Origin of the sequence: Streptomyces sp. SudanB182_2057 (assembly GCF_964272715.1) — a bacterium.
Classification (GTDB): Bacteria; Actinomycetota; Actinomycetes; order Streptomycetales; family Streptomycetaceae; genus Streptomyces; species Streptomyces rubradiris.
In genome coordinates this window covers 5,360,934-5,819,658 of the sequence record NZ_OZ186798.1, presented here as the reverse complement: position 1 = coordinate 5,819,658, position 458,725 = coordinate 5,360,934, and the positions used below count along the sequence as shown (strand labels likewise).

The window sequence follows — 458,725 nt, the reverse complement described above, 5'->3', positions numbered from 1 at the left end:
TCGGGCTCGCGGCACCTGTTCTCGCTGCTGTACCCGGCCGGGCCCGGCACCGGGGAGCTGCCGCTGGGCGCGGTGGACTGCCCCGAGCCCGGCACCCGGGTGATGCTGCTGCCGCCCGCCCCGGGGGGCGCCCGGGCGTACGCCCTCGCCGCCGGGCCGCGCTCCGGCGCGGTGTGGCTGGTGGCGGGCGGGGCGTTCGGCCCCGAGCGGCTGGCCGAGGTGCCGGGGCGCTGCTCGGGCGGGGTCTGGCTGGACGGCACCGGGCGGCTGCTGGCGCTCGACCGGGAGCTGGGCGGGCGCACCAAGACGGTCGTGGTGGACCTGGAGCGGGGCGTGGTCTCGCCGCTGCTCCAGATCACGGACGACAGCGACGACCGGCTGCTGCTCGCCGACCCCGACAGCGGACTGCTGCTGATCTCCTCCGACGCTCCCTCCCCCGGGCAGGAACGATTGGGCTGGGGCGTGCTGGGCAGCGCCCTGCCGGTGCGGTTCCCGGAGTGCCTGCGGCTGCCGGACCGCGTGGTGACGCCGTTCGCGATCCAGCCCGGGCAGGTGCTGATGCCGGAGAACTGCGCGGTGGCCTTGCGCGTCGACGGCGCGTTGGGCACGTGGGTGGGCACCTGGCGGCCCGCCGAACGCCGGGTCCGCCACCTCCCGGCCCCCGAGGGCTGGCTCGCCGGGGCCGGGGTGTGGACTCCGGAGGGGGTCCTACGACTCCCGTACGCGACCCGGTCCACACCGTGCGGCGTGACCAATCTGCCGGCCGCCCGGGGCAACCCGGGACCGACGGAACCGGGCCGCGACGCAAGAACCACGGAACCGGCCCGGGCCGCGGGCACGACGCAACCGACCCGGACCGCCGGCACGGCGAACCCAGCCCGAGCCACCGCCCCGGCGCCCGGCCTCCCTGCCGCCCCACCCGGAACCAAACCCCCCGCCCCGCCCGCAACCCAACCCCCCGCCCCGCCGGGAACCCGGGCCCCCGTGCCCTCGGTGGCCCGGGTCGCCGAGCCGGTGCCGGCGCGGCCCGTGCCCCTGCAGCAGGCCCCTCTGGGCCGTCTTGTAACGAACTAGTGCCGGTTGGCGTGTGCGCCTGGATTCGGCCCGTGGTGCGCCGGTTACACTCCCCGGCTGTACCGAAGATGATGTTGACGGGGTGAATACGTCCGATGAGCGACACCAGCACGACCGAACAGCTGTCTGCCGGCTCTTCCGAGACCGCGGGCCACGGCCGGCACCGAGGCCCGGTCGCCGCCCAGGAGAGGGAGACCGCTCCGCACGGCCGGCACCGCAAGCCGGTCCAGGAAACGGCCGAGGCGGCAGCCTGACGGCAGCGAAGAGGAGGGGGCGTCCGACACCGGGCGCCCCCTTTTTTCCTTCCCCTCTTCTCTTCTCTCCTCTTCACCCGCGCTTGAGCGACAGCACCTCCGCCGCCGCGAACGTCTCCCCCGCCGGCCGCCCGGCGAAGTACGGGGTGAGCAGCGCGTCGAGTTCGTCGTAGGTGAACGTCTCCCGCTCGCTGTCGTACTTCGCCCGCACCCGGGGCCGGTCCAGCACGGCCACCATGCCGCCGTGGACGACGAACAGCCGGCCGTTGACCCCGGCGGCGGCCGGCGAGGCGAGATAGCCGACGAGCGGGGCGACGTGCTCGGGGGCGAGCGGGTCCAGCCCCTCCTGCGGCGGTCCGAAGCCCGCGAAGACGTCCTCGGTCATCCGGGTCCGGGCGCGCGGACAGATGACGTTGGCCGTGACGCCGTACTTGGCGAGGGCGAGGGCCGTGGAGGTGGTCAGGCCGACGATCCCGCCCTTGGCCGCCGCGTAGTTGGGCTGGCCGGCCGATCCGGCGAGGAACGCCTCCGAGGAGGTGTTCACGATCCGCCCGTACACCGGTTCCCCCGCCGCCTTGGACCGCTGCCGCCAGTGCGCGGAGGCGAACCGGGTGGTGTTGAAGTGCCCCTTCAGATGGACGCGGACCACCGCGTCCCACTCCTCCTCCGACATGGAGAAGACCATGCGGTCGCGCAGGATGCCGGCGTTGTTGACGAGGATGTCCAGCTTCCCGAACGCGCCGACCGCCAGTTCGACCAGCTCCCCGGCCTGCCGGAAGTCGGCGACGTCCCCGGTGTGCGCGACGGCCGTGCCGCCGGCCGCCCGGATCTCCGCCGCGACCTGCTCGGCGGGCCCCGCCGACGCGGCGCCGGAGCCGTCCCGGCCGGGCTGCCCGTAGTCGTTGACGACGACGGCCGCGCCGAGCCGGGCGAGTTCCAGCGCCTCGGCCCGGCCGAGCCCGCGCCCGGCGCCGGTGACGATCGCGGAGCGTCCCTCGAGTGGCAGTGTCATGGGCCGGCTTCCTCAGATCTCGATGCAGGTGCGCAGGGCGGTCCCGGTGCGCATCTGGTCCAGCGCCTCGTTGATCCCGGTGAGCGGCACCCGGTGGGTGATCAGGCCGGCCAGGTCGACGCGGCCGGCCCGCCACAGGGCGATCGCGCGCTCGTAGGAGCGCAGCACGTCCCCGCCGCCGTACAGGGACGGCAGGATGCGTTTCTCGTCGAAGAACAGCTCGAACATGTTCAGCCGGAGGTGGTCGTCCAGGGCGCCGGCGCCGACCACGACGAGGGTGCCGCCGCGCCGGGTGGTCTCGTAGGCGGTGCGGGCGGTGGCGGACTTGCCGACGACCTCGAAGACGTAGTCGAAGCCCTCGCCGCCGGTGATCCGCTGCTTGGCGTCGGCGAGTTCCTCGGGTGCGACGGCCCGGGTGGCGCCGAAGCGGAGGGCGGACTCGCGCCGGGAGGCGACCGGGTCCACGGCGACGATCTCGGCGGCGCCCTTGAGCCGCGCCCCCTGGACGACGGAGATGCCCACGCCCCCGCACCCGATGACGGCGACCGACGAACCGGCCGTCACGTCGGCGGTGTTGAGGGCGGCGCCGAGTCCGGTCGTCACCCCGCAGCCGATCAGCGCGGCGATGTCGAAGGGCACGTCCTCGGGGATGGGCACCGCGCAGCCGGCGTCGACGACGACCTCCTCGGCGAAGGTGCCGGTGCCCGCGAAGCCGAAGACGTCGCCGCCGGAGCGGCGGAAGTTGGGGGTACCCGCGTTCATGAACCCGGCCAGGCACAGCTGGGTCTGCCCGCGTCGGCAGGCCGGGCAGCTCCCGCAGGCCGGCAGCCAGCACAGCAGCACCCGGTCGCCGGGTTTCAGGTGCGTCACCCCGTCGCCCACGTCCACGATCTCCCCGGCGCCCTCGTGGCCGGGCACGAAGGGGGCGGGCTGGGGCAGCACCCCGTTCATCGCGGACAGGTCCGAGTGGCACAGGCCGGTGGCGCGCACCCGGATCCTGACCTTGCCGGGGCCGAAGCCCACCGCCTCGACGTCGTCGAGGACGTCCAGCTTCTCCCGGCCGATCTCGTGCAGTACGGCGGCGCGCATGCTGCGGCTCCCCTCACTGGCTGCTCAAGCGTGCGGAAACGACGGCTACTTACGGCTTTCCGGCAGTGGCACCGCTCAGGAGTGCTCCACGACCGTGTCGGCGAGCACCGGCGCGCCGTCCCGCTCCACGGCACCGGCCTCCGCCCGCACCCGGCCCTCCTCCCGCCACATCCGGATGCGCAGGGTCTCGCCCGGGAACACGACCCCGGCGAACCGGGTGCGGTAACCGCGCACGCGGGTCACGTCCCCGTCGAGCAGCGTGTCCACGACCGCCTTGAGCGTCATGCCGTAGGTGCACAGCCCGTGCAGGATGGGCCGGTCGAATCCGGCGCGCTTGGCGAAGTCGGGGTCGGCGTGCAGCGGGTTCCAGTCGCCGCTGAGGCGGTAGAGCAGGGCCTGGTCCTCGCGAATGGGGCGCTCGACGGTCCGGTCGGGGTCGCCGGCGGGCGGGTCGAGCCGGCCGGAGGGACCGCGGTCGCCGCCCCAGCCGCCCTCGCCGCGGACGAAGATCCGGGCGTCGCTGGTCCACAGCGGGCCGTCGGCGTCGGCGACCTCGGTGCGCATGACCAGGACGGCGGCCGTGCCCTTGTCGTACACGGCGGCGATCCGGCCGGTGGCGGTGGCGGTGCCCCGTACCGGCAGGGGGCGGTGGACCTCGATGCTCTGCCCGCCGTGCAGGACGCGTGCCAGGTCGACGTCGATCCCCGGCATGGACAGCCCGCTGATCACGCCGGGCGAGCCGTTGCCCGCGACGGTGGCGAAGCTCGGCAGGACGTGCAGCCGGGACTCCAGGGTGTAGCGCAGCTCGTCGGGGTCGGTGGCCGGGCGCCCGGCGCCGATGCCGAGGTGGTAGAGCTGTACGTCCTTGTGGTCCCAGCTGATCTCGCCGGTCCGGGGTGCGGCCGCGAGGGCCTGCGCTGCGTCGATGGGCATGGGGCTCCTGAAGCGGTGGCGGGGGTGCGGCGGTGGCGGGATGCCGGGGACGGTGACGGTGGCGCGGGTGGCCCAGGTCGTGGCGGAAGACCCCGGCACGGACGTCCGCACCGTCGGCCGCACCGGGGCCGCCACGAGCCGGTCCGGAACGCGCTCCAGTCCGGCTAGAACGCGTTCCAGTCCGGCGCCCTCTGTATAGCCGAGCGCTCCGCAGTTGTGAAGGCTCCCGCTCCACCCCCAGGCCAGATCTTGACGGAGGGTCAGAAACCCATGGAACGGTCAAGACTTCATTAGGGGCCCGAAGCAACGGAATAGTTGCCTGTGCATACGAGGTTTACCTGGCACTTATGACACGTGGAAGGCCTCACTCCATGACAGACACGACGACCGACCAGCCCACCCGGCAAGCGGGTGGCGCGGTGGTCCCGGTGCTCGCGTTCGCGGGCATCGTCGTCGCGGTGATGCAGACGCTGCTCGTGCCGGTCATCAAGGACCTGCCGCAGCTGCTGGACACCGCTCCCAGCGACGCCACCTGGGTCCTCACCTCCACCCTGCTGTCCGGCGCCGTGGCCACACCGATCATGGGCCGGCTCGGCGACCTGTACGGCAAGCGCCGGATGCTCGTCCTGAGCCTGGCCGTGATGGTGCTCGGCGCCCTGGTCAGCGCGGTCACCAGCGAGCTGATCACAATGATCGTCGGCCGCACCCTCCAGGGCTTCGCCATGGGCGCGATCCCGCTGGGCATCGGCCTGATGCGGGACATGCTGCCGCGCGAGCGGCTCGGCTCGGCGATGGCCCTGATGAGCTCCTCGATCGGCGTCGGCGGCGGCCTCGCGCTGCCCGCCGCGGCCCTGGTCGCCCAGCACACGAACTGGCACGCGCTGTTCTACGGCGCGGCCGGCCTCGGCGTGCTCGCCATCCTGCTCACCCTCCTGGTCGTGCCCGAGTCCCCGATGCGCGCGCGGGGCTCCTTCGACCTGGCCGGCGCGCTGGGTCTGTCCATCGGTCTGGTGCTGCTCCTGCTGCCCATCACCAAGGGCAGCGACTGGGGCTGGTCCTCGGGCACCACGCTCGGCCTGTTCGCCGCGGCCGTCGTCGTGCTGGTCCTGTGGGGCCTGTACGAGCTGCGCGTCCAGGCGCCGCTGGTCGACCTGCGCACCACCGCCCGCCCGGCGGTCCTGTTCACCAACCTCGCGTCGATCATGGTCGGCGTCGCCTTCTACGTCGTCTCGCTCGTCCTGCCCCAGCTGCTCCAGCTGCCCACCGCGACCGGGTACGGCCTCGGCCAGTCGATGGTCGTCGCGGGCCTGTGCGTGGCCCCGCTGGGCCTGACGATGATGTTCACCGCGCCGGTGTACGCGCGGCTGTCCGCCCGCTACGGCCCGAAGGTCACCCTGATCACCGGCCTGCTGATCATCGCGATCGGCTACGGCGGCGGGCTCGGCCTGATGAACGCGGCCTGGCAGACGATCGTCACGTCCGTGGTCCTCGGCGCGGGCATCGGCCTCGCCTACTCCTCGCTGCCCGCGCTGATCGTGGGCGCGGTCCCGGCGTCCGAGACCGGTGCGGCGAACGGGCTGAACACCCTGATGCGGTCCATCGGCACGTCGGTGTCGAGCGCCGTCGTCGGCATGGTGCTGGCCAACACCGCGAACAACGTCGGCGGGGTCGCGATACCGACCATGCACGGGTTCCGGGTGTCCTTCCTGATCGCCACGGCGGCGGTGGCCGTCGGCCTGCTGCTGGCGCTCTTCCTGCCGAAGAGCCCGCGACCGGCGCAGCGGCACACGCAGCTGCGGGCCAGCAGCGAGGAGGACGCCGCGCTGGAGCGGGCCGAGGAGGTGCTGCGCGGTTTCCGGGGCCGGGTGCTCGGCGCCGACGGCGCCCCGGTGGCCCGGGCGAAGGTCACGCTGATCGACCGGCGGGGGCGGCAGGCCGGGGCGACCGTCTCCGACGAGGAGGGCCGGTACGCGCTGGCCGTACCGGCACAGGGCGCGTACGTCCTCGCCGCGAAGGCCTCCGGCCACGGACCGCTCGCCTCTTCCGCGACGCATCCCGGGGAGGCGCGGACCGTCGACCTGGACCTGTCGCTGCCGGGCGAGACGGTGAGCGCGTAGGAGCCCGGAGGGCCGGGCGGTCGGGCGGTCGGGCGGTCGCAGCCGTACGGTCGCGGCGGGGCGATCGCCTGGACCGGCCGGGCGTCCGTCGCCCGGCCGGGCGCGTCAGGGCTCGTCGAACCTGATGCTCAGCTCGGACGAATAGCCGGGGCGCTCGCTGCGGTCGGACGAGCGTCGCGCTCCGGCTCCGGGCCAGACGGACACGGCGCGCCGCCGGTACCCGTCCTGTTCGGCCCGCTCGGCGGAGAAGGTGACAGACTGGCCGGCGGTCAGCTCCCGATAGCCCTCGGCCCGGACGGCCGAGAAATGCGCCCATACCCTGTCCGGGAGTGCGTCGGAAGCGAGAACGCCCCAGCCCTCCTCGCCGTGCCACTCGACCACGCGGCCGGAGAACACGTCCGCGGACGTGGTGTCAGGCATCTTTCGCATCCCCCTCGTCACACCGGCGTTCCGCCGATTCGCACCCCCTGTCCCCCGCCCGGCCGAGCGTGCGGCAGCATAAGCGGGGTTCGGACAATCGTACGGTCGAGAGGAACCCATGGCCCCCGCCACGCCCAAGCCCGAGATCCTGGCCGCGTTCGAGGCGGCCAAGGGGTTCATGCCCGTGGACGAGGGGCTCGCCCTGTACGCGGCGGCGGTGGCGGCGGGGCGGCTCGGACTGCCGTTGCTGGAGGTCGGGACCTACTGCGGGCGCTCCACGATCCTGCTGGCCGACGCGGCCCGGCAGGCCGGGGTCACCGCGCTGACCGTCGACCACCACCGGGGCAGCGAGGAGCAGCAGCCCGGCTGGGACTACCACGACCCGGAGACGGTCGACCCCGAGATCGGGCTGATGGACACGCTGCCGCTGTTCCGCCGCACCCTGCACCGGGCGGGGCTGGAGGAGCACGTCGTCGCCCTGGTCGGCCGCTCCCCGCAGATCGCGGCGCTCTGGAGCTCCCCGCTCGGCCTCGTGTTCATCGACGGCGGCCACACGGACGAACACGCCGGCGCCGACTACGCGGGCTGGGCCCCGCATGTCGCCGAGGGCGGCCTGCTGGTCATCCACGACGTCTTCCCGCACCCCGAGGACGAGTTCACGGGCCAGGCACCCTACCGGGTGTACCTGCGCGCCCTGGATTCCGGGGCGTTCACCGAGGTCGGCGCCACGGGCTCGCTGCGCGTGCTGCGGCGTGCGGGGGCGGGAAGCTGAGGCCCCGGTTAGAGTCGCAGACGTGTCGTACACAGGCCCGGAATTCGAATCCCCGCAGCCCCGCCGGCCCCGGCGCGGCCCGCTGACCGTGGCGCTCGCCGCGCTGGTGCCCGGCGCCCTGCTCGGCTGGGGGGCGTACGAGACGCTGGGCGACGGCGGTTCGGACGGCGCGGCGCGCACGGCCGCCACGTCCGCCTCCCGTCCGGTCTCCTCCGCTCCCGCCCCGGCGGCCTCCCGGGGCGACGACGGCAAGGAGTCCGGCTCGCCCTCCGGCCGCTCCGGTGCGCTCCGGGGGAAGGTCGTCGTCGTCGACCCCGGGCACAACCCGGGCAACTTCCGGCACCCGGCGGAGATCAACCGCCAGGTGGACATCGGCACCAACTCCAAGGAGTGCGACACCACCGGTACGTCCACCAACGACGGTTATACGGAGGCGTCGTTCTCACTCGACCTGGCGCACCGGCTGCGCAACCTGCTGGAGCGGGAGGGCGCCACGGTGAAGCTGACCCACGACGGCGACAGCCCGCCCTGGGGGCCGTGCGTGGACGAGCGGGCCCGGTTCGGCAACGCCGCGCACGCGGACGCGGCGATCTCGCTGCACGCCGACGGCTCCGCCGCCGGTGACCACGGCTTCCACGTCATCCTGCCGGGGTCGGTGCACGCCGGTGCGGCGGACACCCGTCCCATCGTCGGCCCCTCGCGCGAGCTGGGGGTGCGGATCGCGGACACCTACCACCGCGCGACCGGCGAGCCGCCCGCCAACTACGTCGGGGACGGCACCGGCCTGGTCACGCGGACGGACCTGGGTGGTCTCAATCTGTCAACGGTTCCCAAGGTGTTCATCGAATGCGGCAACATGCGCGATGACACGGACGCGGCCATGCTGACCAGCGGAACCTGGCGGCAGCGTGCGGCGCAAGGGATCTCTGAGGGAATCGTGAGTTTCCTGCGCGTTTCGTGACCGGCGGCCATAACCGGCCGGACATCCCGTTCTGGCGGACGGTAGGGTCTACCGACGACGAGACGACCTACGAAGGACCTGAAGTGAATATCCGCTCCCTCACTAGAGGCGACGGCGTGGTGATCGGAGCAGCGGTGGTGCTGTTCATCGCGTCGTTCCTCGACAACTACTCGTACGACGGACTGCCCGACAGCGTCGAGCTGCCGAACCTCTGGGAGAGCGGACCGGTCCTGCTCGGCGTCGTACTGGCGGGCATCATCGGCGCGGCGCTCATCGTCGTGAACCGTGGCCTGCCGCAGCCCCGGAAGATCGCGGGTCTGGAACTCGGCGCGTTCGGCGTGGCGTTCGCGGTCTTCGCCGCGTGGAGCGCGCTGGGCAACATCATCGACCCCATCGGCGGTCTGGACAACATCGGCGAGGGCGGCGACCGTTCCCCCGACGCCGGCACGGGGCTGATCCTCGCCCTGATCGCCACCCTGGTGATGGCCGCCGCCGCCATCGCCACCCCGCTCGTCCCCGCCCTCCAGGCGTCCCTGATCCCGGCCCCGAAGCCGCCGGCCCCGCAGCCCTACGGCGCCCAGCCGCCCGGTGGTTACGGCTACCCGGGCGCCCAGCCGCAGCAGCCGTACGGTGCCCAGCCGCAGCCGGGCCAGCCGTACGGGCAGCAGCCGCAGCCGGCCGCGCAGGGCGCCCCGGCCGCGCAGCCGCCGGCCGCGGACTTCTCGCCGTTCTGGTTCGCCGTGCCGGTGACCCGTCCGCTGTTCGCGGAGGACGGCTCGGGCGGCCAGATCGCCGAACTGGCGCCGGGCACCTGGTACCTGGCCGTCGAGCAGCGCGGTGCCGCGCTGGTCGCGCAGACCCAGGACGGCCGTCGTGGCGTGCTCCAGGACACCTCCGGCATCCAGCGCGGCTGACCCCTGGTCCCGCAGCACACCGGCCCCTCGCCCTTCCGGGTGGGGGGCCGTTGTCGTACAGTCGCCTCCCGGCTGGTAGCTGACGGTTCGTCAGGAGGCAGGCGCATGCGGCTCGGTCTGGCACTCGGCTACTGGGGACGCGGCCCGGACGCCGGCCATGTGCCGCTGGCCCAGGAGGCGGAACGGCTCGGCTACGACTCGGTGTGGACGGCGGAGTCCTGGGGCTCGGACGCGTTCACCCCGCTGGCCTGGATCGCCGCGCACACCTCCCGGATCCGGCTGGGCACGGCGGTGGCCCAGATGGCCGCCCGTTCCCCGGCCGCCACCGCGATGCACGCGCTCACCCTGGACCACCTCTCCGGCGGCCGCCTCCTGCTCGGGCTGGGGCTGTCCGGGCCGCAGGTGGTGGAGGGCTGGTACGGGCGCCCGTTCCCGAAGTCGCCGCTCACCGCGACCCGGGAGTACGTGGACGTCGTACGGCAGGTGCTGCGCCGCGAGGCGCCGGTGGAGCTGGACGGCCGGTTCCACGCCCTGCCCTACCGGGGCCCGGGCGCGACCGGCCTCGGCAGGCCGCTCAAGTCCGTCACCCACCCCCTGCGCCCCCGCCTGCCCGTCCTGCTCGGCGCCGAGGGGCCCCGGAACGTCGCCCAGACCGTCGGCATCGCCGACGGCTGGCTGCCGCTGTACTGGGCGCCGGGCCGGCCGGAGGTCTACGGGGACGTGGTGCGCGAGTTGCCCGAGGGGTTCCTGGTGGCGGCGATGGCCCGGGTGAAGGTGTGCGACGACGTGGCCGAGGGACTGCTCCCGGTCAAGGCCATGCTCGGCTTCTACATCGGCGGGATGGGGCACGCGGCCCGCAACTTCCACGCCGATCTGATGGCCCGCATGGGCTACGAGGCCGAGGCCCGGCGGATTCAGGAGCTGTTCCTCGCCGGGCGCCGCGAGGAGGCCGTGCGGGCCGTGCCGGACGCCTTCGCGGACGAGATCTCCCTCGTCGGCCCGCGCGCCCGCGTCGCCGAGCGGCTCCAGGCGTGGCGCGCGGGCCCGGTGACGGACCTGCTGGCCCTGTCCCCGGACCCGCACACCCTGCGCGTACTGGCCGAGCTGAACTACTGACCCTTCGTCAACTCCGCCGCCGTGGGCACCTGTTCCTTCACCGGTGCGCCCGCGCTGCTGCCCGCGTTCTTGATCTGGCCGATGATGTCGTCGAACGGTCCGGCCGCGCTGTCGTCGCCCTTGCGCAGCTTGCTCGCCAGGCCCTTCAGGGACTCGATGCCGGCGCCCAGCGGGGCGAGTGCCTTGGAGAGCGTCGGGTCGCCCTGGGCGTTGCGCTGGGCGGCCTTGAGCCGGTTGTAGGCGAACAGTCCGGCGGCGCTCGCCTTGATCAGGGCGAGCCTGCGGCCCTTGGTGCCCTTCTTGAACTTGCCGGCCTTCCAGGGCTTGACGATCCACTGGTAGGTCGCGCCGGCGGCGAGGCCCGCGTTCGCCACGAACCGGGTCTTGGCGAACTTCTGGTGTTCGGCGGAGGTGCTGGGGCTGGGGGTGTCGGCGGCGGGCACGGCCTGGGCCGCCGCCGAGGTGTTCTTCGTGCTGCTCTGCCCGCCGCTTCCGCAGGCGGTGGCACCGGCCACCAGGGCACAGCACAGGGTGAGCGCCACGATCAGGCGCCGTATCGGTACGGGCACGGGGTCCTCCCGACGTGTCCTCCCCGAGCGGTCTGGTTCCTCCGGCAGGTTCGCCCGGGGCGGGCGGATGCGCCACTCGGGGGACGCCGTCCGGGGGGACGCGCCCGGGGGATGCCCGTGGGGGCGCGGTCGCCGTCCGGGACGGGTCGGGGGCGTCTCCGGGGCGCGTCGGGGGCGTTTCAGGGGTTACAGGGCCCGCGGTGCGGCAATCCGGAGAGTATGTCCACTCGATATCGCAACGGTGCGAACCAGGCCGGACGGGTCGTGGCGATCGTCGCCGACCTCGCCGCGCTGATCCTCGGCCTGTGGATTCTGATGTACCTGCTGGAGGCGAACCGGGGCAACGACCTGGTCCGCTTCGTGCACGACGCGGCCTCCTGGCTGGCGGGGTGGTCGCACGACCTGTTCACCTTCGACGAGGCATGGGCCCGCGTGGTCGCCGGGTACGGCCTGGCCGCCGTGGTCTATCTGTTCGCCGGCCACGCGATAGCTCGCCGAATACACCGGCACTGAGCGGTGTGCCCGGTGCGGGCGCGGGTGCCGGTTCCGCCGCGCGTGCCGGTACGGGTGCCTGTGCAGGTGCCTGTGCCGGCACCGGCGCGGGTGCCGGCGCCGGCGTCGGTCAGGCGCAGCAGTCCGGGTCCAGGCCGGCCGGCAGGTGCTCGCCGCCGAAGACCGCGCAGGTGGCCTCGTGGCCGCCCAGCGCGGCCACGGCCAGCAGCAGCGAGCCCGCCGTCCAGGTGGTCAGCTCACGGGGCCAGATCGCGTCGTCCTCGAAGACGTAGCCCGTCCAGTACAGGCCGGTCGCGGGGTCGCGCAGGTGCTGGATGGACTGGAGGATCTCCAGGGCCCGGTCGGACTCGCCGACCGCCCACAGGGCCAGCGCGAGTTCGCTGGACTCGCCGCCGGTCACCCAGGGGTTGGGCACCACGCAGCGCACGCCGAGGCCGGGCACGACGAACCGGTCCCAGCCCGCCTCGATCCGGGCCTTGGCCTCCGCTCCGGTCAGGGCACCGCCGAGGACCGGGTAGTACCAGTCCATCGAGTAGCGGTCCTTGTCCAGGAAGCGCTCGGGGTGCCGGCGGATCGCGTGCCGCAGCGCCCCGGCGGCCAGCTCCCAGTCCGGCTGCGGCTCCTCGCGCTGCTCGGCGATGGCGAGCGCGCAGCGCAGCGCGTGGTGGACGGAGGAGCTGCCGGTGAGCAGGGCGTCGGCGGTGGGCGTGCCGTCGTCCTCGCGCCGCCAGCCGATCTGCCCGCCGGGCTGCTGGAGCCGCAGCACCCACTCGACGGCCGCGTAGACGGCCGGCCACATCCGGTCCAGGAAGGTGTCGTCCCCCGTGGAGAGGTAGTGGTGCCAGACGCCGACGGCTATGTAGGCGACGAAGTTGGACTCGCGGGCCCGGTCGGTGATGTCGTCGTGGGCGCCGTCGGCGTAGGCGGCGTACCAGGAGCCGTCCTCGTTCTGGTGCCGGGCCAGCCAGGTGTAGGCGCGCTCGGCGGCCTCGTGCTCGCCGGCCGCGTCCAGGGCCATGGCGGCCTCGGTGTGGTCCCAGGGGTCGAGGTGGTGTCCGCGGAACCACGGGATGGCGCCGTCCTCCCGCTGCCCGGCGAGGATGCCGGCGACGGTCGCGGCGGCCTGCTCGGCGGTGAGGACCCCGGGCAGGACGAGGTGTTCTGTCCGGGGCGTGGTCACCTGGCGTCCGCCTCTGCGCCGAGCGAGGGGAGGTGCGGCTTGGTCGCGTAGACCACGAAGCTCTTGCCGATCAGCGGGTTGAGCGCCTGTTCGGCGAGCCGGGTGGCGAACGGCTTCTTCATGATGTCCCAGACCAGCAGCTTGTGGTACGCGCGCACCGGCAGCGCCTTGTCGTTGTCGACGCCGAAGGCGCACTTCAGCCACCAGTAGGGGGCGTGCAGGGCGTGGGCGTGGTGGCTGCCGTACGGCTTCAGGCCCGCCTCGCGGAGCTTGCCGGTCAGCTCGTCGGCCTTGTAGATGCGGATGTGGCCGCCCTCGACCTCGTGGTAGGCGTCGGACAGGGCCCAGCAGACCTTCTCGGGGCCGTAGCGCGGCACGGTGACGGCGATCCGGCCGCCGGGCTTGAGCACGCGGACCATCTCGGCGAGCACGCCCTTGTCGTCGGGGATGTGCTCCATCACCTCGGAGATGATGACGACGTCGAAGGACTCGTCGGGGAACGGCAGGGCGAGTGCGTCGCCCTCCATGGCGGTGGCGGTGGCGCCCTCGGGGGCCTCACCGGCCTCCTTCATCGCCGCGAACCACTTGGCGACCTCGCGGATCTCCTCGCCGTTGCGGTCCACGGCCACGACCCGGGCGCCGCGCCGGTAGCACTCGAAGGCGTGCCGGCCGGCCCCGCAGCCGAGGTCCAGGACGCGGTCGCCCGGGGCGAGCGGGAACCGGGAGAAGTCGACGGTCAGCACGTGGCCCTGCTTTCGGAGGAGACGCTGGTGTCACTCGTGGGGGTCGCGGACGGGGCGCTCGCCGGGGCGGCGGCGGTGGGGGTGTCCCCGCGCGGGCCGGTCGCGGCCCGGGGGCGGCCCGGGGCCGCGGGTCGGGCGGGGCCGCCCGCGCGGGCGGCGCGGGCGATGGCCTCGCGGTAGTGGGCCACGGTGCCCTCGGCGGCGCGGGCCCAGGTGAAGTTCGCCAGCACCCGGTCGCGGCCCGCCGCGCCGAGCCGCGCCCGCAGCCCGGGGTCGCCGAGCAGCCGGTTCAGCGCGGCGGCCAGCGCGTCCGCGTCGCCGGGCGGTACGGCCAGGCAGGTGTCGCCGTCGCGGCCGGCGACCTCGGGGATCGCGCCGCCGGTGGTGGCGACCAGCGGGGTGCCGGTGGCCATGGCCTCGGCGGCGGGCAGCGAGAAGCCCTCGTAGAGGGAGGGCACGCAGGCCACCTCGGCGGAGCGGATCAGGTCGACCAGCTCGGCGTCGGAGATGCCCTTGACGAAGTCGACGGCGCCCGCGAGGCCGTAGCGCTCGATCGCCTGGGCGACCGGGCCCTCGGCGGGGCGCTTGCCGACGACGACGAGGTGGGCGGCGGGGTGCTCGGCGCGCACCTTGGCGAGCGCCTCCACGAGGAACACCAGCCCCTTGAGCGGCACATCGGCGCTGGAGGTGGTGACGATCCGGCCCGGCACCTCGGCGACGGCGGGATTCGGCGCGAACAGGTCGGTGTCGGCGCCGATGTGGACGACATGGACCCGGTCGCGGCGGACCCCGAGGTGGTCCACGATCTCCTGGCGGGAGCTGCCGGAGACGGTGAGGACGGTGGGCAGCCGGCGGGCGACGCGCTTCTGCATCCGGGTGAAGGCGTACCAGCGGCGCACCGAGTAGCGGCGCTGCCAGGTCTCGGCCGCGTCCAGCTCCAGCCGCCGGTCCACGGTGATGGGGTGGTGGACGGTGGTGACGAGGGGGGCGCCGATGTCGCCGAGCAGGCCGTAGCCGAGGGTCTGGTTGTCGTGGACGACGTCGAACTCGCCGCGCCGGGCGCGCAGGTGGTGGCGGGCGCGCAGCGAGAAGGTCAGCGGCTCGGGGAAGCCGCCGGTCCACATGGTGGCGACTTCGAGGGCGTCGACCCAGTCCCGGTACTCGTCCCGCTTGGGGGTGCGGAAGGGGTCGGGCTGGCGGTAGAGGTCGAGGCTGGGCAGCTCGGTGAGGGTGAGGTTCGGGTAGCCCTCGTCCAGCACGGGGTACGGCTGGGAGCCGATGACCTCCACGCGGTGCCCGAGGCGGGCCAGTTCGCGCGAGAGGTGCCGTACGTAGACGCCCTGTCCCCCGCAGAACGGGTTCCCCTTGTAGGTGAGGAGCGCGATGTCGAGCGGTCGCCCCCCGTCGGCAGCGGGCTCCTGGTCGGCACCCGCTTCCCGGGCCTCAGCGGTCACTCCGTGCCCCCTTCTGCCTGCACTGTCCCGCGAGACTACGACGGGACGCTAATCTAGAACAAGTTTCAGACTTGATCGTTCAAGAGGCTCCGAATCTACCGGCAGGTAGGGGCGCTGTGAGCAGTGGATCGGGTGATTCGCGCCACGGCGCGCGCCCCTGCCATGCTGGCTGATCACGAGCCCTACAGACCCCCTCACCGACTGTCACGGAACGGGACCCATGCCTGCGGAAGCCAGCACCTCGCGCCCGGCCGCGCCACCCCTCACCGAGCGGCAGGAGGCCCGCCGCCGCAGGATCCTGCACGCCAGCGCGCGGCTCGCCGGCCGGGGCGGGTTCGACGCCGTGCAGATGCGCGAGGTGGCCGAGTCCTCGCAGGTGGCGCTGGGCACGCTGTACCGCTACTTCCCGTCGAAGGTGCACCTGCTGGTCGCCACCATGCAGGACCAGTTGGAGCACATGCACGGCACCCTGCGCAAGAAGCCCCCGGCGGGCGCCACGGCCGCCGAGCGGGTCGCGGAGACCCTGATGCGCGCCTTCCGCGCGCTCCAGCGGGAGCCGCACCTGGCCGACGCGATGGTCCGCGCGCTCACCTTCGCCGACCGCAGCGTCTCGCCCGAGGTCGACCAGGTGTCCCGGCAGACGACCGCGATCATCCTGGACGCGATGGGCCTGGCGGACCCCACGCCCGAGCAGCTGTCCGTGGTCCGGGTCATCGAGCACACCTGGCACTCGGCGCTGATCACCTGGCTGTCCGGCCGTGCCTCGATCGCCCAGGTGAAGATCGACATCGAGACGGTGTGCCGGCTGATCGACCTGCCGGATTCGGCCGCCGCGCGCCCCTGACAGCCGCGGTGGCACCGGCGCGATGGCACTGGCGCGATGGCTCCGGAAGAGGGCACAGAGAAGACCTACGAGACGGGTTCCCTTCGCCGGTATGGTCCGGATCAGGTGATGGGGGTCGTCGTCCGGCGTCGCTGCCTTCCGACCTCTCAGCCCTACCGTCGCTGTCGGCCCGGGCGGATGCTCTTCGCGTCTCGCCTGAGTCGGCTACTCCGGTCGGACTCCCTCACTCGCCTCGTAGGCTGATATCAGGATATAGCGGATACCTCTGACGGAACCGCCCAATTCCCACCATTTGCCAACGCATCCCTCCTGTGACATGGCCGCCGCACCACGGGACGAGGGGCGTCTACTCCTCCGGCGGGTACACCGCCTCCCCGCTCTCCGCCAGCGTGATCACGATGGCCTCCACCGGGCATCCCTCGGCCGCCGCCAGGAGCGGTTCGCTCGCGTCGGTGTCCGGGGCGAGGGGCCGGGACTGGCGGGCGGAGTCCAGCCGGAAGCCGCCGGGGGCGTGGTGGAGGCACTGGGCCGAGCCGACGCAGAGGGACCGGTCGACCTCCACGTGCCAGCGGTCGCCCATGGCTCAGGCTCCCGCCGGCAGGTGGATCATCTTGTGCTCCAGGTAGGCGCCGTAGCCCTCGGGGCCGAACTCCCGTCCCAGGCCGGAGTTCTTGTAGCCGCCGAACGGGCCGAGCATGTCCAGGCTGAAGGTGTTGACGCAGTAGGTGCCGGTGCGGACCTGCCGGGCGATGTCGGTGCCGTGTTCGACGTCGGCCGTCCACACGCTGCCGGACAGGCCGTAGTCGGAGTCGTTGGCGATCCGCACGGCCTCCCGCTCGTCGCCGTAGGGCAGCAGGCAGATGACCGGGCCGAAGATCTCCTCGCGGGCGATCCGCATGGTGTTGTCGACGTCGCCGAAGAGGGTCGGCTCCACGTACCAGCCGCGTTCCGGCCCGGCCGGACGGCCGCCGCCGGCGAGGATCTTGGCGCCCTCCTCCTGGCCGGCGCGGATGTAGTCGAGGGTGCGGCGCCGCTGGCGTTCGGCGACGAGCGGGCCGACCTGGGTGGCCGGGTCCAGCGGGTCGCCGACCTTCAGGGCGCCGGCCGCGCGGGCGAAGGCGTCGGCGAACTCGTCGTAGCGGGAGCGCGGCAGCAGGATGCGGGTCTGCGCCACGCACGCCTGGCCGTTGTTCATCCAGGCCGCCGGGACGATCCCGGCCACGGCCGTCTCCAGGTCCGCGTCCGGCAGCACCACGGCCGCCGACTTGCCGCCCAGTTCCAGGGTGACCCGGGTGAGGTTGCGGGCGGCGACCTCCATCACGCGCTTGCCGGCCGCGACCGAGCCGGTGAAGGAGATCTTGTCGATGCCGGGGTGCCCGACCAGGTACTCGCTGACCTCCCGGTCGGCGGGGAGGATGGACAGCACGCCCTCGGGCAGCCCGGCCTCGCGGGCGATCTCGCCGAGGAGGTAGGCGTCCAGCGGGGTCTCCGGGGACGGTTTGAGGATCACCGGGCAGCCGGCCAGCAGCGCGGGGGCGAGCTTGGCGGCGGCCACGAACTGCGGGACGTTCCAGGGCACGACGGCGGCGACCACGCCGACCGGTTCGCGGCGCACCAGGATCGGGCCGAGGATTCCGGCCCGGCGCTCCTCGTAGGTGAAGTCGCGGGCGACCTTGACGGCCGCGTCCCACACCATCATCGCGCCGAGCGCCTGGGCGAGGACGCTCCAGGAGTAAGGGGAGCCGTTCTGGGCGGAGATCACCCGGGCGATCTCCTCGTGCCGGGCGGCGATGCCGTCCTTGATCCGGGTGACGACCTCGATCCGCTCGGCGAGCGTCGTACGCGGCCAGGGGCCCTCGTCGAAGGCGCGGCGGGCGAGGGCCACGGCCCGGTCGACGTCCTCCCGGGAGGCGTGCGGCACGCGGCCGATGACCTGCTCGGTGTGCGGGGAGACCACCTCGATGACGTCCCGGCCGTGCGGGTCGGTCAACTCCCCGCCGATGAACAACTGCCCGTGTTCCACCAGTCCGCTCACACCCGACCGCCTCCCACCGCACGTCATCGCGTCCCCGACATTCCTGACGCCCCGTCAGACTTGATACCAGCTCCCATCCGAGGAAACCACCCGCACGTCGGCTCCCGCGCATCCTCACCACCCGCCGCGTCCGGCCCCCGTGGGTAATCTGACCATCAGTCAATTGAACAAGGGGCGGAGGACCGGATGGTGGAGACGTTTGATCACGGTGGGGGCGTGTGGGCCGTGAAGGTGCCGATTCCGGACAACCCCCTCGGGCACACGCTGGTGTACGTGGTGGACACCGACCGGGGCCCGGTGCTGGTCGACGCCGGCTGGGACGACCCCGGGGCCTGGGAGGCGCTGACGGCGGGCCTTGAGGACTGCGGTACGGCAGTGCGGGAGGTGTACGGCGTCGTCGTCACCCACCATCACCCCGACCACCACGGGCTGTCGGCGCGGGTACGGGAGGCGTCCGGCGCCTGGGTGGCGCTGCACGCGGCGGACGCGGCGATCGTGCGCCGGACCCGGGAGGGCCGGCCGGAGCAGTGGTTCGCATACATGGCCGACAAGCTCGCGGCGGCCGGGGCGCCCGAGGAGCACGTGGCTCCGCTGCGGTCGGCCCGCGGGCGGACGCTGCCCGGCCTGTCCCCCGCCCTGCCGGACCGGGAGATCGTCCCCGGGGAACTCCTGGACCTGCCGGGCCGCCGGCTGCGCGCGGTCTGGACCCCGGGCCACACGCCCGGCCATGTCTGCCTGCACCTGGAGGAGGAGCATCCGGCCCGGCTCCCCGGCCGGGGCCGCCTGTTCGGCGGCGACCACCTGCTGCCCGGGATCACCCCGCACATCGGCCTGTACGAGGATCCGGGCGACGCCACCGTGACCGACCCCCTGGGTGACTACCTGGACTCCCTGGAGCGGGTCGCCCGGCTGGCCCCCGCCGAGGTCCTCCCCGCCCACCAGCACGCCTTCACCGACGCCCCGGGCCGCGTACGGGCGCTGCTCGACCACCACGAGCGCCGCCTGACCGGCCTGCTGGCCCTGCTCGCCGAGCCGCTCACGCCCTGGCGGCTCGCCGAGCGCATGGAGTGGAACCGCCCCTGGGGGGACATCCCCTACGGCTCCCGGAACATCGCGGTCTCCGAGGCCGAGTCCCATCTGCGCCGCCTGGTGAAGCTGGGCCGGGCGGAGCCGGTACCGGGCAGCGAGCCGGTGGCCTACGTGGCGGTGTGAGAACGGCGGGTCCAGCACGACGGGACCCGCACGGCGGTACGAGCACGGCGGTACAAGCAAGCGGCGAAGGCAGGTCAGGCCGACGCGCCCAGGTCCCGTACACCGGAACCCTCCGTGCCGGCGGAACCCCCTACGGCACCGGCACCCTCCCCGGCGCCGGAGCCCTCCCCCGCGAGGGCCTGCCGGTAAAACCGGGTTATCGCCGCCTCGTAGTCGCGCAGCACGTGCGAGACGTTCTGGAGTTCGCTGTCGGGGACACAGGGGAACGCGAGCGAATCGGCCTCGGAGTGCGGGTGTTCCTGGTCGTCGGGCGCGTGCAGCGCCGCCGCGGCGAACCGGAGGTCCACCGCCCCCGCGATGCCCCGCGCGACCGGCTCCGGGTAGCCCGCCTCCAGCGCCGCACGCCGTATCCGCTCCCGCCGGAACGCGCTCAGGTACGGTCCCAGCTTCAGCAGGCCGTCGTTGATGGCGGCCCGGCGCAGCTCCAGGCGCAGCGCGGCGCCGCTGACCCGGCCGGTGGCGGGCGCGGCGGGCGGGGCGATGGTGAGCATGGTCTGCCACAGCGGCTTCAGCCGCCGGTGGTCGCGGACCAGGCGCCGCCGCTCCGCCAGCACCGGACCGGCCTGGCCGACGATGAAGGCGACGGCCACCAGGCCCGCCTCGGCGATGGCGAACGGCGGCGCCGCGTAGGTCGACAGCCAGTCCCAGTCCCGGCCGCTCCACCGGCCGGCGATGGCGGCGAACTTGGCGACGTCGAAGAGGAGCCCGAGGGCGTATGCCTCCTGGAGGAAGATCACCGCGCGGCGCAGCCAGGTGTCGGTGACCTCCCGGTACCAGGCCCGCAGCAGCCCGGCGGCGACCAGCGCGGACGCCGTGTGGGCGATGACGTAGAGCAGGATGAACTCGCGCATCCACGGCGTGCGGGCGTAGTAGGTGTCGAGGTCGCGCAGCCGCTCCACGCCGTGGTCGGCGAGCAGGAACGTCACGCACAGCCCGGCGATGACGGCGGCGTACGCCAGCCCGACCTGGCGGGTGCGCCGGCGGCGGGCGGCGGACGGCGGTTCCCGCCAGGTGATGATGAGCCACAGGCAGGCCCCGCAATAGGCGGTGGCGAGGGAGTACACCCACACGGCGGCGAAGTTGGGGACGCCGGTGAGGACGTTGATGCGGTGCAGGTTGGCCGGCGGCAGCGAGACGAAGACGAGGGTGCCGATGGCGAGCAGCACGGCGGTGGCCCGCAGGATCGGGTCCTGCCAGGCGCGCCGCAGCAGCGGCAGTTTGATCACGAAGGCGACGGCGAACAGGACGGCCGGGACGGCGTAGGAGATCCAGGAGCCGGAGATGTCCCAGCGCATCAGGGGCCGCCTATGTTGCCCAGCGAGGAGGACAGCCGGTCGGTGAGGGTGTCCTGGGTCATCCGGCCGGTCGCGCCCGGCCCGACGACCTTGGAGAACTTCGCCGCGAGGCGCAGCCCCCACTCCTCGGCCTCCCACTCGGCCTCGGCGGCCTCGGCGGCGGGCGACCGGGTGGCCATGGCGACCACCCGGTCCCAGGGGATGTCGTCGTCGGCGCGGGCCAGCAGCCGGCGGGCGGCGGCGGGCAGCCCGGGGGCGTAGTGGACGTCCATGGTGCCGTGGTGGATGTGGCCGATCTCGTGCCCGGCGATGACGAACTTGTGCGGGTCGGGGGCGCGTTGTTCGACCACGACGATGTAGTCCTCCTCGCGGGCCAGGGTGATCCCGGAGATGTCCAGGCCCGGCGGGAAGGCGACGAACCGCAGCTTGACCGGGCGGTCCAGGTGGGGGCTGAGGGTGGCGCACAGCGCGTGCAGGAACGCCTCGGGGGTGGTCGGCGGGGTGAGGGTGCGGACGGTCTCGCGCACGAGCCGGTCCAGGAAGCGCTTCGGGGAGCCGAAGGGCCGCAGGGCCATCGCCGACCGGGAAGTCCGCTTGGGCCTCGGGGTCTTGGCGGACTGTTCAGGCACGCCCGGTGTCCCCCGCCTTCTCCGAGGCGATGATCATCTCTGCCAGGTCGGCCAGGGTGGCGAGCTGCCGGGCGTTCATCTGCGGGGCCCGGGCGGCGAGCCGGATCAGGCCGCTCTCGCGCAGCCTCAGCAGCGGGTCGGCCTCGGCCTCCAGGCTCTGCAGCACCGGTTGCAGCGCCTCGAACAGGGCCTCCGGTTCGTCGGCCGTGAAGAAGCCGGCGGGCAGGCCGAAGAAGCGGCGCAGCCGGTCGGCGTGTTCCAGGCTGGGCATGCCGCTCTTGCGCCATTCGCTCAGCCACTGCCTGCTGGTTCCGGCGATCCGGGCCAGTTCGTCCAGGGAGTACCGCTTGCCGTCCGGGCGGCGCCGGGTCTCCCGGATGAAGTCCAGCCGCTGGCGCACCCGGTGGGCGAGGCAGGTCTCGCCGGCCCGGCCGCCGGAGAGGAGTTCGACGACGACGCCCACGGGGACGCCGGTGCGGTAGGAGAGGCCGGCCACGTCGAGGGCCTCCGGCAGCCGGCCGGGCCTGCCGGTCAGTTCGCCGAGCCGGTCCAGTACGTCGGCCAGCGCGGCGTAGACGTCACTCACCGAGTCCCCCTGCGTGTCTTTCCGTTCGCCGGCTGGGCGCGAGGCTACTAGGTCGCCCCCTCGGCGACCAGATCTGACAAGGCTCCCTGCGTAATTGCGCAGCTATCGTTGACAGTTCGGGGCGTGTGGGTGAGGATCACTGCACGGAGAGCAAGATCCGACCCGCCTCGGGTGCCGCCTATGGGGGAGCGGCACCCGGGGCGCTCCTGATCGCCTTCCCCCCGAGGAAGGTCCAGGCCCATGGCCCAGCCCGTCGTGCTCCTCGGGGCCGGCCGCGGGGAGATCTGCGGCGAGTTCCCGCTGGCCCGTGTCGCCGCGGCCCGCCCGGTCCTCCTGGTCGACCCGTCCCGGCCCGCCCGCTGGGCCCGCCCGTATGTGACCGCGCACGTGGCGGCGGACCCGGCCGCGACGGAACGGACGGCCGGGGCGTTGCGAAGACACTCCGTCGGGGGCGTACTGGCCTGGTCCCCGGAGTACCTGCCCGCGGCAGCGCGGCTGGCCGCCCGGCTCGGACTGCCGGGCCTGCCGTACGAGACGGCCGTGACGTGCGCCGATCCGGTGGCGTTACGGGCGCTGCTGGACCGGCACCGGGTGCCGACGGCGGATCCGGCGGACACCGAGGGGGAACCGGTGTCGGCCGAGGCCGTCGTCCTGGACGACGAGGTGCGCATCGTCGCGCTCACCCGTACGGTCCCGGGCCCGGCGCCCGCCCGCCGTCCGCTGCGGCACGGTGTCCACGCCCACGACGGCCTGCTGCACAACCGCTTCCTGCGCCAGTGCGTGGAGCGGGCCGTGCACGCCCTGCGGCTCACCGACACCGTCGCGCACATCACGCTGCGGCTGACCGCCCGCGGCCCCCGCGTCCTGGGCGTGGCCCCGTACCCGCCCGGCGACCTGATCCCGCTGCTGGTGGAGCGGGCCACCGGCGTCGACCTGGCCGGGGCCGCCGCGACCCTGGCCACCGGCGGGGTCCCGGACGTCACCCCGACCCGTCAGCGGGCCGCCGCCGTCCAGTTCGCCTACCCGGCCGTGACCGGCCGCCTCACCCACCTCCGCCTGGACCCCGCCGCCACGCACGAGCCGTCCGCCGAGCGCATGGTCCTCACCCGCAGCCCCGGCGACCCGGTGACGGCGGCCTCCCACGCCGGGCTCACCGACCGTCTGGCCCACTGGGTGGCCACGGCCGACACCCCGGCCCAGTGCGAGCACGCTCTGCGCCGCATGTCCCGCCACCTCACCGCCACGGTCCACCCGACGACCCACGGACACGCGGCGTAGGGCCCGCCGGCTCAGCGGTGGGCGTCGGGGTGGCCCGATTCCCGCGCGACCGCCACGCCCGCCCCCGGCCCACGCCCACCCCCGGCCACCACCCGCACCCGCCCCCGGCCACCTCCGGCCCCGCTGAAGGCGGCCGGTAAAGTGGCGGGGTCGTCACACCCGTACGGGGGAAAGCCGGTGCAATTCCGGCGGTGTCTTCGCCGCGGCACCGGCCTGGCCGGAGCGGGCGGGAACGTCCCGCCGGGTCGTTGACGGCTCGCGTGCGCCGGTGGTCCGCCGCGCACGGCACCGTCGAGGTTGACGGAGCCGAGCCGCCCGGGGTGTCACCCGCGTGCTGCCCGGCTCCCCGCAGGAGAGGCAGTCGCCGACCATGAACGTCCGCCGCAGTGCCGCGGCTCTCGCCGCCGTAGGCGTGCTGGCCGCCGCCGCGCCCGCCACGGCCGCCGACCCGTCCCCGTCGCCCAAGACGACGGTCCCCTCCGGGCTGTACGGCAAGGGTGACCCGACGTACGACGGCGTGTGGCGGCAGTCGCTGACGCTGGTCGCGCAGCGGACCCTCGGCTACAAGCCCGCCCCCGCCGCCGTGGACTGGCTCACCGGCCAGCAGTGCGCGGACGGCGCCTTCGCCGCCTTCCGGGCCACCCCGGACAAGCCCTGCGACGACAAGCTGAAGACGGACACCAACAGCACGGCTGCCGCCGTCCAGGCCCTCGCCGCGACCGGCGGGCACGGCGGCGCGGTGGAGAAGGCCGTGGGCTGGCTGAAGTCCGTCCAGAACGAGGACGGCGGCTGGAGCTACTACCCGGGCGACCCCAGCGACACCAACTCCACCTCCGTCGTCATCGGCGCCCTCGCCGCCGCCGGCACCGACCCGGCGTCCGTCCGCAAGTCCGGCAAGTCCCCCTACGACGCCCTGCCCGCCTGGTCCGTCCCGTGCGACCGGGACGGCGGCGGCGCCCTCGCCTTCCAGCCGGACAAGAAGGGCGAGCTGCTCCCCAACGCCGACGCCACCGCCGCCGGTCTGCTCGGCGCGCTCGGCAAGGGCTTCGTGGCCCGCGCCGGCCAGGCCCCGGCAAAGGACACCTGCGTCAAGGCCACCTCCCGCACCCAGGTCGCCGACAACGCCGGCGCCTACCTCGCGGCGGCCGTCGGCAAGACCGGGCACCTGGAGTCCACCCTGCCCGGCGCCAAGGCCCAGCCGGACTTCGGCAACACCGCGGACGCCGTCGTCGCGCTCGCCGCGGACGGCCGTACCGAACCGGCCCGCAAGGCGTACGCCTGGCTGGAGAAGAACGCCAGCCCGTGGGCGGAGCAGAGCGGCCCCGCCGCCTACGCCCAGCTGATCCTGGCCGCCCACGCCCTCGGTGAGCAGCCGGGCGACTTCAACGGCACCAGCCTGGTCAGCGCCCTCAACGCGCAGGGCCCGGCCCCGCAGATGGACACCTCCGGCCAGCAGCACGAGGAGGAGAAGAAGGAGTCCCGGAACTGGGGCTGGTGGATCTTCGGCGTCTGCCTCGTCGCGAGCATCGGTGTCGGGTTCCTGCTCAGCGGCCGGAAGAAGCAGCAGCCGTGACCGCCGTCCGCCGTGCCGCGCCGGTGCTCGTCGCCGCGCTGCTCCTCCTCGTCTGCGCCGGGCGGGCCGGTGCGACCGGCTACCGCTACTGGTCCTTCTGGGAGCGCACCGACGGCCACTGGACGTACGCGACGCAGGGCCCGGCCTCCGTCCGGCCCGACGACGGTACGGTGCAGGGCTTCCGGTTCACCGTGGGCGCGGACGCCGCGGACGCCGGCCGGCCGCGCGGTACGGCGGACTTCGACACGATCTGCGCGGACACCCCGGCGAAGTCCGGGGCCAAGCGGGTCGCCATGGTGCTGGACTTCGGCACGTCCGCGGACGCGCCGTCCGGCGAGACCCCGCCGCAGCGCCGGGCCGTGTGCGCGCGGGTGCCGTCCGACGCGTCCAGCGCGGACGCGCTCGCCGCGGTGGCGGGGCCGCTGCGGTACGACACCAACGCCCTGCTGTGCGCCATCGCGGGCTACCCGCACAAGGGCTGCGGCGAGCAGGCCTCCACGGACCGCGAGCCCACCGCCACCGCGCCCGATTCCGGTTCCTCCGAGTCCTCGGCGTCCTCGGAGTCCGACTCCGGCCCGTCCCTGGGTCTGCCGATCGGCGTGGGGGTGGTGGCCCTGCTGGCGGGCGCGGCGATATGGCAGTCCCGACGGCGGCGCGATGCGTCCGGGTGACCCCGGCCCGTCCTGCGACCGCGACGCGATGCGTCCGGGTGATCCCGGCCCGTCCCGCGACCGCGGCAGCGCCGTGGCCGGTCGCGCGGTTCCCCGCGCCCCCAGGGAGTCGCAGTCCCGTCCGCCGGAAACCACCCCCACCCGGTCCCGCCCCACCCTGCACCCCGGTGCCTGGTGGCTCTGGGCGATATCGCTCGGTGTCGCCGCCACCCGTACCACCAACCCCCTCCTCCTGGCCCTGCTCCTCGCGGCCTCCGGGTACGTCGTGGCGACGCACCGCTCCCCCGCCCCCTGGGCCCGCTCGTACGCGGCGTTCGTCCGGCTCGCCCTCGCCGTGCTGGTCATCCGCGTTCTGTTCGCGGTGGCGCTCGGCTCCCCCATCCCCGGCACACACACCCTCCTCACCCTCCCGGAAGTCCCCCTCCCCGACTGGGCGCAGGGCATCCGGCTCGGCGGCCGGGTGACCGCCGAGGCCGTGCTCTTCGCCGCCTACGACGGCCTGAAGCTCGCCACCCTCCTGGTCTGCGTCGGCGCCGCGAACGCCCTCGCCAGCCCCACCCGCCTGCTCAAGTCGCTGCCCGGCGCCCTGTACGAGACGGGCGTGGCCGTGGTCGTCGCGCTCACCTTCGCCCCGCACCTGATCGCCGACGTCCGCCGCCTGCGCGCCGCCCGCCGCCTGCGCGGCCGTCCCGACCGGGGGCTGCGGGGCCTGCTCCAGGTCGGACTGCCGGTCCTGGAGGGCGCGCTGGAACGCTCGGTCGCGCTCGCCGCCGCGATGGAGGCCCGCGGCTACGGCCGTACCGCCGAGGTGCCCGCCCCGGTCCGCCGTACCACCGCCGCCCTCACCCTCGGCGGCCTGCTCGGCGTCTGCGCGGGCACGTACGGACTGCTGACCGCGGAAGGCGGCACCTACGGGCTTCCCGTACTGCTCGCCGGAGTCCTCGCCGCGCTCGCCGGGCTGCGGCTGGGCGGCCGGCGTTCCCCCCGCACCCGGTACCGCCCCGACCCCTGGGGAGCGCACGCCTGGCTGGTCACCGGCTCCGGCGCCGCCGTGGCCGCGCTGCTGACGCTGGCCTCGGTCCGCGACCCGGAGGCCCTGCACCCCGGTGTGGTCCCGCTGGTCGCCCCCACCCTCCCGCTGTGGCCCGCCGTGGCCGTCCTGCTCGCCCTGCTGCCCGCCTTCGTCGTCCCCAGGGAGCCGTCGTGATCCGCTTCGAGGATGTCAGCGTGACGTACGAGGGTGCCGCCGAACCCTCCGTCACCGGCGTCGACTTCGAGGTGCCGGAGGGCGAACTCGTGCTGCTCGCCGGTCCGTCCGGGGTCGGCAAGTCCACCGTGCTGGGCGCGGTCAGCGGACTGGTCCCGCACTTCACCGGCGGCACCCTGCGCGGACGCGTCACGGTGGCCGGCCGGGACACCCGCACCCACCAGCCGCGCGAACTCGCCGACGTGGTGGGCACGGTGGGCCAGGATCCGCTGGCGCACTTCGTGACCGACACCGTGGAGGACGAACTCGCCTACGGCATGGAGTCCCTGGGGCTCGCCCCGGCGGTGATGCGGCGCCGGGTGGAGGAGACCCTGGACCTGCTGGGCCTGGCCGCCCTGCGGGACCGTCCCATCGCCACCCTGTCCGGCGGGCAGCGGCAGCGGGTGGCCATCGGTTCGGTCCTCACCCCGCACCCTCAGGTACTGGTCCTGGACGAGCCGACCTCCGCGCTCGACCCGGCGGCGGCGGAAGAGGTGCTGGCCGTCCTCCAGCGCCTGGTGCACGACCTCGGCACGACGATCCTCATGGCCGAACACCGCCTGGAACGGGTGATCCAGTACGCCGACCGCATGGTGCTCCTCCCGTCCCCCGGCGCCACCCCCCTCACCGGCACCCCGTCCGAGATCATGGCGGTCTCCCCGGTCCACCCCCCGGTGATCGCGCTGGGCCGCCTGGCCGGCTGGTCCCCGCTTCCGTTGACGATCCGGGACGCCCGCCGCCAGGCGGCTCCCCTACGGGCCCGCCTGGCCGACAGTCCTTCGCGCCAGGTCCCGCCCTCGCCGACGAGCGACCCCACCCCCGCCCCGCGGCAGCACCGGTTCCGCTCCCTCTTCGGCCGCACCACCCCCACACCGACCCCCGACCACCCGTACCTCGCCCGGATCCACGCCCTCTCCCTGCGCCGGGACACCACCCAGGCCCTGCGCCACATAGAGCTGACCGTCTCCAAGGGCGAGACCATCGCGCTCATGGGCCGCAACGGCGCCGGCAAGTCCACCCTGCTGAACACCCTCGTCGGCCTGCTCGCCCCGACCACCGGCACGGTCACCGTCGGCGGTCTCACCCCGCACCGCACCCCGCCCCCCACCCTGATCCGCCACGTGGGCCTGGTCCCCCAGGACCCCCGGGACCTGCTGTACGCGGACACGGTCGCGGCGGAGTGCGCCGCCGCCGACAAGGACGCGGGCGCCACCGAAGGCACCTGCCGCGCCCTGGTCTCCGAGCTGCTCCCGGACATCACCGACGACACCCACCCCCGCGACCTCTCCGAGGGCCAGCGGCTGGCGCTCGCGCTGGCCGTGGTGCTCACCGCGCGCCCGCCGCTGCTCCTGCTGGACGAGCCGACCCGAGGTCTGGACTACGCGGCCAAGGCCCGCCTGGTCTCCGTGCTGCGCGGGCTCGCCGCCGAGGGGCACGCGATCGTGCTGGCGACGCACGACGTGGAGCTGGCCGCCGAGCTGGCGCACCGCGTGGTGCTGCTGGCCGAGGGCGAGGTGATCGCCGACGGCCCGATGGCGGAGATCGTCGTCTCCTCCCCCTCCTTCGCCCCGCAGGTGACGAAGATCCTGGCCCCGCAGCGCTGGCTGACCGTCTCCGAGGTCCGCGAGGCCCTGAACGAGGTCCGCGAGGCCCTGAAATGAGCCGTACCCGCCTGCACGCCGTCCGCCTGGGCCCCCGCTCCCTCGCCGCGCTCGCCCTCACCGGCACCGTCGGCCTGGTCGCGTTCTGCTGGCCGTTCCTCGCGCCGCCCCGCTCCCAGCTGAGCGCCCACGCGCAGGACGCGCCGTGGCTCTTCGCGGGCCTGCTCATCCTTCTGGTCGCGGTGGTCGCGGCGACGATCTCGGAGTCCGGTCTCGGCCCGAAGGCGGTGGCGATGCTGGGCGTGCTGGCCGCCACGGGTGCGGCGCTGCGGCCGATCGGCGCCGGTACGGCGGGCCTGGAGCCGATGTTCTTCCTGATGGTGCTGAGCGGCCGGGTGCTGGGCCCGGGGTTCGGCTTCACCCTGGGCTCGGTGACGATGTTCGCGTCCGCCCTGCTGACGGGCGGGGTCGGGCCGTGGCTGCCGTTCCAGATGCTGGCGATGGGCTGGTTCACGATGGGCGCCGGGCTGCTGCCGGGCCCGGTCCGGCTGCGCGGCCGGGCCGAGCTGCTGGTGCTCGCGGTGTACGGCTTCCTGGCCGCGTTCGCCTACGGCACGGTGATGAACCTGGCCGGCTGGCCCTTCATGGGCGGCGGGGCCTCGGGCATCTCCTTCGTGGCCGGGGACGCGGTCGCCGCGAACCTGGCCCGGTTCGTCGCGTACTGCACGGCCACGTCCCTCGGCTGGGACCTGGGCCGGGCCCTGTGCACGGTCGTGCTGACCCTCGCGCTCGGCCCGGCGGTGCTGCGGGCACTGCGCCGGGCCACGAGGCGCGCCGCGTTCGAGACCGCGGTCACATTCGACCGCCCCGGACAGTGACCCGGCGTGCGGACCCGGGCACGGGACGTGAGCGAGCCGGTGAAGGACCCCACATGACGCACGTCACCTACGACCCCGAGCCGTAGCGCCTTTTGCCCGATTCACCCCTTCCCGCACCCCCTCCGACCTGCGGATTGAGACGCACGCCACATACTTCGTGTCCCTCACGAATCCGGCCACCACTAGTAAAGGGGGTCATTGCGGGCCCCCGGCGGGCCTGCTTATCTGGATGACGTCGCCAGGCGCCACGAGCCCACAGCGGGCCGCGGCGCCGACGTATGCGGGCCACTCGACGTGGTCCTCCACATGCGGGCGACCCCCTATCCCCGAACGCAAGAGGTACTTCGTGACCGTCTCCGTCATCCGCCGCATCGCTTCCCCGAAGAAGGTCCTCACCACCGCCGCCGTGGCCGCCGCCACCGCCGGCATGGCGCTCACCGCCGCTCCGGCTCACGCCGCCCCGGCCCAGGCCTCCTCCGCCCAGGCGATCGCGCACAAGATGATCCCGGACGCCGCGCAGTTCAACGCCTTCAGCAAGATCGTCTCCCACGAGAGCGGCTGGAACCCCCACGCCACCAACAGCTCCTCCGGCGCCTACGGCCTCGTCCAGGCCCTCCCGGCCTCCAAGATGGCCTCCGCCGGTTCCGACTGGAAGACCAACCCGGCCACCCAGATCAAGTGGGGCCTGGACTACATGAACTCCCGCTACGGCAGCCCCGTCAAGGCCTGGGACTTCTGGCAGGCCAACGGCTGGTACTGAGCCGACAGCACCCCACAACGCGCCCGCACCCCCGCCCACCCGGCGGGGGTGCGCGCGTATGTCCACGGGCAGCCCGGTCAGGCGCCGGGAGTCACAGGTGCGGCGTGACCAGTTCGACCACGTTGCCCTTCGAGGCGGGTCCGATGCGGGTGGCGACGATCTTGCCGTCCTTGAAGACGTAGAGGGTGGGGATGGCCGTGACGTTGTACTTCGGCGGGGTCTGGGGGCTGCGGTCGATGTCGAGGCGGGTCACGGTCAGACGGCCGGAGTACTCCGCGGCCACGTCCGCGAGGACGGGATCGAGCGCCCGGCACACACCGGACCACTCGGCGCGGAAAACGGCCAGGACCGGCCCGGCGGCCTTGACCACCTTCTCCTCGAAGTCCGCGTCGGTCACGTCGATGACGGTGCCTGCCATGGGTGTTTCCTTTCGGTGGGGCGAGGAGGAGGTGGCCGTCGGGCCGTGGCCCTCCTCCCTTGCGGTACCGGCCGCGGTCACGGACCGCGGTCGACCGGCTACTGCCCAGAGCGGGCGAAGTCGTGCGATACCGCTGCCAACTGGGCCTGATGTTGCTGGCACATGGCCGACAGGCCCCTCTTGCGCTCGCCTCAGCCGGCCATCACCCGCAGCTCCTTCACCCCGTTGATCCAGGCCGAGCGCAGCCGTCGCGGGTCGTCCGCGAGGCGCAGGCCGGGCATCGCGTCGGCCATGGCGCGGAAGATCAGGTCGATCTCCAGCACGGCCAGGGACTTGCCGAGGCAGTAGTGGGGACCGCCTCCGCCGAAGCCCAGGTGGGGGTTGGGATCGCGGGTGATGTCGAAGGTGTCGGGGTCGGTGAAGACCTCCGGGTCGCGGTTGGCGGAGGCGTAGAAGAGCCCGACCCGGTCGCCCTTCCTGATCCGTACGCCACCCAGTTCGGTGTCCTGGGTCGCCGTCCGCTGGAAGGCGTGGACCGGGGTCGCCCAGCGCACGATCTCCTCGGCCGTGGTCGCAGGGCGTTCCCGGCGGAAGAGGTCCCACTGATCGGGGTGGGTGAGGAAGGCGTGCATGCCGTGGGTGATGGCGTTGCGGGTCGTCTCGTTGCCCGCGACCGCCAGCATCAGCACGAAGAAGCCGAACTCGTCGGAGTTCAGGTTGCCCTCGTCCTCCGCCGCCACCAGTGTCGAGACGATGTCCCCGGCCGGGCATTGCTTGCGCTCGGCGGCCATGTTCATGGCGTAGGCGATGATCTCGACGGCGGACTGCGCGCCGATCTCCTCCGTGATGGCGTACTCCGGGTCGTCGTACGCGATCATCTTGTTGGACCAGTCGAAGATCTTCGTACGGTCCTCCTGCGGCACTCCGATCAGTTCCGCGATGGCCTGGAGCGGGAGTTCGCAGGCGACCTCGGTGACGAAGTCGAAGGGCCCGGAGCGGGCGCGGGCGGCGGCGACGATCGCCTCGGCACGGTCACGCAGCCGCTGTTCCAGCGCGCGGATCGAGCGTGGCGTGAAGCCGCGCTGCACTATCTGGCGCACGCGCGTATGTTCCGGTGGATCCATGTTGAGCAGGATCAGCCGTTGGGCGTCGATGGCGTCGCGCTCGATGTGCTCGTTGAAGCGGATGACCGCCGTGTTGAGGGAGGAGGAGAAGAGTTCGGGGTGCGTGGAGACGTACTTGACGTCGGCGTGCCGGGTGACGGCCCAGTAGCCGGTGTCGGCGAAGCCCGCGACGCCGTGCGGCTGCGGGATCCAGCGGACCGGTTCACCGCGGCGCAGCGCGGCGAACTCCGGGAAGGGCACGCGGTGGTGCAGCAGGTCGGGGTCGGTGGGGTCGAACCCGTCGGGCAGCGCTGGACAGGGCATCGGCGGCTCCAGCCATCTGACGGTCCATCAGCGAGTGCGGCGACGGTAATAACGGGTTCTACAAGTCGCAAGGGCCGCGACTGAGCCAATCCGTGCGGAAACCGCGCGGATCACGCCTTCTCCCCCCGCAAGACCCTTGCGGTGACGGTCATCACATCAGCAGACTGCCGAGTGGGAACTAGAACACGTACTAGTTCTGGAGGAGAGCCCTCTCGGAGAGGACCCGCAGCCATGGCCGCCGAACCCGTGATCGTCGAAGCCGTCCGCACCCCCATCGGCAAGCGCGGCGGCGCGCTCGCCCATCTGCACCCGGCCTATCTGCTGGGCGAGACCTACCGTGAACTCCTCGGCCGCACCGGCATCCCGGCCGACGCCGTCGAGCAGATCGTCGGCGGTACGGTGACCCACGCCGGCGAGCAGTCCATGAACCCCGCGCGCACGGCCTGGCTGACCATGGGCCTGCCCTACGAGACGGCCGCGAGCACGGTCGACTGTCAGTGCGGCTCCTCGCAGCAGGCGTCCCACATGGTGGCCAACATGGTCGCGGCGGGCGTCATCGACGTCGGTATCAGTTGCGGTGTCGAGTCCATGTCCCGGGTCCCGCTGGGCTCCGGCTCCAAGCACGGCCCCGGGAAACCCTTCCCGGACGAGTGGAACGTCGACCTCCCCAACCAGTTCGAGGCCGCCGAGCGCATCGCCCGCCACCGGGGACTGACGCGCGAGGACGTCGACGCGCTCGGCCTGCTCTCCCAGCGGCGCGCCGCCCACGCCTGGGCCGAGGAGCGCTTCAAGCGGGAGACCTTCGCCGTCCAGGTGCCCACCACGGAGGAGGAGCAGGACGCCGGTCAGGGCATGTGGCGCCTGGTCGACAAGGACGAGGGACTGCGCGACACCACCCCGGAGGCGCTGGCCGGCCTGAAGCCGGTCATGCCGACGGCCGTCCACACCGCCGGGAACTCCTCCCAGATCTCCGACGGCGCGGCGGCCATCATGTGGGCGTCCAAGCGCATGGCCCGCGCGCTGAAGCTGAAGCCGAGGGCCCGGATCGTCGCCCAGGCCCTCGTCGGCGCGGACCCCCACTTCCACCTGGACGGCCCCATCGACGCCACCCGCGCCGTTCTCGGCAAGGCGGGCATGACCCTCAAGGACATCGACCTCGTGGAGATCAACGAGGCGTTCGCCTCCGTCGTCCTCAGCTGGGCCCAGGTCTTCGACCAGAACCTCGACAAGGTCAACGTCAACGGCGGTGCGATCGCCCTGGGCCACCCGGTCGGCGCGACCGGCGCCCGCCTCATCACCACCGCCCTGCACGAACTGGAGCGCGCGGACAAGGAGTTCGCCCTCGTCACCATGTGCGCGGGCGGCGGACTGGCGGCCGGGACGATCATCCAGCGGCTGTAGCCGACGCCCAGGACACGAAGGAGCCGAAGGCGGCGGGGCCGACGTTCAGCACGGGCCCCGCCGGGTTCTTCGAGTCACGGATGGCGACGGTGGTGGCGCAGGGGGGTTCAGCGACCTCCAGGCACTGGCCGCCCTGGTCACCGCTGTACGAGGACTTTTGCCAGGCCAGGTCGCCGAGGGGGGTGCACTCGACGCACGACCCGCCCTGGTCACCGCTGTACGAGGACTTGCGCCAGGTCAGTTCGCCGAGGGGGGCGCACTCGACGCAGTTGCCGCCTTGGTCGCTGCTGTGCGACGACTTACGCCACTTGCTCTCCATAGCGGTCCTCCATTACTTGTCGGATCACCTCCGCCGACTTCTTGATAGAGAGCGCGGCGGCCTGGAGGTGATCGTAACGGAGCGAGCAGTCCCTGACGGTGTCCGGGTTCGCGGTCGGATGCCCGCTGCTGTAGCCCTCGGTGTACACGATGGGCGGGTCGCTCACGAAGTGGAAGAGGTCGAACGAACCTTGCGAACCCGCATGTGCTCCGGCCGAGTAGGGCAGCACCTGGACGTTGATCAGTGGGTTTCCCTCGAACGACAACAGGTGGGCGAGTTGCTCCCGCATGACCTCAGGACTCCCGACCTCTTGGTGCAGCGCAGCCTCGCTGATGACCGCCCAGAATTGCGGAGGTTCACTCTTCTCGAAGATGCGTTGACGCGCCAGTCGAGCGGCAGTGCGGTCATCGAGCTTGCCCTGGTCGAGTACGCCGAGGACAGCACGCGCGTATGCCGACGTCTGTAGCAGGCCATGGATCAGGTGCGTGTGGAAGGTGTTCATCTGAGTGGCCCGCGCCTCCAGCTCAGCCACCTCCTGGAACCAGGCCGGAAGTTGGCTACGAAGCACCAACTGGACGAGCCGGGTAAGCGCACCCCCCGTCCCCAGCGCCGCGTCCACCCGCTGGCTGAACTCCAGCGTGGGGACTTTCCTCGCTGTCTCGATCTGACCGATGAGCGAGCCGGTGTAGTTGATGATTTCACCGAGCTGACGCTGTGTGAGGCCCGCCGCCTCCCGGTACCGCCGTAGCTCGAAGCCGTAGTAGTGCAGCGGAGACGCGCCCGCGTCGAGGGTGCTGATGTTGGCCACAGTGGGGGACCCCTCTCACGCAACAGAGTCCACGTGGGGACTCGTTGTGTTCTTCCTGTAGCCGAGCGTAGTGAGAACACGCCAGCCTCGTACCGTGAACCTGAATTTTCCCCACATTCCCCAGTACCGCATGGAAATCACGGTCGGCGAGCACTCCGTGCGCCACATCCGCCGGATCGTCCGCTCGCTGCTGCGCGAGTGGGAGCTGGAGCCGCTGACGTTCGCCGTGGAGCTGGGCGTGAGCGAGCTGGTCACCAACGTCGTACGGCATGTGCCCGACCGCCGCTGCCGGGTGGTCGTGGCCCGGCAGGCGGCGGGGGTCCGGGCCGAGGTGAGTGACGGCTTCGCCGCGCTGCCCCGGATGGAGGCCGAGGTGGACGAGGAGTCCGAGGGCGGCCGGGGCCTGGCCCTGCTGGACGCCGTGGTGGACAAGTGGGGGGTGTCACCGGGCGCCGGCGGGAAGACCGTGTGGTTCGAGTGCCACGGCTGCCCCGCCGCGCCCGGCGAGGGACTCAGGCGATGATGCGCACGGACAGGGGGTTCGCGTAGGACACCGCCCGGCCGGGAGCCAGGATGTTGAGGAGGTTGGTGCAGTTCGCGTTGTAGTAGTAACTCAGCGTCCTGTTCGTGTTGTTGGCGAGCAGCTGCGCGCGGACCTGGAGGGTGATGCAGACGCCGTCCGGCGGGTTGTCGATCTGGAACCTCTGACCGGAGCCGCTGAAGTACCGGATGTTCCCGGTGGCGGCCTCCGCGCTGGAGGTCAGGCCGACGGCCAGGACGGCCGCGGTGCCGGCCGCCAGGGCGAGTCTGGCCGTACGTGCGATGCGGAGCATGAGTGGTGTCCCCTTTCCCGTTCCAGCCCTCGAAGGGGGAATCCCACCGGTCGGGGGAACTGAAAGGAGGCAGACATGAACTATCACCTGAACCAGTGATAGTTCATGTCATAAGACGATGGGCTCAGCTGGAACCGACGCTCGACTCGACGGTGTAGCTTCCGGGGGCCGGTGTCGTCACCGTGTAGTCCGACACGTTCGAGCAGGTGTAGATTCCCTTGCCCGGCTCGTCCGTGCCCTTGTGGGTGTACGCCTTGAACGCCAGCGGCTTTCCGTCTGCCTTGACGTCGGTGTACGAGACGGTCACCGCCGGGATGTCGGCACAGGTGCGGACCCCCGCGAACTTCTCGATGAAAGCGTCCGCGTAGTTGTAGAACCCCGTGAAGCCCGGAGGGGTGCGCCAGGCTCCGATCGTCCGTTCCTCACCGGTCGACAAGTCCTTGATCGTGCCCGTGTAGGACAGCCCCGCGTCGTCGCTCGTCTTCTTGGCGGTGATGGTGTACTTCCGGCCGGCCGCGTACTCCAGGTCGTCGATGGCGCACGTGACGCCCCGCCCCGCGTCGGCACCCGGATGGCAGTTGGGGTGGAGGGGCGTCGCGCCGCCGCCGAAGAAGGAGAACCTCACCCCCGCCTTCCCGTTCGGGTGGGGCTGGAGGCCCGAGTAGAAACCGCCCCCGTTCGCGTACACGTAGTGCGCGTAATAGATGGCTTCAGTGGGCAGCGGTGTGCCGACCTGGACCGTGTACGCGTACTCGCTGAACTTCCCCGGGATGTCATAGGTGAAGTTGATGAAATGCTGGGGGTTTCCCGCGGGGATCGATCCCGGGTCCCCGGCGTGCGCGGTGCCCTGGGAGACGAGCAGTACCGCGGCCGCTCCGGCGACTGCGGCGAACCGGGCGTACCGCGGGGAGGAATGTGGCATGTAAATCCCTTCATGTCGATGCCTGCCGGGATAACGCCAGGTCGCCGGGCGTTATCCCGCATGGTGTCGGCGTTTGTCGCCGCGGGGGAGGTCGCGGGCCGCCTTGCCGTCCTCGTTCAGGCGCCCTTGGGCTTGCCGCTGTGCACGGACAGGGCTCGGCCGGTCGGGAACGGGAAGGGGCTGGGCTCCGGTTCCTCGGCGTCGTCGTTGGGTGCGACGACATCGTCAGGGCCGATGACCAGCTTGCGGCCGGTGCAGTCGGCGTTCTCCCAGACGGTGATCCAGAACTTCTTGGAGTCGTTGGCGACACGGGTCAGTTCCCCGCCACCCTCGATCACGTAGACCTTGCCGTCCTCCAGGCCGCGGATGCCGAGTTCGCGCTGGTAGTGGATATGAGGGTCCTCGGCCCGCACGAGCGACCGCGCTCCGTCCACGGTCACGCTCTTCGTGTTCAGGGAGAACGAGTAACCGGCGCTTTTCGCTTTGATGGCGCAGTTGGCGCCGGTTCCGTCGGAGTTGTCCCAGAAGGTGCAGGTGTAGTCGGAGAAGTTGTTGACGAAGGTGACCGTGCCCGGCCCCAGGGCGGAGTAGACGGTTCCCGGCTTCGGCTTGGGGATGCTGTAGCCCCACTCCAGGGTGACCTCCGGGTCCCCCGGGAGGGCCTGCTCGGGGGCCTTGGCGTGCTGCTCGGCGCCCTCGCCTTCCTCGTCCTCGGAAGCCCAGGCCGGCCGTTTCTTGAGGACCGACACCCTCCGGCAGGGTTGCCCGTCGCTGTAGTGGTCGTCCTCCGGCTCGATGAGCGCCTTGTCCCCTGTGCCGTCGGGATTGCCCCAGGCGACGATCCAGCGGTCGTCCGACTCGTTGTCCACGCGCACCAGTTGCCAGTCGCCCTCGATGTCAAGGGCGGCTTCCTTCTTGGACGTGTCCTCCAGGTCGAGGATGCGGAACACGGTGACGGCGGGCTCGTCCTCCGGACCCTTCCCTCGCTTCGAGACGGACCAGCTCTTGACCTGCCATTCCAGGAGTTCGAGCCTCTCCCCCTTCTTGACCGTTTGCTTTTCTCCCGTTCCGTCCGCGTTCTCGAAGAAGGTGACGGAGTGCGCGGTGTAGTTGCAGACTTCGGAGACGATGCCGGGACCGGCACAGCTGTAGATCTTGCCGGGGTCGGGGTCCTTGACGGTGGCAGCCAGTTCGACGGTCGCGATGCGGTTCATGATGTCCTTCCTTCAGCGGCGCTTGTCGCCGTACGGGAAATTCGTCCACTCGTGGCCGGACGGGTCGTTCAGGCGGGCGACGTCGCCCTGGTTGTTCCAGATGGCGCGGTTGCTGCCGTAGGAGAAACCGCCGCTCTCCGGGTGGTTCTCGTTGGTGTGGACCCGGACGGTCTGGCCCGGCTGGAGCATCGTGCCGGGCGGGAAGGTGAAGTCCTGACCCGCGTCGTCGGCACCAAGGGTCCAGCCGGACAGGTCGGCCGCCGCGGTGCCCTGGTTGGTGATCTCGACGTACTCGTCCGCCTGGGCCCTGCCGCTGCCCTGGTAGTTCACGTCCTTGATCACCACGTCCGGGATACGGGTGGTCACCCGGCCGTGCTGCTTGTCGGAGATGTTGGTGTACATGGGGGAGGTGATCTGCGAGGTCGCCGTGATCTGGCCCTGGGCGTGACGGTCGAGCGTGCCGCACACGGTGATGACGGCGCTCGCCCCCACGGGCAGGTCCAACGGCTGCTTCAGCACGCCGTTCGTGACGGATCCCCGCTCGGCGTGCGCCCCGCCGGACGTCTTCACCGACAGGGTCGGGTGGTGCAGTTCCGCCGGGATCTGCCCCTCGACCACGGCGTCGTGGTTGTCGTGGGGGCCCTCGTTGTGGACGGTGATCTTGTAGCAGACCTTGCTGCCGGCCTGCGCCTGCTCGGGCCCGGTCATCTCCAGCGGAACGCTGGTCGGCAGGGCGACCTTCAGCCGGCGGACGCGGTGGGCCTGGGTGGCGTCGCCGGTACTGGCGGCCAGCCCCAGCTTCAGCGTCTCGGGCAGGGGCGCCTGCCCGTCACCCTGGATCGGGAAGCCGTCGACGACCGCGGTGCCGTTGGGGTCGTCCTTCGTGGACAGCCGCACCGTCAGCTTGCCGTCGACGATGAAGATCTGGACGTGGGCCTTGTCGTCCCAGGTGGCGGAGAACCCCCCGGACACCGCGGCGCCGGTGAGCCAGTTGAAGCCGTTCCAGCCGTCGCCGGAACCACGGACGCACAGCATGTTCGCGGTGTTCCCCGGGCCGCCCGGACCGGTGAGCCCGCCGCCGAAGTTGCCGTAGGTGTCGAACCCGACCCCGACGTAGCCCTTGGTGACCCCGGCCCGTGAACCGCGGTCGTGGTTGACGAACGCGTACCCCAGACCCGCGCCGTAGCCGCCGGGCTCGGTGGTGACGGAACCGTCGATGAGGAAGAAGGAGAAACCGTCCCCGGCGCTGTTGCCGCCGCTGTGCTCGACGGAGTAGTCGAAGTCGATGGCGACGCCCTCGGAGGAGGGGAACGCCTGGTCCAGCAGGGCCGCGCCGGCCTGGTTGTAGTCGTCCGAGGTGAGTTGGAGGGAGCCGTTGAGCTGGGCGTTGGGGTGGATCTTCCAGTTGGGGTTGTCGGTCCTGTCGTTCATGAACGTCTCGGTGATCGGGAAGACACCGGACGCGGTGCGCGGCTTCGGCTCTGTCTGCGTCGCCATGGAAACCCTTTCGGCAAGGGACGGGAGGCCGTGCACGCGGGCCTGCTCGTCGCGTGCACGTGTCCTGACCATTCGCTGGTCGGACGAAGGACGCCCGAAGCCTGTCTGCCGCGAAGACGATCTACACCCCCGGGCCGAGTGAGCGAAGTGCACGCCGGACGGCACGCGCCCCCTCCTGCTCCCTACGCGCCGTCCCTCGAACCGGTGGTACGGCCGCCCGCCACGGCCCGGACACATGCGCCCCATGGCAGAAAAGACACGCGCAGAGGTATGACCACGCCCGGCCGGGCCGTTCCGCGCCTCGCCGGACCCTCCGCGCGTCCCAGACGTTCCACTCCAAGGGAGACACTCATGACCGCCACCCCGGGCAGGATCGCCGCCAAGTACCACCAGGACTTCGGTCACGGACTGAAGGTGGAGTCGGTGGAGAAGGGCAGCAACACCGCGAAGTCCGGCCTCCTGGTCGGCGACATCATCATCAAGGTCGACGGCAAGCCCACCGCCCTGAAGAAGGAGGAGACCGCGGCCCTGGTCGGCAAGCTCGCCGGCAACCCCGTGTCCCTGGTCGTCAAGCGCGACGGACACCAGACGGCCTTCAACGTCATCCTCGACCCCGCGTAACGACACCGAGGCGCGGCAGGCACCCCCTCACCTGCCGCGCCTCGCCCTACGCGCCGGGCACGCGGGACGAGCGGCCCGCGACGGAACGGTCCCGTCTCACCCGGCGCGTTTGATCCACTGCTGTTCCTGGTCCCCGAACGCGCACTCGACGAGCTCGACCGGGCCGTTCAGCCGGGTGGCCGCGAGGCATCTGCCCTGAGCGTTGTTCCGGTAGGCCCAGCGGTTGCTCCCCAGCTCGACCTGGGTCCACCAGGTGACCCGCCCGCTGTTGTCGCAGTTCTGCATGGACACTTCGGCGATGCCGTTGAACACGGCGGCGGCACACAGGTCCCTGCCGCCGATCTCCTGCTTGATCTGGACGGTGTTGCCGCCTTCGGGGCTCACTTCCCACACCTGGTTCGGCCCGCCGTTATGGCCGTAGACCAGGACACTGGAGCCCTCTCCCCGGCCGGCGTCGTTGTCGAGGACGTACCTGGGGTTGGCGACGTTCTCCAGCACCAGCCCGGTCTGTGCCGCCGCCTGCCCCGTCAGGGCGGGGGAGGCCAGAAGCCCGGCGCTGATCAGAGCGACGACCGCGCGTGTCCCGGTCCTGTTCACGGATGACTCCTTCACTCCAGTCCGCTGCTGCGGGACGAGCCTTGCCCGTGAGCGGCCCGGACCAGGCACCGCCTCGCCCGCCGTCACCTGGAGTCGGTACGTTCCAGGGCCGGGTGGCGCTTCGGGGCCGGTGCCGGGAGGGCGCCGGGCGTCCGGGCGGCCCGGGGTCCCTGGAAGACGTAGGACAGCCCGAAGCCCGCGCCCACCACCGCCGCGCCGCCCACCGCGTCCAGGACCCAGTGGTTGCCGGTGGCGATGATCGTGGAGACCGTGAGGAAGGGGTGCAGGAGGCCGAGGGCCTTCATCCACCAGCGCGGGGCGACGACGGCGATCACCACGCCGCACCACAGCGACCAGCCGAAGTGCAGCGACGGCATCGCCGCGTACTGGTTGGTCAGCGCGGTCAGGGTGCCGTAGTCCGGCTTGGCGAAGTCCTGGACGCCGTGGACCGTGTCGATGATGCCGAGGGTCGGCATCAGGCGCGGCGGGGCCAGCGGGAAGAGCCAGAAGCCGGCGAGGGCGAGCAGGGTGGCGAAGCCGAGGGAGGCGCGGGCCCAGCGGTAGTCGGCCGGGCGGCGCCAGTACAGGACGCCGAGGATGGTCAGCGGCACGACGAAGTGGAACGACTCGTAGTAGAAGACGAAGAACTCCCGCAGCCAGTCGATCTTCGCGACGGCGTGGTTGACCGCGTGCTCGATGTCGATGTGCAGGAAGCGTTCGAGGCCGAGGACCAGCTCGCCGTGGTGCTCGGCGCGGGCCCGGCCGCCGGAGATGGTGCCGCCGGTCGCCGCCAGGCGTACCTGCTGGTAGGCCGCGTAGGTGACGCGGAGCAGCAGCAGCTCCAGCAGCAGGTTGGGGCGGGACAGGACGCGGCGCAGGAAGGGCAGGAGGGGGACGTTGCGGAAGCGGGCGGGGGCCTGCGGGGCGTACTCGGCGGGTATCGGCTCGCGGTAGTACGGCGAGGTGCGGGGCAGGAAGGGCACCGCCGTGGCGGCGGCCAGCGCCGCGAGCAGCACCAGGTTGTCCCGCAGCGGGTACAGCACGGACATCTCCGGCAGCATCATCGACGCCGGGAGGGTGGTGAGGAGGACGACGGCCACCGGCCAGACGTAGCGGTCCGAGGCCCGCCGCCCGGCCCGGCCGACGACCGCGAGCAGCAGCCACAGCAGCTGGTGCTGCCAGGTGGTGGGCGACACGGCGATGGCGGCGCAGCCGGTGACGGCGACCGCGAGCAGCAGCTGGCCGTCGCGGGCGTAGCGGACCGCGCGGCGCAGCGCGAGGACGGCGACGGCGGCGGCGAGCAGGAGGTAGAGCGCCGTCTCCAGGTGACCGGTGAGGCCGAGGCGGAGCAGGGCGCCGTGCAGCGACTGGTTGGCGAGGGCGTCGGCCCGCCCGCCGAGCCCGGCCCCGGCCAGGTGGTGCACCCAGTAGGCGTACGAGTCGTGAGGCAGCGCGGCCCAGGCGAGCGCGGTGCACGCGGCGAAGGTCCCGGCGGCGGCGCCCGCGGCCCGGCGGCGGTCGGTGAACCACAGCAGGGGCACGAACAGCAGCACGGTGGGCTGGAGCGCGGCGGCGACGCCGATACACAGTCCGCTCGCGCGCTGTCCGCGCACGGTGAAGCAGCCGAGCAGGACGAGCAGGACCGGGGTGATGCTGGTCTGGCCGAGCCACAGGTCGTCGCGGACCGGCAGGGAGACCATCAGCAGGCTGACGGCGACCGGCGCGGCCAGCAGCGAGGTGCGGCGGCCGACCGGTCCGGGCAGCGCGCGGGCGGCGACCACGCCGAGGGCGACGACCAGCAGCAGGGAGCCGAACGTCCAGCTCCAGCCGAGGGCGGCCTCCGCCCAGCGGGTCAGGGGGCGCAGCACCAGGCCGCCGAAGGGGGTGCCGGTGAACTCCGTGGAGTCGTAGATCGAGCCCTTGACGTGCAGGACGCCCTCGGGGCCGATCCAGGTCTCCAGGTCGGTGAGGCGCTCGTTGCCCGGGGTGGTGAGGACGACGGCCAGCTGGCGGGCGGCGAGGATCAGGGCCACGGCCCACAGGGCGAGCCGGGTGGCTCTCAGCCGCGCGCCGGCCTCCGGCGCGTCGAAGCCCCCCGTGGGTCGTCCGCCGTGCCTCACGCTCATCACGACTCGTCGGCCTCCCGCCCCTTCGTCCCGGACGCCCGAATGCGCCGGATTCCTGTCCGCGTGCCCTATGAGGCTCGCAGACACCTTGAGGAGGGACGCAGGCAACCCCCTGTTAACCCGACGTGGCCGCTTATGTCCGGATGCGTTCGGCCCCGGGAGGCTCCGGTGGGCCCCGGTTGCAGCCCGGGGGCGCGATAAGGATCACACTGACCAGCAGGAATGACCTCGGGTGAGGGGGCAGACGTACCTGCGTACCCGCGGTTTCGCTGCAGTATGCACCTAAACGCATACCGTACGTAAGACGCAGAAGCCGCCTATGGTCGATTTTCGGCCCACGCACGTCACCGTTGCCGTCGGCGGGCCCGACCCTGTCCCCGTCGAAAGGTAGGCGAGCCCCGTTTTGGCGACCGCCACTGCCGTCACCCCGCGTCCGACGACCCGCCGGGCCGCCAAGGCCCGCAATGTCACCGTCACCGACCCCGCCCTGGTCCGGCGCGCCGTGAAGGCGGCAGCGCTCGGCAACGCCATGGAGTGGTTCGACTTCGGTGTCTACAGCTACATCGCGGTCACCCTGGGCAAGGTCTTCTTCCCCTCCGGCAACCCCACCGCGCAGCTGCTGTCCACCTTCGGTGCCTTCGCGGCGGCCTTCCTGGTCCGTCCGCTGGGCGGCATGGTCTTCGGACCGCTGGGCGACCGCATCGGCCGCCAGAGAGTCCTCGCCCTGACGATGATCATGATGGCGGCGGGCACGTTCGCCATCGGCCTGATCCCGTCCTACGGGATGATCGGCGTCGGCGCGCCGATCCTGCTGCTGGCCGCCCGGCTGGTGCAGGGCTTCTCCACCGGCGGTGAGTACGCGGGCGCGTCCACCTTCATCGCCGAGTACGCCCCCGACAAGAAGCGCGGCTTCTTCGGCAGCTGGCTGGAGTTCGGCACGCTCGCCGGCTACATCGGCGGCGCGGGCCTGGTCACCCTGATGACCGCCCTGCTGTCCTCCGAGGACCTGCTCTCCTGGGGCTGGCGCATCCCGTTCCTGATCGCGGGCCCGATGGGCATCATCGGCCTGTACCTGCGGATGCGGCTGGAGGAGACCCCCGCCTTCGCCGCGCAGCTGGAGAAGGCCGAGGCCCGGCCGAAGGTGCCGCTGCGGGACATGGTCGCGGGCCAGTGGAAGGCGCTGCTGATCTGCATGGGCCTGGTGCTGGTCTTCAACGTCACCGACTACATGCTGCTGTCGTACATGCCCAGCTACCTCACCAGTGAGCTGAAGTACGACGAGACCCACGGCCTGCTGGTCGTGCTCGGCGTGATGGCCCTGATGATGATCGTCCAGCCGTTCGCCGGCGCGCTCACCGACCGCGTCGGCCGCCGCCCGGTGATCGCGGCGGGCTGCGCGGGCTTCCTGCTGCTGTCCGTCCCGGCGCTGCTGCTGATCCGCCAGGGCAGCCTGCTCGCGGTCGCCCTCGGCATGGCCGCGCTGGGCCTGCTGCTGGTGTGCTTCACCGCCGCCATGCCGGCCGCGCTGCCCGCGCTGTTCCCGACCCGGGTGCGCTACGGCTCCCTGTCCATCGGCTTCAACGTCTCCGTGTCCCTGTTCGGCGGTACGACCCCGCTCGTCGTCACCGCGCTGATCGGGGCCACCGGGAACATGATGATGCCCGCGTACTACATGATGGCCGCCGCCGTCGTGGGCGGCTTCGCCGTCTGGCGCATGTCCGAGTCGGCGGGCCGCCCGCTGCCGGGCTCGGCGCCGTCGATCGAGGGCAGCTGAGCACTCTCGCGTGCGGTTGGGGCCCGCGGCCGGATTCCTTCCGGCCGCGGGCCTTCGCCGTGTCCGGGCGTGGGGTGTGGGGCGTCGGCCTGGGCGCGGGCCGTCCGCTGTCGGCAGTACCGCATCGCGCGAGGATGTCGCCGCGTACCCGTCAGGCGTCGAAACGGCCGCGCGCACCCTCGATGTGACCGAGGTACTGATGGGTCCAGCCGCAGATCGCGTCGACCGCGGTGCGCAGGGCCCGGCCCGGCTCGGTGAGGGTGTACTCGACCCGCGGCGGCACGGTGGGGTGCACCTTCCGGTCGACCAGGCCATTGCGCTCCAGCATGCGCAGGTTCTGGGTGAGCATCTTGTGGCTGATGCCCTCCACCTCCTTCCGCAGCTCGCTGAAGCGCAGGGTGCGCTCGCCGAGCGCCTCGATGATCAGGAGCGCCCACTTGTTGGCGACGTCCGAGAAGATCTCCCGCGCCAGGGAGTCCGCGCGCCGCAGGTCGGCGTCCTCGGGCAGGCCCTTGAGCAGTTGCTTGGTCACCATCAGGTTCCTCAGTCACCGAAAAGTGCGTTCTTCCACGTCAGGCGTCACTCTCCTACGGTTTCCGAGTAACCACAAGAGAGCGACAGGAAGGGCGGACATCGTGGCCACCTCTGATGTCTTCAGCTACAACGTGCCGGCCGAGAGCGACTTCGGCTACGCACAGGCGATCAAGTCCGGCGAGCTGATCCACGTCTCCGGACAGCTCTCGTTCGATGAGGCGGGCGAGCTGATCCACGCGGGCGACTTCGCCGCCCAGCTCAAGCAGACCTACGCCAACATGGACAAGGTCCTGGACCACTACGGCGCCACCCGGAACCAGATCGTCTCGCAGACCCTGTACCTGGTGAACCTGCGGCAGAACGCCGCGGCGGCGTCGGAGGGCAACCTGGGGTACTTCGGCGACCACCGCCCGGCCAGCACGGTCCTGGGCGTCACCGAACTGGCCTTGCCCGGCCAGGTCGTCGAGATCAGCTTCGTCATCGACACGAAACTGCCCGCCTGAGGTCTCCTCGGGGAACTCCCCCGTTCGAGCCCGTCTGCTGGGATCATCGGACGTGCAGGGCGTAAACAGCCTCCGGAAGACACTCGGGAAAGGCAGCAGACGCTATGAGCGGGTCGCAGCTCTGGGTCGACGTCGACGACTACTTCACCAGCCATCTCTCACCGGACGACGAGGCGCTGCGGGCGGCCCTGCGGGACAGCGAGACCGCCGGGCTGCCCCCGATCGCGGTCACGGCCGCGCAAGGCAAACTCCTCCAGCTGCTCGCCCTCGCGCAGGGCGCCCGGCACGTGCTGGAGGTCGGCACGCTCGGCGGGTACAGCACGATCTGGCTGGGCCGCGCCCTGCCGGAGGACGGCAGACTGATCACGCTGGAGTACAACGCCAAGCACGCCGACGTGGCCGTCCGCAACATCTCCCGCGCCGGGCTGGAGCGGATCGTGGAGGTGCGGGTGGGCCCGGCCCTGGAGTCGCTGCCCAAGCTCGCCGACGAGAACCCGGCCCCCTTCGACCTCGTCTTCATCGACGCGGACAAGACGAACAACCGGCACTACGTCGAGTGGGCGCTCAAACTCACCCGGGCGGGCAGCCTGATCGTCCTGGACAACGTGGTGCGCGAGGGCCGGGTGGCCGACGCGCGCAGCACCGACCCGGACGTGGTCGGCACCCGCGCCGCGCTCGAACTGATCGCCTCGCACCCCCGGCTGTCCGGCACGGCCATCCAGACGGTCGGCCTCAAGGGCTACGACGGCTTCGCCCTGGCCCGGGTGCAGGACTGAGCGGTCCCCGGCCCCCTCACACCTCGTGGAAGAACCCCACGTTGATGCTGCGCGGCCCGGACAGCTCCTGGACGACGATCTCGCCCGCCCCGCCGCGCGGCAGCGGCACGGTCGCGCCGTAGCCGACGGCCTGGCCGTGCGGGCCGTAGGCGAGCCGGACCTCGGAGGCCGGGTCGGGCCGGGAGCCGCGCAGCCAGGTCAGCCGCCAGGTGCCGTCCGGGCCGCAGCGGAACTCCAGGTGCACGCGGGACACGAACAGCCAGTCCTCCGGGGTCACCAGCCGGCACACCGCCGCGTCCCGGCCGACCCGCAGCGCGCTGCCGGGCTCGCTGGGCAGCTCGGCCAGCGTCATGCCGGCCGTGGCACCCGCGTCCGCCTCCGCCCCCGGGACGGCGACCATGGTGAGTTCGAGCACGAGCGCTCCCCCTGAACGTCTCAAACGCCGTTGTACGGCGGTGGGTTGCGGCGGGCGGGCCGCCGTACCGTCGCCGCATGATAAAACTCCCGGCGCGGTGGCGTCCGGCACAATGGACCCATGACCGAGCGAAAGCCACCGGGCGTTCCGTTCGACTCCTGGGTGGACAAACAGATCCGTGACGCGCAGGGGCGCGGGGAGTTCGAGGCGCTGCCGGGGGCGGGGGCGCCGCTGCCGACGGAGGTCGACTCCACGTACGACGAACTGTGGTGGGTCAAGCGGAAGATGGCCCGCGAGGGCCTCGCCTACCTGCCGCCCGCGCTGGCACTGCGCAAGGAGGCCGAGGACGCGCTCGCGGCGGCGTACGCGGCGCCCTCCGAGCGGATCGCCCGCAAGATCATCGAGGACGTCAACGTCAAGATCCGCGACATGATGTTCAAGCCGCCGCCCGGCCCGCCGCTGGGAAAGAAGCCGTACGACGTCGAGGAGGTCCTACGGGAACGGCGGCAGCGCGGGGCTGCCGCCGGTGGCACGGACGCGGGCTCAGCTGTGCAGTAGCCGTTCCGCGAGTTCCCGGTAGTCCCGCAGGGCGAGCCGCAGCTGCTCGGTGTCGGTGTCGGCACCGGGTCCGCGTTCCTCGCTGTCCTCCCAGGACATCCGCAGGGTACGGCGGCGCCGCGTCACCGCCTCGCTGAACCGGGCGGCGATCTCCTCCAGCGTCCGGTCGGCCCGCTCCACGGCCCCCTTCGGCTGGTCCACGAACCCCCCGACCACCTCCCGCATCCTCCGCTGCCACTCCTCGACTTCCTCCCGCGCGATCAGGGGGGAGCCCTGGCCGGAGGGGGCGGGCTGTGCGGTGGCGGGAGCGCCGGGGGAGGCGGCCGGTTCGGTGCCCACGGGGCCGGTGGCGGGGGCGGTGTCCGAGCGGGGCGCGTCGCGGGTCGGTGCGCCCGGTGCCGCAGGCCAGGTGTCGCGGCCCGGGGTCTCGGTCGTCATCGCCTCGCGCCGGGATGCCTCACCGGGCGCCGGTGCGCCCAGACCGTTGTCGGGCATCCGGTGCTCCTCCGAGATGGCCTCGCGCTCCGCCCGGTGACTGGCCCCGAACCCGGCGCCCAACTCCTCGGTACCGGGCCGCAGCCCCTCCGTCCCGTGCCGCGACCCGGTCTGTTCGGTACCGCGCCACTGCCCGGTCTCCTCCGCACCGCGCCACTGCCCGGCCCCGGCTCCGGCCGGGCCCGGGGGTGGCGCCGGGGTGTCCTCGGGGGTGCGGTCGTCACCGGTCAAGCCCTCGCGACCGGCGGCCCGGGGACGATCGGCGAACCCCTCCCCGGCCTCCGCGCCCACCGGGGCCTGCGCGTATCCAGCTCCTTCCACCCCCGGCCGCGGCCCCTCCGTACCGGCCGGACCCGGGGGTGGCGCCGGGGTGTCCTCGGGAGTGCGGTCGTCGCCGGTCAGCCCCTCGCGACCGGGCCCGGCAGAGCCGGGAAGCCGCCCGCCTGCCGGACCGATGCCGGAGGGGCCCCCTGCCGGTCCGATGCCGGAGGGGTCCCCTGCCGGGCCCGTACCGCGCGGCTCCGGCGTCAGGCCGCCCGCCGGGCCCGTACCGCCCGCGTCGGGGGTCCGGTCACCTGCCGAGCCCGTACCACTCGCCTCCGGCCACCGGCCGCCGGCCGGGCCGCTGCCGGACGTGCCCGAGGTCCCGCCGCCCACCGGACCGATGCCGGAGGGGCCCCCTGCCGGACCCGAACCGCCCGCCTCCGGCACCAGGCCGCCCGCCGAACCCGTCCTCGTTTCCGCTTCCGTGCCCGCGATCCAGCCGCCCGTGTCCCCTCGCGGGGCCTCCGCCCGGCCCGGTTCACCGGAGAGGCGTTCCCCGGAGTGGGGCCTTCCCGCGGCGCGGTGCGTGGCGCCCGGGGTCCATTCGTCCGTGTCCGGGGAGTCCTGTTCCGGTGTCCATTCCTCGCCCGGGGCCCGGGAGAGGCGTTCGGTGCGGTGGCGGTCCTCGCCGGGGCCGCTCGTCCTGTCCCGCATGGCGCTCAGCTCTCCTTCGGTCGGCTCCGGTGCAGGGCCCACGGCGTGTGCGCGCGGGCATGGGAGCGGCCGCCGTGGGACGCCGTGGCGCGGCCCGTACCCGCCGGTGCCCGGTGCCGGCCCGGCTCGGTGCTGGTCAGGTCGTCGAACAGGGCGCGCCCGCCGAGCAGCGCCGAGCGCAGCTCCTCGGTACCGCCGCCCTCCCGGGCCGCCCGGTGCAGCCGCCGGTAGCCGTCGACGTGGTCGGCGTGGTGCACGGACAGCGCGTCGACCTGCTCCTCGTACCGCCCGCCGTCGGGGTAGCCGCGCGCCCCCGCGAGCCGCGCGAGCAGCCGGTCGGCCTCGGCCACCGCCTCCTTCGGCGAGTCCACGAAGCGTTCCTGCACCGCCGTCCAGAGGTCCGCGTACCGCTGCCGCTCGGCCGAGTCCAGCGGCCGTTCCCGCAGGTCCCCGTGGCGTTCGAGGCGTTCGCCCAGTTCCCGTTCGGCCGCCTTGGTGTCCCCGTCGTGCAAGGTGACGGCCCGCTCGTACTCCGGCCCGAAGCGCCGCTTCAGGCTCGTCCCGCCGCGCCGGCCACGGCCCCGCCGGGCGACGAGCCCGGCCGCGCCGAGGACCACGACCGCGGCGATCACGATCAGCAGAATGATCAGCCAAGTGGACATGGTTGCCTTCCGGCCCCTTCCGATCGGACCGGCTCCGCCGGCCGGTTCACCCCCCGGGTGACCCGGAACCCGGTCCACAAACGACGGCCCGCGCCCCCACAATGACGGCCATGACGTGGACGATCACCGCCGAGCCGTACGACTCCCCGGCCGCCGCCGCACTCTGGCGGGCGTACTACACGGAGGTCAGCGACCGCTGGTACCTGCTGCACGAGGGCCGCCGCACCGACCCCGCCGAGCTGGAGCGGGAGATCGCGGCGGGCAGCGGCGCGGAACTCGCCCCGCCGACCGGGTGCCTGCTGGTCGGGCGGTACGACGGCACCCCCGCGGGTACGGCGGGCGTACGGCTGCTGGACGCGGACACCGCCGAGCTGACCCGGGTGTTCGTGCTGCCCGAGCGGCGCGGCCGGAACGGGGCCGCGCTGCTCGTGGCCGCCGCCGAGGTGCGCGCCCGCCTGCTGGGCGCCCGGCGGATCGTCCTGGACACCCGCGGCGACCTGGTCGAGGCCCGCGCCCTGTACGCCCGCCTCGGCTACACCGAGACCGCCCCGCACAACACCGACCCCTACGCCGAGCACTGGTTCCGCAAGGAGCTGGGGTCGGATGCGGTCCCGGTACCGGAGTCGGCGGACCCGCTCAGCTGACCTTCGCCACCGTGCTCCCGTTGTGCGGGCGTTCGCGTTCGGCTCCGCACAGTTCGCCGGTGAGGTCGTGGACCAGCCGGGTCAGATCCTCGGGGCGGCCGGGCCCCCACCAGTCGCCGAGCAGCTCGGCCAGCGACTGCTCGCGGGCCGCCGCGAGCCGTTCGGCGACCTCCCGGCCGGTGTCGGTCAGCACCAGGTCCAGCCCCCGGCGCTCGGCGAGCCGCCGCTCCTCCACCTGACGGGCGGCGGCCATCACCGCCTGGAGCGGGACCGCGCTGCGCTCGGCCAGCAGCGCCGGTTCCACGGAGCCGTAGCGGCGGACGCGCAGCAGCAGCCAGCCCGCGGCGGGCAGCAGGTCGTACCCGGCCCGGTCGATGACCTTCCGGTAGACCTCACGGCGGCCCTCGCGGGAGCCCAGCACGGACAGGGCCCGGCAGCACTCGTCGTAGGAGGAGCGCTCCACCGGGTTGGGCGGGATCGTCTCGGAGACGTCCGGCGCGGTGACCGAGCCGCGCAGCCGGTCCTCCTTGAGGAACCAGGCCAGCAGGAAGCCGAGGAGGGCGACCGGGGCGGCGTAGAGGAAGACGTCGGTGATGGCGGACGCGTAGGCGTGCAGCGCGGCCTGGCGCGGCACGGGCGGCAGGGCGGCGATGCCCCGCGGATCGGACTTCAGCGCGTCGGCACCGACGCCCGGCGGCAGCCGTACGCCCCGGAAGGCGTCGGCGAGCTTGTCGCCGAGGCGGCTCGCGAAGACCGTGCCGAAGATGGCCACGCCGAAGGAGGCGCCGATGGACCGGAAGAAGGTGGCGCCGGAGGTGGCGACGCCCAGATCCTCGTAGGGGACGGCGTTCTGCACGATCAGGATCAGCACCTGCATGACCAGGCCGAGCCCGAGGCCGAAGACGAAGAAGTAGGTGCTCATCACGGCGGTCCCGCCGTGCTCGTCCAGCCGGGCCAGGAGCAGCAGGCCGAGCGTGGTGACGGCGGTGCCCGCGACCGGGAACACCTTCCATCGGCCGGTGCGGCTGACGATCTGCCCGGAGACGGTGGACGCCAGCAGCAGGCCGAACACCATGGGCAGCATGTGCACGCCGGACAGGGTCGGGGTGACGCCGTGCACGACCTGGAGGAACGTCGGCAGATAGGTCATCGCGCCGAACATGGCGAAGCCGACGACGAAGCTGATGACGGACGCCAGGGTGAAGGTCCGCACCCGGAACAGCTTCAGCGGCAGCACGGGTTCGGCGGCCCGCCGCTCCACGGCCACGAACGCCGCGGCGAGGACGACGCCCAGCACGGCGAGCCCGATGATCCGCGCCGAGCCCCAGGCCCAGGTCGTACCGCCGAGCGAGGCGACCAGCACCAGGCAGGTGGCGACGGCGGCGATCAGGAAGGTGCCGAGGTAGTCGATGACGTGGTGGGCGGCGCGCCCCGGGAGGCGCAGCGCCACGGCGATCACGGCGAGCGCGACGACACCGACGGGCAGGTTGACGTAGAACACCCAGCGCCAGCTGAGGTGCTCGGTGAACAGCCCGCCGAGCAGCGGCCCGAGCACGCTGGTGGCGCCGAACACGGCCCCGAAGAGGCCCTGGTAGCGCCCGCGTTCACGCGGAGGCACCAGATCGCCGACAATCGCCATGGACAGCACCATCAGTCCGCCGCCGCCCAGGCCCTGGAGCGCCCGGAAGGCGATGAGCTGGGGCATGTCCTGGGCCATGCCGCACAGCGCGGAACCGACCAGGAAGATCACGATGGCGATCTGGAACAGCCGCTTGCGGCCGTACTGGTCGCCGAGCTTGCCCCACAGCGGGGTCGCGGCGGTGGACGCCAGCAGATAGGCGGTGACGACCCAGGAGAGGTGTTCCAGGCCGCCCAGGTCGCTCACGATGGTCGGCAGCGCGGTCGAGACGATCGTCTGGTCCAGGGCGGCGAGCAGCAGGCCGAGCAGCAGCGCGCCGATCGGGACGAGCACGCTGCCGGGTACGTGCTCGCCGCCGTGGGTGCGCTCGGCCGTGCCGTGCGTGTCCAGGGCCATGGCAACCTCCCGGGGCTCGGATGCACCTTCCATCGTGATCTGTGTGTCCGGTTATGGCCTGTCGAGACCTGCGGAAACCGCGGTCGTCCGCATAACCTCGGAAGTTCCCGAGGGGAGGGGTGCACAGCGTGACGGGTGAGGGGGGACACGGCGTGACGGGAGAAGGGGGCAGCACCTGCCCGGAGTGCGGGACGCCGAGGGGGCCGGACAACACTCCGGCGTGCGACTGCACCGAGCGCGCGGCCGAGGCGCTGCGCGAGACCCGCACGGCCGAGGCGGCGGCGGCCGAGGACTTCGACCCGCTGCGGATACGCCCGTACGTCACGACGACGACCCCGGCGACGACGGCCGTCCCGCCCCCGCACACCGACTTCCCCGAACCCCCGCCCGCACCGGCCCCCAGGCCGCAGCCGCCCGCCCCCGAGGAATCCACCGATCCCGGCCCCGGCCCCCGCTCCCGCCGCACGCTGCTGCTGGCGGGCGGCGGCCTCGGCGTGGCCCTCCTGGCGGCGACCGCCTTCGCCCTGACCTCCTACCGGACCCCGACCCACGACCGGGCGGCCCAGGAGATCAGGCACAGCATCCCGGCCGACCCGACGCACGCTCCCGCGACGACCCCGGCACCGGCGCCTCCGGCGGCCCCGCCCGCTCCCCCGTCGGCCTCGCCGACCCCGACCACGCCGACGCCGACGCCGACTCCGACCACCACGTCCCCGTCACCCACGCCGACACCGACCCGCTCCCCGTCCCCCACCCCGTCACCGACGGCCTCCTCCGTCCCGCCCACCACACCGGCGACGGTCCCGGTCCTCCGACGCGGCGACACCGGCCCGGAGGTGGCGGAACTCCAGCAGCGCCTACGCCGGCTGAATCTCTACGGCGACCGGATCGACGGCACCTACACCCGCCCCGTCGAGGACGCCGTACGCAACTACCAACTGGCCCGGGGCATCAAGGAAGACCCCTTGGGCGAATACGGCCCGGCGACGAGAAGAAGCCTGGAACTGGAAACGAGGGACGCCTGAAGCGCCCCAAAGGGGCGCGGGGAACGGCGCGACAAGCCACAACGCACCCGCACCCGACAACGAACCAGCAGACCCCTATAGGGGCGCGGGGAACGGCGCGACAAGCCACCACGAACCCGCACCCGACAACGGCCCCGGACGCCGTGCGATCCGCTCAGCCGATCCGCAGGAGAACCGTCCCGTCGGCCCCCGCCTCCACCCGCACACGCGTGAGGTCCGGCACCGCCACATCCGGCTCGTGGACGGCCGCCCGCGGACCGACCCCCACGACCCGCATCCCCGCGGAGCGCCCCGCCGCGATCCCCGCGCCGGAGTCCTCGAACACGACGCAGTCGGCCGGGTCGATGCCCAGCTCGGCCGCGCCCTTCAGGAACCCCTCGGGGTCGGGCTTGCTCGCGCCGACCGACTCCGCGGTGACCCGGACCTCGGGCATCGCCAGCCCCGCCGCGTTCATGCGCGCGGTCGCCAGCCCGAGGTCGGCGGAGGTCACCAGCGCGTGCGGCAGCCCCGCCAGCGACGCGAGGAACGCCCCGGCACCGGGCACCTCGACCACGCCCTCGGTGTCGGCGGTCTCCTCCGCGAGCATCCGCTCGTTCTCCGCGAAGTTCTCCTCCATCGGCCGGTCGGGCAGCAGTAGCGCCATGGAGGCGTGCCCTTGCCGGCCGTGGATGACCTTCATCACCTCGTCGCCGTCCAGCCCGTGCCGACCGGCCCAGCGGCGCCAGACGCGGTCGACCACGGCGTCCGAGTTGACGAGGGTGCCGTCCATGTCGAGCAGGAGGGCACGGCAGGTGACGACGGTGGGCGTGGCGGTGGCCGGCATCGGCAGCTCCAGAAGGGAGGAGGACCCGTGTCGGGAGAGACGGCGGGAGGGACAAGGCGGCCCCGCCCGCCGGTCAGGGAAAACGGGCGGGAGCCACTTTGTTCCTCCACGGTACAAAACGGAAGCGCGTTTCCGCCACCGTCCCCGGGGAGGATTCACCGCCCGTTCGCCCGCCCGACCGCTCAGCCGGCCACCGCCTCCCACAGGCTCCAGGCGCCGAGCGCCAGCATCAGCACGGCCGCGATCTGCGTGATCAGCCGCAGCGGCACCCGCCTCATCAGGGCCTTTCCGCCGACGATGCCGAGCCCGGCGACGGCCCACAGACCGAGCACCGCGCCGAGACCGACGGAGATCGGGTCGTCGTAGCGGGCGGCGAGGTTGGCGGTCATGATCTGGGTGAGATCGCCGAACTCGGCGACCAGGATGAGCATGAAGCCGGTGCCCGCGACCTTCCAGAAGGACTGGTCGGCGGGCTTCTTGACCTCTTCCTCGCCGTCGTCCTTCTTCAGCATGAGCATCGCCGCCCCGCCGAGGAAGAGCACGCCGGTGAGGGCGTGCACGATCTGCTGCGGCAGCAGGGTGAGCACGCTGCCCGCCGCGACGGCGAGCACGACGTGCAGCAGGAAGGCGGCGGCGACGCCCGCGAAGACGTACGAGGCGCGGTAACGGGTGCCGAGGACGAGACCGGCGAGCGCGGTCTTGTCCGGCAGTTCGGCCAGGAAGACGACGCCGAAGACGAGCGCCGTCACGGTGATGCTGATCAATGGTCCTCAATCGGTCGGGCTGCCCCACCGAGAGTGCGGTACGTCACGCGGGACACCTCGGCACGGCAGCGCGCTTCCGCCCGCGCCGGTGGGGCACGGGCGTGCACTGCTTGCCGAAGGTCTCGCTGGCGGCTCCTGCTGGAGGCCGCCCCCGGGCGCCGGCTCAGGCTCGCTGAGCAGTATGTCGACGGTCCGGCGAAGAGCTACTCCCCTTCTGCGCCTCCCATCGTACGGGATGTGAAGGTTTTGCCGTCAACCTTGTCTTGACATGATCACGTCATTACCTTCTTACCAAACGCTCATCCGCCGGCAACCCCCCATCGCGAGCATTCCCTCGCTCGCGCTCCAACACCCCAAACTCCAAAGGGAGTTCACGCATGTCCACGTTCTACGCGCGTCGACGGACGAGCATCCTGGCCGCCCTCACCGGCCTGATCGCCACCGTCGCCCTGTTCAACTCGCCGAGCGCCTCCGCCGCCCTGCCCACGCCGGTCAGCGCCGCCACCGCCCGGGGATACCTCACCCAGCTCACCGTGGCCACGGAGAACCGCACCGGCTACAGCCGCGACCTGTTCCCGCACTGGATCACCGTCAGCGGCACCTGCAACACCCGCGAGACGGTCCTGAAGCGGGACGGCGAGAACGTCGTCACCGACTCCGCCTGCGCCTCGACCAGCGGCAGCTGGTACTCGCCGTACGACGGCGCGACCTGGACCGCCGCCTCCGACCTCGACATCGACCACCTCGTCCCGCTGGCCGAGGCGTGGGACTCCGGCGCGAGCAAGTGGACGACCGCCCAGCGGCAGGCGTTCGCCAACGACCTCACCCGCCCCCAGCTGATCGCCGTGACCGACAACGTCAACCAGGCGAAGGGCGACCAGGACCCGGCCACCTGGATGCCGTCGCGGTCGGCGTACGTGTGCACGTACGTGCGGGCGTGGGTGCAGGTGAAGTACTACTACGGCCTGTCGGTGGACTCGGCCGAGAAGAGCGCGCTGACGAACTACCTGGCGAGCTGCTGAGTTCGTTCGCCTGCTCGCCGTAGGGGTGCGGGCGCACTGCGGCCGCGGGCTCGTCGTGGCCGGCCGCGCAGTTCCCCGCGCCCCTTCGGGCGCCCGTGCGGGGCCGTATCAGGAAGCGGGCTTGCGCCTCATCAGGAACCCCGCCGCCGCGCCCGCGCCGAACAGTGCCGCCACCGACACTCCCGTGGCGAGCCAGGTGGCGCCCAGCCACTGGGCGCCGTAGTAGCCGAGGGCCACGCTGTAGGCGGCCCAGGACAGGCCCGCGAGGGCCGACCAGGGCAGGAAGTCGCGGGCGCGGCGGTGGGCGGCTCCGGCGCAGAAGGAGACGACCGAGCGGCCGGCGGGGGCGAAGCGGGCCAGGACGACCAGCGCGCCGCCGCCGCGGGCCAGGGCGTCACCGAGACGTTCCTGCGCGGAGGTGAGCCTGCGGGAGCGGGCTATCGCCCGGTCCAGCCGCTCGCCGCCGCGCCAGGCGAGGCGGTAGGCCACCAGGTCGCCGAGGACCGAGGCCGTCGCGGCGGACAGGATCAGGGCCAGGATGTCCGGCACCTCGTGCGCGACCTGGCCCGCCGCCGCGCCGGTGCCCGCCGCCGCCGTGCCCGCCGTGATGACCAGCACGCCGCTGGGCAGCACCGGCAGGAACACATCAAGCAGGACCGAGACGGCCACCACGGCATAGATCCATGGCCCGGCCGCTAGCGACCCCACGCTTTCCCACACGACGACACTCCTGACATTCCCCCGTTGACAGCTGTACAGCGTACGCGGGGGGTGTGACAGGAGGTTCGCGGGGGGTTCGTGAACCGATCATGCGACGTTCACGGGCGGCCGGTCACCCGGGGTGCGCCGGCCGCCCGCGCGTTGTCCGGTGTCAGACCGCCACCGGGGCCTGCTCGGCCGCCTTGGACTCGGCGCGCGCCGGGCGCCGGGCGAGGAGGCGGTCCAGGCCGAAGGCGCCGGAGCCGGTGAAGACCAGCAGCAGGAACGACCAGCAGAACAGCGCCGACAGCTCGCCGCCGTTCTGTATCGGCCACAGCGCGAGCCGCTGGTGGACGTCGAAGTAGGCGTAGGCCATGGAGCCGGAGGCGATCAGCGCGGCCCCTCGGGTGCCGAGGCCGAGCAGGACCAGGCCGCCGGCGACGAGCTGGATCACGGCCGCGTACCAGCCGGGCCAGGTGCCGGCCCCGACGGTGCCGCCGGTGCCGGCGGCGCCACCGAGGACGCCGAACAGGGAAGCCGCACCGTGCACGGCGAAGAGCAGGCCGATGACGATGCGGAAGAGCCCCAGAACGTAGGGCTGAGCGGAATCGAGACGAGCGGACATGTGGGGATGACTCCTTCTTCGGTGTCTGTCGGGCCGGCCCGGGGACGAGGCCGGCGGTGGGGAGGGGAACCGAATCAAGCCAAGGTTAGGTGAACCTAATCAGTGCTTGCAAGTTCAACATCTGGCCATAGGTCCACGGTCCCACCGGCCCCTTCCGTCCCGACGTCACCACCGACGATCACTTGGGCCTCGTCCGCCCCCGCACCTCCAACGCACCCAGGAGTTCCGCGGTGGCACGGGCCACGGCGTCCACCGCCGCGTCGAACGCCTCGCGGTTGTGGGCGGCGGGGGCCCGGAAGCCCGAAACCTTTCGGACGTACTGCAACGCGGCCGCGCGGATGTCGTCGTCCGTGGCCTCACCAGGCAGCACGGGCGGGCGCAGCGTCTTGATGCTCCGGCACATGCCCTCAGTCTCGCGCCGCGCGCCGCGCCCTGCGATGATCGCCGGCGAGGCGGCCACCGACTCCGGGGCCGACCGTCGAAGGGAACAACTCCATGACGCATCCGCTCTCCGTGGCCGTCCTCGGCCCCGGCGGCACCGGCGGCCTGCTCGCCGCCCTGCTGTCTCGATCCGGCCATCGCGTGCTCTGCCTCGCCGGGCCGGAAACGGCCGGAAAGCTGCGCCGCGACGGCATCTCCGTCCGCAGCGCGCAGTTCGGCGACTTCACCGCGGCCGTCGACGCGGACACCGAGCTGCGTACACCGGTGGACGTCTGCCTGGTCACCGTCAAGCACACCGCGCTCGACGCCGCCCTCACCCGGGTCCCGCCCGCCGCGCTCGGTGACGCCCTGCTCGTCCCGCTGCTGAACGGGGTCGAACACCCCGGGCTCCTGCGCGAGCGCTACCGCCCCGACCGGGTCGCCCCGGCCGTGATCCGCGTGGAGTCCACCCGCGTCGCGCCCGGCGTGATCGAACACGGCAGCCCGTTCACGGAGCTCGACCTGGCCGGGGACGCCGTGCCCCGCGCCCGCCTGGAGGCGCTGGCCGCGCTGCTCACGGAGTGCGGCACGACGGCCCGGGTGGCCGGGGAGGAGTCGGCGGCGCTGTGGGCCAAGATGGCCTTCCTCGCCCCGTTCGCGCTGCTCACGACCCGGTACGGCGTCCCGCTCGGCACCGCCCGCACCCGGCACCGCGCCGAGTTGGAGGCGCTGGTCGCCGAGACGGCCGCGGTCGGTCGGGCCTGCGGCGCGCCCACCGATCCGGTGCGGGCCCTCGCCCGGTACGACGCCTTCCCGCCCGCCGCCAAGTCGTCCATGCAGCGCGACGCCGAGGCCGGCCGCCCGCTGGAGCTGGACGCCATCGGCGGCGCCCTGCTGAGGGCGGCCGAGCGGCACGGCGTGCCGGTGCCGGTGGCGCGTCGGGTGGTGCGGGAGCTGCGCGCGGCGGGATACTGACCACCGGTCAGTCGAGCTGCCGACCGACGGTCACCCAGGCATACTGACCGTCGGTCACTCGTGCGGCTGAAACCTCACCCGTACCGCACGTACGGTCTCGCTTCACTAATTCGAACAGGCGTAGCATTGCGGCGTGGCTACGACCTATGAATTCCCCAGTGACCTCCTCGCCGGCCAGGAGGAGCTGCATCAGGTCCGGGCCGAGCTGTCGGCCCTGCTCAAGCGGCTGCCCTGGTCGGTCGAGCCGATGGACGGCTTCAGCGACGACAACGGCTGGCGCAAGGTGGAGCGACCCGCGTCCCCCGGCTGGACGGAGGACGAACAGGCCCAGGTGGAGAAGCTGCGGCGACGCGAGCACGAGCTGGCGGTCTTCGTCAGCACCCACCGGTTCTGGTCGGAGGTCCCGGCGGCGGAGCGGATGGACGCGCGGACCTGCCTGAAGCACGCCCACGAGGAGCGGGCGGAAGGATAGGGGAGACGAAGAAGGCCCCCCGGAGATCTCCGAGGGGCCTTGTCCGTGGGCGCGGACGGTTTCGAACCGCCGACATCCTGCTTGTAAGGCAGGCGCTCTACCCCTGAGCTACGCACCCGGACAGGTCGACAGCCTACATGGCCCGCCGGGCCGCACCGCAAACAGACGGGTACGTACGTCACGTGCCCCGGGGCGAACCGACCGGCCCGTGTGTTCGTCCTCACCGGGTGGGACAATGGCACCACCCAGGGCGAATCACCACGCGGGAGAGGCATGTGACGGCGACACGGGGCACGCCAGCGACACCGCCGTACCCGCCGCCGTCCACCGCCCGGACCCGGCGCGACCGCCGTGCCGTCCGGGACACCCTGGCCCTGCTCGGCCTGCCGGTGCTGGCCGCACCGCTGCTGGCCGCCGCGTTCGCCGGCGGAGGCACCCGGCGCTGGTTCGGCGGGCGGGCCGAGAACCAGCGCGCGGAGGCCCAGGCCGCCAAGGACGCCGCCGCCGCGGCCTTCTACGAACTCGACACCGCCCAACGCGACCTCAGGATCTCGGTCGAGACCATCGCGGCGGCGGACGACTCCCCCGCCGCCCGCCGCGCCGTCACGGACTTCGCGGCCCTCGGGCACCGCGTCGACGACGCCAGCCGGCGGTACATCGAGGCCGTCGACGCCCACGACCTCGACCGGGACGCCCTGGAGGCGGGCCCGGCCGCGCGGGCGCGCACCGAGCTGACCTCGGCCCGGGACGAACTGCTGCGGGTGCGCCGGGAGCTGGAGGAGTTCGGCCGCTCGCTCGGGCCGCTGCTGGACAAGGCGGAGACCCGGCTGGCCCGGCTGGTGCCCGCCGTGGAGCATGCCCGGCAGTCGCTGCTGGCCGCGAGCGACGCCCTGGACGCCGTACGCGCGAAGCACCTGCGGGCCGACGACCTCGCCGCGCGGCTCGCCGCCCTGGCCCCGGAGCTGACCCGGCTGAACCAGGGCGCCGGGCAGCACGGGGTGGACGCCACGCTGGAGCGGGCCGAGCGGGTGCAGCGGGAGGCCGGGGCGATCCGGGCCGAGGCCGAGCGGCTGCCCGAGCGGGCGGCCGAGATCGACCACCGGCTGGTGTCCCTGCGCACCCGGGCGCAGGCCCTGACCACCCGGGCCGAGCAGGTGGAACCGGTCCTCAGCGAGCTGCGCCGCCGGTTCACCGCCGCCTGCTGGCAGGACCTCCAGCAGGTGCCCGCGCTGGCGGCCGGCAACGTACGGCAGGCCGAGGAGAGGCTGGCCGAGGCGCGGGCGGCGCGGGACGCCCAGCGGTGGGCGGACGCCACGGCGCTGCTGTCGACCGTCCGGGCGCTGCTGAACGCCACCGACGAGGCGGTGTCGGCCGCCGGTGACCGGCTGGCCCGGCTGAACGCCGTACAGAAGGACCCGCAGGAGGAGATCGAGCGGACCCGGTTCGCGATCCGGGACGCCCAGCGGCTGGCGATGGCGGGCCGCACGACGCCCGACCCCCGGCACGCCCGGCCCCTGGACGAGGCGGTGGCCCGGCTGGAGCGGGCGATCGGCACGCTGGCCGAGCACCACCCGGACTACTGGCACTTCCTCGGCGAGACGGAGGCGGTCCGGCGGAGCGTGGCACGCACGGTGACCCTCATCCGCGAGGACCGCGGCACCGTCCACTGAGCCGCGCGGGCCGCACGGGCCGTCGACGGACGCGTGTTGCCGGGCGGGCGGGGGTGGCGGATATTGGGGGGACGGACGGATGGCCTCCGCTAGTGCCCGAGGAGGCGGACATGGCCACACACGCGGTGCATTCGAGGAAGGGCCGGGAACGCCGGCGGATCCGGCTGGACGACCACCTGCCCGTGGACCACCGGCTCAACCGGGTCTACCGCGCCGGGGCGGGCCTGATCGGCGCGTTCCTGGTCGCCTTCGGCATTCTCGGCCTGCTGGACCAGATCGGTTTCTTCAGCACGGGCGGCAATCAGGTCGCCGGGCTGAACACCAACGGCGCGCTCAGCGTGCTGTCGATCTGCATCGGCCTGCTGTTGCTGGCCGGCGCGGCCGTCGGGGGGAACTTCGCGTCCACCCTGAACATGGTCCTCGGCGTGCTGTTCCTGCTGAACGGCTTCCTGTTCCTCGGCCTGCTGGACACCCCGAGCAACTTCCTGGCGTTCAAGATCCAGAACGTGTACTTCAGCTTCCTCGTGGGCCTGCTGCTGATGACCTTCGGCATGTACGGCCGGGTCGGTCACGCGCTGCCGCACGACAACCCGTACTGGCGGGCCCGCCACCCCGAGCCCTCCCCGCACGAGGAGGGCGGCCGGCGGCCGGGCCCGCCGCAGGGACCCGATCAGGTCCGGTAGGCGTAGAACGCCGCGTTCGGGTACGAGGCGACCAGGCTGGCCACCGACCGGTTGTAGGTGTTGGTCGAGTGGTAGGTCACGTACGGCACGCCCCGGCGGTCCCGGGAGGTGACGATCATCGTGTGGTCCTTCGACCCGTCCCGGTTGAAGTCCATCTGGAGCACGTCACCGAGGTCCATCTGGTAGACGTTGGCCAGGCTGGTGGCCCGCTTGGACGACAGGGCGAACCAGGACCACTCGTTCACGCCGACGAACGAGTCCGACTGGATCTCGGCGTTGCCGAACCACTTGTGGAAGTCGTACGTGTACCCGGGCACGTGCTTCCAGCCGCCCGCCTTCAGGGCCTGGCTGACGAAGTTGGTGCAGTCGCCGCCGGCACCCTGCCCGTTGAAGTTCGGGTAGTCCGGGTTGTACTTGCTCCAGTACTTCTGCGCGTAGGCGACCATGGCCTTGTAGTCGTAGCCGCTCGCGGAGAAGTTCTTCGGGTTGGCCGCGGTCGTCCGGGTGGTGGCGGCGCGGGCCGCGCTCGGCGGACCGTCGTCCTCGGCCGCGGCCTGCGGCTTCGCGGTCTCCGGCTTGGCGACCTGGTTCACGGCGAGGTAGCCGTCGTCGGTGTCGCGGATGCCGGTCAGCCGCCAGTTTCCGTGCCGGTCGGCCGAGAAGGTCAGCTCGTGGTGGGCCTGGAAGCCGGTCGACTGCGGGCTCTTCGTGGCCGTCCTGCCGTAGGTCAGCGTCGTGGTCTCGGTGACCGCGACCTTCGCCTTGCGGCCCTTCACCCGCGTCGCGTCGAGCCGGACCTGGGTGCTGCCCGCGCGGTACGTCTCACCCAGCCGGGCGAGCCGGCCGCGGCGGTCGCGCAGCTCCTTCAGCGCCGACGTCTGCTCCCGCGTCTGTCCGCCGGACAGGCTCACGGAACCGGAGAAACCGGCCGTGTGCCGGGTCTCCTTCGCCCCGGCGCCTTCCACCAGGGCCTGCGTGCGGTCGGTGAAGACCGCGTCGGCCAGCCGCTGGAAGGTCGCCTTGGTGGCCGCGTCCACCGTCGGGTCGTCGGTCACCGCCGCGCCCGCGCTCCAGTTCGGTACCAGGGCCACACCGGCGACCACCGAGGCGGCCGCGGCGCTCACTATGGCCGTACGACGCCCCTTACGGCTCAGTCTTCTGGATTTCAATGATGTTCCCCTCTACGCCGGTACACCTACCGGGCGAGGGGCATCTTCGCATGGCCGGTACACCGGTTGTGAAGAGGGGCGCACAAGCGGAATCGACCGTGCTGCCCGGTCACTTGACGACCGCCGACCAGTCCGGCGACTGGGCCGGGTCCAGGCCGCGCAGGGCGGCCAGGGTCCCCGGCTTCTGCACGTCCAGCCAGTCCGCCAGCTCCTTGAAGGAGACGCACTTGACGCCCTCCTTGGTGCACACGTTCTTGACCACCTGGTCGATGGCCCTCATGTAGATGCCGCCGTTCCAGTCCTCGAAGTGGTTGCCGATGAACAGCGGCGCCCGGCTGCCGTAGTAGACGCGGTCGAAGCCGGCCATGTAGGAGTCGACGGTGCGCTTCTCCCACTCGGGGAACTTGGCCGGGTCGCCCTGGGTCTCGCCGTCGGACTGGTTGTAGAGGAAGTTGAAGTCCATGGACAGGCCCTGGTACTTGCCGTCCTCGTACGGCAGCATCTGGAGCGGGAAGTCCCAGATGCCGTTCTTCTTCGTGGGCCATATCTGGAAGTCGCCCGGGGAGCTGGCGTCGTAGCGCCAGCCGTAGTCCTTGATGGCCTTCAGCAGGTTCGGCTGGCCCTCCAGGCAGGGTGCCCGGCCGCCGGTGACCTCCCGCTTGAAGTCGAAGGGCAGCGGCGGCAGATCGGTGAGGCCGGTGTTGGTCTTCCAGTGCTCGACGAACTCGAAGAACTGGTCGATCTCGCTCTTCCACTGCGCCACGCTCCAGTCGCCGCCGCCCTTGGCGCCGCAGAAGTGGCCGTTGAAGTGGGTGCCGATCTCGTTGCCGTCCTTGTACGCCCTGGACAGCTCCTCCACGGTGGTGCGGATGTGGTCGTCGGTGGCGTAGTCGATCGCGGCGTCACCAGGGGAGTGCATGGGGCCCTGGTACTGCGCCTTCTTGCTCTTGGGCAGCAGGTAGATGCCGGTGAGGAAGAAGGTCATGTGCGCGTTGTACTCCTTCGCCAGCTCCCGGTAGTGCGAGAACAGGTGGTCGCCGCCCTCCAGCGCGCCGTCCCAGGAGAAGACCACGAACTGGGGCGGCTTCTCGCCGGGCTTGAGCGGGACCGGCTTCAACTGGCCCTTCTGCGGGCCGGTGTAGGAGGTCGAGCCGTCCCCCAGCACCTTGACCTTGCCGTCCCACGACGGGCTCGGGCTGGGCTTGGCGGGCCTGACCGGTTCGGGCTTCCTGCTTCCGGTCGCGGCGGCCGGTGTGCTCTCGCTGTCCGTGCCGGACAGCGCCAGGAACCCGGCCACCAGGGAGGCCACCACGAGGAGCGCGGCCAGTGTCAGGACCTGGGGACGGGTGGCACGGGGCGCGCCGCGGCGGCGGGGGGCTCGACGGCGGCCTGACGACGACATCTTGCGGGGCATGCGCGGCTCATTCTGCGGAAGGGGAGGGTGGACGGGCTCTTCCCGGCTCAGCCGAGGCCCGTCGCGGCCGACCAGAGGGCGTACGGGACGCTGTGGGCGGGCCCGGCCAGGCCCTGGAGCGGCAGTGGCTCCAGGGACTTGGCCAGGTCGATCCGGTAGACGACGATCGCGGTGGACACGGAGTCGGCCGTGCCGACGTACCAGGCGGCGGTGTCCTTCTCGGTGCCGCCGGCCTTCCCGGACACCCCGGGCCGGCGGGCCGCCGCGTCGGGGTGGGCGGTGCGGAAGGAGTCGGTGAGCGCCTCGGTGACCTGCTCGGCCACCCGCGCGCCGACCGCCCGCTTCGGGCGCGGGGTGTTCAGCGCGACCGGGGCGCCGTTGCGGGTGATCCGGACCACCGAGTACGGCTCGGTGTGGTCGCCGCCGGCGGCGAAGGTGGCGTAGCCGTTCGCCATCCGGATCGCGCTGGGCGTGGAGGTGCCCAGCGACAGCGCGGGGACCTGGGGGCCCATGCTGGAGCGCAGCAGCCCGGCGGCCACGGCGGTGTCGCGCACCTTGTCCAGTCCGGCGTCCATGCCGAGCTGCATGAACGGGGTGTTCACCGACTTGGCGAGCGCCTCGCGCAGGGTGATCTTCCCGTACGACTTCCCGCCGTCGTTGTGCGCGGCGACCTTCTTGCCGCTGCGGTCCCAGTACGGCCCCTCGGGCGTGGTGACGGGCACGCCGTCGTCGCCGTCGTAGACGCTGTCCGGGCCGATGGGGGTGGCGGAGCCGCTGCGCGTCTTGTGCACACCGTGTTCGAGTCCGGCGGCGTAGACGAACGGCAGGAACGCGGTGCCGGCCGGGACGGTGGTGGCGTTGGACTCGTTGTAGCCCTGCTTGCGGTGGTCCGGGCCGCCGTAGACGGCGAGGATCCTGCCGTCCGCGGCCACCGAGGCGGCGCCGTAATGACCGTCCTCCGCCGCCTCGGGCGTCTCGTCCCGCGCCTCCTGGCGGGCCTTGGCGACGGCGTCGGTGAGGGCCTTCTCCCGCTTGCGGTCGAAGGTGGTGTAGATCTGGTAGCCGCCCAGGTCGAACTGCTTGTCCGTCAGGTGCGCGGCCTTCTTGGCGTAACTCGCCGCCAGCTCCACCAGGTAGTCGCTCTGCTCGCCGGTGTCGTACAGCGGGTTGGTCTTCAGCGGCTCGGGGAACTCGGTGTACGTGGCCCGCTCCCGCTTCGACAGCTTGCCGATCTTCACCATCCGGTCCAGGATCCAGGACCAACGCTCCACCGCCCGCGCGTGGTTGGCCTTGCCGAGCGTCGGATCGTACAGGCCGGCGCCCTTGAGCAGCGAGGCGAGCATCGCCGCCTCGGAGACGTCGAGCTTGTCGACGTCCTTGCCGTAGTAGGCCTGGGCGGCGCGCTGGATGCCGTAGGTGCCGCGGCCGAACCAGCTGGTGTTGAGATAGCCCTCCAGGATGTCGTCCTTGCTCATCTTGTTGTCGAGCTTGAGGGCGATCATCGCCTCGGTGAATTTACGGCTGACCGTCTGGTTCTGCGTCAGGTAAACGTTTTTCACATACTGCTGGGTAATGGTGGAACCGCCCTCGGTGTCCCCCGCGCCCACCGTGCGGAACAGTGCCCGGCTGATGCCTTTGAGGGATATGCCCGGGTCCGAGTAGAAACTCTCGTTCTCCGCGGCGAGCACCGCCCAGCGCACGTCCTGCGGGATGTCCTCCAGCGGCATCGCCTGCCGCTGCACCCAGCCCGTACGGGCCATGGGCGTGCCGTCGGACCAGAAGTAGACGTTGTCCTGCTGGGTGGCGTACGAGTTGATGTCGTCCGGTATGTCCGTCATCGCGTACGCGGTGACCAGGAACGCGCCGAGCAGACCGAACGAGGCCAGCAGACCGCCGGTCCACTGACGCCAGGAGGGCATCCAGCGGCGCCAGCCGGTGCGGCCGGGGCGCGGGTAGACGGGCTTCAGGCGGCGCGCGTAGGGGGCTATTCGGCGCGCGTACGGGGCGAGCGGGCCGAGCAGGCGGCTCCGCGAGCGCTTCCGGCCGGCGGAGCGCGCGCCGCGCCGGCGCTCGGCCCGGCCGCCGGTCGGGGTGAGCTCCTTCGGCGGCGCGGGGGCACGCAGTTGCATCGTCTCGTCCGCCCTGAGGGCGTCGACTCTCAGATGCAGGGTCTCGTCGGCCCCCGGCGGGTTCCCGTCACGGCCACCCCCCATGGGGCCGTCCTCCCCCTGCGACGCATCGGTCACGCCTGCGTCTCCCTCCGCACTCGGTCTCGCTCGCGCGGGTGAGCTGAGCATCCTCGCCACGGCGTTCACAAATTATCAGTAACGTTTTCGAATGCCCTGCACATATGCCGCACGGATGGCAACACTCATGAAACATTGAGCTGCCCCCGCCGCCCCCCTGACGGCTAACCTGGGCCCATGCCTCGCTACGAGTACCGCTGCCGGAGCTGCGGCGACACGTTCGAACTCAACCGTCCGATGGCGGAGTCCGCCGACCCCGCGACGTGCCCTGCCGGGCATGACGACACGGTGAAGCTTCTGTCCACGGTTGCCGTGGGCGGCGTCTCCGGTGCGTCTGCTCCGCGGGGTGGCGGGGGTGGTGGGTGTTGTGGTGGTGGGTGCTGCGGGTAGTCGGCCTCACGCCTACCGGGGTGCCGCGCTTGGCCGTCGGGCGGGTGCGGCACCGTCGTGGTACTTCGCGCCCCGCGGCGGAGCCGCATATCGGACAGAGCCCCGCGCCCCTTAGGTGGGCTGTCGGACCGTTCTCAGGAACTCCCGCAGGATTCGCTCCCCCGCCAATACCCCCCGTTCCGGTAGTGCCGTGATCTGAGGGGCCGTCCAGTCGGTGTCCGCCAGTTCTCCGTGGCCCGGGCGCCAGCCCCGGTCGGCTGCCAGGAGGAGGTCGGCGTCCAGCAGGGAGTCACCGGCGGCCAGGGTCAGTTCCGCGCCGGTGCGGCGGGCGACCTCGCGGACGGCCGCGCTCTTGGTGAGCGGCTTGGGCACGGCGTAGATCTTGCGGCCCTGGAGCGAGACGGTCCAGCCGCGGTTCTCCGCCCACACCGCCAGCTCCTTCACCCAGTCCTCGGGCAGCAGTTCGCGCTCCACCACCAGATAGGCGAACAGGTCCTCGGCGACCCGGTGTTTGCGCACCCACACCGGGTCGGCGGCGCGCAGCAGATGCTCGCGGACCTCCGCCAGCGGCGCGCACTCGTCGGCGAGCCGCGCCAGCACGCGCGCGTGCCAGCCGGCGTCGGTGACCCCGTCGACCAGCAGATGGCCCCCGTTGGCGCAGATCGCGTACCGGGGCGGTGGGCCGGGCAGGTTGACGCGCTGGTACTGCTTGCGGGTCCGGGTCGTCGTCGGCACGAACACGGCGGCGTCGCCGAGGTCCGCCAGCAGTCCGGCCGCCGTCTCCGTCAGGTAGGACAGCGGCCTGGCCTCGTGCACCTCCACGCACAGCAGCCGGGGCGCCCGGGCGTCCGGCATGGTCAGCGCGAGGGCCGCCGAGGAGTAGATCAGCGTGCGGTCGAGGTCGCTCGCCACCAGCACCGGCATCAGACGTGCACCGCCTTTCCGTCGGCGCCCGTGGCACCGCGTGTGTACTTGGGGTGGATCAGCCCGACGCAGCTGTAGGGCAGTTCGCCGACCTCCTCCACCGGTACGCCCCGCTGCTCGGCGAGCAGGCGTACGTGGTCCAGTTCGGGGCCGGCGCCCGCGCGCGCCAGGATCTTCCACGGCACCCGGCGCAGCAGCACCCGGGTGGTCTCGCCGACGCCCGGCTTGACGAGGTTCACGTCGTGGATGCCGTACTCCTCGCAGATCCGCTCGACCGCCCGCCAGCCCGCCCAGGTCGGGGTGCGGTCGGTGGCGAGCAGTTCCTTGACCGCGCCGGTCACGGAGTCGGCGACCTCCTCGAAGCGGGCGGAGACGGCGTCGAGGAAGGCCACGGAGACGTCGGCACCGGCCAGTTCGCGGTAGAACTTCGCCCCGTGGTAGTCGTCCGGTCCGACCAGGTCGGCCCGCAGCACCGTGCGCGAGACCAGCCCGGACACGGTGGAGTTGAGGCAGGCGGAGGGGATGAGGAAGTCGTCCCGGGTGCCGTACGTGCGCACGCAGGAGCCGGGGTCGGCGAGGACGGCGATCTCCGGGTCGAACCCGGTGACGCCCTCCCGCTCCGCGAACTCCTCCAGGGCCTGCGCGAGTTCCCGGGTGATGGCGCCCTTGCCGGTCCAGCCGTCCACGAAGACGACGTCCCGGGGGTCGTGGTGGGCGGCGAGCCAGCGCAGCGCGTTGGCGTCGATGCCCCGGCCGCGCACGATCGACACCGCGTAGTGCGGCAGGTCCAGTCCGTGCCGGAACCGCGCCCAGCGGCGCATCAGGATGCCCACCGGGGTGCCGGCGCGGGCCAGGGAGACCAGCACCGGGCGCGGCGAGCGCTCGGCGATCACCGTGTCGGTGACCACGCCCACCGCCCGCGCCAGCCGGGCCGCCGACGCCTCCAGAGCCGTGTGGAACAGCGCCTGGTAGCGCTCGCTGGGCTGGTACTCCACCGGCAGCGACTCGGCGTAGTGCGCGCCGCCGCTCTGGACGGCCTCCTCCCGCTCCTCGGTCGGCGCCTCCAGGGCCACGTCGGACAGGTCCTGGAGCAGCCAGCCGACCTCCTCCGGCGCGTACGAGGAGAACGCGGGGCCGCGCAGGGGCTCGGGCAGCATGGCCGGCCTTTCGGGGACGTGCGGGACGTACGACGGTACGACCGCGAGCAGGACGTGCGGGATCTGCTCGGCGAGCCGGGCCGGCAGGCCGTCCGGCGCGTGCAGGGCGGGGGTGTCGGCGACGGAGTCGACCACGACCAGGACGGCGTCGAAACCGGCGCCGGCCACGTTGTAGGCGTAGCGCTCGCCGGGCCCGTCCGCCGGGTCGTCGTGGGCGGGGAAGACCAGGCGGGTACGGATCGCGTAGCCCGGGTCGTCCACCGCGAGCACGGGCGAGCGGGTGGTGGTGGAGAACCGCACCTCCGCGTCCGTGGCGCGCTCCAGCTCCCGCGCGAGCCGCAGCGGGGCGTACATCAGCTCCTCGAACCCGAGCACGAGCACCCGGCGCGCGTCGGCCGGCAGGGCGTCGCGCACGCGCTCGGCCATGGCGGGGAGCGCGGCTTCGAGCCGGGCGCGGTGGGCGGGGGTGAATCCGTGCCGGCCGCCGTCGGGGAGGCCGGGAGGCCAGTGCAGGTCGACCCGCTTGAGCCGGTGCGTCCCGGAAGGGACGCGAGCGGCGGCATCGGCACCGCACCCGGCGGCCTCGCGGTCGGCCACCAGCCGCTGCCCCTTCTCCAGCACCCCCTCCGGCAGCTCCACGGCCCCGGACGCGAGAGCCACCACGTCCACCCGCGCCCCGATGTCCCCGGCGAACCGTTCCAGCCGGGCCGTGTCCTCGGCCGACCGCATGTCCACCAGGGCGACCACGACGTACCGCCGCCGCGGGTACCGCGCGTGCAGGTCACGGATGGTGTTCAGCACCGTGTTGCCGGTGGAGAACTCGTCGTCCACCAGCACCAGCGGCCCCCGCCCGGCGAGCAGCCCCGGGTCCTCGGGCAGCAGCAGATGCGACGTGGCGTGGGAGTGCGACTCCTCGAACCCGCCCGCGGCGGTGACCCCGCGCACCGGCCGCCGCGTGGAGTGCAGGTACGGCACGGGGCCGAGCCCGTCCGCCACGGAGTGCCCCAGCCCGGTCGCGGTCTCGGCGTACCCGAGGACGACCGCGTCCGGGGCCTCGGCGCCGAGCAGCGCGGCGACCCGGCGGCCCAGGCGCAGGCCATGGTCGTAGACCACGGACGGGGACTGCGGCACGTGCTTGCCGAGGACCTGGGAGACGAGCAGGTGGGCGCGCTTGGGGTTGCGGCGCAGCGCGAGCCCGAGCAGGGCCGGCAGCCCGTCGTCGCCCACGAGCCGGACCCCGAGTCGCTCGGCGACCCAGCTGCCGGACCAGACCCCGTCGTTCACTGCGTTCTTCATGCGTTCCTTGCTGAGGTGGCGGAAGGTTCAGCCGGGTATGCCGGCGGCGAGCAGTTCCACGAAGCCGACGTCCTCGTGGGCGACACCGAACGCCTCGGCGCGCAGCAGGGTCCGCTCGGCCCAGGCGCGGTGCGGCTTCACCTCGTTCATCTTGTTCGTGTAGGCCGACCGCAGTACACCCCCGCCGCCGCGTTCCGGCCGCAGGATGTCCTGGGCGTCACTGAACTCCTCGTGACTGACCACGGAGAGCGCGTGCACGGGCAGGACGTGGGAGGGGTGGATGCAGGTCTTGCCGAGCAGACCGTTGGCCTGGTCCAGGGAGATCTCCCGGAGCAGCCCGTCGATGGCGTGGGCGATCAGCCGCTCGCGCAGCTCGGCGGCCTGCACCTGGAGGAAGGGGCTCTGCCGCAGTTGCGGCTTGAACATGCGCTCGGAGGCCCGGAAGTACTCCCAGACCGGGCCGGTGACGGTGAAGCCGGTGCCGTCGGCCCGGCCGAGCATGTTCACGACGTCGGCGATCACCGAGGCGACCACCTGGACGTCGTAGGCGGTCATGTCGGGGGCCCGGCGCAGTCCGTAGGAGGAGCAGAAGTCGGTGACGCCGAGGCGCAGGGCCAGCACCCGGTCGCGGTACTTGTCGACCGCGCGGAAGATCCCCTCCAGCGTCTCCACGCGCGACTCGCGGTACAGCAGCTCGGGCGACTCCAGGACCGGCATGGCGAACAGCCGCCGGCCCCCGGCGCTCTCGGCCGCCGTCAGGGCCTCCAGGAAGGGGATGCCGCGTTCCTCGGTGAACTTGGGCAGCACGAACCCGGACAGCAGCCGCCCGGCCGGGCCGAGGCGGCGGACCAGGTCCGGTATCTGCTCGGGGGTGCGCACCCGGATGAACAGCAGCGGCGGCTCCGCCCCGGGCCGGGCGGCGAGGTCGGCGAACTGCCGGACGAGGTTCTCCTCGCCCGCCGCCACGTCCGCGTCGCCGATCGAGTCCTCCAGGCACAGCACCATGGAGACCACGCCGTTGCCCGCCTGCTTGACGATGTCGTCCGCGAGTCTGGGCCGGGTCGCCGGGCTGTACAGCGTGGCGCCCAGGGCCGCGGAGAGCAGCCTGGCCGGGGAATCGGCGGTGAACGCGCACGGCTCCTGGTGGAAGAGGCGCTTCCGCACCTCGGGGGCAATGTGCCCGAAATGACGCATAGGACTCCCTTTGGACTCCGGCCACGCCTCTGAGTTCGGTAAAGGGTGGCCGGTAATAGTACGTAGGGACCCATGGCGGAGGTTCCCCGTGGACATGAATTTCCGGTAACTCGCCCCTGCCGGCGCCACGCCCCCACATTGTCGTGACCAGGACCGAGAGGGCAGGATGACCGCATGACGCACGCCATGCTGAAGGGGTCGAACGTCCCGCTGGAGGCCACCACGGTACGCGCCGTGCTGCGCTGGTCACCCGGGCAGGACGTCCCGGACGTGGACGTGTCGGCGCTGCTGCTCGGACCCGACGGCCGGGTGCGCTCCGACGAGGACTTCGTCTTCTACAACCAGCCCCGGCACCCCTCCGGGGCGGTGTGGCGGCTGGGCAAGAAGCGGGTCGCCGAGGGGCTGACCGACACGATCCAGACAGACCTGACCGGGGCCGAGCCGGGCGTCTCGCGGATCCTGCTGGTCGCCTCCGCCGACGGGGTCGCCTTCGACCGGGTGCCGGCGCTGTGCATCCTGCTGCACGACACGGGGGCCGCCGAAGGGGAGCCGCTGGCCCGGTTCGACATCAAGCCGGAGACCGGGTCCGAGACGGCGCTGATCTGCGGTGAGCTGTACCGGCGCGGGGAGGGCTGGAAGTTCCGCGCGCTGGGCGAGGGCTACTCCAACGGGCTGAAGGGGCTCGCGACGGACTTCGGCATCTCGGTGGACGAGTCCGAGGCGGCGGAGGAGCCGCCCACGTCCGCCCTGCCGTTGCCTCCGGCGGTTCCGGCGTACGGGTATCCGCAGCCTGTGCCTGAGCCGGTGCCGGCGGCTTCGGCGGGGGGCGGGTACTTCCGGATGCCGCCTCAGGGGCCTCAGTTCATCGGGCGGTAGGTTCGCCTGCCGGCTCGGGGGGCCTGGGGCGTACGGCGGGTGCGGGTTGTGTGTGGCTGGTCGCGCAGTTCCCCGCGCCCCTTCGGGGCGCTCCGGCTCGGGGCGCTCCGGCTCGGGGGGTTCATCTGTCCGCCTTCGTCTTGTAGCCCCTGCCCCACTGGAGGCCCCAGCCGTAGAGGCGGTCCAGTTCGCCCTGGAAGCCGTAGACGAACTTGACCTCGCGGCGGACGATCAGTTCGTCCTTGACGTTCTCCAGGAGGACGACGGCGCAGGAGCGGGCCTGGGGGTGGCGTTCGTCCAGGCCGATCTCGATGCGGGGGCCGTTGCCCGGGTAGAGGGTGACGACGGCCTGGGTACGGTCGAAGGCGGGCGTCTGGTCGTAGATGTAGACGAAGACCAGCAGCCGCTTGATGTCCTCGCGGTGGTCGAGGTTGACGTACATCGTCTCGCCGGAACCGGAGCCGAACCGGTCGTCGCCGCTGAGCTTGACGTACGGCGGCGCGTTGACGTCGCCGAGGTAGCCGCCGAGGGGCTGGACGACCCCCTTGGAGCCGTCGGCCAGCTCGTACAGGCAGCCCAGGTCGAGGTCGACGTTGACCATGCTCTGGCCGTGGCCGAGGATCTCCGGCGGCTTCAGCGCCCGGAAGGGGTGGCGCAGCAGGCTGGTGCGGGGGCCCGAACCGAAGTCGGAGGTCCGCATCCGCCAGGTGAGGTTGACGCGCAGGTTGCCGGTGGCCGCGCCCTGCTTGGTCAGGGACACCGTCGGGTGCCGCCTGGTCAGCTCGATGGCGTTGGTGGCCGCGTTGCCCGAGTCGAAGGCCGCGGCGCGCCCGCCGAGCAGTCCGTCGAAGAAACCCATTCCCGCCCCCGGGTATCCGTTGTGACACCGACGGGGCGGCCGACCGCGTCGGCCGCCCCGTTCGAAGCGTTCCTCACCGGCCGGGGTGTCACACCCCGGAGGAGACCTCGGTCTTCGCGCCGCCGCCCTCGCCCGCGGCGGCCAGGGCGCGGTTGCGGCGGACGGAGGAGAGGAAGGACGCCAGGATCAGGATCACGCCGATGGAGCCGGTGATGACCTCGTGGATCTCGTACTGGATGGTGATCAGCAGGACCACGGCGAGGGCGCCGATGGCGTAGTGGGCGCCGTGCTCCAGGTAGACGTAGTCGTCCAGGGTGCCCTGGCGGACCAGGTAGACGGTCAGCGAACGCACGTACATGGCGCCGATGCCGAGGCCCAGGGCCATCAGGACGATGTCGTTGGTGACGGCGAAGGCGCCGATCACGCCGTCGAAGGAGAAGGACGCGTCCAGGACCTCAAGGTAGAGGAACATGAAGAACGCGGCCTGGCCGGCCAGGACGATCGCGGGCTTCTTCTTGCCGCTGCGGGCCGCCGCTTCCTCCTGCTCGTGCTCGCGCTCCTCCTCTTCCTCCAGCTTGTCCTCGAAGTAGCCGGAGAGACCGCCGACGATCATGTAGGTGATCAGGCCGGCGATGCCGGAGATCAGCACCGTCTGGGCCTTGTCCGCGTGCACGCCGCCGTGCTGGTGGGCGTGGGTGGCGACGGTGAAGGCGGCGACCAGCAGGACGATCAGGGCGATGCAGACCGACAGCATGTCGACCTTGCCGAGCTTGGCCAGGGGACGCTCGATCCAGCGCAGCCACTGGATGTCCCGGTCCTCGAAGATGAAGTCGAGGAAGATCATCAGCAGGAACATGCCACCGAACGCGGCGATCGCCGGATGGGCGTCGGTCACCAGCTGTTCGTAACGTTCCTTGTTGTTGATCGCGAGGTCGACGGCCTCGATCGGGCCCATCTTGGCGCTGATGGCGACGATGACGACGGGGAAGACCAGCCGCATGCCGAACACGGCGATGAGCACGCCGATGGTGAGGAAGATCTTCTGCCAGAAGGGGCTCATCTTCTTCAGGATTCCGGCGTTGACCACCGCGTTGTCGAAGGACAACGAAATCTCAAGGATGGCCAGGATCGCCACGACCCCGAAGCCGGTCCAGCCCCCGTAGAACGCCCCCGCGATCAGACCGAGCACGGTGATCGCGAAGGACCATCCGAAGGTTTTGAGAAGCACTGGCTACCCCATCATCTGTCGAGGCCCCTCCCGGACGATTTCCGAGGAGAGTTCTCCCCCGCGCCGTACGCGGCTTTACGAAACGTTGACTCCGAAGTCTAGAGCGATGCCCCGCAGCCCCGACGCGTACCCCTGGCCGACCGCCCGGAACTTCCATTCGCCCTGGTGCCGGTACAGCTCGCCGAAGATCATCGCGGTTTCCGTGGAGGCGTCCTCGCTGAGGTCGTACCGGGCCAGTTCCTGGCCGTCGGCCTGGTTGACCACGCGGATGAAGGCGTTGGAGACCTGGCCGAAGGTCTGGCCGCGCTCGTCCGCCATGTGGATGGAGACGGGGAAGATGATCTTCTCGCAGTGGAGCGGGACCCTGGCGAGGTCCACCAGGAGCGACTCGTCGTCGCCGTCGCCCTCACCGGTGAGGTTGTCGCCGGTGTGCTCCACCGAGCCGTCGGGGCTCTTCAGCTGGTTGTAGAACACGAACCACTCGTCGCCCAGCACCCGGTTGCCGGCGCCGCACAGCAGCGCGCTGGCGTCCAGGTCGAAGGGGGCACCGGTGGTGGAGCGCGCGTCCCAGCCGAGCCCGATCATGACGTTGGTGAGGTTCGGTGCGGCCTTGGAGAGGGAGACATTGCCCCCCTTGGCGAGCGTGACGCCCATGCTGGTCCTCCCCTGGTGGTGCTTCCCTGGTTCTCCTGCGCGTCCGGCGCCGCCCGTAAACGGTGCGGCGCCGGACACCGAGGGTGCCGTTACGCTGCCGGGATCAGACGTTGACTCCGAAGTCCTGCGCGATGCCGCGCAGCCCGGAGGCGTAGCCCTGGCCGATGGCGCGGAACTTCCACTCCGTGCCGTGGCGGTACAGCTCGCCGAAGACCATGGCGGTCTCGGTGGAGGCGTCCTCGCTCAGGTCGTAGCGGGCGATCTCGGCCCCGCCGGCCTGGTTGACGACGCGGATGAAGGCGTTGCGGACCTGGCCGAAGGACTGCTGACGGTTCTCGGCGTCGTAGATCGACACCGGGAACACGATCTTGTCGACGTCGGCCGGGACGCCGGCCAGGTCGACCTTGATCTGCTCGTCGTCGCCCTCGCCCTCACCGGTGAGGTTGTCACCGGTGTGCTCCACCGAGCCGTCGGGGCTCTTGAGGTTGTTGAAGAAGACGAAGTGCTGGTCGCTGATGACCTTGCCGGAGTTGTTCAGCAGCAGCGCGCTCGCGTCGAGGTCGAAGTCGGTACCGGTCGTGGTCCGAACGTCCCACCCCAGACCGATGATGACCGCGGTCAGGCCCGGGGCCTCCTTCGTCAGCGATACGTTGCCGCCCTTGCTGAGGCTGACTCCCACGGGTCCTCCATGTGGTGTTCAGGGGCGGGGAGCCCCGTCGTGCTTCGGATATGGGATCAACGTGCCGATCCTAGTGACGGGTTCCCGCCCGCCGCGCAGCCTGGGCCGGGGAAACCCGGGTGTCGGCCCGCGTGGCTCACAGAGTGTCGAGCGCCTTCACGTAGTCGCCGAGGTCGCGGGCGTCCGGCAGGCCGTTGACCACGGTCCACCGCACGACGCCCTCCTTGTCGATGATGAAGGTGCCCCGGACGGCGCAGCCCTTGTCCTCGTCGAAGACGCCGTAGGCGCGCGAGACGTTGCCGTGCGGCCAGAAGTCGCTCAGCAGCGGGTACTCCAGGCCCTCCTGCTCGGCGAAGACGCGCAGGGTGTGGATGGAGTCGTTGGAGACGGCGAGCAGCTGGGTGTCGCGGTCCGTGAACTTCGGCAGGTTGTCCCGCAGCTCGCACAGCTCGCCGGTGCACACGCCGGTGAAGGCGAAGGGGTAGAAGAGCAGGACCACGTTCTTCTCGCCGCGGAAGTCCGAGAGCCTCACGCTCCGGCCGTGGTTGTCCTTGAGCTCGAAGTCGGGTGCCTTGTCGCCGACCTGGATCGCCATCGTCGCGCATCCCTTCGGGGGCTGTTCGGGTGGAAGTGACGCATGAGCGCGCACCGGCGCTCGGGTCCACCCTACGCAGCGGTCACCGAGGGGTTCACGGCGGCCGGGCCGGGCCAAAAGGGGCCCGGCCCGGCCGGCGGTCGGCTCAGACGGTCACTTCTTGGACTTGGCGGCCTTCGGCGTCGCCAGGCGCGAGCCGCTCCAGTCCTTGCCGACGCTGACGCTCTTCGACGCCGTCAGACCGGCGGTCGTCGCGGCTTCCGAGATGTCACTCGGTTCCACATACCCGTCACGGCCGGTCTTCGGCGTGAAGAGCAGGACGGCGCCGCCTTCCTCGATGTACGTGGTGGCATCCACCAGCGCATCCGTCAGGTCACCGTCGTCGTCACGGAACCACAGCACGACGGCGTCGGCCACGTCGTCGTAGTCCTCGTCCACGAGGTCAGTCCCGGTGAATTCCTCGATGGCCTCGCGGAGCTCCTGATCGACGTCGTCGTCGTAGCCGATCTCCTGGACCACCTGCCCGGGCTGGAACCCCAGCCTGGCGGCAGGGTTCGTCCGCTCCTCCGCGTGGTCCGCGGTCGCGCTCACGGGTTGCCTCCTGATCATGTCTTTGTTGAGTATCTCAGCCACGCGCGTGCGCGAAGCATTGGCCGTAGTCCACACGGGCGGGGCGGATCGCGCAAGTACCCGGCCGTCGGGACCGTCGAAACGGTGACGATCCCGGCCGTGTCGCCGTAACTCCTGGCACCGTATCGCGCTTTTTCCTCCCCCACATCACGCCGAAGTGCCCGGTTTGCACCCTTCGGAATCATCCTGGGTTACGTCACTCGAACAATTTTGCCAAGCACGTCACACCCCGGGCGTATCGTTGCGTTTTGACCGGTGGTGCGCCGGCGGAGACGACCTTGGAGATGACGTACGCGTTCCCCAGGTACACGATGGGGAACGGTGCAGGCAGCCGTTAACGAGAACTGGCCCTCCGACAGGTAAGGAACAGCGTGGCTTCCGGACCCGATCGCAATCCGATCATCATTGGCGGCCTTCCGAGCCAGGTCCCCGACTTCGATCCCGAAGAGACTCAGGAATGGCTCGACTCCCTGGACGCCGCCGTCGACGAGCGCGGCCGGGAGCGGGCCCGCTATCTCATGCTGCGCCTGATCGAGCGGGCCCGCGAGAGGCGCGTGGCCGTGCCCGAGATGCGCAGCACGGACTACGTCAACACGATCCCCACCAAGAGCGAGCCGTTCTTCCCGGGCAACGAGGAGATCGAGCGCAGGATCCTGAACGCCACCCGCTGGAACGCGGCCGTCATGGTCTCCCGCGCCCAGCGCCCGGGCATCGGCGTCGGCGGCCACATCGCCACCTTCGCCTCCTCGGCCTCGCTCTACGACGTCGGCTTCAACCACTTCTTCCGGGGCAAGGACGAGGGTGACGGCGGTGACCAGGTCTTCTTCCAGGGCCACGCCTCCCCCGGCATCTACGCCCGCGCGTACCTGCTCGACCGGCTCACCGCCACACAGCTCGACGGCTTCCGCCAGGAGAAGTCGAAGTACCCGGACGGCCTGTCCAGCTACCCGCACCCGCGCTCGATGCCGGACTTCTGGGAGTTCCCGACGGTCTCCATGGGCCTCGGCCCGCTCTCGGCGATCTACCAGGCCCGGATGAACCGCTACATGCAGGCGCGCGGCATCGCCGACACCTCGCGCTCGCACGTGTGGGCGTTCCTCGGCGACGGCGAGATGGACGAGCCGGAGTCGCTCGGCCAGCTCACCCTGGCCGCCCGGGAGGGCCTGGACAACCTGACCTTCGTGGTCAACTGCAACCTCCAGCGCCTCGACGGCCCGGTGCGCGGCAACGGCAAGATCATCCAGGAGCTGGAGTCGGTCTTCCGGGGCGCCGGCTGGAACGTGATCAAGCTGATCTGGGACCGCTCCTGGGACCCGCTGCTCGCGCAGGACCGGGACGGCATCCTCGTCAACAAGATGAACACGACCCCGGACGGCCAGTTCCAGACGTACGCCACCGAGTCCGGGGCCTACATCCGCGAGCACTTCTTCGGCGACGACCACCGGCTGCGCGCGATGGTCGAGAACATGACCGACGACCAGATCCTGCACCTGGGCCGCGGCGGACACGACCACCGCAAGATCTACGCCGCGTTCAAAGCGGCCAAGGAGCACAAGGGCCAGCCGACGGTCATCCTGGCCAAGACGGTCAAGGGCTGGACGCTGGGCCCGAACTTCGAGGGCCGCAACGCCACGCACCAGATGAAGAAGCTGACGGTCGACGACCTCAAGCGCTTCCGGGACCGGCTGCACCTGCCGATCTCCGACCAGGAGCTGGAGTCCGGCCCGCCGCCGTACTACCACCCGGGCCGGGACTCGGAGGAGATCCAGTACATGCACGACCGCCGCCGGTCGCTCGGCGGTTACGTCCCGACGCGCGTCGTGCGCTCGGAGCCGCTCGCCCTGCCCGACGACAAGGCGTACGCGACCGTGAAGAAGGGTACGGGCCAGCAGTCCATCGCGACGACCATGGCCTTCGTCCGGCTCCTGAAGGACCTCATGCGGGACAAGGAGATCGGCAGGCGGTTCGTGCTGATCGCGCCGGACGAGTACCGCACGTTCGGCATGGACTCCTTCTTCCCGAGCGCGAAGATCTACAACCCGCTCGGCCAGCAGTACGAGTCGGTGGACCGCGAGCTGCTGCTGGCGTACAAGGAGTCGCCGACCGGCCAGATGCTGCACGACGGCATCTCCGAGGCGGGCTGCACGGCCTCGCTGATGGCCGCGGGCTCGGCGTACGCCACGCACGGCGAGCCGCTGATCCCGGTGTACGTCTTCTACTCGATGTTCGGTTTCCAGCGCACCGGCGATCAGTTCTGGCAGATGGCCGACCAGCTCGCGCGCGGATTCGTCCTGGGCGCGACCGCCGGCCGTACGACCCTGACCGGCGAGGGCCTCCAGCACGCGGACGGCCACTCCCAGCTGCTGGCCTCCACCAACCCGGCGTGCGTGGCCTACGACCCGGCGTACGCCTACGAGATCGCGCACATCGTCCAGGACGGCCTGCGCCGGATGTACGGCGGCTCGCCCGAGCACCCGCACGGCGAGGACGTCTTCTACTACCTCACCGTCTACAACGAGCCCATCCGGCACCCGGCCGAGCCGCCGAACGTGGACGTCGAGGGCATCGTCAAGGGCATCCACAGGATCGCCGAGGGCGCGGCGGGCTCGATCCCGGCGCAGATCATGGCGTCGGGCGTGGCGGTCCCGTGGGCGCTGGAGGCGCAGAGGATCCTCGCCGAGGACTGGAACGTCAAGGCGGACGTGTGGTCGGCGACCTCCTGGAACGAGCTGCGCCGCGAGGCCGTGGACTGCGAGCGGCACAACCTGCTGCATCCGGAGGAGGAGCAGCGGGTGCCGTTCGTGACCCGCAAGCTCGGCGGCGCGGAAGGTCCGTTCGTGGCCGTGTCCGACTGGATGCGATCGGTTCCGGACCAGATCGCGCGCTGGGTGCCCGGGCCGTACCAGTCCCTGGGCGCCGACGGGTTCGGCTTCGCCGACACCCGGGGCGCCGCGCGCCGCTTCTTCCACATCGACGCCCAGTCGATCGTGGTGGCGGTGCTGACGGAGCTGGCGCGGGAGGGGAAGGTCGACCGGTCCGTACTGAAGCAGGCCATCGACCGGTATCAGCTGCTGGACGTGTCGGCGGCGGATCCGGGGGCGGCCGGGGGCGACGCGTAGCCGTTGCGCTTGGCTTTGGCCGACCCAACAAGGGGGCGAGGGGCGTTGTGCGTGTGCCGGCCGGTGGTCGGCTGGTCGCGCAGTTCCCCGCGCCCCTGTCGGGGCGCTGCACTTACGGTTTCTTTACGATTGCGCCATGGAACAGCTGTCCGCGCAGGCGCGGTGGGAGCGGTTCACCGAGCGGCCGTTGCTGGGGCTCGCGGTGGTCTTCGGGGTCGCTTACGCGGTGCCCATCGTGGAACCCTCCGCCGGGCGGCTCCTGACGGCCGTGTGCACGGGGGTCGAGTGGGTGGTGTGGGGGGCGTTCGCCCTGGACTACCTGGTCCGGCTGGCGCTCGCCCCGCACCGGAAGCGGTTCGTACGACGGCACTGGCTCGACCTGTGCGCGGTGGTCCTGCCGCTGCTGCAACCGCTGCGGCTGCTGCGGCTGGTGTCGACGCTGCTGCTGGTGGGCCGGCGGGCGCGGATGGCTCCGCAGATCCGGCTGACCACATATGTCGTCGGGGCCGTGATCGGCCTGCTGATGTTCGGCTCGCTGGCCGTGCTGTCCGTGGAACGCGAGTCACCGCACGGGAACATCCGGACGCTGGGTGACGCGGTGTGGTGGTCGTTCACGACCATGACGACCGTGGGGTACGGCGACCACGCGCCGACGACGGGTCTGGGGCGGATGATCGCGGTCGGGCTGATGCTGTCCGGGATCGCCCTGCTCGGTGTCGTCACCGCGAACATCGCCGCCTGGTTCATCTCGCGGTTCGAGAAGGACGACGTGGAGGAGCGGCGGCAGACGGAGGCCATCGCCGCGCTGGCCGAGGAGGTGCGGTCGCTGCGCGCCGAGGTGGCGCGGCTGTCGGAGACCCGGAGGGACGCGGAGAGCTGCGCGGTCGGCAACAGCCCCTCCGCGCCCGGCAACGGGCCGCGGGCCTCCTAGAAGAGGCCGTTCCCCCAGGCCGCCGCGCCCGCGAGGGCCATGGCGGCGAGCAGGGTGTCGATGGCGCCCAGGACCAGGGCCACCAGCGCCGGTACGTTGCGTTCGCCGGACCACCTGCGGCCCATGGACTGCCAGCCGCAGAAGATCGCGACGGGACCGAGGACGATCCCCAGCGCGAAGAAGCCGGCCACCGCGCAGATGGTGCCGATGATCCCGAGCGTCGCGCGGTCCGGCCCGGTGTGTGACCACGTCCGGCCACGCGACCGGGGGTACCCGCGTGTTCCGTGCCCGAAGCCTGCCATCATCAACTCCCTGAGTCACCTGGACAGTTCGGCTTCACGGTGCGAGTACCCCGGTTGCGCCGGAGCAGACCGGGCGCGCTGTCCCCCTCCGACAGCGCGCGCCGCGGCCCCGTGGTCCTCCCATGTCCTGCGGAGGAGTTGACCCACTGTGACCTGCGGCGCGCGCCGGGAGCCAGCGATCTTGAGCGGAGTCACCCTGATAGGCGAACTCCGCCGGGAGGGGCCGTCAGATGTGGCCCACGCCCGCGCCCGCCTCCGCGTTCGCGCCCCGCTTGGTGAGCAGCGCGACGAGGACGGCGACCGCGGCCACGCCCGCCGCCACGAGGGAGGCGAGGCTCATGCCGTCGATGAAGGTGTGGTGGGCCACCTCGGTGATCTTCTCGGCTATGGGTGCCGGGGTGTCCTTGGTCACCGGCGCGACGCCCTGCTGGACCGCCTCGGCCGCCTGGTGCAGCTGCTGCGGGGGCAGCTTCGGCAGCCCGGCGTCCGCCCAGTTGTCGCCGAGGGTGCTGTCGACCTTGGAGGCCATCACCGCGCCCAGCACCGCCGTGCCGAGGCTGCCGCCGATCTGCATGGCCGCCTGCTGGAGACCGCCCGCGACACCGGACAGCTCCATCGGGGCGTTGCCCACGATGACCTCCGTGGCGCCGACCATGACCGGGGCCAGGCCGAGGCCGAGCAGGGCGAACCAGACGGACATCAGGCCGCTGCCGGTGCCCTCGTCCAGCGTGGACATGCCGTACATGGCGATCGCGGTGACGGCCATGCCGCCCGCCAGCGGGATCCGCGGGCCGGCCTTGGTGATGAGGGCACCGGCCAGCGGGGAGCCGACGATCATCATGCCGGTCAGCGGCAGCAGGTGCAGGCCCGCGTCGATCGGGCTCATGCCGTGGACGTTCTGCAGATAGAAGGTGACGAAGAACAGGCCGCCCATGAACGCGATGGCCATCAGCACCATCAGGACGACACCCGCGGACAGCGCGACCGAGCGGAACAGCGCCAGCGGGATCAGCGGCTCCTTCACCCGCTTCTCCCAGAGGGCGAACAGGGCGAAGCCGGCCACCGAGGCGATGAGGAACAGCCAGGTCTTGCCGTCGCCCCAGCCCCAGGCCGGGGCCTTGATGAGGGCCCAGACCAGGCAGAACATCGCGCCCGAGAGCAGGCCGATGCCGAGCAGGTCGAAGGAGCGCGGCGCGTTCTGGGCGCGGTGGTCGAGCAGGATCAGCAGGCCCAGCAGCAGGGCGAGGGCGCCGACCGGCACGTTGATGAAGAACACCGACTGCCAGTTGACGTGCTCGACGAGGACACCGCCGAGGATCGGGCCGCCGGCGGTGGAGGCGCCGATGACCATGCCCCAGATGCCGATCGCCATGTTGAGCTTCTCGGCCGGGAAGGTCGCCCGCAGCAGGCCGAGCGCGGCCGGCATCAGCAGCGCGCCGAACAGGCCCTGGAAGACACGGAAGGTGACGACCGCGGCGATGCTGTCGGACAGTCCGATGGCACCGGAGGCGACGGCGAAGCCGGTGACGCCTATCAGGAACGTCTGCCGGTGGCCGAAGCGGTCGCCGAGCTTGCCGGCGGTGATCAGGGAGACCGCGAGCGCCAGGAAGTAGGCGTTGGTGATCCACTGCAGCTGCGCCCAGCTGGCGTGCAGATCCTTGCCGATGGCCGGGTTGGCGATGGCCACGATGGTGCCGTCGAGGGCCACCATCATGACCCCTACGGCGACGGTGATCAGCGTGAGCCACGGGTGGCCGCGCAGGCCCGAGGCCGACTGCGGCCCGGACGGGGCTGCCGGCGCTTCGTCCCCCGGCCCCGTCGCGTCGATGGTGGTCTGACTAGTCATACACTCAGGTTAGTGACAGCCGCTGACAGTTGACAAACCAATTCACTAGTCGGTTACTGACACGAAAAACGGAGGTCAAGACAGGGCCGGACGGGCGTCCGCCCCCGTTCGCTCGTTCACAGGAGAGTGGCCATGGAGACGCTGCGCGAACGCAAGAAGCGGCGTACACGGGAATCGCTGCTGCGGGCCGCTCTCGAACTGTTCACCACGCAGGGCTACGAGCGCACGACCGTCGACGAGATCGCCGAGGCCGTCGACGTCTCGCAACGCACCTTCTTCCGTTACTTCGCGGGCAAGGAGGACGTGGCCTTCGCGGTCCAGGACATGGCGGAGGCGGCGTTCGTGGGGGCCGTACGGGCGCGCCCGCCGCACGAGGCACCGATGCGGGCCCTGCGCCAGGCGTTCCTGGAGAGCTGGGACGAGTTGCAGGAGACCGTCGAGGCGGTCGTGCCGGTCGAACTGCACCTGCGCATGTACCGCACGATCGAGGCCGAGCCCGCGCTGTTCGCCGCCCGGCTGCGCCGACTGGCCGCGACGGAGGAGGCCCTCGCCCGGGTGCTGGCCGAGCGGGAGGGCGTCGACGTGGACGCCGACCCCCGGCCCCGGCTGGCGGTGGCCGTGTTCGGCGGGGTGATGCGCGTCACCGAGCGGCAGTGGTGCACGAGCGAGGACTCCGGGGCCGAACTGATCCGGACGCTCACCACGTCGTACCTCGATCAGGTGGGTTCGGCGCTGACCGGAAACTGGCGGACCACCTGAGATCGTTGGCAGAACGCCGACTCCCTCACCGCCGCCCGCCGAAACGTGATCCCCGCCACTCGGTTACCCCGAGACCCGCTCGCTCTCCTAGTGTGTCCTCCCAGTGACTTCTTTCGACACCTCCCCGCAGCTCAGCATCTGGCGCGCCCTGCTCGCGCTGGCCGTGGTGTTCGTGATGCTCGCGACCACCGGCTGGACCGCCCTGCGCACCCACCGGGAGTCGTCCGCGCTCGCGGCCTCGCTCGCCGAGTGGCGCCACGGTCACCTGCACGGCCTGCGCCTTCCGGACCCCGACGCCGCCCCGGCCCGGCTCGCCCGCTTCTTCGGCTCGCTCACCCCCGGCGACCGCGACCGGCTGGCCCGCCGCTACCCGCTCGCGGTCGGCAACATGAACGGCGCGCCGGTCTCCCTGCGCTACCGGGCCAACCACCTCGCGCTGGAACGGGCCCGCGAGACCGAGCGCGCCCGCATGCACGACAACCGGCTCAGCGCGGCGGGCCAGCAGGACGCGGGCCGGCGGATGCACCGCTACGCATCCCTGCTGAGCGACGGCCGGCAGATCCTGGCCTTCGACCCCGCGGGCCCGGGCCGGATCGCCGAGGTGTTCGGCGACCTCGCCGCGGCCCGGCGGATCTCGGTCGTCGTCCCCGGCGTCGACACCGACCTGCTCACCTTCCAGCGCACCAGCCGCCCCTACAGCGCCCCGGTCGGCATGGCCAAGGCGCTCTACGCGGCCGAGCGGGCGGCGCGCCCCTCGACCCGTACGGCGGTGATCGCCTGGGCCGACTACACCTCCCCCGACGGGCTCGGGGTGGAGGCGGCCACCGGACTGCGCGCCGAGGAGGGCGCCGTACGGCTGAACGCGCTGCTGCGGGCGCTGCCCGGCCGGTCGCCGGTGTCGATGTTCTGCCACAGCTACGGCTCGGTGCTCTGCGGGGTGGCCGCGCGCGACATGCCCCGCCGGGTCGCCGACCTGGCGGTGGCCGCGAGTCCCGGCATGCGCGCCGGCAGCGCCGCCGGCCTCGGCACGACGGCCCGGGTGTGGGCCATGCGGGACGCCAGCGACTGGGTGCGCGACGTGCCCTATCTGGAGCTGGGCGGCCTCGGGCACGGCGCCGACCCGGTGTCCTCGGGGTTCGGCGCGCGGGTGCTGTCGGCCCGGGACGCCGAGGGCCACAGCGGTTACTTCGAGCCCGGCACGGACAGCCTGCGCAATCTCGCCGGTATCGGGGTGGGCGCGTACGGCGAGGTGACGTGCGCACAGGAGGACGATGCGTGCCGGTCCGGTCTGTCCGGCACGCCGACGGCCCAACGCGCGTAGAAACAGCAGGAAGTGCGGTCTGCGCGGGTGGCGACGGAGGGACACGTGCCGCATACGATGAGCCGCATGGGTGACGTACTGGCGGGATTTCATGCCGTCTGGGAGTTCGAGTCCGACTCCGTGCTCATCCGCTACGAACGGGGGATTCGAACACCGAAGCTGTTCCAGGCGCTGGGCGAGCGGCGGATCCCGCTGGCCGCGGTCGAGGGCGTGACCCTCGCCCCGGGGCGGCGCGGGACGGTCGTCCTGCGCCTGCGGCCGCGTCCCGGCGCCGATCCGCTGATGGAGGCGGCCGACGGGCAGCTGAAGGAGGGCTCCGACCCGTACCGGCTGGTGCTGCCGGCCGAGCGGGAGACCCTCGCCGAGTACTACGCCGACGAGCTGAAGGGGCTGCTCACCGAGTCCGGCCCCGCCGACCGGCACCTGGTCGCGGCACCCGAGGCGCCCCTCCAGTTCAAGGCCTACGACGGCAAGGCGTCCTTCGACGGGACGTCCGTGCAGTTCCGCTGGTCCTGGACGGGGGCGTCCTCGACGAAGTGGAAGGCCGGCGACCAGAGCTTCGCGGTGGCCGAGCTGAGCGGGGTGGAGTGGCGCTCGCCGGAGGTCTTCGAGGGCCATCTGCGGCTGGTCCGGCGGTCTCCCGGCCCGGCGCCCGCGCAGCCCGACCAGGACCCGGCGGCCGTCGTCTTCGGGCTGGGCTACGGCCCGGTGCACGAGTCGCTGCCGTTCGCCGCGGCGGTCCTGGCCGCCGTGCGCACCCGGGGGCCGGTACCCGCGCTCCCGGCCCCGTCCCGGCGCGACCCCGCCGACATCGCCGAACGCATCCGCCACCTCGGCGAACTCCACCAGGCCGGCCTGGTCACCGACGAGGAGTTCTCCGCCAAGAAGGCGGAACTACTCGCCGAACTGTGACCACCCGCCCGACTCCCTGGCCCGGGCGGCCGGGCGCGCCGACCAATCGGCCCCGGCGGGCGGCCGGGCACACCGGGCGACCGAACCCACCGGACGGCAGGGCGCGCCTGACTGCCGGGCGCGCCGGACGGCAGGGCAGTCGGCCCCGCCGGACAGCCGGGCACGCCGGACAGCCGGGCATCCGGGCACATCAGGGCGGTAGCCCCGCCGGGCGGTCGGCCCGCCGGACAACCAGCCCCGCCGGGCAGTCGGCCCCGGCGGACAGCCGGCCCGCCGGGCAGTCGGCCCCGCCAGAAAGCCAAGCCCGCCTGGTAGTCGCCACCGCCGAACGGCCGGGCACACCGGGCGGCCGGGCACACTAGGGCGGCAGCCCCGGCGGACAGTCGGCACGTCGGGCGGGCGGCCCCGCCGGGCGATCGGCTCCGCCGAACGGCCGAGCACACCAGACGGCCGAACCCGGCGGACAGCCAGCACGCCGGGCGGTCAGCCCGCCGGGCAACCAGCCCAGCCGGGCAGTCGGCCCCGCCGAACGGCCGAGCACACGGGGCGACCGGGCGCGCCGGGCGGCCGGGCATGCCGGACAGCCAGGCCCGCCGAGCAGCCGGGCACATCAGGGCGGCAGCCCCGCCGGGCGGTCGGCCCCTCCGGCGGGCAGCCGGCCCGCCGGGCAGTCGGCTCCGCCGAACGGCCGAGTACACCGGGCGGCCGGGCGCACCGAGGCGGCAGTGCCGACGGGTGGGGGTCCCGGGGTGTGGGGCTTACTCGCGGCCCGCCGAGGCGAAGCGCATGTCCGGGTAGCGGTCGCCGGAGACCTGGGCGGCGATGGGCTCCAGGGCGGCGAGTTCGTCCTCGGTGAGGGTGATGCGGGTCGCCGCCACGTTCTCCTCCACCCGGCCCGGCTTGCGGGTGCCCGGGATCGGCACCACGGTCAGGTCCGCGACCGACGCCCGCTGCTGCGCCCAGGCCAGGGCGATCTGGCCGAGCGTGGCGCCGCGGGCCTCGGCGATCGCCCGGATGGGCTCCAGCAGGGCCGCGTTGGCCGCCGCGTTGGCGCCGGTGAAGCGGGGGTGCTGGCGGCGGAAGTCCTCGGCCGTCAGGTCCTGCTCGGCGTTGGTGAAGGAGCCGGTGAGGAAACCGCGGCCGAGCGGCGAGTAGGGCACCAGGGCCACGCCCAGGTCCCGCGCGGCCGGTACGACCCTGGCCTCGATGTCCCGGCTGAACAGCGACCACTCCGACTGCACGGCCGCGATCGGGTGCACGGCGTACGCGGCGCGCAGCTCGTCCGCGGTGACCTCGCTGAGCCCGAGGTGCTTGACCTTGCCCTCGCGGACCAGCTCCGCCATCGTGCCGACGGTCTCCTCGATGGGCACGTTCACGTCGCGGCGGTGCATGTAGTAAAGGTCGATCACGTCGACGTCCAGCCGCTTCAGGCTGGCCTCGACCGCCTCGCGGATGTAGGGCGCGTCGTTGCGGATGACGCGCTTGGTCGGGTCGTCCGGCGGGATGAACAGGGCGAACTTGGTGGCGATGACCACCTCGTCCCGGTGCGCCTTGAAGAACGGCGCGAGGAACCGCTCGTTCTCCCCGGCACCGTAGGCGTCCGCCGTGTCGTACAGCGTGACGCCCAGCTCCAGCGCCCGGTCCAGCGCGGCACGGGCCTGCCCGGCGTCCGTCGGGCCGTAGGCGAAGCTCATGCCCATGCAGCCCAGGCCCTGCACGCCGACCTCCGGCCCGTCCGTGCCGAGCCGTACCGTCGGAATCCTGGCGTCGGTCATCGAGTGGTCCCCTCCGTGGCGTAAAAACTGATCTTGCGGTCGAGTACGGCGAGCGTGTCGCGCAGTTCGGCGATCCGGTTCAGGACGTCCCGGCGGGTCGACTCCAGCAGCTCCCGCCGCTCCGTGTACGTGCCCTCGCCCTCCCGGACCAGCTCCGCGTACCGGACCATGTCCGCCACCGGCATGCCGGTCAGCCGGAGCTTGGTCACGAAGTCCAGCCAGTCCAGGTCGCGGTTGCGGTAGCGGCGCTGGCCGGTGTGCGAGCGGTCGACGTGCGGCATCAGCCCGATCCGCTCGTACCAGCGCAGGGTGTGCGCGGTCAGACCGGTGAACGCGACGACCTCGCTGATCGTGTAGCGGTCCTGGCCGTCGGGGCGGGGGTGGCGCCGGGGAGGGGCGGAGCAGATGTCGGCGGGGGCGGCTTGCCCGGTGGCCGCTGGCGTGGTCTGCATCACCGTCATGCCTCCACGCTATGGCGTTGGAGTGCACTCCAAGCAAGCCGGTCCGGTAAGAAATCCCCAGGACCGGGCCCGGTGGCGGTGGTTAGCCTGCGCCCCATGAGTCTCGTACGACGGGCCCGGCCCGAGGATGCCGGGGAAGTGCTGCGGCTGCGCCAGATCATGATCGATTCGCTGTGGGCCGACGGGGGCGACGAAGCGGACGGCTGGCAGAGCGAGTCGCTGCCGGAACTGCGCGAGCGGCTCGCCGGGGACGGGGACTTCGCCGCGTTCGTGGTGGACCACCCCGGCTGGCCGGGGGCGCTGGCCGCGCTGGTGGCGGGGACCGTGGAGTACCGCATAGGCAAGCCCGGCAACCCGCGGGGCCGGGTCGGGTACGTCTTCAGCGTGGCGACCGACCCGGACGCCCGCAGGCGGGGCTACGCGCGCGCGTGCATGGAGGAGCTGCTGGCCTGGTTCCGGGCGCGCGGCGCCGGACACGTGCTGCTGAACGCCTCGCCGGAGGCCGAGCCGCTGTACACCGCCCTGGGCTTCACGCGGGATTCCGACCCGTCGATGCGGCTGTCGCTGTGAGCCGCATAGGCTCGGACGCATGTCGTTGCAGAGCCTGGCGCTGATCGAGAACTGGCCCGTCCCCACCGCCGCGGCGGGTGTCGTACGAGCCGACGGGACCGTCCTCGGGACGCACGGTCCCGTCGGGCACCGCTTCCCGCTGGCGTCCGTCACCAAGCCGCTGGCGGCCTACGCGGCGCTCGTCGCCTACGAGGAGGGCGCGATCGAGCTGGACGAGCCGGCCGGTCCGCCCGGGGCGACGGTCCGTCACCTCCTCGCGCACACCTCGGGCCTGGCCTTCGACGAGCACCGGGTGACGGCCCCGCCCGGGGACCGGCGGCTGTACTCCAACGCCGGGTTCGAGCAGCTCGGGGACCACATCGCCAAGGCCACGGACATCCCGTTCGCGGAGTACCTGCGCCAGGCCGTGCTGGAGCCGCTGGGCATGACGGCCACGTCGCTGGAGGGCTCGCCGGCGAAGGACGGGGTGTCGACGGTCGAGGACCTGCTGCGGTTCGCGGCGGAGGTGCAGGCGCCCCGGCTGCTGGACCCGCGGACGGTGGCGGCGGCGATGACCGTGCAGTACCCGGGGACCAAGGGCGTCCTGCCCGGGTACGGGCACCAGAACCCGAACGACTGGGGCCTGGGCTTCGAGATCCGCGACGGCAAGTCCCCGCACTGGACGGGCGCCTCGTCCTCGCCGCGTACCTTCGGGCACTTCGGGCAGTCCGGCACGTTCCTGTGGATCGACCCGGACGCCGGGGCCGCCGGGGTCGCCCTGACCGACCGCGCGTTCGGCCCCTGGGCGATCGAGGCGTGGCCGGCCCTCACGGACGCGGTCCTCGCGGAACTGCGCCGCTGACGGGGCCGTGACCTCCGGGGGCCGCCGCCGCTACGGCGCCAGCTCCCACAGCAGCAGGTCCGCCGGGGCCGACGCCAGCGCCCGCAGCCCCTCGGCGCCGGTGATCCGGGCCGCGTCGCCGGGGCCCAGTTCGGTCCCGGCCAGCCGGACCGCGCCGCGCACCACATGGACGTACACCTGCGGCGCGTCCGGCACCGCCGTCCGCTCCCCGGCCCCCAGCCGCCGTACGTGCAGCACCGCGCCCGCGGCCGGGACCTCGTACCTGACCGGGCCGTCGGCGGCCGGGACGAGGGTGTAGGACGGGGTGCCGCCGGGCTCGCGGGGGGTCAGCCACATCTGGAGGAAGGTCAGCGGGGCCGGGCCGTCGTTGCGTTCCACGTGCCGCACGCCCGCCGCCGCGCTCAGGTGCTGCACGTCCCCGGGGCCGACCCGGGTCTCGTGCCCGGTGGAGTCGCGGTGGGTCAGCTCGCCCTCGACGACCCAGGTGACGATCTCGGTGTGGCTGTGCGGATGCTCGTCGAAACCGGCACCGGGGGCGAGCCGCTCCTCGTTGCAGGCGATCAGCGCGCCGAACCGCAGGTTGTCGGGGTCGTAGTGCGGCCCGAAGGAGAAGGCGTGCCGGGTGTCGATCCCGGCCTCGGGGTCCCCGCCGCGATAGCGCTCACCGGCGCGCCGTACGTCCGTCATCACGGCCCCCACGGTAGCCCGGCGGTCCGGCCGCGGCCCTCGCCGGCCACCGGCCGGGCCGTCCGTCACCGCCCCCCGGCGGCACGGGGTCCCGTCCGGATAAGGCAGTCTTGTCCCCGTGCCCGAACCCGAATCCCACCACGGTGACCCCGCAGCCCGTCACGTCCATCCGCACGCCGCGACCCTGAAGCGGCTGGAGAAGTCCTCCGGGAGTCTCGCCGCGCAGGCCATCGCGCGCATGGACGAGACCCTGCCGTGGTACCGGGCCATGCCCCCGGAGAACCGTTCCTGGATCGGGCTCGTCGCCCAGGCGGGCATCGCGGCCTTCACCGAGTGGTTCCGGCGCCCGGACGCCCCCCAGGCGATCTCCACCGACGTCTTCGGCACGGCGCCCCGGGAGCTGACCCGGGCCATCACGCTGCGGCAGACCGTGGAGATGGTGCGCACCACCATCGAGGTGATGGAGTCCGCCATCGACGAGGTGGCCGCCCCGGGCGACGAGAGCGTGCTGCGCGAGGCGCTGCTGGTGTACGCCCGGGAGATCGCCTTCGCCACCGCCCAGGTCTACGCCCAGGCCGCCGAGGCACGCGGTGCCTGGGACGCGCGGCTGGAGTCGCTGGTGGTGAACGCCGTGCTGAGCGGGGAGGCCGACGAGGGCGCCGTCAGCCGGGCCGCCGCGCTCGGCTGGAACTCGCCGGAACACGTGTGCGTGGTGCTCGGCACCGCGCCCGACGGGGACAGCGAGCTGACCGTGGAGGCCATCCGGCGGGCCGCCCGGCACGCCAAGCTCCAGGTGCTGACCGGGGTGCTCGGCGACCGGCTGGTGGTCATCGCGGGCGGCAGCGACAACCCGCTGGCCGTCGCCCGCTCGCTGATCGGGCCGTTCGCCGCCGGGCCGGTCGTCGCGGGCCCCGTCGTGCCCGATCTGCTGGCCGCCACCCGGTCCGCGCAGGCCGCCGCCGCCGGGCTGAAGGCGTGCATCGCCTGGCCGGACGCGCCGCGCCCCGTGCTCGCCGACGATCTGCTCCCGGAGCGCGCCATGGCGGGCGACCCGAGCGCCCGCGAGCAACTGGTGGAGGAGATCTACAGACCGCTGGAGGAGGCGGGCTCGGCGCTGCTGGAAACGCTGAGTGTCTACCTGGAGCAGGCCAGCAGTCTCGAAGGCGCGGCGAGAATGCTCTTCGTTCACCCGAACACCGTGCGCTACCGGCTCCGACGTGTGACTGACGTCACCGGCTGGTCCCCCTCGGATGTAAGATCCGCGTTCACACTGCGGATCGCGCTCATCCTGGGGCGTCTGGCCGATGCTGAACCCCAGACATAAGGTTTTGTCGGGGCTCCACAAAAGCCCTACGTGTTCTTCGTCCCTGTCCCCACGGGCGGCCCCCGCCCACCCCAAGAGAGAGTGTGAGAGTGCTCGTACTCGTCGCTCCCGGCCAGGGCGCCCAGACGCCCGGCTTCCTGACCCCCTGGCTCGACCTGCCCGGTGCCGCGGACCGCGTCGCCGCCTGGTCGGACGCCATCGGACTGGACCTCGTCCACTACGGCACCCAGGCCGACGCCGACGCCATCCGCGACACCGCCGTGGCGCAGCCGCTGCTGGTCGCCGCCGGGCTGCTGTCCGCCGCGGCACTGGGTGACATCTCCGAGATCGCGCCGGACGCGGTCGCGGGCCACAGCGTCGGCGAGATCACCGCCGCCGCCTTCGCGGGCGTCCTGGACGACACGGCCGCCCTCGGCCTGGTCCGCACCCGCGGCCTGGCCATGGCCGACGCCGCCGCGGTCACCGAGACCGGCATGTCGGCGCTGCTCGGCGGCGACCCCGAGGTGACCCTGCCGCACCTGGAGAAGCTGGGCCTGACCCCGGCGAACATCAACGGCGCGGGCCAGATCGTCGCCGCGGGCACGCTGGAGCAGCTGGCCGCGCTGAACGAGGACAAGCCCGAGGGCGTCCGCAAGGTCGTCGCGCTGAAGGTGGCCGGCGCCTTCCACACCCACCACATGGCCCCGGCCGTGGCGACCCTGGAGGAGGCCGCGGCCCGGCTGTCGCCCGCCGACCCGAAGGTGACCTACGTCTCCAACAAGGACGGGCAGGCCGTCGCCTCGGGCGCCGAGGTGCTCCAGCGGCTGGTCGGCCAGGTCGCCAACCCGGTCCGCTGGGACCTGTGCATGGAGACCTTCAAGGAGCTGGGCGTCACCGCGCTGGTCGAGGTGTGCCCGGGCGGCACCCTGACCGGCCTGGCCAAGCGGGCCCTGCCCGGCGTCAGGACGCTGGCCCTGAAGACCCCCGACGACCTGGAAGCGGCCCGGGCTCTGCTCGCAGAGCACGCCGGCGCCTAAGGAGAGCCGTACATGGCGAAGATCAAGCCCAGCAAGGGCGCCCCGTACGCGCGCATCCTCGGCGTCGGCGGCTACCGGCCGACCCGGGTCGTGCCCAACGAGGTGATCCTGGAGAAGATCGACTCGTCCGACGAGTGGATCCGCTCCCGCTCCGGCATCGAGACCCGGCACTGGGCCGGTCCCGAGGAGACCGTGGCCGCGATGGCCATCGAGGCATCCGGCAAGGCGATCGCGGACGCCGGCATCGACGCCGAGCGGATCGGCGCGGTGGTCGTCTCCACCGTCTCGCACTTCAGCCAGACGCCGGCCGTCGCCACCGAGATCGCCGACAAGCTCGGCACCGCCAAGGCCGCCGCCTTCGACATCTCGGCCGGCTGCGCGGGCTTCGGCTACGGCCTCACCCTCGCCAAGGGCATGGTGGTGGAAGGTTCCGCCGAATACGTGCTGGTGATCGGCGTGGAGCGGCTGAGCGACCTCACCGACCTGGAGGACCGGGCCACCGCCTTCCTCTTCGGTGACGGCGCCGGCGCGGTCGTCGTGGGCCCCTCACAGGAGCCGGCCATCGGCCCGACCGTGTGGGGCTCCGAGGGCGACAAGTCCGGGACGATCAAGCAGACCGTCCCCTGGGACCGGTTCCGGGTCGGCGACCTCACGCAGCTGCCCGTCGACAGCGAGGGCAACATCAAGTTCCCCGCGATCACGCAGGAGGGCCAGGCGGTGTTCCGCTGGGCCGTGTTCGAGATGGCGAAGGTCGCCCAGCAGGCGCTGGACGCGGCCGGAATCACCGCGGACGACCTGGACGTCTTCATCCCGCACCAGGCCAACGTGCGGATCATCGACTCGATGGTGAAGACACTGAAACTGCCGGAGCACGTCACGGTCGCCCGTGACATCCGCACCACCGGCAACACCTCGGCCGCCTCGATCCCGCTCGCGATGGAGCGGCTCCTGGCGACCGGGGAGGCGAAGAGCGGCGACACCGCGCTCGTCATCGGATTCGGGGCGGGTCTCGTCTACGCCGCCACGGTCGTTACCCTCCCCTAGGCACTCCGTGCCGGATCACCCGGTCCGGTTCGGATACAAATGCCATTAACCGTCTGGAATATCAAGAAGGAGCGCCTGACATGGCCGCCACTCAGGAAGAGATCGTCGCCGGTCTCGCCGAGATCGTGAACGAGATCGCCGGGATCCCGGTCGAGGACGTCAAGACGGACAAGTCCTTCACCGACGACCTGGACGTCGACTCGCTGTCCATGGTCGAGGTCGTCGTCGCCGCCGAGGAGCGCTTCGACGTGAAGATCCCGGACGACGACGTCAAGAACCTCAAGACCGTCGGCGACGCGACCGAGTACATCCTCAAGCACCAGGCCTGAGGCCACCGCGTAGGCCGCGTGTAGCAAGGCCCCGCCACCCGGCGGTGGCGCCGTAATCCCCGCACCGGCGGGGGTAGTCCTCCCCCGTATCCGTTGGAGAAAGAATTCCCGTGAGCCCGACCAATCGCACCGTGGTCGTCACCGGTATCGGCGCAACCACACCGCTGGGTGGCGACGCAGCCTCGACCTGGGAGGCCCTGGTCGCCGGCACGTCCGGTGTCAGCCCCCTGGAGCAGGAGTGGGCGGCGGACCTGCCGGTCCGCATCGCCGCGCAGATCGCCGTGGAGCCGGGCGAGATCATCCCCCGGCCGCAGGCCCGCAAGCTGGACCGGTCCGCGCAGTTCGCGCTGATCGCCGCTCAGGAGGCCTGGAAGGACGCCGGTTTCACCGCCAAGGCCGGGGTGGACTCCTCCGTGAACCCCGACCGTCTCGGTGCGGTCATCGCCTCCGGCATCGGCGGCGTGACGACCCTGCTGGACCAGTACGACGTACTCAAGGAGAAGGGCGTACGCCGCGTCTCCCCGCACACCGTGCCGATGCTGATGCCCAACTCCCCGGCGGCCAACGTCGGGATCGAGCTGGGTGCCCGCGCCGGTGTGCACACCCCCGTCTCGGCCTGCGCCTCGGGCGCGGAGGCCATCGGGTACGCGATCGAGATGATCCGCACCGGGCGTGCGGACGTGGTCGTGGCCGGCGGTACCGAGGCCGCCATCCACCCGCTGCCGATCGCCGCGTTCGGCAACATGATGGCGATGTCCAAGAACAACGACGACCCGCAGGGCGCCTCGCGTCCCTACGACGCCGGCCGCGACGGCTTCGTGCTCGGCGAGGGCGCCGGTGTGATCGTCCTGGAGTCCGAGGAGCACGCGAAGGCCCGCGGTGCCCGGATCTACGCCGAGGCGGTCGGACAGGGCATCTCCGCCGACGCCCACCACATCACGCAGCCGGAGCCGTCCGGCAACGGGATCGCGCACGCGCTGCAGAACCTGCTGGACAACACCGACCTGAAGCCGGCCGAGATCGTGCACGTCAACGCGCACGCCACGTCCACGCCGCAGGGCGACGTGGCCGAGATCAAGGCGCTGCGCAAGGTCTTCGGCGACGACGCCGACCACATGGCGATCTCCGCGACCAAGTCGATGACCGGTCATCTGCTCGGCGGCGCGGGCGGCGTGGAGACCGTCGCGTCGATCCTGGCGCTGGTGAAGCGCACGGCTCCGCCGACCATCAACCTGGAGAACCTGGACCCCGAGGTCAACGCGGACATCGTGACCGGTGAGGCGCGGGCGCTGCCGGAGGGCCGGATCGCCGCGCTGAACGACTCGTTCGGGTTCGGCGGGCACAACGTGGTGCTGGCGTTCCGTACGGTCTGAGTTCCTCGACTGACGTGACGTCTGAATGGCCCGGTCTCCTGGAGTGGAGACCGGGCCATCGTCGTGGGTAATGCTTTCCGTTGCCGGGTGCGGGCGCGCTGTGGCTGGTCGCGCAGTTCCCCGCGCCCCTTTGTGGCCGCTACACCACCTGGTGCAGCCAGCGGACCGGGGCGCCCTCGCCCGCGTACCGGAACGGCTCCAGTTCGTCGTCCCACGGCTTGCCGAGGAGCTTGGCGATCTCGGCCTCCAGGTCGGTCTCGCCGCGCTGGGAGCGGGTCAGGGCGGCGCGCAGCCGGTCCTCGGGGATCAGGATGTCGCCGTGGAGGCCGGTGACGGCGTGGAAGATGCCGAGGTCGGGGGTGCAGCTGTAGCGCTCGCCCTCGGCGGTCGGACAGGGCTCGGCGGTGACCTCGAACCGCAGCAGGTGCCAGCCGCGCAGCGCGGACGCGAGCTTGGAGGCCGTGCCGGCCTGGCCCTGCCAGGAGAACTCCGAGCGCCAGGTGCCGGGGGACGCGGGCTGCCGGATCCAGTCGAGGCTGACGCGCGTGCCGAGCACCCCGGCGATGGCCCACTCGACGTGCGGGCAGAGCGCGCGCGGCGCGGAGTGCACGTACAGAACTCCACGTGTCGTCACCGGAACCTCCGGGCAGAGCGGGACATCTTGCGGACTGGCTGGGCGGCAGTGGCACGACGGCCGCGTTGATGGCGAGGCTACCCTGCGACGGGGCAAGGAGTGTGACGTACCGTCGGTCCCGGCGCCGGGAAAACGCCGCCATTCACCCAGGGGGACGCTTGTACGGGGGTCGGCCGTTCCCTGGCGGCCGGGCCGGGAACCCTCAGTCGTTGTCCTAGGGGGAGCACCGGTCCGTCGAGCGAGGGGAACAGCAGGGATGCGGAAGCGAAGCCACCGTGTGCGAACCGCTCTCGCCGTCGTGGCGGCCGCGGTGCTCGGGGTCTCCGGGTGCCAGGGCGGGGACGGTTCGCCGGCGGCGGAGGGCACGAAGGCGCGCGCGGCCCGGCCCCCGCTGTGGGACACCAGCCCGGACTCGGTCGCGGCGGTGGGCGACTCCATCACCCGCGGGTTCGACGCGTGCACGGTGCTGTCGGACTGCCCGGAGGCGTCCTGGGCGACGGGCGGCGACGCGGCGGTGGAGAGCCTGGCGGTGCGGCTGCTAGGGGTGACGGGGGCGGCGGAGCGCAGCTGGAACTACGCGGTGACCGGGGCCCGCATGGCCGACCTGCCGGGGCAGATGGCGCAGGCGGTGGCCCGCCGCCCGGAGTTGGTGACGGTGATGGCCGGCGGGAATGACGCCTGCCGGACCACGGCGTCGGCGATGACGCCGGTGGCCGAGTTCCGCGCGGGCTTCGAGGAGGCGATGCGCACGCTGCGCTCGGCGCTGCCGAAGACGCAGGTGTACGTGTCGAGCGTGCCGAACCTGATGCGGCTGTGGTCCGAGGGCCGGACGAACGTGCTGGGCAAGCAGGTGTGGAAGCTGGGCATCTGCCCGTCGATGCTGGCCGACGCGGACGACCTGACCAGCGCGGCGACGCTGCGCCGGGAGTCCGTGCAGCGGCGGGTGGTGGAGTACAACAAGGTGCTCCGGGAGGTCTGCGCGAAGGACCGCCGCTGCCGTTTCGACGGGGGCGCGGTGTACGACTTCCGCTTCGGCACGGACCAGCTGAGCCACTGGGACTGGTTCCACCCCAGCAAGGACGGGCAGGCCCGGCTGGCGGAGATCGCGTACCGCAAGGTCACCGCGAAGAGCCCGTGACCTAGGGTTTCCCCCATGAGCGAACTTTTCGGCACACTTTCCGACGGCACTCCCGTGCACCGGTGGACGCTGGAGCGCGGCGGGGTGCGGGTGCGGGTGCTGTCGTACGGCGGGATCGTGCAGTCGGCCGAGGTCCCGGACCGGTCGGGGCGGACGGCGGACGTGGTGCTGGGCTTCGCGGACCTGGACGGCTATCTGCGGCATCCGGAGCCGTATCTGGGCGCGGTGATCGGCCGGTACGCCAACCGGATCGCGGGCGGCCGGTTCCCGCTGGACGGCCGGACGCACGAGGTGACGTGCAACGAGGGCGCCAACTCGCTGCACGGCGGGGAGCGGGGCTTCGACAAGCACGTGTGGGAGGTGACGCCGGTGGAGCACGGGCTGCGGCTGAGCCGGGTCAGTCCCGACGGTGAGGAGGGGTTCCCGGGGCGGCTGGCGGTGACGGTGACGTACACGCTGACGGCGTCGGGGGCGCTGCGGATCGGCTACGAGGCGGTCACCGACGCGCCGACCGTCGTGAACCTGACCAACCACACGTACTGGAACCTGGGCGGCGCGGGTTCCGGCCCGGCGGGCGGGCACGAACTGCGGCTGGCCGCGTCCCGGTACACGCCGGTGGACGCGGACCTGATCCCGGTGGGGGCGCCGGCCGACGTGTCGGGTTCCCGCCTGGACTTCCGGGCGCCGCGCCCGACCGGTTCCGGCTACGACCACAACTTCGTGCTGGACAAGGGCGTGACCGGGGCGGCCGAGGAGGTCGCGGAGCTGTACGACCCCGGGTCCGGCCGCACCTTGACGGTGTCGACGACCGAGCCGGGCCTCCAGCTCTACACCGGCGACCACCTGTCCGGGCCGTTCGCCCCGAACGCCGGCACCGCCCTGGAGACGCAGCACTTCCCGGACTCCCCCAACCGCCCGGACTTTCCCGCCACGGTCCTGCGTCCCGGCGAGGTCCACCGCTCGGAGACGGTGTACGGCTTCGGGGTGCGCGGCTGACAGCGGTGAGCCCCGGTCCAGGGGTCAGGTCCCGGACCGGGGCTGTTCGTGGGGGACTTTGTCCGCGGTGTGCGGGGAGTGTCCCGGATCAGACGTTAATCGGTGCCGTGAGCCGGCGGTCGGTGAACGAGCGGCCTGCGGAGATCTCGTACGAACCCTTCACACATGCCCACGCCTTCGTCGTGTCGTCCCACACCTCGAAGGCGCGGCGGGGCAGTTCGACGGTGGCCTCGGCGCTCTCGCCGGGGCCGGCCTCGACGGAGGCGAAGGCGGCCAGGCGGCGGGCCGGGCGGCCGGGGACGGGGACGGACGGGGAGAGGTAGAGCTGGATCACCTCCCGGCCGGGCCGTTCGCCGGTGTTGCGGACCCGGACGCGGACGGTGGTGCCGTCGGTCTCCAGCGACTCGTAGGCCCAGTCGGTGTAGCCGAGGCCGTGGCCGAAGGGGTACGCGGGGGTGCGGCCGGCCCGGTCCCAGGCGCGGTAGCCGATGAACAGGTCCTCGCGGTACGGCAGTTCGCCGTCCACCGGGACGACCTGGGTGACCGGGGCGTCGGCGAGGGTGCCCCAGGTGGTGGGGAGCCGGCCGCCGGGCTCGTGGGTGCCGGTGAGGACGTCGGCGAGGGCGGCGCCGCCCTCCTGTCCGGGGAACCAGGTGAGCAGGATCGCGGCGACCTCGTCCCGCCAGGGAAGTTCCACCGGGGAGCCGGAGTTGACGACCACGACGGTGTCCGGGTTGGCGGCGGCGACCGCGTGCACCAGGTCGTCCTGGCGGCCGGGGAGCCGCAGGTCCCGGCGGTCGAAGCCCTCGGACTCCACCCGCTCGGTGGTGGCGACCACGACCACGGCGGTGTCCGCGTTCCGGGCGGCCTCGACGGCCTCGGCGATCAGCTCGTCCGGGTCGCGCGGCGGACCGCCGTGGGCGAGCGCGAAGGCGACGACCTTCATCGGGAGGTCCTCGGGGAAGCGGACGGCGTGGGTGAGGGAGACCTCGACCGGTTCGCCCGCGGTGAGTTCGGCCTCGGCGCGCGGCACGGGGGCGCCGAAGAAGGTGTCGGAGGGGTCGTCCGGGCTCGGGCGCTGGACGCCGTCGTAGTACGTCGTCCCGCCGACGGTGAGCGTGAAGGCGCCCGTGCCCTTGACCGCGAAGGTGTGCCGGCCCGACTCGCGGGGGGTGTAGGTGCCGGTCAGTTCGACGGTGTCCAGGGTGTCGTGGGTGACGCCCTCGGGGAGGTCGGTGCCCATCCACTGGACGGCCGCGCCGGGGGCGGAGCGGGTGCCGATGACCTCGCCGGCCGCGTTCCGGCAGACCGCCCGGACGGTGAATCCCGGGTCGCCCAGGGCCGGTTCGGTGACCGGGTCGGCGCCGACGGCGTAGGTGAGGGTGCCGTCGGGGAGGGCGGCGGTGAGGCCGTCGAGCGGGGAGACGGTGCGGGCCGGGAAGACGGTGGCGGAGCCGCCGCCGAGGACGCGGGCGTCGCGGGCGGCGGCGCCGATCAGGGCCACGGTGCCGCCCGGCCTCAGGGGCAGGACGCGCCTTTCGTCGCGGACCAGGACGAAGGAGCGGCGGGCGATCTCGCGGGCCAGGGCCGGACCGTCGACCGGTGCGGGGAGTTCGGTGACGGCCGGTTCGGCGCCGGCCAGGACGCCGACGCGGGCGGCGAGGCGCAGCACCCGGCGGACGGCGGCGTCGACCGTGGCCTCGGCGACCTTCCCGTCCCGTACGGCCCGGGCGAGGGCGGGGCCGTAGACGGTCCGCGGGCCGGGCATGGCGATGTCCAGGCCGCCGTTCGCGGCGCCCACCGTGTCCCGGGCGGCCGTCCAGTCGGAGACGTTGACGCCGTCGAAGCCCCATTCGCCGCGCAGGACTTCCTCGACGAGGTGGTGGTGCTCGGTCATCGTCGTGCCGTTGACCGAGTTGTAGGCGGTCATGACGCCCCACGGGCGGGCGCCGCGCACGATGGCCTCGAAGGGCGCCAGGTACAGCTCGCGCAGGGCGCGTTCGGAGACCAGGTTGTCCACGGTGAACCGGTCGGTCTCGGCGTCGTTGGCGACGAAGTGCTTGACGGTGGTGCCGACCCCGCCGGACTGGACGCCGCGCACATAGCCGCCGCCGATCACCCCGGTCAGGTACGGGTCCTCGCTGTAGCACTCGAAGTGGCGGCCGCCGAGCGGGGAGCGGTGCAGGTTGACGGTCGGGGCGAGCAGGACGTGGACGCCCTTGCGGCGGGCCTCCTGGGCGAGCAGCACCCCGGCGCGGCGGGCGAGTTCCGGGTCCCAGGCGGCGGCGAGCGCGGTCGGCGAGGGCAGGGCCACGGAGGGGTCGTCGGCACTCCAGCGCACGCCCCGGACGCCGACCGGGCCGTCCGACATCACCAGGGACGCCAGGCCGATCCCGGGCAGCGCGGGCAGGCTCCACATGTCCTGCCCGGCCAGCAGCCGGGTCTTGGCGTCGAGGTCGAGCGCGCGCAGCGCCGCCGCCACGACGGCCTCGCGGGCCTCCTCGGCGGCGGTGGGCTCCGGTCCCGTCATCGGTTCCTCCTCGTGGCGTCCGCACCGGCCCGTGCGGGAGCCTCCATCGTGCCCGCGCCGCCGGTGGCCCGGTAGGTGGCCGCGCCCGGTCACCGCCGGGTCAGGAGGTGACGTCCTCCGTGTCGGGCCGCCCGCCGGGGGCGTCGGCGTCGGCGCTCTCCTCACCGAGCAGGTCACGGGCGAGCAGCGTGGCGCCCGCGACCGCGCCCGGCATCAGGAACACCGCGACGAACGGGACCAGGAAGGCCAGGCCGAGGGGGGTGCCGAAGCCCCAGACCAGCGTCTTGCGAGAGCGCAGCAGGGCGAGCCGGGCGCGCAGGTCGACGTCCCGGCGCTGGAGGGCGACGGCGGCGAGTTCCTCGGTGAGGAAGAAGCCGGTGACGAAGAAGCCGATCACGGGGACGACGGTCTGCCCGACGAACGGCAGGAAGCCGAGGGCGAAGAGCAGGACGCCCCACAGTCCGGCCCGGACCAGGACGCGCAGGCTGTCCCGGCCGGAGATCCACAGCTCGCGCCAGAGCGGCAGGCCGGACTCGGGGGCGGTGCCGTCGGGCGAGACGTCGGCGTCGACCTGCTCGGAGAGGGACTCGTAGAAGGGCTGGCCGACCAGCAGGGTGACGGCCGTGAAGGTGAGCACGGCCAGCAGCAGGCCGAGCGCGAACAGGACGGCCGTCAGGAAGCCGCGGAACAGGCCCTGCCAAGGGCCGGACCAGTCGTCGGCGAACGGGGTGGCCCAGGCGACGGCGTCCTCGCCCCAGACGGCCAGCGCGACCAGCGCGGCGGCGTACAGCACCAGTGTGATCAGGCCGGGCAGCAGGCCGAAGCCGTACCGGCGCCCGTGCCGGGTCACCCACCGCTGGCCCTTCAGCAGATAACCGAAACCCACCCCGAGATCGCGCATGGCCAGGACTCTACTGGCTCCGCCAGGCGGTACCGGGCTCAGGCCCCGAGCATGCGGCGCAGCAGGTCACGCAGGGAGCGGCGCTCCTCCTCGGAGAGCCCCGCGAGGGGTTCGCGGGCGAACCGCAGGCCCTCGCGCAGGTCCCGGGCCACCTCGCGGCCCCGCTCGGTGGCGGCGGCCACCTTCACCCGGCGGTCGGCCGGGTCGGGGCGGCGCTCCACCAGCCCCCGGGACTCCAGCCGGTCCACGATCCCGGTGACGTTCGACGGCTCGCACTTCAGCTTCTGGGCCAGCTTGCGCATGGGCAGCGGCTCCAGCGAAAGCAGGCTGAGCAGCCGGGCCTGCGGGCCGGTCAGGGTGTGCTCGCCCGCCGCCTCCTCGTAGTCCGCGTAGAAGCGGGCCACGACCTCACCGATCAGCTCGACGACCTCCAGGGCGAGGGGGTCGGGGCGGCGGACGTTCGATGGGGTGGGCATGCCCGCCAGGATACCCGGTTACTTGACATCCTGAAATATTCAGGAGCATGGTTGTTTCAGGTAGTGAAGTACCACCCTGAAAGGCTCCGTCATGATCAACCGCGAGTGGCACCTCCTCAGCCGTCCCGTCGGCTGGCCGAAGCCCGAGGACTTCGCGCTCGTCGAGTCCCCCGTCCCGGCCCCGGGCGAGGGCCAGGTGCTGGTGCGGAACAAGTACCTCTCCGTCGACCCGTACATGCGCGGCCGGATGAGCGCCGCCAAGTCCTACGTCGCCCCCTTCGAGCTGGGCAAGGTCATGCAGGGCGGCGCGGTCGGCGAGGTGATCGAGTCCAAGGCCGAGGGCATCGAGGCCGGCGACCACGTCCTGCACTTCTTCGGCTGGCGCGAGTACGCGGTCGTAGACGCGAAGAACGCCGTCAAGGTCGGCGCCGAGGACGTGCCCCTGTCGGCGTACCTCGGCGTCCTCGGCATGACCGGCCTGACCGCCTACGCCGGCCTGCTGCGCACCGCCTCCTTCAAGGAGGGCGACAGCGTCTTCGTGTCCGGCGCGGCCGGCGCCGTGGGCAGCCAGGTGGGCCAGATCGCCAAGCTCAAGGGCGCCTCCCGGGTCATCGGCTCGGCCGGGTCCGACGAGAAGGTCGAGCTGCTGGTGAACGAGTACGGCTTCGACGCCGCGTTCAACTACAAGAAGGGCCCGGTCGCCGAGCAGCTGCGGCAGGCGGCGCCCGACGGCATCGACGTCTACTTCGACAACGTCGGCGGGGACCACCTGGAGGCGGCCATCGGCTCGCTCAACCAGGGCGGCCGGATCGCGGTCTGCGGCATGATCTCGGTCTACAACAACACCGAGCCCGCGCCCGGCCCGGCGAACCTGGCCCGGCTGATCCAGACCCGCGGCCGGATCGAGGGCTTCCTGGTGGGCGACCACTACGACCTCCAGCCGCAGTTCGTCCAGGAGGTCGGCCCGTGGGTGGCCTCGGGCGCGCTGAAGTACCGCGAGACCGTGGTCGAGGGCGTCGAGAACACCCTGGAGGCGTTCCTCGGGATCCTGCGCGGCGACAACATCGGCAAGATGGTCGTCAAGCTCTGACCTGGAGCTCCCGCTCAGGCTCCGACCTTCCCGGTTTTTTCGCGATGCGGTAACTTCTTTCCGGAATCCTGTGGCGATCGTGGGCGCGAGTCGCCATGGACCGAGGAGGAAGACAACCGCATGCCCATCACGCAGTCCGACGTCCTGTACACCGCCGTCGCCACCGCCGAGAACGGCCGTGACGGCCGGGTCGCCACCGACGACGGCAAGCTCGACGTGGTCGTCAACCCGCCCAAGGAGATGGGCGGCAGCGGCGCCGGCACCAACCCGGAGCAGCTGTTCGCCGCGGGCTACAGCGCCTGCTTCCAGGGGGCGCTGGGCGTCGTCGCCCGGGAGGAGGGCGCCGACATCTCCGGGTCGACGGTCACCGCCAAGGTCGGCATCGGCAAGAACGACGACGGGTTCGGGATCATCGTGGAGATCTCCGCGAACATCCCGAACGTCGACGCCGCGACCGCGAAGAGCCTGGTCGAGAAGGCCCACCAGGTGTGCCCGTACTCGAAGGCGACCCGGGGCGACATCACCGTGACGCTGGCCTGACCCGCGTCGTTGGCCACGACGGCAGCCGCATCCTTGGACGTGGGATGCGGCTGCCGTCGTCCGCGCGCCGCTCAGGCGCACCGCCCGCACCGCTCGGCCGCGGCGTTCGCGCCGCTCACGCGCACCACCACAGCCAGCGGTCGCACGCCTTGTCGGGTGTGGGCGTGGGGGCGGGTGCGGAGGTCGTCGGGTCCGGCGTGGGGGCGGTGGTGGCGGGGGCGGTGGGGGCCGGGGCGGCGGACGTCGTCGTCGGCGTGCCGGAGCCCGTGGCACCGGTGGTGGCCGATCGTGACGCCTCGCCGGACTCCCCCGGCGAGGCGGAAGCGGAACCCTTGTCGCCCGTGCCGTCCGGGGCGTCCTCGCCGCCCGTGTCCCCCGCGGACGGCGAGGCGGAGGCGGCGCCCGGGGCCGAGGCGTCCGGGGAGCCGGAGGCCGCGCCCGGGACGGCGCCGGAGGTCACACCGGCCGGTGCCGCCGTACGCTCCGGAGCGCCGGAACCGGAATCCTCCTCCGCCTCGGTCTCCCCGGCCGTGGCCGACGGGTCGTCGGTGAAGGGCGAGAAGGGCGCGTCCGTACCCAGCTCCGCGAGGCTGAGCCCGCCGGCCGCGAGCGCGAACCCGGCGACGACCACGAGGACCCGCCGCCGACGGCGCCGGTGCCCGGCCGCCTTGCGCTCCCGCCGCCTCTGCTGGGCCCGGGCACCGGCCCGCCCGCCGACGGGATCCCCGGCGGGGCGCTCCTCGTCGGCGGCCCCTTCGGCGGGGCGCCATTCGGCAGGGTGCCCTTCATCGGCGTACCCGCCGTCGGTGCGGTCCTCGGCGGTGGGGGCACCGGCGTCCCCGTGACCACCGGCGTCCGCGTGGGCGCCCTCGCCGACAGGCGGGCGGCGACCACCGGCCGAGGCACTCCCGCCACCGCCGGGCACACGGCCGTCGCCGGTGAACTCCCCTCCATATGCGCCGAGTTCACCACCGCCCACGCCCGCTTCGCCACCGCCCACACCCGCTTCGCCGCCGTCCCCGGCGGGCCACCCCTCCGCCGTGGCGGACGCCCGGTCCGGCAGGCCGCTCGCGGCGGGTCCGTGGGCGCCCCCGTCGGCCGCCGTCCCGCGAGCCGGTCCGCCCCAGGCGTCCCACGACGCCTCCCCGGCGCCGTACGCCTCCCCGGCGCCGTACGCGTCGTCGTAGCCGTCGCCGGAGGCGGGCGTGCCGCAGCCGGGGCACGCCAGGGCGCCGTTCAGGTGGCGTCGGCAGGGGTGGCAATAGTCCATGACGCGGGAAGACTAGAGTCCGCGCGGGCCGGGTTCCAGGCGCGGCTGTGAAGGTTCGGTGCGGGACCGAAACAATCTCGAAAGCCTTGCCGAAACCGTTACCTGTTCGACCCATTGACACCCCCGGCGCCCCGTCCTTACTGTCACGCCAGCATTTCGAACGTGCGACGAAATACCGAACAGCTGAGGGGCAACTGCCGTGCGCATCACCGGAATCAGCACACACGTGGTCGGCACGCCGTGGCGCAACCTGACCTATGTCCAGGTGCACACCGACGAGGGGATCACGGGAGTCGGCGAGACCCGGATGCTCGGGCATACGGACGCGCTGATCGGCTATCTGCGGGAGGCCGAGGTCAACCACATCCTCGGCTCGGACCCGTTCGCCGTCGAGGACCTGGTGCGTCGTATGAAGTACGGCGACTACGGCCGCGCCGGCGAGATCGTGATGTCCGGCATCGCGGTGGTCGAGATGGCGTGCTGGGACATCAAGGGCAAGGCGCTGGGCGTGCCGGTGTGGCAGCTGCTCGGCGGGAAGGTCACCGACAAGGTCAAGGCGTACGCCAACGGCTGGTACACCACCGAGCGGACGCCGGAGGCGTACCACAAGGCCGCCCAGGGGGTCGTGGAGCGCGGTTACCGGGCGCTGAAGATCGACCCGTTCGGCACCGGCCACTTCGAGCTGGACCACCAGGAGACCCTGTACGCCGTCTCGCTCATCGAGGCCGTACGGGACGCCATCGGCCCGGACGCGGAGCTGATGCTGGAGATGCACGGCCGCTTCTCCCCCGCCACCGCGGTCCGGCTGGCCAAGGAGATGGCGCCGTTCAAGCCCGCGTGGCTGGAGGAGCCGGTGCCGCCGGAGAACCTGAAGGCGCTGGAGAAGGTCGCGGCCAAGGTCGACATGCCGGTGGCCACCGGCGAGCGCATCCACGACCGCATCGAGTTCCGCGAGCTGTTCGACAGCCAGTCCGTGGACATCATCCAGCCCGACGTCGGCCACATCGGCGGCATCTGGGAGACCCGCAAGCTCGCCGCCACCGCCGAGACCCACTACATGCTGGTCGCCCCGCACAACGTCGGTGGCTCCGTGCTCACCGCCGCCTCCCTCCAGGTCGGCTTCACCTCCCCGAACTTCAAGATCCTCGAACACTTCAACGACTTCGCGGACGCGGAGATCAAGAAGGTGGTCAAGGGCGCCCCGCAAGTGAACCCGGAGGACGGCTGCTTCCACCTCTCCGACGCGCCCGGTCTCGGCGTCGAGCTGGACGTCGACGCGGCGGCCGAGTTCCCGCAGCAGCGGGCCCACTTCGACCTGTGGGCCGAGGGCTGGGAGAAGCGCAATCCGAAGGACGCCCAGTGAGTTCACAGGTCCTCGTCGAGGCGCCGGGCGTGCACCGGGTCGAGGCCCACACACCGCGCGAACCCGGCCCCGGCGAGGCGCTGGTGGCCGTGCACGCGGTCGGCATCTGCGGCAGCGACCGCGAGGTGTACCAGGGCAACCGGCCCGAGGGGTACGTCCGTTACCCGCTCGTCCCCGGGCACGAGTGGTCGGGGACGGTCACCGCGGTCGGGGCCGGCGTGCCCGGCTCGCTGGCCGGCCGCAAGGTGGTCGGCGAGGGCTTCCGCAACTGCCAGGTGTGCGACCGCTGTCACGCGGGCGAGACCACGCTGTGCACCGCCGGGTACGAGGAGACCGGGTTCACCCGGCCCGGTGCCATGGCGGCCACCCTCACCCTGCCCGCCCGGCTGCTGCACGTACTGCCGGACGACGCCGACCTCACCGCCGCCGCGCTGCTGGAGCCGGCCGCCTGCATCGCCGCCGCCGCGCTGAAGGCGAACGCCCGGCCGGGCGAGCGGGTCGCGGTGGTCGGCACCGGCACCCTCGGGATGTTCGCCGTGCAGTTCCTCGCGGCCGGCTCGCCGGCCGAGCTGCTGGTCGTGGGCACCCGCGGCGACCGGGAGGCGCTGGCCCGGCGGTTCGGGGCGAGCGACTTCCGACTGCGGGACCAGGAACTGCCCGCCGACTTCGACGTGGTGATCGAGACCGCCGGGTCCGCCTCCGCCGCGCGGACCGCCGCCGCGCTGCTGCGGCGCGGCGGGCGCCTGGTCCTCACCGGGATCCCGGCGCCGGGCGCGGACGGGCTCGACCCGACCGATCTCGTCGTGCGGCAGCTGGAGGTGCACACCGTCTTCGGCGCGCCGCCGGACGCCTGGGCGCACGCCGTGCGGGTGTTCGGCGCCGGGCTGCTGGACCCGCTGCCGCTGGTCACGCACGAGGTGCCGCTGACCGACTTCCCGCGGGCCATCGAGCTGGTGGGGGCCGGCGACCCCGCCGTGGGCAAGGTGCTGCTCCGCCCCTGACCGTACGCCGGCCGGGGGGTGCCCTGACCACGCCCCGGCCGGCGTACCTCCACGCTTCTTCCGCCACCCAGAGCCGCGACCCTTGTCCGACATACCGAACACGAAGGACAGCTTGTGACCGACGCTTCCGCCCCGGCAGCCCGCAGGCCCGGCGAGCAGGTGCTCGCCGCTCTCGGTCTGGGCGCGCCCGCCCTCGACCCCGCCGACGCCTCCGTCCACACCTTCCCGGGCGGCGGCCGCTGGCGCACCGAGATCCCCTCGTGCGAGGGTCCCGAGGCGCTGGCGGTCGTCCTCAAGGAGGCCTCCCGCCTGGACGTGCCGATCCACCGGATCAGCCAGGGCAGCGGCGTGTGGATGCTCACCGACGACGAGATCACCGAGATGGTCGAGGCCACCGCCGAACGCGACATCGAACTGTGCCTGTTCACCGGCCCGCGCGGCACCTGGGACACCGGCGGCTCGGTGCGGACCGACTCCCGGGGGGCCGGACTGCGCGCCCGGGGCCACGACGCGGTCGCCGGCTGCGTGGAGGACGCCGTCCGGGCCACCGAGCTGGGCGTCAAGTGCCTGCTCGTCGCCGACGAGGGCGTGTTGTGGACCCTGCACCGGGCCCGTACCGCCGGCATCATCCCGGCCGACACCACACTGAAGGTGTCCGCGCTGATCGGCCCGGTCAACCCCGCCTCGTACGCCGTGTACGAGCGGCTCGGCGCCGACTCCGTCAACGTGCCCAGCGATCTGACACTGGACCACCTCACCGAGATCCGGCGGGTCTCGGGCGCCCCGATGGACATGTACATCGAGGCCCCGGACGACCTCGGCGGCTACGTCCGGATGTACGAGGTCGCCGAGCTGATCCGGCGCGGCGCCCCGCTGTACCTGAAGTTCGGCCTGTCCAAGGCGCCCGGCATCTACCCGTGGGGCCGCCACCTGCGGGACCTGACCCTGGACACCGCCCGGGAGCGGGTGCGGCGCGGCCGGCTCGCCCTGGACCTGCTCGCCCGGCACGGCGCGGACGGCGACATGGCGCCGCTCGGCTCCCGGCTGCCGGGGTCCCTCCACCGCTTCCCCGTCGAAGCGTCCGCCCCTCTCAACGACGAGAACGACAAGGACTGATCCCCATGCGCAACCGCAGAGCCGCCCTCGCCTCGATAGCCGGCGCCGCCTCGCTCGCGCTCGCCCTCACCGCCTGCGGCCAGAACAGCGAAGGCGGCAGCAAGGAGAAGTCCGGCGACGCCAAGGGCGGCACCATCGGCATCGCCATGCCGACCAAGTCCTCCGAGCGCTGGATCTACGACGGCAAGAATGTCGTCAAGAGCCTGGAGGCAAAGGGCTTCAAGACCAAGCTGGTCTACGGCGAGGACGACCCGGAGACCCAGGTCTCGCAGATCGAGAACCTCATCACGCAGGGCGTGAAGGGCCTGGTCATCGCGGCGATCGACAACAAGTCGCTGAACAGCGTGCTCCAGCAGGCCGCGGACGCGAACATCCCGGTCATCTCCTACGACCGGCTGATCCTCGGCACCAAGAACGTCGACTACTACGCCTCGTTCGACAACGAGAAGGTCGGCACGCTCCAGGGCACGTACATCGTGAACAAGCTCGGGCTGGACAAGGGCGCGAAGGGCCCGTTCAACATCGAGCTGTTCGCCGGCTCCAACGACGACAACAACACGAAGTATTTCTTCGGCGGGGCGATGAAGGTGCTCCAGCCGTACATCGACAAGAAGCAGCTCGTCGTCAAGTCCGGGCAGACCCGGCTCAACCAGGTCGTCACCCTGCGCTGGGACGGCACCACCGCCCAGAAGCGCATGGAGGACATCCTCACCTCGTCGTACAAGACCGGCCGGGTCGACGCGGTCCTCTCGCCGTACGACGGCATCTCCATCGGCATCCTGTCCGCGCTGAAGTCGGACGGCTACGGCTCGGGGAGCAAGCCGCTGCCGGTCCTCACCGGCCAGGACGCCGAGCTGGCCTCCGTGAAGTCGATCATCTCGGGGCAGCAGACGCAGACCGTCTACAAGGACCTGCGCAAGCTCGCCGAGATCGCCGCCACGATGATGGACGAGTCCCTGAAGGGCAACAAGCCCGAGGTCAACGACACCAAGACGTACGACAACGGCGCCAAGGTCGTGCCGGCCTATCTGCTCCAGCCGGTCAGCGTCGACAAGTCGAACTACCAGAAGGTGCTGGTCGACGGCGGCTACTACACCGAGTCCCAGCTGAAGTGACCCGCCCATTTCCTACGGAGTGAAAGGCACGACCATGGCGGGACCCGTCCTGGAAATGCGCTCGATCGTCAAGACCTTTCCCGGTGTCAAGGCGCTGTCGGACGTCACCCTGGCCGTCCGGCGGGGCGAGGTCCACGCCATCTGCGGGGAGAACGGCGCCGGCAAGTCCACCCTGATGAAGGTGCTCTCCGGCGTCCATCCGCACGGCACGTACGAGGGGGAGATCCTCTTCGAGGGGGAGACCTGCCAGTTCCGTGACATCCGGGCGAGCGAGCAGCGCGGCATCGTCATCATCCACCAGGAGCTGGCGCTGGTGCCGCACCTGTCCATCGCGGAGAACCTCTTCCTCGGCAACGAGCACGCCACGCGCGGCCTCATCAACTGGCGCGAGACCCTGCGCCACGCCACCGAACTGCTGCGCCGGGTCGGCCTGGACGAGCACCCGGAGACCCGGGTCGCCGACATCGGCGTGGGCAAGCAGCAGCTGGTGGAGATCGCCAAGGCGCTGTCCAAGCAGGTGAAGCTGCTGATCCTGGACGAGCCGACGGCGGCCCTGAACGACGAGGACAGCGACAAGCTCCTCGATCTGATCCTGGAGCTGAAGAAGCAGGGCATCACCTCGATCATCATCTCCCACAAGCTCAACGAGATCCGCAAGGTCGCCGACTCGGTGACGATCATCCGGGACGGCCGGTCCATCGAGACCCTCGACGTGAAGGCGCCGGAGACCACCGAGGACCGGATCATCGCCGGCATGGTCGGCCGCGACCTCGACCACCGCTTCCCCGAGCGCACCCCGCACCGCCCGGAGCAGGGCGTCGCACCGGCGCTGGAGATCCGCGGCTGGACCGTGTTCCACCCGATCGACCAGCAGCGCAAGGTCGTGGACGACGTGTCGCTGACCGTGCGCCGCGGGGAGATCGTCGGCATCGCGGGCCTGATGGGCGCGGGCCGCACCGAGCTGGCGATGAGCGTCTTCGGGCGCACCTACGGCCGGTACGCGGGCGGCACGGTCCTCAAGGACGGCCGGGAGATCCGTACCAAGACGGTGGCGGAGGCGATCGGGCACGGCATCGCGTACGTCACCGAGGACCGCAAGCACTACGGCCTGAACCTCATCGACACCATCAACCGGAACATCTCGCTGACCGCGCTGGACAAGGTCGCCAAGCGGGGCGTGGTGGACGAGCACGAGGAGCGGCAGGTCGCCGAGGGCTTCCGCACGTCCATGAACATCAAGGCGCCCACCGTGTTCGAGCCGGTGGGCAAGCTCTCCGGCGGCAACCAGCAGAAGGTCGTCCTCAGCAAGTGGATCTTCGCCGGTCCGGACGTGCTGATCCTCGACGAACCGACCCGCGGTATCGACGTGGGCGCCAAGTTCGAGATCTACACGGTCATCGACCAGCTCGCCGCCCAGGGCAAGGCGGTCGTCTTCATCTCCTCCGAGCTGCCCGAACTGCTCGGCATGTGCGACCGCATCTACACGATGGCCGCCGGACGGCTGACCGGTGAGGTGCCGCGGGCCGAGGCCACGCAGGAAGTGCTGATGCGCCAGATGACGAAGGACAAAGAGGTAACGCGATGAGCACGGATGTGACCGCCAAGAGCCCGGCCCCCGCGCCGCCGGGCGGCGGAACGGGGGCCGACGGGGGCCTGCTCGGCCTGGTACTGGCCGGGCTGCGCCGCAACATGCGCCAGTACGGCATGCTGATCGCGCTGGGCCTGATCGTGGTCCTCTTCGCGATCTGGACCGACGGGGACCTGCTGCTGCCGCGCAACGTCTCCAACCTGGTGCTCCAGAACAGCTACATCCTGATCCTCGCGATCGGCATGATGCTGGTCATCATCGCCGGGCACATCGACCTGTCGGTCGGCTCGCTCACCGCGTTCACCGGCGCCTTCGCGGCCGTACTGACCGTGCAGCACGGGGTGTCCTGGCCCGTCGCGCTGGTGCTGTGCCTGGTGGTGGGCGCCGTCGCGGGTTCGGTCCAGGGCTATCTGATCGCCTATCTCGGGATACCGTCCTTCATCGTCACCCTCGCCGGGATGCTCCTCTTCCGCGGTCTGACCGAGATCCTCCTCAAGGGACAGACCCTCGGCCCGTTCCCCGAGGGCCTGCAGAAGCTCGGCAACGGCTTCCTGCCCGAGACCGGCCCGAACACCAACTACCACAACCTCACGCTGCTGCTCGGGCTGGTGCTGATCGCGGCCGTGGTGTGGCAGGAGGTCCGGGACCGCCGCCGCCAGCAGGAGTTCTCCCTGGACGTCCTGCCGGCCCGGCTGTTCCTGCTCAAGCTGACCGCGCTGGTCGCCGCGATCCTGGTCGTCACCCTGCTGCTCGCCAGCTACAAGGGCACCCCGATCGTGCTGATCGTCCTCGGCGTACTGATCGTCGGCTACGGCTACGTCATGCGCAACGCGGTCTTCGGCCGGCACATCTACGCCATCGGCGGCAACCTGCCGGCGGCCAAGCTGTCCGGTGTGAAGGACAAGAAGGTCACCTTCTACGTCTTCCTGAACATGGGCGTGCTCGCGGCCCTGGCGGGTCTGGTGGTCGCCGCCCGACTGAACGCGGCCTCGCCGAAGGCGGGCGTCAACTTCGAACTCGAGGCCATCGCCTCCGCGTTCATCGGCGGCGCGTCCATGAGCGGCGGGGTCGGCACCGTCCTCGGCGCCATCATCGGCGGCCTGGTCCTCGGTGTGCTGAACAACGGCATGAACCTCCTGAGCGTCGGCACCGACTGGCAGCAGGTCATCAAGGGCCTCGCCCTGCTGGTGGCGGTCGGGTTCGACGTGTGGAACAAGCGCAAGTCCGGTTCGTGAGCACCAGAAAGCGAGAGCCGCACCCATGGAACTGAACAGACGCACGGTCATCGCGGGGGCAGCCGCGGCGGGCCTGGCCGCCACCACGCTCGGCGGCACGGCCCACGCGGCCCCGGGAAGGAAGCCGGTGAAGGAACTCTTCGGCACGCTCGCCGACGGCACCGAGGTCCACCGCTGGTCGCTGGAGAACGGCGGCACCCGCATGAAGGTGCTGTCCTACGGCGGGGTCGTCCAGGCCCTGGAACTCCCCGACCGGCACGGCCGGTACGCCAACGTGGTCGCCGGTTTCGACGACCTCGCCGACTACGCGGCCGGCAGCCCGTACTTCGGCGCGCTGATCGGCCGCTACGGCAACCGCATCGACGCCGGCCGGTTCACGCTGGACGGGAAGCCGTACCAGCTCGACGTGAACGACGGCGGCAACAGCCTGCACGGCGGCGCCCGAGGCTTCGACAAGCGCGTGTGGGACGTCGAGCCGTTCACCGAGGGCACCGACGTCGGCCTGCGGCTGCGCTACACCAGCGCCGACGGCGAGATGGGGTACCCGGGCACGCTGCGCACCCGGGTGACGTACACCCTCACCCGGCACGGGGACTGGCGCATCGACTACGAGGCCACCACCGACAAGGCCACCGTCGTCAACCTCACCAGTCACGTCTACTGGAACCTGGCCGGTGAGGGCAGCGGGAGCATCGAGGACCACGAACTGTCCCTCGCCGCCGCCCGCTACACCCCGACCGACGCCGGCCTCATCCCCACCGGAGAGCTGGCCAAGGTCGCGGGCACGCCGTTCGACTTCCGGCACGCCAAGCCCGTCGGCCGGGACCTGCGGGCGGGCCACGAGCAGCTCGTGCTGGCCCAGGGGTACGACCACAACTGGGTGCTGGACAAGGGGATCACGGCACGGCCCGAGCACGTCGCGACCCTGCGCGACCCGCACTCCGGCCGCACCCTGAAGATCGCCACCGACCAGCCGGGGATCCAGTTCTACTCCGGCAACTTCCTCGACGGCACGCTCACCGGCACCTCCGGCCGCACCTACCGGCAGGGCGACGCGCTGTGCCTGGAGACGCAGCACTTCCCGGACTCGCCGAACCAGCCGTCGTTCCCGTCGACGGTGCTGCGCCCCGGCCGGACGTACCGGACGACGACGATCCACCGCTTCAGCGCGTGAAGCCCCTCTGGCGCCGGACAGGCTGAACGAGGCCGCCGACACCTCCGTGTCCGGGCACGGCCCGCCCGGGCCCGCGCCCGGACACGGAGGTCGTCTTCCCCGGTGCTGGTGGGCGGGCAGCCGGTCCCGCTACCGTCCGTCCGGTAGAGGACCCACCCCCGGAAGGAACACCGCCCATGGCAGAGCACCGGCACCTGACCGTCCTGACGACCACGGACAGCGAGGAGAGGGCGAAGTCGCTCGCCGCCGGAGCGGTGGAGTCCCGGGTCGCCGCGTGCGCGCAGATCAGCGCCCCCGTCACCAGCGTCTACCGCTGGGAGGGGGCGATCCGGACCGAGCGGGAGTGGCAGATCCTGTTCAAGACCACCACGGCCCGCTACGAGGCCCTGGAGACCTACATCAAGGAAGCCCACGACTACGACACCCCCGAGATCATCGCGACCCCGATCGTGACGGGCAGCGACGCGTACCTGGCCTGGCTGGACGAGGAGACCAAGCCGGCCGGGTAGCGGCCCGGCCGTACCGGCAGGCTTGCTGAGCGGTTTCTCCGCGACGTGTCACTTACGGGACTTGAACAAGCGTGCTGGATCCCATCCGTCGGTCAGCTGGTCGACCAGGGCCTGAGCGGCCACCTGTGGCGGGTCGATGTACTGCCACTCACACCGTCCGGGATGGCCTCGGTAGATCGTGCATCCAGTACCGAGGGGCTCCGCTTTCTTCAAACATACATCGATGTCCGCGAGCCACTGGACGGGCGATCCATCGCGCCAGCACAGGTAGACGTCGGACTCCGGGTCGGCGCGGGCGCCCGTGCGGAGGAAGGCCGCGTGGAAATCGTGGGGCACGTCTTCGACCAGGCACTGGAACACGTCGTACGGCGACCACTCGATGCCGGGGCGGGGAGAACCGATCGCCTCGGCTGCCGACCTGACCTCACTGTCCAGCCTTGTCCTGGCCAGGCAACGGAAAGTCATCACCGAACCCCCGTCGTCGTCACCGTAAGCGCCCACCCCGACAGGGCACAGACCGCGAGACCGAGCGCGACCCGGGCGGGGGAACACCTACGTGAGGTGCGTTTCACCATCCGCATGACCGGACCGGACCACCCGCGCAACCGAAGCCCACCGCCCCGATGTCCGCACTGCCGGATGTTGCGGGCCGCCTCGAAACGGGCGGAGGCGTCACCGGCCTTCATCGCTCGGGCGAGCCTCGCCTTCTGGGCGGCGCAGTTGCCGCAACCGGGCTTCGGCTTGGCTTCGTACAGCCAAGCGTCTATCGGCAGGGCGACCAATGCTTCAACCGTGCGGGGTTCCGCATACCCTTGTCGCCGTTCCGACCTCTTCCTCATCCCGCCCTCCCTTCGCTGTCTGTAACTAGACAACTGCGGGAGTCCAAGATCAGTTAACACTGGTCTTGCACAATGACCGCACCGCAAACGGCAACTGATGGCACGACTCCTTCCTGGCGTGGAACAGTGGTCGCATGGAGAGCACCCCCGCACCCGGCGAGAACATCGCCGTGCTGCGCAAGGCGCGAGGGATGGGTCAGGCCAAGCTGGCCCGCGAGGCCGGTATCTCGCTGTCCTACCTCAGCAAGATCGAGGTCGGGCTTCGGCCTGCAACGCCCCCCGTGGTCGCCGCCATCGCCAAAGTCTTGAGGGTCCAGGTGCAGCGCATCTACGGCCAGCCCTACCTCGGCCCGTCCGAACAAGCCGACTTGCTCAACGACCTCCGGGCCGCAGTCAGGCGGTACACGCTTCCCAAGGAAGACGTGCCCGAGCCCTCGGCATTGCAGGCCGCCGTCGGCAAGGCCATGCGGCTCCGAGCGGAAACCAACTATCTGGCGCTGCTCGGAATGCTCCCCAGACTCCTGGGCCAGGTCACCGCGACCGCCTTGACGGCGGCGTCCGGGGAGACGGGCGCGTGGACACAAGTCTCCGACGTGTACGGGTGTGCCTACGCCGTCGCCCACCGCCTGGCACAACCAGACCTCGCCGACATGATCGTGTCCCGGCAGTCCTGGGCCGCACAACAGACGTGGAACCCCGAGGCCGAGGTGGCGGCGGCCTGGAACGAAGCCGGCACCTACCAGTCGGCCGGTCATTATGACGACGGCCTGGCGATCATCGAGCGGGCCATCGGCAAGTACGAGGCGGCTTCTCCGGGGGACTCCCTGGAACGCGCCCTGTCCCTGGGATCGCTTCACCTTCGAGGTGTCGTCCTGGCTTCCCGGGCGAAGGACGCCACCGCCACCGCCGATCATCTTCAGAAGGCGAAACGGCACGCCAAGCGTATTCCCCGGGACGTTCTGCGGCACAACTTGACGTTCGGCCAGGAGAATACGGCCCTGTACGAGCTTGCGGCCCACATCGAACTGGGGAAGCCGGACAAGGCCGTGGACATGAGTACGCCACTGCTCAGCGAGCCGCCGACCGGCCTTACACCCAACCGCTTGGGACGTATGTTCATCGATATAGCCAGGGCCAGGCTGGACGTCAAGGATTACGCCGGGGCGGAAGAGGCTCTTGAGAAGGCGTTCGGAATCGCTCCCCAGATGACAGAGGTTCACCCCATGGCCAGAGAGGTGATCCGGGTGCTTTTCGTCCTCCACCAAAGGTCTCGGCCGAATTTGATGAAAATGGCCGAGAAGTCCGGCCTCTCCAAGTAGACCCCCTGTGAATCCCTGTCAGAACCGTTGACTCGTTAACCAATCGCTTCTACGGTCCCGTCCGAACTGGCGATCGTTGTTCGGTATCACGAACACACCCAGAAGAGGGAGCCGCAATGAAGCGCACCGCACTCCTCGCCGTCCCCGCCGCCCTGTTGCTCGCGCTCGTGCCGGGTACCGCCTCCGCGTACCCCAACCCCGGCACGGTGACCGGCAGCACCGTCGTGCACGATCCGACGATGATCCGTACCTCCGGCGGCCGTTACCTGCTCTATGCCACCGGTGGCGGCCTGGGTCACCGGACCTCCACCGACCGGATCTCCTTCACCGCGGGCGCGGACGCCTTCGGCACCAAGCCGTCCTGGTGGTCGTCGTACGCCACCGAGGCATGGGCGCCGGACATCTCGTACGCCGGCGGCAAGTACCTGATGTACTACGCCGTCTCCAAGTTCGGCGAGAACACCTCGGCGATCGGCCTGGCCGGTTCCACGACCGGGCTGCCCGGCTCCTGGACCGACTACGGCGTCGTCTACACCTCCACCTCCGGCAGCGACTACAACGCGATCGACCCCAACCTCTTCGTGGACGACGACGGCAAGTGGTGGCTGTCCTTCGGCAGTTGGTGGACCGGCATCAAGATGATCCGCATCGACCCCGCGACCGGGAAGCAGTACGCGGGCGACACCAAGCGCTACTCCCTCGCCGCCCGGCCCACCGGCAGCAAGGCGGTCGAGGCGCCGTACATCGTCAAGCGCAACGGCTACTACTACCTCTTCGCCTCCTACGACGTCTGCTGCCAGGGCACCAGCTCGACGTACAAGGTGAAGGTCGGCCGGGCGACCTCGGTCACCGGGCCGTACTACGACAAGAACGGCGTGGCGATGACGAACAACGGCGGCACCCCGGTCCTGGAGTCCCACGGCAACGTCATCGGCCCTGGCGGGCAGTCCATCATGCGCGACGTCGACGGCGACCTGATCGTCTACCACTACTACGACGGCAACGCGGCCGGCACCCCGAAGCTCGGCATCAACCTGCTGAACTGGTCGTCGGGCTGGCCGGTGGCCTACTGAACCTCACAGTCGGCTACGGCCCCGGTGCGAACCACGCTCCGCGGCACTCCGGCCACGGTCCCGGCGGCGACTTCTAAGATCTGCCGCATGCCATCAAGACTCGTGCAGATCAACATGAAGGCCCAGGACGACTCCGCGCTCGGCCGGTTCTGGGCGGAGGCGCTCGGTTGGGGTGTCGACAGCGAGGGTCCCGGGGTCACCAACCTCGAACCCGTGGGTTTCGCCTACCCCGACCCCGCGGCCGTCTGCATCGACATCATCGCCCGCCCGGAACCCAAGACGGTGAAGAACCGGGTGCACGTCGACCTGGCCACCACCTCCGCCGCCCACCAGGCCGAACTGGTCGCGCGGTTGCGGGAGCTCGGCGCGACGCCCGCCGACGTGGGTCAGGGCGATGTCCCCTGGACGGTGCTGGCCGACCCGGAGGGCAACGAGTTCTGCGTCCTGGAACCCCGCCCGGTCTACCAGGACACCGGGCCGATCGCCGCGGTGGTGGTCGACTGCGCCGACCCACGGGAAATGGCCCGGTTCTGGGACCGGGCGATCGACTGGACGCTGCACGAGGTCACCGACGACCTCGCGGTCCTGCGCTCCGCCCACGGCGTCGGCCCGTACCTGGAGTTCGTCCGCACGCCCGACACGAAGAGCGTGTGGAACCGCGTCCACCTCGACATCGCCCCCTATCGCGGTGACGACCTCGCGGCAGAGGGGGCCCGGCTGCGCGCCTTGGGCGCCACCGATCCCGGCATCGACCAGTCCGCGCTCTCCTGGACGGTGCTGGCCGACCCGGAAGGCAACGAGTTCTGCCTCCTCACTCCTCGCTAGCCCGGGACGACGGCTCCGACTCCGGTCCGCCCCCGTCGTCGTGAGGTCGGCCGGAGCGCCCGCTTGACGGCTGCCCGCTTTGCCGAACTGACAGCTCGTCGACAGGAAGCGCCCCTACGGTGCCGTGTCCATGACAGACACCTCTGATGCCCGGAAAATCGGGCGCCGTACCGTGCTGGCCGCCGCCGGCGGGGCCGCCGCCGCGCTGACCGTGGGGGCCGCGGCTCCGCCGAAGGACGCGGACGGCACGCGGAACGCCGCCGCGGTCTGCACGCTCACCACCGAGCTGACCGAAGGCCCCTACTACCTCGACGGCGCCCTCGTCCGCGCCGACCTCACCGAGGGCAAGCCCGGCATCCCCCTGAGGCTCGCCCTGACCGTCGTCGACGCCGCCTGCGCCCCGCTCCCCGGCGCCCTCGTGGAGCTGTGGCACGCCGACGCGCTCGGCGAGTACTCCGGCTTCGTGGGCGCCAACGGGCACCAGGAGCCCGACGACCGCACCTTCCTGCGCGGCGGCGTCCTCACCGACTCCGGCGGGGTCGCCAGGTTCACGACGATCTACCCGGGGTGGTACCGGGGCCGCTGCGTGCACATCCACGTCAAGGTGCACACCGGCGTGACCGTGACACCGGACGGCCACTTCACCGGCGGCTCGACCGTCCACACCGGCCAGCTCTTCTTCAACGAGACGGTCACGGCGGCCGTGGCCAGGGTCTCGCCGTACGCCACCAACACCGTCCCGCGCACCACCCTCGCGCAGGACTCCATCTACGACGACCGGGGCGCCCGCTCCGGCCTGCTCACCCTCACCGCCCTCGGCGGCTCCGCCTCGTCCGGCTACACCGGCACACTCACGCTGGGGGTGGCGGACTGACGGCCGGCCGGGGCGGGAGGGGACACCCTCGGGCACTCTCGGGCGCCCTCGCCTCCTCCCGCCCCGGCCGGGGGTACTCGCTCAGCGGCCCTGGATACCCAGCGGAAGCAGGTTGTTCAGGGAGGTGGCCGGGTTGCCCGTCTCCAGTGAGCCGAGGAGACCCGACAGGAGGGAGACACCGGGGGCGCCGGCGGCGGGGAGGGGGGACCGGACGGCGTCGGCGGCCCCGGCGGCGGGAGCGGCGGCGGCCAGCAGCGCGGTGGCCAGGGCGGAGGCACAGGTGAGCTTCTTGATCACGTCCGTCCTAACGAACGGCACGGGCGGGGGGAAACGCGACGGTCCCCCGGTCGGCCCAGTCCCGCCGGGCCGGAGCCTCCCTCACGGGTTCTCCCACGCCGCCGGTTCCGCCGCCAGCGCCCGGACGGGCTCGGGCAGGGCGTCCGCCGCGAGGTCGGCCACGGTGACGCCCTCCAGGATGCGGCGGACGTTGGCGCGCAGCGCGATCCACAGCGGCAGCAGCGGCCGGGCCGTGCCCGTGTAGGCGAGGCCCGTCGGGCGTTCGCCGCGCACCGACACGATCGGGCCGTCCACCGCCCGGATGACGTCGGCCACGGTGACCGAGGAGGCCGCCCGCGCCAGCCGGTAACCGCCGCCCCCGCCACGCCGGCTGTCCACGATCCCGGCCCGCCTGAGGTCGCCGAGGATGCCCTCCAGGAACTTGTGCGGGATGTCCTGCACGGCGGCGATTTCCTCTGCTTTCACCGGGCCGTTACCCTGCCGTACGGCCAGCTCCAGTACCGCCCGTACCGCGTAATCCGCCCGTGCCGAGATCCTCATGGATCCATTGTGGGGCGTCCCGCCATGGAGAATGGCCGGACCCGCGCCCCCTAGGACCGCCCGGGAGGACCCACCTTGGCGCTCAGCAGACGTTCCTTCAGTGCCCTGGCCGGCTCCGCCGCGCTCGGGCTGGCCCTGGGCGGCAGCGGCGGCCCCGGGGCACCCTCCGCGTACGCGGGCGGCAGCGCGCCGACCGGTCCGGCACCGGCCCCGCCGCGCGCCGACGGCGCGCGGCACACCATCGGCTACGACCGTTACTCGCTGCTCGTGGACGGGCGGCGGCTGGTGGTGTGGTCCGGCGAGCTGCACCCCTTCCGGCTGCCCAGCCCCTCGCTGTGGCGGGACGTGCTGCAGAAGATGCGGGCGCACGGCTACAACGCCGTCAGCGTCTACGTGGCCTGGAACTACCACTCCCCCGCGCCCGGCCGGTACGACTTCTCCGGCGTCCGGGACCTGGACCTGTTCCTGCGCATGGCGGCGGAGACCGGGCTGTACGTCATCCTGCGGCCGGGCCCGTACATCAACGCCGAGGTGGACGGCGGCGGCTTCCCGGGCTGGCTGACCGCGACCGGGGGCACGGCCCGCACCGACGATCCCACGTACCTGTCGCACGTCGACGAGTGGCTGACCCAGGTGAACCGGATCGCCCGCCGGCACCTGTTCACCCAGGGCACCGGCACGATCCTGCTGTACCAGATCGAGAACGAGTACGACGCCCACCCCGCCGACGCCACCGGCCGGGCGTACATGACGCACCTGTACAAGAAGGTCCGGGCCGACGGGATCGACGTCCCTCTGTTCCACAACGACAAGGGCAGGAACGGCTACTGGATCCCCGGCTCCTTCGACACCGGCGGGGAGAAGGGCGGCTGGCTGTACGGCTTCGACGGCTATCCCTCGCCGTTCAAGACCCCGCCGGACTGGGGGCACTTCGGGCCCGGCGGGCCGAAGGGCGGGGCCACCGCCTCGCCGAGCACGCCCGGGTTCGTGCCCGAGTTCGGCGGCGGCTGGTTCGACCCGTGGGGCGGGGCCGAGTTCGACGGCAAGGGGTACGCCGAGTCGCGGCGCACCCGGGACGCGGCCTACGAGCGCCGCTTCTACCTGACCAATCTGGCCAACGGCCTCACCCTGCACAACGTGTACATGACGTTCGGCGGGACGTCGTGGGGCTGGCTGCCCGCACCGGTCGTCTACACGTCGTACGACTACGGCGCCGCCATCGACGAGGCCCGCAACGTCACCGAGAAGATCGCCCCGATGCACCAGCTCGGGCATCTGCTGCAACGCGTGCCCGACTTCGCCAAGCTGGACCGGGCGCCGGACGTGCGGGCCGAGGGGCTGAAGGTCTACCACCTGGCCAACCAGGACACCGGCGCGCACGTGTACATCGCCCGCAACGACGGCACCGAGGCGGTCACCACCGACCTGCCGACCGACGCCGGCACGCTGCGCGTCACCGTGCCCGGCAAGGACGCCAGGCTGCTGACCACCGGGCTGCGGCTGGGCCGGCGCAAGATGAAGCACTCCACCGCCTCGCCCATGCTGTGCCTGACGACGGGCCGGCAGGACATCGCCGTGTTCACCGGGCCCCGCGGCGAGATGGCCGAACTGGTCCTGAAGTCCCGCTCCGAGCCGTCCGTGCAGCGGCTGGACCCGGAGGGCGGCTGGGCCTACGACCGGGGCGAGCTGCACGTCAGCGCGCCCCTCGGCGAGGACGGGCTGACCCGGATGCTGGTGCGGAAGGGCGACAGCGACACCCCGCTGCTGCTGCTCTTCGCCGACGACGCCACCGCCGTCCGCCTGTTCCCGTACGACACCCCGTCCGGGACCCTCCTGGTGTACGGCCCGGCGCTGCTGCGCCACGCCGAGCTGCGCGGCTCCGAGGTGCGCCTCACCGGTGACCTGAAGGAGTCGACGAGCCTGGAGGTGTGGGCGCCGCGCGGGATCGACACCCTGGTCTGGAACGGGCGCCGGGTGACCACCCGGGTCACTCTCTCGGGCTCCTTGATGACCAGGGGGCCGCTGCCGGGGGTGCCCGAGGTGCGGCTGCCGCGGCTGGGCGGCTGGCGCATGCGGCGGGAGAACCCGGAGGCGGGACCGGGCTTCGACGACTCGTCGTGGAAGGCGGCCGACAAGACCTCGTCGTTCTCCACCACGGCCGTCCCCGAGGGACAGCCGGTGCTGTTCGCCGACGACTACGGCTTCCACTACGGCGACGTCTGGTACCGGGGTGCGTTCACCGACAGCACCGGCATCGAGGAGCTCGCGCTCGCCTACAGCACCGGCACCCAGGGCCTGCTGATGGCGTGGCTGGACGGCGAGCCGCTGGGCACGCACCGGATGCCCGTGCCGGACAAAAAGACGGTCCGCCAAGGGAGTTGGTCGGACACGGCCGTCTTCCCGGTCCGCGAGGCGCTGCGCTCCCCCGGCCGGCACGTGCTGTCGGTGCTGGTCCGGCGCATGCAGCACGACCAGGACGGCAAGGCGCTCGACACGCACAAGGTGGCCCGCGGGCTGACCGCGGTCACCTTCGGGGGCGCGGCGCCGGAGGTGCGCTGGCGCATCCAGGGCGAGGGCCCCGCCGACCCGGTGCGCGGGCCGCTGAACAACGGCGGCCTGTACGGCGAGCGGCACGGCTGGCACCTGCCCGGCTTCCGGGACGGCGACTGGGAGAAGACGGAGTTCCCGCGCGCGGAGCGGTACCAGGGCGTCACCTGGTACCGGACCGCGTTCCGGCTGTCGGTGCCGGACGGTGTCGACGCGTCGATCGGCCTGACCCTGGACGACGACCCGTACCGGGCCTACCGCGCCCAGCTGTTCCTCAACGGCTGGAACCTGGGCCAGTACATCAACAACGTCGGCCCCCAGCACACGTTCGTGCTGCCGAACGGCATCCTGCGCACCCGGGGCACCAACACGCTGGCGCTGGCGGTCCTGTCGGAGTTCACCACGCTGTCGGGCCCCGGGTCGGTACGGCTGACGCTGCTCGGCGCCGCGAGCGGCGGCGTACCGGTCACACCGGTGTGATCACGCCAGCCTGATCACGTTCCAGGACAGCGGCTCCAGTACGGCGGTGAGGGTGCCGTCCGCCAGGGCGGTGCCCTCGACCGGGTGCGGGGTGACGCGTTCGGGGTCGGTCAGGGTGTTGCGGGCGTCGGGGTCGGCGTCCGCGAGCGCGGTGTGCTCGGTGACGGTGGTCAGTTCCAGCCCCCGCAGGACGACTTCGAGGGGCAGCGGCTCGGTGCGGCTCCGGTTGACCGCGAACACGGTGACGGTGCCGTCGTCCGCGCGGACGGCGGTGGCGTGCAGCAGGTCCGTCTCGCCGTACTTCTTCGTCTCGTACGTCGGCGACTCCACGCGGACGTCCAGCACCTCGCCGCGGCCGTACTTCGATGCCTGCGCGAAGGGGAAGAACGTGGTCTGCCGCCAGGCCGGGCCGCCCGGCTCGGTCATGATCGGGGCGATGACGTTGACGAGCTGGGCGAGGCAGGCCACGGTGACCCGGTCGGCGTGCCGGAGCAGGGCGATCAGCAGCGAGCCGAAGACCACGGCGTCGGTGACGCTGTAGTTGTCCTCCAGCAGGCGGGGCGCCTCCGGCCAGTCGGACAGGTCGCGCGTCTCGGAGAACTCCACCCACTTGGTGAGGTACCAGACGTTCCACTCGTCGAAGGAGAGGTTGATCCTCTTCTTCGACTTCAGCAGCGCGCCCACGTGGTCGGCCGTGGCGACCACGTTCTCGATGAAGGACTCCATGTCGACGGCCGAGGCGAGGAAGGAGTCCACGTCGCCGTCGACGGGCTCGTAGTAGGCGTGCACCGAGATGTAGTCGACCAGGTCGTACGTCTCCTTCAGGACGGTGGCCTCCCACTCGGCGAAGGTGGGCATGGCCTGGGTGGAGGAGCCGCAGGCGACCAGTTCCACGCGGGGGTCCTGCTGGCGCATGGCGCGGGCGGTCTCGGCGGCGAGCCTGCCGTACTCCTCGGCCGTCTTGTGGCCGGTCTGCCAGGGGCCGTCCATCTCGTTGCCGAGGCACCACAGCCGGATGCCGAAGGGGTCCTTGTCGCCGTGGGCGGCGCGCAGGTCGGACAGGGCGGTGCCGGAGGGGTGGTTGGCGTACTCCTGGAGTTCCAGGGCCTCGGCGACGCCCCGGGTGCCGAGGTTCACCGCCATCATGGGTTCGGCCTGGGGGCCGACCTTCTTCAGGAACGCGATGTACTCGGACAGGCCGAAGCGGTTGGTCTCGGTGGAGTGCCAGGCCAGGTCGAGCCGGCGGGGACGGTCCTCCACCGGGCCGACGGAGTCCTCCCACTTGTAGCCGGAGACGAAGTTGCCGCCGGGGTAGCGGATCGCGGTGACGCCGAGTTCGCGGACCAGGTCCAGCACGTCGGTGCGCAGGCCGTCGGCGTCGGCCGCGGGGTGGTCCGGCTCGTAGACGCCGGTGTACACGCAGCGGCCGAGGTGTTCCACGAAGGAGCCGAAGAGGCGGGGGTTCACCTCGCCGACGGTGAAGGCGGGGTCGAGGGTGAAGCGGGCGGTGTGCTTGCTCATGGGTTCCTTCCGGGTCACTTGAAGACGGGCCAACCGGCATGCCAGCGAAGCTCGTTGAGCCCGAGCTTCGGGGTGCCGCCGTCCGTCGCGTCGTAGTAGTGGTAGGCCAGCCAGGTCTTGCCGCGGGCGCGGAACACCGACTCCCCGCCGGGGCCCGTGTAGCGGCCGTGCCCGGCCAGGAGGAGGTCGCCGCCGCCGTCGAGCATCGGCTTGCCCGTGCTGTCGGTGTACGAGCCCGTCACCGACGTCGAGCGGCCCACGCGGATCTTGTACGTCGAGTTCACGCCCGCGCAGCAGGTGTCGTAGGAGGCGAAGAGGTAGTAGTGACCGCCGTGGCGGACGATGGCGGGGCCCTCCACGGCGTACGGGGCGCCGGGGCGGGTCGCCAGGTGGTGGACCGGGGCCCCGGGGAGCGCCTTGCCGGTCCGCGGGTCCAGTTCGGTCATGCGGATGCCCGTCCAGTACGAGCCGAACGCCAGCCAGAGCCGTCCGTCGGCCCGGATCACGGCGGGGTCGATGGCGTTCCAGGTGTCGGTCGCCTCGGAGGTGTACGCGGGGCCGTGGTCGGTCCAGGTGCCGGGCAGGCCGGTGGGCGAGGTGGCGACGCCGATCGCGGAGTGGTTGGTGCCCCAGGAGGAGACGGCGTAGTAGAGCCAGTAGCGGCCGTCGCGGTAGGTCAGGTCGGGGGCCCAGGGGTCGGCGGTGGGGTTGTAGTCGTGCCACCAGGCGGGCGGGGCGGGGAAGGCGTCGCCCGCGTCCGTCCAGTGGCGCAGGTCGGTGGAGAGGCGGGCGCCGAGGACGCCGCCGGTGGAGTAGGCGACGTACCGGCCGTCCTTCAGCCGGTGCACGGTGGGGTCGTGGACGGTCTGCTGCCCGGTGAGCGGCAGCGGGTCGGGGTAGGCCGGTGCTGCCGAGGCCGTGGCGGGCAGCAGGGCCAGGGCGGCGGCCGCGAGGACGGCGGCGAGTCGGGGTCTCAACGCGGGGCTCCTCGGGTCACTGGCCGGCCAGGCCGGTGTGGGCCACGCCCCGCACGATCTGGCTCTGGAAGAAGACGAAGACGATGATCAGCGGCAGTCCGGCGATCAGGCCGCCGGCCATCAGCTGGGGCCAGACGATGCCGAAGGCGTTCTGCACGGTGGCGATGCCGTTGGGCATGGTCATCAGGTCGGGGTTGTTGGTCACCATGTACGGCCACAGGAAGTTGTTCCAGGACGCGATGAAGGTGAAGATCCCGACCGCGGACAGCGAGGGCTTCGACAGGGGCAGCACGATGGTGAAGAAGATCCGCCAGCGGCCGGCGCCGTCGATGAACGCGGCCTCCTCCAGCTCCCGGGGCAGGCCCTGGAAGAACTTGTAGAGGATGTAGACCATGGCGGCCGGGGCGCACTGGGGCAGGATCATGCCCCAGTAGGTGTCGACCATGCCGAGCGACTGGACCGTGGTGAACAGCGGGACGCCGAGGATCGCCGGGGAGAACATCAGGCCGGCCATGGTCAGGCCCATCAGGGGGCCCTTGCCGCGGAACTCGGTGCGGGCGAAGCCGTATCCGGCGAGGGAGGCGACCAGCAGCACGATCACCGTGACGGACACCGAGACGACGACGGAGTTCACGAACCAGTTGGGGATGTCGCCCGCCCGGAGCACCTCCTTCCAGGAGTCCAGGGTGACGTGCTCGGGTATCCAGTGCGGCGAGGTGACGGACTCCGTCGGGGTCTTCAGGGAGGTGGACAGGGCCCAGGCCAGGGGGGCGAGCCAGATCAGGGAGAGGGTGGCGGCGACGGCCGTGAGCGCGATCTGGGCGGGGGGCCAGCGGCGGGCGGAGCGGGTGGTCATCGGGTGGCCTCCTCGCGGCTCTTCAGCAGCCACATCCGGGCGAGCGCCACGGCCGCGATGATGACGAACAGGACGAAGGAGATCGCGGAGGCGTAGCCCACGCGGTAGGTGGTGAAGCCCTGTTCGAGGGTGTACTGGACGAAGGTGCGCGTCGATTCCTCCGGTCCGGGGCCGAACTGGTACATGACCACGGCCTGATCGAAGACCTGGAGGGAGGCGAGGACCTGGAGGGCGACGACCAGGCCGGTGATGGAGCGCAGGTTGGGCACGGTGATGTACAGCATCCGCTTCAGGGCGTTCGCGCCGTCGAGTTCGGCCGCCTCGTACAGGTGCTGCGGGATGTTCTGCAGGGCGGCCAGGTAGAGCAGGAAGGAGAAGCCGACCGTCCACCACAGGGTGGCGACGACGACGGCGAGCATGGCCGTGGACTTCTGGGTGAGCCACGGTGTGTCCAGGCCGAGGACGTGGTTGACCATGCCGTTGGTGGGCTGGAACAGCCACCACCACAGGTTGCCGATGACGGCCGAGGGCAGCAGGAAGGGCGCGAAGAAGCACAGCCGCCACAGCCACTTGAAGTGCGTGGTGTGGTGGGCGACCAGGGCCATCAGCAGGGCCACCAGGACGATCAGCGGGACGACGTACAGCGTGAACTGCGTGCTGTGCCACAGGGAGTCCCACACGAGCGGGTCCCGCAGCGCCTCGCGGTAGTTGGCGAGGCCGACGAAGCCGGTGTGGTCGCCGGAGATGTTGGCGTCGGTGAAGCTGAGGTAGAGGCCGCGGACGACGGGCAGGATGACGAACAGCCCGTAGACGACGAGGAACGGGGCGACGAACCAGCCGCCGTGCTGGAGGCGGCGGGACCAGCGCAGCCGGGCGGAGTCGGTGCCGGCGGTGGCGCGGGGGCGGGCCGTGCCGCCGGCCGTGGTCAGTGCCGTGCTGCTCATGCGGCGGTTCCCTTCAGCTCCTGGGCGGCGGTGCGCCCGGTCATCGGGTTCTTCGCCGCGAGCAGCCGCTCCAGCAGGGTCTTCATGCGGCGGGCCGCCTCGCCGGGGGCGGTGGAGCCGAGGTTGGAGGAGGCGATGACCGGGCCGAGGCGCTGGGCGAGGATGCCGGTGGAGCCCGCGAACCAGATGTGCGGCTCGTTGGCCTGGTGGTCCATGGCGGGCCGGGAGTACTCGTCCTGCGGGGTCAGCTCGCGGTAGCCCGGGTCCTCGAAGGTGGGCAGGTGGGCGGGGATGTGGCCGCCGAGGGCCCAGGTGGTGGCGTGGGTGACCATGTAGGCGGCGAGGCGGTAGGCGCCCTCGTCGGCGGCGCCGCCGCGGCCGGCCTGGTGGGGCAGGACGAAGGAGTGGGACTCGGCGTGGGTGGCCGGGGCGCCGAAGACCGCGGGGAGCGGCTGGGCGCCATAGTCGACCTTCTCGTCGTTGAAGTAGGGCACCGACCAGTTGCCCTCCCAGGTGAAGGGGGAACCGGCGAGGAACGCCTCGGCGTCGGTCTCGCCCGGGGTGACGTAGCCGTCGGTGACGTGCTTGCGGAAGAACTCCAGGACCTCGGTGGCCTTGTCGGTGTCGAAGGTCAGGTCCGTCTGGGCGGCGTCGAAGTAGGTGCCGCCGAGCTGCTGGTAGAAGGCGACGAAGAACCACCAGCAGAAGTTCTGGTCGTTGACGTGCAGGCCGAGAGTCTGCTGACCCCTCTTCAGCTGCTTCCTGGTCTCCTTCAGGACGGCGAACCAGTCGTCGGTGGAGGTGACGGCGGGCAGCCGGCCGGCGGAGTCCAGCAGCCCGGCCCTGCGGCACACGTCCTTGCGGTAGAAGCAGAGCTGGACGTGGATGTCGAGGGGCAGGGCGTAGAGCTCGCCGTCGACGACGCCGCGCTTCCACAGCACCGGGTTGAAGTCGGCCTCGCGCACCCCGTACTCGGCCAGCAGGCCGGTGTCCCAGGGGTCGAGGAGGCGTCCGGGGGCAAAGCCGGGGACGCGGCCCTGGTGCATGACGGCGAGGTCGGGGGCGCGGTTGCCGGCGGCGGCCATGGCGAGCTTGGTGTAGTAGGGGCCGCCCCAGGTGAGGGTGGAGTCCTTCACCGCGGTGCCGGGGTGCGCCGCGCGGAACGCGTCGACCATGGCGACCTGGTTGGCGCCGTCGCCGCCCTGGAAGAGGTTCCAGTAGCGCACCCGGGTGCGGGTGCCGGTGGCCAGCGCGTCGGCCCCGCTGCCGAGAGCGGCGAAACCGAGGCTCGCGGCCGTCACCAACCCGCCCGCGGCGCCGAGGAAGTGCCTGCGGTTCAGGCCAGGTTGTCCCATACCTTGCCCCTACGTTCGATATGCCGAATGGTGCCCGTAACTTCGAACGGGACCGTAGATTCCCCGCGCGTGCGCGTCAATGGGTTGGACAAAGCTCATAGGTCGTTCCGCGTTGGACGACGGCCGGGGGAAGGCATGACGCGGGCACATTCGTGCGCGTACCCTCGGACCAGCCATGACCGGGCCGGACACGGTACGAAGGGGGGCCGATGGGCATCGCGGACGCGCGGCGGCGGCTGACCGCGCTCGCCTCCCGGATGCTCCGCCCGCGCACCGGTTCGGCGATGCGGGAGCTGGCCGGCGACCTCGCCGCCGCCGTCCGCGCCCGGCCCGAAACCCCGCGGGACATACGGCAGTTGTGCCACGCGCTGTGCGAGGAGATGACCGCGCTGCGCGCCGGGCGGCCGGTCGAGCTGCGGTTCGAGCGGTTCCCGGACGAGATAGAAGTGACCGGGCTGTGGGTCGAGTTCGCCGACTTCGACCTGATCATCGTGGAGGAGCGGGCGGAGGACGTGCAGCAACTGGTCATCCTGGGACACGAACTGTGGCACCTGCACGCCGGGCACCGCCACCACCACCTGGCCGGGGCCGCCGCGGCCCGCGCCCTCGCCGACGCCCCCGGCTGGCGGGAGGCGGCCCTCACGGTGGCCGCCCGCAACGGCTCCCGGGAGACCGACGAGGCCGAGGCGGACCACTTCGGGCACCGCCTGGCCACCCTGTTCCGCAGCCACCTGTCCGGGGCCCGGCCCGCTCCGCCGGACCCCCTTCAGCGCTCCCTCGGCTACCGCGGACGCGAACGGGCGGGCGGCCCGGACGGACGCGCCGCGCCGACGGCGGACCGGCCCGGGGAGGGGGGAGCCGCGCGGTGACACCGCCGGTCCTCCTCTGCGAGTTCTCCGTCTCCTTCTGGATCCCCGCGGCCGTGCTCGTCGCCGCCCTGGCGATCAAACTGCCGACGATCATCCGGCTGTGGCGGGACCCGCTGCTGCGCACGGTCGGCACGCTGCTGCTGCTCGCCTGCGCGGTGTTCGTCTTCAGCGCGCCGTCCACCGTCGCCCTGGTCAACCGGCTGACCGGCGTGCCCAACATCTCGGCGCCCTGGTGTTATTCACTGATCACCGCGCTGTGCGCGAACGGCCTGCTGCTGCTCATGACCTGGCGCAACGGCCCCTGCGGCCGCCCGGCCGGCACCCGCCGCGCGCGCCGCTGGGTGCTCTCGGTGTACTCCGGCGTGATCGTCGCCCTGTGGGTGCTGTTCGCGCTCGCCGACGCGCCCGTGGAGCGGCTACGGGACCTGGACACCTACTACGCGAACACGCCGTTCATCCGCGAGGGCATCCTGCTCTACCTCCTCGCGCACGCCGTGGCCTGCCTGGTCAGCTCCCGGCTGATCCGGGCCTGGGTGCGCCTTCCGGGCCTGGACGCCTGGCTGCGCCGGGGCCTCAGGCTGCTGGGCGCCGGATACGCGCTGGACCTGGCGTACAGCGCGGCCAAGCTGACCGCCGTCGGGGCGCGCTGGGCCGGGCGGAACGCGGACTGGCTGAGCACCGACCTGGCACCGGCCGTGGCCGCCGTCGCCGCGATCCTCGTGGCCGCCGGGTTCGTCCTGCCGCACGCCGGACAGTATCTGCGCGACCGGTGGCGGGTCCGGCTCGCGCACTGCGAACTACGGCCGCTGTACCGGCTGTTGCGGTCGGTGAGCGGGGCGGGGCTGCCGTTCGTGCTGCGCGCCACGCCCGAACTGCGGCTCACCCGGCGCGAGACGTTCATCCGGGACGTGCTGCTGCCGCTGGCCCGGCGCATCGACGCCGGGCTGTGCGGACGCGCGTACGACGCGGCACTCGGGCTCGGCCATCCGCCCGAGCGGGCCCGGGCGCTGGCGGCGGCGGTGTGCGTGCTGGACGCCGTCGAGACGGGTTCGGGCGCGCGGCCCGGGCCGGGGGGCGGCGGGGCCGACACGGCCGGTCTGCTGCGGGAGATCGGGGCCGTGTCGCGTGCGCTGCGGAAACCGGCCGACATCGAGGCGGTGCGGGCCCGGGTGGCGGGGGGCCGGGTGGAGACGCGGGTGTGAAGACCCGTACGCCTCAGCCCTCGAACGGCGGCTGGGGCAGCCCCTTGCCCGCGTTCGCGATCACCAGCAGGGAGCCCGACAAGGGGTGGGGGGACTCGAGACCCGTGCGGGCCGTGGTGACGTAGAGGTCGGTCAGGGCGGCGCCGCCGAAGGCGCAGGCCGTGGTCCGGGGAGTGGGCAGGGAGATGACGCGGTCCAGCGTGCCGTCGGGCGTGTAGCGGCGGACCGCTCCGCCGTCCCACAGGGCCACCCACACGCAGCCGTCGGCGTCCACCGTGAGGCCGTCCGGGTAGCCCGCGCCCTCCTCGATCTCCACCAGCGGACGGCGGTCGCGGATGCCCTCGGAGTCGTAGTCGAACACGTCCACGCGGCGCGTCGGGCTGTCGACGTAGTACATGAGACGGCCGTCGGGACTCCAGCCGGTGCCGTTGCTGACCGTGACGTCGTCCAGCACCGTCCGCGCGGTGCCGTCCCCGGTGAGGCGGGACAGCGTGCCGCCGCCGGCCGCCTCGTCGTAGCGCATCGTGCCCGCCCACAGGGAGCCGTCCGGGGCGACGGCCGCGTCGTTCGCGCGGCGGCCCGGGACCGGCTCGTGGTGCAGCCAGCGGAACGCGCCGTCGGGGTCCAGCAGGCCGACGCCGTCGCGCAGGTTCAGCACCAGGCCGCCGCCCGCGCGGGGCTTGGCGGCGCCGACGTGCTGGGGCGTCGTACGGACCGTGCGGCGGCCGGTCACCGGGTCGTAGGTGTGCAGCCGCATGCCCAGGATGTCCAGCCAGAGGAGCGTGCCGGTCGCCGGGTCCCAGGTCGGTCCCTCGCCGAGCGTCGCCTCCGCCGCCACCGCCACCTCGTACGCCGTCATGCCGCGCTCCTGTGTCCCAGCCGCTCCGACAGTTCCGCCGCGCCCTTGGCGGCCAGCTGCTCCAGCTCGGCCCGGCGCTCGTCGCTCCAGCGAATCATAGGGACGGAGATGGACAGCGCGGCGACAACCTGGCCGGTGCGGTCGCGGACCGGCGCGGCGACGCAGGAGACGTCGGGGTTGGACTCGCGGCTCTCCACCGCGATCCCGCGCTCCCGGATCTCCGTGAGGGCCGCCCGCAGCGCGGACGGTTCGGTGATGCTGTTCGGCGTCATCGCGGCCAGTTCGGCGTCGTCGGGGATCCGCGCGGACAGCTCCGGACCGGGCAGCGAGGCCAGCAGCATCTTGCCGACCGAGGTGCAGTGGGCGGGCAGCCGGCGGCCGGCGGCGGAGACCATGCGGACGGCGTGGGTGGAGTCGACCTTGGCGATGTAGATGACGTCGGTGCCCTCCAGGATGGCGACGTGCACCGTCTCGTCACAGGTCTCGGCGACCGAGCGGGCCACCTGCTGGCCCTCGGCGGCGAGGTCGAGCTGCTCGGCGTAGCGGCTGCCGAGCTGGTACGGGCGCACTCCGAGCCGGTACCGTCCGGGCTGGCCGGGTACCGGCACGATGTACGACCGTGCGGCGAGCGTGGTGACCAGCTCGTGCACGGTGGTGCGCGGCAGCTGGAGCCTGCGCACGATGTCGGGGGCGGAGAGTGTCCCGTCCCCGTCGAGGAACAGCTCAAGAATGTCCAGAGCCCGGGTCACGGCAGGCACGAGGCGTCCCACGTCCGGCCCCCTCCCTTGGTGTTGGCGCCCGTGGCGATATCCGGGTCGGAATGTTCGAGATATCAACAGGCGATCGGCATGACGAACACAGGCTAGTCAGGGAAGGTTGCGCGGGCAATGGGCGGGAGCCGGACCGGGCACGATGGCTCCATGGAACTCGACTTCCAGCTTGTGCTGCTGCGCCGCATGGCCGACCACAACCCGGACCTCGTGGAGGAGGCGCGGCGGCGGCTCGGCGCGTCGGCGGCGGACATGCGGGAGGCCAACAAGCGGTGGCAGGCGATGGTCCGCTCGCCGCGGGGCCGGGGTGCCGCCGCGCGGTACCGGGCCGTCCTCGGCGCTCCCGAGTCCGTGCTGCCGCGGCGGATCGGCGACCTGGACTGCGAGGCCCGGCGGTGGGCCCTGCCGCTCTGGCCCGACCTGCGGTTCGAGGTGCTGGCCGGGCCGGACGGCGGGGTGTGGCACGCGTGGCTGGTGCGGGCGCCGGACGCGCCGGGCCCGCGCCTCGACACCCTGGAGGACCTGACCCCGTGGTCGTGCACGGTGGACGAGGCCGCCCGCGCCTTCGCCCCCGCCCGCCCGCTCCAGGGCACGGCCCCCACCCGGTCGGGCCTGGCCCTCACCGCCCCGACCCGCGACGGCGCACGGCACGAACTGGTCGCGGAGTTCACCTGGGGGCTGCTCCAGCGGACGGCGGTCGTCGGTTGACCGGGTGGCCTGGGGGCACCTCCCCGGCGACCGGCCATCATGCCCACGGTAGGTGGGCGGTAACCCGGGGGTTGGCCAGTTCGGCAGGGCGTCAAGGGTCCGGGTCACGGACCTGTGCCCACCTGCATCGGGCGCCTCGCGGCCTGGTGCCCTGACTGCGCTGATTGCACCGTCCGCACAAGCCGTCAGCGCACGGCTGCCCATGCGGTCCGGACAATGAAAGTGACGAGGGCCCCGACAACGGGGAATGCACCCCCGGCTATCCGGGCAGTTCGTGTTCCCCGAGGAACTGAGCGGCGTATGAACGCAGATACTCCAGAGACCAGGATCCTTCCGTTCATCCGGCGGCACACGGGGGAGGTGAGCAGTATCCGGCGGACCGAGCGAGGGTTCAGCTCGGACCTGACCGCCCTTGTCGACTGCGAGAAGGGTCGGTTCTTCGTCAAGGCGGTCCGCAACCGTGCGGGAGGACGGCGTACGTCGCTGATCCGGGAACAGATGATCAACGACTACACGATCCCTGTCTCGCCGCCCCTGCTCTGGGAGGTGGAGGACGACTGGCTGGTCCTGGGATTCGAGGCGGTACAGGCCCGGACGGCGGATTTCGCGCCCGGCTCCCCGGACGTGCCGAAGGTGGTCGGTCTCGTCCGTCGGATCGGGGGGTTGCCGCTCCCCCCGGTCGCCGAGCACTGGACCGAGACCCGGTGGGACCGCTTCACCGCAGACCCCGCCGAGGCGTCGTTGTTCCGGGGTGACTCCCTGCTGCACACGGACATCAACCCGAGCAACTTCCTGATCGGCTCCACGCGGAACTGGGTGGTGGACTGGGCATGGCCGACCAGGGGCGCGGGATTCATCGACGTCGCCCTCCTGGTCGTGCAGCTCATCGCGGCCGGCCACGACCCGGGCTCCACCGAACGGTACGCCTCGCAGTGCCCCGCATGGCACCAGGCACAGCCCGGGGCGGTGGACGCCTTCGCGGCGGCCGGCCTGCGCATGCACCGGTCCTACGCGGAGCGCAACCCGGCTGCCGAGTGGCTGAACGCCATGGTCGCCGCGAACCAGGCATGGACGGATCATCGCGGAGTCGTCGTCAGCTGACGAGTGCACGGGGAAAGTCCCCCAAACCTACGGGAGTTGGGGGACTTTCCAGGGCGCGGAAAGACACGACCTAGGCGTCGAAGCCGGTCGCTCGGGTTCGCTTCTCCCATTCGGTGATCTCCGCGCGGACCTGGTCGAGGTGGTCCAGGACCGCGGTCACCCCGTCGTCGCCCAGCGGCAGCCGCAGTGGGGGCCGCTCGGCCTCCAGCGCGGCCAGGATGACGGCCGCCGCCTTCGCCGGGTCGCCGGGCTGGGAGCCGTCGGCGCCGGAGACGAACCCGCGGGTCTCGCCGACCTTGGTGTACACCCCGCTGTCGGGGCTGGCCCCGGCCCGGCCGGTGTCGAACAGGGAGGTCCGGAACGCGCCCGGCTCCACGATCAGCACCTTGATGCCGTACTCCGCCACCTCGTCGGCGAGCGCCTCGGAGAGGCCCTCCAGCGCGAACTTGGTGGCGGAGTACGCCCCGAAGCCCGCGAAGGACATCTGCCCGCCCATGCTGCTCATCTGCACGATCGCGCCCGAGCGCCGCTCGCGCATGTGCGGCAGCACCGCCCGCACCAGGGCGGTCGGCCCGAAGACGTGCAGCTCGAACAGGTCCCGCAGTTCCCGCTCGGTGGTCTCCTCGACCGCGCCGACGTGCGTGCGGCCCGCGTTGTTGACCAGCACGTCGATCCGGCCGTGCCGGGCCACGACGTCCGCGACCGCCGCCTCGATCACGGCGCCGTCCGTCACGTCGAGGCGCAGCGCCTCCACCCGGCCCGGGTGGGCGGCGACCAGGTCCTCCAGGGCCTCGGGGCGGCGGGCCGCGCCGATCACCAGGTCACCGGCGGCTACCGCGGCCTCGGTGATCGCCCGGCCGAATCCGCTGCTCGCGCCGGTCACCAGCCATACCTTGGACACGTCGACTCCCCCGACTCGTAGTGATCTTGGCGGCCCCAGCCTGCGGTACAGGACCCTCCGGCGTCCAGCGGATACGGCGAACCGTCCGGCATGCGGGCGGAGTTCAGATTTCCCGGGCCGTCCGCAGGATCGTCTCCGTCACCCGGGGCAGGGACTCCGGGTGCAGCCGGAGGAACAGGTTGGGTTCGACCAGTTCCAGTTCCATCAGGCGGGGTTCGCCGTCGTCGCCGTCGACCAGGTCCACGCGCGCGTACAGCAGCTCGGGCGTCCCGGACACGGCGGCCAGCGCCCGTTCCGCCACGGCCAGTTCGGCGGGGGCCGGCTGCCAGCGCTCCACGCCGGGGTGGGCGACCTTGTCGGCGTCGTAGGGGGTGCCGGGGGACAGTACGGCGCCCTTGCGGCTGGCGTGCAGCAGCCGTCCGCCGAAGAACTGCAGGGCCCGCTCCCCGCGCACGTCGATGCCCGGCATGTACGGCTGGACCATCGCGGTGAAGCCCTCGGCGTGCATCCGGGCGAGCTGCCGCAGCGCGGTGTCGTGCTCGGCGGGGGTGTAGCGGGCGGCGAACCGGGCGCCCGCGCCCGAGGTCGGCTTGACGACGAACTCGTGGCCGGTGGGCAGGGCGGCCGCCTCGCCGGGGGCTATGTAGCGGGTGGGGACGGTGGGCACCCCGGCCGCCGCCAGCTCGCCGAGGTAGCGCTTGTCGGTGTTCCAGCGCACGACGGGGGCCGGGTTGGCCAGCCGGGTCAGGGTCGCGGTGCGCTCCACCCAGGCGGCGAACTCGGCGGCCCGCCAGCTGTAGTCCCAGGTGGAGCGGATGACCACGAGGTCGTATCCGGCCCAGTCGGCCGCCGGGTCGTCCCAGTACCGGGCCTCCGCGTCGGCGCCGGCCTCCCGCAGCGCCCGTACCAGGACCGGCAGATCGGTGTCCTTGCTGGGTCCGGAGCCGGGGTCGTAGGTGGCGAGGGCGATACGGGGCACGGCGGGACTCCCTTTCGTACGCGGGTTCGATGAAGGGTGCGGTGGCGAGGCTAACAAGGCCCGCCGCGCGCCGTTCCGCTGGTGTAGGAAGGGTGCTGTCGTCCCCGGCAGCCGGCCGCCGCCGGCAGTAAGGAGTGCGCCGCGTGTCCCCTCTCTTCCCCGCCCTGGCGGACGGTCCCCCCGACATGGCCGCCCTGCGGTTCGGGTCCCGGTCCCTGACGTACGGCTCGCTCGCGGGCGCCGCGGGTGCCCTCGCCGCCCGGCTTCAGGGGGCGGGCCGGGTCGCGGTGTGGGCCGTGCCGGAGCTGGAGACCGCCGTCGCGGTGACCGGCGCGCTGCTCGCCGGGGTGGCCGCGGTGCCGCTCAACCCGAAGTCGGGCGAGAAGGAACTCGCGCACATCCTCACCGACAGCGCGCCGTCCCTGGTCCTCGCCCCGCCGGACACCGAACTGCCGCCGGTCCTCGGCGGCCTGCCCCGGATCGACGTGGACGCCTCCGCCACCGGCCCGCTTCCCGAGGAACGGGCGGCGGACGGCGATCCGGCGCTGATCGTGTACACCTCCGGCACCACCGGCCCGCCCAAGGGCGCGGTGCTGCCCCGCCGGGCCCTCGCCACCACCCTGGACGCGCTCGCCGACGCCTGGCGGTGGACCGGGGACGACGTACTGGTGCACGGGCTGCCGCTGTTCCATGTGCACGGGCTGGTGCTGGGCGTCCTGGGCCCGCTGCGGCGCGGCGGCGCGGTGCGGCACCTGGGCCGGTTCTCCCCCGAGGGCGTGGCCCGCGAGCTGAACGACGGCGCGACCATGCTGTTCGGGGTGCCGACGATGTACCACCGCCTCGCCGAGGCCCTGCCCGGCGACCCGGAGCTGGCAGGGGCGCTGGCGCGGGCCCGGCTGCTGGTCTCGGGCTCGGCCGCGCTGCCGGTGCACGACCACGAGCGGATCGCGGCGGCCACCGGCCGGCGGGTGATCGAGCGGTACGGCATGACCGAGACGCTGATGAACACCAGCGTGCGGGCCGACGGCGAGGCGCGGGCCGGCACGGTCGGGGTGCCGCTGCCGGGCGTGGAGCTGCGGCTGGTGGAGGAGGACGGCACGGAGCTGACCGCCTGGGACGGGGAGAGCGTCGGCGAGATCCAGGTGCGCGGCCCGAACCTGTTCACCGAGTATCTGAACCGGCCCGACGCCACCGCCGCCGCGTTCACCGCCGACGGTTTCTTCCGCACCGGGGACATGGCCGTACGGGAGCCCGACGGCTACGTCCGGATCGTCGGGCGCAAGGCCACCGACCTGATCAAGAGCGGTGGTTACAAGATCGGGGCCGGGGAGATCGAGAACGCGCTGCTGGAGCATCCGGGGGTGCGGGAGGCGGCGGTCACCGGGGAGCCGGACGCCGACCTGGGCGAGCGGATCGTGGCCTGGATCGTCCCGGCGGACCCGGAGTCACCGCCCGGCGCCGAGGAGCTGGCGGACCACGTGGCCCGGCGGCTGGCCCCGCACAAGCGTCCCCGTGCCGTCCGCTACCTGGACGCGCTGCCCCGCAACGACATGGGCAAGATCATGAAGCGGGCCCTGGCCGATGTCTGAGCGGCGCTCGGCGCGGGAGGTGCTGGCGCTGCTGGCCGACCCCGGCAGCCTCCGCGAACTCCCGGCGCCCGCCGGGCGGTCGGTGCCGGACGGGCCGCTGGGCTGGCAGGGCTACGACGCCTCGCGGGCCCGCGCCGCCGAGCGCACCGGCGAGAGCGAGTCGGTGGTCTGCGGCACCGCGCGCGTCGCGGGCACCGAGGCCGTGCTGATCGCCTTCGAGTTCGGCTTCCTCGGCGGCTCGCTGGGCGAACGCACCGGGGACCGGCTGGTGGCGGCCCACGCCCACGCCCGCGCGCACCGGCTGCCGGTGGTGCCGCTGATCGCGACCGGCGGCAGCCGCATGCAGGAGGGCATGCTCGCGCTCACCCAGCTCCAGCGGGTGGCCCGCGCCTCCGCGCTCACCCGGCGGGCCGGGCTGCCGCAGATCGCGGTCCTGCGGGATCCGACGACCGGCGGCGGCTGGGCCACGCTCGGGGCGGGCGCGGACGTGGTGCTGGCCCTGCCCGGCGCCCAGGTGGGCTTCGCCGGCTCCCGGGTCCGCCCGCCGGACGCCGACCCGGCCGCGTACACGGCCGAAGCGCAGGTGGCGGCGGGCTCGGCGGACGCGGTGGTGGAGCCGGACCGGCTGAAGGAGGTGCTCGGCACCTGGCTGCGGCTGCTGACGGCCCCGGCCGCCGAGGCGCCCGTGCCCCGGGCCCTGGGCCGGGCCGGGCTGCCCGCCACCGGGTGGGAGGCCGTCGCCGGGGCCCGGGACCCGCGACGGCCGCGGGCGGACGCCTACCTGGACGGCTTCTTCGACCGCCGGGTGCTCATCAGCGGCGACCGGTGCGGCGGCACGGATCCCGACGGGATGCTGTGCGGGTTCGGCGAACGGGACGGCCGCAGCGTGGCGTTCGCGGCGCAGACCGGGGCGGCGGCCCGGCCCGCCGGGTACCGCACCGCCGCCCGGCTGATCCGGCTCGCGGACCGGCTCGGCGTCCCGGTGCTGACGCTGGTGGACACCCCGGGCGCCGCCAACGGCGCGGACGCCGAGCGGCAGGGGGCCGGGGCCGCGATCGCCGAGGTGTTCCGGGCGGTGGCCGATGCCCGGGTGCCCCTGGCCACCCTCGTGATCGGCGAGGGCGGCTCCGGCGGGGCGCTGGCGCTGGCCGCGCCGGGCAACACCTGGGCCACCCCGGACAGTTACTTCTCGGTGATCGCGCCCGAACTCGCGGCGGCCATCCTCAAGCGCCCGCCGGAGCAGGTGGAGGCGACCGCCGGCCAGTTGCGCATCCGGCCGCAGGACCTGGTGGAGCTGGGAGTGGTCCGGGGCATCGTGGGACCCGCGAACCACCCCCGTTCCCCGGCTACTTGACGGCCGCCGCCCGGACGATCTCCTGGGTGACCGAGCCGCCCCGGTCGTCACGGGCGAAGGCGCGCAGGGAGAGGTGGGCGGTGCCGCGCGGCACGGTGAGCGTGCCGCGCCAGGAGGCGCCTCCGTCGGCGGTCAGCGGGACCGCCCGCCAGGTGGTGCCGTCGTCGTACGACACCTCCAGCCGGCCGCCGCCGAGTCTGCCGGTGCCGGTCGCGCCCGCGACGTACTCGGCGGAGATCCCGACCGGCACGCGCCGGCCCGCGGGCACCCGGCCGGCCAGGTCGGTGTCGAGGTCGAAGGCGAGGTTGACCAGCGGCAGGTACGTCCAGCGGTCCGCCGGGGTTGCCGCCGACCGGAAGGTCCACTCGGTGTGGCCGCGGGTGGCGACGGGCCAGCGGGCGGCGTCCAGGGCGGTGTCGGTGACGACCTTGTAGGTGTGCTCGTCGGCGGGCGCGCCCAAGACGTAGGCGGCGGAGCTGGTGCTCTCGTCCACGAGGGTGCCGTCCAGGTAGACGGCGGTGGTCTGGCGCAGTCCGCTCTCGTCGCTCCACACGTCGCCGAAGCCGGTGTGGTCGGGCCCGGAGTCGCCCCAGCCGGGCGTGTTGAACTGGAGGCGGTCACCGGCGCGTTGCTGGCCCCAGCCGAGCCCGGTGCCCAGCCAGGGGTGCCACACCGGGCGGAACCAGTCCAGCTTGGGCCGGGTGCCGCCGGTGTAGCGGACCAGCCCGCCGCGTTCCTCCAGCGCGCCGTCGCGGACGGTGACCGACTCGTGCCACAGCTGGCCGGGGCCGGTGGAGACGTAGTCGGTGCGCTCGGCGGGCAGCGAGACGCGCTCCTGGAAGCCGATGCCGACCGGGAAGGTGCCGGTGAGGGAGTAGCGGAACTCGCCGCCGTCGGTCGGTTCGGCCGCGTGGAACCTCACGTGCACGGACGCGAGTCGGGGGGTGTACGTGAGGTCCCGGTCGGGGATCGCGCCCGGGTGGCCCTCGGACAGGTCGTAGACGTACGGCGAGTCGGCCGTGCCGGTCATGTCGACCCGTCCGGCGGCGCGCAGCCGGGCGGCGTCGGCGCGGCCCACGGTGGCGATCGTCAGCGGCCGGCCGGTGTTGTCGTCCGTGCCCCACCAGGCCAGCAGCCGGCCGGGCGCGTCGTCCGTGACGAACAGGGCCTTGGCGCCCGCGTCCTGGGCGGCTTCGGCGAGCGCGGCCGGGTCGGCGCCGGTGGCGAGGTGCGCGAGGACGGCCTTGCCGGACACGCCGGTCAGGGGGCCGTCGCCGACGTCGGCCAGCGGCAGCCGGGTGCGGCCCTCGGCGAGGGTGCCGCCGGGCTGGACGGTGGCCTCGCCGACGCCCTTCACCTCCAACCGCGGCTTGGCCAGCCGCCACACGGTGCGGTACTCGAAGGTGCCCTGGGCGACCGTCGGGGTGGGCGCGGCGAAGACGCTGTCGTAGGCGAGGGGGACCTGGACCGCTTCGAACAGGTCGGCGCCGCCCGCCCGCCGGTCGTACTCCATCAGCAGCTGGCGGGTCTCGGTGCGCCGGTCCACGGCGGCCCTGACCTCGCGCAGCTCCCGGCCGTCCAGGGTGACGTCCTGGTCGTGGTCCAGGCGGATCTCGGGGGCGGCGAGGAAGCCGAGGCCGAGGGAGTCGGCGCCGTGGCCGCCGCGCACGTCGAGGAAGGTGGCGAGGGTGTAGGTGCCCGGCTCCAGGCGCAGCCGGAGGGTGCCGGAGGCGCCGACGTGCGCGGGCCGGGCGTCCTCGCCCCCGGCGAGCCGCCGCACGGTGAGGTCGGCGGGCACGGGGGCGCCGTCGCGGTCCTTGACGTGGACGGTGAGCGTGTACCGCTCCTCCTCCTTGACCAGGCCGAACGCGGTGTGCGCGAGGGGTGTGCCGTCCTCGGCGGCGGCCACGACCTGCCCGCTGGTCTCGCCGACGGGCGCGCGGGTGGCGTCGCCGGTGACGGTGGTGGACGCGGTGGAGCGCGCGGGCACGGTGAGGGTGTCCCGGGCCAGGGTGACGACCCCGTCGGGGGCACCCCGCACGGACAGCCGCAGCCGCACCTCGGCGTCGGAGGTGTTGCGGTAGGTGAGGGTCCGGGTGACGGGCCGGTCGGTGTCGTAGGGCCAGCGGTGGAAGCCCAGGTCGGCGCTGCCGGTGGCGGTGAGGCCGGCCCGTACCGCGTCCGGGACGCTGACCCGGCCCGCGCCCAGGACGTACGCGGACGTGTCGAGCTGCCGGGAGGTGGACAGCAGCGCGTCCTTCAGCTCGGCGCCGCTCCAGTCGGGGTGCCGCTCCGCGAGCAGCGCGGCCACCCCGGCGGCTTGCGGGGTCGCCATCGACGTACCGCTCATGGAGGTGTAGTCGCCGGTGCCGGGGGCGAGCCGGGAGCGGGCGGCGAGGATGTCGACGCCGGGCGCGGAGACGTCCGGCTTGAGGGCGTTGTCGCCGAGGCGGGGCCCGGCGGAGGTGAAGTAGGCGGGCCGGTCGGCGGAGTCGACCGCGCCGACGGTGAGCGCGGCGTCGGCGGCGCCGGGCGAGCCGATGGCGGAGGGCGCGCCGGTGTTGCCGGCGGCGACCACGAACAGGGCCCCGGTCTCCTTCGTCAGGGTGTTCAGCGCCTGGGCCATCGGGTCGGTGCCGTCGCTCGGCTCCTGGGACCCCAGGCTCATGGAGACGATCCGGGCCCGCACGTCCCGGGCCGCCCACTCCATCCCGGCGATGATCTGCGACTCGCTGCCGAAGCCTTGGTCGCCGAGCACCTTGCCGACGGCGAGCGTGGCGCCCGGCGCGACGCCTTTCTCCGTGCCGTCGGAGGCGGCGCCGCTGCCGCCGACCGTGGAGGTGACATGGGTGCCGTGCCCGTTGCGGTCGGCGACCTCCTCGCCCTCGACGAAGCTCCGGACGGTGCTCACCCGGCCGGCCAGGTCGGGGTGGCCGAGGTCGACGCCGCTGTCCAGGACGGCGACGGTGACGCCCTTGCCGGTCAGTCCCGCGTCCCAGGCCGCCGCCGTGCCGATCTGGGCGTTGCTGTGGGCGAGGTCGGCGGTCACCCGGCCGTCCAGCCACACCTTGCCGATGTCCGCGCCCCGGGTGAACGACCGCCAGAAGGTACGGCCCCGGCCCGCCGCCAGCGCGGCCCCGCGCAGGCTGGGCAGCGCCCGGGTGCGCTTCGCCCCGGCCGGGATGGCGGCCCGGACGCCCTCGCCGTAGGTCACGATCAGCGGCAACGCGTCCGCCCGCGCGTCGGTGAGCCCCTGCCGGATCAGCCCGGTGACGTCGAACAGCCGCCGGTCCAGGCGGCCGGACCGCAGATACGGCAGCGCCTCGTCCGGTACGACGGTCAGGTGCCCGTCGGTCCGCTGGGTGCGGACGGCGCCGGTGGCACCCGGGGGCCGCCGCACGGTGACGGTCTGCCGGCCCTGTCCGAGGTCGGTGACGGTCACCCGGTCGCCGGTGACCAGGGTGACGGCCGCGGGGGCGGCGGCGCCCCGGGCGGGCGCGGCGGCGGGGGCGGGGGCCGCCCGGGCGACCGCGGGGCCGGCCGGGAGCAGGGCGCCCACCAGCGCCGCCGCCAGCAGTGCCGTGCCGCGTCTGACTGGTCCTGTGCTCATCCACGCCTCATCTCGTCCGGGTCGCGCGTGACATGTGCTGGGACGAGTGTGATGTGCACGCGTCCGCACGGGAGTTGACCACCGCTGACGGGAAGCTGCCCTGGCGGGTTCTCGCCAGCGCGGCCCGGCCGCCCACCGTGTGCCCGCCACACGCGTGAACCGGCGTGACTCGCCAAGCGCCGTCCGTACCATGGGCCTTGCACGAGCCACGCACGAACAAGGGGGAGCGAGCGGCGCCATGGACGACGGACTGGTGGAGTTCAGGACCGAGGACGGCGCACTCGTCGTGGTGGACGGCGGCCACGCCAGATCGGGCGCCCGCCTCGTCTCGCGCGGCGACGGACCGGCGCAGGCGGCGCGCACCTTCGAGGGCGCGCTGGACAACGTACGGGCGGCGGCGTCCGCGGCGCTGCGGGTCTTCCGGGACAGCAGCCTGCGACCCGACGCGGTGGAGATCGAGTTCGGCGTACGGCTGTCCGCCGAGGCCGGCGCGATCATCGCCAAGGGGTCGGCCGAGGGCCACCTGGTGGTCAAGCTCAGCTGGTCCCCGGAGCGGGCCGAGCCGGCGCCGGCCGTGCCCGGGCAGAGCGCGTCCGGTCCGGAGCCCGGGAGCCGGTGATGCGCGGCGCCGCCTGGCACGCCCGGATCGTCTGCGGCGACGTCGTGGGGGCCGGTTTCCTGGTGACCGGCCGCCTGCTGCTCACCTGCGCGCACGTCGTCCGCGAGCGCGACCGGGCCCCGGTGACCGTCAGCTTCCCGCACGCCCGGGAGCTGGGCGAGCTGTCCGCCACGGTCGTCGCCCACGGCGGCTGGGCGGGCGGGGACACCGACCCCGGCGACGTGGCCGTCCTCGAACTCGCGGCGGACGTCCCGCTCGCCCCGGCCCGGTTCGCCCCGCACGAGACCGCGTACACCGAGCCGTACCCGAAACTGGTCTCCTACGGCTTCCCCCAGTACTACGACGAGGGCACGCTCGCCGAGTTCCAGGCCGTCTCGGCGCAGTTGATCGCGGGCGAGTGGCTGGAACTGGTGACGTGGCACGGCCACGGGCAGCCGATCGTGGGCGGCTTCAGCGGGGCGGCGGCGACGCTGCCGGACGGCAGGGTGGTGGGCATGGTCACCACCGCCCTGGGGACGTCGCCCGAGGTGCGCAAGGGCCGGATGCTGCCGCTGGACGTGCTGGCCCGGTACTGGCCCGACCTCGCCGAGCTGGTGCCCGTACCGGGCCTCGGGGACGACGACCGGCGGCGGCTGTACGACCTGCTGCGCCGGGCCGCCGCCGACCCCGGCACGGGCCTCGACCCGAACCGGCTGTACCTGGACGCGGTGGGCCCCTTCGGGCCGCCGCTGCCCCCGGGCGGCTTCCCCTCCCTGCGGGCGGTGGCCGACTACGTGCGCTGGGAGGTCCCGGACCCGGACGCGCTGCCGAGGTTCACCGGCCGGCTCACCGGACTCCTCGGCGGACGGCCGGCGTTACCGGACCGGGTGGCGCCGGACGCGGCGGCCGCGCGGGCCCAGCCCGCCTGGTCGCCGGTCGTCGTGGAGATCGACCACAGCGGCGCCGGCCCCGACCAGGTGACCGTGGAGGTGTCCGCGTACCGCGACGGCCGGCGCCGGCCGGTGGGCGCCTGCCGACTGCCGCGCACCGGGGTACGGGCCTACGTCCAGAGCCGCATCGACGAGGCGGTCGCCCATCTCGCCCCCGATGCCGACGAGTTGCTGACGTTCGTGCTGCCGCGCGAGTGGCTCAACGAGGCGGTGGCGCACTGGGAGTGCGGCGCGGACGACAGTACGCCGCTGGGCTGCGCCTACCCCCTGGTGGTGACCGACCGCGCCCGGCACCACAGCGGGCGCATGCGCCACCAGTTGCGCAAGAAGTGGCAGAAGCTGGACACCGGGGGCGGGGTCGAGGTGCACCGCGTGGAGTGCGGCACCCGGGAGCGCCCGCCGAGCCTGCGCAAGCGGCTGTGGGACGGCGACGCCCGGCTGGCGGGCTTCGCCGCCCCGCCCACGGCGGCCCGCCCGCTGTTCGAGGTCGGCCTCACCGTGCCCGTACCGGTCCTGCTGTGGCCCCGGACCGGCACTCCCTGCGCCGTGCACGAGGACACGCCCCGCGCCGAGACCGCACGTACGGACACGTCCCGCGCCGAGACCGCACGTACGGACACACCCCGCGCCGGGGCCGTACGCGCGGAGGCGCCCCGCGCCGGAACGACACGCACGATCGACGTGACGAGCCCGCACGCGGACGCACCGGGTGCCGGGAGCCCGCGTACGAACTCGCCCCGCGCCACGAGCCCGTACCCGGACACCCTCGACGCCCGGAGCACGTGCCCGGACATCCCCGGCGCCCAGGGCCCCCACGCGGACCCGGCGGGCGCCGACTGCCCGTACGGGGGCCTCCCGGGCGCCGGTGGCCCGGACGCGGACGCGGCCTGTCCCGGCACCGCGTTCCTGGACCGGCTCACCGCCTCCATCGCCGACGTGCCGCCCGCCGAACTCCCCCGGCACGTCATGTCGTTGCGGCTGACCGCGGAGGCCGCCGACGATCCCGAGCGGCACTGGGCGCGCCACCTCCAGCTGCTCTGGGACGACCCGCGCTGCTTCCCCGAGACCGGCGCGAGCCTGCACTCGCCCGTCGCCTGACCGACCGACACCCGACCGCCCCCACGGAGAAGAAGAGCCCATGCCCCTGTGGCCCGTCTACACCGGTGCGAACGAGCCGCACGACGGCATCACCGAGCTGCCCGCGCCGCCGCCCTGGCGGGACTTCGACGGCGGGCCGGTGCTCCCGGCGCCGGACGCCGCCGCCGACACCGCCGCCCACTCCCCCGACCGCACCCACCGCGCCGAGACCTACCAGGCCACCGAGGAGACCGTCGAGCTGGTCAACGCGGCCCTGTACCTGCGCCGTCCGCTGCTGGTCACCGGCCCGCCCGGCACCGGCAAGTCCTCGCTGGTGTACGCGGTCGCCCGGGAGCTCGGGCTCGGGCCGGTGCTGCGCTGGAACATCACCAGCCGCAGCACCCTGCACGACGGCCTCTACCAGTACGACCCGCTCTCCCGGCTGTACGCGGCCCGGCAGGAGGTCGTTCGACCGGGGCGGGCGGACAGTGCGGCCGGCACAGCCGGTGTCATCGACGGGTCGGGCATCGAGCACCATCTGCGGCTCGGCCCGCTCGGCACCGCGCTGCTGCCCTACGCCCGGCCCCGCGCGCTGCTCATCGACGAGATCGACAAGAGCGACCTCGACCTGCCCAACGACCTGCTGAACGTGCTGGAGGAGGGGCAGTACGAGATCCCCGAGCTGGTGCGCGCCTCCCGGCTGACCCCGGACGGCGTCGCCGAGGTGCTGGCCGACGGCACCGACGAGCGGGTCCCGGTGGTGCGCGGCCGGGTCCGCTGCCGGGCCTTCCCGTTCGTCGTCCTCACCAGCAACGGCGAGCGCGAGTTCCCGCCCGCCTTCCTGCGCCGCTGTGTCACGCTGCACCTCAGGCAGCCGGACGACCGGCACCTCGCCGAGATCGTCCGCGCCCACCTGGGCGAGCCCGACGCGTACGCGCGGACCCTGATCGACCGTTTCCTGTCCCGGTCGGGCGCCGGGGACCTGGCCACCGACCAGTTGCTGAACGCGATCTACCTGGCCCGCTCCGCCGGCCTGGACGCCGAGTCCCTGGACCGGCTGGCCGAGCAGCTGATGCCCTACCTGGGGCAGAGCGCGCGGTCCGATGTCTTCTGAGTCTCCTCGGTCTTCCGAGCCGACCCGTTCCCCGGATCCCGTGGTCCGCCTGGCCGAGGTACTGGCCCGGGTGTCCCACGGGGTGCGCCCGACCCCGCTGGAACTGGCCGAGGTGCTGTGGCTGGCACGGCACATGAGACCGGAGCCCGGCACCGACGTGCAGGGGGCCGACGCCACCGGGCCGGAGACCGGAGAGCCGGAGGCCGAGGGGCTGGGGGCCGAGGGACCGGAGGCCGAGGGGCTGGAGGCGGCGGAACGGACACCGCCGTCCCCACCCGCACCCGCGCCCGCGCCACCGCCACCGGCCCCCGAGCCACCGCCCGCCCCCGCCCGGGTGCCCCTGCACCTGCCCGCCCGGCGGCCCACCCCGGCGGCGGCCCGGCCGCACGCCACGCTCCTCGCCCCGGCGCCGCCGATGCTGCGCCACCGCCTCGCACTGCACCGCGCGCTGCGCCCCCTGGCCCGCCGCACCGACGCCCCCGTGGGCCGGGAGCTGGACGAGCGGGCGACCGCCGACCGCATCGCCCGGCTGGGCGCCGACCCCGCGTGGTGGCTGCCGGTACTGCGCCCCGCCCGGGAGCGCTGGCTGCGGCTGAACCTGGTGTACGACGCCGGGCCGACCATGCCGGTCTGGCGTCCCCTCGTACGTGAACTGCACACGGTGCTGGGCGAGTCGGGCGCGTTCCGCACCATCGGCCTGTACCAGGCGGACGCCGACGGCCGGGTGCGCGGCCCCGGCGTGCCCGCGCCCGCCGACGGCCGTACCGTCACCCTCCTGATCAGCGACTGCATGGGCCCGCAGTGGCGGGAGGGCCCCGCCGGGGAGCGCTGGTACACCACCCTGCACCGCTGGGCGCGCCGGATGCCGCTGGCCGTCGTGAATCCGCTGCCGGAACACCTGTGGCGGGACACGGCCCTGCCCGCGGGGCCCGGCAGCCTGTCGGCCCCGTACCCCGCGGCCCCCTCGGCGGCGCTCACGTTCACGCCGTACGACCGGTCCGCCGAGCCCGGACCGGACGAGCGGGCCCGGCCGGGCGGCACCGTGCCGCTGCCCGTGCTGGAGCCGGAGCCCCGGTGGCTGGCGCACTGGGCCGGGCTGCTGGCCACACCGGGCGGCGCGGAGTTCCCCGCCGCGGTCGCCGAGCTGGGCCGTCCGCTGCCGGTGGACGCCGAGGACCGCACGGACGTCGGACGGCTCGACGCCGAGGAACTGGTGCTGCGGTTCCGGGCGACCGCCTCGCCGGAGGCGGTACGGCTGGCCGGGCACCTCGCGGTGGGGCGCCCCGACCTGCCGGTGATGCGCCTGGTCCAGGCCGCCGTCGAACCGGACCCGCGGCCCCGGCACCTGGCCGAGGTCATCCTCAGCGGCATGCTCACCGCCGTGCCCGGCGGCCCGCCCGGCTGTTACGCGTTCCGGGACGGCGTCCGCGAGCTGCTGCTGCTCGGCCTGCCCCGCACCGAGCGCCACCGCACCACCGAACTGCTGGACCGCATCGGCGGGTTGATCGACCGCAGGGCGGGCCGGGCGCCGGGCGAGTTCCGCGCGTCGGTGCCGTCCGCGCGGGGCGCGGGGACGGCCGTGGAGGATGATCCGTTCGCCCTCGTTCACGAGGACAGCGCGCGGCGCCTGTCGGCGGACGGCACCGGGTCCTCGTCGGCGGACGGCACCGGGGAGTTGTTCGCGGGGCGGTACCGGCTGCTGCGACCGGTGGAGGGCACGGGCATCGGGGAGCGCACGGGCCGGCTGGCGGAGGACACCCGGGAAGGGGGCGCCCCAGTCGTCGTGAACACCTATCCGGGCACGCGGGACTCGACCGCTTTCCTGGAGCTGGGCCGGGCCCTCGGCGCGCTGCGCCACCCCGGGATCGCGCCGGTCCGGGACCACGGCGTCGAGGACGGAGTGCCGTACCTGGTACGGGCGTTCGTCCCCGGCCCGACCCTCCAGGAGCACCTGGCGGACCCCACCGGCCGGCTGCCCGCCGACGAGCTCCGCGCCCTGCTCGCCCGGCTCGCCGACGCGGTGCTCGCCCTGCACGCGCAGGACGGCCCGCGCGGGAGGCTGGAGCCGTCCGCGGTGGTCCTCACCGCGGACGGACCGGTGCTGACCTGCACGGACAGCGCGCCGGTCGCCGAGGAGGACCGCGCGGACAATCTGCGGGCGCTCGGGCACCTCGTGCGCGACCTGTGCCGCCACGGCGGCGACGCGCTCGCCGCGGAGGCGGACGCGACCGTGTCCGCACTGCTGTCCGACGACCCGGAGCGGCGACTGCGCGGCGCCGACGGCCTCCGCCGCCTGAGGACCGCCGGCTTCTCCCTGCTCGGCCCGCTCCAGGTGACGCTCGACGGCCGCCCGCGCCCGCTGGACGACCCGTACGAGCAGGCCGTCCTGTGCATGCTGCTGCTGCGCGACGGCCGGCCCGTCACCCGGGACGAACTGGCCACCGGGGTCTTCGGCGGCCCGCCCGCCCACGCCACCACCGGCCGGCTGGACGCGCTCCTCACCGGCATCCGCCGGCTCCTCGGCCCCGGAGGCCTCACCAGCGAGCACGCCGCCTACCTCACCACCGAGTACGCCGCCTACGCGCTCCGGCTCCCGCAGCCGTCCGCCCGGGACAACGTCGACGTCTTCCGTGCCCGCCGACTGGCCGCCGAGGCCGAACGGGCCCGGGCCGCCGGTGACCCGGAGCGCGGTCGCCGACTGGCCGCCGACGCGCTGGCGTTGTGGCGGGGCGAGCCGTTGCAGGGGGTCCCGGGCCCGGCCGCCGAGGCCGCCCGGGCCGACCTGGAGGCGCTGCGCCGCACCCTCACGGCCCTGGCCGAGGAGGAACCCCCAGCCGACCACTCCGGCATCCATTTCACGGCCGACGACCTGACCGGGCGCCCGGAGGCCCGGGTCACCCTCGAAGCCACGGTGCACGAGATCCTCGCGCGCGGAATGGTCAGCCCCCGCCAGTACGAGGTGACCGTCCGCCCGGACGGCTACCTGGTGCGCACCGGACCCGGCGCCTATCTGCTGCCCGTCCTCGTCGCCGTGCTGCGCGAACTCCCGTACGCACTCACCCGGCTGAGCGATCCGCCCCGGCTCACGGTGACGTTCGGACGGCTGCCCGTGCCGCCGCCGGAGACGGCCGCGGACGTGACAGTCGTCGTACCGCCCGCCCTGTACGACGAGTTCGCCGCCAGCTCCGCCGCCCAGCGGGCCCGGCGGTTCAGGCCGCTGTTCGCCGACGGCGCCCCGGACAGCCCACCGGCCGCCTGGTACTGCCTGCTCGGCCCGAAGGCCGCCGAACCCGGTGAACGCGACCTGGTGCAGGGCCCGTTCATCACGGCCGACCTGCGCGAGCTGGGCGTCCCCACCCCGGGCCGCACGGCCGTCGTGCACACCCGGCCCGACGGCCCGCTGACCCTGCTCGACCCGATCCAGCCCTACGGCACACGTCCGCCCCGCCCGGAGACGTACTACTCGGTCGACCTCACCCCGCACGAGATCCGCCGGATCGTGTCCCTGCCCAGTTCCGGCAAGGGTGCCTTCCAGGCCGCGGTGCTGCTGACCTGGCGGGTGGCCGACCCGGTCGCCTTCGTCCGCGCCGAGGCCACCGGCATCCCCGGGCTGCTGCTGCGGCACCTGTGCGCCATGGCGGCCCCGATCACCCGCCGCCATCCGCTGCGCCGGGCGGGCGCGGCCCAGCGGGCGGTGAACACCGGGGTGGCCGACTGGCCGGTGCCGGGGCTGGCGGTGTCGTACACCGTGCAGCTGGTGCCCGAGTGGGCGCCGGCCCCGGCGGCCGAGCCGCCCGTGCCGTCCCGGCGGCGGCTGGCCACGCTCCTCGGCGACGCCGAGACGGTGCTGGTCGGCTTCGAGGGGCCGCTGACGCGGCTGTTCACGACGCACTCGGCGCGGGAGGCGGTGCTCGACCTGCTGTCCGTGGCGGCCCACCACCGCGATCCGCAGGACGCGCTGTCGGGCCGGCCGCTGCCCACCGCGAGCACCGCCGGGCGGGAGGCGTTCGCCCATCCGCTGGACCTGCTGCGCGCCTTCGCGCACGACCGGCTCGGCCCGCTGCTCCAGGCCCGCCTCGACGAGCTGGAACTGGCCGCCGTCCCCGACGCCCCCATGACGCACCGCTCCCTGGCGCTGGTCCGCGCCCTGCACCGGTCCGGGCGCCGGGTCAGCGTGGTCACTGACGTGTCCACCGCGGCCGTCCACCACTGTCTGCTGCCCTACCGGCTGCCGCTGGCGGGCGTCCACGGCCGCCGCGACGACCTCGGCCTGCTCACCCCGCACCCCGACTGCCTGCTGCGCGCGCTGGACTCCGTCGGCACGCCTCCCCGCGGCGGCGTGCTGATCAGCTCCTCGGTCGCCGAACTCACCGCCGCCCAGCAGCTCGGCGTCCGCTTCATCGGCTACGCGCCCACCGCGGCCGGCCGGCGGCGGCTGCGCGGGGAGGGCAGCGAGGTCACCGTCTCCTCCCTGGAGCCGCTGCTGGACGCCGCCCGCGCGCTGTGACCCGCCGGCAGGCGCCGTGACCTGCCGACAGGCGCCGTGGCCCGCCGACACACCGATGCGGCCGGGAATTACGCCCGTTCGGCGGCACCCCGCCCGGCCGTGCCCAGCGGGCGTCCGCTCCCGGCCGCGCGTCAGGATGCCAGTGGGCCCGCCGAACAGTCGGGCACCGCAAGGCCCGCGCACTCGGGAGGATCCGCCGTGACCGTCAGCCTGGAGCAGTTGCGCCGCTGCCACTTCGCCGTCGACCTGGGCGCGGCGCGTACCCGGGTGTACGTGAAGGGCGCCGGGCTGGTCGTGGACCAGCCCTCGGCCGCCGCCGTGAACACCCGCAGCGGCGCGCTCATCGCCGTCGGCGAGTTCGCGGAGCAGATGACGGGCCGCACCCCCGACTACATCAAGGTCGTCCGGCCCGTCAGCGGCGGCACGGTGGTCGACATCGAGATGGCCCAGCGCATGTTGCGGCACCTGCTGGGCGACAAGACGCACCGCATGCTGCGCCGCAAGCCCCGGCTGCGGGCGGCGGCCTGCGCCCCGCACGGCGCCGACCCGCTGGCCCAGCGGGCGACCGTCGAGACGCTGGTCGGGCTGGGAGCCCGCCGGGTGGAGCTGGTGGACACGCTGATCGCCGCCGCGGTGGGCTGCGGGCTGCCGGTGGAGCGGCCGGAGGCCACCATGATCATGGTGTGCGGGGCGGCGGCGACCCAGGTCGCGGTGCTCTCGCTGGGCTCCATCGTCGCCGCCGAGCGGATCCCGGTGGGCGGTGAGGCCGTGGACCACGCGATCGTGCAGCACCTGCGGCACGCGCACGAACTGGTGCTGCCCACCCAGTCGGTACGGCCGCTGCACCTGGCGCTGTCCGGGAACGGTCTGACCCCGCACGGCCCGGCGTCGGCCGAGATCCACGGCCGGGACGTGGCCACGGGGCTGGCCCGCAGCGTGCGCGTGGACACCGCGGCCGTGCGGGACGCGATCCAGACGCCGCTGACGGCCGTCCTGGACGGCATCGGGAAGGTGCTGCGCGACTGCCCGCCCGACCTGGTCGCCGACCTCGCCGACCGGGGGATCGTGATGGTCGGCGGCTCGGCCCTGCTGCCCGGCTTCGACCAGATGCTGCGGCGGGCCACGGGGATGCCGGTGCACATCGCCGAGCGCCCGGACGTGTGCGCGGCACAGGGGCTGGGGGCGATGCTGGAGGGGCGGATCGAGCCGCTCCAGCTGAATCCGCTGGCGGCGTGAGCGCGGGCGGCCGGACGGCGCGGCCCCCCGCCCCCGTCACCGCCGCCCGTCCTCGCTCAACGGCGCAGGTAGGAGCGGATGGTCGTGCCCTCCTGTCCGGTGTGCACGCGTACCAGGTCGGACAGCAGGTTGACCAGCAGCAGCCCGCGTCCGCCGCGCTGGTCGCGGGCGGGCGGCCGGCGGCCGGCCAGCGGGTCGGCGAGGCGGCCCTTGTCGCGGACCTCGCACAGCACGTACCCGTCCTGCGGCCACACCGTCAGCGTGCCCGTGCCGCCGCCGTGCACCACGCTGTTCGTGGTCAGCTCGGCGGTGATCAGTGCCAGGTTCTCCAGGGCGATACCGGTCAGGCCGAGCCGGGCACCGTGGTCGGTGGCCAGACGCCGGACGGCGGAGAGGGCGTCCTCGGTGAAGACGGTGCCGAACACCTCCGGACCGGCGCCGGGGGCGGGGGCGGGCGGCAACGGCTGGTTGTAGCGGTCCACGACGCCGTCGGGGTCGTACGCCGCGCTGACCACCTCGGCGGCGGAACCGGCCGGGATGACGACCGGGTGGGTGGCGTGGGCGTCGGCCAGCACCCGTTCGTCGAGGCGGGAGGTGTCGTAGGGGCACAGGATGGTGACCTCGCGGCCTTGGAACGCCGCGTTGATCAGCGCCTCGTGCTGGGCGCAGGCCGGGTACTCGGCCGTGCTGCGGCCCGCCCAGATCGGCTCGCCGATGATGCGGACCCGCCGGCCGGGGGCCTGGGCGTCGGCGAAGGCGCGCAGCACGCCGGGGATGATCCGGCCGGGGTTGCGGCCGGCGTCACGCATGTCCAGCCACCGTACGTCGTCGCCGTCGGCGCCCAGGGCGTCCTGGATCAGCGCCAGGTTCTCCCCCGGCACGGCGACCGCGACCGGCTCGCCCGCCGCCAGCCCCTCGCGGATGAAGGGCACGGTGCCGGCCAGGTACTGGTGGGTGTCGGCGTAGAACAGCGCGGGGTGGACGAACGGTTCCAGGGGGTGGGTCGCCGTGGTCATGACGTCGACACCTCGATCCCCGCGAGATCGGGCCACAGCAGCCCGAGTGTCCGCGACAGGGAATCCGGTGGCCGGTCCAGCACCAGCCGGCGGCGGCCGTCCAGGCGCTTGGCGGTGTCCGCCAGCGCGCCGGCGCCCGCCACGTCGACGAAGGTCACCGCGGAAAGCTCCAAGTAGTACACGTCTTCGCCCCCGACGTCCTCGGCCTCACGCGCGACCCGCTCCAATGCGCGCTCCCATTTGTCCCGCGTGGGCAGGATCACCTCGCCCACCGCGCGGAATCCGCTCCGCCCGGTCAGCGGGTACACGTCGAGCCGCGGCGCCGCCTGCTTCGGCACGACGGCCGTCGGCAACAGCCGGGTCGGCTCGGGTGCGCTCATGCCATCTCCCAGTCGCACGGATACACAGCGTCCCAGTATGCGCCCTCCCCGCCCCCGACCGAGCACGGCTCACGCGCGGCGGGCGGGCCGGGCGGGCGCGAGTGAGAGCCGGTGGGCGGGGGTGGGGGTCGGTGGAACGGGCGGGCCCGGCACCCGGTCCGCGCGGCGGACGTCGGCGGGTGCGAGCGGTGCTCCGTGGTGCGCGGGGCGGACCGATGGGTGTAGGGCGGCTCGCGGAGGGCAGGCGAGGGGCGACGGAGGATCGGTGGACCGGGAGGGGAGACATGACCACGGCGGCACGCGCACCGCGGGACGGGCGAGGGGCACCCCTGACCGTCGGCGTCCGCGCGGAGGGCGGCCGGGCCCTCCTCCGCGCCCGCGGCGAGCTGGTCCTCGGCTGCGCGGACACCCTCGCGGAGGTCCTGGCCGCGCTGCCGCCGGGCATCGGCCGGGTCGAGCTGGACGCCGGCGAGGTGACCTTCCTGGACACGGCCGGGCTGACGGCCCTGGACACGCTGCGCGAGTACGGCCGCCGGTGGAACGTGCCGGTCGCCGCCACCGGCTGGCGCGGGCAGCCGCGCCGGGTGCTGGAGCTGACCGGCCTGGACCCGGTGGACCCGCTCGGCGGCGCACCGCCCGCCGGTCTGCGCGACCGCGCGGCCTCGGCGGTGGCCCGGGAACGCGCCGAGCAACTGGACGTACTGCGCCTGGAGATCGCGCAGCTGCGGCACGCGATCGACTCCCGCCCGGTCATCGACCAGGCCCGGGGCATCCTGATGGCGGCCCACGCCTGCACACCCGACCAGGCGTGGGAGATCCTGCGGGAGGCCTCCCAGCGGACCAACACCAAGCTGCGGCAGGTCGCGGCGGCGGTCACGGCGAGCGCCGCACCGGACGGCACCCCGCCGCCGGAGCCGCTGCGCTCCGCGCTGGCCGCCGCGGTCCGCCGGGTCAGTACGGCAGCACACGCCCCGAAGGAGTCCTGCGGTCGATCTCCTGCCCGCGCGGCGCGGCGGGCCGCCGGCTGACACGTACCCGGATCCGACGGTCCATGACGCCCTCCTCCTGCCGGCACCGCCCGGTTCGGCGCGCCGGTAGGGGGTCCGTGCCCAGGACGCGACCGGTTCACGCCTGAACGAGCCCACTTCATGGCATCGTTACGGCCGCGCGTGCCCGTTCGGCCACCGCCCGAGGCCGTTCTCCCCTAGTCGATCGCCCGGGTGCGCGCCGCGAGCACGGCGACCAGCAGGGGCGGCAGGAGCAGCAGCGCGAAGGCCGCCCGGTAGCCGCCGAGCGGGCCGGCGCCGGCGGCGAGACAGGCGTTGAGGACGGCGGAAGCCAGTGCGAGCACGACGACCTGGCCGAGGTTCATGTTGGTCTGGAGGGCGCTGGTGGTGTGGCCCTGCCGGTGCGGGGGGCTGTGCTTGAGGGAGAGCACGGTGACGCAGGGGTCGAGCAGCCCCATGCCGACGGCGGACAGCGGCATGGCCGCCGCGGCCGTGACCGCGGGCGGGCCGCCGGAGCAGCCGGCCACCGCGAGGGCCACGGCGACGGCCATGACCAGGGCACCGGCCGTGACCAGCCGGTGCCGGGCCACGTGCTGGAGCACCCTGCCCTGCACCCACGAGGCGGCGGCCCACAGCACCGCGGACGCGGTGAACGCGGCGCCGACCACGACCGCGTCGACCTGCCGCTCGGTGATCAGCATCAGCGGCACCAGCGCCTCCACGGCGAAGTAGGTGCCGGAGGTCAGCCCGCGCAGCAGCACCGTGACCGGCAGCCCCCGGGCCCCGCGCCAGGTCCCGCGCGGCAGCAGCCGGGGCGCGAAGACGGCGAGCAAGACGACACCGGCGGCGACCGCGGCCAGATGGCGCGGATCCCACCCGGAGGCCCCGTACTGCCCGAGCGCCGCTCCCGCGCTGAGCAGGGCCGCGACCAGCAACGGTGGCCGCCCGACGGGGACTTCACCGGCTCCGTCCGGTCCGCTCCCCGGGTGCGGGGCGGGCCGGCGCAGGACGAGGACCAGGGCCACGGCGGGCAGCGCGGTCAGCACGGCCAGGCCGTAGAAGACCGCGCGCCAGGACCACCACTGGACGACCAGCCCGGCCAGCGGCGGGCCGAGCAGGGACGGCAGGACCCAGCCGGCGCTCAGCAGCGCGAGCATCCGGGGCCGCAGGTGCTCGGGGTAGGCCTGGCCGACGGCGGTGGTCACCGACACCGCGACCAGGCCCGCGGCCAGACCGTCCACGAACCGGCCGGCGGCGAGCTGCCAGACGGAGACGCTGGACGCGGACACCAGCAGGGTGACCACCGACAGGACCATGCCGAGCGCGAGGGGCCGCCGGGCGCCCGACCGGTCCGCCCAGTGCCCGCCGAGCACCCCGCCGAACAGACCGGCGGCGACGAAGCAGCCGGCCACGACGGGGAACAGGGACACGCCGTCCAGGTCGCGGGCCGCCGTCGGCAGGGTGGGCACCACGGCCAGGGCGGCGAACCCGGTCAGGAACATCACCACCGTGAAGGTCAGGGTGGCGGCGAGGTACGGCGGCGAGAAGATCCCGCCGGAACCGGAACCGCGCCCGCCCCGGGGTCAACCGTCCAGGCGCCCGCCGCCGGCCAGGAAGGCGAGGGCCACCGCGGCCTCGCAGGCGATGCCGGTGGCGATCACGTCCTCGTCGACGGTCATGCGGGGCGAGTGCAGCGACGGGGCCTCGTGCGGGGCGACGCCGGGCGGGCAGGCGCCGAGGAAGGCCATGGCGCCGGGGACGGCCCGCAGCACGTAGGAGAAGTCCTCCGCCGTCATCTGCGGGGCGGGCAGCACGCGCACCGCCTCGTCTCCGAGCGCGTCGGCGGCGGCGCGCCGGACGAGGGCGGTCATGCCGGGGTCGTTGACGGAGACCGGGTAGCCGGTGACGACGGTCGCCTCCGCCGTGGCCCCGTGCGCGGCGGCCACCCCGTGGGCGACCCGGGTGATCGCCTCGTGCAGCCGTCGCCGGGTCGGCTCGGACAACGTGCGCAGGGTACCGGAGAGTTCGGCGGTGTCGGGGATGACGCCGGTCGCGGTGCCCGCCGTCAGCCGGGTCACGCTGAGCACGGCGCTGTCGTCGGCGGCCACGCCCCGGGTGACCGCGCTCTGCAGGGCGAGCACGATCTCGCAGGCCACCGGCACCGGGTCGCAGGTGGTGTGGGGCGCCGAGGCGTGCCCGCCGCGGCCCCGGACCACGACCCGGAACCGGTCGGAGGCCGCCAGTTGCGGTCCCGGCCGCAGCAGCACCTCGCCGGCCGGCATGTTCGGGTTCACGTGCAGGGCGAAGGCGGCGCCGGCCCGGCTGCCGGACGCCTCCAGCACCCCTTCCTCGATCATGAGGCGGGCTCCGTGGTGGCCCTCCTCGCCGGGCTGGAACATGAACACCACGCGCCCGGGGAGCGTCGCGCGCCTTCCGGCGAGCAGCCGCGCCGCGCCCACCAGCATCGCCATGTGGACGTCGTGCCCGCAGGCGTGCATCAGCCCGGGGCCGCGCGAGGCGAACGGCAGCCCGGTGTCCTCGGTGACCGGCAGCGCGTCCATGTCCGCGCGCAGCAGGATCGTCGGCCCGTCGGCCGCCCCGGTGAGGGTCGCGGTCACGGAGGACAGGGCGCGCCCGGTACGGATGTCCAGGCCGAGGCCGTCGAGCGCGTCCAGGATCAGGCGCTGGGTGGCCGGCAGGTCCAGGGCCGTCTCCGGGCCCCGGTGCAGGGCGCGGCGCAGGGCGATCGCCTCGGGAGCCAGCCGGCGCGCCGCGTCGAGCAGGTCCGCTCCGGCGGCAGCCCTGGCAGCGGGGTCCTCCGGCGTACCGTCGGCGCCCCTGGAAGTGGATGTCATACGGCCGTTCTCCTTCCCGGGACCGGGACCGGTCGGCCCACGGCACGGCGGCGGGTGCCTCCCCACCGTAGGGACCGCGGCGCCGCCCGGACAGTCCCCGACGGCCCCGGCACCCCGGATCCGGACAGCTCCGCATGCCGACAGGATGGCGGAAACACCGTCAGCCTCCCCGCTGAGCCACGCCGTGACCGGCCCCGGCCACATGGCGCCGGCCGGACCGCACCGCCCAGGCGAACACCGCCGCGGCGAACGACAGCACGGCGAGGGTGTCGTAGGGCGCCCGGAGCAGTCCCAGGCCGCCGGAGGCGCCGAGCGCGGAGCAGCACAGCAGTCCGGTCAGCCAGACCGGCAGCCAGGCCCCGTCGCGCAGTTCCCGGAGCAGTTCCCGGCGCGCGGGGAAGCCGTCCCGGCCGGAGCGGAGCAGCCAGGACAGCGGCACTCCGGCCAGCGCCAGCGGCAGGGTCAGGTGCAGCCGGTGCCAGGTGGACCAGTACACGAACAGGGTGGCCGCGAGGAAGCTCACCGGCGGGATCCAGCGCATCGCGCCGCCCGGCTCCCCCGGGGGACGCAGGACGGCGGCGGCGACGGCGGAGGTGGCGTACACGAGCAGGAAGAGGTTGCCGAGGGTGCCGACGACGTCCTGCCAGGTGCCGAACGGCAGCAGGTAGACCGCCATCACCGAGGCGTTCAGGGCGAGGGCGCGGCGCGGGATGCCGGAGCCGGTGTGCACGCCGAGGAACCAGCGGGGCAGCAGGCCGTTCTTGGCGAGGGCGTAGGTGCGCCGGGCGCTGATCCCGAGCCCGATGAAGGTGGCGCCGCCGGGTGAGACGACGGCGTCGGCGTACAGCAGCAGGGCCAGCCAGTGCAGGTTGGCCAGCAGGGCCAGCTGGCCGAACGGCGAGGTGAAGTCGATGCCTCGCCAGCCGTCGGCGAGGGCGCTGTCGGGGACGGCGAAGAGGAAGGCGAGCTGGAGGCCCGTGTAGAGCAGGACGGCCAGCGCGATGGCGGTCAGCACGGCGGGCCGCAGGTGCCGGCGCGGATCACGGGCCTCGCCGGCCAGGTCGACCGGTGACTGGAAGCCGTTGACGGCGTAGACGAGCCCGCCCGCGGACAGCGCGGCCAGGCCCGCGGACCAGCCGTAGGGGGCGAAGCCGCCGTGGTCGGTGAGCCGGTGCGGGTGGAGACCGGAGGCCAGCAGCAGGACCACGGTCAGCACGGGGATGACCGTCTTGACCACGGTGAGCGCGTAGTTCACCCGGGTGAACAGCCGTACCCCGAACCAGTTGAGGCCCGCGAACACGCCGGTGAGGACGAACGCGACGGCCACCCCGGACAGGCTCGGCCGGCCGTCCGTGTGCAGTCCCGGGAACCAGCGGGTCAGGTACTGCACGGTCGCGGTGACCTCGGCCGCGGCCGCGCCCACCGAGAGCAGCACCGCCCAGCCGATCACCCCGGCGACCAGCGGGCCGTTGGCGTACAGCGGCCAGCGCACCGTACCGCCCGCCTCCGGCATCCGGGCCGCGAGGTCCACCAGGACCAGCGCGACGAGCATGGCCAGCGCCCCGGCGGCCAGCCAGGACAGCACGGACAGCGGACCGGCGGTCCGGGCCGCGTACATCGCGCCGAACAGCCAGCCGGAGCCGACGATGTCGCTGAAGCCCACCGCCGTCAGGGCGGCGAACCCGAGGTGCCGGCGGAGTTTGCCCTCCTCGCGCAGTACGGCGTCGGGGGCGGCCGGTACCGCCCGGGCGGGCGGCTGCCGCGGTCCGGATCCCTGCCGCGAGGGGGTGCGTGCCACCCTCCGTCGCTTCCCGCACCCGCGCCGGGCGACGCGCAGACACCGCCGGATTCACCTCGGCGCCGCACGTTCGTCAACCCGGCGCAACCGACTCCGTTCGCCGCTCAAGTGACTGGAGTGTGCAACTTTTTCGCGGCGCGAGGGGTCACGTACGAGCACGGGTGTGCGCGTACGGACCTGGTCCGCGTGCGCACCCACGCGCTCCGCGGGTCGCACACGGCCCGTACCGACGCACGCCAACCGGTGCCGCCCAGGCGGCACTCGGGAACCGAAAGGTCTGCCGGATGAAGTTCCGCCGCGCCCTGACGGCCGCCGCCGCGGCCGCCGTGATAGCGCCCGCCGCCGTACTGGCCGCCCCCGCCGCCGCGTTCGCCACGGAGCCGGTGACCGACACCGGCCCCCGCACGCCCGGCACGCCCGATCCCGCGAAACCGGCCCAGCCGCCGGCGGATGCCACGACGAACGGCGGCGGAACGGGCACCCCGGACGAGACCAAGACCGGTGACCCGGCATCCCGCGACGGGGACACCTCGGGGAAGCCGCGGAAGACGACCGGGACCTCCGAACGGACCGCCGGCACGGGCAGCGCCGCCGGCGCGGACGCGGAAGCCGATGATCCCGACGGCCAGTCCTGCGCGTTCGAGTCCGACCAGTTGCGCGTGGCCGTCCACGGGGTGCCGGCCCGGCTGGCCGCCGGCGGCACCTGGTCCCCCTTCACCATGACGCTCACCAACACCACCGGCAAGGCCCTGGGGGAGGTCCAGCCCTTCCTGTACGTGGCCTCCGCCGAAGACGTCGACCGGCCGTACTGGGAACTGGACACCGAGTACCGCGACGCCAGAACAGGGCGGTGGAAGACCTTCCACGACGCGGGACCCCAGGACCTGTACGGCTCCTTCGCCATCGGCGCGCACAGCACCGTGACGCTCCAGCTGCGCACCCGCGTGGTCAAGACCGCCGAGACCGGCGCCGGGTACATGTTCGCCGCCGCCGACTACCGCAACCGCGACGGCTCCTGCGGTTCGTCCAAGGAAACCTGGTACGACTTCACCATCCTGCCCGCGGGCACGAAGCCCACGCAGTCCCCGAGCACCCAGCCGAGCAAGCCGAGCGAGCCGAGCGGCTCGGCCGAGCCCAGCCGCAGCGCCACGCCCGGCGGTGGCACGGGGGGTTCCGCCACCACCGGCGGCCCCGGCCCGCAGGGCGGCGGCCACCTCGCCGAGACCGGCTCGTCGTCCGCGCTCCCGGCGATCGGCCTCGCCGCGGGAGCCGCGGTGGTGGCCGGTGCGGGCACGGTCTTCGTCGTACGGCGCCGGAAGGGCCTGGCCGGTCCGGGCGACACGGACGTCACCGCGTAGGCCCGGCCCCCCTCCGAGACTCCGAAGAACCCGGGAAAGAGATCACCATGAAACTGCGCCGCGCCCTGTCCCTCTCGGCCGCGACGGCCGCCCTGCTCCCCGTGGCGATGGCCGCCGCCCCCGCCTCCCAGGCGGCCCCCGCCGACCAGATCCCGACGTGCTACGACGTCGACACCGCCTGGGGGCAGTACCACAACAACACCTTCGTGGGCCGCTCCTTCGGCGTCCCCAAGACGGTCGCTCTCGGCACCCGCTGGACGACCTTCACCGCCACGATCACCAACGCGTCGGCGAAGGAACTGCGGTCGTTCGAACTCCGCGCCCAGGTGGGCAGCTACATCTACAACGAAGGCGAACGCGACCTGAGCCCGTACTCCGACCTGCAGTACTGGGACACCTCGCAGCGCGTCTGGAAGACACTGCGCTCGGCCGACGGCAGGGCCCGCGGCGCCCTCCCCGGCCCGAAGACGCTGAAGCCCCGCGAGTCCGTCCATGTGCAGCTGCGGTTCAGGGTGGGCGAGGACCTGCCTCTGGACCAGACCTACGACGCGTTCGCCACCATCACCGGCACCTTCGTCGACCGCTACCGCGACCTGGACTGCAGGGCCTCCGGCGACGTCGGCGGCAGTTTCTCCCCCCGCAAGGGCTGACACCCGCCGGGCGGCGGGCCCGCCCTCACAACCCGTGCCGGTCGAGGACGCTCATCAGCTTCCGCCTGCGCCCCAGTTCCGCGCGCAGGCCGGCGAGATACCCGGTGAACGCGTCCTCGGTCCCCAGCGCGCGGTGGCAGTCACGGGCACCCGCCAGCAGCCGTGCGAGGTGCTCGTAGGCGCGGTCGCCGGTCGGCTCCTTCGCCCGCTCGGCCAGCCGCAGGTACACGCCGAGCGCCTCGGCCGGACGTGTCTCGCGCGACAGGTCCGCCAGGCGTTCCCACTGCCCGTCGTCCGCGTGGCCGGCCGCCGCGCGCCAGGCGGCGTCCAGGTCACCGTCGTCGAGCAGCGCGTCGATCAGCACCGGCCCGCCGTACCGGCCGCCCCGCTCACGACGGGCGTCCTCGCCCAGGGCGGCCAGCGCCGCCGCGCGCTCGGCCGTCCAGCGGTCGGCCGCGCGGGCGGCGGAGCGCAGCCGCCGGTAGGCGGCCAGGGACCGCTCGGCACGGAACCGGTCCCGGCGCACCGCCACCGCGTCGGCTGCCCGCCCCGCGTCCGCGTACCGGGAGCACACATGGTCGACAAGCCGCCCGTCGACGTCCGCCTCGGCGGCGCGGTCCCGCAGTCCGCGCTCCGCCCATTCGAGCGCCTCGTCCGCGCGGCCCGCCGACTCCAGTGCCTCGGCGATGCGCAGATGGGTGGCACCGGACGGATCGAGCTCTCGCGCGTACAGCGCGACCAGCGCGTCGACATCGCCCTCCGCCTCCACCAGGCGCTCCATCAGGTCCCGCTCCGCCCAGCCGGACGGTCTGCGCTTCAGCGCCTCGGCCGCCAGTCGCCGCGTGCGGGCCAGCCCGGCCGGCCCCAGCACGTCGGCGTAGTCGAGGGGGTCCAGGTCCGGCACGCCGACGTCGTCCACTGCCATGCCGACCAGCCACTCGGCCAGCCGTCCCGGATCGGGGCGTGCGACCCGGCAGGCCTCCAGGTGTGCCTCGGCCACCGCGGCGGCGGCCTGCCCGACCACGCCGTCGGAGTCGTCGATCTCCCCGTACGTCTCCCCGAGCGCCCGCAGGGCCTCCTCGGCCAGACCGACAGCCCGCTCCGCGTGCCCTCCGGCGGTCAGGGCACGCAGGGCGCCCGCCGCCTCGGCGACCTGCCGCGCGTACCCGGGGGCGTCCGCGTACTCGATGACCCCGTACCGGGCGAACGGCCGCGGATCGATCAGGGCGGTGATCCGGTCCCGGACCAGGCCGAGGTCGCTGCGAGCGGCGGCCGCCCGCAGCTCCAGACGCCGGCGCAGTTCCCGGTCCCCGGCGAGCTGCTCCCGCACCAGCGCCAGGAGTTCGTCACGCGACAGCGCCGAAAGCCACGCCTCCAGGCCGGAGGCCCGCGCCCGCGCCGCGGCCCGCTGCCGCGGGACCGTCCCGGCCCGCCGCAACACGGTCAGCCCGACCGCCACACAGTGCTTGCAGAAGTTGCCCTCCTGCCCGTACGGGCAGTCGCACCACCCCGAGATCCCCTCGTCCCCGCCGAGGACGAGCTCCACCTCGTAGACGTCCGTACCGTCCACCACGGCGGTGACCGAGCCCTCCCCCACCTCCAGCCCTCTCACCGCGTCCAGATACCCGAGCCCCCGCGCGAAGGACCGCTCCCCCGCCAACGCCCGCAGATCACCCTCACCGAACCCCACCGCTTCCCGTGCCACAACGGCATTGAATCGCGGAAGGGGGTTGACGGGAGGCCGGTCGTCGCGAACCGAACGGTCCCGGCGCGGAGCGTGCGCGGAGCCGTGATCTCGTCCAGCACGTCATCCGCACGGCCGGCGCTGTCCCGCCATGCTTCCAGCTGATCGTCCAGGCTGCGGCCGACGACTCGGCGCACACCCTCCACGTCAAAGGCCACGAGCCCACTCCACCAGCTGGGTGAGCATCGCCTTTGTCAGCGAGTACGGCTCGGTGCCGAGGTCGGGGCGGGCCAGCGCAGCGCGCTCCAGGGCCTCCGGATCGATCGCGTCCAGAAAGACGGCCGCAGCAGGACCGGGGTCCGGCAGATCGGCCACCGCGACGCGGGCGATCCCGGACCAGCGGGTGTCGGCCTCGGTCCGCGACGTGCAACAGGACCTCTGGATGCTCCCCGGCGAAGTGGCTGACGGAATACGCCTTGACGGCACTCGGGTCGACCCGAGTGCCGTCTATCTCGATGTCGGGTCGATCACCCCGCGCTGTGATCTCGACGCGGCGGGGGGTGTTCCGGTCGGTCCTGTGATCCATTCAGCCGACGCTAGAGGGCCTGTCGGACACCGGGGCTGGCGCAGGCTCCTACGACGAGCGTCGGCTAGAGGCTGTCCCGGATCACTCCGTCACTCCTGCTCAACGCGTTGGTGAGGTCGTGCTGCAAGTGCGAAGGGAAGGAGCGCGAGCCCAGAGCACAGGCACGTACCAGATCGTCCAAGTTCTGCGCCTGTTGCCTGGTGACGAGCTGGGCAAACAGCGGGTGCGCCAAGATCTCGCGGGCCGCGCATCCGTCACGTGCTGTCGTTGTCCGACGAACGAGGTCTTCGGCGAGGTGGTGCGCTGCTGGGTTCTCGACGGAGCCGATGACGTCCAGTGTCGTAAGGCCGAGCCGGATGTCGAAGACGGTCATGCCGAGCTCGGCCTGCCAGTCACGGAAGGTGCTCGCCAAGTCCTGCGCTGAGGTGTCGCTCAGTTGCCGAGCGTCACGGCGGCACAGTGCGGTCAGGCATGCCGTGACGGCCTGCTCCCACGGTTCGCCGGGTACCGTATCCGCGAGGAGGTCGGCGGCGCGCACCGTGTCGCCGGTGGTGAGGGCGGCGAGGACTGCGACCTGGCGGCCGTCCAGCATCCGTTTGCCCACGCCACGGTGCTCTTCGATGTGCGCCAGAGCCTCCCTCCAGCGTCCTTCGGTGGTGAGGGTGCGTGTGCCGTCTGCGAGGAGTACGCGCCACAGCCACGCTCGTACCTCGTGGCGATCCTCTGGAGACGCTGTGAGCTCTGCGGATACAGCGACGTCTTCGAACCGAGCGGCTGTGCCCTCGCTGACCGCTTCGTACAGCGCGAGGAGGCGTTGGCGGCCGTCGCCGGCGCGGCCCGCGCGGATCTGTAGACGGGCCAGGTTGACGACGGGTTCGAGGGCTCGGATCGCCGCCATGCCGGGTAGGGGGCAGGCGTGGAGGTAGGCCGCAGCGTGTTGGTGGCACAGATCTCGCGCGAGTTCGGGAAGACCGATGTCGGAGGCGATCAGCGCGGCTTGGTTGTAGACCGCCGAGGCGAGCCCTTGGTCGGCCTTGCGCACTGCGGTGTCGGCGAGGTCCACGAGTGCGGACACGCGCTCGGGCAGAGGGAGGCATGCGGGCCGGAACCGCGCGACGAGCGGGAAACGCTGGGCTATGGGGCCGTGCGGGTCCATAGGTTCCCCCGAGGACAGGGTGATGAGCAGGGGGGTGACGGTGCCCGCCAGTGCTCAGCTGAGCTGGCGGGCACCGTCTGCGGGCGTCACTGCCAGGCGACGACGATGCGGTTTAGCGGGGTCTCGAGGGAGAAGCGGCCGGGGCTCTGCTCGATGGCAGGGGCGTCGAGGGACTCGATCTCGAAGGTGGCTTCACGCCCGCGGTACTCGCGGTCCCAGGTGCGGATGGCGTCGGCGACCTTGGCAGTCAGTTCGTCGCTGCCGGGTCCGTGGCCGATGACGCCGAATTCCCAGAGCTTGCCGCCGTCGGCGGTCTTCTTGTCGGACAGTCGGCGGGCGAGGTAGGTGACGGCGCCCTTGTCGACGGCCGCGGTCGACGAGGGGTAGGGATCGTCGGTGAGGACGGTGCCCTTGGCGCTGGGCGGGAACAGCATCCGGATCAGGCCGGAGGGCAGGGAACAGCTGACGAACAGCTCCATCCACTCCGGCGACTCCATGGCGCGAACCATCATGCCGGTCCACTCCTCGGTGCGGGGCTGGTCCAGGACGCCGGCCAGGGCGTCGGCGTCGATGTGCTGCCCGGCGGGGGCCTGGAGGCGCACCGTACCGTCCGCGCTGAGCGGGATGACACGGCGGTCGTCGTCGGCGATGCCGCTCCTGAGGGGCATGAAGGTGTTCATCTCGCTGCTGACGGAGAGCCAGCGGCCGTCTCGCTGCTCGTAGGCGATCGAGCGCGAGACGCTGCCCTTGAGGCGTTGGGGGACCAGGAGACGACCCCCGGGAGCGAGCTGGTCGAGCCAGGCGTGCGGAACGCCGTGGGCACCGACGGTGGCGATGATCCGGTTGTACGGTGCTCCCTCGGCGTGGCCGAGGGCGCCGTCGCGGGTCAGCGCCTCGACGTTGGTGAAGCCGGCCGCGGCGAGATGCGCTCGCGCCCCTTCCACAAGGTCGTCATCGACGTCGATGGTGGTGACGTGCCCGCTTTCGCCGACGAGATGGGCGAGTAGGGCGGCGTTGTATCCGGTACCGGCTCCGAGTTCGAGGATCCGCTCGCCGGGCTGTGCCTCCAGCTGGTCCAGCATGAGGGCGACGACGCCCGGCTGGGAGGCGCAGGAGATCGACGTTCCCTCGGTGTCGTACTTGATGTGCACCGGCGTGTTGGCGTACGCCGCTTCGAGCGGCGCATCGGGCACGAACAGGTGACGTGGCACCGTCCGGAGCGCGTTTTCGACGGCGGACGTGCGCGCGTGCCCTTCCGCACGGATCTGGTCGACCAGGGCGTTGCGGAGCCGCTCGGCGTCCGCTACCGGGGTGGCGATCGTGTCGGTGTTCACCGCGCTGACGCTAGCGGTCTCGGACGCTGCCTCGGTGGGCGACGCGGTGTTGTCACTCGATCCCATGACTACCTCTCGTGCGATGTGGGACATGGCGTGCTGGTCGTCCCGGGGGAGACCGGCGCGGTTGGCGTGAAAGATCAGGTGGTGAGCGATGACGGCCCGCAGACCGCGGGCCAGATACCCGCGGCTGGCGAGGTGAGCGAGCGTCGTGCCGGTCCGCTCGAAAGCGGCCACCCACTCGGTGTGCCCTTCGAGCGGGCCGTTCGGGCGGCACAGGCTGTGGGCGTCGACGGTCACCAACTTCCGCATCGCGGGGGCCAGGGCTGCGGCTCGCTCTGCACCGGTAGGTTCGGTGGCCGGTCGGAGTGCGGCCACCTTCGCCCAGACGTCGCCCTGTTCGAACCAGTCGAGGCCGGCCGCGCGCATCATGGCGCTGAGCAGGAGAACAGCGGTCTCCCTGCGGCCCAGCCGTCCGGGCCCCGGCTGGAAGGTGAGCAGGTGGCGGCTGTCCTCGTGGAACAGGTCGTGGGCGGCCTTCATGGCCATGCTGCCGCCGAACGCGGTGGTCTCCGGTTCGTAGATGCCGGGCAGCCACGATACGACCGTGCCGTCGCCGACCAGGTCGCTCAACAGTGACTCGACGAGCGGGGACGGCTCGGGGGCGAGGTACCGCAGGGGCCAGGGCTGCTTGTTCATGAACCACCAGCCGGTGAGCTGCCCAGCGTCCTGGGCCGCGAGCAGGGTGGGACCGAACCCTTCGGCAATGACCCGTTTCGCGGCATCGCGGTCGGCGAAGGTGATGTTGTGCTGGTGCCAGTGATCCGGAGGCATAGGGGTGTCCATCTGTCGGTGCGGTCAGGCGATGAGCAGGCAGGTGTCCCAGGCCGACTGCGGCGCTGTGGCGGTGGCGGGAGCGAGAAGTGCCAGGGCGATACCGGCGACGCCGTCGAGAAGGCCTGGGCCCCGTTCCTCGTCCTGCACGAGCACCGTGGTGGCGTGCTCGGGATCGATGCCCGGCGGGTGGACTGCCGTCAGGAGTGCCGGGATCGCGTCGCGGAGCTGATCGACGGTTGTGGGGTGCGCGTCGTCGGCCGCGCGGGCAGCGACGTGGGCGAGGCCGGCGAAGCCGTGGCAGAGGGCACTGTCCGTCGTGGCTTTGAGCTGGTCGGGATCGGTGAGGGCGGCCACGAGTGCCTTCTCCGCCTCGACTTGGCGGCTGGTGTTACCGAGGGCGAGCGCGGCGAGTTGCTGGGCGCGGGCGAGGCCGGCGGTGCCGTAGCACCATGATGGCCGTCGTGGTGCGGCCGGTGTGAGGCGGCCGGTGCGCAGCTCGTTGCGGGTGACCCAGTACGGCCATACCGGGCCGTGGTCGGTCTCTTCCTGCCATCTGTCCAGCCACGCCAGGATCGTGCGCAGGGCTTCGTGGTGGCCGTCCACGAGGGTGTCGCGTCGGGCGGCGAGGGCCAGCAGCGCGAGCACGCCGCCGATGCCGTGTGCCATGCCGGTGTTGGCGTGTCCGTCGGGGAACTGATCGTCCGGACGGCCCGAGGGGCCGGTCTCCGTCCACCACCCCGGCAGGTCCTCTCCCTTGTAGGTGACTGGTTCGGTGAGGCGTACGCAGTAGTCGAGAACGGTGCGCACGGTGGGGCTGGCGGCGTTCCGGCGCAGGAGGTAGGCGCCGTAGCCGGCCAGGCCCCGGATCGTGTCGAACTCCGAGAGCGCCGGGAGGTGTCCGGCGTCGATGCGGCGGTGCGCGGTGGCCAGACGACGGCACGCATCGGCGGCCACCTGTTGGTCCAGGGTGTTCAAGGCGCGCTGGTACGAGCCGGTCAGGTGGTCGGCGGCGCAGGCCAGGGCGTGGGCGAAGGCGGGCGCCCCGTAGAAGGGGTAGCTGTCGGGACCGCCGGTGACCGGCTGTTGCGCGGCAGCGGCGAGCCAGGCGTGCGCACGCTGCCACGGCCCCAGGCCGGACGCTGCCCGCTCGATGTGCAGCAGCGCGATGCCGGGCAGGCCGTAGGCGAGATGCTGCCGTTCCGCCGTCGCCGTGCGTGGCCCGAGCGGTGCCGTGTCCGGGTCGGCCAGGCAATCGGCGATCGTATTGGCCAGGGCGAGCACGTCATGGGCCGTCACGACGTCCTCCCGGTGGTGCGGGCGGTCCAGGCCAGGGCGGCGGAGCGCGCAAGGTAGAGGCAGACTTCTTCCTCGGGGAAGTTCACCGCGACGTGCCGCACGAAGTGCACGTGCAGCAGGGAGGTCAAGACGTCATCGGTGGCGATGCCCTGGGTGTCGGGGCCTGGAAGGTGGGTCCGGTAGGCGGCGAGCGCCTGGGCGCGGTCGGCCCACGCTGTCACGATGGCCGCTCCGCCTGGCTCCCCGCGTAGCGCCGCCCAGTCGCAGGATGGGTCGGCGAGCCGTACGGCGTCGGTGAACTGCGGGCGCGGCACCGACTTCGGGGGCTTGGGCGGAATGTGGTCGATCAGCCAACGCGTCCCGGCCTCCGTACTGCCGAGGAACGCGGAGGCGATCTCGACGGTGTGCGCGGCCACCAGGGCGCGCTGCTGGGGACGCTGCCGCTGGGCGAGCTGGGCCACGACGGCGCGCGAGTCCGCCCGGAACACCTCCTCGGCGGCGTCCCACGCGGAGCCTGATCCCCAACGCCCCATTTCCCGATAGGAGGTGGGGTAGCGCAGGTCGGCCAGCAGTCCGGCCGTGCGCAGTTCGTCCGCCCATGCGCTCACCGTGCGGGCTGTCTCGGCGAAGGCATCCGGGTGCGACAGAGCGATGCGCAGCCGCAGGTGTTGCTGGGGGTCCCGGAAGCGGATGAACCACCACGGCGGGCCGCCGAGCCGTCCGAGTAGGTCGGCCAGGTGCCGGGCGAGCAGGGTGTCCTGGCGGCGGAGGTCTCCATACAGGGTGGCTAACAGGACCGAGGAAGCGGCGGGGGTTTGCATCTGGGCTGGGGAAAGAGTGCGGGCCGGAGAGGGGTCGGGCAGGGACGGCCATGCCGGCGGCCGGGTGGCCTTGAGGTGGAATACGGCCTCGTGGGAGCGGCCGTCGCACCAGCCGTACGCCTCCGGTGGCGCGGTTTCGACCAGAACGGCCGAGGGAGTGCGGCCGAGGTGCTGGCGCAGCAGCGTCCGGTGGCCGGCCTGATCGAGGTCGAGGAGCAGGCGCCGGTCGTCCTCGACAAGGTAGACGCGCTGCGGCAGTCGCCGCCGGGCCCGCCAGTCGGTCAGTGCTGCGTCCCACTCTGCCCGGGGGCGTGCCGGCTCGGGCAGCTCCGGTGCTTCCAGCCGCCAGCGGGCCGGCGCGAGCACGATGCGGCCGTACCGCAGGCGCGGCAGGAACGGCATGGCCGCCGCGGCGCCCCAGTCGAAGACGGTGACCTGGGCACACTGGGCGCGGGACAACTCGGTGAGGAACCGGACCAGGGGCGGGGTGTGCGTGTGCAGGTTCAGCGCGTGCATCCCGACTGCCTCAACTCGCAGACCGCGCTCGGGCACCGCCAGGTACATACGGCGGCCGTCGCACCCCACCGCCAGATTCTCCGGCATGAGCACGTCGTCGCCCGGGGCGCGGTGCTCTTGCAGGCTGATGACGGTGGGCAGGACGCTCGGGGTGCGGGTGACGTGGGCGCTCTCGGGCAGCAGCGGCGGAAACGACAGCTGGGCGGGCACGGTTTTGCTGTCGGCGGTCGGCAGGTCGGAGAGCTCTGCGGCCAGGGCGTCACGGTCATCGGGAGCCAACACACCGAGGAACCGGCCTGTGGAGACGCCGGCACCGCGGGACACGCTGGTGATCTCCAGCCGGAACTGTCCGCGCTGCAAGTCCTCGATGCCGGCGGTGAGCACCCGGACGCCGACTTCCAGGTGCGGCGGTAGCCGGGGCTGCTCGGGCCCGACGTCCATAGCCGCGACCAGTTCGTCGGTGAGAACCACCTCGTCGCGGCCGTCGAGCACGGCGGCCTGAGCCAGCCGTACCAGGACGTCGTCCCGATCGGAAATGCGAGGGCGGCGCGCCCCGGACACGGTCCCCGGGTAGCCCTCGGGATAGCCGATGCCGCTGTCCGCGACGACCTCGTGCAGCGGCACCATCGTGCCGATGCCGTACCGCTCGTAGAACCTCTGGTGGTACGCGCCCCAGGCTGCGGTCCCGTACGGGCGGGTGCTGACGCGGGTCAGCACCATGGCAGCGCGTTCTATCTCCCGGGCCACCTCCTGCGGAACGACCACCCGCGCGTCCAGCCTCAGGTCCAGGGCGAGTGGATGACGTAGCAGCCCCGGCACCAGGGCACGCATTCTCGCTGCGACGGCGTCACGGCCCCCGCGCGTGGCGCACCTCTCCAAGCCGAGCCAGATCGTGCGCAGCTCGCGGACCGTCTCGGCGACCGAGACGATGGACTTGGCGTCGACGGCGTCGAGCTGGTTCAGCAGATGACCCAGGGAGTCGGTCTCCGTGCTCGGTGCATGCAGACTGGTGATCAACACCTTGCGGCGGACCAGCTCCACCAGCAACCGGTCTACCTTCTCCTGCCCGACCCTCGGGAATCGGGCCAGGAGCTCATCCGCGAGCGTACCGATCGGGGTCGGAGCCCGGGTGGCGGCAAGAACCGCGCGCACCGGCTCGGTCAGCGCCAACGACGCCTCCACTGCACGAGTCCGATCGTCGTGGACATCAGGCTGGTACGGCACGATCAACCGGTCCCCGCGGGTGATCACGGTGTTGTTGACGACCACGGGGAGTCGTTGAAGCAGGTCTGGGCAGTTCTCCAGCCGCTCGACGATCGCTGTCAGCCACTCGGCGCTCGCCCGGCCGACTGCCACGTGTCCGTGACCCCACTCCGCGCCGGCCCGAGGCCCAACCTTGGCGACCGTCACTCCGGCGAACAGCCCGAAAGGCGTAGCCCGGTGTTCGGCGCGCAGCAGGTAGCGAACCACAGACATTGCCACGCGTCGCACGTCGCGCTCTACGGGATTCTCGGCCGCGCACACGGCTTCCACGTGATCGGCCAGGACTGGGCTGGCGTGCCGCAGGGTCTCGGCGACATCGTCGTTCGCCCACACCGTGCGCAGCCACTCGATGCGGGCGGCCGATCCACGCGGCGACCGATCACCGAGGTCGGGGCACGGAGGGACGGTCATCGTCGGCCGTGCGACGGCGCGTACGAGAGCGATCGTGCCAGTTCGGAACGCTGGGGTACGAGCGGCCACCATTACCTCCTGGACGAGGGACGGGCGGTCGGTGCCGCCGCGCCACGGGGGCACGGCGGCACCGACCGGGGGAAGGATCAGCGACCCCCAGTTCAGGCGACGTTGGTGGTGCAGGCGCCGCAGGTGGTGCCGCAGTTGTCGTCGGTCAGGTTGGTCAGCCCGGCGGCGTCGGTCACCTCCAGCAGCGTCACGTCCAGGTCGAAGGCGTCGGGCTCAGCCTGGGTGCGGGAACGGTCGAGCGTTGCGGTGTTCGTCATGTCGTGCTTCTCCCTCATTCGATGAAGTGGTGCGGGACGACCTGGCCAGGCACCGCGTTCTACGCGACCGGCCAGGAGCTCAAGATCCGGCTGTGCCGTCAGCGCCGCTCATCCCTCTCGGCTGCGCACGCCGAACATGCGGGACCGGATGGCTGTTCACGGGGCGGTATCTCCGATCAGATCGAGGATGGCGAGGATGGCCAGGGCGAACCGTCGGAGGTGGCCCGGTGCGTCATCGGGGTGGGGGTGCTCCGCGCTCAGGTGGATCAGGAGCCGCATCTCGTCGACCGGGTACGGCCTCAAGAGGTAAGGAACGATCTCCACGAATGTGGTTGTCGCCTTACAGAACCGCGTTGCGATGGCCGTGACCAGGTGCGGGGCGGGGTGGGCGTACTCGCCGAGTACGGCTTCCAGGCCTTCGTACAGCCGCTCATCGATCACCTCGGCGGCGAGGGAGCGGCGAAGGGCGTAGAGGACTACGCTCAACGTTTCGCGGTCGTCGGAGGCTCGCTCGCCCAGCAGCCGCACGGCGACGTCAGCCGTCACTGAAGTCGACCTCGAAACCGCCCTCGCCCGCCATAGCCCAGTCTGCGGCTGCAGAGGGAGATGTGATCGCTCCCGTGGCGAGCTTCTGGGCTCCTTCCGTCATCATCCTGTCTCCGAGAACATGGGTGTACGGGCGGAGGCCGGGGCGGGGGCGAACCCTCGTGGCATGGGAAACAGGGGCTGGCCAAGGGCACGCCAGAAGACCCGATCGCCGGTGAAGGCGCGACGTGCGTGAAGCCAGCGTTCGTTGTCCAGCAGGTACCCCTGCCCTGGGGCCAGGTCGAGAGGCACCTGGTGACGTGCGACTGCCGCCCGTAGGTGCGGGAGGTAGGGCTGGACCATCGGGTTCCAACGCGCGAGCCTGTCGCATCGCAGGCGCATGGACACCCTGAGATCCTCGTGGACGGTGAACACCTGTGTGGCATGACCATCTCCGGCCCCGAAGAACGCGGTGCGGGGTTGCGCCAGCGCACTTCCGGCCTCGCGCTCACCGGTGAAGAGGTCCGAGTGCACAGCCTGTCCGTCGGTGAGCAGGCATTCCCCACCCGTTTCGGCGGCTTGCCCACAAACGAGGAGCATGAGACGGGGCGGATTGGGGGTACCGGAGCGTTCGGTGTGCGGGTCAAGCGCACCGTTGCCGAACCCGGCAAATCCCGCCCGGAGCGTGTGTCGACGGGTGTCTCGAATCGTGGTGATGCCGTCCGAGTCGCTGTCGCGGTGCGGCACGAGCTTCATGATCCGCACTGCGAAGGCCAGCACGGCCGTACGGGAAGCAAGACCGTCGACGGTGACCAGGCCTGTTTCCCGCAGTCGGCCCGCGATCTCCTCCTCAGCCCCCAGCACAGTCAGATCCACACGGTTACGCACGAAGACGTCGGCGTACGGCTCATGAGCTCGGCGCATCACGGATCTCCTTGGCTGCGGTGAAGTCGCCCCACTGTTCGGCGCCACTGGGCAGGGCGTAAAGCGACAGATTGTCGACTCGGGCAATTCGCCCACACCCAACTCGAGCCGCCGGCCGCGTGCTACGTTCCGACCAGCCCCGGCCGTAGGTGCAATCCGAGGAGAGCGATGGCGTACACGCCCCCCACCTGGCCCGTCTCCGTCAAGGGCGTAGCCGTGGACAGCCACCGGCGCGTACTGCTGCTGAAGAACGAACGCGAGGAGTGGGAGCTGCCCGGAGGCCGACTCGAACCGTCCGACACAACACCAGAGTTGGCAGTGGAGAGGGAGATCGAGGAGGAGACCGGCTGGGCGGTCAAGGCCGGCCCTCTTCTGGACGTATGGATCTACCAGCCCCTGCCCGTGACCATGCCGGATCGGCGAGTCGTGATCATCACCTTCGGCTGCATCGTCCTCACCCCGGATGTGACCCCCGTGGTGAGTCACGAGCACAAGCAGCTCGGCATGTTCACCGCCGACGAAGTGTCCGGCCTGACCATGCCAGACGGATACAAGCAGTCCATCGCCGCCTGGTACGCACGTATGTGACCGTCCATGGACAGCGTGAAGGTGACACGGCGATCGCAACACACCCTGTGGCACTGGGCAACCCCGCAGGCCGAGGCCATCCTCGCCACCCGCGATCTCGGGGCCATCCTGCGCTTTCACCGCGCCGTGCACGGCATGAACCAGTCCGAACTCGGGCAGCTCCTCGGCTACGACAAGACGTACATCTCGCTCCTCGAACTCGGCAAACGGAGCCTCGACGACATCGGCTCCCGCCGACACATCGCCGAGATCCTGCGTCTGCCGCCGCACGTCGTCGGCGTCACCGATCCTGCCGACACCGACCACCGCGCCATGCTGCAGTTCGGTGAGTCCACGGTTCGTCTCGCCGAGATCGCCCGCCAGTCCGGGCACGCCTCGGAAGCCGTCGCCGAGCTCTGGCCCCTGGTCGCCCGACTGGAAGAACGCGTGGAGGACGGGCACACGGAACGGGAAGTCCTGCATCTCCTGGCCCGATCCCGCGCCGGCCTCGGTGTCGCCCTGGGCAACGTCCTGCCAGAAGAGCGACTGAGCACCGCCGCCCGCTGGACCGCGAAGAGCATCGACATCGCCCGCTACTTCGGCGACCCGGCCTTCAACTCCTACGTGTTGCGCATGCACGGCAACGAGTTGCGCAAGACCCGCCTCCACGGCGCCGCCGTCGACCGACTGCAACACGCGGCTGCCCTCGCACCGCACCATCAGGCGAAAGCAGCCGTGCTCCCGCTGCTCGCTCGGGCGGCCGGCGCCCTCCGGAACCAGCCGCTGTTCGACGAGACGGTGCGGAAGACGGAGCAGCTCCTCTATGAGACCGAGCACACGTCCTTGTTCAATCCCTACGCCCTGCACGAGATCCAATTGCGGGGGTTGATGTCGACCGGCAGGACGGACGTCGCCATACAGCTGGTCGAGCGGGGCAGCCCTGTGCCGACGACCACCGTCGCCCCGCAGTGGCGCGTGATCGAACTCATCACCGTGGCCCAGGTACGGCTGGCCGCCGACGACCGCGGCGGCGCGGCGCAGTCCCTGCACTCCGCCGTCGAGGAAGCTGTCCGCCAGCGCCTTCCCCACCAGTTGCAGCGCATCGTGCGCGCAGCTCACCGTCGACTGCCGGAGATCAGAGACGTCGCAGCCCATGCCCTGGACCGGATTCGGCAAGACCTGGCCGCCTAACTCGCCCCAGAGCGGCTCCAGCCGGCCTCGGTCACCAGACTTGAGGAACGTGGTCATGTGCCCATCGCACCGCCTGTGCGAGCAGCCTGCCAGGGGAATCCAGAGGGGGAAATGCCTGTCAAGGGGGAAACAACGAGGGGTAGAGCTGACCGGCCAGTTCCTCGACTTCGTCAAGGACGACTGGCTCCACGAGCTGTGTCACACCTTCATCTTCCTCGGCCCCCGCCGCGGCGAGATGGCCGCGCTGCCCTGGACAGAGGTCAATACCGACGCCCTGTGGCTGCGGATCTCCCAGCAGATCGTGGAGGTCGCCTACCAGCTGTACGGCGAGGCGCCGAAGGCGGACAGCGTCCGCACCCTGCCCCTGAGCCTGGAGTCCAACGACAACCTGATCAGCTTCCGCGCGAGGCAGGAACAGAAGCGCCAGGAGTGGGGGGACACCTACGCCGAGACCGGCCGCGTGTGGACGCACGAGAACGGCGAGGCGCTGCACCCCGACTGGATCTCCCGCTGATTCACCCGCCTCGTCGAACTGTCCGGCCTCCCGCCGGTCCGCTTGCACGACCTACGCCATCTGGCGGCCACCCTGTCCCTGCTCGCCGGCAACGACATCAAGGTGGTCCAGGAGAAGCTGGGTCACTCGTCGCGCCAGATCACCTCGGATACGTACACCAGCGTGCTGCCCGAGATGCTGCGGGCCGAGGCCGAGTCGGTCATGGCCGTCGTCCCCCGTGACGTCCCCTTCGAGGTGCGCCGCTGCGCTGGCGATCCCCGAGAGCGCCTGGCAGGGGGACATCGCCGTCTTCTTAGCCCACGGCGCACGGCAGTCGGGGGACACCTGGGCCGTTGGAGCGCAGACCCAACCCGGCTCCGATTTCCTCGGTGTGATCAGCCTCACCGGCCGGGGTCAGGACGACGCCGCCAACGCGGCCGTGAAGTGGATACGCGACCACTGCACCGCGAACGACCTGGAGCTGGTCCGGGTTGAGAACTTCAACGATCGCTACCCGGCGGAGCAGCGAGCCGACTTCTCGCTCACACGCTTGACGATCGCCCGATCCGAGGCGCCGGGCGTGGACGGCTGGGCGCTGCCGACGGGCCTGCCGCCCGCAGCGTCCCGGACCGCCCGCCGAGCTTCGAACGGGCGCCGGAAGGCGGCGTGAAGGCCCCCGCGTCCCCTGAACCGGACCCGTGTCCCCTGCGTGTCCCCTGGATCTTGATCTGAACGGATGAACGGGGGTCCCCACCTTGGAGTGGTGACCCCCGTTGTCGCGTTTCCGCAGGTAGAAACGGTTCTCTGGGAGAACCTTGGGGTGGGGCGGGTGGGACTCGAACCCACGGCCGACGGATTATGAGTCCGCTGCTCTAACCGGCTGAGCTACCGCCCCATAGCGGCGTGTCGCGTACAAGTGTGCGCGCCGTCTGCCGCAGCATAGCCGCTCATACGATCTGCTGCCTCGGCTGGTCGGCTTCCACGCTGCCGCTCATGACCTTGAGGACACCGGCGCGGGCGCGACGGTTCCCGGGGACATGAAAAAGGACCCCTGAGGGGTCCTCGTTCAGCGCTCCCCCGACTGGACTCGAACCAGTAACCTGCCGGTTAACAGCCGGCTGCTCTGCCAATTGAGCTACGGAGGACCGAAGCTCCCCCGACTGGACTCGAACCAGTAACCTGCCGGTTAACAGCCGGCTGCTCTGCCAATTGAGCTACGGAGGATCGCCTCGTTTGCATCGAACGTACCTACCTGGGTATTCGCCAGGGGGCGGTCGCTCGCTGCGACACATACATTAGCGCAAGCAGGGGGGTGCTCCGCCAATCGGTACCCTCGGCGCCAGCGCCGCACCAGATACCTACGCACGGGAAGGGTGGCAGCCATGCGCTACCGGCTCACGTTCCTCGCCGGACTGGCCCTCGGATACGTACTCGGCACGAAGGCCGGACGCGAGCGCTACGAACAGCTGAAGAAGTCGGCCCGGCAGATCGCGCGGAACCCCGCGGTCCGCAACACCGCCGAGACCGCCGCCCAGCAGGGCCGCGTCTACGCGGGCAAGGCCTTCCACACGGTCGGCGACCGGATCCCCGAGTCGGTGGCCCACCGGGTCCGCTCGCTCCGCGAGCGCAACGGGCACGGCACCCGCGAGGACGACTGGGGCAGCAGCACCACCTGACCCCCGGCCCGCGCCCGCCCCGCGACGGCCCCCCTCCCCCTCGGGCGCCCTCCGGCCCGGCCGGGCGCGGCGGTACGGCAAAATCGTCCGCATGGGGATAGTCGCCGGCTTGGACAGCTCACCGGAGTTCACACGCATCGTGGTCTGCGACACGGACACCGGTGCCGTACTACGACAGGGGTACGCCCCGCACCCGGTGGAGGGCCGGCCCAGCGACATCGACCCGCAGGCCTGGCTGCTCTCCCTCGGGGAGGCGGCCGGCGGCGGTCTGCTGGAGGGGGTGCAGGCCATCGGGGTCTCGACCCAGCAGAACGCCGTGGTCCCGCTGGACGCCCAGGGCAATACCGTCCGCCCGGCCCTGGTCGGCGGCGACAAGCGCGCGCAGGTCGCCGCCGCCGACCTGGTCGACGCGCTCGGCGGCCGGGAGGCCTGGGCGCAGGCGGTCGGCTGTGTGCCGCAGGCCGCCCAGCCGGTCACCAAGCTGCGCTGGCTGGCGAAGAACGAGCCGGAGAACGCCCAGCGCGTCGCCGTCCTGCTCCAGGCCCACGACTGGCTGGTCTGGCAGCTGCTCGGCCGGCCGCTGCGGCGCACCACCGACCGCGGCGGGGCCTCCGGCACCGGGTACTGGTCGGCGGCCACCGGCGCCTACCGCCCCGACCTGGTCGAGCTGGCGCTCGGCCACCAGGCGGTGCTGCCGGAGGTGATCGGCCCCTCGGAGGCGGCCGGCACCACCCCGGAGGGGCTGCTGATCTCGGCCGGCACCGGGGAGACCATGGCCGCCGCGTTCGGGCTGGGCCTGGGCCTCGGGGACGTGGTGGTGTCGCTCGGGGCCTCCGGTTCGGTGATGGCCGTGCACCCGGAGGCGCTCGCCGACCAGACGGGGATGATCACCTCGCTCGCCGACGCCACCGGCATGTACCTGCCGGTGGTCACCACCCTGAACGCCGTACGGGCCCTGCGCGGCACCGCCGAGCTGCTCGGCCTGCCGGACCTGGAGAGCCTGTCGGAGCTGGCGGTGAAGTCCACACCGGGGGCGCACGGGCTGGTGCTGCTGCCGTATCTGGAGGGCGAGCGGACGCCGAACCTGCCGCACACCGCGGGCACCCTCGCGGGGCTGCGGCGCGAGTCGATGAAGCCCGAGCACCTGGCGCGGGCCGCCTTCGAGGGCATGCTCTGCGGGCTGGCGGACGCGCTGGACGTGCTGCGCGGGCGCGGCGTGGAGGTGCGCCGGATCTTCCTGCTGGGCGCCGCCGCCGAGCTGCCCGCCGTGCAGGCCTCGGCGCCGTCGCTGTTCGGCGCGCAGGTCGTCGTACCGCAGCCGGCGGACTACGCGGCGATCGGCGCGGCCCGGCAGGCGGCCTGGGCGCTCGGGGTGTCGCAGGGCACCCTGGACCCGCGCACCCCGCCGGCCTGGCAGGGCGCGGCGGCGCAGGTGCTGGAGCCGGGCGAGGAACTGGCCGTGGGCCAGGCGGTGCGGCAGCAGTTCACCGCGGTACGGGAGCAGACCCACCCGGGAGCATTCCGCCCGTAAGAGGCACAACAGGTCTTAACTCCCCTAAACCCCATGCCAGTAGAGGAGAAACCTTCGGGTTAATCGGTTGAGGTAACGCGGGTGGAGTGTCCGACGATAGGGGCCAAGGGCAACCGACCAGCCCCTGTCGCCGACTCCGAGAGACGTAGCGTGCTCATACGACTTCTACGGACCTATCTCAGGCCCTACAAGAAACCCATCGCCTTCCTGGTGGCGTTCCAGTTCCTCCAGACCTGCGCGACCCTCTACCTGCCCACCCTGAACGCCGACATCATCGACAACGGTGTCGTGAAGGGTGACACGGACTACATCCTGTCCTTCGGCGCCCTGATGATCGGCATCTCGCTGGCACAGGTCGTGTGCAACATCGGGGCCGTCTACTACGGCGCCCGGACCGCCTCCGCGCTCGGCCGGGACGTGCGCGGCGCGGTCTTCGACCGGGTGCAGTCCTTCTCCGCGCGTGAGGTGGGTCACTTCGGGGCGCCCTCCCTCATCACCCGTACGACGAACGACGTGCAGCAGGTCCAGATGCTGGTCCTGATGACGTTCACCCTGATGGTGTCGGCGCCCATCATGTGCGTGGGCGGCATCGTGCTGGCGCTCGGCCTGGACATGCCGCTGTCCACCGTGCTGATCGCGGTCGTGCCGGTGCTCGGCGTCTCCGTGACCCTGATCGTGCGCCGGCTGCGCCCGCTGTTCCGGTCGATGCAGGACCGGCTGGACACGGTCAACCGGGTGCTGCGCGAGCAGATCACCGGCAACCGGGTGATCCGCGCCTTCGTCCGGGACTCCTACGAGCAGGAGCGGTTCGGCAGGTCCAACACGGAGCTGACCGAGATGCAGCTGGCCACCGGCCGGCTGCTGGCCCTGATGTTCCCGATCGTGATGACGGTGGTGAACCTGTCGTCCATCGCGGTGGTGTGGTTCGGCGCGCACCGCATCGACAGCGGCGGGATGGCCATCGGCGACCTCACCGCGTTCCTCGCCTATCTGATGCAGATCGTCATGTCCGTGATGATGGCCACCTTCATGTTCATGATGGTGCCGCGCGCGGAGGTCTGCGCCGAGCGCATCCAGGAGGTGCTGGACACCGAGTCCAGCGTCGTGCCGCCGACGGCCCCCGTCACCGGGCTGCGCTCCCACGGGCACCTGGAGATCCGGGGCGCGGGCTTCCGCTATCCGGGGGCCGAGGAGCCGGTGCTGAAGTCCATCGACCTGACCGCCCGGCCCGGCCGGACCACGGCCGTGATCGGCTCCACCGGCAGCGGGAAGTCGACGCTGCTCGGGCTCGTCCCCCGGCTGTTCGACGCCACCGACGGCGAGGTGCTGGTGGGCGGCGTGGACGTGCGCGAGATGGACCCGGTGCTGCTCGCGAAGACCGTCGGGCTCGTCCCGCAGAAGCCGTACCTGTTCGCCGGCACGGTCGCCACCAACCTTCGCTACGGCAATCCGGACGCCACCGACGAGGAGCTGTGGCACGCGCTGGAGGTGGCGCAGGCCAAGGACTTCGTGACCGGGCTGGAGGGCGGCCTGGACGCGCCGATCGCGCAAGGCGGCACCAATGTCTCCGGCGGTCAGCGGCAGCGGCTCGCCATCGCCCGCACGCTGGTGCAGCGCCCGGAGATCTACCTCTTCGACGACTCCTTCTCCGCGCTCGACTACGCCACCGACGCCGCCCTGCGCGCCGCGCTGGCCCGGGAGACCGCCGAGGCCACCGTGGTGATCGTCGCCCAGCGGGTGTCGACCATCCGGGACGCGGACCGGATCATCGTGCTGGACGAGGGCCGGGTGGTCGGCACCGGCCGGCACGCCGAGCTGATGGCAGCCAACGAGACCTACCGGGAGATCGTGCTCTCCCAGCTGACGGAAGCGGAGGCCGCCTGATGGCCGGTCCCATGGGACGCATGACGGGCGGCGGGCCCGACCAGCGCTCGATGGACTTCAAGGGGTCGGGCAGACGACTCGTCGCGCGGTTCCGGCCGGAGCGGCTGACGATCTACGCGCTGCTGCTGTGCGTGGTCGTCAGCGTGGCCCTGAGCGTGGTCGGACCGAAGATCCTCGGCCGCGCCACCGACCTGGTCTTCGCCGGTCTCATCGGCCGGGAGATGCCGCACGGCGCCACCAAGGAGCAGGTGCTCGACTCCATGCGCGAGCGCGGCGAGGGCCGGGTCGCGGACATGCTGAGGAGCACCGACTTCACCCCCGGCAAGGGCATCGACTTCACAGCCGTGGGAGAGGTGCTGCTGCTCGCCCTCGGCACCTTCCTGGTCGCGGGCCTGCTGATGGCGGTCGCGACCCGGCTGGTCAACCGGGCCGTGAACCGCACGATGCACCGGATGCGGGAGGACGTGCAGGCCAAGCTGTCGCGGCTGCCGCTGTCGTACTTCGACAAGCGCCAGCGCGGTGAGGTGCTGTCCCGGGCGACGAACGACATCGACAACATCGGGCAGACCCTCCAGCAGTCGATGGGCCAGCTGATCAACTCGGTGCTGACCATCGTCGGCGTGCTGGTGATGATGTTCTGGGTCTCCTGGATCCTGGCGCTGGTGGCCCTCGTCACCGTCCCGCTGTCGTTCGTGGTCGCCACCCGGGTCGGCAAGCGGTCGCAGCCGCACTTCGTGCAGCAGTGGCGCTCCACCGGCAAGCTCAACGCGCACATCGAGGAGATGTACACCGGGCACACCCTGGTGAAGGTGTTCGGGCGGCAGGAGGAGTCGGCGCGGCAGTTCGCCGAGCAGAACGACGCGCTGTACCAGGCCGGGTTCAAGGCGCAGTTCAACAGCGGCGTCATGCAGCCGCTGATGATGTTCGTGTCGAACCTGAACTACGTGCTGGTGGCGGTCGTCGGCGGGCTGCGGGTCGCCTCCGGCGCCCTGTCGATCGGTGACGTGCAGGCGTTCATACAGTACTCACGGCAGTTCTCCATGCCGCTGACGCAGGTCGCCTCGATGGCGAACCTGGTGCAGTCCGGCGTGGCCTCCGCCGAGCGGATCTTCGAGCTGCTGGACGCGGAGGAGCAGGAGGCGGACCCGGTGCCGGGCGAGCGGCCGGCCGAGCTGCGCGGGCGGGTGTGCCTGGAGCACGTGTCGTTCCGGTACGACCCGGAGAAGCCGCTGATCGAGGACCTGTCGCTGACGGTGGAGCCGGGGCACACGGTGGCGATCGTCGGCCCGACCGGCGCGGGCAAGACCACCCTGGTCAACCTGCTCATGCGGTTCTACGACGTCTCGGACGGCCGGATCACCCTGGACGGGGTGGACATCCGGCGGATGACCCGGGACGAACTGCGCTCCGGGATCGGCATGGTGCTCCAGGACACCTGGCTGTTCGGCGGCACCATCGCGGAGAACATCGCCTACGGCGCCGCGCGCGAGGTCACCCGCGGCGAGATCGAGGAGGCGGCGCGGGCCGCGCACGCCGACCGGTTCATCCGGACGCTGCCCGACGGCTACGACACCGTGATCGACGACGAGGGCACGGGCGTCAGCGCCGGTGAGAAGCAGCTGATCACCATCGCGCGGGCGTTCCTGTCCGACCCGGTGATCCTGGTGCTGGACGAGGCGACCAGCTCGGTGGACACGCGCACGGAGGTGCTGATCCAGAAGGCGATGGCCAAACTGGCGTCGGGCCGTACGTCGTTCGTGATCGCGCACCGGCTGTCGACGATCCGGGACGCGGACACCATCCTGGTGATGGAGAACGGCTCGATCGTCGAACAGGGCGCGCACGCCGAGCTGTTGGCGTCCGGCGGGGCGTACGCCCGGCTGTACGAGGCGCAGTTCGCGCAGGCCGTGGCCGAGGTGGACTAGGCGCGAGGGAGGGGCCGCCGGCCGGTGGCCCCTTCAGTCCAGGTAGCCCCTCAGCTGCTCCGCGAAGGCGTGGTCGCGGAGCTTGCCGAGGGTCTTGGACTCGATCTGCCGGATCCGCTCCCGGGTCACGCCGAACAGCCGGCCGATCTCCTCCAGCGTGCGCGGGCGCCCGTCGGCCAGGCCGTAGCGCAGCTGTACGACCTTCCGCTCGCGCTCCCCCAGGGTGGACAGCACCGCGTCCAGGTGCTCGCGCAGCAGCAGGAAGGCGGCCGACTCCACCGGGCTGGCGGCGTCGCCGTCCTCGATGAGGTCGCCGAGGGCCACCTCGTCCTCCTCGCCGACCGGGGCGTGCAGGGACACCGGTTCCTGGGCGAGGCGCAGCACCTCGCGGACCCGCTCGGGGGTCAGGTCGAGATGGGCGCCGACCTCTTCCGCGGTGGGATCGTAGCCGCGTTCCTGGAGCATCCGCCGCTGCACCCGGACGACCCGGTTGATCAGCTCCACCACGTGCACGGGTACGCGTATCGTGCGGGCCTGGTCGGCCAGCGCCCGGGACATGGCCTGGCGGATCCACCAGGTGGCGTAGGTGGAGAACTTGTAGCCGCGGGCGTAGTCGAACTTCTCCACGGCCCGGATCAGGCCGAGGTTGCCCTCCTGGACGAGGTCGAGCATGGTCAGTCCGCGGCCGACGTACCGCTTGGCGACGGAGACGACCAGCCGCAGGTTGGCCTCGATGAGTCTGCGCTTGGCCATCCGGCCCATGACGACGAGCCGGTCCAGGTCGAGCGCCAGCTCGCTGTCCAGGTCGGGGGTGGTGCTCAGCTTCTCCTCCGCGAAGAGGCCGGCCTCGACCCGGCGGGCGAGTTCCACCTCCTCGGCGGCGGTGAGCAGCGGGATGCGGCCGATCTCGCGCAGGTACTGCCGGAACAGGTCGGCCGAGGGCCCGCCGGACTCCGCCCGCGCGACGACCGGGACCTCGGCCTCCGGCTGCTCGTCCGGCTCGTCCGGCTCGTCCGGTACCTCCGCGTCCACCGCCTCCCCGGCGGCCGGCTCCGGATCGAGGCCGGCCCGGCCCTGCGGGGGTACGGCCACGAGGACGCCGGTCTCCGCGTCCGGCTCGTCCCCGTCGGCGGGGGTGGCGCCGGCACTGCTGTCGGTCTGGGCGAGGGTCCGGGTCTGCACGGGGGGCGACCTCCAGGATGATCGCTGCGAAGCCGAGCGGCAGCGTGCGCTCCGAGGCTCGGGCACCGCCCCCAGTGTGGGGTACGACACAACACCGCCACGAGGGGCGTGCGGTGACTTTTTGCATCCATCTGGTGACTGGCCGATTATGCGGCACGTCGGACTATGCGACCGGCAACTGCGGACGGCCGGATCGCGTCAGAGCGCCTCCGCGCCCCGTTCGCGCAGGGACTGGTCGTACTGCTGGAGGACCCACAGTTCGTTCTGGACGGCGGCCAGTTGGGCGGGGTCGCCGCCGGTGGCGAGGCGGGTCATCTGGGACTGGATGTCGCGGATGCGGCGTTCGACGGCGCGGCGGCGGATCTGGACCAGGACCGTGCCGGCGTAGGTCTCGTCCACCGTGCGGCGCAGGATCGGCTCGACGGCCAGCTCCGTGACCATGGAGCGGACCGCGTCGTCCGGGGCGGCCTCGCGCACCCGGACCAGGTACTCCTGCGGGTCGGGCACGCCGTACTCCGCGCCGCCCGCCTCCGCGATGGCCAGCCGCACGGCCGCGTACGGGGGCGCCGTGAACTCGTCGACGCCGTACGCGTCGAACGCCGGGGAGACCAACTCGGGCCGCTGGAGGGCGAGTTTGAGCAGTTCTCGTTCGGCGGCGTAGACCGGGTTGCGCAGGGTCAGCGCCGGGCCGGAGGTCGCCGGGCGCGGCGCCTCGGCCCACTGCCGCTCGTCCGGGCGGCGCCGGTCGGAGGGCTGCTGCCCCCTGCCGCCCTCGCGTGCCCAGCGGGCCAGCTGGGCGACCCGGCGGACCACGAACTGGGTGTCGAGGATGCCCAGCATCCCGGCCAGCTCCACGGCGACCTCGTGCTGCGCGCCGCTGTTCTTGATCTTCGCGACGACCGGCGCGGCCTCGTCCAGCGCGGCGGCCCGGCCGGCCGGGGTGTCCAGGTCGTACCGGCTCACGATCTGCCTGAGCGCGAACTCGAAGAGCGGGGTGCGCGGTTCGACCAGGTCGGCCACCGCCTCGTCGCCCTTGGCCAGCCGCAGGTCGCAGGGGTCCATGCCGTCGGGGGCGATCGCGATGTACGTCTCGGCGGCGAACTTCTGGTCGTCCTCGAAGGCCCGCAGCGCCGCCTTCTGCCCGGCCGCGTCACCGTCGAAGGTGAAGATCACGCGCGCGCTGCGGTTGTCCATCAGCAGCCGCCGCAGGATCTTGATGTGCTCCCCGCCGAAGGCCGTGCCGCAGGTCGCGATGGCCGTCGTCACCCCGGCCAGGTGGCAGGCCATGACGTCGGTGTAACCCTCGACCACCACCGCGCTGCTGGTCTTGACGATGTCCTTCTTCGCCAGGTCGATGCCGTACAGCACCTGGCTCTTCCGGTAGATCGCCGTCTCGGGCGTGTTCAGGTACTTCGGCCCGTTGTCCGCCTCGTACAGCTTGCGGGCGCCGAAGCCGACGACCTCGCCGCCGATGTCCCGGATCGGCCACATCAGGCGGCCCCGGAAGCGGTCGATGGGGCCCCGGCGGCCCTCCTGGGACAGCCCGGAGAGGATCAGCTCCTTGTCGGTGAAGCCCTTGCCGCGCAGATAGCGGGTGAGGTGGTCCCAGCCCTGCGGGCTGTAGCCGACCCCGAAGTGCACGGCGGCGGCCTGGTCGAAGCCGCGCTCGGCGAGGAAGATCCGGCCGGTCTCGGCCTCGGCGCCGGTGGCGAGCTGCTCGGCGTACCACTGCGCGGCGATCTTGTGCGCCTCGACCAGGCGGATGCGCTCGCCGCGCTGGTGGGCCGGGTTGTACCCGCCCTCCTCGTACCGCAGCGTGATGCCGGCCTGCGCGGCCAGCCGCTCGACCGCCTCCGAGAAGGAGAGGTGGTCCACCTTCATCACGAAGGTGATGGTGTCGCCGCCCTCCTGGCAGCCGAAGCAGTGGAAGAGTCCCTTGCTGGGGCTGACCTGGAAGGACGGCGACTTCTCGTCGTGGAACGGGCACAGGCCCTTGAGGTTGCCGCCGCCCGCGTTGCGCAGCTGGAGGTACTCGGAGACCACGGCGTCGATCGGGACCGCGTCCCGTACCGCCTTCACGTCCTCGTCGTTGATCCGTCCTGCCACGGATGAATTCTACGGGGGCGCGGGGAGGCTCCCGGTGCCTTCAGGGGTCACGGGACGAGCCCGGCGAGCGGCACGTGCGGGTCCGACAGGGCCTCGACGTTCACCTGGGCCCGGGAACGGATCAGGTTCTGGATCGGCTCTGTGACATCCCACACGTTCACGTTCATCCCGGCCAGCACGCGCCCCTCGCGCACCCAGAACGCGATGAACTCCCGCTTGCCCGCGTCGCCCCGGATCACCACCTCGTCGTACGAACCGGGCGGCGCCCACCCGCTGTACTCCATGCCCAGGTCGTACTGGTCGGTGAAGAAGTACGGCACCCGGTCGTAGGTGACGTCCTTCCCGAGCATCGCCCGCGCGGCGGCCGGACCGCCGTTCAGGGCGTTCGCCCAGTGCTCCACCCGCAGCCGGGTGCCGAACAACCCGAGCGGGAAGGACGCCACGTCGCCGGCCGCGTGGATGTCGGGGTCGGAGGTGCGCAGCCGCTCGTCCACCAGGATGCCGCCGCCGTCCGCCCGGCCGGCGATCTCCAGCCCGGCCGCCTCGGCGAGCGCCACCCGGGGGGCCGCGCCGATCGCCGCGAGGACGTCGTGCGCCGGGTGCTCCTCGCCGTCGTCGGTGCGGGCCGCGAGGACCATGCCGTCCTGTCCGACGATCTCGGTGAGCCGGACCCCGAAGCGGAAGCGGACGCCGTGCTCGCGGTGCAGCTCGGCGAAGACGTTGCCCAGCTCCGGGCCGAGGACACCGTGCAGCGGGGTGGGCTCCGGTTCGATCACCGTGACCTCGGCGCCGTACTCCCGGGCCGCCGCCGCGACCTCCAGCCCGATCCAGCCGGCGCCCGCGATCACCAGGTGCCCGTTGTCCCGGCCGAGGTGCTGGAGCACCCCCTTGAGGCGCTCGGCGTGCGCGAGGCGGCGCAGGTGGTGGACGCCCGCCAGGCCGGTGCCGGGGACGTCCAGGCGGCGCGGTTCGGCGCCGGTGACCAGCAGCAGCTTGTCGTAGCGGACGAGGGTGCCGTCGTCGCCGAAGCGGACCGTCTTCGCCGCGCGGTCGATGCGGTCCACGGTCTGGCCGAGGTGCAGCTCGACGTCGTGCCGCGCGTACCAGGCGGGCTCGTGCACGAAGACGCTGTCGCGCTCCTCCTTGCCGAGCAGATAGCCCTTGGACAGCGGCGGGCGCTCATAGGGGTGGTCGCGTTCGTCGCAGATCAGTATCACCCGTCCGCTGAAACCCTCCGCCCGGAGCGTCTCGGCCGCCTTCGCACCGGCGAGACCGCCTCCGACGATGACGAATGTCTGATCCGCGTCGACCACTTGATGCCTCCTCGTAAGGGTGCCGCCACGTGCGAGCCTCCCGCACGCAGCGTGATGCGGGAAGAGGGTGTGACCCGATCAGGCCACGGACGGTCACTTTCCGTTCACCGGCGTCCCGTCAGTCTCGCGTGCAGCGACAGCGCGGAGGCGTCGGTGAGGGAGGCGATCTGGTCGACGATCACCCGCTTGCGCGCCCGGTCATCACCCGCCGCGTCGAACAGCGCGCGGAACTGGGGGTCCAGCCCGTCGGGCGCGCGGGCGGTGAGCGCCTCGGCCAGCTCGGCGACGATCACCCGCTGGTCGGCGCGCAGCCGCTCCTGCTCGGCGCGCTGCATCACATACCGGTCCGCGACCGCCTTGAGCACCGCGCACTCCATCCGGGTCTCGCGGGGTACGACCAGCCGGGCGGCGTACCGGGTGAGCCGGCCCGTTCCGTACGCGGCGCGCGTCGCGGTCTCGGCGGCCAGGCAGAACCGGCCGATGAGCTGGCTGGTGGCGTCCTTCAGCCGGGCCTGGGCGACGGCGGTGCCGTCGTAGCCGTGCGGCCACCACTCCGCGTCCTGGAGGCGGTCCAGCGCGGCGGAGAGTTCGGCCGGGTCGGTGCCGGCGGGGACGTAGCGGCCGACGGCCACCTCGAACACCGCTTGCCGTTCCGGCTCCGCGTGCAGGCAGTTCGGGTCGATGTGCCCGGCGTGCAGTCCGTCCTCGACGTCGTGCACCGAGTAGGCCACGTCGTCCGACCAGTCCATGACCTGCGCCTCGAAGCAGGTGCGGGTGCCGGGGGCGTGGGCCCGGACCCACTCGAACACGGCGCGGTCGTCGTCGTACACGCCGAACTTCGGGGACGTGGGCGCGGTGGGGTGCCCGCCGCGCGGCCAGGGGTACTTGGTGGCGGCGTCGAGGGTGGCGCGGGTCAGGTTCAGGCCGACGGAACGGTCCTCGGTGAACCGTTTCGGCTCGATGCGGGTGAGGAGCCTGAGGGACTGGGCGTTGCCCTCGAAGCCGCCGCAGTCGTCGGCGAACTCGTTCAGCGCGGTCTCGCCGTTGTGGCCGAAGGGGGGATGGCCGAGGTCGTGGGCGAGACAGGCCGCCTCCACCAGGTCCGGGTCGCAGCCGAGGGCCGCGCCCAGCTCCCGGCCCACCTGGGCGCATTCCAGGGAGTGGGTGAGACGGGTGCGCGGGCTCGCGTCCCACGCCTGGCTCCGGGTTCCCGGGGTCACCACCTGGGTCTTGCCCGCCAGGCGGCGCAGGGCGGCGGAGTGCAGGATGCGGGCGCGGTCGCGCTGGAAGGCGGTGCGGCCGGGGCGTTTGTCGGGTTCGGGGGCCCAGCGGGCGGCCGACGCCGGGTCGTACGCCGGGTCGTGTGCCGGGTCGTCTGCGGTGGAGAGTGCGGTGCCTTCCATGGGTCGACACTAAGCCTGATCGCCTGCCCGGTCTTCATCACGGGCGGCCCGCGCCCCTTCAGGCGGCCTCGGCCCACCGCGTCGCGAGGCTCCGCTCGTAACGGTGCAGGACCAGGCGGGCCATCGCCTCGTGGGCGCCGAGCGGCGCGGAGGCGATCCAAGGCGCCTGGGCGGCGCACCGCGTCGCGAAGCGGCCCGGAGCCGTGAAGCAGGAGGCGACCGCCACCCGGTGCCGGCCTCCGGCCGCCAGGGCGCGCAGGGCCGCCGGGACCGTCGGGGCCGCCGCCGAGGCGTACGCGGGGACGACGGGGACGCCCAGGCGGGCGGCCAGGAGGCGGGCGGTACGGCGGGTGTCCGCGGCCGAGTCCGGGTCGCGGGAGCCCGCCGCCGCGAGGACGACCGCGGTCGTGCGCCGGGCGGCGCCGTCCAGGACGGCCGGCCAGCCGGCCTCGGTGAGCCGGGCGTGCAGGGCCTCGGCGAGCAGCGGGTGCGGGCCGAGCGGGGCGGCCACGCTCGCCCGTACCGGCGCGGCGGCGGCCAGCTCCGGGATGTCCCGCTTGACGTGGTAGCCCCGGGCGAGGAGCAGCGGGACGAGGACGGCGCGGGTGTCGCCGAGGGCCGCGAGGGTGTCGGGCAGCAGGGGCTCGTTCAGCTCGATGTGGCCCAGGCGGACCGGCAGTCCGGGGCGCAGCGCGCGGACCCGCGCCGCCAGGGCCCGTACGGTGCCGAGCGCGCGCGGGTCGCGGCTGCCGTGGGCGACCAGGACCAGGGCGGGCGGTGCCGGGCGGCGGCCACCCGGCACGGAGACCGGCCGGGTGCGGGTGCGGGAGGGGATCGACGCCGTCATGGCAGGATCCTGGCCCGCGCGGGTTGCGCCCCCGTTGCCGGGCCGTCACGGGCGTTTTCCGTACCATCACCCCGCCCGGCGGCGGGGTGTGAGGAGAACCGGACGGGTGCGGGGGGCGTCTTCCCCGGTCGGGGGCGATCAGGGGGACGTCGTGTTCAGGTTCAGGGGGACGTCACATCCAGGTGCAAGGGGACGTCGTATGGGGATTCGCCGGCCGCGATGGCTGCGACGGCCGCGTACCCGGGCCGGGCGGCGGCGGCTGCTGTGGGCCCTGATGGCCGGGTGCGTGCTGGCGCTGCTGCCGGCGACCTGGCTGCGCCTGTCCACGGCGGACCGGCTGCGGACCACGGCGGACGTGCCGCGCGCGGAGGTCGCGGTGGTGTTCGGGGCGGGGCTGTGGCACGGGGAGCCGTCGCCGTATCTCGCGCACCGGCTGGACGCGGCGGTGACGCTGTACCGGGCGGGGCGGATCGAGGTCGTCCTGGTCACCGGGGACAACAGCCGCGAGGACTACGACGAGCCCGACGCCATGCGCGCCTATCTGACGGAACGGGGCGTGCCGGACCGGCGGATCGTCAGCGACTACGCGGGCTTCGACACCTGGGACTCCTGCGTGCGGGCCAGGCGGGTCTTCGGGGTGGACCGGGCGGTGCTGATCAGCCAGGACTTCCACATCCGGCGGGCGGTGGCGCTGTGCGAGGCGGCGGGGGTGACCTCGTACGGCGTCGGAGTGGCCGCCGAGCACGACGTGACCTGGTACTACGGCGGGACGCGTGAGCTGTTCGCGGCGGGCAAGGCGGCGCTGGACGCGGTGTTCCGGCCGGACCCGCGGTTCCTCGGCCCCCGGGAGCCGGGGGTGGCGCGGGCGCTGGCGACGGAACGGTGACGACGCCGACGCCTTACGGTGGGTCCGGCGACAACGGCGGGGCCGGCGGCCCGGACGGTCGCGGCTCTCCCGCGACGGATCCGGCGTGCCGTTCCCTCACGGTGGGCCGGGTGGCGTGGGGAGGGTGCCGTGCCGGGGGTGTAACCGGACGCGACCGGGGGACGTAACACGCCGGACGCACGCTGGGCGGTATGGAGAAGACCTCGACGCCCACCCACTGCCCGTACTGCGCCCTGCAGTGCGGGATGAACATCACGCCCCTGCCCCAGGGGGGCGTCGAGGTCACCGAACGCGCGGACTTCCCGGTCAACCGGGGCGCGCTGTGCGGCAAGGGCCGTACGGCGGCCGAGGTGCTGTCCCCGGCGGTACGGCTGACCACCCCGCTGGTGCGGGAGGGCGGCCGGCTGGTGCCGGCGGACTGGCCCGAGGCGCTGGACCGGATCGCCTCCCGGCTGGCCGCGACCCGGGAACGGTACGGCCCGGACGCGCTCGGCGTGTTCGGCGGGGGCGGGCTGACCAACGAGAAGGCGTACGCGCTGGGCAAGTTCGCCCGGGTGGCGCTGGGCACCTCACAGATCGACTACAACGGCCGGTTCTGCATGTCGTCGGCCGCGGCGGCGGGCACCAAGGCGTTCGGGCTGGACCGCGGGCTGCCGTTCCCGCTGGAGGACATCCCGAGGACGGGATGTGTGATCCTCGTCGGCTCCAACCTGGCCGAGACCATGCCGCCGTCGCTGCGGTTCTTCACCGAACTGCGGGAGAACGGCGGCACGCTGATCGTCGTCGACCCGCGCCGCACGAGGACGGCGGACCAGGCGGACCTGCACCTCGCACCCCGCCCCGGCACCGACCTGGCCCTGGCCCTCGGCCTGTTGCACCTCGTGGTGGCCGAGGGACGGACGGACGAGGAGTACATCCGGGAGCGGACCACGGGGTGGGAGGAAGCCCGGGCCGCGGCGATGGCGCACTGGCCGGAGTACGTGGAGCGGATCACCGGGGTCCCGGTGCCCCGGCTGCGCGAGGCCGTACGGATGTTCTGCGAGCCCGAGGCGGCGATGGTGCTCACCGCGCGCGGACCGGAACAGCAGTCCAAGGGCACGGACACGGTGGGCGCGTGGATCAACCTGTGCCTGGCGACCGGCCGGGCGGGGCGACCGCTGTCCGGGTACGGCTGTCTGACCGGGCAGGGCAACGGACAGGGCGGGCGCGAACACGGCCAGAAGGCCGACCAGTTGCCCGGCTACCGCAAGCTGGACGACCCGGCGGCGCGGCGGCACGTGGCCGGGGTGTGGGGCGTGGACCCGGACAGCCTGCCGGGCCCGGGGCGCAGCGCGTACGAACTCCTCGACGCGCTCGGCACGGACGTGCGGACGCTGCTGCTGATGGGGTCCAACCCGGTGGTGTCGGCCCCGCGCGCGGCCCACGTCGAGGAGCGGCTGCGCTCGCTGGACTTCCTGGCCGTGGCCGACGTCGTGCTGTCCGAGACGGCGGAACTGGCGGACGTGGTGCTGCCGGTGACCCAGTGGGCGGAGGAGACGGGCACGACGACCAGCCTGGAGGGCCGGGTGCTGCTGCGCCGCCGGGCGGTCGCCCCGCCGCCGGGGGTCCGCAGCGACCTGTACGTCCTGCACGAACTGGCCGGCCGGCTCGGCGTGGAGAAGGGCTTCCCGACCGACCCGGAGGAGGTCTTCGCGGAGCTGCGCCGCGCCAGCGCGGGCGGCCCGGCGGACTATTCGGGCATCACCTACCGCCGCCTGGCCGAGGAGAACGGCGTCTTCTGGCCCTGCCCGGAGGAACCGGCGGGGACGTCCGGAGCCGAGGGCGGGGACGGGACCCCGGTCGCCGTGTCCGAGGACCGGGGCGGCACCGGCGCGGCCGACGCCTCGGGAACCTCGGCCCCCGTACGCCACCCCGGCACCCCCCGCCTCTTCCTCGACCGTTTCGCCACCCCGGACGGGCGGGCCCGGTTCGTGGCCGTGGCGCACCGGGCGACCGCCGAGGAGCCGGACGCCGAGTACCCGCTGCTGCTGACCACCGGCCGGGTGGTGTCCCAGTACCAGTCGGGGGCGCAGACCCGGCGCGTGGCGGAGCTGAACGCGGCGGCGCCGGGACCGTTCGTGGAGCTGCACCCCCGGCTCGCGGCCCGGCTGGGCGCGGCGGAGGGAGATCCGCTGGCCGTGGTCTCGCGGCGCGGCCGGGCCGTGGCGCCGGCCCGGATCACCGACACGATCCGCCCGGACACCGTCTTCATGCCCTTCCACTGGCCGGGCGAGGGCCGCGCCAACACCCTCACCAACCCGGCGCTGGACCCCACGTCCCGGATGCCGGAGTTCAAGTCGTGCGCGGTGCGGGTGGAGGTGGTACCGCGGTCGTAGGGCCACGGTCGGAGCGCGGTTCGGTCGGGGGGACGCGGTGGACCGGGGGCGGGTTCGCGTAGGTTCGGGGGTATGTGCGACAAAGAGCGGTACGACCTCGATGCCTACCTGGACCGGATCGGCTGGAAGGGCGAGCGGCGGGCCGATCCGGCCACCCTGCGGGGCGTGCACCTGGCGCATGCGCTGGCGCTGCCCTTCGAGAACCTGGACCCGGTGGCGGGCACGGCCCCCTCCCTGGCGCCCGGGGACCTGATGGCGAAGATGGTGCGCGGGCGGCGCGGCGGCTACTGCTACGAGCACAACACCCTGCTGCGGCTGGCGCTGGAGGCGCTCGGGTTCCGGGTGACCCCGCTGGCCGGCCGGGTGGTGCTGGGCGCCGAGGGGCCGCCCGGGAGCCGGCCGCGTACGCACGCGATGCTCCGGGTGGAGATGGCGGACGAGCCGTGGCCGTATCTGGCGGACGTGGGTTTCGGCGCGGTCGGCGGGCTGCTGCTGCCGGTGCCGCTGGTGGCCGGGACCGAGTACGAGGGCGCCGGGCGCCGGCACCGGCTGGTGCCGCTGCCGCACGAGGGGCCGCTGGAACTGTGGGAGTTGCAGGCGCGGGACCGGCGGACCGGGCGGTGGGCCGGTCAGTACGCGTTCACCCAGGAGCCGTTCACGGCGGGCGACTTCGAGGTGTTCAACTGGTTCGTCGCCACCCACCCACGCTCCCCGTTCACCCGCCGCCCCTACCTCCAGCGAACCCTGCCCGACGGCCGCCACGTGTCCCTGGACGGCGCCCTGCTGACGGAGACCCTCGCCGACGGCACGGTCACCGAGCGGGTCCTGACCGAGGAGACCGAGGCGCGGCAGGTGGTGGAGGAGCGGTTCGGGGTCGCGGTGCCGGCCGGGATGACGCTGCTGGACTGAGCCTCGCTTCGGCGGGCCGAGCCCCGGCCTACGTATAGAGCTCCAGCCATTCCCAGTCGCCGGGGCACTTGCTCAACTCCCGAAGGCAGTGCCGCAGACAGAGCTGAAGATCGCGGGCGTCCATACGGATATGCCGTTCCCCCAGACCCGGACCTGACATCACCATCGTCCAGGGCCTGATTCCCGTGTGCATACGCTCGTGGTCGACCTTGACGAGAACCGTGACACCGGCTCTGGCCAGCTCGTCCATGAGCAGTTCGAGATCTGTCATCAGCGCTCCCGCCACCCGATTCGTCTCGCCGTCTCATCCGGAGAGGCGGGATTCTTGCATTACGCGACGGTGAATCCGTAAGTCGGGTGCCGCTGTTGAGAATCGCGGACCGTCCTGACGCTGACCGCGGTACCGGGGGTGAGTCACCCGGGCCCGCACGCAAACGGTCCCGTCCCCCCGTACACCCCCCACACATCTCCTCGAAGATCCGCGAAGCTCCACCTCGGTGTCTATGGACATGACATGTCATGGGCACTTAAATCTCGGGGCATCAGCGCCGCCCCCACCGCCTGGCGGGCGCCTTCCCGAGGAGACAGATGAGCCGGATACGGCAGCATGTCCGAGGAAACCGCCGCACGGTCACCGCCGGTGTCGCCGTCGTCACCGCGACCCTGCTGGCCGTCGGCCTCTCCCCCGCCGCCCACGCCGAGGGCGGACCGACCCGGGCGACGGCGATCGGCAACGCGGCCTCCGCGCTCCTGGCCCACGCCTCCGCGCTGGGCCTGGCCGCGCCCCAGGACACCAGCGTCCGGGACGTGATCGTGGACGAGGACGGCACCCAGCACGTCCGCTACGACCGCACCTACCGCCATCTCCCCGTCCTCGGCGGCGACTTCGTCGTCCACCTGGCCCCGGACGGCGCCTACCGGGGCGCCGACCGCGCCACCCGGCAGCCCCTCTCCGTGCCCACGGTCACCCCGGCGGTCCCCGGCCCCGAGGCCGCCGGTCTCGCGGTGGACGCCCTGCGCGCGGCGAACCCCGGCACGACGCTGAAGCAGGCCAAGGCCAAACCGCAGCTCGTAATCGACGCCCTGCACGGCACGCCCAGGCTGGCCTGGCGCACCACCGCCGTCGGCCTGGACTCGCTCGGCAACCCGGTCGCCCGCACCACGCTGACCGACGCGCGCACCGGCGCCCGGATCGACGCCTGGGACAGCATCGAGACCGCCACCGGCGACGGCGCCTCCCTCTACAGCGGGACCGTGCCGCTGGAGACCACCCAGTCCGGGTCGTCGTACCAGCTCAAGGACCCGACCCGGGGCAACACCTACACCGGGGACGCGGAGAACAAGACCGACCTGTGCATCTTCGGCATCTGCCTCAGCCGGGCCCCCGCGACCCTGCTCTCGGACGCCGACAACCACTGGGGCACCGGCGCCGCGGCGGACCGCGCCTCGGCCGCCGTCGACGCCCAGTACGGCACGAACGAGACCTGGGACTACTACAAGAACGTGCACGGCCGCACCGGCATCGCCGGGGACGGCAAGGGCTCGTACAACCGCGTCCACTACGGCAGCAACTACAACAATGCCTTCTGGGACGACAGTTGCTTCTGCATGACGTACGGCGACGGTGACGGCACCACCTTCGGGCCGCTGGTCGCCCTCGACGTCGCCGGGCACGAGATGTCCCACGGGGTGACCTCGAAGACGGCGGCGCTGACCTACTCGGGCGAGTCCGGCGGGCTGAACGAGGCCACCTCCGACATCCTCGGCACGATGGTGGAGTGGTACGCGGACAACCCCTCCGACGCCGGTGACTACCTCATCGGCGAGGAGATCGTGAAGCCCGGCTTCGGCAAGGCGGCGCTGCGCTTCATGGACAAGCCCTCCAGGGACGGCAGTTCGGCGGACTACTGGAGCTCGTCGGTCGGCAACCTCGACGTCCACTACTCCTCCGGCGTCGCCAACCACTTCGCCTACCTGCTCGCCGAGGGCAGCGGCGCGAAGACCCTCAACGGCGTCAGCTACGACTCGCCGACCTACAACGGCTCCACCGTCACCGGCATCGGCCGGGACAAGGTCGGCAAGATCTGGTACCGGGCGCTGACGGTCTACATGACGTCCTCGACCACGTACAAGGGCGCCCGCACGGCGACCCTGAACGCGGCGAAGGACCTCTACGGCGCCGGCGGCACGGAGTACAACGCCGTGGCGGCGGCCTGGAGCGCGGTCAACGTCGGCTGACCTCCGCCGTACACACATCGGGGCCGGTGTCCGCTCGGGCACCGGCCCCGGTGCGTGGGCCGGCGGGCGCGCTGACGCGGTGTCACCCGTTCACCGGCGCCGCCACTCCATTCGTGTTCTTTTCATACTTCTTCCTTCCGGCCGTCCCGCACCCCCGCCTGACCTGCCGGAACACCGCACGGGCTCACCCGGGCGGGCGGCCGGGCCGCCACCCGTTCACCGCATTCCCGACGCCTCCTCGGCAAGCGGGCCGACCGCCGAGCCACTTATCTCAAAAGGGCAGGGGCGCACCCCTGGACGAGTCGGACAAGCTCTGAGGAGCACCATGCGACGCACTGCCCGTCTCCTGGCCGGTACCGCGCTCGCCGTGGCCGCCACGGCACCCGCCCACGCCGCCCACGCCGTGACGGCCACGGACCCGGCGGCACCGCTCACGGCCGCCCCGGCCGACCGGCTGGAGGTCCGGCCGGCCACCGTGGCGCCCGGCGGCGAGGTCACCGTGAGCACGGCCGCGTGCGGGTCCCCGGGCGCCGCGACCGGGGACGCGGGGGCGGTCGGCGCCGCCACCTTCCCGCTGGCGCCCGACACCGGTGAAGGGCAGGCGTCCGGCCGGTTCCGGGTGCCGCCGAGCGCCCAGCCGGGCACGTACGAGATCGTCGCCCGGTGCGCCGAGGGGGACCGGCAGGTGGCGGGCGACCTGGTGGTGGCGCTCAGCGCGGCGCACGGGCAGGTGCAGCCGCGGGGAAGCGTGAAGACAGGGGTCGGCGGCGGGCTGGGCCCCGACCCCGTGCAGACCACGGCGGGTGTGGCGGCACTGGCCGTCGCCGCCGCGGGCGGTACCTGGCTCCTGCATCGCCGGGCGAGAGGCGACGGGATCTGACGGACACCCTCCGCTGTCCGTCCACCGGTACCGCACATCCCGCCCCCTCCGGGTCCGACGCCCCTCGCGGCCCGGAGGGGGCGGGCATCCGACAGGAGGCCGCCTGAGGGGCCGCCCTAGGGAGAGGGGTCGCGCATGCGTGCTGGGACCGCCAGGGGCGGCGGAAGAACCAAGCGTCGGCACGGGCGTGGGCATGTACCTGGGCACGGGCGTGGGCGGCGGGCCCGGCTCGGGGACGCCGTCATAGCCGCCGTCACCGTGGCGGCCCTCGGCTCGGGGGTCTGGCTGCTGGCCGGCACCGGCCCCCGCACCCCGCCGCAGCCGACGGCCGCCGAGGGCCGGGCCGAACCCGGCGGCGACCGGGACGCGGCCCCCGCCCTCGCGCCCTCGCCGCCGCTGCGCGTCCGCATCCCCGCGATCCGCGTGGACGCCCCCCTGACCGGCCTGTCCCTCACCCCCTCCGGCAGCCTGGACGCCCCGCCCCCAGGGGAGCGCAACCTGGCCGGCTGGTACGAGGCCGGGACCACGCCCGGGGAGACGGGCACCGCGATCGTCGCCGGCCATGTCGACAACGCCGACGGGCCCGCCGTCTTCTACCGCCTCGGCGCGCTCAAGCGGGGCGACCGCGTCGAGGTGGACCGCCGGGACGGCACCGTGGCGCTGTTCACGGTGGACGCGGTGGAGGTGTACTCGGCCCGCGGCTTCCCCGACGACAAGGTGTACGGCGCCGCCCCCCGCCCCGAACTCCGCGTCATCACCTGCGGCGGCGGCTACTCGAAGACCACCGGTTACCAGGGCAACGTGGTGGTGTTCGCGCACCTGGCGGGGAGCCGCTGACCGCCCCCTCGCGCCTCAGCGCACCGCTGGTTCCACGCCCAGCACGTGCCTCTTCCCCCACGCCGCCAGCGGCTCCAGCGCCTCGTTCAGCCGGTCGCCGATCTCCGTCAGCGAATACTCGACGCGGGGCGGCACCTCCGCATAGTCCTCGCGGTGCACGATCCCGTCGGCCTCCAGTTCGCGCAGTTGCGCGGCGAGCACCTTCTCCGTGACGCCCGGCAGCAGCCGGCGCAGTTCCCCGAACCGCCGGGCTCCGCCCTCCCCCAGCGCCCACAGGATCGACACCTTCCACTTGCCGTCGATGATGTCCATCGCCGCGTCGGTGCCGCAGATGTACGCCCCCGGCCGTCGTCCCACCGGCATGCCGTCCCCCCTTCCGACCCGCAGGCTTCCCTGCGGGTAACCACCCACTCCAAAGTACGTACTTACGCGCGGTGACTCTCCCGAGGAGCCTAGTCGTCATGAACGACACCACGTCTTCCTCCGGCCCCCGTACCTCCCTGACCCTGCTCGGCACCGGTGCCATGGGCACCGCCCTCGGCCGCGCCTGGCTCGCCGCCGGGCACCCCCTGACCGTCTGGAACCGCACGCCGGAGCGGACGGCGGCGCTGACCGCCGAGGGCGCGGTGGCCGCCGACAGCGCCGCGGCGGCCGTGGCCGCGAACCGGCTCGTCGTCGCCTGCCTGCTGGACGACGCCTCGGTGGGCGCCGCCCTGGAGGGCGCCGACCTGGCCGGCCGGGACCTGGTGAACCTCACCACCGGCACCCCGGCCGACGCCCGCGCCCGGGCCGCCTGGGCCGCGGAGCGGGGCGCCCGGCTGCTGGACGGCGGGATCATGGCCGTACCGCCGATGATCGGCACGCCCGGCGCGTTCATGTTCTACAGCGGTGACCCGGAGCTGTTCGAGGAGCACCGGGACACCCTCGCCGTCCCGGCCGGCACCGAGTACGTCGGCGCCGACCCCGGGCTCGCCGCGCTGCACGACGTGGCGCTGCTGACCGGCATGTACGGCATGTTCGCGGGGATCACGAGCGCGTTCGCGCTGATGCGGGAGGCGGACGTGGCCCCCGAGGGCTTCGCCCCGCTGCTCGTGAACTGGCTGAACGCGATGGCCGGCCAGGCGCACGGCATGGCCGGCCGGCTGGCGTCCGGCGACTACACGTCCGATGTCGTCTCCAACCTCGCGATGCAGGTCGCGGGCACCGGCACCCTGCTGCGCACGGCCGAGGAGCAGGGGGTGAGCCCGGAACTGATCACCCCCTTCTTCGACCTCATGCACCGCCGCCTGGCCGACGGCCACGGCACGGAGGACACCACGGGCCTGGTGGAACTGCTGAGCACCCGCCGCCCCGCCGGGGCCCGGTGAGCCACCGGGGACCGACACCCCGGTCCCGATGACCGCGAGGTCCCGGTGACAGCCACCGGGACCTTCGCGGGCTCCACCCCCTCACACCCCCCGCCCCGCCCCGCTGAGGGCAGCGTTCCTCCCGGGAAACAGCTGTGATGCCGCCGGGTAACGTCGGGGCCGCACGCTCAAGGGCATGACCTCGAATACGCGTGTGGTGGTGATCGGCGCCGGCCTCGCGGGCGTACGGCTCGCCCGGCGGCTCGGCGAGCTGGGCACGCCCGCGCTGCTCGTCGGCGACGAGGAGCACGCGCCGTACAACCGGGTGCTGCTCGCCGAGGTGCTGGCCGGCCGGTACGCGCCGGAGGTGATCACCCTCCCGCCGCCGGCCGGTCTGCTGCGCACCCGCGTCACCGGCATCGACCGGGCCGCCCGTACCGTCTCGTGCGCCGACGGCATGTCGATCGCCTACGACACGCTGGTCCTGGCCACCGGCTCCAACCCGGTGCTGCCCCCGCTGCGCGGCCTGTTCACGCCCGACCGGCGGCTCCCCGAGGGCGTCCACGCCTTCCGCACCCTGGACGACTGCCTCGGCCTGGCGAAGGCGGTCCGGCCGGGGATCCGCGCGGTCGTCATCGGCGGCGGCCTGCTCGGCGTCTCCGCGGCCCGCGCGCTGGCCGTCCGCGGCGCCCAGGTGGTCCTCGCCCAGCAGGCCGAACGGCTCATGGAGCGCCAGCTCGACCCGGACGCCTCCCGGCTGGTCCGGCACCACCTGACCGAGCTGGGCGTGGAGGTGCACACCGAGTGCCGGGTGCGGGACGTGCGCTGCGTGGCCGGCGCGGTCCGCTCGGTGGAGCTGGCCGACGGCTACGCCCTCGACGCCGACCTCGTCGTCCTCGCCTGCGGGGCACGTCCCCGTACCGGGCTCGCCGAGCAGGCGGGCCTCGCCGTGCGCAAGGGCGTCCTGGTGGACGACGAACTGCGCACCTCCGACCCGTACGTCCACGCCATCGGCGACTGCGCCCAGCACGACGGCACGGTCTACGGCCTGGCCGCCCCGGCCCTCGAACAGGCCGAGGCGCTCGCCGAGTTGCTCGCGGGCGACCCCGGCGCGCGCTACCGCGGGACCCGTTCCCTGACCCGGCTGACCCTGACCGGTCCCGGCTCCCCCTTCGACCTCGCCGCGTTCGGCGAGACCGAGGCGCGCCCCGGCGACGACGTCGTGCGGCTCACCGACGCCACCCGGGGCACCTACCGCAAGGTCGTCGTCCGCGACGACCGCCTGGTCGGCGGGGTCCTCGTCGGCGAACTCGGCACCGTCGGCGCGCTCGCCCGCGCCTGGGAGGGAGCGGAGCCGCTCCCCGGCGACGGGCCCCTGCTGCACCTGCTCACCAACGATGGAGGCTCCTGAATGACCGCCACCCCGGGGGCCACCCCCACGATCGTGCTCGTCGGCCACGGCATGGTCGGCCAGCGCTTCCTCGAGGCGCTGGCCGAGCGCGGCCTGACCGCCACGCACCGCGTGGTCGTGCTGTGCGAGGAGCCGCGTCCGGCGTACGACCGGGTGCAGCTCACCTCGTACTTCTCGGGCCGTACGCCCGAGGATCTCTCCCTGACCGACCGGGAGTTCATCAAGGACCACGGCATCGAGCTGCACATCGGCGACCCGGCCGAGTCCGTCGACCGCGAGGCGCGGACGGTGACCGCCCGGTCCGGCCTGGTCGTCGGCTACGACGTGCTGGTGCTGGCCACCGGCTCCTACCCGTTCGTGCCGCCGGTGCCGAACAAGGACGCCACCGGCTGTTTCGTCTACCGCACCATCGAGGACCTGCTCGCCATCGAGGAGTACGCGAAGTCCCGGGCGACGACGGGTGCCGTGGTCGGTGGCGGGCTGCTCGGCCTGGAGGCCGCCGGCGCGCTCCGGGGGCTCGGACTCGACACGCACATCGTGGAGTTCGCGCCGCGCCTGATGCCGGTACAGGTGGACGAGGGCGGCGGCGCGGCCCTGCTGCGCACCATCGAGCAGCTGGGGCTGACGGTCCACACCGGCGTGGGCACCCAGGAGATCGTGACGGACGCCGAGGGTGCCGTGACCGGCATGAAGCTGTCCGACGGCTCCGAACTCGCGGTCGACATGGTGGTGTTCAGCGCCGGTGTCCGCCCCCGCGACCAGCTCGCCCGGGACGCGGGCCTGACGGTCGGCGAGCGCGGTGGCATCGCGGTGGACGAGCGGTGCCGGTCCGTGTCCGACCCGCACGTCTTCGCGATCGGCGAGTGCGCGCTGGCCGCCGACGGCCGGGTGTACGGCCTGGTGGCGCCGGGCTACGAGCAGGCCGAGACGGCCGCGGCCACCATCGCCCGCGACGAGGCCGCCTTCACCGGCGCCGACCTGTCCACCAAGCTGAAGCTGCTCGGCGTGGACGTCGCCTCCTTCGGCGACGCGCACGGCACCACCGAGGACTGCCTGGACGTCGTCTACTCCGACTCCCGGGCGGGCCTGTACAAGAAGCTGGTCATCGGCGCGGACGGCACCCTGCTCGGCGGCATCCTGGTCGGTGACGCGGAGGCGTACGGCACCCTGCGCGCGCTCACCGGCTCGGTGCCCCCCGTCTCCCCCGAGTCGCTCGTCCTGCCCGCCGGCGCCGGCTCGGGGGCTCAGCTCGGACCGTCCGCGCTGCCGGACGACGCGATCATCTGCTCCTGCCACAACGTCAGCAAGGGCACCATCCGCGGCGCGGTCACCGAGCACAGCTGCGTGACCGTGCCCGAGGTGAAGAAGTGCACCAAGGCCGGTACCGGCTGCGGCAGTTGTGTGAAGGTGCTGGGCCAGCTCGTCACCGCCGAGCTGGAGGCGTCCGGCGTCGAGGTCGACAAGGGGCTGTGCGGCTGCTTCGCCCAGACCCGCGAGGAGCTGTACGAGATCGTCCTCGCGCTGCGCGTCACGTCGTACCGGGAGCTGCTGGACTGCTTCGGTCGCGCGGACGCCCGGGGCGGGGAGGGCTGCGAGGTGTGCAAGCCGACCGTCGGCTCGATCATCGCCTCCCTCGCCCCCTCCATCGGCGCGAGCGGCTATGTCCTGGACGGCGAGCAGGCCGCGCTCCAGGACACCAACGACCACTTCCTCGCCAACCTCCAGAAGAACGGCTCGTACTCGGTCGTGCCGCGCATCCCCGGCGGGGAGATCGCGCCCGAGAAGCTGATCGTGATCGGCGAGATCGCCCGGGACTTCGGCCTCTACACGAAGATCACCGGCGGGCAGCGGATCGACATGTTCGGCGCCCGGGTGGAGCAACTGCCGCTGATCTGGGCCCGGCTGGTGGACGCCGGCTTCGAGTCGGGGCACGCCTACGGCAAGGCGCTGCGCACGGTGAAGTCCTGCGTGGGCTCCACCTGGTGCCGCTACGGCGTGCAGGACTCGGTGCGGATGGCGATCGACCTGGAGCTGCGCTACCGGGGCCTGCGGTCCCCGCACAAGCTGAAGTCGGCGGTCTCCGGCTGCCAGCGCGAGTGCGCCGAGGCCCAGTCGAAGGACTTCGGGGTGATCGCCACCGCGAACGGCTGGAACCTGTACGTCGGCGGCAACGGCGGCGCCACCCCGCGCCACGCCGACCTGCTGGCCCAGGACCTGTCCGACGCCGAACTGGTCCGGCTGATCGACCGGTTCCTGATGTTCTACATCCGCACCGCCGACCGGCTGGAGCGCACCTCCACCTGGCTGGAGCGCATCCCCGGCGGCCTGGAGCACGTACGGGACGTGGTGGTGCACGACTCGCTCGGCATCTGCGACGAGCTGGAGCGGCTGATGCGGGAGCACGTCGCGCACTACCGGGACGAGTGGGCGCAGACCGTGGGCGACCCGGAGAAGCTGGCCCGGTTCGTGTCCTTCGTGAACGCCCCGGACACTCCCGACCCGGTGGTCTCGTTCGTCCCCGAGCGCGACCAGATCAAGCCCGACCTGCCGCTGCTGTCCATCGGGCTGCGGCCCGCCGACGACGTCCTGGAAGGAAGCGCCCAGCGATGACCCTGACAGCTGAGACGACCGGTCTGAAGGTCCAGCTCCGGCTGGCGGACGGCTGGTTCACGGTCTGCGACCAGAGCACGCTGGTCCCCGGCCGCGGGGTGGCCGCCCTGCTGCCGGACGGCCGCCAGGCGGCCCTCTTCCGGGACCGCGCGGACCGGCTGTACGCCGTCGGCAACCGCGACCCGTTCACCGGGGCGGCCGTCCTCTCCCGCGGCCTGACCGGCACCCACCAGGGCCGCCCCTTCGTGGCCTCCCCGCTGCTGAAGCAGCGCTTCGACCTGCTCAGCGGCGTCTGCCTGGACGACGAGACGGTGCGGATCGAGGTGTACGAGGTGCGCACGGTGTCCTGACACCCGAGTTTCTTGACTGATCGGTTCAGTAAATCTAGGCTGCCGGGCATGGGCAGGACCAAGGAATTCGACCCGGACGCGGCGCTCCAGTCGGCGCTGGAACTGTTCTGGCGGCGCGGCTACGAGGCCACCTCGATGGCCGACCTGGTCGAGCACCTGGGCATCGGCAAGGCGAGCCTGTACGCCACCTTCGGCAGCAAGCACGAGCTGTACCTGAGGGCGCTGGACCGCTACGGGCAGGCACAGAAGCCGGTGCTGGTCCGCGAGCTGTCCGCGCCCGGCCCGGTGCTGCCGGCCGTGCGCGGCCTGGTCCGGCGGTTCGCCGCCGAGGCCACCGCGGCGGCCAGTCGGGAGCAGGGCTGCCTGGTCACCAACACGGCGGTCGAACTGGCCCCGCACGACCGGGAGGCCGCCCGCCGGGTGGAGCACAGCTGGGACACCATCGAGACCCTGCTGCACTCCGCCCTGGTGCGCGCCCGGGAGCAGGGCGAGCTGGCGCCGGACCGGGATCCGCTGACCCTCGCCCGGATGCTGTTCGTGCTGCTCCAGGGGCTCCGGGTGGTCGGCAAGGCGTCGGCGGACCCGGCCCGGGCGCGGGACGCGGCGGAGCAGGCCCTGGCCCTGCTGGACTGACTCCGAGGACGCGCGCCTCCCTGTGGAGGCGCGTTTTTCCGGCCCTCATACTGAACCGATCGTTCCAGACAAAAAGGACTTCGCCATGTCGCACCGCTTCTCCGGCCGGACCGCACTCGTCACCGGCGCCGGCTCCGGCATCGGCCGCGGGGTGGCCCTCGCCCTCGCCCGGGAGGGCGCCCAGGTCGTCGTCGCCGGGCGGCGCCGCGCCCCGCTCGACGAGACCGCGGCGCTGATCGAGGCCGAGGGCGGCAAGGCGCTCGCCGTGGCCGCCGACGTCTCCCGCGCCGCGGAGGTGCGGGACCTGGTGGCAGCCGCCGTGGACCGGTTCGGCTCGCTGGACGTGGCGGTGAACAACGCCGGTGTCCTGGAGGGCCGCGGGCGCACCGTGGGCGAGCTGCCCGAGGAGGACTGGCGCCGGATGATGGACATCAACGTCACCGGGGTCTTCCTCGCCCTCCAGGCCGAGATCGCCCAGATGCGCACCCAGCCGAACGGCGGCGCGATCGTCAACATCTCCTCCCGGATCGGCGTGCACAGCCGGCTGCCCGGCGTCGGGGGCTACGCCGTCAGCAAGGCGGCCGTGTCGGTCCTCACCCGGTCCGCCGCCCTGGACCACATCGCCGACGGGGTGCGCGTCAACGCCGTCAGCCCCGGCTCCACCGCCACCGACATGTCCTTCAAGCCCGGCGAGACCGAGGCCGGCCGCGCCGCGCGGATGCGCACCGAGGTGCCGCTCGGCCGGGTCTCCGCCATCGAGGAGGTGGCCGCGGCGGTGCTGTACCTCGCCTCGGACGACGCGGCCTCGGTGGTCGGCGCCGACCTGGTGATCGACGGCGGCTCCACGGCCTGAACCGGCCCGGCCCCGCGGGCCGGACGATGACGTGCCGGGGATGGTCAGTCGATCCCGGACCGCTCCACCCCGGCCACGATCCACCGCTGGAAGCACAGGAACACCAGCAGCAGCGGCAGGATCGACACGGCCGCCGCGACGAACAGCTCGTGCAGCCGTACGACCTGCGCGGTGGTGAACGAGGACAGGGCCACCTGCACCGTCCAGGCGCTCTGGTCCTGCCCGATCACCAGCGGCCACAGGAAGGAGTTCCACGCGCCGAGGAACACGATGGTGCCCACGGCCGCGAACACCGGGCGGCTGTTGGGCACGACGACCCGCCAGTACGTCCGCCAGTACCCGAGCCCGTCCACCTGCGCGGCGTCCTCCAGCTCCCGGGGGAAGCCGAGGAAGTACTGCCGGAAGACGAAGCAGGCGAACGCGGAGAACAGCGTCGGCACGATCAGGCCGCGCAGCGTGGAGATCCAGCCCAGCGACGACACCAGCACGAAGCTCGGCACGAAGGTGACGGCCGCCGGGACCAGCAGGGTGCCCAGGATGCCGTAGAACACCTTGCCGGCGTGCCGGTAGGGGATGCGGGCCAGGCCGTAGCCGGCGAGGGAGGCGAGGAGCAGGGTGCCGAGGGTGGTGGCGACGGCGATCAGCGCGGAGTTGAGCAGGGACCGGGCGAACGGCACCGACGGGTCCTGGAACAGCTCCTGGACGTTGCCCCACCGCACGTCGGCGGGGAAGAAGGTCCACTCCGGGGAGGTGATGTCCCGCTCGTCGGCCAGCCCGTTGCGCACCAGCAGGTAGAAGGGGATCAGGAAGAGCAGGGCGAGCGCGGTCAGCAGGGCCAGCCTGAGCGCCCGCCCGGCCCGCACCAGGGCGTCATCCATCGCCGTCCGTCCTTCCCAGCCGCAGCCAGCGCGCCTGTGCCACCGTGACGACCGCGATGACCAGCGCCAGGATCACCGCGCCCGCGCTGCCGAGGCCCAGGTTCTGCCCCTGCCCGAGCGCGGTGGAGTAGAGGTAGACCAGCGGCGGCCGGGCGTACGGCGGGTAGCCCCGGGCGTCGGACAGCAGGTTGTAGAACTCGTCGAAGGCTTGAAAGGCGTTCACGACGAGCAGCAGCAGTACGGCGACCGAGGTGCCCCGCAGCTGCGGCAGGGTGATGTGGCGCAGCACCGTCCAGCCGGGCCGGGCCCCGTCCACGGCCGCCGCCTCGTACAGCGCCGGGTCGATCCGCTGGAGCCCGGCGAGGAACAGGATCATGTAGAACCCGGCCTGCAGCCACAGCCGTACGGTCACGATGACCAGCCAGTACCAGGGCGGGTCGGTGGTGGACAGCCAGGCGACGGGGTCGCCGCCGAACCAGCCCAGCACGGTGTTCGCCAGCCCGAACCGCACCCCGCTGAAGAGCGACATCTTCCAGATCAGCGCGGCCACCACATAGCTGCACGCGGCCGGCAGGAAGAACACCGACCGGAAGAACGCCCGCGCCCACCGGACCCGGTTGACCATCAGGGCGAGGGCCAGGGAGAACCCGTAGGTGACCGGCACGATGAAGGCGGTGAAGAGCAGGAAGGTCTTCAGGCTGTCGCGGAACGCCGCGTCCCGCAGCATCGCCGCGTAGTTGTCCAGGCCGGTGAAGTGCGTGGGGGTGACGGTGTTGTGCGCGTCGAAGAAGCTCAGGCCCACGCTCCACAGCAGCGGTACGTAGGTGAACAGCGCGAGCCCGAGCGCGAACGGCCCGACGAACACCCAGAACCACAGGGTTCCGTGCCGCCTCACGCGCGCACCCTGGCGATCTCCTCCGCCACCTTCCGCACCGCGCCCCGCAGTTCGCGCTCCGGGTCCGCCCCGCCCTTGATGATCCGGCTGAGGGCGTCCTGGTAGGCGGTCTGGCCGGCCGGGGTCCACAGCAGTGGCTGGGCGTAGCCGTGGTCGGTGGTGAACCGTACGACGTCGGCGGCCGGGCCCTCGCGCAGCGGGGCGGCCTCGGCGGCGAGGGAGCGCCGGGCGGGGATGTGGAAGCCGTAGGAGAGCGCGAAGTCCTTTTGGTAGTCGGTGCGTTCGACCCACAGCCACTTCACGTACGCCTTGGCCAGATCCTTGTGCCGGCTGCGCGCGCTGACTGCGGCGCCGTAGGCCCCCACGGGCACGGCGGGCCGCCCCTGCGCGCCGTCGGCCGGGAACGGCAGCACCCCGAAGTCGTCGCCGAGTTCGCGCTTGACCTGGGGCAGCGCCCACAGTCCCGACCACTGCATGGCGGTCAGCCCCTGGAGGAAGGCGGAGGGGTCGGACCAGTCGGCGGGCGCGCCGAGGAGCAGGGACCCGTCGGCGTACAGCCGGCGCAGTTTGCCGAGGGTGCGGGCGGCGGCGGGATCGTCGAAGCCGACTCGGCCGTCGTCGGTGACGAGCGGGAATCCGGCAGCGTACAGGGGGGTTCCGCCCAGGACCCCGGCGCCTCCGTCGTTGCCGAGGAAGAGTCCCTTGGTCTTGCGGTCGGTGAGTTCGCGGGCGGCGTCGACGAGGGCGTCCAGGGTGGTGGGCGGCTCCACGCCGGCGTCGCGCAGCAGGCTCTTGCGGTAGTACAGCAGTTGGGTGTCGATGACCTGCGGGATCCCGTAGATCCGCCCCTCGTGGGTCTTCGGCGCGAGCACGGCCGGATTGAAGTCGTCCTTGACGCCCGCCAGCAGATCGGTGAGATCGAGAATCTGGCCGCCTCTGATCTGGTCGAGGGTGGGCCCGTTGACCTCGAAGACGTCGGGACCGGAGTCGGTGAGCAGGGCGGCGGCGGTCTGCTGGTCGTAGTTGCCCGGCCGCCACTGCACCGAGACGTCGGCCTCGCGGAAGGCGGCGGCGTACCGCTGGACGGCCCGTTCGGTGCCCGGCTCGCCGTACTGGTGGTACCAGTGGGACAGCCGGGGCCCCGAACCGCCGCCCCCGCGCCCGGTGTTCGATCCGCACGCCGTGAGGAGTCCGGCTCCCGCGCCCGCGGCCAGCAGTGTCCTGCGGCTGATCGTCATCCTGTGCCCCCTGACCTCCGTCATCGATGCACGGCCCAACGATCAACCATGCGCGGCGATTACGAAAGACGCGTTGCGGCCGTGTGTCGGCGTTCGCCTCCCGCTGGGCACCCGGTTCCCGTGGCCCGGTACCGGTGCGCAACTTTTCCGCTCCGGGACGCATCCAACACAACGACCCACATGCACCCTTCCTCGAAGAAGGAGAATGTGCCCATGTTCCAGAAGCCGAACCCGACGACCCCGGCTCCCGGCCGGCGCCCCGCGGGACTCCCCCGCGTCCTGCGCGGGCGCGCGCCGGCGACCGCGCTGGCCGCCGCACTGCTGGGCGTCACGGCGGCCGGGACCGCCTGGAGCGCGACACCGGCGGCGGCCCGGACCACGGCGGCCACACGGACCTGCGCGGTGAGCGACCTGTACCTGTCCATGGGCGCCAAGGAGGGCGCGGCCGGTTCCCTGTACTGGCCGGTCCGGTTCACCAACACCAGTACGACCGCGTGCGCCCTGCGTGGCTACCCGGGCGTCAGCGCCCTGGACGGCGCCCACCACCGCATCGGCCCGGCGGCGAAGCGGAGCGGCCGGAGCTACGCCACCGTCACCCTCTCCCCCGGCCGCTCCGCCTCGGCGGTCCTGCGCACGACCAACGGCCCGGTCGGCGGCCCCTGCGAACCCACCGGCACCTACCTCCAGATCTACCCGCCGGCCTCCCGCACCGCCACCCTGCTCCCGGCCCCGTGGAAGACCTGCTCGGGGGTCTTCCAGACGGGCCCGGTGAACACGGACGGCGGGTTCTGACCGAACCACGGGAGCCGGAGGCGCCCACCCGGGCGCCCCCGCCCGCCACAAAGGGGCGGCACCCCCCGCACTGGGGTGCCGCCCCTTCTCTTTCGTGGGCCGGGGCCGTCGTCGATCGGTGAGGGTCGGGGACCGGCGACGGCTCCGGGGCCTCGGGGTCAGCGGTGGTCGCTGCCCGCCGACTGGGTGGCCGCGCGGCCCGCTTCCAGGCGGGCGACCGGGATGCGGAACGGGGAGCAGGAGACGTAGTCCAGGCCCGCCTCGTGGAAGAAGTGGACCGACTCCGGGTCGCCGCCGTGCTCGCCGCAGACGCCCAGCTTGAGGTCGGGGCGGGTGCGACGGCCGGCCTCCGCCGCCGACCTGACCAGGGAACCGACGCCGTCCTTGTCGATCGTCTCGAACGGGCTGACGCCGAAGATGCCCTTCTCCAGGTACGCCGTGAAGAACGATGCCTCCACGTCGTCGCGGCTGAAGCCCCACACCGTCTGCGTCAGGTCGTTCGTGCCGAAGGAGAAGAACTCCGCCGCCTCGGCGATCTCGCCCGCCGTGAGGGCGGCGCGCGGGAGTTCGATCATCGTGCCGATGGCCAGCTTGAGCTTCGTACCCGTCGCCGCCTCGACCTCCTCGATGACCCGGTCCGCTTCCTCGCGGACGATCTCCAGCTCCTGGACCGTGCCGACCAGCGGGATCATGATCTCCGCGCGCGGGTCGCCCTTGGCGGCCTTGCGCTCGGCCGCCGCCTCCGCGATCGCGCGGACCTGCATGGTGAACAGGCCGGGGATGACCAGGCCGAGGCGTACGCCGCGCAGACCCAGCATCGGGTTCTGCTCGTGCAGCCGGTGCACCGCCTGGAGCAGCCGCAGCTCGTTCTCGTGCGGCTCCTGCCGGGACTCCGCCAGGGCCACCCGGACCGACAGTTCGGTGATGTCGGGGAGGAACTCGTGCAGCGGCGGGTCCAGCAGCCGGATGGTCACCGGCAGGCCGTCCATCGCCTCGAACAGCTCCACGAAGTCCTGCTTCTGCAGCGGCAGCAGGCCCTTCAGGGACGCCTCGCGCTCCTCCTCGGTGTCGGCCAGGATGAGGCGCTCGACCAGCTCCCGGCGGTCGCCGAGGAACATGTGCTCGGTGCGGCACAGGCCGATGCCCTGGGCGCCGAAGCGGCGGGCGCGCAGCGCGTCCTCGGCGTTGTCGGCGTTGGCCCGCACCCGCAGCCGGCGCTTGCGGTCGGCGAAGGCCATCATGCGGTGCACGGCCTCCACCAGCTCGTCGGCGTCGTCGGCGCCCGGGTGCATCCGGCCCTCGAAGTACTCCACGACCGGGGACGGCACGACCGGGACCTCGCCCAGGTAGACCTTGCCCGTGGAGCCGTCGATGGAGATCACGTCGCCTTCCTCGACGACGTGCCCGCCGGGGACCGTCATCCGGCGCCGCTTGGTGTCGACCTCCAGCTCCTCCGCGCCGCACACACAGGTCTTGCCCATGCCCCGGGCGACCACGGCCGCGTGGGACGTCTTGCCGCCCCGGGAGGTGAGGATGCCCTCGGCCGCGATCATGCCGTCCAGGTCGTCGGGGTTGGTCTCCCGGCGGACCAGGATGACCTTCTCGCCCGAGCGGGACCACTTCACGGCCGTGTACGAGTCGAAGACCGCCTTGCCGACCGCCGCACCCGGCGAGGCCGCGATGCCCCGGGCCACCTGCTCGACCTTCGCGTCCTCGTCGAAGCGCGGGAACATCAGCTGGGCCAGCTGGGCGCCGGTGACGCGCTGGAGCGCCTCCGTCTCGTCGATCAGGCCCTGGTCCACCAGCTGCGTGGCGATCCGGAAGGCGGCACCCGCCGTGCGCTTGCCGACGCGGGTCTGGAGCATCCACAGCCGGCCGCGCTCGATGGTGAACTCGATGTCGCAGAGATCCTTGTAGTGATTCTCCAGGGTCTCCATGATCTTCATGAGCTGGTCGTACGACTTCTTGTCGATCCGCTCCAGCTCGGCCAGCGGGACGGTGTTGCGGATGCCCGCGACCACGTCCTCGCCCTGGGCGTTCTGGAGGTAGTCGCCGTAGACGCCCTGGTGGCCGGAGGCGGGGTCGCGGGTGAAGGCGACGCCGGTGCCGGAGTCGGGGCCGAGGTTGCCGAAGACCATCGAGCAGACGTTGACGGCGGTGCCCAGGTCGTGCGGGATGCGCTCCTGACGGCGGTAGAGCCGCGCGCGGTCGCCGTTCCAGGAGTCGAAGACCGCCTTGATGGCGAGGTCCATCTGCTCGCGCGGGTCCTGCGGGAAGTCCCGGCCGGCCTCCTTCTTGACGATCTTCTTGAAGGTGGTGACCAGCTTCTTCAGGTCGGCGGCCTCCAGGTCGGTGTCGACCGTGACCTTCTTGGCGGCCTTCGCCTTGTCGAGGGCCTCCTCGAAGAGGTCGCCGTCGACGCCGAGGACGGTCTTGCCGAACATCTGGATGAGGCGGCGGTAGGAGTCCCAGGCGAACCGCTCGTCGCCGGCCTGGGCGGCCAGACCCTGCACGGAGGCGTCCGACAGGCCGATGTTCAGGACGGTGTCCATCATGCCGGGCATGGAGAACTTGGCGCCGGAGCGGACCGAGACCAGCAGCGGGTTGTCCGCCTGGCCCAGCTTCTTGCCCATCTTGCGCTCCAGGGCGTCGAGGTGCGCACTCACCTCGTCACGCAGTGCCGCGGGCTCCTCACCGCTGTCCAGGTAGACCTTGCAGGCCTCCGTGGTGATGGTGAAGCCGGGAGGGACCGGCAGGCCGAGGTTGGTCATCTCGGCGAGATTGGCACCCTTGCCGCCGAGGAGGTCCTTGAGGTCCTTGTTGCCCTCGGTGAAGTCGTAAACGAACTTCGGCGCGTGGGGTTCTACGTTTTCCGACACGGGTCTCGACTCCTTGAGGCCACGGTGGCTGCCCTGACGGCGAGGAACATACCCAGATCGAAGGTGGTTGGGTACGTCTGCTTGCTCGTCATGTGCCTGTAACCACCCGTCCGCCAGCGGATCGAAAGTCAAAGCTTGGCAAGTCCGACGGAGATTATGTTTTCACTTCTTGAACGCAACGCCGCCCACAGGTGCGGATTTCCGCTCACATGAGCACCCACCGGCACGACTGATTTCGATCGCTGAACGATCAAGGGGTGGCACCCAGTGCCACCCCTTGGAGAAGTGCAGTCGCGCATGATCCGCTCATCTGAGCGCTACCCCTATCAAGGGTGGCGAGAATCACGCTGCCACAGACCGCCGGGTTCCACCATGCGGACGACGCCTCGGACACCAGTCGGAAGCGGAAACACGGCCGTCACACCCGCCCTCGGCACCCGCCGCCGCACCCGCCCGGAACCGTGCCCGCGCCGGCCCGACGGAAGCCCTCCGCCCCGCGAAATCCCTCCGCCCCCGCGGACCCCCTCCAGTCCCGCGAAGCCTCCCCGTCACACCCCCATCGCCGCGAGCCGCTCCTCCACCCGCTCCGGTGCGTACAGGTGCTCCACCACCAGCGCCCCCGCCCCGATCAGCCCCGCCCGGTCGCCGAGCCGGGAGGTGACCACGTCCAGGTGGGCCGTGGAGCGGGGCAGCGCCCGCTGGTAGAGCAGCTCGCGCACGCCGGTCAGGAACGGCGTCCCGGCCAGGTCGCCCGCGATCATCAGCACGCCCGGGTTGAGCAGGGTCACCACCGTCGCCAGCACGTCCCCGACCCGGCGCCCGGCCTCCCGCGCCAGCGCGGCGGCCTCCGGGTGCCCGGCCGCCAGCAGGTCCCGCACATCGGAGCCGGAGGTGGCCGGCACCCCGGACGCGGCCAGCCGCCGGGCCACCGCGCCCCCGCTGGCGACCGCCGCCAGGCAGCCCTGCGAACCGCACCGGCACAGCGCGTCGGCGCCGACCCGGATGTGCCCGATGTCGCCCGCGCCGCCGTCCGCGCCCCGGTAGATCGAGCCGTCCACCACCACCCCGGCGCCGATACCGGTGGACACCTTGACCAGCACGAAGGCAGTGCAGTCCAGATAGCCGGTGCGCTGCTCGCCGTAGGCCATGAGGTTGGCGTCGTTGTCGACCAGCACCGGCAGCGCGGGCGCCCCGGTGCGCTCGGTGAAGGCACGCGACATGCGGCCGCGTATGTCGTAGCCGTCCCAGCCCGGCATGATCGGCGGCTGCACCACCCGGCCGGTCTCGCTGTCCACCGGGCCCGGCACCGCGAGCCCGATCCCGCACACCTCCTCGGCCCGGTGCCCGGCCTTGGTCAGCAACTCCTCGAACCAGCCGCCCAGTTCACCGAGGACCGCCTCCGGGCCCTCCTCCACCACCAGCGTGCCGGCCTGCTCGGCGAGGATCTCGCCGGTCAGCGAGAGCACGGCCGCGCGGGCGTGCCGGGTGTCCAGGTCGGCGGCCAGGACCACCGCGTGGGAGTCGTCGAACTCCAGCGTGATGGAAGGGCGTCCGCCGAGCGGCGAGTCGACCGGGCCGCCGGCGCCCTCACGCAGCCAGCCCGCCCGGAACAGCCGGTCCAGGCGCTGGCCGACGGTGGCCCGGGACAGTCCGGTCGCCTGCTGGAGCGCCCCGCGCGTCACGGCCCGGCCGTTGCGCACGAGGGCGAGCAGATCGCCGGCCCCCGCCTGGCCTCCGCTCCTGCCGCTCCTGCCGGGCCTTCCCGGACGTCCGGTCATGCGCACCCCCTTGTGTTTCTCCAGCTTGCCTTACATATTGAGTTTTGCGTGTTAAATAGACGTAACCCTACGGTGGCCGCAGCCGAACCCTTCGTGCGGCCGGACGTCTTCGGGGAGCCCCGAGTGGATCGCACCGCCCAGCTCAGTACCCGTCCCTTCCCGTACGAGATCGCATACGATCCTCCGACCGCGCCGCCGTCCCCGCACGTCAGGGCCGCCCGGGTGCTCGCGGCGAACTGGACCGGCGCCTCCACGGTCCCGTCCAGGAAGCTGTACCCGCACCAGTGGTCCTGGGACTCCGCGTTCATCGCCATCGGGCTGCGGCACGTCTCGCCGGCCCGGGCCCAGACGGAGCTGGAGACGCTGCTGGCCGCGCAGTGGGCCGACGGGCGCGTCCCGCACATCGTCTTCAACCCCTCCGTCCCGCTCGACGCCTACTTCCCGAGCCCCGACTTCTGGCGCTCCTCCACCGCCGGACGCGCCGCGGGCGCCCCGCGCACCGTACAGACCTCCGGCATCGTGCAGCCACCGGTGCACGCGCTGGCCGCCTGGCTGGTGCACCGCGCCGACCCCGCCCTGTCCCGCTCCCGCGGCTTCCTGGCCCGGGTCTACCCGAAGCTGGCCGCCTGGCACCGGTATCTGCTGCACCGGCGCGACCTCGGCGGCGCCGGGCTGGTGTCCGTGGTGCACCCGTGGGAGCAGGGCATGGACAACAGCCCCTGCTGGGACGTCCCGCTGGCCCGGGTCACCCCCGCCCCGGCCCGCTCCTTCCGCCGCGCCGACCTCGACCACGGCGCGGCGGAGGACCGGCCGACCGACCTGGACTACGGGCGGTACGTGCGGCTGGCCGCCGACTACCGGGACCGTGAGTACGCCGACGGGGGCGGGGAGTTCGCCGTGGAGGACCCGGCGTTCAACGCCCTGCTGATCGCCTCCGAGCACGCCCTCGCGCGGATCGCCGAGGAACTGGGCGCCACCGGTGCCGCCCGCCGGGAGCGCGCCGAGCGGCTGACGGCGGCCCTGGTGGAGCGGCTGTGGGAGCCGGCCGCCGGGATGTTCCTGTGCCGGGACCTGCGCGGCGGCGGCCTGCGGCCCGAGCGCTCGGTCTCCGGGCTGATCCCGCTGCTCCTGCCCGGCCTGCCCCGCGCGCTCGCCGCCGCGCTGGTGGACACCCTGCGCGGGCCGCACTTCTCGCTCGGCGACCGCACCCGGCTCGCGCCGAGCTACGACCTGCTCGGGGAGTCCTTCGACCCGCACCGCTACTGGCGCGGCCCGGCCTGGTTCAACACCAACTGGCTGCTGGAGCGCGGGCTGCGGGCGCACGGCGAGACGGCCGCGGCCGACGCCCTGCGCACGGCGTTCCTGCACCTGGCCGACGCCACCGGCTACGCCGAGTACGTCGACCCGTACACCGGCGAGCCCTGCGGGGCCACCGGCTTCGGCTGGACGGCGGCGCTCGCGCTGGACCTGTACCACCGCGAGCCCGCATCACAGGAACGTCAAAGGCCGGACAAGAGCCCGTCAAGGCACGTGTCCGCGCCCGGCACCGGCACGTTCGACAGGAGTGACCAAGGAGGGGACCGGGGATGACGGACCGGCATCATCTGCTCGTGCACGGCGCCACCTTCGCCGCCGTGGGCGACCGCGGCGACATCGGCGGAGTACGCGGCGGCGGCCTCCCGGACGGGTTGTTCGTCCGCGACGCCCGGCACCTCAGCCGCTGGCAGCTCACCGTCGACGGGGCGGTGCCCGAGGTGCTCAGCCCGGTGACGGACGGGGACGAGGCGCGCTGTGTGCTGGTCCCGCGCGGCGGCCGGCAGGAGCCGCCGGCCTGCACCGTCTTCCGCGAACAGGCCGTCGGGGACAGCTCGTTCGTGGAGTCGCTGAAGGTCACCAGCAACCGCCCGGTACCCATCACCGTACGGATCGCGCTCACCGTCGACGCCGACTTCACCGACCAGTTCGAACTCCGCTCCGACCACCGCACCTACGTCAAGACCGGCGTCGTACGCTCCCGCCAACTCCTCCCCGACGGCATCGAGTTCTCCTACCGCCGGGCCGACTGGCGGTCCCGCACGGCGATCACGGCCGACCCCGCCCCGGACGCCGTGGAGGAGACCGGCACCGGCGCCCGCCGCCTGGTGTGGGCCCTCGACGTCGCGCCGCACGGCACGACCGAGCTGCTGCTGCGGGTGATCGCCCGCCCGCACGGCGAGAAGCGCGCGCTGCGCGTGCCCCGCGACCCGGCCGCCGTACACCGCCAGCAACGCGCGCGCGAGGAGCGGTTCGCCGAGGGGGTGGCCTTCCCCACCGGCTGGCCGGAGCTGACCGCGGCCTGCGTCCGGGGCCTCGCCGACCTCGCCGCGCTCCAGGTGCCGGCCGGCGGGCCGGACGGCGAGGACCTGCGCGTCCCGGCGGCCGGCGCGCCCTGGTTCCTCACCCTGCTGGGCCGGGACGCGCTGCTCACCTCCCTGTTCACCCTGCCCTACCGCCCCGGGCCGGCCGCCCACACCCTGCTCGCCCTGGCCGCCACCCAGGCGACCGGCACCGGTGACGCCCCGGTCGCCCAGCCCGGCAAGATCGTGCACGAGGTACGGCACGGGGAACTGGCCTACTTCGGACAGGTGCCGTTCGGCCGCTACTACGGCTCGGTGGACGCCACCCCGCTGTTCCTGGTGCTGCTCGGCGCGTATGTCGAGCAGACCGGTGACACGGCCCTGGCCCGCCGGCTGGAGCCGCACGCCCGGGCCGCCATCGGCTGGATGCTCGACCACGGCGGGCTGACCTCGCGCGGCTACCTCGTCTACCGCGCCGACGAGGGCGGCCTCGCCAACCAGAACTGGAAGGACTCCCCCGGCGCGATCTGCCGCGCCGACGGCACCCGGCCCACCGGCGCGGTGATGGCGGCGGGTGCGCAGGGCTACGCGTACGACGCGCTGCGCCGTACGGCGTCGGTGGCGCGCGGGGTGTGGGGCGACGAGACGTACGCGGCGCTGCTGGAGCAGGCGGCGGCCGATCTGCGGGACCGGTTCCAGCGGGACTTCTGGATGCGGGAGCGGTCGTTCCCGGCGCTCGCGCTGGACGGCCAGGGCCGGCAGCTCGACGCGCTCGCCTCCGACGCCGGGCATCTGCTGTGGTCCGGGCTGCTGGACAAGGAGTACGGCGAGGTGGTGGGCCGGCGGCTGCTGGAGCCGGACTTCTTCTCCGGCTGGGGTGTGCGCACGGTGGCCTCCGGGCAGCCGGCGTACCACCCGCTGTCCTACCACCGCGGCTCGGTCTGGCCGCACGACAACGCCCTGATCACGCTGGGCCTCGCCCGCTACGGCCTGCACGACGAGGCCCGTACGGTGGCGCAGGCACTGCTCGACGCGGCGGCGGTGACCGGGTACCGGCTGCCGGAGGTGTGGGCCGGATACGGACGGGACACGCACGGCGAGCCGGTGCCGTATCCCCACGCGTGCGGCCTGGAGGCACGCTCGGCAGCGGCACCACTGGCCCTGCTGACAGCGGTGGGAGGCGTCTGACCGTTCCTCGCAGAGGCCGGTGGGCGAGGCCGGGATCCGGGGCGGAGTCCCTGGCGGGGTCGGGGCGGCGTCCCAGGGTCGGCCGCCCCGGTGCCGGTCAGCCGCCGGAGGTGTCCAGCTCCGCGTCCTCCCCGACGCCCGAGCAGTCGTACGGGTCCTTCAGCCACCCGTCCGGCAGCACCACCCGGTTGTTGCCGGAGGTCCGGCCCCGGGGCCCCTCCGCCCCGGCCGGCCACGCCTGGTCCAGGTCCAGTTCGTCCAGCCCGGCCCGCAGCTCCTGGAGCGACGAGGTGATCGCGAGCCGCTTGCGCATCTCGGAACCGACCGCGAAGCCCTTCAGATACCAGGCGACGTGCTTGCGGAAGTCCACCACGCCCTTGGACTCGTCACCGCTCCACTCCCCGAGCAGCGTGGCGTGCCGCACCATGACGTCGGCGACCTCCCGCAGCGTCGGCCGGACGAAATCCTCCGTACGCCCCTCGAACCCGGCCACCAGGTCCGCGAACAGCCACGGCCGGCCCAGGCACCCCCGGCCGACCACGACCCCGTCGCAGCCGGTCTCCCGCACCATCCGCAGCGCGTCCTCGGCCGACCAGATGTCGCCGTTGCCGAGCACGGGGATCTCCGGCACGTGCTCCTTCAGCCGGGCGATGGCGTCCCAGTCGGCGGTGCCGCCGTAGTGCTGGGCGGTGGTACGGCCGTGCAGCGCGATGGCGGTCACCCCCTCCTCGACGGCGATCCGGCCGGCGTCGAGGTAGGTGATGTGGTCGTCGTCGATGCCCTTGCGCATCTTCATGGTCACCGGCAGGTCCCCGGCGCCGGAGACCGCCTCGCGCAGGATGGCCCGCAGCAGGTTCCGCTTGTACGGCAGCGCGGAGCCACCGCCCTTGCGCGTCACCTTCGGCACCGGGCAGCCGAAGTTCAGGTCGATGTGGTCGGCGAGGTCCTCCTCCACGATCATGCGGACGGCCTTGCCGACGGTCACGGGGTCGACGCCGTACAGCTGGATCGAGCGCGGCCGCTCGCTCGCGTCGAACCTGATCAGCTGCATGGTCTTCTCGTTGCGCTCGACCAGCGCCCGGGTGGTGATCATCTCGCTGACGAAGAGTCCCTTGCCGCCCGAGAACTCCCGGCACAGGGTGCGGAAGGGCGCGTTGGTGATCCCCGCCATGGGTGCGAGCACGACGGGCGGCGTCACGGTGTGCGGTCCGATGGAGAGCGGGTGGGTCATCGTCAGGACTCCGGGACGGATCTACGGCGACAGGGGCGAGGCTCCATTGTCCCTCACCCGGCCGGGCGCCCGTATCCCTCACCCGGCAGGGCGCTCGTCGGGCAGCTCCGCGAGCCGTTCCAGCCGCTCCTCGCTCTCCTCGTCGGCGGGCAGGTAGGCGACCACCCGGTGGGCCGGGGACTGCGGGGCCAGCCACATGTTCCGGTGCTCCAGCCGGATCAGCCCGACCCGCGGGTGCCGGTACCGCTTGACGTGCGGGGACATCGGCGCGACCTCGTGCCGCTCCCACAGCTCGCGGAACTCGCCGGAGACCTGAAGCAGCCGGTTCAGCTGCTGCTTCCAGGCGGGCTCGGCGACGTGCTCGGCCATGCCCGCGCGGTACTTGGCGATCAGGTCGCGCAGCATCTCGTCCCGGTCCAGGAAGTCCCGCTTCCAGCGTGCGCTGGTGGTCAGCAGCCACAGGCAGTTCCGGTCGGCCGGGGGCAGCTCGGCGGGGTCGCCGAAGAGCTGGGCGTAGGGGCGGTTGGCGGCGAGGACGTCGTAGCGGGCGTTCTGGAGGGAGGCCGGGTAGGGGGCGAGCCGCTCGACGACCTTCAGGGCGGTCTGGGCGGCGACCGGGCACTCCGGCCCGGAGCGCGGGTCGTGGGTCCCGGCCAGGGCGAACAGGTGGGCGCGCTCGGTGGGGTCCATCAGCAGGGCGCGGGCGACGGCGTCCAGCACCTGCGCGGAGACGTGGGCGGCGCGGCCCTGCTCGATCCACGTGTACCAGGTGACGCCGACCGCGGAGAGCTGGGCGACCTCCTCGCGGCGCAGTCCGGGGGTGCGGCGGCGGGGCCCGCGGGGCAGGCCCACCTGCTCGGGGGTGATCCGCTCGCGCCGGCTGCGCAGGAAGGCGGCCAGTTCCCGGCGCCGTATCTCCGTGCTCCGCTCGGTCCCCGCGTCGCGCTCGGTCCCCGTGTCGCGCTCGGTCTCCGTGTTCCGCTCGGGCACTGCGATGGTCATGGCACCCAGGGTGCCGTCCGGCCGCAGCCCCGTGCCAGTTGGTGCCGGTACCCGGATAACGGCCGCCTGGTACCCGGCTGCGGGTGGGCGCAGAGTCGGGGGGTGACCACGACGACCTCTTCCGTGACCGCCGCCCCGCCGCGGGCGGCCCTGACCCCGCTCGGCCTGTTCACCCTGCTGCTGGGCGCCGCCCTGCCGATGATCGACTTCTTCATCGTGAACGTGGCGCTGCCGACGATCGAGCACGATCTGGACGCGCCCCCGGCGACCCTGGAGATGGTGGTCGCCGGGTACGCGGTGGCGTACGCCGTGCTGCTGGTGCTGGGCGGCCGGCTCGGGGACACCTTCGGCCGGCGGCGGCTGTTCCTGTGGGGGGTGGCCGGTTTCGGGCTGACCTCGCTGGCCTGCGGGCTGGCGCCGGGCGCGTGGTGGCTGGTGGCCGCGCGGGTGGCCCAGGGCGCCGCGTCGGCGCTGCTGCTGCCGCAGGTGCTGGCCACCATCCACGCCACGACGTCCGGCGAGCGCCGGGCCCGCGCGGTCGCCCTGTACGGCTCGGTGGGCGGGGTGTCCATCGTGCTCGGGCAGGTGCTGGGCGGGGTCCTGGTCGCCGCCGATCTGGCGGGCACCGGCTGGCGGGCGGTGTTCCTGGTGAACGTGCCGGTGGCGGTGGCCGGGCTCGGCTGCGCGCTGCGGTCGGTGCCGGACAGCCGGGCGGAGCGCCCGGCGCGGGCGGACCTGGCCGGTACGGCGCTGCTGGCGGCGGCGCTGTGCGCGCTGCTGCTGCCGCTGACCGAGGGCCGGGCGGCGGGCTGGCCGCTGTGGTCGGTGCTGCTGCTCGCCGCGGCGCCGCTGTGCGCCTGGGCCTTCCACCGGGTGGAGCGGCGGGCGGAGCGCACCGCCGGGAGCCCGCTGCTGCCGCCGTCGCTGCTGGCGTCGCCCGAGGTGCGGCGGGGGCTGCTGCTGGGGCTGCCGGTGTTCGTGGGCTTCGCGGGCTGGATGTTCGTGACGGCGGTCACGCTGCAACAGGGTCTCGGGTACGGGGCGTTGCGGGCGGGGCTGGCGCTGGTGCCGATGGGGGTGGCGCAGTTCGCCGCGTCGATGCTGGCGCCGCGCGCGGTGGCGCGGTTCGGCGGGCGGGCGGTGGCGCTGGCCGCGGTGGCGCACATCGCGGGCCTGGCGACGATGGCCGCGACGGCGCTGCTGGGCCCGTGGCCGCACCTGGGCCCGCTCGCGCTGGCGCCGGGCCTGGCGCTGTGCGGGATCGGCCAGGGTCTTCAGCTGCCGCTGTACTTCCGGTTCCTGCTGGCGGCGATCCCGGACCGGCTGGCCGGGACGGGCAGCGGGCTCGCGGCCACGCTCCAGCAGTCGTGCCTGGCGGTCGGGGTGGCGACGCTCGGCTCGCTGTTCCTGTCGCTGATCCCCGGGGCCGGGATGCGCCGGGCGCTGGCGGTGGTGCTGGCGGTGCAGGCGGCCGGGCTGGTGGGGCTGCTGGTGCTCGGCCTCCGGCTGCCCGGCAAAGACCGTGCAAAATGATTAGTTAGACGCACTATCGAAATCCGCGTACGATGGCGGGCATGCCCGAGTTGAGCCACCGCCGCCGCATGCTCGTGCTCGCGATCTGCTGTACGAGCCTGCTGATCGTGAGCCTGGACACCACCGCGCTGAACGTGGCGCTGCCCGCGATGCAGCGCGACCTGGGCGCCACCACCTCCGGCCTGCAGTGGACCATCGACGCCTACACGCTCGTACTGGCCTCGCTGCTGATGCTCGCCGGCTCCACGGCCGACCGGATCGGCCGCAAGCGCGTCTTCATGACGGGCCTGGCGGTGTTCACCGCGGGGTCGGTGCTCTGCTCCCTCGCCCCGGATCTGAACCTGCTCGTCGTGTTCCGCATGATCCAGGCGGTGGGCGGCTCGATGCTCAACCCGGTCGCCATGTCGATCATCACCAACACCTTCACCGACCCCCGCGAGCGCGCCCGCGCGATCGGCGTGTGGGGCGCGGTCGTCGGCATCGCCATGGCGGCGGGCCCGCTGGTCGGCGGGCTGCTGGTGCAGTCGGTGAGCTGGCGCGCCATCTTCTGGCTCAACCTCCCGGTCGGCCTCGCGGCCCTGCTGCTCACCCTGCGCTACGTCCCCGAGTCCCGCGCGCCCCGGGCCCGCCGCCCCGACCCGGTCGGCCAGCTGCTGGTGATCGCCCTGTTCGGCGCGCTGACGTACGCGATCATCGAGGCCCCGGAATCCGGCGCCGGCTTCGTGCTCCCCTTCGCCGCGATCGCCGTGGCCGCCCTCCTGGCCCTCCTCTGGTACGAGCCCCGGCGCGCCGAACCCCTCATCGACCTGCGTTTCTTCCGTTCGGCCCCGTTCAGCGGCGCCACCGTGATCGCGATCGGCGCGTTCGCGTCCCTGGGCGGCTTCCTGTTCCTGTCCACCCTGTACCTGCAGAACGTACGCGGCCTCGACGCCCTGCACGCGGGCCTGTGGATGCTGCCGATGGCCGTGCCGATGTTCCTGTGCGCCCCGCTGTCCGGCCGCCTGGTCGGCAGCCGCGGCCCGCGCCTCTCCCTGCTGGTGGCGGGTGCGGCGATGACCGCGAGCGGTGTCCTGTTCGCCGCGTTCGAGGCGGAGACGGAGAACGTCACGCTGGTGCTCGGCTACGCCCTCTTCGGCATCGGCTTCGGCTTCGTGAACGCGCCGATCACCAACACGGCGGTGTCGGGCATGCCCCGCGCCCAGGCGGGGGTCGCCGCCGCCGTCGCCTCCACCAGCCGGCAACTGGGCTCGACGCTCGGCGTCGCGGTGATCGGCGCGGTCCTGGCCTCCGGCATAGATTCGTCGCCGTACCGCCGGACGTTCGTCGCGGCGGCCCGCCCCGGCTGGTGGATCCTCGCGGGCTGCGGCCTCGCCGTCCTGGTCCTCGGCCTGCTGACCAGCGGCCGCTGGGCGCGCCGGACGGCCGAGCGGACGGCGGCGGCCCTGGAGACACCGGAGATACGCCCGGCCGCGGAGGCGGCGCGGGAACGGGTCTGACCCGGGCCGGGCGGAACAGGTCTGACCCGGGCCGGACGGAACGGGTCTGACCCGGGCCGGGCGGAACGGGCAGACCGAGGGTCGGTCACCGCCAGGCGGTGGCCTCGGTCGCGTGGATGCAGTACCGCTCGAAGGTGCTCTTGCCGCCGGGCTTGGGCACCGCGCACGCGGTGACCTGGAACTCGCCGTCGGGGACCGTCACCATGTGGGTGAACTGGTCGTCGCCGTAATCGATGCCGGCGGTCCGCGTCCTGCCGCCCGTGACGCCGACCGTCACCTGGTCGCCGGGGCTCCCCCGCTCGATCTTCGCCCAGACCGCCTCGCAGTCCTCGCTGTAGCGGATCTGGAGGAGCGCGGGATTGCCCGCCGTGGGCTTGAAGGTGCCCGCGTCCTCGCCGCACCCCTGGTTCTGCGGGTTCTTGCCCTCGCAGGCCGCTCCGTCACCGGGGCAGGTCGGCTCGTCGAAGAGCGACTTCAGCACGTGATCCCCGAGCGGAGTCATCACGGCACCGGCCCCCGCCCCGACGACGGCGACCGCGTACGCCAGCGCGGCCGGGCCGCTGAGCATTTTCCTCCACCACGGGCGGTGCGGCGGGGGGTTCGGGGGGTCGGTTGGCGCCGTGGAGTTGTCGCCGGGGCCGGCGGGGGCCGTGGAGTTGTCGCCGGTGTTGGCCGTAGTCATGAGAACGCCCACCTTGATGTGCTGCTTCTGACGGCCAGGATCGCCCTGCCGCTGCCGCAGACGTAAGGCGCACACGGAAGCAGAAAGGCGCATCGGCCAGAACGCATGCGCCCCCCGCGCCCGCCCCCGCTACCCTTCCATCCAATTCATCGCATCATAGTTATTACATCTCTTCGCAAATGGCTTGGAATTATCCGCGATTCACGAACCGGCGCCGACGATGAACTAGGCTGCTTTCCCGGCGAGACCCTGGTTCATCGGACAATGAGCCCGAGAAAAGGGTCCACCATACCCCGCCGGTCACCTTCTGCTGGTCCGCCCGTTCTCGTTCCCATTCCACCTCGGAAGGACCGCCGCTCTCGTGATCGACGCGTCCGTTCAGGCGATCCCCGGGCTACTCGCCTGGTTCGTTGTGATCGCCCTCTGCTTGACGGTACCGACGGTTCTGATCGCGCGTGCGCGCCGGAAACCGATCACGGTGCGCGTACTCCTGGCCGTCTGTTCCGCCGGCATCCTCGCCGTGACATCGCTGCCCGCAGACGGAGGGCCCGTCGGCGACGGAGCGGTATGCGATCTGAGTTCGCCGTTTCCCCAGCTGGCCTCTTCCAGCGCGCTGCTGAACGTTGCTCTGTTCGTCCCGGCCTCCTTCTTCGCCGCTCTCGTCTTTCAGCGCCCCCTGACCACCCTCGTGGTCACGGCAGTGGGAAGCGGACTCATCGAACTCGTCCAAGCGGAGGGGGCCATGGGCCGCTCGTGCAGTGCGACGGACATCGTCGCCAACACGACCGGGTCATTGCTCGGAGTGGCGGCAGGAACCGCATGGTGCCGGCGTGCCGGGCGGGCCATGGGAAAAGCCGGGCGTGACGCGCTCTGGGGCGCGGCTCTCGCCGTCACGGGCTCTGCCGCCTTGATCGCCACCTTCCACTCCTCCGTCACTCCGTACATTCCCCTGACCGAGCGACCGGGATTCGCAGCTGCTCAGCGGGCCGCCGAGGGCGCGGACACATGGATCACCGAGGCCGCCGCGTATGTCTTCGGAAAGGGGACGCAGGTCGAGCAGACCATTGTCGCGAAACACAGTGGACTAGTGACGGCAAAAACCAATCGGGGCGAAATCACCGGATGGTGGCCTGAGAAGAAATTGAAAGAAGCCGCCTCCACGGACAACAGGGCCGAGCCCGGCCCCCTGAATCAGGCCCAGGCCGAAGAGGTTTCCACCCGTTTCGTCCGCCGATGGTTCCCTGCCGAGGTGCTCGGCGCCGAACGAACCGTCCATGTCAGCGGATCAGGTAAGAGCGCGGTATACATGTTCACATACCGTCGGTACCGCAGGGGACTGATGATGCCTATGCGGCTGAACGTCACAGTGACCTCGAATGGGCGCATCATGAACTTCACCGCCCGCGGGATGAAGGACCCCGAACTGCCCGAGAGCACCGCGATCGCGGCGTACGACGACGGCAAGGGCGAGGAGGAGGATTGGCGCACCGTGCCACACCATGTGGGACGGAAGGCCCGCCCTGCGGACGCGGGTGGTCAGCCGATCGTCAGTTGCCATCGGATCTCTCCGTCGTGCCACTGATCGGTGGGGGTGAGGCCGGCCGCGGTGGCGACGGCGGCGGATGCCTTGTGGTCCGGGTGGATGTGGGCGACGACCGTGTGCACCGGGTGATTCCGGAGCCAGGCGACGAGACCTCGGGCGGCTTCGGTGGCGATGCCGCGCCGCTGCCAGGGGGTGCCCACCACCCAGGCGATCTCCGCGGCGGCTCCGCGGTCGTCGGCGGTGACCGTCGCCTGGACATAGCCGGTCAGACAGGCAGCGTCGCGGAGCCGGACGACCCAGTTGCACCAGGCTTCGCCGGGGCGGGGCGAGCCGGCCACCAGGCGTTCGTAGCGGGCGCGCAGATCCTGGGCGGTGTCCGGCGTGCCGCCGGTGAAGGTGTGCAGACCGGGGTCGGACAGTACCGCGGCCATCTCCTCGGCGTGCTCGACCTGCAAGGGAAGCAAGGCCAGCCGGCCGGTATGGATGACCTCGGGCTCGATGATGACCACGCTGCCTCCTGGACGGGACGTCCGACGAGTATGCCCCGCCCGCAGCGGGCGCCGGCCCTGACCAGGGCGACGGGGCGGGCCGCGTTCACCGCGAGTGGGTGCGGCCCGACTCGCCGGGCAGCTCCGTACCGCTCCGGCGGCGGGTAGCTTCCCCAAGGGCCGCTCACCGGCGGTAGCTTGGTCGGCATGGTGAGTGAACACCTGGGTGACCGGATCGCCCGCTTGCGACGGCTCGCCGATCTCACGCAGGAGGCGCTGGCGGAACGCTCCGGGGTCTCCGTGGACCTGGTACGGAAGCTCGAACAGAAGCGCAAGCACAGCGCCCGGCTGCCGACCTTGCACGCGCTGTCCGGGGGCCTGGGAGTGGAGTTGACCGCGCTCCTGGGAGACCCTCCCGCGATACCGTCGACCGGCGAGCCCGACCCTCCGCAGTTGGTCGCTCTACGTCGCGCGATCATGCCGCCGCTGTTCCTCCCCCCTCAGGAACCGAAGGGGGCCGAGAAGTTGTCCCTTGCCCTCCTGTGGGGGGAGATCGCCGACGGCTGGACGCTGTACCACGACGCGGAGTTCGGGCGCCTCATGGAGCTACTGCCCGGCATGCTCGACGACGCCCGCTTCGCCGCCGCGGTGGGCACCCCCGACGAGCGGGCGGCCGGGGAAGCCGCCTTGGGCAAAACCCTCCAGTTGGCAGGGCACCTCGCCATCCGGCTCGGCAAGACCGATCTCGCGTTGAGCGCCCTGGAACGCGCCATGAACGCGGCCGGGAGGTCTTCGGACCCGCTGCTGGCCCGCATGATCAGCAACTCCGTCGCCTGGAACTACCAGCGGCAGAACCGGTTGGACGACGCCAAACACCTCGCCGTCCACGCGGCCGACGGCTTGGCACGCGAACGCGGCTGGAACGCCGAGGGCTTACGCGTCTGGGGCGGACTGATCATGTCGGCGGCCACGTCCGCCGCCCGCTCCGGCGACTACGACACCGCCAGCGACATGATGCGGACGGCCGAGGACGCCACCCGCCGCCTGACGACGCTCACGCCCCCGGCGGACGGCCGGATGCTCTCCGTCTTCAGCAGGTCGTCCGTACGCATCGAACGCGTCCGTCTCGCCGTCCAGCACGCACGTCCGGAGGAGGCGTTGAACCTCGCGAAGGGGATGCGGCTCGGCGCGGACATCCCTCCGTCGTGGCGTACCTGGCTGCTCCTGGACGTGGCCCGGGCCCATACGGACATCGGGGACGCCGAGGGCGCCGTGAAGACACTCGAGAAGCTACGGCGGACCGCCCCCACCTGGATGCGGCACCATACGCACGCCGTTGCCGTCGTGACCGACCTCTGGACCGCCTCGTACCGGCCACCAGGGCTGCGCAAGCTCGCCGAATTCCTGGGAGTCACGACTTAGCGTGAGGAAAGTGGGACGCTCCGTCCCTGTTGCCGATCGGCGCCTGGCGAGAGGGTCCTCCGGCAAGGACCCCCGCGACCGTGGCGACGGTCCCGGGGGCATGGCCACCAACTCCGTGGAGGTGCTGACAGTGCCCGAAGCCACAACCAGCCGTATGAACCGCCCCCGCCTGCTCCCGTGGTCCGAGAACGGCAGGCGTGTGTATCTGCGCGCCAGTGATCCCAAGGGGATCATCAGCCGGCTCGCCGACGAGATGGAGGAGGCCCAACTCGGCGCCGGGCGCGAGGTGCTGGGAGCGGCCCGGGTGCTGCTGGACGACCCGGACTCGTCCCGGCCGGAGTTGCGCTTCACGGCGACGAGGCTCACGGAATGCCTCTTCGACGCCCTCCGCGTCGCCGAGTCACGCGGCGAACGCCTGTCCGGCTACGAGGGCGAGGAGGAGGACCGGTGAACCACACAGTGTTCCACTCCGTCCCCCACGGGGATGGCCCCTACCCCGCCGCCCTCAACCCCCGTACCAGCAGCCCCACCACCGCATCGAACTCCTCCTCGATCCCCGGCGTCGTCCACTCGCGGGCGTAGCCCGGGTCGTGGAAGCGGCCCGTCGCGTGGAAGACGGCGCGGGCCGCCGTGGCCGGGTCGGGGGCGGTGAAGTCGCCCGACTCCGTGCCCGCCGCGATGATTTGGGTGAGCTGGCCGGTGAGGTCGGCGATGTGGTCGTGGACCACGCCCCCGAGTTCGTCGACGAGCACGGTGTACGTGGCGAACAGCTCGGGATCGTCGCCCGCCTTGTGCCGCTTGGCGTCGAAGAGGGCCGCGAGCCAGTCCCGCAGCCGCCGCTCCGGGGCCAGGTCCTCGGCGGCGGCGATGCCCGCGAGCCGCTCGGAGGTGCGGTCCAGCCAGCGCTTGGTCACCGCCTCGCGCAGCGCCGCCTTGGTGCGGAAGTGCCGGTAGACGCTGCCATGGCTGACGCCGAGCGCGCGGGCCACGTCGACCACGGTGGCCTTGGCCGGGCCGTGGCGGCGCAGCACCTCCTCGGTGGCTTCGAGGATGCGCTCGGCGGTCAGGGTCTCGCTGGTCGAAGGCATGCCTAGACGGTACCCGGCACGCCGTCAGCGTTCGCTGTCGAGCATCGCCATCTGCTCCGCCGCGTACCGGTCGCCGGCCGCCGCGTCCGCCGGCACCGCGGCCTCGATGGCGGCGAGGTCGGCCTCCTCCAGGGTCACGTCCAGCGCGCCCAGCGCCTCGTCGAGCCGCTGCCGGGTGCGGGCGCCGACCAGCGGCACGATGTCCTCGCCCCGGGAGAGCACCCAGGCGATGGCGATCTGCGCGACGGTGACACCCTTCCGCCCGGCGATCTCACGCAGGGACTCGACCAGGGTGAGGTTGTGCCGGAGGTTGTCGCCCTGGAAGCGGGGCGAGTGGGCGCGGAAGTCGTTCGCCGCGAAGGCCCGGTCGGCCGAGACATGGCCGGAGATCAGCCCGCGGGAGAGCACGCCGTACGCGGTGACGGCGATGCCCAGCTCGCGCAGGGTGGGCAGGATCTCCCGCTCGGGGCCCCGGGAGATGAGCGCGTACTCGATCTGGAGGTCCGCGATGGGGGCGGTCGCGGCGGCCCGGCGGATGGTGTCCGCGCCGACCTCGCTGAGCCCGATGTGCCGGACCCAGCCCTTGTCGACCAGTTCGGCGATGGCGCCGACGGTCTCCTCGATGGGCACGTCCGGGTCGAGCCGGGACGGGCGGTAGACGTCGATGTGGTCTACGCCGAGGCGCTGGAGGGAGTAGGCGGCGAAGTTCTTCACGGCGGCCGGGCGGCCGTCGAAGCCGTACCAGTCGCCGTCCGGGCCGCGCAGCGCGCCGAACTTCACGCTGACCCGCGCGTTCTCGCGCAGCGCGGCGGGGGCGGTGCGCAGCGCCTCGTTGATCAGCAGTTCGTTGTGGCCCATGCCGTAGAAGTCGCCGGTGTCGAGCAGCGTCACGCCGGCCTCCAGGGCCGCGTGGACGGTCGCGATCGACTCGGCGCGGTCCGCCTCGCCGTACATGCCGGACATGCCCATACAGCCGAGGCCGAGGGCGGAGACCTGGGGGCCGGTGGTGCCGAGGTTTCGGGTTCGCATCGTCATGCCACCACTGTGACATGACAGCTAACAGATTTCAATATCTGTCAGTCCAATATTTTTCACCAACGCCATGGTCCAGACCTCTTGACGAATGGTCTGGACCAGCGCACTGTCATGTCTGCGACACCCCATCGCGATCCCCACGACCCGAACCCCCCGCCGGGAGGCCCGATGCTCCGCCGCACCCTGCGCCTGCTCACCGCCGCCCTGACCGGCGCCGTCCTCGCCCCGCTCGCGATCGCCACCGCACCCGCCGCCTCCGCCGCCGACACCTGCGCGGTGAAGTCGAGGCCCACGGGCAAGGTGCTCCAGGGCTACTGGGAGAACTGGGACGGCTCCGCCAACGGCGTCCACCCGCCCTTCGGCTGGACCCCGATCACCGACTCCCGCATCCCCGCCCACGGCTACAACGTGATCAACGCGGCCTTCCCGGTGATCCGCTCCGACGGCACCGCGCTGTGGGAGGACGGCATGGACGCCGGTGTGAAGGTGTCCACGCCCGCCGAGATGTGCCAGGCCAAGGCGGCCGGCCAGACGATCCTGCTGTCCATCGGCGGCGCGGCGGCCGGCATCGACCTGTCGTCCCAGACCGTCGCCGACCGCTTCGTGGCGACGATCGTGCCGATCCTGAAGAAGTACAACTTCGACGGCATCGACATCGACATCGAGACGGGCCTGGTCGGCAGCGGCAACATCAACCAGCTGTCCCCGTCCCAGGCCAACCTGATCCGCATCATCGACGGGATCCTCGCCCAGATGCCGTCCAACTTCGGCCTGACGATGGCCCCGGAGACGGCGTACGTCACCGGCGGCAGCGTCACCTACGGCTCGATCTGGGGCGCGTACCTGCCGGTCATCAAGAAGTACGCGGACAACGGCCGGCTGTGGTGGCTGAACATGCAGTACTACAACGGCAGCATGTACGGCTGCTCGGGCGACTCCTACTCGGCGGGCACCGTGCAGGGCTTCACCGCGCAGACCGACTGCCTGAACAAGGGGCTGGTGGTGCAGGGCACGACGATCAAGGTGCCCTACGACAAGCAGGTCCCGGGGCTGCCCGCCCAGCCCGGCGCGGGCGGCGGCTACATGTCCCCGTCCCTGGTCGCCCAGGCCTGGCGGAACTACGGCTCCTCGCTCAAGGGTCTGATGACCTGGTCCGTCAACTGGGACGGCTCGAAGAACTGGACGTTCGGCGACAACGTCAAGGCCCTGCAGGGCCGTTGAGCGGGCGCGGACACACGAATGCCGGGCGGGCCGTCATCGGCCCGCCCGGCATCACGCGGTGGTGACTAGGCGCCCAGCAGACGCGAGGCCAGGTAGCCCTCGATCTGGTCCAGCGACACCCGCTCCTGCTTCATCGAGTCACGCTCGCGCACGGTGACGGCGTTGTCCTCGAGGGTGTCGAAGTCGACCGTCACGCAGTACGGCGTGCCGATCTCGTCCTGACGGCGGTAGCGGCGGCCGATGGCGCCGGCGTCGTCGAACTCGATGTTCCAGTGCTGGCGCAGCGCCTGGGCGAGGCCCTTGGCCTTCGGGGACAGCTCCGGGTTGCGGGACAGCGGGAGCACCGCGACCTTCACCGGGGCGAGGCGGTGGTCCAGGCGCAGCACGGTGCGCTTTTCCATCTTGCCCTTGGCGTTGGGCGCCTCGTCCTCGACGTAGGCGTCCAGGAGGAAGGCCAGCATGGTGCGGCCGACACCCGCCGCCGGCTCGATGACGTACGGCGTCCAGCGCTCGCCGGCCTCCTGGTCGAAGTAGGAGAGGTCCTGGCCGGAGGCCTTGGCGTGCGCGGAGAGGTCGTAGTCGGTGCGGTTGGCGACACCCTCCAGCTCGCCCCACTCGCTGCCGCCGAACCGGAAGCGGTACTCGATGTCGGCGGTGCGCTTGGAGTAGTGGGAGAGCTTCTCCTTGGGGTGCTCGTACCAGCGCATGTTCTCCTCACGGAGACCCAGGCCGGTGTACCAGTTCCAGCGCTGCTCCATCCAGTATTCCTGCCACTGCTCGTCCTCGCCCGGCTTGACGAAGAACTCCATCTCCATCTGCTCGAACTCGCGGGTGCGGAAGATGAAGTTGCCCGGCGTGATCTCGTTGCGGAACGACTTGCCCATCTGGGCGATGCCGAACGGCGGCTTGCGGCGCGAGGTGGTCTGCACCTGGGCGAAGTTGGTGAAGATGCCCTGGGCGGTCTCGGGGCGCAGGTAGGCGACGGAGCCGGAGTCCTGGGTCGGGCCGAGGTGGGTGGACAGCAGGCCGGAGAACTGCTTGGGCTCGGTGAACTGGCCCTTGTTGCCGCAGTTCGGGCAGTTGACGTCCGCGAGGCCGTTCGCCGGGGCGTGGCCCTTCTTCTCCTCGTACGCCTCCTCCAGGTGGTCGGCGCGGAACCGCTTGTGACACGAGGTGCACTCGGTCAGCGGGTCCGTGAAGGTGGCGACGTGGCCGGAGGCGACCCAGACCTCGGAAGCCAGGATCACGGACGAGTCGATACCGACGACGTCCTCGCGCGACGTCACCATGTAGCGCCACCACTGGCGCTTGATGTTCTCCTTGAGCTCGACACCCAGCGGTCCGTAGTCCCAGGCGGCACGCTGGCCGCCGTAGATCTCACTGCAGGGGAAAACGAAGCCACGGCGCTTGCTCAGGCTGACGATGGTGTCGATCTTGTCGGCGGCCACGGTGCTCTCTTCATTACGACGACGGGCGTTGAAGCGAGATGCTTCCAGCGAATGATTCAGGTTACCGGCGCAGGCTCCCCCACGACCAAATCGGCCCCTGTCCGGACCGTATGACGAGCGTTGTTGACAACGGTTTCCATATTTGTTGAAAATGAGTGTCATGAACGTACGACGACGCCTCATACCCACCGCCGCCATGGCCGCGGTCACCGCGCTCGGGACCGCCACCCTCGCCGGCTGCTCCGGCGACGCGGCGGGAGCGGGCAACACCGAGAAGTTCGACGTCGTCGCGTCGTTCTACCCGATGGCCTTCCTCGCCGAGCGGATCGGCGGGGACCACGTCCACGTCACCAGCCTCACCTCCCCCGGCCAGGAACCGCACGACCTGGAGCTGAGCACCCGGCAGATCGCCTCCCTGGAGGAGTCCGACGCGGTGCTGTACCTGAAGAACCTCCAGCCCTCCGTCGACGAGGCGGTGGCCCAGTCCCCGGTCGACACGAAGATCGACGCGGCCTCCCTGACCACGCTGGAGGAGCACGGCAACGAGGTCGGCGGCCACGCGGCCGAGCACGACCACGAGCACGAGCACGGCGGGGACGAGTCCGGCAAGGATCCGCACATCTGGCTCGACCCGGTGCGCTACGCCCAGGTCGCCGAGGGCGTCGGCAGGGCCTTCGAGAAGGCCGACCCCGACCACGCCGCCGACTACAAGAAGAACACCGCCGCCCTGGTGAAGCAGCTGAACGCGCTGAACACCGAGTTCGAGAACGGCCTCGCGCACACGAAGGGCAAGGTCTTCATCACCACCCACGCCGCCTTCGGCTACCTCGCCGAGCGCTACGGCCTCACCGAGGAGGCCATCAACGGCCTCGACCCCGAGTCGGAGCCGAGCGCCGCCCGGGTGAAGGACCTGGAGAAGATGGCCAAGGCAGACGGCGTCTCCACGGTCTTCTACGAGACCCTCGTCAGCGACAAGACCGCCAAGACCATCGCGAGCGACACGGGCCTGAAGACCGACGTCCTCGACCCGATCGAGGGCATCACGAAGCATTCCCGCGGCCAGGACTACTTCGCGGTCCAGCGGGCCAACCTGAAGGCGCTCCAGCAGGCCCTGGGCGCCAAGTGAGCGGCACGGGAGGCACCATGACCACCGGCGAACCCGTCATAGCCCTGCGCGGGGTGACCGCCGAGCTCGGCGCCCGGCCCGTGCTGCGCGGCGTCGACCTCACCGTCGGCCGCGGCGAGGTCGTCGCGCTGCTCGGCGCCAACGGCTCCGGCAAGTCCACCGCCGTCCGCGCGATCATCGGCCAGGTGCCGGTCAGCGGCGGCACGGTCGAACTGTTCGGCACCCCGCGCCGGTCCTTCCGCGACTGGGCGCGCGTGGGCTACGTACCGCAGCGCACGACGGCCGCGGGCGGCGTCCCGGCGACGGTCACCGAGATCGTCTCCTCGGGCCGGCTCGCCCGCACCCGCTTCGGGCCCTTCCGCAAGACCGACCGGGAGGCCGTCCGGCGCGCCCTGGAGCTGGTCGGCATGGCCGACCGCGCCAAGGACTCGGTGACCGCCCTGTCCGGCGGCCAGCACCAGCGGGTGCTGATCGCCCGCGCGCTGGTCTCCGAGCCGGAGCTGCTGATCATGGACGAGCCGATGGCCGGCGTCGACCTGGCCAGCCAGGAGGTCCTGGCCGCGACCCTGCGGCAGCAGGTCGGGGCCGGTACGACGGTCCTCCTCGTGCTGCACGAGCTGGGCCCGCTGGAGCCGCTGATCGACCGGGCGGTGGTCCTGCGCGACGGCTGCGTCCTGCACGACGGCCCGCCGCCGCGCGCGGTCGGCCAGCACGCCCTGCCCGGCCACGACCACGTACACCCGCACGCGCCGGCGGGCACCGAACCGATCCGCACGGGACTGCTGAGCTGATGGAATTCCTGAACTACGCCTTCATGCAGCGGGCGCTGCTGGCCGCCGTGCTGGTCGGCATCACCGCGCCCGCCGTCGGCATCTACCTGGTCCAGCGCCGCCAGGCCCTGATGGGCGACGGCATCGGACACGTGGCCATGACCGGCGTCGGCCTCGGCTTCCTGCTCTCCACCTCCCCGGTGTGGATGGCGACGGCCGTCTCCGTGCTCGGAGCGGTGCTGATGGAGCTGATCCGCTGGTACGGCCGCACGCGCGGCGACATCGCCCTGGCCATGCTGTTCTACGGCGGCATGGCCGGCGGCGTGATGCTGATCAACCTGGCGCCGGGCGGCTCCAACGCCAACCTGACCTCGTACCTGTTCGGCTCCCTGTCCACGGTCTCCCCGTCCGACGTGACCGCGATCTGCGTGCTCGCCGCCTTCGTGCTGCTGGTCACCCTGGGCCTGCGCCGCCAGCTCTTCGCGGTCAGCCAGGACGAGGAGTTCGCCCGGGTCACGGGCCTGCCGGTGCGCGCCCTGAACCTGCTGACGGCCGTCACCGCGGCCGTCACCGTGACCGTCGCCATGCGGGTGGTCGGGCTGCTGCTGGTGTCCGCGCTGATGGTCGTGCCCGTGGCGGCGGCCCAGCAGCTCACCCGCAGCTTCACCGTCACCTTCGTGATCGCCGTCGCCATCGGCGTGGCCGTGACCGTCAGCGGCACGGTCACCTCCTACTACCAGGACGTCCCGCCCGGCGCCACGATCGTCCTGCTGACCATCGCCGCCTTCCTCGCGCTGACCGCGCTCGCCACCCCGCTGGCCCGGCGGCGCGCCCGCGCGGCGGCCGCGGCCCGGCCCGCCCCGGACCCCGCCGAGTGCGCGATTCCCGCCGCTCGCGAGGCCGCGGACGAGATCGGCGTCTGACCGCCGATCGCCCGGGCTGGCACAATGGCCCGGGCAGAAGCGAGCCATCGAAGGAGGCAACGGTGACGACCGCTGGACCGCCCGTGAAGGGGCGCGCGACCCGCCAGCGTGCAGCCGTGGCAGCGGCCCTGGACGAGGTCGACGAGTTCCGCAGCGCCCAGGAGCTGCACGACATGCTCAAGCACAAGGGCGACTCCGTCGGGCTGACCACGGTCTACCGCACCCTCCAGTCCCTCGCCGAGGCCGGCGAGGTCGACGTCCTGCGCACCTCCGACGGCGAGTCCGTCTACCGCCGCTGCTCCAGCGGCGAACACCACCACCACCTGGTCTGCCGCGCCTGCGGCAAGGCCGTGGAGGTGGAGGGCCCGGCCGTCGAGAAGTGGGCGGAGGCCATCGCGGCGGAACACGGCTACGTCAACGTGGCCCACACGGTGGAGATCTTCGGCACGTGCGCGGAGTGTGCCGAGGGCTAGCCGCCACAAGAGAGAGCGGGGGCGTTGTCGGCCGCGGGCGCGTCGTGGCCGGTCGCGCGGTTCCCCGCGCCCCTCGCGGGGCGCGGGTGGTGAACCCGCTGGTCAGGAATCGCCCTTCATGGCCGCTTCCATCGCCAGCAGCTTCTCGTTCGGGACGGCGCCGCCGAAGCGGCGGTCCCGGGAGGCGAACTCCATACAGGCCCGCCACAGGTCGCGGCGGTCGAAGTCGGGCCACAGCACGTCCTGGAACACCATCTCGGCGTACGCGCTCTGCCACAGCAGGTAGTTGGAGGTGCGCTGCTCACCGCTCGGCCGCAGGAACAGGTCGACGTCCGGCATGTCCGGGTAGTACAGGTACTTCTGGACGGTCTTCTCGGTCACCTTCGACGGATCGAGCCGGCCCGCCCGCACGTCCTCGGCGATGGCCTGCGCCGCGTCGGCGATCTCGGCCCGGCCGCCGTAGTTCATGCAGAAGTACAGGGTGAGCAGGTCGTTGCCCTTGGTCTGCTCCTGGGCGACCTCCAGCTCCTTCGCCACCGACTTCCACAGTTTGGGCATGCGGCCCACCCAGCGCACCCGGATGCCGAGCGCGTCGAGCTCGTCACGGGTCTTGCGGATGAAGTCCCGGTTGAAGTTCATCAGGAAGCGGACCTCGTCGGGCGAGCGCTTCCAGTTCTCGGTGGAGAAGGCGTACAGGGAGATGTTGCGCACGCCGATCTCGATCGAGCCCTGGAGCACGTCCAGCACCCGCTCTGCGCCGACCTTGTGCCCCTCCGTGCGCGGCAGCCCGCGCTCCTTGGCCCACCGTCCGTTGCCGTCCATCACGATCGCGACGTGGTTCGGCACCAGCTCACCGGGGAGCTTGGGCGCGCGGGCACCGGACGGATGCGGCTCCGGCGCCTTGTACTCGCGCCGCTGGCGCCCCAGGATCCCGCGTACGACCATGTGCTTCTCGTCTCCTCGACCCGTGCCGTGCTTACTTCTCTACGTAGCGCAGGGAGCGCAGTCCGCGCTCCAGGTGCCAGTGCAGGTAGGCGGACACCAGCCCGCTGCCCTCGCGGACGTATCTCGGCTCGCACGCGTCCGCCGTCTCCCAGTCTCCCGTAAGCAGCGCCCCCAGCAGTACCAGGGTCTGCGGCGACGGCACGACGCTGCCGGGCACCCGGCAGTCGGCGCACACCGAGCCGCCGGAGGCCACGGAGAAGAACCGGTTCGGTCCCGGCATCCCGCACTTGGCGCAGTCGCCGAAGCTGGGCGCGTAGCCGTTGACGGCCAAAGACCGCAGCAGGAAGGCGTCGAGGACGAGATGCGGCGCGTGCTCGCCCCGGGCGAGCGTCCGCAGCGCCCCGACGAGCAGCAGGTACTGCTGTACCGCCGGCTCGCCCTCGTGATCGGTGAAGCGTTCGGCGGTCTCCAGCATGGCCGTCCCGGCGGTGTACCGGGCGTAGTCCGTGACGATCCCGCCGCCGTACGGAGCGATGGTCTCGCTCTGCGTGCACAGCGGCAGGCCGCGCCCGACCAGCTCACTCCCACGGGCGAAGAACTGCACGTCCACATGGGAGAAGGGCTCCAGCCGGGCCCCGAACTTCGACTTCGTCCGCCGCACCCCGCGGGCCACGGCCCGCACCCGTCCGTGCCCGCGCGTGAGCAGGGTGATGATCCGGTCCGCCTCGCCCAGCTTCTGGGTGCGCAGCACGATGCCGTCGTCGCGGAACAGACTCATGGGCCCATTCTCGCCCATGGGCAAGAGCGCTAGAGCACCTCGCCGCGGCTGCGGGCGTTGGCGTACGCGGTGGCCGCGCTGAGCCGCTCGGCCGGGGTGGCGCAGCGCAGCGCCCCCGGCTCGGCGTCCCACTCGCGCCCGCCGCCGTAGGGTCTCACCTGCACATACGGCCCCTCGTGCCCCATGACGACGCCGACCTTCCCGGTGCGGGTGTCCACCACATGACTGCCGACGACGGGTTTCACCGGGCCTCCCCCGCCAGTGCCGCCGCCAGCCGGCGCGCGGTCTGGACCGAACACCGCCCCAGGTCCACCAGCGGGCAGGGCACCTCCCGCACGACACTCACCGGATCGAGCCCCAGCGACGGGAGAACGACCCCGGCCTTCTCGAGAGCCGACCGCAATTCCCTCAACGCCTCCTCCGCCTCTTCGATGCCGCTCACTCTGCTCCCCTTCCATGTCCGAGTTTACGCTTTGTACATCAAGCGTGACGCTGCGCTTCTCCGCTCGGAAGGCGTTGCCGCCCCGGGTCGGCCGTGGCCGGCGGTCCGCGACAGGCGGTACGGGAGCGCTCGGGGGCGGAACGCGAACGCGCCGGACGGGGGCGGGATTCACCCGGGTGGAGCTGGGACGGGCGGGTTCGTTCGCGTGCGCTGTCTTGACCGCCCCCACGGCCCCTCCTATCGTCGCGCTACCGAGCGGACGTAGGACGTAGGACGTCGTATCTCACTCCTCCCACCACCCCCACCCCTCATCGGCTCACCGACCTGCTGGAGGACCCGTGCGCGACGACGTGATCCCCGACGTACCGGCACCGCGCCGCCGGTCGTTGCTGCTGGGGGCCGGGGTGCTGGGCGCGGGGGCGGCGCTGGCGGGGTGTTCCGCCGGGCCGGAGTCGACCAACGACCCCGGCGGCGGGGGCGGCGGCCGGGACCGGACGCTGACCGCCGTCATCGGCTACGGCAACGACGGCAGCTGGGACCCGACGCAGACCGCCTCCGCGTTCGCGATGGCCGCCAACAATCACATCTACGAGGGACTTCTCGACACCGACCCGATCACCCGGGCGCCGTACCCCGCCCTCGCCACCGCGCTCCCCGCCGACCCGAACGCCACCACCTGGCGGTTCACGCTCCGCGACGGCGCCACCTTCCACGACGGCAAGCCCGTCACCGCCGAGGACGTCGAGTTCGTCTTCGACCGGATCCTCGACCCGAAGACCCAGACCCTCGCCAAGGGCTTCTTCGCCTCCTGGCTGGAGTCGGTCCGCGCGGCCGGCCCCCGGACCGTCGAGCTGCGGCTCAAGTTCCCGTTCCCGGACGGGCTCGCCCGGCTCACCCTCGCCAAGATCATGCCCGCGCACGTCTACTCCCGGCCCGGAGCCTGGGACGACGCCGTCAAGGGACTGGCCGTGGGCTCGGGGCCGTACCGGCAGACCGCGCACCACCCGAAGTCGAACACCACCTTCGAGGCGTTCGCCGCGTACAACGGCCCGCGCAGGCCCGTCTTCCGGAAGATGAACTGGCTGACCATCGTGGACGCCTCCTCCCGCGTCGCGCGGATCTCCGGCACCGACGCCGGCGCGCAGATCGCCGACAACATCCCGTACGCCAACATCCCCCGCCTGGAGCAGGGCGGGCTGAAGGTGGCGGGCGGGGCCGGGATGAACAACCTGTTCCTGATGTTCAACACCCGGCACAAGCCGTTCGACGACGTGCGGGTGCGCCAGGCCCTGCACTACGCCATCGACAGCGAGAAGATGGTGCGGGTCGCCCTGAAGGGGCACGGCAGGCCCGCGTCCTCGTTCCTCAACGAGGGCAACCCGAGCCACCGGCGGGCCCGGACCGTCTACGACTACGACCCCGGCAAGGCGAAGGCGCTGCTGGAGGCCGCCGGGGTGACCGACCTGAAGGTCGAGATCATGGCCGTCAACGTCAGCTGGATCGTGGACTGCCTGCCGACCGTCAAGTCCTGCTGGGACGCCGTGGGCGTGCGCACCACCCTGGCGCCGCAGGAGACCACGGCCGTGTTCACCAAGATGGACCAGCGGCGCGACTACCAGGTGGTGGCCGCCGCCTCCAACCCCAACCAGTTCGGGCTCGACGCCGACCTGATCCTGCGCTACAACCACGGCCCCGACAACCTGTGGATGCGCTACACGCGGTGGGCGGACGCCCCGGTCGCCAGGCGGCTCTTCACCGACATGGACCGGGCGACCCGGGAGCCGGACCCCGCGAGGAAGAAGGCGATGATCCAGGACTGCCTCGACGTGGTCGCCGAACAGGCCGTGCTGTACCCGGTCGTCCACAACGAGCTGATGACCGCGTGGGACCCGCGCGAGCTCACCGGGATAAGGCCCCAGCCCTACCCCGGCGTCAACCTCCTCCAGGCCCGCTGGAGCTGACGGCATGACCACGGTCGTACGCATCCTGCTGCGCCGCGTCGCCCTGCTGGTGCCGCTGCTGCTGGGCATCGTGCTGTTCGTGTTCCTGGTGATGCGGTTCTCCGACGCCGACCCGGCCTCCGCGTTCTTCCAGGGCGCCAACCCCACCCCCGAGCAGCTGCACGACTTCCGGGAGCGCAACGGGCTGCTGGACCCGCTGCCCGTGCGCTACGTCCACTTCGTCGGCGACGTCCTCCACGGCGACCTCGGCACCAGCGCCCTCACCCGCGCCCCGGTGCTCGACCAGGTCACCACCGCGCTGCCGCTCACCCTCCAGCTGACCTTCCTCGGGCTCGCCCTCGCCGTCGTCCTGGCGCTGGCGGGCGGGGTGACGGCGGCGGTGTACCGGGACCGGCTGCCGGACCAGGTCATCCGGGTGGTGTCGCTGGTCGGGGTGGCCGCGCCCGGCTTCTGGCTGGCGCTGCTGATGATCCAGTACCTCGCCGTGGACCGGGGCTGGTTCCCCACCGGCGGCTACATCAACCCGGGCGACTCGGTCACCGGCTGGCTGCGGACCATGGCGCTGCCCGCCGTCGCCCTGTCGCTGCCGGTCGCCGCCCAGCTCACCCGGATCGTGCGGACCTCGGTGGTGGAGGAGCTGGACAAGGACTACGTGCGCACGGCGATCGGCGGCGGGCTGCCGCCGCGCGTGGTGGTCGGCCGGAACGTGCTGCGCAACGCGCTGGTCAACCCGCTCACCGTGCTCGGACTGCGGGTCGGCTATCTGCTCGGCGGCGCCGTCGTCATCGAGACGATCTTCTCGCTGCCCGGCATGGGCAAGCTCATGATCGACGCGGTGCAGAACGGCGACCCGGCGGTGGTGCAGGGCGTGGTGCTGACCACCGCGACCGGGTTCGTCGTCGTCAACCTCGTCATCGACATCCTGTATCTGCTGGCCAACCCACGACTGAGGGCGGGCTGATGGTCACGCGCGCGAGGCTCACCGAGCGGCTGTCCCGGCCCGGCGTCCGGCTGCGCGGCTGGCGCCGGCTGCCGTTGCCGTCGAAGGCCGCCGTCTGCTTCCTGGCCGTGGTCGTCCTGGTCGCCCTCCTCGCCCCGGTGCTGGCGCCGGACGACCCGCTCGACATGCGGGACCCGGCCGGCGGGACGGGGGCGCCGTCCGCCGCGCACTGGATGGGCCAGGACAGCCTGGGCCGGGACATCCTCAGCCGGCTGATGCACGGCGCCCGCTGGTCGCTGGCCATCGGGCTGGGCGCGACCGCGCTGGCGCTGGTGGCCGGGGCCGTGCTCGGGGCCGTCGCCGCCACCTCCAGCAAGGCCGTGGACGAGACGCTGATGCGCTGCCTGGACGTGGTGATGGCGTTCCCCGGCATCGCGCTGGCCGCCGTGCTCGTGGCCGTGTTCGGCGGCGGGATCGGCGTGCTGATCTGCGCCATCGCGTTCCTGTTCACCCCGCCGGTGGCCCGGGTGGTCCGGGCGAACGTGCTGGACCAGTACGGCGAGGACTACGTCACCGCCGAGCGGGTCATCGGCGCCCGCACCCCGCACATCGTGCTGCGCCACGTGGCCGTCAACTGCGCCGCCCCGGTGCTGGTGTTCTGCACGGTCCAGGTCGCCGAGGCCATCGTCTTCGAGGCGTCCCTGTCCTTCATCGGCGCGGGCGTCAGGCCCCCGGACCCGTCCTGGGGCAGCGTCATCGCCGACGGCAAGAACATGGTGCTGACCGGCGGCTGGTGGGCGACCGTCTTCCCGGGGCTGCTGATCCTGGTCACCGTGCTGTCGCTGAACATCCTCTCCGAGGGCCTGTCGGACGCGTGGGCCGCGCCCGCCCCCAGGGAGGTGCGCACACCCGCGGACCGGCTCCAGACGCCGGAACCCGCCACCGGTGAGGTGCTGCCGCTGCCCGGCCTCGCCGAGGCCGCCCGGCGGCTGCGCTCCCGGGCCCGGCCGCTGCCCGGCCGGAGCGGGCAGCCGGTGCTCGCCGTGGAGAACCTCACCATCGGCTTCCCGGACCGGCACCGGGGCGTGGACATCGTGGCCGGGGTCGGCTTCGAGGTGTACCCCGGCGAGGTGCTGGGCCTGGTGGGCGAGTCGGGCTGCGGCAAGTCGCTGACCGCGCTCACCGTGATGGGACTCCAGCCGAAGGGCGCCCGGGTCGGCGGGCAGGTGCGGTTCCGGCAGCGGGACCTGCTGACCGAGCCGGCGCGGGCCCGGCGCCGGCTGCTCGGCCACGAGATGGCGATGGTCTACCAGGACGCCCTGTCCTCGCTGAACCCGGCCATGACCGTCCGCGCCCAGCTCCGGCAGCTCGTCCGGCGCGGCGGCCGGCGCGGCCCCGCGGAGCTGCTGTCGCTGGTCGGGCTGGACCCGGAACGCACCCTGCGCAGCTATCCGCACGAGCTGTCCGGCGGGCAGCGCCAGCGCGTGCTCATCGCCATGGCCCTGTCCCGCGAGCCGCGGCTGATCGTCGCCGACGAGCCGACCACCGCCCTGGACGTCACCGTGCAGGCCCAGGTCATGGAGCTGCTGCTGCGGCTGCGCGAGGAGCTGGGCTTCGCGCTGGTCCTGGTCTCGCACGACCTGGCGCTGATCGCGGACGTCACCGACCGGGTGGCGGTGATGTACGGCGGGCAGATCGTGGAGACCGGGGTGACCGCCGACCTGGTGGCGGCGCCGGCCCACCACTACACGCGGGGCCTGCTCGGCAGCGTGCTGTCGCTGGAGTCCGCCGAGGAGCGGATGACGCAGATCAGGGGCGTCGTGCCGTCCCCGGCCCACTTCCCGGCGGGCTGCCGCTTCGCCGACCGCTGCCCGCTGGCCACCGAGGTGTGCCACACCACCGCCCCGGTCCTGACCGGCACCGCCGCGCACACGGCCGCCTGCCACCACCCGGCGGTGGAGCCGACGTCCACGGAGAGCGAGGAGGCACTGCAATGACCGCCGTGGTGGAGGTACGGGACGCGCACGTGGTGCACCGGGCGCGCGGCGGCGGGCTCTTGCGGCGGGAGAGGGTGTACGCCCTGACCGGCGCCGACCTGACCGTGGCGGCCGGGGAGACGGTGGGCGTGGTCGGCGAGTCGGGGTGCGGGAAGTCGACGCTGGCGCAGGTGCTGGTGGGCATCCAGCGGCCGGTGACGGGGACCGTGGCGTTCCGCGGCCGGGACCTGTGGGCCATGCCGGCCGCCGAGCGCCGGGCGACCGTGGGGGCGGGCACCGGACTGGTCTTCCAGGACCCGTCGACCGCGCTGAACCGCCGGCTGACCGTCCGCCGCATCCTGCGCGACCCCCTCGACGTGCACCGGCGCGGCACCCGGGCCGCACGCGAGGAGCGGGTACGGGAGCTGATGGCGCTGGTGGGGCTGCCCGGGGCGCTCGCCGACGCCCTGCCCGGGCAGTTGTCGGGCGGGCAGCGGCAGCGGGTGGCCATCGCCCGCGCGCTCGCCCTGGACCCGGCGCTGGTGGTCGCCGACGAGCCGACCAGCGCCCTGGACGTCTCGGTCCGCGCGCAGATCCTGAACCTGCTGCTGGACCTGAAGGAACGCCTCGGCCTCGCCCTGGTGTTCGTCTCGCACGACATCCAGACGGTACGGCGGATGAGCGACCGGGTGATCACGATGTACCTGGGGCGGATCGTGGAGGAGACCCCGGCCGGCCGGGTCACCGACGCGGCCCGGCACCCGTACACCCGGGCCCTGTTCTCGGCCACGCCGGGCCTGCTGGACCCCATCGACCCGATCCCGCTGACCGGGCCGGTGCCCTCGGCGACCCGCCCGCCGAGCGGCTGCCCGTTCCGCACCCGGTGCTGGAAGGCCGACGAGCTGTGCGCCCGGGTGATGCCGGACTTCTCGGCCGCGTCACACCCCGCTCACCGCTACCGGTGTCACCATCCTGTGGAGGAGGACACGTCGACCAGAGACCTAGCGCGCCAGGAGCCCTGAATGACCCTTCCCACCCCGCTCACCGGTGTCGTCCCGCCCGTCTGCACGCCCCTGACACCGGAACGCGAGGTGGACGTGCCGTCCCTGCTGCGCCTGGTGGACTTCCTGGTGGAGGCGGGGGTGCACGGGCTGTTCCTGCTGGGCTCGACCTCGGAGGCGGCGTTCCTGACGGACGCGCAGCGCCGGCGCGTGGTGGCGGCCGTGACCGCGCACGTGGGCGGGCAGCTGCCGGTCATCGCCGGCGCGATCGACATGACCACCCCGCGCGTCCTGGAGCATGTCGCCGCGGTCACCTCGGCGGGCGCGCGGGCCGTCGTCGTCACCGCCCCGTTCTACGCCCGCACCCACCCCGCGGAGATCGTCCGCCACTACCGCCGGATCGCCGCCGCCAGCCCGGTCCCGGTGATCGCCTACGACATCCCCGTGGCCGTGCACACCAAGCTGCCCGCGGACCTGGTGCTGGGGCTCGCCGGGGACGGCGTGCTGGCCGGGGTCAAGGACTCCAGCGGGGACCTGGCGGCCTTCCGGGAGCTGGTCACGGGCTCCCGCGCGCACCCGGGGTTCGGGGTGCTGACCGGCTCGGAGCAGATCACCGACGCGGCGCTGGAGCTGGGCGCGGACGGGGCGGTGCCGGGCCTGGCCAACGTCGACCCGCACGGGTACGTCCGGCTGTACCGGCACTGCCGGGCGGCGGACCAGGAGGGCGCGCGGGCCGAGCAGGAGCGGCTGTGCGCCCTGTTCGGGATGGTCGGCGTGGGCGATCCGGCGCGGATGGGCGGCAGTTCGGCGGCGCTGGGCGCGTTCAAGGCGGCCCTGCACCTGCGCGGCGTCATCGACTGCCCGGTGACCGCCGAGCCGCAGGTCCCGCTGTCCGGCGAGGAGGTCGAGCGGGTCGGCAAGTTCCTCGCGGCGGCGGGCCTGCTGGGGCGGGACGCGCACGGACGCTGACGCGCACGGGACGGCGGCCCGTCCTGGGCCGCTGTCAGGGCAGCGGGACGCGGCGGAACTCCAGGGTCTCGTAGGGGCTGTCGGTGCCGGTCTCGTAGAGGACGCCGATGTGGCGGGGGCCGAGCTGGACCAGGTCGGAGTAGGCGGACCGGCGGTCGGTGAGGGTGAGCAGCGGGGTGAAGGTGCGGCCGGCGTCCGCGCCGGCCCACAGGGCGAGGGCGCGGCGGGCGGTGGGCACGGAGGGCGCGGAGAACAGCAGGGGGGCGCCCGGGGTGTCGGGTTGCAGGACGCTGCCCTGGACCACGGGGACGGCGTTCAGGGCGGGCTGGACGGCGTAGGGGCGGTCCAGGGTCTGGCCGCCGTCGCTGGAGTAGCCGTCGAGCCGGTTGCCGGGCGCGGTGCCGTTCTGGTCGCGGGCGGCGAGGTAGACGCGGCCGTCGGGGAGCTGGGCGGCGCTGGTCTCGTTGGCGTTGGTCACGCCGTCGTAGTCAGCGTCCACGAAGCCGAGGTGCCAGCTGTGGCCGACGTCGTCGCTGTAGAGGGCGTGGCCGCCGTAGTACTTGGCCTCCTGGCCGGTGTCGGGGGAGCCGGCGGGCGGGGCCGCGGAGTGGTTGGCGGGGATCAGCAGACGGCCGGCGTGGGGGCCCCGGGTGAGGGCGAGGGCGTGGCCGGGGCCGGTGGCGTACCAGCGCCAGTCCGGCCGCTTCACCGTGCCGGTGATCTCCCGGGAGGCGGTGAAGTTCCGGCCGTCGTCGGCGCTGCGCTGGACGTAGACCCGGCGGCCCTGTTCGGGGGCGACTTCGCCGCGCATGATCCGCGCCTCGGTCGCGCTGCCGCTGTTGCCGCAGGTCACCAGGACGATGGTGCCGGTGCGCGGGTCGACGACGGGCGCCGGGTTGCCCCGGGTGTCGCCGTGGCCGGCGGCGACCACGGTCAGCGGGCCCCAGGTGCAGCCGCCGTCGGCGGAGCGGCGCAGCACGACGTCGATGTCCCCGCTGTCCTGGGGGCCGTCGCGGCGGCCCTCGGCGAAGGCGAGGAGGGTGCCGGACCGGGTCCGCACCACGGCGGGGATGCGGTAGACGGCGTAGCCGCCCTGTCCGGAGGCGTACGGCACGGAGGAGTCGCAGGTGCCGGGCGCCGCGTGCGCGGGGTGCCGGGTGGTGAGCGCGGTGAGGGCGCCGAGTGCGGTGAGGAGGGCGAGGACGGTCGCGTGGGTGCGGCTGCGCGGGGTCACGCCCTGATTGGTGCCCGCGACAGGGGCTTCGTTCTTACTCCGCCGGGGTGATCAGGAGGGGGTGCGGGCGGCGGCCAGCAGCCGGGTGACGTCCTCGGCGCGGATGGTGAGGGCCGCGCCGACGGTGGCGAGGGCGTCGCGTTCGGCGGGGGTGTAGGGGCCGTCGGCGAGGGCGATGCGGGCGCCCTGGAGGAGCAGGGCCTCGCGGCCGGCCGGGGCGAGGTGCGGGGCGAGCGGGTCCAGGGCCTCGTGCAGCTCTATGGTCAGCCCGGCGCCGGAGGGCTGCTCGAAGTACCGGCCGGTGTCGGCGGCGAGGGCGTCGACCAGCGCGGCGAGCTGTTCCTCGGTGCAGTCGGCGAAGCCGGCCGCGCGGACCGTGGCGGCGGCCGTCTCCAGGGCCGTACGGGAGGAGGTGCCGCCCGCGGCGAGGACCGCGAGGGCGACGGTGTGCACGGCGTCGCGGAGCATCGCGGAGAAGCGGCGGGTGGTGGGGTGGCCCAGGACGTCGGTGCCGAAGTGGTCCCGGCAGGCGGCGCACTCCACCACCGGCCCGGTCTCGCCGCGCGGCAGCAGGGGCACGCCGAGCAGGGTGAGCCTGCGGCGGCCGGTGAGCCGCTGGTAGTTGCGGTCGCCGCCGCAGCCGGGACAGAAGAACTCTCCGTCGCCGACGGGCGTCCACGCGGTGCGGGTGCCCAGGATGCGCAGGGCCCCGGTGGCACGGCCGTCTCGTCCCCGTACTGGCAGCACGTCGCACCTCCGTAACGGCGCGGCAACATCGCCGCGCTGGCGTGATGTTAGCCACATCCGGGAGGCGGAGTCAGTACCCCGTAGGAGACCTTTCCGTGACCTGGGGCCGTGTTGGCCGGAAACCGGCACCCCGCCCGCCGGTGTGCGGCGGGCGGGGAAACCGTCAGCGGGCGGCGCGGTTGACCGCGGAGACGACCGCCTTCAGCGAGGCGCGCGTGGTGTTCGCGTCGATGCCGATCCCCCACAGGACCTTGCCGTCGATGGCGCATTCGATGTAGGAGGCGGCCTGCGAGGAGGCGCCCTCGCTCATCGTGTGCTCCTGGTAGTCCAGCAGGCGTACGTCGATGCCCAGGGTGTGCAGGGCGTCGAAGAAGGCCGAGATCGGACCGTTGCCGGAGCCGGTCAGGACGGTGTCCCGGCCGTCGACGGTGGCCTCGACGGTGAGGGTGTCCACGCCGTCGGTGTCCGTCGTGGACTGGCCGGTCCGCACCTGGATGCGGCCCCAGGGGTTGTCCGGGTTGGGCAGGTACTCGTCCTGGAAGACGGCCCAGATGTCCTTCGGCGTGATCTCGCCGCCCTCGGCGTCGGTCTTCGCCTGGATGATCCGGGAGAACTCGATCTGCATCCGGCGCGGCAGGTCCAGCTTGTGGTCGTTCTTCAGGACGTAGGCGATGCCGCCCTTGCCGGACTGGGAGTTGACCCGGATGACGGCCTCGTAGGAGCGGCCGACGTCCTTGGGGTCGATGGGCAGGTACGGCACCGCCCACTCGATGTCGTCGACCGTGACGCCCTTGGCCTTCGCCTCGGCCTCCATGGCGTCGAAGCCCTTCTTGATGGCGTCCTGGTGGGAGCCGGAGAAGGACGTGTAGACCAGGTCGCCCACGTACGGGTGGCGCGGGTGGACCTCCATCTGGTTGCAGTACTCCCACGTACGGCGGATCTCGTCGATGTCGGAGAAGTCGATCTGCGGGTCGACGCCCTGGGAGAACAGGTTCATGCCCAGGGTGACCAGGTCGACGTTGCCGGTGCGCTCGCCCTGGCCGAACAGGCAGCCCTCGACGCGGTCGGCGCCGGCCATCAGGGCCAGCTCGGCGGCGGCCACGGCCGTGCCGCGGTCGTTGTGCGGGTGCACGGACAGGCAGACGTACTCACGGCGGGAGAGGTTGCGGTGCATCCACTCGAAGCGGTCCGCGTGCGTGGACGGGGTGGAACGCTCCACGGTGGCGGGCAGGTTGAGGATGATCTCGCGGCCCGGGCCGGGCTGCCAGACGTCCATGACCGCCTCGCAGACCTCCAGGGCGAAGTCCAGCTCGGTGTCGGTGAAGATCTCCGGCGAGTACTGGTAGCCGAACTCGGTCTCGGGGCCCAGCAGCTTCTCGGCGTACTCCATCACCAGGCGGGTGCCGTCGACGGCGATCTGCTTGATGTCGTCCTTGGAGCCGCGGAAGACGACCCGGCGGAAGACCGGCGCGGTGGCGTTGTACAGGTGGACGGTGGCCCGCCTGGCGCCCTTGAGGGACTCCACCGTGCGCTCGATCAGGTCCTCGCGGGCCTGGGTCAGCACCGAGATCGTGACGTCGTCCGGGATCGCGCCCTCTTCCTCGATGATCGAGCGCACGAAGTCGAAGTCGGTCTGGCCGGAGGCGGGGAAGCCGACCTCGATCTCCTTGTAGCCCATCTTCACCAGCTGGTCGAACATCCGGCGCTTGCGCTCGGGCGACATCGGGTCGATCAGCGCCTGGTTGCCGTCGCGCAGGTCGGTGGAGAGCCAGCGGGGCGCGGCGGTGATCCGCTTCCCGGGCCAGGTGCGGTCCGGGATGTCGACCTGCTCGTAGCGGCCGTACTTGTGGACCGGCATGGGGCTGGGCTGCTGGCGGTTGGCCATGATGCGTGGGCTCCTCGGGGTGTCCCGGATATCCGGACGGACGGCCGACGACGCGACGCCGAGCTCCGCGGGGAGGGAGTCGGCCTCGACTACAGACCCTCGCCGCGGCAGCTAAGGAGAAGCAGCCAGGAACGCATGATGCTCCGCAGCCTAGCCGAGCCGTTCCGGGCGCGCGGGCCTGTCCCAGTATGCGGGACCCTGCGGCAAATCCGGACAAAGAGTGCGCTATACCACATCGCCGTAGCACAACGTCACGCTGCGTGGCCACCGTTGTCCCGGTATTTCACCAATCATGGTGGCAGGTAGTGACAGTGAGGTCACACAATGCGATGGTTTCAGGTATGACCAGCAACGGGGGCTTCGAGCCCGTCTTCTGCACGATCGTGCCGCCGCACGTCCTCGACCAGCTCGCCCGGCACGACGACCCCGCCCTGTCCGGACCGGCCCGCCGCTCCCTGGAGCACGACGCCTACCAGCGCACCAAGCGCCGCCTGACCACGGTGATCGGCGCCGCCGCCGTCGCCCCGCCCGAGGGTGCCGCCGACGACCGGCCGCACCGCACCATCTACGACGCCGAGCACACCCAGGACCTGCCCGGAACCAAGGTCCGCGAGGAGGGCTCCGAGCCCGGCTCCGACGCCTCCGTCAACCGGGCGTACGCGGGCCTCGGCGCCACCTTCGACCTGTATCTGAAGGTGTACGGCCGGCACTCCATCGACGGCAACGGCCTGCCGCTGGACGCCACCGTGCACTTCGGCGAGGGCTACGACAACGCCTTCTGGAACGGCGAGCAGATGGTCTTCGGCGACGGGGACAACGAGGTCTTCCTCGACTTCACCATCCCGGTCGACGTCATCGGCCACGAGCTGACCCACGGCGTCACCCAGCACACCGCCAACCTGGACTACCACGGCCAGTCCGGCGCGCTCAACGAATCGCTCTCCGATGTCTTCGGCTCGCTGATCAAGCAGTACACGCTCGGCCAGACCGCCGCCGAGGCCGACTGGCTGATCGGCGCCGGGCTGCTCGCCCCGCGCGTCACCGGCACCGCCCTGCGCTCGATGAAGGCCCCGGGCACGGCGTACGACGACGACGTCCTCGGCAAGGACCCGCAGCCGGCGCGGATGGAGGACTACGTCCGCACCGGCCGCGACAACGGCGGCGTGCACATCAACTCCGGCATCCCCAACCACGCCTTCTACCTGACCGCCACCGCCCTCGGCGGCCACTCCTGGGAGAAGGCCGGGCAGGTCTGGTACGACGTGCTGACCGGCGGCGACCTCAAGGAGGACGCCCAGTTCACCGACTTCGCCACCCTGACGGTGAAGGCGGCCCGGGAGCGGTACGGCGCCGGGGACGAACTGCGGGCCGTGCAGAAGGCCTGGGAACAGGTGGGGGTGCGCACGCTGTAGTTCCGTACTAGACACGTAGCCATGCGTATTCGAGTGCGGCGTACGGGCGGTTTCGCGGGCATCGAGCGCCGGGCCGAGGTGGACACCTCCTGTCGGCCCGACGCCGAGGAGTGGCAGGCCCTGGCCAGGCGCGTCCTCGCGTCCGGCCGGAGCGCGCCCCCGGCGGGCGTCCCGGACGGCTTCAGCTACGAGATCACGGTCGGCGATCGCACCGTGCACACGGCCGATCCCCGACTCACCGACGACGAGAGGGAGTTGGTCACACGGGTACTGAAGGAAGGCGCGTGACGAGGCGTTGACTTCCGTCGCCGCGGGTGCGGATGATCCCGCCCATGGCGACTGACGCAGGCACCGAGATACCCCGGTTCCCGGCCGGCTTCCTGTGGGGTGTGTCGACCTCCGCCCATCAGATCGAGGGCGCGGCCGGACTGCGGGAGCCGTCCGTCTGGGACGTGTTCACGGCCGGGCCGGGGCGGGTGCGGGACGGCTCGACGGCGGCGGTCGCCTGCGACCACTACCACCGCTACGCCGAGGACGTGGCCCTCCTCGCGGGCCTCGGCGTGGACGCCTACCGCTTCTCCGTCTCCTGGCCCCGGGTGAACTCCCCCGGCGGCCTGGACTTCTACGACCGCCTGGTGGACGAGCTGTGCGCGGCGGGCGTGCGGCCCGTGCCCACCCTCTTCCACTGGGACCTGCCCGCCGCGCTGGACTGGCTGGAGAGGGACACGGCGTACCGGTTCGCCGACTACGTGTCGGTGGTGGCGGACCGGCTCGGCGACCGGGTGGCCACCTGGATCACCCTCAACGAACCGGCGGAACACACCCTGCTGGGCCACGCGATCGGCGCCCACGCCCCCGGCCGGCGGCTGCTGTTCGACGCCCTGCCCGCCGCCCACCACCAGCTCCTCGCCCACGGCCTCGCGCTGCGGGCGCTGCGCGCGGCCGGCGCGGCGGACATCGGCATCGCCAACTCCCACGGCCCGGTCTGGCCCGCGTCCGGGGACCCGGCCGACCTCGCGGCGGCGGACCTCTACGACACCCTGCTCAACCGGCTGTTCGCCGAGCCGGTGCTCCTGGGCGCGTACCCGGAGGGCATGGCGGAACTGATGGGCGACACCGCGGCGGAGGACCTGGACGTCATCGCCGGACCCGTCGACTGGTACGGCGTCAACTACTACGCGCCGTCCCGGGTGGGCGCCCCGGAGGACGGCAACGGCGCGTACGGCGGCCTGGCACTCCCCGCCGAACTGCCCTTCTCGGTGCGGGAGATCGAGGGGCGCCCGGTGACCGACTTCGGCTGGCCGGTGGTCCCCGAGGGCCTGACCGAACTGCTCACCGGCCTGCGCGACCGCTACGGCGACCGGCTCCCGCCCGTCCTCGTCACCGAGAACGGCTGCTCCTACGAAGGCGTCGACGACCAGGACCGCATCGCCTACCTGGACGCCCACATCCGCGCCGTCCACACCGCCCGCGCCGCCGGTGCCGACGTCCGCGGCTACTTCGTGTGGTCCCTGCTGGACAACTTCGAGTGGGCCGAGGGCTACACCCGCCGCTTCGGCCTGGTGCACGTGGACTACGCGACGCTGGAGCGCACCCCGAAGTCGTCGTACCACTGGTACCGGGAGGTGCTGCGGGCCCAGCGCCGGTGAGGTCTCAGAAGCCCAGCTTGCGCAGCTGCTTGGGGTCGCGCTGCCAGTCCTTGGCCACCTTGACGTGCAGGTCGAGGAAGACCGGCGTGCCCAGCAGCGCCTCGATGTGCTTGCGGGACTTGATGCCGACCTCCTTCAGGCGCTTGCCCTTGGGGCCGATGATGATGCCCTTCTGGCTGGGGCGCTCGATGTAGACGTTGGCGTGGATGTCGAGGAGGGGACGGTCGGCGGGGCGGTCCTCGCGCGGGAGCATCTCCTCCACGACCACCGCGATGGAGTGCGGCAGCTCGTCGCGCACGCCCTCCAGCGCGGCCTCGCGGATCAGCTCGGCCACCATCACCTGCTCGGGCTCGTCCGTCAGATCGCCCTCGGGGTAGAGCGCCGGCCCCTCGGGAAGCAGCGGGATCAGCAGGTCGGCCAGCAGATCCACCTGCTTGGCGCCGACCGCCGACACCGGCACGATCTCCGCCCACTCGATGCCCAGCTCCTTGCCCAGCTGGTCGATGGCGATCAGCTGCTCGGCGAGGGCCTTGGAGTCGACCAGGTCGGTCTTGGTGACGATCGCGACCTTCGGCGTCTTCTTGATGGCGGCCAGTTCCTTGGCGATGAACCGGTCGCCGGGGCCGAGCTTCTGGTCCGCCGGCAGGCAGAAGCCGATCACGTCGACCTCGGCCCAGGTCGTGCGGACCACGTCGTTCAGCCGCTCGCCGAGCAGCGTGCGCGGCTTGTGCAGGCCGGGGGTGTCGACCAGGATCAGCTGCGCGTCCGGCCGGTGCACGATGCCCCGCACCGTGTGCCGGGTGGTCTGCGGGCGGTTGGAGGTGATCGCCACCTTCTGCCCGACCAGAGCGTTCGTCAGGGTGGACTTGCCCGCGTTGGGGCGGCCCACGAAGCAGGCGAAGCCGGCGCGGTGGACGGACTCGGCCGGCTGCTCGGAATTCTGGCTACGAACGCTCATGCCGCCCATTCTCCCTGATCCACGAAGCCGCGCCGTACCACCGCCGCCCACCGCGCCTGCGGGTGAGATTCCGGAAACCCCCCGGCAACGAAACGTCACGGAAACACATCCGTACGCGACCGGAAACGCACACCGGTGACCCTCGTGCGCAGCCCCCGCCCGTTGGAGACGCCCCGTGATCCTCGCCGCCCCCCGCGCCGACACCGGCGACACCGCCTGGCTGCTCGCCGCGACCGCCCTCGTCCTGCTGATGACCCCGGGCCTGGCCCTGTTCTACGGCGGCATGGTCCGCGCGAAGAGCGTCCTCAACATGCTGATGATGAGCTTCGTGTCGATCGCCCTGGTCACGGTGGTCTGGCTGGCGGCCGGCTACTCCCTCGCCTTCGGCGACGACCTCGGCGGCGGCCTGCTCGGCGGCCTGGAGCACGCCGGGATGCGCGGCCTCGGCCCGGACAGCGTCCACGGCACGGTCCCCACCGTGCTGTTCGCCACCTTCCAGCTCACCTTCGCGATCATCACGGCCGCGCTGATCAGCGGCGCGGTCGCGGACCGCGCGAAGTTCTCCGCGTGGCTGGTCTTCGTACCGGTGTGGACCCTGCTGGTGTACGTTCCGGTCACCCACTGGGTGTGGGGCCCCGGCGGCTGGATCACGGACCGGCTCGGCGCCCTCGACTTCGCCGGGGGGCTGCCCGTCGAGATCACCTCCGGCGCCTCCGGGCTCGCCCTGTGCCTGGTCCTCGGGCCCCGGCTGGGCTTCGGGAAAGAAGCCATGCGCCCGCACAACCTGCCCATGGTCGTCCTCGGCGCCGGTCTGCTGTGGTTCGGCTGGTTCGGCTTCAACGCCGGTTCCGCGCTCGGCGCGAACGGCCTCGCCGCCGCCGCGTTCCTCAACACGCTCGCCGCCGGCTGCACCGGCCTGCTCGGCTGGCTCTTCGTCGAGCGGCGGCGCGACGGCCACCCGACCACCCTGGGCGCCGCCTCCGGCGCGGTGGCCGGCCTGGTCGCGATCACCCCGTCCTGCGGCACGGTCTCCCTGCTCGGCGCCCTGGTCGTGGGCCTGGCCGCCGGTATCGTCTGCTCCTACGCGGTGGGCTGGAAGTTCAAGCTGGGCTACGACGACTCCCTGGACGTGGTCGGCGTCCACCTGGTCGGCGGGGTCATCGGCACCGTGCTGATCGGCGTGTTCGCCGAGAAGGCGATGACCGGCGGCGCGCAGGGACTGTTCCACGGCGGCGGCCTCGCCCCGCTGGGCCGGCAACTGCTGGCGGTGGCGGCCGTGGCGGCGTACGCGTTCTCGGTGTCGTACGGGCTCGGCAAGCTGCTCGACAGGGTGCTGGGCTTCCGGGCGAGCGAAGAGCAGGAGTACACCGGTCTGGACCTTACGGTGCACGCCGAGACCGCATACGATCACGGCGTCCTGGGCCACGGCGCCCCGGTCTCCCACTCCGCCCCGCTCACCGCCCAGAAGGTCGAGACCCAGGCATGAAGCTCATCACCGCCGTCGTCAAGCCGTACCGTCTGGACGAGGTCAAGGCCGCCCTGCGGGAGCTGGGCGTGCACGGGCTGACCGTGACCGAGGCCAGCGGCTACGGCCGGCAGCGCGGGCACACCGAGGTCTACCGGGGGGCCGAGTACCGGGTCGACCTGGTGCCGAAGGCGCGCATCGAGGTGGTCGTGGAGGACGCGGTCGCCGACGACGTGATCGACGCGGTGGTCAGGGCCGCCCGGACCGGGAAGATCGGCGACGGAAAGGTCTGGGCCGTTCCCGTCGAGACGGTCGTCCGGGTGCGGACCGGCGAGCGCGGGCCCGACGCGCTCTGACCAGCAGCGCCCCGGTCAGCGCCGCGGCGGCGAACACCAGCGCCACCAGCAGCCAGGGCAGCACGAGGAAACCCGCGCTCGCCGACTCCCGGGCGCCCCGGGCGCTCGCGGTGACCGTGACCTCGCCGCGGTCGAACCGGGGCAGCCCGCGCCAGGTCTCGGTGAGCCGCACCCGCTGACCCGGCAGCAGTTCGGCGGGCACCCGGGTGAGCCCGCGGTCGAGCAGCGTGCGGCCGAACAGTCCGCGCGCCGTCAGCTTCACCCGGGGGCTGAGGGTGACGTTCCCGGTGTTGCGCAGCGTGTACGAGACGGTGGCCGTGCCGGCGCCGAGGCCGGGCGGCGACGGGCGGTGGCGGCCGACGCGCACCTGTCCGACGGAGAGCGCGGGCAGCCGGGGCCCGCCGACCCGGAGGTAGACCCGGGCGCCGACGGCCCGTCGCACCCCCAGGGCGAGGTCTCCGCCGCCGGTGCCGGTCCGCTCGTCCAGGGCCACGATCGCGCCGGGGTGGTCGCCGGGTTCGGCCCCCTCCGGGACGCGCAGGGTGAAGGGCACGGTGACGGTCCCGTGTCCGGGCACGGTGATCCGGGTCCGGGCGAGACCGGCCCAGGCGCCGACCCCGCGCATCCGCTCCCCCGCGGTCCGCACGGCGAACCCGCCGTCCCGGGCGGTGTTGTAGGCGTCGGCCGCGTACAGCCGGAAGGTCAGCGGGCGGCTCGTCCGGTTGTGGACGGCGACCTCGTCGGCGAGGGTCCGGCCGGGGTCGGCGGAGAGGGTGAAGTAGGGCCGCGCGGCGGGCTCGGAGGCGACCGGGTAGACGGACCAGCTGCCGTTGTCGGCGGCGCGGGCGGGGGCCGCCGGCCACAGCGGCAGGAGAGCGGCCAGGAGGAGGGCGTACGGCTTGCGCATGGGTGCGGAAACCCCCACGGGCTCAAGGAACAGGGGAGGCGAGGAACAGGGGAGGCGAGGACCGGGCGGGTGCGGACGCCCGTGAGGCTCACGTGAGCGTCAGCGTGAGCACGCCCGCGTACGCGCCGGGCGGGGTGAACGCCGGTACGTTCAGGGAGAGTCCGGCGTCGACGGTGAACTCGCCGCCGGTCAGCGTCCCGTCGGCGGTGGAGGCGAGGGTCGCCCCGGAGTCGCCCACGGCGCCCGCCGAACCGGCCTGGCAGGCGCTGGGGCTGCCCGCCTTCGCCGCGCAGGCGGGGGTCCAGCTCAGCTCGTCCGCGTCGATCCGGCCGCCGGGGCCGGTGAAGTCGGTGACCTCGCCGGTCAGGGACCAGCCGGCGGGGCCGCCGCGGAAGTCCTTGACGGTCACCGTGTTCAGGCGGCCGGTGGAGGGTCCGCCCCGGCCGAAGTCGACCGCGGCGAGGGCGACGGAGTCCCCGGCCTGGGTCATGGACAGGGTGCCCGCCTTGACGGTGGTGGTCAGCTTCTGGCCGTCGCCGGGGACGGGCGGGTCGTCGAGGACGGCGTAGGCGGCGGGTCCGGCGCCCCGGTCGGGGTTCCAGGAGCCGCCTTCGTAGGCCACGATCCCGGTCGTCGCCTTGTCGCGCACGACGAGGGAGCCTTGGAAGGAGCCCTGGGCGTTCGCGGTGACGGTCGCGGTGTCCGCGGTCTGGGTGTCGCCCGCCCGTCCGGCCAGGGTGACGGCGGCACCCGGCGTGAAATGGCCGCCGCTGACGGTGACGCTCGCCCCGGGGGCGCCCGACGCCGCACCCAGGGAGATCGTGCGCGTGTCGGCGGGGGTGCCGTCGGTCGCGGTGACGGTCACCGAGACCGGGGCGGGCGGGGTGATGACCGTGCAGGGGGTGTCCAGCTCCATGATGTAGCTGGTGTGGATGTTGTAGTCGCCGGGCGAGAGGGTGATCCGCCCCGGCTCGGTGACGGTGAACGCGCCCGTCATGGAGAACGACGGGAAGGCGGCCTTCCCCGGCACCGGCGGGTTCTTCTTCGGCCCGGCGACGGTGACGGCGCCGGTCTGGGCGCCGCCGAGGGTGACCTTCCCGGTCGGGGTCATGATGTCGGCGGGCAGGGCCAGTTCGGTGGGGTTGCTCGCGGCGGCGGTGACCACGGTGTAGGTCACCGTGACCTTGTCGCCGACCTTGGGACGGGTGATGTCCACCGCCAGTTTCGCGGTGGTGGTGCCGTCGATGGGCGGGATGCCGGCGACGGCGGGCGGGATGCAGTGCGTGCCGAAGTCCACGTTCGCGCCGGCGGCGCCGGCCGGACAGGCCAGCGCGCCGCCCGCGGTGACCGCGAGGGCGGTCGGCCCGAGCAGTGCCGTCCAGCGCCACCGCCGGGCTCTTCGGGGTGTCGGACCCATGGGCCCCCTCCTGAGGGTTGCGGGCGCAGCGGCTCGGCTGCGCCGACAGGGGGCATTGGCGGGGAGCGGGGGTGAGAAGTCAATGGAAATGCCGCAGAGACCTGACAGGTCATCAGTTTCTGCGGCATTCCGGGGGTTGCGGCGATTACGGCGCGATCCGGAACAGATCGCTCGGCCGCGGTCAGAACACGAACGGTCCGGGCGACTGCTTGGCCGTGGCGGTACAGGTCACGGAGACCCCGAAGATCACCATCTTCAGCGAGCCGCCGTATGCCTCCAGCCGGTCGCCGACGGCCACGGTGCCGGCCAGCGGGCCGACGGTGACCGCGGCGCCGGCGGCCATGGCCGGGTTCTTGGTCCCGCTGAAGACGGTGGTGCCGCCGCTCGCCTTGACCATGGTGAGCGTGGTGGCGATCGAGTCCTGGGCCACCGCGACCGGGGTCTTGATCGCGCTGGAGCTGAGGGTGAGGGTGGCCGAGGTGCCGCTCTGGGTGGCGGTGAGCGTGGCCGCGCCGCCGCCGAAGACGCCGCAGTTCGCGTTGATGGTCGCCGACTGGGGAGTGACGGCGGCCGCGGAGGGCGCGAAGGCCAGTCCGGTGACCGCGAGGGCCCCGGCGGCCAGGGCCGCACCCATCGCCGTGCGTGTGCCTCTCATGGGGATCCGCTTCCCTTTCGTGGTGGGGAGGTGCCAGGTGGGGACGCCGACGGAACGGAGAGGGGCCTGAGCAGGCGGGTGCGGTCGCTGCACGGCGGTGCGGATCTGACGACCCGTCGGACGCATGGCCCCATTGATGCGCGCCGCCAAAAACCCGACAAGGCCGAAATCCAGCCGTCCTGGCGGGGGCGGGACCTGGGTGGGGGCGGGGCCCGGAGCCCCGGAGCGAGAGGCCGGATGACGAGAGCCAGGGGGCGGAGGCCCGGGCGGGCGAGGACCAGGCGGGCGGAAGCCCAAGTGAAGGCGGGACCCCGGACGAAGGCGGAAGCCCGGATGAAGCCGGGACGGGATGGAGCCGGGACCGGGCGGAGGCGGGACCGGCCGGAGGCCGGAGCCCGGGTTTCGGTGGGAGCCCAGGCGGGGGGGGCGCCCCGGGGTGGGCCCGGGGCGGAGCCGGGACCGGGCGGAGCCGGGACCGGGCGGAGGCGGGACCGGGCGGAGGCGGGGGTCCGGGTTTCGGTGGGAGCTCGGGCGGGGGGTGCCCCGGGGGTGGGCCCGGGGCGGGGGCAGGGGTGTCAGGTGGCGGGGACGGTGAGGCGGACCGTGCCGTCGGGGGCCGCGAGGAGGATCGGGGTGCCGGCGCCGCCGAGGTCGGCCACGGCGGACAGGTCCTCGGCCGGGAGCGAGTCCGCGTCGCTCACCACGGCCGCCGCCTCCAGGGACCGCGCCCCCGAGGCCGCGGCCATCGCGACGGCGGTGCGCAGCGCGCTCAGCTTCAGCGAGGGCAGCTCCACCGTCCCGGCGACATACGTGCGCCCGGTCTCGTCCCGTACGGCCGCGCCCTCGGGCACGACGTTGCGGGCCCGCGCGGAACGGGCCAGGGTGACGATCTTGCGGTCCTCGGGGTCAAGCCCGGTGCTCTCGGTCATGCCCCGAGCATACGAAGCCGCGCCGGGTCCGCCCCGCCACGGGTGCGTCACGGCCGGTCGAGCCGCAGCCGCTCCGCCCTCGGCAGCCCCGCCACGACCAGGTCGTAGGAGTCCTCGATCAGCTCCCTGACCAGCCGGTCAGGGAGTGCCCCGTCGACGGTCACCGTGTTCCAGTGCCGCTTGTTCATGTGCCAGCCGGGGACGATCAGCCCCTCGTGCTCGCCGCGCAGCCGGACCGCGTCCTCCGGGTCGCACTTGAGGTTGACCGTCAGGGGCCGCGCGTCCAGCGTCGTCAGGGCGAACATCTTGCCCAGCACCTTGAAGACCGAGAACTCCGGGCCGAACGGGAAGTCCTCCACGGCCGCCCCGAACGACAGGCAGAGGGCGCGCAGCTCCTGCGGGGTCACTCGGCCTTCTCCTCCTCGGAGACCGGCACCGGAACCGGCTCGACCAGCACCGTCACGATCTTGTTGCGGCGGCCGGCCGCGGCCTCCGCCGTCAGCCGCAGCACCCGCTCGTCCGGCAGCCGCACCTCGGCGGACGCCCCGGCGATCGGCACCCGGCCGAGCGCCTTGGCGAGCAGCCCGCCGACGGTCTCCACGTCCTCGTCGTCGTACTCCTCCAGGCCGTACAGCTCGCCGAGGTCGGTGATGTCCAGGCGGGCGGTGACCCGGAAGCGGTCGTCGCCGAGGTCCTCCACGGGCGGCAGTTCCCGGTCGTACTCGTCGGTGATCTCGCCGACGATCTCCTCCAGGATGTCCTCGATGGTGACGATGCCGGCGGTGCCGCCGTACTCGTCGATGACGACGGCGACGTGGTTGCGTTCCTTCTGCATCTCGCGCAGCAGGTCGCCGGCGTTCTTGGTGTCGGGCACGAACACGGCCGGGCGCATCGCCGTGGACACCAGGTCGCCCTCCGCCTCCCGGCTGATGTGCGTCTTGCGGACCAGGTCCTTCAGATACACGACCCCGATGATGTCGTCCTCGCTCTCACCGGTGACCGGTATCCGCGAGAAGCCGGACCTCAGGGCCAGGGTGAGCGCCTGGCGGATGGTCTTGAAGCGCTCGATGGTGACCAGGTCGGTGCGCGGCACCATGACCTCGCGCACCAGGGTGTCGCCCAGTTCGAACACCGAGTGCACCATCCGGCGCTCCTCGTCCTCGATCAGCGACTCCTTCTCGGCGAGGTCGACCAGCGCGCGCAGCTCCGCCTCGGAGGCGAAGGGGCCGTGCCGGAAGCCCTTGCCGGGCGTGAGGGCGTTGCCGATGAGGATCAGCAGGGACGGCACCGGGCCCATGATCCGGGCCAGCGGCAGCAGCACGTAGGCCGCCGCGGTCGCGGTGTGGATCGGATGCTGGCGGCCGATGGTGCGCGGGGAGACGCCGACGGCGACGTACGACACGAGGACCATCACGCCGAGGGCGACCAGCAGGGCCTCCCAGGTGGTGGGGAACTCCTGGAGGCACGCGTAGGTGACCAGGGTCGCGGCGGCCATCTCGCAGGCCACCCGGACCAGCAGGGCCACGTTCAGATAGCGGGTGGGGTCGGCGGCGACCTGGGCGAGCCGGGCGCTGCCCCGCCGGCCGGACTTCACGGCCTCCTCGGCGCGGAAGCTGGAGACGCGAGCCAGGCCCGCCTCCGCGCAGGCGGCGAGCCAGGCCACGACGACGAGCGCGATCGCGCCGAGCACGAACTGGACGGACATGCGGCCCGCTTACGAGACGGTCGGCGCCGGGGACGGGCCGGTCAGGCCGCGCTCGGCCCGCCAGCCGTCCACGATGGCCGCCTGGAGCCCGAACATCTCGGCCTTCTCGTCGGGCTCCTCGTGGTCGTACCCCAGCAGGTGCAGCACGCCGTGGACGGTGAGCAGCTGGAGCTCCTCGTCCATGGAGTGCCTCGTGGGTGCCTCGGCGCCCTGCCGGGCGGCGACCTCCGGGCACAGCACGATGTCTCCGAGCAGCCCCTGCGGCGGCTCGTCGTCGTCCTTGGACGGCGGCCGGAGCTCGTCCATCGGGAAGGACATGACATCGGTGGGGCCCGGCAGGTCCATCCACTGGATGTGCAGTTGCTCCATGGCGTCGGCGTCCACGACGATCACCGAGAGCTCGGAGAGCGGGTGGATGCGCATCCGCGCGAGCGCGTAGCGGGCGATGTCCAGGATCGCCTGCTCGTCTACCTCGGTGCCGGACTCGTTGTTGACGTCGATCGACATGGTCGTGCTGGTCTACTTCCCCTTGGAGCCCCTGGCGCCGGTCCCGGCCCGGCCACCCTTGGGGGAGCCGCCGTTCTCGGTGCCGTGCTGGCTGTCGTACTGCTCGTACGCGTCGACGATACGGCCCACCAGCTTGTGCCGTACGACATCCTGGGACGACAGCCGGGAGAAGTGGACGTCCTCGACGCCGTCGAGGATCTCCTGCACCTGGCGCAGGCCGGACTTCTGCCCGCCGGGCAGGTCGACCTGCGTCACGTCACCCGTGATCACGATCTTCGAGTCGAAGCCGAGGCGGGTGAGGAACATCTTCATCTGTTCGGGGCTGGTGTTCTGGGCCTCGTCCAGGATGATGAAGGCGTCGTTGAGCGTACGGCCGCGCATGTAGGCGAGCGGCGCGACCTCGATCGTCCCGGCGGCCATCAGCCGGGGGATGGAGTCCGGGTCGATCATGTCGTGCAGCGCGTCGTACAGCGGGCGCAGATACGGGTCGATCTTCTCGTAGAGGGTGCCGGGCAGGAAGCCGAGGCGCTCGCCCGCCTCCACCGCCGGACGGGTCAGGATGATCCGGTTGACCTGCTTGGACTGGAGGGCCTGCACGGCCTTGGCCATGGCCAGGTAGGTCTTGCCGGTGCCGGCGGGGCCGATGCCGAAGACGATCGTGTGCTTGTCGATCGCGTCGACGTACCGCTTCTGGTTGAGGGTCTTGGGGCGGATGGTGCGGCCCCGCGAGGAAAGGATGTTCTGCGTGAGCACCTGCGCCGGGGTCTCGGGCCCGTCGTTCGTGCCGTTCTCGCTCGCCTTGAGCATGGCGATCGAGCGTTCCACTGCGTCCTCCGTCATCGGCTGCCCGGTGCGGAGCACCAGCATCATCTCGTCGAACACGCGCGAGATCAGGGCGACGTCCACGGGGTCGCCGACCGCGCTGATCTCGTTGCCCCGGACATGGATGTCGGCCGCCGGGAAGGCCCTCTCGATCACGCGCAGGAGGGAGTCGCCGGAACCCAGCACGGTCACCATGGGGTGCTGGGCGGGGACGGTGAACTGCGCTCTCGCCTGCTCCTGCGCGGGGGTGTGAGCTGTCGGTGTCTCTGTCATGGGCCGGCGCTGAAGGCCTGCGCTTCCTCCTCGTCACGGCCGCACGGCTGACGGCGGCCTCGCACTGTCCAGGGTACGACGGGGGGCTGACAACGCCGTAGGGCTTTTCCTACGACCGTTTTTCCGGCCCGCCGCGCCGTCACCGTGTCCCCGCCGTGCCCTTGGACCGAGTCGCCGTGCCCTTGGACCGAGTCGCCGTGCCTCCGGCTCAGGCCGAGCGGCCGAACCCGATGGTGGGCACGGCCCGGCGCAGCGGCCAGGGCCGGTCCAGCCGCCTGGGCACGAGGTCCTCCAGGAAGGCGTACCGGGCCAGGGCCATCGGGTCCTGGCCGGGCAGGGACTGCACCTTGCGCCACCAGGCCCCGATCTCCGACCAGCCGGGCGCGGACAGCGAGCCGCCGAACTCCTGCACCGACAGCGCGGCCGTGAGCCCGGCGAAGGCCAGGCGGTCGGCCAGCGGCCAGCCGGCCAGGGAGCCGGTCACGAACCCGGCGACGAACACGTCCCCGGCCCCGGTCGGGTCCAGCGCCTCCACGGCGATCGCGGGGACCTCGGCGGCCTCCCCGGTGCGCCGGTCCACCGCGTAGGCGCCCTCCTCGCCGAGGGTCACCACGGCCACCGGCACGCACTCGGTCAGCGCGTGCGCGGCGGCCCGGGGGCAGTCGGCGCCGGTGTAGCGGCGGGCCTCCTCCGCGTTGGGCAGGAACGCCTCGCAGTGCTCCAGGTCGGGCAGGCCGGCCAGGTCCCACGCGCCCGTGTCGTCCCAGCCGACGTCGGCGAAGATCCGGGTGCCCGCGCGGGCGGCCTCGGCGATCCACGGGGCGCCCCGGCCCGGGGTGAGGGAGGCCACGGCGGCCCGCGCGCGGGGCGGCCGGGCGGGGCTCCCGTCCGGGCCGAAGACGGCCTGGGACGGCGGCTCGTGGCCGTGGGAGACCATGGTCCGCTCGCCCTCGTAGGCCATCGAGACGGTGACCGGGGAGTGCCAGCCGGGCACGGTCCGCGAGGCCGAGAGGTCGATGCCCTCGCCCCGTTCCAGCGCGTCCCAGCAGTACTCGCCGTAGTGGTCGTCGCCGAACGCGGCGGCCAGGGCGGTGCGCAGGCCGAGCCGGGCCAGGGCGGCGGCCATGTTGGCGACCCCGCCGGGGCTGGAGCCCATGCCCCGGGCCCAGGACTCGGTGCCGCGCACCGGCGCCGAGTCCAGACCGGTGAAGATGATGTCGAGGAAGACCGTGCCGGTGAGGTAGACGTCCCAGGGCGGGTCCCCGGGGGCGCGCAGCGCGGCGAGCGGGTCGACCTGGACCTGGCGGCGCGCTGCCTGGGTGAGGTGTTCCGGTTCCTCTCGGGCGAGGGTGTGCGACGACGTCACGGTGCGCTCCCTGGCGTGGTGCGGTTCTGGCCAGTGTGCACCAGCACACCTACCGGAACGCCAGGGGTTCGCTCACGGCGGGCCCGCGCCGGTCACCAGCGGGGCATCGCCGGGGTGTGCCAGGCGGGGTCGGCGACGCGCATCGCCGCCGCGTCGTCGCGGTCGCGCAGCGCGCCGTCGTCGTCGGCCCACCGCCGGTGCAGCCGGGCGAGTTCGTCCCGGTCCAGTTCGACGCCGAGGCCGGGCGCGTCGGACACGGCGACCCGGCCGGCCCGGAAGGCGATCCGCTCGGTGAGGACGTCCTCGGACTGCCAGGGGTAGTGGGAGTCGCAGGCGTGGTGCAGGCCGGGGACCGTGGCCGCCACCTGGGTCATCGCGGCGAGGCTGATGCCGAGGTGGGTGTTGGAGTGCATGGAGACGCCGACCCCGAAGGCGGCGCAGATCGCGGCCAGCCGCTGGGTGTTGCGCAGTCCGCCCCAGTAGTGGTGGTCGGACAGGACGACCTGGACGGCGTCCTTGGTGAATGCCTCCTTGATCTCGCCGAAGGTGGTCACGCACATGTTGGTGGCCAGCGGCACGTCGGTGCCGGCGGCCACCTCGGCCATGGCGGGCGTGCCCAGCGTCGGGTCCTCCAGGTACTCCAGGACGTCGCCCAGCTCTTTCGCGACCTTCAGGGAAGTGGCGACCGACCAGGCGCCGTTGGGGTCGAGCCGCAGCGGGTGGCCGGGGAAGGCGTCGGCGAGGGCGCGGACGGCGGCGATCTCCCGCTCGGGCGGGAAGACCCCGCCCTTGAGCTTGAACGAGCCGAAGCCGTGCCGCCGCTGGAACAGGCGGGCCTGTTCGACCACGCCGGCCGGGTCGAGCGCGGCGCCCCAGTCGTCGGGTTCGGCGGGGACGCCCGCCGGGTGCCCGTCCCACTTGTAGAAGAGGTAGGCGCTGTACTCGACGGCGTCGCGGACCTTCCCGCCGAGCAGCGCGTGCACGGGCAGGCCGAGCGCCCGGCCCTGGGCGTCGAGGCAGGCGACCTCGAAGGCGGACAGCACCGACAGCCGCAGTTTGTCGGCGGTCTGCACCCCGCGCAGGCCGCCCGCGTCCGTCCCGCCCTCGACCCGGGAGGCGTCCACGGCCAGGTCGATCCCGAACAGGCCGTTCACGTCCATGACCGAGCGCCCGGTGAGCCGTTCGGCCAGCGGCCGGGCCAGCTCCAGGTACTTGGTGTCGCCGTAGGTCTCGCCGAGCCCGGTGACACCGTCGGCGGTGACGATCTCCACGATCAGCCGGGGGGTGTACGGCTGGTGTACGCCCTGGGTGTTGAGCAGCGGCGGGTCGGCCACCAGGATCGGCGTCAGCCGCACCTCGGTGATGGTCAGGTCACGGGTCACAGGGAGGCCCCCACCATCTCTCCTCATGAATAACGTCTATATATGAGAACGCACGCTAGACGGTTCTACCCAGGGGCACCACCCGCAAACGACGCCGTGGCCGGGATCACACACCCCGGCCACGGCAACGGCACATCACGTCATGTCACGTCGTCTGCGGCTACGTCGCGTCGTCCGCGACTAGGACACGTCGTCGCCGAACTCGTACGCGTCCACCTCCGCGAGGTAGCGGGCCCGGCGCTCCTCGTCGTCCTCCAGGAAGGAGGCGAGGAAGGAGTTGCGGGCCAGCTCCCGCAGCCGGTCCCGGGTCAGGCCCAGGCTCTCGTGCACGGCCGCGAAGTTGTCGCCCGCGTACCCGCCGAAGTACGCCGGGTCGTCGGAGTTGACCGTGCACAGCAGCCCGGCGTCGAGCATGGCGGGCAGCGGGTGGTCGGCGAGGGTGTCCACGGCCCGCAGGCGCACGTTGGACAGCGGGCACAGGGTGAGCGGGATCCGCTCCCGCACCAGCCGCTCCACCAGCGCCGGGTCCTCCACGCAGCGCAGGCCGTGGTCGACGCGCTCCACGCCCAGCACGTCCAGCGCCTGCGTGATGTACTCCGGCGGCCCCTCCTCGCCGGCGTGCGCGACCCGGCGCAGCCCGAGCGCGGCGGCGGCCTCGTACACCTCGCGGAACTTCGCCGGAGGGTGCCCCACCTCGGCGGAGTCCAGGCCGACACCGGTGATCCGGTCCAGGTACGGCCGCGCGGCCTCCAGCGTGAGCAGGGCCGACTCGGCGGTCTCGTCCCGCAGGAAGCACATGATCAGCCTGGTGGAGACGCCGTGGTTCGCCTCGCTCTCCCCCAGCGCCCGCCACAGCCCCTCCACGACCGTGCCCAGGGACACGCCCCGGGCCACATGGGCCTGCGGGTCGAAGAAGATCTCCGCGTGCCGCACCCCCTGCGCGGCGGCCCGGGCCAGGTAGGCGTCGGCCAGGTCGGCGAAGTCGTCCTCGGTGCGCAGGACGGCCATCAGCTCGTAGTACAGGTCGAGGAAGGACTGGAGGTCCGCGAAGCGGTAGGCCTCGCGGAGGGCGTCGGTGTCCGCGTACGGCAGGCGCACGCCGTTGCGGGCGGCCAGCTCGAACGCCAGCTCCGGCTCCAGGGTGCCTTCGATGTGGAGGTGCAGTTCTGCTTTCGGGAGAGGCATCAAAGCATCGTACGGGTGTTTTACCGCCGTTTCGGAAGCGGTACCCGCAGCAGGTCGTGGGCCACGGTCAGCTCGCCCGTGAACCCGGCCGCCCGCGCCTGCCGCTCGAACTCCGCGGGCTCGGTGTAGCGCTGGCTGAAGTGGGTCAGCACCAGGTGCCGCACCCCGGCGTCCCGGGCCACGGCGGCGGCCTGCCCGGCCGTCAGGTGCCCGTGCTCGACGGCGAGGTCCGCGTCCTCGTCCAGGAAGGTGGACTCGATGACCAGCAGGTCGCAGCCCTCCGCGAGCGCGTGCACGCCGTCGCAGAGCCGGGTGTCCATGACGAACGCGAACCGCTGTCCGCGCCGCACCTCGCTGACGTCCTCCAGGGCCACGTCCCCGAGCCGCCCCTCCCGCTGGAGCCGGCCCACGTCCGGGCCCCGGACGCCGTGCGCGGCGAGCCGGTCGGGCAGCATGCGGCGGCCGTCGGGCTCGACGAGCCGGTAGCCGTAGGACTCCACGGGGTGCGAGAGCCGGCGCGCCTCCAGGGTGTACGACCGGGTGACCGCGAGGAGGCCGTCGGCGGCGACCGGGGCCTCGGTGAGGGCGACGGTCTCGCGGTAGGCGGTCGCGTAGCGCAGGCGCTCGAAGAAGCGCCTGCCGGAGCGCGGGTAGTGCGCGGTGATCTCGTGCGGCACCCGGTCCAGGTTGATCCGCTGGATGACCCCGGCCAGGCCGAGGGAGTGGTCGCCGTGGAAGTGCGTGACGCAGATCCGGTTCAGGTCGTGGGCGGCGACCCCGGCGCGCAGCATCTGCCGCTGCGTGCCCTCGCCGGGGTCGAAGAGGATGCCCTCGCCGTCCCACCTCAGCAGGTAGCCGTTGTGGTTGCGGTGCCGGGTCGGGACCTGGCTGGCGGTGCCGAGGACCACCAGTTCACGTACGGACACGGACGCTCATCCCGGGGGCCACTGGAGGCCGCGGCCGCCGAGGACGTGCGCGTGGGCGTGCCAGACGGTCTGGCCGGCGCCGGACCCGGTGTTGAAGACGAGCCGGTAGCTGTCGAGGCCCTCGGCGTCGGCCACGGCCTTGGTCTCGGCGAGGACGTCCGCGGCGATCCGCGGGGCGCCCGCGGCCAGCTCGGCGGCGTTCTCGTAGTGGGCCTTGGGGATGACCAGGACGTGGGTGGGGGCCTGGGGGTTTATGTCCCGGAAGGCCACGGTCGTTTCTGTCTCTCGGACGATCGTCGCCGGGATCTCGCCCGCGACGATTCGGCAGAACAGGCAGTCGTTCTGCGGTTCGCCGGCCATGCGCTGCGCTCGCTTTCAGGGGTGATCAACAGGGTTGGCATGGTAGCCCGTCAGGGGCGGGTCGGCACCGCTCAGGACGGGAGCACCGGAGGCGTCTTCGCGGGGTTCGTCTCCAGCGCCTCCAGCGCGAGCGCGATCGCCGCGTCGAGCTGTGCGTCCGTGCCGGACACCCAGTCCTGGGGCCGCTGTACGACCTCCACGTCCGGGTCCACGCCGTGGTTCTCCACGTCCCAGCCCACCCCCTCCAGCCAGATCGCGTACTTCGGCTGGGTGACCAGGGTGCCGTCGACCAGGCGGTAGCGGCTGTCGATGCCGATGACGCCGCCCCAGGTGCGGGTGCCGACGACCGGGCCGATACCGAGGGCCTTGATCGCCGCGTTGACGATGTCGCCGTCCGAGCCGGAGAACTCGTTGGCGACGGCGACGACCGGGCCGCGCGGCGCGTCGAGCGGGTAGCTGGTGGGGCGCATGCCGCGCGCCAGGTCCCAGCCGATGATCCGGCGGGCCAGCTTCTCCACCACCAGTTGGGAGGTGTGGCCGCCCCGGTTCTCCCGGACGTCGACCACGAGTCCCTCGCGGGCGACCTCCACGCGCAGGTCGCGGTGGATCTGGGCCCAGCCGGGGGCCTGCATGTCGGGGACGTGGAGGTAGCCGAGGCGGCCGCCGGAGGCCGCGTGGACGTGGGCGCGGCGGTCGGCGACCCAGGCGTGGTAGCGCAGGGGCTCCTCGTCGGCGATGGGGACGACGACGGTGTGCCGGGGCTCGCCACCGCCGGCCGGGGAGACGGTCAGCTCCACCGGGTGGCCCGCCGTGCCGACCAGCAGCGGGCCCGGGCCCGTCACCGGGTCGACCGGGTGCCCGGCCACCGCGATGACGGCGTCCCCGGGGCGGACCGCGACGCCGGGCGCGGCGAGCGGGGAGCGGGCGTCCGGGTCGGAGGTCTCCGCCGGCAGGATCCGGTCGATGCGCCAGCTGCCGTCCGGGTGCCGGGAGATGTCGGCGCCGAGCAGGCCGTGCCGGGCGCGTCCGGAGCCGCCGCGCGGGGTGACGTAGGCGTGCGAGGTGCCCAGCTCGCCGTGCACCTCCCACAGCAGGTCGACCAGGTCGCTGTGGGTGGCGAGCCGGGCCAGCAGCGGGCGGTAGCGGTCGAGGATCCCGGACCAGTCGGCGCCGCCGAGGTCGGCGCGCCAGAAGTGGTCGCGCATGAGGCGGCCGGTCTCGTCGTACATCTGCCGCCACTCGGCGGCCGGGTCGACGGTCTGCCGGACCCGGGCGAGGTCGACGGTGACGCTGGTGTCGCCGTCGTCGTCGCTGCCGGTGCGCCGGTCGCTGGGCACGACCCGCAGCCGGCCGTCGCTCCACAGCAGCAGGCGCTTGCCGTCGCCGCTGACCTCGAAGTGGTCGGCGTCGGCGGCGAGGTGCTCCAGGCGGCGCTGGGCGAGGTCGTAGCGCTCCAGCTCGGTGTGCGGGTCGGGGTCCTCGGGGTGGGCGCGGGCGGTGCCGAGGACCCCTCGCACCGGGTGGCGCAGCCACAGGACGCCGTCCTTGGCGGCGCGCAGCGTGGAGTAGCGGCCGGCCTCCACCGGGAAGGGGACTATGCGGTCGGCGAGCCCTTCGAGGTCGACGCGGGTGGCCGGGGTGCCCTCGCTGTCGGGGGTCTCGTCCTTGTCGGGGGTCTCGAAGGGGCGGCCGTGGCGCTGCGGCCCGAACGGCGAGGGGGTGGTGGCGGCCAGGGGGATCAGGTGCGGCCGGGCGCCCACCACGAAGGCGAGGTCGAAGACGTGTTCGTCGTAGACCGGGTCGAAGGCGCGGTTGGAGAGGAACGCCAGATGTTTGCCGTCGAGGGTGAAGGCGGGCGCGTAGTCCTGGAAGCGCAGCGGGGTCGCCTCGGTGACCGACAGGTCGGTGGTGTGGGCGATGCGCAGCTGGGACAGCGGGCGCGGGCCGGGGTGGGACCAGGCCAGCCAGGCGGAGTCCGGGGAGAAGGCGAGCCCGGAGACCTCGCCGTCGTCGCTGCGGTCGACTTCGCGGACCTCGCCGGTCTCGCGCTCGACCAGCAGCAGCCGGCCGTCGTGCGCGGCGACGGCGGCCCGGCTGCCGTCGGGCGCCATGGCCAGTTCCAGGACCCGGCCGAGCTGTCCGGCGGCGAGCCGGCGCGGCGGGGCACCGGGCACGGTGCCGGTCGCCGGGGCGAACTCCAGGGCGTCCTCGCCCTCGGCGTCCGTCACCCACACCACCCACTCCTCGCCGTCGGCGCGGAAGGCGCGCGGCATGCGGGCGCGGACGCCGGGGGTGGCGGCCAGGGCGCGGGCGGGGCCGGAGCGGTGGGTGACCCAGTGGACGCCGCCGCGCACGCAGACGGCGCTGCCGCGCGCGGTGTGGTCGGGGGACGCCTCGCCGAACCAGCGGGAGGCGTTGACCGGGTACGGCCGCAGGTCCACGCGGGGCCCGCCGAGCCGTATCCCCAGCCGGCGCGGCTCGGCGCCCTCCAGGTCGTCCAGCAGCCACAGTTCACCGGCCGAGCTGTAGACGATCCGGGTGCCGTCGCCGGCCGCGTGCCGGGCGTAGAAGCCTCCGCCACGCTCGGCTTCGCTCGCGCGGGAGGTGCCCTCGAGGGGCGTGTGCCGGCGCAGGTCGGAGCCGTCGGCGAGGGAGGAGTAGAGGGCTCCGGTGCCCTCGTGGTCGGAGAGGAACGCGATGCGGTCGCCCGCCCACACCGGGCACTCGATGTTCCCGTCGAGGTCCTCGTGCAGCCGTACGAACTCCCCGGCGCCTTCTCCGCCCAGGGCGGACCGGTCGATCCACAGCTTGCCCGCCGTGCCGCCCCGGTAGCGCTTCCAGTAGGCGGCCTCGCGGCCCATCGGCGCGGACAGCAGCACGGTGGCCGGGCCGAGGGCGACGCCGCCGACCGGGCCGTAGGGCAGGGTCTCGGCCGGGCCGCCGTCCAGCGGGACGGCGTGCGCCCAGGTGTGCCGGAAGCTGTGCCGGCCGTGCGCGCCGAGCGCGAGCACCCGCCCGTCCGGGGTCCAGCCGCGCACCTCCGTACGGGAGTTGCCCCAGTACGTCAGCCGCTTGGCGGGTCCGCCGTCGACCGGGGCGACATGCACCTCGGGGGCGCCGTCCCGGGTGGACGTCCAGGCGAGGTGCCGTCCGTCCGGTGACAGGCGGGGCTGGGTCACCGGCATGTTGTCGGCGCTGACCCGCCAGGCCCGGCCGCCGTCCAGCGGGGCGAGCCATACGTCGTCCTCGGCGACGAAGGTCACCAAGTCGCCGTGCAGATGGGGGAACCGGAGGTAGCCGGAGCCGTGCGCGTTTCCCGTCGAAGCACCCTGAGTCACCCCGTCACTCTACGCAGCGACGGGCCCGCCCCGCCCCCGGTTTCCGGTCACTCGCGGTCAGCCGCGCAGCAACAGCCACTCCTGGAGTTCCACCAAGTTCCCCTCCGGGTCCTTCAGATGGGCGACGCGCATGCGGTCGGTCATGGGCGCCGGGCCGTGCAGCAGGGTCGCGCCCCGGGCGGTGATCCCGGCGCAGTAGGCGTCGAGGTCGTCGACGCGCAGCACGACCAGGGAGCGGTGCCCGGTGGCGGTGTCCCCCGCCTCGGCCAGGACCCCGGCCATCATCGAGCGGTCCTGGAGGGCGATCCCGGCGGAACCGGTGTGCGGGCTGAACTTCTCGTACGGCCCCTCGGTCGCGCCGGACTGCGGCTTGAGACCGAGGACATCGGCGTAGAAGCGGTAGCAGGCGGCGAAGTCACTGACCAGGAGCCGGACTTGGGCGAGTTCCACGGGGCCTCCGAGTGGTGTCCTAGGACCAGCGGCCGGTGCGGCCCAGCAGCAGGGCCGCGGCGGCGGTGCCGGCGGTGGAGGTGCGCAGGACGGTCGGGCCGAGGACGTACGGCGTGGCGCCGGCCTGGGCGAACAGCGCCAGCTCCTCCGGCGAGACGCCTCCCTCGGGGCCGACGACCAGCACGATCTCGCCCTCGGTGGGCAGCTGGGCGGTGGCCAGCCGCTCCGTGCCGCTCTCGTGGAGCACGGCGGCGAAGTCGGCGCGGGCCAGCAGCGCGGCCACCTGTTTGGTCGTCGCCGCGTCCGCGACCTCGGGGAAGCGGACCCGGCGGGACTGCTTGCCGGCCTCGCGGGCGGTGGCCCGCCACTTGCCGAGGGCCTTGAGCCCGCGGTCGCCCTTCCACTGGGTGATGCAGCGGGACGCCTGCCAGGGCACGATCGCGTCGACGCCGACCTCGGTCATGGTCTCGACCGCGACCTCCCCGCGGTCGCCCTTGGGCAGGGCCTGCACGACGGTGAGCCGCGGGCTCGGCGCCGGTTCCTCGGCCACCGCGTCCATGCGGACGATCAGCCGGTCCTTGCCCTCGGTGCCGGTCACCTCGCACACCGCGTAGCGCCCGGCGCCGTCGGTGAGGACAACCTCCTCGCCGGGCCGCAGCCGCTTCACGGAGACGGCGTGGCGGCCCTCGGCGCCCTCCAGGACGAACCGGTCGCCGTCCGACTCCAAGCGCTCCACCACGAAGACGGGGGCGGTCACGCGCCCTCACCCCCCTTACGGGACGCGTCCCCACGGAATCCGTCCTTGGGGGATTCGTCCGACAACGCTGTCCGGGCCTCGGCGAGTTCCGCCGCCAGCACCTCCACCAGCCGCCCGGCCGGCAGCCGCCGGGCCATGCGGTGGCCCTGCCCCGCCCACAGCGCCATGCCCTGCGCGTCACCGGCCTTCGCGGCGGCCTTGCGCAGCGGCGAGGTGAGTTGGTGGACGTCCGGGTAGGCGGCGGGCGCGTACGGGCCGTGTTCGCGCAGGAAGCGGTTGACCAGGGAGCGGGCCGGGCGGCCCGAGAAGGCGCGGGTCAGCCGGGTGCGCGCGAAGAGGGGGTCGGTCAGCGCCTGTTTGTACGGCTCGGGCGCGCCGGACTCGTCGGTGGTGAGGAAGGCGGTGCCGAGCTGTGCCGCTTCGGCGCCGGCCGCGAGGACGGCGGCGATCTGGCCGCCGCGCATGATGCCGCCGGCGGCGACGACCGGGATGTCCACGGCCTCACGGATCTGCGCGAGCAGCGACAGCAGCCCGGTGCCGGCGCCGTCGTCCTCGGGCGAGTCGCGGTGGGTGCCCTGGTGGCCGCCGGCCTCCACGCCCTGCGCGACCACCGCGTCCGCCCCGGCCGCCTCGACCGCGCGGGCCTCGTCCGCGGTGGTGGCGGTGACCAGGGTGAGGGTCCCGGCCCGGCGCAGCCGCGCGACGACCTCGCGGTCGGGCACGCCGAAGTGGAAGGAGACCACCGGGACCGGGTCGTCGAGCAGGACGGCGAGCTTGGCGTCGTAGCCGTCGTCCCGGCCGCCGTCCGGCTCGCCCAGCTCGGTCTCGTACCAGGCGGCCTCGCCGGCCAGCTGATGGGCGTAGACCTCGACGGCGCCGGACTCGGCGAGGTCGGGCTGCGGCATGAACAGGTTGACGCCGAACGGGCGGCTCGTGAGCCCGCGCAGTCGCGTGATCTCCTGGTACATCCCGTCGGCGGTCTTGTACCCGGCGGCGAGGAACCCGAGGCCGCCGGCCTCGCAGACGGCGGCGGCGAGCTGCGGGACGGAGACTCCGCCCGCCATGGGTGCCTGCACGATCGGGAGGGGAAGGAGATCGGTCAGCGCGGAGGACATGACCGCATGGTGTCACGTCCGCCGGACCGGCCGGAATCGGGGCTTCCCCCGGAACGACCCTGAGGCGCCCCCGGCACGACCCGGGGACGCCCGCCCGTCGATCTGGTCCCTCAGCCGACGTCAGCGGCCGTTGAACGCGTCCTTCAGCCGCGAGAACAGGCCCTGCTGTCCCGGCTGGAACTGGCCCTGCGGCCGTTCCTCGCCGCGGAGCTTGGCCAGTTCGCGCAGCAGGCGCTCCTGCTCGGGGTCCAGCTTGGTCGGGGTCTGCACCTCGACGTGCACGATCAGGTCGCCCCGGCCGCCGCCGCGCAGATGCGTGACACCGCGGTCGTGCAGCGGGATCGACTGGCCGGACTGGGTGCCGGGCCGGATGTCGACCTCCTCCATGCCGTCCAGGGTCTCCAGCGGCACCTTGGTGCCGAGCGCCGCGGCCGTCATCGGGATGGTCACCGTGCAGTGCAGGTCGTCGCCGCGCCGCTGGAAGGTCGGGTGCGGCAGCTCGTGGATCTCCACGTACAGGTCGCCGGCCGGGCCGCCGCCGGGGCCGACCTCGCCCTCGCCCGCGAGCTGGATCCGGGTGCCGTTGTCGACACCGGCCGGGATCTTCACGGTGAGCGTGCGGCGGGAGCGCACGCGGCCGTCGCCGGCGCACTCCGGGCACGGCGTCGGCACGACCGTGCCGAAGCCCTGGCACTGCGGGCACGGCCGGGAGGTCATGACCTGGCCCAGGAAGGACCGGGTGACCTGCGAGACCTCGCCCCGGCCGCGGCACATGTCACACGTCTGGGCGGACGTGCCGGGGGCCGCGCCCTCGCCGGTGCAGGTGTTGCAGACGATGGCGGTGTCGACCTGGATGTCCTTGGTCGTCCCGAAGGCCGCCTCGTCCAGCTCGACCTCGATCCGGATCATCGCGTCCTGGCCGCGCCGGGTGCGCGAGCGCGGCCCGCGCTGCGACGCCGTACCGAAGAACGCGTCCATGATGTCGGAGAAGTTGCCGAAGCCGCCGGCCCCGAAGCCGCCCGCGCCGGCGCCGCCGGACTGCGAGAGCGGGTCGCCGCCGAGGTCGTAGACCTGCTTCTTCTGCGGGTCCGACAGCACCTCGTAAGCGGCGTTGATCTCCTTGAACCGCTCCTGGGTCTTCGGATCCGGGTTGACGTCCGGGTGCAGCTCGCGCGCGAGCCGCCGGAACGCCTTCTTGATCTCATCCTGCGACGCGTCGCGGCGCACGCCGAGAACGGCGTAGTAGTCCGTGGCCACTTACGACTCCGCCAGGATCTGTCCGACGTACCGTGCCACTGCGCGTACCGCTCCCATCGTTCCCGGGTAATCCATGCGGGTCGGTCCGACCACGCCGAGCTTGGCAACCGCCTCGCCGCCCGAACCGTAGCCGACCGACACGACGGACGTGGAGTTGAGTCCCTCGTGGGCGTTCTCGTGGCCGATGCGCACGGTCACGCCCGGGTCCTTCGCCTCGCCGAGGAGCTTGAGGAGCACGACCTGCTCCTCCAGTGCCTCCAGGACGGGCCTGATCGTGAGGGGGAAGTCGTGCCCGAAGCGGGTCAGATTGGCGGTACCGCCGATCATCAGCCGCTCCTCGTTCTCCTCCACGAGTGTCTCCAGCAGGGTGGAGAGCACCGTGGAGACCGTACCTCGGTCCTCCGGCTCGAAGGCGTCCGGCAGGTCCTCGACCAGCATCGGCACATCGGTGAACCGGCGGCCCGCGACCCTGCTGTTCAGCCGGGCCCGCAGATCCGCCAGCGATGCCTCGCCGAACGGGGCCGGGCAGTCGACCATACGCTGCTCGACCCGGCCGGTGTCGGTGATCAGCACGAGCATCACGCGCGCCGGGGCGAGCGAGAGCAGCTCCACGTGCCGGACCGTGGACCGGGTCAGCGACGGGTACTGCACGACGGCGACCTGCCGGGTCAGCTGCGCGAGCAGCCGCACCGTGCGCGCCACGACGTCGTCGAGGTCGACGGCGCCCTCCAGGAAGTTCTGGATCGCCCGCCGCTCGGGCGCGGTCATCGGCTTCACGCCCGCGAGCTTGTCCACGAACAGGCGGTAGCCCTTGTCGGTGGGGATGCGCCCCGCGCTGGTGTGCGGCTGCGCGATGTACCCCTCCTCCTCCAGGGCCGCCATGTCGTTGCGGACGGTGGCCGGGGAGACGCCGAGGTTGTGCCGCTCGGTGAGCGCCTTGGAACCGACCGGCTCCTCGGTGCCCACGTAGTCCTGGACGATGGCGCGCAGTACCTGAAGCCTGCGTTCACTCAGCATGCGCGCGCACCTCCAGCACGTCGTCCCTCGTCCCATCGGATCGTCCGCCTGGCACTCTTCCCACACGAGTGCCAGCATTCCCCGGCCCAGTGTACGGCCGTCGGGTACACCCGGGGCAAGGTCGGGCCGCGCCGCCGGGTCGTACCGCTAGCGTCGCGGGTATGAGCGTGACTTGGGAAGAGCTGGGGTGGGAACGGCTGGCGGCCGGGGTGGGGCGGTGCCGGCTGCCGGGCTGGGACTGCACGGCGGGGCTGGTCGTGGGCGAGGGGACGGCGCTGCTCGTGGACGCCGGTTCGAGCCTGGCGGAGGGGGCCCGGCTGCGCGCGCGGGCCGAGGAGCTGGCGGGCGGCCGTGTGACCCATCTCGCGCTCACCCATCCCCACTTCGACCACGTCTTCGGCGCGGCGGTGTTCGCCGGGGCGGAGCTGTACGGGGCGGTCGGCCTGGACGCGGTGTTCGCGTTCGAGCGGGCGGAGCTGCGGCTGGACGCGGTGCGCAACGGGCTGCCGGTCGCCGACGCCGACGAGGCCGTGGACGCGCTGGTCGCGCCCCGGCACCTGGTGTCCGGCGAGTGGACGCTGGACCTCGGCGGCGGCCGCCAGGCGCTGCTGGCCAACGTGGGCCCGGGCCACACCGCGCACGACCTCGCGGTGCTGATCCCCGGCTCCCCGGAGGTCGTCTTCTGCGGCGACCTGGTGGAGGAGTCCGGCGAGCCCCAGGCCGGCCCGGACGCGGTCCCCGCCCGCTGGCCGGACGCCCTGGACCGGCTGCTGGCGCTGGGCGGCGAGGACGCGGTGTACGTGCCCGGTCACGGAGCGGTGGTGGACGCGGCGTTCGTACGACGTCAACGGGACGAGCTGGCGGCACGGTTCGGCGTGATCTGAACGGCGGTTCTCTTCGCATTCCGGCGTGTCGCGCTTGTCACGGCACGGCTTCTCCTATCGTCATCCGAATGCGCCCACCCGTCTCCCGCCACCGCCCTTCCAACGAGGGCCCTTCGGGCCCGCGCCCTCGTGTGTATTCGCCGGATCTCACCCCTCCCTGGAAGAAGAAGCCGCAGCCGGCGCCGGAGGTGGCCGCCGAGCCAGGCCTGGTGGTGGAGGAGGCCGGTACCGGGTTCTGCGGCGCGGTGATCCGTTGCGAGGCGGGCACGGTGACTCTGGAGGACCGCTTCGGCAAGCACCGCGTCTTCCCCCTGGAACCGCGCGGCTTCCTGCTGGAGGGCAGGCCCGTCACCCTGGTCCGCCCGGCCTCGGCCCCGGCCCGCCCCACCCGTACGGCGTCCGGCTCGATCGCCGTCCCCCAGGCACGCGCGCGCGTGGCCCGCGCCGGCCGCATCTACGTGGAGGGCCGGCACGACGCCGAACTGGTCGAGAAGGTCTGGGGCGACGACCTGCGCGTCGAGGGCGTGGTCGTGGAGTACCTGGAGGGCGTGGACGACCTGCCGGCCATCGTGGAGTCCTTCGCCCCGGGGCCCGACGCCCGGCTGGGCGTCCTGGTGGACCACCTGGTGCCGGGCACCAAGGAATGGCGGATCGCCCAGTCGGTCACCAGCGAACACGCCCTGGTCGTCGGCCACCCGTTCATCGACATCTGGCAGGCGGTGAAGCCCGCCTCCCTGGGCATCGAGGCGTGGCCGACGGTACCGAAGGGCCAGGACTGGAAGACGGGGGTCTGCCGGTCCCTGGGCTGGCCGGCGGAGAACACCGGCGCGGTATGGCAGGCGATCCTGAAACGGGTCCGGTCCTACAAGGACCTGGAACCGGAACTGCTGGGCCGCGTGGAGGAACTGATCGACTTCGTCACGGGTAGCGGTGGGGCTTGACGTCCGGAAGCGTTCCGAACTCGCTGGTGTCGAGTTCGAGCCCGAGATCCTTCAACGGGACCGGCTCGCCGAACTTGATGATTTCCTGAGCGAAGTAGTCGGCGTCCTCCCTTTGACCCATGGGCCTCGTCAGCAAGACACAGTGCGCCATGATCGGGTCGATGACGAGGTAGGTGGGAATCCCGCCCGCCGCGTAGATGGAGCGCTTGACCACGTAGTCCTGGTGGACGCTTGATTTGGAGACGACCTCCACCACGGCCGTGACCAGCTGTGACGGCAACAGACGGCCTGCGGCAGGCAGTACGTCCGGCGCCGCGACCACCAGATCCGGGACAGGCATGCTCTCCTCACCGAGGATGCCCACGTCCTGGGTCTGGAGGGGATACCACCGCTCCAGAGGAATCTGCCTCTGTGTGTGCAGCACGATCAGGTTGTGCACCAGATCGGGGCTGGCCATCATCACGATTACCCCCCGGAGAAGCTCGGCCTTGACGCCCTCGGGAGGCTCGATCTCGTCGAGGTACTTGGCCATTCCACGCTCGTCCACAGCGGTCATCTCCGTGGCCTCCACATCCGCCGCGTCCTTTTGGCGGCAGCCTACGAACCAGGTTAGGGACCGAACCTGCGCTCCGGGGGGATTCACTCACCCGAGTGATCAGTCCACCAGGTCCCGCACCACCGCGTCCGCCAGCAGGCGTCCGCGCAGGGTCAGTGCGGCCCGGCCCTCCTCGTACGGCCGTTCCTGGAGGAGGCCGTCCGCCAGGGCGCGCCGGGAGGCCGCGAGGCCCTCCGGCTTGAGCAGGGACAGGGGGACGCCCTCGCGCAGCCGGAGTTCCAGGAGGACGCGTTCCACGCGGCGGTCCTCGTCCGAGAGGATCTCGCGGCCGGCGCCCGGAGAGCGTCCGTCGGCGAGCGCCGCCGCGTACGCGCCGGGGTGTTTCACGTTCCACCAGCGCACGCCGCCCACGTGCGAGTGCGCCCCCGGTCCGGCGCCCCACCAGTCGGCGCCGCGCCAGTACAGCTCGTTGTGCAGGCAGCGACCCGCCTCGGAGGTGGCCCAGTTGGAGACCTCGTACCACTCGAAGCCCGCCCGGCTCAGCGTCTCCTCGGCGATCAGGTACCGGTCGGCGTGCACGTCGTCGTCGGTCATCGGGACCTCGCCCCGGCGGATCCGGCGGGCCAGCTGGGTGCCCTCCTCCACGATGAGCGCGTAGGCGCTGACGTGGTCGGGCCCGGCGCCCAGGGCGGCCTCCAGGGAGGCCCGCCAGTCGTCGTCGCTCTCCCCCGGCGTGCCGTAGATCAGGTCCAGGTTCACGTGCTCGAAGCCCGCCGCCCGGGCCTCCGCCACGCACGCCTCGGGCCGGCCGGGGGTGTGGGTGCGGTCCAGGACCTTCAGCACGTGCCGCCGGGCGCTCTGCATGCCGAAGGAGATCCGGTTGAAGCCGCCCTCGCGGAGGGTGGCCAGGTAGGCGGGGTCGACGGACTCCGGGTTCGCCTCCGTGGTGATCTCCGCGTCCGGCGCGAGACCGAACTCCTCGCGGATCGTCCCCAGCATCCGTACCAGGTCCTCGGCGGCCAGCAGCGTCGGCGTACCGCCCCCGACGAACACCGTACGGACCTCGCGGGGGTCGTCGCCCAGCACCTTCCGCGCGAGCCGGATCTCCTGGGCGAGGGTGTCGGCGTAGTTGTCCCGGGAGGCGAGCACTCCGCCGGTGCCGCGCAGCTCGGTCGCGGTGTAGGTGTTGAAGTCGCAGTACCCGCAGCGGGTCGCGCAGTACGGGACGTGCAGATAGAAACCGAGCGGGCGGGCGGCGGCCCCGGCGAGCGCGGAGCCGGGCAGCGCGCCGTCGGCGGGGACGGGCTCGCCGTCGGGGAGTGCGGAAGGCATGCCTTCCATTGTCCAGCACCGCGGGCGTTGCCCCGCCGGCCGCGGACCGGGGGCGTCACTCGGCCTGGAGCACCAGCAGCGCCAGGTCGTCCCCGGGCAGGTCGGCGCCGAAGTCGTGGACCAGGCGGCGGATGCGCTCCGCGATCAGCTCGGCGCCGAGCCCGGCGCAGCCGGACAGGGCGTGGGCGAGGCCGTCGCCGTCGTCGAACTGGCGGCTGCCGGAGCGCCGCTCGGTCACCCCGTCGGTGACGCACAGCAGGCTGTCACCGGACCGCAGCTCCACGGTCTCGCTGGTGTACGTCTCGTCCTCCACCACACCGAGCAGGGTCTGCGGGCGGGCGACAGTGCGTACGGTGCCGTCCGGGGCGAGGACCAGCGGCAGCGGGTGACCGGCGGAGGCGAGGGTGCAGCGGACCCCGTCGGCGTGCGGGGTCAGTTCGCCGTAGAGGAGGGAGAGGAAGCGCGTCTGCGGGCCGTCCCCGAGGCCCGGCGGCCGGCCGCCGGCGGCGACCAGGGCGCGGGCCGCGGCGTCGGCCGCCTCGGTGGCGTCGTCCAGCAGCAGTTGGTTGAGGCGGTCCAGGACGTCCGCGACGCCGTACCCCTCGCGGGCGAGCAGCCGCAGCCAGGGGCGGGCGAGGCCGATCACCACGGCCGCCTCCGGGCCCTTGCCCTGGACGTCGCCGACGGCGAAGCACCAGCGTCCGTCGCCCGCCGGGAACAGGTCGTAGAAGTCGCCGCTGGGGCCGCCCTGGTCGCAGGGTTCGTAGACGAGCGCGCTGCGCACGCCGGGGATCTCGGCGACCGCGCCGGGCAGCAGACCGCGCTGGAGCACGGCGCTGATGGTGGCCTGGCGGGCGTACTGGCGGGCCGCGCCGATGGCCAGGGCGACCCGTCGGCTCAGGTCCTCCACCAGGCCGGTGATCTCGTCGGGGAAGCCGGCCGGTCCGCACCGGCCGATGACCAGCGTGCCGAGCGGCCGGCCGCCCGCGACCAGCCGGTAGGCCAGCGCCGTGCCGTCGGTGCCGTGCGGGCCGAGCGCGTGGCCGGGCCAGGGGTAGGCCGCGGGACCGGAGCGCGTTCCGTCCGGCGGGCGCGGCGGCTCCTTCTCCAGCGCGGCGCGCAGTTCCTCCATGCGGGCCTCGCTGGCGTGCCAGACCCGGGCGGGGCCGTCGCGGGCGCCGCCGCGGACGGTCGCCTCGTCCTCCAGCCAGACCGCGCACCAGTCGGCGAGCCGGGGCACGATCAGCTGGCCGGTGAGCGCGGCGACCAGGTTCTCGTCGAGCTGCCCGGCGAGCAGGTCGGATGCCTCGGCGAGGAAGGACAGGGCGCCCCGGCCGAGCCAGTCCCGGTCGCCGTCGGCGCGGTGCGGCTGCGGGGCGAGGTCCTCGGCGACCTCCAGGGCGGGCCCGGGGGCGGGACCGTCCGGGGCGTCGCTGCCGCCCGGGGGCAGCCGGGCCCAGACACTCTTGGCGCCGGCGCGGTAGGTGACGCCCCAGGATTCGGCGAGCGTGGCGACGAGCCGCAGCCCGCGCCCGTACTCGGGGGTGTCGTACGGCGCCTCGCAGCCGGCGTCCCGTGGGGCGCGGGAGGGGTGCCGGTCGCACACCTCGATCACGAACGCGCCGGTCTCCTCCAGCCGCCACTCGACGTGCACGTCGGTGCCGGCGTGTACGACGGCGTTGGTGACCAGTTCGCTGACGACCGCCATCGCGTCGTCGGCGAGCCGCGCCGGGACGCCGGGCGCCTCGGCCAGCGCGGCCCGCACCAGGGCGCGGGCCGACCCCGGGGCGAGGGGGCTGCCGGGCAGCGTGGCCCGCCCCCGCGCCGCGTCTGGCTGAGACTCGCTCTCCCGCTGTGCGGGTATGGCCGCCATGTCCATGCGGCCAGGGTGACAGACCGGACCCGCCTATAAGCGCCGAGTCACGGAACTGACCGGAAGACGGAACCTTTCGAGCGCCGGTGAGCGTTGTATTCGAGCGTCGGTGAGCGTGAGGGGCGTGGAGGCGCGTCGCCGTGCGGCCGCGCCGCGTGGCGCGAAAGCGTGGCCGGCCCGCGGGCGCCCCGGGCGTCTACGCCTCTCTGGTGCCGGCGTACATCTCGTCGATCAGATCCTTGTACGTCCGCTCGACCACCGGCCGCTTCAGCTTCAGGCTCGGCGTGATCTCGCCGTGTTCCACGTCGAGGTCGCGCGTCAGCAGCCGGAACTTCTTGATGGTCTGCCAGCGCTGGAGCCCGGCGTTGAGCTGCTGCACGTACCCGTCGATCATCTCCACCGTCCGCGGCGCGGCGACGACCTCGGCGTACGACCTGCCCTCCAGGCCGTTCTCCTTCGCCCACTGGAGGATCGCGGGCTCGTCCAGGGCGATCAGGGCGGTGCAGTAGTTACGGTCGGCGCCGTGCACGAGGATGTTGGACACGTACGGGCACACCGCCTTGAACTGGCCCTCGATCTCGGCCGGCGCGACGTACTTGCCGCCGGAGGTCTTGATGAGGTCCTTCTTGCGGTCGGTGATGCGCAGATAGCCGTCGGGCGACAGCTCGCCGATGTCGCCGGTGTGGAACCAGCCGTCGGACTCCAGTACCTCGGCGGTCTTCTCGGGCTGCTGGTGGTAGCCCTGCATGATGCCGGGGCCGCGCAGCAGGATCTCGCCGTCGTCGGCGATGCGGACCTCGGTGCCGGGCAGCGGCTTGCCGACCGTGCCGGTGCGATAGGCCTCGCCGGGGTTGACGAAGGAGGCGGCGGAGGTCTCGGTGAGGCCGTAGCCCTCCAGGATGTGGATGCCGGCCCCGGCGAAGAAGTAGCCGATCTCGGGCGCGAGCGCGGAGGCGCCGGAGACGCAGGCGCGCAGCCGGCCGCCGAAGGCCTCGCGGAGCTTGGCGTAGACGAGGGTGTCGGCCACCTTGTGCTTCGCGGCGAGCCCGAACGGCGCCGAGGCGACGCCGGTGCGGCGGAAGTTGTCCTGGGTGACCTTGGCGTACTCGCGGGCGACCTCGGCCGCCCACTGGAAGACCTTGTACTTGGCCGCGCCGCCCTCGCGGGCCTTGGCCGCCACGCCGTTGTACACCTTCTCGAAGATGCGCGGCACGGCCGCCATGTACGTCGGCCGCACCACCGGCAGATTCTCGATGATCTTGTCCACGCGGCCGTCGACCGCGGTGACGTGCCCGACCTCGATCTGGCCGGAGGTGAGCACCTTGCCGAAGACGTGCGCGAGCGGCAGCCACAGGTACTGGACGTCGTCGATGGTGACCAGGCCGGTCGCGGCGATCGCCTTGGCCATGTACGACCAGTTGTCGTGCGGCAGGCGCACGCCCTTGGGGCGGCCGGTGGTGCCGGAGGTGTAGATCAGGGTGGCGAGCTGCTCCCTGGTGATCGCGCCGACCCGCTCCTTGATCAGCTGCGGGTGCTGCTCCAGGTAGGCGGCGCCGCGCTCCTCCAGCTCGGCGAGGGTGATCACCCAGTCGCCGGTCTCCACGCCGGCCGGGTCGATCACCACGACCTTGGCGAGCGCGGGCAGCTCCGGGCGCTTCGCCACGGCCTTGGCCAGCTGTGCCGCGTCCTCGGCGACCAGGACGCGGCTCTCGGAGTCGGCGAGGATGAACGCGGACTCGTCGGCGTTGGTCTGCGGGTAGACGGTCGTGGTGGCACCGCCGGCGCACATGATGCCGAGGTCGGTGAGGATCCACTCGACCCGGGTGGAGGAGGCGAGCGCCACCCGCTGCTCGGGCTCGATGCCCAGCTCGATGAGCCCGGCCGCGATCGCGTACACCCGCTCGGCCGCCTGCGCCCAGCTGAGCGACTCCCAGTCGTCGGGGCCCTCGCCCGCGGCCGGCGGAACGGGGTAGCGGTAGGCCTCGGCGTCCGGTGTCGCCGCCACGCGCTCCAGGAAGAGGGCCGCCACGGACGGCGGACGGTTCTCGATCAGGGTCTGTGTGTCGCTCACGACATCCTCCGGGGGCCCGCGACGGTGCGGCTGGCTCGGTGCGGCTGGGTTGACTCACGGTGGGGTTGGCGGACTGTTGTTTAACTCGCGAGTAACTAACGAGCAGGGATCAGGGTAAGGGGCGTCCGCCCGCCGCGTAAGGGGCATCGGCCCGACACTTTCCGACACGGAGTAACGCCCGCCACGCACGGGGGCCCGCCGCGCTTTCGCACGACGGGCCCCCACATGCCCGCTTTGCGGACGCAACCGGCCACAGCCTCCGGTTACTTCTTGCCCTTGGCCGACCCCGCGCTGTCATCGCTGGACAGGACGGCGATGAAGGCCTCCTGCGGAACCTCCACGGAACCCACCATCTTCATCCGCTTCTTGCCTTCCTTCTGCTTCTCCAGCAGCTTCCGCTTACGGGAGATGTCACCGCCGTAGCACTTGGCGAGGACGTCCTTGCGGATGGCGCGGATGGTCTCGCGGGCGATGACCCGGGAGCCGATGGCGGCCTGCACCGGCACCTCGAAGTTCTGCCGCGGGATCAGCTCCTTGAGCTTGGCGACGAGCCGCACGCCGTACGCGTACGCCTGGTCCTTGTGGGTGATCGCCGAGAAGGCGTCCACCTTGTCGCCGTGCAGCAGGATGTCGACCTTGACCAGGGAGCTGCTCTGCTCGCCCGTGGGCTCGTAGTCCAGGGAGGCGTAGCCCCGGGTCTTCGACTTCAGCTGGTCGAAGAAGTCGAAGACGATCTCCGCGAGCGGCAGGGTGTAGCGGATCTCGACACGGTCCTCGGAGAGGTAGTCCATGCCCAGCAGCGTGCCGCGCCGGGTCTGGCACAGCTCCATGATCGCGCCGATGAACTCGGTCGGCGCGAGGATCGTCGCCCGCACGACCGGCTCGTACACCTCGTCGATCTTGCCCTCGGGGAACTCGCTCGGGTTGGTGACGGTGACCTCGCTGCCGTCCTCCAGGATCACGCGGTAGACCACGTTGGGGGCGGTGGCGATCAGGTCGAGCCCGAACTCGCGCTCCAGCCGCTCCCGGATCACGTCCAGGTGCAGAAGGCCGAGGAAGCCGACGCGGAAACCGAAGCCGAGGGCGGCGGAGGTCTCCGGCTCGTAGACCAGCGCGGCGTCGTTGAGCTGGAGCTTGTCCAGGGCCTCGCGCAGCTCCGGGTAGTCGGAGCCGTCCAGCGGGTACAGACCGGAGAAGACCATCGGCTTCGGGTCCTTGTAACCGCCGAGCGCCTCGGTGGCGCCCTTGTGCTGGCTGGTGACCGTGTCACCGACCTTGGACTGCCGGACGTCCTTCACGCCGGTGATGAGGTACCCCACCTCACCGACGCCGAGGCCGTCGGCCGGCAGCATCTCCGGCGAGTTGACACCGATCTCCAGCAGCTCGTGCGTGGCGCCGGTCGACATCATCTTGATGCGCTCGCGCCTGTTGAGCTGGCCGTCGATGACACGGACGTACGTCACGACACCGCGGTAGGAGTCGTAGACCGAGTCGAAGATCATCGCGCGGGCGGGCGCGTCGGCGACACCGACCGGCGCCGGGATCTCCTTGACGACCTTGTTCAGCAGCGCGTCCACACCGAGACCGGTCTTCGCCGAGACCTTGAGCACGTCGTCCGGTTCGCAGCCGACCAGGTTCGCCAGCTCCTCGGCGAACTTCTCCGGCTGCGCGGCCGGGAGGTCGATCTTGTTCAGCACCGGGATGATCGTGAGGTCGTTCTCCATCGCCAGGTACAGGTTGGCGAGGGTCTGCGCCTCGATGCCCTGGGCGGCGTCGACCAGGAGGATGGTCCCCTCGCAGGCGGCGAGCGACCGCGAGACCTCGTAGGTGAAGTCGACGTGCCCCGGGGTGTCGATCATGTTGAGGATGTGGGTCGTGCCCTGGTCGGGGCCCTCGGTCGGGGCCCAGGGCAGACGCACCGCCTGGGACTTGATCGTGATGCCGCGCTCGCGCTCGATGTCCATCCGGTCGAGGTACTGAGCACGCATCTGCCGCTGCTCGACCACACCGGTCAGCTGGAGCATCCGGTCGGCGAGCGTGGACTTGCCGTGGTCGATGTGCGCGATGATGCAGAAGTTGCGGATCAGAGCCGGGTCGGTACGGCTCGGCTCGGGCACATGGTTAGGGGTCGCGGGCACGCAGGGTCCTGTCTCTTGAGGCGCCTTATGCCTCGGGTCGGATCGTTACGTAGTCTCCATGGTCCCACGGGGAGGGACCTGGAGCCGTTTTGGGCTGCCCGGAGGGCCACTGGTACTGTAGATGGCTGTGCCTCATGCCCTCTCAGCGCGAGGCGCGACAGAAAAGTTTGGATCACCGGCACGGGACCCGAGCGGCCCCGCGCCTGAACCTGAAAAGGCTCCTTCGTGGCGAACATCAAGTCCCAGATCAAGCGGATCAAGACCAACGAGAAGGCCCGGCTGCGCAACAAGGCCGTCAAGTCCTCTCTGAAGACCGCGATCCGCAAGGCCCGTGAGGCCGCTGCCGCGGGTGACGTCGAGAAGGCCACCGAGCTGCAGCGCGCTGCCGCTCGTGCGCTCGACAAGGCCGTCTCCAAGGGCGTCATCCACAAGAACCAGGCCGCCAACAAGAAGTCGGCGCTTGCTTCCAAGGTCACCTCCCTCAAGGGCTGAACCTCCTTTCTGATCTGACCGCCGGAAGGACCCAGAGCGGGCCCTCTCTCATCCGCTCCCGACCGGCCCCCCGGACCCACGCGCGGCCTGCGTTCGCCACGCGGGCGTGGATCCACAAGCTTGATCCGACGGCCCCGGCGCCTTCGCCTTTCCCCAAGGCGGGCACCGGGGTCTTTGGCATGCCGGGGGCCTTTGGCGTGCCGGGGGCCTTGGCGGGCCTGGGGAGCCTTTGGCGCGCTTGGGGTGGGGGCTGGGTGGGGGCGCGGCGGCGCGAAAGCGGTGCCGGTTGTCGGTGCCCGTAGGCGCCGGTTGTGCGGTGCTCGTGCGCGCCGGTTGTCGGGGCGGCCCGTGTTTCGGTGGGTGAGGGGAGCCACCCCGACCGGTGGCTCCGGGGAATCCCGGCTTGTCCGCGGCCCTGGGGCGTCCGGTCAGGCCCGGCCTCTGGAGCGGGCGGCTCGGGCGATCACCACGACCGCCTTCTCCAGGGCGTACTCGGGGTCGTCGCCGCCGCCCTTCACGCCCGCGTCCGCCTCCGCGACCGCTCTGAGTGCCACCGCTACCCCGTCCGGCGTCCAGCCCCGCATCTGCTGGCGCACCCGGTCGATCTTCCACGGCGGCATGCCCAGCTCACGCGCCAGATCGGCCGGCCGGCCGCCCCGGGCCGAGGACAGCTTGCCGATCGCCCGCACGCCCTGTGCCAGCGCGCTGGTGATCATCACCGGCGCCACGCCTGTCGCCAGCGACCATCTCAGGGCCTCCAGCGCCTCCGCCGTACGCCCCTCCACGGCCCGGTCGGCGACCGTGAAGCTGGATGCCTCGGCGCGCCCCGTGTAGTACCGCCCGACGATCGCCTCGTCGATCGTCCCTTCCACGTCGGCGACCAACTGCGAGACCGCCGAGGCCAGCTCCCGCAGATCGCTCCCGATGGCGTCGCAGAGCGCCTGGCAGGCCTCGGGGGTGGCCGACCGCCCGAGGGAGCGGAACTCGCCCCGCACGAAGGCCAGCCGGTCCGCCGGCTTGGTCATCTTCGGGCAGGCCACCTCCCGCGCGCCCGCCTTGCGCGCCGCGTCCAGCAGCCCCTTTCCCTTGGCGCCGCCGGCGTGCAGCAGCACCAGCGTGATCTCCTCGGCGGGCGAACCGAGATACGCCTTCACGTCCTTGACCGTGTCGGCGGACAGGTCCTGCGCGTTGCGTACGACCACGACCTTGCGCTCCGCGAAGAGCGACGGGCTGGTCAGCTCGGCGAGTGTGCCGGGCTGCAGCTGGTCCGGGGTCAGGTCACGTACGTCCGTGTCGGCGTCGGCGGCCTTGGCGGCGGCCACCACCTCCCGCACGGCACGGTCGAGCAGGAGGTCCTCCTGGCCCACGGCAACGGTCACCGGGGCGAGAGGGTCGTCATTCGCAGTCTTCCTGGCCATCGCCTACAGCATCCCACGCGGCACTGACAGCCAACCGGCTCCGCCACCCTGACCGGTCCCGGAGCGGGCCCTGAGGGCGGCTCGGGGTCACGGTTCCTCGCGCCAGCCGTCCCACTCCCCCGCGAACGCGTCCAGCTCGGCGGGGTCGAGCCGCGCGGCCTCGTCCCGCAGGACCACCAGCCACTGGGCGTCCTCGGCGTCGTCCTCACCGGCGAGCGCGTCCCGGAGGAGCCGGGGCTCCTCGTCGATCCCGAACCGCTCCCCGAGCGCCTCGGCCGCTTCCTCGGCGGCGTCGCGGTCGGGCAGCACCAGCACGTGTCTCACATCGCTCACGGAGCCATTCTCCGGCACCCGGCGCGGACCTCCGGCCCGGGTCGGTCGGCCTCTGCCCCAGGTCGGCCGGGGGCAGCCGGTACGCGCGGCCTGTGCCTCGGGTACCCGCCTTCCCTGCGGGTGGGCTTTCGCCCTGACCGGTGTGACAGGGCCCGGAGCGCACCCCTGCTGCCAAGGACGCGTCCGCGCCGTCGCCCTACGGCCCGGGCCCCGCGCCCCGTGTCCCGCCCTGGAGGGCCACCCGCCGGCTTGGGCGCGGACGCGGAGTGATCGCGCGGGTCAGCTCTTCGGCACGATCTGCACGTCGAGGTCGACGCGGATGCTCGGTCCGACCGCCGCGATGCCCCGGGCCAGCATCGACTGCCAGCTGATCGTGAAGTCGTCCCGGTGCAGTTCGGTGGTGGCCCGGCAGGCCGACCGCGTCTCGCCCTCCACGCCGTTGCCGAGCCCGAGGTAATCGGTGTCGAGCGTGACCGTCCGGGTCACCCCGTGCAACGACAGCGCCCCGGTGACCGTCCACCGGTTGCCGCCCTTGTGCACGAACCGGTCGCTGTAGAACTCCAGCGTCGGGAACCGCTGTACGTCCAGGAAGTCCGCCGACCGCAAGTGATCGTCGCGCATCCGGATCCCCGTGTCGATGGAGGACGCGTCGATCACCACGTGCATCGCCGACTGCTCGATCCGCTCGGCGATCCGCACCACCCCGGCGAAGGAGTTGAACCGCCCGTGGATCCGGGCCAGTCCGATGTGCCGTGCGGTGAAGGCGATCGAGGAGTGCGCGGGGTCTATGTCCCAGTCGCCCGGCGCCGGCGGTTCCGGCGGCTGGGCCACCTGAAGCGTCACATCGCCCAGCGAGGCGAGGGAGTTCTCCCCGACCAGCGCGGTGGCCCGGTACGGCGCGTAGCCCTCGGCCCCCACCGCGAGCCGGTACTCCCCCGGCGGCACCATGGCCAGGAACAGGCCGTAGGGGTCCGTACCCCCGGTCACCACCCGGCGGCCCATGGCGTCGGTGACCGTCAACTCCGCGCCCGCCACGGGCTCGTTGACCGGGTCGACCACCCGGCAGCTGAGCACTCCCGCATGCGGCGGTGTCCGGACCCCCGCCAGGGGATTCGACCGTTGCACGCGGTGTCTCCGGTTACCCAACAAGCGACCGAACATCCACGACACCCCTGTACCCCTCGACATGATCGATTGCCGAAGGTTCATTCGATCACCGATGCGGCTTTCGAGGCAACACAGACCCACATCACAGGAATCCACTGCATGCGCCGGGACTGATCCGAATTAGTCGCTCAGGTCAAGATTTCACACAGCCGCCACACAACTCGTCCCCTGTGACACCGGGTCAGCGGGCACTCGTCACGCGCAGCTCCCCTCCCCTCCCTCCGGTTCCGGTCAGCGCGAGCGCCCCGTCCCGGTCGGTGCGCAGGACCGTCGCCCCGCCGCTCCGCAGCGCGGCCACGGTGGACGGGGCCGGATGACCGTAGGGGTTGTCGGCCCCGGCGGAGACGAGTGCCACCCGGGGTGCGGCGAGGCGCAACAGCCGGGGATCCTGGTAGGCCGATCCGTGGTGGGCCACCTTCAGGGCGTCCACCCCGGCCAGGCCGGCCGCCGCCGGGGACCGCAGGAGCGCCTGCTGGGCCGGGGGTTCGAGGTCCCCGAGCAGCAGCAGTCGCAGTCCGCCCGTATGTACGAGCAGCGTGACGCTGGCGTCATTCGGCCCTTCCGGCCGGAAGGCAGGGCCGGGTGCGGGAGCCGGGCCGGGGGCGGGGGCGGGGTTCGGTGCGGGGGCGGAACCCGGTGCGGGGGCGGGTGTTCGCATTCCGAAGGGCGGCCCGGCTCCCTGGGGCGGGGGCCACAGGACCCGCCAGGTGAGCGGTCCGACGCGCCGTTCCTCTCCCGCGACGGCCGTCACGACCGGGATGTGCCGCTCGGCCGCCTCCCTGCGGACGAACCGCGCCTGGTCCGCCGGTTCCGCGAGCCCGGTGGTCTCGATCGCGGCCACCGAGCGGCCCCGCAGGACACCGGGCAGGCCCGCCACGTGGTCGGCGTGGAAGTGGGTCAGGATCACAAGGGGGACGCGGGTGATGCCCAGCCGCCGCAGACAGTCGTCGACCAGCGCGGGATCCGGTCCGGCGTCCACGACCACCCCGGTTCCCTCGCCCGCCGCCAGCACCGTCGCGTCGCCCTGCCCGACGTCGCACATCGCGAATCTCCAGCCGGGCGGCGGCCAGCCCGTGATCACCCGGGTGAGCGGCGCCGGCCGGGCCACGACCAGCACGAGCAGCACGCCGAGCAGTCCGCACCACACGGGGTGCCGCAGCAGTCTCCGGCCGACCGCCACGACGGCCACGGTGACCGCCGCGAGCGCCAGCGCACCCGGCCAGCTCCCCGGCCAGTCCACACCCGCGCCGGGCAGCGCCGCCCCGGCCCGGGCGACTCCGGCGATCCACCCGGCAGGCCAACTCGCGCACCAGGCCAGCGCCTTCGCCACCGGCATCAGCACGGGCGCCGTCGCGAGTGCCGTGAATCCCAGCACGGTGGCCGGTGCGACCGCCACCTCGGCCAGCAGATTGCACGGCACCGCCACCAGGCTCACCCGGGCCGACAGCACCGCCACGACCGGCGCGCACACGGCCTGGGCCGCGGCGGCCGCCGCCAGCGCCTCGGCGAGCCTCGGGGGCACCCGGCGCCGCCGCAACGCCTCGCTCCAGCCCGGTGCCAGCACCAGCAGCGCGCCGGTGGCCAGCACCGACAGCAGGAAGCCGTAACCGCGCGCCAGCCACGGGTCGTACAGCACCAGCAGCAGGACGGCCGTGGCCAGCGCCGGGATCAGCGATCTGCGGCGCCCGGTGGCCAGGGCGAGCAGCGCGACGGCGCCGCAGACCGCGGCCCGCAGGACGCTGGGGTCGGGCCGGCAGACGACCACGAAGCCCAGTGTCAGCGCTCCCGCGAGCACGGCCGTCATCCTCAGGGAGAGGCCCAGGCGTGGGGCCAGGCCCCTGCGTTCGGCCCGTTGGGCCAGGCCCGGCGGACCGATGAGCAACGCGAGCAGGACGGTGAGGTTGCTGCCGGAGACGGCGAGGATGTGTGCCAGGTCCGTCTCGTCGAAAGCGTGGTCCAGCTCGGGCGTGATCCGCGAGGTGTCCCCGACGACCAGTCCGGGAAGCAGCGCCCGCGCGTCCCCCGGCAGGTCCTCGGTCGCCTCCCGCAGGCCCGCCCTGAGCCGGCCCGCGAGCCGTTGCGGTCCGTTCGGCTCCGCCACGATCCGGGGTACCGGCCGTCCGCGCACCCGCAGCACGGCCGCTGTCCGGTCGCCGCCCGTGAGCGCGGGCGCCAGTCGGCCGTCGACCCGGAGCCGCGTGGACGGCAGCAGCCCGAGCCAGGCGGCTCGCCCGCCCGGCCTGTTCCGGTCGACTCCGTTCGGCGGCCCGGGACTTCGGCTCCTCCCGGCGCTTCCCTCCGGTGCCGGGACATCCGCGTCGACGATCAGCAGCACGGGCGTCCGCACCCGCGTCCGCCGTCCGTCGGCCGCCTCCACGCTCCGCACCTCGGCCCGCGCCAGTACCGCCGTCGGTGCCAGATGGTCGCCGCGCACCCGTGGTGCGCTCAGCCAGGGATCGCCGCTCAGCTCGACCTCTGCGGTGACGGTCGTGAACCGCCGGGCCAGCTCGGGCACCGGCCCGCGCCGCACGTCGGCCCCGTGCAGTCCGGCGGAGACGGCCGCCGCGGCGGCACAGAGCAGCACGGCGGCGCCGGTGGCCCGCGCCCAGTGGAACCGGCCCCGCACCCACCCAGCCACCCCGGCCCGTCCGGCCTGCCCTGCCCGTCCGGTGGATTCGGGGCGTCCAACTTGCCCGGTCCGCCCGGACCACCTCGTCCGCCCTGCCCGCCTTGCCTGCCCTGTCCGCTCGGCCCGGTCCGATCGCCGTACCGACAGCAGCAGGACACCGCCGAGCAGGCAGCAGACGACGGTCCCGGCGGTCCAGGCCGCCGGGGCGTCCAGGGTCAGGGCCGCCGTGCCCCAGGCCGCGAGCGCGGGTGGCACCAGGCGCAGGTCCAGGGGGCCGTCCCGACTGGTCCGCGCGGCTCCGCTCGCCTCGTACCCGGCGCCCGGGCCGACCACGTCGGGCGCGCGGTTCATGGCCGTACCAGGTCGCGCAGATCGGTGAACCGGCTGTCGCCGATGCCGTTGACCTCGCGCAGTTCGTCCACGGAGCGGAAACCGCCGTGCTGGGTGCGGTAGTCGATGATGTGCCGGGCCAGTACCGGGCCTACTCCGGGCAGAGTGTCGAGCTGATCCGCGGTGGCGGTGTTGAGGGAGACCGGCGCGACCGGGCCCGGGCCGGCGGCACCGGAGAGCTGCCCGGGCGCCGAGCCGGCTGGAGCGGCGGCTCCTGCGGGGACGCCGACGAGGACCTGCTCGCCGTCGACCAGGAAACGGGCCCGGTTGAGCCCCTCCGTGCTCACCCCCGGCCGGACCCCGCCCGCCGCTCGCAACGCGTCGGCCACCCGGGCACCTGACGGCAGCCGCAGGATTCCCGGTTTGCGGACCTTGCCGCCGACGTCCACGACGATCTCGGCGGCGGGTGTCGCCGAGGCGGACCCGACCGCGGCGGCCGCGGTCTCCTCCTGTTTCTTGGTCAACGGCTCCTGCGCGCGGACCACTTGCGGGGCGCTCACGGACTGGGTCCGGCCCGACCAGAAGTGCTGCCCGGCGAGGACGGCCGCGGCCACGAGCACCACGGCCAGCGCCACGACCGCTCGCCGTTCCACCCCGTACCGCACCTGGAGCCATACCGGCATCCGCTCCCGCAGGGCCAGCCCGGCGCGCTCCCGCCAGCCCGGAGCCGCGGACACCTCCGCCTCGCCCGGTCCCTCCGGTTCCGGCGACTGGGCACCACCGGCCTGTCCGCCCTTCATGGAGACGGCGGATGGCGGGGGCGATGGGGTTGATGGGGCCAGGTCGGCCGACGAGCGCGGCGGAACCGTGCCCCGATCCGCCACAGTCGTGGTGCCTGCCCTCGCCGGCACCGTCGGCCGTACGGACCCCCGCCCCGTCGGCCGCACCGGCCCCGGCACCGTCCCCTCCACCGCCGATGCCGACGCACCCGCCGAGCCGCCCGGATCGGGCGGCGCGTTCCCGGACTCCCGCCACTGGACCGCCCGTTCACCGAAGAGGAGTTCCGCGCGGCGGCGCAGTTCCTCCGCCGGCGCGGGCGGCCGACGGCGGCTGTGACGGTGTTCGGCGCGTCGGGGCTCGGTGGATCGCGGGTCGGTGGATCGCGGCTCGGTAGCGCCGTGGTGTTCGGCAGGGCGGGGCCCGGTGGCGCGGTGGCGCGGTGACCGGTGTCCGATGGCGCGGCGGTGCCGGACGCGGCCGTCGGAAGCCGGGCCACGGCCGGGGCCGCTGGTCGGGGTCGCGATGCGGGAGCGGGATCGAAGTGCCATGCGACGAGGATGGAGCACTTCGCCACATCGCGATGATCTTGGTGAATTCCCGTGCGTTACCGACCGGTTGTGGATAACTCCGCCACCCACACGAGTGAAACCGACGGGCCGACGGCCTCGCCCCGACCTCAGCGAGGCGAGACGACAGCCCCCAGCAGACCAGGCCCGGTATGCGCCCCGATCACCGCTCCGACCTCGCTGACATGCAGGTCGGCCAGGCCCGGGACGCGCGCCCGCAGCCGGTCGGCGAGTGCGGCGGCACCGTCGGCGGCGGCGAGATGGTGAACGGCGATGTCGACCTCCGCGTTGCCCGCCCGCTCCACGGTGAGCTCCTCCAAGCGCGCGATCGCCTTGGACGCCGTACGCACCTTTTCGAGCGGCTCGATACGGCCGTCCTCCAGCTGGAGCAGGGGTTTGACGGCGAGCGCGGAGCCCAGCAGTTTCCGCGCGGCGCCGATGCGGCCGCCTCGGCGCAGATAGTCGAGGGTGTCGACGTAGAACACGGCGGAGGTGCCCGCGGCCCGTTTCTCGGCGGCCGTGACGGCCTCGTCCACCGTGCCACCGGCCTCCGCGGTCTCGGCCGCGGTGAGCGCGCAGAAGCCGAGCGCCATCGCGATCACTCCGGTATCCACCACGCGCACGGGCACCGGTGCCTCGCGCGCCGCGAGGACCGCCGCGTCGTAGGTCCCGGACAGCTCGGCGGACAGGTGCAGGGAGACGATGCCGCTCGCGCCGGACTCGGCGAGTCTGCGGTAGGTCTCGGCGAACACCTGGGGGCTGGGGCGGGAGGTGGTCACGGAACGGCGTTTCTGCAGCGCCTGGGCGAGGGAGCGGGTGGAGATCTCGGTGCCCTCTTCGAGCGCCCGGTCGCCGAGGACCACGGTCAGCGGGACCGTGGTGATGCCGTGACGCTCCATCGCCCGGGGCGGCAGGTAGGCCGTTGAATCGGTGACGATCGCGACATGGCGGGACATGAGCTGGAGGTTACCTGGCGTAGTGCTCGCTCGGCAGCCCGGCCCCTGACGTGTGCCCGGGGAGCGGTCCGCTCATGTGGTGCTCTCGGGGCGGGGCTTCTTCTGCCACGGGACGGTGGGGCGCCAGGACGCCCCGGTGATCGCGTCGGGAGCGGGCCGCGCGGTGGCGCGGGCGCCGGCCGCGTCGGAGCGCGCCTGTCCCGTGGCAGGGCCGTCGGCGGGGGTGGCGGGGGCGTCGGACCAGTGCGAGGACGCCTGGCCGGGTTCGGCGCTCGTCCAGTGGCGCAGGGCGCCGGCCTCGATGTCGATCTGGGCGCTGAGGTGGTCCAGATCGTCGTCGGAGAAGCGGCGGGCCCGGTCGCGGACGGCCCAGCGCAGGGAGTCGGCGGACTGGGTGACGCGCTCGGTGCGCGCGCGCAGTTCGGGCAGGCGCGCGGCGAGCGTGGCCCGGTCGGGCTCGGTCTCCAGGCGCTTGAGGTCGGCGTCCAGGTCGTGGCCGTGGACGCTGAGGCGCTCGAAGAGGCCGAGGGACTCCTTCAGCGACTCGTCCTCGGCCACGCCCGCGTGCAGCGCGTCCTGTGTGGCGCGCATGGAGGTGCGCAGGGCGAGCCGCAGCCGGGCGATCTCACCGGCCGGCCCGGGCTGGGCGACAGACTTGGCGCGCAGGGTGTGGTCCTCGACCGTGCGCCGGGCCTGCGCGATGGTCCGGTCCACACCTCGCTTGGTGGCGCGGACGGCCTTGACCGTGGCGTAGGCGCCCATACCTACGAAGATCAGGAAGAGCAGGGCGAACACGATGAGCACTACGTCCATGGCGCTCCTCCTCCGGTCGGTGCGGTACGGCCCGCTGCGCCTCTCCACGGTAAACGCAGCGGGCAGGCCCGGAGTTCCGTCCGAACCCCGAACCTGCCCGTAGGGGACTACCCCGAGCCGGCGGAGACACCCGTTTTTACGGGCCGGCGTACGCCGGTTCTGCCCGTTTCTGGTCCGTTTGTACGCCGATGTTCCCGTTGTACGCCGGTGTTCCCTGTCGTACCCCGGTGTTTACGCGGGAACGATGTTGACCAGCTTCGGCGCCCGCACGATCACCTTGCGGATGCCCGCGCCGCCCAGCGCCGCGATCACCTTGTCGTCGGCCAGCGCGACCTTCTCCAGCTCCTCCTCGGAGATGGCGGGCGGCACCTCCAGCCGGGCCTTGACCTTGCCCTTGATCTGCACGACGCAGGTCACGGTCTCGTCGACGACGTAGGCCGGGTCGGCGACCGGGAAGTCCCGGTGGACGACGGAGTCGGTGTGACCCAGCTTGCGCCACAGCTCCTCGGCGATGTGCGGGGCCAGCGGGGCGACCATCAGCACCAGCGGCTCGGCCACGGACCGCGGCACCGCGCCACCGGTCTTGGTCAGGTGGTTGTTCAGCTCGGTGACCTTGGCGATGGCGGTGTTGAAGCGCAGGCCCTCCAGGTCCTGGCGCACGCCGTCGATGGCCTTGTGCAGGGCGCGCAGGGTCTCCTCGTCGGCCTCGGCGTCGGTGACGGTGACCTCGCCGGTGGTCTCGTCGACGATGTTGCGCCACAGCCGCTGCAGCAGCCGGAACTGGCCGACCACCGCGCGCGTGTCCCACGGGCGGGAGACGTCCAGCGGGCCCATGGCCATCTCGTACAGGCGCAGCGTGTCGGCGCCGTACTCGGCAGCGATCTCGTCCGGGGTCACCGCGTTCTTCAGGGACTTGCCCATCTTGCCCAGCAGCCGGCTGACCTTCTCGCCCTGGTAGTAGTACGCGCCGTCGCGCTCCTCCACCTCGGCGGCCGGCACCGCGATGCCCCGGCTGTCGCGGTAGACGTAGGCCTGGATCATGCCCTGGTTGAACAGCTTGTGGAACGGCTCCGCGGAGGAGACGTGCCCCAGGTCGTACAGGACCTTGGACCAGAAGCGCGCGTACAGCAGGTGCAGCACGGCGTGCTCGGCGCCGCCGACGTACAGGTCCACACCGCCGTGCGGCAGGCCCTCGCGCGGGCCCATCCAGTACCGCTCGATCTCCGGGTCCACCAGCTCGCGGTCGTTGTGCGGGTCCAGGTAGCGGAACTCGTACCAGCAGGAACCGGCCCAGTTGGGCATGGTGTTGGTCTCGCGGCGGTACTTCTTGGGGCCGTCGCCCAGGTCCAGGGTGACGTTGACCCATTCCTCGTTGCGCGACAGCGGGGTCTCGGGCTGGGTGTCGGAGTCGTCCGGGTCGAAGGTGCGCGGGCTGTAGTCCTCGACCTCGGGCAGCTCCAGCGGCAGCATCGACTCGGGCAGCGCGTGGGCGACGCCGTCCTCGTCGTAGACGATCGGGAAGGGCTCGCCCCAGTAGCGCTGGCGGCTGAACAGCCAGTCGCGCAGGCGGAAGTTGACGGTGCCCTCGCCGATGCCCTCGCTCGCCAGCCACTCGGTGATGCGCGCCTTGGCGTCGGCCACGCCCAGGCCGTTCAGCCTGAGGCCGTCGCTGTCGGAGTTGACGATCTTCGCGTCGTAGGAGACGAAGGCGTCGTCCCAGGTGGACGGGTCGGTGCCGCGGCCGTCGGTCGGCTCGACCACGCAGCGGATGGGCAGCTCGAAGGCGCGCGCGAAGGCGAAGTCGCGGCTGTCGTGGCCCGGGACGGCCATGATCGCGCCGGTGCCGTAGCCCATCAGGACGTAGTCGGCGATGAAGACCGGGACGCGCTCGCCGCTGACCGGGTTGGTCGCGAAGGCGCCGGTGAAGACGCCGGTCTTGTCCTTGGCCTCGGCCTGCCGCTCCACGTCGGACTTGGAGGCGGCCTGCGTGCGGTAGGCGGCGACGGCCTCGGCCGGGGTGGCGTGGCCGCCGGTCCACACCTCGTGCGTGCCCTCGGGCCACGCCTCGGGGGTGAACTTCTCGACCAGCGGGTGCTCGGGCGCCAGCACCATGTAGGTCGCGCCGAACAGGGTGTCCGGGCGGGTGGTGAAGACCGTGATGTGCTCGCCGTCGATCGGGAAGTCGATGCGGGCGCCCTCGCTGCGGCCGATCCAGTTGCGCTGCTGGAGCTTGATGGCCTCGGGCCAGTCCAGCTCCTCCAGGTCCTCCAGCAGCCGGTCGGCGTAGGCGGTGATGCGCATGTTCCACTGGCGCAGCTTGGCCTTGAAGACCGGGTAGTTGCCGCGCTCGGAACGGCCGTCGGCGGTGACCTCCTCGTTGGCCAGTACGGTGCCCAGGCCGGGGCACCAGTTGACGGGCGCGTCGGAGGCGTAGGCCAGGCGGTACTCGCCCAGGATGTCGGCGCGTTCGCGGGCGTTCAGTTCGCTCCACGCGCGCGTGGTGCCCGGAATGGCGCGTTCACCGGACTCGAACTGGGCGATCAGCTCGGAGATCGGGCGGGCCTTGCGCGCCTCCTCGTCGTACCAGGAGTTGAAGATCTGCAGGAAGATCCACTGGGTCCACTTGTAGTACTCCGGGTCGATCGTGGCGAACGACCGGCGCTTGTCGTGGCCCAGGCCCAGCCGGCGCAGCTGGGCCTTCATGTTCTCGATGTTGGCCTCGGTGGACACCCGGGGATGCGTGCCGGTCTGCACGGCGTACTGCTCGGCGGGCAGGCCGAAGGCGTCGAAGCCGAGGGTGTGCAGGACGTTGTGGCCGGTCATGCGCTGGAACCGGGCGTAGACGTCGGTGGCGATGTAGCCCAGCGGGTGGCCGACGTGCAGGCCGGCGCCCGAGGGGTAAGGGAACATGTCCATGATGAACTTCTTGGGCCTGGCGGCCAGCCCGGGGTCGCCCGCCAGGTCGCCCGTGGGGTTCGGCGCCGCGTAGGTGCCGTCGGCGTCCCAGAAGTCCTGCCAGCGTGCCTCGATCTCGGCTGCCATGGCGGCCGTGTAGCGGTGCGGCGCGGCCTCCGCCGACGCGGCGGTGGCAGCGGGGTTCGTCTCGCTCATGATCCTCAAAGCTCCATCGATCGTCTCTGCCTGCGGAAAAGAAAAAACCCCTCACACAGGAGGGGACGCCGCGCCGATGCCGACCTCACGGCCATACCGGGGTCGGTACTGATCAGCGCGGCCCGCTAAGCAGAAGGCGTACGGCACGCATGGCGCTAGGGTACCGCAGCCCTTGAGCGAGCCGCGACGCGCTTCCGTATCCCTGGAGGACATGTCCACGAAGCCCGCCGGTACGCAACAAAGCTCTGCGATTACTTCGCACACCTCACTCCTATGGGACGCCACTCCGATCGGATTGTCCGTCGATAACAGCGCAATAGCCCAAACCCCGTACCGATCGGTATGGCGCCACTTGGAGTGCGGCAGCGGGACCGCTTTCCCGAAACCGTTCGGAGTCGCCCCCCATGAACCCTCGTCGTCGTACCAGCCCGCTCCCCCTGCCGGGCCGCTCGGCCTATGGGGTGGCGTCCGCCGTCGCCCTGCTGTTCATCCCCGTGTCCGTGCTGGTCGGCGGCGTCCGGTTCCGCGAGTTCCTGAACTTCGGCGCGGGCGTGCTGTCTCTCGTCTCGCTGAGCTGCTCGGTGATCTGGGGCCTGTTCGCCCAGGACCGGATCTTCCTGAACACCCGGCAGCGGATCATCGGCCAGGCGGTGCACCGGGCGACCGCGGTCGCCTCGATCGCGTTCCTGCTGCTGCACATCACCACGAAGATCGCGCTCGGCCACACGGAGGTGATCGCCGCGGCCGTCCCCTTCTCGCTCGGCGTCACCGGGATCGCCGGCCTGATCGGGCTGGGCTCGCTCGCCGGCCTGCTGATGGTCTTCGTGGGGGTCACGGGCGCCCTGCGCGGCGCCTTCGCCACCCCGGCCCCGGTCGCGGCGCGCTGGCGGGCCATGCACATGCTGGCCTACCCCGCGTGGTGCGCGGCGCTGATCCACGGCCTTTACGCGGGTCGCGCGGCCAAACCCGTCTTCGTGATCCTCTACAGCCTGTCGCTGCTCGGCGTGCTGGGCGCCCTCGCGCTGCGCGCCGCGCCGCGCCCGGTCAAGCGCGGGGTCGCCGACCGCCTGGTGGCCCTGTTCGACCGGCCCGCACAGCCCGGACCCGCCGAACCGGAGGCCGGCCGCTCCCGGACGACCGGGCCGGTCCGGACCGGCCCGGGACCACGGCCGGCGCCCGCCGCCCCGCTCCACCGGCCCCCCGCCGCCGCGCCCGCCGCCGGTTTCGCCGCGGCCTACCGCGCGGTGTCCGTCCCGAACCGCCCGCCGCAGCCCTTCACGGCCGCCCGGGCGGCCGCCGCGGACCTGCCGCCGGATCTCCGGCCCACGGAGGCCGCTCCGCGCGTGGACGGCCCCTCCGGCGCCTTCGGCGGCTGGCCGGTCCCCTCCCCGCCGCCGGTCGGCGAGGCCCCGCCGTCCGCGTACGACCCGCTCCGGGACGCCGGGTACACCGTCCCGGTCCACGGCGGTCCGGGCGCCGCCGACTACGGCGGACGTGACGTGTACGACACCGCTGAGACGAACGGCCCCTACGGCACGTACCTCCCGGGTGACACGTTCGACAGCGGTCCCGCCACCGAACCGCTGCCCGGCTCGCCCCACGGGGCGCCGGGTTCGGGGGAACCATGGAACACGCCTTCCGGAGGCTTCAAGTGAACGAGGCACTGCCCGACGTCCCCGAGGTCCGCGTGGTCGGTCTTCCCCAGCTCACGTCGGGTTTCGACCTTGTGGAGCGGCTCGACCTGCCGATGCACCTGAAGGTGCACGGGCCGCTCGACACGCTGGGCGGCGAACAACTCGCCCAGCTCGCCGAACGCATCGGTCTGAAGGGGCGCGGCGGAGCCGGTTTCCCCTTCCACAAGAAGCTGCGCTCGGTCGCCGAGTCGGCGATCAGGCGCGGGGTGCGGCCGGTCGTCGTGGTGAACGGCAGCGAGGACGAGCCGGCCTGCCGCAAGGACACCGTGCTGATCAACCGGGCGCCGCACCTCATCCTGGACGGCGCCCTGCTGTGCGCCGAGGCGCTCGGCGCGCGCACCCTCGTCATCGGCGTCACCCGGGAGTCCACGCAGCGCTCCATGGAGGCCGCGCTCGCCGAACGCGGTCTGGGCAACAGCCGTAGATCGGCGCTGCGCGCGTGGGTGCGGCGCAATCCGGTGCGCATGGTCTCCGGTGCCGCCGCCTCGCTGATCCGCTCGATCGACGGCGGCCCGGCGATCCCGCCCGGCCGCAAGGTCAGCGCCTCGCGGAGCGGTGTCGGCGGGGCGCCCACGCTGCTGTCCAACGCGGAGACGTTCGCGCAGCTCGCCATCGCCGCCCGCATCGGCCCGGACCGTTACGCCCACACGGGCCTGCGCGACGAACCGGGCACCGTGATGCTCACCGTGTCCGGCGCGGTCGCCCGCCCGATGGTGATCGAGGTACCCACGGGCGTGCCGCTGCGCTACGTGTTGCGGCTCGCGGGCGCCCCGCCGGTGCCGCAGGGCGTCCTGACCGGCGGCTACCACGGCAAGTGGATCGACGCGGCGACCGTGGACGAGGCGATCGTCTCCCGCGACTCGCTGGACGCGGTGGGCGGTTCGCTGGGCGCGGGCGCGATCCTGCCGATCGGCCAGGAGACGTGCCCGCTGGGCGAGTCGCTGCGGGTGGCGCGGTGGCTGGCCGAGGAGAGCGCGGGTCAGTGCGGGCCCTGCTATCTGGGGCTGCCCGCCGCCGCGCGCGGGCTGGAGGACGTCCTGGACGGTGGCGGACCGGCGGCCCTGGAGGCGCTGAAGCAGGTCGCGAACAACGTGAAGCGGCGCGGCGCGTGTACGCATCCGGACGGCTCGGCGATGTTCCTGGAGTCGACCGTCAAGGCGTTCACCGACGACCTGGCGGCGCACGTCCTCGGCAACGGCTGCGGACGGCCCGTGAAGGGCGTTCTGCCGCTCTTCGAGGGGGGCAGGGCCCCCACGGGCGTGCCGGGCGGCGCGGAGAGCGGCGCGAGCCGCCAGAGGATCCACGTGGACTGGACGCTGTGCCGGGGCCACGGGCTGTGCGCGGACATCCTCCCGGAGGTGTTCGAACTCGGCGCGGACGGTTTCCCGACCGTCGCCCAGGCGCGGGTACCGCGGTACGCGGAGGGGAAGGCGCTGCGCGCGGTACGCCGCTGCCCGGCGCTCGCCCTGCGCGTCGAGGAGGACACGCGCGGGCAGGCGCCGGAGCGCAATCTGCCGGTGCTCTCCCAGGGACGCGGGCGGCACGCACCGGGCCGCTGACGACACGTACGAGGCGGGTCACCGGATCGGGTGGCCCGCCCCTTGCGTTCCGTCGCCTCTTATGTGCCACCGCCGTGCGCCACAACACGCCGAAGGCCGACCATCTCTGGGATGGTCGGCCTTCGACTTCTGTGGAGCTAAGGAGAATTGAACTCCTGACCTCCTGCATGCCATGCAGGCGCTCTACCAACTGAGCTATAGCCCCTTGTTTTGTTGTTTCGCCCGGTTCCCCCGGCGACGACGTAAACATTACAGGCCCGTGGGCGCAGCGCCAAATCGCTTTCGGCTTCGCTCCGTATGCCCGCTAATGTCGGCTTCCATGCCCGAGATCGCGCCGTTGACAGCACACCGACGGGTCCCGGTCGCCCTGGGCGTGTGCCTGATGTCCTTCGCGGCGTTCTGGGCCGCGCAGCGGGCCGCGCACGTGTCGATGATCGACCTGATGGTCTACCGGGCCGAGGGAGCCGCCGTGCGCGCCGGCGACGACCTGTACGCGCTGCGCGCGACCACCGCCCGCCTGCCCACCACCTACCCGCCGTTCGCGGCCCTGCTGTTCACCCCGCTGACGCTGCCGGACACCGCGCTGCTGCGCACCCTGGCGACGGCCGGCAATCTCGCGCTGCTGGTGGTCTTCGTACAGCTGTCGCTGAAACTCGTCGGCCACGCGCGCGTGCGGACCGTCTGGTGGGTCGCGGGGGCGGCCGTGTGGTGCGAACCGGTGTGGACGACCGTGCGCTACGGCCAGATCAACCTGCTGCTGGCCGTGCTGGTGCTGTGGGACCTGACCCGCCGGCCCGCCGGCGGCCACGACCGCTGGAGCGGGCTGGGTATCGGACTGGCCGCCGCGGTCAAACTGACGCCCGCGCTGTTCCTTGTGTTCCTGCTCGCCACGGGTCTGGTGGACCGGCTGCGGGGCGGGCGGGGCGGGCCGTGGCTGCCGCACGCGCGCGGGGCGGCCGTCGTGTTCGCCGGGGCGACCCTGCTGGCGGCGGCCGTCCTGCCGTACGACTCCTGGCGGTTCTGGACGCGCATGGTGTTCCGCGCGAGCCGGGTCGGGCTGGCCGAGGACACCGGCAATCAGGCCCTGCGCGGCGTTCTGGCCCGCCTCCTGCACACGCCGGACCCGGCGGCCGCGTGGACGGCCGGTGCCGCCGTACTGGCCGCCCTCGGCCTGACGGTGGCGGTGCGGGCGGAGTCGCGCGGGCGGCGGGCGTGGGCGGTGTGCGCCTGCGCGGTCACCGCCCTGCTGGTCAGCCCGGTGTCGTGGACCCACCACTGGGTGTGGTGCGTGCCGCTGGTGCTGCTGCTGTGGACGCGCGGGCACCGGGCGGCGGCCCTGGGCACCCTGCTGGTCTTCTGGTCGTACGTCCCCTGGTGGGTGCCGCACGGGCCCGGACGCCCGGAACTCCACCTGGGCGGCACGCACTTGCTGCTGTCGGCCGGCTACGGCGTCGCCGCCGCGCTCTTCCTCGCGCTGGCCCGGACATCGTCGCCGAGGCCCGGGGACGGCGAGACCGGCGTCAAGCCGTGACGAACTGGTAGAACCTCTTGAGCGTGCAGTGCTCCTCCAGGAGCCGGCCGTAGATCGGCTCGCCTTCCAGTTCCCGGTAGGTCTCGATGGGGTCGCCTTTTATGATCAGCGCCCGCGCGCATTCCTCGCACCAGTACTGGTAAGCGGTGTTGATCGGCTCCATGTCGCGGACGATGGGCGTACCGCTCCCGCACCAGTCGCACTTCCGCCGGTGTGCCCCCATCGATCAGCTCCAGGTGTGGCCGCAGGCCGTGCACACGTACGAGATTCCGCCATTGTCGCCCAGGACCTGCGCCACATGCGCGGAACCGCAGGAAGGGCAGCTCAGCCGGGTGATCGAGTCCCGTATCAACGCCGCGTCGAGGAGGTGGCCGACCTCCTCAAGGATGCTCGCAGGCATCGCCACTCCCTCCCGTCGGGCCGCGCCCCCTTCCGGCCGTTTGATTCTGCCACGACCGGACCGACACGGTCAGCGACGCCTCAGTACCAGTCCGGACACGGCGCCCACCGCGGCGGGCAGCGGGCGGGGCCGATTGTCAGTGGCGGGTGCTTCACTGTTCACAGGGTCCGGAACGGGAGCACACGCAGAAAATCCCGCCCCCCAGGAGGGGACGGGATCCTCATCACCGATCTTTGACAACTCGACAGAGTGTCGATCAGTGGAGCTAAGGAGAATTGAACTCCTGACCTCCTGCATGCCATGCAGGCGCTCTACCAACTGAGCTATAGCCCCTGGTGTTCTTCCCGCTCGGCGGGGCGAACAAGAAGAACTTTAGCCTGTGACCTGCCGGAAAGTGAAATCCGGGGTCCGGGGGGCCCGCGGCGGTCAGTCGTCGTCGCCGAGCACGGGCTCCGGGAGGGTGCCCGCGTTGTGCTCCAGCAGGCGCCAGCCACGGGCGCCCTCGCCGAGCACGGACCAGCAGCAGTTGGAGAGGCCGCCGAGGCTCTCCCAGTGCCGGGCCTCCAGGCCGAGGAGCCGGCCGATGGTGGTGCGGATGGTGCCGCCGTGGCTGACGACGACGAGGGTGCCGTCCTCGGGCAGCTTCTCGGCGTGCCGCAGCACGACGGGGGCGGCGCGGTCGGCGACCTCGGTCTCCAGTTCGCCGCCGCCGCGGCGGACCGCCTCCCCACGCTTCCAGGCGGCGTACTCCTCGCCGTGGCGGGCGATGATCTCCTCGTGCGTCAGCCCCTGCCAGACGCCCGCGTAGGTCTCGCGCAGGCCCTCCTCGCGGGTGACGTCGAGGCCGGTGAGGGCGGCCAGCTCGGCGGCCGTGTGCGCGGCGCGCCGCAGGTCCGACGAGACGATCGCGTCGGGCCGCAGGGAGGCGAGCAGCCGGGCGGCGCGGCGGGCCTGGCCCAGGCCCGTCTCGGTCAGCTCGACGTCCGTGGTGCCCTGGAAGCGCCGCTCGACGTTCCAGGAGGTCTGGCCGTGTCGCCACAGGATGATGCGGCGGCCCCGGCCCGTGCGGTCGGTCACCTCACCCGTGGCGCTCATCACCACTCCCCGCCCGGCTCCTGGTCGGCCTCGGCGGCCTGGAGCTTGGCGTGCTCCTCGGCCTTGCCGCGGGTGGCCTTGGCGTCGGCGGGCAGCTCGATCTCGGGGCAGTCCTTCCACAGCCGCTCCAGGGCGTAGAAGACCCGCTCCTCGCTGTGCTGGACGTGCACGACGATGTCGACGTAGTCGAGCAGGACCCAGCGGGCCTCGCGGTCGCCCTCGCGGCGGACCGGCTTGGCGCCGAGTTCCTTCTGCAGGCGCTCCTCGATCTCGTCGACGATGGCCTTGACCTGGCGGTCGTTCGGCGCGGACGCGAGCAGGAAGGCGTCCGTGATCGACAGTACGTCGCTCACGTCGTAGGCGATGACGTCGTGGGCGAGCTTGTCGGCCGCCGCCTGGGCGGCGGTGTTGATGAGCTCAAGGGAACGGTCGGTGGCGGTCACTACATGGCTTTCCGTCGGCGGTCTTTTGTCATCAAGGGTCTCACGGACCGCCCGGCACACCCCACGGGATTACGGCGGCACGTGGGGCTCGCGGGCCGCGCTCCGCCCGGGAGCGCGGCCCGGGGTCAGGACGAGGACGGCTTGTAGTCGCGGCCGAGGACCACCGAGACGTCGGCCCCGGAGGAGACGGTGCCCTTGGTCACGGAGCCGGCGGGCAGCCCGAGGGTCTTGGCGACCTCGGTGGCCTTCGCCTGGTCGGCGGCGTCCGCGTAGGTCACCTTCGAGGTGGTCTCGGTGCCGGAGGCGCTGCCGCCCTCCAGGAAGGTGAAGCCGCCGTTGAGGAGCACGACGCGGGCCTTCTCCGTGTCGTCCTTCACACCGGTGGCGTTCTGGACGGAGACCCGGACCGCGGAGCCGGCGTCGGGGCTCTTCGCGGTGCCGCCGAGGACGTCCTTCACCACGCTGTCGCTGGTCTCGGCGCTGAGCGTGCCGTCGGGCCGCACCGGCAGCAGGGCGGTTCTGTAGGCGCCGCCCTTGGCCAGGTCGGCGAGCCTGGCGAGGAAGGTGCCGAGGTCCTCGTCGGTGAGCGGGGGATCGAGGATCTGCGCGAGCGTCTGCACGGTGGTGGTGGCGGAGGCCGGGTCGGAGGACATCTTGCGCAGCACGCCCTGCATGACCTGTCCGAACCGCTGCAACTGGGCGTTCTCGGACTCGCCGGAGGCCCGGTAGGTCGCGTAGGCGACGGCCATCCTGCCGCTGAGGGTCTGGCCCTGGCCCTTGTGGACGAGCGGCGCCGCGCCCTTCTTCTTGGCGTCCGGGTCGGGCACGTCGGTGTCGGTGTCGATCTCGATGTTGCCGACGAGGTCGACGAGGTTCTGCAGGTAGGGCGTGTCGAGCCGCCAGCTTCCCTGGATGCTGGTGCCGAGGACGGTGTCGAGCTGGTCGCGGGTGCCGGAGGTGTCGTCGTCGTCCACGGACTTGGCGAGGGTCGTGGTGGAGCCGTCGTCGCCGGTCAGCGCCAGGGAGTTGGGCAGCAGGACCGTGGTGCCCTGCTTGGTGGTGGTGTTGTCGACCAGCAGCGCCGTGGAGGTGCCGCCCTTGACGGTGTTGTGCAGGTGGACGACGAGCACATCGCGTTTCTGGGCGGTGACCGGGGCGGCGGTGCCGCCCGGGCCGCCGGAGGACAGCCCGGGCAGCTTTCCGGCGTACCAGAGGTAGCCGACCCCGCCGGCCGCGACGACGGCGAGGACGACGAGCAGCGCGATGAGCCGGCCGCGGGCGCGGCGGCGGGCCTCCTCGCGGCGCTCGGTGCGGTTCTCGGTGAACTTCAGCCAGTCGATGACATCCTCGGAGTCACCGTCCGGCTCCTCGACGAAGGCGAACTGTTCGGTGCGGTAATCCGGTCCGGCGGGCCCGGCCCCGGCGTCCTCCGCGGTCGTGCCGCCTCGCGGCGCCGGACCGTCCTGCGCGACCGGACCGTCCTGCGCGGCCCGGGTGTCCTCCGCGGGGCCGGCCTGCTGCGGGATGTGGGCGGTCTGCTCGGCGACCTGCGGCTGCCGGCCGCCGCTCGCGGTCTGCCCGTAGGGGTCGTAGCCGCCGGTGTCCTGGGTTCCGGTGCCGGTGGCGTACGGGTCGTACGGGGTCTGGGAGCCGTAGGGGTCGTAGGCGGCGTAGGAGTCGTAGGCGGGCTGCTCGTGGCCGGGGGCGTAGGGGGAGGCCGGCTGCTGGTGGCCGGTGGCGTAGAGGTCGTAGCCGTAGCCCTGCTGCTGGGCGTAGGGGTCGTAGGCCGCCGGCTGGGGCTGCGGGACCTGCTGGGCCTGGGGAGCCTGCTCGGCCGGTACCTGCCGGTACACGGGCCGGCCGTACTCGTCGTAGCCGACGACTTCGTACGGAACGGCGCCGTAGCCCGCGTCACCCGCGTCGTATCGGTCGTTCACCGGTGCCCCTCTCGGCTCACTCGCCGCGGTACAGCTCGCGCTTGTCGATGTAGCGCACGACTCCGTCCGGGACCATGTACCAGATGGGGTCGCCCTTGGCGACTCGCGCACGGCAGTCCGTGGAGGAGATGGCGAGGGCCGGCACCTCGACCAGCGAGACGCCGCCTTCCGGCAGGCCCGGGTCGGTCAGGTGGTGGCCGGGGCGGGTGACGCCGATGAAGTGCGCGTAGGAGAACAGTTCCTCGGAGTTGTGCCAGGTCAGCAGCTGGGCGAGGGCGTCGGCGCCGGTGATGAAGAAGAGGTCGGTGTCCGGGTTGAGGGCACGCAGGTCGCGCAGGGTGTCGACGGTGTAGGTGGGGCCGCCGCGGTCGATGTCGATGCGGCTGACGGAGAACTGCGGGTTCTCGGCGGTCGCGATGACCGTCATCAGGTAGCGGTCCTCGGCCGGGGAGACGCTGCGGTGCGACTTCTGCCACGGCTCGCCGGTGGGGACGAAGACCACCTCGTCCAGGTGGAACTGCGCGGCGACCTCGCTGGCCGCCACCAGGTGCCCGTGGTGGATCGGGTCGAATGTCCCGCCCATGACGCCCAGGCGCCGCTTGCCCGTGTGGGCGGGGGCGTGGCCCGGTCCGTGCTGCGGGTGCTTCACCGGGTCGTCGGCCGTCTCGCGTGCCGGACCGGTAGGCATGTCCTGCTCTCCCATGCGTGCAGACCCTACCGGCCCGGCCTCGAACGTCCGGCCGGGGACGGGGTCCCCGCTCAGCGGTCGCGGTTGAAGCGCGTGGTGATCCACAGCAGCAGGAGCAGGATGATCAGGGCGCCGCCGCCGGTGACGAGCGGGTTCAGGCTCTCGTGGTTTCCGCCGCGCTCCTCGCCCTCGGCGGCGAGGGTGACCAACTGGGCTGCGGCGCTGTGGAAGCTCATCTTCGGCAGGACCTATCGCGTGTGGGCGGAATAAAGATGTCGGCTCATCGTAAGCGGGCGGCCGTGCGGCGATCACGCCGACTCCGCCGTTGGGTACGCGAGGGCGCCCGCGGCCGGGCCCGGAGAAGATCTCTCGCCGCGGCCGGGAGGGGAACTTTCGGCGTGCGTCAGTCGTCCTTGCGCTTGTAGCCGCTCAGCAGGAACCAGGCGGTCAGCGCACAGCCGAGGACCATCACGACCAGTACGACACGGAGCAGGTTGCCCGTCCCGTGCTGCTGGACGGCGATCGTGGCGGCCTCGGTCAGCCGGGCGGCTGCGGGGTGGTGCTCCATGGCGGGGACTCCTTCGGGTGTACTGCCCGTCCACGGTATCTCCGCCTAGGCTGAGCCCCGCCTCGGGGGCGCAGTGGGCACCGACACGTACATGGGGGAAGACATGTCCGACGACGGCCGGCAGCAGACGGGGCACGAGCGGTCGCCCGGCAGGCAGCGCAGGCGTTTCCCGGGGATCTCCTCGCGCGCGTACGAGCACCCGGCGGACCGTTCGGCGCTGGTCGCGCTGCGCAAGCTGAGCGGGTTCGACACCGTGTTCAAGGCGCTCAGCGGGCTGCTGCCGGAGCGGAGCCTGAGGCTGCTGTTCCTGTCCGACTCGGTACGGGTCTCCGAGCGGCAGTTCTCCCACCTGCACGACATGCTGATGGACGCCTGTTACATCCTGGACCTGGAGAAGGTCCCGCCGATGTACGTCACGCAGGACCCGCGGCCGAGCGCGATGTGCGTCGGCCTGGACGAGCCGATCATCGTGGTCAGCACGGGGCTGGTGGAGCTCCTCGACGAGGAGGAGATGCGGGCGGTCATCGGGCACGAGGTGGGGCACGCGCTGTCCGGGCACTCGGTGTACCGCACGGTCCTGCTGTTCCTGACCAGCCTCGCGGTGAAGGTCGCGTGGATCCCGCTCGGCAATCTCGCGGTCATGGCGATCGTCACGGCGCTGCGGGAGTGGTTCCGCAAGTCGGAGCTGTCCGCCGACCGGGCGGGCCTGCTGGTGGGCCAGGACGTGCGGGCCTCGATGCGGGGCCTGATGAAGATCGCCGGCGGCAACCACCTGCACGAGATGAACGTGGACGCGTTCCTGGAGCAGGCCGAGGAGTACGAGTCCGGCGGTGACTTGCGCGACTCCGTGCTGAAGATCCTGAACGTGCTGCCCCGTTCCCACCCGTTCACCACCGTGCGGGCCGCCGAGCTGAAGAAGTGGGCCGAGTCGCGGGACTACCAGCGGATCATGGACGGCCACTACGCGCGGCGCGGCGAGGACAAGGACGCCTCCGTCAGCGACTCCTTCCGCGAGTCGGCGGCCGGCTACGCGAGCGATGTGAAGAGTTCCAAGGACCCGCTGATGAAGCTGGTCACGGACCTGGCGGGGGGCGCGGGCGACCTGGGCGGCCGGGTCCGGCGCGGCTTCGACGGCTTCCGGAGCCCGCCGCCGGCCGCGGGGGACGCACCGGGCGGCACGGACGCGTAGGTCCGGGCTGCCGACCGCTGCAACAGCCTTCTCAGAGCGGACGACGGCCCCTCGCGGGTCACGGCCAGCCCTCCCTGGAGTGCGTCCCGCCCCCTCCAGAGTCGGCCGACGGCCGCCCTCACACCCTCGGTTGGGCTCCCGTGGCCAGTGTTCCGCAGAGGGACGCGGGGCTGTCCGTGTCGTAGGGGTTGGTGCCCGCGGGGCCGTCCGGGCCGGCGGTCTGGCCGGCCAGGAGGGGGCGGAGGTAGGACGAGGTGTCCTCGGCGCAGGCGAGGGGGCCCGCCTGGACGTGGGACGCGGTCAGCTGGACCTGGCGGGTGCGCAGGTCGTCGCGGTCGAGGTGGAACGTCAGCTCGCGGCGGACCGTGAAGAGGGACGCGGGGGCGTGCGGGGCGGCGCCGGTGGGGCGCAGGGCGTAGACGAAGGTGTGGTCGGCGGAGACCTCCAGCGTCGCCGCGCCGGCCTCGGTGACCTTCAGGGTGCCGAAGGCGCGGATCCGGTCGTCGGCCAGCCGGGCGCGCGCGGGGTCGATGCGGACCATCCAGCCCGTGGAGGCGTGCCGCCCGTCCGCCGCGGGGTGGGCGACGCTCCGGTCGAACTGGTCGAGCTGCTCGGAGTCGACCAGGGCCCGGACGGGGCGCACCTCGCGGCCGGTCAGCACCTCGGGGTGGAGGGAGGAGCGGACGATGTAGTCCTTGACGGCGGTGAGGGCGGTCATCACCTGGCTCTCGGAGAAGTGGGCGGTGCTGCGCGAGGCCGGCAGCGGAATGCCCTCGGCGCCGACGTCGAAGGGGGCGGCGGGGCTGTGCGTGAACAGCCGCTCGGGGTCGGCGGCGCCGGGCACCCTGCCCCGCGGGGCGAGCGGGATGACGGTCATCCGCAGGGCCTCCACGGACCGGCGGACCGGCGTGGAGCCGTAGGGGTGGCGGACGCCCATGTAGAGGGCGGTGCCGAGGGCGACGGCGATCAGCAGGGCGAGGATCAGGACCTGCCGGGTGAGTCCGCGGCGCAGGGGCGGGCGGCGGCGTACGGCGGGCGCGTGGTCCGCCATCCGCTCCGCGGCGGAGGACTCCTGGAGCCGGGCAGCGCGGACGAACGACTCGTCGAAGACGACGGATCGGTATTCGTCCTCCGCACCGCCGGGGCCGCCCTCGGGTGTCCCCTCCGGTGGGTCTCCAGGCCCGCCCATACCTTCAGAGTAGGTCCGGCGGGCCCCGGGTAAACGCCCGGCCTGCGACAACTTCTGACAGGTTCTCAACAGGCGCGGGCGGGCGCTCGAAGGGCGCTCAGGGGGAGTGCGGGACGGCCGAGACGGCCGGCCGGGAATGGTCGTCGGAGGCGGCGGGAGCGGAGGCGGTGTCCTTGCCGACGCCGGTCGAGGCGGGCGCGGGGACCCGGTCGCGGGTGCCCGAGGAGCCTCCCCGGTAGACGGCGGCGAAGGCCAGGGCGACCATGCCGATGCCCATCACGACGGCCAGGACCCAGGCGACGGGACGGTGCCAGCGGACGTGCTTGCCGTACGGGCCGTAAGGGCCGTCGTCGAGGACACAGGCGCCGTCCGGCCCGTCCTCGTCGTGTTCTTGACCGAATCCGGCGCCGTCGGGGCCGTAGCCGTCGTCGTAGCGCTCGCCCCGGGCGTGGGCGCGGCGCGCCTCCGCCTCGGATGCCTCGGCCCTGGCCTGGGCGGCGGCCAGGAGGCGTTCGACGGCGGACGGTTCATGGAACGTGGCCGCCTGTACGAAGGCCTCGTCGAAGACCACGGAGGCGAACTCTTCGTCCGACACCCCGTGGTCGTGGTCGTCGTCGGGCTCCCAGCCGTCAGGGAACGGCGTGCCCCCCACGTCCTCCGGCACGGATCCAGAGTAGACCTGGGGGGTCAATTTGGGCAGACGGTATGGAAATTCGTCTGCCTGGTGAGATGCCTTTCGGCCGCGTTCCCCGGGCCGGGTGCGCTCGGCCGGACGGGTGAACGTCAGCGGCGTACGTGCCCGTCGCCGGTGACGATGTACTTGGTGCTGGTCAGCTCCGGCAGCCCCATCGGGCCGCGGGCGTGCAGCTTCTGGGTGGAGATGCCGATCTCGGCGCCGAAGCCGAACTGGCCGCCGTCGGTGAAGCGGGTGGAGGCGTTCACGGCGACGGTGGTGGAGTCGACCAGCTGGGTGAAGCGGCGGGCGGCCTGCTGGGAGGTGGTGACGATGGCCTCGGTGTGGCCGGAGGTCCACAGCCGGATGTGCTCGACGGCCTTGTCCAGCGAGTCGACCACCGCGGCGGCGATGTCGTAGGAGAGGTACTCCGTCTCCCAGTCCTCGGGGGTGGCCTCGACCGCGGTGACCTTGGAGTCCTTGGCGTAGGCCAGGACCCGGTCGTCGGCGTGGACGGTGACCCCGGCCTCGGCGAGGGCGTCGAGGGCGCGGGGCAGGAACTCGGGGGCGATGTCCTGGTGGACGAGGAGGGTCTCGGCGGCGTTGCAGACGCTGACCCGCTGGGCCTTGGAGTTGATCAGGATCTCGACGGCCGTGTCGATGTCGGCCTGGGCGTCGACGTACACGTGGCAGTTGCCGGTGCCGGTCTCGATCACGGGGACCGTGGACTCGTTGACCACGGTCCGGATCAGGGAGGCGCCTCCGCGCGGGATGAGGACGTCGACCAGGCCGCGGGCGCGCATCAGCTCGCGGACGGAGTCGCGGCTCTCGCCGGGCACGAGCTGGACGGCGTCGGCGGGGAGCCCGGCGCCGCCGACGGCGTCGCGGATCACCCGGACGAGGGCGGTGTTGGACTCGTAGGCGGAGGCGGAGCCGCGCAGCAGGACGGCGTTGCCGGACTTCAGGCACAGGGCCGCCGCGTCGACGGTCACGTTCGGGCGGGCCTCGTAGATGATGCCGACGACGCCGAGCGGCACGCGGACCTGACGCAGGTCGATGCCGTTGGGCAGGGTGGAGCCGCGGACCACCTCGCCGACGGGGTCGGGCAGCTTGGCCACGTCGCGGACGTCGGAGGCGATGGCGCGGACCCGCTCGGGGGTGAGGGTGAGCCGGTCGACGATGGCCTCGCTGGTGCCGTTCTCCCGGGCCTTGGCCACGTCCTTGGCGTTGGCCTCGATGATCTCGGCGGTCCGGACCTCCAGCGCGTCGGCGATGGCGAGCAGCGCGTCGTCCTTCACGGCGCGCGGGAGCGGCGCGAGGTCGGCGGCGGCGGCCTTGGCCCGGTAGGCGGCCTGGGTGACCGGGGACATCGAGTCGTACGGCGAGAGCGTGGTCATGGGGGAAGGGTAGTGCGCGGGGCGCCGCGGTTCAGCGGTCGTCCCACACCCCGAGACACCCCAAAAGGGATGAACCCCTCCCCTCCCCCGGGCCACCACCTGGTGCACCCTGGGCCCGCCGACGCCCTGGAGCGACGGCTCCCCGCTCAGAACGGATGCACGCCCACCGGTGTCGCCGGTGGCGGGCCGTAGCCCTCGGCGATGCGGTGGTGGTAGGTCTCGCGGTCGATGACCTCCAGGCCGACGATCTCCCAGGCCGGCAGGCCGGCGGTCTGCCGGTGCTCGCCCCACAGGCGCAGCGCCACCGCGGCGGCGTCGTGCAGGTCGCGGGCCTCTTCCCAGTACCGGATCTCCGCGTGGTCGGTCGCGTATCTGCTGGTCAGCAGGAAGGGGTGGTCGTGGGCGAGCTGTTCCAGGGCCCGCCGCAGTTCCGGCAGCGGAACCTTTTCGCCGGAGACGCTCAGGGTGACGTGCCACAGCCTGGGCAGGTCCCTGGGTTCCTCGTAGGTGTCCCCGGCCGCGACGCTCGTCAGAGCACCGCGGGACGCCGCCCCCGGGCGCACTCGTCTCACGACGGCCTCCTTCACGCATGGCCGGCAAGGCCGTATGGCTCGCTTGGCCCCTTGACGGAACGTGTTCCCTTCAACATGTTCCCGAGACAAAGTTGAGCAGGCCGCCGGGCTTCGCGTGGGGGTTTTACGGAACGTCCCCCACCGGGGGCGTTCCGTACGCTCCGCTTTACGAGTGGTTTGCGAGCGTCACACGTGCAGGAGCACCAGGTCGTCCCTGTGTACGACCTCGCGTTCGTACGCGGCCCCCAGCTCACGCGCCAGCTCACGCGTCGAACGCCCGATCAGCAGGGGGATCTCCTTGGCGTCGAAGTTGACGAGCCCCCGGGCCACCGCGCGGCCCCGCGCGTCGCGCAGCTCGACGGGGTCGCCGGCGCTGAACTCGCCCTCCACGGCGGCGATTCCGGCGGGCAGCAGCGACTTGCGCCCGTTCACGACCGCGTCCACCGCGCCGTCGTCCAGGGTGAGGGCGCCCTGCGGGGTGGAGGCGTGCTGGAGCCACAGGAGCCGGTCGGCGGAGCGCTTGCCGGTGGGGTGGAAGTAGGTCCCGGTGTCGCCGCCGGCCAGTGCCTCGGCCGCGTGCACGGCGCTGGTGAGCACGACCGGGATCCCGGCGGCGGCGGCGATCCGCGCGGCCTCCACCTTGGTGACCATGCCGCCGGTGCCGACGCCGGCCTTGCCCGCGCTGCCGATCTCGACGCCCGCGAGGTCCCGCGGGCCCCTCACCTCCGCTATCCGGGAGGTGCCGGGCCGGCTGGGGTCGCCGTCGTAGACGCCGTCGACGTCGGAGAGGAGGACGAGCAGGTCGGCGTGGACGAGGTGGGCGACGAGCGCGGCGAGGCGGTCGTTGTCGCCGAAGCGGATCTCGTCGGTGGCGACCGTGTCGTTCTCGTTGACGATCGGGAAGGCGCCCATCGCGAGCAGTTCGTCGAGGGTGCGGGAGGCGTTGCGGTGGTGGGCGCGGCGGCTCATGTCGTCGCTGGTGAGCAGGATCTGGCCGACGCGGACGCCGTAGCGGGCGAAGGAGGCGGTGTAGCGGGCGACGAGCAGGCCCTGGCCGACGCTGGCGGCGGCCTGCTGGCGGGCGAGGTCCTTGGGGCGGCGGCGCAGGCCGAGCGGGGCGAGACCGGCGGCGATGGCGCCGGAGGAGACCAGGACGATCTCCCGCTCGCCCCCGCCGCGGCTCTTGGCGAGGACGTCCACGAGGGCGTCCACGCGGTCGGCGTCCAGGCCGCCCTCGGCGGTGGTCAGCGACGACGAACCCACCTTGACGACGATCCTGCGGGCCTCGCCCACGGCCTGCCTTGCCCTTGCCACGGTGCCTTCCGTTCCCTCGCGCGCTGTCCGGCTGCCTGTTCCGGCAATCTACGCGAAGCCGTGTGGATGGTGCGCCCGGGTCCGGAGGATGGACAGCGGCGGACCCGCTCGCCGGCAAGGCGTGCGGTCGCCGGCTGTGGCCGATTCTGCACCGTCCGGCGCCGCGCGGTCGTCCCTTTTTCGGGCGCGGCACCGCCGTGGGCCGCTGCCGCCGCTCCGGCGCGGTCTGGGACCATGGGGCCCATGCGGCAAACGGGTTCGACATGTGCGACGGGTTCGAGGCGTGCCGCCGTGGGGGCGGTCTGTGGTGCGCTGGCCGTCATCTCCCTCGCGGGGTGCGGGACTTCGGGCCACGGCAAGCCGGCCGCTCACGCCCGGACGGACGACACGCGGCCACGGCACACGCCGTCGAAGCGGATCCCCGGTGTCGGGGACCGGCTGTGGGACCGGATACCGGCGGACTCCCGTCAGGTGGTCGTCGTGTACGGCGCGGGCAGGAACTCCCCCGACTCGGCCGTCGCCCTCTTCGGCAAGCACGGCTCGGTGTGGAAGCAGGAGCGTTCCTGGTCCGGGCACAACGGCCGGAGAGGCTGGACGACGGACCACCACGAGGGGGACCAGCGCAGTCCGGTGGGCGTGTTCACGCTGACCGACGCGGGCGGGGTGAACGCCGCGCCGGACGCCAGGCTGCCCTACACCAGGTCCGCGGCCTTCCAGGCGCCCCACTACTGGAAGAAGTCGTCCTGGCACGACTTCGACTACGTCATCGCCATCGACTACAACCGCGTGAAGGGCACCGCGCCCAACGATCCGACCCGGCCGCTGGGGCAGTCGAAGGGCGGCGGCATCTGGCTGCACGTGGACCACGGCGGCGGGACCTCGGCGTGCGTCAGCCAGTCCGCGTCGGACATGCGGTACCTGCTGCGCACGCTCGACCCGAAGGCGCACCCCGTCGTGGTGATGGGCGACCGGGAGGACCTGAAGGCGTGAGCCGCCCCGGGCCCGGCACCACCCCCGCCGACTACGGCGGAAGGGCCGGCCCGTCACGGGCCGGCCCTTCCGTCGTGCCTGAGGCCGTCAGCGCTCCAGGAACCTGAACAGTTCCTCCCACCGGTCACGGATGACCTTCGGCGAGTACCGCTGGACGTTCTTCCGGGCCAGCTCGCCCATCCGGTCGCGGAGTTCGGCGTCCTCCATCAGCCGGCCGAGCTTCTGGGCGAGTTCGGGCACGTTTCCGGGGCGGGCCAGGAGGCCGTCCTCCTCGTCGCGGACGATCTCGCGCACGCCCGGCGCGCAGTCGAAGGCCGCGCACGGCACCGCGCAGGCCATCGCCTCCAGCAGAGCCAGCGGGAAGCCCTCGCCCCGGGAGGACTGGACGAACACCGACGCCCCGCGCAGCGCGCCGGCGACGTCGTCCGTCTGGCCGGCCCACTCCACCCGGTCGTCCAGGCCGAGCCGGGTGCACTGGGCGCGCAGCGCCTCCTCGTCGGGGCCGGAGCCGTAGATCCTCAGGAGCCAGTCGGGGTGCTTCGGCGCCGCTTCCGCCCACACGTCCAGGAGCATGTCGATGCCCTTCTGGTGCCCCAGCCGGCCGATGCTCGCGACCACCTTCTCGGTGCGCTCGGAGGGGACCTCCGGCATCATCGGCAGCGGGTTGGGCATGTACCCGACGTTGTTCATGCCCCGGCCGATCCACAGGTCGGCGTCCTCGCGGGTCAGCAGCAGCAGGCGGTCGACGTTCTTGTAGTACCGCTCGACGCGCCCGAAGCGGGAGGAGCCGCGCGAGTACTCGTACGACTCGTGGCTCATGCCGATGACCGGGTGGCCCGCGGTGTCCGCGAGCGCGACCCACTCCATGGCCCACACCTGGGTCACGATGATCATCGCCCCGGGCCGGGCGGCCCGGAAGATCGCGGACAGCCGGTCGGCGGCCGCCCGCATGCTCTCCTCGCGCGCGGCCTCGCGGCGCCGGGCCGGGAGGTTGGCCCGGTCCAGCAGGCCGCGGGCCTGCCAGCGGCCGCGCGGACGCTCGTCGTAGAGCGTCACGGTGGTGAAGGGCGGGTTGTCGCCGAGGTCCATGGGCACCTCGGGCGGCGCGATGCCGACGATGGTGACCCGGTGGCCCTCCGCGGCGAACAGTTCGGCCATCAGCGCCTGCCAACGGGCCACTCCGCCGAGTTCGTTGACCTCGTTGGCCACGAAAATGATGTCACGCTGTGTCATCGGGCGTCTCCCCGGTTTCCGAAGAAGCGATCGACGATCTGGGCGGCGGCGTCGCCGCGGTCGTACTCGCCGTACTGGGCCACGAATTCCTTGAGGCGCGCCTCCTGTTCGGAAGCGAGGGTGTCCAGGCCCTCCAGGACGCCGAAGAGGTCCTCCGCCGTGTGGACGACGGGACCGGGGGCCTCCTGCGACAGGTCGAAGTACGTCCCGCGGCTGTTGTCGACGTACTCCTCCCAGTCGTAGGTGAAGAACACCATGGGGCGCTGGAGCAGCGCGTAGTCGAACATCACCGAGGAGTAGTCGGTGATGAGCGCGTCCGCGAGCAGCATGACCGGGGTGATGTCCGGCTCGCCGCTGACGTTGACGACCCGGCCCGCCACGGAGGGCGGCAGCGTGACGTTGTTCAGGTAGTGCGTCCGCACCAGCAGGGTGAAGCGGTCGCCGAAGCGGTCGGCGAACTCGTCGACGTCGAACGGGAACTCGAACTTCTTGACCTTGCCGTTCTGCTCCCGGAACGTCGGGGCGTACAGCACCACCGGGCGGTCCAGGCGGATGCCGAGGCGCTCGGCGAGCTCCCGGGCCGCCGGGTCGAGGGTGCCGGCGTCCTTGGCCCGGACGAGCGCGTCGTTGCGCGGGTAGCCGGTGCGCAGGAGCCTGTCCTCGGTGATCCGGTAGGCCGGGGCGAGGGTCCGCTCGTCGTGCCGGCCGCGCACCACGAAGTAGTCGAACCGGTCGATCGCCTCCTGGTAGGCGCGCTGCTCGTGCTCCGGCTTGATGCGGTACTTCGGCTCGTCGAATCCCATCCGCTTCAGGGCGGAGCCGTGCCAGGTCTGGATGTACGTGGTCTCCGGGCGCTTGTTCAGCTTCAGCGGGAAGCCCTGGTTGTCGACCCAGAACTCGGCCTGTGCCAGCGCCCTGAGGTAGGGCCAGGACCAGCGGCGCACCAGTTCGACGTCGTCCGGGAAGCCCGTGGGACGCTCACCGGCGTAGGACCAGATGGCGTGGAAGGGCACGTTGCGGCGGCGCATCTCCTCGTAGATGGCCCGCGGGCTGTCGCTGTACTGCTTGCCGAGGTGGCTCTCGAAGACGACCGTGCCCTTGCGGACCGGCAGCAGCCGGATCATGCGGTGGTAGGTCTCGATCTTCCGCGGGCCGGAGTGCAGGTCCTTGCGCGCCTTGACGGCCTTGCGCACCATCTTCTTGGCCATCGCGGCGGGCGGGCTCTGCAGGTTGCGCCGCACCAGCGTCGTGGTGCGCTGGGCGAGCGTGCCGTGCTGGGCGAGCCGGAAGGCCAGGTGGCCCTTGGCCGAGGCGTGCGGCACGAGGCGGTCGGCCGTCATCCGGCCGAGCCGGGGACGGACCCGGACCACGCCGGCGTCCTCCAGCGCGGTCTGGCCGACGGTGAGCCGGCTGGTGGCCTGGACGCCGTCGACGGTCAGGTAGAGGCGTACGTCCCACACTTCGTCGACGATGCCGAGGGGGCGGAACTTCGCCGCCAGGGGCACGGTGGCCTGCCACGCCACCGACTCGCCCTCGTGCTGGAGGCTCTGCACCGGGAAGCGGAACGTCTGCAGGCTCCGGCGGCGGGCGCGGAACTCCAGCTCGGCCTTCAGCTCCGCCCCCGGCGGGATCACCCCGAGCGGGTTGACGACCGCGCCGGACACCTTGATGCCCGCGGGGTTCTCCGCGTAGGAGGTCACCTGGTTGCGCAGCCACATGCGCTGGACCGGCCGGGTGTGGTAGCCGAGGTCGGTCACGTCGAGGATCTTGCGGGCCAGCGGGTCGTCGAGGTGCTCCGCGCACCAGTAGACCCGGCCGTCGCGCTCGGCCAGCGGGCTGGAGACCTTGCGCGGGTTGATGAGGGTGTCGATCGCCGGGGTGAGGTTCTTCCAGTCCTCCTGCAGCAGCAGGTAGGCGCAGAGCCGGTGGACCGGGGACAGCTCCTCGTAGGCCTCCGGGGAGAAGCCCTGGATGTAACCGCGGGCCAGCTCGGCGAACCGGTGGCGGTAGTCGTCGTCCAGGAAGGGCAGGTCGCGCAGGTACAGCACGAGGTCGTGCTTGAGGAACTTGCGGTCCTTGTGGAGCTTCAGCTCCGTCTGGCCCATCTCGTCGAGGACGCGGTCGATCCGGCGGTGGATCTCCACGCGGTCGGCGAAGTTGTTGATCTCGTGGCGCCGGTTGCTGATCGACTTGGCGGCGGCCTTCTCCACGACGTTCCAGTGGTAGACCGTGTTCGGGATCAGGGTGATCCGGGAGGCGGCCAGGTAGGCCTGCGCGGAGAAGAGCAGGTCCTCGTAGTGGATGCCCTTGGGGAAGGTCAGGCCGCTGTCCAGCAGGAACTCACGCCGGTAGCACTTGTTCGTCGACAGGGTGTCGAAGACCATCAGGTCCGGTATCTCGGCGACCGAGTCGAAGGTGCGGGTCTCCCGGTAGAGCCACGGGTACCACTTGACCTTCTTGCCGTTGCGGCTGTCCGTGTGGACGCGCAGGCAGAGCCCGGAGACCAGGTCGGCCCCCGTGCTCTCGGCGGCGTCGAGCATGTTGCGGCAGGCGTTCAGCTCCAGGGTGTCGTCGCTGTCCAGGAACATCACGTAACGGCCGCGGGCGACGGCGATGCCCTGGTTGCGCGGCTCGCCGCAGCCGCCGCTGTTCTCCGGCAGCTGGATGGCGCGCACCCGGTCCGAGCGGGCGGCCAGCTGCTGCGCGACCTCGAAGGAGCCGTCGGTGGAGCAGTCATCGGCGATGATGACCTCGACATTGCGCAGCGTCTGGTCCAGGACCGACTGCACGGCGGTCGGAAGGCGTGCCGCGTCGTTGTAGACGATGACGACGACGCTGATGTCGGGCGTTGTGTCGGGTTGCTGGGACACTGCAGCGGCTACCTCTGGCTCGTGTGGGTGGATATCAGGGCCGACGCGTCGCGGGACGGCTCCGGCGGCGGGGCGGGGGTCCGCTCGTCCAGTGGGACGACCGGCGGCAGATCCCCGAGTTCCTCTCCGAGGAAGATGTGGCGTACCACACGCTCCGCCGCACGACCGTCGTCGAAGTCGCAGAAGCGGCGACGGAACCGGTCGCGTGCCCGGGCGGCCCGCTCCCCGCGCCAGGCGCCGGAACAGAGTACTTCGGCCAGTTCCTCCTCGGTGGCGGCCACCGCCCCCGGCCCCTCGGTGCGCACGTCGAAGTACGTGCCGCGCACGACGGAGTAGGTCTCCCAGTCGTCGGCGTGGACGACGATCGGCCGGTCCAGGTTGGCGTAGTCGAACATCGCCGAGGAGTAGTCCGTGACCAGGCAGTCGGCGGCGAGGTAGAGACGCTCGACCGCGGGGTGGTCGGACACATCGATGATCCGGTCCGCCGAGCGCCACGCGGCCGGCCGCTCGGCCCGGCGGTCGTCGGGGTGGACCCGCACGAGCAGCACCGCGTCCGGCCCGAGCCGCCCGGCCAGCCTCACCAGGTCCAGCCGCGGCTCGAAGCCGGGCCGGTACTCGCGGCGCGTCGGCATGTACAGGAAGGCCGTCACGCGCTCGCCCAGTCCGAGTTCGCGACGGGCCTCGCGCACGTCCTCGGCGGTGGAGTTGAGCAGGACGTCGTTGCGCGGGTAGCCGGTGGCCAGGGAGGTGTACGAGCAGGGGTACGCCCGCTGCCACACGGCGCTGGAGAAGTGGTTGGAGACGAGGCTGAAGTTCCAGCGGTCGCTGCGCCGCAGCAGCGCGGCGAAGTCGGTGCCCGCCGCGGCCGGGTACTGCCGCCGGTCCAGCCCCATGGTCTTCAGCGGGGTGCCGTGGTGGGTCTGCACATGGATCTGGCCCGGCCGGCGCACCACGGCGTCCGGGAAGTTCGTGTTGCTGACCAGATAGGTGGCGCGGGCGAGGGCGGCCCAGTACTCGCGCGACCCGGTCCGGACGACGTCGACGCCCTCGGGCACCTGGTCCACGGCGTCCGGGCGGACGGCCCACACCCGGCGGACGTGGGGGGCGCGGCGGGCGAGCTCGGCGTCGATGGCCGCCGGGTTGCAGGACACGCCGCTGCCGCCGTAGGAGGAGAACACCGCCAGGTTCTCGTCGAGCGGCAGTCTCAGCTGGTGCCGGTAGTCGAGGCTCAGCGCGGTGCGTCTGGTGCGGCCGAGGGTGGTGCGCGCGTAGCCGGTCGCCTTGGCGCGGAGCTTCACGACGGCCTTGGCGCCCACCAGGCCGGCGTAGGCGTCGCGCTCCAGCAGCGCGTACTTCTTGCCGCGGGAACCGGCCGGCTTGCGGAAGCCGGCGGGCATCCGGGCCCGGTAGTCGGCGGCGGCGCGGTGGAAGAACTCGGCCCGCGCGTCCCGCGGCAGCCGGCCGGGGCGCTCCAGGATCGCCAGGTAGTGGTCGACCATCTTGCGGAACAGCGGCGCGCGCCACTGCTCGGCGTCCGCGCGGGTGTCGAGGAACTCGAAGACGCGGCGGTACTGCTCGAAGATGTCGAAGTGCTTGCGGCTGACGGTGGCGAGGATGTTGCCGCCCTCGCGCCGCTGCCGGTACAGCAGGCAGACACGGTCCAGCACGGCGATGCGCTCGGCGCTGATCAGGGAGCGGAACGTCCACAGGGCGTCTTCGTAGTAGCCCGGCGGGAAGGTGAGGCCCTCGCGGGCGACGAACTCCCGGCGGTAGGCCTTGTTGCAGACGATCTGGAGCAGGTTCAGCAGCTGCGGACGCTCGGCGAGGGAGAACACCCCCGGGCCGGCCTCCGCGAGCAGGGCCGCTCTCTGGTTCGGGCGTATCTCGCCGTCCCAGTAGGTGCGCACGTAGTCGTAGATCAGTACGTCGGGATCACCGGCGGCCGTCAGCCGCTCCGCTATCGCGCCGAGCGCGCCCGGCGCCAAGGTGTCGTCACTGTCCAGGAACAGGACGTAGTCGCCGCGCGCCGATTCCAGGGCGGCATTGCGCGCCCGTCCGAGGCCCACGTTCTCCATGAGGTGGATCACACGAATGCGATCGTCCCGGGCGGCGTACTCGTCCAGGAGGGCGCCGGAGCCGTCCGGGGAGCGGTCGTCGACGGCGACGATCTCGAAGTCCTGGTAGTCCTGCCGGAGGACCGACTCAAGGCACTCTGCGAGGTAGCCCTGCACGTTGTAGACGGGGACGACGAGAGAGAGCCTTGGCATCCTTAGCAACCTGTCTCCGTGGCGGACTTTGACGACGCGATCGGCCGGCACATGCGGCCATCGCCGACCCGAGTGCACACCGTCCATCAGCGTAGAGGATTAACAGGTTGTTTCCGTCGGGGCCACTTGTCATCTTACCGACAGTCACCGCGACGGCATTGCCGCATTGATCCGCATAGACCCGGATTCGCCCGATTCGATTTTTCCGGGACCGGGAGCCAGGCTGAACAGACTGACCGCCGCTGTGAAGAGGTGACGATGAGCTGGCTGGTAACTGGTGGCGCCGGATATATCGGTGCGCACGTGGTACGCACCCTGATCCAGGGTGGTGAGGAGACCATTGTCTACGACGACCTCTCCACCGGCAGCGCCGACCGCGTGCCCGAGGGCACCCCGCTCGTCGTCGGCAGCGTGCTGGACGCCGACAAGCTGGAGCGGACGATCCGTGACCACCAGGTGACCGGCGTGGTGCACATCGCGGCCAAGAAGCAGGTGGGCGAGTCCGTCGAGCGGCCGCTGCACTACTACCGGGAGAACGTCACCGGCCTGCAGACCCTGCTGGAGGTCATGACCGCCACCGGCGTCGACCGCATCGTCTTCTCCTCCTCCGCCGCGGTGTACGGCATGCCGGACGTGGACCTCGTCACCGAGGACACCCCCTGCGCGCCCATGAGCCCGTACGGCGAGAGCAAGCTGATCGGCGAGTGGCTGATCTCCGCCGCCGCCCGGGCGCACGGACTGCGCGCCGCCTCCCTGCGCTACTTCAACGTGGCCGGGGCGGCCGAGCCCGCGCTCTCCGACACCGGTGTCTTCAACCTCATCCCCATGGTCTTCGAGCGGCTGGAGGCCGGCGCGGCGCCGCGGATCTTCGGCGACGACTACGCCACGCCCGACGGCACCTGCGTACGCGACTACATCCACGTGCAGGACATCGCCGGCGCGCACCTGGCCGCCGCCCGCCGCCTCACCGACGCCGAGGCGGGCACGTCCCTGGTCCTCAACATCGGCCGCGGCGAGGGCAGCTCGGTGCGCGAGATGGTGGACCGCATCCTGAAGGTCACCGGCCGCCAGGACGTGCGGCCCGAGGTCACCGAGCGCCGCCCCGGCGACCCGGCCCGCGTGGTGGCCTCCGCCGACCGCATCCGGCGCGAGCTCGGCTGGAGCGCCGAACACGACCTGGACGACATGATCGAGTCGGCCTGGCAGGGCTGGCGGCACCGCCACCCGTGAACGCGAACGGGCGGCGCCGCTCGGCGCCGCCCCGGGGCGTCACCGCCCCCGCCGGTCCACGACCGGCACCGCTCGAACCGCTTTAGAACGGCTCGAAGTCGTCGAACTCCCGCTGCGCCTCGTCGTGCTCGGCCTGCTTGTCCCGGCGGCGCTGGGCCGCGGGGCGGGGCGCGTCGAAGCGGTGGTCCTCGCCGCGGCGGCCGAGCATCTCCGCGCCGGACATGACGGTCGGCTCCCAGTCGAAGACGACCGCGTTCTCCTCGGGGCCGATGGCGACGCCGTCGCCCGCGCGGGCGCCCGCCTTCATCAGCTGCTCCTCCACACCGAGACGGTTCAGCCGGTCGGCGAGGTAGCCGACGGCCTCGTCATTGTTGAAGTCGGTCTGGCGGACCCAGCGCTCGGGCTTCTCGCCGCGCACCCGGAACAGCGGCTCGCCGCCGGTGTCCTCGCGGACGACGGTGAAGCCCGCGTCGTCCACGGCCTTGGGCCGGATGACGATCCGGGTCGCCTCCTCCTTCGGCTTCGCCGCGCGCGCATTGGCGACCAGCTCACCGAGGGCGAAGGTCAGCTCGCGCAGACCGGTGTGGGCCACCGCCGACACCTCGAAGACGCGGTAGCCGCGGGCCTCCAGGTCGGGGCGGACCATCTCGGCGAGGTCCTTGCCGTCCGGCACGTCGATCTTGTTCAGGACGACGATGCGGGGCCGGTTGTCCAGGCCGCCGTACTCCCGCAGCTCGGCCTCGATGACGTCGAGGTCGGAGACCGGGTCGCGGTCGGACTCCAGCGTGGCGGTGTCCAGCACGTGCACCAGCACGCTGCACCGCTCCACGTGCCGCAGGAACTCCAGGCCGAGGCCGCGGCCCTGGCTGGCGCCGGGGATGAGACCGGGCACGTCGGCGATGGTGTAGACGGTGGAGCCCGCGGTCACCACGCCGAGGTTCGGGACCAGCGTCGTGAACGGGTAGTCGGCGATCTTCGGCTTGGCCGCGCTGAGCACGGAGATCAGCGAGGACTTGCCGGCGCTCGGGTAGCCGACGAGGGCCACGTCCGCGACCGTCTTCAGCTCCAGGACGATGTCGTGGAGGTCGCCGGGCTCGCCGAGCAGCGCGAAGCCGGGCGCCTTGCGGCGGGCGGAGGCCAGCGCCGCGTTGCCGAGGCCGCCCCGGCCGCCCTGCGCGGCGATGTACGAGGTGCCGTGGCCGACCAGGTCGGCGAGCACGTTGCCCGCCTTGTCCAGGACGACCGTGCCGTCCGGCACCGGCAGGACCAGGTCCTGGCCGTCCTTGCCGGAGCGGTTGCCGCCCTCGCCCGGCTTGCCGTTGGTGGCCTTGCGGTGCGGGGAGTGGTGGTAGTCCAGCAGCGTCGTCACCGACTGGTCGACGGTCAGGATGACGTCGCCGCCCCTGCCGCCGTTGCCGCCGTCGGGGCCGCCGAGCGGCTTGAACTTCTCACGGTGGACGGAGGCACAGCCGTGGCCTCCGTTACCCGCGGCGACGTGCAGTTCGACGCGGTCCACGAAGGTGGTCATGGTGGGGTGCCTCCAAAAGACGAGCGGGGTTTTACCTGTGTTAACACGCGAAAGGCGGACCCGCCTTCCCGCCCGGGAAGTGAGGTCCGCCTCGCGAAAGCGTTCAGCGCTGAATCAGGCGATCAGACGATCTGGTGATTCAGGCGACCGGAACGATGTTCACGACCTTGCGGCCGCGGTGGGTACCGAACTCCACCGCACCGGCCTGCAGGGCGAACAGCGTGTCGTCGCCGCCACGGCCGACACCGGCGCCGGGGTGGAAGTGGGTGCCGCGCTGGCGGACCAGGATCTCGCCCGCGCTCACGACCTGACCGCCGAAGCGCTTCACGCCGAGCCGCTGGGCATTGGAGTCGCGACCGTTCCGGGTGGACGATGCGCCCTTCTTGTGTGCCATTTCTCCTCAGTCCCTTACTTCGCAGCCGTGGGGATCGACGTGACCTTGATCGCCGTGTACTGCTGGCGGTGACCCTGCCGACGACGGTAACCGGTCTTGTTCTTGTAGCGCAGAATGTCGATCTTCTGGCCCTTGTGGTGGTCCACGACCTCGGCCTGGACCTTGATGCCGGCCAGGACCCACGGGTCGCTGGTCACGGAGTCGCCGTCGACAACGAGCAGGGTCGAGAGCTCGACCGTGTCGCCAACCTTGGCGGTGGAAATCTTGTCAACCTCAACGATGTCGCCGACAGCAACCTTGTGCTGGCGACCACCGCTGCGCACGATGGCGTACACGCGGATCTCACTTTCGCTCGTTCAAGAACCGGCACCCCCGCAGGCCAGCCGCCCAGAAACACCACAGACGACCTCTCCCGGCCAACCGCGTCGCCCGGGAGGAAGAGGTTTACGGGGATGTGGCGTGTTCAATGGACACGCCGACGGTCCAGGGTACGGGGCCACGGCCAGAGGGGTCAAACCGGGCCACGGCTCAGGACGCGACCGCGGCGGCGTACTCCGCGTACGCCTCCTCGATGCCCTTCGGCGACAGCTCCAGGTGCTCCAGGACGGTGTAGCGGCCCGGCCGGGTCTCCGGGGCCAGGCGGACGGCCCGGACGAACTCGTCGTCGCCGAAGCCGATGTCCCGCGCCAGCACGGGCAGCCCGTGGCGGCGCAGCACGCCGGCCAGCTGCCGGGCCCCCTCGTGGTCGCCCCGCAGATGCGTGGCGAAGGCGGCCGCGAGGCCCACCTGCTCGCCGTGGCTCGCCGCCCGCTTCGGGTACAGCAGGTCGAGCGCGTGACCGATCTCATGGCAGGCGCCCGAGGAGGGCCGGGTGTGACCGGCGATCGACATGGCGATGCCCGAGAGCACGAGGGCCTCGGAGAGCACGGTGAGGAACCCGTCGTCACCGCAGCCGCCCGGGTGGCGCAGCACGCTCTCACCGGCCTGGCGGGCCATGGCGGCGGCCAGGCCGTCGATCCGCTCCCCCTTGACCCGGTGGGCCAGCTCCCAGTCCGCGACCGCGGAGATGTTGGACAGGGCGTCGCCGATGCCCGACCGCACGAAGCGGATCGGCGCCTCCCGCACCACCGCGAGGTCCACGAGGAGCGCGATGGGCGTGGGCACGCCGTACGAACCCCGGCCGGCGTCGTTGCCCAGTATCGACACGGGCGAGCAGATGCCGTCGTGCGAGAGGTTGGTGGCGACGGCGACCACCGGCAGCCCGATGCGCGCCGCCGCGTACTTCGCGCAGTCGATGACCTTGCCGCCGCCGATGCCCACCACCGCGTCGTACCGGCCGGGCTTCATCTCGTCGGCCAGCCGGATGGCGTCGTCCAGGGTGCCGCCGCCGACCTCGTACCAGGCGGCGCCGGGCAGCGTCGGGGCGATCCGCTCGCGCAGCCGGGCCCCGGAGCCGCCGCTGACCGCGACGGCGAACCGGCCCGAGGGAGAGATCCGCTGGTCGGCGAGGACGCCCGCCAGGCCGTCGAGGGCACCCGGGCGGATGTCCACGACGACCGGCGAGGGGATCAGCCGGCTCAGTACCGGCACGCGATCTCCCGTCCCCGGGCGAGGTCGTCGTGGTTGTCGATCTCGACCCAGTCGACCTCGCCGATCGGCGCCACGTCGATGCGGAAGCCGCGGTCGACCAGCTCCTGGTACCCGTGCTCGTAGAACTGCTGCGGGTCGGTCTCCCAGACCGTCTTCAGCGCGTCCGCCAGCTCCGGCGCCGCGTCGCCCTCGATCAGGGTGACGCCGATGTACTCGCCGGTGGCCTCCGCCGGGTCCATCAGCTTGGTGATCTTCGTCATCCCCTGCGCGGGGTCGACGACGACCTTCATCTCCTCGTCGGCCAGCTTCTTCACCGTGTCCACGGCGAGGATGATCTTCTTGCCCTCGCCCCGGGCGGCCAGCAGCGTCTTCTCCACGGAGACCGGGTGCACGGTGTCACCGTTGGCGAGGATCACCCCGTCACGCAGCGCGTCCCGGCCGCACCACAGGGAGTAGGCGTTGTTCCACTCCTCGGCCTTGTCGTTGTCGATCAGGGTGAGCTTCAGGCCGTACTTCGCCTCCAGCGCCGCCTTGCGCGCGTAGACGGCCTCCTTGCGGTAACCGACGATGACCGCGACCTCGGTCAGCCCGATCTCGGCGAAGTTGCCCAGCGTCAGGTCCAGGACCGTCGGTTCGCCCTCCACACCCTCGGGCCCCACCGGCACCAGTGCCTTGGGCAGCGTGTCGGTGTAGGGGCGCAGACGCCGTCCGGCGCCGGCCGCCAGCACAAGGCCTATCATCGCGGTTTCTCTCCTTTTGGTTCATGTGTGGACCGTCCGTCGCGGTCGGCCGAGGAGCCGTGCGGGGGCGACGGACGGTCGCACGCCGGCCGGGGCCGGCGGGAAAAACGGGTGTGGTCCTGTCCGGGGACAGGACCACACCCTGTACGGCGGCGCGATCAGTCGTCGGCGGCCGGGGCCGACGGCGCGGACTTCGCCGTCGACTTCGCGGCGGCCGTCTTGGCGGTCTTCGTCGCCTTCTTGGCCGTCGTCTTCTTCGCTGCCGTCTTCTTGGCCGCGGTCTTCTTGGTGGTGGCCTTCTTGGCCGCCGCCTTCTTCGCCGGCGCCTTCTTGGCCGCCGCCTTGCGGGCGGTCTTCTTGGCCGGAGCTGCCGCCTCGGCCTCCTCGGCTGCCTCGGTCACCGGCTGCTCGGCCACGGGGGCTTCCGCCGCCGTGCCCTCGGGCGCCGGGGCCTCGGCCGCCGGAGCCGCCTCGGCCGCCGCCGACGGGACGACCACCACGGCCGCCTCCTCGGGCGCGGTCGGCGCGGTGGCCTTGCGCACCGCACGGCGGCGCGGGCGGGCCGGCGCCGGGGCGCTCTCGGCCGCCGGCTGCCCGGCCTCCGCCGGCTGCTCGGCCTCGGCCGGGGCCTCGGTGACCGGAGCGGGCCGCTCCGCCGGAGCCTCGGCCGCGGGCGCGGTCTCGGACACGGTGACCACGGCCGCCTCGGCACCCGCGGGGGAACCGGCCGGGGCCGACGCCTTCCGGGTCGCCCGGCGGCGCGTACGGCCCTTGGGCGCGGCCTCCTCGGCGGCCGGGGCCTCGGCCTGCGGCGCCGGGACCACCTGGTCCTCGACGGCCGCCGGCTCGGCCAGCGCCTCGGCGCCGGCTCCGGCCGCACCGGGCGCGCCGCCGCCTCCTCGGCGGTGACGTCCTGGGCGGTCGGCGCCTCGGGCTCCGCGACCGGCTCCGCCACGGCCTTCTCCGCCTTGCGGCGGGCCTTCTCCGGCTTCTCAGTCCGCTCCGGCTTCTCGGGCCGCTCCGCCTTCGGCGCGCCGGCCGGAGCCGACGCCCGGCGGCTCGCCCGGCGGCGGCCACGGCCACGGGTGGCCGCCGCCTCCGCCTCGGCGACGCTGCTGTACAGCTCCTCGTCCGCCGCGAAGTCGGGCGCGGGCAGGGCGACCGGCTCGGCGGCCTCGGCGGCCACCTCGGCGGCGGACTCCACCGCGGGCGTGACGGGCGTGCCGGCCTCCACGGCCACGGCGGGGGTCTCGTGCACGTGCTCGTGCACCGGCTCCGCCGCCTCGGCGCCCCGGCCGCCGCGCTTCTTGCGCTTGCCGCCGCCACCGTTCGCGGTGGCCTGGTCCAGGTGGACGATGACACCGCGGCCGTTGCAGTGGACGCAGGTCTCGGAGAAGGACTCCAGCAGGCCCTGGCCGACCCGCTTGCGGGTCATCTGCACCAGGCCCAGCGAGGTGACCTCGGCCACCTGGTGCTTCGTACGGTCCCGGCCCAGGCACTCCAGCAGGCGGCGCAGCACCAGGTCGCGGTTGGACTCCAGGACCATGTCGATGAAGTCGATCACGATGATGCCGCCGAGGTCGCGCAGCCGCAGCTGGCGCACGATCTCCTCGGCCGCCTCCAGGTTGTTCCTGGTGACCGTCTCCTCCAGGTTGCCGCCCTGGCCGGTGAACTTGCCGGTGTTGACGTCGATGACGACCATCGCCTCGGTCCGGTCGATCACCAGCGAACCGCCGCTGGGCAGCCAGACCTTGCGGTCCAGCGCCTTGGCGAGCTGCTCGTCGATCCGGTAGGTGGCGAAGACGTCGACCTCGCTCGTCCACTTCGACAGCCGGCCGGCCAGGTCCGGGGCGACGTGCGAGACGTAGCCGTGGATGGTCTGCCAGGCGTCGTCGCCGCTGACGATGACCTTGGTGAAGTCCTCGTTGAAGATGTCGCGGACGACCCGGACGGTCATGTCCGGCTCGCCGTACAGCAGCGTCGGGGCGTTGCCGCTCTTGGCCTTCTTCTGGATCTCCTCCCACTGCGCCTGGAGCCGCTCGACGTCACGGCGCAGCTCGTCCTCGCTCGCACCCTCGGCGGCGGTGCGCACGATCACGCCCGCGTCCTCGGGGACGATCTTCTTGAGGATGGTCTTCAGCCGGGCCCGCTCGGTGTCGGGCAGCTTGCGGCTGATGCCGGTCATCGAGCCCTCGGGCACGTACACCAGGTAGCGGCCCGGGAGGGAGACCTGGCTGGTCAGACGGGCGCCCTTGTGACCGATCGGGTCCTTGGTGACCTGCACCAGGACGGACTGGCCGGACTTCAGAGCGGACTCGATGCGGCGCGGACCGCCGGACATGCCGAGCGCCTCGAAGTTGACCTCGCCGGCGTACAGGACGGCGTTGCGGCCCTTGCCGATGTCGATGAAGGCGGCCTCCATCGACGGCAGCACGTTCTGGACCTTGCCCAGGTAGACGTTGCCGACGTACGAGGTCGACTGCTCCTTGTTGACGTAGTGCTCGACGAGCACGCCGTCCTCCAGGACGCCGATCTGCGTGCGGTCGCCGTGCTGGCGGACCACCATGACGCGCTCGACGGCCTCGCGGCGGGCCAGGAACTCGGCCTCGGTGATGATCGGGACGCGCCGACGCCCCTGCTCGCGGCCTTCCCGGCGGCGCTGCTTCTTGGCCTCCAGCCGGGTCGAGCCCTTGATGGACTGCACCTCGTCGGACGGCTCGCTGGGCTTGCGCGGCTCGCGGACCTTGACGACGGTGCGCTCCGGGTCGTCGGCGGACGGCTCGGCGTCGAGGCCACCGTCACCGGCCCGGCGACGGCGGCGACGGCGCCGGCGGCTGCTGGAGCTGGACCCGGCGGGCTCGTCGGCGTGGCCCTCCTCGGCGTCCTCTTCCTCCTGCTCGGCGGTGTCCTCGGCGTCCTGCGCGGCCTGCTCGGCGGCCAGTTCGTCGGCGTCGGCGTCCACGCCCTCGCCGTCGGCGGCATCACCGCGCCGGCGGCGGCGTCCGCCCCGGCGGCGACGGCGGCGGGAGCCGGACTCCTCGTAGCCCTCGGCGCCCTCGGTGTCGTCGCCCTCCTCGCCCTCGGCGAGGTCCTCGGCGGACTCGGGGGCCTCCTCGGTCTCCTCCTCGGCCTCCTCCGGCTCCTCGGCGGCGGTCTCGACCGGACGGGTCTCCTCGGCGGCACCGCGGCGGCGCCGACGCCGGCGGGTACCGGTCTCGGCGCGCTCCTCCGCGTACTCCTCGGGCTCCTCGGGCTCCTCCACCTCGGCGGCCTCGGCCGCGGCCTCGGCGGCGGCCCGCTCCGGGGTCTGGAACCGGGGCTCGGTGAACACCGGCGCCTGGAACACGGCGACGGCGGGACGGGCGGGGCGGCGCTTGCCCTTCGTCTCCGCGGGCTCGGCGGCCTCGGCGGGCTCGGCGGCCTTGGGCGCGGCGGGCCGGGCGGGCTCGGCGAACCCGGACGCGGCTCGTACGACCCGGCGCCGGGCGCGGCGCGGCGCGGCGGCCTCGGCGGCCGGTTCGGGGATCTGCGGGGCCTGGGCGGCGCCGGCCGGCTCGGTGGTGTGCGTGGTCACGGGGGCCTCCGGCTCCGCGGGGGTGGCCGGAGTCCGCTCCTCGGCCCGGTTGGCGGCGGGGGCCTCGGCGGCCTCCTCGCCGGCGGGCGCGGAGACCCGGCGGGTGGCCCGGCGCCGGGTACGGCGCGGGGCGGCCTCCTCGACGGGTGCCTCGGCAGCCTCCTCGACGGGCGTTTCGGCGGGCGTCTCCCCAACCGGCTCCGCCTCGGCGGCGGGCGCCTCCTCGGCGGCCTTGGGCGCACCGGCGGGCGCGGACGCACGACGGGTGGCCCGGCGACGCGGACGCGCGGGCGCGGCCTCGGCGGCCTCCTCCACGGCGTCCTCCTGCGGGGCGGCAGCGGCGGGCTCGGTCACCTCGGCGGCGGGCGCCTCTTCGGCGGCCTTGGGCGCACCGGCGGGCGCGGACGCACGGCGCGTGGCCCGGCGACGCGGACGCGCGGGCGCGGCCTCGGCGGCCTCCTCCACGGCCTCCTCGGCGACCGGCTCCTGCGCCGCTTCCGGGGCAGCGGCGGCCGGGGCGGCGGTCTGGGCGGCCGGGGCGGGCGTCTCGGGGGCCTCGGCGGCGGCCGGCGCACCGGCGGGGGCCGACACGCGGCGCGTGGCCCGGCGGCGCGGACGCGCGGCGGGAGCGGCCTCGGCGGGCGTCTCCGGCGCGGCGGCCTCTGCGGCCGGGGCGGTCTCAGTGGGCGCCTCGGCGGCGGGCGTCCCGGTGGCGGCGGTCGGCGCGGACGCGCTGCGCGTGGCCCGGCGGCGGGTGCGGCGCGGCGCGGCCTCCTCGCCGACGACGACCGCTCCGGCCTCAGCGACGGCGGGGGCCGTCTCGGCGGCGGTCGCGGCCGGGACCACTGTCTCGGCGGCCTCGGCGGCCTCGCCGGACACCGGCGAACCGGCGGGCGCCGACACCCGGCGCGTGGCCCGGCGACGCGGGCGCGCGGCGGGCGTCTCCTCGGCCGCCTGGGGCTCTTCGGTCACCCGCGCTTCTTCGGCAGCGGTGGCCTGGCCGTCCTCGACCACCTCGGCGACCTCGTCGGTCTCCGCGGCCGGTATGGCCGGCGCGGTGACCTCGGCGGGCGCCTCGGCCGCCGCGGCGGGCGGGCCCGCCGGGCGGGAGGCGGCACGGCGGCGCCTGCGCGGCGGCAGGGTGTCGCTGGGGGTGTTCAGTTCGGAACCCTCTTGGGGTTCGTTCGGTCCGAGCATGCGGGCGTATCTCCCGTCAGGCTCCCGGGCGCCGCACCTGGTCCGGCGCCGGTCTCAGGGGACCGTCCGCCGTTGACGTCCGCGGCCCGCGCGATGCGCGGTGGCCGCCGTCCGGGGCGCGGGCGCCGCACGGGAGCACTCTGTGTCCTGTCTCGCCGGTTCCGTACGCCTTGTCGGTACGGCCTGGCGAAAGTCTTCTGGTCGGTGCGCTGCCCGACCCAGGTGGCTCCCGAGTACGAGGGCGGCGCTACGACGTCCGTCCCTACGCGGGACCTTCCGGCATGGGCGCCGTCGCGGCGGCGGCCGGTTGGGCCGTCAGGGCCCCGGCAGCCTCGCGGTCGGGCGCGAGCGGGTCGGTCACCGTGCCGGTCTCTTCATCGAACAGCCCCTGCGCCAGCCTGGTCACCGCTGCGGGGACCGGCGGCGCCAGGTCGGCCACGGCGCGGAGACCGGACAGGACGTCGTCGGGTCGTACGGCAGGCGTCACGTGCCGAACAACCAGCCGCAGTATCGCACAGGGCCGGTCGCTCGGCCTATCAGCCGGAGCGCCGTGCGTTTCCAGGCTCACCACCGCCGGGCGGGCGTCGAAGGTGCGGACGCCGTTCTTCGTCATCCGCTGCACCTCCACGGCCTCGGCCTTGGTGAAGGCCTCGACCGCGCGCTCGGCGTCGGCCGGCTCCACGCCGTCCAGCCGCAGCTCCCAGACGGAGGCCGTCAGCCGGTCGGCGAGGCCGGAGGTCCGTGCCTCGACCGCCTCGACGATGTCGAGCCCGGCGGGCAGCGACTCGTCGAGGAGGGCGCGCAGGGTCTCCGGGTCGCGCGGTGCGGTGAGCGCGATCTCCAGGTACTCCGCCTCGCTGCCCGTGCCGGTGGGTGCGGCATTGGCGTACGACACCTTGGGGTGCGGCGTGAACCCGGCCGAGTACGCCATGGGCACCTCGGCGCGGCGCAGCGCCCGCTCGAAGGCGCGCTGGAAGTCTCGGTGGCTGGTGAACCTCAGGCGGCCGCGCTTGGTGTAGCGCAGGCGAATGCGCTGCACCGCGGGTGCGGGCGGCGGGCCTTCGGGCTGTCGCTTGCCCAGTGTCGCTCAGTCCTTCGTGAGTGCGGTCGTACTCCTACCAAGAGTACGTGTGTCGCGGGCCACGGGTTCCCGCCGGTCCACCGGGGCCGGCTGCCGGGGGGTGCCGAAGAGCATCCGGCGGAACTCGGCGCGGGCCTGGCGCAGCGTGTCGCGGGCCGTGGTCACCACCTCCCGGGTAACCCGCCCCACCGCGCGTACGCCCGCGGCGACGGGCCGCAGGACGGCGGCGCGCACGGCGTGCCCGACCGGCGTGAGGACGGTGCGGTACACCCAGCGCACCGGCTCCACGACGATCCACCGGAAGAGGGTGCCGAGGGCGCGTCCGACGGCCCGGGAGATCCGCCCGGCGATCCGCCAGGCGTGTCCGAGGGCGTCCCGTACCTCGCGGGCGACGAGCGCCAGGAACCGGCCGACGGGCGCGAGCACCCAGCGCCACAGCGCGAGCGCGGGCAGGACGAACAGCACCCGGGCGGTCCAGTACAGGGCCAGGCCGATCCCGGTGACGAGGAGGCCCAGCAGCCAGGCGAGTCCTCGCGCGCACCAGGCGACGGCCCGGCCCACAGGGGCGAGGAACCAGGTGTGGAGCCACCGCGCGGGGACGACGACGAGGTACCGCGCCAGCCAGGCCAGCGCCCGCCCGACGGGCACCAGCACGCGCGCGTACACCCACGCGAGCCCGGCGCCGATCCCGCGCGCCATCCGGACGAGGGCGTGTCCGACGGGGGTGAGGACGTACCGGTAGCACCATACGGCCGGTACGACGACGAGGACCCGGCCGAGCCAGGCGAGCGCCCTGCCGAAGGGGACCAGGAGGTACCGCCACAGGGCCACGAAGGGCCAGACGAACAGGGCCCTGCCGATCCACAGAAGGGCCCGTCCGAGTGGTTTGAGCACGGTGTCCCGCAGAAGCCGCCCGGTGACGACGAGCGCGTCCCACACCATCCGCACCGGCACGACCAGCACCAGGACGACGATCCGCACGGGCAGGCGGACGGCGACGACGAGGCACCCTGCGGGCTCCCGGCGCGGCTCCGGCGACTTCTGAAGATCCATGCCCGGAAAGACGCACGGACCGGCCGATCGGATGCGGCACTGTCATGTTCACCGCGACACAGTGCCGTGCCGTCCGGCTCCCTGGTTCAGCCGGCGGTGCCGTGCCCGGCGACCGGCCGGAAGTAGCGCTCCAGCGCCCAGGCGGCCAGGCGGGTGCCGGCCCGGCGGCCGTCGGCGTCCGCCGTGCGGGAGTGCACGCCGGCCCACACGCGGGCGTCGACGACATCCCGGTTGAGGTCGTCGGCGCTCCGGTAGTACCGGGTGGTGCCGGTGACCTCGGAGGGGACGTCGAGGTCGATGCGCGAGGTGCCGAGGACACCGGTCAGGGCGCGCACCACGGCGGCGGCGACGGTCGTGTGGCCGGCGAGGTAGTCGGGGTGCGGCGGGGTGGGGAGCAGGGGCTCCCAGTCCGGGTCGGGCGTCGTCGCGGGGTTGCCGTCGGTGCCGGCGAGGCGGATGGCGGTGATCGGCCGCCAGAAGGCGTAGTGGAGCTTGGCGTCCCACGCGGTGACGACGGCGTCGGTCGCCGCCGCGTTCACGGCGGCGAACAGCCGGGCCGTCCGGGCGATGCCGAGCCGGTGCCGGGCGGCGTGGTCCCGTACGGCCGCCTGGACCTGCGCGACCAGGTTGCCGCCGAAGAAGAGGGCGGTCTCGGTCTGCCGCGCGGTCCTGCCCGAACCGGTCTTCGCGCCCATGACCTTCAGCTCCCGGACGTCCTCGGCGTAGGCGGCCGAGGACAGCGCGGGCGGTCCGCCGGGGCGGAACTGCCGCGGCGAGGTGAGCAGCAGGGGGCGGAGCCTGGCGAGCCAGGTGTCGATGAAGGGCTGGAAGGCGGGCGGGGTGGGCCGCCAGACGCCCGGTGCCGGAGAAGCGGTGTACGGGACGTCCGCGAACCTGCCGTCCCCTTCCCGGAGTTCGATGACGCGGGCGGCGGCGCGCTCGCCGTAGCGCACGCCCCGGTCCCGGGCGGGACCGGCCGGGAGGGCGGCGAGCGAGTCCGCGTAGGCGGTGTCGAGCCGCTCCTCGAAGGCGGGGAAGTACGCGAGCAGTACGTCGTGGGCCGCGGTGGCGGCGGCCGCCGCGGAGGATGCCCCGGCCGGGCCGTGCTCACGCCACTTGTACAGGGCGTAGCCGCCTTCGATCCCCACCACGGCGTTGTACACGGCGACGGAGACGAACCCCTGCCAGATCGCCGCCTGCCCGGAGGGGCGCGGGCCGAGGCTCGTCGTGATCGTGTCGGTGGCGATGGCGTTCCACTCCCGGACCACGGCCGCCGGGTCGGCCGCGGTCCGGGGACCGGCGTCGGGCGGAGCCGTCGCGGCGGTGAGCGAAACCAGCACGGCGGCCACGGCGGCGCAGGTGAAGGCCCGGACACGGGAACGCGGCGGAACGGGGGCAGGAGGCTCTTGGTACACGGGCGTGCTCCCTGGCGTCGAGTGCCCAAGGACTAACAGCGGCCCCTCGCGCGGACAAGACAACGCGCCGCGACCGGCCGGGCACCGGACCCGCTTGTACGCCACCGGACGCCGCTGAGCCCCCTTCCCGGCCGGGAAGGGGGCTCAGGGGCCACGCGGACGCGGGGCGCGGGCGGCCTCAGTGCGAGTGGCCGCTCGCCGCCGGTGTCGGACCCGCGTTCTTCACCGTCAGGGGCAGCAGCTTCTTGCCCGTCGGGCCGATCTGGATGTGGGTGTCCATCTGGGGGCAGACACCGCAGTCGAAGCACGGCGTCCAGCGGCAGTCCTCGACCTCGGTCTCGTCGAGGGCGTCCTGCCAGTCCTCCCAGAGCCAGTCCTTGTCCAGGCCGGAGTCGAGGTGGTCCCAGGGCAGGACCTCCTCGTAGGCGCGCTCCCGGGTGGTGTACCAGTCGACGTCCACGCCGAAGGGGGCGAGGGCCTTGTCCGCGCACGCCATCCAGCGGTCGTAGGAGAAGTGCTCGCGCCAGCCGTCGAACCGGCCGCCGTCGTCGTACACCGCGCGGATCACCGCGCCGATGCGGCGGTCGCCGCGGGAGAGCAGGCCCTCCACGATGCCGGGCTTGCCGTCGTGGTAGCGGAAGCCGATCGAGCGGCCGTACTTCTTGTCGCCGCGGATCTTGTCGCGCAGCTTGGCCAGGCGCGCGTCCGTCTCCTCGGCCGACAGCTGCGGCGCCCACTGGAAGGGGGTGTGCGGCTTGGGCACGAAGCCGCCGATGGAGACCGTGCAGCGGATGTCGTTGGAGCCGGAGACCTCGCGGCCCTTCTGGATCACGCGGGTGGCCATGTCGGCGATCTGGAGGACGTCGTCGTCGGTCTCCGTCGGCAGGCCGCACATGAAGTACAGCTTCACCTGGCGCCAGCCGTTGCCGTACGCCGTCGCGACCGTACGGATCAGGTCCTCTTCCGAGACCATCTTGTTGATGACCTTGCGGATGCGCTCCGAGCCGCCCTCGGGGGCGAAGGTCAGACCGGACCGGCGGCCGTTGCGGGTCAGCTCGTTGGCCAGGTCGATGTTGAAGGCGTCCACGCGGGTGGAGGGCAGGGACAGACCGATCTTGTCGTCCTCGTACCGGTCCGCGAGGCCCTTGGCGACGTCGCCGATCTCGCTGTGGTCGGCCGAGGACAGGGACAGCAGGCCCACCTCCTCGAAACCGGTCGCCTTCAGGCCCTTGTCGACCATCTCGCCGATGCCCGTGATGGAACGCTCGCGCACCGGACGGGTGATCATGCCGGCCTGGCAGAAGCGGCAGCCGCGCGTGCAGCCGCGGAAGATCTCCACGGACATCCGCTCGTGGACGGTCTCCGCGAGCGGCACCAGGGGCTGCTTCGGGTACGGCCACTCGTCCAGGTCCATCACCGTGTGCTTGGACACCCGCCACGGCACGCCGGAACGGTTGGGCACCACACGGGCGATCCGGCCGTCCGGCAGGTACTCCACGTCGTAGAACGCCGGGACGTACACCCCGCCCGTCCTCGCGAGGCGGAACAGCACCTCCTCGCGGCCGCCGGGGCGGCCCTCGGCCTTCCACTCGCGGATGATCCGGGTCATGTCGAGGACGGCCTGCTCGCCGTCGCCGATCACGGCCGCGTCGATGAAGTCGGCGATCGGCTCCGGGTTGAAGGCCGCGTGACCGCCGGCCAGGACGATCGGGTCGTCCTCGGTGCGGTCCCGGGACTCCAGCGGGATGCCCGCCAGGTCCAGCGCGGCGAGCATGTTCGTGTAGCCCAGCTCCGTGGAGAAGCTGAGGCCGAACACGTCGAACGCCTTGACCGGGCGGTGGCTGTCCACCGTGAACTGCGGGACGCCGTGCTCCCGCATCAGCGCCTCCAGGTCCGGCCAGACGCTGTAGGTGCGCTCGGCGAGGACGCCCTCCTGCTCGTTGAGGACCTCGTAGAGGATCATGACGCCCTGGTTGGGCAGACCCACCTCGTACGCGTCCGGGTACATGAGCGCCCACCGGACATCGCACTCGTCCCACGGCTTGACCGTGGAGTTGAGCTCTCCGCCGACGTACTGGATCGGCTTCTGCACGTGCGGGAGCAGAGCTTCGAGCTGCGGGAAAACCGACTCGACAGGCATCTCGCGAACCTTCATGAGCTGACAGGGGGGACCATCAAGCCTAACCCGCCCGGCGGGTCGCCCCGCACGCTCAGCCGGGCAGCCCGTCGGCGATCTTCTTCCACCGCCCCTCCAGCTCCGCCTCCAACCGGGCCGCGCGGGCCTCCTCCCCGCCGTACAGCAGCCCGTAGGTGAACGCGCTCTCCCCCGCCGCGTGGGCCACCGCGGCCAGCTCGCGCAGGGTGTGCCGGGCCATGACGCCGTCCTGGTGGTCGCCGAGCAGGGTGGTCAGGCCCTTCATGGCCTTGGTGAGGGCACGGGCGGGGCGGCCCAGGGCGTCGGTGGCGGCCTCGGCGGCGTAGCGGGTGCGCTTGGCCTTCTTGCGGGCCTCGTGCAGCGCGCGGTCGCGCTCCGGTCCCGGCGGCAGCGCGAGCGCGTGCTCCATCAGGGCCGCCAGCTTCCGCTCGTCCTTGCGTACGGCCTTGGTGAGCGCCTTCCGCGGTTTGCGTCCGGCCGCCGCGCGCAGCGGAGGGTCGGCGAGCAGGGCGTCCAAGGCGTCGAGCAGGGCCAGATAACGCCGGGAGTCCAGGACGCCGGTCAGATGGGCGTGGGTGCCGTGGCGGGCCTCGGCCCAGGCGGTGAGCCGTTCCGGGACGGGACCGGTGACCAGGGCGGGCGGGAGCGCGTCGAGAGCGCTCGTCAGCCGGTCGGCCAGCACCTCCCGGTCGCGTTCGACGCCCAGCTCGCCCGCGAGCCACTTCAGCTCGGCGCCCACGGGGCCGGTGACGGCCCGGTCGAGGACGCCGGTGAAGCTGCGCAGGGTGGCGCGGGCGCGGCGGGTGGCGACCCGCATCCGGTGCACCGAGTCGGGGACCCCGCGGCGCACGGCGGGGTCGAGCGCGACCAGCGCGTCCCGCTGGGCGCGCAGATAGGCGAGGACATGGTCGCCGGCGGTCGCGGGCGCGGCGGGTCCGGCCGGCTTCCCGGGGTCCGGCGCGGTCTCCGCCAGGGCGCGGGCGAGCTTCGACGCGGCGGCGGACGGCCGGACCCCGGCCTGGCGCAGCCGCTTCTCCAGCCGGTCGAGCAGGGCCGGGTCACCGCCGTCGGCCAGTTCGACCTCGATCTCGGTCCACCGGGCGGTCCCGCCGGGGCCGGTCAGCCGCTCGGCGGTCACGGTGTCGACGCTCGCCTCGGCCAGCAGGGCGCCCCGCGCGTCGACCAGGTGCCGCACGTCCCGCGCCGAGCGCAGCCGGACCAGCGGCACCAGCGCGCGGTCGCGGACCCGGGAGCGGACGAGGGCGGCGATCTCCTCGGGCACGCTGTCGCCGAGCGGGGCCCGGATCTCGTCGCGGACCCCGGGGGCGACGGGGAACTTCAGGTGCCACCCGGCGTCCGAGCCCCCGGTGCGCCGGCGCAGCGTGAGCGAGTCACCGGCCAGGCGTTCGTCGGCGGTGTCGTAGTACGTGGCGTCCAGTTCGGCCACGCCCCGGTCGAGGACGGCGGCCACCGGACCGACGCCGGTCAGGTCGGGCAGGTCGGGCAGATCTCCGTCGGCTTCGTACTTGCGCTCGATCTCGCGTTTCGTGTCCGCCATGTACCGAATCTAGTGGCGGCGACGCCCCCGCGGCAGAGGGCACCGCCGCCACCGGGAGGTCTACGCCGACATCGGCCGCTGCACCTTGATCGACTGGAGCAGTCCCACGGCCACCCACACGGCGAACATCGACGAGCCGCCGTACGACACGAACGGCAGGGGCAGACCGGTCACCGGCATGATGCCGAGGGTCATGCCGATGTTCTCGAAGGACTGGAAGGCGAACCAGGCGACGATCCCGGCGGCCACGATCGTCCCGTACAGCTCGGTCGAGTCGCGCGCTATCCGGCAGGCGCGCCACAGCAGCAGCCCGAGCAGGAAGATGATGAAACCGGCGCCGACGAAGCCCAGTTCCTCCCCCGCGACCGTGAACACGAAGTCCGTCTGCTGCTCGGGCACGAACTGGCCGGTGGTCTGCGAGCCGTGGAACAGGCCGGCCCCCGTCAGACCGCCGGAACCGATGGCGATGCGGGCCTGGTTGGTGTTGTAGCCGACGCCCGAGGGGTCCAGGTCCGGGTTGGCGAAGGCCGCGAACCGGTTGATCTGGTACTCGTCCAGGATGTGCAGCTGCCAGATCGCCACGCAGCCGATCACCCCGGCGGCGAGCAGGCCGAACACCCAGCGGTTGGAGGAGCCGGAGGCGAGCAGCACGCCCAGGACGATCGCCACCATGGCCAGCACCGAGCCGAGGTCGGGCATGAGCAGCAGGATCATGACCGGGACGGCGGCCAGGCACAGCGACTGGAACACCGTCCGGTGGTCGGGGAACGGCTTGTCGCCCGCGTCCACCCGCGCCGCCAGCAGCATGGCCATGCCCAGGATGATCGAGATCTTGAGGAACTCGGCCGGCTGGAGCGAGAAACCGCCGATGACCAGCCAGTTGCGCTGGCCGTTGATCGTCGCCCCGAGCGGGGTGAGGACGACCAGGGCGAGGAGCACCGACAGGCCGTAGAGGATCGGCACGGCGTTGCGCAGGGCGCGGTGGCCGAGCCAGATCGTGGCGGTCATCAGGGCGATCCCGATGCCGAGGTTCATCAGGTGCCGCAGCAGGAAGAAGTACGGGTCGCCCTGGTTCAGCTCGGTGCGGTTGCGGGTCGCCGAGTACACCAGCAGCGAGCCCAGCAGGGACAGCGCGGTGGCCGCGAACAGGATCGGCCAGTCCAGCCGGCGGGTGAGCGAGTCGCGGGCGAAGAGCCTGGCCCAGCCGGGCCGTTCGGGGCCGTACCGGGAGACGGAGAAGCTGTTCGTGCCGGTCATGAGGGCATCCTCCGCCTTCCCCGGGCCCGGTGCCCGCGGCGCCTGCGGGTGTCGCGGTTGCCGGTCGTGGGCGACGGCGTGGTGCCCGCGGGCTGCTGGTCGTCGCCGCCGTTGGTCGGGTTGTCCTTCTGGGCGGTCTCGGTGTCCTTCGCCGGGTCGCCGGCGATCTTCGGGGCGGCGATGGTGCCGTCCGTGCGGACCTTGGGCAGGCCCTTCTGCGGCTCGGGCAGCAGCGCCTTCTTGTCGTCGATGGAGCCGTCGCCCTGGACGCCGTAGAGCGCGCTGTAGATGTTGCGCACGGCCTCACCGGAGGCGCCGGAACCCGTACCGGCCTGGGCGATCGTCATGATCACCGTGTAGTCCTTCGAGTAGGTGGCCAGCCAGGACGTGGTCTGCTTGCCGTAGACCTCCGCCGTACCGGTCTTGCCGTGCAGCGGGATCTTGTCCTGGGGCCAGCCGCCGAACTTCCAGGCCGCCGTACCACGGGTCATGACGCCCGCGAAGGCGTCGTCCATGCCCTTGAGGGTGGCCTGGCTGACCGGGAGCTTCCCGCGCTTCTTCGGCTCGATCTCCCGCACGGTCTTGCCGTCGGGGCTGATGACCGCCTTGCCGATGGTCGGCTGGTACATCGTGCCGCCGTTGGCGACGGCGCCGTAGATCACGGCCTCCTGGATCGGCGTGACGAGCGTGTCGCCCTGGCCGATGGAGTAGTTGATCGAGTCGCCCTCGCGCATCTTGTTGCCTTCGAGGCAGTTCTCGTAGGCGATCTTCTCGACGTACGAGCCGTCCTTCTTGCCGGTCTTGCACCAGGCGTCCTTGTTGGCCTCCCAGTACGCCTGCTTCCAGCGGCGGTCGGGGACGCGGCCGGTGACCTCGTTGGGCAGGTCGATGCCGGTCTCCTTGCCGAGGCCGAACTGGTGGGCGGCCTTGTAGAAGTAGTCCTTCGGGGTGCCCTTGGGGTTGCTGCCGCCGTCCCTCTTCCACTCCTTGTCGGCCAGGTAGTAGAAGACGGTGTCGCAGGAGACCTCCAGGGCGCGGCCCAGGGAGATGGGGCCGAAGTTCTCGCCCTCGAAGTTCTTGAAGACCTGGTTGCCCACCGAGTACGAGCTGGTGCACGGGTAGCGCCCGTCGAAGGCGTAGCCGGCCTCGACGGCGGCGGCCGTGGAGATCACCTTGAACGTCGAACCGGGCGCGGCCTGACCCTGTATGGCCCGGTTCAGCAGCGGGTAGTCGGAGTCCTTGCCGGTGAGGGCCTTGTAGTCCTTGGCGGAGATGCCGCCGACCCAGACGTTCGGGTCGTAGGTCGGCGCGGAGGCCATCGCGACGATCCGGCCGGTCTTGGCCTCCATCACGACCACGGCACCGGAGTCGGCCTTGTAGTTGGTGCCCGTGATCTTGTCGTACTGCTGGCGGGCGACCTTCATCGCCTTGTCCAGTTCGTACTCCGCGACCCGCTGGACGCGGGAGTCGATGCTGGTCACCAGGTTCGCACCGGGCCGCGCCGCCTCCGACTCGGCCTTGCCGATGACCCGGCCGAGGTTGTCGACCTCGTAGCGGGTGACGCCGGCCTTGCCGCGCAGCACCTTGTCGTACGTCCGCTCCAGGCCGGAGCGGCCGACCATGTCGGAGCGCAGGTACGGCGAGTCGGTGTCCTTGGCCTGCTGGATCTCCTCGTCGGTGACGGGCGAGAGATAGCCGAGCACCTGCGCGGTGTTGGACTTGCCGGGGCCCGGGTAGCGGCGCACGGCCTCGGGTTCGGCGGTGATGCCGGGGAAGTCCTCGGAGCGCTCACGGATCTGCAGGGCCTGCTGGGGCGTGGCCTCGTCGGTGATCGGGATCGGCTGGTACGGCGAGCCGTTCCAGCAGGGCCGGGGGGTCTTGGCGTCGCACAGCCGGACCTTCTGCGTGACCTCCGTCGGGTTCATGCCGAGGACGCCGGCCAGCTTGGTGAGGACGGCCCGGCCGCCGTCCTTCTGCTTGGTCAGCTCGGTGCGGGAGGCGGAGACCACCAGCCGTGTCTCGTTGTCCGCGAGGGGCACGCCGCGGGCGTCCAGGATGTCCCCGCGCACGGCGGGCTGGACCACCCGCTGGACGTGGTTGCCGGACGCCTCCTTCTGGTACTCCGCGCCCTCGCGGATCTGGAGGTACCACAGCCGGCCGCCGAGCGTGCCGAGGAGGGAGAGGACGAGGATCTGGATCACGACGAGCCGGATCTGGACCCGCGGGGTCCGACCGGTCTCGGGAATGTTGGTCACTGCGGCTGTCTCCCCCTCTCAGTGCGCGGACGTCCGCGCGCGGACGTCGGTGCGTGCCATGGGCGTACGGGGTGCCCGGGTGCGAACCCGCCGCCCCCGTACGCAGGATGAACGACCGGCCTGTGAACTCGCGTTCCAGGACGGCCGACCCGTTCGAGTGAACCTGCCGGGTGTGTGCCCGTCGCCGCTCACAGCCGCTTGACCCCCTTGATGCGGCCGACCCGGGCGGAGCGGGTGCGGGCCTTGGCCTTCAGCGCGCCGACGCCGCCGCGCCGGCCGCCGACGCGCAGGCCGGTGCCGGAGGACAGCCAGCCGGAGGAGATGTCCCCGGCCTTGGCGGCGGGGCCGGTCTCGGTGAGCGGGTCGTTGTCGGCGCGGCGGGCCAGCCACATCACCCCGGGCACCACGAACGGGGCGAGCAGCAGGTCGTACAGGGCGGCCGAGAACAGGAGCCCGGGCAGGCCGACATGGCGGGCGGCGGTGTCGCCGACCAGGGCGCCCACCCCGGCGTAGAGCAGGGTGGAGCCGACGGCGGCGGCGACCACGACGGCCATCGGCCCGGCCGCCGACTTCAGCCGGCCGTTCTCCGGCCGGATCAGACCGGCGAAGTAGCCGGTGACGCACAGCACGAGCGCGTAGCGGCCGGCCGCGTGGTCGGCGGGCGGGGCCAGGTCGGCGAGCAGACCGGCGCCGAACCCGACGAGTGCGCCGCCCACATGGCCGTAGACCATCGCCAGGCCGAGGACGGTGAGCAGCAGCAGGTCGGGCACCGCGCCCGGCAGGTGCAGCCGGGCCAGGACGCTCACCTGGAGCACCAGGGCCACCACGACCAGCGCGCTGGACAGCAGGATCCGGTTGACACGCATGGGATTCGGCTCCTACTGCTGCTCGTCGCTGGCGGTGTCGGTGGTGCCGTCGGTGTCCGGGACGGGGGCGCCGGCCGACGGGGTCACCGTGACGGTCACCGTGGGCGTCGGCACCGGCTTCGGCTTGGCCGGGAGCACGCTGTCCCGCGGGTTCTTCTTGGGGCCCTGCACGACCACGCCGACGACGTCGAGCTTGGTGAAACCGACGTACGGGGTGACGTACAGGGTGCGGGTGAGGCCGCCGCCGGAGGGGTCGACGCGGGAGACCACGCCGACCGGGACGCCGGGCACGAACGGCTTGTCGGCCTCGGAGCCGAAGGTGACGAGCCGGTCGCCCTTCTTCACCTCCGCCTTGCCGTTGAGCAGTTCCACGCGCAGCGGGCGGTCCCCCTGGCCGGAGGCGAAGCCGAGTTCGTCGTTGCCCTCGATGCGGGTGCCGACGGTGAAGTCGGGGTCGTTGGCGAGCAGCACGGTGGAGGTGCTCGGGCCGACGGTGGTGACCCGGCCGACCAGGCCGTCCCCGTTGAGGACGGTCATGTCCCGCTTGATGCCGTCGTCGGCGCCCGCGTCGATGGTGATGGTCCAGGAGAAGCCCTGCGCCGACCCGATGGCGATGACCTGGGCGCCCTTGATGGCGTACTGCCCCGCGCCGGCGATCTTCATCAGCTTGTCGAGCTGCTTCAGGCGGCTGCGGTTGCGGTCGTCGCTGCCGAGCTCGGCCTTGAGGGCCGCGTTCTCCTTCTCCAGCGCGGCGAGCCGGTCGTGCCGGGTGCCCGAGTCGCGGACGGCGGAGACGGCGTCGCCGACCGGGTCGACCACACCGGACAGGCCGTCCTCGACGGGGCCGAAGACCGCCGCGGCGGCGTGCCGGGCACCGTCGACCGGGGAGTTCCGTCCTCCTCGGATGTCCACCGTGATCAGCGCGAACGCGATGGCGACCAGCAGGACCAGGAGCAACCGGCTCTCTTTCGTGTCCCTCACGTGCGGCGGCCGTGCCCTTCCTCAAGTAGGAATTCGGCGGGCCCTTCGGAAAACGCGAATGGCGCCGCGCGAACCGAAGGGGCCCAATAGGGGGAGCGTATGCCTCTATATCAACGATCCGCCGCACGAGAGGAGAACGTCTCGTACGGCGGAATGGAGGAGCGACGTCATCTGCGCGGCTGCGCGTCCAGAACCTGCTGGAGCGCCTCGAACTCCTCGACGCACTTCCCGGAGCCGAGCGCGACGCTGTCCAGCGGGTCCTCGGCGATATGGATCGGCATGCCGGTCTCCCGCCGCAGCCGCTCGTCCAGCCCGCGCAGCAGCGCTCCGCCGCCGGTCAGAACGATTCCCCGGTCCATGATGTCGCCGGAGAGCTCCGGCGGGCACTTGTCGAGGGTGGTCTTCACCGCGTCCACGATGGCGTTGACCGGCTCCTCGATGGCCTTGCGGACCTCGGCCGCCGAGATGACGACGGTCTTCGGCAGCCCGGACACCAGGTCGCGGCCGCGGACCTCGGTGTGCTCGTCGGTGTCCAGGTCGTACGCCGAACCGATCGTGATCTTGATCTGCTCGGCGGTGCGCTCGCCCAGCAGAAGGCTGTACTCCTTCTTGATGTACTGGATGATCGCGTTGTCCAGCTCGTCCCCGGCGACGCGGATGGACTGGGCGGTGACGATCCCGCCGAGCGAGATGACCGCGACCTCCGTGGTGCCGCCGCCGATGTCCACCACCATGTTGCCCGTGGCCTCGTGCACCGGCAGACCGGAGCCGATGGCGGCGGCCATGGGCTCCTCGATGATGTGCACCTGGCGGGCGCCGGCCTGGGAGGACGCCTCGATGACCGCGCGGCGCTCGACTCCCGTGATGCCCGAGGGCACGCAGACCACGACCCGCGGCCGGGCCAGGTAGCGCCGCTTGTGGATCTTCAGGATGAAGTAGCGGAGCATCCGCTCGGTGATCTCGAAGTCGGCGATCACACCGTCCTTCAGCGGACGCACGGCCACGATGTTGCCCGGCGTCCGGCCGATCATCTTCTTGGCTTCCGAACCGACCGCCAGGATCCCACCCGTGTTGGTGTTGATCGCCACGACGGACGGCTCGTTCAATACGATTCCGCGACCCCTGACGTACACCAGCGTGTTGGCGGTCCCGAGGTCGACAGCCATGTCACGGCCGATGAACGACATTGAGTTCCCCATCCGGATTCATCTGGCCTCCCTGCGCTTTTGAGGGCATGTCAGGTAGGCGAGGCGGGTGCTGTGACGTGAAGGCTTCCATCGTAAACGCGCCGCCACGAACACTGCGCGAGGGTCTCCGCCATTGTCACCAGATGGCGTGCCGCCCCGCTTGTGGAGACGGGCGTTCGGGGGCGCGCGTTCCCTCAAATGAACGGACTGTGCGGCGGGCCCGGACGAGGGGTGCGAGAAAGGCCCGGGAGCACCGCCCGGACCTTCTCCGCCGCCGTGGGTCCTACGCGCGACCGGGGAAGAAGATCTTCACCTCGCGCTCGGCGGACTCCTCCGAGTCCGAGGCGTGGATCAGGTTCTCGCGGACGATCACACCGAAGTCACCGCGGATCGAGCCGGGCGCGGCGGCGATCGGGTCGGTCGGGCCGGCCAGCTGGCGCACGCCCTCGATCACCCGCTCGCCCTCCACGATCAGCGCGACGACCGGCCCGGAGGACATGAACTCCACCAGCGGCTCGTAGAACGGCTTGCCCACGTGCTCCGCGTAGTGCTGCTCCAGCGTGGCGCGGTCCAGGGTGCGCAGCTCCAGCGCGGTGATCTGCCAGCCGGCCTTGCGCTCGATACGGCCGATGATCTCACCGGTCAGCCCCCGGCGGACGGCGTCGGGCTTGAGGAGGACAAGGGTGCGCTGGCTCACGAGGGGCTCCTTACACGGCTTACGGGTGCGGTGGCACGAGGTTACAGGGCGTGCCGGGACGTCCGTCACGCAGCGTCAGCCGGGGAGGAGGACGACCGCGCCCCCGCCGCGAAGCGGGCCTTCGCCTCGTCCACCTTTCTCCCGAAGTGCACCGACGCCCACCACAGCGCCGCGAAGACCGCGCCCATGAAGAACATGGTCGGCACGAAGACGCCGGAGGCGATCAGGGCGAGCTGCAGGGCCCAGCCGAGGGCCACCCCGCCCGGGCGGGTCACCATGCCGCACAGCAGCACGCACAGCAGCATGGCGATGCCGCTGACCAGCCACACCGTCGACGTCGCCAGGTCGGGGTCCTTCATGGCGACCAGCCCGGCGAAGCCGATGATGAAGAACTCGCCGATCAGGGTCGACGCACAGAGCGTACGCATCTCGTCTCTCAGCCCTTCCCCAGCAGCAGCCGGGCCTCGCCGACCGTGATGACGGAACCGGTGACCAGCACACCGCCGCCCGCGAACTCGCCCTCCTCCTCGGCCAGCGTGATCGCGGCCTCCAGGGCGTCCGGCAGCCGCGGCTCGACCTGCACCCGCTCGTCGCCGAAGACCTCCACGGCGATGGCGGCCAGCTCGTCCGCGTCCATGGCGCGGTGGCTGGAGTTCTGCGTGACGACGACCTCGGCGAAGATCGGTTCGAAGGCCTCCAGCAGGCCCCGCACGTTCTTGTCCGCGCTCGCGCCCACGACGCCGATCAGCCGGCTGAAGTCGAACGCCTCCCGCACCGCCTCCGCGGTGGCCTCGGCGCCCGCCGGGTTGTGCGCGGCGTCCAGCACGACCGTCGGGGAGCGCCGGACGACCTCCAGGCGGCCCGGGGAGGAGACGGCCGCGAACGCCTTGCGGACGGTGTCGATGTCCAGCGGCTCCGCGCGCTGGGCGCCGACGCCGAAGAACGCCTCCACGGCGGCGAGCGCGACGGCCGCGTTGTGCGCCTGGTGGGCGCCGTGCAGCGGGAGGTAGACCTCCGGGTACTCGCCGCCGAGGCCGCGCAGGGTCAGCAGCTGCCCGCCGACGGCGACCTGCCGGGCGGTGACGCCGAACTCCAGCCCCTCGCGGGCGACCGTGGCGTCCACCTCGACGGCCTTCTTCAGCAGCACCTGCGCCGCGTCCACCGGCTGCTGGGCCAGGATGACGGTCGCGTCCTGCTTGATGATGCCGCTCTTCTCGCCGGCGATCTCCGCGGTGGTCTCCCCGAGCCGGTCGGTGTGGTCCAGGCCGATCGGGGTCACGACGGCCACGTCACCGTCGATCACGTTGGTGGCGTCCCAGGAGCCGCCCATGCCGACCTCGACGACGGCGACGTCCACGGGCGCGTCGGCGAAGGCCGCGTACGCCATGCCGGTGAGCACCTCGAAGAAGGACAGCCGGTACTCCTGCTGCCCGTCCACCATCTCGACGTACGGCTTGATGTCCCGGTACGTCTCGACGAACCGCTCGGCGGAGACCGGGGCGCCGTCCAGGCTGATCCGCTCGGTGATCGACTGCACGTGCGGGCTGGTGTACCGCCCGGTGCGCAGCTCGAAGGCGCCGAGCAGGGCCTCGATCATGCGGGCGGTGGAGGTCTTGCCGTTCGTGCCCGTGATGTGGATCGAGGGGTACGAGCGCTGGGGCTCGCCGAGGACGTCCATCAGCGCGGAGATCCTCGTGACCGAGGGCTCCAGCTTGGTCTCGCCCCAGCGGGTGGCCAGCTCGGCCTCGACCTCGCGCAGCGCCTTGTCGAGCTCGGGGTCCTCCGGGCGCGCGGGTACGTCGGCCTGCGGCGGGCCGCCCTGGGTGCGCAGGGTGCGGCTGCCGGCCTCGATCACCGCGAGGTCGGGGTCGCGGGTGGTCTCGGCTTCGATGATCTCGTCGAAGCTGTCGAGGGGGTCGGGCTGGTCGGTACCGTTCGGGTCGCTCACGGGGCTCAGTCTACGGAGACCGGCTGACAAAGGGTGCGGTGGCTTGGTGTCGCCGGCCGGGGTGGCTTGCCCGCTCGGCCGGCCGCGGGTCCGTCGTGGCCCGTCGCGCGGTTCCCCGCGCCCCTGACGGGGCACGTGAAAGCCCCCGGCGCGCACCGGCACCGGGAGCTTTCACGCGGGAAACTACGCCTGCGGCAGCCTCTCCAGCTGCGCGGTGATGCGGGCGATGTCCTCGTCCGCCTTGGCCAGGCGGGTGCGGATCTTGTCCACGACGTGGTCCGGGGCCTTGGCGAGGAACGCCTCGTTGCCGAGCTTGGCCTCGGCCTGCTGGCGCTCCTTCTGGGCCGCCGCCAGGTCCTTGGCCAGGCGCTTGCGCTCCGCGGCGACGTCGATCGTGCCGGAGAGGTCGAGCGCGACCTCCGCGCCCGCCACCGGCAGGGTCGCCGTGGCCGTGAAGGACTCGCCCTCGGGCTGGAGCCGCAGCAGCTGGCGGATGGCCGCCTCGTGCGGGGCGAGGGCCGTGCCGTCCAGGGTCAGCCGGGCCGGGACCCGCTGGCCGGGCTGGAGGCCCTGGTCGGCGCGGAAGCGGCGGACCTCGGTGATGACCGACTGGAGGGTGGAGATCTCCCGCTCGGCCGCCGCGTCCCGGAAGCCGCTGTCGGCCGGCCAGTCGGCGATCACGACCGACTCGCCGCCGGTCAGCGTGGTCCACAGGGTCTCCGTGACGAACGGGACCACCGGGTGCAGCAGCCGCAGCGTGACGTCGAGGACCTCGCCGAGGACCCGCTTGCTGACCTCGGCCGCCTCGCCGCCCGCCTGGAAGACGGTCTTGGACAGCTCCACGTACCAGTCGAAGACCTCGTCCCACGCGAAGTGGAAGAGGGCGTCGGCGAGCTTGGCGAACTGGAAGTCGTCGTAGTGGGCGTCGACTTCGGCGACGACCGAGTTCAGGCGGGAGAGGATCCAGCGGTCGGTCGCGGACATCTCCGCCGGGTCCGGCAGCGGGCCCTGGACCGTCGCGCCGTTCATCAGCGCGAAGCGGGTCGCGTTCCAGATCTTGTTGGCGAAGTTGCGCGAGCCCTGGACCCAGTCCTCGCCGATCGGCACGTCCACGCCCGGGTTGGCGCCGCGGGCCAGGGTGAAGCGCAGGGCGTCGGAGCCGTACTTGTCCATCCAGTCCAGCGGGTTGACCGCGTTGCCGAAGGACTTCGACATCTTCTTGCCGAACTGGTCGCGGACCATGCCGTGCAGGGCGATGGTGTGGAACGGCGGGGTGCCGTCCATCGCGTACAGGCCGAACATCATCATCCGGGCGACCCAGAAGAAGAGGATGTCGTAGCCGGTGACCAGGACGGAGTTCGGGTAGAACTTCGCGAGCGACTCGGTCCGCTCGGGCCAGCCGAGGGTGGAGAACGGCCACAGGCCGGAGGAGAACCAGGTGTCGAGGACGTCGGTGTCCTGGTGCCAGCCCTCGCCGGCCGGCGGCTCCTCGTCGGGGCCGACGCAGACGACCTCGCCGTTCGGGCCGTACCAGACAGGGATGCGGTGGCCCCACCACAGCTGGCGCGAGATGCACCAGTCGTGCAGGTTGTCGACCCAGTCGAAGTACCGCTTCTCCATCTCCTGCGGGTGGATCTTGACCTTGCCGTCGCGGACGGCGTCGCCGGCGGCCTCGGCCAGCGGGCCGACCTTGACCCACCACTGCATCGACAGGCGCGGCTCGATGGTGGTCTTGCAGCGCGAGCAGTGGCCGACGGAGTGGACGTAGGGCCGCTTCTCGGCGACGATCCGGCCCTCGGCGCGCAGCGCGGCGACGATCGCCGAGCGGGCCTCCAGGCGGTCCATGCCCTGGAAGGGGCCGTGGACGGTGATGACGGCGTGCTCGTCCATCACGGTGATGGACGGCAGGTCGTGGCGCTGGCCGATCTCGAAGTCGTTCGGGTCGTGGGCCGGGGTGACCTTGACGGCGCCCGTGCCGAACTCCGGGTCGACGTGGGTGTCGGCGACGACCGGGATGGAGCGGTCGGTCAGCGGGAGGCGGATGAGCTTGCCGACGAGGTGCTTGTACCGCTCGTCGTCGGGGTGGACGGCGACGGCCGTGTCGCCGAGCATCGTCTCGGCGCGGGTGGTGGCCACGACGATGGACTCCTCCCCGTCGCCGTAGCGCATGGAGACCAGCTCGCCGTCGTCGTCCTGGTACTCGACCTCGATGTCCGAGATGGCCGTCAGACAGCGCGGGCACCAGTTGATGATGCGCTCGGCGCGGTAGATCAGCTCGTCGTCGTAGAGCTTCTTGAAGATGGTCTGGACGGCCCGGGAGAGGCCCTCGTCCATGGTGAAGCGCTCGCGGGACCAGGCGACGCCGTCGCCGAGGCGGCGCATCTGGCCGCTGATCTGGCCGCCGGACTCGGCCTTCCACTGCCAGACGCGCTCCACGAAGGCCTCACGGCCCAGGTCGTGGCGGGACTTGCCCTCCTTGCCCAGCTCGCGCTCGACCACGTTCTGGGTGGCGATGCCGGCGTGGTCCATGCCGGGCTGCCACAGCGTCTCGTAGCCCTGCATGCGCTTGCGGCGGGTGAGCGCGTCGATCAGGGTGTGCTCGAAGGCGTGCCCGAGGTGCAGGCTGCCCGTGACGTTCGGCGGCGGGATGACGATGGTGTACGGCGGCTTGTCGCTCTTGGCGTCCGCGTCGAAGTAGCCCCGCTCTACCCAGCGCTCGTACAACGGCCCCTCTACATCGGCCGGCGCGTACTGGGTCGGCAGTTCGGTGTCGGGCGCTGAGGGCTGCTGCTGAGCGTTGTCGGTCACGGTGGTCAGTTTAGAGGTGTCACGGGGCGGTCCCGAAACGCGCGTGTTCTGTAACGGTGCGGCCCCCGGTGCCGGGCGTGTCCCGGACCTGGGCCAGGATGTCAGGCACACATAAGCTTCTGGAGGGGAACCCAGGAATGAGCAACAACCAGCCGGGCCCGTACGGCCAGCCACCCCAGCAGCCGGGACCGTACGGCCAGCCGGGGCAGCCTGGGCCGTACGGCCAGCCGGGCCCCTACGGCCAGCCGCCGCAGGCACCCCAGCCCGGCTACGGCTACCCCCAGCAGGCCCCTCCGGCGCCGCAGCCCGGGTACGGCCACCCGCAGCAGGGCATGCCGCCGCAGGGCGCCCCGCAGGGCACTCCCCCGCAGCCGGGCCCGTACGGCCAGCCGCCCCAGCAGCCCGGACCGTACGGCCAGCAGCCGAACCCCTACGGCCAGCAGCCCTACGGAGTGCCCCCGCAGCCGCCGCAGCCGGCCGGCGGGAAGAAGAAGACCGGTCTGATCATCGGCGCGGTGGCCGTGGTGGCCGCACTGGCGGTCGGCGGGTACTTCGTGCTCGGCGGCAGCGGCGGGGGCGGGGTCGCGGACGACGGCCCGCACAAGCTGGTCGCGAAGAGTTCGGTGGTTGACGGGACCTACAAGAAGTCCAACGACTCGGGGTCGGACAGCGACATCACCGACTCCGACCGCTCGGACTTCGAGAAGTGGGGGGTGAAGAACCCCACCGAGGTGAGCGCCGGTTATGAGGCAGGCACGGGGCTGAGCAAGAAGGGGCTTGCCTTCAGTGGCGTCTACGGCACCATCGACGACCCCGAGGCGGTCGTCGACGCCATGTTCGCCAAGGCCAAGTCCGAGGCCGAGAAGGGCCAGAGCGACTCTGATACCAAGGGCAAGCTGATCGGCAGTCCGGAGACCGTCCACCCGTCAGGTTTCTCCAACGGGATCATGAAGTGCCAGGTCGCTCAGATCGACAGCAGTGGCTCGTCGGCCTCGGAGTCGGGAGTTCCAGAGACCATCAAGATGCCGGTGTGCATCTGGGCCGACCACAGCACCGTCGCCTTCGTTTCCGCATACAGCGTCGCTTCCATCGCCTCGGGCGACGGTGGCTCGGTCGAGGCCCTGGGAGAGCTCGCGACCAAGCTCCGCAACGACGTACGCGTCAAGATGTAGGGACGGCTGGAACAACCGACCAGACGAACGGGGCGCTCCGTCGGGGCGCCCCGCCCCTGTCTCAGCGGTTCGCTCTAGGCCCGCGCGCAGGCATCGTACGCGTCCCCATCCTTTACACCGATGGCAATCAGCGCAATCGTGCAGAGAGGACTCGGCCCGCCTATGGGAAGGTGCGACTGGTTGCACGCCGCCCGGACCTTCGAGCCGATCGTGTAATGCCGCTGTGCCAGCACGGAGATGCAGTCCGACTGAGTAGCGCTCGCCGACGTCGCTGTCACCAGCGGTGCAACACCGGCCGCCACCATCACGGCTACCGCCGAGACCACACGCTTTCGCTTCATTGTCTGGATCCTCCCGTTTCTCAACCACCCGCACGTTTCCCTGTGCGGCGGTGGGGTCAGACCTACGTGACCACCGAAGCTCTGCCGAGATCAAGGTTCAGTAGGTATCTGGCGAGATCCCACTGCCGCAGGGCGCCGAATGGCCGACGCGCCGCTGCGCCGTCAGCCATTCGTCTCGAAGCCATGGATGGTCATGCCGATGGACGTCGCCAGCCTCGCGGCGGGCCGGAGCAGCGACCCGGCGGCCGACGCGGAGCTCGCCGCCAAGTTCCGCGCCGCGGCCCGCGTGAAGGCCTGACGGCCTCCGCCACGGAGAAGGGGCCCCGGTCGGTCGACCGGGGCCCCTCCTTCTTCCGTGTGTGCCCGGCGGTCACGCCGTCTTCTGCTCGCCCGAACCCCGGCCGCGGGCGTCGCGCGGGATCAGGGTGGGGTTCACGTTGGAGAGGACCACGTCGGCGGTGATGACCACCCGGGCGACGTCCTTGCGGGACGGGACCTCGTACATCACGCCCTGGAGGACCTCCTCCATGATGGCGCGCAGGCCGCGGGCGCCGGTCTGGCGGAGAATGGCCTGGTCGGCGATGGCCTCCAGCGCCTCGCGCTCGAAGTCCAGCTCCACGCCGTCGAGTTCGAACAGCCGCTGGTACTGCTTGACCAGGGCGTTGCGCGGCTCGACGAGGATCTTCAGCAGCGCCTCGCGGTCCAGGTTGTGCACGGACGTGATCACGGGCAGCCGGCCGATGAACTCGGGGATCATGCCGAACTTGACCAGGTCCTCCGGCATGACGTCCTCGAAGACGTCCTTGGCCTCCAGCTCGCGCTTGGACAGGATCGTCGCGCCGAAGCCGATGCCCTTGGCGCCGGCCCGGGACTCGATGATCTTCTCCAGGCCCGCGAAGGCACCGCCCACGATGAACAGCACGTTCGTCGTGTCGATCTGGATGAACTCCTGGTGCGGGTGCTTGCGGCCGCCCTGCGGCGGGACCGAGGCCGTCGTGCCCTCCAGGATCTTCAGCAGCGCCTGCTGGACGCCCTCGCCGCTCACGTCCCGGGTGATCGACGGGTTCTCGCTCTTGCGGGCGACCTTGTCGATCTCGTCGATGTAGATGATCCCGGTCTCGGCCTTCTTGACGTCGTAGTCCGCCGCCTGGATCAGCTTCAGCAGGATGTTCTCGACGTCCTCGCCGACATAGCCCGCCTCGGTCAGCGCCGTGGCGTCGGCGATCGCGAACGGGACGTTCAGCATGCGGGCCAGGGTCTGCGCCAGCAGGGTCTTGCCGGAGCCGGTGGGGCCGAGCAGCAGGATGTTGGACTTCGCCAGTTCGATCGCGTCGTCCCGGCCGCTCGCGCCGCCGTTCTCGCCCGCCTGGACCCGCTTGTAGTGGTTGTACACCGCGACGGAGAGTGCCTTCTTGGCGGCCTCCTGGCCGACCACGTAGCCCTCGAGGAACTCGTAGATCTCGCGCGGCTTGGGCAGTTCCTCCCAGCGCACCTCGCTGGTCTCCGCGAGCTCTTCCTCGATGATCTCGTTACAGAGATCGATGCACTCGTCGCAGATGTACACACCGGGCCCTGCGATGAGCTTCTTGACCTGCTTCTGGCTCTTGCCGCAGAACGAGCACTTGAGCAGATCGCCGCCGTCACCGATGCGTGCCACGGTGTGCTTCCCCTTCGCCTGGGAGACGCCTGGACGTCGTGAGTCCAGCGGCTCCTGGTGCTGCCTTATGTCCGACGGTACCTTGCCGGGCCCGGTGTTCGGGCCCCCCTTGGCAGGGTTCACTTTGCCGTGCGCCGTGCCAAGGGGGGCCCGGGGTGCCGCGTGCCGCGTCAGCGGACGGCGGCGTTGTTCAGCTTGCGGGTGGAGATGATCTGGTCGACGAGGCCGTACTCCAGCGCCTCCTCGGCCGTGAGGATCTTGTCGCGCTCGATGTCCTCGCGGACCTTCTCGATCGGCCGGTTCGAGTGCTTGGCCAGCATGTTCTCCAGCTGCTCGCGCATCCGGGTGAACTCGTTGGCGATGATCTCCAGGTCGGAGAGCTGACCGCGGCCGGTGGAGCCCGCCGGCTGGTGGATCAGCACCCGGGAGTTCGGCAGCGCCATGCGCTTGCCGGGCGTGCCGGCGGCCAGCAGGATGGCCGCGGCGGAGGCCGCCTGGCCCATGCAGACCGTCTGGATGTCGGGCTTCACGAACTGCATCGTGTCGTAGATCGCCGTCAGCGCGGTCATGTCGCCGCCGGGGCTGTTGATGTAGATCGAGATGTCCCGGTCGGGGTCCATCGACTCCAGGCACAGCAGCTGCGCCATGACGTCGTTGGCGGAGGCGTCGTCGATCTGGACGCCCAGGAAGATCACGCGCTCCTCGAAAAGCTTCGCGTACGGGTCGTACTCGCGGATGCCCTGGGAGGTGCGCTCGACGAAGCGCGGGATGACGTAGCGGCTGTCGGGCCGGGGGCCCTCGTACATGCCGCTGGCGGCGCCGGGGAAGTTGGTCATGGGGTTCACCGTCCTGGTGGCGTTCGGGGGGCTGGTGTCTCGGCGGTGCGTGGCGTGGCCGGGCCGGTCAGGCACCGGTGCCGCCGCCTCCCGGAACACCCGAGGCGTGCGTGATGATCTCGTCAATGAGACCGTACTCCTTGGCCTCTTCCGGCGTGAACCAGCGGTCGCGGTCGCCGTCGCGGATGATCGTCTCGACCGTCTGGCCGGAGTGGAACGCGGTCAGCTCCGACATGCGCTTCTTGGTGCGCATCAGGTACTCGGCCTGGATCTTGATGTCCGAGACCGTACCGCCGAGGCCGGCGGAGCCCTGGTGCATCATGATGTCCGCGTGCGGCAGGGCGAAGCGCTTGCCGGCGGCGCCGCCCGTGAGCAGGAACTGGCCCATGGAGGCCGCCATGCCCATCGCGATGGTGACCACGTCGTTCGGGATGTACTGCATGGTGTCGTAGATCGCCATGCCGGCCGTCACCGAGCCGCCGGGGCTGTTGATGTAGAGGTAGATGTCCTTGTCCGGATCGGCGGCAAGGAGCAGCAGCTGCGCCGTGATCTTGTTGGCGATGTCGTCGTCAACCTGCTGGCCGAGGAAGATGATCCGCTCGTTGAGCAGCCGGTTGTAGACCTGGTCGCCGAGGCCACCACCGATGGAAGGCTCGCCGGCGGCGGAGGGCATCAGATTCGTCACGTATCCACCTGCTCGTCTTACGACGGCGCCGGGCCGTCTCACGTCGTCCTGCCGGAGGCTTTGGCGGGGGGTGTCAGGAGACTCCCCTGCCCCCGTATTCATGGACCCTAACGCTCAGCCTCCTTCGGGGAATCCCGGAGATGGGAGTGTTCGCCGGGGGCGTAGCGCGGGGGGCTGTCACCGGACACCGGGCGCGGGGCATGAAGGTCAGTGTGGGGGGTGCGGCGGGCCGGCCGCGGCGCCGGTGTACGCGAACGGGCCCCGGGGAGAACCCCAGGGCCCGCTGTACGGCCTTGTCGGAGCCGCAGGGCTTACGCTCAGCCCTCGGTCTTCTCCTCGGAGGTCTCCGACGCCTCGGCGGCCTCGGTCTCCTCCTCGTCGTCCAGGTCGACGATCTCGCCGTTGGTGTCCTTCACCGTGGCGGCCTCGACCACGACGGCCAGGGCCTTGCCGCGGGCGACCTCGCCGACCAGGAGCGGCACCTGGCCACCCTCGACGACGGCCTGGGCGAACTGGTCGGGGGACATGCCGGAGGAGGCGGCGCGCCGCATGAGGTGCTCGGTGAGCTCCTCCTGGTTGACGTTGAGCTGCTCCTTCTTGACCAGCTCGTCCAGGACGAACTGGGTCTTGATGCCCTTGACCGCGGCCTCACGGGTCTCGGTCTCGAACTCCTCGGCGGTCTTGCCCTGGATCTCCAGGTACTTGTCGAGGGTGAGGCCCATCTGGGCGAGCTGGTGGTGCTCCAGGTTGTGCTTGCGGGTGTTGATCTCGTCCTCGAGCAGCTTCTCGGGGACGGGGACCTCCACCAGCTCCAGCAGCTTCTCCAGGACGCGCTCCTGGGCCTGCGTGGCCTGGTCGAACTGCTTCATGTTGGCGAGGCGCTTGCGGCTGTCCGCCTTCAGCTCCTCCAGGGTGTCGAACTCGGAGGCGAGCTGCGCGAAGTCGTCGTCCAGCCCGGGCAGTTCCCGCTTGGCGACCTGGGTGACCTTGACGGTGACCTCGGCCTCCTTGCCGGCGGCCGAGCCGCCCTTCAGCTCGGAGGTGAAGGTGGCCTCGCCACCGGCCTCCAGGCCCTTCACGGCGTCGTCGATGCCGTCCAGCAGCTCACCGGAGCCGATGGTGTAGGACACGCCGTTGGCGATGCCGTCCTCCAGCACCTCGCCGTCGACCTTGGCCTCCAGGTCGATCGTGACGACGTCGCCCTCCTCGGCCGCGCGCTCGACCGGGGTGGTGGAGGCGAAGCGCTCACGGAGCTGCTCGACCGACTTCTCGACGTCCTCGTCGGTGACCTCGACGGCGTCGACCTCGACCTCGATACCGGAGTAGTCCGGGATCTCCAGGGCCGGGCGGATGTCGACCTCGGCGGTGAAGTTCAGCGTCTCGCCGTCCTTCAGCTCCGTGATGTCGACCTCGGGCTGGCCCAGCACGTTGAGCTCGGCCTCGTTGACCGCTTCGGTGTAGAACTTCGGCAGCGCGTCGTTGACGGCCTCCTCCAGCACCGCACCACGGCCGAACCGCTGGTCGATCACGCGGGCCGGGATCTTGCCCTTACGGAAGCCCTTCACCGTGACCTGCTGGTTGATCTTCTTGTACGCCGCGTCGAGGCTGTCCTTGAGCTCCTCGAAGGGCACCTCGACAGTGAGCCGAACCCGGGTCGGGTTCAGGGTCTCCACGGCGCTCTTCACGGTTCGGTCTCCTTGTGGCTGACTTCTTGGTTTCTGCCGGAGCCAGACAGGTCCGGCGGATTCGCCGCCCGGACGAGTACGTAGGCCGTGAGGGCCAGGACACACGGGCGCGCAACCTGCATAGTAACCGCAGCCGGTCGGCGCCCCAAAAGGCGATCTTCGCGGGTCGTGTGCCGGTGGTCGGGGTGGCGGGATTTGAACCCACGGCCTTCCGCTCCCAAAGCGGACGCGCTACCAAGCTGCGCCACACCCCGTCTGGTGTGCGACACGTAGGGTACATGCCCCGGCCGATCGCGTCGGCCGGATTACGCGGGCCAACACGCGGGAGGAGGGGCCGCCGGGGCCCGTACCGGGGTGCCGCGGTCCGGCGCCGTACCGTTCGCCGGGACCGTCCAGCCTCCCGGAGCCGTCGTCCCGGCCCTCCGGTGCCGTCGGGGCGCCCTCGGGGCCGTCGTGGCGGAAGTCGTTGGCCTCGGCGGCGGGCGACCCGCTACGATGCCTCCAGTGCCGCGGTCACCGACCGTGGCGCGGTGTTGCGGGCGTAGCTCAATGGTAGAGCCCTAGTCTTCCAAACTAGCTACGCGGGTTCGATTCCCGTCGCCCGCTCCGACCGGCTCAAGGGCCCGGCCTTCCGCTTCGGCGGGGCCGGGCCCTTGGCGTGTTCGCGGTGTGACGTCGGGCGCCGGGGCGGGCCCCGGTGATCGCCGGGGCCGCGCCGGTCAGAACCTGATCGAGTTGATGGAGTCCGCTATCGAGTTCAGGAAGCGGGTGAGCGGCGGGGCCATGCCGGTGGAGGCCAGGAAGAAGCCGAAGAGGATCGCGACGATGGCCGGGCCGGCCTTGAGGTTCCCTCCTCGGATCAGGACCACCAGGATGACCGCCAACAACAGCACCACGGACAGTGAAATGGCCACTACTGATCACACCCTCGGTCGGTCCGCTCTCCCGGCCCGGAGGTACGGCCCGCGCACCCCCGCCAGGGACATCGTGCCACCAACCCGGCCCGCATATGCGGCCGATGACGAATCGTCGGACACGGGCGCCCGCCCCGGGCTACCTACCGCACAGTAATTCGATCAAGCACCCACGCCCGACGCGCCACAGAATTACCCGACTTCGTTTCCGTCTCCACACATCTCACGCCCAGGTAATTCGAATTGATGTCACAGGAACGATGTATGCCCCCTTTAGTCGGGATGAATCGGGACATCACGCGGGCGTTCGGGTCCGATAACCGGGAATCATTGCGGGGGTTTTACGAAATCCGGCGGGCGCCGTTAGGGTGCCTGGGATGTTTGACGCCGCCTCCTCCCCCGCCGGCCCGAACCGCGACCCGCTCCCCCTGGCGCAGCCGCCGGTGAACGGAGTGCCCGCTCCGCGTCCCCCGGTGGACGCACGGGAGCGGCAGGCGGCGCCGGACAGACCCGGACGGCAGCGCGACGCGTTCTTCGACAATGCCAAGTACCTGGCCATCGTGCTCGTCGCGACGGGTCACGCCTGGGAGCCGCTGAAAGACGGAAACCGGATCCTGGAGAGCGTGTACACCGTCGTGTACACCTTCCATATGCCGGCGTTCATCATCGTCTCCGGCTTCTTCTCCCGTCATTTCGACATGCGCCCGCACCGGCTGAAGCGGCTGATCACCGGGGTCGCCGTGCCGTACGTCCTGTTCGAAACGGCGTACACGCTCTTCCGCAACCTGATCAACGGATCGCACGCGGACATCAGCCTGCTCGACCCGTGGTACCTGACCTGGTTCCTGGTCGCGTTGTTCGTCTGGCGGCTGACCACTCCGCTGTGGCGGCTGGTGCGGCATCCGCTCCCGCTGGCCATCGGCGTCGCGATGCTGGCGAGCGTCACCCCGGACATCGGCGACGACCTCGATCTCCGGCGCGTCCTGCAGTTCCTGCCGTACTTCGTGCTCGGCCTGTGCCTGCGGCCCGAGCACTTCGAGCTGGTGCGCGGCCGCGCGGCGCGGATCGCGGCGGTGCCGGTGTTCGCGGCGGCGCTCGCGGTCGGCTGGTGGGCGGTGCCGCGCATGAACACCGGGTGGTTCGCCCACAGCGAGTCGGCGCAGGAACTGGGCGCCCCCTGGTGGTGCGGCCCGGTGATGACGCTCGCGCTGATGGGCTGCTCGCTGCTGCTGACGGCCTGCTTCTTCGCGTGGGTGCCGCACCGGACGACGTGGTTCACCCCGCTCGGCGCGGGCACCCTCTACGGCTATCTGCTGCACGGCTTCCTGATGAAGTTCGGCGACTACCACGGCTGGTTCGAGCACCCGTGGCCGCACCGGCCGGCCGGGGTGGTTCTGGTGACCGTGCTCGCCGCGGCCGCCGTCACGGCGCTGTGCACCCGGCCGGTGCGGCGGGTCTTCCGCTTCGCGGTGGAGCCGCGGATGGAATGGGCGTTCCGGCAGGACGCGGCCCAGCAGGCCCGCAGCCGCAACCGGCCAGGGGAACCGGAGCGGGAGCGGCGGCGGGAAAGGGTCGGTGTCTAGGCGGCCGGGCCTCCGTCACGGTGCGGGTCGAGAAGCGCGCGCATCCGGGCGTACTTCCCGGTCAGCCGGGTCCGGACCGGCTCGGGGAGGACGGCGAGGCGGTCCGGGTCGGCGTTGTGCGCGAGGTCGGCCTCCTTCACCAGCGACGCGCCCGGGGTGGCGAGGATCCGGGCGGCGTACGCCTCCTGGGACTCGCCCGGTCCTCTGGTGAGGGCCCGCACGATGGCCTTGGTCCGCGCCGTGAGGCGGGCCCGCGCCAGCCACTCCTCGCTCAGCGCGGCGTCCTCCACGGCGTCGTGCAGCCAGGCCGCGGCGATCTGGTCCGGGTCGCCGCCCCGGGCGCGCACGCCCTCGGCGACGGCCGCCAGGTGCTCGGCGTACGGCCGTCCGGCCTTGTCGGTCCGGCCGTCGTGGGCGGCCCGGGCGAGGGTCTCGACCTCGGCGAGGGTGAGAGGGGACATGATCCCAGTGTCCCCCGCGGAGGATCGGGGGTCCCGGCGCCCCCTGCGGGGTCCCGGCTCAGCGGGGGGCGGACGTCTCGCGGCAGATCAGCAGCAGGGCCCGGTCGTCGTTGACGTCCTTGGCGACCGCTTCGATGAGATGCCAGGCCGCGCCGTGGAAACCGCCCGGCACATAGCGGTCGGCCTCCCCGGTGAGCCGGTCGATGCCCTCCACGATGTCCCGCTCGGCGGTCTCCACCAGACCGTCTGTGAACAGCATCAACACGTCCCCTGGCCGGAGCGAGCCCTTCACGGGGTCGAACTGGGCGCCGTCGTACACACCGAGCAGCGGGCCCTCGGCCGCCTTCTCCTCCCAGCGTCCGCTGCCCGCGCTCAGCTGGAGCCCCGGCGGATGGCCCGCGGAGTACAGCTCGTAGTCCCCGGAGTCCAGGTCCAGCACCAGGTGGATGGAGGTGGCGAAGCCCTCCTCCCAGTCCTGGCGGAGCAGATAGCCGTTGGCGGCCGGCAGGAAGGCGTGCGGGGGCAGCGAGCCGAGCAGGCCGCCGAAGGCGCCGGACAGCAGCAGGGCCCGCGAGCCCGCGTCCATGCCCTTGCCGGACACGTCGGTGAGGACGACCTCCAGCGTCCGGCCGCCGTTCGTGCGGGCCGCGACGACGAAGTCACCGGAGAAGGACTGCCCGCCCGCCGGGCGCAGCGCCATCTCGTGGTGCCAGCCCTTGGGCAGCTTCGGCAGCTTGCTCTGCACCCGGATCCGCTCGCGCAGGTCGAACAGCATCGTGCCGCCGCGCCGCCAGGGCACGCCGACCCGGCTGCGGAACTGCGCGGTCAGCAGTCCGAAGAAGCCGCACGCGGCGACCACCAGGACCACGCCCGGGGTGACCCGGGAGGGGCCCTCGGTGTACGGGCCGAGCCGCACCGACTCCACGATCAGCGCGGTGGCCGCCGTCGCGTACAGCCCGAGCAGGCTCGCCGGGCGCAGCAGCAGACCGCCGGCGACGATCGGCAGCACCAGGCTCGCCGGGGACCACCACACCGAGTCGAACAGGGTCATGGCCGCGAGGAGCGGGACGGTCAGCAGCAGGCCGGCGAAGGCGATCCAGTCGGAGCCGTCGCCGCGGAAGTAGTCCACGGCGCTTTTGCGCAGCCCGACGCGGGCCCGGTGCCACCTCTTCTTGCACCGGGCCGTGAACGTGTCGGCCTTCGCGCGCCGCTGTCGTCCTGCTGCCATCAGTTCGGGACCCTATCCAGCGGACCGGCCGCTTGGCACGGGAGGTCCCACTTGTCCCCCGTGCGGGATTCCGCTTCGCCGCGCGCACGCCGGGCCGCGCGGCGCCCGCGCCGGGGGAAATTCACTGGCTCGCCCCCCGGCGCGCTGATAGGCATGGCTCATGGGGACTGACCACGGAACCGAGTTGAGGCCGCTGCGCGAGGACGAGTGGGACGGGTGGTACGACGCCCTGTACCGGGCCTTCGGGGCGGGACCCGTCTCGGGTGAGGAACGCGAGGTGGAGCGGGCGGCCACGGAGTTCGACCGCTCCCTCGCCGCCTGGGACGGGGACGCGCTCGTCGGCACGGCCGGGGCGTTCAGCTTCCGGCTGACCGTGCCGGGCGGGGTCTCGGTCCCCACGGCGGGAGTGACGATGGTGAGCGTCGCCGCCACCCACCGGCGGCGCGGGGTGCTGACCTCGATGATGCGCCGGCAGCTGGACGACTTCCACGAGCGGGGCGAGCCGGTGGCGATGCTGACCGCGTCCGAGCCGGCCATCTACGGCCGCTTCGGATACGGCGCCGCCACGTTCCGGATCAGCGCCGAGATCGACACCAGCCGGGTGACCCTGGCCCTGCCCGAGGGCACCGACGCGATACGGGTGCGGTCCGCGGCGCCGGCCGACGTCCTGGACGCCTGCGAGGCGGTGTACGCGGCCCTGGTCCCGCGCCGGCCCGGCATGCTGGCCCGGCAGCCGCACTGGGACCGGGTCGCCGTCGTCGACCCGGAGCGCGACCGGGACGGGGGGCCGCCGTTGCAGTGCGTGGTCGCCGAACGGGACGGCGAGATCACCGGATACGCCCGCTTCCACACCAAGGGTTCCTGGGACTCCGGCGGTGCCCCCGCCGGGACGGTACGGCTGAGGGACCTGGCCGGGCTGGACCCCGCGACCGAGGCCGCGCTCTGGCGGTTCCTGTTCGGCATCGACCTGATGACGACGTTGTCGGTGCCGTCGCGGCCGGTGGACGACGCTCTGCGGTATCTGGTCTCCGACATCCGCCGCTGCGACCCGCGGCTGCGGGACGACGCCTACGTCCGGCTGGTGGACGTCGGCGCGGCGCTGTCGGCGCGCGCCTACCAGGCGCCGGTGGACGTCGTGTTCGAGGTGGACGACGCGTTCTGCCCCTGGAACGCGGGGCGTTGGCGGCTGACGGGGGACGCGAAGGGCGCGTCGTGCGAGCGTACGACCGACGCGGCGGAACTGGCCCTGTCCGTACGGGAGCTGGGCTCGGCGTACCTCGGCGGGGTGTCCCTGCTGTCGCTGGCGGCGGCCGGGCGGGTGCGGGAGCTGCGGGCGGGCGCGCTGACGGAGGCGTCGGTGGCGTTCGGCTCACCGCTCGCCCCGTGGCTGCCGCACGGTTTCTAGCCGCCGGCTCACGCCTGCTGGCAGGTGGAACACCAGAAGAGGTTGCGGGCGGCGAGACCGGCGGTGCGGATCTCGTCGCCGCAGATGTGGCAGGGCATCGTGGCGCGGCGGTAGACGTACACCTCGCCGCCGTGGTCGTCCACGCGGGGCGGGCGGCCCATCGCCTCCGGGGTGTGCTCGGGGCGGACGGTGTCGATGCGGTTGTTCCGCACGCCCTCGCGCATCAGCCCGGCCAGGTCGGACCAGATCGCGTCCCACTCGGCCGGGGTGATGTCGCGGCCGGAGCGGTAGGGGTCGATGCCGTGCCGGAACAGCACCTCCGCGCGGTAGACGTTGCCGACGCCGGCCACGATCTTCTGGTCCATGAGCAGCGCGGCGATCGTCGTACGGCTGCGGGAGATCCTGCGGTACGCGACGGCAGGGTCGGCGTCCGCGCGCAGCGGGTCGGGGCCGAGCCGGTTGTGGATCTGCCGCTTCTCGGCGTCCGTGATCAGGGCGCAGGCGGTGGGGCCGCGCAGGTCCACGTACGACGTGTCGTTCACCAGGCGGAGCCGGACGGTGTCCGTCGGCGGGGGTGCGGGGGCGTCGCCGAAGCCGACCTTGCCGAAGAGGCCGAGGTGGATGTGGACCCAGTCGGCGTCCCGGAACCCGAGGAAGAGGTGCTTGCCGTGGGCCTCGGTGGCGGTCAGCTCGGTACGGTCCAGCAGGGCGGCGGCGTCGGAGAACTTGCCCTGGGGGCTGGTGACGCGGGGTGCGGTCCCCAGGAACCGCCCGGCGTAGTCCTGGGCCAGCCGGTGAATGGTGTGCCCTTCCGGCAAGGGGTGTCCTTTCCTGCGTTCCTGGCCCACCCACCCGGTTCGGCAGCGAGCTTTGCCGCAGCCGGCGGGGCCGGCCGGGGCACGGCCGGCCCGTTCCCCGGGGTTACGGCTGGGGGTGGTGGGGCGGAATCGGGGGGAGGGTGCCCGTCGTCTCGTAGTCCGCGAGCATCTCGATGCGCCGGACATGCCGCTCGTCACCGGAGAACGGCGTGTTCAGGAACACCTCGACGAACTTGACCGCCTCCTCGGTGCTGTGCATGCGCGCGCCCACGGCCACCACGTTGGCGTTGTTGTGCTGCCGCCCGAGCGCCGCCGTCTCCTCGCTCCAGGCCAGCGCCGCACGCACGCCCTTCACCTTGTTCGCGGCGATCTGCTCACCGTTGCCGGAGCCGCCGATCACGATGCCGAGGGCGTCGGCGTCCGCGGCCGTCCGCTCCGCGGCACGCAGGCAGAACGGCGGGTAGTCGTCCTGGGCGTCGTAGATGTGCGGCCCGCAGTCGACGGGCTCGTGCCCGGCCGCCTTCAGCCACTCGACGAGGTGGTTCTTCAGTTCGTAGCCCGCATGGTCGGAGCCGAGATACACGCGCATGCAACGAGTGTGACACGCGCCCATCTGGGCAGCAGCCCCAGGGTGCCGGCGGCCGGCCGGCCCGGAATCGTGTGAGACATGCCATAGATCCCCAAGGGAACCAGAGGTAACGATACGGATTCGGAGGTTCCCGATTCCGTTGGCCTCGGATTCACTGGACCGACTCGTACACCGCTCGTACGAGCAGCTCCACCTGGCGCAAAGGAAATCCGTCCATGACCCCTGGTTCGGGCCTCCAAGCAGGACTCAAGAACCGCCACCTGTCGATGATCGCGATCGGTGGCGTGATCGGAGCCGGTCTCTTCGTCGGCTCCAGCTCGGGTATCGCCACCGCGGGACCCGGCATCCTCCTGTCGTACGCCCTCGTCGGCACGCTCGTCGTCCTCGTGATGCGGATGCTCGGCGAGATGTCCGCCGCCAATCCGACGTCCGGCTCCTTCTCCGCGCACGCCGACCGCGCGCTCGGCCACTGGGCCGGGTTCTCCATCGGCTGGCTGTACTGGTTCTTCTGGGTCGTCGTCCTCGCGGTCGAGGCGACCGCCGGCGCGAAGATCCTCGAGGGCTGGGTGCCCGCCGTCCCGCAATGGGGCTGGGCACTGATCGTCATGATCGTGCTGACCGCGACCAACCTCGTCTCCGTCGGCTCCTACGGCGAGTTCGAGTTCTGGTTCGCCGGGATCAAGGTCGTGGCGATCGGCGCGTTCGTCGTCATCGGTCTGCTCGCCGTGTTCGGCGTGCTGCCGGGCGTGGACGCCGACAAGGCGTCCTTCGCCAACCTCACCTCGCACGACGGCTTCCTGCCGCACGGCCCGGGCGCGATCCTCACCGGTGTGCTGCTGGTCGTGTTCTCCTTCATGGGCAGCGAGATCGCCACCCTGGCGGCCGGCGAGTCCGAGGACCCGCAGCGCGCGGTCACCAAGTCCACCAACAGCATCATCTGGCGGATCGGCGTCTTCTACCTGGGCTCGATCCTGGTCGTGGTCTCGCTGCTGCCGTGGAACGACCCGTCCATCACCAAGGACGGCTCCTACGTCGCCGCGCTGAACTCGCTCGGCATCGCCCACGCCGGCCAGATCATGAACGTCATCGTGCTGACGTCCGTGCTGTCCTGTCTGAACTCGGGCCTGTACACGGCCTCCCGGATGGCCTTCTCGCTCGGCGAGCGCGGCGACGCGCCGAAGGCGTTCGCGCGGGTCAACAGCCGGGGCGTGCCGATGACCGCGATCCTCGCCTCGGTCGTGTTCGGCTTCGTCGCCGTCTTCTTCAACTACCTGTCCCCGGACACGATCTTCCTCTTCCTGGTCAATTCCTCCGGAGCGGTGGCGCTGTTCGTATGGCTGGTCATCTGCTTCTCGCAGCTGCGGATGCGGAAGATCATCCAGCGCGAGGCGCCGGAGAAGCTGGTCGTGAGGATGTGGCTGTACCCGTATCTGACCTGGGCGACGGCGACGCTGATCGTGGGCGTGCTCGTCTACATGCTCTTCGACACCGAGCACGACGGCCGGCAGACCGTGCTGCTGTCGCTGCTGGTCGCGGCGATCGTGCTGGTGATCGCGGTGGTCCGGCAGCGGCTGGCGGCGGCCCGCCCGGCGCCCGCGGCCGAGTCCCCGGCCGACAAGGTGTCCGTCGGCTGATCCACCGCCGGCACGGACAGGGCACACAAAAGGAAGAGGCTCGCGGGACCGGGGAGTGATCCCGGACCCGCGAGCCTCTTTCCGTGCGCCGGTTCCTAGCGCTTGCCGAGCGCCTTCCAGGCGGCGGGCACGGCGCCCATCGCCAGGGCGGCCTTGAGGGCGTCCCCGATCAGGAACGGGGTGAGGCCGGCCGCTATCGCCTCGGACGCGGACAGGTGGGCCGCCAGGGCCAGGTAGGGCACGCCCACCGCGTAGATGACGGCCTCGCCGAGCACCATCGTGCCGGCCATGCGCAGCGGCGAGCGGTCGGCGCCGCGCCGGGCCAGGGCGCCGACGACGGCGACGGCCAGCAGCATGCCGAGGACGTAGCCGAAGGAGACGAGGCCGGTGCCGGCCTCGCCGCCCGCGAACCACGGCACGCCCGCCAGACCGGCGACCGCGTACAGGGCGAGGGAGAGGAAGCCGCGGCGGGCACCGAGGGCGGTGCCGACGAGCAGCGCGGCGAAGGTCTGGCCGGTCACCGGCACCGGGGATCCGGGCACCGGCACCGACAGCTGGGCCGCGAGGCCGGTGAGCGCGGCGCCGCCGACCACGAGGGCGGCGTCGCGGACGCGGGAGGCCGGGAGCAGGTCGGCGAGGACTGCGCCGGGACGGGCGGTGGCGGTGGCGGTGCTCATGGGGACTCCACGGGATGGTGTGGACACGTCGGGACACCGTGACGCTATACCGGCGCACTCACCCCGATCACCGTCAGCGCCCGACAAAGGCCGGAACGACGACTTGGTGGGCTCCGGACAAAGACTGTGGGCTACACCGGCCGGGGCGTGAGACTGATCACTAGGGCGGAGACGTTTCCCTCACGCGTTCCGCGCGGGCCCGTCGGGCTTCCCAACTGTGGAACCCCACCAAAGGAATTGCGAGTCGTGTACGACCTCTGGTCACCTTCGACGCCGTAACCGTAGATTAACCCTGCGCACCAGAGGTGTCCGGATAGTGGTCAGTCCCTTCGCCTGAGCGGACGGGACGCGGAGACTGGCGGGGTTTTTGCCCGCCCATTGCACGGGGGAGAGCAGCACCCATGCCCAACAGCACGACCACGGAGACGCCGCCACCACGGGCGGACGGTTCCCTCTCCCACGGCCTCAAGCAGCGCCATCTCTCGATGATCGCCCTGGGCGGGGTGATCGGCGCGGGGCTCTTCGTCGGTTCCGGCGCGGGCATCGCCGCCGCCGGTCCGTCCATCGTGGTCGCCTACGCCCTCTCCGGGGTGCTGGTGATGCTGGTCATGCGGATGCTCGGCGAGATGTCGGCGGCCTACCCGTCGTCCGGCTCCTTCTCCGCGCACGCCGAGCGCGCGATCGGCCCGTGGGCGGGCTTCGCGGCGGGCTGGTCGTTCTGGGTACTGCTGTGTACGGCGGTGGGCCTGGAGGGCATCGGCGCCGCGAAGATCGTCCAGGGCTGGCTGCCGGGCACCCCGCAGTGGATGTGGGTGGCCCTGTTCATGGTGGTGTTCTGCGGCACGAACCTGGCCGCCGTGAAGAACTTCGGCGAGTTCGAGTTCTGGTTCGCCGCGCTGAAGGTCGGCGCGATCAGCCTGTTCCTGATCCTCGGCGTGCTGGCCATCGCCGGCGTACTGCCGGGCACGGACGCGCCCGGCGCCTCGAACCTCAGCGACTTCATGCCGAACGGCGGCGACGGCCTGGTGATCGGCCTGCTCGCCTCGGTCTTCGCCTACGGCGGCCTGGAGACGGTCACCATCGCGGCGGCCGAGTCCCAGGACCCGGTGCGGGGTGTGGCGTCCGCTGTGCGTACGGCGATGTGGCGCATCGCCGTGTTCTACATCGGCTCGATGGCGGTCGCCGTCACCCTGGTGCCGTGGGACTCCGAGGAGGTCACGTCGAAGGGCCCGTACATCGCCACGCTGGAGGAGATGGGCATCCCCGGCGCGAGCCAGCTGATGAACGTGGTCATCCTCGTCGCCCTCCTGTCCGCCATGAACGCCAACATCTACGGCGCCTCGCGCATCGCCTTCTCGCTGGTCGAGCGCGGTCAGGGCCCGAAGGTGCTGGCGCGGCTGTCCGGCGGGGTGCCCCGGATCGCGGTGGTCACCTCCTCCGTGCTGGGCTTCGTCTGCGTGCTGCTCAGCTACTGGCGGCCGGACGACATCTTCAAGTGGCTGCTGAACATGATCGGCGCGGTCATCCTGGTCGTCTGGATCTTCATCGCCGTCTCCCAGCTGCTGCTGCGCCGCCGCATCGAGCGCGAGGCCCCGGAGCGGCTGGTCGTGCGCATGTGGGCGTTCCCGTGGCTGACCTGGGTGGCGCTGGCCGGCATGGCCGCGATCTTCGTACTGATGTGGCGCGAGCCGGACACCCGGACCCAGCTGTACTCCTCCGGCGGCATGGCGCTGTTCCTGGCCGCGGTCGGCTACGCCTGGCAACGGCTGCGCGCCAAGGGCTGAGCACCCCGCCTCTCACCCGCGCAAGGCCCCCACGAAACACACGTGGGGGCCTTTCTGTTGCTCTGATCCACTTGTTGCTAGCGTGTAGTTGCAAGACACTTGCAATAAGGTTCCGGAGGGGAACACGCATGCCCGTCTACACGCTGCCCGACCTGCCCTACGACTACTCCGCGCTCGCCCCCGTCATCAGCCCGGAGATCATCGAGCTGCACCACGACAAGCACCACGCGGCCTATGTGAAGGGCGCCAACGACACCCTGGAGCAGCTGGCCGAGGCGCGGGACAAGGAGACGTGGGGCTCGATCAACGGCCTGGAGAAGAACCTGGCCTTCCACCTCTCCGGGCACATCCTGCACTCGATCTACTGGCAGAACATGACCGGCCCGAAGGACGGCGGCGGGGAGCCGCTGGCCCAGGACGGCGTGGGCGAGCTGGCCGAGGCCATCAAGGAGTCCTTCGGTTCCTTCGCCGGCTTCAAGGCCCAGCTGTCCAAGGCCGCGGCCACCACCCAGGGCTCGGGCTGGGGCGTGCTCGCCTACGAGCCGCTGAGCGGGCGCCTGGTCGTGGAGCAGGTCTACGACCACCAGGGCAACGTCGGCCAGGGCTCCATCCCGGTCCTGGTCTTCGACGCCTGGGAGCACGCCTTCTACCTCCAGTACAAGAACCAGAAGGTCGACTTCATCGAGGCCATGTGGCAGGTGGTCAACTGGCAGGACGTGGCCAAGCGCTACGCCGCCGCCAAGTCCCGCGCCGACGTGCTGCTGCTCGCCCCCTGAGCGCCCGGGCGCCCCGGACGTCCTGCCTCGTGATCGTCTTCTCACCCTTCACGACGGCAGGCGGATGAAAGAAGACCCCCGTGAGGACGTGACTCACGGGGGTCTTCCCTTGGGTGCTCAGGTGGTTACAGGTTGCTGAAGTCGGGGCCCTTGGTCCGGGTCCGCTTGATCTCGTAGAAGCCCGGTACCGAAGCCACCGCCACCGTGCCGTCCCACAGGCGGGCCGCCTGCTCGCCCTTGGGGGCGGGGGTGACGACGGGGCCGAAGAAGGCGATCTGCTCGCCGTCGGGGCCGGGCAGGGCGATCACCGGGGTGCCGACCTCCTGGCCGACCTTCTCGATGCCCTCCTTGTGGGAGGCGCGCAGCTCGGCCTCGAACTCGAAGTCCTCCTGGCCGGCGTAGTCGATCAGCTCGGCGGGCAGGCCGGCGTCGGCGAGCGCGCCCGCGATGGCCTCCAGGGTCGGGCCCTCGCCGTTGTTGTGGATGCGGGTGCCGAGGGCGGTGTAGAGCGGGCCGACGACGTCCTCGCCGTGCTTCTGCCAGGCCGCGGTGACCACCCGGACGGCCGGCCACGCCTTGGTGGTCAGCAGCTCGCGGTAGTCGGCGGGCAGCTCGTCGAGCTTGTCCTCGTTGAGCACCGCCAGGCTCATGACGTGCCAGCGGACCTCGATGTCGCGGAGCTTCTCCACCTCCAGCACCCAGCGGGAGGTCATCCAGGCCCACGGGCACAGCGGGTCGAACCAGAAGTCGACGGGTGTCTTGCCGGACGAGGTGGCGGTCTCGGACATGGCGCTCCTTGGCGAAACGTGGGTTTCCCGCGTCAACGAGGCGGGCGCCACCCGCATTCCCCGCTGTCCGCCGTCAGGAGCACATGGCAGGATCGGTCCTGTTTCAGCCGTTCTCCGCGATCATGAGGAGTGCCGTCCGTGCCCGGTGAGAATCTTTCCCGCGACGAGGCCCGGGAGCGGGCCGCCCTGCTGTCCGTCGACGGATACGACGTGTTCCTGGACCTGCGGTCCGCCGTCGGCGACGGGGCCGGGGAGCCGCGCACGTTCCGCTCGGTGACCACCGTGCGGTTCCGGTGCAACGAGCCGGGCGCGTCGAGCTTCGCCGACCTGCTGGCCCCCCGGGTCACCTCCGTCTCGCTCAACGGCCGGGACCTGGACCCGGGCGAGGTCTTCGACGGCTCGCGGATCGCGCTGGAGGACCTGGCGGCGGAGAACGAGCTGGTGGTGGACGCGCAGTGCGCGTACTCGCGCACCGGTGAGGGCCTGCACCGCTTCGTCGACCCCGAGGACGGCGAGGTCTATCTGTACACGCAGTACGAACCGGCCGACGCCCGCCGGGTGTTCGCGAACTTCGAGCAGCCGGACCTGAAGGCGCCGTACCGGTTCGAGGTGCGGGCGCCGGAGGGCTGGACGGTGTGGAGCAACGGCACCGGCGAACTCGTGGACGGGGTGTGGCGGTTCGCGGAGACCAAGCCGATCTCGACGTACATCACGTGTGTGGTGGCGGGCCCGTACCACTATGTGACGGACTTCTACAGCCGCACCCTCGAGGACGGCACGAAGCTGGAGATCCCGCTGGGCGCGATGTGCCGCAGGACGCTCGCCCCGTACTTCGACGCCGATGACATCTTCCTGGTCACCAAGCAGGGCCTGGACTTCTTCCACGAGCACTTCGACTACCCGTACCCGTTCGGGAAGTACGACCAGGCGTTCGTGCCGGAGTACAACCTGGGCGCGATGGAGAACCCGGGCATGGTGACGTTCCGGGAGGAGTACGTCTTCCGGGGGAAGGTGACGCAGGCGTCGTACGAGGCGCGGACCAACGTCATCCTGCACGAGATGGCGCACATGTGGTTCGGCGACCTGGTCACCATGGAGTGGTGGGACGACCTGTGGCTGAAGGAGTCCTTCGCGGACTTCATGGGCACGTTCGCGAGCGTCGGCGCGACCCGTTTCAAGGACGCCTGGATCACCTTCGCCAACCGGCGCAAGGCGTGGGCGTACCGGGCGGACCAGCTGCCCTCGACGCATCCGATCACGGCGGACATCCGCGACCTGCAGGACGCCAAGCTGAACTTCGACGGCATCACCTACGCCAAGGGCGCCTCGGTGCTCAAGCAGCTGGTGGCGTACGTCGGCCGGGACGCGTTCCTGGAGGGCGCCCGGCGCTACTTCAAGCGGCACGCGTACGGCAACACCCGCCTGGGCGACCTGCTGTCGGTGCTGGGCGAGACGAGCGGCCGGGACATGAGCGCGTGGGCGCGGTCGTGGCTCCAGACGGCGGGCGTGAACGCGCTGACCCCGCAGGTGCTGCTGGACACCACGGGCGGCCGGGTCGCCGAGCTGGCCGTCGTCCAGGAGGCCCCGGAGTCGCATCCGGAGCTGCGTCCGCACCGGATCGTGGTGGGCCTGTACCGGCGTACGCCCGAGGGCACGCTGGAGCGCTACGCGCGCGCGGAGACGGACGTGCACGAGCCGCGCACGGTGGTGGCGGAGCTGGCGGGGCTCCAGGCGCCGGAGCTGGTGCTGGTCAACGACGAGGACCTGACGTTCTGCAAGACCCGGTTCGACGCGACGTCGCTGGAGACGCTGCGCACGGACCTGGGCGGGCTCACGGATCCGCTGGCGCGCGCCCTGTGCTGGTCGGCGCTGTGGAACATGACCCGGGACGGGCTGCTGCCGGCGCGGGAGTTCATCGCTCTGGTGCTGCGGTTCGCGGGCGGCGAGTCGGACATCGGTGTGCTCCAGATGCTGCACGCCTGGGCGAACTCGGCGCTCACGCACTACACGGCGCCCGCGTGGCGGGAGACCGGCGGGGAGCTGCTGGCCGAGGGGGCGCTGCGGGAGCTGCGGTCGGCGGCGCCGGGCAGCGAGCACCAGCTGGCCTGGGCGCGGTTCTTCGCCGCCGTGGCCGCCGCGGAGCCGGACCTGAAGCTGCTGCGGGACCTGCTGGACGGCACCACCTCGATCGAGGGTCTGGAGCTGGACCAGGAGCTGCGCTGGGTGTTCCTGGAGCCGCTGGCGGCGCACGGGGCGGCCGACGAGTCGGTGCTGGCGGCGGAGCTGGCCCGGGACGACACGGCGTCCGGCAAGCGGCACCAGGTGCGCTGTCTGGCCGCGCGGCCGCAGGCGGCGGTCAAGGCGCAGGCGTGGGCGCAGGTGGTGGAGTCGGACGCGCTGTCGAACGCGCTGGTGGAGGCGACGATCGCGGGGTTCGCCCAGCCGTCGCAGCGGGAGCTGACCGCGCCGTACGCGCAGCTGTACTTCGCGGCGATCGAGCGGGTGTGGCGGGAGCGGTCGATCCAGATCGGCATGGACGTGGTGCGGGGTCTGTTCCCGGCGCTGCAGGACCGGCCGGAGACGCTGGAGGCGACGGACGCGTGGCTGGCGGCGCACGAGGACGCGGCCCCGGCGCTGCGGCGGCTGGTGCTGGAGGCGCGGGACGACCTGGCGCGGGCGCTGCGCGCACAGGCGTGTGACGCGACGGCCGGCCGCTGAGCCTTGGCCTGAGCCCGCCCGGCCGGCAACCGTTACGAAATCCGGGCGAACGGAGCCGTAACCCCTGGTCCGCACCCGATCGGACCAGGGGTTTTCCATGCCCTCTCGGCATCCGAACACCTGACCTTTAGTACCGTCTTGTCCGCATTCTTCGACGGCTGTGTAACAGCGGTTACGGACCGGTCGGGTCCTGGGAATCCCGAGGCCATGACGCACGACGCCCCCCTCTCCCCCCGTCCCCTGCGCCACCTCGCCGACGCCCACCGCCGGGTCCTGACGGCGGCCCAGCTGCGCGCCCACGGCGTGTCCCCGGCCGAGCTGGCCGAGCGGTGCGGCCCCGGCGGCCCCTGGCGGGAGCTGCTGCCGCGGGTGATCCTGCTGCACTCCGGCCCGCCCACCGGCGAGGAGCGGCTGCACGGCGCCCTGCTGTACGCGGCCCGCACGGCACGGGAGGGCGTGCCGGCCCAGCCGACGGCCCAGGGCCCGCACCGGCCGCAGTACCCGGACGCGGTGCTCACCGGGCCGGCGGCGCTGGCCCTGCACGGCTTCTCGGCCACCCCGCCGCCCGACGCCCTGAACCGGGTGGACGTCCTGGTGTCCCGGCAGCGCCGGCCGCGCTCCACCGGCTATGTGCGCATCCAGCGCACCGCCGAGCCGCCCGAGCCGCAGCGGGTGGCGGGTCTGCCGGTGGCGCCGGTGGCGCGGGCGCTGGCGGACGCGGTGGCGGAGCCGACGGACACCGAGACGGTACGGCGGCTGCTGACCGAGGCGGTGCGCGGCGGCCACTGCGAACCGGCCGTCCTGCTGCGGGAGCTGGCCCGGGCGCGGCTGCTGCACCGGCCGCACGTGGCGGACGCGGTGGACGCGGTGTTCGCGGAGGGCCGCCCGGCCGCCGAGGACCGCCTCTACCGGATGGTCCGCGAGTACGGTCTGCCGGACCCGGTGTGGAACGTCGACCTGCGCCTGCCCGGCGGACCGCACCTGGGCGGCCTGGACGCCTACTGGCCGGACCACGCGGTGGCGGTGGAGCTGGACACCCGGGTCTCCCGGCAGGACGACGACGCCGTGTGGTCCCGGTACGCCGGCAAGCGCGAGCATCTGGAGCGCCTCGGCATCACCGTCGTGTACCTCACGCCGCGCAAGCTCAGGGACTGCCCGGAGCAGCAGGCGACGGTGGTGCGGACGGCGCTGATGGCCTCCGCCGACCGCGAGCCGGCCGTGTACGTCGTGGTGCGGCCCCGGTAGCCGCCGCGCGGTGCTGCCCCGCGTCCGCCGGTTCGGCAAGGCGTGCCGGTCCGGCCGGGTGAGGGCTCACCCGGCCGGACCAGCGCGGCGGGCGGGGCGGGGCGGGCCCCGGTACAGGAGAGTCATGAGACAGACCCGAATAGCGGCGGGCGCCTGCGCCCTGCTCCTCGCGGGGGCCTGCGCCCTCGCCGGTCCCGCGACCGCCCAGGCGCCGCCCCGCACCCCGGCCGGGGGCTACGTGGCCCTCGGCGACTCCTACTCCTCCGGGGTGGGCGCCGGCGACTACCAGGCCTCCGGCAAGGAGTGCAAGCGCAGCAGCCGGGCCTACCCCGTGCTGTGGGCCGAGGCCCACGCGCCGGCGACGTTCAGCTTCGCCGCGTGCAACGGCGCCGGCACCGAGGAGGTGCTGACCGAGCAGCTCGGCCACCTCAGCCCGCGCACCTCCCTGGTCACCCTGACCGTGGGCGGCCACGACTCGGGCTTCGCCGGGACCATGGCGCTCTGCGCGATCGGCGGTACCGACCGCTGCCGCACCGCCGTGTCCCGGGCCGTCGACACCATGGACGGGTCGCTGACGGACCACCTCGACCGCCTCTACACGGCCATCCGGGACCGGGCGCCCGCCGCCCGGGTGGTGGTGCTGGGCTACCCGCGCCTGTACCACCTCAAAGGCTCCTGCGCGCTCGGCCTCCAGGACGGCGAGCGCGCCGCCCTGAACGACGCCGTGGACCACCTCAACGGGGTGATCGCGGGGCGCGCCGCCGCCCACGGGTTCACCTTCGCCGATGTCACCGCCGCCTTCGCCGGGCACGAGATCTGCTCCTCCCACCCCTGGCTGCACAGCGTGGAAGTGTTGGCGATCACCGAGTCCTACCACCCCACGGCGCCGGGCCAGTCGCTCGGCTACCTGCCGGTGCTCTCCCGCGTCTCCGGCTGACAGAACTCCTTCTCGGCCACGGCCGTGGTGTCCCCGGCCCAGTCCCCGTCGAAGTGGACGGCCAGGGTGTGCCGGCCGTCCGCCGAGGCCGCCGCCTCGGACACCGAGCCCGGGATCTCGCCGCTGTGGCCCCAGACGTGGGTTCCGCAGGCCAGCCGGGTGTCGGTGAGTCCGAGGCCGTACCGGACGCCGGGGGCCGCCTCGACGGGCACGGTGGTCTTCATCTCCCCGAGCCGGCGCGGCGGCAGCAGCCGGCCGCCGAGCAGGGCGCCGTAGAAGCGGGTGAGGTCGGCGGAGTCGGAGATCATCTCGCCGGCGGCGTAGGCCAGGGAGGGGTTGAGGTCCGTGACGTCGTGGACGGGGCCGCCGGGGACGCCGAACGCCGAGTACGCCCGGGCGCTCGGGCGCGGCAGGCCGGTCCGGGTGCCGGGCAGGGAGGTCGCCGTCAGGCGCAGCGGGGTGATGATCCGGCGGGTGACCTCGGTGGCGTACGGGTGGCCCGTCACCCGCTCGATCACCAGTCCGGCGAGGACGTAGTTGGTGTTGGAGTACCCCCAGGAGGCGCCGGGCGCGAAGGCGGGCGCGTGCCGCATCGCCACGGCCACCAGGTCCCGGGGGGCGAGGGTGTCGTAGCGGTGCCGGAAGAAGCCGTCCTCGGTGAAGTGGTCGCGGCGGAAGCCGTCGTCGGTGAGGTAGTCGCGGATGCCGCTGGTGTGGTTGAGCAGCCGCCGCACGCTGATCCGGCGGCCGTCGTGGCCGTGGCCGCGGACCAGGCCCGGCAGCCAGGTGTCCACCGGGTCGTCCAGGGAGAGCCTGTTTTCCGCCGCCAGTTGGAGCAGGACGGTGGCGACGAAGGTCTTGGTGATGCTGGCGACGCGGTAGCGGTCGTGGGCCGAGCGCGGCCGGCCGGTGCGGAGGTCACCGACGCCCGCCGCCGTGGACCAGGTGCCGTGGGCGTCACGCACGGTGGCGGTGGCGCCGGGCACCCCGGCCGCGACGGCGGCCCGGACGGCCGCGCGGGTCCCGGTGTGCGCACCGGGTGCGGGACCGGTCGCCAGGGCCGGGCCCGCGAGGGCCGCCGAGAGGAGCAGGACGGCGGTGCCCGTCACAGCCGTGCGTACGCGCATGTCTTCCCCTGCCTGTGGGTGCGGAGCGGTCGGGGGGAGAAACGGCGGCCGGGGCGCGCGGGTTGCCCGGGTGTGTGCCGGTCGGGCGACTTCCGGCCTTCTCCGGACCGGCTCCCGTCGCGCTCTACGACGTCGCTTCCGGCCGGTCCGCGAGCCGTCCGTGCGGCGGGCGTTCGCGCCACAGCCGCAGCCCGATGTCGACCATCGGCACCCGGACCAGACCGGGTACGGCGGCCAGGTCGTGCCAGGCGGCGAAGTCGGTGGAGCCGCCGGTCTCGGGGCGGAGCTTCCCGCCGGTGACCTCGCCCGCGTAGAAGATGCGCAGGGACTGGTGGTCCCGGCGGCGGCCGACGCGCGGGTCCCCGACGAACCGGCGGGTGTGGACGCCGAGCAGACCGGTCACCTCGATGCGGTAGCCGGTCTCCTCGGTGACCTCGCGCCGGACGGTGTCGTACGGGTCCTCGCCGTGCTCCATGCCGCCGCCGGGCAGCACCCACTCGTGGGTGCCGCCGGGCGTGGGTGACCTGGCGAGCAGGAGGTGTCCGTCGCGGACGCACACGGCGTAGGCCGCCACCCTCAAGTTCCGTCGCATGCCCGGACGTTATGCGGTGCGGCGGGCACCGGCGAGCGAAAATCCCGGCAGCGGGCGGGTCACCCCGTACGCGATGACCGGATTCCGTCCCATACCGTCGGAACACGCCCGTTTCGCATCGCGGGTTTTCCCCATACGTTCATTTCGATTGGGTCAACGGTCCCCATTATGGCGCCCTTTCGGTCAGGCTGAGCGCTTCCGTCCGCTCGTTCCTTGACCTGAGGGATGCCGATGAACCACACCGCCCCCGAGCGTGATCCCATATCCGGCCCGAGACGCCTGGCCCGCATAGCCGTGGCCGTGGGCGTGGTGGCCGCCCTCTCCGCGGCCGGACCGGTGCCGCTCGCCCTCGCCGCGGAGCCGTCCCCCGCCCCGGCCGCCGACCCCGGCGTCAAGTCCGCCCACGACAAACTGGGTCCGGACGACGCCGCGCTGCTCGCCGAGGCGAAGGCCGGCGGCGACAAGAGCGTCACCCTGATGATCGCGACCTCGCCCGGGAAGACGGAGCAGGTCGCCGGGGAGCTGGACGCGGTCGACGGCGGCCTGGTGGGCCGCAGGGACGACAAGCTCGGCTACGTCCGGGCCACCGTCCCGACGAGCCGCGCGGACTCGGCCATCGACGCCGCCGTGAAGCTCTCCTCCGTGCGGGCCGTCGACCTCAAGCAGGAGATCCCGCTGGACGACCCGGTGCCCGCGGGCGCCAAGTCCCCCTCCGGCAAGGCCGCCTACCCGGCGCCGGGCCGGAACACCCCGGCGGAGAACCCGTACAACCCCTCCTTCGAGACCGGTGCCGTCGACTTCGTCCGGGACCACCCGAAGGCGGACGGGCGCGGGGTCACCATCGGCATCCTGGACTCCGGCGTCGACCTCGGCCACCCGGCGCTGCGCACGACCACCACGGGCGAGCGGAAGATCGTGGACTGGGTGACCGCGACCGACCCGGTCACCGACGGCGACGGCACCTGGCGGCGGATGACCACCGCCGTCACCGGCCCGGCCTTCTCCGTCACCACCGCGCAGGGCACCGAGAAGTTCACGGCGCCCGAGGGCTCGTACAAGTTCAACTACATGTACGAGTCCGCCACCGCCGGCGGCGACGAGAAGGGCGACCTGAACCGGGACGGCGACACCACCGACGCCTGGGGCGTGCTGTACGACCCGGCCGCCGGCACGGTCCGCGTCGACACGAACGACAACCTGGACTTCACCGACGACCCGGCGATGAAGCCGTACAAGGACGGCTTCCAGGTCGGCCACTTCGGCACCGACGACCCGGCCACCGAGGTCGCCGAGCGGGTCCCGTTCGTGGTGGAGACCCGCAAGGACGTCGTCTACAACGCCTCCGGCGCCAAGGCCGACTACGTCAACATCGGGGTCATCGAGTCCGAGCACGGCACCCATGTCGCCGGCATCACCGCCGCCCACGGCCTGTTCGGCGGGAAGATGAACGGCGCGGCCCCCGGCGCGAAGATCGTGTCCTCGCGGGCCTGCACCTGGACCGGCGGCTGCACCAACGTCGCCCTCACCGAGGGCATGATCGACCTGGTGACCAAGCGCGGTGTCGACATCGTCAACATGTCGATCGGCGGGCTGCCCGCGCTCAACGACGGCAACAACGCGCGCGCCGAGCTGTACACCCGGCTCATCGACACCTACGGCGTCCAGCTGGTGATCTCCGCCGGCAACTCCGGGCCGGGCACCAACACCATCGGCGACCCGGGCCTGGCCGACAAGGTGATCTCGGTCGGCGCGACGATCTCCAAGGAGACCTGGGCCGCCAACTACGGCTCGGTCGTGGCGAAGGAGTACGCGATGATGCCGTTCTCCTCGCGCGGCCCGCGCGAGGACGGCGGCTTCACCCCGACCCTGAGCGCGCCCGGCGCCGCGATCAACACCACCCAGACCTGGCTGCCCGGCGGCCCGGTCGCCGAGGCGGGCTACTCCCTCCCGGCCGGCTACTCGATGCTCCAGGGCACCTCGATGGCCGCCCCGCAGGCCACCGGCGCCACCGCGCTGCTGCTGTCGGCCGCCAAGCGCGAGGGCATCGGCCTCACCCCCGCCCGGCTGCGCACCGCGCTGACCTCGACCGCCGACCACATCAAGGGCGTCCAGGCGTACGAGGAGGGCGCGGGCCTGATCAACATCGTGGACGCCTGGGACGCCATCGAGGACGGCGCCACCGCCCACGACTACACCGTCGAGGCGCCGGTCGACACCGCGATCGACGACGCCCTGAAGACCCCCGGCCGGGGCACCGGCCTGTACGACCGCGAGGGCGGCCTGAAGGCGGGCCAGAAGAAGACGTACGACGTGACGATCACCCGTACGTCCGGCCCGGACAAGGCGCTCCGGCACGAGCTGCACTTCGAGAACAACGCCGGGCGCACCTTCCGGATCGTCGGTGACGACGTGGTGCGGCTCCCGCTGAACCGGCCGGTGACGGTCAAGGTGCAGGCGGTGCCCGGGTCCGCGGGCCTCAAGAGCGCGATCCTGGAGGTCGACGACCCGAGGACCGAGGGCGTCGACAAGCAGATCCTCACCACGGTCGTCGTCGCCGAGCCGGTGAAGTACACCTACTCCGCGTCCGGTTCGGTGCAGCGCAACAGCACCCGGTCGTACTTCCTGACCGTGCCGGAGGGCGCCACGTCCCTGGAGGTCGCCCTCGGCGGGCTGAAGGACGGAAGCCAGACCCGGTTCATCGCCATCCACCCCTACGGCGTCCCGTCCGACACCACCGGCACGCCGTACTGCTACCACAACTACCTGGACGGCAACGGCTGCAAGCCCGGCGTGCGCGCGTACGCCGACCCGCAGCCCGGCGTCTGGGAGGTCGAGGTCGAGTCCCGGCGCACCTCCCCGCTGCTCGACAACCCCTACCGGCTGGACGTCTCCGTGCTCGGCGCGGCCTTCGACCCGCAGACCGTGACCGTGCCCGAGGCCAAGGTGGGGACCCCGGTCACCGCGTCCTGGAAGGTGACCAACGGGTACGCCCCGCTGGACGGCACGCTGACCGGCGGCCCGCTCGGTTCCGCCGAGTCCGCCCGGCCGGCGATCAAGCAGGGCGAGACGCGGACCACCACGGTGACCGTCCCGGCCGGCGCGACCTCGCTCGACGTCGCCATCGGGCGGGTGTCGGACGCGGCGGCCGACCTGGACCTGGCGGTGTACGACGCGGCCGGCAAGGAGGTCGGCAAGTCCGCCGACGGCGACTCGGAGGAGGCGGTCTCCGTGCCGTCCCCGGCCGCCGGCACCTACACGATCCAGGTCGTGGGCTACGCCGTCCCGTCCGGCTCCACCGACTACGACTACCGGGACGTGTTCTTCTCCTCCGCCCTCGGCTCCGTCACGGTCCCCGGCTCGGCCCCGGTGCACCTCGCCACGGGCGCCTCGGCGACGGTCACCGGGCAGGTCACGGCCGCTGCCGAGGCCCCGGCGGGCCGCGAGTTCTTCGGCCGCGTCCAGCTGGTGAACGCGCGCGGCACGGTGGCGGGCACGGCCAGCGTGAAGATCGGCAAGGTCACGCCGTAACGGGGTGACGGCCGGAAAGGAGGGGCGGGGGGCCGTACGGACCCCCGCCCCTTTTTCGTGCGCCGGGGGCCGGTCTCCGGAGGGCCGGTCGCCAGAGGCGTACGTCACACCCTCGTATGGCCGGGGCCCGCGCGGGCAGGGGCGGGACGGCACAGCTTGCGGCGCGGGGCCGTCGCGGAGGGAATTCCTCCAGCCCGACGGGGTGCCGGGCGGACGTGCGGAACCGTTCACGGGGGCGGCCGTGTCCCATTCCTCGGGCCCGCTGGGCAAAGAATTGGACAGGTGGGCCGGGGTGGGCCGCATCATGGAAACGCCCCGGTCAGGCAAGCAACACACAAGAGGGAGTCGCCGTGAGGGTCGGAATCGTCGGAGCCACCGGTCAGGTGGGCACGGTCATGCGCAGGATCCTCACGGAGCGCGACTTCCCGGTCACGCGGCTGCGCCTGTTCGCCTCGGCCCGCTCGGCCGGGACCGTACTGGACGGCGTGACGGTGGAGGACGCGGCGACCGCCGACTACACCGGCCTGGACATCGTGCTCTTCTCGGCGGGCGGCGCGACCTCCAAGGCGCTGGCCGAAAAGGTCGCCTCCCAGGGCGCCGTCGTGATCGACAACTCCTCGGCCTGGCGCAAGGACCCCGAGGTCCCGCTGGTGGTCTCCGAGGTGAACCCGCACGCGATCACCGACCGCCCCAAGGGCATCATCGCCAACCCGAACTGCACCACGATGGCCGCGATGCCGGTGCTGAAGCCGCTGCACGAGGAGGCCGGGCTCGAGGCCCTGGTCGTCGCCACCTACCAGGCGGTGTCCGGCTCGGGCCTCGCGGGTGTGGCCGAGCTGCACGGTCAGGTGCAGAAGGTGGCGGCCGAGGCCGACAAGCTCACCCACGACGGCGGGGCGGTCGACTTCCCCGAGCCGCAGGTCTACCAGCGCACCATCGCCTTCAACGTGCTCCCGCTGGCGGGTTCGATCGTGGACGACGGTCTGAACGAGACCGACGAGGAGCAGAAGCTGCGCAACGAGTCCCGCAAGATCCTGGAGATCCCGCAGCTGAAGGTGTCCGGCACCTGTGTGCGCGTGCCGGTCTTCTCCGGCCACTCCCTCCAGGTCAACGCCCGCTTCGCCCGCCCCCTCAGCCCGGAGCGGGCCACCGAGCTGCTGGCGAAGGCGCCCGGCGTGGCCCTCTCCGACATCCCGACCCCGCTCCAGGCGGCCGGCCAGGACCCGTCGTACGTCGGCCGTGTCCGCCGCGACGAGACGGTGGACAACGGCCTGGCGCTGTTCATCTCCAACGACAACCTCCGCAAGGGCGCCGCGCTGAACGCGGTGCAGATCGCGGAGCTGGTGGCGGCGGAGCTGTCGGCGAAGTAACGGCACCCACGCGGCAGGGGGCGGTCACGGTGACGTGGCCGCCCCTCGCTCGTCGCGGCCCGGGGTGAGGGCCGCCAGCCCCGCGAGGACACCGCCCGTGAGCAGCACCGCGGTCGTCCCCGGCCCGTCCGCGAGCCGGCCGCCGGCCAGCGCCCCGAGCGCGATGGCCGCGTTGAACACCCCGGCGAACAGGGCGGACGCGGCCTCCGGGGCCTCGGGCGCGGCGGCCGTGAGGGCCCGCTGGCCGGACACCGACACCCCGCCGTAGGCCAGTCCCCACACCAGCAGCAGCGCGGCCGACCCGGCGGCGCAGCGGCCCGCCGGGGCGAGCAGCACGACGACCGCGCCGAGCACCGCGGCGATCAGCCGCAGGGCGCGGCGCGGACGGCGGGCGGCGAGCGCGCCGCCCGCGAAGTTCCCGGCGACGCCCGCGAGACCGTAGCCGAGCAGCAGGGTGCCGACCAGGCCCGGCCCGGTGCCCGGGGTGCGTTCCAGGACGGGCCGGACGTAGGTGTAGGCGGCGAAGTGGCCGGTGACCAGCAGGGCGACGGTGACGAGCAGCCACCGCACCCGCGCGGCGCCGAGCAGCCGGGGGAACGTGCCGAGGCGGACGGCGCCCTCGGCGGGCAGCGGCGGCAGGACGACGGCCAGCCCGGCCGCCACCAGCAGCGCGCTGCCGGTCATCGCGACGAAGGCGGTGCGCCAGCCCGCCGCCGCGCCGAGGAAGGTCCCGGCGGGCACCCCGAGCACCGAGGCGACCGCGATCCCGCTGAAGACCAGCGCGGTGGCCCGGCCGGCCGACGGCCCGGGCAGCAGCCGCGCGCCGAGCCCGGCGGCCACCGCCCACACCCCGCCCATGCACACCCCGACCAGCAGCCGGGCGGCGAGCACCACGGGGAAGGCGGGGGCGAGCGCGGTGAGCAGGTTGGCGGCGGCCAGCAGGAGCAGCAGCGCGCACAGCACGGTACGGCGGTCGGCGCGGCGCACGGCGACCGGCAGCAGCGGGGCGGCGACGGCGGCGGCCAGTCCGGGCAGGGTGACCGCGAGGCCCGCGGTGCCGGCGGAGACGTCAAGTCCGGCGCCGAGCGAGGTGAGCAGGCCGACCGGGAGCATCTCGGTGGTGACGACGGCGAAGGTGGCGCCGGCGAGCATCCCGACGGCGGCCCAGGGCCGGTCCGACGGGGTGACGGGAGGGGCGGGGTGGCGGGTGCGGGTGCGGAGGTGGGGGGTTCGGCGGAAGACCATGCCCCCAGCCTTTGCCGCGGGCGGCGCGGGAACAACGGCGATCCGCTCACCCTTGCATGAGCGGGAGTGATCGGCGGAGGGAGTCGCGTGTCGGGGCTGGAGCTACGGGAGTTGGAGTGCTTTCTGGTGCTCGCCGAGGAGCTGCACTTCGGCCGGGCCGGGGAGCGGTTGTTCGTGTCGCAGAGCCGGGTGAGCCAGCTGCTGGCCGCGCTGGAGCGCCGGGTGGGCGCCCGGCTGGTGCACCGCTCCAGCCGCCGGGTGGCGCTGACCCCGCTCGGTGAACGCTTCCTGGAGCGGCTGCGTCCGGCGTACGGGGCGCTGCACGCGGCGGTGGCGGACGCGCGGGCGGTGGCCCGGGGCGGGACCGGCCCGCTGCGGCTGGGTTTCCAGGGGACGGCCTACGCGCCGCTGTTGGAGGCGGTCGCGGCGTTCGAGGCGAAGGACGCGGCCCGTTCGGTCGACCTGGTGGAGATCCCGTACGCGGATCCGTTCGGGGCGGTGCGGCGGGGCGCGGTGGACGCGGCGGTGGTGCTGCTGCCGGTGGCGGAGCCGGACCTGGTCGTCGGCCCGGTCTTCTCCCGGCAGCGGCACACGCTGGCCGTCTCCCGGCGGCACGCGTTCGCCGGCCGGGACCGGGTCGGCGCGGCGGACCTCGCGGCCGTACCGCTGATCGGGGCGGCGGCGCCGGCTCCGCCGTACTGGCGTGCCGCCCGTGCCCCCGGCGCGCTGCCCGGTCCGGCGGCCACCACCCTTCAGGAGGCCCTGTCCCTGGCCGCCGCCGGCCGCGGCGCCCTGCTGCTGTGCCATCCCACGGCCGCCCAGCACCGGCGCACCGACATCGCCTACGTCCCCGTCGACGGCGTCCCCGACTCCGAACTGGCCCTGGTCTGGCACCGGGACGCGGAGACGGAGACGGTACGGGAGTTCGCCCGGACGCTGGCGGCGGCGGAACGGGCGGCGGGCTGACGGCGGAGGGCGGTGCCGGACGGGCGCCCGGGTCCGAGATGCCGAGCCGCCGGGGGGCCGCTAGCGTGTTGGAGGAGGGCCGCGGTCGGGCGGTGTGCCCGCCGCCGGCGAGCGCCCTGGTCACGATCCCCGCCCGGGCACACGGGACGTGCCCCTCGCCCCCGCGGCGTCACCCGCGTACCGCGCCGTGCCCCGTGCGCGCCGCGGCATCGCCCATCGCCCCCGTATCCGGACAACCCCACGAGGGCGTGGAAGGAAGGTAGGCCCATGAAAGCACTACGCGTGAGGCGTCTCCTCGCGGCATCCGCGGCCGGCGCCGTCCTGGCCGGTGGCGCGGCCATCGGTACGGCGGGCACGGCCTCGGCGGCCACGCCGGGGCAGGTCTCCACCCACCACGGCTGTTTCGACCGCGGCGGCTGGGGCCACGGCTGCGGCTTCCGGAACAACTTCTACGGCAACGGCTTCCACAACGGGCTCGTCGGCACCGGTGTCGTGGTGATCGTGGTGAACTGAGCGCGCGACGCGGGCCAACGGCACACGGAAGGCCGTCCCCGGACGGCCTTCCGGCGTGTGCGCCCTCCCCCGGCGCGCGTCCCCCGGCGCCACGGGCACCGGCGGGAACCGGACATCGCGTTCCCCGTCACTCCCATGGAAGGATGGCGCAACCGACACATAACGAGGAGATGACCGCGTGCCTGGCACAAACCTGACTCGCGAAGAGGCGCAGCAGCGGGCCGAGCTGCTCACCGTTGACTCGTACGAGATCGATCTCGACCTCTCCGGCGCGCAGGGTGGGGGTACCTACCGGTCCGTGACCACGGTGCGCTTCGACGTGGCGCGGGGCGGCGCCGAGTCCTTCATCGACCTGGTGGCGCCCACCGTCCACGAGGTGGTCCTCAACGGCGACCCGCTCGACGTCGCCGAGGTCTTCGAGGACTCCCGGATCGCGCTGCCGGGCCTGCTCCAGGGCCCCAACGTCCTGCGGGTCGTCGCGGACTGCGCCTACACCAACACCGGCGAGGGCCTGCACCGCTTCGTCGACCCGGTGGACGAGCAGGCGTATCTGTACACGCAGTTCGAGGTGCCGGACGCCCGCCGCGTCTTCGCCTCCTTCGAGCAGCCGGACCTGAAGGCCACCTTCAAGTTCACCGTGAAGGCGCCCGAGGGCTGGACCGTCATCTCCAACTCGCCCACCCCGGAGCCGAAGGACAACGTCTGGTCCTTCGAGCCGACCCCGCGGATCTCGACGTACATCACCGCGCTGATCGCCGGCCCGTACCACTCCGTGCACAGCGTGTACGAGAAGGACGGCCGGTCGGTGCCGCTCGGCATCTACTGCCGGCCCTCGCTGGCCGAATTCCTGGACGCGGACGCCATCTTCGAGGTCACCCGGCAGGGCTTCGACTGGTTCCAGGAGAAGTTCGACTACGCGTACCCGTTCAAGAAGTACGACCAGCTGTTCGTGCCCGAGTTCAACGCGGGCGCGATGGAGAACGCGGGCGCGGTGACCATCCGGGACCAGTACGTCTTCCGGTCCAAGGTGACCGACGCGGCGTACGAGGTGCGCGCGGAGACGATCCTGCACGAGCTGGCCCACATGTGGTTCGGCGACCTGGTCACCATGGAGTGGTGGAACGACCTGTGGCTGAACGAGTCGTTCGCCACGTACACGTCGATCGCCTGCCAGGCCGCGGCCCCCGGCTCCCGCTGGCCGCACTCGTGGACCACGTTCGCCAACTCCATGAAGACCTGGGCGTACCGGCAGGACCAGCTGCCGTCCACGCACCCGATCATGGCGGACATCCGGGACCTGGACGACGTGCTCGTCAACTTCGACGGCATCACCTACGCCAAGGGTGCCAGCGTGCTGAAGCAGCTGGTGGCGTACGTCGGCGAGGACGAGTTCTTCCAGGGCGTGCAGGCGTACTTCAAGCGGCACGCCTTCGGCAACACCCGCCTGTCGGACCTGCTGGGCGCCCTGGAGGAGACCTCCGGCCGGGACCTGAAGACCTGGTCGAAGAAGTGGCTGGAGACGGCCGGCATCAACATCCTGCGCCCCGAGGTGGAGACGGACGCCGACGGTGTCATCACCTCCTTCGCCGTGCGCCAGGAGGCCCCGGCGCTGCCGGCCGGCGCCAAGGGCGAGCCGGTGCTGCGCCCGCACCGCATCGCGATCGGCCTGTACGACCTGTCCGACGCGGGCAAGCTGGAGCGCACCGACCGGATCGAGCTGGACGTCGACGGCGAGCTGACGGCCGTCCCGCAGCTGACCGGACGGCGCCGCCCGGCCGTGGTGCTGCTCAACGACGACGACCTGTCGTACGCCAAGGTCCGGCTGGACGAGCGGTCGCTCGCGGTGGTCACCGAGCACCTCGGCGACTTCACCGAGTCGCTGCCGCGCGCCCTGTGCTGGGCGTCGGCCTGGGACATGACCCGGGACGCCGAACTGGCCGCCCGCGACTACCTCTCCCTGGTGCTGTCCGGCATCGGCAAGGAGTCCGACATCGGCGTGGTGCAGTCGCTGCACCGCCAGGTGAAGCTGGCCATCGACCTGTACGCCGACCCGTCCGCCCGCGAGGCGCTGCTGACCCGCTGGACCGACGCCACGCTGGCCCATCTGCGCGCGGCCGAGGCGGGCGGCGACCACCAGCTGGCCTGGGCGCGGGCGTTCGCGGCGACCGCGCGCACGCCGGAGCAGCTGGACCTGCTGGAGGCCCTGCTGGACGGCACCCAGACCATCGAGGGCCTGGCCGTGGACACCGAGCTGCGCTGGGCGTTCGTGGAGCGGCTCGCCGCGGTCGGCCGGTACGACGAGACGGAGATCGCGGCCGAGTACGAGCGGGACCGGACGGCGGCCGGTGAGCGGCACGCGGCCACCGCCCGCGCCGCGCGTCCGACGGCGGAGGCGAAGGCGGAGGCGTGGGCCTCGGTCGTCGACTCCGACAAGCTGCCCAACGCCGTGCAGGAGGCCGTGATCGGCGGCTTCGTGCAGACCGACCAGCGGGAGCTGCTCGCGCCGTACACGGACCGGTACTTCGAGGTCCTCAAGGACGTGTGGGCGTCCCGTTCGCACGAGATGGCCCAGCAGATCGCCGTCGGCCTGTACCCGGCGGTCCAGGTGTCCGAGGACACCCTGGCCAAGACGGACACCTGGCTGACCACGGCCGAGCCGAACGCGGCCCTGCGCCGCCTGGTCTCGGAGTCCCGCGCCGGCGTGGAACGGGCCCTGAAGGCCCAGGCGGCAGACGCGGCGGCGACGTCCCGCTGACCCCCCGAGAAAGGGCGCCCGGTTTCCGCACCGGGCGCCCTTTCGTGTGCGCGGGTGGCCAACTCCAAGACGCGGGCGGTCACTTACCGTGTAGACCGGCAAGGCCGGCGACCGACTCAGGAGGACACTGTGGGCGACAGCGTGTGGGTCAGTACTTCGATGCCGTACCTGACGCCACGTGAGCGGGGGCAGTCCGACGCTTGGGGAGCCGAGGCCGCGGCGCGAGGCGGCAAGGGCGGTCAGCGCATCGTGCGGGCAGGGGAGGTGCCCGCCGGGGAGGAAGTCGCCGCTCTTCTGGGCCTGCCCATAGGCGAGAGCGTTGTCGTACGCCGACGGATCATTGAGTTCGACGGCGAGCCCTGTGAGCTGACGGACACGTACTATCCCGCCGACGTGGCCCGTGGGACTCCTCTCGCCGAGAGAGGAAAGATCCCCGGTGGAGCGGTGACCCTATTGGCCAAACTCGGCTACGTCGGCAGGCGTGTGCGTGAGGACGTGACCGCTCGGCTGCCCTGCGCGGAGGAGCGCGACGCCTTGCGACTGGCCCCCGATGCGCCGGTCCTCACCCTGAGCAGGATCACTCTGGACGGCGAGGACCGGCCCATTCAGGTCGACATGATGGTCATGCCGGCCCACAGACAACGACTGCGCTACGAGATGCGGATCGGATGATCGTGTCCACTACGGATACCGGCACCGAGGACCGGCGATCCCTGCACGAGCGGATCGCCGCCGATCTGCGGGACGACATCATGAGCGGCAACCTGGCGCCGGGCTCCGCCCTGCCGTCGACCGCTCAGCTCAAGGCGAGGTTCAACGCCTCCAACGCGACCATTCAAAAGGCGCTTCAGCTGCTCAAGGACCAGCGACTCGTGGTCGGCCGCGCCGGAGCCTCCGTCACCGTCCGCGCGCACCGGCAGCGCACCATGCGCCCCGCTTCCTACATGGCTCCATCCGAGCCCGGGCAGCCGGTCGTCTGGTCAAGTCGTACTATCCGTCGGCACTCGCCAGAGGTACGAGTTCACCCGGAGCGACCCAGGCCTGCCGGTGCCGGACGGGCGTTCGCCGCACAGGCTGTGACGGTCGCCCCGGTGCGTGACTGCCGGGGGCGCGGGACCCGTCTGCGCGTCCTCATCCCTCGGGCGTCGGGTCCGCCGCCCGGCGCAGGGCGTGTAGGACACCGGCGGTCGCCGGAGCGGCGGCGCCGCCGCTGCGCACCGCTGCCACCACATGTCGTACCGGGCCGTCGGCGCCCAGTTCCCTGAGGACCACGCCCGCGCGCCGGCCCGCCGCCATCCGCGGTACCAGGGCCACCCCCATGCCCGCCTCCACCATGGCGAGGATCGCGGTCCAGCCGGAGGCCGAGTGGCCCTGGTGAGGGGTGAAGCCGGCCGCCTCGCAGGCGCGGCGGGTGATGTCGGACCAGGGGCCGCTGCCGCCGTAGATCCAGGACTCGGCGGCGAGGTCGGTCAGGGTCAGGCCGGGGGCCGAGGCCAGCGGGTGGTCCGGGGGCAGGGCCACGTCCAGCGGGTCGGCGAGCAGCGGGACGTGGGTGAAGCGGGGGTCGGCGGCGCCGGGTGCCTCGGCCGCCAGGGACAGGGCCAGGTCGACGTCCCCGGCGGCCAGCAGCCGGTAGGCCTCGGCGGCCTCCGTCTCCCGGACCCGGACGGTCACCCGGGGGTGGGTGTCCCGCAGGGCCCGTACGGCCGGTACGACCAGGGCGGGGACGGCGGTCGGGAAGGCGCCGACGCGGACCTCCCCGGCGTCACCGTGCGCGTAGGCCGCGAGGGCCGCGTCCGCCCGTTCCAACTGCTCGAACACCGGCTCCGTGTGCGCCAGCACCAGCCGGGCCGCGTCGGTGAGCCGGACCCGGCGGCCGTGCGCCTCCAGCAGGTCCACACCGAGCTGGGCGGCGAGATTGGTGAGCTGCTGGGACACCGCGGACGGGGTCATGTGCAGGGCCGCGGCGGTCGCGGTGACCGTGCCCCGTTCGCGCAGGGTGCGCAGAATCCGCAGCTTCCTGAGGTCCCACTCGCTCATGCGCCGCACGCTACACGGCACCGTCAGCGGCGCGAGCCCGCGCCCAGCACCACCCCGGCCAGGATCAGCGCCAGGCACAACAGGCCGGTGACGCCGGTGTGTTCGCCGAGCAGCGCCCAGGAGAGCGCGGCCACGCAGACCGGCTGGAGGTAGTAGACGATGCCGGCGCGGGTGGCGCCGATCAGGGCGACGGCCTTGTTCCAGGCGAAGAAGGCGAACGCGGAGGACGCCACGCCGACGTAGAGCAGGGGCAGCACGGTGCCGGGCACGGGCTCGAAGCCGCCCTGCACGGCGAGGCTGACGGCGTACGCGGGCAGCAGCAGCACGGTGCCGGCGAGGAAGGTGGTGAACAGGAAGGCGGTGGCGTCGAGTCCGGCCGGCCGGCGGCGCAGCAGCGCGCTGTAGCCGGCGAAGCAGCAGGCGGCGGCCGGCATCCACAGGGTGCCCGGGGTGAAGCCCGCGCCGCCGCCGGCCACGAGCGGCACCACGCCCGCGCAGGCCAGCAGCAGCCCGGTGGTGCGCCGCGCGCCCAGCCGTGCCCCGCCCAGCCGGTCGAACACGGCCATGAGCACCGGCGAGGCGGCCATGATCATGCCCATGGTGGCGGCCGGGGTGGTCAGTCCGGCCTGGTTGACGAGGGTGTTGTAGAGGGCGACGCCGAGGAGGGAGACCAGGAGGACGTAGCGGGCGTGCCGCCGGAAGAGGTGCCGTTGCCGCCAGGCCCGGCAGGCGCCGAAGGGGGCGACGGCGAGCAGCGCGATCACCCACCGCCAGAAGGCGTGCTGGATGGGCGGGACGCTGTCGTGCAGTCCGCGCGAGGTGACGAAGCTGCCGGACCAGACGAGGGTGGCGAGCGCGGCGCAGGCCAGGCCGAGGAGGGGGGCGGCGGCCTGCCGGGAGCGGGTGGCGCGGGGCGCGGGGGCGGGGGCGAGGGTGGTCCGGTGCGCGGCTGCGGGCACAGGGGGCCTTTCGGGTCGGCTCGGTCGGGAAGGTGCTTCTACCGTCGCAAGGCCGGAACCGTCAGGTCCATCGAATCTTTACGATCGTTCTTTTCAGTTCTCCTGAACGACCCAGGGTGGTGCACGCGAAAACGCCGGGGGCGCCCGGCTCACGCGGGTACGGCGCACGCGCGTACCGGCGGGAGGACGGGCGCCCCCGGCGAACGAACCGGCGGGGCGGTCAGGCCTTGGCCCCTGCCCCGGGCTTGACGTTGATGTTGGACGAGGTGGTGTCCTTCTTGGCGCGCGACTTGTCCAGCGCCATGACCAGACCGGCGATCACCGCGAACAGCACCACCGGGAGGAAGACGTACAGGCCCAGCGTCTGGATGACGCTCAGGCCCGGGCCGGGGTCGTCACCGTCGTCGCGGGTCAGCGCGAGCGCGGGGGACGACATGAGCAGCATCATCAGCGTCGTACCGGCGGCCAGGGCGCCGGCGCGCAGGGCGTTGTTCTTGTCCACGCATTCAAGTTAGCGAACCAGGCTGAAGGCCGCGCGCCCGGGGTGCCTTACCGCCGGGGACGCGCGGGCCGGCCGGGCGAGGGCCGGCGCCCCCGCGCACCTCTTCCGGCTCCCTCAGCCTCCCGGCGCGCGGTCCTCCTTGAGGACGTCCAGCAGCCCCCGCAGCCGCGGCGAGGCGACCAGCTCCTCCAGGGCGACCGGGCGGCCCTCCGGATCGGCGAGCGGGAGGCGCCAGTTCGGGTATTCGTCCCAGGTGCCGGGCAGGTTCTGCGGGCGTCGGTCGCCGACGCCGTCCGGGAGCCAGACGCCGATCAGCCGGGCCGGCGTGCGCAGCAGGAAGCGGTGGACGGCGCGGATCTCCTCCTCCTCGTCGGAGCCGGGCGGCCCGGCCGCCGCCAGGTCCAGCAGGCCGAGGCTGCCCAGCAGGGCCAGCCACTCGGCGGCGTCGGCGGTGGCCCCGGCCCGTTCCTCGGCGGCCGGGCGGGTGAGCAGGCCGAGGCGGTCGCGCAGCTCGACGTGGTCGCCGGTGAGCCGGGCGGCGGTGGGCGGCAGATCGTGGGTGGTGGCGGTGGCCAGGCAGTCGGCGCGCCAGCGCTCGGGCGGCAGCGGGCGGCCGTCGCCCTCCCAGTCCCGCTCGAACCACAGCACGGAGGTGCCGAGCACCCCGCGCCGCTGGAGCGCCTCGCGCACACCGGGCTCGACGGTGCCCAGGTCCTCGCCGATCACCACCGCCCCGGCGCGGTCGGCCTCCAGGGCGAGGACGGCGAGCATGGCGTCGGCGTCGTAGTGCACGTAGGTGCCCTCGGTGGGCGGGCTGCCCTCGGGGACCCACCAGAGCCGGAACAGGCCCATGACGTGGTCGATGCGCAGGGCGCCGGCGTAGCGGAACAGGGCGCGCAGCAGCTCGCGGTAGGGCGCGTAGCCGGTGGCGGCGAGCCGGTCGGGGCGCCAGGGCGGCAGGCCCCAGTCCTGGCCGCGGGCGTTGAAGGCGTCCGGCGGGGCGCCGATGGACATGCCGGCGGCGAACACGTCCTGCTGGGCCCAGGCGTCGGCGCCACCCGGGTGCACCCCGACGGCGAGGTCGTGCACGATCCCGACGGGCATGCCGGCCTCGCGGGCGGTGCGCTGGGCGGCCCGGAGCTGGTCGTCGGTGAGCCAGGCCAGGCGGGTGTGGAACTCCACCCGGCCGGCGAGCGCGGACCTCGCCCGCGCGGTGGCGGCCGAGCGCGGGTCGCGCAGTTCCTGGGGCCAGCCGTGCCAGTCGGGGCCGTGCGCCTCGGCGAGGGCGTACCAGGTGGCGTGGTCGACGAGGGCCTGGCCGTGGGCGGCGCGGAAGGCGTCGTAGGCGGCCTGCCGGCCGGGGCCCAGGGGCACCGCCAGGACCGCCTCCAGCGCCTCCCGCTTCAGTTCCCACACGGCGTCCCGGTCGATGAGGGCGCCCTTGTCCAGGACGGCGGCGCGCAGCCGCCCGGCCCGTTCCAGCAGGCCGCCCAGCCGCTCGCGGTCCCCGGCGTAGGCGAACTCGGGGACGTCCTCGATCCGCAGGTGGACGGGGTCGGGGAAGCGGCGGGAGGAGGGGCGGTACGGGGAGGGGTCGGTGGGGGCGCCCGGTACGGCCGCGTGCAACGGGTTGACCTGCACGAACCCGGCGCCGGCGATGCGTGCGGCCCAGCCGGCCAGCTCCGCGAGGTCGGCGAGGTCGCCCATGCCCCAGGAGCGGTGGGACAGCAGGGAGTACAGCTGGACCAGGAGGCCGTGGGAGCGGCCGGGCGGGGCGGGGAGCCGGTCCGGGGCGACGACGAGACGCGCCTCGCCGGTGCGGCCGTCGGGGGCGGTGGCGGTCAGCCGGTGCACGCCCGGCGGCAGGTCCCCGGTCCCCTCCCGCTCCTCCCCGTCCTCGGTCAGCACGCGCAGCCCGGTGCCGGCGGGCAGGCCGGTGAGGGCGGCGGGCGGCTCGGCGCCGGCCCAGCGGACCACCACCGGCGGCAGCAGCCGCTCGCGCAGCTCGCGTTCCCGGGCGGCGAGGGCGGCGCGCACCGCGTCCGGGCCGCTCGCGTCGACGCCCAGGGCGGCGAGGGCGGCGGTCACGGCGGAGGCGGGGACGTGGACCGTACGGTCCGGGGCGGGGCGGTAGGAGGTGGCGACCCCGTGCAGTCCGGCGAGCCGGGCGAGATCCTCCGTGAGGTGCTCTGCGGGCGCCGCGGCCATCTACAGCCCCGACGCGCAGAAGTCCGGGACCGGGTCGGCCTCGCTGGTCAGCGGGGCGGCCTCGGCGAGCGGGGGCTCGCTGGTCAGCGGTTCGGCGTCGGGCAGCGGCGGCTCGCTGGTCAGCGGTGCCTGCGTGGACGCGCTCTCCGCGCTGAAGACGCACACCGGCGCCTGGCCGGGCTCGGCGGACGGTGCCGCCACGGGTTTGGACGGGGCCGGGATCCTGAGGCGAGCGGCCACGGGGGCCTCCTTGTCGGGGTGCGGGTGCCACGGGTCGCCCGTGGCCGGGTTACGGCAGGCCTACCCCGTGAGCCCGCGCCCACGCGCGGCGGATGACCGGCGCGCGGGTGATCCGGCGCCGGTGACCGGCGGAGCGCACCCCGGGCGGCCCGGCCCGCCCGCCGGGCACACACCGACCGGGCCGCCCGCCGGGCACGCACACACCGGCCCGGCCCGCCCGCCGGGCGTCCAACCACACCGGTCCGGATCCAGCCGCCCGGTCCGGACCCAGCCCGCCGGGCGTACACGCACCGGCCCGGATCTAGGCGGACACTCCGTCGATCCGGGCCAGGGCGTCGTCCGCGCCGTACGGCTGCAAGTACGGCAGCCAGCGCGGGTCCCGGTGCCCGGTGCCGATGATGCGCCAGGCCAGCCCCGTCGGCGGGGCCGGCTTGTGCCGCAGCCGCCAGCCCAGCTCGACCAGGTGACGGTCGGCCTTGACGTGGTTGCAGCGGCGACAGGAGGCCACCACGTTGTCCCAGACGTGCTTGCCCCCGCGGCTGCGCGGGATGACGTGGTCGACGCTGGTTGCGACGCCACCGCAGTACATGCACCGGCCCCCGTCGCGCGCGAAGAGGGCGCGGCGGGTCAACGGGACGGGCCCCCGGTAGGGGACCCGGACGAAACGCTTGAGCCGGACCACGCTGGGTGCGGGGAGGGTGACGGTCGCGCTGTGCAGATAGGCGCCGGATTCCTCGAGGGAGACCGCCTTGTTCTCCAGGACGAGGACGAGCGCGCGGCGGAGCGGTACGACGCCGAGCGGCTCGTACGACGCGTTGAGGACCAGGACATGCGGCACGGGTGCCTCCTTGGGCGTCGGCGGCGCGTGGCTCGCGCCGGGACGATCTGCAGTCAGTCTCCCCTCATGCCTGGTGGAAGCGCCACCACGTCCCGGTAACGGGCTGGGAGTGTTTTCGACCACATCTGATTCATCCCCCGGACCACGCCCGGTTCAAGCCCGCGTGAGCCGTGTCTCTCCTGGGCCCCCGCCGCACGGAACGGCGGAGGGCACCCGCGCTGCCCCGTTAGTGTGGTGGTTCCGTCCGTCCGGTGACCTTTTCGTGACCTTGACCCCGCCGGTACGGACCACGCAGCACCTGGAGGTACCTGCCGTGTCGTCCCTGCCCGCCCTCCTCGTGGCCGCCGGCGCGTCACCGTCCCCGTCGCCGTCACCCTCGCAGTCGACGACCCCGGCCGTGCCCACGCTCCAGGACGCCCAGGAGAGCGCGACGAACGCGGCGAGCTGGGTGGAGCAGAACTGGTCGACGTGGCTCGCGATGGGCCTGCGGATCCTGCTGATCGTGATCGTCGCGGCGGCGCTGCGGGCGGTGGTGCGGCGGGCTATCACCCAGCTGATCGACCGGATGGGCCGCACCGCGCAGGCCGTGGACGGCACCGCGCTGGGCGGGCTGCTGGTCAACGCCGAACGGCGACGGCAGCGCTCGGCGGCGATCGGCTCGGTGCTGCGCTCGGTGGCGAGCTTCCTGATCCTCGGCACGGCCGCGCTGATGGTGCTGGCCACCTTTGAGATCAATCTGGCGCCGCTGCTGGCGTCGGCCGGTGTCGCGGGCGTGGCGATCGGTTTCGGCGCGCGCAACCTGGTCACGGACTTCCTGTCCGGCGTGTTCATGATCTTGGAGGACCAGTACGGCGTCGGCGACGTGATCGACGCGGGCGTGGCCACCGGCGAGGTGATCGAGGTCGGGCTGCGGGTGACCAAGCTGCGCGGCGACAACGGGGAGATCTGGTACGTCCGCAACGGCGAGGTCAAGCGGATCGGGAACCTGTCGCAGGGCTGGGCGACGGCCGGGGTCGACGTGACCGTCCGGGCGAGCGAGGACCTGGACCGGGTCAAGGCCACGCTGGACGAGGTCGCCGAGCGGATGAGCCGGGAAGAGCCCTGGAACGAGCTGCTGTGGGGCCCGGTGGAGGTCCTCGGCCTGGACTCGGTGCTGATCGACTCCATGGTGGTCCGGGTCTCGGCGAAGACCATGCCGGGCAAGTCGGTGACGGTGGAGCGGGAGCTGCGCTGGCGGATCAAGCGGGCGTTCGACGCGGCGAGCATCCGGATCGTGGGCGGCGCGACGGCGCTCGAGGACGCCGAGGACACCCCGGACCCGACGGCGACGGTGGCGGCCCCGTCGGTGTACTCCAACGCGGACTCGCCGCAGGTGAAGGCGACGGCCCCGCTCGTGTCCCCGCGGCCCGAGCCGCCGGCGAAATAGCGGAACGGTTTCAGCACACTCGTTCGAGTGAACAGATGGGGCATTCCGGCGCGGCGGCGCACGGAGTGCCCCATCGTTCTGCCGGGGCGCCCGGCGTGGGCTTAGCCTGGCATCAGCGTGACGAGGAGTAGCGATGAGCGCCGAACCGATCATGGAGCCGGTCATGCAGGTGGACCCCATCGACCTGTTGAGCACGATCGAAGAGGCGTCACCGATGCCGATTCGACCGGAGTATGTCGAGGGGACGGTCATCGTGCCGCCGCAGCCGAACTACAACCACAGCAACGGGGCTTACAAGCTTTCTGTTCAATTCACGCTCGCCGGGTTCGAACTGGCAGGCATGGGCATGGGCTTCCGCGCGGCCCACAAAGACGGCAGCACCATGGCCGCGGTCATCCCCGACTTCTACGTCCTGCACCGGGAGCCGACCGACCTGGACAACTCGTACCTCAAGGCGCACAAGGGCTGGTACCCCATCGACATGATCGCCTTGGTCGGTGAGGTCACCTCGACCAATCACGCGATCGACACGGGCGCCAAACTGGCCACGTACGCCGCCGCCGGCATCCCCGCCTACGTCCTCATCAACCGCCACGCCAAGACGGCCCACTGCTACACGGACCCGGTCCTGCCCGGAGAGGACCCCACCGAGGCCTACTACAGCTCCGACACCAAGGTCACCCTCGGCGACCCGCTCCCCCTCCCGGCGCCGTACCCCGCCCTGGACACCGCCCCCTTCGCCTAGAGCCGAGCCCCGGCCCCCGGCCCCCAGCGGCCCCCGGACGACGACAACGTTGCCGGGGGCCGCTGTCCGTCGACGCCTATTGACGCCCCCTCCGCCCTCGGCTTACGTTCCTCCCACCCGGACAGGAAACTTTCCTAACAGTGTCCGCAGTGATCTTCCGGGCTCCGTCGATCAAGGACTGGACGCCCCGCCCGGGTCACTGAAAAGCTGAGCGGCTGGAGAGGCAGGTGTGGACCCCCATGGCAGGAATCGCCGGTACGCCGGGCACCCCGCGCGTCCTGCGCGCCATGAACGACCGCGCCGCCCTGGACCTGCTGCTGGCGCACGGGCCGCTGTCGCGCACCCGGATCGGCAAGCTCACCGGCCTGTCCAAGCCCACCGCCTCCCAGCTGCTGGCCCGCCTGGAGGCGGCCGGACTGGTCCGGGCGACCGGCACCAGCGAGGGCCGGCCGGGCCCCAACGCCCAGCTGTACGCGATCGATCCGGCCGTGGCGTACGCCGCCGGGCTCGACGTCACCCCGCAGCGCATCCGGGCCGCCGTCGCCGACATCACCGGGCGCACGGTCGGCGAGTACGAGCTGCCCACCCCCGGCCGGCGGCCCGCCCAGCCGGTCGTACGGCAGGTGACCGACGCCCTCGACGGCGCGGTCAAGGCCGCCGGGCTCGCCCGGTCCGACGTGCACCGGCTGGTCATCGGCACCCCGGGCGCCTTCGACCCCGGCACCGGGCGGCTGCGCTACGCCTCCCACCTGCCCGGCTGGCACTCCCCCGCGCTGCTGGACGACCTCGCGGCGGCGCTGCCGATGCCGGTGGAGTACGAGAACGACGTCAACCTCGCCGCCGTGGCCGAACAGCGGCTCGGCGCGGCCCGCGGCCACGAGGACTTCGTGCTGCTGTGGAACCAGGAGGGCCTGGGCGCGGCCCTGGTGCTGGGCGGCCGGCTGCACCGCGGCTGGACCGGCGGCGCCGGCGAGGTCGGCTTCCTGCCGGTGCCTGGTGCCCCGCTGGTGCGGCACGTCACCCGGGCGAACAGCGGCGGCTACCAGGAACTGGCCGGCTCCCAGGCGCTGCCGGGGCTGGCCCGGGACCTGGGCATATCCGACGTGCCCCCGGGCCCGCACGCCGAGGCCGCCGCCCTCCTCGTGGCCCGCGCCGCCGACCACGCCGACGGCCCCCACCGGGAACTGCTCCGGGCCTACGCCACCCGGCTGGCCACCGGACTCGCCTCGCTCGTCTCCGTCCTCGACCCCGAACTCGTCGTACTCAGCGGCTCCGCGCTGACGGCCGGCGGCGAGGTGCTGCGGGCCCTCGTCCAGGCCGAACTGGCGGAGCTGGCCGCGGCCCGGCCCCGGCTGGCCGTCGGCGAGGTCAGCGAACACCCCGTGCTGCGCGGCGCGTTGGAGTCCGCGCTCGCCGCCACCCGCGACGAGGTCTTCGACACCTCGCGCTGAGCGCCCCCGGCCTTCCCCCTCCTCGCCGAACCCGACCCGTCCTGTCCCGTCCCCTGGGAGACCTCGTCATGCCCACACCCATACCCGAAGCCGCCCGAAAAGCGGCTTTCGTCCTGGCCGCCGCCTCGGTGCTGCTCACCACCGCGTGTACCGGCCAGTCCGTCGGCAGCGCCACCGACGACCCCTCGAAGGAGGCCACGATCACCTTCTGGCACGCCTGGAGCGCGCCGAACGAGGTGAAGGCCGTGCGGTCGCTGGTCGCCGGGTTCGAGCGGGCGCACCCCAACCTCCATGTGAAGGTCGTCGGGAACATGACCGACGACAAGATCAACCAGGCGCTGCGGGCGGGCGGCGACCGGGCCCCGGACGTGATCTCCTCGTTCACCACCAACAACGTCGGCAGGTTCTGCTCCTCGGGCGCGCTGGTGGACCTGAACCCCTTCTTCGCCAAGTCCGGGATCGACCCGGAGAAGACGTTCCCGAAGCCCATGACCGAGTACACCGCGTTCGAGGGCGACCGCTGCGCGGTCCCGCTGCTCGGTGACGCGTACGGGCTCTACTACAACAAGACCGCCTTCGCGAAGGCGGGCATCGCGCACCCGCCGAGGACCTGGTCCGAGTTCCTCGCCGACGCCAAGAAGCTGACGATTCCCCAGGGCGACGGCTACCGGCAGCTCGGGTTCATGCCCAACTACCACGGCTGGGAGTCCACCACCGAGCACTACCTCGGCCAGTTCTCCCCGACCTACTTCGGCGAGGACGGCAAGTCGAACGTCGCGAAGGACCCGGCGTTCGCGCGGTCCTTCACCCTCCAGAAGAAGCTCGTGGACGAACTCGGCGGATTCCGCAGGCTGGAGCGGTTCCGGTCCACCCTCGGCGACGAGTGGGGCCCCAAACACCCCTTCCACACCGGCCAGGTCGCCATGCAGATGGACGGCGAGTGGCGGCTCGGGATGGCCGAGGAGGCGAAGCCGGGCTTCGAGATCGGGGTGGCCCCGCTGCCCGTCCCGGACGACCAGGCCGACCAGTACGGCAAGGGCTACATCACCGGCACCATCGCGGGCATCGCCGCCACCAGCCGCAAGCAGAACGCGGCCTGGGAGTTCGTCAAGTACGTCAGCACGGACACGGACGCGGTGACCGGCTTCGCCAACGACATCCACAACGTGCCCTCCACGCTGGCCGCGCTGAAGTCCCCGAAGCTGAAGTACGACCCGCGGTTCAAGACCTTCCTGGACATCGCCGCCCACCCCCGCTCCACCACCGCGCCCGCCTCCGTCAACGGCGGGGTGTACCTGGTGACGATCCAGCAGTTCGGCTACGACTACGAGAGCGGCAAGGTCACCGACCTGAAGGCCGGGCTGGAGAAGACGGCCGCGCAGATCGACACCGACATCGTGCAGGCGCGGCCATGAGCGCCGGCACCCTGGCGGCCAAGCGCCGCCGCGCGACCCTGCGCACGCTCGCCTTCATGGCGCCCTGGCTCGTCGGCTTCGCGGTCTTCTTCGCCTACCCGCTGATCTCGACCGTCTACTTCTCCTTCATGCACTACGACGGCTTCCGGCCGCCGGAGTGGACCGGCGGCCGCAACTGGGTCTACGTCTTCGAGCACTACCCGCTGTTCTGGCCCGCGCTGCGCAACACGCTGTGGCTGGTCGTGGTGATGGTGACCCTGCGGGTGGTCTTCGGGCTGGGCGTCGGCCTGCTCATCACGAAGATCAAGACGGGGACGGGTGTCTTCCGCACCCTGTTCTACCTGCCCTACCTCGCCCCGCCGGTCGCGGCCACCATGGCCTTCGCGTTCCTGCTCAACCCGGGCACCGGGCCGGTGAACTCCCTGCTGGAGCGGGCCGGGCTGCCCGCGCCGGGCTGGTTCGGCGACCCCGAGTGGTCCAAGCCGGCCCTCACCCTGCTGGCGCTGTGGGGCATCGGCGACCTGATGGTGATCTTCATGGCCGCGCTGCTCGACGTGCCGGCGGAACAGTACGAGGCGGCCCAGCTGGACGGCGCCTCGGCCTGGCAGCGGTTCCGGTACGTGACGCTGCCGGCCATCTCCCCGATCGTGATGTTCGCGGTCGTCACCGGAGTCATCCAGACCATGCAGTACTACACCCAGCCGCTGGTCGCCGGGAAGGTCGCCTCCGGGGTGATCCAGGGCGCCGGCACCCAGTTCGAGCCCGGCTACCCCGACAAGTCGACGCTCACCCTCCCCCAGCTCGTCTACAACCTCGGCTTCCAGCGCTTCGACTACGGCTCGGCGTGCGTGGTGGCGCTGGTGCTGTTCGCCCTGTCGATGGCGTTCACCGCGCTGCTGATGCGGCGCCGCGGCGGCCTGATCCAGGCAGGTGACTGACCATATGACCCGCCGCAAGGCATCCCTCCAGTGGATCGCGGTCCACTCCCTGGGCGTGGCCACCGCGCTGTTCTTCACGCTCCCCTTCGTCTTCCTGTTCCTCACCTCGCTGATGAGCGACAGCCAGGCTCTGAGCCGGGACCTGATCCCGCACACCTGGGAGTGGGGGAACTACCGCAAGGTGTTCGACACCCCCGGCTTCCTCACCTGGTGGCGCAACACGCTGCTCTACGCCGGCCTGGGCACCGTCCTCACCGTGGTGTCCTCCGTGCCGGTGGCGTACGCGCTCGCCAAGTTCCGCTTCCGCGGCCGCAAGCTGTCGCTGATGCTGGTGATCTCGATGATGATGCTGCCGCCCCAGGTGGTCGTCATCCCGATGTACCTGTTCTGGGCCAAGCAGCTCGGCCTGTCCGGCACCCTGTGGCCGCTGATCCTCCCCATGGCGTGCGGGGACGCGTTCTCCATCTTCCTGCTGCGCCAGTTCCTGACCACGATCCCGGACGAGTACCTGGACGCGGCCAAGGTCGACGGCTGCGGCGAACTGCGCATCCTGCTGCGGGTGGTGCTGCCCATGGCCAGGCCGGGCATCGCGGCCGTGGCCCTCTTCCAGTTCTTCTACGCCTGGAACGACTACTTCGGCCCGCAGATCTACGCGTCCGAGAACCCCGGAGCCTGGACCCTGTCCTACGGCCTGGAGTCCTTCAAGGGCGCCCACCACACCGACTGGAACCTCACCATGGCCGCGACCGTGCTGGTCATGGCCCCCGTCATCCTCGTGTTCTTCCTCGCCCAGAAGGCGTTCGTCGAAGGCGTGACGCTCACCGGAGTAAAGGGTTGATCTGACTGTGAAACTCACCGTGGTCGGCGGCGGCTCGACCTACACCCCCGAACTCGTCGACGGCTTCGCCCGGCTGCGCGACACCCTGCCCGTCGAGGAACTGGTGCTGGTCGACCCGGCCGCGGACCGGCTGGAGCTGGTCGGCGGCCTGGCCCGGCGGATCTTCGCCCGGCAGGGCCACCCCGGCCGGATCGTCACCACCTCCGACCTGGACGCGGGGGTCGACGGCGCCGACGCCGTCCTGCTCCAGCTGCGCGTCGGCGGCCAGGCGGCCCGTGAGAAGGACGAGACCTGGCCGCTGGAGTGCGGCTGCGTCGGCCAGGAGACCACCGGCGCGGGCGGCCTGGCCAAGGCCCTGCGCACCGTCCCGGTCGTCCTCGACATCGCCGAACGGGTCCGCCGGGCCAACCCGCGGGCCTGGATCATCGACTTCACCAATCCGGTCGGCATCGTCACCCGCGCCCTGCTCCGAGCCGGGCACCGGGCGGTCGGCCTGTGCAACGTGGCGATCGGCTTCCAGCGCAAGTTCGCCGCCCTGCTGGACACCGCCCCCGCCGAGGTGCACCTGGCGCACGTGGGCCTGAACCACCTCACCTGGGAAACGGGTGTGCGACTGGGCGGGCCGGACGGCGAGGACGTCCTGCCCCGGCTGCTGGCCGAGCACGGCGACGCCGTCGCCGCCGACATCCGCCTGCCCCGCCCCCTGCTGGACCGCCTCGGCGTGGTCCCCTCCTACTACCTGCGCTACTACTACGCCCACGACGAGGTCGTCCGCGAACTGCGCACCAAGCCCTCCCGGGCCGCGGAAGTCGCGGCGATGGAGCGGGAGTTGCTGGCCATGTACGGCGACCCGGCCCTGGACGAGAAACCCGCGCTGCTCGCCAAGCGCGGCGGCGCCTTCTACTCGGAGGCGGCCGTGGATCTCGCGGCGGCCCTGCTGGGCGGGGGCGGCAGCCCGCACCAGGTGGTGAACACCCTCAACCGGGGCACCCTGCCGTTCCTGCCCGACGACGCGGTGATCGAGGTACAGGCGGCAGTCGGCCCCGAAGGCCCGGCCCCGCTGCCCGTCCCGGCGCTCGACCCGCTGTTCACGGGCCTGATCGCGAACGTGACGGCGTACGAGGACCTGGCCCTGGACGCGGCGCTGCGCGGCGGCCGGGACCGGGTGTTCCGCGCCCTGCTGGCCCACCCCCTGATCGGGCAGTACGAGTACGCCGACGCCCTCACCGACCGGCTGGTCGCGCACAACCGGGAGCACCTGGCGTGGGCCTGACCTCGACCGTGCTCGCCATCGACGCGGGCAACAGCAAGACCGACGTGGCCGTGGTCGGCGCCGACGGCGAGGTGCTGGCCACGGCCCGCGGCGGCGGCTTCCGCCCGCCCGCGGTCGGCGTGCCGGCGGCGGTCGACGCACTGGCCGCACCGGTCGCGCGCGCCTTCGCCGACGCGGGGGTCACCTCCGTCTCCCATGTGTCGGCCTGCCTGGCCAACGCCGACCTCCCGGTGGAGGAGGAGCGGCTGGCGGGCGCGCTGCACGCGCGCGCCTGGGGCGCGTCCGTGGAGGTCCGCAACGACACCTTCGCGATCCTGCGGGCGGGCGTCGCCGAGCCGCGCGGGGTGGCGGTGGTGTGCGGGGCGGGCATCAACTGCGTGGGCATGCGCCCCGACGGGCGCACCGCCCGCTTTCCCGCCATCGGCCGGATCTCCGGCGACTGGGGCGGCGGCTGGGGCCTGGCCGAGGAGGCGCTCTGGCACGCGGCCCGCGCGGAGGACGGCCGGGGCGAGCCGACCGCGCTGGCCCGCACCCTGCCCGCGCACTTCGGGCTGCCCACCATGTACGCGCTCATCGAGGCCCTGCACCTGGAGCGGATAGCCCCCGCGCGCCGGCACGAGCTGGCGCCGGTGCTGTTCGCCACGGCGGCGGACGGCGACCGGGTGGCCGGTGCGCTGGTCGACCGGCTCGCCGAGGAGGTCACGGTGATGGTCACGGTCGCGCTGACCCGGCTGGACCTGCTGGCGGAGCGGACCCCGGTGCTGCTCGGCGGCTCCGTCCTCACCGCCGGTCACCGGCGGCTGGACGACGCCGTACGCGCCCTGCTGGCCGCGCGCGCCCCCGAGGCCGACGTCCGCGTGGTCACGGCCCGCCCGGTCCTGGGCGCCGCCCTGCTGGGCCTGGACCACCTGGGCGCGGGGCCGGAGGCGGGCGAACGGGCACGCGGGTACTGGCAGACGGCCGCCTCCTGACCGCGGCGGTACGGGGAGACCACCGCCCCCCTGACCGCGGAGGTACGGAGGGCGGCCGTCCCTGTCCGGTTCCGGTTCCCCGGGCGGACTGCCGGGGACCGGGGCCCGGCCGCCCCCGGTGGAACCGACGCGCCGTCACCGCCGTCTTCGCCCCCAGGGGTGGTGCGTCCGCCGGCCACACGCCCCGGGGGGCCACCATGATCCGTTCAAGATCCAGTGAAGGCCGGTGCGGATGCCGGCGCGGACGGTGATACTGGGCGGCGAACGGATGACCATGGGGGAGGTCGAGTGACACACCCGCCGAAGAGCAGCACGGCGCCACCGCCGGCCGGATCCGCCGGTGCCGCCGGTGTCCCTGGCATCCCCGCCCAGCCCCACGGCCGGCCCGCGCCCGCCGCCCCGCCCGCCCCTCCCGCGCCCCGCACCGCCTTCGCCGAGGGCGCCGAGCGGGTACGGGCCGCCGCGAGCACCGAGCCGGGGCGGCTGCGGATCATCGGCGCCGTACTGGCCCTGCTCGTCCTCGGGTTCGGCGCGGTCACCGCCTGGCAGACCGGCGCCCGCTCCGCCGCCGCCGACGACGTGCTGCGCCGCAGCCAGCCGCTCAGCTTCGGCGCGGCCGGCATCTACCGCTCGCTGGCCGACGCCAACACCGCCGCGGCCGGAACGTTCCTGGCCGGCGGGCAGGAGGACGCCAAGTCCCGCGACCAGTACGAGAAGGACATCCGGGAGGCCGCCGCCGGGCTCGTCACCGCCGCCGCCAACGCCGAACCCGGCTCCGCCGCCGAGGCGACCGTCGCCCGGCTGAACCGGCTGCTGCCCGAGTACAAGGGCCTCGTCGAGCGGGCCCGGACCTACAACCGGCAGGGCTACCCGGTGGGCGGCGCCTATCTGCGGTACGCCGACGAGAAGATGCAGAAGCACATGCTCCCGGCCGCGCAGGCGCTCTACACCACGGAGAACCGCCGGCTGGACGCGGACTACGGCGACGCGACACCGTACCCGTGGGCGGCGATCGCGCTCGGCGTGCTCGCCCTGGCCGCGCTCGGCTGGGCCCAGCACCGCGTGTACCGGCGCACCAACCGGATCCTCAACCGCGGCCTGGTCGCCGCCACCGCCGCGACCACGGCCGCCCTGCTGTGGCTGGTCGTGGGCCACGCGGTCGCCCGCTCGGGGCTCGACGGCTCCTACGCGCACGGCATCAGGTCCCTCAACGTGCTGCACGAGGCCCGGATCGCCGCCCTGAAGGCGCGCGGCAACGAGAACCTGAGCCTGGTGGCACGCGGCGCGGACACCGTCACGGTGGCCGGGCAGACGTACGACGCCCACTACTACGACTTCGACAAGGACATGGCGGTGCTCCGCACGGCGCTTTCCGAGGCGGCGCGGCTCGCCGACGACGACGCGGGCACCGCCCCGGTCACGGCCGCGCAGAGCGACACGGCCGTGTGGCAGCGGCGGCACGCCGCGGCCCGCGCCGAGGACGAGAACGGCAACTACCAGCAGGCCCTGGACAAGGTGATCGGCGCCAAGGGCGCGACCGCCGAGTGCTTCGACGGCGTCGCCCGCGGCCTGGACCGGGCCATCGGCCACGAACGGGCCGAGTTCAGGCAGGCCGCCGGGGACGGGCGGGACGCGCTGGCCTGGCTGCCGCAGGGCACCGCCGCCCTCGCGGTGCTGGGCGCGGCGGGCTCGGTCGCCGGCATAGGGCGCAGGCTTTCGGAGTACCGGTGACGGGGGGAAGGGCGATGGACGCGAACCGGGCGCGGGCCTCGCTGCGGGGCTGGGGCGGAGTCGCCACGATGGCGGTGCTGTGCGCGCTGGCGCTGGCGTTCGTCCTGCTGCTGCCGTGCACCCAGCGGGCACCGGCCGAGCCGGGCCGTGCGGCGCCGCCCGCCGCCACCGGCACCCAGGTCCGCGCCGACGGCTGCGTGGACGCCGAGGCGCACGAGCGGACGCTCGCCCCGGCCGGCGCCGACGGCCCGACGATCGAGGCGATCCGGGCCCGCACGGGCGCCAAGCGCAAGCTGGTCGTCGGCGTCGACCAGAACGGCTACCGCTGGGGCTACCGCAACCCGAACACCGAGGGCGCCCGGCTGGAGGGCTTCGACATCGACCTCGCGCACCGGATCGCCGAGGACATCCTCGGCGACCGGAACGCGGTGCAGTTCAAGGCGATCCCGACCAACCAGCGCATCCCCGCGATCCAGGACGGGCGCGTCGACATGGTCGTACGCACCATGACGATCACCTGTGACCGGCTGCGCCAGGTCGCGTTCTCCGCGCCCTACTTCCGGACCGGCCAGCAGGTCCTCGCCCCCAAGTCCTCGGACATCACCGGCTACGACGGCTCGCTGGCCGGCAAGAAGGTGTGCACGGCGACCGGTTCGACCGCGTACGCCAAGCTGGACGCCGACCGAAAGGCGGGCCGGCTGCCCGGCTCCACCGACCTGACCACCACCGTGCCCAACCAGCTGGACTGCCTGGTCCGGCTGCAACTCGGCGAGGTGGACGCGGTGGTGACCGACGGCGCGCTCGCCGCGAGCCAGGCCGCCCAGGACCCGACCGTGGAACTCAAGGGCGAGGCGTTCACGACCGAGTACTACGGCGTGGCGATGAAGAAGGACGCCGACGACCTGGTACGCCGGGTCAACCGCGTACTGGTGGACTACGCGGCGGACGGCTGGCAGAAGTCGTACGACGAGTGGCTGTCGGCGACACTGGGCGAGGATCCGGCCGCGTCGAAGCCGCCCGCGCCCCGCTACCGGCGCGGCGGTTGAGCCGCGCCCGACCGGAACCGACAGCGAGCGAGAGGTGATCGATGGGCGTCACGGACCCCGCCGGGCCGGTGATGGACCGGGACGAGGCGGACCGTGCGCTGGCGCGGCTCGGCCAGGAGCACGAGGCGATCGAGACCTCCCTGCTGGCCCTCCAGGACCACGCGGGCCGCAGACTCCTCGAAGGCGCCGGGCTGACCGGCGTCACCCGGGAACGCTGGCAGGCCACGGAGGCACGGATCACCCGGCTGTGGGCGTACTTCGACGCCTACACGGCCGCGCTGCGCCGCGCCCGGGACATCCGCGCCCGGCGCCGCTGGTCCAGCCGCGAGGACCTGGCGGAGCTGACCGGGCTGCTGCGCGGCGCCTCCGTGACCGTCCCCGGCGGCGAGAGCGGCCGGCTCAGCGAGACGTTCACGCTGCCGGCGCTGGTGGAGCGGATGAACGAGCTGTACGCGACGAGCCTGGACGTGATCGTCGCCGCGGACGCGGTGTGGTCGGCGCTGCCCGCGCGGATCGACCTGCTCGCCGCCGAGCTCCAGCGCACCCGGCAGCTCGCGCACTCCGTCGGGGTGCGCCCGGGCGAACACCCGGCCGGTGACGACCTGGAGCGGATCACCCGCACCCTGACCCGGCTGCGCGAGGACGTCGTCACCGACCCGCTGGCGTTCTGGGTGCCGGCCGAGGGCAGTTCCGCGCCGGGCGGCGGACGCCCGGACACCACGGTGTACGACCGTGCGGCGCTCGCCCTGGAGGACGTGCGCCGGGAGATCGACGCCGTGCTGACGGTGCGCCAGGACGCGGAGGCGCGGCTGGTGCGGGTGCGGGACGTGCTGTCCCGGGCGGACCGCACCCTCGCCGAGGCCCGGACCGCGCGCGGCGAGGTGCTGGCGAAGATCGCCGCCACCGAGGTGCCGGCGGTCGGCGGCCCGCCGACCGTCCTCCAGGAGCAGTTGGCGACCGCCGTGGAGTACCGCAGGCAGGGCCGGTGGCACCGGCTGTCCCCGCTGCTGGAGTCCCTGGAGGAGAAAGCCGAGGACGAACTGCTGCGCGCCCGCGCGTCGTTGACCGCCGTCACCGCGCCGCTCGCGGTCCGCGCCGAGCTGCGCGGCCGGCTCGACGCCTACAAGGCGAAGGTCGCCCGGCACGGCCTGGCCGAGGACCCGCTGCTGGTGGAGCGCTACGACGCGGCCCGCCGCATGCTGTGGAGCGCGCCCTGCGACCTGCGCGTGGCCGAACAGGCCGTGCTGCGCTACCAGCGGGCGGCGGCCGAACTGATCGGCGGCGCGGACGCGCCGGCGGACCGCGAGGGGGACGCGTCATGAGCCGGCCGGGACAGACCTGCCAGCGGCCCGGGTGCGAGGGCGCCTACGAGGACGTCGGCGGCGGGCTGTACTGCGACACCTGCGGTCTGGCGCCGGTGGTGTCGGCCGCGGCTCCGCCCGCCGGGGAGGGGATGGTGGTCTCCCCGGCCACCGGGGTCGCCAAGGCGGCTGCGGACGGCCCGGGTTCGCGCAGCGCCCGGACGTCCTCGCAGTCGTCGCGCTCGCGCCGCTCGGTGTCCGGACGGCTGTCCCGCTCGGTGTCGGGGAAGTCCACCGGCCGTTCGGTGTCGGTGCGCAGCTCGGGCGCCTCCACCGGCTCCTCGGCGCGCGGGCGGCTGGGCGCCGGGCTGGTGTCCGTGCCGCAGGTGCCGCGGCCCGACCCGCACGCGATGGTGCTGGAGCGCCCGGAGGTGCCCGAGCGCAAGCGGTTCTGCTCCCGGTCGGACTGCGGGGCCCCGGTGGGCCGGGCGCGCGGTGACCGGCCGGGCCGCACGGAAGGTTTCTGCACCAAGTGCGGGCACCCGTACTCCTTCGTGCCCAAGCTGCGCGCCGGGGACATCGTGCACGGCCAGTACGAGGTCGCGGGCTGTCTCGCGCACGGCGGGCTGGGCTGGATCTACCTCGCCGTGGACCGGGCCGTCGCCGACCGCTGGGTGGTGCTCAAGGGCCTGCTGGACACCGGCGACCAGGACGCGATGGCCGCGGCGATCTCCGAGCGGCGCTTCCTCGCCGAGATCGAGCACGCCAACATCGTGCGGATCTACAACTTCGTGGAACACCTGGACCAGCGCACCGGCTCGCTGGACGGCTACATCGTCATGGAGTACGTCGGCGGCAAGTCCCTGAAGGAGATCGCCAACGCCCGCCGGGCCCCCGACGGCCGCCGCGACCCGCTGCCGGTGGAACAGGCGTGCGCCTACGGCATCGAGGCCCTGGAGGCGCTCGGCCACCTGCACAGCAGGAACCTGCTGTACTGCGACTTCAAGGTGGACAACGCCATCCAGACCGAGGACCAGCTCAAGCTGATCGACATGGGCGCGGTCCGCCGGATGGACGACGCCGAGTCGGCGATCTACGGCACGATCGGCTACCAGGCCCCCGAGGTCGCCGAAACCGGCCCGTCGGTCGCCAGCGACCTGTACACGGTGGGCCGCACCCTGGCGGTGCTCACCTTCGACTTCCAGGGCTACACCACCGTCTACGCCGACTCCCTGCCCGACCCGGACACCGTCGAGGTGCTCAGCCGCTACGAGTCCTTCTACCGGCTCCTGGTGCGCGCCACCGACCCCGACCCGGACCGCCGGTTCGGCTCCGCGCAGGAGATGGCCGAGCAGCTGACCGGCGTGCTGCGCGAGGTGGTCGCGCTGCAGACCGGGCAGCCCCGGCCCGCGCTGTCCACCCTGTTCGGGCCCGAGGTGAGGGTCACGGACACCGAGCTGTTCCCGCCGCTGGACGGGGACGTCTCGCGGCTCGGCGCCCGCCGGGACCGCAACGCCCCGGCCGTCGCCGCCGCCCCCGTCCCGGCGGCGCTGGTCCGGCCCGTGGACACCGCGGCCGCCGCCCTCGCCCTGCCCCTGGCGCTGGTCGACCCCGGCGACCCGGCCGCCGGTTTCCTGGCGGGCCTGCCGGCCGCCGGCCCGGCCGAGCTGATCGGCGCGCTGGCCGCGGCGCCCGAGCAGACCGTGGAGACCCGGCTGCGGCGGATCCGCGCCCGGCTGGAGAGCGGCGAGACGGGGGACGCCCTGCTGAGCCTGGCCGAACTGGACGAGGAACGGCCCGACGACTGGCGGGTGGTGTGGCAGCGGGGCGTGGCCGCCCTGGTCACCGGCGACTTCGAGGGCGCCGCCCTGGCCTTCGACGCCGTCTACGACGCCTTCCCCGGCGAGAGCGCGCCCAAGCTGGCCCTCGGCCTGTGCGCGGAGGTGCTGGGCCAGCCGGACAACGCGGCCGAGTACTACCGGCTGGTGTGGACGACCGACCGGAGCTTCGTGAGCGCCGCGTTCGGGCTGGCCCGGGTGCGGCTCGCGGGCGGGGACCGGCAGGGCGCGGTCCGCACGCTGGAGTCGGTGCCGGAGTCCTCCATCCACTACACGGCCGCCCGGGTCGCCGCCGTCCGGGCCCGGCTGAGAGGCCGTACCCCCGGCCCCGGTGACGTACCGTTCGGGGACGACCTGACGGCCGCCGCCGGGCAGGTCGAGGCGCTCCAGGCCTACGGTCTGGACCCGGCGCGGCGCGCGCGGCTGTCGGCGGAAGTACTCGGCGGCGCGCTGGACTGGGTACTCTCCGGGGGCGCCGGATCCGCCGCGGCGGGCCGGACGCTGCTGGGCAGCGGTCTGGACGAGCGGGGTCTGCGCTTCGGTCTGGAGCGTGCCTACCGCACGCTGGCCCGGCTGGCGCCCGGCGGCAAGGAGAGGATCGAGCTGGTGGAACGGGCCAACCGTTACCGCCCCCGGACGTGGGTGTAAGTCGATGTCGCAGATGCCCCGGCAGGCCGCACTGCCGAAGTGCCCGAGCTGCGCGGAACCGGTGGAGCCGGGTGACCTGTTCTGCGGAGCGTGCGGATACGACCTTTCGGCGGTGCCCGCACCGCCGCAGGACCATCCGACGCTCCCCATGACCGGCGCCGCCGCGCCCGGGAACGGAACGGACCGGGCCGCCCCCTGGCCCGCCGGCCCGGCGCCCGCGCCCCCGGCGGACCCGCCGGGCCCCGGCGCGGACGGCGCCGCGCCGCACGGGCAGGAGGACGGGGACGAACGGTCCGCCGGTTCGGGGGTGCGCTTCGACCGGCCGGCGGAGCCCGACGAGTACCCGTTGCAGGCGCCGGACCCGCGGTCGGCCGTCCCCGCCGCTCCGGCCGCCGCCCCCGCCGCCCCGGCGCGGCTGTGCGTGGCCTGCCGCACCGGCCGGGTCGACGACGACGGCTACTGCGAGAACTGCGGGCACGCCCAGCCCCGCGAACGCGACCACCTGGAGCGGGAGACGGGCCCGGTCGCGGCCGTCAGCGACCGCGGACTGCGCCACCACCGCAACGAGGACGCGTTCGCGGTCGGCCACACCACGCTGCCCGACGGCACCCCGGCGGCGCTGGCGATCGTCTGCGACGGCGTGTCCTCCGCGACCCGCCCCGACGCCGCCTCCCTGGCCGCCTCCCGGGCGGCCGGCGACACCCTGCTGGCCGGACTGGAGCACGGCACCCATCCGCAGGCGGCGATGCACGAGGCGATCGTCGCCGCCGCGCACGCCGTCAACGCGCTCGCCGACGAACCCGCGACGGCCCGTGAGCACGCCCCGCACCAGAACGCGCCGGCCTGCACGATCGTCGGCGCGGTGGTCACCTCCGGGCTGCTGGTCGTCGGCTGGGTCGGCGACAGCCGGGTCTACTGGGTGCCCACCGACCGCACCGCGCCGTCCGCCCGGCTCACCGAGGACGACTCCTGGGCCGCGCAGATGGTGGCCGCCGGACTGATGAGCGAGGCCGAGGCGTACGCCGACGAGCGGGCCCACGCGATCACCGGCTGGCTCGGCGCGGACGCCTACGAACTGGAGCCGCACACCGCCTGCTTCCAGCCCGACCGGCCCGGCGCGGTGGTGGTGTGCACCGACGGGCTGTGGAACTACGCCGAGACGCCCCAGGAGATGTCCGAGGTCGTCCCGCCGGACGCGGCGACCCGCCCGCTGCACGGCGCCCAAGTGCTCGTCGGGCACGCCCTGGACGGCGGGGGCCACGACAACGTAACAGTGGCGGTACTGCCGTTCCCCGCGCCGCCGCAGGGGGCAGGATCGGCGGGAAGGCCGTAGCCCGCGGGACTGCGGCACGGGGAAGCCGGGACGGACCGGAGGGGACCGGTCCGCCCGCAGCCGGGGCCCGGCGTGGGCGGGCCGATCGAGGGGGATGCGTCACAACATGGCCAATTTCGCGAAGCCGGACGGACCGCGGTTCTCGGTGGACGTCTACCAGAACGAGTACCTGCCCGAGGGCGGCAGCCAGGTCGACGCCATAGTGACGGTGACCGCGACTGGCGGCGGCACCCTCGGCGGTGCCCTTGCCGCGCCGGAGCGGCCCTCCGCCGCGGTGGCCGTCATGGTCGACTGCTCGGGCTCCATGGACTACCCGCCCGCGAAGATGCGCGGCGCGCGGGAGGCCACGGCCGCCGCCATCGACACCCTGCGCGACGGCACCCGCTTCGCGGTGATCGGCGGCACCCATGTCGCCCAGGAGGTCTACCCGGGCGGCGGGCGGCTCGCGGTCGCCGACGCCACCACCCGCGCGCAGGCCAAGCAGGCGCTGCGCCGGCTGAGCGCGGGCGGCGGTACGGCCATCGGCACCTGGCTGCGGCTCGCCGACCGGCTGCTGTCCGCCGCGGACGTCACCATCCGGCACGGCATCCTGCTCACCGACGGCCGCAACGAACACGAGTCGCCCGCGGACCTGCGGGCCACCCTGGACGCCTGTGCGGGCCGGTTCACCTGTGACGCGCGGGGCGTGGGCACGGACTGGGACGTGAAAGAAGTCACAGGCATCGCCTCGGCGCTGCTCGGCACCGCCGACATCGTCGCCGACCCGGCCGGGCTCGCCGCCGACTTCACGCGGATGATGGAGACGGCGATGGGCAAGGAGGTCGCCGACGTCACCCTGCGGGTGTGGACCCCGGTCGGGGCGGCCCTCCGGTTCGTCAAGCAAGTCGCGCCCGCCGTCGAGGACTTGACGCACCGTCGGACCGAGGCCGGGCCGCGCGCCGGGGACTACCCGACCGGGTCGTGGGGCGACGAGTCCCGCGACTACCACCTGTCCGTGACGGTCCCGCCGGCCGGACTGGGCCACGAGATGCTGGCGGCACGGGTCTCCCTGGTGATCCCGCAACGGGACGGAACGGTACAGAACCTCGGCGCGCAGGGCCTCGTACGGGCCGTGTGGACCGACGACATGGCCGCCTCCACCGCCATGAGCCCCCAAGTCGCCCACTACACCGGGCAGGCCGAACTGGCTCAAGTCATCCAGCAAGGTATCGATCTGCGCAAAGCGGGCGATTTGGATGGAGCAACGGCCAAACTGGGGAGGGCCGTTCAGCTCGCGAACGCCTCCGGCAACGCCGATACTGCGAAACTGCTTGCGAAGGTGGTGGACGTGGTCGACGCCGCGACAGGTACTGTGCGGTTGAAGACGAGGGTCACGGAGGCCGACGAGATGACTCTGGAGACCCGGTCCACCAAGACCGTCCGTGTGAAGAAGTGACCCTCCAAAGCGTAGGAGAAGGGGAAGCACCGACATGCCGACCTGCCCGAACGGACACCAGTCGGGTTCCGACGACTGGTGCGAGGTCTGCGGTCACCGCATGGCCGGTGCCGTACCTCCGCCCCCGCCGCCGCCCCCGGGCGCCGGCGGCTACGGCTTCCCGCCGCCCGCCGGCGCGCCCGGCCGGCCCGGCCCCGCCGCGGCCGGCCCCGAACCGGAGCTGTGCCCGCAGTGCCGCACGCCCCGCGAGGGCGGCGCGCCGTTCTGCGAGGAGTGCCGGTGGAACTTCCTGACCAACACGGCGACCTCGTACACCCCGGCCGCGCCGCGCCCGCCGCAGCCCCGGTTCCAGCCGCCCAGCGCGACCTACGGCGGCGGTGACGGGTACGAGTACCAGGGCTCCCGGCCCTCGCAGGTGAACCGGCCCGCCGAACCGATCCCGTCCTTCGGCGGCGAGCCGTCGGGCCCGACCCCGTTCGGCCCCGACCGGACCCCGCCCGCCGCGGGCCGGCCGCCCTTCCCGCCCGGCGACCGCCGCCCGCCCACGCCCCCGCAGGGGTTCGGACAGGGACCCGGCGGACCCGGCGGTCCCGGTGCCGGTGGTCCCGGTGCCGGTGGCGCGTCCGGTCCCGGCGGGTTCCCCGGTCAGGGTGCCGGTCCCGACGGGTTCCCGGGTCAGGGTCCCGGGGGTCCTGGCGCCGGTGGTCCCGGTGGTCCGGCCGGTCCCGGTGGTCCTGGTGGTCCCGCGGCCGGTCCCGGTGGTCCCGGTGCCGGTCGTCCGGCGGGGCCTCGGTCCGGCTTCGGCGGCGGTCCCGGGCAGGGCCCCGGCAATGGCACTCCCTCCGGCCCGTCGGGGTTCGGCGGCCCGGGGCAGGGCCCCGGTTCCGGCGCTCCCTCCGGCCCGTCCGGGTTCGGCGGCGGCCCGGGGCAGGGCCCCGGCAATCCCTCCCGTCCCGGCGGCCCGTCGGGTCCCGGTGCTCCCGGCGGCCCCGGTCCCTCCGGCTTCGGTGGCGACCCCTCGCGTCCGGTCCCGCCGCCGCCCGGCGGACCGGGTGGACCCGGCGGCCCTGGCGGTACCGGCGGTCCCGGTGGCGTGCCGCAGGCGTTCCAGCAGGCCGGAGCCTCCGCTCCGCCCGCCCCGCCCGCGTTCCCGCGCGGCAACCGCCGTCCCCCGGCCGGTGAGGACGACTGGGTGATCTCCCCGCCGTCGTCCGGCGGCCCGGGCCAGGACACCGGCGGCCAGGGCGGCGGCTACGGCTACCCGCACCCCGGCGCCACCCAGGCACCGCCCGCACCGGGCGGCCCCGGCGGACGACCGGGCGGACCGGGCGGCCCCGGCGGGTTCCCGCAGGCACCTCAGCAGGCCCAGGCCCCGCAGGCGCCGCAGGCACCCCACGTGCCGCACCAGTCGCAGGCCCAGGGCGCCCGGCCGGGCACCTGGACCGCGACCATCGGCCCGGACCGCGAGTACTTCATGGCGATGATGCAGCGCTCCGGCCCCGAGGCCGCGGGCCTGAACCTGCCCGCGTACTCGCCCGAGCAGCAGCGCACCCTCACCGGCAACCAGGTGACCATCGGGCGCCGCCGGCACTCCACCGGCGACACCCCGGACATCGACCTGTCGGTGCCGCCGGAGGACCCGGGCGTCTCGCACCAGCACGCGATGCTGGTGCAGCAGCCGGACGGCAGCTGGGCGGTCGTCGACCAGAACTCGACCAACGGCACCACGGTCAACATGTCCGAGGAGCCGATCCAGCCGTTCGTGCCGGTCCCCCTCCGGGACGGCGACCGGGTGCACGTGGGCGCCTGGACGACGATCACCGTCCGCCGGGGCTGACCCCGCTCAGGGCAGCGGCCAGGCGTACGGCCCCGCGGGGTCGTCCAGCCAGGCCCAGGCGTGCTCGCCGCGGACCGTGACGCCGTAGCGGCCGCGGCCCGGGGCGCCCTCGCGCTCCCACAGCGCGTACGCCTCCCGGGGCCCGAGGGCGCCCCGGGTCAGCGCGAGCAGGAAGCGGAACGGCTCCTGCTCGCGGGCCCGGGCGGGCAGTCCGGACAGGCTCACGCTCCCGGGACCGGCCCGGACCTGGCCGCGCAGCGGCACGAAGAAGGCGGCCCCGGGCAGGAAGCGGCCCTCGGCGTGCTCCGCGTCCCGCACGGTCAGGGCGAGCAGTCCGGTGGCCAGCGGGGTGAGGACGCGCGCGCCGGGGCGGCACTGGGCGAGCCAGGCGCGCGGCACCGCGCACAGCTCGCAGGTGGCGATGATCCGGTCGTAGGGGGCGCGTTCGGGCACCCCGCGCGCGCCGTCGCCGGTGACCACGGCCGGGTGGTGGCCGGCCGCCGCCAGGTGCCGCCGGGCCGACTCGGTGATCTCCGGTTCCAGGTCGACGGTGGTCACCAGGTCGTCGGCGCCGAGCCGGTGGGCGAGCAGGGCCGCGTTGTAGCCGGTGCCGGCGCCCACCTCCAGGACCCGGTCGCCGTCCTCGACGCGCAGGGCGACCAGCATCCGGGCCATCAGGGAGGGCTGGCTGCTGGAGGAGACCAGCTCGCCGTCGCGCAGCCGGGTGGCCAGCGGCACGTCCGCGTAGGCGCCGCGCACCCAGCGCTCCCGGGCCGCCGGTTCGGGACTCTCGCCCCAGCGGCGTTCGTACCCGCGCGGCCCGGGGACGTAGTAGTACGGCACGAACAGGTGCCGGGGCACCGCCGCGAACGCCTCCCGCCACACCGGGTCCGCCGCCCAGGCACCGCCGGCGTCGATCCGCCGCACCAGCTCGGCCCGCGCCGCGTCGGCGAGCGCCTCGGTGCCGGTGTCGTAGCCCATGGGTCCACAGTAGGGGCGGGCGGCCCCCGCACGGGGCGGTCCTACGTCTTCCGTCCTGGGTCACCGCGTCTGAGACGATAGACGGGTGAATGAGATTCGGCGCGGCACGCTTCAGGAGCAGACCTTCTACGAGCAGGTCGGCGGGGAGGAGACCTTCCGCCGGCTCGTCCACCGTTTCTACGAGGGAGTCGCCGGGGACCCGCTCCTGCGGCCGATGTACCCGGAGGAGGACCTGGGCCCGGCCGAGGAGCGGCTGGCCCTGTTCCTGATGCAGTACTGGGGCGGCCCCACGACCTACAGCGACAACCGCGGGCATCCCCGGCTGCGCATGCGGCACGCCCCGTTCACCGTGGACCGGGCGGCGCACGACGCCTGGCTGCGGCACATGCGGGTGGCCGTCGAGGAACTCGGGCTGTCCGAGGAGCACGAGCGCACGCTGTGGAACTACCTGACGTACGCCGCCGCGTCGATGGTGAACACGCCCGGCTGAGCCGGGTGCGGGTCAGCGCACGCTGACCCCGAGGGACCCGAGCGGCCCCGCCTGCCGTACGGCCACCGATCCGTACGGCGTGCGCAGCCGCAGCCACGTCCCCGAGGAGAACAGCCCGGTGTCGGCGGCCCCGGTGCCCGGCCGGAGGAAGCCCAGGGACTGGGCGGCGTGCACGGCCCGCACCGGCAGAGCGGTGCCCCCGATCCGCCGGGACCAGATGTCCCGACCGATCCGGTCCAGCTCCGCGCGGGTACGGGCCTCGGGTGCCAGTTCCTCGGTGCGGGAGCGGAATTCGGTCACCGCGGCGGCGACCGTGGCGCGCAGCGCGTCCGGCGCGGGCAGCCCCGGCTCGGGCCGCCAGCCGGTGCGCGGCGGCAGCAGTCCGGCCCACGGCGGACCGGTGACCGCGCCCGGGACGGCGGCGGTGGCCGCCCGCTCGTCCACGGACTCCAGCAGCTCCCCGGCGGAGACGGTCACGTCGAGGGTGGCGTCGAGCCCGTCCTCGTACGGCTTGGCCAGCCGCACCGCGCGGACGGCCAGTACCTCGAAGGACGGCGGCCGGCCGAAGACGGCGAGTGCCGTGCCGGCCGCCTGGAGGCGCACCGCGGCCCCACGGTCGTAGTGGAGCAGCCGGGAGAGGAAGGCGGCGAGGTCCGCCGCCTCCGTCTCGTCGGCCAGGTGCAGCACCGTCATGCGGCGACGGCCTCCCCGTCGGCCTCCGCGGCGCCCTCGCCGGCGTCCGTGTACTCCTGGAGGAAGTCACGCTCCTCCGCGGTGATCCGCCGCGGACGCTGGGCGGCGAAGTCGAACGGGACGATGACCGTCGACGCCCGGGCGTAGACGAGGTCGCCGTCCTTCACCTCGTAGGCGAGGGTGAAGGAGGCGGCCTTGATCTCGCTGACCCACAGCTCGACGGTCACCGGTTCGTGCCGGTGGACGAGCTGCCGCTTGTAGTCGATCTCGTGGCGCGCCACCACGGACCCCTGCTGGAAGTCCTTGTCCGGACGGAACAGGAAGTCGACCCGGGCCTCCTCCAGGTAGCGGAGGAACACCACGTTGTTGACGTGGCCGTACGCGTCCATGTCCGCCCAGCGCAGCGGGCAGCGGTAGATGTGGCGCAAGACCGATCAGCCCCGGGTCAGCTTCTTGTAGGTGGCCCGGTGCGGACGCGCGGCGTCCGGACCCAGCCGCTCGATCTTGTTCTTCTCGTACGACTCGAAGTTGCCCTCGAACCAGAACCACTTCGACTCGCCCTCGTAGGCGAGGATGTGCGTCGCGACGCGGTCCAGGAACCAGCGGTCGTGGGAGACGACGACGGCGCAGCCTGGGAAGTCCAGCAGGGCGTTCTCCAGGCTGGAGAGCGTCTCGACGTCGAGGTCGTTGGTGGGCTCGTCGAGCAGGAGCAGGTTGCCGCCCTGCTTCAGGGTCAGCGCCAGGTTGAGCCGGTTGCGCTCACCGCCGGAGAGGACCCCGGCCGGCTTCTGCTGGTCCGGACCCTTGAAGCCGAAGGCCGACACGTACGCCCGGCTCGGCATCTCGACCTGGCCGACGTTGATGTAGTCGAGCCCGTCGGAGACGACCTCCCACAGCGTCTTCTTCGGGTCGATGTTGGCGCGGCTCTGGTCGACGTAGGAGATCTTGACGGTCTCGCCGACCTTGATGTCGCCGGAGTCCGGCGTCTCCAGGCCCTGGATCATCTTGAACAGGGTGGTCTTGCCGGCGCCGTTCGGGCCGATGACACCCACGATGCCGTTGCGCGGCAGCGTGAAGCTGAGGTTGTCGACCAGGACCTTGTCGCCGAAGGCCTTGCTCAGCTCGTTGACCTCGACCACGACGTTGCCCAGGCGCGGGCCCGGCGGGATCTGGATCTCCTCGAAGTCCAGCTTCCGCATCTTCTCGGCCTCGGCGGCCATCTCCTCGTACCGCGCGAGACGGGCCTTGGACTTGGCCTGCCGCCCCTTGGCGTTGGAGCGGACCCACTCCAGCTCTTCCTTGAGCCGCTTCTGCCGCTTGGCGTCCTTCTGGCCCTCGACCTTCAGACGGGCGGCCTTGGTCTCCAGGTACTTGGAGTAGTTGCCCTCGTAGCCGTGGAGGCGGCCGCGGTCCACCTCGCAGATCCACCCGGCGACGTTGTCCAGGAAGTACCGGTCGTGGGTGACCGCGACGACGGTGCCCGGGTACTTGGCCAGGTGCTGCTCCAGCCAGTTCACCGACTCGGCGTCGAGGTGGTTGGTGGGCTCGTCCAGGAGCAGCAGGTCGGGCTGCTCCAGCAGCAGCTTGCAGAGCGCGACGCGGCGCTTCTCACCACCGGAGAGGTTGACCACGGGCCAGTCGCCCGGGGGGCACCCGAGCGCGTCCATGGCCTGCTCCAGCTGGGCGTCGAGGTCCCAGGCGTTCGCGTGGTCCAGCTCCTCCTGGAGCTTGCCCATCTCGTCGAGCAGCGCGTCGGAGTAGTCGGTCGCCATCAGCTCGGCGATCTCGTTGAACCGGTCGAGCTTGCCCTTGATCTCGGCGACACCCTCCTGGACGTTCTCCAGGACGGTCTTCTCCTCGTTCAGCGGGGGCTCCTGGAGCAGGATGCCGACGCTGTAGCCGGGCGAGAGGAAGGCGTCACCGTTGGACGGCTGCTCCAGCCCCGCCATGATCTTCAGCACGGTCGACTTACCGGCACCGTTCGGGCCGACGACGCCGATCTTCGCCCCGGGGAGGAAGTTCAGGGTGACGTCATCGAGGATCACCTTGTCGCCGTGCGCCTTGCGCGCCTTGCGCATGGTGTAAATGAACTCAGCCAAGAGAAACCGTCCGGCAGCTTGAAATCTGGCAGTGGGCAGATACACCCCATCTTGCCGTACCGCCAGCCCTACGGGGAAACCCGTTCCGTCCGGGGGTCCTGACCTGCGGTTTCACTGTGGCGCGCCGTGTCTCGTCTGTCACTGCCGGTCACCGTCGGCCGGCTTCGGGCGCCCTTGCACGGCCCGGAGACGGCCCACGAAGGACCATACCGTTCGAAGGTCAGCGGTCCCGCGGCCCTGGGTGAAGGCAGGGCCGCTTCCGTCGAGGTCGGCGTCAGCTGCTCTCGCCCATGGCTGCGCGAAGCCAGTCGAGAGGGGCTTGGGCCAGTAGCTGGTCGGCCAGTCTTTGGCCGGACTCCGTGACGATCCGGGCCCGGCTGTTGTCGACCCAGCGCTGCGCGGCTTGGTACCCCTGGGCCTTGTACTCCAGCCCCTGCAACATGCACTCCAGCTTGTCCGCGTCCCGCGCGCAGATGGCCTCGGGCGTCTCCCGCGCCTCGTACTCGGCGACGACTGCGCGGACGGCGGCGCGCAGCACCTCAGGCATGCCGGCTGTCTGGTCCGCCGTGACGGTCTCGGGGTCGCCTGGGGCGGCGTACTTCTTCCCCAGGTGGTTCACGTCCCCGGTGCGTGTCTCCTGCGAGTCGTGCCAGACCGCCAGGTGCGCGGCGCGTGCGGCGTCAGCGCCCTCCAGCGTGGCGATGACCGAGGCGATGACGGACGTGCGCCATGAATGCTCGGCAACACTTTCGGGGTCCCGAACCCCCGCCATCCACCAGCCTGTCCGGCGGGCCGTCTTCAGCGTGCCCGTCTCCCACAGGAAGTGGGCCACGTCCGCCAGGTCTTGGTCACCCATGGGTGCCCCCTTTCACGCCTCGGCGAGGCGGATTGCGTACCGGATGCCCTCCAACTCCCGCCGAGCCTGTGGCGAAAGCCCGGAGTCATCCAACATCACAGGCAGGCGCTCGCGCAGGGCCCGCCCGGCCGCGGACTGCGTACGCAGCAGGTTCGGGCGCGCGGCAAGCAGTGCCCACAGGGTGTGAACGTTGAGGTCGAAGAAACCGTGCTGCGGCGTCAGCCCTCGGACAAGGTGCGCCATCAGCCGGTCGCCGTGCCATGGGCCAGGCGTCGGGGCGCCGATGAAGTCGTCCGTCAACTGGATGTACGGAGCCTCGCCGATCCAGTACGCCCAGTAGTTCAGGTTCGCCGCCTCGGCCCTGGCGTCGTCGCCGAGGGTGCGCGTGATGAAGTGGGTCATTCGGTCCCGGTCACCCTGCCGTGCGGCTACTGCGGCGACGGAGCGGGAGTTGAGCCATCGCGTCAGCCAGTCGTCCGGCCGCTCGGTCCGCTGCTGGTGGGCCAGCCATTCGGACGTGTCGGGATCCTGGTCGAATCCCGCCAGGTAGAGGGCCTGCCGCCGTAGCAGGAAGTCCCGGCCGCCCCGCGCCTGCTCGGCGGTCTCCCGCATGCGGCTGAAGAATCGGCGCCGGTCATCCGTCGCAAGCTCGGGCGCGAGCGGCACCGGGCCGCGGCGTGGGCGAGGAGGCGCAGGAAGCGCGCGCAGGGGGGTGGGCGGTACGCCGTTGAGGGGCCAGGTGAGCACTTCTACGAGGTCACGCTGCATCACCCAGGCGCCGAGCGGATTCGGAACCGTCGGTGCCTCGTCCTCCAGCACGCCGGCCAGCACCATGTCGGCCACCATCGCCCGTTCAAGGGCTGCCAGCAGCTCAGGCACCGTGCCCATCTGCAACAGCCGATGACGATGGGCGAGCATCTGCCCTACTGGCAGGGAGGTCAGGGGCCGCCGTCCCGTCTCCCACCCAGCTACGGTGTCCGCGGCTACGCCGAACACCTCGGCCAGACCTTCCTGGGTATGTCCTGACTGCTCACGAATGACCCGGAAGACGTACCCCGAGATGATGCCCGCACGTCCCCGTCCGGCGGTTCCCTGACCACCAGTCGGGGTTTGTCCCGCCCGATCTGTCATGGCGCCCCCTTGCTCGCCCGCGACTGGCCCTTACCCGTACTCACGGTCACTACAAGCGGCGATCACGCCTACGTACCGTCATGGCTGATAACCGGGCGACTCAGCGTAGTAGGAGTGATGCCGCCATGACTGCCGATGCCCATGGAGAGAAAGCCCTGGCGTCTGTCCGGAACAGGGTTCCAGGAGCCATACCGACGAGCATGCAGATCTCCGCGGAATCGACCCGGTACAGCGGTGGTGCTGGGCTGAGCGGCAGCGGTGACAGCTGTGAGTAGGCAGCTTTCGCAGGTCCGCGTTCTGCGCGGGGGAACGCCATCCGTGCCGATCGCCAGGCACTTTGTGATCGACGTCCTCACGGCCTGGGGCATGGACAGCATGCTGGATGATGCCGCGCTGGTGGTGACGGAACTGGTGACCAACGCGTTCAGACATACGTGGACATCGAGCGTGAGGGTCGTCGTGCGCCGGATGCCGTCGGACGCGGTCCGGCTCATCGTCATCGACAAGCACCCTGAACTCTGGCCCGCTCTCCAGCCCGCAGGGCCTCTCGAAGGCGGCGGACGCGGCCTGGCACTGGTGGAAGCCGTGACAAGGGTGTGGGGCTGCACCCGATTGCCCCGGGAGAAATACGTCTGGGCCGAGCTGGAGGCGCCCAAGAAGGCGAAGCGAGGATCTTCTTCATCATGCGCGGCGCAGTGCTCAGCTCTGACCTGCTCCGCGCGGCGGACATGGTCCTCAGGTGTGCTCGGGGCGGTCGTCGGCAACGCTGCCGACAGCTCCGGACACGGTCAGACCTCCAGCACGGCGCCTCGGACGGACGCCTCGGGATAAGCGCTGGAGTCGTGTGGCCGTCCTGCCCCCGTCGGGGGCGGCCGCGTACCGATCCACAACTGCGTCGCCCGGACCGAGCGGTCCCGCGAAGAACTCCCGGCCCGGGCGCGCGTCCCCATCCGCAACCAGCGAAGGAGAACACCATGACCGTACCTCCCGGGCCCACCCCCGACGGTGGCCCCGTCGACCCGAAGCCACCGAAGGTCTTCGCCAGGACGCTCATCACCGACGAGCAGTTCACAAGCTGCCGCCAGACGGTGATGGACGCCAACCCGGACATGTCCCCGGAGATCGCGGGTCGCATCGTGGAGGAGGGCCTGAAGTTCGTGGCCGCCTGCGCGAAGAATCCCGACATCGGGCTCGCACCCAGCCGGATCGTGGACGAGGGCTGGCACGCCCTGCTGCTGCACACCAGCACGTACGCCGACTTGTGCGAGCGCCTCGGCGGCCGGTTCATCCACCACTACCCGGGCTACGACCCGACGAACTACGACCCGCCCATCCTGAACCGCACCCGCGAGAAGATCGCCGAGCTCGGATGGGAGGCGGACCCGGAGCTGTGGGGGCCGCCGGAGGACGAGACGCTCGTATCCGTAGTCGCGAAGTGCCAACATGCGCCGTCATGCACCATCCGGCCGATGCCAAAGCCCGAGTGGCCGTAGCCTCACTGGCGAAGGGAGGCCGTATGTCGGAGTCCGAGTGGGTCGACCCACGGTATGCGTGGCTGGTCACGGAGTGGCGACGCGCCCAGCAGCCACAGCCGCGTGACCCGAAGGAGCCACAGCCACGGCGGGCGTTCATCGTTCCGTCACAGCGATAGTCGAGCGGGCGGTCACCTCGTCACCCCTGTCGAGTGGCCGCTCAGCGGCGAGGTCAGCGAGGCGCACCGATCACGGCAGCGATCCGGACCAAGGTGTCGGTCAGCCCCGACGCCGGCTGAGCCGACCGACGAGGCGCGTGTGTCCAGTTTTCTGCGACCGCATAGGTGGCCCGGGTCGGTGGACGAGGAGCGGGCCATAGCGTGCGCGGAGAGGCGAGCTGAGGTACCCGAAACACCGGATACTCAAGAGCGCATTCCCCGCTCGATCTTCTACCTTGAGTCGAGGCGACCGAACAGGGGGATCGGCGATGAGCATGAACTTCGACATCGGTGACGAGACGTTGTGGAACCCGTCGAACGGTGCCGGCCGCCTCTTCCTACGGCAGGTCGAGGTCTTCGAGGCGGAACTCGGGCTGCCCTCGGGAATCGGCCCCGGAAAGTATTGGGGCGACCCAAGCACACTTGAGGTCGACCCGGCTGTCTTCGCGGAGTTCGCAGGCGGCCTGGTCGCCTGGCACTGCCGCACCGGGCACGCCGTGATCAACGCGCTCTCCGAGGGGTTCGCGGCGACGGTGATCGCGCTCGCGCGGCGGGCGGGCATCGATGTCCACATGCCCGAAGCGGGTCCCGGCCATGTGTGCGGTGGCGTCCAGTCCGACATGCAGGTCCCCGGCACCCCCCGGGCCGCGTCAGCCGCGATCGTCGCCGCGCTGGACACACGAGCACGGGAGATGGACCGCTGGATGGCCCGCTGAGCCGGTGCGCCGGGACGTGGACCTGCGCGTCAGTGAAGACGGTGCTGCGCCCCGCGGTCCGTGACCTTGGTCGTCTTCGGGTGATCACCGAGCTGTTCCGCGGTAAGGCAACTTCTGCTCCTGGTCCGCCTGTTCGGCTGTTCACAGCGGTACGAACCGGCACCCGGCCGGTACGATGCGCAGGCCGGGCAGTGTCCATCAGATGGGGGAGGGGCCATGAGGATCAAGGACCCGGAGTACCCGGCAGCTCTCGAAGCTGCCGTGGACGTCCTGCGGGAGCGGGCCCGGCAGGGACGGACCATCACGTACGGGGAGCTGAGCGCCGAGCTGGCGGCACAAGGCTTCGATTCCATCCCGCCTCACCGCGGAGTCATGACCTACCTGCTCAAGGACGTCTGCCTCCACCGCAACGAGGACGGACGAGCACCGATGCTTTCGGCGATCGTGGTGAACAAGGCCAGCGGCGAGCCGTCCGACCAGTTCTCCGACCTTGCCCGCAGCCTGCCCTTCTCCCGTCCCGCCGAATGGATTTGGCGGGACGAACAGCGGCGGGTGTTCGCTCAGCACCGCGAGGAATGACGCCGGTACCCGGCAACACCCGACTCACGAGCTCGTACCGGGCCCGCTCCGGCCGCTGCCGTCGACTGGTACGACGACCGGACAGCGTCACTGATCGAGTCGCCATGTCTCCGACCTTCTTCGTCAGTGATGGGGGATCAACGTTGTGGGAGCAGCTGCCCGCTTTGGCCGGCGTCCTCGTGGGCGCCATCGGCTCCTACGTGGCCACCAGCCTCACGGAACGGAGCAGGTGGCGACGGGTAAGAGCCGAACGCTGGGATCAGAAGAGGCTGGACACCTACGCGTCCTACGCGAACAGCTTGAAGCACCAGATCAACATCGCCCAGCGCATAGGAGCCGCAAGGGGGTTCCAGCACGCCGTGGACCCGTTGGATCCGGAACAGGGCCTGGCACAGCTCGCCGAAGCCGAGGCGCGACGTGCGACCGAGTGGGAAACGATGCTCCTCGTCGGGGAAGCGGAGACCGTAGCGGCGGCTCGTAAGTGGCATGAATCCGTGTGGAACGTCGAACTTTATGCTCGCGGCCTGAAAGACGACCCTGCCGGCTGGGAGAAGGCAGTCGGGCAGATGAGCCGAGCACGGGATGACTTCTACGCTCTCGCACGGCGTGACCTGGGCATCGCGGGACCCCCTCCCCCGTCCGGCAACTGGCCTCGTGACTGGCAGCGGCAGGACGAAGCGGCCTGAGGACGAAGCGGCCTGAGGACGACACGCCGCCGCGACCTGCCTGCTGCCAGAGACATGGTGATCTGCCGCCGCCGTGGCGGTTGCGGTTCGCTCTGGGCCGGCACCGACTGACGCCGCCGTCTCAGCCGAACGGCTACGGCAGGCCCGAAGCGCACGCCATCTACGTGATCTACGTGCCGAGGGTCAAGCCCGGTGTGGTCGCACCCGGCCTTGGCGGCCCCGCCCCCTCGACCGACCGAAGCGAATGCGCCACTCGTCTCCGCAAGGAATCCACCGACTGCTCGCGTGCCTCCGGTGGAGGACTCGGTGGATGGTTCATAGCCATTCGCGGAGGTTCGCCCCACCGGTCGCACCTTCCAGCTTTGGCGGAAACAAGGCGTTGCCCCCTCGTTCCGGGCCGCGCAGCCTGGAGGGCGCGGGAGCGCTCCCACGCACCCGGCACCCGCACAGCGAAGACGTCCCCCATAGGAAGAACCCCGCAATGCATTGTCATGAGCATGCACATCGCCGTACCGGCCGTCGGCTGGCGCTCGTCCTGGGCACCCTCGTCGGCGTGCTGATCAGCCTGATCACCTGGGGCGGCACCGCGTCCGCACACGGTTCGGTGGTCGACCCCGCCTCCCGCAACTACGGCTGCTGGCAGCGCTGGGGCAGCGACTTCCAGAACCCGGCGATGGCCCAGCAGGACCCCATGTGCTGGCAGGCCTGGCAGGCCAACCCCAACGCCATGTGGAACTGGAACGGCCTGTACCGCAACGGTTCCGCCGGCAACTTCCAGGCCGCCATCCCCAACGGCCAGCTGTGCAGCGGCGGCCAGACCGAAAGCGGCCGCTACAACTCCCTCGACGCCGTCGGCCCCTGGAAGACCACCGACGTCAGCTCCAACTTCACCGTGAAGCTGTCCGACCAGGCCAGCCACGGCGCCGACTACTTCCTGGTCTACGTCACCCGGCAGGGCTTCGACCCCACCACCCAGCCGCTCACCTGGCAGGACCTGCAACTGGTCACCAAGACCGGGAAGTACGCGCCCAGCCAGACCTACTCGATCCCCGTCAGCACGTCCGGCTACTCCGGCCGCCACGTCGTCTACACCATCTGGCAGGCCTCGCACATGGACCAGACCTACTTCCTGTGCAGTGACGTGAACTTCCGCTGACCCGGCGAACCCCCGTCCCCATCACCCACCGGACGCGACCCGGCGCCAACCGGGTCGCGTCCGTGTGGCTGGGAGCGCTCCCAACCGCTCTGAGGAGGCTTCCAGACACTCAAGGGGGATCTCCCAGCCACCCGGGGGGTCCCCCCTCCCCCTCCCCCTCCCCCCTCCCCACCTCCCACCCCCCAGGAGCCCCAATGCCCCTACTGCCCACCCGGTGCCCCCGATGGGTGCGCACGCCCTGGACGGCGGTCGTGGCCGTGTTCGGGCTGGCGGTGTCCCTCCTGGTCGCGGCGCCCGCCAGTGGCGTCGGAGCCGGAGCCGCCGCCGGTTGCCGGGTCGACTACACCGTCAACGAGTGGTCCGGCGGCTACACCGCCCAGGTCCGCGTCACCAACCTCGGCGCCGCGCTCAGCGCCTGGCGGCTGACCTGGACCTACGGCGGCGACCAGCGCATCACCTCCGCCTGGAACGCCACCGTCACCCAGACCGGCCGTTCCGTGACCGCCGCCGGCACGGACTGGAACGCCGCCCTGCCCAGCGGCGGCGCCGCCGACTTCGGCGTGCAGGGCACCTGGCAGTCCGCCGACCCGGCGCCCACCGACTTCAGCCTCAACGGCGTCTCCTGCGGCGGCGACGCCACCGAGCCGCCGACCACACCGCCCACGACTCCGGGCACCCCCTCCCCCACCCAGCCGCCGGCCGACTGCGGTGGCGCCGCCCTGTGCAGCGACTTCGAGAACCAGACCGGCACCTCTCCGTCCGGTGACTGGCGCTTCACCGCGCCCGACTGCCAGGGCACGGGCACGGCCACCGTCGACACGGCCGTGGCACACAGCGGCACCAAGTCCCTCCGGGTGGACGGCCGGGCCGGCTACTGCAACCACGCCTTCGTCGCCGCCACCACCGACCTGTCGACGGTCGGCCCGGTGCTGTACGTCCGTATGTGGGTACGGCACACCACCGCGCTCCCCTCCTCCCACGTCACCTTCGTCTCCATGCCGGACAGCTCCCAGGGCGGCCGGGCGCTCAGGGTCGGCGGCCAGAACGGCGCCCTGCAGTGGAACCGGGAGAGCGACGACGCCACGCTCCCCGCACAGAGCCCGGCCGGTGTGGCGCTGAGCAAGCCGCTGCCGACGGGCAGTTGGCAGTGCCTGCGGTTCGCCATCGACACCTCCGCGCCCAAGCTGGACACCTGGCTGGGCGACCAGCAGGTCCCCGGCCTGCACGCCGACGGCGTACCGACCCAGGACATCGACCAGCAGTGGCTCTCCCGCACCACCCCGCCCCGGCCCACCTCCCTCCGGCTCGGCTGGGAGAGCTACGGCAGCGGCGACGACACCCTGTGGTTCGACGACGTGGCCGTCGGCTCGGCACCGATCGGCTGCTGAGAGGGGCGTCGGATTCCGTGCGCCGTGGGCCCGGCCACCGGGCTCACGGCCACCCGCTCTCCGCCCGCCGCCCCAGCCCGGACGCTCTCCCGGCCCGGGCCCTCTCCCAGCCCGGACGCTCTCCCGGCCCGGGCCCTCTCCCAGCCCGGACGCTCTCACGCGTCCGGTGTCGTGTCCTTGCGGCGGAGGATGACCAGGACCGCGCCGCCGATCACGACCAGGCCTATGGCCACGCCGGTGATCAGGGGGGTGAGGGCGGAGACTCCGGTCTCGGCCAGGTCGGCGGTGTCCAGGGCGCTGCCGCCGACCGAGGCCGGGCTCGGCTCGTTGGGGAGCTGGGCCACCGTCTGCGTGGTGACCGCTCCCTGGGTCTTGCAGTCCAGGACGCCGGTGAAGCGGTGGCTGAAGCCGTGGGGGCCGGTGATCGTGAAGTCGTAGGTTTGGTCCTCCTGGAGCGGCACGGTCACCGTGCGGGTGCCGCCCGCGGGGATCGTGTGGCCGGTGCCCATCAGCTGGAAGTCGAACGGCTCGTCGCCGTTGTTGACCGCGGTGATGTCCACCCCGCCCTTGGCGCAGTTCTCGCGGGCCGACATCGCCGGTATCGGGCCGTCGGCGGCCCAGCCGGCCGTCGCGGTCGCGGAGACGGTGGATTCGCTGGAGCCGGCCAGGATCTGCGTCTGGCTGCGGCTGTCGGAGGCGAAGGCCCGTCCCACCGGCACGGTCGTGGACGCCTGCACGGTCAACTCGGCCGTGCCCGCCCCGCTGTCGGCGGTGTGGTCGGCGTCTCCGGCCGCGTCCTCGGGGACGTCGAAGTAGAGCCGGGTGCCGTCCTTCGCCGAGGTGATCACCTTGCCGTTCTTGTCGGTGATCCGTACCCCGGCGGTGGCCGCGTCCGTCGGCGGGCTCACCGTGACCGCGCTCGCGTTGGTGTGCACGGTGACCGGGCCGAGCCGGTCGCCCGGCCGGCCGGAGACCGCGGGCGGGTCCAGGGTGAGCGAGGCCTTCGGCTCGCCGACGCCGCGGGCGCTCTTCTCCAGGTAGTCGGCGAGCTTCTCGGCCTGTGGGTCGAGGGCGTCGACGTCGGCGCCGTCGGAGTAGCGCCAGATGGCCACCTGGGTGCCGGCCGCCGCGTCCTGCTCGGTCAGTCCGGGTGCGCCCGCCTTGCGGGCCAGTGCCGCGAGGTCGTTGACCTGGGGGTAGGAGTGCTGCAGGATCCAGCCGATCCGGCCCGCGTTCTTGTTGGTGCCCAGCGAGGTGCCGCTCCAGGGTGTCTCCTGGTATCTGGCGTCGCGCTGGGTCGGGTTGTGCAGGTCGACGCAGTACGTCTGGAGGGTGCCGCCGCCGTCCACGGACATCTCGAACAGGCCCGCCGGGACGCGCTGGTCGCCGCCGTCGCCGTGGATCACGGCTTCGCCGTAGGTCTTCAGACCGTTGTTCGTGGCCGTCGCCCCGCCCTCGGTCCGCGGTGCCTCGTCGGCCACCGCCGTACCGGCGCCGGACAGCACGCCGGCCGCCACGAGGCCGGACACCGTCGTGGCGGCGGCCAGGCGTGCCGTTCCGGTGGACCGGCACAGCCCAGTTAGCGCAGCAAGCACAGAATTCCCCTTCGAGCAGGACCCGTTGGACGTGGGGGACGGTCCCACCAGCAGAAATCGGCAGCCCCTAGGGGCACGCCCGGCATCCTATGGATCACTCGGAGCCCAATCCGCCGGTCGGATGATCGGATGGCCGATCCGATCCGTAATCGTTATCGCCGGGACCGTCCATGAGCTGGCCTTATCGACAAATCCACCGGTTCCGTGACTGACGGCACGTCACCGCATGGACATGACGTCACGTCACCGGTACTGGCTCAGGCGCCTGTTGATGCGCCGGGCCCTCCTGGGCGTCCGTCCGGTCCGGTGTCTCCCAGTTCGGTTCCGGACGGGCCACCGCGACCGGCGCGTCGGGCCTGGCCGCGCGCTGGAAGAGCGCCGTACCGCGGGCCAGGTCGTGGCCGATCGACACGGCGTCGATGTCGGCGGAGGCCCACGGCTGCTGTCCCTCCCGTGTCTCCGTGCGGACCTTCAGCCGGCCCTGGACGACGACCGGCTGGCCCACCTCCACGCACGCCGCCACGTTGACCGCGAGCTGCCGGTTGGCCCACACCGTGAAGAAGTTGGTGTGCCCGTCGGTCCAGGCGCTCTTCTCCCGGTCCCAGTAACGCGAGGTCACCGCCAGCCGGAACCGGGCCGACGGACCCGCCGCCGACTCCCGGTAGACCGGCTGGGTCGCCACGTTGCCCACCACACAGACGATGGTCTCGTTCACGTCTCGCTCCCCTCCCCCGCCCGCGCTCCTCCGGCCGGGCGGACACACGTACGGGCCCGTCCCGTACGGCTGCGTCTGCCGTGCCGGCGCGTACGACTGCCGTACGCGCCCGCACATCCCGCCGACCGCTCGCGCCGTCCGCCGCCTGTGTGGCCGGACCCGCCGTGCGATCGCCGTGGCCTCAGACTGCCTCCGCCGGGCCGAGCCCGCCGAGCGCTGTGGACGCCCGCCCGCCTGTGGATAACTCCGTCACCCGCGCGGGTGAACCCCGTCCCCTCCCAGCGTCCCCAGCAACCCCAGTGACCTCTGCAAACCCACCAGCCCCACCGGTCGTACCGATCGCACCCGGTCCCACCGATCCCCGCTTACACCACCCCGGTCCTGCTCCGGGCGACCCTCCCGTACTGCTCCCGCACCTCCCGGTACCGCAGCAGCTCCGCCGCCACCGGATCGAGCACCCGGGCCCGGCCGCAGCCCGCCGCGGCCTCCCGCAACCGCCGTTCCGCCTCCTGGCCGTAGCGCCGCGCGGGCCCCCGGGCCGCCATCCGGCACCCCCACTCCACCAGCGGCCCGCCGACGATCCCGCACACCATCAGCAGGACCGGAACGCCCAGGTTGGGTGCCATCAGCCCGGCGATCTGCCCCGCGAGCCACCCGCCGCCCACGATCTGCAGCAGGGTCATCGCCGCCTGGACCAGTACCGCCACCGGCCACCAGCCCGGCCGGGGCGGGCGGCCCGGCGGCAGTCCGGCCCGCGCCGACAGCGCGTCCAGCGCCTCGGGCAGCCCCTGGGACCCGCGTACGGCCGCCTCGCGCACCGCCTGCGCCCAGGGTGCGGGCAGCCCGGCCGAGGCCCGGTCGGCGACCGTGCGGACCGCCTGTTCCACCCGCTGGCGGGCCGTGGCCTCCTCGTCGGCCTGGCCGCGGACCGCGTGGCGGCCCGTCGTGGCCTCGCCGCGGCCCTGGTACCAGCGCCACAGCCGCAGCCAGGGCGTGCCGCAGGCCCGGTTGGCGTTGCGCAGCCAGGCGCGTTCGGCGGCCTCGCCCGCCGCGGTGGCGCCCACCGCGTCCGCGAGCCGCGCGGCGAACTCCTCACGGGCCTCCTCGGCGAGGCCGGCCCGCCGCCCGGTGGCGTACACGGGCCGCAGTCCGGCCGCGGCGGCGTCCAGGTCGGCCGCCACCCGGCGGGCCGCCGCGCCGCGCTCCGCCACGAACTGGCCGAGCGCCTCGCGGAGTTCGCCGACCCCCTCGCCGGTGAGCGCGGACAGCGCGAGGACGGTGGCGCCCGGTTCGCCGTGCTCGCCGAGCGCGATGCCGTCCTCGTCCAACAGCCGCCGCAGGTCGTCCAGGACCTGGTCGGCGGCGTCCCCGGGCAGCCGGTCCACCTGGTTGAGGACGATGAACATGACCTCCGCGTGGCCGGCCATCGGCCGCAGATAGCGCTCGTGCAGCATGGCGTCGGCGTACTTCTCGGGGTCGACCACCCAGATGACCGCGTCGACCAGCCTCAGGATCCGGTCGACCTGTTCGCGGTGCTGTACGGCGGCGGAGTCGTGGTCGGGCAGGTCGACCAGGACCAGCCCGCGCAGTTGCGCCTCGTTGTCCGGGCTGTGCATGGGGCGGCGGCGCAGCCGGCCCGGGATGCCCAGCCGGTCGATGAGGGTCGCCGCGCCGTCGCTCCAGCTGCACGCGATGGGCGCGGCGGTGGTCGGGCGGCGTACGCCGGTCTCCGAGATGGCCACTCCGGCGAGCGAGTTGAACAGCTGGGACTTGCCGCTGCCGGTCGCGCCGGCCAGGGCGACGACGGTGTGCCGGCCGGAGAGTTTGCGACGCGCGGCGGCCTCGTCCAGGACCCGGCCCGCCTCGGCGAGCGTGTGGCTGTCCAGCCGGGTGCGGGACAGCCCCACGAGTTCCCGCAGGGCGTTCAGCCGGGAGCGCAGCGGGCCGTCGTACGCCAGCGGGACCGGGACCTGCGCGCCCGGCCCGCGGTGCGGCTGCTCCCCGGAGGAGGAGCGCTCGGCGGAGGCGGACCCGGTGGCGCGGCGGGCGATGAGGCCGTCGTCCCAGGTCTCCTGGGCGGCACCGGCTTCGCCGTCCGTGGCGGAGGCGGGGGTGGGGGTGGCGGCGCCTGTCGCGGTGCTCGTCCTGGAGGACGTGGCGTCCGGTGCGGGGCGGGGCTTCGGTGAGCGTGCGGGGTGCGGGTGGGGGCGGGGCACCGAGACACCCTGCTCGGCCCCACGCCCGCGCGCGGAACGGTCCCGGTCACCGTTGCCACCGGCTTCGCCGCGCCGGTCACCGTCCTGGGCACCGAGACGGTCGTGGTCCTGCGCACCGCCCCGGTCGCGGTCCTGGGCACCGTGACGTTCGCGGCCCTGTACGGCGTGACGATCGCCGCCCTCTTCGGCTTCGGCGTGCCCGTCGCTCTCGCGCTCACGGTCCGTGTCGCGACCGTGGTCGCGCTCGGTGCCACGGCCACGGCCACGGTCGGCGTCACGACTGTGCTCGCTCTCGGTGCCCTGACCCTGGGCGCGGTCGGCGTTCTCGCCGCGTACGCGCGCGGGACGCTCCCTGGGCCCGGTAGCAGCCCTTGAGTCATGGTCCTCGTCGCGTACGCGCGCGGGACGCTCGCGGCCGGGGTCCGGACCGTCCTCGGCGGTCTCGTCCGGCACGCGCGCGTGCCGGACACCGGCGCCGTCCCCTTCACGCCCGCCGCCACCCCCCTCACGCTCACCGCCGTTCGCGTCCTCCGTGGCGTCGTCCCGCCCTTCGTAGCGGCCGCCGGTACCGGAGCCGTCGTCTCCGGGGCCCTCCTTCGCCAGGCTCAGGCGCGCGTGCGCGAGGCCGTCGGCGCGTTCGGTGCCGTCCAGGGCGCCCGTGGCGGCGCGACCGACGTGCTCCAGGGACCCGGTGTCGCCGCTGCCGCTGTCGGTGCGCCTCATGTGGTCGGTGTGCTCCGTGTGGTCCTGGTCAGTGACGGCGGTCACCGGTCACCTCTCCTTCTGCAGTACGGACAGCGCGGCGATGAGTTCGGCCTGGGGCTCGGGGTGGACGTCCAAGGCGTCCAGCGGGGCGAGGCGCCGCTCGCGTTCGGCGTACATGACGCGGTCCACGTGCTCGGTGAGCAGCCGTCGGGCCCGGTCGCGCAGCCGCAGGACGCCGTGGGCGCCGAGCCGCTCGGCGAGCCCCTCGCCCGCGGTGCGCGCCCGGCGCCCGCCCAGCACCGCCGTGGCGACGAGGGCGGCGACGACCTCGGGGTCGGGGGCGCCGGTGCGCTCCAGGACCCGTACCTCGTCCTCGGCGTACTCCTCCAGCTCGCGCCGCCAGCGCCGGGCCGCGAGCCCGATGCGGTGCTCGGCGCTCTCCAGGGAGGTGTCGCGTGCGGTCAGCTCGGGGGCGCGGGCGGCGGGCTCGCGCCGCCAGGCGTCGTCCACGCGCTCGTCGGCGGCGGTGACGGCGCACAGCAGCAGGGCGGCCAGGCTCTCCACGAGGGCGTCGAGGAGTTCGGCGGCGGTGCAGTCCAGGGGGAAGGCGCGCCAGCGCTTGAGGGCGTCGCCGGCGAGTACGGCGCCGGACTGGAGGCGGCTGCGCACGCGCGCGTGCTCGCTGTCGTAGGCGGCGTCCACGGCGGAGGTGAGCCGGAGGGCCGCCGCGTACTGGGCCGCGGCGGCGCCGGCCAGCTCGGGCATGCGGGACTTCAGCGAGTCGAGCAGGCCGTAGGCGGTCCGGGCCATGATGTGCTGGCGGGCGGCGGGGTCCTGGGCGTGGTGGACGAGCCAGCTCTTCAGGGGCGCGACGGCGGTGGCGGGCAGCAGTCCGGCGCCCCAGGCGGACTCCGGCAGCTCGGGCACGGTGAAGCGGGGTACGTCGCCCAGTCCGGCCTTGGTCAGCAGGGCGCCGTACTGCCGGGAGACCTCGGAGACGACCTGGTGGGGCACCCGGTCCAGGACGGTGACGAGGGTCGCGTCGTACTCCTTGGCGGTGCGCAGCAGGTGCCAGGGGACGGCGTCGGCGTAGCGGGCGGCCGTGGTGACCATGATCCAGACGTCGGCGGCGCAGATGAGTTCCGCGGCGAGGACGCGGTTGTCCGCGATCAGGGAGTCGACATCGGGGGCGTCGAGGAGGGCGAGGCCGCGCGGGAGGGTGTCGGCCGTCTCCACGCGCAGCACGCGCGCGTGCTCGTCGTCGGTGGGCGGGAACTCCTCGGCGGGGTCCCGGTCGGGGTCCCATACGCGGGTGAGGGCGGGGAGCACGCGCATGCCGCTGAACCAGTGATGGTCCTCCGGATGGCAGACGAGGACCGGTGTCCGGGTGGTCGGCCGGAGCACGCCCGCCTCGCTCACCCGTCGGCCGACGAGGGAGTTGACCAGCGTGGACTTCCCCGCGCCGGTGGAGCCGCCGACGACGGCGAGCAACGGCGCCTCGGGGTGCCGCAACCGGGGTACGAGGTAGTCGTCGAGCTGCGCGAGGAGTTCGTCGCGGTTGGCACGCGCGCGTGGGGCCCCGGCCAGGGGCAGCGGAAAGCGTGCGGCGGCGACACGGTCGCGCAGAGCGGAGAGTGTGTCGAGCAGCTGAGGCCGTACGTCCAAGGTCACCACATGCGAAGAATGCCCAATTTTAGGGGAATTCTGAAGCATATGGACATGTCTGCGCGCCGACGGAACAGAACGGACGGAAGGGATGAGTGGGACACTCGCACAGTCCAGGCATAACGAGTGCACAACACCCGGTGCGTCAGGCGCCAAAAGCGGTGCACGATTCGCACCTGCCTGCGATTATCAGGACCGCTTCACCGAACCTCCACATCGAGCCACGGAGGGGAAGCGACAGGGTCTGGGAACCGGGAGCCCTATCCTTGACCCCGGCAACGTCACGGTTCGGCCCCCACCAGGCCACCAGGCACGAGGCCACCCCACCCGGCCCCCGTAGCTCAGTGGATAGAGCAGGCGCCTTCTAAGCGCTTGGCCGCAGGTTCGAGTCCTGCCGGGGGCGCACACTTCCACTGACCAGCGGAAACGCTGGTCATCTTCTTTTCCGGCCCGATGCGCGCCGCGCCCAGGCCAAGCGCCTGCGCCCCCGCTGGACGACGATCAGCCCATGGCCGGCAGGAAGCCCCCGCGAGTCGTGCCCGAGGAGAGCAGGGCGGGCCAGTCGAGGGTCTCGGGGAGCCGGTCCACAGACAGCACCACCGCGCCGCCGGCCCGCTCGGTGTCGTCGCACCAGTCGGCCATGTGATCCGGTGCCGTGCCGTCACCGGTGTCGCCGATCACCGGCGCGGCGAGCGCGGGGACGACGACTCCGTGGTCGCCGGGGCCGTCCACGACGCACAGGGTGAGCCGGGGCACGATGCTCCAGCCCTCGCACCGGGGTATCGCCCCGTCGGGCGCGGTCAGCGGCGGCAGGGCGTCGTGGACGGGCGCTCCCGCCAGCAGAAGCACGGGCGTGGCGCCGCGCACGAACAACGTGTTCTCGGGATCGAGCAGCATGGGGCCACTCTTTCAGCCCACCGGCCCGCCACGTTCAGCCCACCGGCCCCGCCACGAATGCCGACGGTGCCCCACGACTGCCGCCGATGCCCTGCGGCTGCCGCTCCGCGCCCCATGACCGCCGCCGATCCCCCCCCACGGCTGCCGACCCACACCCCACGCCTGCCGACCGGCGACCCACACCTGCCGGCCTACGCACCACGGTCAGCGCCCCACGGCCTACGCCTCACGGCCAGCGCCCCATGTCCTACGGCTGTCGGCCCGCCTCCTCGGGTCTCTCCCCCCGGTTCAGCTTTCGCAGTGTCTCCCTGCTCCAGCCGGAGATGCGGGCCAGGTCCGACTGGCGGACGCCGCCCGTGGTCGCGTCGCGCAGTGAGGACTGGAGTGCCTCCGTGGCGTCCTCCAGGCGGGCCAGGGCCTCGCGACGGCGGCCGGCGTCCCTGCGCACCTTGTGTTCCAGGACGCTGTGCAGGGTGAACACCGCGGGCCGGCCGCCGGTTCCCTGCACCCGGACGAGGATCCGCAGGCCGGGGGCGTCCGGGGCGACCAGGGCGGCCACGGTCTGCCGGTGGTGGGCCATGTAGCGGTCGAAGGCCTGCACGGCGGCGTCGGCGGCGTGGTACCCGTAGAACCAGCTCGGAGTGACGGCCTGCGTGCGCCAGTCGTCGGCGCCCCCGCGCTGCACCTCGACGGCGAAGACCATCCGCTGCGGACGCGCCTCTTCCATGGCTCCCCCTTATTGGAAGTCACCTTGTCCCACCATGGATCACGAGCTACCGCCCGACCGGCGAACCGCCCGGCCCGGAGAGCAGGCCGAGCCACCGAATGTTTTCGCTGGTCAGCAGGGGCCTTATCAGGATCCCTCACTTCAGTGAAACGTGCCACTGTTCGAGCGGCAACAAGTCCTCGGCACAACGCGGTTGGCGTCGGCATCCACGTCCGGGAACCGAATGCCCGCCCCGGAACGATGAGTTCACGAGTGGGTAGAGTCATTCGCGGACAGGGGAGGACACGCCGTGCGGCTTCGTTGTGTGGTGCTGGACGACTTCCAGGGAGTGGCCACCGAGGTCGCCGACTGGTCGGTGCTCGGGGATCGGGTGGAGGTCGTCGCGCTGCGCGAGCACCTCCACGACGAGGACGCCCTCGTCGCGGCCCTCGCCGACTACGACATCGTCGTCACCCTGCGCGAACGCGTCCCCTTCCCCGCCTCTTTGATCTCCCGCCTCCCCCGGCTGAAACTGCTCATCGCCTCCGGGATGCGCAACAGCGTCATCGACTACGCCGCCGCCGAGGCGCACGGCGTCACCGTGTGCGGTACGGAGAGTTCGGGCATCCCGCCGGTCGAGCTGACCTGGGCGCTGCTGCTCGGACTCGCCCGGGGCATCGTCCAGGAGAACAACGCCCTGCGCGCGGGCGGCCCCTGGCAGTCCACCGTCGGCGCCGATCTGCACGGCCGCCGGCTGGGGCTGCTCGGGCTGGGCAGGATCGGCGGCCGGGTGGCACGGGTCGGCCTCGCCTTCGGGATGTGGGTCCACGCGTGGAGCCAGAACCTCACCGAGGAGCGAGCCGAGGAGGTGGGCGCGGAACTGGCCGGCTCCAAGGAGGAACTGCTCGCCGGCAGCGACTTCGTCTCCGTTCACCTGGCCCTCGGCGACCGCACCCGCGGTCTCGTCGGCGCCGCCGAGCTCGCCCTGATGAAGCCGACCGCCTATCTGGTCAACACCTCCCGCGCTGCCATCGTCGACCAGGACGCGCTGCTGGCCGCGCTGCACGAGGGCCGGATCGCCGGCGCCGGCGTCGACGTCTTCGACACCGAGCCGCTGCCCGCCGACCACCCGATGCGCACCGCGCCCCGCCTCCTGGCCACGCCCCACCTCGGCTACGTGTCCCAGGCCAACTACGCGACGTACTACGGCCAGGCCGTGGAGAACATCCAGGCCTACCTCGCGGGCTCCCCGATACGACGACTGCCCTGAGGCCCGACACGACGGCTGCCGACTGCCCTGAGCCCCGGACGACAGCTGCCCGGAGCCCCGATACGACGGCTGCCGTGAAACCCGCTACGACCGCCGCCCCGCGCCGCGGCTACCGCCCCGGAACACCCCGCCACGGCCACCCCGAACCCCGCGGAACAAGGAAACGCGCCTCCCGTCACACGGGTCAACACGGCGCCGACCGGCCATCACACGAACAGCCCAGCCGCCGTTCCGCTTTCCGCACGGGACGGCACTGCCCCTGCCGTTGAAAGGGTGATCCCCGGCCGATCGGCGTGACCCGCTCCGCACGGCGCCGTTGAACGGGAAGTGCGGCGGCTGGCCTGCCGCCGCGCGCTTCCCCAGCCATAAGCAACAGAAGGAGAACGTGATGTCTCGCATCGCGAAGGCGGCCGCTGTCGCCCTCGGCGCCGGCGCCGTCGTGGTCAGCGGGTCCGGCCTGGCCATGGCCGAGGCGGACGCCCACGGCGCGGCCGTGGGCAGCCCGGGCGTGATCTCCGGCAACCTGCTCCAGGTGCCGATCGGCATTCCGATCAATGTGTGCGGCAACACCATCGACATCATCGCCCTGCTGAACCCGGCCTTCGGCAACACCTGCGCCAACGTGAGCAACGACGTCAAGCCCGAGAAGCCCGGCAAGCCCGGCCCCACCAAGCCCGGCAAGCCCGGCAACCACGGCCACGACAACGACGGCTACGGCCGCTGAGCCGCCGGCAGACCCCACGACAAGAGCCCCGGCACTCCGAGCGCCGGGGCCTTGCCGTACCCACCACACACCTGCTCACACGCGCGCAGCGCACCTGCTCACGCGCGCACCACACACCTCCTCACGTGCCCCCCGCAGCCCCGCTCACACGTACCGGTAGATCCGGCTCATGTCCTCCAGCTGATCCGGCGTCTCGTCCCACGGCGGCAGCTTCTGGTGCCGGGCCACGACCCGGCCGTGCTGGGCGTCACCGGCTCGGGGCGGCTCGGCCGGCAGATAGCGCCGACCGCGGTGGGCCCGCTGCCAGCGGTACCACTGGAGGTCCAGGAAGGCGTGGTGCAGCCAGAACACCGGGTCGTTGACGGACGCGCCGCCCAGCATGACGCCGCCGACCCAGCGGTGCACCCGGTTGTGGTTGCGCCAGGAGGCGCTGCCGCTGCCGCTCCCCCACCCCTCCAGCTTGTTGCGGAAACCCTTGCGGACGGTCGAGTCCCAGGGCCAGGCGTCGTAGAGGGGGTCGTCCAGCGCCCACTGCAACTCGCTCCGGGTGGGCAGTTGGATGGGCGCGGCCGAACGGCCCAGGTCCCGGGTGAGGAACCTGCCGTCGGTGACGCCCTCCTTGATGGTCCAGTGGCCCGCCGCGTAGGCGAACGGCCCGGTCGTCACCTGCCGGTCGGAGCGCCGCCCGTTCCCGCCGAGCAGGTCCTTCGTCCATGGCACGGACCTGGTCGTCCGGTCCCGGGTCCAGTCCCAGTACGGCACCGTCACCGAGGAGTCGACCCGGCGCAGGGACCGCTCCAGCTCCAGCAGGAACCTGCGGTGCCAGGGCAGGAAGGACGGCGCCATGTGGGCGCTGCGCAGGCCCGCCTCGCCGTCGGCGCTGTAGTAGTCGATGTGCATCCGCACGAACTCGTCGTACTCACCGCGCCGTTTGAGCGTCAGCAGCGCGTTCACGAACCGGCGCCGCTCCCCCGCGGTGAGCGCGGCGACGTTCTTACGCACGTACGCCATGCCGTCCCCCCGTGTGCGCGTGGCCGCCGGGGTGGCCCGCGGTGGGGTCGGCCGACGTCGGTTCGCGCAGCCGCCGCCCGGGTCCCATCTCGTCCACGGCCGCCCGGGTCGCCTCCAGCGGCGTCCGATACGACGTGTAGTGGTCGACCATGCTCAGCCAGGAGCCGTCGGCCCGGCGCATCAGGTGCAGCGGGCGGCCGTCCACGGTGATCCGCCAGGTGGTGCCCGCCGTCTGACGCCCCACCGCGGGCACCAGGAACCCCTGGATACGGCGGCCCCGGTAGGTCTCGTCGAAGACGCCGTCGTCGGCCGGCCCGGCCGGGCGCACGGGCCGGGACGCGGCGACGACCGGGGTCAGCGCCAGTGCGGCGGCGGAGGCCAGCAGCCCCCGCGCCACCTCCCTGCGGGACCGTCCGGCCGCACCGGCCCCGGCCTCCCGATGAACCCCGGCCTCCTGATGTGGTCCGACCGCCACTTCGCCGACACCGACGACCATGCTCGCTCCTCGTCCGGGTGCAGATGTCCGTACCGGCTAACCGGTCGAGAGCGCGCGGGGTCACCGCCGTAGAGCCATACGAGCCACAGGGCTCACAGGAGTCGTACGAGCCGTACGGGCCACATAAGCCGCAGGAACCGTACGAGCCGTGGAAACCGGCGAGGCCGGGTGGGGCGTGGTCAGCGGCCCGGGCCCGTGGCCAGGTTGCCGCCGGCGACGGTGCGCAGGACCGGCGTGAGGACACCGGCCTGGGGGAGCTTGGTGGACGGGAGGCCGAAGCGGTCCGCGTCCGGTGCGGTCAGGGGGGCGTCCAGGGCCAGGCCGGGAGCCAGGGCCCGTACGTCACCGGAGGGCGCGTTCACGTCGAGGTGGTCGAAGTCGTCGCCCATGAGGCGCGGCAGCGGGGCCCTGCCGTCCACGCCGGGCAGCCCGCCGCTGACCGGCAGCTGGGGCAGGGTCCGGTCGGGCAGCAGCCGGCCGGTGACGTAGCGGGGCCCCTCGGGGGCGCCGGGCTTGACCAGCGGCACCTCGGCGCGGAGCCTGGGCACCTCCATGTCGAGCGCCCGGGACACACCGCCCAGGGGCACGGGGACGGGAACCGTACCGGCCGCGGCGGCGGGACCGGCGGCTCCCACGGTGGCCGCGAGGCCCGTGACGACGGCGGCGAGGGTGCCTCGGGTGAGGGTGATCGGTTTCATGACAGGTACGGGCCCTTTCGGAATGCGGGGGTTCGGCGTCCGTACCGCGTAACGAGCGGAAAAGGCCCGCATTTCGCAATTCCCCCGGGTGCCGTAATAGTCGGCTCGTCCAGAAGTCCCACCAACGGTCGGTACGAGAATTCCGGCCGGGCCGCCGGGCCCGTGGGCCGGGACGTCAGGTGCGCAGGCCGCGGGCGGGCAGATAGACGTGCGCGGCGGCGCCCGTGGTCTCCGGGGAGCCGGCGAACGCGGCCAGCTCCGGGCCCTCCACCGAGCGGCGGGGACCGGCCGACGGGCAGATCCGGGTGGTGAACATGAAGTAGGCGTAACCGAGTTCCCCGACCGCCTTCAGCCAGTCCGCCGGCGGGGTGGCCTGGCGGCTGATCTGCGGCATCTGCAGCACGATCTGCCCGGCGAGGACCAGCATGGAGACCTTCAGGCTCGGCCGGGCCCTGCCGATCACGGGCTCGCCGCCCACGGGCAGGTCCATGTCCTTGAGGAGCCGGGCGACGGCGGCGGACGCTGCCTGCGGTCCGTCGGGGCCGTCGCCCAGGGAGCAGGCGAGCAGACAGGGGGTGTGGCCGTTGCCCTCCTCGTTCCTGGCCATCCAGGCGAGCAGCGCGAGGGTGCCGAGGTCGGCGGCGCGGAAGGGGCGGGTTTCGCTTGATGCTGAGGTCATCGCGCGACCATATCGACGGGCGGTGGCGCGGCCCGGTGCTCTCTCACCCGTCCGGAGCAGCGTCCGGGACCTCGCCACACGATCGGGCGACGCGGTCCCGGACGTGCCGGGGCGGGGCCGGGAGCGGGCGTCAGCGCAGGGGCAGACCGCCGAGCAGCCCCCGCTGGTTGAGCGTCGTGGTGGCCCCCTTGACGCTGCTCAGCACCGAGTCCTTGTTCTCGGTGTCGAGCGCGTCCGACTGGTGCTGGAGCGGCATCAGGTCCTTCACGCCGGGCGGGTGCTCCGTCAGCTGGGCGAGACCGCCGTTGAGGCTCATGGGCGGCAGGTGCTGGGCGTCGTAGGCGAACGCGGGTGCGGTGACGCCGACGAGGGCCACGGAACCGGCGACAACGGCGGCGGCCTTGAGGGACTTCATCGTGTTCCTTTCTTGGCAACTCACGTCACCCAGGGAATACGGACGCCCTGCTCAACGATTTCCGCACGGGCCGGAAACCCCGCGCGGAGAAGACATATGAAATCCCCCGGTGACCGTGGGGGCATCGCGTCAGCCGGTCGGGGCCAGACCGGGTACGGCAGCCGGCGTGACCGCGGCCGTACCGGCCGGCGCGGGCAGCTCGGTCGCGGCGAGCTTCGCGCCGCCGCCGAACAGGCCCGTCAGCAGGTCGAGCAGGCCGGACAGCAGGCCGTCGAGGGCCGGCAGCTGCGGGTCGGAGGCGTCGGCGGTGGCGGCCTCGTCCGTGGTGGCCACCTGGTCGGTGGCCGCCTGGGCGGCGGCCGCTTGGCCGGTGATGGCCTGCACCAGGTTCTCGATCGCGGTCGCCAGCGAGCCGAACGCGTCGTCGAGAACGTCACGGGCCATGGGCGCGCCGACGTGGGCGTGTCGCGTGGTCACCGGGGCGGCCGGGGGCGCTGCGGGTGCCGGGGCGGCGGGGGAGGCGGGAGTCGCGGCGGCCGGGGTCTCAGCGGCGGGAGTCGCGGGCTTGACCGCCGTGGCCGACCGGGCCGCGGCGGCCCTGGCGACCGCCTCCTTCGCCGCCTCGCCCAGCCTTCTCGCCTCGTCGGCGGGCAGCCGGCCCGCCTCCAGCGACCGGTTGAGCAGGTCGGCGACCGGGCTCAGCTCGGGATGGGTCCGGCCCAGGGCCCCGACCTGGGCGAGCAGTTTCTCCTTCTCCGCCGCCGGGACGGACGCCCGGGACGCGGTGCGCCCGTGCTCCCCGGCCGCGTCGGCGGCGAGCGCCACCGGGCCGGTGATGCCGGTCAGCACGGACGCGCAGAGGACGGTGGACGCGAGACGCCGGGCGGGCAGAACACGCATGGGGGTTCCTTTCGGTGGACGGTGGGACCTGAGCCCACCGTCCGATCACCGATGGCGCCCCGCAACCGCTCGTCCGCCGCGCGTGATCCGTACGAGGGAGCGCGAACCGGCCGCCCGTTCCGCGCCACGAGTGCGGAACCGACGGCCGGCCGAAGGGGGGGTGCGTGCCCGACGTCAGTGGTTGACGCAAGTGTTGCCGAAGGCCGGGTTCAGCAGGCCGACGATGTCAATGGTGTTGCCGCACAGGTTGATCGGCACGTGCAGCGGGATCTGGATGGTGTTGCCCGAGATGACGCCCGGCGAGTTGACGGCGGCGCCGCCCGCACCGGCACTGGCGGAAGCCACGCCGGCGCCACCGGCGACGGCCGCGGCGGCGGCGGAGGTCAGGACCAGACCCTTCGCGATACGCGACATGGAGAGGTGCTCCTTGGGATCGACACAACATCCGGGCGGATACCCGGCGTTGTGTCAACGCGTGGCGCCGACGGGGGTTGTGCCGCCAAAGGGGTGACGTCCGGGTGATGCCGGATGACGCCGCGGCAGGGGCACACCGCGTCCGGCGGGCGCCCCGACGGGCCCGGCGGCTCCCCCGCACGGCCCAGCGGACCCCCACACGGCGTAGTGGACCGACGCACGGCGGAGTGGACCGACGGACGGCGCCGTGGACCCCCGCACGGCGTAGTGGACCCACGCTCGGCGCACCGGGTGCGCTACCGGTGCCCGCGCAGGCCGGCCTACGCCGAAGCGCTCGACACCACCGGCGATCCGGGCGATCCCGGCCCGGCTCCCCGGCGCGGGCGGTGACCCGCCGGGCTCCCGGCTCGTTGGCCACGCGGACGCGGCGTGAGCCCGCGCGCTCGTCGCCGCCGTGGACGCCCCGTACCGAAGGCGCGTTCACGACCGCAGTCCCGAGCGCCCCGTGAGCGAGGTACCCCGCGCATGCACCAGTCAGTCCCCGCCCCCCGGCCCCGGGTCCTGCACCTCGCGCAACCCGTCGAAGGCGGTGTCGCCCGGGTCGTGCTCGACCTGGTACGGGCCCAGCTCGCGGCGGGTCTGCCGGTAGCGGTCGGCTGTCCCGGCGGCGCGCTCGCCGCGGGCCTGCGGGAGCTGGGCGCCGAGGTCCGCGACTGGCCCGCCCGCCGGTCCCCGGGGCCCGGGCTGCCGGGCGAGGTACGGCGGCTGGTGCGTCTGGTGGAGGAGGTGCGGCCCCAACTGGTCCACGCGCACAGCGCCAAGGCCGGGCTGGCCGCGCGGCTCGCCGTGCGGGGGCGCGTGCCGACGGTGTACCAGCCGCACGCCTGGTCCTTCGAGGCGGCCGGGGGACCGACCGGGGCGCTCGCCCTGTGCTGGGAGCGGTGGGGGGCGCGCTGGGCCGACCGGGTGGTGTGCGTCAGCGCGGCGGAGCGCGCGACCGGACTGCGCGCCGGGGTACGCGCCGCGTACACGGTCGTCCGGAACGGCGTCGACACCACCCGCTTCGCGCCGGACCCCGCCGCGCCCGCACCGCTGCGCGCGGGGCAGGAGACGGACCGGCCGCTCGTCGTCTGCGTGGGCCGCCTGTGCCGGCAGAAGGGCCAGGACGTGCTGCTGCGCGCCTGGGACACCGTCCTCGGCGCGCTGCCCCGGGCCCGGCTCGCGCTGGTCGGCGACGGCCCGGACCGCGAGGCGCTGCGGCCGCAGGCGCACCCCTCGGTGGAGTTCGCCGGTGCCGTCACCGACGTCGTGCCCTGGTACCGGGCCGCCGACCTGGTCGTGCTGCCCTCGCGCTGGGAGGGCATGGCGCTCGCCCCGCTGGAGGCACTGGCCTGCGGACGGCCCGTCGTACTCACCGAAGTCGACGGCGCCCGGGAGAGCCTGCCGCCCGCGCTCGCCGAGCGCTGCCTGGTGCCGCCGGAGGATCCCGTGGCGCTGGCCCGGGCGATCACCGGCCTGCTGACCGACCCGCCCCTGCGCGCGGCACTCGGCGCGCAGGGGCGCCGGCACGTCGCCTCCCGGCACGACGTACGGCACACCGCCGCACGGATCACGGCCGTCTACGACGAACTCCTCACGCCCGCCGGCCACCGCGCACCGCGCCTTCCCCACCCCGCGCGGGACAGCGCACCACACCGTCCCGATCCCCCGCAGGACACCGCACCGCACCAGCTCCAGCCCCCCGGGCGCGACGGCACGCGGTGGGACGTGCCCGGGCAGTGCGGGGAGGCCGGGCGCTCGTGACCACGGAGACCACCGTTCCCTCGTCCGGCACGCAGCCGCGGGCGTCCAAGATCCCGCACGGCCCGGTCCGGCCGGTACGCCTCGGTGGCGGCTTCCGGTTGCCGTCGCGGCGCCCGCCCGCGTCGTCCGAATCGCCGCTGCCGCTGTTCGCCGCCGACCTGCTCGCCGCGCTGGCGGGCGCGGCCGGGCTTCAGGAGGCCGGCGGCGGGCCGGTGCCGGTCGCCGCGCTGGTCGCCGGCGCGCTGCTGCTGCGCCCGCGCTCCGCCCGGCCGGGCCCCGGCGTGCCCGGCGTGCTCGACGAACTCCCCGCCCTGTGCGGGCGGACCGCGGTGACCTGGCTGGGCCTGGCCGCGCTGCTCGCCGCGTACGATCCCGCGCGCGCCCTGTCCGCCCGGACCCTGCTGCTCGGCTGGGCGCTGCACGCGGCGGCGGCCGGGGCGGGCCGGGGCGCGGTGCAGTGGCGGCGCCGGGCCGCGCTGCTGCGGCAGCCGCGTACCGCCCTGGTCGTCGGGCCCGCCGCGACCGCGCAGCGGGTGGCCGCCGCGCTGCTGCGCCACCCCCGCTGCGGGGTACGGCCGGTGGGCGTGGTCGCCGACCACCCGGAGGGCTCCGCCGGGCTGCCCGTCCTTACCACCGGCGAGGAGGTGGAGCGGGCGCTCATCCAGAACCGGGTGCGGGTCGTGCTCACCGTCCACCCGGCCGTACGCACCGAGAAGGCGCCGCTGCTGCGGGCGCTCGCCGCGTCGGGGTGCACGCTGTGGGAGGCGGAGCCGGACTCCCCGGCGTACGAGATGCGCGACCAGCTCGCCGGGTTCGCCGTGCGCCGCCTGGATTCGGGCGCGCGGCGCGGCGCCGTCGGCAAGCGGCTGCTGGACGTCGTGGTGTCCGGGACGCTGCTGGTGCTGGCCGGTCCGGTGCTGCTGGTGTGCGCGACGGTGCTGCGGCTCACCGGCGGGCCCGGTGTGGTGTTCCGGCAGGAGCGGGTCGGCAAGGACGGCCGCCCCTTCACCATGCTGAAGTTCCGCACCCATCGCCCGGCCGACGAGCAGGAGGCGGCCACCCGGTGGAGCGTGGCCGGCGACCAGCGGATGAGTCCCTTCTGCCGGTTGCTGCGGCGGACCTCGATGGACGAGCTGCTCCAGCTGTGGAACGTCTTCCGGGGCGACATGAGCCTGGTCGGCCCGCGCCCCGAACGGCCGTACTTCGTGGCGCGGTTCAGCCGGATACACCCGGGCTACGCGGCCCGTCACCGCATGCGGACCGGCATCACCGGGCTGGCCCAGGTCAACGGGTTGCGCGGGGACACCTCGATCGAGGACCGGGCCCGCTTCGACAACGCCTACATCGACAACTGGTCGCTGTGGCAGGACATCCGCATCCTGCTGCGCACCGCCGCCGCGGTCGTGCGGTCCACGGGGAGCTGACCGATGGCCCTCGCCCCGTTGCCCGGCCGTCTCGCCCCGCCGCCCGGCCGCCTCACCCGGCTGCGCCGGTTGCCGCCCGTGCTGCCGGTGGTGGCCGTGGTGGCGCTGCTCGCGCTGCCGGTCGCGCCCGGCGCGGACGCCGGCGCGGGTCCCGCCGACGCGCTCTCCGCGCTGGTCGTCGTCGCCTGCGTCGTACGGCTGCTGCGGGCGCGCCGCCGCCCGCTGACCCCGGCCGCCGCGGTGATCCTCGGCCTGCCGGTGCTCGGGCTGGTGCCGGCCGCGCTGCACGCGGTCCCGGCCGACGCCGGGATCACCGGCCTGGGCCGCTACCTCCAGGTCTTCGTCCTGGTCCCGGCCGCCGTCGTGCTCCTGCTCCGCGACCGGGCCGACTTCCGGCTGCTCGCCTGGTCGTTCGTGGGCCTCGCGCTCTGGCAGGGGGCGGTGGGCACGCATCAGTACGTCACCCGGACCGGGGCCTCCTACCAGGGCCGGGACGTCCGGGCGGTCGGCACCTTCGGGGTGGCGGACGTGATGGGCATGGCCACGGTGGTGTCCTTCGGGCTGGTGTGCGCGGTGGGGCTGGCGCTGGGTCGTGGCCGGCCCCGGGAGCGGGCCGTGGCCCTCGCCTGCGCGCTCCTCCTGCCGGTGCCGCTCGCCCTGTCCTTCAGCCGGGGCGCCTGGATCGCCACCGCCGTCACCCTCGCCGTCCAGCTGCTGCTGGCGGGGGCGCGCCGGGCGGTACGGGTCGCGGCGGCCGTGCTGGCGGCGGGGGTGGTGCTGGTGGGCGGCCTGGGGGTGGGTACGACGATGCTCCGGGAGCGGATCGACAGCATCACGCGGGTCGCCGACGCGCCGGACCAGTCGGTCACCGACCGGTACGCGATGTGGGCGGCGGCCCTCGGCATGTGGCGGGACCGGCCGCTGACCGGCGTGGGGCTGAAGGCGTTCCCCGAGTACCGCGACGCGCACGCCTCGCTCGCGCTGTCCTCGGGCAGCGACACGGAGGGCGCGGGCGCCGCCTTCCGCCGGCAGCCGCTGCTGTCCCCGCACAACATGTACCTGCTGGTCCTCGGCGAGCAGGGGCTGACCGGGCTGCTGTGCCTGGCGGGCGGCTGGCTGGCCGTGCTGGTGTGCGCCCTGCGCGGCCTGTACCGGTGCCGCGCGGCCGGCGGCCGGGGCCTGGACTGCGCGCTGGTCGCCTGCGGGCTGCTGGTCTGGCAGCTCGTGGACTTCGCGTACGCCGACATCGGCGGCCCGTCGACCGTGCTGACGGCGGTGTCCCTCGGCCTGGCCGCGTGGTGGGCCCTCCCGGCCGCCGGCCGCCCCGGCCCGCCGGCCCCCGCGCGTCGGCCGGTACGGGGAGAGGCGGCCCCGCGATGAGCGCTACGGCCGACGGCCCCGAGGGACCACAGCCCGACACCGGCACGTCCACCGTGGCCGCCGCACCCACGACTCCGGCACCGGAGCCCGCCACCGGCCGGTCCGCCGTGACAGCCGCACCCACGGATTCGAGACCGGAGGCCGCCACCACCCCGACCGCCGTGGCAACCGCGCCCCCCGCTCCCCGCCCGCTCCGCCGCCCCGGGGGCCGTCCACCGGAAGCCCCGGCTCCCACCTCCCGTCTCCTGGCGCGGGCCGCGCTCCTCACCGCCTGTCTGTCCGTCGCGGCGGCGGTGCTCGGGCTGGTGCGGGACCAGGCGCTGGCGCGGTTGTTCGGGGCCGGGCGGGACACGGACGCCTTTCTGGTCGCCTGGACCGTGCCGGAGTTCGCGGCCACGCTGCTCATCGAGGACGGGCTGGCCTTCGCGCTGATCCCGGCGTTCAGCGCGGCCCTGGCCCGCCGGGCGCGGGGCGCCGCCGGGGACCCGGTGCGGTCGCTGGTGGCCGGCACCCTGCCCCGCCTCATGCCCGCGTTCGCGACGGCCGGCGTGCTGCTCGCGCTGGCCGCGCCCTGGTTCGTCGCGGTGCTCGCGCCGGGCCTGCCCGACCCGGAGCTGGCCGTGGACTGCACCCGGCTGACGGCGAGTTGTGTGCTGAGCTTCGGCCTCGCCGGGTACTGCAGCGCGGCACTGCGGGCGCATCGCCGGTTCCTGGCGCCGGCCGCCATCTACATCGTCCACAACGTCGCGATCATCACGGCGATGTACGCGTTCGGCGGCCGGTGGGGCGTACGGTCGGCCGCTTTCGGGGTCGCGGCGGGCGGCTGCCTGATGGTGGCGATACAACTTCCGGCGCTGATCGCCGAGTTGCGGCGCGGCAGGGGCGGTCGCACGGAGCCCCGGCCCGCCGCCCCGGTGCCCCCGCTGGACGTGCCGCTGCTGGCCGCCGTGCTGCTGTTCGCGCTGTGCCGGCAGTCGCAGGTGCTCATCGAGCGGTTCCTGGCCTCCGGGCTGCCCGCCGGGGCCATCTCCCACCTGAACTACGCGCAGAAGGTCGCGCAGATCCCGATGACGCTGTCCATGATGCTGTCCACGGTCACCTTCCCGGTGGTGGCGCGGGCGCTGGCCGACGGCGACACCGAGCGGGCCCGGGGCCGGGTCGAGGGGGACGTGGCGGTGGCCGCCCGCCTGGTGCTGCTCGGCACGGCCGCCGTCGTGGCCTGCGCCCCGCAGCTGATCGGGCTGCTGTTCCAGCGGGGCGCGTTCACCGCCGGGGACACCGCGGCGACCGCCGGTGTCATGCGCGTCTACGCGCTCGGGCTGCTCGCCCAGACCCTGACCGGGGTCCTGGTCCGCTCGTACTTCTCGGCGGGCCGCGCCACCTGGTACCCGGTGGCCGCGATGGCCGCGGGGATCGCCGCGACCTGGGGGATCGGCGCGTGCACGGCCGGTTCCCGGGGCGCCGTCGGGATCGCCGCCGCCAACGCCGCCGGGATCACCCTGACCGCCGCGCTGCTGCTCGCGGGCACCGCCCGTCGCGGGGTGCCGCTGCGGGCCGGGGCCGTGCTGCGCGGGCTGGCCCGTCCCCTGGGGGCGGCCGGCGGGGCCACCGCGGCGGGCGCCCTGGCAGCGGGGGTGCCGTCGGGCGCTCCGGCCGGGTTCGCCGCCGGCGCGGCCACGGTGACCGTCGTCTTCCTGCTGCTCGGCGGCGCCCCGGGCGTCCGCGCCCTGGCCCCCGCCCTCCGTCCCGTCCGCTCCCTCCCGCAAAGGCTCGCCCATGCCCTCACCACCCGCTGAGACCCCGGCGCCCGGCCCGGCCCCGTGGATCGCCATGTACCACTCGGTCGGCGACTGCTCCGACGACCCGTACCGCGTCACCGTCTCCCCCGGCCGCCTGGAGCGGCAGTTGCGCTGGCTGGTCCGGCACGGGCTGCGCGGGGTGTCGGTGGCCGAGCTGCTGGCCGCCCGGGACCGGGGCGAGGGGAGGGATCTGGTGGGCCTCACCTTCGACGACGGGTACGCCGACTTCCTGGCGAACGCCCTGCCGCTGCTGGCCCGTTGGCGGTGCACGGCCACCCTGTTCGTGCTGCCCGGCCGGCTCGGCGGCGACAACGCCTGGGATCCGCTGGGCCCGCGCAGGCCGCTGCTGACCGCCGACGGCATCCGGCGGGCCGCCGCCGAGGGCGTCGAGATCGGCTCGCACGGCCTCACCCACGTCGATCTCACCCGGGCCGATGACATGCGGCTGAAGGCCGAGACGGTCGAGAGCCGGGCCGCGCTGGAGGAGTTGACGGGCACCCCGGTGGGCGGGTTCTGCTACCCGTACGGCACGGTCGACCGGCGTACGGTGGCGGCCGTGCGGGAGGCCGGGTACGCCTACGCGTGCGCCATCGACCCCGGGGAGCTGACCGGCCGGCACGCCCTGCCCCGGGTGCACGTCGGGCAGGACGACACCGCCGTACGCCTGTTCCTGAAACGCCGGCTGCACCGGTGGCGCCGACGGCCGGTGGAGGGACTCCGGTGAGGGTCCTGCACATCATCACCGGGCTGAAGGTGGGCGGCGCCGAGCAGCAACTGCGGCTGCTGCTGCGGCATCTGCCCGTCGAGTGCGACGTGGTGACGCTGACCGATCCCGGGCCGGTGGCCGACGGGCTCGCGGCCGACGGGGTGCGGGTGACCCACCTCGGCATGACCGGCAACCGCGACCTGAGCGCGCTGCCTCGGCTCACCGGGCTGATCCGGCGCGGCCGGTACGACGTGGTGCACACCCACCTGTACCGGGCCTGCCTGTACGGGCGGATCGCCGCCCGGCTGGCCGGGGTGCGCGCCGTCGTCGCCACCGAGCACTCGCTCGGGGAGACCCAGACGGAGGGCCGGCCGCTCACGGCGGGGGTCCGCGCGCTGTATCTGCTGGGCGAGCGGCTGGGCCGGACCACCGTCGCGGTCTCCCCGGCGGTCGCCGCCCGGCTGGCCCGCTGGGGCGTGCCCGAGCCGCGCATCACGGTCGTGCCCAACGGTATCGACCTCGCCCGGTTCGCCTTCGACCCGGCGGCCCGCCGCCGCGCCCGGGCCGAACTGGGCGTGGAGGAGGGCGCGTTCGTGATCGGCGGCATCGGCCGGCTCGTCCCCGGCAAACGCTTCGACGTCCTGGTGCACGCCCTGGCCGGGCTGCCCGCCGACTGCCGGCTGCTGCTGGTCGGCGGCGGCCCGCAGGAGGGCGCGCTGCGGCGGGCCGCGCACCGGGCCGGCGTCGCGGACCGGGTGGTCTTCGCCGGGGAGCGGCCGTACCTGCCCGACGGCTCGCCGGGGCCCGGGCTGCCCGCGCTGGCCTCGGCGATGGACGTGCTGGCCGCCCCCTCCCCCGAGGAGGCGTTCGGGCTGGCGGTGGTGGAGGCGCTCGCGGCCGGGCTGCCGGTGCGCTACACCTCCTGCCCGGCCCTGGAGGACCTGCCGCCCGAGGCCGCCCCGGAGGCGGTACGGGTCCCGTGCGATCCCGGCGCGTACGCCCGCGCGCTCGCCGGGGTGCGCGCCGCCGGGCCCGGTCCGCGCGTCCCCGCCGGGGCGGCCCGCCACTACTGCGTCACCCGCAGCGCCGCCCGGCTGCTGAACGTCTACGCGGCGGCGCTCGCCCACCCGGCCCCGACCCCCGGACCCCCGCAGAAAGCCGTCCTGTCATGACCGAGAACCACACCCGGCGCCACCGCGGCTCCCGTCTCGCCCCGCCCCGCGCGCTCCCGCCCTGGTCGCTGGTGGCGGCCGGGGTCCTGGCGGGCGGGCTGCTGGGCGGCGGGTACGGCGTGCTGCGGCCCGCCGAGTACACGGCCACCAGCTATCTGGTCGCCGTGCCCGGCGAGCGCTCCGACGCCACCGGCGCGCTGGGCTTCGCGCAGGCCTACGGCCGTATCGCCACCCAGCCCGCCGTGCTCGCCGACGCCCGGGCGGCCGCCGGGGTGCCGGTGTCCGCGCTGCGCGCCGGGGTGCGCACCGCGACCTCGCCGGACGCGCCGATGGTCGCCGTCTCCGCCACCTCGCCCCGCCCGGCCGAGGCCGCCGCCATGGCCAACGCGGTCGCCGGGGCGCTGACCCGGCGCGCCGACGCCGCCCGGGCCGGCACCCGGGTGACCCTGGTCCCGTTCACCCGCGCGGTACGGCCCACCGAGCCGTCCTCGGCGTCCGCCGGGGTGACCGGGCTGGTCGGGGCGGCCGGGGGCGGGCTGCTCGGCGGGCTGGCGCTGCTGGTCCGGCCGCGCCGAGCGCCCGAGGCGGAGGCCCCGCGCCCGGCCCCGGTGCCCGGACCGGCCGTCGTCGACGGCGCGCGCGGCCGGCGGTGACCGCCACCGTCACGGCGCGCGCCCGGGGCGTCCGCCTCACCGCCGAGCTCGTCACCGACGCGGACGTGTTCGCCGGGCTGGCCCCGGCCTGGGGACGGCTGTTCGAGCGGTGCGCCGCCGCGACCCCGTTCCAGAGCCACGCCTGGCTGCACTCGTGGTGGCTGTCGTACGGCCGCCCCGGACGGCTGCGGCTGCTGCTGGTACGGGCCGGCCGTGACCTGGTGGCCGCCGCGCCGCTGACCCTGGTCCGCCGGCCGCTGCCCGCGCTGCTGCCGCTGGGCACGGGCATCTCCGACTACGCGGACGTGCTGCTGGACGACGCCGACGACGGCCGGGTGGCGGGCGCGCTCACCGCGGCGCTCGCGGACGCGGCCCGCACCGCGCTGGTCGACTTCCGCGAGGTGCGTCCGGGCGGGGCGGTGGAGCGGGTCTACGACCACTGGCGCGGGCCGCGCCGCGCGGTCCCCGACTCGCCGTGCCTGGAGCTGCCCGCGCTGCCCATGGACGGGCTGATCGCCCGTCTGCCGTCGGGCAAGTCCGGCCAGCGGGCCCGGGCCAAGCTGCGCCGGCTGGCCGCGCTGGGCGTGCGGCGGCGGACGGTGGGCCCGCAGGAGGTGGAGACGGCGCTGGTCCGGCTGCTGGAGCTGCACCGGTTGCAGTGGCAGGGCCGGGGCGTCACGAGCGAGCATCTGCGGCCCCGGTTCCGGGCGCATCTGCTGCGCGCGGTGGGCCCGATGGTGCGCTCGGGCAACGCGGTGGTCACCGAGTTCCGGATCGCCGACGAGGTGGTCGCCGTGGACCTGACCCTGCTCTCGGGCGGCATGGCCGGCGGCTACCTCTACGGCGCCCACCCGGGCCTCCGGGAGCGCCGGGCGGACGTGGCGGTGATACTGCTGGACGCCTGTGCCGAGCTGACGGGCGGCGGGCGCGGCACGCTGAGCCTGCTGCGCGGCGACGAGCCGTACAAGCACCACTGGCGGCCCGAACGGGTCGTCAACCAGCGGCTGCTGATGGCCCGCCGGCCCACCGCCCCGCTGCTGACGGCCGCGCTGTGCGGGGCGGGGGCCCGGCAGCGCGGCAGGGAGGTGCGGCACCGGTGGCGGACACGCGGCCAGGACTGAGCCCCCGGCTAGCGGACCCCGGGCCACCTTCCGAAGGGCAGGCACGGCCGGCGGCCGAACCAGTACGCGGTCCAGTCGCCGAGGTCCAGCGGGGTGCAGGCGGGCGGGAGCGGGGCGGGCTGCCCGGTGCCGCCGTACAGGGCGCTCCGGTAGACGTGCGAGGAGCGCGGGTTGGCCGGGCACTGCCACACGCCGTGCGGGCAGTAGTCGGTCAGCGTGTGGTACACCGGCCGGTGTTCGCCGATCCAGGCGAGCATGCTCCGCATGTACTCGGCGTTGTCGCCGTTGCGGAACAGGCCCCATTCCGGGTACGACACGGGCTTGCCGTGGGCCGCGGCGAAGTCCGCGTGCCACTGGAGGCCGTAGGGCTCGCTCACCTGCTCGGCGAAGGTCACCCCGGCCGGCTGGTCGTAGGAGTCCATGCCGAGGATGTCGACCGTGTCGTCCCCGGGGTAGCACTCGGTCCAGGGCACGGCGTCCCGGCCGCGGCTCGGCGCGAAGTCGAACCGGAACCGCTGGCCCGGCACCGCGCGCATGGTGGCCACGATCCTGTTCCAGTACGCCTTCCAGGCCGCGGGGTCCGGTGCGCAGCGATGGGTGTAGGTGATGCCGTTCATCTCCCAGCCCAGGACGAGTACCGTGTCCGGCGCCCCCAGCGCCACCAGCCGCTCGGCCAGGGTCCGGAAGTGCCCGTCGAACGCGCCGTCCGCGCCCTGCCGCAGCAGTCCGCGCACCTCCTCGTCGGGGACGCCCTCCTCGTTGCGTTCCTGCATCGGCACGTTGAGGACGAGGGTCCGGTCGGCCCGCTCGCGCCGCCAGCCGGCCCAGGGCTCCAGGAAGCCGGGCGGGCCCTCGATGTCCTCCCACAGGCCGCCGGGCAGATAGGTGTGGGCGACCTTCAGCTCCGCCCCGCCGAGCCAGTGGCTCAGCCCGGTCATCCGCGCGACCCCGTCCGGTCCCGAGTCGAGGAACGCCCCGAAGGCCGCGGCCGTCCGCGCGGACCCGGAAGGCGCCGGGCCGTCCACGGCGGACCCGGGCCGGGCCGCCGCCAGGACCAGGGCGGCGATCGCGGTGAACGAGGCGATGACCGAGGCCGCGCGCACGGCCGGCCCCCCGCGCCGCTGTGAGGCCATCCGCCGTTCCTCTCCGCGTGTCACCACGTGTCCTCCACCCCTGACACTCAGTCATATCTGTACGAAAAACGCCAGTGCGGTCGCCGCGTCCGGTCCCGGATCCCCCCGCACGGGCCAACGCGACCGAAAGCGAGCACATCGCCGATGTACGACCTGCTGGTGGTGGGCGCCGGACCGTACGGCCTGTCCATCGCGGCGCACGCCGCGGCGGCCGGACTGCGCGTCCGCGTCTTCGGGCGGCCCATGGCGTTCTGGCGCGACCACATGCCCCGCGGCATGCTGCTGACGTCACCGCCGTGGGCGTCCGATCTGTCCGACCCGGAAGGCCGCTGGCGGCTCGACGTCTTCCGCGCCTTCCGCGGCCTGACCGCCGGGGACGCCGGGCCGGTCCCGCTGGAGGTGTTCACCGAGTACGGCATGTGGTTCGCCCGCAACGCCGTACCCGGGACCGACGAGCGGACCGTGACCCGGGTGGCGCCGCGCGCCGGCGGCTTCGAGGCCGTCACCGAGGACGGGGAGGCGTTCACCGCCAGGACGGTCGCGCTGGCCGTGGGCCTGCTGCCGTTCGCCGAGCTGCCCGCCGCCCTGCGCGGACTGCCCCCGGCCCTGGTCAGCCACAGCAGCCGGCACGCCCGGCTCGACGGGTTCCGCGACCGGGACGTCACCGTGCTCGGCGGCGGCCAGGGCGCCCTGGAGACGGCCGCGCTCCTCGCCGAACAGGGCACCCGGGTGCGGCTGCTGGTCCGCGCCGACCGGCTGCGCTGGGAGAAGGCGCCGCCGCACCGGGAGCGTCCCCGGTGGCGCTCGGCCCGGCCCCCCGCAGGGCGGCCCCGGCGGGCGGAGCCGGTGGTACGCGGAGCGGCCCGGGCTGTACCGGCGGCTGCCGGAGCGGATCCGGTCCGGGATCGCCGCGCGGGCGCTCGTCCCGGCCGGTTCCTGGTGGGTGCGCGAGCGGGTGGAGCACCGGGTGGAGGTGCTGTATGGGCGGGAGGTGGCGGGCGCCCGGGAGGTGCCGGGCGGACTGCGCCTGGAGACGGCGGTCCGGCGGAACGGGTCCGCGGTGCTGGAGACGGGACACGTCATCGCGGCGACCGGCTTCCGGCCCGCGCTCGGCCGGCTGCGGCCGCTCGCCCCGGAGCTGCGCGCGCTGCTGGCGACGGGGGGCGGCGGGGTGCCGGAGGCGGGGCCGGAGTTCGAGTCGTCGTACCCGGGCCTGTTCCTGGCCGGTCCGGTCACGGCCGCGTGCTTCGGCCCGGCGGCGCGGTTCCTGCACGGCGCGCCCTTCACGGCGGCCACGCTGGTACGCGGCGTACGACGGCGCCTGCGCACGGGCCCGGCGGGCTGGCCCCGCTGAGGGAGCCTCGTACCGGAGATCCTGCGCCACGAGAGCCTCGCGGCACGGGAGCACGGTGGGCGGCGCGGTGGGCGGCGCGGGGTGCCGGGCGCTCGGTCCGGCACCCGGTGCGCCAGGTCCTGTCGTCGAACTCCCGCCGTCCGCCCGGAGGGCGGGCCTGGCGGCGTCAGGTGCGTGCTCTGGGGGTCCCCCCGGCCGGAGGCTGGGGGAGTGCCGGGCCCTGACCCTCGTACTGGGCGTACTTGGGTCTGGGCCCGGTGCGGCGAGTGGGGCCACCCCCTGCTCGAAGAGCTCGGGGGAGCGTGCATGGCGTCGCGAGGCAGGCGGGAGTTCGACGACAGGGCCTAGCGACGGCAGGCGGACCGGCCGCGGCGGTACAGGATGGTCCCGGCTCCGATCAGCACGGCACCGGTGCCCGCGGCCGCCGTCATGGTCCGGGTGTTCCCGCCGGTCTGCGCGAGCACGGGCGGCTGCCCGGGCCGCTCCGGGACCACGGGAGGTGTGGTGCGGCCGGGTTCCGGGGGCGTGCCCTGATCGTCGCGCGGCGGGGTGGTCTCCTCGCCGCCGTAGGGGGGCGGGGTCGTCTCGTCACCACCGTAGGGAGGCGACGTGGTCTCGTCACCACCGTAGGGAGGCGAGGTCGTCTCCTCACCGCCGTAAGGAGGCGAGGTCGTCTCCTCACCGCCGTACGGAGGGGAGGTTGTCTCTCCGCCGCCGTACGGAGGTGGCGTCGTCTCGTCCCCGCCGTGCGGGGACGGAGCCGGCTTGTCGTTGCCGTACGGCGGTGTGGTGTGGGTGTCTTCGGGGGTCGGACGAGGACTGTGGCCGGAGTCGTCGGAGTCGCCGTACCCGTCGGGGTGCCGGGGGCTCTCCTGTGGCCGCGGGGTGTGTCCCACGTTGGCGCAGGAGTTGGCGAACGCCGGGTTCAACGCGGCTGCCGCGTCGACGGAGTTGCCGCAGATGTTGACCGGGACGTTCACCGGGACCTGGACGTTGTTCCCGGACAGCACGCCGGGAGAGCCCTGCGTGGTGCCGTGCGCGTGGCTGTCGGCGAGCGCTGTGCCGCCGTACCAGGACAGCACGCCCGTCGCGGCGGCGGCCACGGCCATGCCCTTGCTGAGTGTCTGTCGCAATCTCGTGGTCTTCCTGCTCGGAGAAGTGGGAAAGGCCGGCCCCGGAGCGGCGAGTCGTCGGTCCGGGGCCGGCCAGTACACAGCCGGGGAAGCTGGTGAATCGCGCGGGCGAACGTCAGCCGTTGACGCAGGTGTTGCCGAACGCCGGGTTCAGCAGCGCGATGATGTTGATGGTGTTGCCGCAGAGGTTGATCGGCACGTGCACCGGGACCTGGATGACGTTGCCGGAGATGACACCCGGGCTGCCCACGGCGGCGCCGGAGGCCCCGGCGTCCGCGAAAGCGGGCCCGGCCATACCCAGGGCCAGCACTGCGCCCGTGACGGCGACGACGGTCTTCTTCATGAATGTTCCCTTCTCTGGGGTCAGGACGAGGAATTGACGCAAGAGGAGGCAGCGGAACACGAAGAGCGCGATAATCACTCGATCGCACCGCTTCCTCGTGCGTTCTTTCCTCGGGTGAGATAGGCGGAAAAAGGCCCGGGCGGCCCGCAGACGACGCCGCGGACAACCCGGGCCCTGCCGGTCCGGCTCAGCCTTCGCCGTTGGCCGAGAGGACCGCCAGGTCCTCCAGGATGTGCGAGAGCGCACCGTCGCGCTTGATGTTCGACGACTGGTCGCTGCACTGCTGGTCCAGATCGTCCGACAGGATCGGAACATCGTTGATCGGAACGATGTTGAGGATCGGGATCTGGATGTCCTCCAGGGCGAGGCACGGCTTGTTCAGCGAGCCCTGGACCAGCGACAGCTGCGGGCTCAGATCGCCCTCGGTGGCCGAGTTACCCCAGTCCGCACGGGCGCCGTTGCCATTCGCGACGGTCGGGCCGTCGTCGTTGCCGATGGCAAGCGCCTGCGGCGCGGCCGCCACCGCCATTCCCACGACCGAAGCGGCGGTCGCGGCGGCGACCATTGCCTTCTTGAGCACTTCGCGTTCCTTTCCTCGTAGCGACGCATGCCCTACGGCCTCATCAACCCGGCACGACGGGAATGGTTCCGCCTATTCACTCGGTTGGCTCCCCGCCGTTCGGGAGGTGACGGCAGCCGTCCATCGGAAAAACGCACCAGCAGCCCGGGTTATCGGCCGACGGGGTGAACGGCAGAAACCATGCGGCGGCGAGGGAGTTGACCAATGCGCTCCGGTGGACGGGGTTTTCTCAGAAAGGACTGGCCAGTGATCAAGAAGATTGTTGCCACCGCGGCCGTCGCCGCCTCGGCCGTGGGCGCCTCGGCCGCCGTGGCACCGCAGGCGCTGGCGATCGGCAACGACAGCGGCCCGAGCGCCGCCAACGGCAACGGCGCCTGGCAGAGCTACGGCAACTCGGCCACGTACGGGAACATGAGCCCGCAGATCGCCCTGATCCAGGGCTCCTTCAACAAGCCCTGCATCGGTCTGAACGACATCAGCGTCCCGGTTCTCAACATCGTGCCGATCAACGACCTGCCGATCCTCTCGGACGACATGACGCAGCAGTGCACCGAGAACTCCTCGAACGTCAAGCGCGACGGCGCGCTGGCGCACCTGCTGGAGGACGTGTCGATCCTGTCCCTGAACGGCGAGTCCGGCAGCTGATCCGGCGCAACGGCCAGGAGCGGGCCACCGAGGGTTCCCGGTGGCCCGCTCCGGCGTGTCGGGGGCGTCGGCTAGGAGACGACGTCCTTGCGGGAGAAGTTGCGGAAGGCCAGGGCGAACAGCACCAGGGCGTACGTCACGGACAGCGCGGCGCCCTGGATCATGCCGGACCACTCGGGGGTCGGCTGGACGGCGTCCGCCCAGGCGAACTGCCAGTGCGCGGGCAGGAAGTCGCGCCAGTGGCCGAGGGCGGTGACGGCGTCCAGGACGTTGCCGACGATGGTCAGGCCGACCGCGCCGCCGACCGCGCCCAGCGGGGCGTCCGTCATCGTGGACAGCCAGAACGCCAGCCCGGCGGTGACCAGCTGGGACACGAAGAGGTACGCGACGGCCACCAGGAGCCGCTGGACCGCCGTGCCGGTGTCCAGGGCGCCGCCGGTGGGGATCCGGAGCGGGCCCCAGCCGTAGGCGGCCGTGCCGGCGGCGAGCGCCACGAGCGGCAGCAGCACCATCGCGGCGAGGGACAGCCCGAGCGCCACGACGAGCTTGGACCACAGCAGCCGGGCGCGGGGCACGGGCGCGGCGAGCAGATAGCGCAGCGAGGACCAGCTCGCCTCGGAGGCGACCGTGTCCCCGCAGAACAGGGCGACCGGGATGACCAGCAGGAAGCCGGCCGACACGAAGAGGCTGACGGCGGCGAAGTTGGCGCCGGAGGCGGTGGCCGTGTCCATCAGCGTGATCCGGTCGCCGCGGCCGCCCGGGTCGCCGCCGACCGCGAAGGCGATCAGCAGCACGAACGGCAGCACGGCCAGGAGCGCGCCCATGACCAGGGTGCGGCGCCGCCCCAGCTGGCGGACCAGCTCGACCCGCAGCGGCAGGGTGCGCCCCGCCTGATAGCCGGAGGCGACCTCGGTGAGGGTGCTCATGCGGAACCTCCGATCAGGGTGAGGAAGGCGTCTTCGAGGCGGCGGTGCGGGCCGATGGAGGCGACCGGCAGCTCCAGCCGCACCAGTTCGGCGACCAGCCGTTCGGCGGTGCCGCCGGGGGCGAGCCGGACCAGCAGCCCGTCGTCGGTGCGCACGGCGGAGGCGACGCCGGGCAGCGCGGCCACCTTCTCCGCCATCGGCTCCTCCACGGGCCGGGCGGTGCCGACCAGCAGGGTGTCGCCGGAGCCGACGATGTCCCGGACCTCGCCGGCCCGCACCAGCCGGCCGCGGTCCATCACGACCAGGTGGGTGCAGGTCTGCTCGACCTCGGCGAGCAGATGGCTGGAGACGATCACCGTGCGGCCGCCGGCCGCGTAGCGGATCATCACCTCGCGCATCTCGCGGATCTGGGGCGGGTCCAGGCCGTTGGTGGGCTCGTCCAGGATGAGCAGGTCGGGCAGGCCGAGCATGGCCTGGGCGATGGCCAGGCGCTGGCGCATGCCCTGGGAGTAGGTGCGCACCGCGCGGGCCAGGGCGTCGCCGAGCCCCGCGATCTCCAGGGCCTCGTCCAGGTGGGCGTCCTCGGGTGGGCGGCCGGTGGCCCGCCAGTACAGCTCCAGGTTCTCCCGGCCGGACAGGTGGGGCAGGAAACCGGCGCCCTCCACGAAGGCGCCGACCCGGGAGAGCACCGACGCGCCGGGCCGGACGGCGTGCCCGAAGACGCGGATCTCGCCGTCGTCGGGGCGGATGAGGCCCATGAGCATGCGCAGGGTGGTGGTCTTGCCCGCGCCGTTGGGCCCGAGCAGTCCGAGGACCTGGCCCTTGTCCACCCGGAAGGACAGGTCCCGGACGGCGTACCGGTCGGTGGACTTGGCGTAGCGCTTGCTCAGGCCCTCGATGACGAGGGGGACCTCGGCCAGGTCCGGGTCGGGGGCGGGGGCGGCCGTGCGGCGGCGGGCGGTGAGCAGCAGGGCGAGGGCGGCCGCGGCGCCGGCCGCGGGCAGCCACCACACCCAGGCGGGCAGGGGCGCGGCGGCAGTGGTGACCTGGGGGGCCGTCGGCACGCTCAGGTCCGACTTCAGGGAGACGGTGTAGGTGGCCGGGGCGGCCGGTGAGGCGTAGCCGAGGTCGGTGGAGGCGAGGACCAGGCGGAGCCGGTGGCCCTTGCGCACCTCGTGGTCGATCGCCGGGAGGGTGACGGTGACGTCCTTGCCCGCCTTCGCGCCGGTCACCCGGAACGGGGTGACGAGCTGGGCGGGGAGTACGGGGCTGCCGCCGTCGGGGCCGACGTCGTAGACCTTGCCGAAGAGGACGGCGTCGTCGCGGGTGGAGGTGATGTGCACGGTGGCCGTCGGGGTGCCGGTGATCCGCAGGTCGCGGGTGAGCGGTGCCGAGTCGAAGCGCGCGTACTGGCCGGGGAAGTCCACGGAGAGGCCGACGCCGAGCGCGGACAGCCGGGCCAGGCCGCCGGACGCGCCGAGGCCGGGCAGCGCGGAGACGCCGGGCGGGGTGGCGCCGGCCGGGTTGGCGACGTGCTGGGCGGGGCCGGTGAGGGCGATGGCGCGCGGGTGGCCGCGCAGGCCGGGGTAGCCGTCGGCGCTCGCGCCGCGCAGCCGGGCCGTGCCGTCGGTGGAGTCGACGCCTCCGGTGCGGGTGATGCGGAAGGCCGGGCCGGTGTCGGCGTCCTGGTCGCCCTTCAGGTACCGGTCGAACCAGGCACGCGTGCGTGCCTCGGTCCGGGTGGTCTCCATGTCGCCGCCGTCGTGTCCGCCGGCGATCCAGTCGACGGCGACGGGGGCGCCGTTCGCGCGGATGGCCCGGGCGGCGGCGTCGGCCTGGTCGAGGGGGAACAGGGAGTCCGTCTGCCCCTGTATCAGCAGGGTGGGCACCTTGATCCGGTCGCCGACGGCGGACGGCGAGCGCCGCGTCAGCAGCGCGCGGGCGGCCGGGTCGGGGGTGCCGGAGGCGGCGACCCGCTCGTACATCCGGCACAGTTCGGGCTGGAACCTGGCGCAGCCGCCGCCGGTGTTGACGAACACGCCGGCCCACAGCTTCTTGAACACGCCGTGCGGGAGCAGGGCGTCGGCGAGGTTCCAGTAGGTGATGGCCGGGGCGATGGCGTCGATCCGGCGGTCGTGTCCGGCGGCGAGCAGGGCGATCGCGCCGCCGTAGGAGCCGCCGGCCACGCCCACGCGCGGGTCGCCGGCCCGGTCGAGCCGTACCTCGGGCCGCTCGGCCAGCCAGTCCAGGAGCCGGGAGACGTCGGCGACCTCGGCGTCGGGGTCGTTCAGCCCGATCTTGCCGGTGGAGCGGCCGAAGCCGCGCGCGGACCAGGTGAGGACCGCGTACCCGGAGCGGGCCAGCTCCTCGGCCTGCCGGCGCATGTCGTCCTTGCTGCCGCCGAAGCCGTGCGCGAGCAGCAGGGCGGGGTGGCGGCCGGAGCCGGCCGGGGTGACGTAGGAGGTGTCCAGGCGTGCCCCGTCGACCGTGAGGACGTGGTCGCTGCGGCGCACGGCACGGGGGTCGTCGGAGGCGACGGCCGCCGTCCACGTCCCGGCACCGGCGAGCACCAGGGCGGCGGCGACGGCGGCGAGGAGCCGACGGGCCCGCCGCCGGGGCGTCCGGGGCGCGCGAGGTCGAAGATCCATGGGTCAACGGTACGGGGCCGCACCGGCGAGCGCTGCTGCCGTGGGGCGGAGGGGCGGGCCCTCCCCGGGGCGTACGGGGGCGGGGCCGTGTACCGCGCCCGTGGTACACGGGCGCGGTGGGCGGTGGCGGGCCGCTCGGGCGTTCAGGCCCGCGCCTCGCCGGCGACCGGGGCGGGTTCCGCCGGGCCGGCCTGGGCCGGGATGGTCGCCAGGGTGTCCGCCGGGTCGGTGATCCGGGCGTCCTCGGGGAGGGTCACCAGCCAGCGGGTGTCGCGGCGGGGCCGCAGGTACAGGGCCCAGTACAGGGTGGCGACGGCGGTGATGCCGCCGGTCCACAGCAGGTAGCTCGCCTCCTGCTGGGTCAGGATGTAGGCCAGGACGGCGATGAGCAGGACCGGCACCGCGGGCCACAGCGGCATCCGCCAGGCGGGCGTGTGCTTGTGCGAGCCGCGGCGGGCGAGCAGCGCGGCGACCGCGACCAGCAGGTACATGCCGGTGACCGAGACGCCGGTGACGCCGTAGAGGGTGTCGAGGTTGACGAAGCAGAGCACCGCGCCGGGGACGCCGACCGCGAGGGTGGCCACCCACGGGGAGCCGAACCGGCCGAGCCGGGAGAAGACCGCGTTGACCGGGCCGGGCCAGGCCTTGTCGCGGGCGGAGGCGAACAGCACGCGGGAGTTCTGGATGACCATGACGATGCCCGCGTTGATGATGGCGAGGGCCACGCAGAGGCTGACGAAGGTGCCGACCGCGGAGTTGGACCAGGCGGTGACCATGGAGCCGATGTCGCCGCCGGTCAGCTCGGAGAGGTCGGAGGCGCCGAGGGTGATGGCGGCGACCGGCACCAGGATGACCACGGTGGAGATGGCGAGGGTGGCGAGGACCGTGCGGGCGACGTTGCGGCGCGGGTTCTCCAGTTCCTCGGAGAGGTAGACGGCGGTGGAGAAACCCTGGGTGATGAACAGGGCGATGGCGAGGCCGGAGATCACCAGCATGGCCGTCACGGTGTCCGCGTGGCCGTTCTCGCCGGCCACCCGCATGGAGACCAGGCTGTCCATCCCGCGCTGGCTGTGCGAGAAGCCGAGCACGGCGACGACTCCGGCGGCGATGACCTCCAGGACCAGGAAGACGCCGGTGATCCAGGCGTTGGCACGCAGGTCGAGCAGGCCGGCCAGGGTGGCGAGCAGCATCACGCCGGCGCCGGTCATGGACGGGTCGAGGTGGACGATCGGGGCGAGGTAGTCCGCCGTGCCCATCGCGATCACCGGCGGCACGATCATGACGACCAGCAGGGAGAGCACGAAGACGAGCCAGCCCGCGAGCCGCCCGGCCATCGTGGACACCATGGCGTACTCGCCGCCCGCGCTCGGGATGAGCGTGCCCAGCTCCGAGTAGCAGAACGCCACGGCGATGCAGAGCAGGGAACCGATGGCGATGGTCAGGGCGGTGGCGGTGCCGAGGGAGCCGAACAGGTCGGGGACCACGACGAAGAGCGTGGAGGCGGGTGTGACGCAGGACAGCGTCAGCAGGGTGCCGCCCACGACACCGATGGAGCGCTTCAGCCCGGGGGCGGGGGCTGTGCCGGCGTCGGCCACGGTCTTCTGGTGGGTGTCGGTCATGGGCGGTTCCGATCGACTGGTGCGAGTGAGGGTGGGCTCGGGAGCGCTATCGCCTCCGGCGGATCGTCGAATGTTCGGTCTCGTCCACTCCCGGCGCTGCATAGAACCCTGACGAAAACCCCCACGTCAATGGCCGTTTACCTGCGGAATCCGTAGCTCCGGTTTCCCGTGGGCGGCATCGCTTTCCCAGGCCGTTACGCCCTATAGGTGCATCCATCAAGCCGGGACCGGTTGTGACCTTGCTTTCAAAGGCGCTGTCGCGGCAACCCCTTCGTCACCCGTTTCGTCCGCACTGCACGGGAACCGCAGCGGACGTGGCAAAAAAATGTCGGGCGTCCGCTATCCGGACGGCCCGGCCGGGGGGTGCGCGGACACACCGGTGCCCCGCCCGCCGCCGCGCGGAGGACGGGGCACCGGCCCGGCTCAGT

General features: G+C 72.7%; 402 protein-coding genes, 9 tRNA genes and 4 pseudogenes (2 of these 415 only partly in view). 183 read left to right on the top strand and 232 right to left on the bottom strand.

Annotated features, from left to right (window positions below):
• Both ACSURM_RS25730 and ACSURM_RS25725 read left to right on the top strand, forming a co-directional pair.
• Positions 1-1,074: the 3' portion of a hypothetical protein gene (locus tag ACSURM_RS25730; RefSeq protein ID WP_436958122.1), read on the top strand. It extends 249 nt beyond the left edge of the window; the window shows 1,074 of its 1,323 coding nt (coding positions 250-1,323); the start codon falls outside the window, past its left edge; the stop codon is at positions 1,072-1,074.
• A 95-nt stretch (positions 1,075-1,169) separates the two neighbouring features.
• The gene (locus tag ACSURM_RS25725) at positions 1,170-1,328 is read left to right on the top strand and encodes a hypothetical protein (protein WP_436958121.1); all 159 of its coding nucleotides are present in this window, start codon (positions 1,170-1,172) and stop codon (positions 1,326-1,328) included.
• Between the two features lie 73 nt (positions 1,329-1,401).
• Here the strand turns inward: ACSURM_RS25725 and ACSURM_RS25720 are convergent, their stop codons facing one another.
• The 3 genes from ACSURM_RS25720 to ACSURM_RS25710 all read right to left on the bottom strand — a co-directional run bounded on the left by ACSURM_RS25720 (position 1,402) and on the right by ACSURM_RS25710 (position 4,362).
• Positions 1,402-2,340, bottom strand: a complete 939-nt coding sequence (locus ACSURM_RS25720) for a 3-oxoacyl-ACP reductase (RefSeq protein ID WP_436958120.1) — start codon at positions 2,338-2,340, stop codon at positions 1,402-1,404.
• Positions 2,341-2,352: 12 nt separating this feature from the next.
• Positions 2,353-3,429 carry a Zn-dependent alcohol dehydrogenase gene (locus tag ACSURM_RS25715; protein ID WP_436958119.1) on the bottom strand — a complete coding sequence of 359 codons (1,077 nt, stop codon included), beginning with the start codon at positions 3,427-3,429 and terminating at the stop codon, positions 2,353-2,355.
• Between the two features lie 75 nt (positions 3,430-3,504).
• Complete coding sequence (locus ACSURM_RS25710) at positions 3,505-4,362, bottom strand: MaoC/PaaZ C-terminal domain-containing protein (protein ID WP_436958118.1); 858 nt, start codon at positions 4,360-4,362, stop codon at positions 3,505-3,507.
• A 371-nt stretch (positions 4,363-4,733) separates the two neighbouring features.
• Here ACSURM_RS25710 and ACSURM_RS25705 point away from each other — a divergent pair, with 371 nt between their 5' ends.
• Positions 4,734-6,479, top strand: a complete 1,746-nt coding sequence (locus ACSURM_RS25705; protein WP_436958117.1) for an MFS transporter — start codon at positions 4,734-4,736, stop codon at positions 6,477-6,479.
• Positions 6,480-6,584: 105 nt separating this feature from the next.
• Here ACSURM_RS25705 and ACSURM_RS25700 read toward each other — a convergent pair whose 3' ends face one another.
• Complete coding sequence (locus ACSURM_RS25700) at positions 6,585-6,899, bottom strand: cold-shock protein (RefSeq protein WP_436958116.1); 315 nt, start codon at positions 6,897-6,899, stop codon at positions 6,585-6,587.
• 118 nt (positions 6,900-7,017) lie between these two features.
• On the opposite strand from ACSURM_RS25700, the gene ACSURM_RS25695 reads away from it, so the two are divergent.
• The 4 genes from ACSURM_RS25695 to ACSURM_RS25680 all read left to right on the top strand — a co-directional run bounded on the left by ACSURM_RS25695 (position 7,018) and on the right by ACSURM_RS25680 (position 10,662).
• Positions 7,018-7,671, top strand: coding sequence for a class I SAM-dependent methyltransferase (locus ACSURM_RS25695; RefSeq protein WP_436958115.1), 654 nt, complete (start codon positions 7,018-7,020; stop codon positions 7,669-7,671).
• Positions 7,672-7,693: 22 nt separating this feature from the next.
• Positions 7,694-8,632 carry an N-acetylmuramoyl-L-alanine amidase gene (locus ACSURM_RS25690; RefSeq protein ID WP_436958114.1) on the top strand — a complete coding sequence of 313 codons (939 nt, stop codon included), beginning with the start codon at positions 7,694-7,696 and terminating at the stop codon, positions 8,630-8,632.
• Positions 8,633-8,715: 83 nt separating this feature from the next.
• Positions 8,716-9,546: a hypothetical protein gene (locus ACSURM_RS25685; protein WP_436958113.1), complete on the top strand. Its 831-nt coding sequence runs from the start codon at positions 8,716-8,718 to the stop codon at positions 9,544-9,546.
• Between the two features lie 105 nt (positions 9,547-9,651).
• A complete protein-coding gene (locus tag ACSURM_RS25680; RefSeq protein ID WP_436958112.1) occupies positions 9,652-10,662 on the top strand; it encodes an LLM class F420-dependent oxidoreductase in 1,011 nt (336 codons plus the stop codon).
• On the opposite strand, the gene ACSURM_RS25675 is transcribed toward ACSURM_RS25680, so the two are convergent.
• A complete protein-coding gene (locus tag ACSURM_RS25675; protein ID WP_436958111.1) occupies positions 10,656-11,231 on the bottom strand; it encodes a hypothetical protein in 576 nt (191 codons plus the stop codon). The two genes, ACSURM_RS25680 and ACSURM_RS25675, sit on opposite strands and share 7 nt — an antisense overlap.
• Before the next feature lie 219 nt (positions 11,232-11,450).
• Between ACSURM_RS25675 and ACSURM_RS25670 the strand changes: the two genes are divergently transcribed.
• A complete protein-coding gene (locus ACSURM_RS25670) occupies positions 11,451-11,744 on the top strand; it encodes a hypothetical protein (RefSeq protein WP_189999495.1) in 294 nt (97 codons plus the stop codon).
• A gap of 109 nt (positions 11,745-11,853) precedes the next feature.
• On the opposite strand, the gene ACSURM_RS25665 is transcribed toward ACSURM_RS25670, so the two are convergent.
• The 3 genes from ACSURM_RS25665 to ACSURM_RS25655 are packed head-to-tail and all read right to left on the bottom strand — an operon-like array spanning position 11,854 to position 15,121.
• A complete protein-coding gene (locus ACSURM_RS25665; RefSeq protein WP_436958110.1) occupies positions 11,854-12,924 on the bottom strand; it encodes a prenyltransferase/squalene oxidase repeat-containing protein in 1,071 nt (356 codons plus the stop codon).
• Positions 12,921-13,667: a class I SAM-dependent methyltransferase gene (locus ACSURM_RS25660; RefSeq protein ID WP_030789722.1), complete on the bottom strand. Its 747-nt coding sequence runs from the start codon at positions 13,665-13,667 to the stop codon at positions 12,921-12,923. The genes ACSURM_RS25665 and ACSURM_RS25660 overlap by 4 nt, the downstream gene beginning before the upstream one ends.
• On the bottom strand, positions 13,661-15,121 hold the full coding sequence (locus tag ACSURM_RS25655; RefSeq protein WP_436958109.1) for a glycosyltransferase family 4 protein: 1,461 nt from the start codon (positions 15,119-15,121) through the stop codon (positions 13,661-13,663). The genes ACSURM_RS25660 and ACSURM_RS25655 overlap by 7 nt, the downstream gene beginning before the upstream one ends.
• 220 nt (positions 15,122-15,341) lie before the next feature.
• On the opposite strand from ACSURM_RS25655, the gene ACSURM_RS25650 reads away from it, so the two are divergent.
• Positions 15,342-15,965 (top strand): TetR family transcriptional regulator, encoded by a 624-nt coding sequence (locus ACSURM_RS25650; protein WP_436958108.1) that lies wholly within the window; start codon positions 15,342-15,344, stop codon positions 15,963-15,965.
• Positions 15,966-16,311: 346 nt separating this feature from the next.
• Here ACSURM_RS25650 and ACSURM_RS25645 read toward each other — a convergent pair whose 3' ends face one another.
• Together ACSURM_RS25645 and ACSURM_RS25640 are read right to left on the bottom strand one after the other, a co-directional pair.
• Complete coding sequence (locus ACSURM_RS25645) at positions 16,312-16,545, bottom strand: ferredoxin (protein WP_436958107.1); 234 nt, start codon at positions 16,543-16,545, stop codon at positions 16,312-16,314.
• Positions 16,546-16,548: 3 nt separating this feature from the next.
• The gene (locus ACSURM_RS25640) at positions 16,549-18,000 is read right to left on the bottom strand and encodes an aldehyde dehydrogenase (RefSeq protein ID WP_436958106.1); all 1,452 of its coding nucleotides are present in this window, start codon (positions 17,998-18,000) and stop codon (positions 16,549-16,551) included.
• 186 nt (positions 18,001-18,186) lie between these two features.
• Between ACSURM_RS25640 and ACSURM_RS25635 the strand changes: the two genes are divergently transcribed.
• Complete coding sequence (locus ACSURM_RS25635) at positions 18,187-19,212, top strand: MBL fold metallo-hydrolase (protein ID WP_436958105.1); 1,026 nt, start codon at positions 18,187-18,189, stop codon at positions 19,210-19,212.
• Between the two features lie 74 nt (positions 19,213-19,286).
• Here ACSURM_RS25635 and ACSURM_RS25630 read toward each other — a convergent pair whose 3' ends face one another.
• The 3 genes from ACSURM_RS25630 to ACSURM_RS25620 are packed head-to-tail and all read right to left on the bottom strand — an operon-like array spanning position 19,287 to position 21,782.
• Positions 19,287-20,567, bottom strand: a complete 1,281-nt coding sequence (locus tag ACSURM_RS25630) for an MAB_1171c family putative transporter (RefSeq protein WP_436958104.1) — start codon at positions 20,565-20,567, stop codon at positions 19,287-19,289.
• The gene (locus ACSURM_RS25625) at positions 20,567-21,196 is read right to left on the bottom strand and encodes a hypothetical protein (RefSeq protein WP_436958103.1); all 630 of its coding nucleotides are present in this window, start codon (positions 21,194-21,196) and stop codon (positions 20,567-20,569) included. The genes ACSURM_RS25630 and ACSURM_RS25625 overlap by 1 nt, the downstream gene beginning before the upstream one ends.
• Positions 21,189-21,782, bottom strand: coding sequence for an XRE family transcriptional regulator (locus ACSURM_RS25620; RefSeq protein WP_436958102.1), 594 nt, complete (start codon positions 21,780-21,782; stop codon positions 21,189-21,191). Before ACSURM_RS25620 ends, ACSURM_RS25625 begins: the two co-directional genes overlap by 8 nt.
• Before the next feature lie 240 nt (positions 21,783-22,022).
• Between ACSURM_RS25620 and ACSURM_RS25615 the strand changes: the two genes are divergently transcribed.
• The 7 genes from ACSURM_RS25615 to ACSURM_RS25585 all read left to right on the top strand — a co-directional run bounded on the left by ACSURM_RS25615 (position 22,023) and on the right by ACSURM_RS25585 (position 29,789).
• On the top strand, positions 22,023-23,060 hold the full coding sequence (locus ACSURM_RS25615) for a hypothetical protein (RefSeq protein ID WP_436958101.1): 1,038 nt from the start codon (positions 22,023-22,025) through the stop codon (positions 23,058-23,060).
• Positions 23,061-23,430: 370 nt separating this feature from the next.
• On the top strand, positions 23,431-24,633 hold the full coding sequence (locus tag ACSURM_RS25610) for a prenyltransferase/squalene oxidase repeat-containing protein (protein WP_436961184.1): 1,203 nt from the start codon (positions 23,431-23,433) through the stop codon (positions 24,631-24,633).
• On the top strand, positions 24,630-25,304 hold the full coding sequence (locus ACSURM_RS25605) for an SCO2322 family protein (protein WP_436958100.1): 675 nt from the start codon (positions 24,630-24,632) through the stop codon (positions 25,302-25,304). The genes ACSURM_RS25610 and ACSURM_RS25605 overlap by 4 nt, the downstream gene beginning before the upstream one ends.
• Positions 25,291-26,511 carry an energy-coupling factor transporter transmembrane component T gene (locus ACSURM_RS25600; protein ID WP_436958099.1) on the top strand — a complete coding sequence of 407 codons (1,221 nt, stop codon included), beginning with the start codon at positions 25,291-25,293 and terminating at the stop codon, positions 26,509-26,511. The genes ACSURM_RS25605 and ACSURM_RS25600 overlap by 14 nt, the downstream gene beginning before the upstream one ends.
• Entirely contained in the window at positions 26,508-28,211 is a 1,704-nt protein-coding gene (locus tag ACSURM_RS25595) for an ABC transporter ATP-binding protein (protein ID WP_436958098.1), read from the top strand. Before ACSURM_RS25600 ends, ACSURM_RS25595 begins: the two co-directional genes overlap by 4 nt.
• Entirely contained in the window at positions 28,208-29,029 is an 822-nt protein-coding gene (locus tag ACSURM_RS25590) for an ECF transporter S component (protein ID WP_436958097.1), read from the top strand. Before ACSURM_RS25595 ends, ACSURM_RS25590 begins: the two co-directional genes overlap by 4 nt.
• Before the next feature lie 346 nt (positions 29,030-29,375).
• Positions 29,376-29,789, top strand: a complete 414-nt coding sequence (locus ACSURM_RS25585) for a lytic transglycosylase domain-containing protein (protein ID WP_436952665.1) — start codon at positions 29,376-29,378, stop codon at positions 29,787-29,789.
• 91 nt (positions 29,790-29,880) lie between these two features.
• Here ACSURM_RS25585 and ACSURM_RS25580 read toward each other — a convergent pair whose 3' ends face one another.
• Together ACSURM_RS25580 and ACSURM_RS25575 are read right to left on the bottom strand one after the other, a co-directional pair.
• The gene (locus ACSURM_RS25580) at positions 29,881-30,207 is read right to left on the bottom strand and encodes a thioredoxin family protein (RefSeq protein ID WP_436958096.1); all 327 of its coding nucleotides are present in this window, start codon (positions 30,205-30,207) and stop codon (positions 29,881-29,883) included.
• Between the two features lie 191 nt (positions 30,208-30,398).
• The gene (locus ACSURM_RS25575; protein WP_436958095.1) at positions 30,399-31,634 is read right to left on the bottom strand and encodes a cytochrome P450; all 1,236 of its coding nucleotides are present in this window, start codon (positions 31,632-31,634) and stop codon (positions 30,399-30,401) included.
• Positions 31,635-31,865: 231 nt separating this feature from the next.
• Between ACSURM_RS25575 and ACSURM_RS25570 the strand changes: the two genes are divergently transcribed.
• A complete protein-coding gene (locus ACSURM_RS25570; RefSeq protein WP_436958094.1) occupies positions 31,866-33,035 on the top strand; it encodes a steroid 3-ketoacyl-CoA thiolase in 1,170 nt (389 codons plus the stop codon).
• Here the strand turns inward: ACSURM_RS25570 and ACSURM_RS25565 are convergent.
• Together ACSURM_RS25565 and ACSURM_RS25560 are read right to left on the bottom strand one after the other, a co-directional pair.
• Positions 33,019-33,354 (bottom strand): DUF397 domain-containing protein, encoded by a 336-nt coding sequence (locus ACSURM_RS25565; RefSeq protein ID WP_436958093.1) that lies wholly within the window; start codon positions 33,352-33,354, stop codon positions 33,019-33,021. The genes ACSURM_RS25570 and ACSURM_RS25565 overlap by 17 nt on opposite strands.
• Positions 33,335-34,162, bottom strand: coding sequence for a helix-turn-helix domain-containing protein (locus tag ACSURM_RS25560; RefSeq protein ID WP_436958092.1), 828 nt, complete (start codon positions 34,160-34,162; stop codon positions 33,335-33,337). The genes ACSURM_RS25565 and ACSURM_RS25560 overlap by 20 nt, the downstream gene beginning before the upstream one ends.
• 130 nt (positions 34,163-34,292) lie before the next feature.
• On the opposite strand from ACSURM_RS25560, the gene ACSURM_RS25555 reads away from it, so the two are divergent.
• Positions 34,293-34,685 (top strand): ATP-binding protein, encoded by a 393-nt coding sequence (locus ACSURM_RS25555; RefSeq protein ID WP_436958091.1) that lies wholly within the window; start codon positions 34,293-34,295, stop codon positions 34,683-34,685.
• On the opposite strand, the gene ACSURM_RS25550 is transcribed toward ACSURM_RS25555, so the two are convergent.
• The 4 genes from ACSURM_RS25550 to ACSURM_RS25535 form a co-directional block, all read right to left on the bottom strand.
• The gene (locus ACSURM_RS25550) at positions 34,675-34,995 is read right to left on the bottom strand and encodes a hypothetical protein (protein WP_436958090.1); all 321 of its coding nucleotides are present in this window, start codon (positions 34,993-34,995) and stop codon (positions 34,675-34,677) included. The two genes, ACSURM_RS25555 and ACSURM_RS25550, sit on opposite strands and share 11 nt — an antisense overlap.
• Before the next feature lie 124 nt (positions 34,996-35,119).
• Positions 35,120-35,917, bottom strand: coding sequence for a DUF3472 domain-containing protein (locus ACSURM_RS25545; protein WP_436958089.1), 798 nt, complete (start codon positions 35,915-35,917; stop codon positions 35,120-35,122).
• Positions 35,918-36,033: 116 nt separating this feature from the next.
• Complete coding sequence (locus ACSURM_RS25540; RefSeq protein ID WP_436958088.1) at positions 36,034-37,131, bottom strand: hypothetical protein; 1,098 nt, start codon at positions 37,129-37,131, stop codon at positions 36,034-36,036.
• Between the two features lie 12 nt (positions 37,132-37,143).
• Positions 37,144-38,628: a lamin tail domain-containing protein gene (locus tag ACSURM_RS25535; RefSeq protein WP_436958087.1), complete on the bottom strand. Its 1,485-nt coding sequence runs from the start codon at positions 38,626-38,628 to the stop codon at positions 37,144-37,146.
• 351 nt (positions 38,629-38,979) lie between these two features.
• Here ACSURM_RS25535 and ACSURM_RS25530 point away from each other — a divergent pair, with 351 nt between their 5' ends.
• Positions 38,980-39,249 carry a PDZ domain-containing protein gene (locus tag ACSURM_RS25530; protein ID WP_436958086.1) on the top strand — a complete coding sequence of 90 codons (270 nt, stop codon included), beginning with the start codon at positions 38,980-38,982 and terminating at the stop codon, positions 39,247-39,249.
• A 96-nt stretch (positions 39,250-39,345) separates the two neighbouring features.
• On the opposite strand, the gene ACSURM_RS25525 is transcribed toward ACSURM_RS25530, so the two are convergent.
• Together ACSURM_RS25525 and ACSURM_RS25520 are read right to left on the bottom strand one after the other, a co-directional pair.
• Positions 39,346-39,846 (bottom strand): ricin-type beta-trefoil lectin domain protein, encoded by a 501-nt coding sequence (locus tag ACSURM_RS25525; protein ID WP_436958085.1) that lies wholly within the window; start codon positions 39,844-39,846, stop codon positions 39,346-39,348.
• Positions 39,847-39,929: 83 nt separating this feature from the next.
• A complete protein-coding gene (locus ACSURM_RS25520) occupies positions 39,930-41,972 on the bottom strand; it encodes a bifunctional glycosyltransferase 87/phosphatase PAP2 family protein (protein WP_436958084.1) in 2,043 nt (680 codons plus the stop codon).
• Positions 41,973-42,375: 403 nt separating this feature from the next.
• Between ACSURM_RS25520 and proP the strand changes: the two genes are divergently transcribed.
• Positions 42,376-43,746, top strand: coding sequence for a glycine betaine/L-proline transporter ProP (gene proP, locus ACSURM_RS25515; RefSeq protein WP_436958083.1), 1,371 nt, complete (start codon positions 42,376-42,378; stop codon positions 43,744-43,746).
• A 151-nt stretch (positions 43,747-43,897) separates the two neighbouring features.
• Here the strand turns inward: proP and ACSURM_RS25510 are convergent, their stop codons facing one another.
• Entirely contained in the window at positions 43,898-44,281 is a 384-nt protein-coding gene (locus ACSURM_RS25510; RefSeq protein ID WP_436958082.1) for a winged helix-turn-helix transcriptional regulator, read from the bottom strand.
• A 100-nt stretch (positions 44,282-44,381) separates the two neighbouring features.
• Between ACSURM_RS25510 and ACSURM_RS25505 the strand changes: the two genes are divergently transcribed.
• A complete protein-coding gene (locus ACSURM_RS25505) occupies positions 44,382-44,783 on the top strand; it encodes a RidA family protein (RefSeq protein WP_289971011.1) in 402 nt (133 codons plus the stop codon).
• A 104-nt stretch (positions 44,784-44,887) separates the two neighbouring features.
• Positions 44,888-45,559, top strand: coding sequence for an O-methyltransferase (locus ACSURM_RS25500; RefSeq protein WP_436958081.1), 672 nt, complete (start codon positions 44,888-44,890; stop codon positions 45,557-45,559).
• A 16-nt stretch (positions 45,560-45,575) separates the two neighbouring features.
• On the opposite strand, the gene ACSURM_RS25495 is transcribed toward ACSURM_RS25500, so the two are convergent.
• Positions 45,576-45,974 (bottom strand): hypothetical protein, encoded by a 399-nt coding sequence (locus tag ACSURM_RS25495; RefSeq protein WP_436958080.1) that lies wholly within the window; start codon positions 45,972-45,974, stop codon positions 45,576-45,578.
• Between the two features lie 120 nt (positions 45,975-46,094).
• On the opposite strand from ACSURM_RS25495, the gene ACSURM_RS25490 reads away from it, so the two are divergent.
• Complete coding sequence (locus tag ACSURM_RS25490; RefSeq protein WP_436958079.1) at positions 46,095-46,532, top strand: DUF1992 domain-containing protein; 438 nt, start codon at positions 46,095-46,097, stop codon at positions 46,530-46,532.
• Here ACSURM_RS25490 and ACSURM_RS25485 read toward each other — a convergent pair.
• A complete protein-coding gene (locus ACSURM_RS25485; RefSeq protein WP_436958078.1) occupies positions 46,518-48,005 on the bottom strand; it encodes a hypothetical protein in 1,488 nt (495 codons plus the stop codon). The genes ACSURM_RS25490 and ACSURM_RS25485 overlap by 15 nt on opposite strands.
• A 5-nt stretch (positions 48,006-48,010) precedes the next feature.
• Positions 48,011-48,667: a hypothetical protein gene (locus tag ACSURM_RS25480; RefSeq protein ID WP_436958077.1), complete on the bottom strand. Its 657-nt coding sequence runs from the start codon at positions 48,665-48,667 to the stop codon at positions 48,011-48,013.
• A gap of 101 nt (positions 48,668-48,768) precedes the next feature.
• Here ACSURM_RS25480 and ACSURM_RS25475 point away from each other — a divergent pair, with 101 nt between their 5' ends.
• The gene (locus ACSURM_RS25475; RefSeq protein WP_436958076.1) at positions 48,769-49,311 is read left to right on the top strand and encodes a GNAT family N-acetyltransferase; all 543 of its coding nucleotides are present in this window, start codon (positions 48,769-48,771) and stop codon (positions 49,309-49,311) included.
• Here the strand turns inward: ACSURM_RS25475 and ACSURM_RS25470 are convergent.
• On the bottom strand, positions 49,304-51,346 hold the full coding sequence (locus tag ACSURM_RS25470; RefSeq protein ID WP_436958075.1) for a DHA2 family efflux MFS transporter permease subunit: 2,043 nt from the start codon (positions 51,344-51,346) through the stop codon (positions 49,304-49,306). The genes ACSURM_RS25475 and ACSURM_RS25470 overlap by 8 nt on opposite strands.
• 152 nt (positions 51,347-51,498) lie before the next feature.
• On the opposite strand from ACSURM_RS25470, the gene ACSURM_RS25465 reads away from it, so the two are divergent.
• Positions 51,499-52,371, top strand: coding sequence for a peptidoglycan-binding domain-containing protein (locus ACSURM_RS25465; RefSeq protein ID WP_436958074.1), 873 nt, complete (start codon positions 51,499-51,501; stop codon positions 52,369-52,371).
• Between the two features lie 154 nt (positions 52,372-52,525).
• Here the strand turns inward: ACSURM_RS25465 and ACSURM_RS25460 are convergent, their stop codons facing one another.
• Both ACSURM_RS25460 and ACSURM_RS25455 read right to left on the bottom strand, forming a co-directional pair.
• A complete protein-coding gene (locus ACSURM_RS25460) occupies positions 52,526-53,194 on the bottom strand; it encodes an HAD family hydrolase (RefSeq protein ID WP_436958073.1) in 669 nt (222 codons plus the stop codon).
• 182 nt (positions 53,195-53,376) lie between these two features.
• Positions 53,377-53,958 (bottom strand): TMEM165/GDT1 family protein, encoded by a 582-nt coding sequence (locus ACSURM_RS25455; RefSeq protein ID WP_436958072.1) that lies wholly within the window; start codon positions 53,956-53,958, stop codon positions 53,377-53,379.
• 377 nt (positions 53,959-54,335) lie between these two features.
• On the opposite strand from ACSURM_RS25455, the gene ACSURM_RS25450 reads away from it, so the two are divergent.
• Entirely contained in the window at positions 54,336-54,980 is a 645-nt protein-coding gene (locus ACSURM_RS25450; RefSeq protein WP_436958071.1) for an HNH endonuclease family protein, read from the top strand.
• Positions 54,981-55,088: 108 nt separating this feature from the next.
• Here ACSURM_RS25450 and ACSURM_RS25445 read toward each other — a convergent pair whose 3' ends face one another.
• From ACSURM_RS25445 to ACSURM_RS25435, 3 genes are all read right to left on the bottom strand, one after another.
• Positions 55,089-55,700, bottom strand: a complete 612-nt coding sequence (locus tag ACSURM_RS25445) for a DedA family protein (RefSeq protein ID WP_436958070.1) — start codon at positions 55,698-55,700, stop codon at positions 55,089-55,091.
• 151 nt (positions 55,701-55,851) lie between these two features.
• On the bottom strand, positions 55,852-56,304 hold the full coding sequence (locus ACSURM_RS25440) for a DoxX family protein (protein WP_436958069.1): 453 nt from the start codon (positions 56,302-56,304) through the stop codon (positions 55,852-55,854).
• Positions 56,305-56,482: 178 nt separating this feature from the next.
• On the bottom strand, positions 56,483-56,707 hold the full coding sequence (locus ACSURM_RS25435; protein WP_436958068.1) for a DUF2277 family protein: 225 nt from the start codon (positions 56,705-56,707) through the stop codon (positions 56,483-56,485).
• 92 nt (positions 56,708-56,799) lie between these two features.
• Between ACSURM_RS25435 and ACSURM_RS25430 the strand changes: the two genes are divergently transcribed.
• Both ACSURM_RS25430 and ACSURM_RS25425 read left to right on the top strand, forming a co-directional pair.
• The gene (locus ACSURM_RS25430) at positions 56,800-57,699 is read left to right on the top strand and encodes a ketopantoate reductase family protein (RefSeq protein WP_436958067.1); all 900 of its coding nucleotides are present in this window, start codon (positions 56,800-56,802) and stop codon (positions 57,697-57,699) included.
• A gap of 133 nt (positions 57,700-57,832) precedes the next feature.
• Complete coding sequence (locus ACSURM_RS25425; protein WP_436958066.1) at positions 57,833-58,171, top strand: hypothetical protein; 339 nt, start codon at positions 57,833-57,835, stop codon at positions 58,169-58,171.
• Positions 58,172-58,217: 46 nt separating this feature from the next.
• On the opposite strand, the gene ACSURM_RS25420 is transcribed toward ACSURM_RS25425, so the two are convergent.
• A tRNA-Val gene (locus ACSURM_RS25420) sits at positions 58,218-58,289 on the bottom strand.
• A 157-nt stretch (positions 58,290-58,446) separates the two neighbouring features.
• Here ACSURM_RS25420 and ACSURM_RS25415 point away from each other — a divergent pair.
• Together ACSURM_RS25415 and ACSURM_RS25410 are read left to right on the top strand one after the other, a co-directional pair.
• A complete protein-coding gene (locus tag ACSURM_RS25415) occupies positions 58,447-59,841 on the top strand; it encodes a hypothetical protein (RefSeq protein WP_436958065.1) in 1,395 nt (464 codons plus the stop codon).
• A gap of 110 nt (positions 59,842-59,951) precedes the next feature.
• Complete coding sequence (locus ACSURM_RS25410; RefSeq protein ID WP_436958064.1) at positions 59,952-60,524, top strand: DUF4383 domain-containing protein; 573 nt, start codon at positions 59,952-59,954, stop codon at positions 60,522-60,524.
• Here ACSURM_RS25410 and ACSURM_RS25405 read toward each other — a convergent pair.
• From ACSURM_RS25405 to ACSURM_RS25395, 3 genes are all read right to left on the bottom strand, one after another.
• The gene (locus tag ACSURM_RS25405) at positions 60,512-61,615 is read right to left on the bottom strand and encodes an amidase domain-containing protein (RefSeq protein ID WP_436961183.1); all 1,104 of its coding nucleotides are present in this window, start codon (positions 61,613-61,615) and stop codon (positions 60,512-60,514) included. The genes ACSURM_RS25410 and ACSURM_RS25405 overlap by 13 nt on opposite strands.
• Positions 61,616-61,802: 187 nt before the next feature.
• Positions 61,803-63,107, bottom strand: a complete 1,305-nt coding sequence (locus tag ACSURM_RS25400) for a hypothetical protein (protein ID WP_436958063.1) — start codon at positions 63,105-63,107, stop codon at positions 61,803-61,805.
• Positions 63,108-63,154: 47 nt separating this feature from the next.
• Positions 63,155-65,320, bottom strand: coding sequence for a transglycosylase domain-containing protein (locus ACSURM_RS25395; RefSeq protein ID WP_436961182.1), 2,166 nt, complete (start codon positions 65,318-65,320; stop codon positions 63,155-63,157).
• Positions 65,321-65,530: 210 nt separating this feature from the next.
• On the opposite strand from ACSURM_RS25395, the gene ACSURM_RS25390 reads away from it, so the two are divergent.
• Positions 65,531-65,743 carry an FmdB family zinc ribbon protein gene (locus ACSURM_RS25390; protein WP_359043382.1) on the top strand — a complete coding sequence of 71 codons (213 nt, stop codon included), beginning with the start codon at positions 65,531-65,533 and terminating at the stop codon, positions 65,741-65,743.
• Positions 65,744-65,854: 111 nt separating this feature from the next.
• Here the strand turns inward: ACSURM_RS25390 and ACSURM_RS25385 are convergent, their stop codons facing one another.
• Genes ACSURM_RS25385 through ACSURM_RS25375 form a run of 3 tightly spaced genes read right to left on the bottom strand, consistent with a single transcriptional unit; the run spans position 65,855 to position 70,314 of the window.
• On the bottom strand, positions 65,855-66,667 hold the full coding sequence (locus tag ACSURM_RS25385; protein WP_436958062.1) for an HAD family hydrolase: 813 nt from the start codon (positions 66,665-66,667) through the stop codon (positions 65,855-65,857).
• Positions 66,667-69,120 carry a phosphoribosyltransferase gene (locus ACSURM_RS25380; protein WP_436958061.1) on the bottom strand — a complete coding sequence of 818 codons (2,454 nt, stop codon included), beginning with the start codon at positions 69,118-69,120 and terminating at the stop codon, positions 66,667-66,669. The genes ACSURM_RS25385 and ACSURM_RS25380 overlap by 1 nt, the downstream gene beginning before the upstream one ends.
• Positions 69,121-69,147: 27 nt before the next feature.
• Positions 69,148-70,314, bottom strand: coding sequence for an HpcH/HpaI aldolase/citrate lyase family protein (locus tag ACSURM_RS25375; RefSeq protein ID WP_436958060.1), 1,167 nt, complete (start codon positions 70,312-70,314; stop codon positions 69,148-69,150).
• A 174-nt stretch (positions 70,315-70,488) separates the two neighbouring features.
• Between ACSURM_RS25375 and ACSURM_RS25370 the strand changes: the two genes are divergently transcribed.
• Complete coding sequence (locus tag ACSURM_RS25370) at positions 70,489-71,190, top strand: TerD family protein (protein WP_436958059.1); 702 nt, start codon at positions 70,489-70,491, stop codon at positions 71,188-71,190.
• Positions 71,191-71,311: 121 nt separating this feature from the next.
• Here the strand turns inward: ACSURM_RS25370 and ACSURM_RS25365 are convergent, their stop codons facing one another.
• From ACSURM_RS25365 to ACSURM_RS25340, 6 genes are all read right to left on the bottom strand, one after another.
• Positions 71,312-72,049 (bottom strand): TerD family protein, encoded by a 738-nt coding sequence (locus ACSURM_RS25365; protein ID WP_436958058.1) that lies wholly within the window; start codon positions 72,047-72,049, stop codon positions 71,312-71,314.
• Positions 72,050-72,137: 88 nt separating this feature from the next.
• Positions 72,138-73,277 (bottom strand): DUF475 domain-containing protein, encoded by a 1,140-nt coding sequence (locus tag ACSURM_RS25360; protein WP_436958057.1) that lies wholly within the window; start codon positions 73,275-73,277, stop codon positions 72,138-72,140.
• Positions 73,278-73,352: 75 nt separating this feature from the next.
• Positions 73,353-73,931: a TerD family protein gene (locus ACSURM_RS25355; RefSeq protein ID WP_436958056.1), complete on the bottom strand. Its 579-nt coding sequence runs from the start codon at positions 73,929-73,931 to the stop codon at positions 73,353-73,355.
• Positions 73,932-74,034: 103 nt separating this feature from the next.
• Entirely contained in the window at positions 74,035-74,610 is a 576-nt protein-coding gene (locus ACSURM_RS25350; protein WP_436958055.1) for a TerD family protein, read from the bottom strand.
• 136 nt (positions 74,611-74,746) lie between these two features.
• Positions 74,747-75,205: a peroxiredoxin gene (locus tag ACSURM_RS25345; RefSeq protein ID WP_030604490.1), complete on the bottom strand. Its 459-nt coding sequence runs from the start codon at positions 75,203-75,205 to the stop codon at positions 74,747-74,749.
• A gap of 153 nt (positions 75,206-75,358) precedes the next feature.
• Positions 75,359-75,796 (bottom strand): DUF3052 domain-containing protein, encoded by a 438-nt coding sequence (locus tag ACSURM_RS25340; protein WP_436958054.1) that lies wholly within the window; start codon positions 75,794-75,796, stop codon positions 75,359-75,361.
• Between the two features lie 410 nt (positions 75,797-76,206).
• On the opposite strand from ACSURM_RS25340, the gene aceE reads away from it, so the two are divergent.
• Both aceE and ACSURM_RS25330 read left to right on the top strand, forming a co-directional pair.
• Positions 76,207-78,954 carry a pyruvate dehydrogenase (acetyl-transferring), homodimeric type gene (aceE, locus tag ACSURM_RS25335; protein ID WP_436958053.1) on the top strand — a complete coding sequence of 916 codons (2,748 nt, stop codon included), beginning with the start codon at positions 76,207-76,209 and terminating at the stop codon, positions 78,952-78,954.
• 136 nt (positions 78,955-79,090) lie between these two features.
• Positions 79,091-79,885: a potassium channel family protein gene (locus ACSURM_RS25330; RefSeq protein WP_436958052.1), complete on the top strand. Its 795-nt coding sequence runs from the start codon at positions 79,091-79,093 to the stop codon at positions 79,883-79,885.
• Here the strand turns inward: ACSURM_RS25330 and ACSURM_RS25325 are convergent.
• Positions 79,882-80,190, bottom strand: coding sequence for a small hydrophobic protein (locus ACSURM_RS25325; protein WP_436958051.1), 309 nt, complete (start codon positions 80,188-80,190; stop codon positions 79,882-79,884). The two genes, ACSURM_RS25330 and ACSURM_RS25325, sit on opposite strands and share 4 nt — an antisense overlap.
• 223 nt (positions 80,191-80,413) lie before the next feature.
• Entirely contained in the window at positions 80,414-81,901 is a 1,488-nt protein-coding gene (locus tag ACSURM_RS25320; protein ID WP_436961181.1) for an MFS transporter, read from the bottom strand.
• Between the two features lie 264 nt (positions 81,902-82,165).
• Between ACSURM_RS25320 and ACSURM_RS25315 the strand changes: the two genes are divergently transcribed.
• From ACSURM_RS25315 to ACSURM_RS25305, 3 genes are all read left to right on the top strand, one after another.
• Positions 82,166-82,792, top strand: a complete 627-nt coding sequence (locus ACSURM_RS25315; RefSeq protein WP_436958050.1) for a TetR family transcriptional regulator — start codon at positions 82,166-82,168, stop codon at positions 82,790-82,792.
• Positions 82,793-82,895: 103 nt separating this feature from the next.
• The gene (locus ACSURM_RS25310) at positions 82,896-84,113 is read left to right on the top strand and encodes an alpha/beta hydrolase (RefSeq protein WP_436958049.1); all 1,218 of its coding nucleotides are present in this window, start codon (positions 82,896-82,898) and stop codon (positions 84,111-84,113) included.
• A gap of 66 nt (positions 84,114-84,179) precedes the next feature.
• Positions 84,180-85,025, top strand: a complete 846-nt coding sequence (locus tag ACSURM_RS25305) for a DUF4429 domain-containing protein (RefSeq protein ID WP_436958048.1) — start codon at positions 84,180-84,182, stop codon at positions 85,023-85,025.
• 758 nt (positions 85,026-85,783) lie between these two features.
• Here ACSURM_RS25305 and ACSURM_RS25300 read toward each other — a convergent pair.
• Positions 85,784-86,800, bottom strand: a complete 1,017-nt coding sequence (locus ACSURM_RS25300) for an aldo/keto reductase (protein ID WP_436958047.1) — start codon at positions 86,798-86,800, stop codon at positions 85,784-85,786.
• Positions 86,797-87,261, bottom strand: coding sequence for a MerR family transcriptional regulator (locus ACSURM_RS25295; RefSeq protein WP_436958046.1), 465 nt, complete (start codon positions 87,259-87,261; stop codon positions 86,797-86,799). Before ACSURM_RS25295 ends, ACSURM_RS25300 begins: the two co-directional genes overlap by 4 nt.
• Positions 87,262-87,357: 96 nt before the next feature.
• Here ACSURM_RS25295 and ACSURM_RS25290 point away from each other — a divergent pair, with 96 nt between their 5' ends.
• Together ACSURM_RS25290 and ACSURM_RS25285 are read left to right on the top strand one after the other, a co-directional pair.
• The gene (locus tag ACSURM_RS25290) at positions 87,358-87,831 is read left to right on the top strand and encodes a GNAT family N-acetyltransferase (RefSeq protein ID WP_436958045.1); all 474 of its coding nucleotides are present in this window, start codon (positions 87,358-87,360) and stop codon (positions 87,829-87,831) included.
• A gap of 19 nt (positions 87,832-87,850) precedes the next feature.
• Positions 87,851-88,672 carry a serine hydrolase domain-containing protein gene (locus ACSURM_RS25285; protein ID WP_436958044.1) on the top strand — a complete coding sequence of 274 codons (822 nt, stop codon included), beginning with the start codon at positions 87,851-87,853 and terminating at the stop codon, positions 88,670-88,672.
• A 30-nt stretch (positions 88,673-88,702) separates the two neighbouring features.
• On the opposite strand, the gene ACSURM_RS25280 is transcribed toward ACSURM_RS25285, so the two are convergent.
• Positions 88,703-89,359 (bottom strand): pirin family protein, encoded by a 657-nt coding sequence (locus ACSURM_RS25280; protein ID WP_436961180.1) that lies wholly within the window; start codon positions 89,357-89,359, stop codon positions 88,703-88,705.
• 118 nt (positions 89,360-89,477) lie between these two features.
• Here ACSURM_RS25280 and fasR point away from each other — a divergent pair, with 118 nt between their 5' ends.
• The 5 genes from fasR to fabF all read left to right on the top strand — a co-directional run bounded on the left by fasR (position 89,478) and on the right by fabF (position 94,445).
• Positions 89,478-90,683 (top strand): fatty acid biosynthesis transcriptional regulator FasR, encoded by a 1,206-nt coding sequence (gene fasR / locus ACSURM_RS25275; RefSeq protein ID WP_436958043.1) that lies wholly within the window; start codon positions 89,478-89,480, stop codon positions 90,681-90,683.
• An 89-nt stretch (positions 90,684-90,772) separates the two neighbouring features.
• Complete coding sequence (locus ACSURM_RS25270; protein WP_436958042.1) at positions 90,773-91,699, top strand: ACP S-malonyltransferase; 927 nt, start codon at positions 90,773-90,775, stop codon at positions 91,697-91,699.
• A gap of 12 nt (positions 91,700-91,711) precedes the next feature.
• The gene (locus ACSURM_RS25265; protein ID WP_436958041.1) at positions 91,712-92,743 is read left to right on the top strand and encodes a ketoacyl-ACP synthase III; all 1,032 of its coding nucleotides are present in this window, start codon (positions 91,712-91,714) and stop codon (positions 92,741-92,743) included.
• A gap of 80 nt (positions 92,744-92,823) precedes the next feature.
• Positions 92,824-93,072 carry an acyl carrier protein gene (locus ACSURM_RS25260; protein ID WP_436958040.1) on the top strand — a complete coding sequence of 83 codons (249 nt, stop codon included), beginning with the start codon at positions 92,824-92,826 and terminating at the stop codon, positions 93,070-93,072.
• Between the two features lie 110 nt (positions 93,073-93,182).
• Entirely contained in the window at positions 93,183-94,445 is a 1,263-nt protein-coding gene (fabF, locus tag ACSURM_RS25255) for a beta-ketoacyl-ACP synthase II (RefSeq protein WP_436958039.1), read from the top strand.
• Between the two features lie 139 nt (positions 94,446-94,584).
• On the opposite strand, the gene ACSURM_RS25250 is transcribed toward fabF, so the two are convergent.
• A complete protein-coding gene (locus ACSURM_RS25250; protein ID WP_362192361.1) occupies positions 94,585-95,079 on the bottom strand; it encodes a DUF3145 domain-containing protein in 495 nt (164 codons plus the stop codon).
• Between the two features lie 256 nt (positions 95,080-95,335).
• On the opposite strand from ACSURM_RS25250, the gene ACSURM_RS25245 reads away from it, so the two are divergent.
• Both ACSURM_RS25245 and ACSURM_RS25240 read left to right on the top strand, forming a co-directional pair.
• Complete coding sequence (locus ACSURM_RS25245) at positions 95,336-96,217, top strand: SGNH/GDSL hydrolase family protein (protein WP_436958038.1); 882 nt, start codon at positions 95,336-95,338, stop codon at positions 96,215-96,217.
• 15 nt (positions 96,218-96,232) lie between these two features.
• Entirely contained in the window at positions 96,233-97,213 is a 981-nt protein-coding gene (locus ACSURM_RS25240) for an aldose epimerase family protein (RefSeq protein WP_436958037.1), read from the top strand.
• An 88-nt stretch (positions 97,214-97,301) separates the two neighbouring features.
• Here ACSURM_RS25240 and ACSURM_RS25235 read toward each other — a convergent pair whose 3' ends face one another.
• The 3 genes from ACSURM_RS25235 to ACSURM_RS25225 all read right to left on the bottom strand — a co-directional run bounded on the left by ACSURM_RS25235 (position 97,302) and on the right by ACSURM_RS25225 (position 101,120).
• Positions 97,302-99,743 (bottom strand): glycoside hydrolase family 3 protein, encoded by a 2,442-nt coding sequence (locus ACSURM_RS25235; RefSeq protein ID WP_436958036.1) that lies wholly within the window; start codon positions 99,741-99,743, stop codon positions 97,302-97,304.
• 100 nt (positions 99,744-99,843) lie between these two features.
• A complete protein-coding gene (locus ACSURM_RS25230) occupies positions 99,844-100,644 on the bottom strand; it encodes an EI24 domain-containing protein (protein WP_436958035.1) in 801 nt (266 codons plus the stop codon).
• A 38-nt stretch (positions 100,645-100,682) separates the two neighbouring features.
• Positions 100,683-101,120, bottom strand: coding sequence for a MarR family winged helix-turn-helix transcriptional regulator (locus tag ACSURM_RS25225; RefSeq protein ID WP_436958034.1), 438 nt, complete (start codon positions 101,118-101,120; stop codon positions 100,683-100,685).
• Positions 101,121-101,211: 91 nt separating this feature from the next.
• Between ACSURM_RS25225 and ACSURM_RS25220 the strand changes: the two genes are divergently transcribed.
• The gene (locus tag ACSURM_RS25220; protein WP_436958033.1) at positions 101,212-102,210 is read left to right on the top strand and encodes an NADP-dependent oxidoreductase; all 999 of its coding nucleotides are present in this window, start codon (positions 101,212-101,214) and stop codon (positions 102,208-102,210) included.
• Positions 102,211-102,330: 120 nt separating this feature from the next.
• Positions 102,331-102,750 (top strand): organic hydroperoxide resistance protein, encoded by a 420-nt coding sequence (locus ACSURM_RS25215; protein WP_436958032.1) that lies wholly within the window; start codon positions 102,331-102,333, stop codon positions 102,748-102,750.
• A gap of 115 nt (positions 102,751-102,865) precedes the next feature.
• Here the strand turns inward: ACSURM_RS25215 and ACSURM_RS25210 are convergent, their stop codons facing one another.
• On the bottom strand, positions 102,866-104,020 hold the full coding sequence (locus ACSURM_RS25210; protein WP_436958031.1) for an SCO2400 family protein: 1,155 nt from the start codon (positions 104,018-104,020) through the stop codon (positions 102,866-102,868).
• Between the two features lie 199 nt (positions 104,021-104,219).
• Here ACSURM_RS25210 and ACSURM_RS25205 point away from each other — a divergent pair, with 199 nt between their 5' ends.
• The 8 genes from ACSURM_RS25205 (at position 104,220) to cutA (ending at position 113,121) form a co-directional block, all read left to right on the top strand.
• Positions 104,220-105,383, top strand: coding sequence for a mandelate racemase/muconate lactonizing enzyme family protein (locus ACSURM_RS25205; RefSeq protein ID WP_436958030.1), 1,164 nt, complete (start codon positions 104,220-104,222; stop codon positions 105,381-105,383).
• Positions 105,380-106,384, top strand: coding sequence for a zinc-dependent alcohol dehydrogenase (locus ACSURM_RS25200; protein WP_436958029.1), 1,005 nt, complete (start codon positions 105,380-105,382; stop codon positions 106,382-106,384). The genes ACSURM_RS25205 and ACSURM_RS25200 overlap by 4 nt, the downstream gene beginning before the upstream one ends.
• A gap of 114 nt (positions 106,385-106,498) precedes the next feature.
• Positions 106,499-107,500, top strand: coding sequence for a hypothetical protein (locus ACSURM_RS25195; RefSeq protein WP_436958028.1), 1,002 nt, complete (start codon positions 106,499-106,501; stop codon positions 107,498-107,500).
• A 5-nt stretch (positions 107,501-107,505) separates the two neighbouring features.
• Positions 107,506-108,615 carry a multiple monosaccharide ABC transporter substrate-binding protein gene (gene chvE, locus ACSURM_RS25190; RefSeq protein ID WP_436958027.1) on the top strand — a complete coding sequence of 370 codons (1,110 nt, stop codon included), beginning with the start codon at positions 107,506-107,508 and terminating at the stop codon, positions 108,613-108,615.
• A 34-nt stretch (positions 108,616-108,649) separates the two neighbouring features.
• Complete coding sequence (gene mmsA, locus ACSURM_RS25185; protein ID WP_436958026.1) at positions 108,650-110,200, top strand: multiple monosaccharide ABC transporter ATP-binding protein; 1,551 nt, start codon at positions 108,650-108,652, stop codon at positions 110,198-110,200.
• Positions 110,197-111,438: a multiple monosaccharide ABC transporter permease gene (mmsB, locus tag ACSURM_RS25180; protein WP_436958025.1), complete on the top strand. Its 1,242-nt coding sequence runs from the start codon at positions 110,197-110,199 to the stop codon at positions 111,436-111,438. The genes mmsA (ACSURM_RS25185) and mmsB overlap by 4 nt, the downstream gene beginning before the upstream one ends.
• A gap of 25 nt (positions 111,439-111,463) precedes the next feature.
• A complete protein-coding gene (locus ACSURM_RS25175) occupies positions 111,464-112,612 on the top strand; it encodes an aldose epimerase family protein (protein WP_436958024.1) in 1,149 nt (382 codons plus the stop codon).
• Positions 112,613-112,788: 176 nt separating this feature from the next.
• A complete protein-coding gene (gene cutA / locus ACSURM_RS25170) occupies positions 112,789-113,121 on the top strand; it encodes a divalent-cation tolerance protein CutA (RefSeq protein WP_436958023.1) in 333 nt (110 codons plus the stop codon).
• Between the two features lie 48 nt (positions 113,122-113,169).
• On the opposite strand, the gene ACSURM_RS25165 is transcribed toward cutA, so the two are convergent.
• Positions 113,170-113,622 carry a hypothetical protein gene (locus ACSURM_RS25165; protein WP_436958022.1) on the bottom strand — a complete coding sequence of 151 codons (453 nt, stop codon included), beginning with the start codon at positions 113,620-113,622 and terminating at the stop codon, positions 113,170-113,172.
• A 472-nt stretch (positions 113,623-114,094) separates the two neighbouring features.
• Here ACSURM_RS25165 and ACSURM_RS25160 point away from each other — a divergent pair, with 472 nt between their 5' ends.
• The 4 genes from ACSURM_RS25160 to ACSURM_RS25145 all read left to right on the top strand — a co-directional run bounded on the left by ACSURM_RS25160 (position 114,095) and on the right by ACSURM_RS25145 (position 118,051).
• Positions 114,095-115,279, top strand: coding sequence for a helix-turn-helix domain-containing protein (locus ACSURM_RS25160; RefSeq protein ID WP_436958021.1), 1,185 nt, complete (start codon positions 114,095-114,097; stop codon positions 115,277-115,279).
• 116 nt (positions 115,280-115,395) lie between these two features.
• The gene (locus tag ACSURM_RS25155) at positions 115,396-116,352 is read left to right on the top strand and encodes an arabinan endo-1,5-alpha-L-arabinosidase (RefSeq protein WP_436958020.1); all 957 of its coding nucleotides are present in this window, start codon (positions 115,396-115,398) and stop codon (positions 116,350-116,352) included.
• An 87-nt stretch (positions 116,353-116,439) separates the two neighbouring features.
• The gene (locus ACSURM_RS25150; protein ID WP_436958019.1) at positions 116,440-117,177 is read left to right on the top strand and encodes a VOC family protein; all 738 of its coding nucleotides are present in this window, start codon (positions 116,440-116,442) and stop codon (positions 117,175-117,177) included.
• A gap of 130 nt (positions 117,178-117,307) precedes the next feature.
• Positions 117,308-118,051 (top strand): intradiol ring-cleavage dioxygenase, encoded by a 744-nt coding sequence (locus tag ACSURM_RS25145; protein ID WP_436958018.1) that lies wholly within the window; start codon positions 117,308-117,310, stop codon positions 118,049-118,051.
• Between the two features lie 81 nt (positions 118,052-118,132).
• On the opposite strand, the gene ACSURM_RS25140 is transcribed toward ACSURM_RS25145, so the two are convergent.
• Both ACSURM_RS25140 and ACSURM_RS25135 read right to left on the bottom strand, forming a co-directional pair.
• The gene (locus ACSURM_RS25140; RefSeq protein WP_436958017.1) at positions 118,133-118,348 is read right to left on the bottom strand and encodes a hypothetical protein; all 216 of its coding nucleotides are present in this window, start codon (positions 118,346-118,348) and stop codon (positions 118,133-118,135) included.
• A gap of 81 nt (positions 118,349-118,429) precedes the next feature.
• Positions 118,430-118,888, bottom strand: coding sequence for an RrF2 family transcriptional regulator (locus tag ACSURM_RS25135; RefSeq protein WP_289967653.1), 459 nt, complete (start codon positions 118,886-118,888; stop codon positions 118,430-118,432).
• A 75-nt stretch (positions 118,889-118,963) separates the two neighbouring features.
• Here ACSURM_RS25135 and ACSURM_RS25130 point away from each other — a divergent pair, with 75 nt between their 5' ends.
• On the top strand, positions 118,964-121,915 hold the full coding sequence (locus ACSURM_RS25130; RefSeq protein ID WP_436958016.1) for a glycoside hydrolase family 35 protein: 2,952 nt from the start codon (positions 118,964-118,966) through the stop codon (positions 121,913-121,915).
• Here the strand turns inward: ACSURM_RS25130 and ACSURM_RS25125 are convergent, their stop codons facing one another.
• The 5 genes from ACSURM_RS25125 to ACSURM_RS25105 are packed head-to-tail and all read right to left on the bottom strand — an operon-like array spanning position 121,916 to position 127,568.
• Positions 121,916-123,436 carry an alpha-N-arabinofuranosidase gene (locus ACSURM_RS25125; RefSeq protein WP_436958015.1) on the bottom strand — a complete coding sequence of 507 codons (1,521 nt, stop codon included), beginning with the start codon at positions 123,434-123,436 and terminating at the stop codon, positions 121,916-121,918.
• Positions 123,437-123,450: 14 nt separating this feature from the next.
• Positions 123,451-124,413 (bottom strand): arabinan endo-1,5-alpha-L-arabinosidase, encoded by a 963-nt coding sequence (locus tag ACSURM_RS25120; RefSeq protein WP_436958014.1) that lies wholly within the window; start codon positions 124,411-124,413, stop codon positions 123,451-123,453.
• A 16-nt stretch (positions 124,414-124,429) separates the two neighbouring features.
• A complete protein-coding gene (locus tag ACSURM_RS25115) occupies positions 124,430-125,269 on the bottom strand; it encodes a carbohydrate ABC transporter permease (RefSeq protein WP_436958013.1) in 840 nt (279 codons plus the stop codon).
• Complete coding sequence (locus ACSURM_RS25110) at positions 125,266-126,213, bottom strand: carbohydrate ABC transporter permease (RefSeq protein WP_436958012.1); 948 nt, start codon at positions 126,211-126,213, stop codon at positions 125,266-125,268. Before ACSURM_RS25110 ends, ACSURM_RS25115 begins: the two co-directional genes overlap by 4 nt.
• A complete protein-coding gene (locus tag ACSURM_RS25105) occupies positions 126,210-127,568 on the bottom strand; it encodes an extracellular solute-binding protein (RefSeq protein ID WP_436958011.1) in 1,359 nt (452 codons plus the stop codon). Before ACSURM_RS25105 ends, ACSURM_RS25110 begins: the two co-directional genes overlap by 4 nt.
• A gap of 209 nt (positions 127,569-127,777) precedes the next feature.
• Between ACSURM_RS25105 and ACSURM_RS25100 the strand changes: the two genes are divergently transcribed.
• Both ACSURM_RS25100 and ACSURM_RS25095 read left to right on the top strand, forming a co-directional pair.
• On the top strand, positions 127,778-128,437 hold the full coding sequence (locus tag ACSURM_RS25100; RefSeq protein WP_436958010.1) for a toxin-antitoxin system, toxin component family protein: 660 nt from the start codon (positions 127,778-127,780) through the stop codon (positions 128,435-128,437).
• Entirely contained in the window at positions 128,434-129,639 is a 1,206-nt protein-coding gene (locus tag ACSURM_RS25095; protein WP_436958009.1) for an MAB_1171c family putative transporter, read from the top strand. Before ACSURM_RS25100 ends, ACSURM_RS25095 begins: the two co-directional genes overlap by 4 nt.
• Before the next feature lie 13 nt (positions 129,640-129,652).
• Here the strand turns inward: ACSURM_RS25095 and ACSURM_RS25090 are convergent, their stop codons facing one another.
• Positions 129,653-130,498, bottom strand: coding sequence for an SMP-30/gluconolactonase/LRE family protein (locus ACSURM_RS25090; protein WP_436958008.1), 846 nt, complete (start codon positions 130,496-130,498; stop codon positions 129,653-129,655).
• Complete coding sequence (locus ACSURM_RS25085; protein ID WP_436958007.1) at positions 130,495-131,268, bottom strand: IclR family transcriptional regulator; 774 nt, start codon at positions 131,266-131,268, stop codon at positions 130,495-130,497. Before ACSURM_RS25085 ends, ACSURM_RS25090 begins: the two co-directional genes overlap by 4 nt.
• A 150-nt stretch (positions 131,269-131,418) precedes the next feature.
• Here ACSURM_RS25085 and ACSURM_RS25080 point away from each other — a divergent pair, with 150 nt between their 5' ends.
• Complete coding sequence (locus ACSURM_RS25080; protein WP_436958006.1) at positions 131,419-131,976, top strand: hypothetical protein; 558 nt, start codon at positions 131,419-131,421, stop codon at positions 131,974-131,976.
• A 360-nt stretch (positions 131,977-132,336) separates the two neighbouring features.
• The gene (locus ACSURM_RS25075) at positions 132,337-133,077 is read left to right on the top strand and encodes a protein kinase (protein ID WP_436958005.1); all 741 of its coding nucleotides are present in this window, start codon (positions 132,337-132,339) and stop codon (positions 133,075-133,077) included.
• Positions 133,078-133,147: 70 nt separating this feature from the next.
• On the opposite strand, the gene ACSURM_RS25070 is transcribed toward ACSURM_RS25075, so the two are convergent.
• Together ACSURM_RS25070 and ACSURM_RS25065 are read right to left on the bottom strand one after the other, a co-directional pair.
• The gene (locus tag ACSURM_RS25070) at positions 133,148-133,978 is read right to left on the bottom strand and encodes an oxidoreductase (RefSeq protein ID WP_436958004.1); all 831 of its coding nucleotides are present in this window, start codon (positions 133,976-133,978) and stop codon (positions 133,148-133,150) included.
• A gap of 103 nt (positions 133,979-134,081) precedes the next feature.
• Positions 134,082-134,957, bottom strand: a complete 876-nt coding sequence (locus tag ACSURM_RS25065) for an ATP-grasp domain-containing protein (RefSeq protein ID WP_436958003.1) — start codon at positions 134,955-134,957, stop codon at positions 134,082-134,084.
• Positions 134,958-135,100: 143 nt separating this feature from the next.
• Between ACSURM_RS25065 and ACSURM_RS25060 the strand changes: the two genes are divergently transcribed.
• A complete protein-coding gene (locus tag ACSURM_RS25060; protein WP_436958002.1) occupies positions 135,101-136,546 on the top strand; it encodes an acyl-CoA synthetase in 1,446 nt (481 codons plus the stop codon).
• Positions 136,539-137,900 carry a carboxyl transferase domain-containing protein gene (locus ACSURM_RS25055; protein ID WP_436958001.1) on the top strand — a complete coding sequence of 454 codons (1,362 nt, stop codon included), beginning with the start codon at positions 136,539-136,541 and terminating at the stop codon, positions 137,898-137,900. Before ACSURM_RS25060 ends, ACSURM_RS25055 begins: the two co-directional genes overlap by 8 nt.
• Here ACSURM_RS25055 and ACSURM_RS25050 read toward each other — a convergent pair.
• Positions 137,893-141,510, bottom strand: a complete 3,618-nt coding sequence (locus ACSURM_RS25050) for a S8 family serine peptidase (protein WP_436958000.1) — start codon at positions 141,508-141,510, stop codon at positions 137,893-137,895. The two genes, ACSURM_RS25055 and ACSURM_RS25050, sit on opposite strands and share 8 nt — an antisense overlap.
• Before the next feature lie 238 nt (positions 141,511-141,748).
• Here ACSURM_RS25050 and ACSURM_RS25045 point away from each other — a divergent pair, with 238 nt between their 5' ends.
• The 5 genes from ACSURM_RS25045 to ACSURM_RS25025 all read left to right on the top strand — a co-directional run bounded on the left by ACSURM_RS25045 (position 141,749) and on the right by ACSURM_RS25025 (position 150,992).
• The gene (locus ACSURM_RS25045) at positions 141,749-142,129 is read left to right on the top strand and encodes a CU044_2847 family protein (protein WP_436957999.1); all 381 of its coding nucleotides are present in this window, start codon (positions 141,749-141,751) and stop codon (positions 142,127-142,129) included.
• The gene (locus ACSURM_RS25040) at positions 142,129-144,156 is read left to right on the top strand and encodes a trypsin-like peptidase domain-containing protein (RefSeq protein WP_436957998.1); all 2,028 of its coding nucleotides are present in this window, start codon (positions 142,129-142,131) and stop codon (positions 144,154-144,156) included. The genes ACSURM_RS25045 and ACSURM_RS25040 overlap by 1 nt, the downstream gene beginning before the upstream one ends.
• Positions 144,157-144,196: 40 nt before the next feature.
• Positions 144,197-145,249: an AAA family ATPase gene (locus tag ACSURM_RS25035; RefSeq protein WP_436957997.1), complete on the top strand. Its 1,053-nt coding sequence runs from the start codon at positions 144,197-144,199 to the stop codon at positions 145,247-145,249.
• Positions 145,239-149,756 carry an SAV_2336 N-terminal domain-related protein gene (locus tag ACSURM_RS25030; RefSeq protein ID WP_436957996.1) on the top strand — a complete coding sequence of 1,506 codons (4,518 nt, stop codon included), beginning with the start codon at positions 145,239-145,241 and terminating at the stop codon, positions 149,754-149,756. The genes ACSURM_RS25035 and ACSURM_RS25030 overlap by 11 nt, the downstream gene beginning before the upstream one ends.
• 198 nt (positions 149,757-149,954) lie before the next feature.
• The gene (locus tag ACSURM_RS25025) at positions 149,955-150,992 is read left to right on the top strand and encodes a rod shape-determining protein (protein WP_189996832.1); all 1,038 of its coding nucleotides are present in this window, start codon (positions 149,955-149,957) and stop codon (positions 150,990-150,992) included.
• Positions 150,993-151,048: 56 nt separating this feature from the next.
• On the opposite strand, the gene ACSURM_RS25020 is transcribed toward ACSURM_RS25025, so the two are convergent.
• Both ACSURM_RS25020 and ACSURM_RS25015 read right to left on the bottom strand, forming a co-directional pair.
• Positions 151,049-152,008 carry an anti-sigma factor RsbA family regulatory protein gene (locus ACSURM_RS25020; protein ID WP_436957995.1) on the bottom strand — a complete coding sequence of 320 codons (960 nt, stop codon included), beginning with the start codon at positions 152,006-152,008 and terminating at the stop codon, positions 151,049-151,051.
• Entirely contained in the window at positions 152,005-152,388 is a 384-nt protein-coding gene (locus tag ACSURM_RS25015; protein ID WP_436957994.1) for an STAS domain-containing protein, read from the bottom strand. The genes ACSURM_RS25020 and ACSURM_RS25015 overlap by 4 nt, the downstream gene beginning before the upstream one ends.
• A 284-nt stretch (positions 152,389-152,672) precedes the next feature.
• On the opposite strand from ACSURM_RS25015, the gene ACSURM_RS25010 reads away from it, so the two are divergent.
• A complete protein-coding gene (locus ACSURM_RS25010; protein WP_436957993.1) occupies positions 152,673-153,416 on the top strand; it encodes an ANTAR domain-containing response regulator in 744 nt (247 codons plus the stop codon).
• Between the two features lie 176 nt (positions 153,417-153,592).
• Here ACSURM_RS25010 and ACSURM_RS25005 read toward each other — a convergent pair whose 3' ends face one another.
• The 3 genes from ACSURM_RS25005 to ACSURM_RS24995 all read right to left on the bottom strand — a co-directional run bounded on the left by ACSURM_RS25005 (position 153,593) and on the right by ACSURM_RS24995 (position 158,048).
• Complete coding sequence (locus tag ACSURM_RS25005; protein ID WP_436961179.1) at positions 153,593-154,897, bottom strand: MFS transporter; 1,305 nt, start codon at positions 154,895-154,897, stop codon at positions 153,593-153,595.
• Positions 154,898-154,978: 81 nt separating this feature from the next.
• Positions 154,979-156,250, bottom strand: coding sequence for a M20 metallopeptidase family protein (locus ACSURM_RS25000; protein ID WP_436957992.1), 1,272 nt, complete (start codon positions 156,248-156,250; stop codon positions 154,979-154,981).
• Between the two features lie 160 nt (positions 156,251-156,410).
• The gene (locus tag ACSURM_RS24995; protein WP_436957991.1) at positions 156,411-158,048 is read right to left on the bottom strand and encodes an APC family permease; all 1,638 of its coding nucleotides are present in this window, start codon (positions 158,046-158,048) and stop codon (positions 156,411-156,413) included.
• A gap of 284 nt (positions 158,049-158,332) precedes the next feature.
• Here ACSURM_RS24995 and ACSURM_RS24990 point away from each other — a divergent pair, with 284 nt between their 5' ends.
• Positions 158,333-159,406, top strand: coding sequence for an LAETG motif-containing sortase-dependent surface protein (locus ACSURM_RS24990; protein ID WP_436957990.1), 1,074 nt, complete (start codon positions 158,333-158,335; stop codon positions 159,404-159,406).
• 47 nt (positions 159,407-159,453) lie between these two features.
• The gene (locus ACSURM_RS24985; protein ID WP_436957989.1) at positions 159,454-160,056 is read left to right on the top strand and encodes a hypothetical protein; all 603 of its coding nucleotides are present in this window, start codon (positions 159,454-159,456) and stop codon (positions 160,054-160,056) included.
• Between the two features lie 25 nt (positions 160,057-160,081).
• On the opposite strand, the gene ACSURM_RS24980 is transcribed toward ACSURM_RS24985, so the two are convergent.
• From ACSURM_RS24980 to ACSURM_RS24940, 9 genes are all read right to left on the bottom strand, one after another.
• Complete coding sequence (locus ACSURM_RS24980) at positions 160,082-161,761, bottom strand: SWIM zinc finger family protein (protein ID WP_436957988.1); 1,680 nt, start codon at positions 161,759-161,761, stop codon at positions 160,082-160,084.
• A 186-nt stretch (positions 161,762-161,947) separates the two neighbouring features.
• Positions 161,948-162,115: a hypothetical protein gene (locus tag ACSURM_RS24975; protein ID WP_436957987.1), complete on the bottom strand. Its 168-nt coding sequence runs from the start codon at positions 162,113-162,115 to the stop codon at positions 161,948-161,950.
• Between the two features lie 275 nt (positions 162,116-162,390).
• On the bottom strand, positions 162,391-163,482 hold the full coding sequence (locus tag ACSURM_RS24970; RefSeq protein WP_436957986.1) for a hypothetical protein: 1,092 nt from the start codon (positions 163,480-163,482) through the stop codon (positions 162,391-162,393).
• A gap of 86 nt (positions 163,483-163,568) precedes the next feature.
• Complete coding sequence (gene fxlM, locus ACSURM_RS24965; protein WP_436957985.1) at positions 163,569-165,650, bottom strand: methyltransferase, FxLD system; 2,082 nt, start codon at positions 165,648-165,650, stop codon at positions 163,569-163,571.
• A gap of 24 nt (positions 165,651-165,674) precedes the next feature.
• A complete protein-coding gene (locus ACSURM_RS24960) occupies positions 165,675-166,949 on the bottom strand; it encodes a lanthionine synthetase C family protein (RefSeq protein WP_436957984.1) in 1,275 nt (424 codons plus the stop codon).
• Positions 166,946-169,900, bottom strand: coding sequence for a lantibiotic dehydratase (locus ACSURM_RS24955; RefSeq protein WP_436961178.1), 2,955 nt, complete (start codon positions 169,898-169,900; stop codon positions 166,946-166,948). Before ACSURM_RS24955 ends, ACSURM_RS24960 begins: the two co-directional genes overlap by 4 nt.
• Before the next feature lie 221 nt (positions 169,901-170,121).
• On the bottom strand, positions 170,122-170,286 hold the full coding sequence (locus ACSURM_RS24950) for an FxLD family lanthipeptide (protein WP_391338827.1): 165 nt from the start codon (positions 170,284-170,286) through the stop codon (positions 170,122-170,124).
• A 156-nt stretch (positions 170,287-170,442) separates the two neighbouring features.
• Entirely contained in the window at positions 170,443-170,832 is a 390-nt protein-coding gene (locus ACSURM_RS24945; protein ID WP_436957983.1) for a DUF6415 family natural product biosynthesis protein, read from the bottom strand.
• A 102-nt stretch (positions 170,833-170,934) separates the two neighbouring features.
• Entirely contained in the window at positions 170,935-171,735 is an 801-nt protein-coding gene (locus ACSURM_RS24940; protein WP_436957982.1) for a TauD/TfdA family dioxygenase, read from the bottom strand.
• Between the two features lie 168 nt (positions 171,736-171,903).
• On the opposite strand from ACSURM_RS24940, the gene ACSURM_RS24935 reads away from it, so the two are divergent.
• From ACSURM_RS24935 to ACSURM_RS24915, 5 genes and pseudogenes are all read left to right on the top strand, one after another.
• Positions 171,904-172,323 carry an NUDIX hydrolase gene (locus ACSURM_RS24935; protein ID WP_436957981.1) on the top strand — a complete coding sequence of 140 codons (420 nt, stop codon included), beginning with the start codon at positions 171,904-171,906 and terminating at the stop codon, positions 172,321-172,323.
• A gap of 6 nt (positions 172,324-172,329) precedes the next feature.
• The gene (locus ACSURM_RS24930; protein WP_436957980.1) at positions 172,330-173,493 is read left to right on the top strand and encodes a helix-turn-helix domain-containing protein; all 1,164 of its coding nucleotides are present in this window, start codon (positions 172,330-172,332) and stop codon (positions 173,491-173,493) included.
• A 55-nt stretch (positions 173,494-173,548) separates the two neighbouring features.
• Positions 173,549-174,007 (top strand): hypothetical protein, encoded by a 459-nt coding sequence (locus ACSURM_RS24925; protein WP_436957979.1) that lies wholly within the window; start codon positions 173,549-173,551, stop codon positions 174,005-174,007.
• Between the two features lie 12 nt (positions 174,008-174,019).
• A pseudogene (locus tag ACSURM_RS24920) lies at positions 174,020-174,163 on the top strand (tyrosine-type recombinase/integrase); the annotation flags it as partial.
• Positions 174,164-174,224: 61 nt separating this feature from the next.
• Positions 174,225-174,656, top strand: a complete 432-nt coding sequence (locus ACSURM_RS24915; protein WP_436957978.1) for a hypothetical protein — start codon at positions 174,225-174,227, stop codon at positions 174,654-174,656.
• A 151-nt stretch (positions 174,657-174,807) separates the two neighbouring features.
• Here the strand turns inward: ACSURM_RS24915 and ACSURM_RS24910 are convergent.
• The 3 genes from ACSURM_RS24910 to ACSURM_RS24900 all read right to left on the bottom strand — a co-directional run bounded on the left by ACSURM_RS24910 (position 174,808) and on the right by ACSURM_RS24900 (position 175,210).
• A tRNA-Ile gene (locus tag ACSURM_RS24910) sits at positions 174,808-174,881 on the bottom strand.
• A 177-nt stretch (positions 174,882-175,058) separates the two neighbouring features.
• Positions 175,059-175,131 (bottom strand) — tRNA-Asn (locus ACSURM_RS24905).
• A 6-nt stretch (positions 175,132-175,137) separates the two neighbouring features.
• Positions 175,138-175,210, bottom strand: a tRNA-Asn gene (locus ACSURM_RS24900).
• A gap of 158 nt (positions 175,211-175,368) precedes the next feature.
• Between ACSURM_RS24900 and ACSURM_RS24895 the strand changes: the two genes are divergently transcribed.
• The 4 genes from ACSURM_RS24895 to ACSURM_RS24880 all read left to right on the top strand — a co-directional run bounded on the left by ACSURM_RS24895 (position 175,369) and on the right by ACSURM_RS24880 (position 181,002).
• Entirely contained in the window at positions 175,369-175,662 is a 294-nt protein-coding gene (locus ACSURM_RS24895) for a YtxH domain-containing protein (protein ID WP_436957977.1), read from the top strand.
• A 91-nt stretch (positions 175,663-175,753) separates the two neighbouring features.
• Positions 175,754-177,193 (top strand): FGGY family carbohydrate kinase, encoded by a 1,440-nt coding sequence (locus ACSURM_RS24890; RefSeq protein ID WP_436957976.1) that lies wholly within the window; start codon positions 175,754-175,756, stop codon positions 177,191-177,193.
• 150 nt (positions 177,194-177,343) lie between these two features.
• Complete coding sequence (locus ACSURM_RS24885; protein WP_436957975.1) at positions 177,344-179,077, top strand: ABC transporter ATP-binding protein; 1,734 nt, start codon at positions 177,344-177,346, stop codon at positions 179,075-179,077.
• A complete protein-coding gene (locus ACSURM_RS24880; RefSeq protein ID WP_436957974.1) occupies positions 179,077-181,002 on the top strand; it encodes an ABC transporter ATP-binding protein in 1,926 nt (641 codons plus the stop codon). Before ACSURM_RS24885 ends, ACSURM_RS24880 begins: the two co-directional genes overlap by 1 nt.
• Positions 181,003-181,035: 33 nt before the next feature.
• Here ACSURM_RS24880 and ACSURM_RS24875 read toward each other — a convergent pair whose 3' ends face one another.
• The 5 genes from ACSURM_RS24875 to ACSURM_RS24855 form a co-directional block, all read right to left on the bottom strand.
• A complete protein-coding gene (locus ACSURM_RS24875; protein ID WP_436957973.1) occupies positions 181,036-182,184 on the bottom strand; it encodes an RNA polymerase sigma factor in 1,149 nt (382 codons plus the stop codon).
• A gap of 198 nt (positions 182,185-182,382) precedes the next feature.
• On the bottom strand, positions 182,383-184,290 hold the full coding sequence (dnaG, locus tag ACSURM_RS24870; protein ID WP_436957972.1) for a DNA primase: 1,908 nt from the start codon (positions 184,288-184,290) through the stop codon (positions 182,383-182,385).
• Between the two features lie 47 nt (positions 184,291-184,337).
• Positions 184,338-185,603 (bottom strand): NAD(P)/FAD-dependent oxidoreductase, encoded by a 1,266-nt coding sequence (locus ACSURM_RS24865; protein WP_436957971.1) that lies wholly within the window; start codon positions 185,601-185,603, stop codon positions 184,338-184,340.
• A 104-nt stretch (positions 185,604-185,707) separates the two neighbouring features.
• A complete protein-coding gene (locus tag ACSURM_RS24860; RefSeq protein ID WP_436957970.1) occupies positions 185,708-187,006 on the bottom strand; it encodes a deoxyguanosinetriphosphate triphosphohydrolase in 1,299 nt (432 codons plus the stop codon).
• 58 nt (positions 187,007-187,064) lie between these two features.
• Positions 187,065-187,853 (bottom strand): sirohydrochlorin chelatase, encoded by a 789-nt coding sequence (locus ACSURM_RS24855; RefSeq protein WP_436957969.1) that lies wholly within the window; start codon positions 187,851-187,853, stop codon positions 187,065-187,067.
• Positions 187,854-188,052: 199 nt separating this feature from the next.
• Here ACSURM_RS24855 and ACSURM_RS24850 point away from each other — a divergent pair, with 199 nt between their 5' ends.
• The 3 genes from ACSURM_RS24850 (at position 188,053) to ACSURM_RS24840 (ending at position 192,023) form a co-directional block, all read left to right on the top strand.
• Positions 188,053-188,739 carry a SanA/YdcF family protein gene (locus ACSURM_RS24850; protein ID WP_436957968.1) on the top strand — a complete coding sequence of 229 codons (687 nt, stop codon included), beginning with the start codon at positions 188,053-188,055 and terminating at the stop codon, positions 188,737-188,739.
• A gap of 191 nt (positions 188,740-188,930) precedes the next feature.
• A complete protein-coding gene (locus tag ACSURM_RS24845) occupies positions 188,931-191,114 on the top strand; it encodes a molybdopterin oxidoreductase family protein (protein ID WP_436957967.1) in 2,184 nt (727 codons plus the stop codon).
• 72 nt (positions 191,115-191,186) lie between these two features.
• On the top strand, positions 191,187-192,023 hold the full coding sequence (locus tag ACSURM_RS24840; protein ID WP_436957966.1) for an arylamine N-acetyltransferase family protein: 837 nt from the start codon (positions 191,187-191,189) through the stop codon (positions 192,021-192,023).
• 28 nt (positions 192,024-192,051) lie between these two features.
• Here the strand turns inward: ACSURM_RS24840 and ACSURM_RS24835 are convergent, their stop codons facing one another.
• Entirely contained in the window at positions 192,052-192,294 is a 243-nt protein-coding gene (locus ACSURM_RS24835; RefSeq protein ID WP_436957965.1) for a hypothetical protein, read from the bottom strand.
• A gap of 317 nt (positions 192,295-192,611) precedes the next feature.
• Between ACSURM_RS24835 and ACSURM_RS24830 the strand changes: the two genes are divergently transcribed.
• The 3 genes from ACSURM_RS24830 (at position 192,612) to ACSURM_RS24820 (ending at position 195,978) form a co-directional block, all read left to right on the top strand.
• The gene (locus tag ACSURM_RS24830; RefSeq protein WP_436957964.1) at positions 192,612-194,261 is read left to right on the top strand and encodes a M4 family metallopeptidase; all 1,650 of its coding nucleotides are present in this window, start codon (positions 192,612-192,614) and stop codon (positions 194,259-194,261) included.
• A 325-nt stretch (positions 194,262-194,586) separates the two neighbouring features.
• On the top strand, positions 194,587-195,141 hold the full coding sequence (locus ACSURM_RS24825; protein ID WP_436957963.1) for a hypothetical protein: 555 nt from the start codon (positions 194,587-194,589) through the stop codon (positions 195,139-195,141).
• Positions 195,142-195,399: 258 nt separating this feature from the next.
• The gene (locus ACSURM_RS24820) at positions 195,400-195,978 is read left to right on the top strand and encodes a class F sortase (RefSeq protein ID WP_436957962.1); all 579 of its coding nucleotides are present in this window, start codon (positions 195,400-195,402) and stop codon (positions 195,976-195,978) included.
• A gap of 15 nt (positions 195,979-195,993) precedes the next feature.
• Here the strand turns inward: ACSURM_RS24820 and ACSURM_RS24815 are convergent, their stop codons facing one another.
• Positions 195,994-196,341 (bottom strand): winged helix-turn-helix transcriptional regulator, encoded by a 348-nt coding sequence (locus ACSURM_RS24815; RefSeq protein ID WP_436957961.1) that lies wholly within the window; start codon positions 196,339-196,341, stop codon positions 195,994-195,996.
• Between the two features lie 98 nt (positions 196,342-196,439).
• Between ACSURM_RS24815 and ACSURM_RS24810 the strand changes: the two genes are divergently transcribed.
• From ACSURM_RS24810 to ACSURM_RS24785, 6 genes are all read left to right on the top strand, one after another.
• Positions 196,440-197,345 carry an NAD(P)-dependent oxidoreductase gene (locus ACSURM_RS24810; RefSeq protein WP_436957960.1) on the top strand — a complete coding sequence of 302 codons (906 nt, stop codon included), beginning with the start codon at positions 196,440-196,442 and terminating at the stop codon, positions 197,343-197,345.
• A 175-nt stretch (positions 197,346-197,520) separates the two neighbouring features.
• Positions 197,521-198,735 (top strand): NAD(P)/FAD-dependent oxidoreductase, encoded by a 1,215-nt coding sequence (locus tag ACSURM_RS24805; protein ID WP_436957959.1) that lies wholly within the window; start codon positions 197,521-197,523, stop codon positions 198,733-198,735.
• Complete coding sequence (nirB, locus tag ACSURM_RS24800; protein WP_436957958.1) at positions 198,736-201,345, top strand: nitrite reductase large subunit NirB; 2,610 nt, start codon at positions 198,736-198,738, stop codon at positions 201,343-201,345.
• Complete coding sequence (gene nirD, locus ACSURM_RS24795; protein ID WP_436957957.1) at positions 201,342-201,695, top strand: nitrite reductase small subunit NirD; 354 nt, start codon at positions 201,342-201,344, stop codon at positions 201,693-201,695. The genes nirB and nirD overlap by 4 nt, the downstream gene beginning before the upstream one ends.
• Positions 201,696-201,743: 48 nt before the next feature.
• Entirely contained in the window at positions 201,744-202,328 is a 585-nt protein-coding gene (locus ACSURM_RS24790) for a TetR/AcrR family transcriptional regulator (RefSeq protein ID WP_436957956.1), read from the top strand.
• 85 nt (positions 202,329-202,413) lie between these two features.
• A complete protein-coding gene (locus tag ACSURM_RS24785; RefSeq protein ID WP_436957955.1) occupies positions 202,414-203,181 on the top strand; it encodes an SDR family NAD(P)-dependent oxidoreductase in 768 nt (255 codons plus the stop codon).
• Between the two features lie 44 nt (positions 203,182-203,225).
• On the opposite strand, the gene ACSURM_RS24780 is transcribed toward ACSURM_RS24785, so the two are convergent.
• Genes ACSURM_RS24780 through ACSURM_RS24770 form a run of 3 tightly spaced genes read right to left on the bottom strand, consistent with a single transcriptional unit; the run spans position 203,226 to position 206,192 of the window.
• A complete protein-coding gene (locus ACSURM_RS24780) occupies positions 203,226-204,059 on the bottom strand; it encodes a carbohydrate ABC transporter permease (RefSeq protein WP_289966807.1) in 834 nt (277 codons plus the stop codon).
• Positions 204,052-204,954 (bottom strand): carbohydrate ABC transporter permease, encoded by a 903-nt coding sequence (locus ACSURM_RS24775; protein ID WP_436957954.1) that lies wholly within the window; start codon positions 204,952-204,954, stop codon positions 204,052-204,054. Before ACSURM_RS24775 ends, ACSURM_RS24780 begins: the two co-directional genes overlap by 8 nt.
• On the bottom strand, positions 204,951-206,192 hold the full coding sequence (locus ACSURM_RS24770; protein ID WP_436957953.1) for an ABC transporter substrate-binding protein: 1,242 nt from the start codon (positions 206,190-206,192) through the stop codon (positions 204,951-204,953). Before ACSURM_RS24770 ends, ACSURM_RS24775 begins: the two co-directional genes overlap by 4 nt.
• 213 nt (positions 206,193-206,405) lie before the next feature.
• Here ACSURM_RS24770 and ACSURM_RS24765 point away from each other — a divergent pair, with 213 nt between their 5' ends.
• Complete coding sequence (locus ACSURM_RS24765; protein WP_436957952.1) at positions 206,406-206,984, top strand: DUF4232 domain-containing protein; 579 nt, start codon at positions 206,406-206,408, stop codon at positions 206,982-206,984.
• Positions 206,985-207,142: 158 nt separating this feature from the next.
• Here ACSURM_RS24765 and ppdK read toward each other — a convergent pair whose 3' ends face one another.
• Both ppdK and ACSURM_RS24755 read right to left on the bottom strand, forming a co-directional pair.
• Positions 207,143-209,863: a pyruvate, phosphate dikinase gene (ppdK, locus tag ACSURM_RS24760; protein ID WP_436957951.1), complete on the bottom strand. Its 2,721-nt coding sequence runs from the start codon at positions 209,861-209,863 to the stop codon at positions 207,143-207,145.
• Positions 209,864-210,411: 548 nt separating this feature from the next.
• Positions 210,412-211,641 carry an ROK family protein gene (locus ACSURM_RS24755; protein ID WP_436957950.1) on the bottom strand — a complete coding sequence of 410 codons (1,230 nt, stop codon included), beginning with the start codon at positions 211,639-211,641 and terminating at the stop codon, positions 210,412-210,414.
• A 123-nt stretch (positions 211,642-211,764) separates the two neighbouring features.
• Here ACSURM_RS24755 and ACSURM_RS24750 point away from each other — a divergent pair, with 123 nt between their 5' ends.
• Positions 211,765-213,231: an amylo-alpha-1,6-glucosidase gene (locus ACSURM_RS24750; protein ID WP_436957949.1), complete on the top strand. Its 1,467-nt coding sequence runs from the start codon at positions 211,765-211,767 to the stop codon at positions 213,229-213,231.
• Positions 213,228-215,165, top strand: coding sequence for an amylo-alpha-1,6-glucosidase (locus ACSURM_RS24745; RefSeq protein WP_436957948.1), 1,938 nt, complete (start codon positions 213,228-213,230; stop codon positions 215,163-215,165). Before ACSURM_RS24750 ends, ACSURM_RS24745 begins: the two co-directional genes overlap by 4 nt.
• A gap of 97 nt (positions 215,166-215,262) precedes the next feature.
• Here the strand turns inward: ACSURM_RS24745 and dusB are convergent, their stop codons facing one another.
• Together dusB and ACSURM_RS24735 are read right to left on the bottom strand one after the other, a co-directional pair.
• Positions 215,263-216,396: a tRNA dihydrouridine synthase DusB gene (gene dusB / locus ACSURM_RS24740; protein WP_436957947.1), complete on the bottom strand. Its 1,134-nt coding sequence runs from the start codon at positions 216,394-216,396 to the stop codon at positions 215,263-215,265.
• Between the two features lie 78 nt (positions 216,397-216,474).
• Positions 216,475-217,398: a helix-turn-helix transcriptional regulator gene (locus tag ACSURM_RS24735; protein ID WP_436957946.1), complete on the bottom strand. Its 924-nt coding sequence runs from the start codon at positions 217,396-217,398 to the stop codon at positions 216,475-216,477.
• A gap of 102 nt (positions 217,399-217,500) precedes the next feature.
• On the opposite strand from ACSURM_RS24735, the gene ACSURM_RS24730 reads away from it, so the two are divergent.
• Together ACSURM_RS24730 and ACSURM_RS24725 are read left to right on the top strand one after the other, a co-directional pair.
• Positions 217,501-218,931: an MFS transporter gene (locus ACSURM_RS24730; RefSeq protein ID WP_436957945.1), complete on the top strand. Its 1,431-nt coding sequence runs from the start codon at positions 217,501-217,503 to the stop codon at positions 218,929-218,931.
• A gap of 41 nt (positions 218,932-218,972) precedes the next feature.
• A complete protein-coding gene (locus ACSURM_RS24725; RefSeq protein ID WP_436957944.1) occupies positions 218,973-220,427 on the top strand; it encodes an MFS transporter in 1,455 nt (484 codons plus the stop codon).
• Positions 220,428-220,512: 85 nt separating this feature from the next.
• On the opposite strand, the gene ACSURM_RS24720 is transcribed toward ACSURM_RS24725, so the two are convergent.
• Complete coding sequence (locus ACSURM_RS24720) at positions 220,513-221,109, bottom strand: DUF2690 domain-containing protein (RefSeq protein WP_436957943.1); 597 nt, start codon at positions 221,107-221,109, stop codon at positions 220,513-220,515.
• Between the two features lie 361 nt (positions 221,110-221,470).
• Between ACSURM_RS24720 and ACSURM_RS24715 the strand changes: the two genes are divergently transcribed.
• Positions 221,471-222,691 carry a VanZ family protein gene (locus ACSURM_RS24715; RefSeq protein ID WP_436957942.1) on the top strand — a complete coding sequence of 407 codons (1,221 nt, stop codon included), beginning with the start codon at positions 221,471-221,473 and terminating at the stop codon, positions 222,689-222,691.
• On the opposite strand, the gene ACSURM_RS24710 is transcribed toward ACSURM_RS24715, so the two are convergent.
• Complete coding sequence (locus ACSURM_RS24710) at positions 222,646-223,155, bottom strand: GNAT family N-acetyltransferase (protein ID WP_436961177.1); 510 nt, start codon at positions 223,153-223,155, stop codon at positions 222,646-222,648. The genes ACSURM_RS24715 and ACSURM_RS24710 overlap by 46 nt on opposite strands.
• Positions 223,156-223,347: 192 nt before the next feature.
• Between ACSURM_RS24710 and ACSURM_RS24705 the strand changes: the two genes are divergently transcribed.
• A complete protein-coding gene (locus ACSURM_RS24705; RefSeq protein ID WP_436957941.1) occupies positions 223,348-224,562 on the top strand; it encodes a helix-turn-helix domain-containing protein in 1,215 nt (404 codons plus the stop codon).
• 154 nt (positions 224,563-224,716) lie between these two features.
• Complete coding sequence (locus tag ACSURM_RS24700) at positions 224,717-225,013, top strand: hypothetical protein (RefSeq protein ID WP_436957940.1); 297 nt, start codon at positions 224,717-224,719, stop codon at positions 225,011-225,013.
• Between the two features lie 40 nt (positions 225,014-225,053).
• On the opposite strand, the gene ACSURM_RS24695 is transcribed toward ACSURM_RS24700, so the two are convergent.
• Both ACSURM_RS24695 and ACSURM_RS24690 read right to left on the bottom strand, forming a co-directional pair.
• Entirely contained in the window at positions 225,054-225,650 is a 597-nt protein-coding gene (locus tag ACSURM_RS24695; protein WP_436957939.1) for a TetR family transcriptional regulator, read from the bottom strand.
• Positions 225,651-225,674: 24 nt separating this feature from the next.
• On the bottom strand, positions 225,675-226,685 hold the full coding sequence (locus tag ACSURM_RS24690) for an aldo/keto reductase (protein WP_436957938.1): 1,011 nt from the start codon (positions 226,683-226,685) through the stop codon (positions 225,675-225,677).
• Between the two features lie 168 nt (positions 226,686-226,853).
• On the opposite strand from ACSURM_RS24690, the gene ACSURM_RS24685 reads away from it, so the two are divergent.
• A complete protein-coding gene (locus ACSURM_RS24685; protein WP_436957937.1) occupies positions 226,854-227,906 on the top strand; it encodes a chitinase in 1,053 nt (350 codons plus the stop codon).
• Between the two features lie 65 nt (positions 227,907-227,971).
• Here ACSURM_RS24685 and ACSURM_RS24680 read toward each other — a convergent pair whose 3' ends face one another.
• Entirely contained in the window at positions 227,972-229,354 is a 1,383-nt protein-coding gene (locus ACSURM_RS24680) for a glycine--tRNA ligase (protein ID WP_436957936.1), read from the bottom strand.
• 160 nt (positions 229,355-229,514) lie between these two features.
• On the opposite strand from ACSURM_RS24680, the gene ACSURM_RS24675 reads away from it, so the two are divergent.
• From ACSURM_RS24675 to ACSURM_RS24660, 4 genes are all read left to right on the top strand, one after another.
• On the top strand, positions 229,515-230,480 hold the full coding sequence (locus tag ACSURM_RS24675; protein ID WP_436957935.1) for a metal ABC transporter substrate-binding protein: 966 nt from the start codon (positions 229,515-229,517) through the stop codon (positions 230,478-230,480).
• 17 nt (positions 230,481-230,497) lie between these two features.
• Complete coding sequence (locus ACSURM_RS24670) at positions 230,498-231,271, top strand: metal ABC transporter ATP-binding protein (RefSeq protein WP_436957934.1); 774 nt, start codon at positions 230,498-230,500, stop codon at positions 231,269-231,271.
• Positions 231,271-232,173: a metal ABC transporter permease gene (locus tag ACSURM_RS24665; protein WP_436957933.1), complete on the top strand. Its 903-nt coding sequence runs from the start codon at positions 231,271-231,273 to the stop codon at positions 232,171-232,173. Before ACSURM_RS24670 ends, ACSURM_RS24665 begins: the two co-directional genes overlap by 1 nt.
• Positions 232,174-232,235: 62 nt before the next feature.
• Entirely contained in the window at positions 232,236-232,646 is a 411-nt protein-coding gene (locus ACSURM_RS24660) for a Fur family transcriptional regulator (RefSeq protein ID WP_030777170.1), read from the top strand.
• Between the two features lie 102 nt (positions 232,647-232,748).
• On the opposite strand, the gene ACSURM_RS24655 is transcribed toward ACSURM_RS24660, so the two are convergent.
• From ACSURM_RS24655 to ACSURM_RS24640, 4 genes are read right to left on the bottom strand one after another with little or no spacing between them, the layout of a single operon-like run.
• Positions 232,749-233,591: an isoprenyl transferase gene (locus tag ACSURM_RS24655; protein ID WP_436957932.1), complete on the bottom strand. Its 843-nt coding sequence runs from the start codon at positions 233,589-233,591 to the stop codon at positions 232,749-232,751.
• Between the two features lie 31 nt (positions 233,592-233,622).
• Positions 233,623-234,369: a DNA repair protein RecO gene (recO, locus tag ACSURM_RS24650; protein ID WP_030604856.1), complete on the bottom strand. Its 747-nt coding sequence runs from the start codon at positions 234,367-234,369 to the stop codon at positions 233,623-233,625.
• Positions 234,370-234,398: 29 nt separating this feature from the next.
• Positions 234,399-234,614: a hypothetical protein gene (locus tag ACSURM_RS24645; protein WP_030777175.1), complete on the bottom strand. Its 216-nt coding sequence runs from the start codon at positions 234,612-234,614 to the stop codon at positions 234,399-234,401.
• Complete coding sequence (locus ACSURM_RS24640) at positions 234,611-234,811, bottom strand: hypothetical protein (protein WP_189996891.1); 201 nt, start codon at positions 234,809-234,811, stop codon at positions 234,611-234,613. The genes ACSURM_RS24645 and ACSURM_RS24640 overlap by 4 nt, the downstream gene beginning before the upstream one ends.
• 338 nt (positions 234,812-235,149) lie before the next feature.
• On the opposite strand from ACSURM_RS24640, the gene ACSURM_RS24635 reads away from it, so the two are divergent.
• Genes ACSURM_RS24635 through ACSURM_RS24615 form a run of 5 tightly spaced genes read left to right on the top strand, consistent with a single transcriptional unit; the run spans position 235,150 to position 241,658 of the window.
• Positions 235,150-236,772: an ABC transporter substrate-binding protein gene (locus tag ACSURM_RS24635; RefSeq protein WP_436957931.1), complete on the top strand. Its 1,623-nt coding sequence runs from the start codon at positions 235,150-235,152 to the stop codon at positions 236,770-236,772.
• Between the two features lie 4 nt (positions 236,773-236,776).
• Entirely contained in the window at positions 236,777-237,733 is a 957-nt protein-coding gene (locus ACSURM_RS24630) for an ABC transporter permease (protein WP_436957930.1), read from the top strand.
• Positions 237,733-239,709, top strand: coding sequence for a dipeptide/oligopeptide/nickel ABC transporter permease/ATP-binding protein (locus ACSURM_RS24625; protein ID WP_436957929.1), 1,977 nt, complete (start codon positions 237,733-237,735; stop codon positions 239,707-239,709). The genes ACSURM_RS24630 and ACSURM_RS24625 overlap by 1 nt, the downstream gene beginning before the upstream one ends.
• The gene (locus ACSURM_RS24620) at positions 239,706-240,710 is read left to right on the top strand and encodes an oligopeptide/dipeptide ABC transporter ATP-binding protein (RefSeq protein WP_436957928.1); all 1,005 of its coding nucleotides are present in this window, start codon (positions 239,706-239,708) and stop codon (positions 240,708-240,710) included. The genes ACSURM_RS24625 and ACSURM_RS24620 overlap by 4 nt, the downstream gene beginning before the upstream one ends.
• Positions 240,711-241,658, top strand: a complete 948-nt coding sequence (locus ACSURM_RS24615) for a dihydrodipicolinate synthase family protein (protein WP_436957927.1) — start codon at positions 240,711-240,713, stop codon at positions 241,656-241,658.
• 34 nt (positions 241,659-241,692) lie between these two features.
• Here the strand turns inward: ACSURM_RS24615 and ACSURM_RS24610 are convergent, their stop codons facing one another.
• From ACSURM_RS24610 to leuA, 3 genes are all read right to left on the bottom strand, one after another.
• Positions 241,693-242,892 carry a sialidase family protein gene (locus ACSURM_RS24610; RefSeq protein ID WP_436957926.1) on the bottom strand — a complete coding sequence of 400 codons (1,200 nt, stop codon included), beginning with the start codon at positions 242,890-242,892 and terminating at the stop codon, positions 241,693-241,695.
• 51 nt (positions 242,893-242,943) lie between these two features.
• A complete protein-coding gene (locus tag ACSURM_RS24605) occupies positions 242,944-243,639 on the bottom strand; it encodes a TerB family tellurite resistance protein (RefSeq protein ID WP_436957925.1) in 696 nt (231 codons plus the stop codon).
• Between the two features lie 163 nt (positions 243,640-243,802).
• Positions 243,803-245,524, bottom strand: coding sequence for a 2-isopropylmalate synthase (gene leuA / locus ACSURM_RS24600; protein WP_436957924.1), 1,722 nt, complete (start codon positions 245,522-245,524; stop codon positions 243,803-243,805).
• A 341-nt stretch (positions 245,525-245,865) separates the two neighbouring features.
• On the opposite strand from leuA, the gene ACSURM_RS24595 reads away from it, so the two are divergent.
• From ACSURM_RS24595 to ACSURM_RS24585, 3 genes are read left to right on the top strand one after another with little or no spacing between them, the layout of a single operon-like run.
• Positions 245,866-246,936 carry a M4 family metallopeptidase gene (locus ACSURM_RS24595; protein ID WP_436957923.1) on the top strand — a complete coding sequence of 357 codons (1,071 nt, stop codon included), beginning with the start codon at positions 245,866-245,868 and terminating at the stop codon, positions 246,934-246,936.
• Between the two features lie 21 nt (positions 246,937-246,957).
• The gene (locus tag ACSURM_RS24590; RefSeq protein WP_436957922.1) at positions 246,958-247,224 is read left to right on the top strand and encodes a protealysin inhibitor emfourin; all 267 of its coding nucleotides are present in this window, start codon (positions 246,958-246,960) and stop codon (positions 247,222-247,224) included.
• A 44-nt stretch (positions 247,225-247,268) separates the two neighbouring features.
• On the top strand, positions 247,269-248,585 hold the full coding sequence (locus ACSURM_RS24585; RefSeq protein ID WP_436957921.1) for a GH1 family beta-glucosidase: 1,317 nt from the start codon (positions 247,269-247,271) through the stop codon (positions 248,583-248,585).
• A 4-nt stretch (positions 248,586-248,589) separates the two neighbouring features.
• Here ACSURM_RS24585 and era read toward each other — a convergent pair whose 3' ends face one another.
• A complete protein-coding gene (gene era, locus ACSURM_RS24580; RefSeq protein WP_189996902.1) occupies positions 248,590-249,543 on the bottom strand; it encodes a GTPase Era in 954 nt (317 codons plus the stop codon).
• 175 nt (positions 249,544-249,718) lie between these two features.
• Here era and ACSURM_RS24575 point away from each other — a divergent pair, with 175 nt between their 5' ends.
• Entirely contained in the window at positions 249,719-251,029 is a 1,311-nt protein-coding gene (locus ACSURM_RS24575) for an ammonium transporter (RefSeq protein WP_436957920.1), read from the top strand.
• Positions 251,026-251,364 carry a P-II family nitrogen regulator gene (locus ACSURM_RS24570; RefSeq protein WP_436957919.1) on the top strand — a complete coding sequence of 113 codons (339 nt, stop codon included), beginning with the start codon at positions 251,026-251,028 and terminating at the stop codon, positions 251,362-251,364. Before ACSURM_RS24575 ends, ACSURM_RS24570 begins: the two co-directional genes overlap by 4 nt.
• Here ACSURM_RS24570 and ACSURM_RS24565 read toward each other — a convergent pair.
• The 19 genes from ACSURM_RS24565 to hrcA form a co-directional block, all read right to left on the bottom strand.
• Positions 251,258-252,271 carry a WxL protein peptidoglycan domain-containing protein gene (locus ACSURM_RS24565; protein WP_436961176.1) on the bottom strand — a complete coding sequence of 338 codons (1,014 nt, stop codon included), beginning with the start codon at positions 252,269-252,271 and terminating at the stop codon, positions 251,258-251,260. The genes ACSURM_RS24570 and ACSURM_RS24565 overlap by 107 nt on opposite strands.
• Positions 252,272-252,359: 88 nt before the next feature.
• Positions 252,360-253,688, bottom strand: coding sequence for a beta-xylosidase (locus ACSURM_RS24560; RefSeq protein WP_436957918.1), 1,329 nt, complete (start codon positions 253,686-253,688; stop codon positions 252,360-252,362).
• 181 nt (positions 253,689-253,869) lie between these two features.
• A complete protein-coding gene (locus ACSURM_RS24555) occupies positions 253,870-254,343 on the bottom strand; it encodes a hypothetical protein (RefSeq protein ID WP_436957917.1) in 474 nt (157 codons plus the stop codon).
• A 575-nt stretch (positions 254,344-254,918) separates the two neighbouring features.
• Complete coding sequence (locus ACSURM_RS24550; protein WP_436957916.1) at positions 254,919-255,272, bottom strand: cytidine deaminase; 354 nt, start codon at positions 255,270-255,272, stop codon at positions 254,919-254,921.
• A gap of 47 nt (positions 255,273-255,319) precedes the next feature.
• On the bottom strand, positions 255,320-255,679 hold the full coding sequence (locus ACSURM_RS24545; RefSeq protein ID WP_436957915.1) for an MmcQ/YjbR family DNA-binding protein: 360 nt from the start codon (positions 255,677-255,679) through the stop codon (positions 255,320-255,322).
• Positions 255,676-256,977 carry a hemolysin family protein gene (locus ACSURM_RS24540; protein ID WP_436957914.1) on the bottom strand — a complete coding sequence of 434 codons (1,302 nt, stop codon included), beginning with the start codon at positions 256,975-256,977 and terminating at the stop codon, positions 255,676-255,678. The genes ACSURM_RS24545 and ACSURM_RS24540 overlap by 4 nt, the downstream gene beginning before the upstream one ends.
• A 9-nt stretch (positions 256,978-256,986) precedes the next feature.
• Positions 256,987-257,484 (bottom strand): rRNA maturation RNase YbeY, encoded by a 498-nt coding sequence (gene ybeY, locus ACSURM_RS24535; RefSeq protein ID WP_030777220.1) that lies wholly within the window; start codon positions 257,482-257,484, stop codon positions 256,987-256,989.
• Between the two features lie 12 nt (positions 257,485-257,496).
• Entirely contained in the window at positions 257,497-258,579 is a 1,083-nt protein-coding gene (locus ACSURM_RS24530; RefSeq protein WP_436957913.1) for a PhoH family protein, read from the bottom strand.
• A gap of 208 nt (positions 258,580-258,787) precedes the next feature.
• Positions 258,788-259,945 carry a carbohydrate kinase family protein gene (locus ACSURM_RS24525; protein ID WP_436957912.1) on the bottom strand — a complete coding sequence of 386 codons (1,158 nt, stop codon included), beginning with the start codon at positions 259,943-259,945 and terminating at the stop codon, positions 258,788-258,790.
• A gap of 92 nt (positions 259,946-260,037) precedes the next feature.
• A complete protein-coding gene (locus ACSURM_RS24520; RefSeq protein ID WP_436957911.1) occupies positions 260,038-261,354 on the bottom strand; it encodes a glucarate dehydratase family protein in 1,317 nt (438 codons plus the stop codon).
• A gap of 153 nt (positions 261,355-261,507) precedes the next feature.
• Positions 261,508-262,512: an adenosine deaminase gene (locus tag ACSURM_RS24515; protein ID WP_436957910.1), complete on the bottom strand. Its 1,005-nt coding sequence runs from the start codon at positions 262,510-262,512 to the stop codon at positions 261,508-261,510.
• A gap of 20 nt (positions 262,513-262,532) precedes the next feature.
• Positions 262,533-263,438, bottom strand: coding sequence for a ribonuclease Z (locus tag ACSURM_RS24510; RefSeq protein WP_436957909.1), 906 nt, complete (start codon positions 263,436-263,438; stop codon positions 262,533-262,535).
• 6 nt (positions 263,439-263,444) lie between these two features.
• Positions 263,445-263,798: a histidine triad nucleotide-binding protein gene (locus tag ACSURM_RS24505; protein WP_030777237.1), complete on the bottom strand. Its 354-nt coding sequence runs from the start codon at positions 263,796-263,798 to the stop codon at positions 263,445-263,447.
• Between the two features lie 71 nt (positions 263,799-263,869).
• Positions 263,870-267,136, bottom strand: coding sequence for a S41 family peptidase (locus ACSURM_RS24500; RefSeq protein ID WP_436957908.1), 3,267 nt, complete (start codon positions 267,134-267,136; stop codon positions 263,870-263,872).
• A 57-nt stretch (positions 267,137-267,193) separates the two neighbouring features.
• Positions 267,194-267,586: a VOC family protein gene (locus ACSURM_RS24495; RefSeq protein WP_436957907.1), complete on the bottom strand. Its 393-nt coding sequence runs from the start codon at positions 267,584-267,586 to the stop codon at positions 267,194-267,196.
• A 19-nt stretch (positions 267,587-267,605) separates the two neighbouring features.
• Positions 267,606-268,343 (bottom strand): 16S rRNA (uracil(1498)-N(3))-methyltransferase, encoded by a 738-nt coding sequence (locus ACSURM_RS24490; RefSeq protein ID WP_436957906.1) that lies wholly within the window; start codon positions 268,341-268,343, stop codon positions 267,606-267,608.
• A complete protein-coding gene (locus tag ACSURM_RS24485; RefSeq protein WP_436957905.1) occupies positions 268,340-269,458 on the bottom strand; it encodes a nitronate monooxygenase in 1,119 nt (372 codons plus the stop codon). Before ACSURM_RS24485 ends, ACSURM_RS24490 begins: the two co-directional genes overlap by 4 nt.
• A gap of 120 nt (positions 269,459-269,578) precedes the next feature.
• Positions 269,579-270,715 carry a molecular chaperone DnaJ gene (dnaJ, locus tag ACSURM_RS24480; protein ID WP_436957904.1) on the bottom strand — a complete coding sequence of 379 codons (1,137 nt, stop codon included), beginning with the start codon at positions 270,713-270,715 and terminating at the stop codon, positions 269,579-269,581.
• Positions 270,716-271,732 (bottom strand): heat-inducible transcriptional repressor HrcA, encoded by a 1,017-nt coding sequence (hrcA, locus tag ACSURM_RS24475; protein ID WP_189996920.1) that lies wholly within the window; start codon positions 271,730-271,732, stop codon positions 270,716-270,718.
• A 161-nt stretch (positions 271,733-271,893) separates the two neighbouring features.
• On the opposite strand from hrcA, the gene ACSURM_RS24470 reads away from it, so the two are divergent.
• A complete protein-coding gene (locus ACSURM_RS24470; RefSeq protein ID WP_359043099.1) occupies positions 271,894-272,616 on the top strand; it encodes an MBL fold metallo-hydrolase in 723 nt (240 codons plus the stop codon).
• A 68-nt stretch (positions 272,617-272,684) separates the two neighbouring features.
• Positions 272,685-273,557, top strand: coding sequence for a DUF3097 domain-containing protein (locus tag ACSURM_RS24465; protein ID WP_436957903.1), 873 nt, complete (start codon positions 272,685-272,687; stop codon positions 273,555-273,557).
• Here the strand turns inward: ACSURM_RS24465 and ACSURM_RS24460 are convergent.
• The 5 genes from ACSURM_RS24460 to lepA all read right to left on the bottom strand — a co-directional run bounded on the left by ACSURM_RS24460 (position 273,535) and on the right by lepA (position 281,527).
• Entirely contained in the window at positions 273,535-274,113 is a 579-nt protein-coding gene (locus tag ACSURM_RS24460) for a Uma2 family endonuclease (RefSeq protein WP_436961175.1), read from the bottom strand. The two genes, ACSURM_RS24465 and ACSURM_RS24460, sit on opposite strands and share 23 nt — an antisense overlap.
• A gap of 99 nt (positions 274,114-274,212) precedes the next feature.
• Positions 274,213-275,445, bottom strand: a complete 1,233-nt coding sequence (hemW, locus tag ACSURM_RS24455; protein WP_436957902.1) for a radical SAM family heme chaperone HemW — start codon at positions 275,443-275,445, stop codon at positions 274,213-274,215.
• 55 nt (positions 275,446-275,500) lie between these two features.
• Positions 275,501-277,318: a SpoIIE family protein phosphatase gene (locus tag ACSURM_RS24450; RefSeq protein ID WP_436961174.1), complete on the bottom strand. Its 1,818-nt coding sequence runs from the start codon at positions 277,316-277,318 to the stop codon at positions 275,501-275,503.
• Positions 277,319-277,514: 196 nt separating this feature from the next.
• Positions 277,515-279,389, bottom strand: coding sequence for an AMP-dependent synthetase/ligase (locus tag ACSURM_RS24445; protein ID WP_436957901.1), 1,875 nt, complete (start codon positions 279,387-279,389; stop codon positions 277,515-277,517).
• A 263-nt stretch (positions 279,390-279,652) separates the two neighbouring features.
• Positions 279,653-281,527 carry a translation elongation factor 4 gene (gene lepA, locus ACSURM_RS24440; RefSeq protein ID WP_359043089.1) on the bottom strand — a complete coding sequence of 625 codons (1,875 nt, stop codon included), beginning with the start codon at positions 281,525-281,527 and terminating at the stop codon, positions 279,653-279,655.
• A 225-nt stretch (positions 281,528-281,752) separates the two neighbouring features.
• Between lepA and rpsT the strand changes: the two genes are divergently transcribed.
• Complete coding sequence (rpsT, locus tag ACSURM_RS24435; protein ID WP_067006864.1) at positions 281,753-282,019, top strand: 30S ribosomal protein S20; 267 nt, start codon at positions 281,753-281,755, stop codon at positions 282,017-282,019.
• Positions 282,020-282,447: 428 nt separating this feature from the next.
• On the opposite strand, the gene holA is transcribed toward rpsT, so the two are convergent.
• The 5 genes from holA to ACSURM_RS24410 all read right to left on the bottom strand — a co-directional run bounded on the left by holA (position 282,448) and on the right by ACSURM_RS24410 (position 288,696).
• Positions 282,448-283,437, bottom strand: coding sequence for a DNA polymerase III subunit delta (holA, locus tag ACSURM_RS24430; protein ID WP_030604975.1), 990 nt, complete (start codon positions 283,435-283,437; stop codon positions 282,448-282,450).
• 87 nt (positions 283,438-283,524) lie between these two features.
• The gene (locus ACSURM_RS24425; RefSeq protein ID WP_436957900.1) at positions 283,525-283,770 is read right to left on the bottom strand and encodes a hypothetical protein; all 246 of its coding nucleotides are present in this window, start codon (positions 283,768-283,770) and stop codon (positions 283,525-283,527) included.
• 279 nt (positions 283,771-284,049) lie between these two features.
• Positions 284,050-284,931 (bottom strand): YceI family protein, encoded by an 882-nt coding sequence (locus ACSURM_RS24420; RefSeq protein WP_436957899.1) that lies wholly within the window; start codon positions 284,929-284,931, stop codon positions 284,050-284,052.
• Positions 284,932-285,118: 187 nt separating this feature from the next.
• Complete coding sequence (locus ACSURM_RS24415) at positions 285,119-287,917, bottom strand: ComEC/Rec2 family competence protein (RefSeq protein WP_436957898.1); 2,799 nt, start codon at positions 287,915-287,917, stop codon at positions 285,119-285,121.
• Positions 287,914-288,696: a helix-hairpin-helix domain-containing protein gene (locus ACSURM_RS24410; RefSeq protein WP_436957897.1), complete on the bottom strand. Its 783-nt coding sequence runs from the start codon at positions 288,694-288,696 to the stop codon at positions 287,914-287,916. The genes ACSURM_RS24415 and ACSURM_RS24410 overlap by 4 nt, the downstream gene beginning before the upstream one ends.
• A gap of 91 nt (positions 288,697-288,787) precedes the next feature.
• Here ACSURM_RS24410 and ACSURM_RS24405 point away from each other — a divergent pair, with 91 nt between their 5' ends.
• Positions 288,788-289,012 (top strand): hypothetical protein, encoded by a 225-nt coding sequence (locus ACSURM_RS24405; protein WP_436957896.1) that lies wholly within the window; start codon positions 288,788-288,790, stop codon positions 289,010-289,012.
• 340 nt (positions 289,013-289,352) lie between these two features.
• Here the strand turns inward: ACSURM_RS24405 and ACSURM_RS24400 are convergent, their stop codons facing one another.
• From ACSURM_RS24400 to leuS, 3 genes are all read right to left on the bottom strand, one after another.
• Positions 289,353-290,198 (bottom strand): DegV family protein, encoded by an 846-nt coding sequence (locus tag ACSURM_RS24400; protein ID WP_436957895.1) that lies wholly within the window; start codon positions 290,196-290,198, stop codon positions 289,353-289,355.
• Between the two features lie 72 nt (positions 290,199-290,270).
• Complete coding sequence (locus ACSURM_RS24395) at positions 290,271-291,011, bottom strand: hypothetical protein (RefSeq protein WP_436957894.1); 741 nt, start codon at positions 291,009-291,011, stop codon at positions 290,271-290,273.
• 231 nt (positions 291,012-291,242) lie between these two features.
• Positions 291,243-294,122, bottom strand: a complete 2,880-nt coding sequence (leuS, locus tag ACSURM_RS24390; protein ID WP_436957893.1) for a leucine--tRNA ligase — start codon at positions 294,120-294,122, stop codon at positions 291,243-291,245.
• Positions 294,123-294,526: 404 nt separating this feature from the next.
• Between leuS and ACSURM_RS24385 the strand changes: the two genes are divergently transcribed.
• Together ACSURM_RS24385 and ACSURM_RS24380 are read left to right on the top strand one after the other, a co-directional pair.
• A complete protein-coding gene (locus tag ACSURM_RS24385; RefSeq protein ID WP_436957892.1) occupies positions 294,527-295,777 on the top strand; it encodes a cytochrome b/b6 domain-containing protein in 1,251 nt (416 codons plus the stop codon).
• Entirely contained in the window at positions 295,774-297,375 is a 1,602-nt protein-coding gene (locus ACSURM_RS24380) for an NADH-ubiquinone oxidoreductase-F iron-sulfur binding region domain-containing protein (protein WP_436957891.1), read from the top strand. The genes ACSURM_RS24385 and ACSURM_RS24380 overlap by 4 nt, the downstream gene beginning before the upstream one ends.
• A 132-nt stretch (positions 297,376-297,507) precedes the next feature.
• Here ACSURM_RS24380 and ACSURM_RS24375 read toward each other — a convergent pair.
• A tRNA-Ala gene (locus ACSURM_RS24375) sits at positions 297,508-297,580 on the bottom strand.
• A 114-nt stretch (positions 297,581-297,694) separates the two neighbouring features.
• On the opposite strand from ACSURM_RS24375, the gene ACSURM_RS24370 reads away from it, so the two are divergent.
• Positions 297,695-298,906 carry a glycosyltransferase 87 family protein gene (locus ACSURM_RS24370; protein WP_436957890.1) on the top strand — a complete coding sequence of 404 codons (1,212 nt, stop codon included), beginning with the start codon at positions 297,695-297,697 and terminating at the stop codon, positions 298,904-298,906.
• Here the strand turns inward: ACSURM_RS24370 and ACSURM_RS24365 are convergent.
• The 9 genes from ACSURM_RS24365 to ACSURM_RS24325 form a co-directional block, all read right to left on the bottom strand.
• The gene (locus tag ACSURM_RS24365) at positions 298,896-299,129 is read right to left on the bottom strand and encodes a hypothetical protein (protein ID WP_189996935.1); all 234 of its coding nucleotides are present in this window, start codon (positions 299,127-299,129) and stop codon (positions 298,896-298,898) included. The genes ACSURM_RS24370 and ACSURM_RS24365 overlap by 11 nt on opposite strands.
• Before the next feature lie 3 nt (positions 299,130-299,132).
• Positions 299,133-299,306 carry a hypothetical protein gene (locus ACSURM_RS24360; protein ID WP_106980580.1) on the bottom strand — a complete coding sequence of 58 codons (174 nt, stop codon included), beginning with the start codon at positions 299,304-299,306 and terminating at the stop codon, positions 299,133-299,135.
• 260 nt (positions 299,307-299,566) lie between these two features.
• Positions 299,567-299,639, bottom strand: a tRNA-Ala gene (locus ACSURM_RS24355).
• A 93-nt stretch (positions 299,640-299,732) separates the two neighbouring features.
• Positions 299,733-300,401: a histidine phosphatase family protein gene (locus ACSURM_RS24350; RefSeq protein WP_359043064.1), complete on the bottom strand. Its 669-nt coding sequence runs from the start codon at positions 300,399-300,401 to the stop codon at positions 299,733-299,735.
• Positions 300,401-300,844: a ribosome silencing factor gene (rsfS, locus tag ACSURM_RS24345; protein WP_436957889.1), complete on the bottom strand. Its 444-nt coding sequence runs from the start codon at positions 300,842-300,844 to the stop codon at positions 300,401-300,403. The genes ACSURM_RS24350 and rsfS overlap by 1 nt, the downstream gene beginning before the upstream one ends.
• Positions 300,845-300,969: 125 nt before the next feature.
• Entirely contained in the window at positions 300,970-302,781 is a 1,812-nt protein-coding gene (locus ACSURM_RS24340) for an LCP family protein (protein ID WP_436957888.1), read from the bottom strand.
• A gap of 16 nt (positions 302,782-302,797) precedes the next feature.
• Positions 302,798-303,484 (bottom strand): nicotinate-nucleotide adenylyltransferase, encoded by a 687-nt coding sequence (gene nadD, locus ACSURM_RS24335; RefSeq protein WP_436957887.1) that lies wholly within the window; start codon positions 303,482-303,484, stop codon positions 302,798-302,800.
• Between the two features lie 56 nt (positions 303,485-303,540).
• A complete protein-coding gene (locus ACSURM_RS24330; protein ID WP_030777300.1) occupies positions 303,541-303,705 on the bottom strand; it encodes a hypothetical protein in 165 nt (54 codons plus the stop codon).
• Between the two features lie 167 nt (positions 303,706-303,872).
• Positions 303,873-304,037, bottom strand: a complete 165-nt coding sequence (locus ACSURM_RS24325) for a hypothetical protein (RefSeq protein ID WP_249492308.1) — start codon at positions 304,035-304,037, stop codon at positions 303,873-303,875.
• Positions 304,038-304,140: 103 nt separating this feature from the next.
• Between ACSURM_RS24325 and ACSURM_RS24320 the strand changes: the two genes are divergently transcribed.
• Positions 304,141-305,226, top strand: coding sequence for a M48 family metallopeptidase (locus tag ACSURM_RS24320; protein WP_436957886.1), 1,086 nt, complete (start codon positions 304,141-304,143; stop codon positions 305,224-305,226).
• A 118-nt stretch (positions 305,227-305,344) separates the two neighbouring features.
• On the opposite strand, the gene ACSURM_RS24315 is transcribed toward ACSURM_RS24320, so the two are convergent.
• From ACSURM_RS24315 to proB, 5 genes are all read right to left on the bottom strand, one after another.
• Positions 305,345-306,415 carry a hypothetical protein gene (locus tag ACSURM_RS24315; protein ID WP_436957885.1) on the bottom strand — a complete coding sequence of 357 codons (1,071 nt, stop codon included), beginning with the start codon at positions 306,413-306,415 and terminating at the stop codon, positions 305,345-305,347.
• A 97-nt stretch (positions 306,416-306,512) separates the two neighbouring features.
• The gene (locus tag ACSURM_RS24310; RefSeq protein ID WP_436957884.1) at positions 306,513-307,079 is read right to left on the bottom strand and encodes a hypothetical protein; all 567 of its coding nucleotides are present in this window, start codon (positions 307,077-307,079) and stop codon (positions 306,513-306,515) included.
• A gap of 119 nt (positions 307,080-307,198) precedes the next feature.
• On the bottom strand, positions 307,199-308,485 hold the full coding sequence (locus ACSURM_RS24305; protein ID WP_436957883.1) for a glutamate-5-semialdehyde dehydrogenase: 1,287 nt from the start codon (positions 308,483-308,485) through the stop codon (positions 307,199-307,201).
• 146 nt (positions 308,486-308,631) lie between these two features.
• The gene (locus ACSURM_RS24300; RefSeq protein WP_030777314.1) at positions 308,632-309,057 is read right to left on the bottom strand and encodes a hypothetical protein; all 426 of its coding nucleotides are present in this window, start codon (positions 309,055-309,057) and stop codon (positions 308,632-308,634) included.
• A 186-nt stretch (positions 309,058-309,243) separates the two neighbouring features.
• Entirely contained in the window at positions 309,244-310,350 is a 1,107-nt protein-coding gene (gene proB / locus ACSURM_RS24295; RefSeq protein ID WP_436961173.1) for a glutamate 5-kinase, read from the bottom strand.
• A 255-nt stretch (positions 310,351-310,605) separates the two neighbouring features.
• On the opposite strand from proB, the gene ACSURM_RS24290 reads away from it, so the two are divergent.
• Positions 310,606-311,361, top strand: coding sequence for a hypothetical protein (locus tag ACSURM_RS24290; protein WP_436957882.1), 756 nt, complete (start codon positions 310,606-310,608; stop codon positions 311,359-311,361).
• 87 nt (positions 311,362-311,448) lie between these two features.
• Here the strand turns inward: ACSURM_RS24290 and ACSURM_RS24285 are convergent, their stop codons facing one another.
• Genes ACSURM_RS24285 through ACSURM_RS24275 form a run of 3 tightly spaced genes read right to left on the bottom strand, consistent with a single transcriptional unit; the run spans position 311,449 to position 317,731 of the window.
• Positions 311,449-312,594, bottom strand: coding sequence for a glycosyltransferase family 4 protein (locus ACSURM_RS24285; RefSeq protein ID WP_436957881.1), 1,146 nt, complete (start codon positions 312,592-312,594; stop codon positions 311,449-311,451).
• Complete coding sequence (locus ACSURM_RS24280; protein WP_436957880.1) at positions 312,591-315,464, bottom strand: bifunctional glycosyltransferase/CDP-glycerol:glycerophosphate glycerophosphotransferase; 2,874 nt, start codon at positions 315,462-315,464, stop codon at positions 312,591-312,593. Before ACSURM_RS24280 ends, ACSURM_RS24285 begins: the two co-directional genes overlap by 4 nt.
• Positions 315,465-315,472: 8 nt before the next feature.
• Positions 315,473-317,731 carry a bifunctional glycosyltransferase/CDP-glycerol:glycerophosphate glycerophosphotransferase gene (locus ACSURM_RS24275; RefSeq protein ID WP_436957879.1) on the bottom strand — a complete coding sequence of 753 codons (2,259 nt, stop codon included), beginning with the start codon at positions 317,729-317,731 and terminating at the stop codon, positions 315,473-315,475.
• A 258-nt stretch (positions 317,732-317,989) separates the two neighbouring features.
• Here ACSURM_RS24275 and galE point away from each other — a divergent pair, with 258 nt between their 5' ends.
• Positions 317,990-318,961 (top strand): UDP-glucose 4-epimerase GalE, encoded by a 972-nt coding sequence (gene galE / locus ACSURM_RS24270; RefSeq protein WP_436957878.1) that lies wholly within the window; start codon positions 317,990-317,992, stop codon positions 318,959-318,961.
• An 82-nt stretch (positions 318,962-319,043) separates the two neighbouring features.
• Here galE and obgE read toward each other — a convergent pair whose 3' ends face one another.
• The 20 genes and pseudogenes from obgE to ACSURM_RS24170 form a co-directional block, all read right to left on the bottom strand.
• Positions 319,044-320,489, bottom strand: coding sequence for a GTPase ObgE (gene obgE, locus ACSURM_RS24265; RefSeq protein WP_436957877.1), 1,446 nt, complete (start codon positions 320,487-320,489; stop codon positions 319,044-319,046).
• Between the two features lie 139 nt (positions 320,490-320,628).
• Positions 320,629-320,883: a 50S ribosomal protein L27 gene (gene rpmA / locus ACSURM_RS24260; protein ID WP_030605064.1), complete on the bottom strand. Its 255-nt coding sequence runs from the start codon at positions 320,881-320,883 to the stop codon at positions 320,629-320,631.
• A gap of 14 nt (positions 320,884-320,897) precedes the next feature.
• A complete protein-coding gene (gene rplU, locus ACSURM_RS24255) occupies positions 320,898-321,218 on the bottom strand; it encodes a 50S ribosomal protein L21 (protein WP_028422127.1) in 321 nt (106 codons plus the stop codon).
• A gap of 193 nt (positions 321,219-321,411) precedes the next feature.
• Positions 321,412-322,473 carry an iron-containing alcohol dehydrogenase family protein gene (locus tag ACSURM_RS24250; RefSeq protein WP_436957876.1) on the bottom strand — a complete coding sequence of 354 codons (1,062 nt, stop codon included), beginning with the start codon at positions 322,471-322,473 and terminating at the stop codon, positions 321,412-321,414.
• Positions 322,461-323,213, bottom strand: coding sequence for a sugar phosphate nucleotidyltransferase (locus tag ACSURM_RS24245; RefSeq protein ID WP_436957875.1), 753 nt, complete (start codon positions 323,211-323,213; stop codon positions 322,461-322,463). Before ACSURM_RS24245 ends, ACSURM_RS24250 begins: the two co-directional genes overlap by 13 nt.
• Positions 323,214-323,371: 158 nt before the next feature.
• A pseudogene (locus tag ACSURM_RS24240) lies at positions 323,372-327,984 on the bottom strand (Rne/Rng family ribonuclease).
• Between the two features lie 262 nt (positions 327,985-328,246).
• Entirely contained in the window at positions 328,247-329,023 is a 777-nt protein-coding gene (locus tag ACSURM_RS24235) for a TIGR03936 family radical SAM-associated protein (RefSeq protein WP_436957874.1), read from the bottom strand.
• A 48-nt stretch (positions 329,024-329,071) separates the two neighbouring features.
• Entirely contained in the window at positions 329,072-330,118 is a 1,047-nt protein-coding gene (locus ACSURM_RS24230) for a hypothetical protein (RefSeq protein ID WP_436957873.1), read from the bottom strand.
• An 86-nt stretch (positions 330,119-330,204) separates the two neighbouring features.
• Positions 330,205-331,533: a vanadium-dependent haloperoxidase gene (locus ACSURM_RS24225; protein WP_436957872.1), complete on the bottom strand. Its 1,329-nt coding sequence runs from the start codon at positions 331,531-331,533 to the stop codon at positions 330,205-330,207.
• A 178-nt stretch (positions 331,534-331,711) separates the two neighbouring features.
• Entirely contained in the window at positions 331,712-333,673 is a 1,962-nt protein-coding gene (locus ACSURM_RS24220; protein WP_436957871.1) for a TIGR03960 family B12-binding radical SAM protein, read from the bottom strand.
• 70 nt (positions 333,674-333,743) lie between these two features.
• Positions 333,744-335,246, bottom strand: coding sequence for a CHAD domain-containing protein (locus ACSURM_RS24215; RefSeq protein ID WP_436957870.1), 1,503 nt, complete (start codon positions 335,244-335,246; stop codon positions 333,744-333,746).
• Between the two features lie 60 nt (positions 335,247-335,306).
• Positions 335,307-336,503 carry a rod shape-determining protein RodA gene (gene rodA, locus ACSURM_RS24210; protein WP_436957869.1) on the bottom strand — a complete coding sequence of 399 codons (1,197 nt, stop codon included), beginning with the start codon at positions 336,501-336,503 and terminating at the stop codon, positions 335,307-335,309.
• Positions 336,500-338,758: a penicillin-binding protein 2 gene (gene mrdA / locus ACSURM_RS24205; protein ID WP_436957868.1), complete on the bottom strand. Its 2,259-nt coding sequence runs from the start codon at positions 338,756-338,758 to the stop codon at positions 336,500-336,502. Before mrdA ends, rodA begins: the two co-directional genes overlap by 4 nt.
• Before the next feature lie 188 nt (positions 338,759-338,946).
• The gene (gene mreD / locus ACSURM_RS24200) at positions 338,947-339,624 is read right to left on the bottom strand and encodes a rod shape-determining protein MreD (protein WP_436957867.1); all 678 of its coding nucleotides are present in this window, start codon (positions 339,622-339,624) and stop codon (positions 338,947-338,949) included.
• 12 nt (positions 339,625-339,636) lie between these two features.
• Positions 339,637-340,605 (bottom strand): rod shape-determining protein MreC, encoded by a 969-nt coding sequence (mreC, locus tag ACSURM_RS24195; RefSeq protein ID WP_436957866.1) that lies wholly within the window; start codon positions 340,603-340,605, stop codon positions 339,637-339,639.
• A gap of 167 nt (positions 340,606-340,772) precedes the next feature.
• A complete protein-coding gene (locus ACSURM_RS24190; protein ID WP_030790429.1) occupies positions 340,773-341,792 on the bottom strand; it encodes a rod shape-determining protein in 1,020 nt (339 codons plus the stop codon).
• Between the two features lie 283 nt (positions 341,793-342,075).
• Positions 342,076-342,489: a nucleoside-diphosphate kinase gene (ndk, locus tag ACSURM_RS24185; RefSeq protein ID WP_030790425.1), complete on the bottom strand. Its 414-nt coding sequence runs from the start codon at positions 342,487-342,489 to the stop codon at positions 342,076-342,078.
• A 65-nt stretch (positions 342,490-342,554) separates the two neighbouring features.
• Positions 342,555-342,917: a DUF4233 domain-containing protein gene (locus ACSURM_RS24180; RefSeq protein WP_436957865.1), complete on the bottom strand. Its 363-nt coding sequence runs from the start codon at positions 342,915-342,917 to the stop codon at positions 342,555-342,557.
• A gap of 8 nt (positions 342,918-342,925) precedes the next feature.
• On the bottom strand, positions 342,926-344,437 hold the full coding sequence (gene folC, locus ACSURM_RS24175) for a bifunctional tetrahydrofolate synthase/dihydrofolate synthase (protein ID WP_436957864.1): 1,512 nt from the start codon (positions 344,435-344,437) through the stop codon (positions 342,926-342,928).
• A 183-nt stretch (positions 344,438-344,620) separates the two neighbouring features.
• Positions 344,621-347,245 (bottom strand): valine--tRNA ligase, encoded by a 2,625-nt coding sequence (locus tag ACSURM_RS24170; RefSeq protein WP_436957863.1) that lies wholly within the window; start codon positions 347,243-347,245, stop codon positions 344,621-344,623.
• 137 nt (positions 347,246-347,382) lie between these two features.
• Here ACSURM_RS24170 and ACSURM_RS24165 point away from each other — a divergent pair, with 137 nt between their 5' ends.
• A complete protein-coding gene (locus ACSURM_RS24165) occupies positions 347,383-348,417 on the top strand; it encodes a hypothetical protein (protein WP_436957862.1) in 1,035 nt (344 codons plus the stop codon).
• Positions 348,418-348,491: 74 nt separating this feature from the next.
• Here ACSURM_RS24165 and ACSURM_RS24160 read toward each other — a convergent pair whose 3' ends face one another.
• The 6 genes from ACSURM_RS24160 to ACSURM_RS24135 form a co-directional block, all read right to left on the bottom strand.
• Positions 348,492-348,758: a hypothetical protein gene (locus ACSURM_RS24160; protein ID WP_436957861.1), complete on the bottom strand. Its 267-nt coding sequence runs from the start codon at positions 348,756-348,758 to the stop codon at positions 348,492-348,494.
• A 370-nt stretch (positions 348,759-349,128) separates the two neighbouring features.
• On the bottom strand, positions 349,129-350,415 hold the full coding sequence (clpX, locus tag ACSURM_RS24155; RefSeq protein WP_161297731.1) for an ATP-dependent Clp protease ATP-binding subunit ClpX: 1,287 nt from the start codon (positions 350,413-350,415) through the stop codon (positions 349,129-349,131).
• Between the two features lie 170 nt (positions 350,416-350,585).
• Entirely contained in the window at positions 350,586-351,251 is a 666-nt protein-coding gene (locus ACSURM_RS24150; RefSeq protein ID WP_436957860.1) for an ATP-dependent Clp protease proteolytic subunit, read from the bottom strand.
• Between the two features lie 67 nt (positions 351,252-351,318).
• Positions 351,319-351,924: an ATP-dependent Clp protease proteolytic subunit gene (locus ACSURM_RS24145; protein WP_189996000.1), complete on the bottom strand. Its 606-nt coding sequence runs from the start codon at positions 351,922-351,924 to the stop codon at positions 351,319-351,321.
• A 329-nt stretch (positions 351,925-352,253) separates the two neighbouring features.
• On the bottom strand, positions 352,254-353,621 hold the full coding sequence (tig, locus tag ACSURM_RS24140) for a trigger factor (protein ID WP_436957859.1): 1,368 nt from the start codon (positions 353,619-353,621) through the stop codon (positions 352,254-352,256).
• A 177-nt stretch (positions 353,622-353,798) separates the two neighbouring features.
• Positions 353,799-353,875: transfer RNA gene (locus tag ACSURM_RS24135), tRNA-Pro, on the bottom strand.
• A gap of 281 nt (positions 353,876-354,156) precedes the next feature.
• Between ACSURM_RS24135 and ACSURM_RS24130 the strand changes: the two genes are divergently transcribed.
• Positions 354,157-354,227, top strand: a tRNA-Gly gene (locus tag ACSURM_RS24130).
• A 113-nt stretch (positions 354,228-354,340) separates the two neighbouring features.
• Here ACSURM_RS24130 and ACSURM_RS24125 read toward each other — a convergent pair.
• On the bottom strand, positions 354,341-354,535 hold the full coding sequence (locus tag ACSURM_RS24125; RefSeq protein ID WP_030790404.1) for a hypothetical protein: 195 nt from the start codon (positions 354,533-354,535) through the stop codon (positions 354,341-354,343).
• A gap of 377 nt (positions 354,536-354,912) precedes the next feature.
• Between ACSURM_RS24125 and ACSURM_RS24120 the strand changes: the two genes are divergently transcribed.
• Positions 354,913-356,118 carry an acyltransferase family protein gene (locus ACSURM_RS24120; protein WP_436957858.1) on the top strand — a complete coding sequence of 402 codons (1,206 nt, stop codon included), beginning with the start codon at positions 354,913-354,915 and terminating at the stop codon, positions 356,116-356,118.
• Here ACSURM_RS24120 and ACSURM_RS24115 read toward each other — a convergent pair.
• Both ACSURM_RS24115 and ACSURM_RS24110 read right to left on the bottom strand, forming a co-directional pair.
• Positions 356,115-356,579 carry an HD domain-containing protein gene (locus ACSURM_RS24115; protein WP_436957857.1) on the bottom strand — a complete coding sequence of 155 codons (465 nt, stop codon included), beginning with the start codon at positions 356,577-356,579 and terminating at the stop codon, positions 356,115-356,117. The genes ACSURM_RS24120 and ACSURM_RS24115 overlap by 4 nt on opposite strands.
• Before the next feature lie 58 nt (positions 356,580-356,637).
• A complete protein-coding gene (locus tag ACSURM_RS24110) occupies positions 356,638-357,807 on the bottom strand; it encodes a PP2C family protein-serine/threonine phosphatase (RefSeq protein WP_436957856.1) in 1,170 nt (389 codons plus the stop codon).
• 160 nt (positions 357,808-357,967) lie between these two features.
• On the opposite strand from ACSURM_RS24110, the gene ACSURM_RS24105 reads away from it, so the two are divergent.
• Positions 357,968-359,212, top strand: coding sequence for a GNAT family N-acetyltransferase (locus tag ACSURM_RS24105; RefSeq protein ID WP_436957855.1), 1,245 nt, complete (start codon positions 357,968-357,970; stop codon positions 359,210-359,212).
• Between the two features lie 8 nt (positions 359,213-359,220).
• Here the strand turns inward: ACSURM_RS24105 and ACSURM_RS24100 are convergent, their stop codons facing one another.
• Complete coding sequence (locus ACSURM_RS24100; protein ID WP_436957854.1) at positions 359,221-360,030, bottom strand: Fpg/Nei family DNA glycosylase; 810 nt, start codon at positions 360,028-360,030, stop codon at positions 359,221-359,223.
• Between the two features lie 103 nt (positions 360,031-360,133).
• Positions 360,134-360,619, bottom strand: a complete 486-nt coding sequence (locus ACSURM_RS24095; RefSeq protein WP_436957853.1) for a ribose-5-phosphate isomerase — start codon at positions 360,617-360,619, stop codon at positions 360,134-360,136.
• Between the two features lie 215 nt (positions 360,620-360,834).
• Between ACSURM_RS24095 and ACSURM_RS24090 the strand changes: the two genes are divergently transcribed.
• Positions 360,835-362,253: an amino acid permease gene (locus ACSURM_RS24090; protein WP_436957852.1), complete on the top strand. Its 1,419-nt coding sequence runs from the start codon at positions 360,835-360,837 to the stop codon at positions 362,251-362,253.
• Between the two features lie 95 nt (positions 362,254-362,348).
• On the opposite strand, the gene ACSURM_RS24085 is transcribed toward ACSURM_RS24090, so the two are convergent.
• A complete protein-coding gene (locus tag ACSURM_RS24085; RefSeq protein WP_189995398.1) occupies positions 362,349-362,930 on the bottom strand; it encodes a biotin transporter BioY in 582 nt (193 codons plus the stop codon).
• A gap of 401 nt (positions 362,931-363,331) precedes the next feature.
• Between ACSURM_RS24085 and ACSURM_RS24080 the strand changes: the two genes are divergently transcribed.
• Positions 363,332-364,714: an amino acid permease gene (locus tag ACSURM_RS24080; protein WP_436957851.1), complete on the top strand. Its 1,383-nt coding sequence runs from the start codon at positions 363,332-363,334 to the stop codon at positions 364,712-364,714.
• 128 nt (positions 364,715-364,842) lie between these two features.
• Positions 364,843-365,490 carry a superoxide dismutase gene (locus ACSURM_RS24075; protein ID WP_436957850.1) on the top strand — a complete coding sequence of 216 codons (648 nt, stop codon included), beginning with the start codon at positions 364,843-364,845 and terminating at the stop codon, positions 365,488-365,490.
• Positions 365,491-365,615: 125 nt separating this feature from the next.
• Here ACSURM_RS24075 and ACSURM_RS24070 read toward each other — a convergent pair whose 3' ends face one another.
• Positions 365,616-366,278: a mycothiol-dependent nitroreductase Rv2466c family protein gene (locus ACSURM_RS24070; RefSeq protein ID WP_436957849.1), complete on the bottom strand. Its 663-nt coding sequence runs from the start codon at positions 366,276-366,278 to the stop codon at positions 365,616-365,618.
• Positions 366,279-366,416: 138 nt separating this feature from the next.
• On the opposite strand from ACSURM_RS24070, the gene pepN (ACSURM_RS24065) reads away from it, so the two are divergent.
• From pepN (ACSURM_RS24065) to ACSURM_RS24055, 3 genes are all read left to right on the top strand, one after another.
• Complete coding sequence (gene pepN / locus ACSURM_RS24065; protein WP_436957848.1) at positions 366,417-368,996, top strand: aminopeptidase N; 2,580 nt, start codon at positions 366,417-366,419, stop codon at positions 368,994-368,996.
• A 207-nt stretch (positions 368,997-369,203) separates the two neighbouring features.
• Positions 369,204-370,241, top strand: coding sequence for a hypothetical protein (locus ACSURM_RS24060; RefSeq protein WP_436957847.1), 1,038 nt, complete (start codon positions 369,204-369,206; stop codon positions 370,239-370,241).
• A gap of 124 nt (positions 370,242-370,365) precedes the next feature.
• Positions 370,366-371,178 (top strand): SGNH/GDSL hydrolase family protein, encoded by an 813-nt coding sequence (locus tag ACSURM_RS24055; RefSeq protein ID WP_436957846.1) that lies wholly within the window; start codon positions 370,366-370,368, stop codon positions 371,176-371,178.
• On the opposite strand, the gene ACSURM_RS24050 is transcribed toward ACSURM_RS24055, so the two are convergent.
• On the bottom strand, positions 371,145-372,305 hold the full coding sequence (locus tag ACSURM_RS24050) for a serine hydrolase domain-containing protein (RefSeq protein ID WP_436957845.1): 1,161 nt from the start codon (positions 372,303-372,305) through the stop codon (positions 371,145-371,147). The two genes, ACSURM_RS24055 and ACSURM_RS24050, sit on opposite strands and share 34 nt — an antisense overlap.
• 124 nt (positions 372,306-372,429) lie before the next feature.
• Entirely contained in the window at positions 372,430-372,897 is a 468-nt protein-coding gene (locus ACSURM_RS24045; protein WP_436957843.1) for an NUDIX hydrolase, read from the bottom strand.
• 231 nt (positions 372,898-373,128) lie between these two features.
• On the opposite strand from ACSURM_RS24045, the gene ACSURM_RS24040 reads away from it, so the two are divergent.
• Positions 373,129-376,425 (top strand): S8 family serine peptidase, encoded by a 3,297-nt coding sequence (locus tag ACSURM_RS24040; protein WP_436957841.1) that lies wholly within the window; start codon positions 373,129-373,131, stop codon positions 376,423-376,425.
• Between the two features lie 350 nt (positions 376,426-376,775).
• Positions 376,776-377,795, top strand: a complete 1,020-nt coding sequence (locus ACSURM_RS24035; RefSeq protein ID WP_436957839.1) for an aspartate-semialdehyde dehydrogenase — start codon at positions 376,776-376,778, stop codon at positions 377,793-377,795.
• A 24-nt stretch (positions 377,796-377,819) separates the two neighbouring features.
• Here ACSURM_RS24035 and ACSURM_RS24030 read toward each other — a convergent pair whose 3' ends face one another.
• Entirely contained in the window at positions 377,820-379,040 is a 1,221-nt protein-coding gene (locus ACSURM_RS24030; RefSeq protein WP_436957837.1) for an MFS transporter, read from the bottom strand.
• A gap of 87 nt (positions 379,041-379,127) precedes the next feature.
• Here ACSURM_RS24030 and ACSURM_RS24025 point away from each other — a divergent pair, with 87 nt between their 5' ends.
• The 5 genes and pseudogenes from ACSURM_RS24025 to ACSURM_RS24005 all read left to right on the top strand — a co-directional run.
• Positions 379,128-380,006, top strand: coding sequence for a LysR family transcriptional regulator (locus ACSURM_RS24025; RefSeq protein WP_436957836.1), 879 nt, complete (start codon positions 379,128-379,130; stop codon positions 380,004-380,006).
• A 267-nt stretch (positions 380,007-380,273) separates the two neighbouring features.
• The gene (locus tag ACSURM_RS24020) at positions 380,274-380,519 is read left to right on the top strand and encodes a hypothetical protein (protein ID WP_436957834.1); all 246 of its coding nucleotides are present in this window, start codon (positions 380,274-380,276) and stop codon (positions 380,517-380,519) included.
• A 178-nt stretch (positions 380,520-380,697) separates the two neighbouring features.
• A complete protein-coding gene (pepN, locus tag ACSURM_RS24015) occupies positions 380,698-383,274 on the top strand; it encodes an aminopeptidase N (RefSeq protein WP_436957833.1) in 2,577 nt (858 codons plus the stop codon).
• Positions 383,275-383,403: 129 nt separating this feature from the next.
• Positions 383,404-383,946, top strand: coding sequence for a GntR family transcriptional regulator (locus tag ACSURM_RS24010; RefSeq protein ID WP_436957831.1), 543 nt, complete (start codon positions 383,404-383,406; stop codon positions 383,944-383,946).
• Positions 383,943-384,254 (top strand): annotated as a pseudogene (locus tag ACSURM_RS24005) (GntR family transcriptional regulator); the annotation flags it as partial. The gene ACSURM_RS24010 and the pseudogene ACSURM_RS24005, both read left to right, overlap by 4 nt.
• A 151-nt stretch (positions 384,255-384,405) precedes the next feature.
• Here the strand turns inward: ACSURM_RS24005 and ACSURM_RS24000 are convergent.
• The 6 genes from ACSURM_RS24000 to ACSURM_RS23975 form a co-directional block, all read right to left on the bottom strand.
• Positions 384,406-385,314 carry a LysR family transcriptional regulator gene (locus ACSURM_RS24000; RefSeq protein WP_436957829.1) on the bottom strand — a complete coding sequence of 303 codons (909 nt, stop codon included), beginning with the start codon at positions 385,312-385,314 and terminating at the stop codon, positions 384,406-384,408.
• Positions 385,315-385,337: 23 nt separating this feature from the next.
• A complete protein-coding gene (locus tag ACSURM_RS23995) occupies positions 385,338-386,273 on the bottom strand; it encodes a DMT family transporter (RefSeq protein ID WP_436957828.1) in 936 nt (311 codons plus the stop codon).
• Between the two features lie 220 nt (positions 386,274-386,493).
• Positions 386,494-386,775: a hypothetical protein gene (locus tag ACSURM_RS23990; RefSeq protein WP_436957826.1), complete on the bottom strand. Its 282-nt coding sequence runs from the start codon at positions 386,773-386,775 to the stop codon at positions 386,494-386,496.
• 114 nt (positions 386,776-386,889) lie between these two features.
• On the bottom strand, positions 386,890-388,983 hold the full coding sequence (gene malQ, locus ACSURM_RS23985; protein ID WP_436957824.1) for a 4-alpha-glucanotransferase: 2,094 nt from the start codon (positions 388,981-388,983) through the stop codon (positions 386,890-386,892).
• On the bottom strand, positions 388,984-389,223 hold the full coding sequence (locus ACSURM_RS23980; protein ID WP_436957822.1) for a hypothetical protein: 240 nt from the start codon (positions 389,221-389,223) through the stop codon (positions 388,984-388,986).
• A 301-nt stretch (positions 389,224-389,524) separates the two neighbouring features.
• On the bottom strand, positions 389,525-390,061 hold the full coding sequence (locus tag ACSURM_RS23975) for an HNH endonuclease (protein ID WP_189757476.1): 537 nt from the start codon (positions 390,059-390,061) through the stop codon (positions 389,525-389,527).
• Positions 390,062-390,374: 313 nt separating this feature from the next.
• Here ACSURM_RS23975 and ACSURM_RS23970 point away from each other — a divergent pair, with 313 nt between their 5' ends.
• The 15 genes from ACSURM_RS23970 (at position 390,375) to ACSURM_RS23900 (ending at position 410,287) form a co-directional block, all read left to right on the top strand.
• The gene (locus ACSURM_RS23970; protein WP_436957821.1) at positions 390,375-391,487 is read left to right on the top strand and encodes a mechanosensitive ion channel family protein; all 1,113 of its coding nucleotides are present in this window, start codon (positions 390,375-390,377) and stop codon (positions 391,485-391,487) included.
• Positions 391,488-391,620: 133 nt separating this feature from the next.
• Positions 391,621-392,232 carry a Uma2 family endonuclease gene (locus ACSURM_RS23965; protein WP_436957819.1) on the top strand — a complete coding sequence of 204 codons (612 nt, stop codon included), beginning with the start codon at positions 391,621-391,623 and terminating at the stop codon, positions 392,230-392,232.
• Between the two features lie 239 nt (positions 392,233-392,471).
• A complete protein-coding gene (locus tag ACSURM_RS23960; RefSeq protein WP_436957817.1) occupies positions 392,472-393,683 on the top strand; it encodes an ROK family transcriptional regulator in 1,212 nt (403 codons plus the stop codon).
• Between the two features lie 68 nt (positions 393,684-393,751).
• Positions 393,752-395,098 carry an ABC transporter substrate-binding protein gene (locus tag ACSURM_RS23955; protein WP_436957816.1) on the top strand — a complete coding sequence of 449 codons (1,347 nt, stop codon included), beginning with the start codon at positions 393,752-393,754 and terminating at the stop codon, positions 395,096-395,098.
• A complete protein-coding gene (locus ACSURM_RS23950; protein ID WP_359051028.1) occupies positions 395,095-396,036 on the top strand; it encodes a carbohydrate ABC transporter permease in 942 nt (313 codons plus the stop codon). The genes ACSURM_RS23955 and ACSURM_RS23950 overlap by 4 nt, the downstream gene beginning before the upstream one ends.
• A 4-nt stretch (positions 396,037-396,040) precedes the next feature.
• The gene (locus ACSURM_RS23945; RefSeq protein WP_436957814.1) at positions 396,041-396,874 is read left to right on the top strand and encodes a carbohydrate ABC transporter permease; all 834 of its coding nucleotides are present in this window, start codon (positions 396,041-396,043) and stop codon (positions 396,872-396,874) included.
• A 7-nt stretch (positions 396,875-396,881) separates the two neighbouring features.
• Positions 396,882-398,147, top strand: coding sequence for a 6-phospho-beta-glucosidase (locus tag ACSURM_RS23940; RefSeq protein ID WP_436957813.1), 1,266 nt, complete (start codon positions 396,882-396,884; stop codon positions 398,145-398,147).
• Complete coding sequence (locus ACSURM_RS23935; protein ID WP_436957811.1) at positions 398,138-399,118, top strand: N-acetylglucosamine kinase; 981 nt, start codon at positions 398,138-398,140, stop codon at positions 399,116-399,118. Before ACSURM_RS23940 ends, ACSURM_RS23935 begins: the two co-directional genes overlap by 10 nt.
• 288 nt (positions 399,119-399,406) lie before the next feature.
• Positions 399,407-400,849: a hypothetical protein gene (locus ACSURM_RS23930; RefSeq protein WP_436957809.1), complete on the top strand. Its 1,443-nt coding sequence runs from the start codon at positions 399,407-399,409 to the stop codon at positions 400,847-400,849.
• 14 nt (positions 400,850-400,863) lie between these two features.
• On the top strand, positions 400,864-401,895 hold the full coding sequence (locus tag ACSURM_RS23925) for a glutamate ABC transporter substrate-binding protein (protein ID WP_436957807.1): 1,032 nt from the start codon (positions 400,864-400,866) through the stop codon (positions 401,893-401,895).
• Between the two features lie 41 nt (positions 401,896-401,936).
• A complete protein-coding gene (locus ACSURM_RS23920) occupies positions 401,937-403,217 on the top strand; it encodes a hypothetical protein (RefSeq protein ID WP_436957805.1) in 1,281 nt (426 codons plus the stop codon).
• On the top strand, positions 403,214-405,682 hold the full coding sequence (locus ACSURM_RS23915) for a tetratricopeptide repeat protein (RefSeq protein ID WP_436957804.1): 2,469 nt from the start codon (positions 403,214-403,216) through the stop codon (positions 405,680-405,682). Before ACSURM_RS23920 ends, ACSURM_RS23915 begins: the two co-directional genes overlap by 4 nt.
• 4 nt (positions 405,683-405,686) lie before the next feature.
• A complete protein-coding gene (locus tag ACSURM_RS23910) occupies positions 405,687-407,015 on the top strand; it encodes a PP2C family serine/threonine-protein phosphatase (RefSeq protein WP_436957802.1) in 1,329 nt (442 codons plus the stop codon).
• 106 nt (positions 407,016-407,121) lie between these two features.
• A complete protein-coding gene (locus ACSURM_RS23905; RefSeq protein WP_436957800.1) occupies positions 407,122-408,450 on the top strand; it encodes a vWA domain-containing protein in 1,329 nt (442 codons plus the stop codon).
• A gap of 34 nt (positions 408,451-408,484) precedes the next feature.
• Positions 408,485-410,287, top strand: coding sequence for an FHA domain-containing protein (locus tag ACSURM_RS23900; protein ID WP_436957798.1), 1,803 nt, complete (start codon positions 408,485-408,487; stop codon positions 410,285-410,287).
• Between the two features lie 6 nt (positions 410,288-410,293).
• Here ACSURM_RS23900 and ACSURM_RS23895 read toward each other — a convergent pair whose 3' ends face one another.
• Positions 410,294-411,268, bottom strand: coding sequence for a methyltransferase domain-containing protein (locus tag ACSURM_RS23895; RefSeq protein ID WP_436957796.1), 975 nt, complete (start codon positions 411,266-411,268; stop codon positions 410,294-410,296).
• A gap of 85 nt (positions 411,269-411,353) precedes the next feature.
• On the opposite strand from ACSURM_RS23895, the gene ACSURM_RS23890 reads away from it, so the two are divergent.
• Positions 411,354-411,758 (top strand): globin, encoded by a 405-nt coding sequence (locus ACSURM_RS23890; RefSeq protein ID WP_289972375.1) that lies wholly within the window; start codon positions 411,354-411,356, stop codon positions 411,756-411,758.
• A gap of 12 nt (positions 411,759-411,770) precedes the next feature.
• Here the strand turns inward: ACSURM_RS23890 and ACSURM_RS23885 are convergent, their stop codons facing one another.
• The 5 genes from ACSURM_RS23885 to ACSURM_RS23865 form a co-directional block, all read right to left on the bottom strand.
• Entirely contained in the window at positions 411,771-412,451 is a 681-nt protein-coding gene (locus ACSURM_RS23885; RefSeq protein WP_436957794.1) for a hypothetical protein, read from the bottom strand.
• Entirely contained in the window at positions 412,448-412,879 is a 432-nt protein-coding gene (locus ACSURM_RS23880; protein ID WP_436957792.1) for an acyl-CoA thioesterase, read from the bottom strand. Before ACSURM_RS23880 ends, ACSURM_RS23885 begins: the two co-directional genes overlap by 4 nt.
• A 6-nt stretch (positions 412,880-412,885) precedes the next feature.
• A complete protein-coding gene (gene ettA / locus ACSURM_RS23875; RefSeq protein WP_436957791.1) occupies positions 412,886-414,550 on the bottom strand; it encodes an energy-dependent translational throttle protein EttA in 1,665 nt (554 codons plus the stop codon).
• A gap of 274 nt (positions 414,551-414,824) precedes the next feature.
• Positions 414,825-415,406 carry an HD domain-containing protein gene (locus ACSURM_RS23870; RefSeq protein WP_436957790.1) on the bottom strand — a complete coding sequence of 194 codons (582 nt, stop codon included), beginning with the start codon at positions 415,404-415,406 and terminating at the stop codon, positions 414,825-414,827.
• A gap of 12 nt (positions 415,407-415,418) precedes the next feature.
• Entirely contained in the window at positions 415,419-416,537 is a 1,119-nt protein-coding gene (locus ACSURM_RS23865) for a helix-turn-helix domain-containing protein (RefSeq protein WP_436957788.1), read from the bottom strand.
• A gap of 318 nt (positions 416,538-416,855) precedes the next feature.
• Between ACSURM_RS23865 and ACSURM_RS23860 the strand changes: the two genes are divergently transcribed.
• From ACSURM_RS23860 to ACSURM_RS23830, 7 genes are all read left to right on the top strand, one after another.
• Complete coding sequence (locus ACSURM_RS23860; RefSeq protein WP_436957787.1) at positions 416,856-417,368, top strand: ATP-binding protein; 513 nt, start codon at positions 416,856-416,858, stop codon at positions 417,366-417,368.
• Positions 417,369-417,511: 143 nt separating this feature from the next.
• Positions 417,512-418,030, top strand: a complete 519-nt coding sequence (locus ACSURM_RS23855; RefSeq protein WP_436957785.1) for a glycine-rich domain-containing protein — start codon at positions 417,512-417,514, stop codon at positions 418,028-418,030.
• Positions 418,031-418,496: 466 nt separating this feature from the next.
• Positions 418,497-418,943, top strand: a complete 447-nt coding sequence (locus ACSURM_RS23850) for a DUF6086 family protein (protein ID WP_436957783.1) — start codon at positions 418,497-418,499, stop codon at positions 418,941-418,943.
• 216 nt (positions 418,944-419,159) lie between these two features.
• Complete coding sequence (locus ACSURM_RS23845) at positions 419,160-419,522, top strand: hypothetical protein (protein ID WP_436957782.1); 363 nt, start codon at positions 419,160-419,162, stop codon at positions 419,520-419,522.
• A gap of 104 nt (positions 419,523-419,626) precedes the next feature.
• On the top strand, positions 419,627-420,208 hold the full coding sequence (locus ACSURM_RS23840; protein WP_436957781.1) for a hypothetical protein: 582 nt from the start codon (positions 419,627-419,629) through the stop codon (positions 420,206-420,208).
• A 481-nt stretch (positions 420,209-420,689) separates the two neighbouring features.
• Positions 420,690-421,364 (top strand): lytic polysaccharide monooxygenase auxiliary activity family 9 protein, encoded by a 675-nt coding sequence (locus tag ACSURM_RS23835; protein WP_436957780.1) that lies wholly within the window; start codon positions 420,690-420,692, stop codon positions 421,362-421,364.
• A gap of 194 nt (positions 421,365-421,558) precedes the next feature.
• Complete coding sequence (locus ACSURM_RS23830) at positions 421,559-422,752, top strand: cellulose-binding domain-containing protein (RefSeq protein WP_436957778.1); 1,194 nt, start codon at positions 421,559-421,561, stop codon at positions 422,750-422,752.
• A 155-nt stretch (positions 422,753-422,907) separates the two neighbouring features.
• On the opposite strand, the gene ACSURM_RS23825 is transcribed toward ACSURM_RS23830, so the two are convergent.
• The 4 genes from ACSURM_RS23825 to ACSURM_RS23810 all read right to left on the bottom strand — a co-directional run bounded on the left by ACSURM_RS23825 (position 422,908) and on the right by ACSURM_RS23810 (position 429,657).
• Positions 422,908-424,347 (bottom strand): Cys-Gln thioester bond-forming surface protein, encoded by a 1,440-nt coding sequence (locus ACSURM_RS23825; RefSeq protein ID WP_436957777.1) that lies wholly within the window; start codon positions 424,345-424,347, stop codon positions 422,908-422,910.
• Positions 424,348-424,585: 238 nt separating this feature from the next.
• Positions 424,586-425,062, bottom strand: a complete 477-nt coding sequence (locus tag ACSURM_RS23820; protein WP_436957775.1) for a single-stranded DNA-binding protein — start codon at positions 425,060-425,062, stop codon at positions 424,586-424,588.
• Positions 425,063-425,427: 365 nt separating this feature from the next.
• A complete protein-coding gene (locus tag ACSURM_RS23815) occupies positions 425,428-428,046 on the bottom strand; it encodes a GTPase (protein ID WP_436957774.1) in 2,619 nt (872 codons plus the stop codon).
• 3 nt (positions 428,047-428,049) lie between these two features.
• Positions 428,050-429,657, bottom strand: coding sequence for a dynamin family protein (locus tag ACSURM_RS23810; protein ID WP_436957772.1), 1,608 nt, complete (start codon positions 429,655-429,657; stop codon positions 428,050-428,052).
• A 321-nt stretch (positions 429,658-429,978) separates the two neighbouring features.
• Here ACSURM_RS23810 and ACSURM_RS23805 point away from each other — a divergent pair.
• Positions 429,979-430,051, top strand: a tRNA-Arg gene (locus tag ACSURM_RS23805).
• Between the two features lie 98 nt (positions 430,052-430,149).
• On the opposite strand, the gene ACSURM_RS23800 is transcribed toward ACSURM_RS23805, so the two are convergent.
• Together ACSURM_RS23800 and ACSURM_RS23795 are read right to left on the bottom strand one after the other, a co-directional pair.
• Positions 430,150-430,545, bottom strand: a complete 396-nt coding sequence (locus ACSURM_RS23800) for a hypothetical protein (protein WP_436957770.1) — start codon at positions 430,543-430,545, stop codon at positions 430,150-430,152.
• 247 nt (positions 430,546-430,792) lie between these two features.
• Positions 430,793-431,272: a hypothetical protein gene (locus ACSURM_RS23795; RefSeq protein WP_436957769.1), complete on the bottom strand. Its 480-nt coding sequence runs from the start codon at positions 431,270-431,272 to the stop codon at positions 430,793-430,795.
• Between the two features lie 289 nt (positions 431,273-431,561).
• Here ACSURM_RS23795 and ACSURM_RS23790 point away from each other — a divergent pair, with 289 nt between their 5' ends.
• Together ACSURM_RS23790 and ACSURM_RS23785 are read left to right on the top strand one after the other, a co-directional pair.
• Positions 431,562-432,521 carry a D-2-hydroxyacid dehydrogenase family protein gene (locus ACSURM_RS23790; RefSeq protein ID WP_436957767.1) on the top strand — a complete coding sequence of 320 codons (960 nt, stop codon included), beginning with the start codon at positions 431,562-431,564 and terminating at the stop codon, positions 432,519-432,521.
• A gap of 388 nt (positions 432,522-432,909) precedes the next feature.
• The gene (locus ACSURM_RS23785; RefSeq protein ID WP_436957765.1) at positions 432,910-433,245 is read left to right on the top strand and encodes a chaplin; all 336 of its coding nucleotides are present in this window, start codon (positions 432,910-432,912) and stop codon (positions 433,243-433,245) included.
• Between the two features lie 144 nt (positions 433,246-433,389).
• Here ACSURM_RS23785 and ACSURM_RS23780 read toward each other — a convergent pair whose 3' ends face one another.
• The 7 genes from ACSURM_RS23780 to ACSURM_RS23750 all read right to left on the bottom strand — a co-directional run bounded on the left by ACSURM_RS23780 (position 433,390) and on the right by ACSURM_RS23750 (position 437,858).
• Complete coding sequence (locus ACSURM_RS23780; protein WP_436957763.1) at positions 433,390-434,256, bottom strand: tyrosinase family protein; 867 nt, start codon at positions 434,254-434,256, stop codon at positions 433,390-433,392.
• On the bottom strand, positions 434,240-434,752 hold the full coding sequence (locus ACSURM_RS23775) for a tyrosinase family oxidase copper chaperone (RefSeq protein WP_436957762.1): 513 nt from the start codon (positions 434,750-434,752) through the stop codon (positions 434,240-434,242). Before ACSURM_RS23775 ends, ACSURM_RS23780 begins: the two co-directional genes overlap by 17 nt.
• Positions 434,753-434,931: 179 nt before the next feature.
• Positions 434,932-435,450 (bottom strand): hypothetical protein, encoded by a 519-nt coding sequence (locus tag ACSURM_RS23770; RefSeq protein ID WP_436957761.1) that lies wholly within the window; start codon positions 435,448-435,450, stop codon positions 434,932-434,934.
• Between the two features lie 175 nt (positions 435,451-435,625).
• Positions 435,626-436,129, bottom strand: coding sequence for a DUF5949 family protein (locus tag ACSURM_RS23765; RefSeq protein ID WP_436957759.1), 504 nt, complete (start codon positions 436,127-436,129; stop codon positions 435,626-435,628).
• A 130-nt stretch (positions 436,130-436,259) separates the two neighbouring features.
• Positions 436,260-436,544, bottom strand: a complete 285-nt coding sequence (locus ACSURM_RS23760; protein WP_436957757.1) for a hypothetical protein — start codon at positions 436,542-436,544, stop codon at positions 436,260-436,262.
• A 129-nt stretch (positions 436,545-436,673) separates the two neighbouring features.
• Positions 436,674-437,444 carry a hypothetical protein gene (locus ACSURM_RS23755; protein ID WP_436957756.1) on the bottom strand — a complete coding sequence of 257 codons (771 nt, stop codon included), beginning with the start codon at positions 437,442-437,444 and terminating at the stop codon, positions 436,674-436,676.
• Positions 437,445-437,618: 174 nt separating this feature from the next.
• Positions 437,619-437,858: a chaplin gene (locus tag ACSURM_RS23750; protein WP_436957755.1), complete on the bottom strand. Its 240-nt coding sequence runs from the start codon at positions 437,856-437,858 to the stop codon at positions 437,619-437,621.
• A gap of 525 nt (positions 437,859-438,383) precedes the next feature.
• On the opposite strand from ACSURM_RS23750, the gene ACSURM_RS23745 reads away from it, so the two are divergent.
• Genes ACSURM_RS23745 through ACSURM_RS23710 form a run of 8 tightly spaced genes read left to right on the top strand, consistent with a single transcriptional unit; the run spans position 438,384 to position 447,916 of the window.
• Positions 438,384-439,661: a glycosyltransferase gene (locus ACSURM_RS23745; RefSeq protein WP_436957754.1), complete on the top strand. Its 1,278-nt coding sequence runs from the start codon at positions 438,384-438,386 to the stop codon at positions 439,659-439,661.
• Positions 439,658-441,085 (top strand): sugar transferase, encoded by a 1,428-nt coding sequence (locus ACSURM_RS23740; RefSeq protein WP_436957753.1) that lies wholly within the window; start codon positions 439,658-439,660, stop codon positions 441,083-441,085. The genes ACSURM_RS23745 and ACSURM_RS23740 overlap by 4 nt, the downstream gene beginning before the upstream one ends.
• A gap of 3 nt (positions 441,086-441,088) precedes the next feature.
• Complete coding sequence (locus ACSURM_RS23735; protein WP_436957751.1) at positions 441,089-442,465, top strand: O-antigen ligase family protein; 1,377 nt, start codon at positions 441,089-441,091, stop codon at positions 442,463-442,465.
• On the top strand, positions 442,462-444,261 hold the full coding sequence (locus ACSURM_RS23730) for a lipid II flippase MurJ (RefSeq protein WP_436957749.1): 1,800 nt from the start codon (positions 442,462-442,464) through the stop codon (positions 444,259-444,261). Before ACSURM_RS23735 ends, ACSURM_RS23730 begins: the two co-directional genes overlap by 4 nt.
• Positions 444,242-444,988 carry a polysaccharide deacetylase family protein gene (locus tag ACSURM_RS23725; protein WP_436957748.1) on the top strand — a complete coding sequence of 249 codons (747 nt, stop codon included), beginning with the start codon at positions 444,242-444,244 and terminating at the stop codon, positions 444,986-444,988. The genes ACSURM_RS23730 and ACSURM_RS23725 overlap by 20 nt, the downstream gene beginning before the upstream one ends.
• The gene (locus ACSURM_RS23720) at positions 444,985-446,142 is read left to right on the top strand and encodes a glycosyltransferase (protein WP_436957747.1); all 1,158 of its coding nucleotides are present in this window, start codon (positions 444,985-444,987) and stop codon (positions 446,140-446,142) included. The genes ACSURM_RS23725 and ACSURM_RS23720 overlap by 4 nt, the downstream gene beginning before the upstream one ends.
• Positions 446,139-446,795, top strand: coding sequence for a lipopolysaccharide biosynthesis protein (locus ACSURM_RS23715; protein ID WP_436957745.1), 657 nt, complete (start codon positions 446,139-446,141; stop codon positions 446,793-446,795). Before ACSURM_RS23720 ends, ACSURM_RS23715 begins: the two co-directional genes overlap by 4 nt.
• A complete protein-coding gene (locus tag ACSURM_RS23710; RefSeq protein ID WP_436957744.1) occupies positions 446,792-447,916 on the top strand; it encodes a GNAT family N-acetyltransferase in 1,125 nt (374 codons plus the stop codon). The genes ACSURM_RS23715 and ACSURM_RS23710 overlap by 4 nt, the downstream gene beginning before the upstream one ends.
• Positions 447,917-447,924: 8 nt before the next feature.
• Here ACSURM_RS23710 and ACSURM_RS23705 read toward each other — a convergent pair whose 3' ends face one another.
• Entirely contained in the window at positions 447,925-449,049 is a 1,125-nt protein-coding gene (locus ACSURM_RS23705) for a glycoside hydrolase family 26 protein (RefSeq protein ID WP_436957742.1), read from the bottom strand.
• Between the two features lie 144 nt (positions 449,050-449,193).
• Here ACSURM_RS23705 and ACSURM_RS23700 point away from each other — a divergent pair.
• A pseudogene (locus tag ACSURM_RS23700) lies at positions 449,194-450,403 on the top strand (NAD(P)-binding domain-containing protein).
• Positions 450,404-450,747: 344 nt separating this feature from the next.
• On the opposite strand, the gene ACSURM_RS23695 reads toward ACSURM_RS23700, so the two are convergent.
• The 3 genes from ACSURM_RS23695 to ACSURM_RS23685 form a co-directional block, all read right to left on the bottom strand.
• Entirely contained in the window at positions 450,748-451,536 is a 789-nt protein-coding gene (locus tag ACSURM_RS23695) for a chaplin family protein (RefSeq protein WP_436957740.1), read from the bottom strand.
• A gap of 115 nt (positions 451,537-451,651) precedes the next feature.
• Positions 451,652-451,879: a chaplin gene (locus ACSURM_RS23690; RefSeq protein ID WP_436957738.1), complete on the bottom strand. Its 228-nt coding sequence runs from the start codon at positions 451,877-451,879 to the stop codon at positions 451,652-451,654.
• Positions 451,880-452,066: 187 nt separating this feature from the next.
• Entirely contained in the window at positions 452,067-452,459 is a 393-nt protein-coding gene (locus ACSURM_RS23685; RefSeq protein WP_436957736.1) for a rodlin, read from the bottom strand.
• 246 nt (positions 452,460-452,705) lie between these two features.
• Here ACSURM_RS23685 and ACSURM_RS23680 point away from each other — a divergent pair, with 246 nt between their 5' ends.
• Positions 452,706-453,104 carry a rodlin gene (locus tag ACSURM_RS23680; RefSeq protein ID WP_189754056.1) on the top strand — a complete coding sequence of 133 codons (399 nt, stop codon included), beginning with the start codon at positions 452,706-452,708 and terminating at the stop codon, positions 453,102-453,104.
• 71 nt (positions 453,105-453,175) lie between these two features.
• Here ACSURM_RS23680 and ACSURM_RS23675 read toward each other — a convergent pair whose 3' ends face one another.
• From ACSURM_RS23675 to mmsA (ACSURM_RS23660), 4 genes are all read right to left on the bottom strand, one after another.
• The gene (locus ACSURM_RS23675) at positions 453,176-454,030 is read right to left on the bottom strand and encodes an ABC transporter permease (RefSeq protein WP_436957733.1); all 855 of its coding nucleotides are present in this window, start codon (positions 454,028-454,030) and stop codon (positions 453,176-453,178) included.
• Positions 454,027-456,678 (bottom strand): alpha/beta fold hydrolase, encoded by a 2,652-nt coding sequence (locus ACSURM_RS23670; RefSeq protein WP_436957731.1) that lies wholly within the window; start codon positions 456,676-456,678, stop codon positions 454,027-454,029. Before ACSURM_RS23670 ends, ACSURM_RS23675 begins: the two co-directional genes overlap by 4 nt.
• A gap of 143 nt (positions 456,679-456,821) precedes the next feature.
• On the bottom strand, positions 456,822-458,297 hold the full coding sequence (locus ACSURM_RS23665; protein WP_436957730.1) for an APC family permease: 1,476 nt from the start codon (positions 458,295-458,297) through the stop codon (positions 456,822-456,824).
• Between the two features lie 423 nt (positions 458,298-458,720).
• On the bottom strand, positions 458,721-458,725 hold the final stretch of the coding sequence (gene mmsA / locus ACSURM_RS23660; RefSeq protein WP_436957729.1) for a CoA-acylating methylmalonate-semialdehyde dehydrogenase. 1,498 nt of this gene lie beyond the right edge of the window; only the last 5 of its 1,503 coding nucleotides appear in the window; its start codon lies beyond the right edge, outside the window; its stop codon occupies positions 458,721-458,723.

Coding starts and splice junctions, on each gene's coding strand:
- nadD (WP_436957887.1), bottom strand. CDS start 303,484: ATGGGAGAGCAGGACATGCCTACCGGTCCGGCACGCGAGACGGCCGAC.
- ACSURM_RS24400 (WP_436957895.1), bottom strand. CDS start 290,198: ATGTCCCGCCATGTCGCGATCGTCACCGATTCAACGGCCTACCTGCCG.
- ACSURM_RS24230 (WP_436957873.1), bottom strand. CDS start 330,118: ATGGATCTTCAGAAGTCGCCGGAGCCGCGCCGGGAGCCCGCAGGGTGC.
- ACSURM_RS23955 (WP_436957816.1), top strand. CDS start 393,752: ATGCCCACACCCATACCCGAAGCCGCCCGAAAAGCGGCTTTCGTCCTG.
- ACSURM_RS24350 (WP_359043064.1), bottom strand. CDS start 300,401: ATGAGCGCCACGGGTGAGGTGACCGACCGCACGGGCCGGGGCCGCCGC.
- ACSURM_RS25375 (WP_436958060.1), bottom strand. CDS start 70,314: ATGCGTCATTTCGGGCACATTGCCCCCGAGGTGCGGAAGCGCCTCTTC.
- ACSURM_RS24145 (WP_189996000.1), bottom strand. CDS start 351,924: ATGCCCTCCGCCGCCGGCGAGCCTTCCATCGGTGGTGGCCTCGGCGAC.
- ACSURM_RS25235 (WP_436958036.1), bottom strand. CDS start 99,743: ATGACGGGACCGGAGCCCACCGCCGCCGAGGAGGCCCGCGAGGCCGTC.
- ACSURM_RS24930 (WP_436957980.1), top strand. CDS start 172,330: ATGGACAGCGTGAAGGTGACACGGCGATCGCAACACACCCTGTGGCAC.
- ACSURM_RS24685 (WP_436957937.1), top strand. CDS start 226,854: ATGCTCCGCCGCACCCTGCGCCTGCTCACCGCCGCCCTGACCGGCGCC.
- ACSURM_RS24620 (WP_436957928.1), top strand. CDS start 239,706: ATGACCGCCGTGGTGGAGGTACGGGACGCGCACGTGGTGCACCGGGCG.
- ACSURM_RS24305 (WP_436957883.1), bottom strand. CDS start 308,485: ATGACCACGCTCTCGCCGTACGACTCGATGTCCCCGGTCACCCAGGCC.
- ACSURM_RS24695 (WP_436957939.1), bottom strand. CDS start 225,650: ATGCCTTCGACCAGCGAGACCCTGACCGCCGAGCGCATCCTCGAAGCC.
- ACSURM_RS24415 (WP_436957898.1), bottom strand. CDS start 287,917: ATGAACCGCGCGCCCGACGTGGTCGGCCCGGGCGCCGGGTACGAGGCG.
- cutA (WP_436958023.1), top strand. CDS start 112,789: ATGGCAGAGCACCGGCACCTGACCGTCCTGACGACCACGGACAGCGAG.
- ACSURM_RS25710 (WP_436958118.1), bottom strand. CDS start 4,362: ATGCCCATCGACGCAGCGCAGGCCCTCGCGGCCGCACCCCGGACCGGC.
- ACSURM_RS24810 (WP_436957960.1), top strand. CDS start 196,440: ATGAACGACACCACGTCTTCCTCCGGCCCCCGTACCTCCCTGACCCTG.
- ACSURM_RS24245 (WP_436957875.1), bottom strand. CDS start 323,213: ATGATAGGCCTTGTGCTGGCGGCCGGCGCCGGACGGCGTCTGCGCCCC.
- ACSURM_RS25125 (WP_436958015.1), bottom strand. CDS start 123,436: ATGAGCAAGCACACCGCCCGCTTCACCCTCGACCCCGCCTTCACCGTC.
- ACSURM_RS24570 (WP_436957919.1), top strand. CDS start 251,026: ATGAAGCTCATCACCGCCGTCGTCAAGCCGTACCGTCTGGACGAGGTC.
- ACSURM_RS25670 (WP_189999495.1), top strand. CDS start 11,451: ATGTCCACTCGATATCGCAACGGTGCGAACCAGGCCGGACGGGTCGTG.
- ACSURM_RS24000 (WP_436957829.1), bottom strand. CDS start 385,314: ATGAGCGAGTGGGACCTCAGGAAGCTGCGGATTCTGCGCACCCTGCGC.
- ACSURM_RS24700 (WP_436957940.1), top strand. CDS start 224,717: ATGAACCGCCCCCGCCTGCTCCCGTGGTCCGAGAACGGCAGGCGTGTG.
- ACSURM_RS24330 (WP_030777300.1), bottom strand. CDS start 303,705: ATGAGCTTCCACAGCGCCGCAGCCCAGTTGGTCACCCTCGCCGCCGAG.
- ACSURM_RS23920 (WP_436957805.1), top strand. CDS start 401,937: ATGGGCGTCACGGACCCCGCCGGGCCGGTGATGGACCGGGACGAGGCG.
- ACSURM_RS23795 (WP_436957769.1), bottom strand. CDS start 431,272: ATGGAAGAGGCGCGTCCGCAGCGGATGGTCTTCGCCGTCGAGGTGCAG.
- ACSURM_RS24565 (WP_436961176.1), bottom strand. CDS start 252,271: ATGCGCAAGCCGTACGCCCTCCTCCTGGCCGCTCTCCTGCCGCTGTGG.
- ACSURM_RS24560 (WP_436957918.1), bottom strand. CDS start 253,688: ATGGGTCCGACACCCCGAAGAGCCCGGCGGTGGCGCTGGACGGCACTG.
- ACSURM_RS23785 (WP_436957765.1), top strand. CDS start 432,910: ATGTCTCGCATCGCGAAGGCGGCCGCTGTCGCCCTCGGCGCCGGCGCC.
- ACSURM_RS24315 (WP_436957885.1), bottom strand. CDS start 306,415: ATGGGCGGGCCTGGAGACCCACCGGAGGGGACACCCGAGGGCGGCCCC.
- ACSURM_RS24410 (WP_436957897.1), bottom strand. CDS start 288,696: ATGAAGGGCGGACAGGCCGGTGGTGCCCAGTCGCCGGAACCGGAGGGA.
- ACSURM_RS25510 (WP_436958082.1), bottom strand. CDS start 44,281: ATGGTGACCAAGCAACTGCTCAAGGGCCTGCCCGAGGACGCCGACCTG.
- ACSURM_RS24540 (WP_436957914.1), bottom strand. CDS start 256,977: ATGTCCGTCCAGTTCGTGCTCGGCGCGATCGCGCTCGTCGTCGTGGCC.
- ACSURM_RS24765 (WP_436957952.1), top strand. CDS start 206,406: ATGTTCCAGAAGCCGAACCCGACGACCCCGGCTCCCGGCCGGCGCCCC.
- ACSURM_RS25460 (WP_436958073.1), bottom strand. CDS start 53,194: ATGCCGGCCACCGCCACGCCCACCGTCGTCACCTGCCGTGCCCTCCTG.
- ACSURM_RS25040 (WP_436957998.1), top strand. CDS start 142,129: ATGCGCGGCGCCGCCTGGCACGCCCGGATCGTCTGCGGCGACGTCGTG.
- ACSURM_RS25410 (WP_436958064.1), top strand. CDS start 59,952: ATGGCCACACACGCGGTGCATTCGAGGAAGGGCCGGGAACGCCGGCGG.
- ACSURM_RS25160 (WP_436958021.1), top strand. CDS start 114,095: ATGGAGAGCACCCCCGCACCCGGCGAGAACATCGCCGTGCTGCGCAAG.
- ACSURM_RS24970 (WP_436957986.1), bottom strand. CDS start 163,482: ATGGACCCGCACGGCCCCATAGCCCAGCGTTTCCCGCTCGTCGCGCGG.
- ACSURM_RS24040 (WP_436957841.1), top strand. CDS start 373,129: ATGAACCACACCGCCCCCGAGCGTGATCCCATATCCGGCCCGAGACGC.
- ACSURM_RS24845 (WP_436957967.1), top strand. CDS start 188,931: ATGGAGAAGACCTCGACGCCCACCCACTGCCCGTACTGCGCCCTGCAG.
- ACSURM_RS24520 (WP_436957911.1), bottom strand. CDS start 261,354: ATGAGGAGAGATGGTGGGGGCCTCCCTGTGACCCGTGACCTGACCATC.
- ACSURM_RS24050 (WP_436957845.1), bottom strand. CDS start 372,305: ATGCGCGTACGCACGGCTGTGACGGGCACCGCCGTCCTGCTCCTCTCG.
- ACSURM_RS23895 (WP_436957796.1), bottom strand. CDS start 411,268: ATGGGCTACGACACCGGCACCGAGGCGCTCGCCGACGCGGCGCGGGCC.
- ACSURM_RS25715 (WP_436958119.1), bottom strand. CDS start 3,429: ATGCGCGCCGCCGTACTGCACGAGATCGGCCGGGAGAAGCTGGACGTC.
- ACSURM_RS25615 (WP_436958101.1), top strand. CDS start 22,023: ATGGCCCAGCCCGTCGTGCTCCTCGGGGCCGGCCGCGGGGAGATCTGC.
- mmsB (WP_436958025.1), top strand. CDS start 110,197: ATGAGCACGGATGTGACCGCCAAGAGCCCGGCCCCCGCGCCGCCGGGC.
- ACSURM_RS23705 (WP_436957742.1), bottom strand. CDS start 449,049: ATGGCCTCACAGCGGCGCGGGGGGCCGGCCGTGCGCGCGGCCTCGGTC.
- ACSURM_RS25300 (WP_436958047.1), bottom strand. CDS start 86,800: ATGACCGACGCCAGGATTCCGACGGTACGGCTCGGCACGGACGGGCCG.
- ACSURM_RS24665 (WP_436957933.1), top strand. CDS start 231,271: ATGGAATTCCTGAACTACGCCTTCATGCAGCGGGCGCTGCTGGCCGCC.
- ACSURM_RS24465 (WP_436957903.1), top strand. CDS start 272,685: ATGCGCCCACCCGTCTCCCGCCACCGCCCTTCCAACGAGGGCCCTTCG.
- ACSURM_RS24360 (WP_106980580.1), bottom strand. CDS start 299,306: ATGCCTGCGAGCATCCTTGAGGAGGTCGGCCACCTCCTCGACGCGGCG.
- ACSURM_RS24555 (WP_436957917.1), bottom strand. CDS start 254,343: ATGAGAGGCACACGCACGGCGATGGGTGCGGCCCTGGCCGCCGGGGCC.
- ACSURM_RS24450 (WP_436961174.1), bottom strand. CDS start 277,318: ATGGCGGCCATACCCGCACAGCGGGAGAGCGAGTCTCAGCCAGACGCG.
- ACSURM_RS24120 (WP_436957858.1), top strand. CDS start 354,913: ATGTTTGACGCCGCCTCCTCCCCCGCCGGCCCGAACCGCGACCCGCTC.
- ACSURM_RS24070 (WP_436957849.1), bottom strand. CDS start 366,278: ATGTCCGAGACCGCCACCTCGTCCGGCAAGACACCCGTCGACTTCTGG.
- ACSURM_RS23735 (WP_436957751.1), top strand. CDS start 441,089: ATGGCCCTCGCCCCGTTGCCCGGCCGTCTCGCCCCGCCGCCCGGCCGC.
- ACSURM_RS24180 (WP_436957865.1), bottom strand. CDS start 342,917: ATGCGTACGCTCTGTGCGTCGACCCTGATCGGCGAGTTCTTCATCATC.
- ACSURM_RS25035 (WP_436957997.1), top strand. CDS start 144,197: ATGCCCCTGTGGCCCGTCTACACCGGTGCGAACGAGCCGCACGACGGC.
- ACSURM_RS25030 (WP_436957996.1), top strand. CDS start 145,239: ATGTCTTCTGAGTCTCCTCGGTCTTCCGAGCCGACCCGTTCCCCGGAT.
- ACSURM_RS23965 (WP_436957819.1), top strand. CDS start 391,621: ATGAGCGCCGAACCGATCATGGAGCCGGTCATGCAGGTGGACCCCATC.
- ACSURM_RS24275 (WP_436957879.1), bottom strand. CDS start 317,731: ATGCCAAGGCTCTCTCTCGTCGTCCCCGTCTACAACGTGCAGGGCTAC.
- ACSURM_RS24925 (WP_436957979.1), top strand. CDS start 173,549: ATGTGCCCATCGCACCGCCTGTGCGAGCAGCCTGCCAGGGGAATCCAG.
- ACSURM_RS24985 (WP_436957989.1), top strand. CDS start 159,454: ATGAAACTGCGCCGCGCCCTGTCCCTCTCGGCCGCGACGGCCGCCCTG.
- ACSURM_RS24090 (WP_436957852.1), top strand. CDS start 360,835: ATGACCCCTGGTTCGGGCCTCCAAGCAGGACTCAAGAACCGCCACCTG.
- leuA (WP_436957924.1), bottom strand. CDS start 245,524: ATGGCCAACCGCCAGCAGCCCAGCCCCATGCCGGTCCACAAGTACGGC.
- ACSURM_RS24460 (WP_436961175.1), bottom strand. CDS start 274,113: ATGACCGCTGTGGACGAGCGTGGAATGGCCAAGTACCTCGACGAGATC.
- ACSURM_RS24895 (WP_436957977.1), top strand. CDS start 175,369: ATGCGCTACCGGCTCACGTTCCTCGCCGGACTGGCCCTCGGATACGTA.
- ACSURM_RS25110 (WP_436958012.1), bottom strand. CDS start 126,213: ATGAGCAGCACGGCACTGACCACGGCCGGCGGCACGGCCCGCCCCCGC.
- ACSURM_RS24285 (WP_436957881.1), bottom strand. CDS start 312,594: ATGACACAGCGTGACATCATTTTCGTGGCCAACGAGGTCAACGAACTC.
- ACSURM_RS24095 (WP_436957853.1), bottom strand. CDS start 360,619: ATGCGCGTGTATCTCGGCTCCGACCATGCGGGCTACGAACTGAAGAAC.
- ACSURM_RS24670 (WP_436957934.1), top strand. CDS start 230,498: ATGACCACCGGCGAACCCGTCATAGCCCTGCGCGGGGTGACCGCCGAG.
- ACSURM_RS25725 (WP_436958121.1), top strand. CDS start 1,170: ATGAGCGACACCAGCACGACCGAACAGCTGTCTGCCGGCTCTTCCGAG.
- ACSURM_RS24320 (WP_436957886.1), top strand. CDS start 304,141: ATGTCCGACGACGGCCGGCAGCAGACGGGGCACGAGCGGTCGCCCGGC.
- ACSURM_RS23665 (WP_436957730.1), bottom strand. CDS start 458,297: ATGACCGACACCCACCAGAAGACCGTGGCCGACGCCGGCACAGCCCCC.
- ACSURM_RS25440 (WP_436958069.1), bottom strand. CDS start 56,304: ATGTCCGCTCGTCTCGATTCCGCTCAGCCCTACGTTCTGGGGCTCTTC.
- ACSURM_RS24630 (WP_436957930.1), top strand. CDS start 236,777: ATGACCACGGTCGTACGCATCCTGCTGCGCCGCGTCGCCCTGCTGGTG.
- ACSURM_RS23830 (WP_436957778.1), top strand. CDS start 421,559: ATGCCCCTACTGCCCACCCGGTGCCCCCGATGGGTGCGCACGCCCTGG.
- ACSURM_RS25260 (WP_436958040.1), top strand. CDS start 92,824: ATGGCCGCCACTCAGGAAGAGATCGTCGCCGGTCTCGCCGAGATCGTG.
- ACSURM_RS25135 (WP_289967653.1), bottom strand. CDS start 118,888: ATGAGGATCTCGGCACGGGCGGATTACGCGGTACGGGCGGTACTGGAG.
- ACSURM_RS24115 (WP_436957857.1), bottom strand. CDS start 356,579: ATGTCCCCTCTCACCCTCGCCGAGGTCGAGACCCTCGCCCGGGCCGCC.
- ACSURM_RS24735 (WP_436957946.1), bottom strand. CDS start 217,398: ATGACCATCGCAGTGCCCGAGCGGAACACGGAGACCGAGCGCGACACG.
- ACSURM_RS24060 (WP_436957847.1), top strand. CDS start 369,204: ATGACGCACGACGCCCCCCTCTCCCCCCGTCCCCTGCGCCACCTCGCC.
- ACSURM_RS25115 (WP_436958013.1), bottom strand. CDS start 125,269: ATGACCACCCGCTCCGCCCGCCGCTGGCCCCCCGCCCAGATCGCGCTC.
- ACSURM_RS23865 (WP_436957788.1), bottom strand. CDS start 416,537: ATGACAGATCGGGCGGGACAAACCCCGACTGGTGGTCAGGGAACCGCC.
- ACSURM_RS24850 (WP_436957968.1), top strand. CDS start 188,053: ATGGGGATTCGCCGGCCGCGATGGCTGCGACGGCCGCGTACCCGGGCC.
- ACSURM_RS23755 (WP_436957756.1), bottom strand. CDS start 437,444: ATGCGTGTTCTGCCCGCCCGGCGTCTCGCGTCCACCGTCCTCTGCGCG.
- ACSURM_RS25215 (WP_436958032.1), top strand. CDS start 102,331: ATGCCCATCACGCAGTCCGACGTCCTGTACACCGCCGTCGCCACCGCC.
- ACSURM_RS23850 (WP_436957783.1), top strand. CDS start 418,497: ATGAGCATGAACTTCGACATCGGTGACGAGACGTTGTGGAACCCGTCG.
- ACSURM_RS23925 (WP_436957807.1), top strand. CDS start 400,864: ATGGACGCGAACCGGGCGCGGGCCTCGCTGCGGGGCTGGGGCGGAGTC.
- ACSURM_RS24725 (WP_436957944.1), top strand. CDS start 218,973: ATGCCCGAGTTGAGCCACCGCCGCCGCATGCTCGTGCTCGCGATCTGC.
- ACSURM_RS25090 (WP_436958008.1), bottom strand. CDS start 130,498: ATGACGGCGTACGAGGTGGCGGTGGCGGCGGAGGCGACGCTCGGCGAG.
- ACSURM_RS25400 (WP_436958063.1), bottom strand. CDS start 63,107: ATGCCCCGCAAGATGTCGTCGTCAGGCCGCCGTCGAGCCCCCCGCCGC.
- ACSURM_RS23885 (WP_436957794.1), bottom strand. CDS start 412,451: ATGACGGTGCTGCACCTGGCCGACGAGACGGAGGCGGCGGACCTCGCC.
- ACSURM_RS24420 (WP_436957899.1), bottom strand. CDS start 284,931: ATGTTCGGTCGCTTGTTGGGTAACCGGAGACACCGCGTGCAACGGTCG.
- ACSURM_RS25500 (WP_436958081.1), top strand. CDS start 44,888: ATGAGCGGGTCGCAGCTCTGGGTCGACGTCGACGACTACTTCACCAGC.
- ACSURM_RS24825 (WP_436957963.1), top strand. CDS start 194,587: ATGCGACGCACTGCCCGTCTCCTGGCCGGTACCGCGCTCGCCGTGGCC.
- ACSURM_RS23945 (WP_436957814.1), top strand. CDS start 396,041: ATGACCCGCCGCAAGGCATCCCTCCAGTGGATCGCGGTCCACTCCCTG.
- recO (WP_030604856.1), bottom strand. CDS start 234,369: ATGAGTCTGTTCCGCGACGACGGCATCGTGCTGCGCACCCAGAAGCTG.
- ACSURM_RS23675 (WP_436957733.1), bottom strand. CDS start 454,030: ATGAGCACCCTCACCGAGGTCGCCTCCGGCTATCAGGCGGGGCGCACC.
- ACSURM_RS24615 (WP_436957927.1), top strand. CDS start 240,711: ATGACCCTTCCCACCCCGCTCACCGGTGTCGTCCCGCCCGTCTGCACG.
- ybeY (WP_030777220.1), bottom strand. CDS start 257,484: ATGTCGATCGACGTCAACAACGAGTCCGGCACCGAGGTAGACGAGCAG.
- ACSURM_RS25150 (WP_436958019.1), top strand. CDS start 116,440: ATGCCATCAAGACTCGTGCAGATCAACATGAAGGCCCAGGACGACTCC.
- rpmA (WP_030605064.1), bottom strand. CDS start 320,883: ATGGCACACAAGAAGGGCGCATCGTCCACCCGGAACGGTCGCGACTCC.
- ACSURM_RS24940 (WP_436957982.1), bottom strand. CDS start 171,735: ATGCGCCGAGCTCATGAGCCGTACGCCGACGTCTTCGTGCGTAACCGT.
- ACSURM_RS23855 (WP_436957785.1), top strand. CDS start 417,512: ATGACCGTACCTCCCGGGCCCACCCCCGACGGTGGCCCCGTCGACCCG.
- ACSURM_RS24890 (WP_436957976.1), top strand. CDS start 175,754: ATGGGGATAGTCGCCGGCTTGGACAGCTCACCGGAGTTCACACGCATC.
- ACSURM_RS24690 (WP_436957938.1), bottom strand. CDS start 226,685: ATGACGATGCGAACCCGAAACCTCGGCACCACCGGCCCCCAGGTCTCC.
- nirD (WP_436957957.1), top strand. CDS start 201,342: ATGACCCTGACAGCTGAGACGACCGGTCTGAAGGTCCAGCTCCGGCTG.
- ACSURM_RS24055 (WP_436957846.1), top strand. CDS start 370,366: ATGAGACAGACCCGAATAGCGGCGGGCGCCTGCGCCCTGCTCCTCGCG.
- ACSURM_RS24160 (WP_436957861.1), bottom strand. CDS start 348,758: ATGAAGCGAAAGCGTGTGGTCTCGGCGGTAGCCGTGATGGTGGCGGCC.
- holA (WP_030604975.1), bottom strand. CDS start 283,437: ATGGCCAGGAAGACTGCGAATGACGACCCTCTCGCCCCGGTGACCGTT.
- ACSURM_RS25540 (WP_436958088.1), bottom strand. CDS start 37,131: ATGAACCGCATCGCGACCGTCGAACTGGCTGCCACCGTCAAGGACCCC.
- ACSURM_RS24935 (WP_436957981.1), top strand. CDS start 171,904: ATGGCGTACACGCCCCCCACCTGGCCCGTCTCCGTCAAGGGCGTAGCC.
- ACSURM_RS25575 (WP_436958095.1), bottom strand. CDS start 31,634: ATGCCCTGTCCAGCGCTGCCCGACGGGTTCGACCCCACCGACCCCGAC.
- ACSURM_RS25590 (WP_436958097.1), top strand. CDS start 28,208: ATGAGCCGTACCCGCCTGCACGCCGTCCGCCTGGGCCCCCGCTCCCTC.
- ACSURM_RS25475 (WP_436958076.1), top strand. CDS start 48,769: ATGACGGCCATGACGTGGACGATCACCGCCGAGCCGTACGACTCCCCG.
- ACSURM_RS24505 (WP_030777237.1), bottom strand. CDS start 263,798: ATGGCCGGCGAACCGCAGAACGACTGCCTGTTCTGCCGAATCGTCGCG.
- ACSURM_RS25320 (WP_436961181.1), bottom strand. CDS start 81,901: ATGATGGTGGCCCTCGACGGCACCATCGTGGCCATCGCCAACCCGGCC.
- ACSURM_RS24030 (WP_436957837.1), bottom strand. CDS start 379,040: ATGGTCTTCCGCCGAACCCCCCACCTCCGCACCCGCACCCGCCACCCC.
- ACSURM_RS25480 (WP_436958077.1), bottom strand. CDS start 48,667: ATGTCCACTTGGCTGATCATTCTGCTGATCGTGATCGCCGCGGTCGTG.
- ACSURM_RS25370 (WP_436958059.1), top strand. CDS start 70,489: ATGACGCACGCCATGCTGAAGGGGTCGAACGTCCCGCTGGAGGCCACC.
- ACSURM_RS25380 (WP_436958061.1), bottom strand. CDS start 69,120: ATGAAGAACGCAGTGAACGACGGGGTCTGGTCCGGCAGCTGGGTCGCC.
- ACSURM_RS24720 (WP_436957943.1), bottom strand. CDS start 221,109: ATGACTACGGCCAACACCGGCGACAACTCCACGGCCCCCGCCGGCCCC.
- ACSURM_RS24655 (WP_436957932.1), bottom strand. CDS start 233,591: ATGGTCGTACGCGGGATCCTGGGGCGCCAGCGGCGCGAGTACAAGGCG.
- ACSURM_RS24835 (WP_436957965.1), bottom strand. CDS start 192,294: ATGACAGATCTCGAACTGCTCATGGACGAGCTGGCCAGAGCCGGTGTC.
- ACSURM_RS25580 (WP_436958096.1), bottom strand. CDS start 30,207: ATGGCAGGCACCGTCATCGACGTGACCGACGCGGACTTCGAGGAGAAG.
- ACSURM_RS25265 (WP_436958041.1), top strand. CDS start 91,712: ATGGCGAAGATCAAGCCCAGCAAGGGCGCCCCGTACGCGCGCATCCTC.
- ACSURM_RS25080 (WP_436958006.1), top strand. CDS start 131,419: ATGGAACTCGACTTCCAGCTTGTGCTGCTGCGCCGCATGGCCGACCAC.
- ACSURM_RS23745 (WP_436957754.1), top strand. CDS start 438,384: ATGCACCAGTCAGTCCCCGCCCCCCGGCCCCGGGTCCTGCACCTCGCG.
- ACSURM_RS25545 (WP_436958089.1), bottom strand. CDS start 35,917: ATGCCACATTCCTCCCCGCGGTACGCCCGGTTCGCCGCAGTCGCCGGA.
- ACSURM_RS24395 (WP_436957894.1), bottom strand. CDS start 291,011: ATGGACGTAGTGCTCATCGTGTTCGCCCTGCTCTTCCTGATCTTCGTA.
- ACSURM_RS23840 (WP_436957781.1), top strand. CDS start 419,627: ATGTCTCCGACCTTCTTCGTCAGTGATGGGGGATCAACGTTGTGGGAG.
- ACSURM_RS24815 (WP_436957961.1), bottom strand. CDS start 196,341: ATGCCGGTGGGACGACGGCCGGGGGCGTACATCTGCGGCACCGACGCG.
- ACSURM_RS25365 (WP_436958058.1), bottom strand. CDS start 72,049: ATGGGTTTCTTCGACGGACTGCTCGGCGGGCGCGCCGCGGCCTTCGAC.
- ACSURM_RS24595 (WP_436957923.1), top strand. CDS start 245,866: ATGACCAGCAACGGGGGCTTCGAGCCCGTCTTCTGCACGATCGTGCCG.
- ACSURM_RS24325 (WP_249492308.1), bottom strand. CDS start 304,037: ATGGAGCACCACCCCGCAGCCGCCCGGCTGACCGAGGCCGCCACGATC.
- ACSURM_RS25395 (WP_436961182.1), bottom strand. CDS start 65,320: ATGGGGGGTGGCCGTGACGGGAACCCGCCGGGGGCCGACGAGACCCTG.
- ACSURM_RS25290 (WP_436958045.1), top strand. CDS start 87,358: ATGAGTCTCGTACGACGGGCCCGGCCCGAGGATGCCGGGGAAGTGCTG.
- ACSURM_RS25055 (WP_436958001.1), top strand. CDS start 136,539: ATGTCTGAGCGGCGCTCGGCGCGGGAGGTGCTGGCGCTGCTGGCCGAC.
- ACSURM_RS24880 (WP_436957974.1), top strand. CDS start 179,077: ATGGCCGGTCCCATGGGACGCATGACGGGCGGCGGGCCCGACCAGCGC.
- ACSURM_RS24515 (WP_436957910.1), bottom strand. CDS start 262,512: ATGCCTCTCCCGAAAGCAGAACTGCACCTCCACATCGAAGGCACCCTG.
- ACSURM_RS23870 (WP_436957790.1), bottom strand. CDS start 415,406: ATGGGTGACCAAGACCTGGCGGACGTGGCCCACTTCCTGTGGGAGACG.
- ACSURM_RS24745 (WP_436957948.1), top strand. CDS start 213,228: ATGACGGACCGGCATCATCTGCTCGTGCACGGCGCCACCTTCGCCGCC.
- ACSURM_RS25005 (WP_436961179.1), bottom strand. CDS start 154,897: ATGTTCCTGACCGGGTTCGCCGCCCTGGCCGTGGTGCCCACCCTGCCG.
- ACSURM_RS25430 (WP_436958067.1), top strand. CDS start 56,800: ATGACGCATCCGCTCTCCGTGGCCGTCCTCGGCCCCGGCGGCACCGGC.
- ACSURM_RS25155 (WP_436958020.1), top strand. CDS start 115,396: ATGAAGCGCACCGCACTCCTCGCCGTCCCCGCCGCCCTGTTGCTCGCG.
- ACSURM_RS24860 (WP_436957970.1), bottom strand. CDS start 187,006: ATGGAAGGCACCGCACTCTCCACCGCAGACGACCCGGCACACGACCCG.
- ACSURM_RS23670 (WP_436957731.1), bottom strand. CDS start 456,678: ATGGATCTTCGACCTCGCGCGCCCCGGACGCCCCGGCGGCGGGCCCGT.
- ACSURM_RS24385 (WP_436957892.1), top strand. CDS start 294,527: ATGAACCCTCGTCGTCGTACCAGCCCGCTCCCCCTGCCGGGCCGCTCG.
- ACSURM_RS25145 (WP_436958018.1), top strand. CDS start 117,308: ATGACAGACACCTCTGATGCCCGGAAAATCGGGCGCCGTACCGTGCTG.
- ACSURM_RS25230 (WP_436958035.1), bottom strand. CDS start 100,644: ATGCGCGATCTCGGGGTGGGTTTCGGTTATCTGCTGAAGGGCCAGCGG.
- ACSURM_RS23725 (WP_436957748.1), top strand. CDS start 444,242: ATGCCCTCACCACCCGCTGAGACCCCGGCGCCCGGCCCGGCCCCGTGG.
- ACSURM_RS24530 (WP_436957913.1), bottom strand. CDS start 258,579: ATGACAGAGACACCGACAGCTCACACCCCCGCGCAGGAGCAGGCGAGA.
- ACSURM_RS25240 (WP_436958037.1), top strand. CDS start 96,233: ATGAGCGAACTTTTCGGCACACTTTCCGACGGCACTCCCGTGCACCGG.
- ACSURM_RS23960 (WP_436957817.1), top strand. CDS start 392,472: ATGGCAGGAATCGCCGGTACGCCGGGCACCCCGCGCGTCCTGCGCGCC.
- ACSURM_RS25530 (WP_436958086.1), top strand. CDS start 38,980: ATGACCGCCACCCCGGGCAGGATCGCCGCCAAGTACCACCAGGACTTC.
- ACSURM_RS23800 (WP_436957770.1), bottom strand. CDS start 430,545: ATGCTGCTCGATCCCGAGAACACGTTGTTCGTGCGCGGCGCCACGCCC.
- ACSURM_RS24080 (WP_436957851.1), top strand. CDS start 363,332: ATGCCCAACAGCACGACCACGGAGACGCCGCCACCACGGGCGGACGGT.
- ACSURM_RS25050 (WP_436958000.1), bottom strand. CDS start 141,510: ATGAGCACAGGACCAGTCAGACGCGGCACGGCACTGCTGGCGGCGGCG.
- ACSURM_RS23715 (WP_436957745.1), top strand. CDS start 446,139: ATGACCGAGAACCACACCCGGCGCCACCGCGGCTCCCGTCTCGCCCCG.
- ACSURM_RS23835 (WP_436957780.1), top strand. CDS start 420,690: ATGCATTGTCATGAGCATGCACATCGCCGTACCGGCCGTCGGCTGGCG.
- ACSURM_RS25390 (WP_359043382.1), top strand. CDS start 65,531: ATGCCTCGCTACGAGTACCGCTGCCGGAGCTGCGGCGACACGTTCGAA.
- ACSURM_RS25520 (WP_436958084.1), bottom strand. CDS start 41,972: ATGAGCGTGAGGCACGGCGGACGACCCACGGGGGGCTTCGACGCGCCG.
- ACSURM_RS23845 (WP_436957782.1), top strand. CDS start 419,160: ATGAGGATCAAGGACCCGGAGTACCCGGCAGCTCTCGAAGCTGCCGTG.
- ACSURM_RS25385 (WP_436958062.1), bottom strand. CDS start 66,667: ATGCCGGTGCTGGTGGCGAGCGACCTCGACCGCACGCTGATCTACTCC.
- ACSURM_RS25470 (WP_436958075.1), bottom strand. CDS start 51,346: ATGGCCCTGGACACGCACGGCACGGCCGAGCGCACCCACGGCGGCGAG.
- ACSURM_RS25210 (WP_436958031.1), bottom strand. CDS start 104,020: ATGGACTATTGCCACCCCTGCCGACGCCACCTGAACGGCGCCCTGGCG.
- ACSURM_RS24150 (WP_436957860.1), bottom strand. CDS start 351,251: ATGACCAACTTCCCCGGCGCCGCCAGCGGCATGTACGAGGGCCCCCGG.
- ACSURM_RS24755 (WP_436957950.1), bottom strand. CDS start 211,641: ATGACCGGACGTCCGGGAAGGCCCGGCAGGAGCGGCAGGAGCGGAGGC.
- leuS (WP_436957893.1), bottom strand. CDS start 294,122: ATGAGCGAGACGAACCCCGCTGCCACCGCCGCGTCGGCGGAGGCCGCG.
- ACSURM_RS24190 (WP_030790429.1), bottom strand. CDS start 341,792: ATGTCGTTCATCGGCCGTGACATGGCTGTCGACCTCGGGACCGCCAAC.
- ACSURM_RS23765 (WP_436957759.1), bottom strand. CDS start 436,129: ATGACCTCAGCATCAAGCGAAACCCGCCCCTTCCGCGCCGCCGACCTC.
- ACSURM_RS25175 (WP_436958024.1), top strand. CDS start 111,464: ATGGAACTGAACAGACGCACGGTCATCGCGGGGGCAGCCGCGGCGGGC.
- ACSURM_RS24470 (WP_359043099.1), top strand. CDS start 271,894: ATGAGCGTGACTTGGGAAGAGCTGGGGTGGGAACGGCTGGCGGCCGGG.
- ACSURM_RS25225 (WP_436958034.1), bottom strand. CDS start 101,120: ATGCCCACCCCATCGAACGTCCGCCGCCCCGACCCCCTCGCCCTGGAG.
- ACSURM_RS24675 (WP_436957935.1), top strand. CDS start 229,515: ATGAACGTACGACGACGCCTCATACCCACCGCCGCCATGGCCGCGGTC.
- ACSURM_RS24110 (WP_436957856.1), bottom strand. CDS start 357,807: ATGGCAGCAGGACGACAGCGGCGCGCGAAGGCCGACACGTTCACGGCC.
- ACSURM_RS24705 (WP_436957941.1), top strand. CDS start 223,348: ATGGTGAGTGAACACCTGGGTGACCGGATCGCCCGCTTGCGACGGCTC.
- rodA (WP_436957869.1), bottom strand. CDS start 336,503: ATGACCGGCACGAACAGCTTCTCCGTCTCCCGGTACGGCCCCGAACGG.
- ACSURM_RS25020 (WP_436957995.1), bottom strand. CDS start 152,008: ATGACCACGGCGACCCACCCCCTGGAACCGTTCGTCCACCCCGCGCTG.
- ACSURM_RS24485 (WP_436957905.1), bottom strand. CDS start 269,458: ATGTCCTCCGCGCTGACCGATCTCCTTCCCCTCCCGATCGTGCAGGCA.
- ACSURM_RS25295 (WP_436958046.1), bottom strand. CDS start 87,261: ATGACGGTGATGCAGACCACGCCAGCGGCCACCGGGCAAGCCGCCCCC.
- ACSURM_RS25490 (WP_436958079.1), top strand. CDS start 46,095: ATGACCGAGCGAAAGCCACCGGGCGTTCCGTTCGACTCCTGGGTGGAC.
- ACSURM_RS25045 (WP_436957999.1), top strand. CDS start 141,749: ATGGACGACGGACTGGTGGAGTTCAGGACCGAGGACGGCGCACTCGTC.
- ACSURM_RS25555 (WP_436958091.1), top strand. CDS start 34,293: ATGGAAATCACGGTCGGCGAGCACTCCGTGCGCCACATCCGCCGGATC.
- ACSURM_RS24215 (WP_436957870.1), bottom strand. CDS start 335,246: ATGGCGGACACGAAACGCGAGATCGAGCGCAAGTACGAAGCCGACGGA.
- ACSURM_RS24785 (WP_436957955.1), top strand. CDS start 202,414: ATGTCGCACCGCTTCTCCGGCCGGACCGCACTCGTCACCGGCGCCGGC.
- galE (WP_436957878.1), top strand. CDS start 317,990: ATGAGCTGGCTGGTAACTGGTGGCGCCGGATATATCGGTGCGCACGTG.
- ACSURM_RS25650 (WP_436958108.1), top strand. CDS start 15,342: ATGCCTGCGGAAGCCAGCACCTCGCGCCCGGCCGCGCCACCCCTCACC.
- ACSURM_RS23900 (WP_436957798.1), top strand. CDS start 408,485: ATGCCGACCTGCCCGAACGGACACCAGTCGGGTTCCGACGACTGGTGC.
- ACSURM_RS24590 (WP_436957922.1), top strand. CDS start 246,958: ATGCGTATTCGAGTGCGGCGTACGGGCGGTTTCGCGGGCATCGAGCGC.
- ACSURM_RS24370 (WP_436957890.1), top strand. CDS start 297,695: ATGCCCGAGATCGCGCCGTTGACAGCACACCGACGGGTCCCGGTCGCC.
- ACSURM_RS24075 (WP_436957850.1), top strand. CDS start 364,843: ATGCCCGTCTACACGCTGCCCGACCTGCCCTACGACTACTCCGCGCTC.
- ACSURM_RS25485 (WP_436958078.1), bottom strand. CDS start 48,005: ATGCGGGACAGGACGAGCGGCCCCGGCGAGGACCGCCACCGCACCGAA.
- ACSURM_RS24780 (WP_289966807.1), bottom strand. CDS start 204,059: ATGGATGACGCCCTGGTGCGGGCCGGGCGGGCGCTCAGGCTGGCCCTG.
- ACSURM_RS25285 (WP_436958044.1), top strand. CDS start 87,851: ATGTCGTTGCAGAGCCTGGCGCTGATCGAGAACTGGCCCGTCCCCACC.
- obgE (WP_436957877.1), bottom strand. CDS start 320,489: ATGACCACCTTCGTGGACCGCGTCGAACTGCACGTCGCCGCGGGTAAC.
- ACSURM_RS25105 (WP_436958011.1), bottom strand. CDS start 127,568: ATGGGACAACCTGGCCTGAACCGCAGGCACTTCCTCGGCGCCGCGGGC.
- ACSURM_RS25280 (WP_436961180.1), bottom strand. CDS start 89,359: ATGACGGACGTACGGCGCGCCGGTGAGCGCTATCGCGGCGGGGACCCC.
- ACSURM_RS25315 (WP_436958050.1), top strand. CDS start 82,166: ATGGAGACGCTGCGCGAACGCAAGAAGCGGCGTACACGGGAATCGCTG.
- era (WP_189996902.1), bottom strand. CDS start 249,543: ATGAGCGTTCGTAGCCAGAATTCCGAGCAGCCGGCCGAGTCCGTCCAC.
- ACSURM_RS24365 (WP_189996935.1), bottom strand. CDS start 299,129: ATGGGGGCACACCGGCGGAAGTGCGACTGGTGCGGGAGCGGTACGCCC.
- ACSURM_RS25630 (WP_436958104.1), bottom strand. CDS start 20,567: ATGCGCTGGGACATCTCCGGCTCCTGGATCTCCTACGCCGTCCCGGCC.
- fxlM (WP_436957985.1), bottom strand. CDS start 165,650: ATGCCTCCGGATCACTGGCACCAGCACAACATCACCTTCGCCGACCGC.
- ACSURM_RS25700 (WP_436958116.1), bottom strand. CDS start 6,899: ATGCCTGACACCACGTCCGCGGACGTGTTCTCCGGCCGCGTGGTCGAG.
- ACSURM_RS24950 (WP_391338827.1), bottom strand. CDS start 170,286: ATGACGAACACCGCAACGCTCGACCGTTCCCGCACCCAGGCTGAGCCC.
- ACSURM_RS25355 (WP_436958056.1), bottom strand. CDS start 73,931: ATGGGCGTCACGCTCGCCAAGGGGGGCAATGTCTCCCTCTCCAAGGCC.
- ACSURM_RS25635 (WP_436958105.1), top strand. CDS start 18,187: ATGGTGGAGACGTTTGATCACGGTGGGGGCGTGTGGGCCGTGAAGGTG.
- ACSURM_RS25600 (WP_436958099.1), top strand. CDS start 25,291: ATGCGTCCGGGTGACCCCGGCCCGTCCTGCGACCGCGACGCGATGCGT.
- ACSURM_RS25100 (WP_436958010.1), top strand. CDS start 127,778: ATGGGCATCGCGGACGCGCGGCGGCGGCTGACCGCGCTCGCCTCCCGG.
- mreD (WP_436957867.1), bottom strand. CDS start 339,624: ATGCGTGTCAACCGGATCCTGCTGTCCAGCGCGCTGGTCGTGGTGGCC.
- ACSURM_RS25535 (WP_436958087.1), bottom strand. CDS start 38,628: ATGGCGACGCAGACAGAGCCGAAGCCGCGCACCGCGTCCGGTGTCTTC.
- ACSURM_RS25565 (WP_436958093.1), bottom strand. CDS start 33,354: ATGGAGAGCAAGTGGCGTAAGTCGTCGCACAGCAGCGACCAAGGCGGC.
- ACSURM_RS24290 (WP_436957882.1), top strand. CDS start 310,606: ATGGGGCCCATGCGGCAAACGGGTTCGACATGTGCGACGGGTTCGAGG.
- ACSURM_RS25000 (WP_436957992.1), bottom strand. CDS start 156,250: ATGACATCCACTTCCAGGGGCGCCGACGGTACGCCGGAGGACCCCGCT.
- ACSURM_RS25720 (WP_436958120.1), bottom strand. CDS start 2,340: ATGACACTGCCACTCGAGGGACGCTCCGCGATCGTCACCGGCGCCGGG.
- ACSURM_RS25330 (WP_436958052.1), top strand. CDS start 79,091: ATGGAACAGCTGTCCGCGCAGGCGCGGTGGGAGCGGTTCACCGAGCGG.
- ACSURM_RS23730 (WP_436957749.1), top strand. CDS start 442,462: ATGAGCGCTACGGCCGACGGCCCCGAGGGACCACAGCCCGACACCGGC.
- ACSURM_RS23775 (WP_436957762.1), bottom strand. CDS start 434,752: ATGGTCGTCGGTGTCGGCGAAGTGGCGGTCGGACCACATCAGGAGGCC.
- mmsA (WP_436958026.1), top strand. CDS start 108,650: ATGGCGGGACCCGTCCTGGAAATGCGCTCGATCGTCAAGACCTTTCCC.
- nirB (WP_436957958.1), top strand. CDS start 198,736: ATGACCGCCACCCCGGGGGCCACCCCCACGATCGTGCTCGTCGGCCAC.
- ACSURM_RS25695 (WP_436958115.1), top strand. CDS start 7,018: ATGGCCCCCGCCACGCCCAAGCCCGAGATCCTGGCCGCGTTCGAGGCG.
- ACSURM_RS25305 (WP_436958048.1), top strand. CDS start 84,180: ATGGGTGACGTACTGGCGGGATTTCATGCCGTCTGGGAGTTCGAGTCC.
- ACSURM_RS25550 (WP_436958090.1), bottom strand. CDS start 34,995: ATGCTCCGCATCGCACGTACGGCCAGACTCGCCCTGGCGGCCGGCACC.
- ACSURM_RS25220 (WP_436958033.1), top strand. CDS start 101,212: ATGATCAACCGCGAGTGGCACCTCCTCAGCCGTCCCGTCGGCTGGCCG.
- ACSURM_RS24105 (WP_436957855.1), top strand. CDS start 357,968: ATGGGGACTGACCACGGAACCGAGTTGAGGCCGCTGCGCGAGGACGAG.
- dusB (WP_436957947.1), bottom strand. CDS start 216,396: ATGACCCACCCGCTCTCCATCGGACCGCACACCGTGACGCCGCCCGTC.
- ACSURM_RS23780 (WP_436957763.1), bottom strand. CDS start 434,256: ATGGCGTACGTGCGTAAGAACGTCGCCGCGCTCACCGCGGGGGAGCGG.
- ACSURM_RS24020 (WP_436957834.1), top strand. CDS start 380,274: ATGAAAGCACTACGCGTGAGGCGTCTCCTCGCGGCATCCGCGGCCGGC.
- ACSURM_RS23915 (WP_436957804.1), top strand. CDS start 403,214: ATGAGCCGGCCGGGACAGACCTGCCAGCGGCCCGGGTGCGAGGGCGCC.
- ACSURM_RS24085 (WP_189995398.1), bottom strand. CDS start 362,930: ATGAGCACCGCCACCGCCACCGCCCGTCCCGGCGCAGTCCTCGCCGAC.
- ACSURM_RS24805 (WP_436957959.1), top strand. CDS start 197,521: ATGACCTCGAATACGCGTGTGGTGGTGATCGGCGCCGGCCTCGCGGGC.
- ACSURM_RS24770 (WP_436957953.1), bottom strand. CDS start 206,192: ATGACGATCAGCCGCAGGACACTGCTGGCCGCGGGCGCGGGAGCCGGA.
- ACSURM_RS24625 (WP_436957929.1), top strand. CDS start 237,733: ATGGTCACGCGCGCGAGGCTCACCGAGCGGCTGTCCCGGCCCGGCGTC.
- ACSURM_RS25345 (WP_030604490.1), bottom strand. CDS start 75,205: ATGGCGATCCAGGTCGGCGACAAGGCACCCGACTTCGAGCTCAAGGAC.
- ACSURM_RS23690 (WP_436957738.1), bottom strand. CDS start 451,879: ATGAAGAAGACCGTCGTCGCCGTCACGGGCGCAGTGCTGGCCCTGGGT.
- ACSURM_RS25570 (WP_436958094.1), top strand. CDS start 31,866: ATGGCCGCCGAACCCGTGATCGTCGAAGCCGTCCGCACCCCCATCGGC.
- ACSURM_RS25435 (WP_436958068.1), bottom strand. CDS start 56,707: ATGTGCCGGAGCATCAAGACGCTGCGCCCGCCCGTGCTGCCTGGTGAG.
- ACSURM_RS23770 (WP_436957761.1), bottom strand. CDS start 435,450: ATGAAACCGATCACCCTCACCCGAGGCACCCTCGCCGCCGTCGTCACG.
- ACSURM_RS24830 (WP_436957964.1), top strand. CDS start 192,612: ATGAGCCGGATACGGCAGCATGTCCGAGGAAACCGCCGCACGGTCACC.
- ACSURM_RS25450 (WP_436958071.1), top strand. CDS start 54,336: ATGTCCACGTTCTACGCGCGTCGACGGACGAGCATCCTGGCCGCCCTC.
- ACSURM_RS25325 (WP_436958051.1), bottom strand. CDS start 80,190: ATGATGGCAGGCTTCGGGCACGGAACACGCGGGTACCCCCGGTCGCGT.
- ACSURM_RS23910 (WP_436957802.1), top strand. CDS start 405,687: ATGTCGCAGATGCCCCGGCAGGCCGCACTGCCGAAGTGCCCGAGCTGC.
- hrcA (WP_189996920.1), bottom strand. CDS start 271,732: ATGCTGAGTGAACGCAGGCTTCAGGTACTGCGCGCCATCGTCCAGGAC.
- ACSURM_RS24990 (WP_436957990.1), top strand. CDS start 158,333: ATGAAGTTCCGCCGCGCCCTGACGGCCGCCGCCGCGGCCGCCGTGATA.
- ACSURM_RS24220 (WP_436957871.1), bottom strand. CDS start 333,673: ATGCCTGTCGAGTCGGTTTTCCCGCAGCTCGAAGCTCTGCTCCCGCAC.
- ACSURM_RS25245 (WP_436958038.1), top strand. CDS start 95,336: ATGCGGAAGCGAAGCCACCGTGTGCGAACCGCTCTCGCCGTCGTGGCG.
- ACSURM_RS25015 (WP_436957994.1), bottom strand. CDS start 152,388: ATGAGCGCACCCGAGCCGACCCGGCTGTTGCCGACGGCCGTCGTGCCG.
- hemW (WP_436957902.1), bottom strand. CDS start 275,445: ATGCCTTCCGCACTCCCCGACGGCGAGCCCGTCCCCGCCGACGGCGCG.
- ACSURM_RS25610 (WP_436961184.1), top strand. CDS start 23,431: ATGAACGTCCGCCGCAGTGCCGCGGCTCTCGCCGCCGTAGGCGTGCTG.
- ACSURM_RS25705 (WP_436958117.1), top strand. CDS start 4,734: ATGACAGACACGACGACCGACCAGCCCACCCGGCAAGCGGGTGGCGCG.
- ACSURM_RS24790 (WP_436957956.1), top strand. CDS start 201,744: ATGGGCAGGACCAAGGAATTCGACCCGGACGCGGCGCTCCAGTCGGCG.
- malQ (WP_436957824.1), bottom strand. CDS start 388,983: ATGGCCGCGGCGCCCGCAGAGCACCTCACGGAGGATCTCGCCCGGCTC.
- ACSURM_RS23760 (WP_436957757.1), bottom strand. CDS start 436,544: ATGAAGTCCCTCAAGGCCGCCGCCGTTGTCGCCGGTTCCGTGGCCCTC.
- ACSURM_RS24165 (WP_436957862.1), top strand. CDS start 347,383: ATGAGCAACAACCAGCCGGGCCCGTACGGCCAGCCACCCCAGCAGCCG.
- ACSURM_RS23905 (WP_436957800.1), top strand. CDS start 407,122: ATGGCCAATTTCGCGAAGCCGGACGGACCGCGGTTCTCGGTGGACGTC.
- ACSURM_RS24855 (WP_436957969.1), bottom strand. CDS start 187,853: ATGACGGCGTCGATCCCCTCCCGCACCCGCACCCGGCCGGTCTCCGTG.
- ACSURM_RS23750 (WP_436957755.1), bottom strand. CDS start 437,858: ATGTCGCGTATCGCGAAGGGTCTGGTCCTGACCTCCGCCGCCGCCGCG.
- ACSURM_RS25010 (WP_436957993.1), top strand. CDS start 152,673: ATGACCACGGCGGCACGCGCACCGCGGGACGGGCGAGGGGCACCCCTG.
- ACSURM_RS25645 (WP_436958107.1), bottom strand. CDS start 16,545: ATGGGCGACCGCTGGCACGTGGAGGTCGACCGGTCCCTCTGCGTCGGC.
- ACSURM_RS24585 (WP_436957921.1), top strand. CDS start 247,269: ATGGCGACTGACGCAGGCACCGAGATACCCCGGTTCCCGGCCGGCTTC.
- ACSURM_RS25680 (WP_436958112.1), top strand. CDS start 9,652: ATGCGGCTCGGTCTGGCACTCGGCTACTGGGGACGCGGCCCGGACGCC.
- ACSURM_RS24840 (WP_436957966.1), top strand. CDS start 191,187: ATGTGCGACAAAGAGCGGTACGACCTCGATGCCTACCTGGACCGGATC.
- chvE (WP_436958027.1), top strand. CDS start 107,506: ATGCGCAACCGCAGAGCCGCCCTCGCCTCGATAGCCGGCGCCGCCTCG.
- ACSURM_RS23950 (WP_359051028.1), top strand. CDS start 395,095: ATGAGCGCCGGCACCCTGGCGGCCAAGCGCCGCCGCGCGACCCTGCGC.
- ACSURM_RS24045 (WP_436957843.1), bottom strand. CDS start 372,897: ATGCGACGGAACTTGAGGGTGGCGGCCTACGCCGTGTGCGTCCGCGAC.
- ACSURM_RS24550 (WP_436957916.1), bottom strand. CDS start 255,272: ATGACCGAGAGCACCGGGCTTGACCCCGAGGACCGCAAGATCGTCACC.